This window comes from Streptomyces rishiriensis (assembly GCF_030815485.1).
In the GTDB taxonomy this organism is placed as follows: domain Bacteria; phylum Actinomycetota; class Actinomycetes; order Streptomycetales; family Streptomycetaceae; genus Streptomyces; species Streptomyces rishiriensis_A.
This window is the reverse complement of sequence record NZ_JAUSWV010000002.1, coordinates 909,338-1,370,710: the sequence shown is the minus strand read 5'-3', so window position 1 is coordinate 1,370,710 and position 461,373 is coordinate 909,338. Positions and strand designations below refer to the sequence as shown.

Annotated in this window: 398 protein-coding genes, 8 pseudogenes and 2 riboswitches (2 of these 408 only partly in view); of the genes and pseudogenes, 195 read left to right on the top strand and 211 right to left on the bottom strand. The window is 72.5% G+C overall.

The features are described from left to right. Positions 1–374, bottom strand: partial view of an ABC transporter ATP-binding protein gene (locus QF030_RS08465; protein ID WP_307162039.1) — the beginning only. 505 nt of this gene lie to the left of the window's left edge; only the first 374 of its 879 coding nucleotides appear in the window; it begins with the start codon at positions 372–374; its stop codon lies off the left edge, out of view. 147 nt (positions 375–521) lie between these two features. Between QF030_RS08465 and QF030_RS08460 the strand changes: the two genes are divergently transcribed. Continuing rightward, a complete protein-coding gene (locus QF030_RS08460; RefSeq protein WP_307162038.1) occupies positions 522–764 on the top strand; it encodes a toxin-antitoxin system HicB family antitoxin in 243 nt (80 codons plus the stop codon). Positions 765–768: 4 nt separating this feature from the next. Then, on the top strand, positions 769–1,143 hold the full coding sequence (locus tag QF030_RS08455) for a fic family toxin-antitoxin system, toxin component (RefSeq protein ID WP_307162037.1): 375 nt from the start codon (positions 769–771) through the stop codon (positions 1,141–1,143). Here the strand turns inward: QF030_RS08455 and QF030_RS08450 are convergent. Together QF030_RS08450 and QF030_RS08445 are read right to left on the bottom strand one after the other, a co-directional pair. Beyond that, positions 1,138–1,815 carry a class I SAM-dependent methyltransferase gene (locus tag QF030_RS08450; RefSeq protein ID WP_307162036.1) on the bottom strand — a complete coding sequence of 226 codons (678 nt, stop codon included), beginning with the start codon at positions 1,813–1,815 and terminating at the stop codon, positions 1,138–1,140. The two genes, QF030_RS08455 and QF030_RS08450, sit on opposite strands and share 6 nt — an antisense overlap. 114 nt (positions 1,816–1,929) lie before the next feature. Next, complete coding sequence (locus tag QF030_RS08445) at positions 1,930–2,616, bottom strand: esterase/lipase family protein (RefSeq protein WP_307162035.1); 687 nt, start codon at positions 2,614–2,616, stop codon at positions 1,930–1,932. Between the two features lie 114 nt (positions 2,617–2,730). On the opposite strand from QF030_RS08445, the gene QF030_RS08440 reads away from it, so the two are divergent. After that, the gene (locus QF030_RS08440) at positions 2,731–5,037 is read left to right on the top strand and encodes a helix-turn-helix transcriptional regulator (protein ID WP_307162034.1); all 2,307 of its coding nucleotides are present in this window, start codon (positions 2,731–2,733) and stop codon (positions 5,035–5,037) included. Here QF030_RS08440 and bioD read toward each other — a convergent pair. From bioD to bioB, 3 genes are read right to left on the bottom strand one after another with little or no spacing between them, the layout of a single operon-like run. Beyond that, on the bottom strand, positions 5,034–5,756 hold the full coding sequence (gene bioD / locus QF030_RS08435) for a dethiobiotin synthase (RefSeq protein ID WP_307167510.1): 723 nt from the start codon (positions 5,754–5,756) through the stop codon (positions 5,034–5,036). The two genes, QF030_RS08440 and bioD, sit on opposite strands and share 4 nt — an antisense overlap. A 2-nt stretch (positions 5,757–5,758) precedes the next feature. After that, complete coding sequence (locus QF030_RS08430; protein ID WP_307162033.1) at positions 5,759–7,057, bottom strand: adenosylmethionine--8-amino-7-oxononanoate transaminase; 1,299 nt, start codon at positions 7,055–7,057, stop codon at positions 5,759–5,761. Further along, on the bottom strand, positions 7,050–8,297 hold the full coding sequence (gene bioB, locus QF030_RS08425; RefSeq protein ID WP_307162032.1) for a biotin synthase BioB: 1,248 nt from the start codon (positions 8,295–8,297) through the stop codon (positions 7,050–7,052). The genes QF030_RS08430 and bioB overlap by 8 nt, the downstream gene beginning before the upstream one ends. Before the next feature lie 147 nt (positions 8,298–8,444). Between bioB and QF030_RS08420 the strand changes: the two genes are divergently transcribed. After that, positions 8,445–9,572: an 8-amino-7-oxononanoate synthase gene (locus tag QF030_RS08420; RefSeq protein ID WP_307162031.1), complete on the top strand. Its 1,128-nt coding sequence runs from the start codon at positions 8,445–8,447 to the stop codon at positions 9,570–9,572. Positions 9,573–9,618: 46 nt separating this feature from the next. On the opposite strand, the gene QF030_RS08415 is transcribed toward QF030_RS08420, so the two are convergent. After that, positions 9,619–9,861 (bottom strand): DUF397 domain-containing protein, encoded by a 243-nt coding sequence (locus tag QF030_RS08415; protein WP_307162030.1) that lies wholly within the window; start codon positions 9,859–9,861, stop codon positions 9,619–9,621. A gap of 9 nt (positions 9,862–9,870) precedes the next feature. Then, positions 9,871–10,731: a helix-turn-helix domain-containing protein gene (locus QF030_RS08410; RefSeq protein WP_307162029.1), complete on the bottom strand. Its 861-nt coding sequence runs from the start codon at positions 10,729–10,731 to the stop codon at positions 9,871–9,873. Between the two features lie 206 nt (positions 10,732–10,937). Between QF030_RS08410 and QF030_RS08405 the strand changes: the two genes are divergently transcribed. After that, the gene (locus QF030_RS08405) at positions 10,938–11,420 is read left to right on the top strand and encodes an ATP-binding protein (protein ID WP_307162028.1); all 483 of its coding nucleotides are present in this window, start codon (positions 10,938–10,940) and stop codon (positions 11,418–11,420) included. A 233-nt stretch (positions 11,421–11,653) separates the two neighbouring features. Here the strand turns inward: QF030_RS08405 and QF030_RS08400 are convergent, their stop codons facing one another. Beyond that, a complete protein-coding gene (locus QF030_RS08400) occupies positions 11,654–12,127 on the bottom strand; it encodes a C40 family peptidase (RefSeq protein ID WP_307162027.1) in 474 nt (157 codons plus the stop codon). Positions 12,128–12,130: 3 nt separating this feature from the next. Continuing rightward, a riboswitch (cyclic di-AMP (ydaO/yuaA leader) is annotated at positions 12,131–12,309 on the bottom strand. Between the two features lie 869 nt (positions 12,310–13,178). Further along, positions 13,179–13,475, bottom strand: coding sequence for a hypothetical protein (locus QF030_RS40550; RefSeq protein ID WP_373428749.1), 297 nt, complete (start codon positions 13,473–13,475; stop codon positions 13,179–13,181). Here QF030_RS40550 and QF030_RS08390 point away from each other — a divergent pair. The 8 genes from QF030_RS08390 to QF030_RS08355 all read left to right on the top strand — a co-directional run bounded on the left by QF030_RS08390 (position 13,465) and on the right by QF030_RS08355 (position 20,287). Continuing rightward, positions 13,465–13,761, top strand: coding sequence for a hypothetical protein (locus QF030_RS08390; protein WP_307167855.1), 297 nt, complete (start codon positions 13,465–13,467; stop codon positions 13,759–13,761). The genes QF030_RS40550 and QF030_RS08390 overlap by 11 nt on opposite strands. Positions 13,762–13,893: 132 nt before the next feature. Next, positions 13,894–14,196 (top strand): urease subunit gamma, encoded by a 303-nt coding sequence (locus QF030_RS08385; RefSeq protein WP_028807144.1) that lies wholly within the window; start codon positions 13,894–13,896, stop codon positions 14,194–14,196. A gap of 9 nt (positions 14,197–14,205) precedes the next feature. Next, the gene (locus QF030_RS08380) at positions 14,206–14,517 is read left to right on the top strand and encodes an urease subunit beta (RefSeq protein ID WP_307162026.1); all 312 of its coding nucleotides are present in this window, start codon (positions 14,206–14,208) and stop codon (positions 14,515–14,517) included. Next, positions 14,510–16,231, top strand: coding sequence for an urease subunit alpha (locus tag QF030_RS08375; protein WP_307162025.1), 1,722 nt, complete (start codon positions 14,510–14,512; stop codon positions 16,229–16,231). Before QF030_RS08380 ends, QF030_RS08375 begins: the two co-directional genes overlap by 8 nt. A gap of 46 nt (positions 16,232–16,277) precedes the next feature. Beyond that, a complete protein-coding gene (locus QF030_RS08370) occupies positions 16,278–16,952 on the top strand; it encodes an urease accessory protein UreF (protein ID WP_307162024.1) in 675 nt (224 codons plus the stop codon). Between the two features lie 178 nt (positions 16,953–17,130). Beyond that, complete coding sequence (gene ureG / locus QF030_RS08365) at positions 17,131–17,808, top strand: urease accessory protein UreG (RefSeq protein ID WP_307162023.1); 678 nt, start codon at positions 17,131–17,133, stop codon at positions 17,806–17,808. A gap of 1 nt (position 17,809) precedes the next feature. After that, positions 17,810–18,568, top strand: a complete 759-nt coding sequence (locus QF030_RS08360; protein WP_307162022.1) for an urease accessory protein UreD — start codon at positions 17,810–17,812, stop codon at positions 18,566–18,568. A 186-nt stretch (positions 18,569–18,754) separates the two neighbouring features. Then, positions 18,755–20,287, top strand: coding sequence for an alpha/beta hydrolase (locus QF030_RS08355; protein ID WP_373428885.1), 1,533 nt, complete (start codon positions 18,755–18,757; stop codon positions 20,285–20,287). Positions 20,288–20,373: 86 nt separating this feature from the next. Here the strand turns inward: QF030_RS08355 and QF030_RS08350 are convergent, their stop codons facing one another. Continuing rightward, positions 20,374–21,108 carry a lysophospholipid acyltransferase family protein gene (locus QF030_RS08350; protein ID WP_307162020.1) on the bottom strand — a complete coding sequence of 245 codons (735 nt, stop codon included), beginning with the start codon at positions 21,106–21,108 and terminating at the stop codon, positions 20,374–20,376. Positions 21,109–21,418: 310 nt separating this feature from the next. Between QF030_RS08350 and QF030_RS08345 the strand changes: the two genes are divergently transcribed. From QF030_RS08345 to QF030_RS08335, 3 genes and pseudogenes are all read left to right on the top strand, one after another. Next, the gene (locus QF030_RS08345; RefSeq protein ID WP_373428748.1) at positions 21,419–25,849 is read left to right on the top strand and encodes a LamG-like jellyroll fold domain-containing protein; all 4,431 of its coding nucleotides are present in this window, start codon (positions 21,419–21,421) and stop codon (positions 25,847–25,849) included. A 150-nt stretch (positions 25,850–25,999) separates the two neighbouring features. Next, positions 26,000–32,439, top strand: a pseudogene (locus tag QF030_RS08340) (RHS repeat-associated core domain-containing protein). A gap of 127 nt (positions 32,440–32,566) precedes the next feature. Next, on the top strand, positions 32,567–32,992 hold the full coding sequence (locus tag QF030_RS08335; RefSeq protein WP_307162019.1) for a hypothetical protein: 426 nt from the start codon (positions 32,567–32,569) through the stop codon (positions 32,990–32,992). 3 nt (positions 32,993–32,995) lie between these two features. Here the strand turns inward: QF030_RS08335 and QF030_RS08330 are convergent, their stop codons facing one another. The 5 genes from QF030_RS08330 to QF030_RS08310 form a co-directional block, all read right to left on the bottom strand. Beyond that, on the bottom strand, positions 32,996–34,249 hold the full coding sequence (locus QF030_RS08330) for a PP2C family protein-serine/threonine phosphatase (protein ID WP_307162018.1): 1,254 nt from the start codon (positions 34,247–34,249) through the stop codon (positions 32,996–32,998). 82 nt (positions 34,250–34,331) lie between these two features. Continuing rightward, entirely contained in the window at positions 34,332–36,812 is a 2,481-nt protein-coding gene (locus QF030_RS08325; protein ID WP_307162017.1) for a SpoIIE family protein phosphatase, read from the bottom strand. A 145-nt stretch (positions 36,813–36,957) separates the two neighbouring features. Beyond that, complete coding sequence (rocD, locus tag QF030_RS08320; protein WP_307162016.1) at positions 36,958–38,187, bottom strand: ornithine--oxo-acid transaminase; 1,230 nt, start codon at positions 38,185–38,187, stop codon at positions 36,958–36,960. After that, positions 38,184–38,996: a dimethylargininase gene (gene ddaH / locus QF030_RS08315; RefSeq protein WP_307162015.1), complete on the bottom strand. Its 813-nt coding sequence runs from the start codon at positions 38,994–38,996 to the stop codon at positions 38,184–38,186. The genes rocD and ddaH overlap by 4 nt, the downstream gene beginning before the upstream one ends. Before the next feature lie 164 nt (positions 38,997–39,160). Then, positions 39,161–39,646, bottom strand: a complete 486-nt coding sequence (locus tag QF030_RS08310; protein WP_307162014.1) for an Lrp/AsnC family transcriptional regulator — start codon at positions 39,644–39,646, stop codon at positions 39,161–39,163. Between the two features lie 78 nt (positions 39,647–39,724). On the opposite strand from QF030_RS08310, the gene QF030_RS08305 reads away from it, so the two are divergent. The 4 genes from QF030_RS08305 to QF030_RS08290 are packed head-to-tail and all read left to right on the top strand — an operon-like array spanning position 39,725 to position 43,837. Continuing rightward, positions 39,725–40,489, top strand: coding sequence for a LytR/AlgR family response regulator transcription factor (locus QF030_RS08305; RefSeq protein WP_307162013.1), 765 nt, complete (start codon positions 39,725–39,727; stop codon positions 40,487–40,489). A gap of 2 nt (positions 40,490–40,491) precedes the next feature. Next, positions 40,492–40,890 carry a hypothetical protein gene (locus QF030_RS08300; RefSeq protein WP_307162012.1) on the top strand — a complete coding sequence of 133 codons (399 nt, stop codon included), beginning with the start codon at positions 40,492–40,494 and terminating at the stop codon, positions 40,888–40,890. Then, positions 40,887–42,617 (top strand): sodium/solute symporter, encoded by a 1,731-nt coding sequence (locus tag QF030_RS08295; protein WP_307162011.1) that lies wholly within the window; start codon positions 40,887–40,889, stop codon positions 42,615–42,617. The genes QF030_RS08300 and QF030_RS08295 overlap by 4 nt, the downstream gene beginning before the upstream one ends. Then, positions 42,614–43,837 (top strand): sensor histidine kinase, encoded by a 1,224-nt coding sequence (locus tag QF030_RS08290; protein WP_307162010.1) that lies wholly within the window; start codon positions 42,614–42,616, stop codon positions 43,835–43,837. The genes QF030_RS08295 and QF030_RS08290 overlap by 4 nt, the downstream gene beginning before the upstream one ends. Here the strand turns inward: QF030_RS08290 and QF030_RS08285 are convergent. The 5 genes from QF030_RS08285 to QF030_RS08265 all read right to left on the bottom strand — a co-directional run bounded on the left by QF030_RS08285 (position 43,806) and on the right by QF030_RS08265 (position 48,379). After that, positions 43,806–43,988, bottom strand: coding sequence for a hypothetical protein (locus tag QF030_RS08285; RefSeq protein WP_171395885.1), 183 nt, complete (start codon positions 43,986–43,988; stop codon positions 43,806–43,808). The two genes, QF030_RS08290 and QF030_RS08285, sit on opposite strands and share 32 nt — an antisense overlap. Positions 43,989–44,048: 60 nt before the next feature. Then, complete coding sequence (locus QF030_RS08280; RefSeq protein ID WP_307162009.1) at positions 44,049–44,999, bottom strand: cytochrome c oxidase assembly protein; 951 nt, start codon at positions 44,997–44,999, stop codon at positions 44,049–44,051. Positions 45,000–45,152: 153 nt separating this feature from the next. Continuing rightward, positions 45,153–46,178, bottom strand: a complete 1,026-nt coding sequence (locus QF030_RS08275; protein ID WP_307162008.1) for a 6-phosphofructokinase — start codon at positions 46,176–46,178, stop codon at positions 45,153–45,155. A 216-nt stretch (positions 46,179–46,394) separates the two neighbouring features. Continuing rightward, positions 46,395–47,123: a type 1 glutamine amidotransferase gene (locus QF030_RS08270; protein WP_307162007.1), complete on the bottom strand. Its 729-nt coding sequence runs from the start codon at positions 47,121–47,123 to the stop codon at positions 46,395–46,397. 17 nt (positions 47,124–47,140) lie between these two features. Beyond that, positions 47,141–48,379, bottom strand: coding sequence for a MurT ligase domain-containing protein (locus QF030_RS08265; protein ID WP_307162006.1), 1,239 nt, complete (start codon positions 48,377–48,379; stop codon positions 47,141–47,143). Between the two features lie 158 nt (positions 48,380–48,537). On the opposite strand from QF030_RS08265, the gene def reads away from it, so the two are divergent. Further along, positions 48,538–49,092, top strand: coding sequence for a peptide deformylase (gene def / locus QF030_RS08260; RefSeq protein WP_307162005.1), 555 nt, complete (start codon positions 48,538–48,540; stop codon positions 49,090–49,092). A gap of 256 nt (positions 49,093–49,348) precedes the next feature. Here the strand turns inward: def and QF030_RS08255 are convergent, their stop codons facing one another. Beyond that, complete coding sequence (locus tag QF030_RS08255; RefSeq protein WP_020131608.1) at positions 49,349–49,990, bottom strand: TetR family transcriptional regulator; 642 nt, start codon at positions 49,988–49,990, stop codon at positions 49,349–49,351. Positions 49,991–50,166: 176 nt separating this feature from the next. Here QF030_RS08255 and QF030_RS08250 point away from each other — a divergent pair, with 176 nt between their 5' ends. After that, positions 50,167–51,396, top strand: coding sequence for an acyl-CoA dehydrogenase family protein (locus QF030_RS08250; protein WP_307162004.1), 1,230 nt, complete (start codon positions 50,167–50,169; stop codon positions 51,394–51,396). A 79-nt stretch (positions 51,397–51,475) separates the two neighbouring features. Here the strand turns inward: QF030_RS08250 and QF030_RS08245 are convergent, their stop codons facing one another. The 5 genes from QF030_RS08245 to QF030_RS08225 form a co-directional block, all read right to left on the bottom strand. Beyond that, complete coding sequence (locus QF030_RS08245) at positions 51,476–51,712, bottom strand: DUF6213 family protein (protein ID WP_028807142.1); 237 nt, start codon at positions 51,710–51,712, stop codon at positions 51,476–51,478. 25 nt (positions 51,713–51,737) lie between these two features. Next, positions 51,738–53,123 (bottom strand): NADP-dependent succinic semialdehyde dehydrogenase, encoded by a 1,386-nt coding sequence (locus QF030_RS08240; protein WP_307162003.1) that lies wholly within the window; start codon positions 53,121–53,123, stop codon positions 51,738–51,740. Positions 53,124–53,199: 76 nt separating this feature from the next. Continuing rightward, positions 53,200–53,673, bottom strand: a complete 474-nt coding sequence (locus QF030_RS08235; RefSeq protein ID WP_307162002.1) for an NUDIX domain-containing protein — start codon at positions 53,671–53,673, stop codon at positions 53,200–53,202. Then, a complete protein-coding gene (locus QF030_RS08230; RefSeq protein WP_307162001.1) occupies positions 53,670–55,208 on the bottom strand; it encodes an ATP-dependent DNA ligase in 1,539 nt (512 codons plus the stop codon). Before QF030_RS08230 ends, QF030_RS08235 begins: the two co-directional genes overlap by 4 nt. A 29-nt stretch (positions 55,209–55,237) precedes the next feature. Continuing rightward, complete coding sequence (locus QF030_RS08225; RefSeq protein WP_307162000.1) at positions 55,238–56,221, bottom strand: NAD(P)/FAD-dependent oxidoreductase; 984 nt, start codon at positions 56,219–56,221, stop codon at positions 55,238–55,240. 70 nt (positions 56,222–56,291) lie between these two features. Here QF030_RS08225 and QF030_RS08220 point away from each other — a divergent pair, with 70 nt between their 5' ends. The 6 genes from QF030_RS08220 (at position 56,292) to QF030_RS08195 (ending at position 61,552) form a co-directional block, all read left to right on the top strand. Then, positions 56,292–56,864: a helix-turn-helix domain-containing protein gene (locus QF030_RS08220; RefSeq protein WP_307161999.1), complete on the top strand. Its 573-nt coding sequence runs from the start codon at positions 56,292–56,294 to the stop codon at positions 56,862–56,864. Positions 56,865–56,976: 112 nt separating this feature from the next. After that, the gene (locus QF030_RS08215) at positions 56,977–57,948 is read left to right on the top strand and encodes an NADPH:quinone oxidoreductase family protein (protein WP_307161998.1); all 972 of its coding nucleotides are present in this window, start codon (positions 56,977–56,979) and stop codon (positions 57,946–57,948) included. Then, entirely contained in the window at positions 57,945–59,129 is a 1,185-nt protein-coding gene (locus QF030_RS08210; protein ID WP_307161997.1) for an acyl-CoA dehydrogenase family protein, read from the top strand. Before QF030_RS08215 ends, QF030_RS08210 begins: the two co-directional genes overlap by 4 nt. Continuing rightward, a complete protein-coding gene (locus QF030_RS08205; protein WP_307161996.1) occupies positions 59,126–60,208 on the top strand; it encodes an acyl-CoA dehydrogenase family protein in 1,083 nt (360 codons plus the stop codon). The genes QF030_RS08210 and QF030_RS08205 overlap by 4 nt, the downstream gene beginning before the upstream one ends. Positions 60,209–60,379: 171 nt before the next feature. Beyond that, positions 60,380–61,240, top strand: a complete 861-nt coding sequence (locus QF030_RS08200; RefSeq protein WP_307161995.1) for a phosphatidylinositol-specific phospholipase C/glycerophosphodiester phosphodiesterase family protein — start codon at positions 60,380–60,382, stop codon at positions 61,238–61,240. Between the two features lie 117 nt (positions 61,241–61,357). Beyond that, positions 61,358–61,552 (top strand): hypothetical protein, encoded by a 195-nt coding sequence (locus tag QF030_RS08195; protein ID WP_307161994.1) that lies wholly within the window; start codon positions 61,358–61,360, stop codon positions 61,550–61,552. Between the two features lie 30 nt (positions 61,553–61,582). On the opposite strand, the gene QF030_RS08190 is transcribed toward QF030_RS08195, so the two are convergent. The 7 genes from QF030_RS08190 to QF030_RS08160 form a co-directional block, all read right to left on the bottom strand. After that, positions 61,583–62,812, bottom strand: a complete 1,230-nt coding sequence (locus QF030_RS08190) for a phosphodiester glycosidase family protein (RefSeq protein WP_307161993.1) — start codon at positions 62,810–62,812, stop codon at positions 61,583–61,585. A 244-nt stretch (positions 62,813–63,056) separates the two neighbouring features. Next, complete coding sequence (locus QF030_RS08185; RefSeq protein WP_307161992.1) at positions 63,057–64,259, bottom strand: bifunctional class I SAM-dependent methyltransferase/NUDIX hydrolase; 1,203 nt, start codon at positions 64,257–64,259, stop codon at positions 63,057–63,059. A gap of 139 nt (positions 64,260–64,398) precedes the next feature. Continuing rightward, a complete protein-coding gene (locus QF030_RS08180) occupies positions 64,399–64,848 on the bottom strand; it encodes a carboxymuconolactone decarboxylase family protein (RefSeq protein ID WP_307161991.1) in 450 nt (149 codons plus the stop codon). A gap of 130 nt (positions 64,849–64,978) precedes the next feature. After that, the gene (locus QF030_RS08175; RefSeq protein ID WP_307161990.1) at positions 64,979–65,857 is read right to left on the bottom strand and encodes an energy-coupling factor ABC transporter ATP-binding protein; all 879 of its coding nucleotides are present in this window, start codon (positions 65,855–65,857) and stop codon (positions 64,979–64,981) included. Continuing rightward, positions 65,854–66,615 (bottom strand): cobalt ECF transporter T component CbiQ, encoded by a 762-nt coding sequence (gene cbiQ / locus QF030_RS08170; RefSeq protein WP_307161989.1) that lies wholly within the window; start codon positions 66,613–66,615, stop codon positions 65,854–65,856. Before cbiQ ends, QF030_RS08175 begins: the two co-directional genes overlap by 4 nt. A 4-nt stretch (positions 66,616–66,619) precedes the next feature. Further along, complete coding sequence (locus QF030_RS08165; RefSeq protein ID WP_307161988.1) at positions 66,620–67,090, bottom strand: energy-coupling factor ABC transporter substrate-binding protein; 471 nt, start codon at positions 67,088–67,090, stop codon at positions 66,620–66,622. Next, entirely contained in the window at positions 67,087–67,806 is a 720-nt protein-coding gene (locus QF030_RS08160; protein ID WP_307167508.1) for an energy-coupling factor ABC transporter permease, read from the bottom strand. Before QF030_RS08160 ends, QF030_RS08165 begins: the two co-directional genes overlap by 4 nt. Positions 67,807–67,836: 30 nt before the next feature. Next, a riboswitch (cobalamin riboswitch) is annotated at positions 67,837–68,020 on the bottom strand. Positions 68,021–68,367: 347 nt separating this feature from the next. On the opposite strand from QF030_RS08160, the gene QF030_RS08155 reads away from it, so the two are divergent. After that, positions 68,368–68,811 (top strand): hypothetical protein, encoded by a 444-nt coding sequence (locus tag QF030_RS08155; protein WP_307161987.1) that lies wholly within the window; start codon positions 68,368–68,370, stop codon positions 68,809–68,811. Positions 68,812–69,103: 292 nt separating this feature from the next. Beyond that, on the top strand, positions 69,104–70,828 hold the full coding sequence (locus tag QF030_RS08150; RefSeq protein WP_307161986.1) for a VanW family protein: 1,725 nt from the start codon (positions 69,104–69,106) through the stop codon (positions 70,826–70,828). Between the two features lie 104 nt (positions 70,829–70,932). Here QF030_RS08150 and QF030_RS08145 read toward each other — a convergent pair whose 3' ends face one another. Continuing rightward, a complete protein-coding gene (locus QF030_RS08145; RefSeq protein WP_307161985.1) occupies positions 70,933–71,592 on the bottom strand; it encodes a DUF6629 family protein in 660 nt (219 codons plus the stop codon). Between the two features lie 199 nt (positions 71,593–71,791). Between QF030_RS08145 and QF030_RS08140 the strand changes: the two genes are divergently transcribed. From QF030_RS08140 to QF030_RS08085, 12 genes are all read left to right on the top strand, one after another. Continuing rightward, positions 71,792–72,148: an STAS domain-containing protein gene (locus tag QF030_RS08140; RefSeq protein ID WP_307161984.1), complete on the top strand. Its 357-nt coding sequence runs from the start codon at positions 71,792–71,794 to the stop codon at positions 72,146–72,148. Continuing rightward, complete coding sequence (locus QF030_RS08135) at positions 72,145–73,074, top strand: anti-sigma factor RsbA family regulatory protein (RefSeq protein WP_307161983.1); 930 nt, start codon at positions 72,145–72,147, stop codon at positions 73,072–73,074. The genes QF030_RS08140 and QF030_RS08135 overlap by 4 nt, the downstream gene beginning before the upstream one ends. Positions 73,075–73,339: 265 nt before the next feature. Further along, positions 73,340–75,001 (top strand): FAD-dependent oxidoreductase, encoded by a 1,662-nt coding sequence (locus QF030_RS08130; RefSeq protein WP_307161982.1) that lies wholly within the window; start codon positions 73,340–73,342, stop codon positions 74,999–75,001. A 134-nt stretch (positions 75,002–75,135) separates the two neighbouring features. Further along, a complete protein-coding gene (locus QF030_RS08125; RefSeq protein ID WP_307161981.1) occupies positions 75,136–75,729 on the top strand; it encodes a hypothetical protein in 594 nt (197 codons plus the stop codon). A 115-nt stretch (positions 75,730–75,844) separates the two neighbouring features. Continuing rightward, positions 75,845–76,606: a class F sortase gene (locus QF030_RS08120; RefSeq protein ID WP_373428747.1), complete on the top strand. Its 762-nt coding sequence runs from the start codon at positions 75,845–75,847 to the stop codon at positions 76,604–76,606. 137 nt (positions 76,607–76,743) lie between these two features. Continuing rightward, entirely contained in the window at positions 76,744–77,889 is a 1,146-nt protein-coding gene (locus tag QF030_RS08115; RefSeq protein ID WP_307161980.1) for a SchA/CurD-like domain-containing protein, read from the top strand. A gap of 95 nt (positions 77,890–77,984) precedes the next feature. After that, positions 77,985–78,404, top strand: coding sequence for a cupin domain-containing protein (locus QF030_RS08110; protein WP_307161979.1), 420 nt, complete (start codon positions 77,985–77,987; stop codon positions 78,402–78,404). After that, positions 78,401–79,669 carry a beta-ketoacyl-[acyl-carrier-protein] synthase family protein gene (locus QF030_RS08105; protein ID WP_307161978.1) on the top strand — a complete coding sequence of 423 codons (1,269 nt, stop codon included), beginning with the start codon at positions 78,401–78,403 and terminating at the stop codon, positions 79,667–79,669. The genes QF030_RS08110 and QF030_RS08105 overlap by 4 nt, the downstream gene beginning before the upstream one ends. Next, positions 79,666–80,916 (top strand): ketosynthase chain-length factor, encoded by a 1,251-nt coding sequence (locus QF030_RS08100; protein WP_307161977.1) that lies wholly within the window; start codon positions 79,666–79,668, stop codon positions 80,914–80,916. The genes QF030_RS08105 and QF030_RS08100 overlap by 4 nt, the downstream gene beginning before the upstream one ends. Positions 80,917–80,951: 35 nt before the next feature. Beyond that, positions 80,952–81,206, top strand: a complete 255-nt coding sequence (locus QF030_RS08095) for an acyl carrier protein (protein ID WP_307161976.1) — start codon at positions 80,952–80,954, stop codon at positions 81,204–81,206. 1 nt (position 81,207) lies between these two features. Beyond that, complete coding sequence (locus QF030_RS08090) at positions 81,208–81,687, top strand: SRPBCC family protein (RefSeq protein ID WP_307161975.1); 480 nt, start codon at positions 81,208–81,210, stop codon at positions 81,685–81,687. Positions 81,688–81,707: 20 nt separating this feature from the next. Then, complete coding sequence (locus QF030_RS08085) at positions 81,708–82,040, top strand: TcmI family type II polyketide cyclase (protein ID WP_307161974.1); 333 nt, start codon at positions 81,708–81,710, stop codon at positions 82,038–82,040. A 104-nt stretch (positions 82,041–82,144) separates the two neighbouring features. On the opposite strand, the gene QF030_RS08080 is transcribed toward QF030_RS08085, so the two are convergent. From QF030_RS08080 to QF030_RS08065, 4 genes are all read right to left on the bottom strand, one after another. After that, on the bottom strand, positions 82,145–83,173 hold the full coding sequence (locus QF030_RS08080) for a methyltransferase (RefSeq protein ID WP_307161973.1): 1,029 nt from the start codon (positions 83,171–83,173) through the stop codon (positions 82,145–82,147). Positions 83,174–83,208: 35 nt separating this feature from the next. Beyond that, positions 83,209–84,309 (bottom strand): right-handed parallel beta-helix repeat-containing protein, encoded by a 1,101-nt coding sequence (locus QF030_RS08075; RefSeq protein ID WP_307161972.1) that lies wholly within the window; start codon positions 84,307–84,309, stop codon positions 83,209–83,211. Positions 84,310–84,444: 135 nt separating this feature from the next. After that, the gene (locus tag QF030_RS08070; protein WP_307161971.1) at positions 84,445–86,721 is read right to left on the bottom strand and encodes a sensor histidine kinase; all 2,277 of its coding nucleotides are present in this window, start codon (positions 86,719–86,721) and stop codon (positions 84,445–84,447) included. A 156-nt stretch (positions 86,722–86,877) separates the two neighbouring features. Next, entirely contained in the window at positions 86,878–88,113 is a 1,236-nt protein-coding gene (locus QF030_RS08065) for a GNAT family N-acetyltransferase (protein ID WP_307161970.1), read from the bottom strand. Positions 88,114–88,583: 470 nt separating this feature from the next. On the opposite strand from QF030_RS08065, the gene QF030_RS08060 reads away from it, so the two are divergent. Then, positions 88,584–89,717 (top strand): FAD-dependent oxidoreductase, encoded by a 1,134-nt coding sequence (locus QF030_RS08060; protein ID WP_307161969.1) that lies wholly within the window; start codon positions 88,584–88,586, stop codon positions 89,715–89,717. 178 nt (positions 89,718–89,895) lie between these two features. Here QF030_RS08060 and QF030_RS08055 read toward each other — a convergent pair whose 3' ends face one another. From QF030_RS08055 to QF030_RS08045, 3 genes are all read right to left on the bottom strand, one after another. Next, positions 89,896–91,107 carry a sugar ABC transporter permease gene (locus QF030_RS08055; protein ID WP_307161968.1) on the bottom strand — a complete coding sequence of 404 codons (1,212 nt, stop codon included), beginning with the start codon at positions 91,105–91,107 and terminating at the stop codon, positions 89,896–89,898. Further along, the gene (locus tag QF030_RS08050) at positions 91,101–91,256 is read right to left on the bottom strand and encodes a hypothetical protein (RefSeq protein WP_307161967.1); all 156 of its coding nucleotides are present in this window, start codon (positions 91,254–91,256) and stop codon (positions 91,101–91,103) included. Before QF030_RS08050 ends, QF030_RS08055 begins: the two co-directional genes overlap by 7 nt. Before the next feature lie 88 nt (positions 91,257–91,344). Continuing rightward, the gene (locus QF030_RS08045; protein ID WP_307161966.1) at positions 91,345–92,433 is read right to left on the bottom strand and encodes a sugar ABC transporter substrate-binding protein; all 1,089 of its coding nucleotides are present in this window, start codon (positions 92,431–92,433) and stop codon (positions 91,345–91,347) included. A gap of 131 nt (positions 92,434–92,564) precedes the next feature. Here QF030_RS08045 and QF030_RS08040 point away from each other — a divergent pair, with 131 nt between their 5' ends. Continuing rightward, entirely contained in the window at positions 92,565–94,907 is a 2,343-nt protein-coding gene (locus QF030_RS08040) for a SpoIIE family protein phosphatase (RefSeq protein ID WP_307161965.1), read from the top strand. Then, entirely contained in the window at positions 94,904–95,986 is a 1,083-nt protein-coding gene (locus tag QF030_RS08035) for a sugar ABC transporter substrate-binding protein (protein WP_307161964.1), read from the top strand. Before QF030_RS08040 ends, QF030_RS08035 begins: the two co-directional genes overlap by 4 nt. A 15-nt stretch (positions 95,987–96,001) precedes the next feature. On the opposite strand, the gene QF030_RS08030 is transcribed toward QF030_RS08035, so the two are convergent. Then, a complete protein-coding gene (locus QF030_RS08030) occupies positions 96,002–96,292 on the bottom strand; it encodes a zinc-ribbon domain-containing protein (protein WP_307161963.1) in 291 nt (96 codons plus the stop codon). A 245-nt stretch (positions 96,293–96,537) separates the two neighbouring features. On the opposite strand from QF030_RS08030, the gene QF030_RS08025 reads away from it, so the two are divergent. Next, complete coding sequence (locus tag QF030_RS08025) at positions 96,538–97,518, top strand: hypothetical protein (protein ID WP_307161962.1); 981 nt, start codon at positions 96,538–96,540, stop codon at positions 97,516–97,518. 51 nt (positions 97,519–97,569) lie between these two features. Here QF030_RS08025 and QF030_RS08020 read toward each other — a convergent pair whose 3' ends face one another. From QF030_RS08020 to QF030_RS08005, 4 genes and pseudogenes are all read right to left on the bottom strand, one after another. After that, positions 97,570–98,268: a LuxR C-terminal-related transcriptional regulator gene (locus tag QF030_RS08020; protein ID WP_307161961.1), complete on the bottom strand. Its 699-nt coding sequence runs from the start codon at positions 98,266–98,268 to the stop codon at positions 97,570–97,572. Between the two features lie 199 nt (positions 98,269–98,467). After that, positions 98,468–99,839: pseudogene (dacB, locus tag QF030_RS08015) on the bottom strand (D-alanyl-D-alanine carboxypeptidase/D-alanyl-D-alanine endopeptidase). Positions 99,840–99,985: 146 nt separating this feature from the next. Then, positions 99,986–101,569, bottom strand: coding sequence for a hypothetical protein (locus QF030_RS08010; protein WP_307161960.1), 1,584 nt, complete (start codon positions 101,567–101,569; stop codon positions 99,986–99,988). 213 nt (positions 101,570–101,782) lie between these two features. Continuing rightward, entirely contained in the window at positions 101,783–102,466 is a 684-nt protein-coding gene (locus tag QF030_RS08005; protein WP_307161959.1) for a hypothetical protein, read from the bottom strand. A gap of 338 nt (positions 102,467–102,804) precedes the next feature. Here QF030_RS08005 and QF030_RS08000 point away from each other — a divergent pair, with 338 nt between their 5' ends. After that, positions 102,805–103,098, top strand: a complete 294-nt coding sequence (locus tag QF030_RS08000) for a DUF6355 family natural product biosynthesis protein (RefSeq protein WP_307161958.1) — start codon at positions 102,805–102,807, stop codon at positions 103,096–103,098. A gap of 7 nt (positions 103,099–103,105) precedes the next feature. Here QF030_RS08000 and QF030_RS07995 read toward each other — a convergent pair whose 3' ends face one another. After that, on the bottom strand, positions 103,106–104,011 hold the full coding sequence (locus QF030_RS07995; RefSeq protein WP_307161957.1) for an alpha/beta fold hydrolase: 906 nt from the start codon (positions 104,009–104,011) through the stop codon (positions 103,106–103,108). 226 nt (positions 104,012–104,237) lie between these two features. Between QF030_RS07995 and QF030_RS07990 the strand changes: the two genes are divergently transcribed. The 12 genes from QF030_RS07990 (at position 104,238) to QF030_RS07935 (ending at position 119,722) form a co-directional block, all read left to right on the top strand. Continuing rightward, positions 104,238–107,174, top strand: a complete 2,937-nt coding sequence (locus tag QF030_RS07990; protein WP_307161956.1) for an AfsR/SARP family transcriptional regulator — start codon at positions 104,238–104,240, stop codon at positions 107,172–107,174. Beyond that, positions 107,171–109,429 (top strand): AfsR/SARP family transcriptional regulator, encoded by a 2,259-nt coding sequence (locus QF030_RS07985; RefSeq protein ID WP_307161955.1) that lies wholly within the window; start codon positions 107,171–107,173, stop codon positions 109,427–109,429. Before QF030_RS07990 ends, QF030_RS07985 begins: the two co-directional genes overlap by 4 nt. 93 nt (positions 109,430–109,522) lie before the next feature. After that, positions 109,523–110,530: a helix-turn-helix domain-containing protein gene (locus QF030_RS07980; RefSeq protein ID WP_307161954.1), complete on the top strand. Its 1,008-nt coding sequence runs from the start codon at positions 109,523–109,525 to the stop codon at positions 110,528–110,530. An 87-nt stretch (positions 110,531–110,617) separates the two neighbouring features. Next, positions 110,618–112,141 (top strand): alpha/beta hydrolase domain-containing protein, encoded by a 1,524-nt coding sequence (locus tag QF030_RS07975; protein ID WP_307167506.1) that lies wholly within the window; start codon positions 110,618–110,620, stop codon positions 112,139–112,141. Positions 112,142–112,423: 282 nt separating this feature from the next. Next, a complete protein-coding gene (locus tag QF030_RS07970) occupies positions 112,424–112,645 on the top strand; it encodes a hypothetical protein (protein WP_307161953.1) in 222 nt (73 codons plus the stop codon). Positions 112,646–112,945: 300 nt separating this feature from the next. Next, the gene (locus QF030_RS07965) at positions 112,946–114,607 is read left to right on the top strand and encodes a sodium/solute symporter (RefSeq protein WP_307161952.1); all 1,662 of its coding nucleotides are present in this window, start codon (positions 112,946–112,948) and stop codon (positions 114,605–114,607) included. Between the two features lie 784 nt (positions 114,608–115,391). Further along, positions 115,392–115,727 (top strand): helix-turn-helix domain-containing protein, encoded by a 336-nt coding sequence (locus tag QF030_RS07960; protein WP_307161951.1) that lies wholly within the window; start codon positions 115,392–115,394, stop codon positions 115,725–115,727. A gap of 197 nt (positions 115,728–115,924) precedes the next feature. Continuing rightward, positions 115,925–116,128, top strand: coding sequence for a cold-shock protein (locus tag QF030_RS07955; protein ID WP_307161950.1), 204 nt, complete (start codon positions 115,925–115,927; stop codon positions 116,126–116,128). A gap of 730 nt (positions 116,129–116,858) precedes the next feature. Then, positions 116,859–117,062 (top strand): cold-shock protein, encoded by a 204-nt coding sequence (locus QF030_RS07950; RefSeq protein ID WP_031055606.1) that lies wholly within the window; start codon positions 116,859–116,861, stop codon positions 117,060–117,062. Positions 117,063–117,400: 338 nt separating this feature from the next. Further along, entirely contained in the window at positions 117,401–118,915 is a 1,515-nt protein-coding gene (locus QF030_RS07945; RefSeq protein ID WP_307161949.1) for a DEAD/DEAH box helicase, read from the top strand. A 59-nt stretch (positions 118,916–118,974) separates the two neighbouring features. Further along, on the top strand, positions 118,975–119,358 hold the full coding sequence (locus tag QF030_RS07940; RefSeq protein ID WP_373428746.1) for a CBS domain-containing protein: 384 nt from the start codon (positions 118,975–118,977) through the stop codon (positions 119,356–119,358). Positions 119,359–119,410: 52 nt separating this feature from the next. Continuing rightward, positions 119,411–119,722 (top strand): SCO5918 family protein, encoded by a 312-nt coding sequence (locus QF030_RS07935; RefSeq protein WP_307161947.1) that lies wholly within the window; start codon positions 119,411–119,413, stop codon positions 119,720–119,722. 148 nt (positions 119,723–119,870) lie between these two features. Here QF030_RS07935 and QF030_RS07930 read toward each other — a convergent pair whose 3' ends face one another. Continuing rightward, a complete protein-coding gene (locus tag QF030_RS07930) occupies positions 119,871–120,122 on the bottom strand; it encodes a hypothetical protein (RefSeq protein ID WP_307161946.1) in 252 nt (83 codons plus the stop codon). On the opposite strand from QF030_RS07930, the pseudogene QF030_RS07925 reads away from it, so the two are divergent. Then, positions 120,022–120,273: pseudogene (locus QF030_RS07925) on the top strand (FAD binding domain-containing protein); the annotation flags it as partial. The gene QF030_RS07930 and the pseudogene QF030_RS07925 overlap by 101 nt on opposite strands. Before the next feature lie 324 nt (positions 120,274–120,597). On the opposite strand, the gene QF030_RS07920 reads toward QF030_RS07925, so the two are convergent. Then, a complete protein-coding gene (locus QF030_RS07920) occupies positions 120,598–121,773 on the bottom strand; it encodes a type III polyketide synthase (protein WP_307161945.1) in 1,176 nt (391 codons plus the stop codon). An 842-nt stretch (positions 121,774–122,615) separates the two neighbouring features. On the opposite strand from QF030_RS07920, the gene QF030_RS07915 reads away from it, so the two are divergent. Both QF030_RS07915 and QF030_RS07910 read left to right on the top strand, forming a co-directional pair. Next, on the top strand, positions 122,616–123,212 hold the full coding sequence (locus QF030_RS07915) for a TetR/AcrR family transcriptional regulator (RefSeq protein ID WP_307161944.1): 597 nt from the start codon (positions 122,616–122,618) through the stop codon (positions 123,210–123,212). A gap of 145 nt (positions 123,213–123,357) precedes the next feature. Continuing rightward, on the top strand, positions 123,358–124,092 hold the full coding sequence (locus QF030_RS07910) for an NADPH-dependent F420 reductase (protein ID WP_307161943.1): 735 nt from the start codon (positions 123,358–123,360) through the stop codon (positions 124,090–124,092). Between the two features lie 380 nt (positions 124,093–124,472). On the opposite strand, the gene QF030_RS07905 is transcribed toward QF030_RS07910, so the two are convergent. Then, a complete protein-coding gene (locus tag QF030_RS07905; RefSeq protein ID WP_307161942.1) occupies positions 124,473–124,958 on the bottom strand; it encodes a VOC family protein in 486 nt (161 codons plus the stop codon). 152 nt (positions 124,959–125,110) lie between these two features. Between QF030_RS07905 and QF030_RS07900 the strand changes: the two genes are divergently transcribed. Beyond that, positions 125,111–125,488 carry a VOC family protein gene (locus tag QF030_RS07900; RefSeq protein ID WP_307161941.1) on the top strand — a complete coding sequence of 126 codons (378 nt, stop codon included), beginning with the start codon at positions 125,111–125,113 and terminating at the stop codon, positions 125,486–125,488. Positions 125,489–125,623: 135 nt separating this feature from the next. Beyond that, a complete protein-coding gene (locus tag QF030_RS07895) occupies positions 125,624–125,911 on the top strand; it encodes a hypothetical protein (protein ID WP_307161940.1) in 288 nt (95 codons plus the stop codon). A 2-nt stretch (positions 125,912–125,913) separates the two neighbouring features. Here the strand turns inward: QF030_RS07895 and QF030_RS07890 are convergent, their stop codons facing one another. Beyond that, the gene (locus tag QF030_RS07890; RefSeq protein WP_307167505.1) at positions 125,914–126,291 is read right to left on the bottom strand and encodes a DUF4259 domain-containing protein; all 378 of its coding nucleotides are present in this window, start codon (positions 126,289–126,291) and stop codon (positions 125,914–125,916) included. Between the two features lie 70 nt (positions 126,292–126,361). On the opposite strand from QF030_RS07890, the gene QF030_RS07885 reads away from it, so the two are divergent. After that, positions 126,362–126,913, top strand: coding sequence for a GNAT family N-acetyltransferase (locus QF030_RS07885; protein ID WP_307167504.1), 552 nt, complete (start codon positions 126,362–126,364; stop codon positions 126,911–126,913). 106 nt (positions 126,914–127,019) lie between these two features. Here the strand turns inward: QF030_RS07885 and QF030_RS07880 are convergent, their stop codons facing one another. Continuing rightward, positions 127,020–127,430, bottom strand: coding sequence for a DUF6924 domain-containing protein (locus QF030_RS07880; RefSeq protein WP_307161939.1), 411 nt, complete (start codon positions 127,428–127,430; stop codon positions 127,020–127,022). Positions 127,431–127,601: 171 nt separating this feature from the next. Between QF030_RS07880 and QF030_RS07875 the strand changes: the two genes are divergently transcribed. Together QF030_RS07875 and QF030_RS07870 are read left to right on the top strand one after the other, a co-directional pair. Next, positions 127,602–128,570: an alpha/beta hydrolase gene (locus tag QF030_RS07875; RefSeq protein ID WP_307161938.1), complete on the top strand. Its 969-nt coding sequence runs from the start codon at positions 127,602–127,604 to the stop codon at positions 128,568–128,570. A 20-nt stretch (positions 128,571–128,590) separates the two neighbouring features. Then, positions 128,591–129,304 carry an alpha/beta fold hydrolase gene (locus tag QF030_RS07870; protein ID WP_307161937.1) on the top strand — a complete coding sequence of 238 codons (714 nt, stop codon included), beginning with the start codon at positions 128,591–128,593 and terminating at the stop codon, positions 129,302–129,304. Positions 129,305–129,359: 55 nt separating this feature from the next. On the opposite strand, the gene QF030_RS07865 is transcribed toward QF030_RS07870, so the two are convergent. Together QF030_RS07865 and QF030_RS07860 are read right to left on the bottom strand one after the other, a co-directional pair. Further along, positions 129,360–130,301: a DUF1731 domain-containing protein gene (locus QF030_RS07865; protein WP_307161936.1), complete on the bottom strand. Its 942-nt coding sequence runs from the start codon at positions 130,299–130,301 to the stop codon at positions 129,360–129,362. Between the two features lie 71 nt (positions 130,302–130,372). Then, a complete protein-coding gene (locus QF030_RS07860; RefSeq protein WP_307161935.1) occupies positions 130,373–132,379 on the bottom strand; it encodes a flavin monoamine oxidase family protein in 2,007 nt (668 codons plus the stop codon). A gap of 321 nt (positions 132,380–132,700) precedes the next feature. Between QF030_RS07860 and QF030_RS07855 the strand changes: the two genes are divergently transcribed. Together QF030_RS07855 and QF030_RS07850 are read left to right on the top strand one after the other, a co-directional pair. Continuing rightward, entirely contained in the window at positions 132,701–134,755 is a 2,055-nt protein-coding gene (locus QF030_RS07855; protein ID WP_307161934.1) for a galactose-binding domain-containing protein, read from the top strand. Between the two features lie 22 nt (positions 134,756–134,777). Next, the gene (locus tag QF030_RS07850; protein ID WP_307161933.1) at positions 134,778–135,398 is read left to right on the top strand and encodes a TetR/AcrR family transcriptional regulator; all 621 of its coding nucleotides are present in this window, start codon (positions 134,778–134,780) and stop codon (positions 135,396–135,398) included. Here the strand turns inward: QF030_RS07850 and QF030_RS07845 are convergent. Continuing rightward, positions 135,379–137,445: a SpoIIE family protein phosphatase gene (locus QF030_RS07845; RefSeq protein WP_307161932.1), complete on the bottom strand. Its 2,067-nt coding sequence runs from the start codon at positions 137,443–137,445 to the stop codon at positions 135,379–135,381. The two genes, QF030_RS07850 and QF030_RS07845, sit on opposite strands and share 20 nt — an antisense overlap. Positions 137,446–137,580: 135 nt before the next feature. Here QF030_RS07845 and QF030_RS07840 point away from each other — a divergent pair, with 135 nt between their 5' ends. Beyond that, positions 137,581–140,070, top strand: coding sequence for a SpoIIE family protein phosphatase (locus QF030_RS07840; RefSeq protein WP_307161931.1), 2,490 nt, complete (start codon positions 137,581–137,583; stop codon positions 140,068–140,070). Positions 140,071–140,244: 174 nt separating this feature from the next. On the opposite strand, the gene QF030_RS07835 is transcribed toward QF030_RS07840, so the two are convergent. Continuing rightward, positions 140,245–140,976, bottom strand: a complete 732-nt coding sequence (locus tag QF030_RS07835) for an SDR family oxidoreductase (RefSeq protein ID WP_307161930.1) — start codon at positions 140,974–140,976, stop codon at positions 140,245–140,247. A gap of 212 nt (positions 140,977–141,188) precedes the next feature. Between QF030_RS07835 and QF030_RS07830 the strand changes: the two genes are divergently transcribed. After that, the gene (locus QF030_RS07830; protein ID WP_307167503.1) at positions 141,189–141,665 is read left to right on the top strand and encodes an RrF2 family transcriptional regulator; all 477 of its coding nucleotides are present in this window, start codon (positions 141,189–141,191) and stop codon (positions 141,663–141,665) included. A 215-nt stretch (positions 141,666–141,880) separates the two neighbouring features. Here the strand turns inward: QF030_RS07830 and QF030_RS07825 are convergent, their stop codons facing one another. The 5 genes from QF030_RS07825 to QF030_RS07805 form a co-directional block, all read right to left on the bottom strand. After that, complete coding sequence (locus tag QF030_RS07825) at positions 141,881–142,285, bottom strand: MerR family transcriptional regulator (protein WP_307161929.1); 405 nt, start codon at positions 142,283–142,285, stop codon at positions 141,881–141,883. A 52-nt stretch (positions 142,286–142,337) separates the two neighbouring features. Next, positions 142,338–143,372, bottom strand: a complete 1,035-nt coding sequence (locus QF030_RS07820; protein ID WP_307161928.1) for an MDR family NADP-dependent oxidoreductase — start codon at positions 143,370–143,372, stop codon at positions 142,338–142,340. Between the two features lie 317 nt (positions 143,373–143,689). Then, on the bottom strand, positions 143,690–144,283 hold the full coding sequence (locus tag QF030_RS07815; RefSeq protein ID WP_307161927.1) for a D-sedoheptulose-7-phosphate isomerase: 594 nt from the start codon (positions 144,281–144,283) through the stop codon (positions 143,690–143,692). Then, entirely contained in the window at positions 144,280–145,587 is a 1,308-nt protein-coding gene (locus QF030_RS07810) for a glycosyltransferase (protein WP_307161926.1), read from the bottom strand. Before QF030_RS07810 ends, QF030_RS07815 begins: the two co-directional genes overlap by 4 nt. Positions 145,588–145,721: 134 nt before the next feature. Beyond that, positions 145,722–146,699, bottom strand: coding sequence for an NAD-dependent epimerase/dehydratase family protein (locus QF030_RS07805; RefSeq protein ID WP_307161925.1), 978 nt, complete (start codon positions 146,697–146,699; stop codon positions 145,722–145,724). Between the two features lie 475 nt (positions 146,700–147,174). Between QF030_RS07805 and QF030_RS07800 the strand changes: the two genes are divergently transcribed. After that, positions 147,175–148,482, top strand: a complete 1,308-nt coding sequence (locus QF030_RS07800; protein ID WP_307161924.1) for an MFS transporter — start codon at positions 147,175–147,177, stop codon at positions 148,480–148,482. Between the two features lie 474 nt (positions 148,483–148,956). Continuing rightward, positions 148,957–149,661: a phosphatase PAP2 family protein gene (locus tag QF030_RS07795; protein WP_307161923.1), complete on the top strand. Its 705-nt coding sequence runs from the start codon at positions 148,957–148,959 to the stop codon at positions 149,659–149,661. Between the two features lie 7 nt (positions 149,662–149,668). Here QF030_RS07795 and QF030_RS07790 read toward each other — a convergent pair whose 3' ends face one another. From QF030_RS07790 to xylB, 26 genes are all read right to left on the bottom strand, one after another. Beyond that, positions 149,669–151,024, bottom strand: a complete 1,356-nt coding sequence (locus QF030_RS07790; RefSeq protein ID WP_307161922.1) for a glutamate-1-semialdehyde 2,1-aminomutase — start codon at positions 151,022–151,024, stop codon at positions 149,669–149,671. A gap of 7 nt (positions 151,025–151,031) precedes the next feature. Next, complete coding sequence (rfbC, locus tag QF030_RS07785; RefSeq protein WP_307167502.1) at positions 151,032–151,583, bottom strand: dTDP-4-dehydrorhamnose 3,5-epimerase; 552 nt, start codon at positions 151,581–151,583, stop codon at positions 151,032–151,034. An 11-nt stretch (positions 151,584–151,594) separates the two neighbouring features. Then, entirely contained in the window at positions 151,595–152,827 is a 1,233-nt protein-coding gene (locus tag QF030_RS07780; RefSeq protein ID WP_307161921.1) for a polysaccharide pyruvyl transferase family protein, read from the bottom strand. Continuing rightward, complete coding sequence (locus tag QF030_RS07775; RefSeq protein ID WP_307161920.1) at positions 152,824–153,771, bottom strand: glycosyltransferase family 2 protein; 948 nt, start codon at positions 153,769–153,771, stop codon at positions 152,824–152,826. Before QF030_RS07775 ends, QF030_RS07780 begins: the two co-directional genes overlap by 4 nt. Continuing rightward, the gene (locus QF030_RS07770; RefSeq protein ID WP_307167501.1) at positions 153,768–155,057 is read right to left on the bottom strand and encodes a hypothetical protein; all 1,290 of its coding nucleotides are present in this window, start codon (positions 155,055–155,057) and stop codon (positions 153,768–153,770) included. Before QF030_RS07770 ends, QF030_RS07775 begins: the two co-directional genes overlap by 4 nt. A gap of 5 nt (positions 155,058–155,062) precedes the next feature. Further along, a complete protein-coding gene (locus QF030_RS07765) occupies positions 155,063–156,346 on the bottom strand; it encodes a DUF4910 domain-containing protein (protein WP_307161919.1) in 1,284 nt (427 codons plus the stop codon). Continuing rightward, positions 156,334–157,359 carry an NAD-dependent epimerase/dehydratase family protein gene (locus tag QF030_RS07760; protein ID WP_307161918.1) on the bottom strand — a complete coding sequence of 342 codons (1,026 nt, stop codon included), beginning with the start codon at positions 157,357–157,359 and terminating at the stop codon, positions 156,334–156,336. Before QF030_RS07760 ends, QF030_RS07765 begins: the two co-directional genes overlap by 13 nt. A 3-nt stretch (positions 157,360–157,362) precedes the next feature. Beyond that, entirely contained in the window at positions 157,363–158,010 is a 648-nt protein-coding gene (locus QF030_RS07755; protein ID WP_307161917.1) for a PIG-L deacetylase family protein, read from the bottom strand. Continuing rightward, positions 158,007–158,834: a glucose-1-phosphate cytidylyltransferase gene (locus QF030_RS07750; RefSeq protein WP_307161916.1), complete on the bottom strand. Its 828-nt coding sequence runs from the start codon at positions 158,832–158,834 to the stop codon at positions 158,007–158,009. The genes QF030_RS07755 and QF030_RS07750 overlap by 4 nt, the downstream gene beginning before the upstream one ends. Further along, complete coding sequence (locus tag QF030_RS07745; protein ID WP_307161915.1) at positions 158,831–160,066, bottom strand: class I SAM-dependent methyltransferase; 1,236 nt, start codon at positions 160,064–160,066, stop codon at positions 158,831–158,833. The genes QF030_RS07750 and QF030_RS07745 overlap by 4 nt, the downstream gene beginning before the upstream one ends. Further along, positions 160,063–161,337 carry a glycosyltransferase gene (locus QF030_RS07740; protein WP_307161914.1) on the bottom strand — a complete coding sequence of 425 codons (1,275 nt, stop codon included), beginning with the start codon at positions 161,335–161,337 and terminating at the stop codon, positions 160,063–160,065. The genes QF030_RS07745 and QF030_RS07740 overlap by 4 nt, the downstream gene beginning before the upstream one ends. Positions 161,338–161,339: 2 nt before the next feature. After that, positions 161,340–162,572, bottom strand: coding sequence for an O-antigen ligase domain-containing protein (locus QF030_RS07735; RefSeq protein ID WP_307161913.1), 1,233 nt, complete (start codon positions 162,570–162,572; stop codon positions 161,340–161,342). A gap of 1 nt (position 162,573) precedes the next feature. After that, positions 162,574–164,094, bottom strand: coding sequence for a right-handed parallel beta-helix repeat-containing protein (locus QF030_RS07730; RefSeq protein ID WP_307161912.1), 1,521 nt, complete (start codon positions 164,092–164,094; stop codon positions 162,574–162,576). A 12-nt stretch (positions 164,095–164,106) separates the two neighbouring features. Then, on the bottom strand, positions 164,107–166,077 hold the full coding sequence (locus QF030_RS07725) for an alginate lyase family protein (RefSeq protein WP_307161911.1): 1,971 nt from the start codon (positions 166,075–166,077) through the stop codon (positions 164,107–164,109). Next, positions 166,074–168,269 (bottom strand): bi-domain-containing oxidoreductase, encoded by a 2,196-nt coding sequence (locus QF030_RS07720; protein ID WP_307161910.1) that lies wholly within the window; start codon positions 168,267–168,269, stop codon positions 166,074–166,076. The genes QF030_RS07725 and QF030_RS07720 overlap by 4 nt, the downstream gene beginning before the upstream one ends. Positions 168,270–168,284: 15 nt before the next feature. Further along, positions 168,285–170,219 carry an asparagine synthase (glutamine-hydrolyzing) gene (gene asnB / locus QF030_RS07715; RefSeq protein ID WP_307161909.1) on the bottom strand — a complete coding sequence of 645 codons (1,935 nt, stop codon included), beginning with the start codon at positions 170,217–170,219 and terminating at the stop codon, positions 168,285–168,287. A 3-nt stretch (positions 170,220–170,222) separates the two neighbouring features. Further along, positions 170,223–171,743 (bottom strand): Wzz/FepE/Etk N-terminal domain-containing protein, encoded by a 1,521-nt coding sequence (locus tag QF030_RS07710; protein WP_307161908.1) that lies wholly within the window; start codon positions 171,741–171,743, stop codon positions 170,223–170,225. After that, positions 171,740–173,104, bottom strand: a complete 1,365-nt coding sequence (locus tag QF030_RS07705) for a Wzz/FepE/Etk N-terminal domain-containing protein (protein ID WP_307161907.1) — start codon at positions 173,102–173,104, stop codon at positions 171,740–171,742. The genes QF030_RS07710 and QF030_RS07705 overlap by 4 nt, the downstream gene beginning before the upstream one ends. Next, positions 173,101–174,366 carry a glycosyltransferase family 4 protein gene (locus QF030_RS07700; RefSeq protein WP_307161906.1) on the bottom strand — a complete coding sequence of 422 codons (1,266 nt, stop codon included), beginning with the start codon at positions 174,364–174,366 and terminating at the stop codon, positions 173,101–173,103. The genes QF030_RS07705 and QF030_RS07700 overlap by 4 nt, the downstream gene beginning before the upstream one ends. Then, a complete protein-coding gene (locus tag QF030_RS07695; protein ID WP_307161905.1) occupies positions 174,356–175,672 on the bottom strand; it encodes a nucleotide sugar dehydrogenase in 1,317 nt (438 codons plus the stop codon). Before QF030_RS07695 ends, QF030_RS07700 begins: the two co-directional genes overlap by 11 nt. Before the next feature lie 70 nt (positions 175,673–175,742). Next, the gene (locus tag QF030_RS07690) at positions 175,743–177,221 is read right to left on the bottom strand and encodes a sugar transferase (protein ID WP_373428745.1); all 1,479 of its coding nucleotides are present in this window, start codon (positions 177,219–177,221) and stop codon (positions 175,743–175,745) included. Positions 177,222–178,245: 1,024 nt separating this feature from the next. Then, the gene (gene exaC, locus QF030_RS07685) at positions 178,246–179,769 is read right to left on the bottom strand and encodes an acetaldehyde dehydrogenase ExaC (protein ID WP_307161904.1); all 1,524 of its coding nucleotides are present in this window, start codon (positions 179,767–179,769) and stop codon (positions 178,246–178,248) included. Positions 179,770–180,221: 452 nt separating this feature from the next. Then, entirely contained in the window at positions 180,222–181,490 is a 1,269-nt protein-coding gene (locus QF030_RS07680; RefSeq protein WP_307161903.1) for a GAF domain-containing protein, read from the bottom strand. Positions 181,491–181,605: 115 nt separating this feature from the next. Beyond that, positions 181,606–182,205, bottom strand: coding sequence for an N-acetylmuramoyl-L-alanine amidase (locus tag QF030_RS07675; RefSeq protein ID WP_307161902.1), 600 nt, complete (start codon positions 182,203–182,205; stop codon positions 181,606–181,608). 430 nt (positions 182,206–182,635) lie between these two features. Next, complete coding sequence (locus QF030_RS07670; protein WP_307161901.1) at positions 182,636–183,844, bottom strand: ROK family transcriptional regulator; 1,209 nt, start codon at positions 183,842–183,844, stop codon at positions 182,636–182,638. A 30-nt stretch (positions 183,845–183,874) separates the two neighbouring features. Next, on the bottom strand, positions 183,875–185,320 hold the full coding sequence (xylB, locus tag QF030_RS07665) for a xylulokinase (RefSeq protein ID WP_307161900.1): 1,446 nt from the start codon (positions 185,318–185,320) through the stop codon (positions 183,875–183,877). Positions 185,321–185,448: 128 nt separating this feature from the next. On the opposite strand from xylB, the gene xylA reads away from it, so the two are divergent. Next, positions 185,449–186,615 (top strand): xylose isomerase, encoded by a 1,167-nt coding sequence (xylA, locus tag QF030_RS07660; RefSeq protein ID WP_307161899.1) that lies wholly within the window; start codon positions 185,449–185,451, stop codon positions 186,613–186,615. Between the two features lie 388 nt (positions 186,616–187,003). Further along, a complete protein-coding gene (locus QF030_RS07655) occupies positions 187,004–187,459 on the top strand; it encodes a hypothetical protein (RefSeq protein WP_307161898.1) in 456 nt (151 codons plus the stop codon). A 58-nt stretch (positions 187,460–187,517) separates the two neighbouring features. Here the strand turns inward: QF030_RS07655 and QF030_RS07650 are convergent, their stop codons facing one another. The 3 genes from QF030_RS07650 to QF030_RS07640 all read right to left on the bottom strand — a co-directional run bounded on the left by QF030_RS07650 (position 187,518) and on the right by QF030_RS07640 (position 193,290). Beyond that, a complete protein-coding gene (locus tag QF030_RS07650) occupies positions 187,518–188,861 on the bottom strand; it encodes an esterase-like activity of phytase family protein (protein WP_307161897.1) in 1,344 nt (447 codons plus the stop codon). Between the two features lie 122 nt (positions 188,862–188,983). Next, positions 188,984–190,312, bottom strand: a complete 1,329-nt coding sequence (locus QF030_RS07645; RefSeq protein ID WP_307161896.1) for an SWIM zinc finger family protein — start codon at positions 190,310–190,312, stop codon at positions 188,984–188,986. Continuing rightward, complete coding sequence (locus QF030_RS07640; RefSeq protein WP_307161895.1) at positions 190,309–193,290, bottom strand: DEAD/DEAH box helicase; 2,982 nt, start codon at positions 193,288–193,290, stop codon at positions 190,309–190,311. Before QF030_RS07640 ends, QF030_RS07645 begins: the two co-directional genes overlap by 4 nt. Before the next feature lie 240 nt (positions 193,291–193,530). Here QF030_RS07640 and QF030_RS07635 point away from each other — a divergent pair, with 240 nt between their 5' ends. After that, positions 193,531–193,713 carry a hypothetical protein gene (locus QF030_RS07635; RefSeq protein ID WP_307161894.1) on the top strand — a complete coding sequence of 61 codons (183 nt, stop codon included), beginning with the start codon at positions 193,531–193,533 and terminating at the stop codon, positions 193,711–193,713. A 91-nt stretch (positions 193,714–193,804) separates the two neighbouring features. Here QF030_RS07635 and QF030_RS07630 read toward each other — a convergent pair whose 3' ends face one another. Together QF030_RS07630 and QF030_RS07625 are read right to left on the bottom strand one after the other, a co-directional pair. Then, positions 193,805–194,719 carry a hypothetical protein gene (locus QF030_RS07630; protein ID WP_307161893.1) on the bottom strand — a complete coding sequence of 305 codons (915 nt, stop codon included), beginning with the start codon at positions 194,717–194,719 and terminating at the stop codon, positions 193,805–193,807. A gap of 138 nt (positions 194,720–194,857) precedes the next feature. After that, a complete protein-coding gene (locus QF030_RS07625; protein WP_307161892.1) occupies positions 194,858–195,187 on the bottom strand; it encodes a hypothetical protein in 330 nt (109 codons plus the stop codon). Between the two features lie 99 nt (positions 195,188–195,286). Between QF030_RS07625 and QF030_RS07620 the strand changes: the two genes are divergently transcribed. Next, the gene (locus QF030_RS07620; RefSeq protein ID WP_307161891.1) at positions 195,287–196,183 is read left to right on the top strand and encodes an oxygenase MpaB family protein; all 897 of its coding nucleotides are present in this window, start codon (positions 195,287–195,289) and stop codon (positions 196,181–196,183) included. A 217-nt stretch (positions 196,184–196,400) separates the two neighbouring features. Here QF030_RS07620 and QF030_RS07615 read toward each other — a convergent pair whose 3' ends face one another. Beyond that, a complete protein-coding gene (locus tag QF030_RS07615) occupies positions 196,401–197,000 on the bottom strand; it encodes a class I SAM-dependent methyltransferase (protein WP_307161890.1) in 600 nt (199 codons plus the stop codon). 152 nt (positions 197,001–197,152) lie between these two features. On the opposite strand from QF030_RS07615, the gene QF030_RS07610 reads away from it, so the two are divergent. The 5 genes from QF030_RS07610 (at position 197,153) to QF030_RS07590 (ending at position 202,281) form a co-directional block, all read left to right on the top strand. Next, on the top strand, positions 197,153–197,947 hold the full coding sequence (locus QF030_RS07610; protein WP_307161889.1) for an MHYT domain-containing protein: 795 nt from the start codon (positions 197,153–197,155) through the stop codon (positions 197,945–197,947). 41 nt (positions 197,948–197,988) lie between these two features. After that, positions 197,989–200,559, top strand: a complete 2,571-nt coding sequence (locus tag QF030_RS07605; RefSeq protein ID WP_307161888.1) for a sensor histidine kinase — start codon at positions 197,989–197,991, stop codon at positions 200,557–200,559. Beyond that, the gene (locus QF030_RS07600) at positions 200,556–200,993 is read left to right on the top strand and encodes a roadblock/LC7 domain-containing protein (protein ID WP_307161887.1); all 438 of its coding nucleotides are present in this window, start codon (positions 200,556–200,558) and stop codon (positions 200,991–200,993) included. Before QF030_RS07605 ends, QF030_RS07600 begins: the two co-directional genes overlap by 4 nt. A gap of 22 nt (positions 200,994–201,015) precedes the next feature. Beyond that, a complete protein-coding gene (locus tag QF030_RS07595) occupies positions 201,016–201,426 on the top strand; it encodes a DUF742 domain-containing protein (protein WP_307161886.1) in 411 nt (136 codons plus the stop codon). 249 nt (positions 201,427–201,675) lie between these two features. Next, positions 201,676–202,281 carry a GTP-binding protein gene (locus QF030_RS07590; RefSeq protein ID WP_307161885.1) on the top strand — a complete coding sequence of 202 codons (606 nt, stop codon included), beginning with the start codon at positions 201,676–201,678 and terminating at the stop codon, positions 202,279–202,281. A gap of 20 nt (positions 202,282–202,301) precedes the next feature. Here the strand turns inward: QF030_RS07590 and QF030_RS07585 are convergent, their stop codons facing one another. Continuing rightward, the gene (locus QF030_RS07585; RefSeq protein WP_307161884.1) at positions 202,302–202,730 is read right to left on the bottom strand and encodes a PPOX class F420-dependent oxidoreductase; all 429 of its coding nucleotides are present in this window, start codon (positions 202,728–202,730) and stop codon (positions 202,302–202,304) included. 119 nt (positions 202,731–202,849) lie between these two features. On the opposite strand from QF030_RS07585, the gene QF030_RS07580 reads away from it, so the two are divergent. Together QF030_RS07580 and QF030_RS07575 are read left to right on the top strand one after the other, a co-directional pair. Continuing rightward, the gene (locus tag QF030_RS07580) at positions 202,850–203,263 is read left to right on the top strand and encodes a roadblock/LC7 domain-containing protein (protein ID WP_307161883.1); all 414 of its coding nucleotides are present in this window, start codon (positions 202,850–202,852) and stop codon (positions 203,261–203,263) included. Between the two features lie 138 nt (positions 203,264–203,401). Then, positions 203,402–204,289, top strand: coding sequence for a DUF6397 family protein (locus QF030_RS07575; RefSeq protein ID WP_307161882.1), 888 nt, complete (start codon positions 203,402–203,404; stop codon positions 204,287–204,289). Positions 204,290–204,299: 10 nt separating this feature from the next. Here QF030_RS07575 and QF030_RS07570 read toward each other — a convergent pair whose 3' ends face one another. Together QF030_RS07570 and QF030_RS07565 are read right to left on the bottom strand one after the other, a co-directional pair. Continuing rightward, the gene (locus QF030_RS07570; RefSeq protein ID WP_307161881.1) at positions 204,300–205,166 is read right to left on the bottom strand and encodes an acyl-CoA thioesterase; all 867 of its coding nucleotides are present in this window, start codon (positions 205,164–205,166) and stop codon (positions 204,300–204,302) included. Between the two features lie 31 nt (positions 205,167–205,197). Beyond that, positions 205,198–207,711 (bottom strand): DEAD/DEAH box helicase, encoded by a 2,514-nt coding sequence (locus tag QF030_RS07565; RefSeq protein ID WP_307161880.1) that lies wholly within the window; start codon positions 207,709–207,711, stop codon positions 205,198–205,200. Positions 207,712–207,856: 145 nt separating this feature from the next. On the opposite strand from QF030_RS07565, the gene QF030_RS07560 reads away from it, so the two are divergent. After that, positions 207,857–208,651: a metal-dependent hydrolase gene (locus QF030_RS07560; RefSeq protein WP_307161879.1), complete on the top strand. Its 795-nt coding sequence runs from the start codon at positions 207,857–207,859 to the stop codon at positions 208,649–208,651. Positions 208,652–208,695: 44 nt separating this feature from the next. Here QF030_RS07560 and QF030_RS07555 read toward each other — a convergent pair whose 3' ends face one another. From QF030_RS07555 to QF030_RS07540, 4 genes are all read right to left on the bottom strand, one after another. After that, a complete protein-coding gene (locus tag QF030_RS07555) occupies positions 208,696–208,953 on the bottom strand; it encodes a type B 50S ribosomal protein L31 (RefSeq protein WP_171395721.1) in 258 nt (85 codons plus the stop codon). A gap of 84 nt (positions 208,954–209,037) precedes the next feature. Beyond that, positions 209,038–209,508, bottom strand: a complete 471-nt coding sequence (locus QF030_RS07550) for a DUF5709 domain-containing protein (RefSeq protein WP_307161878.1) — start codon at positions 209,506–209,508, stop codon at positions 209,038–209,040. Between the two features lie 809 nt (positions 209,509–210,317). Next, positions 210,318–212,162 carry an ABC transporter ATP-binding protein gene (locus QF030_RS07545; protein ID WP_307161877.1) on the bottom strand — a complete coding sequence of 615 codons (1,845 nt, stop codon included), beginning with the start codon at positions 212,160–212,162 and terminating at the stop codon, positions 210,318–210,320. After that, entirely contained in the window at positions 212,159–214,009 is a 1,851-nt protein-coding gene (locus QF030_RS07540; protein ID WP_307161876.1) for an ABC transporter transmembrane domain-containing protein, read from the bottom strand. Before QF030_RS07540 ends, QF030_RS07545 begins: the two co-directional genes overlap by 4 nt. A gap of 256 nt (positions 214,010–214,265) precedes the next feature. Here QF030_RS07540 and QF030_RS07535 point away from each other — a divergent pair. From QF030_RS07535 to QF030_RS07525, 3 genes and pseudogenes are all read left to right on the top strand, one after another. Beyond that, positions 214,266–215,010: pseudogene (locus QF030_RS07535) on the top strand (hypothetical protein). A 240-nt stretch (positions 215,011–215,250) separates the two neighbouring features. After that, positions 215,251–216,813: a peptide-N4-asparagine amidase gene (locus tag QF030_RS07530; RefSeq protein WP_373428884.1), complete on the top strand. Its 1,563-nt coding sequence runs from the start codon at positions 215,251–215,253 to the stop codon at positions 216,811–216,813. 177 nt (positions 216,814–216,990) lie between these two features. Further along, positions 216,991–218,448: a cation:dicarboxylate symporter family transporter gene (locus QF030_RS07525; RefSeq protein ID WP_307161875.1), complete on the top strand. Its 1,458-nt coding sequence runs from the start codon at positions 216,991–216,993 to the stop codon at positions 218,446–218,448. Positions 218,449–218,525: 77 nt separating this feature from the next. On the opposite strand, the gene QF030_RS07520 is transcribed toward QF030_RS07525, so the two are convergent. Beyond that, positions 218,526–219,053 (bottom strand): MarR family winged helix-turn-helix transcriptional regulator, encoded by a 528-nt coding sequence (locus tag QF030_RS07520; protein WP_307161874.1) that lies wholly within the window; start codon positions 219,051–219,053, stop codon positions 218,526–218,528. Positions 219,054–219,146: 93 nt separating this feature from the next. Here QF030_RS07520 and QF030_RS07515 point away from each other — a divergent pair, with 93 nt between their 5' ends. Then, complete coding sequence (locus QF030_RS07515; protein WP_307161873.1) at positions 219,147–220,949, top strand: ABC transporter ATP-binding protein; 1,803 nt, start codon at positions 219,147–219,149, stop codon at positions 220,947–220,949. 53 nt (positions 220,950–221,002) lie between these two features. After that, on the top strand, positions 221,003–221,857 hold the full coding sequence (gene mltG / locus QF030_RS07510; protein ID WP_307161872.1) for an endolytic transglycosylase MltG: 855 nt from the start codon (positions 221,003–221,005) through the stop codon (positions 221,855–221,857). 12 nt (positions 221,858–221,869) lie between these two features. Here mltG and QF030_RS07505 read toward each other — a convergent pair whose 3' ends face one another. Further along, positions 221,870–222,946: an NAD(P)-binding domain-containing protein gene (locus QF030_RS07505; RefSeq protein ID WP_307161871.1), complete on the bottom strand. Its 1,077-nt coding sequence runs from the start codon at positions 222,944–222,946 to the stop codon at positions 221,870–221,872. Positions 222,947–223,035: 89 nt separating this feature from the next. Between QF030_RS07505 and QF030_RS07500 the strand changes: the two genes are divergently transcribed. After that, positions 223,036–223,458, top strand: coding sequence for a YjbQ family protein (locus tag QF030_RS07500; protein ID WP_307161870.1), 423 nt, complete (start codon positions 223,036–223,038; stop codon positions 223,456–223,458). Positions 223,459–223,475: 17 nt separating this feature from the next. Here QF030_RS07500 and QF030_RS07495 read toward each other — a convergent pair whose 3' ends face one another. The 4 genes from QF030_RS07495 to QF030_RS07480 form a co-directional block, all read right to left on the bottom strand. Then, positions 223,476–223,892 (bottom strand): universal stress protein, encoded by a 417-nt coding sequence (locus QF030_RS07495; RefSeq protein ID WP_307161869.1) that lies wholly within the window; start codon positions 223,890–223,892, stop codon positions 223,476–223,478. Position 223,893: 1 nt separating this feature from the next. Beyond that, positions 223,894–225,396: an APC family permease gene (locus tag QF030_RS07490; protein ID WP_307161868.1), complete on the bottom strand. Its 1,503-nt coding sequence runs from the start codon at positions 225,394–225,396 to the stop codon at positions 223,894–223,896. A 176-nt stretch (positions 225,397–225,572) separates the two neighbouring features. Then, entirely contained in the window at positions 225,573–225,788 is a 216-nt protein-coding gene (locus tag QF030_RS07485) for a DUF4177 domain-containing protein (RefSeq protein ID WP_307161867.1), read from the bottom strand. A 104-nt stretch (positions 225,789–225,892) separates the two neighbouring features. After that, complete coding sequence (locus tag QF030_RS07480) at positions 225,893–226,633, bottom strand: class I SAM-dependent DNA methyltransferase (protein ID WP_307161866.1); 741 nt, start codon at positions 226,631–226,633, stop codon at positions 225,893–225,895. Between the two features lie 473 nt (positions 226,634–227,106). Here QF030_RS07480 and QF030_RS07475 point away from each other — a divergent pair, with 473 nt between their 5' ends. The 5 genes from QF030_RS07475 to QF030_RS07455 all read left to right on the top strand — a co-directional run bounded on the left by QF030_RS07475 (position 227,107) and on the right by QF030_RS07455 (position 233,281). Beyond that, positions 227,107–227,310, top strand: a complete 204-nt coding sequence (locus tag QF030_RS07475; protein ID WP_020125862.1) for a cold-shock protein — start codon at positions 227,107–227,109, stop codon at positions 227,308–227,310. A 192-nt stretch (positions 227,311–227,502) separates the two neighbouring features. Then, positions 227,503–228,915 (top strand): DEAD/DEAH box helicase, encoded by a 1,413-nt coding sequence (locus tag QF030_RS07470; protein ID WP_307161865.1) that lies wholly within the window; start codon positions 227,503–227,505, stop codon positions 228,913–228,915. Between the two features lie 146 nt (positions 228,916–229,061). Beyond that, positions 229,062–229,502: an OsmC family protein gene (locus tag QF030_RS07465; protein ID WP_307161864.1), complete on the top strand. Its 441-nt coding sequence runs from the start codon at positions 229,062–229,064 to the stop codon at positions 229,500–229,502. 773 nt (positions 229,503–230,275) lie between these two features. After that, positions 230,276–231,325: a ScyD/ScyE family protein gene (locus tag QF030_RS07460; RefSeq protein WP_307161863.1), complete on the top strand. Its 1,050-nt coding sequence runs from the start codon at positions 230,276–230,278 to the stop codon at positions 231,323–231,325. 234 nt (positions 231,326–231,559) lie between these two features. Further along, entirely contained in the window at positions 231,560–233,281 is a 1,722-nt protein-coding gene (locus tag QF030_RS07455) for a hypothetical protein (RefSeq protein WP_307161862.1), read from the top strand. Positions 233,282–233,363: 82 nt separating this feature from the next. Here QF030_RS07455 and QF030_RS07450 read toward each other — a convergent pair whose 3' ends face one another. From QF030_RS07450 to QF030_RS07425, 6 genes are all read right to left on the bottom strand, one after another. After that, positions 233,364–234,005 (bottom strand): cutinase family protein, encoded by a 642-nt coding sequence (locus tag QF030_RS07450; RefSeq protein ID WP_307161861.1) that lies wholly within the window; start codon positions 234,003–234,005, stop codon positions 233,364–233,366. A 175-nt stretch (positions 234,006–234,180) separates the two neighbouring features. Beyond that, positions 234,181–235,392 (bottom strand): PucR family transcriptional regulator, encoded by a 1,212-nt coding sequence (locus tag QF030_RS07445; RefSeq protein WP_307161860.1) that lies wholly within the window; start codon positions 235,390–235,392, stop codon positions 234,181–234,183. A 122-nt stretch (positions 235,393–235,514) separates the two neighbouring features. After that, positions 235,515–236,459 carry an alpha/beta hydrolase gene (locus QF030_RS07440; RefSeq protein WP_307161859.1) on the bottom strand — a complete coding sequence of 315 codons (945 nt, stop codon included), beginning with the start codon at positions 236,457–236,459 and terminating at the stop codon, positions 235,515–235,517. A 9-nt stretch (positions 236,460–236,468) separates the two neighbouring features. Continuing rightward, positions 236,469–240,512, bottom strand: coding sequence for a type I polyketide synthase (locus tag QF030_RS07435; RefSeq protein WP_307161858.1), 4,044 nt, complete (start codon positions 240,510–240,512; stop codon positions 236,469–236,471). Next, positions 240,509–242,245, bottom strand: coding sequence for a fatty acyl-AMP ligase (locus tag QF030_RS07430; RefSeq protein ID WP_307161857.1), 1,737 nt, complete (start codon positions 242,243–242,245; stop codon positions 240,509–240,511). Before QF030_RS07430 ends, QF030_RS07435 begins: the two co-directional genes overlap by 4 nt. 68 nt (positions 242,246–242,313) lie before the next feature. Then, the gene (locus QF030_RS07425) at positions 242,314–243,816 is read right to left on the bottom strand and encodes an acyl-CoA carboxylase subunit beta (RefSeq protein WP_307167499.1); all 1,503 of its coding nucleotides are present in this window, start codon (positions 243,814–243,816) and stop codon (positions 242,314–242,316) included. 454 nt (positions 243,817–244,270) lie between these two features. Between QF030_RS07425 and QF030_RS07420 the strand changes: the two genes are divergently transcribed. Continuing rightward, complete coding sequence (locus tag QF030_RS07420; RefSeq protein WP_307161856.1) at positions 244,271–245,671, top strand: cytochrome P450; 1,401 nt, start codon at positions 244,271–244,273, stop codon at positions 245,669–245,671. A 25-nt stretch (positions 245,672–245,696) separates the two neighbouring features. On the opposite strand, the gene QF030_RS07415 is transcribed toward QF030_RS07420, so the two are convergent. From QF030_RS07415 to QF030_RS07370, 10 genes and pseudogenes are all read right to left on the bottom strand, one after another. Continuing rightward, positions 245,697–248,180: a cellulosome protein gene (locus QF030_RS07415; RefSeq protein WP_307161854.1), complete on the bottom strand. Its 2,484-nt coding sequence runs from the start codon at positions 248,178–248,180 to the stop codon at positions 245,697–245,699. Positions 248,181–248,388: 208 nt separating this feature from the next. Beyond that, positions 248,389–248,943 (bottom strand): DinB family protein, encoded by a 555-nt coding sequence (locus QF030_RS07410; protein ID WP_307161853.1) that lies wholly within the window; start codon positions 248,941–248,943, stop codon positions 248,389–248,391. A 97-nt stretch (positions 248,944–249,040) separates the two neighbouring features. Next, positions 249,041–250,804, bottom strand: a complete 1,764-nt coding sequence (locus QF030_RS07405; protein WP_307161852.1) for an SWIM zinc finger family protein — start codon at positions 250,802–250,804, stop codon at positions 249,041–249,043. Next, complete coding sequence (locus tag QF030_RS07400; protein WP_307161851.1) at positions 250,801–254,862, bottom strand: vWA domain-containing protein; 4,062 nt, start codon at positions 254,860–254,862, stop codon at positions 250,801–250,803. The genes QF030_RS07405 and QF030_RS07400 overlap by 4 nt, the downstream gene beginning before the upstream one ends. A 236-nt stretch (positions 254,863–255,098) precedes the next feature. After that, positions 255,099–256,286 carry an ATP-binding protein gene (locus QF030_RS07395; RefSeq protein ID WP_307167498.1) on the bottom strand — a complete coding sequence of 396 codons (1,188 nt, stop codon included), beginning with the start codon at positions 256,284–256,286 and terminating at the stop codon, positions 255,099–255,101. Between the two features lie 35 nt (positions 256,287–256,321). Then, the gene (locus tag QF030_RS07390; RefSeq protein ID WP_307161850.1) at positions 256,322–261,319 is read right to left on the bottom strand and encodes a hypothetical protein; all 4,998 of its coding nucleotides are present in this window, start codon (positions 261,317–261,319) and stop codon (positions 256,322–256,324) included. After that, positions 261,316–262,170 carry a DUF4132 domain-containing protein gene (locus QF030_RS07385; RefSeq protein WP_307161849.1) on the bottom strand — a complete coding sequence of 285 codons (855 nt, stop codon included), beginning with the start codon at positions 262,168–262,170 and terminating at the stop codon, positions 261,316–261,318. The genes QF030_RS07390 and QF030_RS07385 overlap by 4 nt, the downstream gene beginning before the upstream one ends. A 190-nt stretch (positions 262,171–262,360) precedes the next feature. Further along, positions 262,361–262,750, bottom strand: coding sequence for a cold-shock protein (locus QF030_RS07380; RefSeq protein WP_307161848.1), 390 nt, complete (start codon positions 262,748–262,750; stop codon positions 262,361–262,363). 148 nt (positions 262,751–262,898) lie between these two features. Then, positions 262,899–263,042: pseudogene (locus QF030_RS07375) on the bottom strand (LysR family transcriptional regulator); the annotation flags it as partial. A 194-nt stretch (positions 263,043–263,236) separates the two neighbouring features. Then, positions 263,237–263,623: a DUF5997 family protein gene (locus QF030_RS07370; protein ID WP_307161846.1), complete on the bottom strand. Its 387-nt coding sequence runs from the start codon at positions 263,621–263,623 to the stop codon at positions 263,237–263,239. 58 nt (positions 263,624–263,681) lie between these two features. On the opposite strand from QF030_RS07370, the gene QF030_RS07365 reads away from it, so the two are divergent. After that, positions 263,682–264,473, top strand: coding sequence for a LysR family substrate-binding domain-containing protein (locus QF030_RS07365; protein WP_307161845.1), 792 nt, complete (start codon positions 263,682–263,684; stop codon positions 264,471–264,473). 368 nt (positions 264,474–264,841) lie between these two features. On the opposite strand, the gene QF030_RS07360 is transcribed toward QF030_RS07365, so the two are convergent. Further along, a complete protein-coding gene (locus QF030_RS07360; protein ID WP_307161844.1) occupies positions 264,842–265,318 on the bottom strand; it encodes an Lrp/AsnC family transcriptional regulator in 477 nt (158 codons plus the stop codon). 312 nt (positions 265,319–265,630) lie between these two features. Here QF030_RS07360 and QF030_RS07355 point away from each other — a divergent pair, with 312 nt between their 5' ends. Then, complete coding sequence (locus QF030_RS07355; RefSeq protein ID WP_307161843.1) at positions 265,631–267,142, top strand: FUSC family protein; 1,512 nt, start codon at positions 265,631–265,633, stop codon at positions 267,140–267,142. Between the two features lie 529 nt (positions 267,143–267,671). Further along, a complete protein-coding gene (locus tag QF030_RS07350) occupies positions 267,672–268,727 on the top strand; it encodes a lactonase family protein (RefSeq protein ID WP_307161842.1) in 1,056 nt (351 codons plus the stop codon). Positions 268,728–268,827: 100 nt separating this feature from the next. Here QF030_RS07350 and QF030_RS07345 read toward each other — a convergent pair whose 3' ends face one another. From QF030_RS07345 to QF030_RS07330, 4 genes are all read right to left on the bottom strand, one after another. Continuing rightward, positions 268,828–269,751 (bottom strand): sirohydrochlorin chelatase, encoded by a 924-nt coding sequence (locus tag QF030_RS07345; RefSeq protein ID WP_307161841.1) that lies wholly within the window; start codon positions 269,749–269,751, stop codon positions 268,828–268,830. 188 nt (positions 269,752–269,939) lie between these two features. Next, positions 269,940–270,968: an N-acetylglucosamine kinase gene (locus QF030_RS07340; RefSeq protein ID WP_373428744.1), complete on the bottom strand. Its 1,029-nt coding sequence runs from the start codon at positions 270,966–270,968 to the stop codon at positions 269,940–269,942. After that, entirely contained in the window at positions 270,965–271,642 is a 678-nt protein-coding gene (locus tag QF030_RS07335; RefSeq protein ID WP_307161840.1) for a uracil-DNA glycosylase, read from the bottom strand. The genes QF030_RS07340 and QF030_RS07335 overlap by 4 nt, the downstream gene beginning before the upstream one ends. Positions 271,643–271,723: 81 nt before the next feature. Then, positions 271,724–272,875 carry a WD40/YVTN/BNR-like repeat-containing protein gene (locus QF030_RS07330; protein WP_307161839.1) on the bottom strand — a complete coding sequence of 384 codons (1,152 nt, stop codon included), beginning with the start codon at positions 272,873–272,875 and terminating at the stop codon, positions 271,724–271,726. A 213-nt stretch (positions 272,876–273,088) separates the two neighbouring features. On the opposite strand from QF030_RS07330, the gene QF030_RS07325 reads away from it, so the two are divergent. Next, entirely contained in the window at positions 273,089–273,667 is a 579-nt protein-coding gene (locus QF030_RS07325) for an Rv1733c family protein (RefSeq protein ID WP_307161838.1), read from the top strand. 124 nt (positions 273,668–273,791) lie between these two features. Here QF030_RS07325 and QF030_RS07320 read toward each other — a convergent pair whose 3' ends face one another. After that, the gene (locus tag QF030_RS07320) at positions 273,792–275,519 is read right to left on the bottom strand and encodes a DNA alkylation response protein (RefSeq protein WP_307161837.1); all 1,728 of its coding nucleotides are present in this window, start codon (positions 275,517–275,519) and stop codon (positions 273,792–273,794) included. Between the two features lie 71 nt (positions 275,520–275,590). On the opposite strand from QF030_RS07320, the gene QF030_RS07315 reads away from it, so the two are divergent. Then, complete coding sequence (locus QF030_RS07315) at positions 275,591–276,343, top strand: PaaX family transcriptional regulator C-terminal domain-containing protein (protein ID WP_307161836.1); 753 nt, start codon at positions 275,591–275,593, stop codon at positions 276,341–276,343. Between the two features lie 77 nt (positions 276,344–276,420). On the opposite strand, the gene QF030_RS07310 is transcribed toward QF030_RS07315, so the two are convergent. Beyond that, the gene (locus QF030_RS07310; protein WP_307161835.1) at positions 276,421–277,224 is read right to left on the bottom strand and encodes a pectate lyase; all 804 of its coding nucleotides are present in this window, start codon (positions 277,222–277,224) and stop codon (positions 276,421–276,423) included. A 660-nt stretch (positions 277,225–277,884) separates the two neighbouring features. Between QF030_RS07310 and QF030_RS07305 the strand changes: the two genes are divergently transcribed. Continuing rightward, on the top strand, positions 277,885–279,141 hold the full coding sequence (locus QF030_RS07305) for an extracellular catalytic domain type 1 short-chain-length polyhydroxyalkanoate depolymerase (protein WP_373428883.1): 1,257 nt from the start codon (positions 277,885–277,887) through the stop codon (positions 279,139–279,141). A 168-nt stretch (positions 279,142–279,309) separates the two neighbouring features. On the opposite strand, the gene QF030_RS07300 is transcribed toward QF030_RS07305, so the two are convergent. After that, positions 279,310–280,686, bottom strand: coding sequence for an FAD-dependent oxidoreductase (locus tag QF030_RS07300; RefSeq protein WP_373428882.1), 1,377 nt, complete (start codon positions 280,684–280,686; stop codon positions 279,310–279,312). A 145-nt stretch (positions 280,687–280,831) separates the two neighbouring features. Here QF030_RS07300 and QF030_RS07295 point away from each other — a divergent pair, with 145 nt between their 5' ends. Next, a complete protein-coding gene (locus QF030_RS07295; protein ID WP_307161832.1) occupies positions 280,832–281,518 on the top strand; it encodes a DUF6214 family protein in 687 nt (228 codons plus the stop codon). Between the two features lie 69 nt (positions 281,519–281,587). Here QF030_RS07295 and QF030_RS07290 read toward each other — a convergent pair whose 3' ends face one another. Further along, on the bottom strand, positions 281,588–282,226 hold the full coding sequence (locus tag QF030_RS07290; RefSeq protein ID WP_307161831.1) for a DUF305 domain-containing protein: 639 nt from the start codon (positions 282,224–282,226) through the stop codon (positions 281,588–281,590). Positions 282,227–282,416: 190 nt separating this feature from the next. On the opposite strand from QF030_RS07290, the gene QF030_RS07285 reads away from it, so the two are divergent. Next, positions 282,417–283,919, top strand: coding sequence for an LVIVD repeat-containing protein (locus QF030_RS07285; protein ID WP_307161830.1), 1,503 nt, complete (start codon positions 282,417–282,419; stop codon positions 283,917–283,919). Here the strand turns inward: QF030_RS07285 and QF030_RS07280 are convergent. The 5 genes from QF030_RS07280 to QF030_RS07260 all read right to left on the bottom strand — a co-directional run bounded on the left by QF030_RS07280 (position 283,907) and on the right by QF030_RS07260 (position 288,513). After that, entirely contained in the window at positions 283,907–284,590 is a 684-nt protein-coding gene (locus QF030_RS07280) for a TetR/AcrR family transcriptional regulator (RefSeq protein WP_307161829.1), read from the bottom strand. The two genes, QF030_RS07285 and QF030_RS07280, sit on opposite strands and share 13 nt — an antisense overlap. A 188-nt stretch (positions 284,591–284,778) precedes the next feature. Then, entirely contained in the window at positions 284,779–285,468 is a 690-nt protein-coding gene (locus QF030_RS07275) for an HAD family hydrolase (protein ID WP_307167496.1), read from the bottom strand. 187 nt (positions 285,469–285,655) lie between these two features. Continuing rightward, a complete protein-coding gene (locus QF030_RS07270) occupies positions 285,656–286,327 on the bottom strand; it encodes a phosphatase PAP2 family protein (RefSeq protein WP_307161828.1) in 672 nt (223 codons plus the stop codon). A 626-nt stretch (positions 286,328–286,953) separates the two neighbouring features. Continuing rightward, the gene (locus tag QF030_RS07265; protein WP_307161827.1) at positions 286,954–287,889 is read right to left on the bottom strand and encodes a M56 family metallopeptidase; all 936 of its coding nucleotides are present in this window, start codon (positions 287,887–287,889) and stop codon (positions 286,954–286,956) included. Positions 287,890–287,970: 81 nt separating this feature from the next. After that, the gene (locus QF030_RS07260; protein WP_307161826.1) at positions 287,971–288,513 is read right to left on the bottom strand and encodes a DUF5134 domain-containing protein; all 543 of its coding nucleotides are present in this window, start codon (positions 288,511–288,513) and stop codon (positions 287,971–287,973) included. 299 nt (positions 288,514–288,812) lie between these two features. On the opposite strand from QF030_RS07260, the gene QF030_RS07255 reads away from it, so the two are divergent. Both QF030_RS07255 and QF030_RS07250 read left to right on the top strand, forming a co-directional pair. Then, positions 288,813–290,432: an FUSC family protein gene (locus QF030_RS07255; RefSeq protein WP_307167495.1), complete on the top strand. Its 1,620-nt coding sequence runs from the start codon at positions 288,813–288,815 to the stop codon at positions 290,430–290,432. 227 nt (positions 290,433–290,659) lie between these two features. Next, positions 290,660–291,166 carry a MarR family winged helix-turn-helix transcriptional regulator gene (locus QF030_RS07250; protein ID WP_307161825.1) on the top strand — a complete coding sequence of 169 codons (507 nt, stop codon included), beginning with the start codon at positions 290,660–290,662 and terminating at the stop codon, positions 291,164–291,166. A gap of 43 nt (positions 291,167–291,209) precedes the next feature. On the opposite strand, the gene QF030_RS07245 is transcribed toward QF030_RS07250, so the two are convergent. Beyond that, a complete protein-coding gene (locus QF030_RS07245) occupies positions 291,210–291,974 on the bottom strand; it encodes a VOC family protein (RefSeq protein ID WP_307161824.1) in 765 nt (254 codons plus the stop codon). Between the two features lie 284 nt (positions 291,975–292,258). Continuing rightward, on the bottom strand, positions 292,259–292,651 hold the full coding sequence (locus QF030_RS07240) for a VOC family protein (protein ID WP_307161823.1): 393 nt from the start codon (positions 292,649–292,651) through the stop codon (positions 292,259–292,261). Positions 292,652–292,725: 74 nt separating this feature from the next. Between QF030_RS07240 and QF030_RS07235 the strand changes: the two genes are divergently transcribed. Then, a complete protein-coding gene (locus QF030_RS07235; RefSeq protein ID WP_307161822.1) occupies positions 292,726–293,265 on the top strand; it encodes a GNAT family N-acetyltransferase in 540 nt (179 codons plus the stop codon). A 34-nt stretch (positions 293,266–293,299) separates the two neighbouring features. Here QF030_RS07235 and QF030_RS07230 read toward each other — a convergent pair whose 3' ends face one another. Then, a complete protein-coding gene (locus tag QF030_RS07230) occupies positions 293,300–293,983 on the bottom strand; it encodes a glycerophosphodiester phosphodiesterase (RefSeq protein WP_307161821.1) in 684 nt (227 codons plus the stop codon). A gap of 286 nt (positions 293,984–294,269) precedes the next feature. Between QF030_RS07230 and QF030_RS07225 the strand changes: the two genes are divergently transcribed. From QF030_RS07225 to QF030_RS07210, 4 genes are all read left to right on the top strand, one after another. After that, positions 294,270–295,667, top strand: coding sequence for a DUF6421 family protein (locus QF030_RS07225; RefSeq protein WP_307161820.1), 1,398 nt, complete (start codon positions 294,270–294,272; stop codon positions 295,665–295,667). Positions 295,668–295,708: 41 nt separating this feature from the next. Next, positions 295,709–296,455, top strand: a complete 747-nt coding sequence (locus tag QF030_RS07220) for an SDR family oxidoreductase (protein WP_307167494.1) — start codon at positions 295,709–295,711, stop codon at positions 296,453–296,455. After that, on the top strand, positions 296,452–297,522 hold the full coding sequence (locus QF030_RS07215) for a threonine aldolase family protein (RefSeq protein WP_307161819.1): 1,071 nt from the start codon (positions 296,452–296,454) through the stop codon (positions 297,520–297,522). The genes QF030_RS07220 and QF030_RS07215 overlap by 4 nt, the downstream gene beginning before the upstream one ends. A gap of 100 nt (positions 297,523–297,622) precedes the next feature. Continuing rightward, positions 297,623–298,216, top strand: a complete 594-nt coding sequence (locus QF030_RS07210) for a transglutaminase domain-containing protein (protein ID WP_307161818.1) — start codon at positions 297,623–297,625, stop codon at positions 298,214–298,216. Between the two features lie 240 nt (positions 298,217–298,456). Here QF030_RS07210 and QF030_RS07205 read toward each other — a convergent pair whose 3' ends face one another. Next, entirely contained in the window at positions 298,457–299,185 is a 729-nt protein-coding gene (locus QF030_RS07205; RefSeq protein WP_307161817.1) for a lysophospholipid acyltransferase family protein, read from the bottom strand. Between the two features lie 191 nt (positions 299,186–299,376). After that, positions 299,377–299,793, bottom strand: coding sequence for a DUF4395 domain-containing protein (locus tag QF030_RS07200; protein ID WP_307161816.1), 417 nt, complete (start codon positions 299,791–299,793; stop codon positions 299,377–299,379). A 75-nt stretch (positions 299,794–299,868) separates the two neighbouring features. Here QF030_RS07200 and QF030_RS07195 point away from each other — a divergent pair, with 75 nt between their 5' ends. From QF030_RS07195 to QF030_RS07180, 4 genes are all read left to right on the top strand, one after another. Next, the gene (locus QF030_RS07195) at positions 299,869–300,282 is read left to right on the top strand and encodes a thioredoxin family protein (protein WP_307161815.1); all 414 of its coding nucleotides are present in this window, start codon (positions 299,869–299,871) and stop codon (positions 300,280–300,282) included. 208 nt (positions 300,283–300,490) lie between these two features. Then, positions 300,491–301,000, top strand: coding sequence for a flavin reductase family protein (locus QF030_RS07190; protein WP_307161814.1), 510 nt, complete (start codon positions 300,491–300,493; stop codon positions 300,998–301,000). A gap of 218 nt (positions 301,001–301,218) precedes the next feature. Then, on the top strand, positions 301,219–302,007 hold the full coding sequence (locus tag QF030_RS07185) for an electron transfer flavoprotein subunit beta/FixA family protein (protein ID WP_028806184.1): 789 nt from the start codon (positions 301,219–301,221) through the stop codon (positions 302,005–302,007). 50 nt (positions 302,008–302,057) lie between these two features. Beyond that, a complete protein-coding gene (locus tag QF030_RS07180; RefSeq protein WP_307161812.1) occupies positions 302,058–303,020 on the top strand; it encodes an electron transfer flavoprotein subunit alpha/FixB family protein in 963 nt (320 codons plus the stop codon). Positions 303,021–303,084: 64 nt separating this feature from the next. Here the strand turns inward: QF030_RS07180 and QF030_RS07175 are convergent, their stop codons facing one another. Continuing rightward, a complete protein-coding gene (locus tag QF030_RS07175; RefSeq protein ID WP_307161811.1) occupies positions 303,085–304,005 on the bottom strand; it encodes an endonuclease/exonuclease/phosphatase family protein in 921 nt (306 codons plus the stop codon). Positions 304,006–304,186: 181 nt separating this feature from the next. Between QF030_RS07175 and QF030_RS07170 the strand changes: the two genes are divergently transcribed. After that, positions 304,187–305,491, top strand: a complete 1,305-nt coding sequence (locus tag QF030_RS07170) for a DUF6986 family protein (protein WP_307161810.1) — start codon at positions 304,187–304,189, stop codon at positions 305,489–305,491. Positions 305,492–305,693: 202 nt separating this feature from the next. Here QF030_RS07170 and QF030_RS07165 read toward each other — a convergent pair whose 3' ends face one another. The 3 genes from QF030_RS07165 to QF030_RS07155 all read right to left on the bottom strand — a co-directional run bounded on the left by QF030_RS07165 (position 305,694) and on the right by QF030_RS07155 (position 307,952). Next, positions 305,694–306,083, bottom strand: a complete 390-nt coding sequence (locus QF030_RS07165) for a VOC family protein (RefSeq protein ID WP_307161809.1) — start codon at positions 306,081–306,083, stop codon at positions 305,694–305,696. 86 nt (positions 306,084–306,169) lie between these two features. After that, entirely contained in the window at positions 306,170–306,907 is a 738-nt protein-coding gene (locus tag QF030_RS07160; protein ID WP_307161808.1) for a hypothetical protein, read from the bottom strand. Between the two features lie 7 nt (positions 306,908–306,914). Next, entirely contained in the window at positions 306,915–307,952 is a 1,038-nt protein-coding gene (locus tag QF030_RS07155; protein WP_307161807.1) for a LacI family DNA-binding transcriptional regulator, read from the bottom strand. A 233-nt stretch (positions 307,953–308,185) separates the two neighbouring features. Between QF030_RS07155 and QF030_RS07150 the strand changes: the two genes are divergently transcribed. After that, positions 308,186–309,169 carry an ROK family protein gene (locus tag QF030_RS07150; protein ID WP_307161806.1) on the top strand — a complete coding sequence of 328 codons (984 nt, stop codon included), beginning with the start codon at positions 308,186–308,188 and terminating at the stop codon, positions 309,167–309,169. A gap of 250 nt (positions 309,170–309,419) precedes the next feature. Here QF030_RS07150 and QF030_RS07145 read toward each other — a convergent pair whose 3' ends face one another. Next, complete coding sequence (locus tag QF030_RS07145; protein WP_307161805.1) at positions 309,420–310,379, bottom strand: ADP-ribosylglycohydrolase family protein; 960 nt, start codon at positions 310,377–310,379, stop codon at positions 309,420–309,422. Positions 310,380–310,494: 115 nt separating this feature from the next. Here QF030_RS07145 and QF030_RS07140 point away from each other — a divergent pair, with 115 nt between their 5' ends. Together QF030_RS07140 and QF030_RS07135 are read left to right on the top strand one after the other, a co-directional pair. Beyond that, positions 310,495–310,689, top strand: coding sequence for a hypothetical protein (locus QF030_RS07140; protein ID WP_307161804.1), 195 nt, complete (start codon positions 310,495–310,497; stop codon positions 310,687–310,689). A gap of 151 nt (positions 310,690–310,840) precedes the next feature. Next, complete coding sequence (locus QF030_RS07135; RefSeq protein WP_307161803.1) at positions 310,841–311,884, top strand: NUDIX hydrolase; 1,044 nt, start codon at positions 310,841–310,843, stop codon at positions 311,882–311,884. Between the two features lie 389 nt (positions 311,885–312,273). Here the strand turns inward: QF030_RS07135 and QF030_RS07130 are convergent, their stop codons facing one another. Continuing rightward, on the bottom strand, positions 312,274–313,629 hold the full coding sequence (locus QF030_RS07130; protein WP_307161802.1) for a dipeptidase: 1,356 nt from the start codon (positions 313,627–313,629) through the stop codon (positions 312,274–312,276). 193 nt (positions 313,630–313,822) lie between these two features. On the opposite strand from QF030_RS07130, the gene QF030_RS07125 reads away from it, so the two are divergent. Further along, positions 313,823–315,094: a geranylgeranyl reductase family protein gene (locus QF030_RS07125; protein ID WP_307161801.1), complete on the top strand. Its 1,272-nt coding sequence runs from the start codon at positions 313,823–313,825 to the stop codon at positions 315,092–315,094. Between the two features lie 54 nt (positions 315,095–315,148). Here QF030_RS07125 and QF030_RS07120 read toward each other — a convergent pair whose 3' ends face one another. Then, positions 315,149–315,604: a nitroreductase family deazaflavin-dependent oxidoreductase gene (locus tag QF030_RS07120; protein ID WP_307161800.1), complete on the bottom strand. Its 456-nt coding sequence runs from the start codon at positions 315,602–315,604 to the stop codon at positions 315,149–315,151. 164 nt (positions 315,605–315,768) lie between these two features. Between QF030_RS07120 and QF030_RS07115 the strand changes: the two genes are divergently transcribed. The 4 genes and pseudogenes from QF030_RS07115 to QF030_RS07100 all read left to right on the top strand — a co-directional run bounded on the left by QF030_RS07115 (position 315,769) and on the right by QF030_RS07100 (position 319,588). Then, complete coding sequence (locus QF030_RS07115) at positions 315,769–316,470, top strand: TetR/AcrR family transcriptional regulator (RefSeq protein WP_307161799.1); 702 nt, start codon at positions 315,769–315,771, stop codon at positions 316,468–316,470. Positions 316,471–316,747: 277 nt separating this feature from the next. Then, positions 316,748–317,188, top strand: a complete 441-nt coding sequence (locus QF030_RS07110; protein WP_307161798.1) for a hypothetical protein — start codon at positions 316,748–316,750, stop codon at positions 317,186–317,188. A gap of 360 nt (positions 317,189–317,548) precedes the next feature. Beyond that, complete coding sequence (locus tag QF030_RS07105) at positions 317,549–318,814, top strand: sensor histidine kinase (RefSeq protein WP_307161797.1); 1,266 nt, start codon at positions 317,549–317,551, stop codon at positions 318,812–318,814. A gap of 110 nt (positions 318,815–318,924) precedes the next feature. Next, positions 318,925–319,588: pseudogene (locus tag QF030_RS07100) on the top strand (response regulator). Here the strand turns inward: QF030_RS07100 and QF030_RS07095 are convergent. Continuing rightward, on the bottom strand, positions 319,549–319,833 hold the full coding sequence (locus QF030_RS07095) for a DUF6332 family protein (protein ID WP_307161796.1): 285 nt from the start codon (positions 319,831–319,833) through the stop codon (positions 319,549–319,551). The pseudogene QF030_RS07100 and the gene QF030_RS07095 overlap by 40 nt on opposite strands. A gap of 68 nt (positions 319,834–319,901) precedes the next feature. Then, positions 319,902–321,392, bottom strand: a complete 1,491-nt coding sequence (locus QF030_RS07090) for an MFS transporter (RefSeq protein ID WP_307161795.1) — start codon at positions 321,390–321,392, stop codon at positions 319,902–319,904. A gap of 86 nt (positions 321,393–321,478) precedes the next feature. Here QF030_RS07090 and QF030_RS07085 point away from each other — a divergent pair, with 86 nt between their 5' ends. Next, on the top strand, positions 321,479–321,883 hold the full coding sequence (locus QF030_RS07085; RefSeq protein WP_307161794.1) for a MarR family winged helix-turn-helix transcriptional regulator: 405 nt from the start codon (positions 321,479–321,481) through the stop codon (positions 321,881–321,883). Between the two features lie 64 nt (positions 321,884–321,947). Here the strand turns inward: QF030_RS07085 and QF030_RS07080 are convergent, their stop codons facing one another. From QF030_RS07080 to QF030_RS07065, 4 genes are all read right to left on the bottom strand, one after another. Continuing rightward, on the bottom strand, positions 321,948–322,694 hold the full coding sequence (locus QF030_RS07080; protein ID WP_307161793.1) for a maleylpyruvate isomerase family mycothiol-dependent enzyme: 747 nt from the start codon (positions 322,692–322,694) through the stop codon (positions 321,948–321,950). Between the two features lie 50 nt (positions 322,695–322,744). Further along, positions 322,745–323,995, bottom strand: a complete 1,251-nt coding sequence (locus tag QF030_RS07075) for an MFS transporter (RefSeq protein ID WP_307161792.1) — start codon at positions 323,993–323,995, stop codon at positions 322,745–322,747. 171 nt (positions 323,996–324,166) lie between these two features. Continuing rightward, positions 324,167–324,814: a response regulator gene (locus tag QF030_RS07070; protein WP_307161791.1), complete on the bottom strand. Its 648-nt coding sequence runs from the start codon at positions 324,812–324,814 to the stop codon at positions 324,167–324,169. Next, positions 324,811–326,253 (bottom strand): sensor histidine kinase, encoded by a 1,443-nt coding sequence (locus tag QF030_RS07065; RefSeq protein ID WP_307161790.1) that lies wholly within the window; start codon positions 326,251–326,253, stop codon positions 324,811–324,813. Before QF030_RS07065 ends, QF030_RS07070 begins: the two co-directional genes overlap by 4 nt. 252 nt (positions 326,254–326,505) lie before the next feature. On the opposite strand from QF030_RS07065, the gene QF030_RS07060 reads away from it, so the two are divergent. The 3 genes from QF030_RS07060 (at position 326,506) to htpG (ending at position 330,112) form a co-directional block, all read left to right on the top strand. Next, complete coding sequence (locus QF030_RS07060) at positions 326,506–327,336, top strand: class I SAM-dependent methyltransferase (RefSeq protein WP_307161789.1); 831 nt, start codon at positions 326,506–326,508, stop codon at positions 327,334–327,336. A 90-nt stretch (positions 327,337–327,426) separates the two neighbouring features. Further along, complete coding sequence (locus QF030_RS07055) at positions 327,427–328,053, top strand: hypothetical protein (RefSeq protein WP_307161788.1); 627 nt, start codon at positions 327,427–327,429, stop codon at positions 328,051–328,053. 133 nt (positions 328,054–328,186) lie between these two features. Then, a complete protein-coding gene (gene htpG / locus QF030_RS07050; protein WP_307161787.1) occupies positions 328,187–330,112 on the top strand; it encodes a molecular chaperone HtpG in 1,926 nt (641 codons plus the stop codon). A gap of 196 nt (positions 330,113–330,308) precedes the next feature. On the opposite strand, the gene QF030_RS07045 is transcribed toward htpG, so the two are convergent. Next, on the bottom strand, positions 330,309–331,088 hold the full coding sequence (locus tag QF030_RS07045) for a DeoR/GlpR family DNA-binding transcription regulator (RefSeq protein ID WP_307161786.1): 780 nt from the start codon (positions 331,086–331,088) through the stop codon (positions 330,309–330,311). Positions 331,089–331,182: 94 nt separating this feature from the next. On the opposite strand from QF030_RS07045, the gene QF030_RS07040 reads away from it, so the two are divergent. Together QF030_RS07040 and QF030_RS07035 are read left to right on the top strand one after the other, a co-directional pair. Further along, positions 331,183–332,064: an SIS domain-containing protein gene (locus QF030_RS07040; protein ID WP_307161785.1), complete on the top strand. Its 882-nt coding sequence runs from the start codon at positions 331,183–331,185 to the stop codon at positions 332,062–332,064. A 25-nt stretch (positions 332,065–332,089) separates the two neighbouring features. Next, positions 332,090–332,932 carry a class II fructose-bisphosphate aldolase gene (locus QF030_RS07035; protein WP_307161784.1) on the top strand — a complete coding sequence of 281 codons (843 nt, stop codon included), beginning with the start codon at positions 332,090–332,092 and terminating at the stop codon, positions 332,930–332,932. Here the strand turns inward: QF030_RS07035 and QF030_RS07030 are convergent. Further along, positions 332,919–334,058, bottom strand: a complete 1,140-nt coding sequence (locus tag QF030_RS07030) for a methyltransferase (RefSeq protein ID WP_307167493.1) — start codon at positions 334,056–334,058, stop codon at positions 332,919–332,921. The two genes, QF030_RS07035 and QF030_RS07030, sit on opposite strands and share 14 nt — an antisense overlap. A gap of 78 nt (positions 334,059–334,136) precedes the next feature. Between QF030_RS07030 and QF030_RS07025 the strand changes: the two genes are divergently transcribed. The 4 genes from QF030_RS07025 (at position 334,137) to QF030_RS07010 (ending at position 337,646) form a co-directional block, all read left to right on the top strand. Next, a complete protein-coding gene (locus QF030_RS07025) occupies positions 334,137–334,799 on the top strand; it encodes an alpha-ketoglutarate-dependent dioxygenase AlkB family protein (RefSeq protein ID WP_307161783.1) in 663 nt (220 codons plus the stop codon). Between the two features lie 27 nt (positions 334,800–334,826). After that, positions 334,827–336,071: an ROK family protein gene (locus QF030_RS07020; protein ID WP_307161782.1), complete on the top strand. Its 1,245-nt coding sequence runs from the start codon at positions 334,827–334,829 to the stop codon at positions 336,069–336,071. A gap of 237 nt (positions 336,072–336,308) precedes the next feature. Continuing rightward, complete coding sequence (locus tag QF030_RS07015; protein WP_307161781.1) at positions 336,309–337,193, top strand: NAD(P)-dependent oxidoreductase; 885 nt, start codon at positions 336,309–336,311, stop codon at positions 337,191–337,193. A gap of 30 nt (positions 337,194–337,223) precedes the next feature. Further along, entirely contained in the window at positions 337,224–337,646 is a 423-nt protein-coding gene (locus tag QF030_RS07010; RefSeq protein ID WP_307161780.1) for a PPOX class F420-dependent oxidoreductase, read from the top strand. 22 nt (positions 337,647–337,668) lie between these two features. On the opposite strand, the gene QF030_RS07005 is transcribed toward QF030_RS07010, so the two are convergent. Genes QF030_RS07005 through QF030_RS06995 form a run of 3 tightly spaced genes read right to left on the bottom strand, consistent with a single transcriptional unit; the run spans position 337,669 to position 339,733 of the window. Then, a complete protein-coding gene (locus QF030_RS07005) occupies positions 337,669–338,577 on the bottom strand; it encodes a phosphotriesterase family protein (protein WP_307161779.1) in 909 nt (302 codons plus the stop codon). Further along, the gene (locus QF030_RS07000) at positions 338,574–339,158 is read right to left on the bottom strand and encodes a DUF4865 family protein (RefSeq protein ID WP_307161778.1); all 585 of its coding nucleotides are present in this window, start codon (positions 339,156–339,158) and stop codon (positions 338,574–338,576) included. The genes QF030_RS07005 and QF030_RS07000 overlap by 4 nt, the downstream gene beginning before the upstream one ends. Positions 339,159–339,166: 8 nt before the next feature. Further along, on the bottom strand, positions 339,167–339,733 hold the full coding sequence (locus QF030_RS06995) for a TetR/AcrR family transcriptional regulator (RefSeq protein ID WP_307161777.1): 567 nt from the start codon (positions 339,731–339,733) through the stop codon (positions 339,167–339,169). A 213-nt stretch (positions 339,734–339,946) separates the two neighbouring features. Between QF030_RS06995 and QF030_RS06990 the strand changes: the two genes are divergently transcribed. The 3 genes from QF030_RS06990 to QF030_RS06980 are packed head-to-tail and all read left to right on the top strand — an operon-like array spanning position 339,947 to position 343,553. Then, positions 339,947–340,240 (top strand): SHOCT domain-containing protein, encoded by a 294-nt coding sequence (locus QF030_RS06990; RefSeq protein WP_307161776.1) that lies wholly within the window; start codon positions 339,947–339,949, stop codon positions 340,238–340,240. Next, entirely contained in the window at positions 340,237–340,995 is a 759-nt protein-coding gene (locus tag QF030_RS06985; RefSeq protein ID WP_307161775.1) for an ABC transporter ATP-binding protein, read from the top strand. Before QF030_RS06990 ends, QF030_RS06985 begins: the two co-directional genes overlap by 4 nt. Continuing rightward, on the top strand, positions 340,992–343,553 hold the full coding sequence (locus tag QF030_RS06980) for an ABC transporter permease (protein ID WP_307161774.1): 2,562 nt from the start codon (positions 340,992–340,994) through the stop codon (positions 343,551–343,553). Before QF030_RS06985 ends, QF030_RS06980 begins: the two co-directional genes overlap by 4 nt. A gap of 84 nt (positions 343,554–343,637) precedes the next feature. Here QF030_RS06980 and QF030_RS06975 read toward each other — a convergent pair whose 3' ends face one another. Then, positions 343,638–344,174 carry an ATP-binding protein gene (locus tag QF030_RS06975; protein WP_307161773.1) on the bottom strand — a complete coding sequence of 179 codons (537 nt, stop codon included), beginning with the start codon at positions 344,172–344,174 and terminating at the stop codon, positions 343,638–343,640. A gap of 213 nt (positions 344,175–344,387) precedes the next feature. Next, positions 344,388–344,711, bottom strand: a complete 324-nt coding sequence (locus QF030_RS06970) for a hypothetical protein (protein ID WP_307161772.1) — start codon at positions 344,709–344,711, stop codon at positions 344,388–344,390. Between the two features lie 396 nt (positions 344,712–345,107). On the opposite strand from QF030_RS06970, the gene QF030_RS06965 reads away from it, so the two are divergent. Continuing rightward, positions 345,108–346,232, top strand: coding sequence for a PLP-dependent cysteine synthase family protein (locus QF030_RS06965; protein WP_307161771.1), 1,125 nt, complete (start codon positions 345,108–345,110; stop codon positions 346,230–346,232). 39 nt (positions 346,233–346,271) lie between these two features. Here QF030_RS06965 and QF030_RS06960 read toward each other — a convergent pair whose 3' ends face one another. Together QF030_RS06960 and QF030_RS06955 are read right to left on the bottom strand one after the other, a co-directional pair. Next, positions 346,272–346,742, bottom strand: coding sequence for an SRPBCC family protein (locus QF030_RS06960; protein ID WP_307161770.1), 471 nt, complete (start codon positions 346,740–346,742; stop codon positions 346,272–346,274). Between the two features lie 55 nt (positions 346,743–346,797). Beyond that, positions 346,798–347,628 carry a DeoR/GlpR family DNA-binding transcription regulator gene (locus tag QF030_RS06955; protein ID WP_307161769.1) on the bottom strand — a complete coding sequence of 277 codons (831 nt, stop codon included), beginning with the start codon at positions 347,626–347,628 and terminating at the stop codon, positions 346,798–346,800. 280 nt (positions 347,629–347,908) lie between these two features. Between QF030_RS06955 and QF030_RS06950 the strand changes: the two genes are divergently transcribed. Beyond that, positions 347,909–350,254, top strand: a complete 2,346-nt coding sequence (locus QF030_RS06950) for a hypothetical protein (RefSeq protein ID WP_307161768.1) — start codon at positions 347,909–347,911, stop codon at positions 350,252–350,254. A 5-nt stretch (positions 350,255–350,259) separates the two neighbouring features. On the opposite strand, the gene QF030_RS06945 is transcribed toward QF030_RS06950, so the two are convergent. The 4 genes from QF030_RS06945 to QF030_RS06930 form a co-directional block, all read right to left on the bottom strand. Next, on the bottom strand, positions 350,260–352,707 hold the full coding sequence (locus tag QF030_RS06945) for a right-handed parallel beta-helix repeat-containing protein (protein ID WP_307161767.1): 2,448 nt from the start codon (positions 352,705–352,707) through the stop codon (positions 350,260–350,262). A gap of 107 nt (positions 352,708–352,814) precedes the next feature. Further along, positions 352,815–353,420 carry an Rv1733c family protein gene (locus QF030_RS06940; RefSeq protein ID WP_307161766.1) on the bottom strand — a complete coding sequence of 202 codons (606 nt, stop codon included), beginning with the start codon at positions 353,418–353,420 and terminating at the stop codon, positions 352,815–352,817. 181 nt (positions 353,421–353,601) lie between these two features. Next, complete coding sequence (locus tag QF030_RS06935) at positions 353,602–354,426, bottom strand: MOSC domain-containing protein (protein ID WP_307161765.1); 825 nt, start codon at positions 354,424–354,426, stop codon at positions 353,602–353,604. A 39-nt stretch (positions 354,427–354,465) separates the two neighbouring features. Further along, positions 354,466–354,885, bottom strand: coding sequence for a DUF6643 family protein (locus QF030_RS06930; RefSeq protein ID WP_307161764.1), 420 nt, complete (start codon positions 354,883–354,885; stop codon positions 354,466–354,468). Between the two features lie 280 nt (positions 354,886–355,165). Here QF030_RS06930 and QF030_RS06925 point away from each other — a divergent pair, with 280 nt between their 5' ends. After that, positions 355,166–356,479 (top strand): TerD family protein, encoded by a 1,314-nt coding sequence (locus QF030_RS06925; RefSeq protein WP_307161763.1) that lies wholly within the window; start codon positions 355,166–355,168, stop codon positions 356,477–356,479. 48 nt (positions 356,480–356,527) lie between these two features. Here QF030_RS06925 and QF030_RS06920 read toward each other — a convergent pair whose 3' ends face one another. After that, entirely contained in the window at positions 356,528–357,691 is a 1,164-nt protein-coding gene (locus tag QF030_RS06920; protein WP_373428881.1) for a glycosyltransferase, read from the bottom strand. A 69-nt stretch (positions 357,692–357,760) separates the two neighbouring features. Here QF030_RS06920 and QF030_RS06915 point away from each other — a divergent pair, with 69 nt between their 5' ends. The 6 genes from QF030_RS06915 (at position 357,761) to QF030_RS06890 (ending at position 364,362) form a co-directional block, all read left to right on the top strand. After that, positions 357,761–358,546, top strand: coding sequence for a glutamate racemase (locus QF030_RS06915; protein ID WP_307161761.1), 786 nt, complete (start codon positions 357,761–357,763; stop codon positions 358,544–358,546). A 105-nt stretch (positions 358,547–358,651) separates the two neighbouring features. Next, entirely contained in the window at positions 358,652–359,227 is a 576-nt protein-coding gene (locus QF030_RS06910; RefSeq protein ID WP_307161760.1) for a hypothetical protein, read from the top strand. Between the two features lie 146 nt (positions 359,228–359,373). Continuing rightward, positions 359,374–360,984 carry an apolipoprotein N-acyltransferase gene (gene lnt / locus QF030_RS06905; RefSeq protein WP_307161759.1) on the top strand — a complete coding sequence of 537 codons (1,611 nt, stop codon included), beginning with the start codon at positions 359,374–359,376 and terminating at the stop codon, positions 360,982–360,984. A 26-nt stretch (positions 360,985–361,010) separates the two neighbouring features. Continuing rightward, positions 361,011–361,535 carry an NUDIX hydrolase gene (locus tag QF030_RS06900; RefSeq protein WP_307161758.1) on the top strand — a complete coding sequence of 175 codons (525 nt, stop codon included), beginning with the start codon at positions 361,011–361,013 and terminating at the stop codon, positions 361,533–361,535. A 9-nt stretch (positions 361,536–361,544) separates the two neighbouring features. Next, a complete protein-coding gene (locus QF030_RS06895; protein WP_307161757.1) occupies positions 361,545–362,348 on the top strand; it encodes a 3-hydroxybutyrate dehydrogenase in 804 nt (267 codons plus the stop codon). 85 nt (positions 362,349–362,433) lie between these two features. Further along, complete coding sequence (locus tag QF030_RS06890) at positions 362,434–364,362, top strand: helix-turn-helix domain-containing protein (protein WP_307161756.1); 1,929 nt, start codon at positions 362,434–362,436, stop codon at positions 364,360–364,362. Positions 364,363–364,424: 62 nt separating this feature from the next. On the opposite strand, the gene QF030_RS06885 is transcribed toward QF030_RS06890, so the two are convergent. Continuing rightward, positions 364,425–365,810 (bottom strand): MFS transporter, encoded by a 1,386-nt coding sequence (locus QF030_RS06885; RefSeq protein ID WP_307161755.1) that lies wholly within the window; start codon positions 365,808–365,810, stop codon positions 364,425–364,427. 694 nt (positions 365,811–366,504) lie between these two features. On the opposite strand from QF030_RS06885, the gene QF030_RS06880 reads away from it, so the two are divergent. Then, the gene (locus QF030_RS06880; protein ID WP_307161754.1) at positions 366,505–367,689 is read left to right on the top strand and encodes a type III polyketide synthase; all 1,185 of its coding nucleotides are present in this window, start codon (positions 366,505–366,507) and stop codon (positions 367,687–367,689) included. Between the two features lie 116 nt (positions 367,690–367,805). Here the strand turns inward: QF030_RS06880 and QF030_RS06875 are convergent, their stop codons facing one another. Continuing rightward, positions 367,806–369,968 (bottom strand): ATP-binding SpoIIE family protein phosphatase, encoded by a 2,163-nt coding sequence (locus tag QF030_RS06875; RefSeq protein ID WP_307161753.1) that lies wholly within the window; start codon positions 369,966–369,968, stop codon positions 367,806–367,808. Between the two features lie 246 nt (positions 369,969–370,214). Between QF030_RS06875 and QF030_RS06870 the strand changes: the two genes are divergently transcribed. The 3 genes from QF030_RS06870 to QF030_RS06860 all read left to right on the top strand — a co-directional run bounded on the left by QF030_RS06870 (position 370,215) and on the right by QF030_RS06860 (position 373,037). Beyond that, the gene (locus QF030_RS06870) at positions 370,215–371,039 is read left to right on the top strand and encodes a VOC family protein (protein ID WP_307161752.1); all 825 of its coding nucleotides are present in this window, start codon (positions 370,215–370,217) and stop codon (positions 371,037–371,039) included. Between the two features lie 466 nt (positions 371,040–371,505). Further along, positions 371,506–372,438 (top strand): metalloregulator ArsR/SmtB family transcription factor, encoded by a 933-nt coding sequence (locus tag QF030_RS06865; RefSeq protein ID WP_307167492.1) that lies wholly within the window; start codon positions 371,506–371,508, stop codon positions 372,436–372,438. Continuing rightward, complete coding sequence (locus tag QF030_RS06860) at positions 372,435–373,037, top strand: dihydrofolate reductase family protein (RefSeq protein ID WP_307161751.1); 603 nt, start codon at positions 372,435–372,437, stop codon at positions 373,035–373,037. The genes QF030_RS06865 and QF030_RS06860 overlap by 4 nt, the downstream gene beginning before the upstream one ends. On the opposite strand, the gene QF030_RS06855 is transcribed toward QF030_RS06860, so the two are convergent. Both QF030_RS06855 and QF030_RS06850 read right to left on the bottom strand, forming a co-directional pair. After that, the gene (locus QF030_RS06855; RefSeq protein WP_307161750.1) at positions 373,019–374,263 is read right to left on the bottom strand and encodes a PP2C family protein-serine/threonine phosphatase; all 1,245 of its coding nucleotides are present in this window, start codon (positions 374,261–374,263) and stop codon (positions 373,019–373,021) included. The genes QF030_RS06860 and QF030_RS06855 overlap by 19 nt on opposite strands. 8 nt (positions 374,264–374,271) lie before the next feature. Continuing rightward, positions 374,272–375,879, bottom strand: a complete 1,608-nt coding sequence (locus QF030_RS06850) for a sensor histidine kinase (protein WP_307161749.1) — start codon at positions 375,877–375,879, stop codon at positions 374,272–374,274. Between the two features lie 109 nt (positions 375,880–375,988). Between QF030_RS06850 and QF030_RS06845 the strand changes: the two genes are divergently transcribed. The 3 genes from QF030_RS06845 (at position 375,989) to QF030_RS06835 (ending at position 378,808) form a co-directional block, all read left to right on the top strand. Further along, positions 375,989–376,759, top strand: a complete 771-nt coding sequence (locus QF030_RS06845) for a response regulator (RefSeq protein ID WP_307161748.1) — start codon at positions 375,989–375,991, stop codon at positions 376,757–376,759. 30 nt (positions 376,760–376,789) lie between these two features. Beyond that, entirely contained in the window at positions 376,790–377,656 is an 867-nt protein-coding gene (locus QF030_RS06840; protein ID WP_307161747.1) for a GNAT family N-acetyltransferase, read from the top strand. Positions 377,657–378,088: 432 nt separating this feature from the next. Next, positions 378,089–378,808, top strand: a complete 720-nt coding sequence (locus QF030_RS06835) for a DinB family protein (protein WP_307161746.1) — start codon at positions 378,089–378,091, stop codon at positions 378,806–378,808. 92 nt (positions 378,809–378,900) lie between these two features. On the opposite strand, the gene QF030_RS06830 is transcribed toward QF030_RS06835, so the two are convergent. Next, positions 378,901–379,368 (bottom strand): winged helix-turn-helix transcriptional regulator, encoded by a 468-nt coding sequence (locus tag QF030_RS06830; RefSeq protein ID WP_307161745.1) that lies wholly within the window; start codon positions 379,366–379,368, stop codon positions 378,901–378,903. Between the two features lie 91 nt (positions 379,369–379,459). Between QF030_RS06830 and QF030_RS06825 the strand changes: the two genes are divergently transcribed. Then, on the top strand, positions 379,460–379,960 hold the full coding sequence (locus tag QF030_RS06825; RefSeq protein ID WP_307161744.1) for a PaaI family thioesterase: 501 nt from the start codon (positions 379,460–379,462) through the stop codon (positions 379,958–379,960). A 40-nt stretch (positions 379,961–380,000) separates the two neighbouring features. On the opposite strand, the gene QF030_RS06820 is transcribed toward QF030_RS06825, so the two are convergent. Next, the gene (locus QF030_RS06820) at positions 380,001–380,687 is read right to left on the bottom strand and encodes an SDR family oxidoreductase (RefSeq protein WP_307161743.1); all 687 of its coding nucleotides are present in this window, start codon (positions 380,685–380,687) and stop codon (positions 380,001–380,003) included. A gap of 107 nt (positions 380,688–380,794) precedes the next feature. Between QF030_RS06820 and QF030_RS06815 the strand changes: the two genes are divergently transcribed. Further along, entirely contained in the window at positions 380,795–381,361 is a 567-nt protein-coding gene (locus QF030_RS06815) for a TetR/AcrR family transcriptional regulator (RefSeq protein ID WP_307161742.1), read from the top strand. A 132-nt stretch (positions 381,362–381,493) separates the two neighbouring features. Here the strand turns inward: QF030_RS06815 and QF030_RS06810 are convergent, their stop codons facing one another. Further along, positions 381,494–382,153 (bottom strand): YceI family protein, encoded by a 660-nt coding sequence (locus tag QF030_RS06810; RefSeq protein WP_307161741.1) that lies wholly within the window; start codon positions 382,151–382,153, stop codon positions 381,494–381,496. A gap of 827 nt (positions 382,154–382,980) precedes the next feature. After that, entirely contained in the window at positions 382,981–383,103 is a 123-nt protein-coding gene (locus QF030_RS06805) for a hypothetical protein (protein ID WP_307161740.1), read from the bottom strand. 201 nt (positions 383,104–383,304) lie between these two features. Here QF030_RS06805 and QF030_RS06800 point away from each other — a divergent pair, with 201 nt between their 5' ends. The 3 genes from QF030_RS06800 to gndA all read left to right on the top strand — a co-directional run bounded on the left by QF030_RS06800 (position 383,305) and on the right by gndA (position 387,356). Further along, positions 383,305–384,993 (top strand): cellulase family glycosylhydrolase, encoded by a 1,689-nt coding sequence (locus tag QF030_RS06800; RefSeq protein ID WP_373428743.1) that lies wholly within the window; start codon positions 383,305–383,307, stop codon positions 384,991–384,993. 139 nt (positions 384,994–385,132) lie between these two features. Continuing rightward, positions 385,133–385,639 carry a MarR family winged helix-turn-helix transcriptional regulator gene (locus QF030_RS06795; RefSeq protein ID WP_307161739.1) on the top strand — a complete coding sequence of 169 codons (507 nt, stop codon included), beginning with the start codon at positions 385,133–385,135 and terminating at the stop codon, positions 385,637–385,639. A 277-nt stretch (positions 385,640–385,916) separates the two neighbouring features. Continuing rightward, the gene (gene gndA / locus QF030_RS06790; protein WP_307161738.1) at positions 385,917–387,356 is read left to right on the top strand and encodes an NADP-dependent phosphogluconate dehydrogenase; all 1,440 of its coding nucleotides are present in this window, start codon (positions 385,917–385,919) and stop codon (positions 387,354–387,356) included. A 57-nt stretch (positions 387,357–387,413) separates the two neighbouring features. On the opposite strand, the gene QF030_RS06785 is transcribed toward gndA, so the two are convergent. Continuing rightward, the gene (locus tag QF030_RS06785; protein ID WP_307161737.1) at positions 387,414–388,859 is read right to left on the bottom strand and encodes a glyceraldehyde-3-phosphate dehydrogenase; all 1,446 of its coding nucleotides are present in this window, start codon (positions 388,857–388,859) and stop codon (positions 387,414–387,416) included. Positions 388,860–389,310: 451 nt separating this feature from the next. Between QF030_RS06785 and QF030_RS06780 the strand changes: the two genes are divergently transcribed. Beyond that, entirely contained in the window at positions 389,311–389,709 is a 399-nt protein-coding gene (locus QF030_RS06780; protein WP_307161736.1) for an SseB family protein, read from the top strand. 65 nt (positions 389,710–389,774) lie between these two features. Here QF030_RS06780 and QF030_RS06775 read toward each other — a convergent pair whose 3' ends face one another. The 6 genes from QF030_RS06775 to QF030_RS06750 form a co-directional block, all read right to left on the bottom strand. Further along, positions 389,775–390,167, bottom strand: coding sequence for a MarR family winged helix-turn-helix transcriptional regulator (locus tag QF030_RS06775; protein ID WP_307161735.1), 393 nt, complete (start codon positions 390,165–390,167; stop codon positions 389,775–389,777). A gap of 84 nt (positions 390,168–390,251) precedes the next feature. After that, complete coding sequence (locus tag QF030_RS06770; protein WP_307161734.1) at positions 390,252–390,602, bottom strand: VOC family protein; 351 nt, start codon at positions 390,600–390,602, stop codon at positions 390,252–390,254. A 127-nt stretch (positions 390,603–390,729) separates the two neighbouring features. Continuing rightward, positions 390,730–391,764, bottom strand: coding sequence for a LacI family DNA-binding transcriptional regulator (locus QF030_RS06765; RefSeq protein ID WP_307161733.1), 1,035 nt, complete (start codon positions 391,762–391,764; stop codon positions 390,730–390,732). After that, the gene (locus QF030_RS06760) at positions 391,761–392,666 is read right to left on the bottom strand and encodes a carbohydrate ABC transporter permease (RefSeq protein ID WP_307161732.1); all 906 of its coding nucleotides are present in this window, start codon (positions 392,664–392,666) and stop codon (positions 391,761–391,763) included. Before QF030_RS06760 ends, QF030_RS06765 begins: the two co-directional genes overlap by 4 nt. Then, positions 392,663–393,598 (bottom strand): carbohydrate ABC transporter permease, encoded by a 936-nt coding sequence (locus QF030_RS06755; protein ID WP_307161731.1) that lies wholly within the window; start codon positions 393,596–393,598, stop codon positions 392,663–392,665. Before QF030_RS06755 ends, QF030_RS06760 begins: the two co-directional genes overlap by 4 nt. Further along, on the bottom strand, positions 393,595–394,923 hold the full coding sequence (locus QF030_RS06750) for an ABC transporter substrate-binding protein (RefSeq protein ID WP_307161730.1): 1,329 nt from the start codon (positions 394,921–394,923) through the stop codon (positions 393,595–393,597). Before QF030_RS06750 ends, QF030_RS06755 begins: the two co-directional genes overlap by 4 nt. Positions 394,924–395,152: 229 nt before the next feature. On the opposite strand from QF030_RS06750, the gene QF030_RS06745 reads away from it, so the two are divergent. The 12 genes and pseudogenes from QF030_RS06745 to QF030_RS06690 all read left to right on the top strand — a co-directional run bounded on the left by QF030_RS06745 (position 395,153) and on the right by QF030_RS06690 (position 406,030). Beyond that, the gene (locus tag QF030_RS06745) at positions 395,153–397,174 is read left to right on the top strand and encodes a beta-galactosidase (protein ID WP_307161729.1); all 2,022 of its coding nucleotides are present in this window, start codon (positions 395,153–395,155) and stop codon (positions 397,172–397,174) included. A gap of 103 nt (positions 397,175–397,277) precedes the next feature. Continuing rightward, positions 397,278–398,846: a glycoside hydrolase family 53 protein gene (locus QF030_RS06740; RefSeq protein ID WP_307161728.1), complete on the top strand. Its 1,569-nt coding sequence runs from the start codon at positions 397,278–397,280 to the stop codon at positions 398,844–398,846. Between the two features lie 210 nt (positions 398,847–399,056). Further along, positions 399,057–399,344, top strand: coding sequence for an ArsR family transcriptional regulator (locus QF030_RS06735; RefSeq protein WP_307161727.1), 288 nt, complete (start codon positions 399,057–399,059; stop codon positions 399,342–399,344). Positions 399,345–399,478: 134 nt separating this feature from the next. Next, on the top strand, positions 399,479–400,447 hold the full coding sequence (locus QF030_RS06730; RefSeq protein WP_307161726.1) for an SMP-30/gluconolactonase/LRE family protein: 969 nt from the start codon (positions 399,479–399,481) through the stop codon (positions 400,445–400,447). Positions 400,448–400,527: 80 nt separating this feature from the next. Next, on the top strand, positions 400,528–400,983 hold the full coding sequence (crcB, locus tag QF030_RS06725) for a fluoride efflux transporter CrcB (protein WP_307161725.1): 456 nt from the start codon (positions 400,528–400,530) through the stop codon (positions 400,981–400,983). Then, positions 400,980–401,372, top strand: coding sequence for a DUF190 domain-containing protein (locus tag QF030_RS06720; protein ID WP_307161724.1), 393 nt, complete (start codon positions 400,980–400,982; stop codon positions 401,370–401,372). The genes crcB (QF030_RS06725) and QF030_RS06720 overlap by 4 nt, the downstream gene beginning before the upstream one ends. Continuing rightward, a complete protein-coding gene (gene crcB / locus QF030_RS06715) occupies positions 401,369–401,734 on the top strand; it encodes a fluoride efflux transporter CrcB (RefSeq protein WP_307161723.1) in 366 nt (121 codons plus the stop codon). The genes QF030_RS06720 and crcB (QF030_RS06715) overlap by 4 nt, the downstream gene beginning before the upstream one ends. Before the next feature lie 94 nt (positions 401,735–401,828). Beyond that, the gene (locus QF030_RS06710; protein ID WP_307161722.1) at positions 401,829–402,665 is read left to right on the top strand and encodes an undecaprenyl-diphosphate phosphatase; all 837 of its coding nucleotides are present in this window, start codon (positions 401,829–401,831) and stop codon (positions 402,663–402,665) included. Positions 402,666–402,881: 216 nt separating this feature from the next. Beyond that, positions 402,882–403,550, top strand: coding sequence for a FadR/GntR family transcriptional regulator (locus QF030_RS06705; RefSeq protein WP_307167490.1), 669 nt, complete (start codon positions 402,882–402,884; stop codon positions 403,548–403,550). Then, positions 403,526–403,717, top strand: a pseudogene (locus tag QF030_RS06700) (amino acid permease); the annotation flags it as partial. The gene QF030_RS06705 and the pseudogene QF030_RS06700, both read left to right, overlap by 25 nt. A 44-nt stretch (positions 403,718–403,761) precedes the next feature. Further along, positions 403,762–404,778 (top strand): asparaginase, encoded by a 1,017-nt coding sequence (locus QF030_RS06695; protein ID WP_307161721.1) that lies wholly within the window; start codon positions 403,762–403,764, stop codon positions 404,776–404,778. A 313-nt stretch (positions 404,779–405,091) separates the two neighbouring features. Next, positions 405,092–406,030 (top strand): glutaminase, encoded by a 939-nt coding sequence (locus tag QF030_RS06690; protein WP_307161720.1) that lies wholly within the window; start codon positions 405,092–405,094, stop codon positions 406,028–406,030. A 319-nt stretch (positions 406,031–406,349) separates the two neighbouring features. Here QF030_RS06690 and QF030_RS06685 read toward each other — a convergent pair whose 3' ends face one another. After that, the gene (locus QF030_RS06685) at positions 406,350–407,612 is read right to left on the bottom strand and encodes a D-alanyl-D-alanine carboxypeptidase family protein (RefSeq protein WP_307161719.1); all 1,263 of its coding nucleotides are present in this window, start codon (positions 407,610–407,612) and stop codon (positions 406,350–406,352) included. An 88-nt stretch (positions 407,613–407,700) separates the two neighbouring features. Next, the gene (gene rho, locus QF030_RS06680; RefSeq protein ID WP_307161718.1) at positions 407,701–408,843 is read right to left on the bottom strand and encodes a transcription termination factor Rho; all 1,143 of its coding nucleotides are present in this window, start codon (positions 408,841–408,843) and stop codon (positions 407,701–407,703) included. A gap of 771 nt (positions 408,844–409,614) precedes the next feature. On the opposite strand from rho, the gene QF030_RS06675 reads away from it, so the two are divergent. Next, positions 409,615–410,514 (top strand): hypothetical protein, encoded by a 900-nt coding sequence (locus QF030_RS06675; RefSeq protein WP_307161717.1) that lies wholly within the window; start codon positions 409,615–409,617, stop codon positions 410,512–410,514. 235 nt (positions 410,515–410,749) lie between these two features. Here the strand turns inward: QF030_RS06675 and QF030_RS06670 are convergent, their stop codons facing one another. Further along, entirely contained in the window at positions 410,750–411,157 is a 408-nt protein-coding gene (locus tag QF030_RS06670) for a nuclear transport factor 2 family protein (protein WP_307161716.1), read from the bottom strand. A 79-nt stretch (positions 411,158–411,236) separates the two neighbouring features. On the opposite strand from QF030_RS06670, the gene QF030_RS06665 reads away from it, so the two are divergent. Both QF030_RS06665 and QF030_RS06660 read left to right on the top strand, forming a co-directional pair. After that, positions 411,237–411,800, top strand: coding sequence for a PadR family transcriptional regulator (locus QF030_RS06665; RefSeq protein WP_307161715.1), 564 nt, complete (start codon positions 411,237–411,239; stop codon positions 411,798–411,800). Between the two features lie 5 nt (positions 411,801–411,805). After that, positions 411,806–412,534, top strand: a complete 729-nt coding sequence (locus tag QF030_RS06660; protein ID WP_307161714.1) for a class I SAM-dependent methyltransferase — start codon at positions 411,806–411,808, stop codon at positions 412,532–412,534. Between the two features lie 16 nt (positions 412,535–412,550). Here the strand turns inward: QF030_RS06660 and QF030_RS06655 are convergent, their stop codons facing one another. The 7 genes from QF030_RS06655 to QF030_RS06625 all read right to left on the bottom strand — a co-directional run bounded on the left by QF030_RS06655 (position 412,551) and on the right by QF030_RS06625 (position 418,303). Next, positions 412,551–413,309 (bottom strand): GntR family transcriptional regulator, encoded by a 759-nt coding sequence (locus tag QF030_RS06655; protein WP_307161713.1) that lies wholly within the window; start codon positions 413,307–413,309, stop codon positions 412,551–412,553. 155 nt (positions 413,310–413,464) lie between these two features. Further along, a complete protein-coding gene (locus tag QF030_RS06650; RefSeq protein ID WP_307161712.1) occupies positions 413,465–414,631 on the bottom strand; it encodes a serine hydrolase domain-containing protein in 1,167 nt (388 codons plus the stop codon). A 106-nt stretch (positions 414,632–414,737) separates the two neighbouring features. Continuing rightward, a complete protein-coding gene (locus tag QF030_RS06645; RefSeq protein ID WP_307161711.1) occupies positions 414,738–415,142 on the bottom strand; it encodes a nuclear transport factor 2 family protein in 405 nt (134 codons plus the stop codon). 10 nt (positions 415,143–415,152) lie between these two features. Further along, positions 415,153–416,121 (bottom strand): acetylxylan esterase, encoded by a 969-nt coding sequence (locus QF030_RS06640; protein ID WP_307161709.1) that lies wholly within the window; start codon positions 416,119–416,121, stop codon positions 415,153–415,155. Between the two features lie 86 nt (positions 416,122–416,207). Next, a complete protein-coding gene (locus QF030_RS06635; protein WP_307161708.1) occupies positions 416,208–416,795 on the bottom strand; it encodes an Rv1733c family protein in 588 nt (195 codons plus the stop codon). A gap of 154 nt (positions 416,796–416,949) precedes the next feature. Beyond that, entirely contained in the window at positions 416,950–417,705 is a 756-nt protein-coding gene (locus tag QF030_RS06630; RefSeq protein ID WP_307161707.1) for a ferredoxin reductase, read from the bottom strand. Next, complete coding sequence (locus QF030_RS06625) at positions 417,698–418,303, bottom strand: sulfite oxidase-like oxidoreductase (RefSeq protein WP_307161706.1); 606 nt, start codon at positions 418,301–418,303, stop codon at positions 417,698–417,700. The genes QF030_RS06630 and QF030_RS06625 overlap by 8 nt, the downstream gene beginning before the upstream one ends. A gap of 208 nt (positions 418,304–418,511) precedes the next feature. Here QF030_RS06625 and QF030_RS06620 point away from each other — a divergent pair, with 208 nt between their 5' ends. Both QF030_RS06620 and QF030_RS06615 read left to right on the top strand, forming a co-directional pair. Next, positions 418,512–419,444 (top strand): NADP-dependent oxidoreductase, encoded by a 933-nt coding sequence (locus QF030_RS06620; RefSeq protein WP_307161705.1) that lies wholly within the window; start codon positions 418,512–418,514, stop codon positions 419,442–419,444. Next, positions 419,441–420,319: a GNAT family N-acetyltransferase gene (locus QF030_RS06615; RefSeq protein WP_307161704.1), complete on the top strand. Its 879-nt coding sequence runs from the start codon at positions 419,441–419,443 to the stop codon at positions 420,317–420,319. The genes QF030_RS06620 and QF030_RS06615 overlap by 4 nt, the downstream gene beginning before the upstream one ends. A 15-nt stretch (positions 420,320–420,334) precedes the next feature. On the opposite strand, the gene QF030_RS06610 is transcribed toward QF030_RS06615, so the two are convergent. Further along, positions 420,335–420,796, bottom strand: coding sequence for a MarR family winged helix-turn-helix transcriptional regulator (locus QF030_RS06610; RefSeq protein ID WP_307161703.1), 462 nt, complete (start codon positions 420,794–420,796; stop codon positions 420,335–420,337). A gap of 267 nt (positions 420,797–421,063) precedes the next feature. Between QF030_RS06610 and QF030_RS06605 the strand changes: the two genes are divergently transcribed. Further along, complete coding sequence (locus QF030_RS06605; protein ID WP_307161702.1) at positions 421,064–421,918, top strand: putative protein N(5)-glutamine methyltransferase; 855 nt, start codon at positions 421,064–421,066, stop codon at positions 421,916–421,918. Here the strand turns inward: QF030_RS06605 and QF030_RS06600 are convergent. Continuing rightward, positions 421,911–422,633: a hypothetical protein gene (locus tag QF030_RS06600; RefSeq protein ID WP_307161701.1), complete on the bottom strand. Its 723-nt coding sequence runs from the start codon at positions 422,631–422,633 to the stop codon at positions 421,911–421,913. The genes QF030_RS06605 and QF030_RS06600 overlap by 8 nt on opposite strands. Before the next feature lie 118 nt (positions 422,634–422,751). Next, positions 422,752–424,818, bottom strand: coding sequence for a SpoIIE family protein phosphatase (locus tag QF030_RS06595; protein ID WP_307161700.1), 2,067 nt, complete (start codon positions 424,816–424,818; stop codon positions 422,752–422,754). 240 nt (positions 424,819–425,058) lie between these two features. Here QF030_RS06595 and QF030_RS06590 point away from each other — a divergent pair, with 240 nt between their 5' ends. The 4 genes from QF030_RS06590 (at position 425,059) to QF030_RS06575 (ending at position 429,166) form a co-directional block, all read left to right on the top strand. Continuing rightward, positions 425,059–425,952, top strand: coding sequence for a hypothetical protein (locus tag QF030_RS06590; protein ID WP_307161699.1), 894 nt, complete (start codon positions 425,059–425,061; stop codon positions 425,950–425,952). Positions 425,953–426,085: 133 nt separating this feature from the next. After that, positions 426,086–426,454 (top strand): hypothetical protein, encoded by a 369-nt coding sequence (locus tag QF030_RS06585; RefSeq protein WP_307161698.1) that lies wholly within the window; start codon positions 426,086–426,088, stop codon positions 426,452–426,454. Positions 426,455–426,570: 116 nt separating this feature from the next. Continuing rightward, positions 426,571–428,586: an NADPH-dependent 2,4-dienoyl-CoA reductase gene (locus tag QF030_RS06580; RefSeq protein WP_307161697.1), complete on the top strand. Its 2,016-nt coding sequence runs from the start codon at positions 426,571–426,573 to the stop codon at positions 428,584–428,586. Between the two features lie 31 nt (positions 428,587–428,617). Next, positions 428,618–429,166, top strand: coding sequence for a PadR family transcriptional regulator (locus tag QF030_RS06575; protein WP_307161696.1), 549 nt, complete (start codon positions 428,618–428,620; stop codon positions 429,164–429,166). Here QF030_RS06575 and QF030_RS06570 read toward each other — a convergent pair. Continuing rightward, positions 429,163–429,708, bottom strand: coding sequence for a hypothetical protein (locus tag QF030_RS06570; RefSeq protein WP_307161695.1), 546 nt, complete (start codon positions 429,706–429,708; stop codon positions 429,163–429,165). The genes QF030_RS06575 and QF030_RS06570 overlap by 4 nt on opposite strands. A gap of 618 nt (positions 429,709–430,326) precedes the next feature. Beyond that, the gene (locus tag QF030_RS06565; protein ID WP_307161694.1) at positions 430,327–431,301 is read right to left on the bottom strand and encodes a fibronectin type III domain-containing protein; all 975 of its coding nucleotides are present in this window, start codon (positions 431,299–431,301) and stop codon (positions 430,327–430,329) included. Between the two features lie 389 nt (positions 431,302–431,690). Between QF030_RS06565 and QF030_RS06560 the strand changes: the two are divergent. Continuing rightward, a pseudogene (locus tag QF030_RS06560) lies at positions 431,691–432,392 on the top strand (glycoside hydrolase family 75 protein); the annotation flags it as partial. A gap of 411 nt (positions 432,393–432,803) precedes the next feature. On the opposite strand, the gene QF030_RS06555 reads toward QF030_RS06560, so the two are convergent. From QF030_RS06555 to QF030_RS06525, 7 genes are all read right to left on the bottom strand, one after another. Further along, a complete protein-coding gene (locus QF030_RS06555; protein ID WP_307161693.1) occupies positions 432,804–433,214 on the bottom strand; it encodes a PTS-dependent dihydroxyacetone kinase phosphotransferase subunit DhaM in 411 nt (136 codons plus the stop codon). A gap of 7 nt (positions 433,215–433,221) precedes the next feature. Further along, positions 433,222–433,833 carry a dihydroxyacetone kinase subunit DhaL gene (gene dhaL / locus QF030_RS06550; protein ID WP_307167489.1) on the bottom strand — a complete coding sequence of 204 codons (612 nt, stop codon included), beginning with the start codon at positions 433,831–433,833 and terminating at the stop codon, positions 433,222–433,224. A 59-nt stretch (positions 433,834–433,892) separates the two neighbouring features. Next, positions 433,893–434,885, bottom strand: a complete 993-nt coding sequence (gene dhaK, locus QF030_RS06545; protein WP_307161692.1) for a dihydroxyacetone kinase subunit DhaK — start codon at positions 434,883–434,885, stop codon at positions 433,893–433,895. Positions 434,886–435,336: 451 nt separating this feature from the next. Next, entirely contained in the window at positions 435,337–435,876 is a 540-nt protein-coding gene (locus QF030_RS06540) for an NAD(P)H-dependent oxidoreductase (protein WP_307161691.1), read from the bottom strand. 90 nt (positions 435,877–435,966) lie between these two features. Then, on the bottom strand, positions 435,967–436,947 hold the full coding sequence (locus QF030_RS06535; RefSeq protein WP_307161690.1) for an aldo/keto reductase: 981 nt from the start codon (positions 436,945–436,947) through the stop codon (positions 435,967–435,969). Positions 436,948–437,358: 411 nt separating this feature from the next. After that, entirely contained in the window at positions 437,359–437,841 is a 483-nt protein-coding gene (locus tag QF030_RS06530) for a nitroreductase family deazaflavin-dependent oxidoreductase (protein WP_307161689.1), read from the bottom strand. 75 nt (positions 437,842–437,916) lie between these two features. Next, positions 437,917–438,762 (bottom strand): SDR family oxidoreductase, encoded by an 846-nt coding sequence (locus QF030_RS06525; protein ID WP_307161688.1) that lies wholly within the window; start codon positions 438,760–438,762, stop codon positions 437,917–437,919. A gap of 245 nt (positions 438,763–439,007) precedes the next feature. Here QF030_RS06525 and QF030_RS06520 point away from each other — a divergent pair, with 245 nt between their 5' ends. Further along, complete coding sequence (locus QF030_RS06520; protein WP_307161687.1) at positions 439,008–439,967, top strand: helix-turn-helix domain-containing protein; 960 nt, start codon at positions 439,008–439,010, stop codon at positions 439,965–439,967. On the opposite strand, the gene QF030_RS40545 is transcribed toward QF030_RS06520, so the two are convergent. Beyond that, positions 439,848–440,636, bottom strand: a complete 789-nt coding sequence (locus tag QF030_RS40545) for a Tn3 family transposase (protein WP_373428742.1) — start codon at positions 440,634–440,636, stop codon at positions 439,848–439,850. The two genes, QF030_RS06520 and QF030_RS40545, sit on opposite strands and share 120 nt — an antisense overlap. Between QF030_RS40545 and QF030_RS06515 the strand changes: the two genes are divergently transcribed. After that, positions 440,628–441,191: a hemerythrin domain-containing protein gene (locus tag QF030_RS06515; protein WP_307161686.1), complete on the top strand. Its 564-nt coding sequence runs from the start codon at positions 440,628–440,630 to the stop codon at positions 441,189–441,191. The two genes, QF030_RS40545 and QF030_RS06515, sit on opposite strands and share 9 nt — an antisense overlap. A gap of 17 nt (positions 441,192–441,208) precedes the next feature. Here QF030_RS06515 and QF030_RS06510 read toward each other — a convergent pair whose 3' ends face one another. Continuing rightward, positions 441,209–441,727 (bottom strand): hypothetical protein, encoded by a 519-nt coding sequence (locus QF030_RS06510; protein WP_307161685.1) that lies wholly within the window; start codon positions 441,725–441,727, stop codon positions 441,209–441,211. A 289-nt stretch (positions 441,728–442,016) separates the two neighbouring features. On the opposite strand from QF030_RS06510, the gene QF030_RS06505 reads away from it, so the two are divergent. After that, positions 442,017–442,805 carry a YqjF family protein gene (locus QF030_RS06505; protein WP_307161684.1) on the top strand — a complete coding sequence of 263 codons (789 nt, stop codon included), beginning with the start codon at positions 442,017–442,019 and terminating at the stop codon, positions 442,803–442,805. A 211-nt stretch (positions 442,806–443,016) separates the two neighbouring features. On the opposite strand, the gene QF030_RS06500 is transcribed toward QF030_RS06505, so the two are convergent. After that, complete coding sequence (locus tag QF030_RS06500) at positions 443,017–446,004, bottom strand: glycosyl hydrolase 115 family protein (RefSeq protein ID WP_307161683.1); 2,988 nt, start codon at positions 446,002–446,004, stop codon at positions 443,017–443,019. A 498-nt stretch (positions 446,005–446,502) separates the two neighbouring features. On the opposite strand from QF030_RS06500, the gene QF030_RS06495 reads away from it, so the two are divergent. The 4 genes from QF030_RS06495 (at position 446,503) to QF030_RS06480 (ending at position 453,773) form a co-directional block, all read left to right on the top strand. Further along, on the top strand, positions 446,503–446,964 hold the full coding sequence (locus QF030_RS06495) for an RpiB/LacA/LacB family sugar-phosphate isomerase (protein ID WP_307161682.1): 462 nt from the start codon (positions 446,503–446,505) through the stop codon (positions 446,962–446,964). A gap of 144 nt (positions 446,965–447,108) precedes the next feature. Further along, on the top strand, positions 447,109–449,493 hold the full coding sequence (locus QF030_RS06490; RefSeq protein ID WP_307161681.1) for a phosphoketolase family protein: 2,385 nt from the start codon (positions 447,109–447,111) through the stop codon (positions 449,491–449,493). A 363-nt stretch (positions 449,494–449,856) separates the two neighbouring features. After that, positions 449,857–450,834: an ATP-grasp domain-containing protein gene (locus QF030_RS06485; RefSeq protein ID WP_307161680.1), complete on the top strand. Its 978-nt coding sequence runs from the start codon at positions 449,857–449,859 to the stop codon at positions 450,832–450,834. 554 nt (positions 450,835–451,388) lie between these two features. Next, on the top strand, positions 451,389–453,773 hold the full coding sequence (locus tag QF030_RS06480) for an excinuclease ABC subunit UvrA (protein WP_307161679.1): 2,385 nt from the start codon (positions 451,389–451,391) through the stop codon (positions 453,771–453,773). Positions 453,774–453,972: 199 nt separating this feature from the next. Here the strand turns inward: QF030_RS06480 and QF030_RS06475 are convergent, their stop codons facing one another. Continuing rightward, complete coding sequence (locus QF030_RS06475; protein ID WP_307161678.1) at positions 453,973–454,338, bottom strand: DUF6479 family protein; 366 nt, start codon at positions 454,336–454,338, stop codon at positions 453,973–453,975. A 146-nt stretch (positions 454,339–454,484) separates the two neighbouring features. Between QF030_RS06475 and QF030_RS06470 the strand changes: the two genes are divergently transcribed. The 4 genes from QF030_RS06470 (at position 454,485) to QF030_RS06455 (ending at position 459,495) form a co-directional block, all read left to right on the top strand. Further along, positions 454,485–454,877, top strand: a complete 393-nt coding sequence (locus tag QF030_RS06470) for a four-helix bundle copper-binding protein (protein WP_307161677.1) — start codon at positions 454,485–454,487, stop codon at positions 454,875–454,877. 291 nt (positions 454,878–455,168) lie between these two features. After that, positions 455,169–456,347 (top strand): acyl-CoA dehydrogenase family protein, encoded by a 1,179-nt coding sequence (locus QF030_RS06465; RefSeq protein ID WP_307161676.1) that lies wholly within the window; start codon positions 455,169–455,171, stop codon positions 456,345–456,347. Positions 456,348–456,356: 9 nt separating this feature from the next. Further along, the gene (locus QF030_RS06460; protein ID WP_307161675.1) at positions 456,357–457,202 is read left to right on the top strand and encodes an oxygenase MpaB family protein; all 846 of its coding nucleotides are present in this window, start codon (positions 456,357–456,359) and stop codon (positions 457,200–457,202) included. A 58-nt stretch (positions 457,203–457,260) separates the two neighbouring features. Beyond that, positions 457,261–459,495: a serine/threonine-protein kinase gene (locus tag QF030_RS06455; protein WP_307161674.1), complete on the top strand. Its 2,235-nt coding sequence runs from the start codon at positions 457,261–457,263 to the stop codon at positions 459,493–459,495. Between the two features lie 7 nt (positions 459,496–459,502). Here QF030_RS06455 and QF030_RS06450 read toward each other — a convergent pair whose 3' ends face one another. Then, positions 459,503–460,012 carry an NUDIX hydrolase gene (locus tag QF030_RS06450; RefSeq protein ID WP_307161673.1) on the bottom strand — a complete coding sequence of 170 codons (510 nt, stop codon included), beginning with the start codon at positions 460,010–460,012 and terminating at the stop codon, positions 459,503–459,505. A gap of 171 nt (positions 460,013–460,183) precedes the next feature. On the opposite strand from QF030_RS06450, the gene QF030_RS06445 reads away from it, so the two are divergent. Continuing rightward, on the top strand, positions 460,184–461,373 hold the 5' portion of the coding sequence (locus QF030_RS06445; protein WP_307161672.1) for a phytoene desaturase family protein. The gene runs 400 nt beyond the window's last position; only the first 1,190 of its 1,590 coding nucleotides appear in the window; the start codon lies at positions 460,184–460,186; its stop codon lies beyond the right edge, outside the window.

Here is a 461,373-nt window from a genome sequence, read left to right as displayed (position 1 = left end):
GGCAGGGTGATGTTCTCGACCGCGTTGAGCGTCGGGATCAGGTTGAACGACTGGAACATGAACCCGATCCGGTCCCGGCGCAGCCGGGTCAGCTCCCGGTCCTTCAGCCCCGTGATCTCGGTGTCGCCGAGCCACACCTGACCGGCCGACACCGTGTCGAGGCCCGCCAGGCAGTGCATCAGGGTCGACTTCCCGGAGCCGGACGGCCCCATGACGGCGGTGAAGCGGCCGCGCGCGATGTCCACGTCCACCGAGTCCAGGGCGAGCACCGCGGTCTCACCCGAGCCGTACGCCTTGGTCAGACCGCGGGCGCGGGCCGCGATCCCGCCGGCCGGGGCCAGGCCGGGGGCGTGCTCCGCAGCAGGTATGGACAAGGCTGCCTCCTCGCTCGTACGGACGGATCGCTCGCAGGGGATGCGTGCGCCCGGCCGAGCGTAGTGTGATCCGGCGCACACCCGGTATCCTTTTTCGCTTCCCGGCCGCCCTTGCCGTTGCTAGCGACCCGGCGCTAGCGTCGAGGTATGGCGAAGACCCAGCTGAACGTACGCGTCGACGAGGGCACGGCCCGGGCCGCCCGGGAGCGCGCCACGGCCCGTGGCATGAGCGTCAACCGCTACATCGAGGAGCTGGTCAGACAGGACGCCGGCGAGGTCGGCCACACGTTCGTCGAGGCCGCGAGCGACTTCATGAAGCGGTACGAGGCCGTCTTCGCGGAGGAGTTCGGCGCCGACCGCGAGGGCGGCACGCGCGAAGGTCGCCGCTGATCCCTTGAGCGACCTCCGTATCGATCTCGCCTGGCTCCTCATGCTCGCTGAACAGAAGACCCCCGGTGACCCCCAGGTCACCGACTGGGGGGCACTGGTGGCCGCCGTGGCGCGCCACCAGGCCGAGATATTCGACGTCCCCGTCTACGACGACGCGCCGACCCGCGCCGCCGCGCTGCTCCAACTGCTCATCCACGTCCCCGCCCTGGAGCGCTCCAACGCCCTGTTCGCCTGCGCCGTCGCGTACGCCTACCTCGTCGCCAGCGGTCTGAAGGTCGCCACCTCGCCCGAACAGGTCCGCGACCTGGCCCGGCTGGTCAAGACCGGGGAGGCGTCGGTGTCCGACATCGCGCGCGAACTGCGCCGGTGGAGCCTATGACGGGCGGCGGGCCCTGCCGAGAACGCAGTACGAGGAGGGGAGTCTCGGGCCCTTCTCCGGCACGGACAGCCGGCGGTACGGGCCCGGCTCGAACCCTGCCTCCCGCAGGGCGTCGAGGGTGTCCCGGGTGAGGTGGCAGCCACCGGCCAGGGTCGGCCACACCGTCCGGTCCAGCGCGCGCTGAGTGAACCGCATCGCCGGACCGCCGCCCGGCCCGTGCTCGAAGAACCTCAGCTCGCCGCCGGGCCGCAGCACCCGCCGCAGCTCCCCGAGTGCGCGGGGGACGTCCCGCACACTGCACAGCACCAGCGAGACCACCGCCCCGTCGAAGGCCTCGCTCTTCACCGGGAGGGCCTCCGCCACGGCCGGCACGACGTCCACCGGCACCTCGGCGTTGCGGGCCGCCTCCAGCGCCAGTGTGCGCAGATGACGCTCCGGCTCGATCGCGACGACCTCCGAGACGGCGGCCGGGTAGTGCGCGAAGTTCAGACCGTTCCCCGCGCCGATCTCGACGACCCGGCCGGAGAGCCCCGTGAGCAGCTCGGCGCGTAGGGCGGCCAGACCGGCGCGGGTCTCCGCGGCCGTGCCCAGCCGGGCGTAACAGCGGGCGAACAGCGGATGGTGGACGGCGCCGCCGGGCAGCTCGGCGGAACGGGTGGGGCGTAGGGGCATGGCGACCTCCCGGGCAGGACGGGCCTACCGGGATTCTCCCCCGGACAGGCCCGCCGCACCCCTGCTGTCGCCGCCGCGCCGCTCACCGGACGGACGGCTCGGACGGCGAACGGCTCACCGGACGAAGTCGCGCACCTGCTCGTACACGCCGTGGTCGTTGTTCATGTCGTTGTGCGAGATGCACCCGACGCCGACGTTGGCGGCCCCGCTCAGCAGCGCCGAGGAGTCCGGGTCGACGGCCGCGTCGCAGTTCGACCAGTACGTCGCGTAGTTCACGGCGCCCGGGGTCTCGTCACCGGAGTTGAGGGCGGTGACGAACGAACTGCCGGTGACCATCTCGGCGCAGGACGTGTAGAGCCAGCTGCACCACGAGGCCACCGACGTCCCGTGGTTGGTGCCCGCGACGGAGACGAAGTCGTCCACGTACGCGGTGCCGCCGAGGTTCTTGAGGTAGTAGCGGGAGCTGAGCGCGCCCATGGAGTGGATGACGACGTCGACCTTGGAGGCGCCGGTCCTCGCCAGCACGTTCTTGATCTCGGTGGCCAGCTGGGAGGCGGTGGTGGCGTTCGACTGGGACCAGCTGTAGGTCCAGGCGTCGAGCTCGGCGGCCGTGTAGCCGTCGGCCTTGAAGTCGGCGACCCAGTCGTCCCAGCTGCTTGCGGAACTGCTGATGCCGTGCACGAAGACGATCGGATCGCGGGTCGCGGCGTGGGCTGTGGGGGCGGAGAACGAGAGTGACAGAAGGAGCGAAGAGACCACGGCCGAGAGAGCCGCGGCGATGCGACGCTTGTGGCGCTGCATGATGCCTCCTGAAACGTGTGGGGTTGCCAGGAGTGTCCGGCGGGTCTACGCGCGCCGCATCGGTGAAGTCGCCAGTCTTTACGGCTCAAGTAACCCGCCAGTAACGTCACTTGTGTGGTGACACGAGTGAACCCACCGTCGCTGGACCGCACTTCGCCACCGACGCACCCCAGCACGGACCCGCGCCTCGCCCCGACGCCGTCCGAAGGCGTCCGTGTACGCGTGCTGCGCCTCGTGCACGGCGATCCGCGGGCCGCCGCGGAACTCGTCGCGCGGCTGACCGAACGGCAGGCGGCAGGGCTCGATCCGCTGCCGGCCGAACCCGCCGACCTCGCCCCCGAGACGCTGCGCGCCCACCGCCGTGAGGTCCGCGCGCTGCCCGACGGCACCCGGCTGGTGCTCCTGCTGGCGGCCGCCGACCAGTACCCGGTGGCCACCCACGCCTTCCTGCGCGCCGTCGCCGCCGCCCGCCTCGACATCCGGCCCCTCGAGGCGGCCGAGGCGGCCGGCATCGCCTACGCCACGGTGGGCGGGGTCGGCTTCCGCGACGCCTGGACCCGGATCGCCGCGTACGAGACGGCCGCCCCGGACGACCGGCGCGATGCCCACCGGCTGCTCGCCCGCGTCCTGCACGGCCCGGCGGAGAGGCCCCGGCGGTCCTGGCACAGGGGCGCGGGCGCCCTCGGCCCCAGCGCGCGGCTCGCCGCGGAGCTGGCGGCGGCGGCCGACCGGGCGCGCGCCGCGGGCGACCCGGCGCTCTCGGGCGCCCTCGCCGAACGCGCCGCCGCGCTCTGCGCGGACCCGGGCGAACGGTCCCGGCTCCTCGCCCACGCGGCGACCGACGCCTGGCACCGCGGTGACGGCGACCGGTCCCGCACCCTGGCCGCCCGCAGCGACGCCGACGCCCTCACCGGCGTCCTCGCGCTGCGGACCGGGCACGCGGAGGAGGCGTTCGACGCGCTGCTGGCCGGGGCGGCACGGGCGGCACGGGCGGCCGGGGTGCGGCCCGTGCCCGTTGACCCGCCACCGGCGCGGAGTGACACCCCCACGGCTTGCTCCGTCACCTCCTCCGTGCCGTCACGCGCGCCCGGCGGGGCGGCGCGTTCCGCTCCCACCGCCGCCGTCACCCACTTCCTGGCCCGGGCCGCCGAGGCCGCCGTCTACACCGGCGATCTGCGTCGATGCCGTGAAGCGGCGCTCCTGGCAAGGCAGTTGGGCGTCGAGCCGCCGGGAGTGCTCGGCGGGATCGCCGCGGCCGTCGACGGACGGTACGAGGACGCGCGCGACCTGCTGGAAGCCACCGCGGGACGGTGCGGTCCGGGCGGCGACCCCACCCTCCTCCTGCACGCCGGCATCGCCGCCCTGATGCTCGGCGACCACACCCGCGCCGCCACCGCCACGGTCCGGGCGGCCGCCGCGGCCCGCGCCCGGGGCGTCACCGCCGCCGTGTCCCAGGCCATGGAGTTCCGCGTCTACGCCGACTTCTGGACCGGCCGCCCGCGCGCCGCCGAGGCCGCCGCGCTGGACGCGCTGCGTCAGGCGTACGCCACCGGACAGGACAACGGCGCCTGCCACCTGCAGGCCGCCCTGGCGATGTTCGCCGCGCTCACCGGTGACGAGAACCTGTGCCGGGAGCGGGCCGCGGCCGCCCGCTCCCACGCCCTGGCCCACGCCCTGGGCCTGCCCGCCGCCCTCGCGCAGTGGGCGCTGGCCTTCCTCGACCTCGGCTCCGGCCGCTACGACGCCGCCGCGGCCCGGCTGCGCGCCCTCGCCGCCGCGGGGCCGGGCCACGGCCACCCGGCCATCCGCCACCTGGCCACCCCGCACTACGTCGAGGCCGCTGTCCGGACCGGCGAGACCCGCGTGGCACGTGCCGCGCACGCCGGCTACGACCGCTGGGCCCGTGCCGTCGGCAGCGCCGACGACCTGGCGCTCAGTGCCCGCTGCCGGGCGCTGCTCACGCCGGGCGCCGACGCCCTCGAGCACTACCGCGCGGCCCTGCGGCTGCACGGCGAAGGAACCCGCGCCTTCGAACGGGCCCGTACCGAACTGCTGTTCGGCAGCGCCTTGCGCAGGCTGCGCCGCCGCCCGGAGGCCCGCGACCGGCTGCACAGTGCCATGGCGGCGTTCGAGTCCTTCGACGCCCCGCACTGCGCCGAGAGCGCCCGCGCCGAACTGCGGGCGCTGGGCGCCCCCGCGGCCCCCGCCCGCGGTGACCGGCGCGGGACGGCCCACCTGACCGCCCAGCAGCTCCTGGTCGCCCGGATGGCGGCCGACGGCGCCACGAACCGCGAGATCGCCGCCCGCCTCGCCCTCAGCCCCCGCACCATCGACCATCATCTGCGGGGCGTCTTCACCCGTCTCGACATCCGCTCCCGCATCGAACTCGTACGGCTGCTCGCGGACGCGGACGACGTCTAGAACCCCGCACCGGTCCGCTCCCGGAAGGCCTCCGCCTCCCACGTCCCGTCCAGCCGTGGCGCCAGCCAACCCGGCGCCCGTGTGCGGAAGTCGGCGGGTGCGAGAGCGCCGACCCCGGACGGCAACGCGCCCAGCAGCGGGGCCCCGGCCACCTCCGGCAGATCCACGACATTGCAACGGGACGCCAGATCGGGGGACTCCGGCCAGCCGCCGATCACCACGCCCAGCAACTCCACGCTCCGACGCCGCAGTTCACGAGCCGTCAGTTCCGTCGTGTTCAGCGTGCCCAGGCCCGCCGTGGCCACGACCAGCACCGGCGCGCGCAGCAGCTGAGCCGCGTCGGCCAGCGACCCGCCCGCCTCGTCGAACCGTACGAGCAGCCCGCCCGCACCCTCGACGAGCACCAGGTCGTGCTCGACGGCCAGTTTCTGCGCCGCCTCCGCCACGTGCTGCGGCCGCACCGCCGCCATACCCGCCCTGCGCGCCGCCGTCGCCGGGGCCAACGGCTCGGGGTAGCGGGCCAGTTCGGCCGTCGTCACCGCGCCCGCGAGCCGGGCCACCTCGTCGGCGTCCCCGCACTCGTCCGCTCGTACGCCGGTCTGCGCGGCCTTGAGGACGGCCACCGACCGCCCCGCCGCGAGCGCCGACGCGGCGATCGCGGCCGTCGTGACGGTCTTGCCGACCTCCGTGCCCGTCCCCGTGATCACCAGGATCGGCATGTTCATCCCTCCCGCGCCGCGGCGCACACCGCGCGCGCGATGCGTGTCACGTCCGCGTCACCGGTGACGTACGGCGGCATCGTGTAGATCAGATCCCGGAACGGCCGCAGCCAGACGCCCTCGCGCGCGGCGGCCCGGGTGGCGGCCGCCATGGCCGCGTCGTCGAGGGGCCGGTCGAGCTGGACGACGCCGATCGCGCCGAGGACCCGGACGTCCCGTACCCCCGGAATCTCCACGGCCTCCGCGAGCCCGTCCCGCAGTCCCGCCTCGATCCGCTTGACCTCGGCGAGCCAGTCCTGCCCCAGCAGCAGCTCGATCGAGGCACAGGCGACGGCCGCGGCGAGCGGATTGCCCATGAACGTCGGACCGTGGGCCAGGACCGGCACCTCGCCCCGCGAGATCCCGTCGGCCACCCGGGACGTGCACAGCGTCGCCGCCATCGTCAGATAGCCGCCGGTCAACGCCTTGCCGACGCACATCACATCCGGCGTCACCGCGGCATGCTCCGCCGCAAACAGCGCACCCGTGCGCCCGAACCCGGTCGCGATCTCGTCGAACACCAGCAGCACGTCGTGCGCGTCGCACGCCTCGCGCAGCACCCGCAGGTAACCGGGGGAGTGGAACCGCATGCCGCCCGCGCCCTGCACCACCGGCTCCACGATCACCGCGGCCAGCTCGTCGGCGTGCCGCTCGATCGCCTCGCGCAGCAGCTCGGCGTACGCCTCGTCGAACTCCGCCGGAGGCGCGTCCACGAAGAGCTGCCGGGGCAGCACCCCGGTCCACAGGTCGTGCATCCCGCCCTCGGGATCGCACACGGACATCGGCTGCCAGGTGTCCCCGTGGTAGCCGCCGCGCCAGGTCAGCAGGCGTCGTTTGGCGGGGCGGCCCAGCGAGCGCCAGTACTGGAGGCACATCTTCACCGCGACCTCGACGGACACCGAGCCGGAGTCGGCGAGGAAGACATGCTCCAGACCGTCGGGCGAGATGTCGACAAGGAGCTTCGCCAGGCGTACGGCGGGCTCGTGGGTGAGCCCGCCGAACATCACATGACTCATCCGGCCCAGCTGCTCGCGTGCGGCCTCGTTGAGCACCGGGTGGTTGTAGCCGTGGATCGCCGACCACCAGGACGCCATGCCGTCGACCAGGTCACCCGAGCCGTCAGCCGGCCGCAGCCGTACCCCGCTCGCCGACTCCACGACGAGCGGTTCGACCCGCCCGGGCATCGGACCGTACGGATGCCACACATGCCGCCGGTCGAGCTCCAGCAGCTCGGGCACCCCGAGCCGGGCCGGCTCAGGCATTGGGCGCGAGATCGGTGCCGGCGCCACGGCGGCGTACGGCGACCAGGTCCGTACGGGCCTCGCCGACCGCAGCGGCCGTGACCGTGGCGGCGGCCGGGGTCACGGCGGGGGCGGAGCCGCACACACCGCCGCCCTCGTGCGAGCCGCAGCCGGAGTCCTGGTGCGAGCCGCAGCCGGTCCCGTCGTGGGATCCGCAGCCGCCGCCCTCGTGGGACCCGCAGCCCCCGGCCGCCGTGGCCCGGTGCTCCGGCAGGGTGACCTGCTCCGCGCCCTCCACCTCGAACCCGGCGTCCGCGATCATCTCCAGGTCGGCCTTGCCGGCCTGGCCCTCGGTCGTGAGGTAGTCGCCCAGGAAGATCGAGTTGGCCAGGTGCAGGGCGAGGGGCTGCATGGTGCGCAGATGGACCTCGCGGCCACCCGCGATGCGCACCTCGACGTCCGGGCAGACGAACCGCACCATCGCCAGGATGCGCAGACAGCGCTGCGGGGTGAGGTTCCACTCCTTGGCGAGCGGGGTGCCCTCGACCGGGATGAGGAAGTTGACCGGGACGGAGTCCGGGTCCAGCTCGCGCAGCGAGAAGACGACGTCCACCAGGTCCTCGTCGGACTCGCCCATGCCGGCGATCAGACCCGAGCAGGCCGACAGACCCGCCGCGTGCGCCTTCTGCACCGTGTCCACCCGGTCGGCGTACGTGTGCGTGGTCGTGATGTCCCCGTACGTGCCCTCGGACGTGTTCAGGTTGTGGTTGTAGGCGTCGGCGCCCGCCTCGCGCAGCCGTTCGGCCTGACCGTCGGAGAGCAGGCCCAGACAGGCGCAGACCTCGACGCCCTCGTTCTGGTCCTTGATCGCCTTGATGGTGCCGGCGACCCGGTCCACGTCACGGTCCGTCGGACCACGCCCGGACGCCACCAGACAGACCCGTTTGGCCCCGCCGGCCAACCCGGCCGCCGCCGCCTGGGAGGCCTCCTCCGGCTTGAGCCAGGTGTACTTCAGGATCCCGGCCGTGGAGCCGAGCCGCTGGGAGCAGTAGGAGCAGTCCTCGGGGCACAGCCCCGACTTGAGGTTGACCAGGTAGTTGAGTTTCACCCGTCGCCCGAACCACTGCCGGCGCACCCGGCCGGCCGCGGCCACCACGTCCAGCACGTCGTCGTCGGAGGTGGCCAGCACGGCCAGCGCTTCCTCGCGGGTCGGCAGCTCGCGCCGAAGCCCCTTGTCCACCAGCGTGTTCAGCAGGTCCATGAGAGCCGATCCTGTCCTACGCACCCGCTCCGGGCCAAGGTAGGGATCACACAACACACCGGGTTCGACGTGTGGGTATTGCCACACCGTGGGTGGGCGGCCGGGCCGCTAGTGTCTGTCCGCTACCTACAAAAGCCCGGAGGACCCATGGCGTTCGGCTGGATCGACGAGCAGGCGGAGCTGCGGCGCCGGGCCGGACTCGTACGGACGCTGCGGCCCCGCCCGGCCGACTCGCCGCTCCTTGACCTGGCGAGCAACGACTACCTGGGCCTCGCCCGCCACCCCGAGGTCACGGAGGGCGCCGCGGCGGCCGCCAGGACCTGGGGCGGCGGCGCGACCGGCTCGCGGCTCGTCACGGGCACCACCGAGCTGCACGCCGAGCTGGAGCGGGAGCTCGCCGAGCACTGCGGCTTCGAGGCGGCCCTCGTCTTCTCCTCCGGATACGCGGCCAACCTGGCCGCGGTCACCGCGCTGGCCCCGCACGGGTCGCTCATCGTCTCCGACGCGGGCAACCACGCCTCGCTCATCGACGGCTGCCGGCTGGCCCGCGGCACCACCCAGGTCGTCGGGCACGCCGACCCGGACGCGGTGCGCAAGGCGCTCGGCACGCACGAGGGCCCGGCCGTGGCCGTCTCCGACACGGTCTTCTCGGTCGACGGCGACGCCGCCCCGCTGGCCGCCCTGGCGGCCGCCTGCCGCGAGTACGGCGCCGGGCTGGTCGTCGACGACGCCCACGGGCTCGGCGTGCTCGGGGACGGCGGGCAGGGCGCTCCGTACGCGGCGGGTCTGGCGGGCGCCGACGACGTCGTCGTCACGGTGACGCTGTCCAAGTCGCTGGGCAGCCAGGGCGGCGCCGTGCTGGGTCCCGCGCGGGTGATCGGGCATCTGGTGAACGCGGCCCGGACGTTCATCTTCGACACGGGCCTGGCCCCGGCGGCGGCGGGCGCGGCGCTGGCCGCGCTCCGGCTGCTGCGCCGGGAGCCGCGGCGCGCGGCACGCGCGCGTGCGGTGGCGGCCGAGCTGCACGCGCGCCTGACGGCCGCGGGCCTGGCGGCGGTGCGTCCGGACGCCGCGGTCGTCTCCGTGCGTGCGCCGTCCCCGGAGGGGGCCGTGCGCTGGGCGGCGGACTGCCGGTCGGCAGGCCTGGCCGTGGGCTGCTTCCGTCCTCCCTCCGTGCCCGACGGCATCTCACGCCTCAGGCTGACCGCGCGTGCGGACCTCTCCGGGGCCGAGCTGGAACGCGCTGTACGGGTGATCGGCGAAACACGACCATGAGTCGGCGTGACACGGCCGTGGACCGCCCCTGACGGTTGCGGTGCGGTCAGCGGGCCCGCGAGAACGCGGCCGTGAAGCCCGACCAGCTCTCGGGGGAGAAGAGCAGGGCGGGTCCGGCCGGGTCCTTGGAGTCGCGTACGGCGAGCAGGCCGGACCATGGGCCGGAGCCCGGCCGGGCCGTCTCCACGCAGTTGTTCGCTCCCGTGCTGTAGCTGCTGCGCAGCCACCGCACATCCGGGAGGTGATCGGGATCGGTACTGGAAGGTACGTTCCGCGGGGGTGCGGACATGGTGCCTCCTTACGCGCCGTCGGCTATCGCGGCGATGTAATCCGATGAGTCCCCGGGCGAAAGGGCGTGCGCCCGAAGGACGTTGAAGGCCTCGGTGTAAGCCTGGAGGTCTTCTTTCCGTTCGAGATAGAGGCTACTCGTCAAGTGGTCGAGAACAACCACGTCCAGATCAGAAGTGCGCGAAAATGAAAAGATAACGAAAGGGCCAGTTACCCCGATGTGCGCTCCGGCGGCGAACGGCAGCACCTGGAGCCGAACCTGGGGCAAGCGGGCGGCCTCCACGAGCCGGCCGAGCTGTCGTGCCATCACCTCGGGCCCGCCCACCTCCCGCCGCAGGACCGCCTCGTCCAGTACCGCGCGCAGTTCCAGCGGCGGCTGCGCGCGCAGCACGTCCTGGCGGGCCAGCCGCACCTCGACCAGGGTGTCGAGCTGATCCTCGTCGCCCCCCTCCACGGCCGCCCTGGTCACCGCGCGTGCGTACTCGGGCGTCTGCAGCAGCCCCGGTACCACCGTCGTCTCCAGGGTGCGCATCGCGCTCGCCTGGGACTCCAGACTGATGAAGTCCCGGTAGGCGGGCGGCAGCACCCCGCGGTAGGCGTGCCACCAGTGGTCCCGACCGCCGCTGCCCTCGGCGCCCGCCAGCGCCGTCATCAGCTCCCGCAGCTGCGGATCGGCGACACCGTAGGCGTCGAGGAGTAACCGCACATCGGCCGGTTTCGATCCGCTGACACCCGTCTCGATGCGGCTCACCTTGGACTGGTGCCAGCCCACGAGCCGGGCCGCCTCGCCACTGGTGAGCCCCGCCTGGGCACGAAGATTGCGCAGTTCGGCGCCCAGCTTTCGGCGGCGCACCGCGGGACCGTGCTGCATGGACTGCTCCTTACTCCTATCGGGCCGGCCAAATAGGCTCTGCCGTCGCAGAGTTCACCGCATCGGGCGACAGATATATGCATATCTCGGTGGATCCCACCCGTGACCGGCGCGGTAATGGCAGTCTGGCGGAGAAGCACCAGTCCGGGACCGTACTCGAACGATCCGCACCGTGTCGGGCTCCCCGGGAAAGGGACGACGTCGCCATGGCAGATCACCTGGAAGCATCCGTCACTCTGCCGAGCGATCCCGCCTCGGTCTCCACGGCCCGCGTCTTCGTGGCCGGCGCCCTCGGAGAATGGGGACTGCCGGCGGACGCGGAGATGGCCGACGCCGTCCGGCTGATCGTCTCGGAACTCGCCACCAACGCCGTACAGCACACCTTCGGTCAGTCACCCACCTTCACGGTGGACCTCGTCCTCGACCGTGACGAACACCTGCGCGTCGGGGTCACCGACAGCCACCCGCGTTTCCCCAAACGACTGCCGGCCGCCGTCCAGCAGGACAACGGCCGAGGCATGGTGATCATTCGCTGGCTGACCGCGGAATGCGGCGGCAGGCTCCGCGTGCGGCCCACCCGGGAGGGCGGCAAGACGGTCACCGTCGAGCTCCCGTGGGCGGTCCCGGCCGCGGAGCCGGTGACCGGCGTCCTGACGGCCCCGGCGGAGGGTGAGCTCCCGGGGCGGTGAAGGCGCGTCAGGACGCCCCCACCGCCCCGGGAAAACCGGCCCGTGACCCGGCCGGGCCCAGGCCGTGTCCGCAAGGTCCCGCCCGGCTCGCGACGCCCGGCACGCACGCTCGCCGCGTTGTCGGGATCGCCCGGGTGCACCCGGTACGAGGCCGACCTCCGCCTTGCGATCGCACGCACCCGACGCCGAGAGCCCTGCCCTCCGGGCAGACGGCGCTACCTCGCGGACCCGACTTAGCGGACCCTGCCGTACCAGACGCTCTTGGTCCAGATCTTCTGGAGCTTCACCACGTCACCGGTCTTCGGCGAGTGCCAGATCTTGCCCTTGCCCGCGTAGATCCCGACGTGGTAGACGTTCGAGCCCGAGTGGAAGAACACGAGGTCGCCCGCCTTGCGGCTGGACGCCGAGATGTGCTTCGTCTTGTTGTACTGCTGGGCCGCCGTCCGGGGCAGGCTCTTGCCCGCCTTCTTGAACGAGTACAGCGTGAGCCCGGAGCAGTCGAACCTCTTCGGCCCGGTGGCCCCGTACTTGTACGGTGCACCCTTCTTCGAGGCCGCGATCTGGAGCGCCTTCGTCGCCGGTGTGGCGGCCGCGGCGTCGGGGGCGAGCCCCGGGACCACGACCGAGCCGCCCACGGCGGCGATGGCGAAAGCCGAGGCCGTACCGGCCCGGGCCATGAGCGACGGGACACGATTGAGCGCAGTCATGCGCAACCCTTCGTCAGCCGCCTGTGAAGGATGACCTGTCGGATTCGGGCTGGCGAAGTTGCCCGGCCGCTGCTGCGGCTTCACCCCAAGGGCTGCTCGGTCCGGCGCCTCTCCTGTGAGACAACCGTTCCGGCGACCCGTCGTGCTTGGGTCCTCCACTCCTGCCGATGCACTCCTGTCGACCGGTCATCCGGGCGGCGGCAGGACTCGGCGTCCGCCCGGACCGCCCCGCGCCGCTTGTGGCGGGGGCTTGTCGTCAGTCAGGGATCTTGGCTCACCGATGTCCGAAAATCCCAACGGAACCGGGGATTTGTGGGGTTACTCACCACTCACCCGTTCGGGTGGACACCCTGATGGGCGATCAGGTGTCAAGGCGCCCCAAGGGCTCCCACCAGCGGCGGAGCCTCATATTCCGCCCGATGAGCGCCCTTTTGCGCAACCTGGGAGGGTCCGGGGAAGCAGCAGACGCTCCGCTGAACGGGGGTACCTCTTCTGGGTCGTTTCAACTCCGGTCGCGTCGTCGCCTCCTGGGCGTGAGCGGTCCGGACGGGGGGCGGACGGGCCGGGTCAACTGTCGGAGAGCGGAGGCAGCGTGAGGCGCGCGGTACGGCGCTCCCCGTCCGGGACGCGCAGCGCCCGCGCGAGCGTCGGCGCGCGCAGCTCGACTGGTGCGGACCGCCGCGCCTCGGCGGCCGGCTCGGCCCGGATCGGTCCCGGCTCCAGCCGGGCCCCGGCAGTACCGCCCCGGGCCCGGCGCGGCCCGCCGGGCCGGCGTGAGCGCGGGCCGGTCGCCGCCGCTCCCGTCGAAGAACGACACGGGGCGCAGCAAGGTCGTACCGGCGCCCGGCGGCACCCACCGGCCGATCGCCCCGACCGGCCCCGGCGGCATCCGCGGCGCCGAGGCCGCCCCGGGGAACGGGTTTCCGAGGAGCATCACCCCGAACGACACGGCTCCGATGCCCGGCGTGCCCGGCAACGCGGCGCAGCCCCCGCCACCGCCGCGCTCACCGCCGACGTCGACAGCCGCAGCACCGCGGCCTCCGCCCACCACTCACCGGTGAGCACCCCCGGCCGGCGCGAGCACCGCACGGATCCCGCGCAGGCCCAGCAGGGACGCCACCGCGCCAACCGCGATCCGGCGGGGGCCGGCGGGGGCCGGCGGCAGCACACCCGGGACGAGGGCCGACCCGCGCCGGTCGGCGGCCGGAGCCGCCACCACGTCCACGGTCTTCCCGGCGGTGCCCGAGGCGGCCGCCTGCCGGGCGACCGCCTGCTGGAGCAACTGGGCGACGGGCGGACTCGCGGCCGAGGCGGTCAGCCGTTCGAGTCCCCCGGTCGTGACGTCCACCGCGCCGTATACGGTCCCGTGGACGCCGCGCCACGCCGAGCTGTCGGCGATCCCGAGCGAGGGCTGCCGGGGTGTGCGGGAGGCGTGGGGGCGGATCGTCGTCGCCTGCCAGCGGGCCGGGACGATGCGCTCCGACGTGGTGCCCGACCATGTGGCCCGCACGGTGATCGCCGCCGTGCCGGGCATCCTCGTCCGGCAGCCGCTGTACGGGCCCGTCCCGGTGGAGGTGCTGCGTGCCGGGCTGCGCGCATCGGTGAGCGTGTCGCCCCCGCTGCCGGGGGCCTGAACGGATCACAGCTCGGTTAACTTGCTCGAAATGCGGTCCAACTAGCCTGCCGATCCATGCCACCAGGGTCTTTCCCCCGTGGCCGCGGCAACCGGGCCCCGCACGGTCCGGAGCGAGGATGTGAGGTGGGACGTGCAACTGACCCCGCACGAGCAGGAGAGGCTGCTGATCCACGTGGCGGCCGATGTCGCCGAGAAACGCCGGGCCCGCGGGCTCAGGCTCAACCACCCGGAAGCCGTGGCCCTCATCACGGCGCACATCCTCGAAGGCGCGCGGGACGGCCGTACGGTGGCCGAGCTGATGTCCTCCGGCCGCAAACTGCTCACCCGCGACGACGTCATGGAGGGCATCCCGGAGATGATCCACGACGTCCAGGTCGAGGCCACCTTCCCGGACGGCACCAAGCTCGTCACCGTCCACGACCCGATCGTCTGAGGGGGCCGGATGATTCCCGGAGAGATCCTGTTCGCCGCGGACCCGGTCGTCTTCAACGAGGGCCGCGAGGTCACCCGGCTCACCGTTCTCAACGCCGCCGACCGGCCCGTCCAGGTCGGCTCCCACTACCACTTCGCCGAGGCCAACCCGGGTCTGGAGTTCGACCGCGCCGCCGCGCGCGGCCGGCGGCTGAACGTCGCCGCCGGCACCGCCGTGCGCTTCGAACCCGGGATCCCCGTCGACGTCGAACTCGTCCCGCTCGCCGGCGCCCGCGTCGTGCCCGGTCTGCGCGGGGAGACCGGAGGTGCCCTCGATGCCTGAGATCTCGCGTGCCGCGTACGCCGACCTGTTCGGCCCGACGACCGGCGACCGTATCCGGCTCGCCGACACCGACCTGCTGATCGAGATCGAGGAGGACCGCTGCGGCGGACCGGGCCTCGCCGGTGAGGAGGCGGTCTTCGGCGGCGGCAAGGTCATCCGTGAATCCATGGGACAGTCCCGCGCCACGCGCGCGGACGGCACGCCCGACACGGTCATCACGGGTGCGGTCGTCGTCGACCACTGGGGCGTGGTGAAGGCCGACGTCGGCATCCGCGACGGGCGCATCACCGGTATCGGCAAGGCCGGCAACCCCGACACGATGGACGGGGTCCACCCGGACCTGGTCATCGGCCCGGAGACCGAGATCATCGCCGGCAACGGACGGATCCTGACGGCCGGCGCGGTCGACGCGCACGTCCACTTCATCTGTCCGCAGATCGCCGACGAGGCGCTGTCCGCCGGGGTCACCACGCTGGTCGGCGGCGGCACCGGGCCGGCCGAGGGCTCGAAGGCGACCACCGTGACGCCCGGGCCGTGGCACCTCGCGCGGATGCTGGAGGCGATGGAGCAGTACCCGCTGAACATCGGCTTCCTCGGCAAGGGCAACACCGTCTCGCAGGACGCCATGCTCTCGCAGATCCGGGGCGGAGCGCTCGGCCTGAAGCTGCACGAGGACTGGGGTTCGACGCCGGCCGTCATCGACGCCTCGCTGACCGTCGCCGACCGGACGGGCATCCAGGTCGCGATCCACACGGACACCCTCAACGAGGCCGGGTTCGTCGGCGACACGCTCGCCGCTGTCGCCGGGCGCGGCATCCACGCGTACCACACCGAGGGCGCGGGCGGCGGGCACGCGCCGGACATCATGACCGTGGTCTCCGAGCCGCACGTGCTGCCGAGTTCGACGAACCCCACGCGGCCGTACACGGTGAACACCGCCGAGGAACACCTCGACATGCTGATGGTGTGTCACCACCTCAACCCCGCGGTCCCGGAGGACCTGGCGTTCGCCGAGTCGCGGATCCGGCCGTCGACGATCGGCGCCGAGGACGTCCTGCACGACCTCGGGGCGATCTCGATCATCTCCTCCGACGCGCAGGCCATGGGCCGGGTCGGCGAGGTCGTCCTGCGGACCTGGCAGACGGCGCACGTCATGAAGGGGCGCAGGGGGCCCCTGCCGGGCGACGGCCGGGCGGACAACCACCGGGTGCGCCGCTACATCGCCAAGTACACGATCAACCCCGCGCTCGCCCAGGGCCTGGCCCGCGAGATCGGCTCGGTCGAGGGCGGCAAGCTCGCCGATCTGGTGCTGTGGGAGCCGGCGTTCTTCGGCGTCAAGCCGCACCTGGTCATCAAGGGCGGGCAGATCGCGTACGCGCAGATGGGCGACGCCAACGCCTCCATCCCGACGCCGCAGCCGATCCTGCCGCGTCCGATGTACGGGGCGATCGGCCGGGCGCCCGCGTCGAACTCGTTCAACTTCGTGGCGCCGCTCGCGATCGAGGACGGCCTGCCGGAACGGTTGCAGCTGGGCAAGAGGTTCGTGGCCATCGACTCCACGCGCGGGGTGACCAAGGCGGACATGCGGGAGAACGACGCCCGGCCGCGGGTCCAGGTCGACCCCGACAGTTTCGCCGTGCACATCGACGGTGAGCTGGTCGAGGCGACACCGGCCGCCGAACTGCCCATGGCGCAGCGTTACTTCCTGTTCTGACCCGGTGTTCCGATGCCGTGCCGATCTCTGTTCTGAGGACGTCGATGTGACAAGGGCCGCACTGCTCGTCCTGGCCGACGGCCGTTTCCCCGCCGGAGGACACGCGCACTCCGGCGGGGCCGAGGAGGCCGTCCGGGCGGGACGGATCACCGGCGCGACGAGCCTGGAGGCCTTCCTCTGCGGGAGGTTGCACACCGCCGGGCTGGTGACGGCGGCGCTGGCGGCCGCCGCCGCGGCCGGCGCGGACCCGGCGGAGCTGGACGCGGCGGCGGACGCCCGCACCCCGTCCCCGGCGCTGCGGCTGACCGCCAGGAAGCTGGGCCGGCAGCTGATGCGGGCCGCCCGGGCGACCTGGCCGAGCGCCGAACTCGACGCTCTGGCCCGCGCGTTCCCCAAGGGGGCTCATCAGCCCGTGGTGTTGGGACTGACCGCGCGGGCGGCCGGACTCGGGGCGGCGGACGCGGCGTACTGCGCGGTCTACGAGAGTGTGAGCGGACCGGCGACCGCCGTGGTGCGGTTGCTCAGCCTCGACCCCTTCGAGGCGACAGCGGTGCTGGCCCGGCTGGCGCCGGAACTGGACCGGGTGGTCGACCGGGCGGTGGCGGCGGGGTCGGCCGTCCCGACGGCCGGGGCCGACGCGCTGCCGGCGGCCTCGGCGCCGCTGCTGGAGATCGGGGCGGAGGTGCATGCCGCCTGGCCGGTACGGCTGTTCGCCTCCTAGCGCCCGCGGCGCAACCGCTGCCGGCTGCAGCCGCCCCCGCCGCCTCTTCTCACCCCTTCCCCTTCCCCTCCTTTCGCTTCCCCTTCCGAGCCGGGGGCGTTGCCCCCGGACCCCCGTTCGGCCCTGAAACGGGCCTCGTCCGCAGACGCCGGACGGGCTGACCTGAGGAGCCGTAGCCATGCATCTCGACCACATCCACGAAGGACCCGCCGCCGTCGGCGCCGACGCCCGTCGGGGCGACGGCTCGCGGCGCGCCCTGCGCATCGGCCTCGGCGGTCCCGTCGGCTCCGGCAAGACCGCCACCGTCGCGGCGCTCTGCCGCTCGCTGCGGGACGAACTGTCCCTCGCCGTCGTCACCAACGACATCTACACGCGGGAGGACGCCGAGTTCCTGCTCCGGGAAGCGGTGCTGCCGCCCGAGCGGATCACGGCCGTCGAGACGGGCGCCTGTCCGCACACCGCGATCCGGGACGACATCTCCGCCAACCTCGAGGCCGTGGAGGATCTGGAGGACGAGGTCGGGCCGCTGGACCTGATCCTCGTCGAGTCCGGTGGGGACAACCTCACCGCCACCTTCTCCAAGGGTCTCGTGGACGCGCAGATCTTCGTCATCGACGTCGCGGGCGGTGACGACATCCCACGCAAGGGCGGCCCCGGCGTCACCACCGCCGACCTGCTCGTCGTCAACAAGACCGACCTCGCGCCGTACGTCGGCTCCGACCTCGCCCGGATGGCCGCCGACGCCAAGGCGCAGCGGGCCGAACTCCCCGTCGTCTTCCAGTCGCTGCGGAGCGAGGCAGGTGTCGCGGACGTCGCCGCGTGGGTGCGGGCGCAGTTCGCCGCCTGGACGGCGTGACATGAGCGGAGTGCACGCCACCGCGCGGATCGGGGCGAGGGCCGACGGACGCGGGGGGACCGCCCTGCCCGTCCTGGAGAGCGACGGACCGCTCGCCCTGCGGCGCACCCGGGCCACCGGCGGCGAGGCACGCGTCATGCTCGTCGGCGCGATGAGCGGACCACTCGGCGGTGACCGCTTCGCCGTCGAGGCCGAAGTCGGCGACGGCGCCCGGCTGCACGTCGGTTCGGCCGCCGCCACCATCGCCCTGCCCGGGCAGGCGAAGGACGAGGCCCACTACGACGTACGCCTGACGGTCGCCGACGGCGGCGAACTGCGCTGGTTGCCCGAGCAGTTGATCTCGGCGAAGGGGAGCGATCTGTTCGTCGCCACGCGGGCCGAGCTCGCGGCCGGTGCCCGGCTCGTCCTGCGTGAGGAGCAGGTGCTCGGCCGGGTGGGGGAGGAGCCGGGGAGGCTGACCAGCCGGCTCACCGTGCGGGTCGCCGGGCGGGTCGTCCTCGATCAGGAACTGGCCTGCGGACCCAGCGCGCCCGGCGGCTGGGACGGGCCCGCCGTCCTCGCGGGGCAGCGAGCCGTGGGCCAACTCGTCGTCGTGAGACCCGAGTTCCGCCAGTCGCCGACGGCGGCGCGGAGCGTCGGCGAGTACGCCCGCGTCATGCCGCTGGCCGGGCCTGCCGCCCTGGTCACCGCCGTCGCGCCCGATGCGCTGCGGCTGCGGCGGGCGTTGGACGAGGCGCTCGCCGATGTCGACATCCGGTGAGCGGTACATCACTTTCCGGTTATCGGATTGGCAAAGAAGGTCAACGACACCTTTTCCCAGGTGCCTCACAGCCGCGAGGATCCCCCTGCCGCCATCACCAGGTAGGGGAGTTCCCACTTGAAGGACATACGACCGAACAAGCGCACCACGGCGCTCGGCTCGGCCGGCGTACTCGTCGCCGCGACGATGCTCGCCGGCGCTTTCGCGGCGCCCACGGCCAGCGCGACCAGCAGCCGGCCGGGCCAGGACCGGGAGGCGCGCGGCGCCGCGATCGCCGCGGAGCGCGCCGGCAAGGCGGGCATCGACTGGCAGGACTGCCCCGCCGACTGGGGCCTGGAGAAGCCGATCCAGTGCGGCTGGGTCACCGTGCCGCTCGACTACGCCAAGCCCGACGGCCCGAAGATCAAGCTCGCCGTCGACCGCATCGGCAACACGGGCACGGCCGCGGAGCGCCAGGGCGCGCTCGTCTACAACCCCGGTGGCCCCGGCGGCTCGGGCCTGCGCTTCCCGCGCCGTGTCACCACCAAGGCCCCCGTCTGGACCAACGTCGCGAAGGCCTACGACTTCGTGGGCTTCGACCCGCGCGGGGTCGGCCACTCCGCGCCCATCTCCTGCATCGACCCGCAGGAGTTCGTCAAGGCGCCGAAGGCCGACCCGGTCCCGGACAGCGAGGCCGACAAGCTCGCCCAGATCAAGCTCGCCCGTGAGTACGCGGACGGGTGCGCCGAGCGCAGCGGCGAAGCCGTGCTGGCGCAGATGACCACCCCGAACACCGTCCGCGACCTGGACGTCATCCGCGCCGCTCTGGGCGAGAAGAAGCTGAACTTCCTGGGTGTCTCCTACGGCACCTACATCGGCGCGGTCTACGGCACCATGTTCCCCGGCCATCTGCGCCGCATGATCGTCGACAGCGTGGTCAACCCCTCGCGCGAGAAGATCTGGTACGAGGCCAACCTCGACCAGGACGTCGCCTTCGAGGGCCGCTGGAAGGACTGGCAGGACTGGGTCGCCGCCAACGACGCCACCTTCCACCTCGGCACCACCCGCGCCGCCGTCCAGGCCAAGTGGCTCGAACTGCGCGCGACCGCCAAGAAGAGCCCCATCGGCGGGATCGTCGGCCCGGCCGAGCTGATCTCCTTCTTCCAGAGCGCCCCGTACTACGACTCCTCGTGGGTCCCGGTCGCCACCGTCTTCAGCAAGTACTTCGCGGGAGACACCCAGGCGCTCGTCGACGCGGCCGCACCGGACCTGACCGACACGGCCGGGAACATCTCCTCGGAGAACGGCAACGCCGTCTACACCGCGGTCGAGTGCACCGACGCCAAGTGGCCGACCAGCTGGCGGAAGTGGAACAGCGACAACACCCGGCTCAACAAGGACTACCCCTTCATGACCTGGGCCAACGCATGGATGAACCTGCCGTGCGCCTTCTGGCCGGTCAAGCAGCAGACCCCGGTGGACGTCAAGAGCCACAAGGACCTGCCGCAGGTGCTCATCGTGCAGTCCACGGATGACGCGGCCACTCCGTACGAGGGCGCCGTCGAACTGCACAAGCGCTTCAAGGGCTCCCGCCTGATCACCGAGAGGGACGCCGGCTCCCACGGAGTGACCGGCCTGGTGAACACCTGCATCAACACCCGGGTGGACGCCTACCTCCTCACCGGCAAGCTGGACACCGCGGACGTGACCTGCGCGCCGCACGCCACGCCCAAGCCGTAGCACAGCCCGCACGACAACGAAGGGCGGCCGGAGCGATCCGGCCGCCCTTCCCCGCGTTCTGACGGAACATCAGCCGACGGCAGAGGTCAACGCGAGGGCAGTCGCGGGAACCTGCGCTCCTTCTCGGCCTTGACCGCCTTCGCCGCGGCCGCCTCCGCCTTGGCCACGGCCGCGTACTGGTCCACGTACTCCTGCTCGGACAGCGTCAGGATCGCGTACATGATCTCGTCGGTGATCGCGCGCAGCACCGCCTTCTCGTTCTCCATGCCGAGGTAGCGGGAGAAGTCGAGCGGCTCGCCGAAGCGGATCACCACGGGGTGCAGGGTCGGGATCACCTTGCCGGGCGGCTGTGCCTCGAAGGTGCCGATCATCGCGCAGGGAATGACGGGGACCCGGGCCCTGAGCGCCATCACCGCCACCCCGACCTTGCCCTTGTACAGGCGGCCGTCGTGCGAGCGGGTTCCCTCCGGGTAGATACCCAGCAGTTCGTCCTTGCCGAGCACGCCGAGGCCCTCGCGGATCGCGGCCTGGCCGGCCTCCTTGCCGGAGCGGTCGACCGGGATCTGGCCCGCGCTGCGGAAGAAGGCCGCGGTCAGCCGGCCCTTGATGCCGGGACCCGTGAAGTACTCCGCCTTCGCGAGGAAGGTGATGCGGCGCCTGAGGATCGCGGGCATCAGGAAATGGTCCGAGAACGACAGGTGGTTCCCGGCGACGATCGCCGCTCCCGAGTCGGGTACATGCTCGAGGCCCTCGATCCGAGGCCGGAAGACCAGTCTCAGCAGGGGGCCCAGCAAGACGTACTTGAGCACGTAGTAGAACAAGGGGGTCGCTCCTCACTCCGGCGGATCGGCGGGATGGCCGCGTGACCAGGGTGCTGCCCCTGGACGCCGCGCAGCAAGCCGCAGGGAGCCGCGGGTGGCGATGTGCGGCCGCCGGGAAGGCGCGCGCGGCGCTTTTTCGTCGAATCTCCACGAATCTTTCCGCAACCGTGTCGGGTCTCACATCCGACGAGGGTGAGACGTCGCAGATGTCGCATTGATTTCCATGGATCTTCATCAACTTCTTACTTACGCTGCGTGATTGACCATCTTTCCTCAGTGCTTTCTCACTGAGTCGTGCAGTGAACTGTGAATGCGGGGGCGCGTGTTGACGCGAAGACATGCCCGGACGTCGGCCTTGGCGCTGGCGCTGGTGACGGCCATGGGGATCGGGGTGACGCCGGTGACCGCGGCGGTGCCCGCCGCCCCGACGGCTCCGGCCCGGACGAAGACCACGGCCGGGAACGGGGCGACGACCACGCAGGACGCCCTGACCGAGGCGAAACGGTCCGGCAAGAGCGTCGAGGTCGGGTCTCTCCGGTCGGAGAGCAGCGATGTGTATGCCACACCCGACGGGAATCTGGAGGCGCGCGAGTATCTGCGCCCCGTGCGGACCCGGGTGGGCGGCGAGTGGAAGCCGGTCGACACCGATCTGGTGAAGACCTCGGAGGGGACGGTCGCCCCGGGCGCGACCACCGTGGGCCTCGAATTCTCCGCGGGCGGCGACGCGCCGCTGGTGCGGATGGAGAAGGCCGGGCGCGAACTGGCCCTGTCCTGGCCGGGCGAGCTGCCCGCCCCCGTCCTCGACGGGGCCACGGCGACCTACCGCGACGTCCTGCCGGGCGTCGACCTGCGGATGGGCGCCCAAGAGGACGGCTTCACCCAGTTGCTCGTCGTCAAGTCCGCCCAGGCGGCGTCCGATCCGGAGCTGACCCGGCTGCGGCTGAAGCTCTCCGCCGAGGGCATGAACGTCCGTGAGACGTCCGAGGGCGGTCTGGAAGCCGTCGACCAGGGCGCCGGGAGCGCCGTGTTCGAGGCGCCCAAGCCCGTGATGTGGGACTCCAGCACCCGGGAACCGGCACAGCGGAGCGGGGCGCCGCGGGCGAGCGCCCCGGCGAAGGGGGCCACCCCGGCGGGGAAGGCAGCGCTCCCGGCGGGGAAGGCAACCCCGAGCGGGGAGACCCTCCCGGCGGGGAAGGCGTCGCCGACGGGGCGGGCCCTGGCCGGTAGAGCCGCTCCCGCGGAGGCGAGCGCCGGTGGGGAGCAGACCACCGCCACCGGCGTGAGCGGACAGACGGGTGCTGCGGGCGAGGAGCCCGCTGCCGGGGAGTCGGCGAGGCTCGCCCCGGTCGGGGTGGACATCCCGGCCGGCGGCGGGGAGCTGGTCCTGACCCCGGACGCGGACGTGCTGAAGGGCGAGGACACCACCTACCCGGTGTTCATCGACCCCCAGTGGTACTCGCCGCGCGCCGCCGCGTGGACGATGGCGTCCAAGTACTGGGCCTCGTCACCGCAGTGGAAGTTCAACGGCGAGAACAACGCCGGCCTCGGTTACTGCGGCTGGGCCTACTGCCAGCCGAACGACACCAAGCGGCTCTTCTACCGCATCCCGGTGTCGAAGTTCGCGGGCAAGACCGTCCTGTCCGCCGAGTTCGTCGTACGGAACGTGTGGTCCGCGTCGTGCGGCGCGCGCAGCGTGGAGCTGTGGCGCACGAAGGACATCTCCGCGTCGACCACCTGGAACTCGCAGAACGCGTCCGGCTTCTGGATCGACAAGCTGAAGACGGACTCCTTCGCCTACGGCTACGAGGGCTGCTCGGCCAAGGACGCCGAGTTCGACGTGAGGTCCGCCGTGCAGACGGCGGCCAACGCCAAGTCGTCGACGATGACGTTCGGCATGCAGGCCGCGAGCGAGAGCGACATCTACGGCTGGAAGCGGTTCTCTGACAAGGCGTATCTGCGGGTGAAGTACAACCGTCCGCCGTCGCAGATCAAGATGTCGCAGCTCACCATGGAGTACGGCGGCACCTGCAAGCGCCCGGCCGACGCACCGCGCGTGCGCACCCTCGGCAAGATCTACGCCAACGGCGTCACGGACCCGGACGGCGACACCGTCGGCGTGCAGATCGAGGCGGCCTGGGACTCCGGCGACGGCAAGGGAGTGATCCCCCGCTGGAAGCCCGCCCGGACCAGCCTGAAGAAGTCCGGCTCGAGCTTCTCGCTGACCCTGCCCTCCTCGCTGCCCGAGAACAAGCAGATCAGCTGGTACGCGCGCAGCTATGACGGGGCGCAGTACTCCCCGTGGTCCAGCGCGGGCGATCCGACGGGCTGCTACTTCACCTACGACACCAAGGTCCCGAAGGCCCCGGTCGTCACGTCCGCCGAGTATCCGGCCTCGGACCCGGAGAACCCGGACGACCCGTGGTTCGACGGCGTCGGCCAGTACGGCTCGTTCCAGCTCAAGGCCGCCGACACCGACGTGACGAAGTACTGGTTCGGCATCAACGGCGATCCTTCGTCGAAGAACGCGATCACCACGTCCGCGGGCGCGGCGAAGATCGCGAGGATGCTGCCGGCCAGGTCCGGCCTCAACTTCGTCACCGCCCGGGCGTTCGACGCGGCAGGCAACGGCTCCGAGATCCGTACCTACCAGTTCCGGGTGAAGGCGGGGCAGCTCGAGCGCGCCGACTGGGGGATGGACGAGGCGGCCGGCGCCACCGAGGCGGCGGGCAGCGCACCCGAGCAGAGCGCCGCTCTGTACGGCAACCCGACACCGGGGGTCGAGGGCAGGTTCGGCACCGCGGTGCAGTTCGACGGCGTCGACGACTACGCCGCCGGCGACGTCGCCACCATCGACACCGACGTCAGCTTCTCGGTGTCGGCCTGGGTGAAGCTGTCCGCCATGCCGTCCGGCGCGGCGGTCGTGGCCTCCCAGCGGGGCAACAACGCGCCCGGCTTCGAGCTGTACTACTCCAAGGGCTACGACCGCTGGGTGTTCAACCAGTACAGCGCCGACAGCACCGCCGGCACCCCCGTACGGGCCATGCAGGCCGCCGCGGGCGGGGTCAAGGCCGGGGAATGGACCCATCTGGTCGGTGAGTACGCCGCCGGGGAGAAACTGCTGAAGCTCTACGTCAACGGCACGCTGGCCGGGTCCACGGCCTACTCCACGCCGTGGAACGCGCGGCGCGGCATGACGATCGGCGGCAGCTTCCTCGGTGACACGCCGGCGTCGCCCTTCCCCGGCGCCATCGACGAGGTGAAGACCTTCGAGAAGCCGCTGTCGGCGGGCGAGGTGGCCGGCCTGTTCAGCTCGAACGCGATCGGTGCCGGACGCCCGGCCCGCGCCGTCTTCCACCTGGACGAGGCCGCCGACGCGACCGCCCTGAGCGGCCGTGCCGATGTCAACCCCGCGGTCCTCAAGGGCGGCGCCACCGCCGGCTCGCCCGGCGTCGACGGCAACGCGCTGACGCTGGACGGGACCGACGACTACGCCGCCACCAGCGGTCCGCACATCAACACCTCGTACAGTTTCGCCGTCTCCGCCTGGGTGAAGCTGACGAAGACCAAACCCACGCACGCCGCGAGCGTCGCCTCGCAGACCGGTGACGTGGTGACGGGCCCGGAGCTGTACTACTCCAGTTCCTACGACCGCTGGGTGTTCAACCAGCACAGCGCCGACACCGCCGACTCCACGGTGGTGCGGGCCATGCAGCCCGAGGGCACCACCGCCTACGGCGGTGAGTGGACGCACCTGGTCGGCGTCCAGGACACCGTGGCCGGCCAGCTCTCGCTGTACGTCAACGGCACCCTGGCCGGCACCACCGCCCTGCCCTCGACCTGGTACGCGGGGGGCGCGGTACAGATCGGCGCCAGCGCGTTCGAGGGCAAGACCACGTCCTTCTTCCCCGGCCAGATCGACGACGTGCGCCTCTTCGACCGGCCGGTGTCGGCCGACGAGGTGCAGCAGCTGTTCAAGCAGCGAGCGCTGCTCAACGCCCGTTGGAAGCTGGACGCCACCACCGGCTCCGCCTCGCCGGACGACGCCGGCCGGACGGCCGCCCTGTCACTGGCGGGCGGCGCGAAGATCGGCGCCGGGTTCATGGAGGGCGGCCTGGAGCTGGACGGCAAGGCCGGCTACGCGAGTGCTCCGGCGGTCCCGGTCGACACGAGCGCCAGTTTCACCGTCACCGCCTGGGCCCAGGCCGCGTCGATCCCCACCCAGAACGCGGCGGTGGTCAGCGCGGAGGGCGCCAGCCGGAGTCCCTTCGCGGTGCACTTCGTCCCGGACGCGAACGATCCTGAGGGTCTGGGCAGTTGGGAGATCGAACTGCCGAACGCGGACGCCTCGGACGCCACGACGGCACGCCTGGCCAACACGGAGTTCAGCGGTGTGACCGACTGGAACCACCTGGCCCTGGTCTACGACGGCTTCGCCAAGCAGGCCCGCCTGTACGTCAACGGCGTGCTCCAGGAGGCCGCCTGCGAGGACGCCGACGGTGACGGCACGGCGGACGAAACCTCCTGCCAGGACATGATCGCCTGGGGCGAGAACATGCTGACCACCAAGGCCGGCAAGTCGCTCCAGGTCGGACGGACGAAGACCGGCGCCACGGGGGCCGAGTACTTCCCCGGCGTGATCGACGACGTCTGGTTCTTCCAGGGGGCGCTCGACGACAGCCAGGTCGGCGAGCTCTCCGGCTCCTGGTTCGACGTGCCCACCCAGGTCCCGGCCGGCAGCTGACGTCGCACGGGCGGTGACGCCGGGACGACCCCGCGCGCACCGCCCGTACTCCCCGGCTTCCCGCGCCCTTCGGCGCACTCCGCATCCAACAGCGACGCCGGGCCACGCCACGGGCGGGCCCGGCGCCACGCAGCGACGGACGGCATACGCATGAGACGCAAACCCCCACGTTTCTCTCCCACAGCCCTGCACCGACCGGTGTCCCTGGTCGTGTCGGCCCTGATGCTCGGCGGACTGATCCAGGCCGCGGCCTCGCCCGCCCAGGCCGCGGACGGCCATCCCCTGCCCGGTGTGCCCAAGGCCGACAAGACGGTCTCCGGCACCGAGGGCGTCAAGGTCAGGCCCCGCACCCTGACCCGCGGCCCGAAGACGCCGGGCCAGAAGCCCAAGGGCTCCTGGCCCGAGGCCGGCACCGCCACGGTGGAGCTGCCCGGACGCACCACGAAGAAGGCCCCCACCGCGCAGCGGGCCGGTGCGCTGCCGCTGACGATCGCCCCGGTGAAGAAGGCCCGGGAATCCGTACAGGGGACGGTCGAGGCCGCGGTGCGAGGCTCTGAGCAGGCCCGACGCGCCGGTGTGGACGGCCTGTTGTTCACCCTGGAGGCCAAGGACCGCCCCCAGGGCCTCACCCCGGCCGGCACCACGCCGGCCGAAGCCGGCAAGGTCGCCGTCACCGTGGACTACGGGGACTTCGCCCAGGCCTACGGCGGTGGCTACGCCTCCCGGCTGAACCTCGTCGAACTGCCCGCCTGCGCCCTCACCACACCCGCGAAGGACGAGTGCCGCACGGCCACCCCGGTCGCCGCCGCCAACGACACCGACCGGCAGACCCTCACCGCGAACACGGTGAGTCTGCGATCGAGCGGCATGACGGTCCTGGCCGCAGCCGCCGAGACCGGCGGCGAGAAGGGCGACTTCAAGGCCACCTCCCTGTCCCCGTCGGCGACCTGGACCACCAATCTCAACACCGGTGACTTCACCTGGTCGTACGACATGCCGGCGCCCGACGTGCCCGGCGACCTCACGCCGGACGTGAGCCTGGACTACTCCTCGGGCTCGATCGACGGCCGCACCGGCGGCACCAACAACCAGGGCTCCTGGGTGGGCGACGGCTTCGACCTGTCGCCCGGCTTCATCGAGCGCCGCTACAAGCCCTGCGCCGACGACGGCGAGAAGAAGGCCGACGGCGGCAAGCCGGGCGACCTGTGCTGGTCCTACGACAACGCGTTCATCTCCTTCAACGGCAAGGGCGGCGAGCTCGTCCCCGCGGGCGAGGACGAGTTCAGGCTCAAGCAGGACGACGGCACCCGCGTCGCCCGGCTGACCGACACCGCCCGTGGCAACGGGGACGACGACGGCGAGTACTGGCGGGTGACCACCCCGGACGGCACCGCCTACTTCTTCGGCTACCACCGGCTGCCCGGCTGGACGAGCGGCAAGGAGAGCACCGACTCCACCTGGACCGTGCCGGTCTACGGCAACAACACGGGTGAGCCGTGCCATGGTTCCGACTTCGCCGGATCCTGGTGCCAGCAGGCCTGGCGGTGGAACCTCGACTACGTCGTCGACACCCACGGCAACGCGATGGGCTACCACTACGTCAAGGAGGCCAACTCCTACGGCCGCAACCTCAAGGCCGACGACGACACCCCGTACACCCGCGGCGGCTACCTGGAGCGCATCGACTACGGGCTGCGGTCCTCGCGGATGTTCGCGGACAAGCCCGCCGCCCAGGTCGTCTTCGAGAACGCCGAGCGGTGCCTGCCGCAGGACGGCGTGACCTGTGCCGTGGACACCATCGACGCCAAGGCGTCCTACTGGTACGACACGCCGTGGGACCTCAACTGCAAGGCCGAGACCAAGTGCGACGACGGCCGTCTGTCGCCCTCCTTCTGGACCCGTAAGCGGCTGACCGCGGTCACCACCCAGCTGCTGAAGGCCGACGGCACCTACGGCAAGGTCGACTCCTGGAAGCTCGGCCAGCGCTGGGGCATGGCCGACACCGACTACCCCAGCTGCTCCTCGACAGCGTGCAGCACACCGGCCACACCGGCACGACGCCGATCACCCTGCCGAAGACCACCTTCGCCTACACCCAGCTCGCCAACCGGCTGGACCGGATCGGCGACGGCTACGCCCCCTTCATCAAGGCGCGTCTGTCCACCGTGGCCGACGAGTCCGGCGGCCAGATCGACGCCGGCTACTCGGCGCCGGCCTGCGACGCGGACGCCCTGCCGACCCCGCAGACCAACACCACGCGCTGCTTCCCGCAGTTCATCGGCGGCGACAGCACCGACGCCCCCGACCGCGAGTGGTTCAACAAGTACGTCGTCACCTCCGTCGTCGCGACCGACCGCACCGGCGGCGCCCCCGACCAGGTGACCGCCTACGAGTACCTCGACGGCGCCGCCTGGCACTTCGACGACGACGACGGCCTCACCAAGGAGAAGTACAAGACCTGGTCGCAGTGGCGCGGTTACGGCCACGTCCGGGTGAAGAACGGCGGACAGGGCGGCGCGGCCGCCATGAAGTCGCAGGAGGACCACTGGTTCCTGCGCGGCATGGACGGCGACCGCAAGGACACCACGGGCGGCACCAAGTCCGTGACCGTCTCCCTCGACTCCGGTGAGGGCGACCCGATCACCGACCACGCCTCGGCCGCGGGCCTGGAGTACAGGACCGCCGCCTTCGACCGTCCCGGCGGCAAGGTGGTCGCCAAGACCGTCAACCGGCCCTGGCACCATGAGACGGCGAAGAAGACGCGCGACTGGGGCACCGTCACCGCCGACCTCACCGGCGTCTCCGAAAGCCAGGCCTGGACCTCCCTGGACGACGGCGCGGGCGTCAAGTGGCGCAGCACCTCCAGCTCCGCCACCCACGACACCGTCGCCGGCCGGGTCACCCAGGTCGACGACCGCGGCGACACCGCCACGGCCACCGACAACCAGTGCGTCCGGACCACGTACGCCACCAATACCGACAAGAACATCCTGGTGCTGCCCTCCCGGGTGGAGACCGTCGCCAAGGCGTGTGACGCCGCGGTCGACCGGAGCAAGGACGTCATCGACGACATCCGCACCGCCTACGACGGCGGCGCCTACGGCGCGGCGCCGACCAAGGGAGACCCCACCGGCACCGCGCCCCTGAAGAGCCACAACGGGACCAAGGCGACCTACCTGGAGGCCGGCGCCACCTACGACGACTACGGTCGCGAGCTGACGGTCACCGACCTGACGGCCGACATCACCGTCACCGGCGACGCCGCCCCCGTACGCACCGTGCGCTCGGACGGCCGTACCACCACGACGGCGTTCGTCCCGACCACAGGACTGCCCACCCAGACCAAGACCACCACCCCGCCCGCCGACCCGGCGGTCCCGGCCACCGCCCAGACCACGGTCAAGGAGCTCGACCCGCTGCGCGGACTGCTCCTCAAGCAGACCGACACCAACGGCAACGTCACCAACTACGCCTACGACGCCCTCGGCCGCTCCACCAAGGTCTGGCTCGCCGACCGCGCCACGAGCGGCGTGCCGACGTACGAGTACGGCTACACGGTCACCGAGGGCAAGCCGGTCGCCGTCGCGACCAGGCTGCTGAACAACGAGGGTGGCCAGATCACGTCGTTCAAGCTGTACGACGGCTTCCTGCGGGAGCGTCAGTCCCAGGCACCGGGCCCGGACGGCGGCCGGATCATCTCCGACGTCTTCTATGACGAACGCGGCCTCGCAGCCAAGACGTTCGCCCCGTACTACAGCACGGGCAGCCCCGTCACCGAGCTGTTCAAGCCCGCCGACGCGCTGTCGGTGGAGACCCAGACCCGCACCGCCTTCGACGGTCTGGCCCGCGCGGTCGAGGAGAAGCAGATCGCCGGCAACGGCGACGGCGGCGCCGTCCTCAGCACCACGAAGACGATCTACGCGGGCGACCGGACCACGGTGATCCCGCCGGTCGGCGCCACCACCGTCACCACCGTCACCGACGCCCGCGGCAACGTCATCGAACTGCGCGAACACCAGGCGCGGGCGCCCGAGTCCGCGTACGACACGACCACCTATGAGCACAGCCCGTCGGGCGAGCTGATGAAGGTCACCGACCCGGCGGGCAACAGCTGGAGCCACACCTACGACCAGCGGGGCAACCAGCTCTCCATCACCGACCCGGACAAGGGCCGCACCGACACCAGGTACGACGACCGCAACCAGGTGATCTCCAGCACCGACGCGAACGGCACCCTGGTCAACGCCTACGACGGGCTGGGCCGCAAGACCGAGCTGCGCGAGGGCTCCGCCACGGGCAGGCTGCGGGTCAAGTGGACCTACGACACGGTGGCCGGCGCCAAGGGCCAGCTCGCCGACTCCACCCGTTACGTCGGTGACGCCGCGTACACGACCTCGGTCACCGCGTACGACAAGCTGTACCGGGCGACCAAGACGGCGACCGTGATCCCGGCCGACGAAGGCGCGTTGGCCGGCACCTACCAGTCCGGCACCGCCTACAAGCCCTCCGGTCTGGTCGCCTCGCTCAGCTACTCCGCGGCCGGCTCCCTGCCGGGCGGTTCGGTCGGCTACACCTACGAGGACCAGACCCTGCGGCCGGTCTCCGTGTTCGGCCAGGGCATGACCTCCACGGCCACGTACAGCCAGACCGGAAAACCGCTGGTGTACACCTTGGGGCTGACCAGCGGCGGCAAGAAGACGCAGGTCACCAACACCTATGAGTGGGGAACGCAACGCCTGGCGACCACTCGCGTCGACCGTGAGGAGCAGGCAGGCGTCGACCAGAACGTCACCTTCCGCTACGACGAGGCCGGCAACGTCCTCTCCCTGAACGACGTCTCCCGCACCGGCACCGACAACCAGTGCTTCACCTACGACCACCTGCGCCGCATGACCGAGGCGTGGACGCAGGGCGACCAGACCTGTGCCGCCGCGCCGTCCGGCGCCAAGCTCGGCGGCCCGGCCCCGTACTGGCAGTCGTACACCTACGACAAGGCCGGCAACCGGCTGACCGACACCCGGCACCACACCGGAGGCGACGCCACCAAGGACGTCAAGCGCTCGTACGAGTACCCCGCTCCGGGGACGGCCAAGGCCCACACGCTGACCTCGGTGACCAGCCAGGGACCGGCCGGGACGACCAGAACGGACTACAAGTACGACCTGACAGGCAACACCACCGACCGCGGCAGGCAGCACCTGGACTGGGACGCCGAGGGGCTCCTCGCCAAAGTGACCGAGCCCGTCGACGGCAAGCCGGACAACGTCACCGAGTACCTGTACGACGCCAACGGCAACCGGCTGCTCTCCCGCACCGGCGCCCGCACCACCCTGCACCTCGGCCACACCGACGTGACCCTCGACAAGGGCGCGGCCAAGGCCAAGGCGACCCGTTACCTGGACCTCGGCAGCGGCCACCAGGCGATCCGTGCCGACGACGGCACCTTCTCCTTCACCCTCGCCGACCACCACGGAACCGGTCTGCTGGCCGTCGCCGCGACGGATCTGGCTCTCACCCAGCGCAGGGTCCTCCCGTTCGGTGAGGCCCGGGGCACCGCTCCGGCCGCCTGGCCGAGCACGCGAGGGTTCGTCGGCGGCATCGACGACACCAAGGACACCGGGCTCACCCACCTGGGCGCCCGCGAGTACGACCCGGCGACCGGCCGGTTCCTCTCCGTCGACCCGGTGATGAACCTGTCCGACCCGCAGCAGATGCACGGCTACACCTACGGCAACAACAACCCGCTGGTGTACGCCGACCCGGACGGCAAGTTCTTCGGGTTCGCCGCCCTCTTCAAGGCGGTGCAGAAGGCGATCGCGAAGCTCTTCAACAAGGTTCCCAACAAGAACCCGGGCTTCATGCAGCGGCGGGCGCAGGCTCCGGCGGTCAGCAACAAGAAGTTGTCCGGGGCGCTCCAGCAGATCTATCCCAAGGCCAAGGCGAAGCAGGTCTTCGGCAACGGGAAGATATCGGCGGCGCTCATCTACGAGTTCAACACCGGAGAGCGGCTCCCCGGGAAGGACGAACTCCACCTCCAGAAGGGGTGGTCGACCATGAAGGCCCTCTCGGACGTCCTGGACCTCGACCGCAAGGCCAGGGAGTCGGAGAAGGGCAACAAGAAGAACCTCCTGTCCGACAAGGACCTGGCGGTCGCCAAGGCCGAGGCGAAGGAGCTCTTTGGTGCGCTGAACTCGCGTGACGTCACGGGCAACGTCAAGAAGAGGATGGACGCCGACGCCGGCATGAAGTCCAGCGTCAAGACCAATTTCGACGCCGTGATGAAGACGCCGGCCGTCAAGGACCTGACGGGGCAGGACTTCACGCCCGGTACGAAGCTCAAGGGCCCCGCGCCCGTCGGGCAGCCCACCCGGCTGCGCGGCTTCTCCCGCACCCTGGGCGTCGCGGGCGGCCTCCTCCAGGTGGCCCAGGCTCCCTCCTACGTCAAGGAGTACGGCTGGGGCCGGGGTTCGTGGGAGATGTTCAAGGACATCGTGGACCCGGTCGGAGTGAGTGACTCCATGGTCGACCCGTTCGTCGACCAGGGTGGGGGATCATCGGTCTGCGACCCGTCGAGCGGCAACTGCGCCTGACACTCGCCGAGCCCGGGGGCCTGCCGCGCACCACGCGTGGCAGGCCCCCGCGCTTGCCCCCCGTCCTGTCCTGGACACCCTCCGCACGACGACGCGACACACCGACCCGGAAGAGACTGCGAGAGACATGAGCGAGATCCCCGCCGACGACATCCCGGCCCTCCTGCTGCGCACCCTCCCGGAGTGTGCGGAGTTCATCGCCGAGAAGTACGAGATGCCGGCGGAGGCGGCCGTCCGGACCGAAGCCGTCGCCGTGGACCTGTACGGGCTGCTCGCCGAATGCCTCACCACGCCGGTCCTGATGCCGCAGCTGGAGAGCGACGCTCCGGACCCTGAACTGCTGGCGCGCTGCTGGGACTTCGTGGAGCGGCTCACCGCGCATTCCCTGGAGAGCGTCCGGGGCGCCGCCTACTTCGAGGTCCTCGAACAGCTTCTGAACGCCGACGGCCTCGTGGAAGCCGCCTGGCCGTACATGAAGGAGCGGACGCGCGCCCGCACCCTCACGATGCTGGACTTCTACGGCGTCCACCTGCCCGGCATCGATCGCCGCTAGCACTCACAGCCGCACGATCACCAGCGCCGTGTCGTCGGTCGCGCCCCCGGGCGGCAGCAACTCCAGCAGGACGGCGTCGGCGAGGGCCTCCGGGTCGGCGTCCCGGTGGCGCGTGAGGGCGTCGGCGAGGCGGGCGAGGCCCGTGTCGATGTCCTCACGCCGCCGTTCCACGAGTCCGTCGGTGTACAGGGCGAGGGTGGCGCCGCTGGCGTAGGAGGTGCGCGCCTGGGGCCGGGGGATCGGCGTGGGCCGCGCGTCGAGCGGGGGGTCGGTGGCCCGGTCGAGGAACTCCACCCGGCCGTCGGTGTGGACGAGCGCGGGCGGAGGGTGCCCGGCGCTGCTGTAGGTGATGGTGTGGTGGTCGAAGTCGATGAAGGTGGTGACCGCCGTGGCGGATTCGGCGCCGTCCACGACGTGCGCGTACCGCCCGAGGACGTTCAGCGCCTCGGCCGGGCCCGAGGCGACCCGGGAGGTCGCGCTGAGCGCGCTGCGCAGCTGGCCCATCACCCCGGCGGCCTCCAGGCCGTGCCCGACGACGTCGCCGACCGACACGCCGAGGCGGTTCCCGCCGACGAGGTCCACCAGGTCGTACCAGTCCCCGCACACGTTGAGCGCGCCGACCGCCGGCCGGTAGCGGACGGCGGCCCGGTGGTGCCCGACCTGCCGTCCGGCGGGCAGCATCGCCTCCTGGAGGGCGAGGGCCACCTCACGCTCACGGGCGTGCGCCAGCCGCAGCCGTTCGTTGAGTTCCTGGAGTTCACGGGCCCGGGTGTACAGCTCGGCCTCCAGGACGCGGCCCCGGCTGCCCGCCCGCGCGGCGTCCCCGGCCGTCCCGCGGCCGCCGCGGGCCCGGATCAGCTCGGTGACCTCCTCGACCCGGTGCACCAGCAGCACCACCGAGCCGTCCGGACCGTGGACGGGCGCGTTGACGGGGCTCCAGTAGCGCTCGTCCCACTCGCCGGGCCGCTCGCTCGACTCGACGTCGTAACGCTGGAGCGCCATGGCCTCCCGCTCGCCGGTCGCCAGCACCCGGTGCAGTGACGCCTCCAGGTTGCGCATGCCGCTCGCGGCCCCGTCGTTCGGGTTGTCGGGGAAGACGTCGAAGAGGTGCCGGCCGACCAGTTGCTCGTGCTTGCGGCCGGTCACCCGCAGGAAGTCCCTGTTGGCGTCCGCGTACACCAGCTCGGGCGTCAGCAGCGCCACCATGCCCGGCAGCTCCTGGAACACCGCCGCGTAGTCGATCGCTTTGTCGTTCATGGCCGCGCCCCATCCGCCGGTCTTGCGTCAGTTTCTCATGTCATGTGACGAATGGGGGGGATGCATCGCTTTGCGGAGCCGGTCACCCGTCGGGATCCGTGAGCGACTGCTCCGCCCAGATGATCTTTCCTTCGGGGAGAAAGCGGGTGCCCCACCGCTGCGTGACCTGCGAGACCAGCAGCAGCCCGCGGCCGCCCTCGTCGGTGGCGCGGGGGTGGCGCAGATGCGGCGCGGTGGTGCCGCCGTCGAAGACCTCGCAGACCAGGGTGCGCTCGCGGATCAGCCGCAGCCGGATGGGTCCGGAGGCGTACCGGATGGCGTTGGTGACCAGCTCGCTCACGACCAGCTCGGTGGTGAACGACAGCTCCGTCAGACCCCACTCCGCCAGCCGGCGGCTCGCGGTCTTGCGGGCCTCGGCCACCGCCGCCGGGTCGGCGGGCAGCTCCCAGTCGGCGACCCGGTCCGCCGGCAGCCGCCGGGTCCGGGCCATCAGCAGCGCCACGTCGTCGTACGGACGGGCCGGGACCAGGGCGTCGATCACCGTCCCGCAGCGCAGCTCGAGCGTGTCCGCCGACTGCTCCAGGGCCTGCCGCAGCCGCTCCCGGTCCGTGTCCAGTGCCCACCGCTCGCCGCGGGCCAGCAGACCGTCGGTGTGCAGCGCCAGCGTGCTGCCCTCCGCAAGGGTCACCTCCGCCGACTCGAACGGCGCCCCGCCCGCGCCGAGCGGCGGCCCCTGGGGAAGCTCGATGAACGTGACGGTGCCGTCGGGCAGGATGACGGCCGGAGCGGGGTGCCCGGCCGCGGCCATCACGCACCGCCCGTCGACCGGGTCGTAGACGACGTACACGCACGCGGCGCCCACCGTCCGGGCGCCGTCCGTCCACGGATCCTGCGGATCCGTCTCCGCCGCCGCGCCCTCCTCGTCGTCCATCCGGGTCACCAGGTCGTCGAGGTGCGCGAGGATCTCCTCCGGCGGCAGGTCCAGGGCGGCGAGGGTGCGCACGGCGGTCCGTACCCGGCCCATGGCCGCGGCGGCGTCGATGCCGTGTCCGGGCACCTCGCCGACGACCAGCGCCACCCGCGCGCCCGACAGCGGGATCAGGTCGTACCAGTCGCCGCCGAGGCCGGTCAGCTCGTCGGCGGGCCGGTAGCAGGCGGCCACCTCGACCGCGTCCTGATCGGGCAGCCTGCGGGGGAGCAGATTGCGCTGGAGCACCAGGGCCGCGTCCCGTTCCCGCGTGTAGCGGCGGGCGTTGTCCACGCAGACGGCCGCGCGGGAGACCAGGTCCTCGGCGAGGACCAGATCGTCCTCGCCGAAGGGCTCGTGCGGGTCCCGCCGCAGGAAGGTGGTCACGCCGAGGGTGACGCCGCGCGCCCGGACCGGCACGATCAGGGCACTGGGCGGCGCGGACCCGGCGGGCAGACCCGCGACCCACTCCTCGATGAGCGGATCGAGCGGATCCAGCGGATCGAGGCGTTCGACCCGCCAGGGCCGCCCGCCGGCCAGACAGCGCACCGCGGGGGAGCCGGCCCGGTGCACGACCTCCCGGCTGCCCGTCGCCCCTCCGGTGCCTCCGGTCGGCCGCCGCCCCGCCCTGCGCAGTGTGACGGAGTCGTCCGCGCCGTCCGGCGCGTGGCCGTCCGGCGCCTGGCCGGGCGCGGGCTCCGCGCCCCGCAGCACCGGCTCCAGCAGATCCACGGTGACGAGATCGGCGAAGCCCGGCACCGCCACGTCCGCCAGTTCCTGGGCGGTCCGGGCGATGTCCAGGCTGCGGCCGATGCGCCGGCCGGCCCGGTCGAGCAGGGCGAGCCGCTGCCGGGCGCGGTGCCGGTCGGTCATGTCCACGACCGTGTAGTAGACGCCCATCGGGCCGCCCCGGTCGTCGTCCAGGCGCGTGAACGACAGCATGTGCGCCGTCTCGCGGTGGGGGGCGGCCCGTACCCGCCCCACGAGCTCGAAGCCGAGGACGGGTTCGCCGGTCGCCAGCACCCGGCGCATCTGCGCCTCGATCGCCTCCGCGTCCAGCCCCGGCTGGACCTCGGCCAACCGCAGCCCCAGCCGTTGCTCGGGCGGACCGCCGCCGAACGCGGACAGAGCCGCGTTCGACCACACGAAACGCAGGTCGGTGTCGACCATCGCGATGCCGATCGGGGAGGCGCCGATCATCCGCTCCAGCACCGCGCGGCTCATGTCCCAGCCGGGTGCGTCCTCCATCTCGTTGAGCAGGACCAGCCAGCGCGCGCTGCCGCCCGGCTCGTCGGCCGAGGTGATCCGCGCCATCACGGACACCGGCCGCCCGTCCCGGTGGCGGGCGGACAGCAGTCCCGCCCAGCCGCCGTCCCGACGGCACCGGTCCATGACGTACGGCAGCCGTCCGGCGTCCCCGGGGGCGAGCAGCCCGGCCAGGTCCCCGCCCACCGCCTCGGCGGCCGGGTACCCCAGCATGCGCTCGGCGTCCCTGGTCCAGCTCGTCACCACCCCCCGCGTGTCGAGCAGCAGGGGGGCGGTGTCCGCCACGTCGAACCACCGGCGGGCAACGTCTTCCTCGTCGTGTGCGCCCACGGCCGACCTCTCTGTCGCTGAGAGTGGTCTACCACCTCCTGACTCAGTCTTCACCCTGCCTGCCCGACAGCGGCGGAGCCACCCGGGAGGCGGGTGCCGCGCGCCGGCGCGGCCGGGAATCCGCGCCCCTGGCGGGGCGCGTCCCTCAGACGTCCCGCGTCAGCACGCCCTCCAAGGTGGCCAGCGCCGAAGTCAGTTCCTCGCCGGTGATGGTCAGTGGCGGCGCCAGCCGGATGGTCGAGCCGTGGGTGTCCTTGACCAGAACGCCCTCCCGCATGAGGCGCTCGCTCACCTCACGGCCGGTGCCCAGCGCCGGGTCGACGTCGACACCCGCCCACAGCCCGCGCGCCCGGAAGCCGACGACGCCCTTGCCGACAAGCGCTGTCAGCCCGTCCCGCAGGACGGCGCCCAGCTCCGTCGCCCGGCGCTGGAACTCACCGGTCTCCAGCAACTCCACCACCGCCGTGCCGACCGCGGCGGCCAGCGGATTGCCGCCGAACGTCGAACCGTGCTCGCCCGGCCGCAGCACCGACAGCACCTCCCGCCGGGCCACCACCGCCGACACCGGCACGATCCCGCCGCCCAGCGCCTTGCCGAGCAGCAGGACGTCGGGAACGACGCCCTCGTGCTCCACGGCGAGCGTCCGCCCGGTGCGGCCGAGCCCGGACTGGATCTCGTCCGCGACGAACAGGCAGTTCTTGCGCCGGGTCAGTTCCCGCACGCCGGCCAGATAGCCGTCGTCGGGGATGACGACACCCGCCTCGCCCTGGATCGGCTCGATCAGCACCGCCGCCGTCGTCTCGTCGACGGCCGCCTCCAGCGCGGCCAGGTCGTTGTACGGCACGATCCGGAAGCCCGGGGTGAACGGCCCGAAGCCCGACCGCGCCGTCTCGTCCGTCGAGAAGCTCACGATCGTCGTCGTACGGCCGTGGAAGTTCTCGGCGGCCACCACGATCGTCGCCCGGTCGGCGGGTACGCCCTTCACCTCGTACGCCCACTTGCGGGCCACCTTGATGCCGCTCTCCACGGCCTCCGCGCCCGTGTTCATCGGCAGGACCATGTCCAGGCCGGTCAGCGCCGCGAGCCGCTCGGCGAACTCGGCGAGGCGGTCGTTGTGGAAGGCACGGGAGGTGAGGGTGAGACGGTCCAGCTGGCGGTGGGCCGCCTCGATCAGCAGCGGGTGCCGGTGGCCGAAGTTGAGGGCGGAGTAACCGGCCAGCATGTCGAGGTACCGGCGGCCCTCGACGTCCCGCACCCAGGCGCCCTCGGCGCTCGCGACGACCACGGGCAGCGGATGGTAGTTGTGCGCGAGGACGGGCTCCTCGGCCCGGATCAGATCGGCGGAGGTGCGCGTCGAGGCGACGGGTGCGGTCATGAACGGATCTCCTGCGTGCAGCATTTGATGCCACCGCCGGCCTTCTGGAACTCCGAGAGGTCGACGGGGACGGGGACATAGCCGCGCTCGGTGAGACGGGAGGCCAGGGCCTCGGCCCGGGGCGCGATGAAGACATGGCGTCCGTCGGAGACCGAGTTCAGGCCGAACGCCATGGCGTCGTCGCGGGTGGCGAGCACCGCGTCGGGATACAGCCGGGCGAGCACCTCACGGCTGCCGGAGGAGAACGCCTCCGGGTAGTACGAGATGTTGTCGTCGTCCAGGACGAACAGTGCCGTGTCCAGGTGGTAGAAGTGCGGGTCCACCAGGGTCAGGCTGATCACCGGATGACCGAAGAACTCCTGCACCTCCCGGTGCGCCTCCCGGGTCGTCCGGAAGCCGGTGCCGGCCAGCACGTACCGGCCCGTCCACACCAGGTCGCCCTCGCCCTCGCAGACGGACTCCGGCCGGTGGACGTCGTAGCCCGCCGTCTTGAACCAGGTGTCGTAGTGCGCGGACTCCGGCCGCCGCTCGGGCGCGTGGAACAGCGAGCCGAACACCCGGCCCGCCACCACGACCGCCGAGTTCGCGGCGAAGACCATGTCCGGCAGACCGGGGGCCGGCTCCACGGTGTCCACGGTGTGGCCGTGGGTACGGTAGGCGCGGATCAGCGCCTGCCACTGCTCCTGGGCGAGGTCGACGTCGACGGGACTGTCGGGGCGCATCCAGGGGTTGATCGCGTACTGCACGGCGAAATGTCTGGGTTCACAGACGAGGAAGCGCCGGGGGCGCCGCACACGGGTCTCGGTCACAGAGAGGTACCTCCACCTTTCCGTATGTCCCACGGTGTCGACTGGGGGTTGACACCACGGTAGGAACTGACCGGGACGCCCGACAAGGAACAAGCATTGCGTGTCGACGCAGGAATGCTGCGTGATATGCCTGGTCGACGCAGCTTGGCTGCGCCCATGCGGGTTTATTCGGGAGCGGGCTGGCTCGCACCCGCCTCCGGGCTGTCCGGCAGCAGATGGGACAGCACCATCACGCTGATCGTCTTCCGGATGAAGGGCTCGGCCCGGATGCGCTCCAGCACGTTCTCGAAGTGCTCCACGTCCCGCGCCCGCACGTGCAGCAGCGCGTCCGCCCCACCCGTCACCGTCATCGCCGCGGTGATCTCCGGATGGTTGCGCGCCACCTCCGCGAGGCGCCTGGGGGGCGCGGCGCCCTCGCAGTACACCTCCACGTACGCCTCCGTGCGCCAGCCCAGCGCCGACGGCTGCACGGTGGCCGTGAATCCCGTGATCACCCCGGTGTCCCGCAGCCGGTCCACCCGGCGCTTGACGGCCGTCGAGGACAGGCCGACGGCCGTCCCGATCTCGGCGAAGCTCGTCCTGGCATTCGCCATCAGAGCGGTGACGATCTTCCGGTCGAGCTCGTCGAAAGGGGCGGGGCCGCTGTTCATGCGGGCACTGTATCCAGCGCATGCGTCCACACCCCCGTACATGTCCAGGCGCGCGGATCGCCCCTACACTCCACCTTCATGCTGCGCGCCCTCGCCGTCGACGACGAACGCCCCTCGCTGGAGGAGCTGCTGTACCTGCTCACCGCGGACCCCCGGATCGCCGCCGTGGAGGGCGCCGGTGACGCGACCGAGGCGCTGCGCCGCATCAACCGGGCCCTGGAGTCCGGCCCGGACGGCCCCGAGGCCATCGACGTGGTCTTCCTGGACATCCAGATGCCCGGCCTCGACGGCCTCGACCTGGCCCGTCTCCTCACCGGCTTCGCCCGGCCGCCCCTGGTCGTGTTCGTCACCGCCCACGAGGACTTCGCCGTCCAGGCCTTCGACCTCAAGGCCGTCGACTACGTCCTCAAGCCCGTCCGCAAGGAACGCCTCGCCGAGGCGGTCCGTCGCGCCGTCGAACTCAGGGCCGCCGAACGCCGCGGGGCCCCTGCGCGCATCCCCGTGCACGAGCCCGACCCGGACCACATACCCGTCGAGCTCGGCGGGGTGACCCGCTTCGTCGCGGTCGACGACATCACCCACGCCGAGGCCCAGGGCGACTACGCCCGGCTGCACACCGAGCGCGGCAGCCACCTGGTCCGGATCCCGCTGTCCACCCTGGAGGAGCGATGGCGGGCCCGCGGCTTCGTCCGCATCCACCGCCGCCATCTCGTCGCCCTGCGCCACATAGGCGAACTCCGCCTGGACGCGGGCACGGTGAGCGTCCTGGTCGGCGGCGAGGAACTCCAGGTCAGCCGCCGCCACACCAGGGAACTGCGCGACCTGCTGATGAGGAGGCCCTGACGATGCCGAACCAGGACCCCGCCGAGCGGCGGGTCGTCGTCACCGGCCCCGCCCGCCGAACCGTCCCCCACGCCCGGCTCCGCTCGCGCGGGCGGTACCCCCACGCCTTCGGGTACTACCGTCCGCGGACCGAGATCGACGAGCAGACCACCCTCGGCCACACCTATGTCCGCTCCCTGATGCGCTCCCAACTGCGCGCCGCCCTCGCGGTGTTCGCCGTGCTCACCCTGCTGGTGGGCCCGCTGCCGCTGCTCTTCGCGGCGATGCCCGACTCCCGCCGCCTCGAATGGGCGGTCCTCGGTTTCGGTCTCTACGCCCCGCTCGTCCTGCTGGCCCGCTGGTACGTGCGCCGCGCCGAACGCAACGAGCGGGACTTCGTACGCCTGGTCGAGGACCGATGAACTCGGCCTTCGCCGTCCCCGCCGTCGCGCTCGTCGTCGTCGCGACTGTCCTCGTCGGAGCCTTCGGCCTGCGCATCTCCCGCACGACCTCCGACTTCTACGTCGCCTCACGCACCGTCGGCCCGCGCCTCAACGCGGCCGCCATCAGCGGCGAGTACCTCTCCGCCGCCTCCTTCCTCGGCATCGCGGGCCTGGTCCTGGTCCAGGGGCCCGACATGCTCTGGTACCCCGTCGGCTACACCGCCGGCTACCTGGTCCTGCTCCTCTTCGTCGCGGCCCCGCTGCGCCGCTCCGGCGCCTACACCCTCCCCGACTTCGCCGAGGCCCGGCTCGCCTCCCAGTCGTCCCGGCGGCTCGCGGGCGCCTTCGTCGTGGGCGTCGGCTGGCTCTACCTGCTGCCCCAACTCCAGGGCGCCGGGCTGACCTTGACCGTTCTGACCGGCGCCCCCGACTCACTGGGCGGGCTGATCGTGGCGGTCGTCGTCACCGCGACCGTCGCCGCGGGCGGTATGCGCAGCATCACCTTCGTGCAGGCCTTCCAGTACTGGCTCAAGCTCACCGCCCTGCTCGTGCCCGCCCTCTTCCTGGTGCTCGCCTGGCAGGGCGACGGCGCCCCCCGCGACGCCTTCGGGGAACCGGCCACCTTCCGCGACCAGCGCGTCGTCCGCGTCGACGACACCCTCGACCTCAGACTGGACCGCCCCCTGACCGTGACGGTGGACGGCCGCGTCGACGGCCGCCCGCACCGCGACGCCGTGCTCCGGCTCCCCGTCGGCATCCACCACATCGAGCGGGGCACCCGCCTCACCTTCGCCGAGGGCACCGCCGTCCCCGTCGCCGAGCGCGGCGGCAACGGCGGCATGTCCACCTCGCTCGCCGCCGGGCGGGAGGAGCGGCCCCTGTACGCCACCTACGGCCTGATCCTCGCGACCTTCCTCGGCACCATGGGCCTGCCGCACGTCGTCGTCCGCTTCTACACCAGCCCGCACGGGGTCGCCGCCCGCCGCACCACGGTCGCCGTCCTCGCCCTGATCGGCGCCTTCTACCTGCTGCCGCCCGTCTACGGCGCCCTGGGCCGCCTCTACGCCCCCGAGCTGGCCCTCGGCGGCGACGCCGACGCGGCGGTGCTGCTGCTGCCCGACCGGGTGATCGGCGGCCTCGGCGGCGAGCTGCTGGGCGCGCTGGTCGCCGGGGGAGCCTTCGCCGCCTTCCTGTCCACCGCGTCCGGCCTGACGCTGGCCGTCGCGGGCGTGCTCACCCAGGACGTCCTGCCGAGCCGCGGCGTACGGCACTTCCGGCTGGGCACCGGGCTGGCCATGGCCGTGCCCCTCGCCGCGAGCCTGCTGGTGGGCGGACTGCCGGTGGCCGACGCGGTCGGGCTGGCCTTCGCGGTGTCGGCGTCGTCCTTCTGCCCGCTCCTGGTCCTCGGCATCTGGTGGCGACGCCTGACTCCGCCCGGCGCCGCCGCCGGGATGCTGGTGGGCGGCGGTTCGGCGTTCCTCGCCGTCGCCGCGACCATGGCGGGCCTCCCCGGCACGGGCGGCCTGCACGCGCTGCTCGCCTGGCCCGCGCTGTGGTCCGTACCGCTCGGCTTCCTCACCATGATCCTCGTGTCCCTGTCCACCCCGGGGCGGGTCCCGGCGGGCACGGCGGCGATCCTGGCCCGATTCCACCTGCCCGAGGAACTGCGCACGGAAGAGCTGCGGGCGGCGGAGGCGAAGGCATGAGCGGCTTCCTGGCGGGCGTCTGCATCGCGATCCTCCCCTTCCTCGCCGTGGGCTTCTGGCTGGGCCGCCGCACCGCCCGCCCGGAGAACCTCGGCGGCCTGGGCACGCCCGTCGAGCACGCCACCTTCGAGACCCTGCACACCGCCTCGCTCGCCGCGCCCCCGCTCAGGGCGGGGCTCACCGAGGAGACGGCCCGCAGATCGGCCCGCAGACTGCGCACCCTGCTCGGCACGGACGCCCTGTGCCTGACCGACGAGACGGAGGTGCTGGTCTGGGACGGCGTGGGGTCGCATCACCGCGCCGAGATCATGGAACGGCTGGCCGGCCCCCTGGAGAGCGGGCGGGGCGAGGCCTTCCGGCTCACCTGCGAGCACGCCGACTGCCCCGTCCGCTGGGCCGTGCTCGCCCCGCTCACCGTCGACGACCGGGTGCACGGCGTCCTCGTGGCCTGCGCGCCCCGTGAGTCGGCCGTCCTGGTCCGGGCGGCCGGCGAGGTGGCCCGCTGGGTGAGCGTCCAGCTGGAGCTGGCGGACCTCGACCAGTCCCGCACGAAACTGATCGAGGCGGAGATCAAGGCCCTGCGCGCCCAGATCTCCCCGCACTTCGTCTTCAACTCGCTCGCGGTGATCGCGTCGTTCGTCCGCACCGACCCCGAACGCGCCCGCGAGCTGCTCCTGGAGTTCGCCGACTTCACCCGCTACTCGTTCCGCAGACACGGCGACTTCACCACCCTCGCCGACGAACTGCACGCCATCGACCACTACCTGGCGCTGGTCCGGGCCCGCTTCGGCGACCGGCTGTCCGTCACCCTCCAGATAGCCCCCGAGGTCCTCCCGGTGGCCCTGCCCTTCCTCTGCCTGCAGCCGCTCGTCGAGAACGCCGTCAAGCACGGTCTGGAGGGCAAGGCCGACAAGTGCCACATCCAGATCACCGCGCAGGACGCCGGCGCCGAGGCCCTGGTGGTCATCGAGGACGACGGCGCCGGCATGGACCCGGTCGCCCTGCGCCGCATCCTGGCCGGTGAGGTGAGCCCCTCCGGGGGCATCGGCCTGTCCAACGTGGACGACCGGCTCCGCCAGGTGTACGGCGACGACTACGGCCTGGTCATCGAGACGGCCCTGGGGGCGGGGATGAAGATCACCGCCCGGCTGCCGAAGTACCAGCCGGGCGTGCACTCCGCGGCCCGCCTCACCGGTGGCCAGGGCCGGGCCGCGTCATGACCATGGCGAGCGTGATCAGGCCCAGCACGACCCAGCCGAACCACAGCCAGCCGTTGCTGCCGAGCGCCACCGTGTAGGCGGTCACCGCGACGAGTCCGCCGACGGTGAGCACCCCCATGGTCTTCGTGGAACTGTCCGTGGTACCTGCCATCGCGACACCTTCCTCGGGGCCGCCCTCCGCAGGGCGCGTCCCCTCCATGGTGCCCCGGGTTCAGCGCCCGTGGGTGTCGAGCGACGCAAGATAGGCGTTGTACGCCGCCAGCTCCTGGTCGCCGTCGCGGTCCGCGGCCCGGTCCTTGCGCTTGGCCTGCCGCTGCTCGGAGCCGTGCCACTGGAACAGCAGCGCGATCAGCACCAGCACGGACGGGATCTCGCTGAACGCCCAGGCGATGCCGCCGGCCGCGTTCTGGTCGGTGAGCGCGTCGATGCCGAGCGAGGCGGGCGGGTTCTCGAACGTCGAGACCATCGGCTGCGACGCCATCATCAGGGCGATGCCGAAGAACGCGTGGAACGGCATGCCCGCGAAGAGCTCCAGCATCCGCATCAGATAGCCCGGCCGGTTCGGACCCGGGTCCACACCGATGATCGGCCAGAAGAACACGACGCCCACGGCGAGGAAGTGCACCATCATCGCGAGGTGCCCCGCCCTGGAGCCCATCAGGAAGTCGAAGATCGGCGTGAAGTACAGCGCGTACAGGCTCGCGATGAACAGCGGGATGGTGAACGCGGGATGGGTGACGATCCGCATGTAGCGGCTGTGCAGCAGCATCAGCAACAGCTCACGCGGCCCCTTGTGACCCCGGCCGGCGGCCGGCAGGGCGCGCAGCGCCAGCGTCATCGGCGCGCCGAGCAGGATCAGGATCGGCGACAGCATGCTGATCACCATGTGCTGCACCATGTGCACGCTGAACATGACCATGCCGTAGTCGTTCAGCCTGGTGCACATGACGAGCCCTATGGTCAGCACACCGACGACGAACGAGACGGTCCGCCCCACCGGCCACGCGTCCCCGCGCCGACGCAGCCGCAGGACCCCCCACCCGTACAGGCCCAGCGCCATCAGACAGCCGACGAGGAAGAACGGGTCCGCCGACCACTGAAGGCCCCGCCCCAGCGTGAACGGCGGCAGATCCATGGTCATGCCGTGCCCGCTGTGTCCCATGCCGCCGGCTCCTGATTCGTGGGGGGTTGTACGTTTCCTGCCGCCCACAAGAGTAGAGAAGCCCCCGGCGATCTCTGTCACCGGGGGCGAACGGTCCTGCCGAGCCGCGCCGCACCGGGGGCGCCCCCCCGGGCCGCACCGCAGGACGAACGGCTAGAGGACGGTCTCCGCCTCCGCGTACCGGTCCTCGGGGACGGTCTTGAGCGTCGCGACCGCCTCCGCCAGCGGCACCATCACGATGTCCGTCCCGCGCAGGGCCGTCATCTTCCCGAACTCGCCCCGGTGCACCGCCTCCACCGCGTGCCAGCCGAACCGTGTGGCGAGCACCCGGTCGTACGCGGTCGGCGTGCCGCCGCGCTGCACATGCCCCAGGATGACCGGCCGGGCCTCCTTGCCGAGCCGGGACTCCAGCTCGACGGAGAGCTGCCGGGCGATCCCGGCGAACCGCTCGTGCCCGTAGATGTCCTTCGCGCCCTCGTCGAAGGCCATGCTGCCGGCCTTGGGCTTCGCGCCCTCCGCCGCGACGACGATCGCGAACCGCTTGCCCGCCTCGAACCGCTCGCCGACCCGGCGGGCCAGCTCCTCGATGTCGAAGGGGCGTTCCGGTACGACGATGGCGTGGGCGCCGGCCGCCATGCCGGACTGGAGCGCTATCCAGCCGGTGTGGCGTCCCATGACCTCGACGACCAGCACCCGCTGGTGCGACTCGGCGGTGGTCTTCAGCCGGTCCAGCGCCTCGGTCGCGACGCCGACCGCGGTGTCGAAACCGAAGGTGACGTCGGTGACCGCGATGTCGTTGTCGATGGTCTTCGGCACGCCCACGATGGGCAGTCCGCTGTCGTACATCAGCTTCGCGGCCTTGAGCGTGCCCTCACCCCCGATGGGGATGATCGCGTCGAGGCCGAGTTCCGCGACATGGCCCCGGGCCCGCTCCACGCCGTCCCGCAGATGCGAGGGCTGGACCCGGGAGGAGCCGAGGATCGTGCCGCCGCGGGCGAGGATGCCGCCCACCGCGTCGAGGTCGAGCTTGAGATAGTCGCACTCCAGGAGGCCCTTCCAGCCGTCCCGGAAGCCGATGACCTCGTCGCCGTGGTCGGCGACGGCACGGTGCACGACGGACCGGATGACGGCGTTCAGGCCGGGGCAGTCGCCGCCGGACGTGAGGACACCAATGCGCATAGCCCGAAACAACCTTCTCCACGTGGGCCGGTCCGGACCACACTGTCCGGCTCGAATCCCCGCCACCCTAGCGGCAGGAGGGGGCGGGGCCGAAGCATGCGTCCGCCTGCTGGACGCGCCTGCTCACCTGTGCGGATGTACCGTCAGACGGGCTGCTGACGGCACCCTGACCATCAGGTGAACACACGGTCACGCGGGCCGGCGCCGGCGGAGTGCCTACGCGGGCTGCTGCGCGGCGCTGATGCGCTCGTTGCGGAGGGCTTCGTACCAGTGGTCGTCGATCGGCGGCAGCGCGTTCACGTCGAGCGCCAGCTTCAGCAGCAGGTCCGCGATCAGCGGGTTACGGGCGAGCACCGGGCCGTGCATGTACGTGCCGAACACGGTGTCGTTGTACGCGCCCTCGGTGCCGTCGCCGGTGCCGTTGCCCTTCCCGAGCGAGACACGGGCCAGCGGGCGGGCCGTCGGACCGAGCTGGGTGACGCCCTGGTGGTTCTCGAAGCCGGTCAGCGGGGGCAGGCCGAGGCGCGGGTCGATGTCCCCGAGGACGTCGCCGACACACCGCTCGCCCTCGCCGCGCGTCGTCGTCACGTCCAGCAGACCGAGACCCGGCTCACGCTGGCCCAGGTCGTTGACGAACTCGTGGCCCAGGATCTGGTAACCGGCACACACCGCGAAGACGATCGCGCCGTTCTGCACCGCCTGGTACAGGTGCCCGTCCCGGCGCAGCCGCTCCGCCGCCAGCCGCTGCGGCCGGTCCTCGCCGCCCCCGATGAGGTAGATGTCGCCGGAGGTCGGGATCGGCTGGTCGCTGCGCACGTCGAGGCGCGCCACGTCGAGGCCGCGCTGCCGCGCGCGGCGCTCGACGACGAGGGCGTTGCCCTGGTCGCCGTAGGTGCTCAGCAGGTCCGGGTAGATCCACACCAGCCGCAGTTGGTTGTCGCTCATGGAAACGTCCTTAGTGGTCAGTTGCCGACGCGGCGGCGCAGGTCCTGGAACGCGGTGTAGTTCGCGATGACCTCGATCCGGCCCGGCGGCGCCTGCTGCACGGCCTGGTCGAGGTTCTCGCACACCTGGAAGTGCTGGTTGGCGACCTCCAGGCGCACCGCGAGGTCCAGCTTCCGGTCGCCCACGACGAAGATCGGGTGGCCGGTCAGACGCGTGTAGTCGACGTCCCACAGCCAGGAGGTGTCGGTGCCGTCGGCGCCGCGCGCGTTCACCGAGAGGATCACCGGGGTGGGCGGCGGATCGATCAGGCTGAACGTCTCGAGCCAGCCGGCCGGGTTCTTCGCGAGCAGCAGCCGCAGGTCACGCCCCTGGAACTGGACGACGTCGTAGCGCCCGGCGACGGCCTGCACCTGGTACATCCGCTCCAGCGCCACCTGCGGCGGCACCCCGAAGACGGCGGCCACGGCGGCCGAGGAGGCGGCGTTGGCCTTGTTGGCGCGGCCCGGCAGCTGCAGGTGGATCGGCCAGGCGGACCCGTGCGGGTCGAGGACGTGGTCCCCGGACAGCGCCCAGCTCGGCGTCGGACGCCGGAAGCCGCACTCGCCGCAGAACCAGTCGTCGCCGGGCCGCTGCATGACACCGCCGCAGGACGGGCACGACCAGGCGTCGTCCTTCCACATCTGCCCGGCGGCGACCCAGATCACGTTGGGGGAGGAGGAGGCGGCCCACACCACGAGCGGGTCGTCGGCGTTCGCGACCACGACGGCCTTGGAACCGGCGAGCCCCTCACGCCAGTTCTCCGCGAGCATGCGGGTCTCGGCCGCGCGGTCCAGCTGGTCGCGGGAGAGGTTGAGCAGCGCGATGCACTTGGGGGAGGTGTCCCGGGCGACGCCCGCGAGGTACTTCTCGTCGACCTCGATCACGCCGTAGCGGGCCTCGGAGCCGCCCGCGAGGGCGGAGGTGATGCCGGCCGGCATGTTGGCGCCGAGCGCGTTGGACACGACCGGACCGGCGGCGCGCAGGGCCTCGGCGATCAGCCGCGTGGTCGTGGTCTTGCCGTTGGTCGCCGACACGAGGATGACGTCCAGGTTCTGAGCGAGCCGGGCGAGGAGGTCGGGGTCGAGTTTGAGCGCCACCCGGCCGCCGATCACCGAACCGCTGCCGCGCCCCGCGGCGCGCGACGCCGCCGCGACCGCTTTGCCTGCGGTCACGGCGATCTTGGCCCGCGGCGTGAGCGGGTCCGAGTTGCCTGCCATCAGTTCTCGATCCTCCTTGCGTACGCGCCGCGCCTCTGCCGTACGGCAACGTGGTGGGTGGTCAGCCTATCGAGATCCATTCGCACTCCCGAATCCCGGCACCACCTCACGCCCGTGAGCGGCATGCGCGTGTCAGAAAGGACCGTACCCTTGCCGCCATGCGACACGGCTCCATCCCGGGCGCCCACGGGCGCGTCCGGCCCCTCTCCCTGCTCGGCGACCCCGTCCTGCACGCCCGTTGCGAGGACGTCACCGACTTCGGCCCCGAACTCGCCCGCCTCGTGGAGGACATGTTCGCCACGATGTACGCGGCCCAGGGCGTGGGCCTCGCCGCCAACCAGGTGGGCGAGGCGCTGCGGGTCTTCGTCTACGACTGTCCCGACGACGAGGACGTCCGCCACCTGGGACATGTGGTGAACCCACGGCTGGTGGAGGCGGACGGCATCGTCCTGCGCGGCCCGGAGGGCTGTCTGTCCCTGCCGGGTCTGGAGGCGGGGACGCGGCGCCACGACCACGCGGTGGTCGAGGGGTTCACGATGACGGGCGAGCCGATCACCGTGCACGGCACGGGATTCTTTGCCAGATGCTTGCAGCACGAGGCGGACCACCTGGAGGGCACGGTCTACGCGGACCGCGTGACCGGATGGCGCGGGAGGCGACTGATGCGCCAGGCCGCACGGGCCTCCTGGAGCCGGGTGACCGGTTCCAGCTAGTCGTGTCCGCGAAGCATCGCCGTCTGCGCGGAGGGCGGGGCTCGCGGCGTCCCGTGCGTGCGGTCGCGAGGCGCAGGGTCGGCCTCGCACCGGGTCGCGTGGGCGATCCCGACAACACGGCGAGTCCGCGGGCCGGACGTCGCGAGCCGGGCCGGACACTTGCGGACACGACCTCGGGGCGCGGGGTGGTCTTCCCCTGCGGCAGCGCCCGGCGGGCGTGGGCGGCCGCAGGCGTCCCGTGCCCGCCGGGCGGATGTCAGAACCCGGGGCCGCCGAGCTTGTCCCCGGCCGCCGCGAGGCGACCCCACAACAGATCGGCCAGACTGCGCACCAGTTCCGCCCGGGTGCAGGGCCGCTCGCCCAGCCACCAGTCCCCGGCCGCGTGCATCATCCCGACGATCCCGTGCCCCCACACCCGGGCCAGCTGCTGGCTGCCGGGTCCGAGGTCCACCCGGTCCTCGATGACCTGGGCCAGTTCCTCGCCCATCCGCCGGAGCAGGGGCGCCGAGTGCTTGCCGACGTCGAAACCCTGTTCGCCCGGCGAACCGTCCGACGGATGCATCAGGAACCGGTAGACCTGGGGCCGGGCCTCGATCGCCGCGAGGTAGGTGTCCAGAGTGGCCTCCACCCGCTCGCGGCGCTCGGCGGGCGCGTCCAGGGCGGCCCGCAGCGAGTCCAGCAGGGCGTCCGTGTGCCGTTTGGCGAGCGCGGCGTAGAGTCCGCCCTTGTCGCCGAAGTGCCGGTAGAGGATCGGTTTGGTGATGCCCGCCTCCGCCGCGATCGCGTTCATCGAGGCCTGCGGGCCGTCGCGCAGCACCACCCGGTCGGCGGCCTCCAGCAGCTCGCGCCTTCGGCGGTCGGCGGACCGTTGCTGCTCGGTCCGCTGCGTGGTGTCCATGAGCTCTCCCCACCCGTGCTGATTCGGTGACGCCTGCGCAAACTAACACCTGGCAGCAGCCTGGCATCGAACGGGCCGGGGGGCTCCCGGACCGTGGGCAGGAGTTGACTTTTCCTACCGACCGGTAACAGACTCACGTTACCGTTAGTAACACGCACGTCGCCGCTGGAGGGGACATGGCCGAGTTCACCATGGAGCTCAACGACGAACAGAAGGAGGTCCGGGACTGGCTGCACGGCTTCGCGGCCGACGTCATCCGCCCCGCGGCCGCCGAATGGGACGAGCGTGAGGAGACTCCCTGGCCGGTCATCCAGGAGGCCGCGAAGGTCGGCATCTACTCCCTCGACTTCTACGCGCAGCAGTACTTCGACCCCACCGGCCTCGGCATCCCGATGGCCATGGAGGAGCTGTTCTGGGGCGACGCGGGCATCGCCCTGTCGATCGTCGGCACCGGCCTCGCCGCCGTGGGCGTTCTCGCCAACGGCACCGAGGAGCAGATCGGCACCTGGATCCCGCAGATGTACGGCGATGCGAGCGACGTCAAGGTGGCCGCCTTCTGCTCCTCCGAGCCCGACGCCGGCTCGGACGTCGCCTCCCTGCGTACGCGTGCCGTGTACGACGAGGCCAAGGACGAGTGGGTGCTCAACGGCACCAAGACCTGGGCGACCAACGGCGGCATCGCCAACGTCCACGTGGTCGTCGCCGCCGTGGACACCGAGCTCGGTTCCAAGGGGCACGCCTCCTTCATCGTCCCGCCGGGCACCCCGGGTCTCGCCCAGGGCCAGAAGTTCAAGAAGCACGGCATCCGCGCCTCGCACACCGCCGAGGTCATCCTCGACAACGTGCGGATCCCCGGCTCCTGCCTCCTCGGCGGCAAGGAGAAGCTGGACGAGCGGCTGGCACGGGCCCGCGAGCGGGCGAAGGCGGGCGGCGGCGAGCGCGTGAAGAACGCGGCGATGGCGACCTTCGAGGCGTCGCGGCCGGCGGTCGGCGCCATGGCCGTCGGCACGGCCCGCGCCGCCTACGAGGTGGCCCTCGACTACGCCAAGACGCGTGAGCAGTTCGGCCGCCCGATCATCGACAACCAGGGCGTCGCCTTCCAGCTCGCGGACATGCGGACGCAGATCGACGCCGCGCGGCTGCTGGTCTGGCGCGCGTCCTGGATGGCGATCAACGGCAAGCCGTTCACCGCCGCCGAGGGCTCGATGTCGAAGCTGTACGCCAGCGAGACGGCGAAGACGGTCACCGCGCAGGCGATCCAGATTCTCGGCGGCAACGGCTACACCAGGGAGTACCCGGTGGAGCGCATGCACCGCGACGCGGCCATCTACACGATCTTCGAAGGCACGAGCGAGATCCAGCGCCTGGTGATCGCCCGCACGCTGTCGGGGATGCCGATCCGCTAGGACGGTCCCAGGACACCGCAGGACGACGTGGCACGGCCCCGGGGACGCCCCCGCGGCCTGCCCGATCAGCGGCAACCGGCTACGGCGCACCCCCGCTGCTGTGCGCGATGCACGCCACGTCGATCCGGTCGGCCAGCTTCGCGAGCTCGATGGTCAACGCGGCGACGGTGTCCTCGTCCAGCCCGTCGGCCCCGGCCTCGACGAGATGCAGCCACCGACCGCCCAACGTGCGGAGCAGCTTGCTCACGTCGGCCGCGGCCACCTGCAAGGTCCCGCGGTCGTCGACGATCAGAGGCAGAGTCACTTCGCGGTTCACATCCGGGATCGTAGCCGCGCGACGCTCACGCACCGTGCCAAACCGTGGTGATGTTGCAGAACTCCCGGATTCCGTGCCCGGACAGCTCACGGCCGTACCCGGACCGCTTCACCCCGCCGAACGGGAACCCCGGATGGGACGCGGTCATGCCGTTGAAGTACACCCCGCCGGCCTCCAGATCCCGCACGAAACGGTCCACCTCCGCCTCGTCCCGCGTCCACACGTTGGAACTCAGGCCGAACGCCGAGTCGTTGGCGATGAGCACCGCCTCGTCCAGGTCGGCCGCCCGGTACAGCGTCGCGACCGGCCCGAACGCCTCCTCCCGGTGGACGCGCATCTCGCGGGTGATCCCGGAGAGCACGGTCGGCAGGTAGTACCAGCCCGGTCCGTCGGGCCGTTCGCCCCCGCACAGCACGGCGGCGCCGCCACGCCGCGCGTCGTCCACCAGCTCCTCCAGGTCCGACCGCCCCTGCTCGCTCGCCAGCGGCCCGACCTCCGTCTCCTCCTCCAGCGGGTCGCCGACCTTCAGCGCGGCCATGCCCGCCACGAACCGCTCGGCGAAGGCGTCGTACACGTCCGTGTGAACGATGAACCGTTTGGCGGCGATGCACGACTGCCCGTTGTTCTGCACGCGCGCGGTCACCGCCACCTGCGCGGCCCGCTCGACGTCCGCCGACGGCATGACCACGTACGGGTCGCTGCCGCCCAGCTCCAGCACCGTCTTCTTGATCATCTCTCCGGCGGTGGCGGCGACCGCCCGGCCGGCCGGCTCGCTCCCGGTGAGGGTCGCCGCCTTCACCCGCTCGTCGCGCAGGATCTCGTCGACCGCGCCCGAGCCGATGAGCAGCGTCTGGAAACAGCCCTCGGTGAAGCCGGCCCGGTGGAACAGGTCCTCCAGGTACAGGGCGGTCTGCGGGACGTTCGAGGCGTGCTTCAGCAGGCCCACGTTGCCCGCCATCAGCGCCGGCGCGGCGAAGCGGACCACCTGCCACAGCGGGAAGTTCCACGGCATCACCGCGAGCACCGGGCCCAGCGGCCGGTAGCGGACCAGGGCGCGCGCGGCGCCGGAGTCCTTCACGTCGGCGGCGGACGGCTCCTCGTCGGCGAGCAGTTCCGCCGCGTGCTCGGCGTACCAGCGCATCGCCTTCGCGCACTTCGCGGCCTCGGCGCGCGCCTGCTTCACCGGCTTGCCCATCTCGGTGGTCATCACCCGGCCGATCTCCGCCTGGTCCTCCTCGAGGAGGTCGGCGGCCCGGTGGAGCAGGCGGGCCCGTTCGGGATACGTCGTCGTCCGGTACGTCCGGAACGTGGCCTCCGCGAGCCGGAGCCGGCGCTCCACCTCGTCCTCGCCCATGGCCTCGTACGTCCGAAGCGTCTCGCCGTTCGCCGGGTTCACCGTCGCGATGGGCATGACCGACCTCCTGAAGAGCTGACTGTGCTTCGACCTTCCCGCGCCGGACCCGGGGTCGCAACGCGTGCGCATCCGCTCAGCCCGGGTGCTCCGCCAAGCGGTCGAGAAACGCGGCCTGTGCCCTGACGATCACCTCGCGGGCCCGGTCGAGCCCGAACCAGGCCACCCGGTCCAGCTCCGGGAACTCCTGGGCGCGGCCGGACCTCGGCGGCCACTCCATGGTGAACGTGCCGGGTGCGATCGCCGCCGGGTCGAGGTCGGCCTCGATCGCCCACGCGGTGACGATCTTGCCGTTCGTCTGCCGGACCTCGCCGAGGTCGATCGCCGCGCCGTCGGGCGGGGGCAGACCCAGCTCCTCCCGGAACTCGCGGCGGGCCGCCTCCCAGGCCGGTTCGTCGGGCTCGTACTCGCCCTTCGGGACGGTCCACGCCCCGGCGTCCTTCTTCGCGAAGTACGGGCCGCCCATATGGCCCAGCAACACCTGAGGACCGTCGTCGGTGTGCCGGAACAACAGCAGACCCGCGCTGCGCTTCGGCGGCGCCGGCGTCACGGGCGGACCTCCGGGTGGGCGGCGAGCAGGGTCTCCACGGTGTCCGCCTCCTCAGGACGCTTGTCCTCGCGATAGCGCAGCACGCGGGCGAAGCGGAGCGTGACGCCGGCCGGGTAGCGGGTGGACCGCTGAAGGCCGTCGTAGGCGATCTCGACGACGAGTTCGGGACGCACGGTCACCACGTACCCGCTCTCGTCGACGGCCAGCTCCCGCAGGCGCTCCGTCTGCCAGGCGAGCAAGGCGTCGGTCAGGCCCTTGAAGGTCTTACCCAGCATGACGAAGCCGCCGTCCGCGGTGCGGGCGCCGAGATGCAGGTTGGAAAGTCTGCCGGTGCGCCGCCCGTGGCCCCACTCGGCGGCCAGCACCACCAGGTCGAGCGTGTGCACGGGTTTGACCTTCAGCCAGGACGCGCCCCGTCGGCCCGCGCTGTAGGGCGCGTCGAGCGCCTTCACCACGACGCCCTCGTGACCGCGCAGCAACGTCTCCCTGGAGAAGTCCTCCGCGGCTTCCACGTCCTCGGGGCCGGACACGAGCGCGCGGCGCACCCGCATCGGCTCGGGCACCAGCCGGGCCAGCTCCACGTGCCGTTCGGCGAAGGACAGGTCCAGCAGGTCCCGGCCGTCCACCGACAACACGTCGAAGAAGACGGGGGCCACGGGCACCGCCTCCGCGGCCGCCGTCACATCCACCCGGGAGCCGACCCGGCCGGCCGTCTCCTGGAAGGAGCGGGGGCGGCCCGTCCCGTCGAAGGCGAGGACCTCGCCGTCCAGGATGAACCGCGATCCCGCCAACCCCCTTGCCGCCTCCGTCACTTCGGGCAGCCGGTCGGTGATGTCGTCGAGGGTGCGGGTGTACAGGCGGACGTCGTCGCCGTCGCGGTGCACCTGGACGCGGATGCCGTCCAGCTTCTCCTCCACCGCGCAGACGCCGAGCTTGCCGACGGCCTCGGTCACACTGGACGCGGTGTGCGCGAGCATCGGCAGGACCGGACGGCCGACGGTGAGCCGGAACTCCTCCAGCGCCGCCGGTCCGTCCGCGAGCAGCGCCTGTGCCACCGCCCGCAGCGACCCGGCCAGCATCACCGCCCGGCGCACGTCCGTGGCGGGCGCCCCGGTCGCCTGCGCCAGGCCTTCCACGGCGACGGCGTCCAGCGCGCCCTGCCGGACCTCGCCGGTGATGAGGCCGAGCAGGAAGCGCTGTTCGTCCGCGGTGGCCGCGCCCATCAACTCACCCACCAGGCGAGTCCGTTCGGCCTGCGAGCCGGGGCCCGCCACCTTGCCGAGCTCGGTGAGCCGGGCGTCCACCTCCCGCACGGTGAGGGCCGGCCCGTCGGCCGGGGCGACCGGCCGGCTCAGCACCTTCCAGCCGACGCCCAGCCGGCCCTGGGGGAGCCGTCCGGCCAGGTAGGGGATGACGACCGGTACGTCGTCCGGCTCCGCGTCCCGGAAGAGTTCCGCGAGCAGGGCGATCTTGCGGGAGCGCGCCGAGGTGGCGGCGACCTCCCGGGACACGTCGGCGAGCCGGGTCAGCAGCATGCAGCCATGGTGCAACGCCGACCGCCCGGTCACCTCCGCACGGCCGGCGCCTCGGCGTCGGCGGCCCCGGCCGCGACCGCCAGGTCGAGGTCCGCCATCAGCAGCTCCCCGTTGATCGCCGCCCCGGCCCGGTAGCCACGGCTGGCCGCGTTCACGACCTGCTCGGCGAAGCCCGAGGCGTTGCCGGCCGCCCACAGGCCGGGCACCGTCGTCAGGCCTCGTCCGTCGACCACGGGGTATGTCCCGAAGGGGGTCTCGCTCAGCTCGGCGCCCAGCCGCGCGAGCAGGTCCGTCCGCGGTACCGCCCGGGGCGCCACGAACAGCACCTCCCGCTCGTGCACCTGCCCGTCGACGAGCCGGACGCCGGTGAGCCGGTCGTCCTCGACGACCAGCCCGGCCACCTCGCCGGGGACCACGCGCACGCCGGCCGCCGCCAGCCTGCGCAGGTCCTCGTCGGTCGGCTCCGCCTCGGCGACCGTGTGCAGGAAGAGGGTCACGTCCGCGGACCACTGGGACACCATCAGCGCCTGGTGGACGCTCATCGCGGTGGTGGCGAGCACGCCGAAGGCCTGGTCGCGCACTTCCCAGCCGTGGCAGTAGGGGCAGTGGACCACGTCCCGGCCGAAGCGCTCGGCGACGCCGGGGACCGGCGGCAGCTCGTCCTTCAGGCCGGTCGCGACGACGAGCTGCCGGGCCCGCACGGTCCGGCCGCCCGCGAGCCGTACGGCGAAGTCCTCGGCCCGGGTGACGTCCACCGCCCGGTCGCGGACCAGCTCCACGCCGTAGCGTGCGATCTCCTCGCGGCCCACGGCGAGGAACCGGGCGGGTGACATGCCGTCCCGCGACAGATAGCCCTGCATATGGGCGGCGGGCGCGTTGCGCGGCTCACCCGCGTCGACGACCAGCGTGCGGCGTCGCGCCCGGCCCAGGACGAGCGCGGCGGACAGGCCGGCGGCGCCCCCGCCGACGACGATCACTTCGTACTCCTGGGTCTTCTCGGTCACGGTGACCACCTCCGCGACCACGGTCGCCGGGCCCGCGCGGGATTGACAAACCCATTTGCCGCTTCGGCAATATGGAGGCATGACGACCGATGAGGTACTCGCGGAGGTCGGGCCCAGGCTGCGGCGGCTGCGGAAGGAGCGGGAGGTGACGCTCGCGGCGCTGTCGGAGTCGACCGGCATCTCGGTCAGCACCCTCTCGAGGCTGGAGTCCGGGCTGCGCAAGCCCAGCCTGGAGCTGCTGCTGCCGATCGCCCAGGCCCACCAGGTGCCGCTGGACGAGCTGGTCGGGGCGCCGCCGGTGGGCGACCCCAGGGTGCGGGCCGAGCCCATCGTGCGGCACGGGCGCACCTTCTGGCCGCTGTCCCGGCAGCCCGGCGGGCTCCAGGCCTTCAAGGTGCTGGTGCCACGGCGCGACGAGGAGCCGGAGCCGCGGGTCCACGAGGGCTACGAATGGCTGTACGTGATGTCGGGGCGGCTGCGCGTGGTGCTGGGGGAGCACGACGTGGTGATGACGGCGGGCGAGGCCGCGGAGTTCGACACCCGCGTGCCGCACTGGTTCGGGTCCACGGGGGAGGGGCCGGCCGAGTTCCTGAGCCTGTTCGGCCCGCAGGGCGAGCGGATGCATGTGCGAGCCAGACCTCGTAAGGGGTGACGGAGGCGACTCTTCGCCCGTCGTCTGTTCCCTCACGGCAAGCGACCGCTTAGTATGCGAATCGAGCCGGTCGGAACGCCGGTCGGACGACGCAGTCCCGTGGAGGCTCCGCATGCAGGCATGGCAGGTGCACGAGAACGGCGAGCCGAGCGAGGTGATGCGGCTCGAGGAGGTGGAGCGGCCCACGCCCGGCGACGGTCAGGTCCTGCTCAGGGTGCGTGCCGCGAACATCAACTTCCCGGACGTGCTGATGTGCCGGGGTCACTACCAGGTACGGCCCCCGCTGCCGTTCACGCCCGGTGTGGAGATCTGCGGCGAGACCGAGGACGGCCGTCGCGTGATCGCCAACCCGGTGCTGCCGTACGGCGGTCTCGCCGAGTACGCGATCGCCGACGCGGCCGCGCTGCTGCCCGCGCCCGGGTCGCTGGACGACGCCGAGGCCGCCGCGCTGCACATCGGCTACCAGACCGGCTGGTTCGGCCTGCACCGCAGGGCGCACCTGGAGGCCGGCGAGACCCTGCTCGTGCACGCTGCCGCCGGAGGGGTCGGCAGCGCGGCCGTGCAGCTCGGGAAGGCGGCGGGCGCGACCGTCATCGGCGTCGTGGGCGGCGCAGAGAAGGCCGCCGTGGCCCGGGAACTGGGCTGCGACGTGGTGATCGACCGGCGTACCGAGGACGTCGTCGGCGCCGTGAAGGAGGCCACCGGCGGCCGGGGCGCCGACGTGATCTACGACCCCGTCGGCGGCGAGGCCTACACGCAGTCCGCGAAGGTCGCCGCCTTCGAGGGCCGGATCGTGGTCGTCGGTTTCGCGAGCGGGACCATCCCGAGCCCCGCGCTCAACCACGCCCTCGTCAAGAACTACTCGGTCCTCGGCCTGCACTGGGGGCTGTACAACACCAGGAACCCGAAGCTGGTCCAGCACTGTCACGAGCAGCTCACCGAGCTGGCCGCCCGGGGCGCGATCAGGCCGCTGGTGAGTGAGCGCGTCCCGCTCGACGGGGCCGCGGCCGCCGTGCAGCGGGTCGGCGACGGCGTCACCACCGGCCGGGTCGCGGTCGTACCGCAGAACGGAGCCACCGCATGACCGACGCAGCCGAACTGAGGCGCCGCACAGCGGAGTTGCTGGCCGCGCACCCGCCCGCCGACACCGATCCGGCGGACTTCCTCAAGGCCCGCTTCGACGCGGGACTCGCCTGGGTCCACTACCCCGAGGGGCTCGGCGGACTGGGCGCGCCCCGCTCCCTCCAGGCCGTCGTGGACGCCGAGCTGGCGGCCGCGGGCGCCCCCGACAACGACCCGCGGCGCATCGGTATCGGCCTCGGCATGGCCGCGCCGACGATCCTGAAGTACGGCACCGAGGAGCAGAAGCAGCGGTTCCTGCGTCCCCTGTGGGTGGGCGAGGAGGTCTGGTGCCAGCTGTTCAGCGAGCCCGGCGCCGGCTCCGACCTGGCCGCGCTCGGCACCCGCGCCGTACGGGAGGACGGGGGAGACTGGGTCGTCAACGGGCAGAAGGTGTGGACGTCCAGCGCCCATGTCGCCCGCTGGGCCATCCTCATCGCCCGCACCGACCCGGACGTGCCCAAGCACGCCGGCATCACCTACTTCCTCTGCGACATGACGGACCCGGGCGTCGAGGTGCGGCCGCTGCGCCAGATCACCGGCGAGGCCGAGTTCAACGAGGTGTTCCTCACCGACGTCCGCATCCCCGACTCCCGCCGCCTCGGTGACGTCGGCGACGGCTGGCGGGTGGCGCAGACCACGCTGAACAACGAGCGCGTCGCCATCGGCGGTATGCGGCTGCCCCGCGAGGGCGGCATGATCGGCCCGGTCTCGAAGACCTGGCGCGAGCGGCCCGAACTGCGCACCCATGATCTGCACCAGCGGCTGCTGAAGCTCTGGGTCGAGGCCGAGGCCGCCCGCCTCGCCGGTGAACGCCTGCGCCAGCAGCTCGTCGCCGGCCAGCCCGGCTACGAGGGCTCCGGCATGAAGCTCGCGTTCGCCCGGCTCAACCAGGAGATCAGCGGTCTGGAGGTCGAACTCCTCGGCGAGGAGGGCCTGTTGTACGACGACTGGACCATGCGCCGTCCGGAGCTGGTGGACTTCACGGGCCGGGAGGCCGGGTACCGCTACCTCCGCTCCAAGGGCAACAGCATCGAGGGCGGGACCAGCGAGGTCCTGCTGAACATCGTCGCCGAGCGCGTCCTGGGCCTGCCGTCCGAGCCGCGCACCGACAAGGACGTCGCCTGGAAGGACCTGGCCCGATGAGCGCACAGCCCGATCTCCTCTATTCCGAGGAGGAAGAGGCGCTGCGCGCCGCCGTCCGCGACCTGCTCGCCGACCACGGCGACGCGCCCGGGATCATCGCCCGTACGGAGTCGGACGCGCCGCACGACCTCGCCGCCTGGAAGGCGCTCTCCGACGGCATGGGCCTCGCGGGCCTGCTGGTGCCCGAGGCGCTGGGCGGCCAGGGCGCCACCCATCGTGAAGTCGCCGTGGTGCTGGAGGAGCTGGGGCGCGCCGTCGCCCCTGTGCCCTATCTGACCAGTGCCGTCGTGGCCACCGAGGCGCTGCTGTCCGTCGGGGACGAGGAGCTGCTCGGCCGGCTGGCATCCGGGCGGACGATCGGCGTACTGGCGGTCGGACTGCACACCGCTCCGGCGGCCGCCGTCCGGGCCGTGCACGTGGAAGGAGGCCTTTTGCAGGGCGAGTTGCCCGGCATCGCGGACGCGGCCGTCGCCGACGTGCTGCTGGTGCCCGCGGACGACGGCGGCCTGTACGCGGTGGAGGCGGCCGCCGTGACCGTCACCCCGCAGGTCTCCCTCGACCTCACCCGCCCGCTCGCCACGCTCACCTTCGCCGATGCTCCAGGCCGCCGACTCGGCGATGCCGAACCCGCCGTCCGCCGCGCTCTGCGGGCCGGCGCCGGACTGCTCGCCTCCGAGCAACTGGGGCTAGCCGACTGGGCGTTGACCGAGACCGTGCGGTACCTGAAGGAGCGCAAGCAGTTCAACAGGCCCGTCGGCGGCTTCCAGGCGATCAAGCACCGGCTGTCCCAGCTCTGGCTGCAGGTCGTCAACCTCCGGGCCGTCGCCCGGGGCGCGGCCGACGCGCTGGCGAGGGGTGAGGACGCCGACATCGCGGTGGCCGTCGCCCAGGCCTATGCGGCCGGGGTCGCCGTGCACGCCGCCGAGGAGGCGCTCCAGCTGCACGCGGGCATCGGCATGACGTGGGAGCACCCGATCCACCTGTACCTCAAACGGGCCAAGGCCGACTCGATCGCCTACGGCAGTGCGGGCGCCCACCGGGCCGCCGTGGCCGAACTCGTCGATCTGCCGGCGCCCTGACCGTCACCCGCTGAAGCCCGCCCCGCCCGGGGCGGGCTTTTTCGTGTTCCTGGCCGGAAGGAGTGAACAAGCGACGGCGGTCCGGCCAACTCCTGGCACGTGAAGGTCCGTTGGTCCGTCCGCGGCCTGATACTCCCAGTGGTCCCGGCCCGCCCCACAGGGAGGAACGACATGTCCCTCGTCACCCGCCGCAGAGTCCTCACCGGCCTCGGCGCCACCGCCGCCGCGGTGCTCGCCCCGCCCGTCGGCAGCGCGTTCGCCAGTGGTCGGAAGCACGGCCCCCGCCCGCTGTGGCGCGCTCACGCCCACAACGACTACGAGCATCCCCGTCCCCTCCTCGACGCCCTCGACCACCGCTTCGGCAGCGTCGAGGCCGACATCTTCCTGGTGGACGGTCGGCTGCTCGTCGCCCACTCGGCGGACCGGCTCGATCCCACCCGCACCCTGGAGTCGCTCTACCTCGCCCCGCTCGCCGCCCGCGTGAAAGCCGGCCACGGCTCGGTGTACCGGGGGCACCAAAAGCCCTTCCAGCTGCTCATCGACATCAAGACCGAGGGCTCCTCGACGTATCTCGAACTCGCCCGGCGACTCGAGCGGTACAAGGGCCTGTTCACCACCTATGCGCACGGTCGCGTCCACCCCGGACCGGTGACCGCCGTCGTCTCCGGTGACCGCGCGGCCCGTACGCCGATGGAGGCACAGACCGTCCGCCGGGCCTTCTACGACGGCCGACTGGCCGACCTCGGCACCTCCGCCTCCTCGTTCGCCTCGCTGATCAGCGACAACTGGACGCTCAACTTCACCTGGCTCGGCGTCGGAGCCTTCCCCGAGCCGGAGCGGCAGAAGCTGCGGAGGATCGTCGGCACGGCCCACGCGCGCGGGCAGCAGGTGCGGTTCTGGGCCACGCCCGATCTCGCGGGCCCCGCCCGGGACGCGCTGTGGGCCGAACTCCTCGCCGCCGGCGTCGACTACCTCAACACGGATGACCTGGCGGGCTTGGAGGCCTTCCTCGACGCCCGCGGGGTGGTGTAGCGGCACCCGTCTGACACCACTCGTTCGGCGGACAGGTCAGCCGCACGGACTAACTCCACGTTACGTCACACTTGCCGCCGAATACTGTGAAAGCGGACGTTTCGGAGGAGGTTGACGGTGGCCATTTCGATTTCCGCGGTGCTGTTGCTGTTGGTCCTGGCGGTGATCTTCATGCGCAGCGGCGGGTTGAAGGTCTCGCACGGACTGGTCTGCCTGCTGCTCGGGTTCCTCCTGGCCGGCACCGGCCTCGCCCCCACGATCCACAGCGGCCTCACGGCGACGGCCGACATCGTCGGCAGCCTTCGACCGTGAGGCCGCTGGGGTGCCGCCCTGACCGGGCGACTACTTGGTGAAGACGCCGATGCCGTTCGACACCGGGCGCTCGTACCCGTCGGACGGGTGGTTGCGGACCGTCACCTTGGTGGAGCCCGCGGGACGGGCCACCAGGGTCGACGAGCCGCCGCCGTCCAGGCTGAAGCCCTCGGTCGCGCCGAGGCTCTTCAGGGCGCCGGCGACCTCGGCGATGGTCAGGCCCCTGCGGTACGCGGTGGCTCCGTCCAGCGCGAACAGATACACCCGCTTCCCGCCGTTGCCGATGCCCACGGCCGTACGCACCGCCGAGACGGACTTGTCCAGGCCGGACAGCGGCTGGGCGCCGGACAGGATCGGGTAGCCGCCCACGGCGAAGCTGTACGCGGACTTCGACACGGCCGTCAGCCCGTAGCGCACCGCCACCGGCTGTCCCTTGACGAGCTTCTTCAGGCGCGCCGCGCCCGCTTCCCGCCCGACGAGGACCGTGGTGCCGGCCGTGATGGTGCCGCTGCCGGGTGCGGTCGACGTCGACACGACCCGGCCCTTGCGCACCGTCACCTCATAGGTGCTGGTGCTGCACGCGGCGGCCCGTTCGGTGTCCGTGCCGCAGGTGGCCCGCTTGCGCGAGACGCTGCCCCAGTCCGAGGTGTACGCGCCGATGGAGTTCTGCGCCAGCGCGTACTGGTTGACGCCGCCCAACGGCAGCCGCCGTCCGAGGACGCTGACCGTACCGTTCAGGGACAGGCTGTCCACCCGGGCCCTGCCGTCGGTGCCGACACCGACCACGGCCCTGGTGTTCGTGCCCGGCGGCAGCGCGGGCCCGAACCGCTGCCCGTTCGGGACCGCGCCCTTGAGCGCCTTCCCGTTCACGACCGCCGGCCCCACGCTCGCCCCGGTCGCCGCGACGCCCGGGTGCTGCGTCTCGCTGATGTTGAAGAAGTCACCGTTGATGCCGGCCACGGCCTTCTGGCTGTTCGCCAGCGAGGAGACCGCCGCGCGCGAGGCGACCGCCCCCGGGTACAGCAGCCCGAGGCGCACATGGGTGTTGGTGAGATCGACGCTGAGCACGTGCACATGCGTCGTTCCGGCGGTCGCCGACAGGTCGTACTGCCGGTACGCCACGCCCGCCGCCACGGTGGTCCAGGTCGCGGCGTCGGCCGAGGCCGCCCCCGCGAGCGCCGCCCCGGCCACCGTGCCGAGCGCGACGAGCAGTGTCACCGACTTTCTGCCCACCCCGAACCGCTTCTGATGTCGCGTCACAGACCCCCCTGGGTAGTTTGGGCCGCAACTTTCTCATGACCTGCGGGAACTCCCGCCAGGGGGGTGGGCGGGAAGACCACGGGAACGGGTGAGGAAAGGCACGATTCCGAGTGGCTTGCACCGCCGTTCGGCCGCGCCGCCCGAGCCGTTGTGCTACTCGTTCGGCCGGGAGACGGGTCGGACGCGGAAACGGACGCGGAAACGGACGCGGAAACGGTTGCGGTCGAGGGGGGACGCGGCGGGGTCAGTCGCCATCGCGGGGCCGCCGGCCGTCGTGCGGCGCGAACGGGGTGAAATGGGCCGGGGCGTGATCGATCGGCAGGTCCGGACGCCAGGCGGTGAGGGACTGGGCGCTGCACACGAACAGGGACGGCGGCAGATGGTCCAGGGCGTACCAGCGCCAGTCGCCGACGCTCTCGCCGGGCTGGTCCGCCGGCTCGCCCTCCCAGTCGGTGACGACGGCGCCGACGGTCATCCGCACGACACCCCCGACCCGGTCGAGCAGGGTGCCCAGCAGGCGTACCTTCGACGGGTCCGCCCGCAGCCCGGTCTCCTCGCGCAGCTCCCGCACCACCGTCTCCCGGAGGGACTCCCCGGGTTCCACCGTGCCGCCGGGCAGCTCCCAGGTTCCCCGGCGGTGACGGCCCAGCAGCAGTCCCCGGGGCCCGTGCAGGATGGCGCCGACGCCGAGCGCCGCGTGCGCGACGGGCGGAAGGCCGGTGCGGGGGCGGGCGGAGACGCGCGACGGACGGCGGGCCCGGTAGACGCGATAGGCGGCGGGGTTCGCGGGGTCGGGCGAGGTCACCGGCACCACGTCCGCCACGTACAGCCCGTGTGCGGCGATCAGTTCCTCCCACGTCTCGGCGGGGGGCACCCACATCCGGACCGTCGTCTCGCCGCCGCCCGCGAACCGCAGGGTCTCCGGCCGCGCCACCCACGCCGAAGTGGGGCCTTCGCCCGAGGAGTTGGTGTGCAGCACGGAGAAGCAGAGCGTTCCGCCGGGCGCGAGCGCGGTCGCCAGGGCGGGAAAAAGCCGCTGTGGGTCGATGTACGGGACGGCGTTGACGGAGTAGATCACGTCGTACGGCCGCGCGGTGCGCAGGTGTTCCACGGCGTCGGCGTGGAGCAGCCGCAGCCCGGGCAGCGAGCCGTACCGGGCCCGGGCCCGCTCGATCTGGCCCGGCGCGAGATCGACCGCGTCGACGGTGGCCCCGTGCGCGCGGACCAGCCGGGCGGCGTGCCGGGCCGGACCGCAGCCCAGGTCCAGAACGCGCCGGCCCCTCAGTTCCCCGAGGAAGGCCTCGTCCGGCCCCGCGCCCGGGAACCCCCAGTCGATCCGCTCCGCCTCCGCCAGTACCGTGCCGCGCCGCAGGTGATGCGCGGCGTACGCCTGCCAGGCGGCGGCGTTGACGGACTCCGGGCCGTCGGGAGCGACGGGACGGGGCATGGGCGGTCCTCCAGGGCAGAGGGGCGGTACTCACCGGGCCAGTCGATTCTTACCGGGTCCGGTGCCGGGCAACCGCCGCGCGCGAACGGTGCGTCGGGGGACCGGCGCCCGCGGGAGCGAGAATCCCTGGTGGCAGGCGCTAGTGGACCGGGTGCTTGCTGAGGATGGACACCCGGTTGAAGGCGTTGATGGTGACCGCCACCCAGATCACCGCCGAGATCTGGTCCTCGGTGAGAACCTCCAGGGCGTCGGCGTAAGCGGCCTCCTGCGCGCCGGCGTCGGACAGCACGGTGGTCGCCTCGGCCAGCGCCAGGGCCGCGCGCTCCAGGGGGCTGAAGAGTTCGGTGTCCCGCCAGGCCGCGAGGACACCCAGTCGCCGGGTGTCCTCACCCGCGCGCAGAGCGGCCCTGGTGTGCACGTCGAGGCAGGACGCGCAGCCGTTGAGCTGCGAGACGCGCAGGTTGAGCAGTTCCACGACGGTGCGCTCCAGACCGGCGTCGGCGGCGGTCGCCCGTACCGCCTCGGACGTCTGGACCAGCGCGTGGTAGGCCTTGGGGCTCTGCTTGTCGATGAAGATCCGTCGAGACATAGTTGATTATCAATCCATTCATGGGTCGGAGCCGCAGGAACGACAGGCGCCCACGGCGGGCAAGGTCGAGGTACGCGCCCCGAGAGGCGTCCCGCTGGGCGGCCCCCGGGCGACGACCGTATGCGCTCGGTCAGGGGCCGCCCTCGCCACCGGCGCCGGCCGGTTCGCGTCCTTCGGGCGTGCCGGCCAGCGCGGCCAGCTCCTCGGCGGTGCGCGGACCTGTCGAGGGGTCGGCCAACAGTCCCTGGGCGTGCAGCAGTCGGGCGGCGGCGACCCCCCAGGGCAGCCGCAGGCCCGCCTGCCGCAGGAGGTCCGTGCGGGCGAGTGCCGAGGCGGCGGGTCCGGTGCGCGCGCCGGACGGGGTGAGCAGGGTCGCGTCGTCGGCCCAGCGCAGGGCCAGGTCGACGTCATGGGTGGCCATGACCACGGTCGTGCCCGCCTCGCGCAGTCGGCCGAGGATCCCGAGCAGCCGTTCCTGGCCGTCGGGGTCGAGTCCGGCGGTCGGTTCGTCGAGGATCAGCACCCGGGGCCGCATCGCGACGGCGCCGGCGATCGCGGTGCGCTTGCGCTGCCCGTAGGAGAGCAGGTGGGTGGGCCGGTCGGCCAGGGCGGTGATGTCCAGGGCGGCGAGGGCCTCCTCGATCCGGGCGCGTACCTCCGTGTCGGACAGGCCGAGGTTCAGCGGTCCGAACGACACGTCCTGGGCGACGGACGCGGCGAACAGCTGGTCGTCCGGGTCCTGGACCACCAGCTGCACGGTCGTGCGCAGCCGGGTCAGCCCCTTGCGGTCGTACCTCACCGGGCGTCCCTCGACCCTCAACTCGCCCTCGCCCGGTCGCAGTCCGCCGCTCAGCAACCGCATCAGCGTGGTCTTGCCGCTGCCGTTGCGGCCCAGCAGGGCGAGCGCACGCCCCGCGCGGACCTCGAAGTCCAGGCCGCTGAGCACGGCCGGGCCGTCCTCGTAGGCGAAGGAGACCCCCCGCAGGGAGAGCAGTGCGGGCTCGCTCATGACAGCGGCCTTTCCAGTACGGAGCGCAGTACGAAGGTCAGGGCGACCAGGGCCGCGAAGAGGGCGGCACTGGCGGCAGCGAAGCGGACGGAGAACCGGGCCTCGGGCACCAGGACGCGCAGGGTCCCGTCGTAGCCGCGTCCGGCGAGCCCGTCCTGGAGCCGCGCCGCCCGGTCGAAGGCGCGGACGAACGCGGTGGCGCCGAGTCCGGCCAGCGAACGCCACTGCGCGGCGCGGGTGGTGTGCCCGAGCCGGGCCGCCTGGGCCTCCCGGATCCTGCGCACGGAGTCGAGCAGCAGGAAGCTCATGCGGTACGTCACCAGCGCGACGTCCACGACGGGCGCGGGTACCCCGGCCCTGACCAGGCGGGGCAGCAGGTCGGACATCGGGGTGGTGAACGCGAGGAGCAGGACACCGAGGGAGGCGGCCGAGGTACGCAGCAGCAGTTCCCCGGCGCGCACCGGACCGCCGTCGGCCAGGGCGACGAACCGGTCCGGGCCGCCGACCCGGACGAGCAGGGTGAGCGCACCGGTCACGCAGAAGCCCAGCGGCACCCGGTAGGCGCGCCACAACCGCCGGGCCGGCACCCCCGCCGGTCCCAGCAGGACGGCGAGAGCCGCCACCAGGACCAGGGCCGCGCCGGGCCAGGGCGGCAGCGAGATGGCGAGCACGGTGAGACCGAGTCCCAGTACGGCCTTGTCCAGCGGATGGCGGTGGCGCCAGCGGCTGCTGTGCGCCGCCGCGTCGATCGGCAGCACCCGCTCAGGTCCGTTCGGGAGCGGACGGCACGGACGCGCTCGCGGAGCCCTGAGGGCTTCCGGAGCTTCCGGAGCCTCGGGAGTCCTCGGAGTTCTCGGTACTCCGCGAGGACGTCGAGGCCTTCGACGAGGGGACCGAGGTCGTCGAAGCCGCCGTGTCCTGCTGCGCCAGAGCCCGGAGTTCGCCCTGCCGCCGTCCCCGGTGCAGACCGAAGTAGTAGGCGAGGACCCCCGCGCCGAGGGCGGCCTGGAGGGCGAACAGCGCCGACTCGATCTCGCCGGACGGCGGCTCGTACAGGGGCGAGAACCAGGGCTCGTAGTCCGGCTCGATCTCGGTGATCGCCGTCTCCGCCTCCGCGTCGGCGCCCGAGAACGGCTCCTCCTTGTGGTCGCCGAGCCCGAGGGCCAGCGGCAGGACGGCGAGCGCGGCCACCACGAACAGGAGCAGCGCGTTGATCTTCGCGTTACGGCTCACCGGGCCACCGCCTCGGTCTCGGCGTCGGCGCCCGCACCGGCCCTCTTCCGGCCGCCCGTCACGAGCACGCCCAGCCTTGTCAGTTCACCCTTGCTGGACTGCGTCAGCAGGCGCATCACGAACACCGTCAGGAGCCCCTCGCTGACCGCCAGCGGGAGTTGGGTGACGGCGAAGATGGAGCCGAACTTGCCCAGCGCGCCCAGGAATCCGCTGCTCGGGTCCGGGAAGGCGAGCGCCAGCTGCACGCTGGTGACGCAGTACGTGGACAGGTCGGCCACGAACGCGCCGAAGAACACCGTGACCATCAGCGGCACGTCGAACCGTCGCAGCAGCCGGTAGACCGCGTAACCGGCCCAGGGTCCGACGACGGCCATGGAGAAGACGTTGGCGCCGAGCGTGGTCAGGCCGCCGTGGGCGAGCAACAGCGCCTGGAAGAGCAGGGTGATGGTGCCCAGCACCGCCATGACCGGCGGCCGGAACAGGATGGCGCCGAGCCCCGTGCCGGTGGGGTGGGAACAACTCCCGGTGACCGAGGGGAGCTTCAGCGCGGACAGGACGAAGGTGAAGGCACCGGAGGCGCCGAGGAGCAGGGTGCTCTCGGGATGCTCCTTGACCTCACGGGTGAGTGACCGTACTCCGTGGACGACGAATGGCGCGGATGCGACGCTCCAGGCGATCGCGTGCGCCGGAGGCAGAAAACCCTCGGCTATGTGCATGGCTGAGCAGACCCTCTCCAGCACCTCGTGGATGGTTGACGTGCCTTGGCCGGTCTCCTGGCTCACGGGTACCACCGCCCGTACTCCGCCTTCCCGGGTCCCGAGGACCCAGTGGCTGCCCGCGAGGGCCGGAGCCGGACTTCCCGATCACAGTGGCGAGGGCCGCACCGGCATCACACCGGATTTCCCGTTCACCAAGGCGTGGTGACAGTAGTGCGCACACACAGGCGCTGACAAGCGCCGATGCGGGGCGCGGAGACGGCGGACGACGGCTCACCCCCGGCGCACGGCGGCCTCCGGCTGCCTCGACGAAATGCCGTGACCCTACGACCGCCGCCATCGGTGACGTCGTCGACCCGCACGTCCGGCAGACGGCGACCGCGATCCCGCATCTCGCGCCGAAGCCGTCCGCGCGAGCCGCCGAGGCCCGCGCGCAGGCCGCCGACGCGGGAACAGGGCGACAGGGGTGCGCTCGACGACCGGTGGGAGAATTCGTCCCGAGGTCCACGCCGCCGTGGCGGCCGGCGTTCCGGGGGCGGGGGCCGGAAGGAAGCGTGCAGCATGATCGAGTGGGTGTCCCTCAGAGCCGGCGCCCGGCCCGTGCCCCAGCCCGTCGCGACCCCCCTGGTGTGGGCCACGGCCTTCGGCAGCGCGCTGGTCCTGGTGGCGGTGCACAACCTGCTGGTCGGCGCGGACCGCCCGGGGTTCGCGCTGGCCGCGCTCTCTTTCCTGGCGGCCCTGCTGGGTCTCTGCGCCCGCTTCACCGCGGCCCCGGGCACGGCCGTCCTGTGCTGGCTGATCCTGAACGGCTTCGCCGTCCCGCCCGTGGGCACGCTCAGCTGGGCCGGCCACCGTGACACCTTCTGGCTCACCTGCCTGTGCGCCGCCGCTCTCGGCGGCACCGTGCTCGCCCGGATCGTCCAGGCCCGCGCCGCCTACCGCCGGATCGCCGCAGAGGTGGCCACCCCGGCGACCGACCCGGACGGCGACCCCCTCGGCACCTGACCGTCCCGGGACGGGGTGCGGCCCGGCGGCGTCGCGGATGCCGCCGCCCACGCGCGGCGGGGGGCCGCCGGTCGCGGAGGCCACCGCAGGCGCTGCTCCGCGCGGGCCGCCGGCCGCCGGGGCCCGCCGGCCCCGGCGGCGGACGTGATGCGGAACATAGGTGTTCTGTGACATATGGCTTCATCGGACCTTTTGGGTAGCTTGGGGTGCTTGCCCCTGCCGTCGGCGCCGTCTCGTGCACGGCGTCGCGCAGCGGGGCGGATCACCCGCCGCTCGTCCGTCCAGGAGACCCATGCGCCCCCGAACAGCCTCCGTACCGCCCCTCGCCCTGGCGGGCGGTGCGCTGACCGTCGGCGTCGGCGCGCTGTACCTGGCCGGACTGCTGCTCACCGGCGGTCAGATCGAGTCGGGCACGACGGTCCGCGGCGTGGACATCGGCGGCCTCAGCCGTGCGGAGGCCGTCCGGAAGCTGGACGAACACCTGACGGCGGACGGCTCGCGGGAGCTGGCCGTGCGGGTCGGGGACCGCGGAGCGACCGTCGACCCGCGGCAGGCCGGACTCACCTTCGACGCCGAGCGCACGGTCGACCGGGCGGCCCGCGTCGGCTCCGACCCGGTCGGCATGATCGCCGCCCTCTTCGGCTCCGGGGGCGACCAGGAGCCGGTCGTCCGCGTCGACGAGGACAAGGCCCGCACCGCTCTGGGGAAGCTGGCGAAGAGCCTCGACCAGAAGGTCCGCGAGGGTGCGGTCGGCTTCGCCGGCGGCCGGGTCGAGCAGGTCGCCCCGCACGCCGGCTACGCACTGGACGTGGATGCCGCCGTCGGCACCCTGCGGGCCTCCTTCCTGCGCGGCGAGGCCGGCGCGGTCACGGTCCTGCCCGCCCGCGAGACGCAGCCGAAGGTCACGGCGGACGAGGTCGGGCGCGCCGTGCGCGAGTTCGCGCGGCCTGCCGTGTCGGCGCCCGTCACCCTCACCACGGGCGGCAAGCGGTTCACCATCGGCCAGACCGTGCTGGGCGAGCATCTGACGATGCGGCCGGACGACGCCGGCCGGCTGGTGCCGGAGCTGGACGTCAAGGGACTGCGCGCGGCCCCCTCGGTGGCCCGCCCGCTGGCGGGCATCACCACCACCGCCGCGAACGCCGCCGTGCGACTGGACGGTGACCGGGTCGTGGTGGCCGACGACGCCCGGACCGGCGTACAGATCACCGACAAGGCGCTGAGCAAGGCCGTGCTGCCGCTGCTCACCCGGTCCGGCGCAGCGGCCCGCACCGGCGAAGTGGCCGCGCGACGGACCCCGCCACAGGTGACGCGCGAGAGCGCCGCGCGGCTGGGGCTGACGGAGAAGATGTCCTCCTTCACCGTCCATTTCGAACCGGCCGCGTACCGCACGAAGAACATCGGCCGGGCCGCACAGCTCATCAACGGCTCCGTCGTCATGCCGGGCAGGACCTGGAGCTTCAACCGGACCGTGGGTCAGCGCACCGAGGCCAACGGCTTCGGCGAGGGCATCATGATCCTCGACGGCGGGTTCACCAAGGCGCCCGGTGGCGGCGTCTCCACCATGGCCACGACCATGTTCAACGCGATGTTCTTCGCCGGCGTCAAGCCGGTGGAGTACGGGGCCCACTCCTTCTACATCGAGCGCTATCCGGAGGGCCGCGAGGCGACGGTCGCCTGGGGCAGTCTCGATCTGAAGTTCGCCAACGACTCGGGCCACGCCCTGTACATCCGGGCCGAGGCCACCGACACCTCGGTGACCGTCACCTTCCTCGGCACCAGGAAGTACGACGAGGTCACGTCGGTCACCGGCCCCCGCACGCACGTCCGGCAGCCGGAGCGGAAGGTGAGCACGGACGACAAGTGCGTACCGCAGACCCCGCTCGAGGGCTTCGACGTCACCGTCGACCGGGTCTTCTACGCCGACGGCAGGGAAGTACGGCGCGAGCCGTTCCGCACCCACTACACCCCCCGGGACGAGATCACCTGCGAAGTCGCCGGCGAAGACCCGCAGTAGGTCCCGCGGGGACCGGGAGAACGCGGGGTGACCTTCGTACGTCGGGAACCTTCGCCCGTGCCGGTGGTCCCGTGCCGTGGTCCCGTCCCGCGGGCACCGTCACCTCACCGGGTGACGCCGGAGTTCCGTGTCCGGTCCGGCGGCAGCCGCGCGGAGTCCGGCCGTCGGCGTACCCAGCCGAGCAGCAGCACCGACCACAGCGCCGCGAACGCGCACCAGGTCGAGACGAACTCCAGCCGCCACAGCGCGAAGCAGGCCGCCGCGCCGACGCCGACCACCACCCCCAGGGCCGACAGCCGCCGGTCGCCGGAGAGCAGCAGGGATCCGACGGTGGCCAGGAGATAGCCCGCGACGAGTACGGCCGGGTGGGCGAGCGGGACCGAGTAGCCCACCGTGTGGCCACGGACGGAGGCCGTCACCGGCCCGGTGGCGATACCGGCGGTGAGCCCCGCGGCGGTCGCGACGCCGAGCGCGAGGAGCGACGTCAGCCTGCGCCGGGCGGCCGGCGGGGCGGCGCACCACACCGCCGCCGGCACCCACACGGCCAGCAGCGGCAGGGCGATCACGGCCCAGACGACGGTGGCGGGCCCGCCGCCCCCGCCCGCGTCCCAGACCACCGCCTCCACGACCTGATGGGCCCCGAGCAGCAGCGGCAGCGCGGCCAGCGGAAGATCCCGGCGGTCGCGCACACTCGTCACACAGGCCAGCCCGACGGCCGCCACACCGGCGCCCGCCACCAGGTCGGCCGTCGCACTCCAGCACATCACGTCACCATGGGTTCGACCGTCGTCTTCTGCCGCCTCGTCGTGCGGTGCGGTGCGGGTCAGGTTAGGGCCCGCTCCCGCGTTCCACCGGCCGCCGGGCCGCCGCGTCGCCGACCGGCCTCCGTCGGAGCAGCGACCCGGCGGTGTGAGGGGCCGCGCTACGCTGGTCGAAGTGACCGGCAGACGAAGGAGGCCACGGGTGGTGGACGCCTCGCAGGGAGAGGGCGGCCTCGGGCCGGTGTGCGGTGTGGCCGTGCTGGAGGTGGGTCCGTTGTCCGGTCGGCCCGGCATTCGTGCCCGGGGCGAGATCAGCGAGATCACTCGCTCGCCCTGGGAAGAGGCCTTGGCGGACCTGGCTCGGCAGCACGCCGACGTGTCGTATGTGGAGTTGTCGGAAGTGGCGTTCGTCGATGTGGCAGGGGTCGCGGCGCTCGCCGTCACGGCGCTGGGCCTGTCCGGGGGCCGGGTGGTGGTCGAGCATCCGCCACCGCAGGTGCCCCGCGTACTGAGCCTGTTCTGGCCGGGCCTCGGCAGGATCGAGGTGGCGCCGCGATGAACACGGTGGCGACCCACGAGGCCTTCGAGCACCCCGCGCTGTTCTACCGCACCGAACAGGAGTACGTGGAACAGACGGTGTCCTTCGTGCAGGAGGGCCTGGACCTCGGCGAACCGGTGGCGGTGGCGGTGCCGGGTCCCAACCTGGAGCTGATCAGGGCCGGCCTCGGCCAGGACGCCCAGGCCGTTCGCCTGCTGGACATGACGGTGGCGGGCCGCAACCCGGGCCGGATCATTCCCGGAGTGCTACGCGCGTTCGCCGACGCCCACCGGCAAGGACGGGTGCGGATCATCGGCGAGCCGATCTGGGCGGGCCGCAGCGCGGTCGAGTACCCGGCGTGCGCGCAGCACGAGGCGTTGATCAACGCGGCCTTCGAGGGCCGTGCGGTGACCATCCTCTGTCCGTACGACGAGGCACGCCTGGACGAGGAGGTCCTGGCCGACGCGAGGATCACCCATCCGACGATCGTGACCAGCGAGCGGCAGGCGGCCAGTGACTCCTACGACTGGCGTTCCGTCGTCGCCCGTTACAACGAGGCGCTGGTACCGGTGCCGGACGCGGCCGTCTTCCCCTTCGGCTCCGACGAGCTGTACGCGGCGCGCGCCTTTGCGGTCCGGGAGGCCGAACGGCTGGGCCTTGCCGGGCAGCGGCTGGGCGACACCGAGCTGGCGGTGGCGGAGCTGACCACCAACAGCGTGGTGCACGGCGCCGGACGGGGCACGCTCGCCGTCTGGGCCCACGCGGGACAGGTCGTGTGCGAGGTCCGGGACGCGGGCCGGCTGTCCGATCCGCTGGCCGGCCGCAGACCGCCCGCGCGCGGTCAGATCGGCGGACGCGGCCTGATGCTGGTCCACTACGTGGCCGACCTGGTCCGTCTGCACACCTCCGACGAAGGCACGACCGTCCGCTTCTACGTGAGCCGCTGAGAGCTCGCCGAGAGCGAGGCCGGCATCCCACCGGCAGTCCGGCGAGGGCCCGCTGAGGGTTCGTCCGGGAGCCCGTCCGGTCCGCACCGTTCCCCGTACACCCGAGGGTGTGCGGGGTCCGACGGTTCAGGGGCGCCGGGCGGACCCGTCCGGCGCCGCGACGCAGGCGGGTGAAGCCTGAGCCGCCGTCACCTCCACGGGGCATGCATGAGGATCTCCGCCGTATCCCGGCCGGGTCGGCGGAATCGACGCGCTGGAGGCGAGAGTGACGAAAGAACGAGCCGAGGAGACCGGGCCCCGCACCATCAGGGTCCCGGTCCTCATCGTCGGAGGTTCCCTGGTCGGACTGGCGACCTCGTTGTTCCTGGGACGCCTGGGAGTACCGCACGTACTGGTGGAGCGCCACGCCGGCACCTCCATCCATCCGCGCGGCCGCGGCAACAACGTCCGCACGATGGAGCTGTTCCGGGTGGCCGGTGTCGAGCAGGCGATCCAGGAGGCCGCCGCCACCCTGGCCGACAACCACGGCATCCTCCAGGCGCCCACCCTGGTCGGCGACGCGGGCGAGTGGCTGTTCCGGGACATCGACCCGGGGGGCGGCCTGGCCCGCTTCAGCCCCAGCTCCTGGTGCCTGTGCAGCCAGAACGACCTCGAGCCGGTCCTGCTCGAGCACGCCCGGCAGCTCGGCGGCGACCTGCGCTTCTCCACCGAGATGATGTCGTTCGACAGCGACCGCACCGGCGTCACCGCGGTGGTCAAGAGCCGCGAGACGGGTGAGCACACCACCATCCGTGCCGACTACCTGGTCGCCGCCGACGGTCCCCGCAGCCCCGTCCGGGAGCAGCTCGGCATCGGTCAGAGCGGGCCCGGCGACCTGTTCCACAACGTCAGCCTGACCTTCCGCTCCCGCCGTCTCGCCGACGTCGTGGGCGACCGCCACTTCATCGTCTGCTACCTGACCGACCCCGAGGCCGACGGCGCCCTGCTGCCGGTGGACAACCGAGAGAACTGGGTGTTCCACGCCCCCTGGCACCCCGAACGCGGCGAAACCCTCGAGGAGTTCACCGACGAGCGGTGTGTCGAGCACATCCGCCGGGCGGTCGGGGTCGCCGACCTCGACGTGGAGATCACCGGCAAGGCGCCCTGGCACGCCGCCCAGCGGGTCGCCCGCAGCTACCGGTCGGGACGGGTGTTCCTGGCCGGCGACTCGGCCCACGAGATGTCCCCCACCGGCGCCTTCGGTTCCAACACCGGCATCCAGGACGCGCACAACCTCGCCTGGAAGCTGGCCGCGGTGATCGACGGCTGGGCGGGGGAGGCGCTGCTGGACACCTACGACGCCGAACGCCGCCCGGTGGCCGAGGCCACCAGCGCCCGGGCCGCCGCCCGGTCCGCCGAGCACAGCCACCCCGGTTTCGCCCCGCCGCCCGGAGCGGGCGGCGGTGGTCCCCAGCGGGGCATCCTCAACGTGGCCCTCGGCTACCGCTACCCGCAGGGCGCCGTCGTCGGCGCCGACCCCGCCGTCCCGGTCGTGCCGGAGAGTCTCGACCTGACCGGCGGGCCCGGCAGCAGGGCGCCTCACCTGTGGGTCCGCCGCGGGAACGAACGGCTGTCGACCCTCGACCTCTACGAGCGGTCGCTGGTCCTGCTCAGCGATGCCGGTGAGCAGAGCGGATGGCACCGGGCCGCCACCCGCCTCGCCGAGGAACTGGTCCTCCCCCTCAGGTCGTACCGGGTGGGCACAGGGGCCGACGCGGACCTGGTGCCGGAGGGCGACGCCGACTGGGCGGAGCGCCACGGCACGGCACCCGGGGGCGCCGTACTCGTGCGGCCCGACGGGTTCGTCGTATGGCGGTCGCCGGGTCCGGACGCGGACGCGGAGGCGACGCTGCGCCGGGTCCTGAAGACCGGGCTGGGCCTCGCCTGACCCAACGGGCTTCACCCGTGTGAACGCCCCGAGTGGTGCCGCGGCGACGGGCGGCTGACGGTGGATCACGTCCCGGTCGGGTCACCTGAGCTGACGAGGTGTCGGCTGCCCGGTCGTGACGGAAGGACCATCAGATGCGTTCTGCTCGCATGATCCTGGCCACCGCGGCGGCTTCGGCCGCCCTCGCCATCGGCGCCCCCGGTGCCTACGCCGCCGGTGACACGGACCACGACGACTCCTCCTGGAGCAAGGAGGACAGCTCCTCGTACAGCGACGAGCACGGCAAGGAGGACCACGGCAAGGAGGACCAGGGCAAGGAGGACCACGGCAAGGAGGAGAGCGGCAAGGAAGAGAGCGGCAAGGAGGAGCACGACTCCCCGCACGGTGGCATGCACACCGGCGGCGGCGCGCTCGCCTCGGTCAACGACAGCGGCGACCGGGGCGCGGCCGTGGACCCCAGGTTCGACCCCGAGACGTACAAGGACAAGGACGCCGGGTTCGGCAGCTCCACCGGCGGTGAGCACGGCGACGACTCCTGGAACGGCGGCAAGGAAGAGGAGTCCGGCGGCTGGAGCAAGGAGCACGACAAGCCCAGCGGCGGCATGCACACCGGCGGCGGCGCCCTCGCCGGCCCGTCGGCGACCGCGGCCGGACTCGGCGTCCTCGCCGTCGCCGGCACCGGCGTCTACGCCCTGCGCCGCAGGAAGACCGCCGGAAGCGTGGCCTGACCTGTGCCGGACGCGATAGCGCAGCCGCGGCCGCCGCACATGCCCCGTGTGGCGGCCCGGCTCGCTCCCCGTGCTCTGTCCGCCCCGCTGCCGCGCCCGAATGAGGTGGTCCCCGATGGCAGTTCCCCCTTCGTCCTCCCCTTCTCCCTCCGACCCCGCCGACCCCTCCGGCACCGAGCCGGCGCCCACCGAAGAGGGAACGTCCCGCGCCGGCGTGATGATGGTCTGCGCCGCGCTCGCGGTGCTCCTGGCGCTGAACCTGTTCGGCGGCGGAAACGACACGTCGAACGGCATCGCCGGCCCACCGCACGCTCCGCCCGCCGCCGGGTCGGTCCCCGCGCCCACCGGACCGGTCACGCCGACCACGCCCGCCGGAGCGGCGGACGCCGCGGAACCGGACAGCGGGGAACCGGTCGGCAAGCATCTGCCGCGCTCGCGGCCGGTACGGCTGCGCATCCCGAAGATCGGGGTCGACGCCCCCTTCGTCGACCTCGCCATCGGCGCCGACGGCCGGCTGGAGCCGCCCCCGGCGAACGACGTCAACCTCGTCGGCTGGCACGCCAAGGGAGCCTCCCCCGGGGAGACGGGCACCGCGATCATCGCCGGACACGTCGACACCAAGACCTCCCCGGCCGTCTTCGCGGGGCTCAGCGCACTGGCGAAGGGCGACGGCTTCCAGGTCCTGCGGGCCGACGGCGGCAAGGCGTCCTTCCGGGTCGACAGCGTGGAGACCTTCGACAAGGCCGACTTCCCCAACGAGCGGGTGTACAGCGACACCGCCGAGGCGCAGGTGCGGCTCATCACCTGTGCGGGGGCCTACGACCGCCGGGTCAAGGACTACACCGACAACCTGGTCGTCTTCGCCCATCTCGTCTGACGGCCGGCCGCCCAGTCACCCACGTAGTTCATCCGAGTCGCGCGCTTGCGGGGACGGGCACAGGATCGAGGAACGCTGACGTCGCATCACCGCGGCCGACGTTCACCTATCCCCTCCGCGAAGGAGATGTGCGCAGGATGACCACCACGTCCGAACGTGTTGCAGGTTCGCGGGCGCGACAGGCGTCGCAACGTGTCTCCCAGTCCGTGTTCGACGGTTCCCGGCTCCGCGTCGTCCTTCTGGTCGACGTCTACGACGGAGCCCAGCAGCAGTTCCTCGAGGCGTACGAGCAGCTCTGCAACCAGGTCGCGTCCGTCCCCGGGCACGTCAGCGACCAGCTGTGCCAGTCCATCGAGAACCCCTCCCAGTGGCTGATCACCAGCGAGTGGGAGAGCGCCCCGCCGTTCCTCGCCTGGGTCAACAGCGAGGAACACGTGGCGATGGTGGAGCCGCTGCACAGCTGCGTGCGCGACACCCGCTCGCTGCGCTTCCACGTCGTCCGCGAGACGGGTGGCCCGGCGGCGGCCGCCGACCAGGCGAAGCGCCGGCTCCAGACGGCGCCCAGGATCGGCGACGGCGTGATCCGGCACGCGCTCACCTTCACCGTCAAGCCGGGCAGCGAGGAGATCGTCGCCAAGATCCTGGCCGACTACGCCTCGCCCGAGCCGCAGGTCGACGACACCACCCGGCTGTGCCGCACCTCGCTGTTCATGCACGGCAACCGGGTGGTGCGGGCCATCGAGGTGCGCGGCGACCTGCTCTCCGCGCTGCGTCACGTCTCCCGGCAGCCCGAGGTGCGGGCCGTCGAGGAGGCCATCAACCCCCATCTGGAGCAGGACCGGGACCTCAACGACCCCGAGTCCGCCCGGGTCTTCTTCACCCGGGCCGCGCTGCCGGCCGTGCACCACGTGACGGCGGAGCGGCAGGACGCGCAGGCCGAGCGGTACGCCCTGTACTACCCGACCCGCCCCGACCGCGGCATGAAGCTGGCCGAGCTGCTCGCCCGGCAGGACGAGGCGGCGGCGGACGACCCGCGCAGCCCGGTCCTGCGCAGCACGATCTTCCAGCGCGACGACGTCGTCGTCCGGCTGATCGACGTGCGCGGCGGACTCGAGGCCGCCGACCCCGTGCAGGCCCTCGGTCTGTCCGACCCGGCGCAGGTGGCCGAGCTGACGACGCTCGACGCCGGCGGCGCGTCCGCGTCGAAGGACGGCCGCCTCGCGCGCTTCCTCGAACTGGCGCGCATGGATCTCGTCACCGACCGCCGGTCGCCCGACGCCTGATTCGTCATCACGTGGCGGGGGCGGTGCCCCGCCCCTGCCACGTCGGTGCAGTACACCATCGGAGGAACGTCGTGATCACTTCTCGTCACAGAATCATGGATCTCAGCGAGGTCGAGCCCAACACCCGGCGAGGCGGCGACCTGCGCGCCATGCTCACCCCGGCAACGGTGGGCGCCACCAGCGGTTTCATGGGCGTGGCCCTCATCCAGCCCGGCGACCGCATCGGTGAGCACTACCACCCGTACTCCGAGGAGTTCGTGTACGTCGTGTGCGGACAGCTGGAAGTGGACCTGGACGGCGAGCCGCACCCGCTCCAGCCCGAGCAGGGGCTCCTGATCCCCCTCAACGTGCGCCACCGCTTCCGCAACGTCGGCAAGGTGGAGGCCCGGATGGTCTTCCACCTCGGCCCGCTGGCCCCGAGCCCGCCGCTCGGCCACGTCGACACCGAGGGAACCGAAGCCGAGCCCGCGGTGGTCGGGGCGGAGTCGGCCGAGCGACGTCAGGTGCGCTCATGACGAGACGAGTGGCGGTCACCGGCATAGGCATCGTCGCCCCGGGCGGCATAGGCGTCCCGGCGTTCTGGAACCTCCTGGCGGACGGACGCACGGCGACGCGGGCCATCACGTTCTTCGACCCGGCCGGTCTGCGGTCGCGGATCGCCGCCGAGTGCGACTTCGACCCGGCGGCCCACGGTCTGGACGCGACCGACGTCGAGCGGTGCGACCGCTACATACAGTTCGCCCTGGTCGCCGGGGACGAAGCGGTACGCGACGCGGGTCTCGACCTCGCCGCGGAGAACCCCTGGCGGGTCGGCGTCTCGCTGGGCACCGCGGTCGGCGGCACCACCCGGCTCGAGAGCGACTACGTCCTGGTCAGCCACGGCGGACAGCGCTGGGACGTGGATCACCGGGAGGCGGCCCCGCACCTGCACCGCGCGTTCACGCCCAGCACGCTCGCCTCGACGGTCGCGGAGCGGTTCGGGGCACGCGGTCCGGTGCAGACCGTCTCCACGGGCTGCACCTCCGGGCTCGACGCGGTCGGGTACGCCTTCCACACCGTGGAGGAGGGCCGGGCCGACATATGCATAGCCGGCGCCTCGGACTCGCCGATCTCGCCGATCACCATGGCGTGCTTCGACGCGATCAAGGCCACCTCCTCGAACAACGACGACCCGGCCCACGCCTCGCGTCCCTTCGACGCCGACCGTGACGGGTTCGTCATGGGCGAGGGCGGCGCCGTACTCGTCCTGGAGGAGCTGGAGCACGCCAGGGCCCGCGGCGCGCACGTCTACTGCGAGCTCGGCGGGTACGCCACGTTCGGCAACGCCTACCACATGACCGGACTGACCAGCGACGGCCTGGAGATGGCCCGGGCCATCGAGGACGCCCTCGGCCACGCCCGGCTCGACCCCACCGCGATCGACTACGTCAACGCGCACGGGTCGGGCACCAAGCAGAACGACCGCCACGAGACCGCCGCGGTGAAGCGGGTCCTGGGCACGCACGCCTACGACACGCCGATGAGCTCCATCAAGTCGATGGTGGGGCACTCGCTCGGCGCGATCGGGGCGATCGAACTCGTCGCCTGTGTGCTGGCCCTGGCGCACCAGGTCGTACCGCCGACCGCGAACTACGAGACACCCGACCCCGAGTGCGACCTGGACTACGTCCCGCGCGTGGCCCGTGAGCGCAAGCTCGCCAGTGTGCTCTCGGTGGGCAGCGGGTTCGGCGGCTTCCAGTCCGCGGTGGTCATGAACCGGCCGAGGGAGAAGACACGATGAGCGAACCCCTTCCACGGCGCGCGGCCGTCACGGGAATCGGCGTGATCGCGCCCAACGGAGCCAGTACCGAGACCTTCTGGAAGTCCACCCGGGAGGGCATCAGCGTCCTGGACCGGGTGACCCGCGAAGGCTGTGAGGATCTGCCGCTGCGGGTGGCGGGCCAGGTCCGCGACTTCGACCCGTCGGCCGCGATCGAGGAGCGCTTCCTGGTCCAGACCGACCGGTTCACGCACTTCGCGATGGCCGCGGCCGACTTCGCGCTGGACGACGCCCAGCTCGGCCGGCCGGAGACCGACGCCGCCCCCTTCTCCGTGGGCGTGGTCACCGCGGCCGGCTCCGGCGGCGGCGAGTTCGGGCAGCGGGAGCTCCAGCAGCTGTGGGGCAAGGGCAGTCGCTTCGTCGGCCCGTACCAGTCCATCGCCTGGTTCTACGCCGCCAGCACCGGCCAGATCTCCATCCGCCGCGGCTTCAAGGGCCCCTGCTCGGTCGTCGCCGCCGACGAGGCCGGCGGCCTGGACGCCCTCGCCCACGCGGCGCGTGCCGTGCGCCGCGGCACCGATGTGATCGTGGCCGGGGCGACCGAGGCGCCGATCGCGCCCTACTCGATGGTCTGCCAGCTTGGCTACGAGGAACTCAGCACGGTCGACGACCCGACCCGCGCCTACCGCCCGTTCACCTCCGCGGCCTGCGGGTTCGTGCCCGCCGAGGGCGGTGCCATGCTCGTGGTGGAGGCGGAGGCCACGGCCCGGGAACGGGGCGCGCGGGTGCAGGCCTACCTGGCCGGGCACGCGGCGACCTTCACCGGCGCCTCCCGCTGGGAGGACTCCCGGGAAGGGCTCGCCCAGGCCGTCCGGCAGGCCCTGGAGGAGGCCGACTGCGCTCCCGAGGAGATCGACGTGGTCTTCGCCGACGCCCTCGGCGTACCGGAGGCCGACCGCGCCGAGGCACTGGCGATCGCCGACGCCCTCGGGGCACACGGCGCCCGCGTGCCCGTCACGGCTCCCAAGACCGGGATCGGCCGGGGCTACTGCGCGGCGCCCCTGATGGACGTCGCGGCGGCGGTGCTCGCGATGGAGCACGGCCTGATCCCACCCACCCCCAACGTCTTCGACATCTGCCACGACCTCGATCTGGTGACCGGCCGGGCCCGTACCGCCGAGGTACGCACGGCTCTGGTGCTGAGCCGGGGACTCATGGGGTCGAACTCGGCGCTGGTGCTGCGGCACGGCGCCACCGACGCCTCGTAGCGAGGCGCCGCGGAGCAGTAGAGGAAGGGAATGGCATGACTGACCGCATCACTGTGGAAGAGCTGGCCGAACTCATGAAGAAGTCCGCCGGTGTCACCGTCGCCCCGGAGGAACTCCGCCGCGACGACGCCGGCTTCGACCGCCTGGGCGTCGACTCGCTCGGCCTGCTGGGGATCGTGGGCGAACTGGAGAACCGGTACGGCACGCCGATGCCTCCCGACGCCGAGCGCTCCAAGTCGCCCCGGCAGTTCCTCGACCTCGTCAACAGCGCCCTCATGACAGGAGCCTGAGATGACCGGACACACGCAGAACGAGATCACCATCGCGGCGCCTCTGGACCTGGTCTGGGAGGTGACCAACGACCTGGAGAACTGGCCGCGGCTGTTCAGCGAGTACGCCTCCGTCGAGATCCTCTCCCGGGAGGGCCGTAGGACGACGTTCCGGCTGACCATGCACCCGGACGAGAACGGCACCGTGTGGAGCTGGGTCTCGGAGCGCGAGCCGGACCGCGACACGCTGACCGTCAAGGCCCGCCGGGTCGAGACGGGGCCCTTCGCCCACATGGACATCCACTGGCGGTACGAGGAGGTGCCGGCCGGCACCCGGATGATCTGGACGCAGGACTTCGCGATGAAGCCGGAAGCGCCGGTCGACGACGAGTGGATGACCGACAACATCAACCGGAACTCCAAGGTCCAGCTGGGCCTGATCCGGGACCGCATCGAGAAGGCCGCCGCCGAGCGCGGTGCCACCCGCGGTCTGACCGACTGAGCCGGACGGAGAGCAGCACCATGCACCAAGCCCTGATCGTCGCCCGGATGGCCCCGGGATCGGCGCCCGACATCGCCAAGGTGTTCGAGGAGTCGGACCGGGGAGAACTGCCGCGGCTCGTCGGCGTGAACCGGCGCAGCCTGTTCCAGTTCGGCGACGTGTACATGCACCTGATCGAGTCCGAGCGCGAGCCCGGACCCGCCATCGCCAAGATCACCGGACATCCGGAGTTCCGGGACGTCAGCGAGCGGCTGGCGGCGTACGTCAGCGCGTACGACCCCGAGACCTGGCGTTCCCCGAAGGACGCCATGGCGCAGCGCTTCTACCTCTGGGAGCGTGAGCCGGCCGGCTGACCTCCGCCGACCATCACCGGTCGCCGGGCCCGCGACGCTGCGGGCCCGGCGACCGGTGGTCTGCGCGGGCTACGCGGATCCGGGGATCCGGGTCACGCGTCGGATCACGCGGGGACGTGGCAGTCGAACGCGTGGAGGTAGGGGTTGACCGGGCTGATGTCGTCGATGACGAGGCCCGCCTCGGTCAGCCGGTCCACCATGCTCTGAGTGGTGTGCTTCGCCCCGCCGACGTTGAGGAGCAGCAGCAGGTCCATGGCGGTGCTGAACCGCATCGAGGGCGAGTCGTCGACGAGGTTCTCGATGACCACGACCCGGGTCCCGGGGCCGCCCGCCTCACGGACGTTGCGCAGCGTGCGGGCCGTGCTCTCGTCGTCCCACTCCAGGATGTTCTTGATGACGTAGACGTCGGCCTTCACCGGGACGGCCGTACGGACGTCGCCGGGCACCACGCGCGCACGGTCCGCGAGGTCGCCGCCCGCGAGCAGGCGCGGCACCGCGTTCTCCACCACCCGGGGGAGGTCGAGCAGCGACCCCTGCATCGAGGGGTACTTGTCCAGCAGGCTCGCCACCACGTGCCCCTGGCCGCCGCCGATGTCGGCGACGGACGAACTCCCCGTCAGGTCGAGGAACTGCGCGACGTCCCGCGCCGACTGCACGCTGGAGGTCGTCATGGCGCGGTTGAAGACGTCGGCCGACTCCGGGGCGTCCTCGTTGAGGTAGGGGAAGAACTCCTTGCCGTACAGGTCCTCCACCACGTTGCGGCCGGTGCGCACCGCCTCGTCGAGCATCGGCCAGGCGTCCCAGGTCCACGGCTCGGTGCACCACAGCGTGATGGCGCGCAGGCTGTTGGGGTCGTCCTCGCGCAGCAGCCGGGAGACGTCGGTGTGCGCGAACGAGCCGTCCGGCCCCTCGGCGAAGACGCCGTAGCAGGACAGGGCCCGCAGGAGCCGTCGCAGCGGGCGGGGTTCGGTCTTCACCGCGGCCGCGAGGTCCTCCACGGCCGTGGGGCTGTCGCCGAGGGCGTCGGCGACGCCCAGCCGGGCGGCCGCGCGGAGGGCGGCGGCACAGGCCGCCCCGAAGGCGAGTTCCCGCAGCCGCATCGACGGTGGAGGGGCAGACTGAGCGGTCGTCATGTGCCGCCTTCCTTCCTTCTGGGAGTTCGTGGGGGTCAGCACAGACCGGCGGGCTTCGACGAGCGGCAGGAGTTGCCTTCGAAGGTGTTGCCCTTGCCGGTGTCCGTGTTGACGAGGTCCGGCGAGTTGCCGCGCAGCAGGTTGTCGCTGATCCGGTTCCGGTCGCTGGTCGTGCCCACGAAACTCTTGAACAGCACGATGCCGCCGGACAGCGGGGACTTGCCGACGTTGTCCTTGATCACGTTGTGGGTGACCAGGCTGTCCTCGGCGCCGGTGAGGACGATGCCCGAGCCCTGGAGGGCGTCCAGCCGGGCGGTCTTCGGGCAGGACTTGTTGTTGCGCTCGATGCGGTTGTCGCGCACCGTCACGAAGCCGGCCTTCGGCTTGTTCTCGTCGCCGACAACGAACACGCCCGCGCAGTTGCCCGTGAGGTGGTTGTCCGCGACGGTCAGGTTGCGCAGGCGGCGGACGGTGACGCCGATCCGGTTGCCCTCCAGCCGGTTGTGCTCGACCACGGTTCCCTCGGTGTCCGTGGCGCCCTGCTCCTCCTTGATGGTGTTGGCGAGGAACAGACCCGCGTCGCCGTTGTCCCGGGCGGAGTTGCCGCGGAACACGCCGTGGACCGAGTGCTCCGTGGCGATGCCCCACACGCCGTTCTTCACCGCGGTGACGTGTCGCACGGTCAGCCCGTCGGCCTCCGTGGCGTAGACGCCGGTCTTGGCGAAGCCGCTCACCGTGAGGGAGGCGACCGTGACGCCGTCGACGTTGTGGTCCTTCGTGCCCACGACGCAGATGCCGTTGCCGGCCGCGGCACAGCTGTTCGCGGCCTTCGTGGCGCCCGATGCGGTGCTCGGGGCGGTGCTGCCGGTGCTCGCGGCCGTCTCCGGCTGGAGCACCGTGCCGCGGCCCACGCCGCGCAGGGTGAGCCCGGGCGTGCTCACGTCGACGCTCTCGTGGTAGATGCCGTGGGTCAGCAGAACGGTGTCGCCCGGCTGCGAGGCGTCCACCGCCTTCTGGATCGATTCCCCTGGGTGGACCACATGGACTGTGTGGGCGGCGACCGGCGGAGCGGCACCGAGCCCCGCTCCGATCAGTGCCGCCGTGCACGCCAAGTATGCGATATGGCATTTCTTCATATTGTGCACGTTATGACCCGATGGCTCGAAAGCGGTGCGATCGGCCATCCAGCGGCGTGTCCCGTCGGCCGCACGCCGCACGCCGCACGCCGCACGCCGCACGCGCATGCCCGCGGCCGCCTCGGTGGTGGGGCGTCAGTCGGTGCGCGGACGGCGGCCGCTCCGCGGCGCGCGCCGGGAGAGCCGCCGCGGTCGGGCGCCGGCCTTCGTCGGCGGTCGGTCGGAGGGCGGCTCGTCGGCGGGCCGCGTCCCGGCCGGCTCGTCCTGCCACGACTCGTAGTCCGTGAAGGCGTCACCGCGGTCCTGGCCGCCGGAAGAGATCGCGGCGCCCGCGAGCGAGGGCCGCGGGACGTTCTCGAGCAGGGCCAACGTCAGGGTGTCGGAGTCGGGCAGGACGCCCGGCAGGGGCTGGGTGACCGTGTCGGGCAGCATCACGAGGGACGCCGTGCCGGACTTCTCGCCGGAGGGACGCAACCGGACGCGGATGCCGTGCCGTTCGGCGAGCCTGCCGACCACGAACAACCCCATCTGCCGGGACACGCCGACGTCGACGGTCGGCGGGTCGGCCAACTTGCGGTTGATCACCGCGAAGTCGTCCGCCGCCAACCCGATGCCCTCGTCGTGGATCTCGACCGTGATCCGGCCGTCGGGGAGGCGCACCCCGGTCACCCGCACCTCCGATTGCGGGGAGGAGAACACCGTGGCGTTCTCCAGCAGTTCGGCGAGCAGATGGACGAGGTCGGGCACGGTCCGGCCGTCGATCTGGGCCTCCGGCAGTCCGGAGAGCCGGATGCGTTCGTACTGCTCCACCTCCGAGCAGGCCGCGCGGACGACGTCCACCAGCGGCAGCGGCCGGTCCCACTGCTGGGCGGGCCGCTCGCCGCCGAGCACCAGGAGGTTCTCGCCGTTGCGGCGGACCCGGGTGGCGAGATGGTCCAGCCGGAAGAGGTTCTCCAGTTGCTCCGGGTCGGTCTCGAGGTCCTCCAGGCTGGTGATGAGCGCCAGTTGACGTTCGATCAGGGACTGTCCCCGGTGCGAGAGGTTGGTGAAGACGGCGTTGATGTTGCCCCGCAGCCGGGCCTGCTCGGCGGCGAGCCGGACGGCCTCACGATGGACCAGGTCGAAGGCCCGGGCGACTTCGCCGATCTCGTCGGTGGTGTGGATCGGGATCGGGACGACCCGGGTGTCCGCTTCGCCGGCGTCGGGTCCGGACATCTGGTCGATGAGGGCGGGCAGCCGCCGGCCGGCGATCTCCATGGCGAAGGCGCTGAGACGGCGCATGCCGGTGCTCATCGTGCGGGCCACCCAGGACGCGAGCAGAAAGGCCACGAGCACCGAGGCCAGCACGAGCGCCGCGTTGGTGACGGCGTCCCGGCGCGCGTCGTCGGCGATGTCGTGGGCGCTCGCGAGCGCGGCGTCGGTGAGGTTCACCTGGATGCCCCGGTAGGCGTCGAAACCCAGCGTGGCCGCGGCGAAGAACGACTCGGGCGTGATGCCCCGCGCGGCCAGTTCCTCGGCCGGCTTGCCGCTGGCGATCTCGGCGATCATCACGTCGATGCCGGGCGGGGTGACGAACGTCCGGCCCGCCGCCGCGGCCTGTGCGGCCGCCTCGGCGGTCCGCTGCCTGCCCCGCTCCCCGGCGGCGGCCAGCGCCTGCTGGAGCTTTGTCACGTCCTCGGTGGTGCCGGCGCCCACGTACTCCTGGAGCCCCACCTGTTCGAGGTAGGCGTACGAGCGGAACGAGGCGAGCTGCGAAGCGAGTTCACCGGGGGCGAGCCGCTCGCGGTCCTCCACCAGCAGATGCGTGCCGATGGACCGGATCAGGGACTCGGCCGCCTGGGTCAGCGACACGGCGTAGAGCGTCCGGCCGATGCTCGCCTGGCTGCTGCTGCCGAAGCCCAGTTCGTTCGAGATCTCCATCAACGGGTGCTGGACGGTGTGGTAGCTCTCCTCGGTCCGCACCCCGGACATCCGGGAGGTGAAGGCGTCGGCCCGCACCGCGGCGAGCTGTGCCTCGCCGGCGCGGACCAGCTGCACGCGCCGGACGAGTCCGCCGGTCCTCGGCATCCGGGCGACCGCCGCGTCGAACGCCCGCGCGTCCGCGTCGGTGGTCCTGCGGGCCTGTACGACCGTGTCGGACGTCCTGGCACCCGTCAGCAGGGGGATGACCGACAGATCGCGCTCGTCGATCGCGTCGCTCGCGTATGTGCTCGCCGCTCGGATCAGTTCCGCCACGCGGACCGCGTCGTCGGCGGCCTGCCAGATGTCGACCGAACGTTTCGCCCGCAGGCCCCCGAGCACGAGGGCGACGAGCACGGGGATCAGCAGGACGGCCCGGAGCCGTCGGGCCACGGGCCAGTTGCGGGTGAGGGGCTTTCTTCGTCCCTCGGCCGCGGGTGAGTTCTTCGGCACGATCGACCTATCGCCTCTGGAGCGCCTCGCGCATGACGCGCCGGATACCCCTCACTACGACGCGTCGACGCCCCTGCGTTCAAAGTAGTGCAACATTCACCTAAGGCGTCGCGCGCGTGCTTCGACGAGACGTGATCAGGTTCGGCCGGCGCGTGGTCAGAACCAGTGCAGGCAGTGCGGGGGGCGTTCGGCACGGAAGAGGGCGTCGGCGAGGGCGGCCGCGCCCGGCCGGTGGGCCCGGACGTGCCCGGCACGCACGAGCGTGCTCGGGGCGGTGCCGCCGAGGTAGACCGAACCCAGGTCGCTCACGTCCAGGGACAGGTCGGGCTCCCGGTCCGTCGGGACGCAGTCGGCTACGCCGTCCCGGACGGTCAGCAGGTAGCGGCCGTGCTCGCCGAGGAACGGATCCTCGACGTCGAGGACGAGCTCGCCGTCCGTGAACCAGCCGCGCGCGGTCAGCGCACGCGGGACGTCCAGCAGCCGGACCCAGAGCCAGTCGGTGTCGTCGCTGACCCGGCCGGCCCGGAAGTCGGCGAACTGCCAGCGCAGCGGGTGCTCGGGTGGGAAGTGCTTGAACTCGACCTGGGTGACCAGGTCGTGCCCGAGCACGAACCCGGCCAGGGCCGTGAAGACGGCGTCGTCGCCGGCGACGGTCTCGTCGACCGTCAGGGTGTCGCCCTCGCCGAGGGAGTAGCAGGCGTACCCGTCCGGTACCCCGTCCGCGTCCCGGTGGACGGCGACGTAGCGCGGCGTCGTCGCGATCGGGGGCTGCCCCGCGCCCCGGGCCCACCAGCGGTGCGGCCGGGACAGCGCGCCGGGCTGTGCGCGGCGGTACCGGTCGTAGACCTCTTCCAGGATCTCGCCGCACTCGGCACGCCGCAGCAACTCGATCGTGCCGGTGTCCGGGCCCTTCTCCGGGGCGCCGGCCGTGCCGCGGGCGCGGGGGAGCGCGAGGTCGGCCCTGTGGCGCGGCACCGTCAGCCGGCGGGTGTAGGTCGCCGGCCCGTAGCCGAACCTGCGGTAGATCAGGGCCTCGGAGGCCAGCAGGACCGAGAGGAACTCTCCCCCGTCCCGCAGCCCTGCGAGCTGATGCCGCATCATCGCGCCGAGCACGCCCCGGCGCCGGTGCGAGGGCAGGACGCCGACGGCCGTCACCCCGGCGGCCGGGACGGGGACCCCGCCGGGCAGGGTGAGCTCGAAGGAGTACGCACCGGCGGTGCCGACGGGGCGCCCGTCCGCCGTCACGGCGAGCAGGTTGCGTTCCGTCTCCAGCGCCGACCACCACACCCCGCCGCCGTCCTCGGACGGGGTCTCCGGGAAACGCCCGAACGCGGCATGCAGTGTGTCGACGAAGAGGTCGAGCTCGTCGTCGGTCGTGTGACGGATCTCCATCGCTGCCGCTGCCTCCCGGTGCACCGGCGCCACGACGTGTGGCGCCCCGCCAAGTGCAGCGTCGACCCGTGGCCGGGTCAACCGGATTAAGGGCGGGCCCTGCGGCCGGCGTCCGCGTCAGTGGCCGAACCGTGCCGGCCGAGGGTCTTCACGAGGGTCGCACCGGGGCGGGTCCACTGCGGTACGGGGCGGCTGGTCGGACCCGGACGGAGGGCGGCGTACGGCGTCCCGGGACGGTCACGGGAAGAGACAGCGATGTGTCCGGAACTCGTCCGTCGGGCGGCGCGCTCGTCGGGGCGCGCACGGGCCGGGTCGGCGACCCGGAGCGACCGGGGAGGCGGGGCGGCGGTGTCGGTCACCTGTCGGGGCTGTCGGTGCGGTGTCGGTGGCTTGTCGGCCCGGGACCCGAGCCTTTCGGGAGATCCTGCCGGGCGCCCGTCCGGCAGCCGTGCGACACGCAAGGAAGCACCATGACCACTGACGTCACGATCATCGGCGCCGGGCTCGGCGGACTGACTCTCGCCCGGGTCCTCCACCTTCACGGCATAGCGGCCACGGTCTACGAGGCCGAGGTCTCACCGACGGCTCGTGCCCAGGGCGGGATGCTCGACATCCACGAGGACACCGGCCGGCCGGCCATTCGGGCGGCGGGCCTGCTGGACGAGTTCCGCGGCCTCGTCCTGGAGGGCCGCCAGGCGCTGCGGATCCTCGACCGGGACGGGACCGTCCTGTTCGACGAACCCGACGACGGTACCGGCGGCCGCCCCGAGGTACAGCGCGCCGAGCTGCGCCGGATGCTGCTCGACTCGCTCCCGGCCGGCACCGTCCGCTGGGGCCACAAGGCCGCCGGTGTCCGCGCCCTGGGCGGGGGACGGCACGAGGTGAGCTTCGCCGACGGCGGCACGGCCGTCACGAAGCTGCTGGTCGGCGCGGACGGCGCGTGGTCGAGGGTCCGGCCGCTGCTCTCCCTCACCTCGCCCGAGTACACCGGTATGTCGGTCGTCGAGACCTATCTGTTCGACGGCGACACCCGGCACCCGGCCAGCGCCAAGACGGTCGGCGGCGGGTCCCTGCTCGCGCTCGCCCCGGGCCGGGGAATCCTGGCGCACCGGGAGAAGGGCGACACCCTGCACACCTACGTGATGCTCGCCCGGTCCCGGGACTGGTTCGCCTCCGTCGATCTCACCGACGCCGCCGGAGCCCGCGCGCGGATCGCGCGGGAGTTCGACGACTGGTCCCCGGAGCTCACCGCGCTGATCACCGACGCCGACGCCGCGCCCGTCCTGCGCCCGCTCCACGCCCTGCCGACCGGGCACCGGTGGGACCGGGTGCCGGGGGTGACCCTGCTCGGCGACGCCGCCCACCTCTCGGTCCCGAACGGTGAGGGCGCCAACCTGGCCATGTACGACGGCGCCGAACTCGGCAAGGCCCTCGCCGCACACCCCGACGACGTCGAGGCGGCGCTCACCGAGTACGAGCAGGCCATGTTCCCCCGCAGTGCGGCGGCCGCCGGCGACGGCACCCGGCTGCACGAGCTCATGTTCGGCGACCACGCGCCCCACGGCCTGATCACGGCCTTCGCCGAGGACGACCGGACCCCGTGACCCCGCGTTCGTGGAACGGTCCCCACGGCCGTTCCACGAACGCCCCCACCGGTGCTGCGGTCCTGCGGTCCTCAGGGGCCTCGCCCGGCCGCTGAGCGACCCGGCCCGGCAGTCCGGCCGCGCGGGGTTCGACCGCGTCCGAGATCGGGAAGCCGGGGATGGCGCGCGCCACGGCGGCTCACCCGCGTCTGCGTGCCACCTGAGCCGGTCGCGACAACGAGTCGATGACCACCGCGGCGAAGAGCACCCCGCCCGTGATGACGAACTGCACGGCCGGGGGAGTGTCCGTGATCGCCATGCCCGAGGCGATCGACTGGATGACCAGCATGCCGAGCACCGCCGACCAGGTGGAACCGCGGCCGCCGAACAGGCTGGTGCCGCCGATGACGGCCGCCGCGATGGCGTTGACCAGCAGCACGCCCGACCCGGAACTCTGGCTCACCGAGGTGATCCGCGATGCCAGGAACAGGCCCCCGACGGCGGCCATCGTGCCGGAGGCCGCGAGCACCGCGGTCTGCACCCACGTCACGCCGATGCTGGCGCGGCGGGCCGCCTCCAGGCTGCCGCCGAGCGCGTAGACCTGCCGTCCGTGACGCGTGCGGCGGAGCACGACGTCGAGGCCGGCCACCACCACGAGGAAGATCAACAGGGCGAGGGGCAGCCCCTGGAACCGGTTGAGCAGGTAGGCGACGGCGAAGGCGACCGCGGCAAGCGCCGCGGTGCGCAGCGCGATGCCGCGCAGTGACCGGTGCGGCATGCCGATGGCCCGGCGGCGGCGCCGGTCGCGGTCGGAGACGAGGAAGAACGCGCCCGCGGCGACCGCCGCCAGGCCGTAGGCGACGGCGTCGTCGGTGAAGTAGTAGCTGGTCAGCTTGGCGACCAGACCGTTCTCGTCGAGGTTGACGGTGCCGCTGTCGCCGAGGACGGACAGCATCAGGCCGTTCCAGGTGAGCAGCCCGGCGAGCGTGATCACGAAGGCGGGCACCCGGGTCCTGGCGATGGAGTAGCCCTGGACGGTTCCCGCCGCGGTGCCCGCCAGCACCGCGGCGATGAGCGCGAGCCATTCCGGCGCCCCGTTGTTCACGTTCAGCACGGCGAAGACGGCCGCCGCGAGCCCGCTGATCGAGCCGACGGACAGATCGAGCTCTCCGAGCAGCAGCACGAAGACGATGCCGACCGCGATCATCCCGGTGCCCACGATGTCCACGCTGAGATTGGACAGGTTCCGGGGCGAGAGGAAGTTCGCGTTGAGGGACTGGAAGGTGATCCAGACGACGGCGAGGACGACTACGACGGGCAGCGAGCCCAGTTCACCGGCGCTCAGCTTGCGCCGGACGACGGCCGGCCCCCCGCGCACGGCCCCGGCGGCGGCCCGCACGCGGGTCACCACCTCGCCTCCCGCGCGGCCGGCCGCCGGTGCACGTCCTGCGCGGCCCGGCAGACGGCCCGGCAGACGGCGCGGGGGACCGCGCGGGGGACGGCCCGGGGCCCGTCACCCCCGAGATGGGCGGCCGCCCGCCCGAAGCGGATATCCGGCACGGAAACCACCTCCTTCCCGAGGAGTGTCGGGTCCGGCGGCGTCGGTTCGACGGCGTGTCCTGTCGACACGCCGTCGAACCGACGCGGGTCAGGTCAGTCCGGCTTGTTCGCAGGCGGCCGTGAGCTCGGGCGTGCAGATCTGCCGGACGGTGTGCAGGCCGTCCTTCACCACCGTGGTCCTGATGTTGCCGGCGGTCACCGACACCGGTGACAGCAGCACGGCGGCGACCGCGTCCCCGTCGCGCGTCGACACCTCGTCCTCGGCCAGCTGCTCGAGGTTCTCCCCGCGGGCCGCCGCGACGGCCATGGCGCCTCCCGCGGCCGCCTCGGGCCCGAACGGCTTGAAGACGGTCATGTACTGGTCGCCGGCGACGATGCGCCGCAGCGCGGAGAGCTCGGCGTCCTGTCCGGTGACCGGGGGCAGCGGATCGACCTTGTTCGCCTTGAGCGCGGAGATGCTTCCGGCGGCGAGTCCGTCGTTGGCCGCGTAGACCCCGTCGATGGACTCGACGCCGAGGGCCGCGATGGCCCCGGACATGTTCATGTGCGCGGTCTCCCTGCGCCACTGGAGGGTGTCGTAGGCCTTGCCGATCCTCACCTGTCCGTCGAGCACGGACCGGGCGCCGTCCTCGAACAGCTTCGTGTTCGGATCGCTGGGGTCGCCGTTCATCATGACGATCTGGGCGCCGGGAACCTTGTCGCCCATCGCCGTCAGCAGCGCCCGGCCCTGGAGCCTGCCGACCTCCTCACCGTCGAAGGAGACGTAGCCCGAGATGGGGCCCTCCGCGAGCCGGTCGTAGGCGATGACCGGGATGCCCGCCTCGCGGGCCTTCGTGACCGCCGGGCCGAGCGAGCGGGCGTCCACGGCCACGAGCACGATGGCATCGGCCCCCTTGGTGATCATCGAGTCCATCTGTTCCTGCTGCAGGGCCACATCACCCTTGGCGTTGGCGTGCTCGACCGTGCACTCGGCGCACACCTCGTCGATCTTCTTCTCCAGCAGCGGCCTGTCCTGGGCCTCCCAGCGGGGTGTGGTGACGTCCGGCAGCAGCAGTCCGATGCGCGGCCCGTCCGCTCCGCCGGAGCTCCCGTCGGCGCTCGCTCCGCAGGCCGCCAGCACGACCGCGGTGCAGACCGCGGTCAGCGCGGCGGCCGTGTCCCTGATGCAGGCCTTCATGAGTGATACCTGCCGTAGACGACAATAAGGTGAGTAGCGGTGGATATGTTCGGTTGATCCTCATATGCGATTCTGGTGGGTGGGTGCCCTGATCTCAACCTGTCGGCACCTGCGGCAGGACGGGAGGTACGTTGCGGACATGCCTCGACCGGGCTCTGACCTTCGCCGGAGCGACACTGGCAGCGGTCTACGCGCCCAGGGCCGGCACACACGAGCTCCGGCTGGTGGACACGTCCGGAAGCGTCTCTTCCGGACCGGCCCCGCCGGAGCGCCTGCCGCTGTCCGGTGACTCGCCCGCGGTACGTGCCTTCCGCACCGACCACCCCCTGTGGCTGACCGCCGAGACAGCGCTCGGCGCGCTGCCCCTCGGCACGCAGGGCAGCCGACTGGGCTGCCTCCTCGTCATGGGGGACTCGGCGGACGGCTTCGAGGCCGAGCAGCGCCGCTTCCTGGAGCGCTACGCCGACGCGGTCGCCGCGCTCCTGCGGCCGGGCGCGGACCCGCCGACACCGCTGCTGGCCCCCGCTCTGCGGAGCCTGCGCGTGGGCTCCTTCGTCCTCTGCCCGGACACCGGCCTGATCGAGGCCGACGACACCCTGCTCGAACTCGTCGGCATCGCACCGTCCGACTTCGACGGCAAGGTCGACACCCTGCTCGCGCACGCCCTCCCGGAGGACATGCACGCCCTGATGTCGGTCCTGGAGCCGACCACCGACGCCTTCGGCCGGCGGGATCTGGAGTTCCGGGTCCGCGGACCCACCGGCGAGATGCGCTGGCTGAGCCTGAGCTGCCGGGCGGAACCGGGCGCGGGGGACGGGACGTCACAGGTTCTGGGCGTGGTGACGGCGACCCCGGTGCTGCGCCGTGGCGACGACGACGTCTCCAGGATCCAGTGGCTCACGGCCGCCCTCGACGACGCCGCGACGGTCCGCGACGTCGGCCGTGTGGTGGTCGCCGCCCTGCGCGAGCCGCTGGCCGCCGACCACGTGGCCCTCGCCGCGCTCCAGGACGACCGGGTCCTGGTCACCGTCCTCGACCCACCCCAGCCCGACGCCTGGCCGGACGTGTGGCGTACCGAGTGGCGCACCGAATGGCCCGACGCGCCGCTGCGCGCCCTGCCCACCCTCCAGGCGGCCCTGCGGGACGGCCGGATGGACCTGTGGCCCGCCGGCTCGGCCCTCGAGGCCGGTCTGGCCGGCATCGGCACCGGGGGACTGGCCGTCCTGCCGCTCCCCGCCAAGGGCCGGGTCGCCGGGGTCTGCCTGGTCGGCTGGGACCGGCCGCACGAGTTCGTGCCCGAGGAACGGTCCCTGCTCACCGCCACCGCCGCCCTCGTCGGCCAGGCACTCAAGCGTGCCCACGCGCACGACGCCGAGCAGGAACTCGCGACGATGCTCCAGCGCAGCCTGCTGCCCCGTCGTCTGCCCGAACTGCCCGGCGGGACCGCCGTCGCCCGCTATCTGCCCGCCCGGCGCGGGCTGCAGGTGGGCGGCGACTGGTACGACGTCATCGCCCTCTCCGAGGACCGGGTGGCGCTGGTCATCGGAGATGTCCAGGGGCACAGCGCCGGAGCCGCGACGATCATGGGCCAGATGCGGACGGCCGTCCGGGCCTACGCCATCGAGGGCCACCCGCCCGACGTGGTCGTCTCGCACGCCAACCGGCTCCTCGTCGGCATGGAGACCGATCTCTTCGCCACCTGCTGCTACGCCGAACTCGACATGGAGGAGGGCAACGTCCTCTTCGTCCGGGCGGGCCACCTCGCACCCCTGCTGCGCCTTCCCGACGGCACCACCGAGGAGGTCGAGGTGGCGGGCGGGCCCCCGCTCGGCATCCTGGCGGAGGCGGACTTCCCCATGACCTCGGTCGAGCTGGCCCCCGGCACGGTCCTCGCGCTGGTCACCGACGGTCTGGTCGAGGCCGCCGACCTGCCCCTGGACGAGGGCATGCGCCGGACGCGCGCCGCGCTCGCCGCCGCCGACCCCGCCGACCCCGGCAGGATGGCCGACGAACTCCTCGGGGACGCCGGCCGCCGGGAGGACGACGTGGCGGTGCTGCTGCTGCGCTACGACGCCATGAAGACCCGGCCGATCCGGGCCGGCTGGATGGTGTGGCGGCTGCCCGACGCCGTCATGCACGCCCGCCGCTTCACCGCGCGCACCCTGCGCCGCTGGAAGGTCCGGGAGGCCGCGGACGCCGTGCTGCTGGTCGTCTCCGAACTCGTCACCAACGCCCTGGTGCACACCCAGGGGCCGGTCCGTCTCGACCTGGTGCTGCGCGGGGACCGGGTACGCGTCTGCGTGAGCGACTCCTCGCCGCGCGCGCCCGCCAAACCGGTGATCGTCGACTGGGAGGCGACCGGCGGCCGGGGCCTGCTGCTGGTCGAGGCGATGTCGGACGCCTTCGGCTCGGTCCCGGTGGCCGGCGGCAAACAGGTGTGGAGCGAGATCACCGTGCCGGGAGGAGCGCCGTGAGGACGCGTCGCGGGGCTGCCGTCGCGATGCTCGCCGTGGCGCTCCTGACGATGCCCCTGGCCGCCTGCGCGGGAGACCAGAAGGCGGCCGGCGAGGGCTTCACCGTCGGCCTGCTGCTGCCGAGCCGAACGGTCCCGCGCTGGGAACACGCGGACCGGCCGCTGATCCAGGCGCAGGTGAAGAAGCTGTGCCCCGGCTGCCGGACGGAGTACGCCAACGCCGAGAACGACGTCACCCGGCAGCGGCAGCAGATGATCTCCATGGTCACCAAGGGCGCCAGGGTCCTGATCCTCGACGCCGCGGACACCCGGGCGCTGCGCTCCTCGATCCAGGAAGCGGACCGGGCGGGTGTCCCGGTGATCGCCTACGACCGCCTCGCCGAGGGCCCGATCACCGGCTACGTCGGCTTCGACGGCCTCCAGGTCGGCAGGCTCCAGGGCGAGGCGCTCCTGACGGCCCTGGGGCGGCGAGCCGGGAGCGCCCGCGTCGTCATGATGAACGGCGATCCGACCAGCCCCAACGCGGAGTCGTTCCGGAAGGGCGCGCTGGACGTCCTCACCGGTCGGGTGCGGATCGCGCGGTCCTACGACACCCCGGACTGGAGCACCCAGAACGCCCACGCCAACATGTCCGCCGCCATCGCGGCCCTCGGCCCGAACCGGATCGACGGAGTGCTCGCGGCCAACGACAACATCGCCGCGGGCGTCGTCGCCGCTCTCAAGAGGGCCGGGGTCAGCGAGTTGCCGCCCGTCACCGGCCAGGACGCCGACCTCGACGCCGTGCGCCGGGTCGTCAAGGGCGAGCAGTACATGACGGTGTACAAGCCGTTCGCGAAGGAGGCCGCCGCGGTCGCCGCCATGGCCGTCGCCGTCGGACGCGGCGGGGACCCGCGTGACATCGCCACCACGACCGTCGACAGCCCCACCACGCGACGCATCCCGTCCGTCCTGCTCCAGCCGTACGCGGTGACGGCCGGGGACGTCGAACGGACCCTGGTCAGGGGCGGCCTGTACACCGAGGGCCAGATCTGCACCCGTGAGCTCCTGGCCGCCTGCAAGCGGGCCGGACTCACCCGGTGAGCCGCCGGGATCCCGTCAGCGCTGGTACGGCTGCTGGTGCGGCTGTCCGTACGCCTGGCCGCCCGCGCCGCCCGCGGCCTGCGCCGTCAACTGCTCCGCCTGCTCCTTGGTCAGCTTCTGCTCCGCGCCGCAGAAGGTGCACTGCGTCGCGTAGCTCGTCGAGACCGGGAACAGCGGCACGAAGAACAGGGTGAACTTCGTGACCCGCTTGCGCAGCGTGTGCGCGGCGGGATTGCCGCAGCGGCCGCACACGAGCGTCAGTATCGCCAGCTGGTAGAGGTATCCCTTGGTGCCGAAGATGATCACGCTGTGCTTCCTTCTGGGTGAGTGTCCGCCAGGGTGGGCTGCCGTCGGGACGGCTGTCGTACCGGTGTGCGCACCGCACAGTCTGCTGCATCGTCCTGTCACCCGGGTGAGTGGCAGGCGGGTCCTTGCCCTGGGCCACGCGGGCGACCCCCCGGCCACGACTGCGACCGCCGCCGCCGACCCACCGCCATGGTCGTCTGGCCGCCGCACGGCGGTCCTCTCGACTTCCCCGCAAGGAAGGTCCCATGCCCCGAGTCCCCCGTTCGGCGGGCGTCACCGCCGCCGCCCTCGCCCTGGGCCTGCTCGCCACGGCTCCCGCGACCGGAGACGAGCCGGCCGTCTCGGCCCCGCGCGTCGTCGCCCACTTCGACCTCGCCAAGGGCGAGACGCCGGAGAACATCGCCCTCGAACCCGACGGCTCCGCCGACCTGACGTTCTCCACCGCCCGGCAGGTCGTCAACGTCACCCCGCAGGGCCGGAGGCGACTTCTCGCGACCCTGCCCGCCGTGGCGAAACCGGCGACACCCGTCGTCGGCAGGGCGGTCGTCCTCGGCATCACCCGCGCACAGGACGGCACCCTGTACGTCAGCTACGCCACCGGCACCCCCGCGACCGGCATCTGGCGCATCCCGTCCGGCGGCGGCAAACCCCGGCAGATCGCACAGCTGCCGCCGAAGGGGTTCCCCAACGGACTCGCCCTCGACGAGCGCCGGGGCGTGCTCTACACCGCGGACTCGGCGCTGGGCACCGTCTGGCGCGTCCCGGCCTCGGGCGGCAAGCCCACGGCGTGGGCCACGGGAGCAGCGCTCGAGCCGCGCAACGCACCGCCCGCGGCCCGCGTCGGAGTCAACGGCCTGCGGATCCACCGCGACGCCGTGTGGGTGTCCAACACCAACGCCGGGACGCTCCTGCGCATCCCCGTGCTCGAGACCGGCTGCGCCGGCACGATCGAGACCCGGGCGAAGGGCCTTGCCGCGATCGACGACTTCGCCTTCGTCGACCGGCACCGCGACACGGCTCTCGTCGCCATGACCGGCGGCAGCGAGCTCACCCAGGTCCGCGCGGACGGCACCCACCGGGTCGTCCTCACCCGGCAGGACGGACTGTCCAACCCCACCTCGGTGGCCGTACGCGGCCGGACCGTCTACGTCCCCAGCGCGGCGTACTTCACCCGGAAGGACGCCAACCTGCTTCTGGCGCGTGTGCACCAGCGCGACCGCGGCTGACCGCCCGGCGGCCCCGGACCGGGACAGGAGGTCACGGGGCCGGCGGTGCGGTCAGGCGGCCGGGCGCACCAGGCCGTACTCGTAGGCGAAGGCGACCGCCTGGACACGGGCGCGGGCGCCGATCTTGGCCAGGATATGGCTGACGTGGGATTTCACCGTGGTCGGGGCGATGGACAGCCGTGCGGCTATCTCCGCGTTGGACCAGCCGGAGGCGACGGCGACGAGGACGTCGCGTTCGCGCTCGGTGAAGCTGTCGAGGCCGACCGCCCGCTCGCCGGCACGCGGGACGCGCTCATGGCGGACGGTGTCGATGAGCGCGCGGGTCAGCTCGGGGGTGATGACGGCGTCTCCGGCGGCCACGACCCGGACGGCCGCGGTCAGTTCGTGGGGGGTGGCGTCCTTCAGGAGGAATCCCCCGGCACCCGCGCGCAGGGCGGCGTAGGCGTGTCCGTCGTGACCGGTGGAGGTCAGCACCAGGATCCGCGGCGGCTGCCCGTACGGTCCGCCGGGACCGGGGAGCGCGGTGAGGCGCGGCGGGTGGGCGATGCGCCGGATGGTCCCGATCACGTCCGTCCCGGGACGGACGCCGCCGAGCAGGACGACGTCGGGACGGAGTGCCGTGCTCATCCGGACGGCTTCGGCCCCGCTCGCCGTGTCGCCCACGACGGTCAGGTCGGGCTCGGCGGTGAGCAGCATGCGCAGGCCGACGCGTTGGAGGGACTGGTCGTTGACGACGAGTACGGAGGCCATGGCTGTGTCTCCAGGCGGGTGGGGGAGTACGCCTCGCATGAACGAAACCGTTTCGTTCACTTGATGGACACACTAGCCCTCGACATCATCGAAACGGTAGCGTTTTCTTGTGGTGTGGGCCACATCCGGACAGGGCTGGCCGTGACGCCAGAGGGCCGGCCCCGGAGGTGCCGGCCCTCGCTCCGAGCGGACGTCTTCGCTACGCCCAGCAGCCGTTCACGGTGGCCGCGAGGCCGTCCATGGCGTCCTTGATGTCGTTCGGGTTGGCCGTGGAGTTGTTCTCCACGAAGGAGAAGACCTTCCACTTGCCGTCCTTGCCCTGCGTCAGACCGCTCAGGGCGATGGCTCCGGTCAGGGTGCCGGTCTTCGCGTGCACCTTGCCGACCGCGCACGAGGAGTTCACGTCGTCGAAGCGGCCCCATTCCGGTCCGAGCGTGCTGCCGGCCTCGCCGGAGACGGGCAATCCGTCGAGAATGGAGCCCAGAGTGGAGGAGTAACGGGATTCCGTCAGCAGTTCGAGGATTTCCGCCAACGTGGCCGCCGGAATGCGATTGGCCCGCGAAAGGCCGCTTCCGTCGTGGATCTCGAAATGGTCGAGGGAGACGCCGTACCGGAGGCTGAGCACCTGGCGGACGACTTCCGTGCCGCCCTCGAAGGTGGCCGGGCGGCCCGCGCCGAGCGCGGTCATCCGCAGCAGGGTCTCGGCGATGTTGTTGTCGCTCACCTTGATCATCTTGTGGACGATCTCCGACAGCGACGCCCCGGTGCCGTGCCACCGGGGCGTCGCGCGGACTCGCCCCGGCCCGGGTGACCGCTCCGTCGACGGTGACGCCGGCCGCCGTCAGCTGCTGGGCGAAGGCCTGCCCGGCGTCGATCGAGGTGTCCTGCACTCCGTGCCCGTCGACGACCAGTGCGCGCACCGGGGCGACGGAGTCGGGGTAGTAGCCGGTGTTCCAGCCGTCGGCCAGGCTCGGTTCGGCGAAGAGACTGTCGTCCACGGCGACCTTCACCGACGTCAGCCCCGCCGCCTTGAGGCCGGCGACCGCGGTCTTCGCCAGTTCGGCGAGGTCGGCGCCGGTCAGCGTGCGGTCGCCGCCCCCGACCACGGTCAGGGTGCCGTTGCCGTAGACGACCTTCGTGGTGAACCTGTGGTCCGGGCCGAGCACGGTCAGGGCGGCGGTCGCCGTGGCGAGCTTGGTGTTGGACGCGGGCATCAGCGCGGTCGCCCCGTTGTGGTCCCACAGGGTGGTGTCGGACGCGGAGTCGAGGACCACACCGCTGACCTCGGACCCCAGTCGCTGATCGAGGACCCGGCTCTCGAGGTTGGCGACCATCTGCCGGTCGTCGGCGCCGAGCGTCGGGCCCGCCGCGGTGTCCTCGGCCGTGGTGCCGATGCCCTTCTCGGCGGCGAACGCCGAGGGGCCGGCCAGAGCCGCGGAGGTGACGGGCAGGGCCAGCGCGAGCACGATCGCCCGCCGGACGCCGGCACTGCTCTGCTTGGCCTTGCGGTGCCGGCGTCGTCCGCCCGGGGCAAGGGAATGCACGGGTGTTTCCGCCGTTATGTCGTTCATGGAGGATCTCAAGGCTTTCGTGTGGGGGCGCTGCGCGAGAGAATTCCGGCGCACCTTATCACCCGTCACATGAGACCCACAGGTAACACGACGCGGGGCTGACGCACATTCAACGGACGGAAATCCTCCGTGTTTTCACAAGGAATTCAGAGGCCCGTTCCCAGGCTCTGCGTCGTGTAGGCGCACTCCGTGTAGACATAACCCGACTCGAGCTTGGCCGTGTCCGAGGCGGGCGTGGCGAGGCTGTCGCCGTTCGGCTTGTGCAGGAAGTACGTCGTGCCGACCGGCAGGCTGATCGTGCGCTGCGGATAGTTCCTGCCGCTGTCGCTGCACGGCTCGAACGACGGGCTGAGGGTGCTGCCGAGGGAGTACGCCTTGCAGCTGCCGCAGGCCTTGAGGGTGAAGCTGCCGGTGACCGGACCCGTGAAGAGGACCGTGACAGCGTCGGGACTGTCGTTCTGCACGGTGACCGAGATGCTGCCGCCGGTACGGGTCGTCGGCAGCTTCTTGCCCGCGGCCGGCACGGTCTGCGCGATCTCCGCCGCTATGGCGATCTTCTTCGCCAGGCCGGCGTTCCTGGCGGTCTTGTGGGCGGAGGCGTACTCGGTCATCGTCGTCTGCGCCGACTCGAAATCGCCGTCCCGGTACTGGTCCACGCCACACGTGTACGTGCCGGTGTCGGCGCTGCCCGTGGCCCGTCGGCTGTCCTTGTCGAGAGCGGCGCCGATGTCCGCCTGCCCGGCCTCGAGACCGTCGATCTGGGAGCCGAGCGTGCGCAGCCGCTGGACCGCGGAGCAGGGTTCGGCCCCGTGCAGGTCCTTCTCCGTGCGGACGACGGCGGCGGCGACCGCCGGTTCGACCTTCGCGGCCTGCTCCGAGTCGGGGAAGGTGGTGAGCAGTTCGCCGTACTGCGACGACCAGTCGGCCTCGCCCGCCGTGAGCGCCGTCGACGCGCATTCGTACAGCGAGGTGGCCAGGCGGTCGTCGGGCCAGGTCTTCAGCGCCCCGAGGTCCGTCCCGGGCAGGCTCTCGGGGACCGTGCGCAGATACTTCAGCGGCTCCACCGCCTCGCAGTACTCGCCCTGCGCGTACGCGGCTCCGACCGTCGTGTAGTAGGTCTTCATCCGTGCGGGCACCCGCTCGGCCGCCTTGGAGCCGGGGTGGTCGGAGCGGAGGTCCGCGTAGACGCCGAGCGCCTTGCGGTAGTCGGCCCGGGCCGACGCGAAGGTCTTGTCGCCGGCGGTCTGCACGAGCCGGTCGGCCTCGTCGAGCCGGTCGAGGAGCATCTGCTGGGTCGCTTCGTCGCGCGCGCCGTCGTACAGCACGACGCCCCCGGCCGGCACGACGAGGAGCAGCAGTCCGAGCCCGAGCGCGAGCGGCGCCTGCCGCAGCCCCGCCAGCCGGGTGCGCAGTCCCACGCGCGCGCCGTCCGCCGTCACCGCGAGGAGGAAGAGGACGTACAGGACGAGGGCGAAGCCCGGGACACCGTCCGGGTCGGCCGGCAGCGCCACGAACAGCAGGACGGCGGTGGCGGTCCAGCACAGCGCCATCAGGGCCCAGCGGCGCACCAGCGCGTAACCGAGGCCCAGACCACTGAGGTTGAGCACGGCCACCGCGACGGCCCGAGCTCCGTCCGCCGGCGCCGGCGGCGGGGCCGCCGGCATGGGCGGCACGTAGTGGAAGGTGTTGTGGTCGGTGTCGTTGTATCTGCCGTACTGGTCCCCCGACATGGCGGCTCCCCCCGGTCAACTGCGCCCGCACGTCTACAATTTGTCAGTGTAGGGGCGAAGGGGACGGGCCGACAGGGGAGTAGTGGTTCCCGCCCGCGATCCGGCCGGTGGCGGCCCGGCCGACGAGGACGGGGTCTGCGGACAGCAGGCCGGGCCGCCACAGGGGGGGGGCATGTGTGGCGGCCGCGGCTTCGCTATCGCGTCAGGCATGGGTCAGGCCACACCCCCCACCGTCTTCTTGCGGCGCAGGGCGTAGATGCCGGTGCCGGCGACGGCGAGGACGCCGAGTCCGGCCGCGGTCGCCGACGGGCCGGCGAGGGCGCCGCCGCCGGTGTGCATGCCGCCGCTGGGCTTGTCGTGCTCCTTGCTCCAGCCGCCGGACTCCTCTTCCTTGCCGCCGTTCCAGGAGTCCTTGCCGTGCTCACCGCCGCTCTCGGCGTCCTTGTCCTTGTACGTCTCGGGGTCGAACCTGGGGTCCTTGGCCGCGCCGCGGTCGCTGCTGTCGTTGACCGAGGCGAGCGCGCCGCCGCCGGTGTGCATGCCACCGTGCGGGGAGTCGTGCTCCTCCTTGCCGCTCTCTTCCTTGCCGCTCTCCTCCTTGCCGTGCTCTTCCTTGCCGTGCTCCTTGCCGTAGGAGGAGTCCTCCTCCTTGGCGGACGACGAGTCCTCCTCCTTGGCGGACGACGAGTCCTCCTCCTTGGCGGACGACGAGTCCTCCTCCTTGGCGGACGACGAGCCGTCCTCCTTGCCGTGCTCGTCGCTGTACGAGGAGCTGTCCTCCTTGCTCCAGGAGGAGTCGTCGTGGTCCGTGTCACCGGCGGCGTAGGCACCGGGGGCGCCGATGGCGAGGGCGGCCGAAGCCGCCGCGGTGGCCAGGATCATGCGAGCAGAACGCATCTGATGGTCCTTCCGTCACGACCGGGCAGCCGACACTTCGTCAGCTGACACGACCCGGCCTGACGTGATCCACCGTCAGTCAGTAAGCGCCGCTCCACCACTCAAGGCGCTCACCCGGGTGAAGCGGCCCGCCATCCCAGGGATCCGGCACCGCCTAGTCGCTTGTGCGGGGCCGACCACTCCAACGGAGTAGCGGCGAAACGATTCGCAGGGTGAACGGGCCCGTCGTTCGATCACCCGCGAGGCGTCCGCCACGATCCTGGTGCAGGCCTCACGTCCCTCGTCGGACCTGGGCTTTTCCCGCTACCGCCCGTCATTTGTCGGCAAGGAGTTCCGCTGTGCGTGTTCGTCGTACGGTGCTCAGCACCCTCGGTTCCGTCGCTCTCGTCCTCACCTTTTCGGGGGCGCTGACCGCCGCCACCGCCGGTCCCGCGGCCGCGGACCCGTGCGGCTTCTACGAGACCGGTTCCGACGCCTTCTACAACCACTGCACCTCGGACGGCTCACGCGTGGTCATCAAGGTCGACGTGGCCTGGGCGGCCGACTACGAGCGCTGCGTCGGTCCCGGCACGTCCTGGCTGGGATCCGCCGCCAAGATCCAGGGCGCGCACTACACCGGCCGCACCTGCTGACCGGCGGTCACCCGGTCCACGGCCGCGGGGTCCGGGGCGACGTCGCCCCGGACCCCGCGGCCGGTCGGTCCAGCACCGTCAGCAGGTGATCGGCGAACTCCTTCGGGGACTCGACGGCTGCGAGGTGGCCACCCGGGAACTCGACGAGCCCGGATCCCACAAGCTCCGCGAGGCGCTCGGCCGGCCCGTACAGGGGGAGTTGGCGGCGGGAGTCGCGTCCGGCGGCCGGCACCAGTTTGTGGGCCACCGGCCGGAGCGCGGCGAGATCGGGCACGGCCGAGGAGAACGGGCGCAGGACGCGGCCCAGGAAGACCGGCAGATTGGTGTGCATCCGGGCGGCCATCTCCCGGATTTCGGGCGGCAGTTCCGTCGGCCGGGCGGGCGCCTGCCCGGCAGATCCGTCCGCCAGCCCCTCGCCGAGCCGGGTCATGGCGGCGTCGGCGCCCTCGGCGAGGAAGATCTCGCGGACCTCGGCGAACAGCGCTCGATGCGGGGCGGGATCCTCCAGGAGCTCCAGCAGCGGCGGTTCGTGCGCGACCACCCGGCGCAGCCGGTCCGGGTACCGGGCGAGCAGCTCCACCGCGACGACCGCGCCGGAGCTGCACCCGAGGACGACCGCCTCCTCGCCGGGGGAGAGCAGATCGAGCAACCGGCGGGCGTCGTCGCTCCAGACCGGTACCTCTTCGTCGGCGCGTGGCGCGTCCACCGGGCCGTCGAGGGGGCTGCGGGACAGGCCGCGGGGGTCGTACGAGACCACCGTGTAGCGGGTGGCCAGTTCCGGCGCCATCCCCGCGTACACGCCGGCGTCACCGGCGCCGCCGGGGATGAGCAGCAGGACCGGTCCGCTGCCGAGCGTCTCGTAGTGGAGGGTGGCGCCGGGCACTGCCAGGGTGCCGGTCCGGGGCGGTTTCATGGCTTGCTCCAGTGAGATGTCCGTAAGGGGGCCGTCCGCAGGGGTCGTCCGTGCGGCCGGGGCACTCGCGCAGCCCGTTGCCTAGTATCCCTAGGTTTTCAGCTAGTGCAACTAGGTTTTATCTTCGGCCCTGAACAGCCGGAACGACGCCGCACGTAACTCTGGGTAACTTCGCTGCTGTCGTACAGTCGAAGCCGGAGAGGAAGATCGGCGAGAGGGGGACGGCGTGCCGCTGGAGCCGGTGCGGTTCGCGGTCCTGGGAGCCGTTCGGGTGTTCCGGGGGGACGTGGAGCTGGAGCTCGGAGGACCGCAGGAACATGCCTTCCTGGCCCTGCTGCTGGTCGGAGCGGGGCGGCCGGTCGCCGTGGGGGAGATCGTCGACGTGCTCTGGGGGGCGGCTCCGCCGCGCAGCGCGGTCAATGTCGTCCGGCGCCACGTGGGTTCGCTGCGCCGGCTGCTGGAGCCCGGCCTCGCCGCCCGCGCGGAAGGGCGCTGGCTGCTCCGGGACGCCGGTGGATACCGGCTGGTGACCGACGGTCACTCCAGTGACCTGCCGAGGTTTCGCGGCCTGTGCGAGGAAGGGCGGCGGATCGCGCACCGGTCACCCGCGCGGGCGCTCGAACTGCTCACCGAGGCACTGTCCCTGTGGCGCGGGCCGCTCGCCGCCGGTGTTCCCGCGCAGGCCCGTGCGCACCCGGCGTTCGGCGCCGTGGAACGTGAGCGGACGGCCGCCGTGCGGCAGGCGGTGGACGCCGCGCTGCGCGCCGGGAGGCCGGACGCGGTCCTGCCCGAGCTGCGACAGGCCGTCGCGCGGGACCCGTTGGACGAACCCCTCCAAGCGGGCCTGCTCCTCGCGCTGGCGGCGGCCGGCCACCGCGCGCAGGCGCTGGCCGCCTACGACTCCGTACGGGCGAGGCTGGCGGAGGAACTGGGGATCGACCCCGGAGCGGAACTGCGCGACGCGCGCGACGCGGTGCTGCACGGCGTGCGGGAGGCGGCGACGGGATCGTCCGCCCGGCCGGCGGGCGTCTGCGAGGGGCCCGCCCCGGACGGTCCCGCCGCGCCCGCGCCCCCGTCGGCTCCCACGCCCTCCTCCTCTCCCTCGCGTCCTCCCACCTCTCTTCCCCTGCCTGCCCAACTTCCCCACGGAACAACGATGTTCACCGGGCGGGACGCCGAGCTCGACGAGGCGTTCGCGCTGTCCGGCGCGGACGGGTCGCGGCCCGGGGCCGTGGTGATCAGCGCCATCCGCGGTATGGCGGGCGTGGGCAAGACCGCACTCGCGGTGCACTGGGCCCACCGGGTCGCCGACCGGTTCCCCGACGGACAGCTCTACGTCAATCTGCGCGGCTTCGACCCGTCCGGCGCCGTCCTGGACCCGGGGGAGGCCGTCCGGGGGTTCCTCGCGGCGCTCGGCGTGCCGCCGGAACGCATCCCGCGTGGTATCGACGCGCAGGCCGCGCTCTACCGCAGCGTGCTCGCCGGCCGCCGGGTCCTCGTCGTGCTCGACAACGCGCGTGACACGGAGCAGGTGCTGCCGCTGCTGCCCGGCACGGCCGGCTGCCTCACCATCGTCACCAGCCGCGACGAACTGCCGGGGCTGGTCGCCGCCCACGGCGCCCACTCCCTGGTCCTGCGCCCGTTCGACGCCGTCCAGGCGAGGGCCTTCCTGGTCCGGCGGCTGGGCGCGGCGCGGGTCGCGGCCGAGCCCCGGGCGGCCGACGAGATCACCGAACTGTGCGCGGGACTGCCCCTCGCCCTCGCCTGTGTCGCCGCCCGCGCCGCCGGTCACCCCCACTTCCCGCTCGCCGCCGTCGCCGCCGAACTGCGCGAGGCGCACGGCAGCCTCGACGCCTTCGCCCGCTCCGACGCCTCCGTGGACGTCGGCACGGTCTTCTCCTGGTCCTCGCGCGCGGTCTCGGCCGAGGCCGCCCGGCTGTTCCGGTTGCTCGCGCTGCACCCCGGCCCCCACTTCTCCCTGCCGGCCGCGGCCGCCCTGGCGGGCCTGCCCGTACGCCGGACCAGGTTGCTGCTGGCCGAGCTGACCGGGCTGCACCTCCTCGGCGAACCCGCGCCGGGCCGCTACGCCTTCCACGATCTGCTGCGCGCCCACGCCGGCGAACTCGTCCACGAACGGCACACCTCGGCCGACCGCTCGGCGGCCCTCGACCGGCTGTACCACCACTACCTGCACACCGCCCACGCCGCGGACCGGCTGCTGGCGCCCAACGCCGACCCGCTGCCCCCGCCGCCCGCGCCCGAGGGCGTCCACCCCGAACCCCTCGCCGACGACGACCGTGCCCTGGCCTGGCTCAGTGCCGAGCACGCGGTGCTGCTCGCCGTGGTCGAGGCGGCCGCCGCGTCCGGGGAGCCCGTGCAGGAACGTCTCTCCTGCCAGCTGGCCTGGTCCCTGGAACCGTTCTTCGACCGGCGCGGTCACTGGCACGACGGGTTCACCGTGCAGCGCACCGCCCTCGACGCCGCCCGGCGGCTCGCCGAGCCCGCGCTGGAGGCCCGCGGTCTGCGGGGACTGGCCCGCGTGGAGGGCCGGCTCGGTCTGCACTCCCGGTCCGTTCCCCGACTGGAACGGGCCCTGGAGCTCTTCACCGAGCTGGGCGACGACGCGGGCCGCGCCCACACCCACCGCAGTCTCGGCTGGGAGTGCGACCAGCGGGGCGACCTGCCCGGCGCCCTGCGCCACAACCGGTTCGCCCTCGGCCTGTTCCGTACGCTCGGCGACCGCGCGGCGCAGGCCAGCGTGCTGAACTCGGTCGGCTGGTACCACGCTCTGCTCGGTGAGTACCGGCAGGCCCTGACGCACTGCTTCGAGGCCCTCACCATGCTCCAGCAACTCGGCGACCGCTACGGCCAGGCCGCCACCTGGGACAGCATCGCCTACGCCCACCACCACCTCGGCCGCCACCCGCACGCGCTCCTCGGCTACCGCAACGCCCTCGCTCTGCTGCGGGACCTGGGTGTGCCGTACATCGAGGCCGACATCCTCGTCCGGGTCGGCGACACCCACCTGGCCACCGGCGACCACGAGGGCGCCCGCACCGCGTGGAGGCAGGCCCTGGTCCTCCTCCGCGGCCTGAACCACCCCGACGCCGAGCGGGTCGAGGCGCTGCTGAACGCACGCGACGACCACGCCGGTGCCGTATGACACCCGGCCCGGGCCCGGGCACGCCGCCCGACGGCACCGAGGACGAGGTGTTGCGGTTCGAGGTGCTGGGGCCGGTACGGGTGTGGCGGGCGGAAGGGGAGCTCGACCCCGGCTTCCCCCAGCAACGCGCCCTGCTGGCCCTGCTCCTGGCGCACGCGGGCCGAGCCGTGCCGACGAGCGGGATCGTCGACGTGCTGTGGCCCGAGCGGCCGCCCGCCAGCGCCCTGAACGTGGTGCGGCGCTACGCCGGCACGTTGCGGCGGTTGCTCGAACCGGGGTTGCCGCCGCGCGCCCCGGGCCGGCGTCTGCCCCGCCGTACCGGCGGCTACCTCCTCGAGGCGGCGACGGACGAGGTCGATCTGCTGCGCTTCCGCGAACTGACCCGGCAGGGCAAGCGGGCGGCGGTCACCGGACGGCCCGAGACGGCGGCCCGGCAGTTCCTCCGGGCGCTGGAGGAGTGGCGAGGCCCGGTGGCGATGGGGATCCCGGCGTCCGTGCGCGCCCACGTCCAGTTCACGGCGGTGCAACGGGAACTCCTCGAGACGGCCCGGCTGGCGGCCGACGCGGCGCTGCTGTGCGGCCAGGCCGAGCAGGCCCTGCCCGCCCTGCGCCGGGCCACCGCGCAGGAGCCCCTCGACGAGCCGCTGCACGCCAGGCTCGTGCTGCTCCTGGCCGCCTGCGGACTCCAGGCGGAGGCACTGCGGGCGTACGAGGACGTCCGCCGGCGCCTCGCCCGCGAACTGGGCCTCATGCCGGGCGCCGAACTGTCGGGGGCGCACACACGCGTACTGCGTCAGGACGTCGGACACCGGCTGAGACGCGGACCCGTCGTACACCTGGGCCGACCGATCGCGACGACGAAACCGACCACCACCCCGGACCTCCCGGCCCCGGCCCAGCCCCTCTTCCCGCAACCGGCCACTGCCGCCCCCACCACCCCTGGCCCCGCCCCGCTCGACTTCGGCGCCCCTGCCGTTGCCGCGCCCGACGTCGGCACCCCTGGCCCCGCCACGCCCCGCCCCGCCACGCCTGCCCCCGCCGCGCTCGACCTCGGCATCTCTCATCGGGCCACCCCTGACCCTGTCACCACCGGAAGCACCGCGCTGGGGCTCATCGCCTTGGGGCCCGTCCGTCCGGGGCCTGCCGTCCGCGATTCCGTCGACGACGGGCCTGCCGGCGCCGGGCTTGCCGGTCGCGTCGAGACGGGCGGCGCCGGCCGCGCTCACGACGCCCCCGCCGGGCCGGGCGGCGTCGAGCATGTGCGGCCGGCCCAGCTGCCGTCGGCTCCGCCCGCTTTCGTGGGGCGGGCCGCCGAGTCGGAGTGGCTGGAGACGGCGGCCCGCTCGGCGGCGGGTGTCGTGGTGGTCAGCGGGATGGCCGGGGTCGGCAAGACCACCCTCGCGCTGCACTGGGCGCACCGGGCCGTGGGCCGTTTCCCGGACGGGCAGTTGTACGTGGCGCTGGGCGGCTCCGATCCGGTCCGTCCGGCCGTGGAGCCGGCCGACGCGCTGCGCGTGATGCTCACCGCGCTCGGCGTGCCCGCGTCCCGCATGCCCGCCGGGGTGGAGGCGCTGACCGGCATGTACCGCACGCTCCTCGCCCGTCGGCGCGTCCTCGTACTGCTCGACGACGCCGCCGGCACCGGACAACTGGGCCCGCTGCTGCCCACCGGGCCGGGCTGTCTCGCGCTGGTCACGAGCCGCCACGCCCTGCCCGGCCTCGTCGCCTCGGGAGCGCGGCCGCTCCGCCTCGCACCGCCGTCCGCCGAGGACGCGTACGCGTTGCTGGCCGGGCGGGTCGGCGCGGAACGGACGGCCGCCGAACACCGGGCCGCCGAAGAGATCGTCGCCCGGTGCGGCAGGCTGCCCCTGGCGCTGGCCACCGTCGCCGCGCGCGTCACCAGCCGACGGGACCTCCCCCTCGGCGCGGTGGCCGCCGGTCTGCGTGAGGCCGACGGCGGTCTCGACGCCCTCGCCGCCGCCCGCGAGGCCTTCCTGGTCTCCTACCGCCTTCTGGCGCCGGACTGCGCACGGCTGTTCCGGCTTCTGCCCCGGCACGAAGGATCCGGCATCACCCCGGCCGGGGCCGCCGTCCTCGCCGGGCTGCCGGTCCGCCGGGCCCGGCTGCTGCTCGGGGTGCTCGCCGACGCGCACCTCCTCGGCGAACCCGCGCCGGGCCGCTACGCCCTCCATGACCTGCTGCGCGCCTTCGCCAGGGAACGTGCTGCGGCCGAGGGCCCGCCACGCGACCGGTGAAGGCGTTGTCACGTCGTTGTCACTCTTTTTGCACATCCACCGAACTACCGTCCGAACGACGTGATGGACGGTCCCCGGAGGCTATGGCGGAAGATGCCCACTACCAGCACCAGTACCTGTGACAGCGCCCGCACCCTTGACCCACCGGCGTACCGGACACCCCTGGGCGTCGAGATCACGACCGGTGAGCAGACGCCCGCCCGGCTGCCGGGCCGGACGTCGCCGCACCCGGCGCACCGGCTGCTCGCCCGTGACGGCGGCGAATACCTCTTCGTCGGCCTGCGCGGCGGCGCCCGGCCCGGCAGCGCCGCCCCCGCTCCCGCTCCCGCCGCCGACGAGCCGATCGATGCCCTCGGCCTGCGGCTGGCGCCCGGGGACGTGTGCTTCTACGACGTCCACCGCGCGCCCGCCCTCGACTTCCGCGAGCCGTTCCGGGCGACGACCTTCCTCGTCCCGGCCGAGTTGCTCGGCTTGGCGGACTCCGACGTACGGCGGATCGCGCGGACACCGGTCGCCCGCGCCTCCCGGCTCGGCACCCTGCTGTCGCCGCTGCTGTCGGACCTGGCCCGCGCCACGGCCGAGGCCCGCCCTCCGGTCGGCGAGATGCTCGCCTGGAACGCGGTGAACCTCCTGGCTACCCTGGCCGCCGAGCAGCTGGCCACAGCGACACCCGGTACGCCCGGCACGCCCGGGACACGCGGTGCGCCGGGCACTCCCGGCACGCACCCGCCGGTGCTGGGGCGCGTGCTGGAGTACGTCGAAATACACCTGACCGACCCGGATCTGTCACCGGAAGTCATCGCGCGGGCCCACCACATCTCCGTGCGCTATCTGCACAAACTGTTCAAGGACGAGGGCACCACCGTCGGCCGCTGGATTCTGCGCCGCCGTCTGGAGGAGTGCCGGCGCGATCTGATGCGTTACGGCCGTGGCGGCCGGACCATCGCGGCCGTGGCCGCCCGGTGGGGATTCCCGAGCGCCACGCACTTCAGCCGGGTCTTCCGGTCCGCCTACGGAATGTCCCCGCGTGAATGGCGGGACACCGCGGGGCGCGGTACGCGCGGTGATGTGGCAGGGGCCGCCGTCGCGCGACACCGGTGAATTCGCCGGTTGGCCGCCCGGCACGGCAGGACGAGACTGCATCGCCCCGACCATTCGACACGCTATTCACGGAGGCAACCCGTGCGCATGTCCGTCCGGTTACCCCGGCGATGGGCCACCGCCAGCGCTCTCGGAGCGCTGCTGGTCACCACGCTCCTCGGCACGTCACCCGCCCAGGCCGATCCCGCCCCTGCCAAGGCCGCGAACCCCACCGTCAGCCTCCCGCCGGCCGGGAGCCACGGCTTCCCCTTCCTCGCCGCGGCGGAGGACCTCGGCTCGTTCGGCTACACCGAGAGCGAATACTTCTTCGCGGGCACCGCCACGTCGTACGCCAAGTCGGGCCTGTGGGGCTCCGACGGCCGCTGGAACGTACGCGCGTCCGGCAGTGCCGCCTACAAGAGCCGCCTTCTCGTCCGCCGGCCCGTCGACGCGACGAAGTTCAACGGCACCGTCGTCGTGGAGTGGCTCAACGTCAGCGGGCAGCTCGAACTCTCCCCGGACTACTGGTTCGAACGGGACGAGCTGCTGCGCAAGGGATACGCCTGGGTCGGTGTCTCGGCTCAGGCAGTCGGCATCAACGGCGGTCTCGGCGAGATCAAGGGCCTCAAGGGCTGGGATCCCGCCCGGTACGGCGGGCTGGTCCACCCCGGTGACGCCTTCGCCTACGACATCTTCAGCCAGGCCGGGCAGGCGCTGCGCACCCCCGACGGGCCCGATCCGCTCGGCGGCCTCACGATCAAGACGCTGCTCGCCGACGGCGAGTCGCAGTCGGCCGGTCTCATGACGACGTACGCCAACGCCGTCCAGCCCGTCTCCGGCGTCTACGACGGCTTCATGGTGCACAGCAACAGCGCCGTCGCCGCACCCCTCAGCGGTGAACTGGCCGACATCCTGCTGATGCCGTACCCGTCGCGGATCCGTACGGACCTGTCCGTACCGACGTTCGTCGTGCTCACCGAGACCGATGTGCCAGGGGCGTCCGCGGCGCGGCAGCCCGACACCGACCGCGTCGTGCGCTGGGAGGTGGCCGGCACCGCCCACGGCGACCAGTGGGCCTACGACCTCGGTCAGCCGACGGTGACCAAGTCGGCGGGCACGGCCGCACCGCAGCCCGACTGCGCGGCCGGATCGGCCCCCTACAACGACGGCCCCGGCCACTACGCCATGAACGCGGCCCTCAGCCACCTGGCCGGCTGGGCGCGGGGCGGCCCCCGGCCCGCGAGCGGGGCACTGCTCAGCGCCGACCTGCGCGACCCCGCCACCGGCCTGGCCGTCGGCGGCATCCGGCTCCCCGACGTGGCGGTGCCTACGCGTACGCTCACCGGCGCCCGTGACACCGGCGGCAGCGGAGTCTTCTGCGGTCTCTACGGCGCCCGGGACCCGTGGAACGCCGACACCGACCCGTGGGACCGGCACGACGCGGCCGACCCCTCCGACCCGTCCTTCCCGCCCCGCGCGGAACCGGTGCTCAGCCGGCTGTACCCGACACACGCGGAGTACGTGGGCAAGGTGCGGGCGGCCGCACAGGCCTCCGTGAGCGCCGGACACCTCCTGCCGGAGGACGCCACCACGCTCGTCACCACCGCCCAGGAGTCAGGCATCGGCGGCTGACACCCCGTCGACCGCCGTCCGGCGCAAGGCGCGGCGCTCCTTCGACCGCCGCGCCTTGCGGTTCATGACGCAGCGCCGAGCCGAGCCGGACCGCCGCCGCCTCGCCCCCGAGACGGCCTGTGCGGGCGTCGGCTCGGCGCTGAAGGTGAGAGCCGGAGACATGACCGGGTGACATCGCAGGACCTCCGGCCGTACGGTTCCTTGATCATCACCCGGGCGTGCCGGCCGAGAGGCAGGGGCAGGAGCGGGGGTAGGAGAAGGTGCGAGGGCGGAGGAGCGTCGATGAGTGGACCGCAGGACGGTGAATGGCTGGCGATGACGCCGGCGGACTTCGACCGGGACGTCCCGCTGCGTCTGAACGTCGGCACGGGACCCACCCCTGTGCCGGCCGAACCCGACGAGTACGGCACGGTCCCGCTCTTCGGCACGGAGCCGCCCGCCCGGCAACCGGTCCGGCGCGCCGAGGCCCGCTCCGGCCCCGTGGAGCAGGCCGAGCTGTTCTGACCGGGTCGGCATGCCGTCCGTGAACTGCTGCCCCCCGCACGGAAACCGGCCGTGAACGCGGCCGCACGCGGACACGCGAGAGCCGCCGCGGCACCGCTGTGCCCTCGCACAGGCCCGCCGCGGCACCGCTGTGCCACCGCCTCCGGCGCGTCCGGTCCGCTGTACGCGGCTCCGGCCGGCTGATGGCATGACCGGCATGTCTTCCGCACCCCCTCCACCGCCGGGCCCGCACGCACCGCCAGGGCCGCACGCACCGCCAGACCCCTACGCGCCGAAATCCCCGCCCGCTTCGACGACTTCGTGTCCGGCGACCTCCTGCGCGGCAACGGCACGGGCACCGGAGCGCCGGGCATGAGCAACGGCGACGGACACTCTCTCGCCGTCGTGGTCTTCCTCGTCTTCGTCACGGTGTCCCTGCTGATGTGCGGGCTCGCGGCGGCCGATCTGGACGACCCCGAGCACTTCTACGCGGGCGGCAGCGCCGCCTTCGGCCCGGCCGGCAGCGGACTGGCCATCGCCGGCGACTACATCTCCGCGGCCACCCTGCTCAGCACCACCGGCGCGGTCGCCCTCGACGGCGCCGACGGCATCCTCTTCGCCTGCGCCACGGTCGTCTCGCTCTACCTGGTCATGCGGATCGTGGCCGAACCCCTGCGCCGCGGCGGCGTGTTCACCCTGGGCGACTTCTTCGCCGACCGGCTCGGCGACCTCTCCGTACGCCGCGCCCTCGGCGTCGCCACCCTCGTCGTCCTCACCCCGCTGCTCCTGGTGCAGCTCTCCACCGCAGGTCACATCATGGTGGCCATGTTCGGCCTCCCCGGCGCCGCGCTCACCGGCTGCACCGTCGCCGCCGGAACGCTGATGGTCTGCTACGCCGCCTTCGGCGGGATGCGCGGCATCGGCTACGTACAGGTCCTCAAGGTCGGTGTCGTACTGACCGCGATGCTGCTGGTGGCCGGGCTCGTGCTGGCCCGCTACGGATGGTCACCGGCAGGCCTCTTCCACGCCGCCCGGCACCGCTCCGAGGCGGGCGCCGACTACGCGCGCCCCGGACTCCACTTCGGCCACTCCCTCGCCGGACGCCTCGATTTGATCAGCTTCGAGACCACCCTCCTGCTCGGCGCCGCCTGCCTGCCGCACCTCACCATGCGGCTGCACCCGCTGCGCGACGCCCGTACCGCCCGCCGCGCCGTCGGCTGGGCCGTGGGCCCCGTCACGGTGGTGTGCGCCGCGGTGGTGGTGGCCGGACTCGGCGCCTGCGCGCTGATCGGCCGGGACCTGCTGCGGGCCGCCGACCCCGGGGGAGCGACCGCCCTGCTGATGCTGACCGGCGCGCTGGACCCGGTCGCCGGCGGAGTCCGGCACAGCATGGTGTTCGCCGCCGTCGCCTGCGCCGTCTTCGTCACCACCCTCGCCGCCGTCGCCGGTATCACCCTGGCGGCCGCCTCCAGCCTCGTCCGCGACTTCGGCAGCCGGCCCGCCCACACCACCGGCCGCCGCTCGCCCGGCGGCGAGATCCGCCGCGCCCGGATCGGCATCGTCCTGGTCGGAGCCGCCGCCGTCGTCCTGGCCGTGATCGTCCAGGACCGCGGCCGGCTGACCCTGATCTCGCTGTCGTTCACCGTCGCGGCCTCCGTGCTCGCTCCGGTCCTGCTGTACGCGCTGTTCCTGCCCGGCCACACCGCCACGGGGGCCCGCTGGACCGTCTACGGGACCCTGCCGCTGATCGCACTGCTCCTGGCGGGGTCCCCCGCCGTCTCGGGCACGCCCATCGCGCTCTTCCCCGACCAAGACTTCCACTGGTTCCCGCTCCAGACCCCGGGGCTGATCACGATCCCCGCGGGCTTCCTGCTCGGTCTCATCGGCCGCACCCGCCCCGAGACGCGGCAGGAGACCTGGCATCACGGGACGGCGACCAGGCGCCGTGACGCACGCAGCCCCGACGCCGCCGGCCGCCCCTGACGCGGTTACCTCGCAGCCCGACACTCGGAAATCTGTGGTGGCTGGAGTAGACATTGGGTGGCGGGCCGGTTATGGTTTCTTCGTAGCCGAGATCAAGAAGGGCCCGGCAGAGATGAACTGCCGGGCAGCAGTACGCAGTTGCAGTGCGCAGGACGGTGCGGCGGTGGAGTTCCGGAGCCAGAGCGGTTGCAGGACGGTGACGGGACTGACGGCCGGACCGGGCGGCCCGCAGTGATCAGGGGCCGCCATGAGCAGTACCGCAGTATCCGCAGTGCCGCAGTATCCGCAGTGCCGCAGTATCCGCAGTGAGATTTCGAGTGGTTCCCCGGTAAAGGCGTCTGGCTGCGGGCGCGCGTACCGGGAGGTTCGGCAGTGGGGTTCCAAGCCAGAGCAGATGCAGGACGGGCGACGGGGCTGGCTGCCGAAGAGTGGCGCTGTTCCAGGCCACAGCAGTTCGCAGTACCGCAGTATCAGCAGTACCGCAGTATCAGTAGTTCGCAGTACCGGTTTGGCAAGTGTTTGGCCAGAGGGAAGAACGGAGGAGTCTGGCGCCATCGGGATCGCCCGGACGAGTGGTGGGTCCGGGTACCGCAGGACATCGACAGTGAGGTGGTCTCCGGTCACGTATCCGCGATCCCCGCAGTTCCGGCAGTGGTCAGGCCGGGTCGGCGGAAACAGAAGGCCGGCGCAGGACTGGGGCCGGCAGATGGTGTAGCAGTTCCTTCGGGGCCCTGGTGGCGGTACGGCACCAGGGCCCCTCGACGTGTTCCGGCAAAGAGGTGCGATGACAGCAGACGATTCCTACGGCCGTCTCGATGACGACGACTACCCCGCCTACACGATGGGCCGGGCCGCCGAGATGCTCGGCACCACGCAGGGCTTCCTGCGGGCCATCGGAGAGGCCCGCCTCATCACCCCGCTGCGTTCCGCGGGCGGGCACCGCCGCTACTCCCGCTACCAGCTGCGCATCGCCGCCCGCGCGCGTGAACTCGTCGACGACGGCATCCCCGTCGAAGCCGCCTGCCGCATCGTCGTCCTCGAGGACCAGCTCGAAGAGGCCCGCCGGCGCAACGCCGAACACCGCCGCACCGCCGAGGCGTTCGGAACGCCCGCGGCCTGAGGCGGCACGTGGCCGTTGCCTCTGGTGACAGCGTGTGTGGAGCGTGTAGCGTCTGCGTCAGCTGTCATGGTTCGGAAGTTTCCCTTCGCCCACGTCTTCGGCGTGGGCGTTCTGCTGTGCTGTGCCGCAGGAACCAGGGCGATCACCTCCGCCTGCCACATGGAGTGGGAGGCGTCATCGACCGGAAGGCATCAGACATGGCAACGGGAACTGTGAAGTGGTTCAACGCGGAGAAGGGCTTCGGCTTCATCGCCCAGGACGGCGGCGGCCCGGACGTCTTCGCCCACTACTCGGCGATCAACTCCTCGGGCTTCCGTGAGCTCCAGGAGGGCCAGCTGGTGACGTTCGACGTCACCCAGGGCCAGAAGGGTCCCCAGGCCGAGAACATCAGCCTGGCCTGACCCGTCGGCCCGCCCGAGAGGTCGGGGCTCACCGCGTCCGGCAGCACGCATAGGCCATACGGCCGACGCTGTCAGCCGGACGCGGGACCCCTCTTCTGGGATGCACAGGATCGGGATCGCGCAGCCATGACCGCGCGATCCCGATCCTGTGCGGTGCAGACGGGGCGGCGCCTCCTCTTGCCTAGCGCGGGCGCGGCCCTCAGTGCCCTCCAGCGACCCGGCCCGTACCCCTCGCCCCGTCGGTTCGGCTTCCGGCTTCCGGCCTGCGAGGTGTACCAGGTCAAGCTGACCGTGGCGGCGTTCACCGCGCACCGCATCGCCTCGGTGACCCGGACGGCCCGGGGGTGCCGGGACCCGTGCCCGGGCGGGATGCCGCCACCGAAATATCCGTGCCCTTTCGAGCCGTGAACACGACCGCTTTCCGGCGGAACGCTGCACCCCGGGTGGGTCAATATCTATGGCCGTGAGGTGAGAGTTTGACGCGCCGCACGGAGAGTGTTTTTACCTTAATCGGCAGGGCGGAGTCATTTACCGTACCTGGGCCGCTACATCATGCTACTGTCGATCTCAGTTGCAGTTATGGTTCCCAAAACTTCAAGCGCCTTCGCCGGTGTTTTCGGACGTCGGCGGCGTTTTCGTATGGCCGGTAATTCTCCGGACGGGGCATCATCGCGGCGACCCGGTATCCGTGCATCGCGGGTTTCGGCGTACTGCCCAAGAGGAGAATGACGTGGCATCAGGTACTGTGAAGTGGTTCAACGCAGCCAAGGGTTTCGGCTTCATCGAGCAGGACGGCGGGGGCGCTGACGTGTTCGCCCACTTCTCGAACATCGCCGCCCAGGGCTTCCGTGAACTGCTCGAAGGCCAGAAGGTCACCTTCGACATCGCGTCGGGCCAAAAGGGCCCGACGGCCGAGAACATCGTTCTCGCCTGACGTCGACGCGCACTTCGCAGCTGGGGCCCGCATCCCTCGGGGTGCGGGCCCCAGCTGCGGGCTTCTTCCCGCAGTGGTGTCACCTGGGGGAAGGGCAATGCCCGCGAACCTCGCCCGAGGAACGCGCGGCGCACCGCAGGCGCAAGCGGTAGGCGTCCGGGATTTCACGTCCACATGACGTCAGAGAATTCCGTCGATGCAACCCGCGCCAGACTTACCGCAGTCCAGCTGCACCTCAGATTTTATTTCGCATTCCATTCGGCCCGTTCTTGTGATTCCCTGCGTTGCTTTCCGCCGCGGGAATTCCTTGGTACGCGCCGTATCAAGGAAGGTTCCCCATGAACTCCACACGCACGAATGACCCCTCCTCCCGCCGCGGCCGTACCGACGGCCGCGCCTTCGGCGGCGGCGCCGGTTCGAGGCGGGGCGGCCGTTCCGGCCCGTCCGCCTCGAGCCGTTCGGGGAGTCCGAGCTTCTCGGGCGGCTACGGCCGGCGGCCCGCAGCGCCCCAGGGCGAGTTCGCTCTGCCGGAGACGATCACTCCCGCGCTGCCCGCGGTCGAGGCGTTCGCCGACCTCGACATGCCCAAGCAGCTGCTGGCCGCGCTGACCGCGCAAGGCGTGAGCGTCCCGTTCCCGATCCAGGGCGCGACCCTGCCCAACACTCTCGCGGGCCGCGACGCCCTGGGACGCGGGCGCACCGGCTCCGGCAAGACCCTCGCCTTCGGCCTGGCCCTGCTGGCCCGCACCGCCGGACAGCGCGCCGAGCCGCGCCAGCCGCTGGCCCTGATCCTCGTGCCGACGCGTGAGCTGGCCCAGCAGGTGACCGACGCACTCACCCCCTACGCCCGCTCGGTGCAGCTGCGCCTCGCCACGGTCGTCGGAGGAATGTCGATCGGCAGGCAGGCCAACGCACTGCGCAGCGGCGCCGAGGTCGTCATCGCGACGCCGGGCCGGCTCAAGGACCTCATCGACCGCGGCGACTGCCGGCTGAACCAGGTCGCGATCACCGTCCTGGACGAGGCGGACCAGATGGCCGACATGGGCTTCATGCCCCAGGTCACGGCGCTCCTGGACCAGGTCCGGCCCGAGGGGCAGCGGATGCTGTTCTCCGCCACCCTCGACCGTAACGTCGACCGCCTGGTACGCCGCTACCTCACCGACCCGGTGGTCCACTCCGTCGACCCGACCGCGGGCACGGTCAGCACGATGGAGCATCACGTGCTGCACGTCCACGGCGCGGACAAGCAATGGACGACGACGCAGATCGCAGCGCGCGAGGGCCGGGTGATCATGTTCCTGGACACCAAGCACGCCGTCGACCGGTTGACGCAGGACCTGCTGAACAGCGGTGTCCGGGCCGCCGCCCTGCACGGCGGCAAGTCACAGCCGCAGCGCACCCGAACCCTGGCCCAGTTCAAGACCGGGCACGTCACCGTGCTCGTGGCCACGAACGTCGCCGCCCGCGGCATCCACGTCGACAACCTCGACCTCGTCGTCAACGTCGACCCGCCGACCGACCCCAAGGACTACCTGCACCGCGGCGGCCGCACCGCGCGAGCCGGCGAGTCCGGCAAGGTCGTCACCCTGGTCACCCCCAACCAGCGCCGCGACATGACCCGCCTCATGAGCGCCGCCCGCATCGTGCCTCAGACCACCCAGGTCCGCTCCGGCGAAGAGGCACTCACCCAGATCACCGGCGCCCAGGCACCCTCCGGCATCCCCGTGACGATCACCGCGCCCGTCGCCGAGCGGCGTCAGCGCAGTACCTCCTCGCGCGGCCGACGCAGCCCCGCTTCGGCCGCCCGGCGCATGACCGGGCGGAAGCAGTCCTCGTTCGACGCCGCCGCGTGAGAACCCGTGTCCAGGACATGTCCCACCTCTGCAGGAGGCACCCTTTGACGACGGTTCGGATGCAACCCCGCTCGACGGGCGCCACCCCCGTACCCAGGACGGCGGCCGACGCCATGGACACCGCCGGACCACAGGTCTGTGACGACATGACCGTCGAGGTGGCCCTGTCCGTCATGGCAAGCGCCCGCACCGGGCACCTGCTCGTCTGCGACAACGACGGCGTGTGCACCGGCCTGCTGACCCACGCCCAGCTCACCGCGGTCCGCGACACCCCCGTGTACACGGACCGGGTGCAGCTGCGGGACATCCTCGTCACCCCGGCGCCCTTCGTCTCTCCCGTGGCCACGATGGCCGAAGCCGAGCACACGATGCGCTATCGCCGGCTCGACAGCCTGCCCGTGGTCGACGAACACGGCAACGCCCTGGGCGTCCTCGCCCGCTGAACCGCCTCAACCGCGGCAGAACCATCCCTCTACCTTCTCCCCGTGAGGCATCATGCGCTGTGTCATCGCCCGCTTCCCCTTCGACCTCACCAAGAGCGGCGTCCTGGCATCGATGAAGGGCGTCAAACCCGAGGAAGTCCTCGGGGCGTCCGTGATCGTCGGCCGCCGCACCTACCCCGTCAAGCAGGTCGGGCAGGTCGTCACCCGCCAGGACCGCCGTGACTTCAGCGCCGACGAGGTCCTGCGGGCCATGGCCCAGCTCGGCTTCACCTGCCGCGACGTCTCCCGGGCGACCGCACCGACGCACATCCTCAGCCCGCTCCAGGAGGCATCCGCGATGCTCGGCACCCCCGCGGCCGCCTGACCGACGGACACGCGGCGTCGTCGTCGACACAGCAGTGAGGGTCCGACCGGAATGCGCCGGTCGGACCCTCACCGCTGTCCGGGCCCTGGGCCGTCATGGTCAGGGCGGGGCCGACGCCGACGCCCCGACCCGGACGGGCCACAGGTCTTCACCCGGAGGGGGACGCCTGGCTGGGAGGCGGTACCTGGCTGTTCTCCACACCCCAGCCCGGGGTGAGACGTCTGTGGGACCTGACCCGGGCGGGCTGGCCGCCGCTGGTGGTCGCCGAGAACGGTCTGGAGATCGCGGCGACGTGCACGGTGGCGGACCTGCTGGCCTTCGCCGAACAGCCGGACGCTCCCTGGCCCGATGCCCGCAGGCTCATGGCGGACTGCTGCCAGGCGTTCTCCTCCTCGTTCAAGGTATGGAACACCGCCACGGTGGGCGGCAACGTGTGTCTGGCGCTGCCGGCCGCGCCGATGGTGTCGATGGCGGCCTCCCTCCACGGCGTGTGCGTACTGCGCGCCCCGGACGGCCACGAACGGCTGTCACCGGTAGCCGACTTCGTCACCGGGCCCGGCCGGACGGATCTGCGGCCGGGTGAGATGCTCCGCTGTCTGCGGCTGCCGGCCGCGGCCCTGGCACAGCACACCGCCATGCGCCGCGTCAGCCTGCCCCCGGCGGGCATTCGGCAGCCCTGGTGCGGGGTGAGAGCGCCCGGCGGCCGGGGCCCGGCGCCGGATCGCCGTGACGGAGACGGGGGCCGCCTGCACCGGGGCCGCCGCCGGGAGCGTCTGCCGGAGTGCGTCTGCGTGATGCGGTGGCATACGACCGTTTGCGCCCGTTCCTGTGCCCGCTGTGAGTGTCGGCGGTCGTCCGAGAGGCTACGGCCCGGATCACATCGTGCCTGGGGAGAGAGACCAGAGGTCGACGGCCTGTGGCGTCCGAGTCCCGACTGCCTTGTGGGACCGTGCGGTGGCGATTCGCTGCCTGGTCGCGGAGCGGGTCGGGGCGGGGCGCGTCGGTGCGGCGACCCAGCTGCCCACGGCCATCTCGGCGGTGATGCCCGGTCCGAAGCCGGCGATGATGCCGGACGAGCCGTTCGCGGTGTCACCTTCGTCGAACAGGCGCCTCAGGGCGTCCAGGACCACGGCACTGGCGATGTTGCCGTGCTGGGTGAGCGTCGCCCTGCTGTGGCGAAAGGCATGGGGGTGGACACCCAGGAAGGAGCACAGGTCGTCGAGGATCCGGGGACCGCCGGCGTGAATGATGTAGAAACCGAGCTCTGAGGCGTCCCAGCCGTGTGCGGCGGCGAGGTCGCGCAGGACCGGGGCGAGCGGCTCCATGGTGGTCGGTACGCGCTTGTCGAGCCGGAAGTGGAATCCGGTCGGCTTGACGGCGTAGGAGATCCATTCCTCGGTGTGCGGGATGAGGTAGGAGGCGTTGCGTTCCAGGCGCACCCCGTGGCCGCCTCGGCCCCGCACGACCGCAGCCGCGACCGCGTCGCCGAACAGCCCGTCGGACAGCAGCGATCCGATGTCCAGGTCATTCGGCTGGTAGCACAGGGAGCAGAACTCGCACGAGACGATGAGGACGTTGCTGCCGGGGTGGGCGACGCAGAAGTCATGAGCCCGGTTGATAGCCGCGCCGCCCGCGGCGCACCCCAGTTGAGCTATGGGCAGTTGCCGGGTGTCGGGCCGGAAGCCCATCCGGTTGATCAGCCAGGCGGTGAGGGACGGCATCATGAAGCCCGTGCAGGACACATAGATGATGGCGTCGATCTCCTGCGGCGCCAGCTCGGCGTTGCCCAGGGCGCGCCGTACGACGGCGGGCACCCGCTCCTTGGCCTGCACCTCGTAGGTGCGGTTGCGCTCTTCGAAACCGGGATGGCGCAGGGTCTGCTCGATGGGCTGGACAAGGTGGCGCTTGCTCACCCCGGTGTTGCGGATGAGCCTGAGCGCGAGTGCGAGCTGAGGGTGATCGGCGTGTTGATGCTCCGCCAGGGCGAGCGTGTCCTCAGCGGTGATGACGTACTCGGGGACGTCGACGGCGGGGTGACACAGGATGGGCATGGCTGGACCCTTCACGTAGGGCTGGTTGGGATCGCGGCCGCTGGTGTTCACGGTCCGTGCGGTTGCTGGTGATCCGCAGCGCTGTGATGTGAGCCGGTGACGGGCGGCGTCTCTCGACGGCGAGGACGTTCGGTCGGTTGGCGCTGGGGTGACCGCTTGCGCCGGACCGGCCGCGTCGCGCGGCCCGACGGGCACCGGCCGGACCCTGTGGGGAGGGAGACGCTGTCTCCCGCTGTGCACCGGCGTAGGAAGCGATGGCAAGGACCGGACCTCACCGCCAGTGAAGACCTCTCCGCCCGCGGACGTGAGCTGAGGTAGGCCGAATGGGTGAACCCGGGATGTGCAGGCGTTCTCCACCCCGTCCCCGGTGGCGTCCGCGTTGCTCCCCGGCGATCATGCGCTGCCACGGTGTCGGACGCAGGGTGCGTCCGCGGGGAGGACGATCACTGCTTGGGCGTGACGCCTTCCCTCGGCGCACTCGCGGTCGTAGCACGTCCGGGAGTCGAGTCGTAGCGGACGCTCGCCCTGACTCTCGCCTTCGGCCTTGGCGTCCCCCGTACGGGGAAGGCCCCGGGGTTCTCACCACGGTTCCGCCATGTGAACCCGTCGGCGGATCCGGCATGTGGGCCGCGTGCGGTCCCCGCGCTGGTGAGGCAGGTCCACCGGGCAAGAGGTCGCCACGAACATCGAGCATCGAGCGTCGAGCATCAAAGCGTCGAGCATCAAAGCGTCGACGACCTCGGGCTCGACTTGACCGGATGCTGCCTCCGTTTTACTCTCGGATAAGTGCGGAGGTAGCCTCCGTATTGACGATTCACCGGTCGTGCGAGGGAGGAGTGCGTGTGAGCACCGATGAACGGCAGGGGCGCAAGCCCCGTGCGGACGTTCAGCGCAACCGCACGGCCCTCCTGGAAGCGGCGCAGCGCCATTTCCTGAAGTACGGCGTCGGCACGTCCCTGGAAGCGGTGGCCAAGGAGGCGGGCGTCGGGCCCGGCACGCTCTACCGGCACTTCCCGACCCGGGAGGCGCTGCTGGCGGCCGTGCTGCAGACGCGTTCCGAGGAGCTGGTGGCCCGCCGGGCGGACATCGAGCAACTCGGTGACGCCAAGCAGGCGTTGGGGCAGTGGCTGCGGGCGATGGAGGAGTACTTCAGCGCCTTCAGCGGGCTGCCGGAGCCGCTCATGGCCGCGGCCAGAGCGCAGGAGCCGGGCAATCCGCTCACCCTTCCCTGCGACACCCTCATCTCCGCCACCGACGCCTACGTGCGGGCCGCGCAGCTCGCCGGACACGTGCGTGCGTCGGTGAAGGGGTACGACCTGTTCCTCGCAGCGATCTCCGTTGCCTGGATCAAGGGCACCCGCGCCACCGACGCGGAGTCGCTGGACCGCCTCCGCTCGCTCGTCGAAAGCGGCTACCGAGAGCGCGGCGAACAGGCGTAGAGACCCCCGGACACGCTTCCCCGGTCGGCCGCCGGGGTGTCCGGCATGCGACGAACCCCGCCGGAGTCAGCCCGCGGTCCACCGCACAGTCATCACATCGTGCTGCCCCTGCCCTGGGGCAGCACGCCCTTCGAAAGGACACATCATGAAAATCACTGTCATCGGTGCAGGGGCGATCGGCGGCAACCTTGCCCGCAAGCTCAGCACGGCCGGGCACGACGTTCAGGTGGCGGTCGCCCGGGGCCCCGAGAACGTGCCGGCCGAGGTGCTCGAATCCGGTGCCCGCGCGGTGACTCCGGACACCTCGGTCCAGGACAGGGACGTGGTCATCCTGGCCATCCCCTTCGACCGGGTCCCGCAGCTTGCGGAGCTGTTCGCCTCCGTACCCGCCGAGACGATGGTCATCGACACCTCCAACTACTACCCGCACCTCAACGGGCACATCGACGGACTCGACAACGAGCAGGTGGAAAGCCTGTACAACGCCGAGCAACTGGGACGACCCCTCGTCAAGGCATGGAACGCCGCCCTGGCCGCCACCCAGCAGACCAAGGGCGTTCCGGCGGGGACCCCGGGCCGCATCGCCGTCCCGGTCGCCGCCGACTCCGACGAGGCACGGCGCGTGGCCATGCGCCTTGTGGACGACACCGGATTCGACCCCTTCGACGCAGGCAGGCTGGCCGACTCCTGGCGCCAGCAGCCGGGCACGCCCGCCTACTGCACCGAGCTGAACGTCAAGGAGCTGGAGGCGGCCCTGGCCGCGGCCGACCGCGCCAAGGCGCCGCGTACACGTGACGACCTGATGGAGCGCTTCGCCGCGTTCACCTCCGCGCCCACCCTGGAGGAGGTCGTCGAGATGAACCGCTCCGCCCACCACTGACACCGGACTGCCGCCAGGTCGGTGTGTGGTCATCCGGCGCGACCACCTCGGCTCCCGTGACCAGTACGGGCTCGACCCGCGACGCACAGAACCCGCGCCGGTAATCCCCGCACGCCGCCCTCCGACACCACCGTCCGGCAGGCGTTGCGCGAGGTGGCGGGTGGAGGAGTCCTTCCCGGTCCGGCAAGGGACTCACCGGACCGGACGAGCACCAGGTCCGCCGCTCTGCCCTTGGTCCCGCTGCGACGCCGTCACCAGGCCCGATCGCAGGCGGCCCACTACGGGGCGGCCAGCCGCCCAGGCATGACCCGAGCGCTTGAGCTGGTGCATCCGTCAGGCACGGCGCTCGGCATTCGGTCCGGTCACCGCGCGAAGTCCGGTCACCCGGCGGCGGCCAGGCGGCGCCGAAGCTCCTCCTGCGAGACGTCCTCCACGTGGGTCAGAAATACCCACAGGTGACCTGAAGGGTCCTTGAGGATGACGGTGCGGTCACCGTGGAACATGTCCTTCGGCGGCTGGAGGATCTCAGCGCCGGCGGCTTCTGCGCGTTCCGCCAGGCTGTCGACGTCCGGCACGAAGACGTGCAGCGTGACGGACGTACCTCCGCCGAGCGAGGTCGGCGCGGCGAAGGAGGCGGCCTCCGCCTCGTCCACGCCGGCGTCGCCCAACATCAGGGCAGAGCGTCCGATGGTGATCTCGGCGTGCAGGATTCCGCCGCCCGGCGCGTCGATCCTGAAGTCCTCACGGGCGCCGAACGCCCGCTCGTAGAAATCGATGGCCGCGGCGGCGTCTTCGACCATGATGTGGGGGATCACGGCATAGCGGTAGCGGTCGGGGATCTCGATACGGGCTGTGCGCTCGGTCACGGCGAACCTCCTCGAAAAGGCACCGCCGGCCGGTTCCTGCGGCTCCGGTAGGAACCTAGAAGCTCAAGTCTGGTTGAGGTCAAGTGTCCATGTGGCCCCCAGGTCTCTGCGCTGCACCGAGGGTGTCCGGCGCCGCGACTTACGATGATCGGATGCTGACGTTCACCGATGTCATTCTCGACTGCCCCGACCCGTGGAAGCTGGCGGAGTTCTATGCCGAGCTGCTGGGTTGGGAGATCAACACCGACATAAGCCAGAAGGACTGGGTCAACCTGCGCAACGACGGCGTCGAGTTGTCGTTTCAGCGGGTGGAGAACTACCAGCGGCCCAGCTGGCCGGGCCAGGAGCACCCGCAGCAGTTCCATCTCGACTTCGAAGTGGACGAGTTCGAGCCCGAGCAGCGCCGGGTGATCAAGCTCGGCGCCACCCTCCAGAAGAGCTTCGTCGGCGAGTCCGGCTACGGCTGGCAGGTCTACACCGACCCGGCCGGGCATCCGTTCTGCCTCTGCCGCAACCGTCCCCAGTCCTGACCGCCCCTTACGAGGATCCGCCCCGGCTACGAACGGAGCCGGGGCGGAAAGAGGCGAACGTCGCCTGATGCGGCACTAGATGCCGGGGCTTCTCGTGGCGGATGCCCGCGGCGACTCGCATGGGATCATCCGTCCATGAGCAGCGACCTGGAAGTGAGCGCTCTGGCGATCAATGTCACGATCCCGGAGTCGCTCCGCTGGACGGACACTCGACGCGGTGAAGCGTTCACGTTGGCCACCCTCAACGTCCGGCTTCTCCCGGACGGTCACCTCGCCGTCAAGGCCTATGGCCGGCCAAGCGGTGGTGGTCGGGGCGCATACGTCTCGTTTCCCGTGCCGGACAGACCCGAACTGGCGGCACTGGTCGACGACGCTGCCAGCCGGGCCGGGGCGTTGTGGGCCGCTCATCGTGGTCTCGGCTGAGCTCAGTACGAGTCTCTCTCCCGTCCGAGCCGGGCCAGCTCGTCGAAGGTACGGATCAGGACCGCGCGTCTGTCGTCCTGGTAATCCGGTGAGACCTCCAACTCGTCGATGTAGCCCTCCCACACCGCCAGGTACGTCTTCTTCCACCCCTCGACCACCTCGGCCTCGGGCAGCGACGCCCCCACGTAACTCTGCCGGGCCATGAGGGCCAGGAGCTCCAGGTTGGCCGGTACCGCGACTCCCCAGTACTCGTCGGGTTCGATCCCGACGGGATCGCCGCTCATCGCGTCCGCGACCTCGGTGATGAGCCGGTCCGTGAGGATCGACAGATGATCCGCGGCCGTGTCGTTGTCGAAGTTGCCGGTGCCCCAGTCACCCACGGGGTCTCGTGCCACTTTCAGACCTGTCTGCCCGTCGGCCCGCGTTGCCATGCGGGTAGGGTCCGTGGGCATGCATCCGGTTACAAGTTCAGGAGCGCGTCTGGGCTTGCGGGAACTCGCCATCCCGGACGTGGAGGCGTTGCTCGCCATCTACGGCAGCCCGGAAGCCACCGAGCACCTCTCGTTTGAGCCGCGAAACCGCCAGCAGGTCGAACAGGTCGTGACCTGGTCCGTCTCAGCGGCCACGGCGACGCCTCGCACGGAGTATGCGCTGGGCGTCGTCGAGTCGGAAACGGCTGAGCTGATCGGGTCCGGCCGCTTGGCCCTTGATCCTCACCAGCAGCGCGGAGCCACCCTGGGTTTCGCGCTGCGCCCGGATGTGTGGGGGCGGGGCTACGGTGTGGAGACGGTGCGGCTGCTGCTGAGCGTTGGCTTCAACGACCTGCGGTTGCACCGCATTTGGGGTGCCCGGTCTCCTGTCAATGAGGCCTCCGCCAACACCATGAGGGCCGTTGGGATGGTCGAGGAGGGCACGATTCGCGAGCATGTGCTGAAGGCGGGGCAGTGGAGGGACTCCGTCGTCCACGCGATCCTCGAGCGAGAGTTCTTCTCCGGCTCCTGAACCCGCAGGACGCAGAGAAGGTGCCCGTATCCGCATCGAGGAGGCCATCCGCTGGGGCGGACGCCCCCTCGCATCCACAGCCCGACACCGCCCGGTGGCCCGCGACTCAAAAGCCTCGGTAGACGCCGTCGCCGTCGACGGCGCAGACGAACTCCTCGAAGTCCATGTTCGCCCCCGAGAGGTTGTTCTCGATGCTCCACAATTCGGTCGCCACAACGCGGACACTCCGCCCACGCTCACCCCGCAGGTCCACCATGAGAAGAGGCAGTTCAGCCGAGGCAAGAGTGACCGAGTCCGCCAGCACGAGAAGCGGATGCTGATATTCCGTAGGGATCAGGCCGAGGGCCCGGTCGGGTGTCAAGCCCTCGTACCCCCGGTCATCGACAAGTGTGACGTCGGCCAGGAAACCGTCCCTGCCGGGCGAGTACAGCGCGGCCCGCAGAGCGTCCCAGGCACCGTCTGCTGAGAAGTCAGTGCGCACGACGAGTGCTTCCAAGGCGTTGGGGAGCTGCTTCATGCGCGGACGATACCGTCAACCCTGTGAAGCCATCCTGGTCTTCTGGTCTCGGCCGGCGGCCTCGGTGCACTGTGAGCACAGCGTCGGTGCACGGGTGGACAAATGCAGTCCGCTCGGCGGATTTAGCGTGGCGGAGCAAGACACCGCACATCGAATACAGCAGGAGATGCCATGTCCGACGTCGTCGAGCCGGTCACGCCGGTGCTCGAACCCGAGGCCGCGGCGTTCGCCGAGGCGACCGCCAACCCGCCGTACCTCTTCGACCTGCCGCCGGCCGAAGGGCGCAAGGCCGTCGACGAGGTCCAGTCCGGTGAGATACACAAGCCCGCGGTCGACGAGGAGTGGATCACCGTCTCCGGCGGTCCCACGGGCAGCGTCCGTGCGCGGTTGGTCAAGCCGGCCGGCGCCGAGGGCACCCTCCCGGTGATCCTCTACATCCACGGCGCGGGCTGGGTGTTCGGCAACGCGCACACCCACGACCGGCTGGTGCGCGAACTCGCCGTCGGCGCCGAGGCCGCGGTCGTCTTCCCCGAGTACGACCTCTCGCCCGAGGCTCGCTACCCGGTCGCCATCGAGCAGAACTTCGCGGTCGCCCGGTGGATCGTCGAGGAGGGCGCGTCCAAGGGGCTCGACGCCACGCGCATCGCCGTCGCCGGTGACTCCGTCGGCGGGAACATGACCGCCGCGCTCACCCTGATGGCCAAGGAACGCGGCGGCGTCCCGCTGGTCCAGCAGGTGCTCTTCTACCCCGTCACCGACGCGAGCTTCGACACCGGCTCGTACCACCAGTTCGCGGAGGGCTACTTCCTGCGCCGCGACGGCATGCAGTGGTTCTGGGACCAGTACACGACCGACGAGGCCGAGCGCGCCCAGATCACCGCGTCCCCGCTGCGCGCCACCACCGAGCAGCTCAAGGACCTGCCCCCGGCGCTGGTCATCACCGGCGAGGCCGACGTGCTGCGCGACGAGGGCGAGGCGTACGCGAACAAGCTGCGCGAGGCCGGTGTCCCGGTCACCGCGGTGCGCTTCCAGGGCATCATCCACGACTTCGTGATGCTGAACGCGCTGCGCCCGACCTACGCCGCCGAGGCCGCCATCACGCTCGCCGTCGGCACCCTGCGCGACGCCCTGCACGTCTGATCTCCAGGAGACCCCTTCCCATGACCACTCCCACTGTCGTCCTGGTCCACGGAGCGTTCGCGGACGCGGCCAGCTGGTCCGGCGTCATCGCCGAGCTCCAGGGCCACGGCGTCCCCGTGATCGCCCCGCCGAACCCGCTGCGCGGCCTCGCCTCCGACGCGGCGTACGTCGCCTCCTTCGCCGCTCAGATCGACGGCCCCGTCATCCTCGTCGGGCACTCCTACGGCGGCGCCCTCATCACGGTGGCCGGCACCACGCAGAACGTGGTCGGCCTCGTCTACGTCGCTGCCTACGCGCTGGCGGAGGGCGAGAGCCTCGGCGAGCTCCAGGGCCGCTTCCCGCTCTCCACGCTGGTCAGCAACCTCAAGCAGTGGACGTATCCGGTGCCGGGCGGTGACCCGGCCGTCGAGGTCACCATCGCCGAGGACGCCTTCCCGTCGGTGTTCGCCGCCGACCTGCCCGCGGACGTCACCAGGATCCTGGCCGCGTCCCAGCGCCCGCTGGCCGCCGCCGCGTTCGAGGAGACCGCCGCCGCGGCCGCCTGGCAGACCAAGCCGTCCTGGGCGCTGATCGCCGGTGCGGACGAGGCCATCAACCCCGAGGTCGAGCGCTTCGGCGCCCAGCGGGCCGGGGCGACGGTCGTCGAGATCGACGGCGCCTCGCACGCCGTCGCGGTGTCCCAGCCCAAGGCGGTCGCGGACCTGATCCTCGAGGCGGTCCGCGCGACGAGCTGACGCCCACCGACGACAGCCGCGCGGACGTGACCCCTGTGCACGTCCGCGCGGCCCGTCAGCGGCCCCGCACCCGTCGTACGAGGTCGGCGGCGGCCCCCGGCCACTCGGGATGGTCGAAGGCGAAGCCGGCGTCGAGCAGCCGGCCGGGGACCACGCGCCGGCTCTTCAGGAGCAGTTCGGTGTCCGAGCGCAGGGCGAAGGCGCCGATTTCCGCCATCCACTTCGTCGCGGGCAGGCCGGCCGGGACCCGCCACGCCCCGCGCAGCGCGCGCATGAACGCGCGGTGGGGGAGGGGGCCCGGGGCGGCCAGGTTGACCGGCCCGGCGAGGTCCTCCCGTGCGACGAGGAACTCGACCGCGCGGACGAAGTCGTGGTCGTGGATCCAGGACACGTACTGGCGGCCGCCCGCGACCGGACCGCCGAGGCCGAGCCGGGCGAGCCGCGACAGGACGTCGAAGACCCCGCCCCGGTCCGGGCTCATCACCATCGCGGCCCGCAGGGCCACCTTGCGGGTGTGCGGGGTGTCGGCGTTCTCCTGCTCCCGCTCCCAGGCGGTCGCGATGTCCACGCTGTGGCCCCAGTAGTCCGGGACGCCGGGCTCGGCTCCGCCGATCACGCCGGTGGCCTCGTCGTTGGGGGCGTCGAACCGGTGGGCGTAGACGGTGGCGGTGCTCATCTGGAGCCAGATCCGTGGGGGCCGCGCGGCGGCGGCGATCGCCTGGCCGACGACCCGGGCCGAGTCCACCCGTGAGTCCATCATCGCCCGCAGGTTGTCCGGCGTGTAGCGGCAGCTGACGCTGCGGCCTGCCAGGTTGACCACGACGTCACTGCCGTCGATCGCCTCGGCCCAGGGGCCGAGCGTACGGCCGTCCCACAGGATCTCGTCGTGACCCGTGGGCTGTCTGCTCAGCACCGTGACCTCATGTCCGGCGGCGGTCAGCGCGCGGCGCAGCACAGTCCCCACCTGCCCGGTCCCGCCCGGTAGCACGATCTTCATGAGTAAGGCCCCCTCCGTGTCAGAAGGGGACCCTACCCGCTATTTGAACGCGTTCAAAATGTGGTGTGGTGTCAGCGTGCCGCGTGCGCCTCCAGCGCGGCCCTGACCCCCGACTCCAGCGCGCCCTCGATCCACGACGGCTTGACCGAGGTGTGGTCGCCCGCGAAGAGCAGCGGCCCCTCGGCGGCGCGGATGGCGCTCAGCAGCTCCGTGTGCTGACCGGGGAGCAGCACGGACGCCTCCCCGTAGGCGTACGGATCGCGCAGCCAGCTCTGGGTGCGGCCCGCGCCCGTGTAGAAGACCTCGACGCGCCGGCCGTAGACCTGCTGGAGTCCGCGCAGGGCGTGCGGGTAGCGCGCGTCGTCGTCGAGGGAGTCCCAGCGGGAGGCGTCGTCGGCCCAGCTGTAGGAGGCGAGGACGACGCCGCCCGCGCTGCCGTCGACCGGATGGGACGGGTTGATCATGAACCGGTTGGAGTTGTCGGAGACCGAACCCCCGCCGACGATGTGCGCCGCCTCGGGCTGGTCGCGGGTCGCCCACCGGTGGGCGGCGTAGTGCACGCGCTGTCCCGCGGTGATGTGCCCCGGGGGAACGGACGGGTGAACGCCGAGCAGACTCCCGTCGGCCGGCGCCCTGCCCGTCCGGTACTCCTCGTACAGCCCCGGCCGTACGGCGTCGAGTTCCCGCTTCCAGTCCGCCTCGTCGAACTCCCACCAGCGGCGGCTGAACTCCAGCAGCACCTTCGTCGCGCTGTCGTAGTGCAGTTCCGCGACGGAACGCCGCTTCTTGTACGACATCAGCGGGCTGATCTGCACCTGACGCAGCCCCGAGAACGGCACCGTGACGATCGCGAGGTCGGCGGTGAACTGCTCCCGCACCACCTTGCCGTCGCGCCCCTCGGAGACGGTGTCGATCCACACGTGCGGTCCGTCGGCCCGCACGTGCGCGGTGTCGTCGTTGCCGTGCCGGTCCGGCGCCCAGTACTCGATGTGTGTGGCGCGCCGGTCGAGCCGGATGACGTCCGCGACCTCCTTCAGCAGGGCGTCGGGGAGCGTCGCCGTGCCGCCGACCAGCTCCCAGAACTCGGTGTCCGGGCTGATGAGCGAGGCGCTGATGAAGCTGTGGATGAAGGACAGCGGCAGCCGGGAGGTGAGGTTCTCCAGCGTGCCGACCAGGTCCACGGTCCGCTCGTCGAGACCCGCCTCCTCGGTCAGGAACCGGTACATCGACCAGTCGCCGAACCGCTGCACCACCCGAGCCCAGCCCCGCACCCGTTCCGGCAGCGGCTTGTCCACCCGCTTGCCGTCGGCGCCCCGGGTGCTGAACTCGTCGCGCACCGGGTCCAGCGCCTCCCGCAGGATGGTCGCCGACGGGGTGTCCCAGTACTTTCTGGGGACCCCGAAGGACCGGTTGACCCTGCGCGGCGACGCCGCGTACGCGGAGCGGCGCACCCGGACGCCGTTGACGTGCAGCCAGGCGTTGTTGACGGGTTTGCCGTCCGCGTCGACGTCCACGAGGTGGAACCGGCGTTTCTCGACGCCCAGTTGACGGATCAGACTCATCACCAGCGGATGGCTGCCGGGGATGCGCATGGCGCCCGCCTCCGCGTACTGCCTGGCGTCGGCGAACGCCTGCGGCGCGTGCTCGTGCCCGCCGGTACGGAAGGTCTTGATGCGGCCGCCGACCCGGTTGCCGTTGGCCTCCACGAGCGTGACGCGGTGTCCGGCCCGCTTCAGCAGCCAGGCGGCCACCAGCCCGGCGGGTCCGGCGCCGATCACGAGGACCTTCTTCCCGGTCCCGGTCCCGGTCCCGGCCCCGGTGCGGGGCAGCCCGCCGACGAGGGCCTTCTCGTACCCCGGCACCAGCGGCCGGTCGTGCTCGTCCACCACCAGCAGCGCTCGCGCCACGGTGAGGCAAGTGGCCCAGTCGGCCGTCGACCTGGGCGGGCAGGCGGCTTCCCGGGGGAGGGCCGCGGCCGGCGCGGCGGCCGTGAGCGCGGCGGCGGCCGTCGCGGTGGCCGCGGCGAACCGTCGGCGGGTGAGCCGATCGGTGTGTACAGAAGTGGGAGGATTGTCCATATGCCCTGGATAGGCGCTGAGCGGAGGCGGGGAGGCGTGCTCCCGTGGATCACCACCTGATCGTGTAAGCGCACCCGCGGGGGAGTGCTCCCGCGGGTGCTTCCGGCGCAACGGAAAGTCGGATGAGGGAGGTTTGCGCCGCGCTCGGGGCCGTGTCGGACGCTCGCCCATCAGGTCAAGTGTCCCGGACCCTTGACTCGGTAGGGGGTCTGTCGCGATCCTCGTCCCACTATCTTGCGCGGGTCATGACAATCTGATGGGCAGTCGAAAAGCCCACTTCCACCGCGCTTTCCCGCCGACCGAGGGACGTGGGCTGTGACCATGACCGGACGCCCGTACCGCAGACGCCGGGAGGTCACCGTCGTCTCCCTGCTCCTCCTCGTGCTCGCCACGGTCCTCGGCCCCACCCCGAGCTCGGCGGCCGGCGCCGACTGGTGGACACCGACGGCCAGGCCGGCCCCCGACTCCCAGGTCGACGTCACCGGCGAGCCCTTCACCGGCACCGACTCGGCGGGCGACGTACGCGGGTTCGTCGACGCGCACAATCATCTGTTCTCGAACGAGGCCTTCGGCGGCCGACTCATCTGCGGCAAGGTGTTCTCCGAGGCCGGAGTCGCCGACGCGCTCAAGGACTGTCCCGAGCACTACCCCGACGGCACGCTCGCGCTCTTCGACTACATCACTCACGGCGGGGACGGCAAGCACGACCCGGTCGGCTGGCCGACGTTCCAGGACTGGCCGGCCTACGACTCGATGACCCATCAGGCGAACTACTACGCCTGGGTGGAGCGGGCCTGGCGCGGCGGCCAGCGGGTGCTCGTCAACGACCTCGTCACCAACGGCATGATCTGCTCCGTCTATCCGTTCAAGAACCGCAGTTGTGACGAGATGACGTCGATCCGCCTCCAGGCGAAGCTGACGTACGACCTCCAGGCGTACATCGACAAGATGTACGGCGGCACCGGCAAGGGCTGGTTCCGGATCGTCCTGGACAGCGCGCAGGCGCGTGAGGTGATCAAGCAGGGCAAGCTGGCGGTCGTCCTGGGCGTCGAGACCTCCGAGCCGTTCGGCTGCAAGCAGATCCTCGACATCGCGCAGTGCAGCCAGGCCGACGTCGACAAGGGGCTGGACGAGCTGTACGCGCTGGGTGTGCGCAGCATGTTCCTCTGCCACAAGTTCGACAACGCGCTCTGCGGCGTCCGCTTCGACGAGGGCGGCCTCGGCACGGCCATCAACGTCGGCCAGTTCCTGTCCACCGGCACCTTCTGGCAGACCGAGAAGTGCACCGGGCCGCAGCACGACAACCCGATCGGCACCGCCGCCTCCGCGGCCGAGGCGGACCTGCCGGCGGGCACGGACGTCCCCTCCTACGACGCGGACGCCCAGTGCAACACCCGCGGGCTCACCGCCCTGGGCGAGTACGCCGTGCGCGGCATGATGAAGCGCAAGATGATGCTCGAGATCGACCACATGAGCGTCAAGGCAACCGGACAGGCCCTCGACATCTTCGAGGCGGCGGACTACCCCGGCGTGCTGTCCTCGCACAGCTGGATGGACCTGAACTGGACCGAGCGGGTCTACTCCCTCGGCGGCTTCGTCGCCCAGTACATGCACGGCTCCCAGGCATTCGGCGCCGAGGCCGCGCGCACCGACGCGCTGCGTGACAAGTACGGCGTCGGCTACGGGTTCGGCACCGACTTCAACGGCGTCGGCGACCATCCGGCCCCGCGGGGAGCCGACGCCGCGCACAAGGTCACGTACCCCTTCAAGAGCGTCGACGGCGGTTCCGTCATCGACAGGCAGACCGTCGGGACGCGCACCTTCGACTTCAACACCGACGGCGGCGCCGAGGCGGGCCTGATCCCGGACTGGATCGAGGACATCCGGCTCGTCGCCGGCCAGGACGTGGTGGACGACCTCTTCCGGGGCGCAGAGTCCTACCTCGGCACCTGGGGCTCGACCGAGCGGCACCAGGCCTCGGTGAACCTCGCCCGGGGACGTACCGCCACGGCCGGTTCGTCCGAGTCCAACCCGTTCACCAGCTACCAGCCCGGCCGGGCCGTGGACGGCGACGACGCCACCCGCTGGGCCAGCGACTGGAGCGACGACCAGTACTGGCAGGTCGACCTGGGCTCCACCCACCTGGTCTCCCGCGTCACCCTCGACTGGGAGCGCGCGTACGGGAAGTCCTACCGCGTCGAACTCTCCACCGACGGCGCCACCTGGACGACCGCCTGGTCCACCACCTCCGGCGACGGCGGCCTGGACACGGCCAGGTTCACCGGCACCCCCGCCCGTTACGTCCGGGTGCACGGCCTGGACCGGGGCACGGATTGGGGATACTCGCTGTACGAAGTGGGCGTCCACAGCGCCTAGCAGGCAGCCACGGGGGGAGCACATGGCACGGATGCCGTCGGCGCAGCGGCGCCGGCAGCTGACGGAGGCGGCGATCAGAGCGATGGCCCGGGACGGCGTCCCCAAGACGACCACCCGGTCCATCGCCGCCGAGGCCGGGGTGTCGCTGAGCGTCTTCCACTACTGCTTCGACTCCAAGCAGGCCCTCGTCGAGTCCGTCATCACGACGCTCACCGACCACTCGGTGAGCGTCGTGAAGGACGCGCTACGGCCCAGAGCCACCCTGGAGGAGACCGTCCGGGCGGGCTTCCAGGCGTACTGGGACCACGTCCGTGCCCACCCCGACGAGCACATGCTCACCTACGAACTCACCCAGTACGCCCTGCGCGAGCCCGGGTTCGGGCATCTGGCCCGGCGGCAGTACGAGATGTACGGCGACGCCTACACGGAACTCATCGAGCAGCTCCGCAGCGGCATGGACCTCCGGTTGCGCGTCCCCGTCCCCGTCCTGGCCCGTTATCTGGCCGCCATGACCGACGGTCTGACGCTCAACTATCTCGTGCTCGGCGACGCGGCCGCCTGGACCGACATCCTCGACACGGTCACCGCCCATATCGCCGGTCTGGTCATGGCCGACGCGCCCGCTACGAGGTCCGGGCGATGAGCAGGGCGACGTCGTCGTGGTCGTCGGGGTGGCGCAGGCCGTAGAGCAGCAGGTCGCAGATCTCCTCGAGGGGACGGCCAGGATCGTCCAGGAAGCTGAGGAGGACGGACAGGCGGTCGTCGATGGAGTGGAGGCGGGTCTCCACGAGGCCGTCCGTGTACAGGACCAGCAGATCACCGGGGGTGAGGTCGACCGTGGTGGTCTCGAAGGCGACGCCGCCGACGCCGAGCGGCGCTCCGGGCGGCAGCTGCAGCAGCCTTGGATCGTGGCCGGGACCGGCCAGCGCGGGCGGCATATGGCCCGCGTTGGCGATGCGGCACTGCCTGGTCCGGGGGTCGTACACCGCGTACAGGCAGGTCACGATGTAGTGCTCCAGATCGCAGGTGATCTTGTCCAGGTGCCGCAGCACGTCGCCGGGCTCGAGGTCGAGGTCCGCGTAGGCGCAGGTGGCGGTGCGCAGCCGGCCCATGGTGGCGGCGGCGTCGATGCCGTTGCCCATGACGTCCCCGACGACCAGCGCGGTCTTGTCGTCTTCCAACGGGATGACGTCGTACCAGTCGCCGCCGACCTCGCTGGTCGCCTGGGCCGGCTGATAGCGAGAGGCGAGCTCGAGACCGGTGTGATGGGGCGCGTGATCGGGCAGCAGACTGCGCTGGAGGGTGAGGGCGGTGTTGCGCACACTCTGGAACCAGCGCGCGTTGTCGATGGCCACGGCGGCCCGGCCGGCCAGCTCACTGGCCAGGATGACGTCGTCGTCGTCGAACGGCAGCGGGTTGCGGGTGCGCTTGAGGTCGAGGGCGCCGAGCACCTCGCCGTGGGCGATCAGCGGAACGGCGAGATACGAGTGGACCCCGGCCCGGCCCAGCAGCGCAGCGGCCTCGGCATCCCGGGCGATGCGGGGGATGTCGTGCTCGCCGACGTGCCGCACCAGGACCGGCCGGCCGGTGTGCACGCACAGGGTGACCAGGCGGTCGCCCTCATAGGCCGTGACGTCGCCCGGCGGGTCGGCTGCGCGCAGTGCCACGGTGGGGTGGGCCGCCTTCAGCGCGAGGGCGCGGAAGAGCTCCGGGCCGTTGTCCGCCCGGCGCGAACGGCGGCAGGCCAGGGCGGAGTCGAGGATGTCCACGGCCACCACGTCGGCGAGCTGGGGGACGGCGATCTCGGCCAGTTCGTGAGCGGTCCTGTCCACCTCCAGCGTGGTGCCGACCCGGGTGGAGGCCTCGGCGATCAGGGCGAGGCGCCGCCGGGCCCGGTCGGCCTCCGCGGCGGCGCGGTGCCGTTCGGTGACGTCGACGACCGAGGCGGCCGCGCCCAGCACCCGCCCCCCGGGATCCTCCAGACGATAGAAGGAGAGGGACCAGGCGTGCTCGTGATCGGGGTCGGTCGGCGGACGGCCCACGTGGTACTGGTCGAGCAGCGGCGTGCCGGTGGTGAGCACCTGCCGCAGGGCGGACTCGATGGTGTCGATGTCGGGAAGGGGCATCGCCTCCCGCAGACGCCGGCCGACATGGTCCTCGGCGGGGATGCCGTCGATGCGTTCGAGCGCCGGGTTGACCAGCAGATAGCACAGGTCCGGGTTCAGCAGGGCCAGACCGATCGGCGACTGGTTGATCAGCCGCTCGCACAGCGCCAGATCGGTCTCGACGCGCTGGAGCAGATTGTGGTCGGCGGCGATGCCCAGGGCGTAGACGTCCCCGAGATCGTCCTGGAGCCGCATGTTGCGGAACTCCGTCAGCCGGTTGCTGCCGTCCTTGTGCCGGATGGGAAAGGCGCCGGCCCAGCTCCGGCCGGTCTCCAGCACCTCCGCGAACAGCTTCACCACGGACTGGAGGTGCTGCGGGTGGATCAGCAGCCGCGCCGCGTACTTGCCGAGGGCCTCCTGCGCGGTGTAACCGAACAGGTCCTCCGCCTGGGGCGTCCAGAACACGATGCGTCCGTCGATGTCGATGACCATCGCGGACACACTCAGCACGTCCAGCAGACCGGTGGGCGCGGGCGTCTCGGGGCGGTACGGGTCGCCGCCAGACCGGATGGGTTCGGCTGTCATCGCGGAGCCTCCTCCTGTACCTCCATGCTGCCCCTGGTTCGGCCCGTCGGGAAACCGGGAGCCATGGCGGCGGCCGGCGGCGCCGTGCGCATCGGGCGGACAAGCAGGACCATGGTCGTGTAGAGGACGGAACCCATGGATTCTGCGCGAGAAGCATGCGACGCCCCGACGCCCGCGGGGCCGCGGGATCTCCTCGACGCGTCCACCGACGCGGCGGCGATCGTGTCCGCGGCCGGTCTCGTGGTCGGCTGGACGCGGGGCGCGCAGGCGTTGCTCGGCCGCCCGGCGTCGGAGGTCGTCGGCCGCTCGGCCGCGGAGCTGATGGCGATGGACCGGGACCCCGCACGGGTGGCCGCTGTCGCGGCGCGCTGCCGGGACGGGATGGGGTGGAGCGGGACCGTCTCGCTGCGGCACCGCGACGGACACCCCGTCGACGTCGACCTGCGGGTCTCCGCCTCCTTCCGGATCGGCGACGACGAGTGCTTCCTGCTCTCGGGCCGCAGGAGGAGCGAGGAGTGGGCGGTGGGCAAGTCCGTCCTCGACGGGTTCCTGACCCGTTCCCCGGTCGGCATGGCCGTGCTGGATCTGGAGCTGCGCTACGTGTGGCTGAACGACACACTGGAGCGCTTCGGCGGTGTGCCCCGCGAACAGCGCCTGGGGCGCCGGCTGAGCGACCTGCTGCCCGGACTCCAGGCGGTGACCATCGAGGGACTGATGGCAAAGGTGCTGGAGAGCGGGGTGCCGGTCACCGACTACGAATACCTGGGATGGAGCTGGGCCGACCCGCACCGGCGGCACGCCTACTCCACGTCGTTCTTCCCCCTGGTGGGTGACGACGGCTCCGTCACCGGCGTCTGCTACATGGTCCAGGACGTCACCGAGCGCTGGCACGCCCGTCGGCTGCTGTCGCTGGTCAACGAGGCCGGGACGCGCGTCGGCACGACCCTGGACGTGATGCGCACGGCGCAGGAGCTCGCCGACTTCGCCGTTTCCGGATTCGCCGACTTCGTCATCGTCGACCTCCTGGAGCCGGTGCTCAGCACCGAGGGGCACGGCACGTGGCTGACCGACGCCGGGCCGGCGCCCGCGCGGCCGGTGATGCGGCGGGCCGGGATGTGCTCGGTGCGCGAGGGCTGTCCCGAGGCCGTGGCACGGATCGGGGACCGGGTGGACTTCCTGCCGCCGCCGCACGACGCCAACCTGCTCATCGACGGCGAGCCGATCCTCCTGCCCGTGCTCGATCCCTCGGACGACCTGTGGACCACCGAACAGCCCGAACGGAGCGCGAGCATCCGCGAGTTCGGCCTGCACTCCCTCATCTCCGTGCCGATGCGGGCGCGCGACACCGTCCTGGGCCTCGCCACCTTCGTCCGGTCCCTCAACCCCGTCCCGTTCGGCTCCGACGACGTCCTGGTGGCCCGGGAGCTGGTGGCGCGGGCGGCGCTCTGCGTCGACAACGCCCGCCGGTACACCCGGGAGCACACGGCGGCCGTCACCCTGCAGCGCAGCCTGCTGCCCCACGCCCTGGCAGGCGGAACGGCGCTGGAGCTGGCCTCCACCTACCTGCCGGCGGACCCCACCGACGGGGTGGGCGGCGACTGGTTCGACGTGATCCCGCTGTCCGGGGCCCGGGTCGGTCTCGTCGTCGGCGACGTGGTGGGGCACGGCATCGCCGCCGCGGCGACCATGGGCCGGCTGCGCACCGCGGTGCAGACCCTCGCCGACATGGAGATGCCCCCCGACGAGCTGCTGGCCCACCTCGACGACCTCGTGCTCCGGCTGAGCGCCGAACGGACCGGCGCGGAACAAGCCGACGACACCGCTGCCGACACCGCCGCCCAGCAGGGCGCCACCGCCTTCCTGGGGGCGACCTGCCTGTACGCCGTCTACGACCCGGTCACCCGGCGGTGCGTCATGGCCAGGGCCGGACACCCGCCGCCCGTCGTCGTCGCCCCCGACGGGCGGGTCTCGTTCCCCGAGCCCCCGGCCGGGCCTCCGCTGGGGCTCGGCGGGATGGCGTTCGAGGCCACCGAGATCGAACTGGCCGAGAACAGCCTCATCGGTCTCTTCACCGACGGCCTCGTGGAGGGAGCCGACCGGGACATCGAGCAGGGCATGACCCGGCTGGGCGAGGTGCTGGCGCGCTCCGACAGCGACCTGGAGACCCTGTGCACCTCGGCGGTGCGACAGCTCGTTCCCGTGCCCCGGCCCGACGACGTCGCCCTGCTCCTGGCGCGCACGCACGCCCTAGGCGCCGACCGTGTCGTGTCCTGGGAGGTACCGGTGGACCCGGCCGCCGTCGCCGACGTCCGGGCCCGGGCCACCCGGCAGGTGGAGGCCTGGGGGCTGGGCGATCTGGCCATGACGTCCGAGCTCATCGTGAGCGAGCTGGTCACCAACGCCGTGCGCTACGCAGCGCCCCCGATCCGGCTGCGGATGCTCCTCGACTCCCGCCTGACGTGCGAGGTCTCCGACGCCAGCAGCACGGCACCGCGGTTGCGGCATGCCCGCATCACGGACGAGGGGGGCCGCGGCCTCTTCCTGGTGGCGCAGCTCGCCCACCGGTGGGGTGCCAGGTACACGGCCGACGGCAAGATCATCTGGGCGGAGCAGGAGCTCCCCTGAGCCGTTCCGCGCCCTGTGCGGATCGCGCCACCGCCGTCGGCCGTATGAGTCCCGTCGAAGGCGTGGGCGGCCCCGCCGGCTCCGGGATCAGGGCTCCTGACCCGGGCCCCGGGGAACGTCCTGGAGCTCGACGTCGCCCGAAGGCCTTGTGGCCAAGGGCTGATGGCTTGCCGGTCAGGAGAGCCAGTCGGTGTAGCGGGTGGGGGCGATGCGGGCGTCGTCCGGGGCGGTGAGGACGTCACCGGCGACGGCGGCGAACATGCCGGCGCTGTCGTCGGTGACGACCGTCCGCGCGTCGCCCCGGGCGGCGAGGGTGATCCGGCCGAGTTCGTCGAGCGGGTAGAGATCGGGGCCGGCGATGTCGAGCACGCCGTTCAGGGGCGCGCCCGCGGCGGTCTCGGCGACGAAGCGGGCCACGTCCGCGGCGGCGATCGGCTGGAGGGGCGTGGTGGGCAGCCGGACGGTGTCGCCGTCGGCGGTCCAGGACAGGACCGCGTCCACGAACTCCATGAACTGCGTGGCACGGACGATCGAGTAGGGGACGGCCCCGGCCTTGAGGATGTCCTCCTGGAGGACCTTCGCCCGGTAGTAGTCCAGCTCGGGAACCTGGTCCACGCCGACGATCGAGAGGATGACGAAGTGCCCGACCCCGGCCTTCTCGCTCGCGGCGAGGAGGTTGTCCATCGAGGTCCGGAAGAAGGCGAGCGAGGCCTCGTCGAAGGTGGGGGAGTTGGACAGGTTGACGACGACGTCCGCATCCGCGAGGGCATGCTCGAGGCCCTGGCCGGTGATGATGTCCACGCCCGTGGACGGTGAGTGCGGGACGGCCTGATGCCCGGCCTTGTTGAGGTTCTGTACGACCTGCGACCCGATCAACCCGGTGCCGCCGATGACTGCGAACTTCATGGTCTGCCCTTCCCTCGATGGGACTGTCCTTCACTCGGCTGCCCGTCGTGCGACGCATGCGCCGGATGCGGGTCGTGCGGCCACTGCCGCTGCGACCGCCGTAGCGATGACGCCACCGCATCGCACGTAAACTCGGACACTTTCTATCCGGGATGATACTCGGACATCACGTGTCCGTGTCAACGGCGCGCAGGTAGGGTGAGGGGGTGAAGATGTCCGGGGGCGTGGAGTGGGCCCTGCACTGCTGCGTCGTGCTGACCTCGGTCGACGAGCCGGTGCCTGCGGCACGGCTCGCGCAGCTGCACGACGTCCCGCCCACCTATCTCGCCAAGCAGCTCCAGGCCCTGTCGCGCGCCGGGCTGGTGCGGTCGGTGCAGGGGAAGTCGGGCGGCTACGTCCTGACCAGATCGCCCGGGTCGATCACCGTGCTGCAGGTCGTCGAGGCGATCGACGGGCCCGGCCCGGCGTTCGTCTGTACGGAGATCCGTCAGCGCGGCCCGATGGCGAGTCCGCCCGAGGCCTGCACCGCGCCGTGTGCGATCTCCCGTGCCATGGCCTCCGCCGAGTCGGCGTGGCGGGCGTCCCTGGGGGCCGTCACCATCGCGGACCTGGCAGGCGACGTCGAGTCGGACTACGGCAGCGGCGCCCTCGCCGGTATCGGCGCCTGGCTGAGCCCGGACGACACCTGAGAGGCGAGAGGGCCCGCGACGGCTCGTCGGGCGCACGCGCGCAACGTCACCTCGCGGTGCGGGGACGGGGCCGACGGGCGGCCAGGCCCCGTCCGACCGTCCCGACGGATCCCGCGAGGGCGAGTACGCCCGGCGCTCCGGCCAGGCTGCCGACCGCCGAGGTCGGTGCGAGGACCACGAGCGGGCAGATGAACCGGACGGTGACCGACTGCCGGCTACCGCGCGGGCTCTGCCCGGCCCCCGCCCGATCGGGGGCGTTCGCGCGTGAGCAGGGCCAGGCCGGCGCGCAGCCGGCTCAGGCGGTCGATCTCGGCGTCGAGGGCCGCGATCCTGCGGTCGACCACTCCGGCGCCGGGCCCGCCGGAGCCGGGGGCCCCGCATCGCCGTCGGGGATCCTCCACCAGCAGGCCGATCCGGTCGGCGAAAGCGCGCAGGTCCTCGACGGTGAGCCCGAGCGCCAGCAGCTCACGGATGACGCGGACTCTCGCCACCTCGTCCGGCCCGTACTCACGTTGCCCGGCGGCGGTGCGCCGCGGCGGTGGCAGCAGGCCCCGTTCCTCGTAGTACCGCAGTGCCCGTGGGGTGGTCCCCGCGGCCGCCGCCGCGTCTCCGATCCGCATGTCCGACCTCGCGCCCTCGGTTCCGGTCGCCGCGACCGTGCGCGACGACGCCTCACGTCGGCGGCAACTCCACGACGACGGTCCCGAAGTGCCGCCCCCCGAACAGTTCCTGCAACGCCCGCGGCGCCTCGTCCATGCCCGCGATCCGCACCTGCGGGAAGGTCAGTTCGCCGGAGCGCAGCCAGTCCCCGAAGCGCCTGTTCCATTCCTCGGTCACCTCGGGATGATCCGCGCCGCGGTAACCGTGCAGCGAGACACCTTGGTTGACGAGCCGGAAGGTGTCGATCTCCGCGGGCGCGCTGCCTCCGTCCCGGCGCGGCGCCAACTGTCCCGACAGCGCGCCGACCAGCGCGAAGCGGGCACCCCGGCGCGCGGCGCGCACGGCGGCGGTCAGCTGGTCGCCGCCGACGTTGTCCAGCAGCACGTCGATGCCGTCCGGCGCCGCCGAGGCCAGTTGCCCGTCGATCGACCGGGATCCCGGCACCACGACGGCGTCGTAGCCCAGTTCGGCGCGCAGCCGCTCGGCCTTCTCCGGCGAGCGGGTGCTCCCGACCACCCGCCCCGCGCCCAGCAGCCGTGCGACCGGGCCCGCCAGCGTTCCCACGGCTCCGGCCGCGCCGGTGACGAACACGGTGTCGCCGGGGCGGACTCGGGCGAGCCGGGTCAGTGCTCCGTAGGCGGCCGACCCGGACGACAGATGGGCCACCGGGTCGGGCAGCGCCTCGCCCGGCAAGGCGCAGTCGGCCGCCGCCACCAGCGCGTGCTCGCGCCACCCCAGCAGATGCGTGACCGTGTCCCCCGGGCGCAGCGGACCGCCGGGCCCGGCCGCGACGACCTCGCCGATCGCGGGACCGAACAGCGTGTCACCGACGTGGATCCGGGGCAGCGGTACGCCGTCGGCCCGGCCGCCGATCAGCGTGCGCAGGCCGGGGAAGACGAGGAAGTAGCGGTTGCGGACGATCACCTGCCCCGGACCGGGGGCGGGCACCGGCTTCCGGGTGATCGCGAAGTGCTCGGGCCCGGGCAGCCCGCCGGGCTGGGCGGCCAGCAGGATCTCGCGGGTCGTGGCGGGCGGGGCAGCGGCCATGTCGGCTCCTGAACGGTACGGAGGTGAGCGCGCGGACGGTGCCGGACGGGCTGGACCGGCCCGGCTGACGGCGCGCAGACGCTAACCCCTGACGTACGCGTCAAAGGCAAGTCCCCGTGACCGGCGGCCTGGTGGAGAGCGCCCGCGTGCGCGGGCCGGCATGCCGCAGGCCCCACCGGACGTCGACGTCCGGTGGGGCCTGCGGGTGCGCGCAACCGAGAGGGCGGTCGGCATGCGTCGGGCGCGTCACACGGCCGGGTCCGCCACGGTCACCGTGCCGATCGGCCCGCCCGCAGGCAGCGCCACCCCGCCCGTGATCAGGACAAGGCGCTCGACGGGCGGCACGCGACGGCGCGGTCGAAGGACTCGCAGAGCATGTGGACGGCGACCAGGTGCAGCTCCTGAACGGTGGCGGAGCTCGCGGCCTCCACGCACAGCGCCTCGTCGGCGGCGCCCGCCAGGGGGTTGGGCGCCGGGCCGGTCAACGCCCAGACGGTCATCCGCGCCCGCCGGGCCTCCTGCGCCGCGACGAGCAGATTGGCGCTGGCGCCGCTGGTCGAGAGCAGCATCAGCACATCGCCGGCCCTGCCGTGCGCGGCGACCTGGCGGGCGAAGATCTCCTGCACGCCGTAGTCGTTGGCGATGGCGGTGGTGGACGAGGTGTCGGTGTGCAGGGCGAGCGCGGAGAACGGCGGGCGGTCCTCGCGGTAGCGGCCGACCAGTTCGGCGCTCAGGTGCTGGGCCTGCGCGGCGCTGCCGCCGTTGCCCGCGACGAGGAGCCTGCTGCCGGAGCCCAGCCGGCCGGCCAGGAAGGTTCCCCAGCGTCCGGTCAGCGGGCACGCGGAGGTGCGAAACCTCTCCAGGGCCTTCATGAGGTCGTCGCAGTGGGTGGTGTCGGTGGCGAGCTTCATCGGCCGACCTCCGATCGCACGGCCCCCGCCTGGGTGGCACCCGGTCGCGAGGATCCCGTTCGGACGCCCCCGGAGAAGGCGGGGACGCCGGAGACGGCGCCGTAGACGCCGGTCACCCCGTCGGCGACCCGGTCCCAGGTGTAGCGCGCGAGGACGCGGCGCCGTCCGGCGGCGCCGTACCGGCCGAGCCGGGCCGGGTCGGCGAGCAGCCCGCGGACCGTCGCGCCCAGGTCGTGGTCCTCGCCGTGTTCCTCGTCCGGCGGTACGAGGACGCCGGTGACGTCGTCCACGACCGTGTCGAGCTGTCCGCCGACGGCGGTGGCCAGGACGGGGGCACAGCAGGCCATCGCCTCGACGGGGACGATCCCGAACGGCTCGTAGCGGGGCACGGACAACACGAGGTCCGCACCGGACATCAGCCGGGGCATCCGCGCCGGACTCACCCCGCCCAGCAGCGTCACCCGGTCGGCGACGCCGTACTCCTCGGCGAGGGCCCAGAGGCGTTCGGCCTCCGGTTCGGCGCCGAGCAGGGCGGCTTCGGGTCCGCCGGCGATCAGGAGTTCGGCGTCGGGGACGTCGGCGAGGCCGCGGATCGCCCGGTCGAAGCCCTTGCGGGGGACGAGGCGGCCGACCGTGAGCAGGCGCCGGGGCATGCCGAGCGCCCTGCGGGCTCCCGCGACCGGCTTGAACTGCTCGGGGTCCACTCCGCAGGGGACGACGTGGACGCGGTCGCGCGGCAGCCCCATGGCCACCAGTTCGGACACCTCGTCCGCGCAGGTGGCGATGATGCCCGCGCACTCCCGTCCGACGGCCGTCTCGATCGCTACGCGCTCGGCGGGACTGCTGTCGGCGGCGCCCTGGTAGCGCCGCTTCACGGTGCCCAGCGCGTGGTAGGTCTGCACCACCGGCACTCCGGCGGCGCGCGCGCCCGCCACCGCGGCCATCCCGGACATCCAGAAATGCGCGTGCACCACGTCCGGCGCTTCCACCGCCCACGTCCTGGCCAGCCACGCGCCGAACTCCTCCATGTACGGCAGCAGCTCGTCCTTGGGGATCGGGGCCGGTGGCCCGGCCGGCACATGGACCACCCGTACGCCGTCGTCCGTCACCACCCGCTCGGGAAGGCCGGGGTCGTCGCGCCGGGTGTACACGACGACCTCATGACCGCGGCGGGCCAACTGACGGGCGAGCTGGGCCACGTAGACGTTCTGGCCGCCTGCGTCGGGGCCGCCGAGCTCGGCCAGCGGGCTGGCGTGCTCGGAGACCATGGCGACACGGCCGGCCGTCGGATGGCTGCGGGTCATCGGGTGACCTCCTTGATCAGACGTTCCCGGTCGTCCCGGGAACGGCGTTCTGCGTAGCGGACCTGTGCCGCGGCCCCGGCGGCCTCCCGCACCTCGTCGTGACCGGCGCCACCACGGGCATCCCGGGAGGACGCTCAAAGGCCCGGCCGGCTCGCGGCGAAGTAGGCGATGGTCTGCTTGATGCCCTCCTCCCAGGGCACTTTCGGCTCCCAGCCGAGGAGTTCGCGGGCCAGAGTGGTGTCGGGGCGGCGCCGCTGGGGGTCGTCCACGGGACGGTCGACGAACTCGACAGGGGACGCCGACCCCGTGAGTTCCACGACCCGGCGGGCGATGTCGCCCACCGTGACCTCGTCGGTGCCGCCGATGTTCACGGGGCCCGCAGAACGGCTGGCGGCCATAGACAGCACCCCGTCGACCGTGTCGTCCACGTAGCACAGGGACCTCGTCTGCAGGCCGTCCCCGGCGACCGTCAGCGGCTCACCGGCCAGCGCCTGGCAGACGAAGGTGGGGACTGCCCGGCCGTCGTGGGTCCGCATGCGCGGCCCGTAGGTGTTGAACAGACGCACGATGCCCGCGTCCGTGCCCAGGGTCCGTACATGAGCGGTGACCAGGGCTTCCGAGAAGCGTTTGGACTCGTCGTACACGCTGCGGGGACCCACCGGATTGACGTTGCCCCAGTAGTCCTCGCGCTGCGGATGGACCAGGGGATCGCCGTACACCTCGGACGTCGAGGCCAGCAGGAACCGTGCCCCGTCCCGTTCGGCCACGCCCAGCAGGGCACGGGTGCCGAGGCTCCCGGCGTCCAGGGTCTCCAGGGGGAACCGCAGGTAGTCGGCCGGAGACGCGCAGCACGCGAAGTGCAGCACGAGGTCATAGGGGCCGGTCAGGGTCTCGGCGCAGTCGGGCGCCGACACGTCGCACTCCACGAACCGGAAGCCGGGGCGGCCTTCGAGATGGGCCGTGTTCCCGCGCGATCCGGAGAGGAGGTTGTCCACACAGTCGACTTCGACTCCCGAATCCAGCAGGCGCTCGCACAGGTGGCTTCCGATGAAGCCGGCGCCGCCGGTCACCACGGCACGGCGCCACGGAACGGAGGATTTCGCAGCAGGCATGGGACTCCTCGAGAAGCACGCACGGCCAGGCGGCGGGGAGACGGATGGGAGAGGCGGTGGGGCCGGAGGGTGAGGGGCGGAAGGAGTGCGGGACGCACGGTCCCGACCGACCGGGCGGACCGCCTTCACGGCCCTGGTGCCCGTCGGCGTCGGCACGGGTACCCAGACCAGTACCTTTCAGACCTTGATGAGTAGTTTGTCCATATATCCACCGATGCGCGACCGGGCCGCTGTCCCTCCCCGCGTCCGCCCCCGTGTGAGCAACCGCACTGACGGCCGCAAATGCCGTGCCGCCCCGGTGATTTGCCTCCCGACGGGCGCGGTCGGGCCGGTCGGCGGGGGCCGTCCCGGCAGTACCGTCTGCCACGATGGTTTCAGCCGTGACCGACAAGATGGAGCAGCCGCGCAGCGCAGCCGGCCGTCCCCCGGTTCCACCGCCGCTCCCCGTCACTCCTTCGCACTCGGGTACTGCTCTGTGTCTTCCTCACCCCCCTCCGTCAAGGGAGCGTCGCGCTCGCCGTGGCGGTCCCTGAACCACCGCAGCATGCGCTGGTGGTCCGTCGCGAACCTCGTGTCCAACACCGGCACCTGGATGCAGCTGACCGTGCAGAACCTGCTCGTGCTCCAGATCACCGGCTCCGCCGCCGCCACCGGCCTGTCCATGTCCGTCCAGGCCGCTCCCGCCCTCCTCATGAGCCTCGTGGGCGGGGCCGTCGTGGACCGCTGGCCGCGCAAGGTCACGGCCGCCGTCAGCCAGCTCCTGCTGGGCGCCGTGGCCTTCGCGACGGCCGTACTGGTGGCCCTGGACCGGCTCGACATGACATCGCTGCTGGCGCTGGCCGCCGTGACCGGCACGATCGCCACCGTCGACGCGCCCGCCTGCGCCCTGCTCGGCAACGACCTCGTCCCCGAACGGGACGTCCCCTCGGCGATCGGGGTGGGCGCGCTGGTGCACAGTGCCGGCCGGCTCGCGGGCACCGCGCTCGCCGGGGTGACCGTGGCCTTCGTCGGCACGGCCGCCGCTTACGCGGCCAACGGCCTGTCGTTCCTGTTCGTGGCCTCGGTCGTCCCGTTCCTGCGCCCGGTGCGCGCAGCGGCCGGGCGCGAGCCCGCGGCGGCGGACAGCGGCGATCTGACCGTGCGGGAGGGGCTGGTCTTCTTCGCCCGCCGGCCCCGCCTGGTCGCACTCGCGGGGATCACCGGTATCAGCGCCGTCCTCGGCCGCAACTACGGCCTCACCCTCGCCGTGCTCGTCACCGGCCCGCTGGCGGCCGGGGCGGGGTCCTTCGGCACCGTCTCCACGGTCCTGGCCGTCGGCGGCATCCTCGGGGCCGTGCTCGGGGCCCGGCTGCACCGGCCGTCCGTGCGGATGGTGGGCGTCCTGGCCGCCCTGGGCGCGCTGCTCCAGGTGGCCGTGGGACTGTCGCCGTCGATCACCGTTCTGCTCGTGCTCGTGCTGCCCATGGCGGTGGCCGAGTCGATGTCGGACACCGCGGGGACGGCGGTCCTCCAGACCGACCCACCCGCTCACCTGCGCGGACGGGTCCTCGGCGTGTGGAACGGCATCGGCACGGTGTGGGGCCTCACCGGACCGCCCGCGCTGGGTCTGCTGATGGAGCTGGCCGGCGCCCGCGGCGCACTGGTGGCCGGCGGACTGCTGGTCGCCGCCGTGATCGGCGCGGGTCTCGTCGCCGCCCGACGCCGTACCGTCGTGACGCCGGTGATCCTGCCCGCCGAACCGGGCGAGGTCCCCGATCGCGAGGCGCTGGGCACGGCTGCCTGACCGGCGGACCTCACCGGTCGGCGGGCGGCCCGGACCAGCGGTGGCGTCGTCGTCCCTGACGCCTCACGACCGTGTGCGGGACACCCGTGGCTCCGGCACGGAAGGCGATCCGGGAACCGGGATGTGCGGAGTGCCCGTACGCACTTTCCGGCGGCGGACCGCCGCGACCGCGTGGTTGGTTAGGCTGGCGAGCGGAGGCTGATCTCGCTCCCTCGGCCGGAGTCGGCAGCGAGGGGACGGCCCGAGGGTGACGGTCCCGCCCGGGTCGGCGGGCCGCGGCGGACAGCTCCGGGGGCGTGGCATCGCGGTACCGGTGGTCGACGCTCCCGTCGGCCCCGAAGGGAGGGGGAAGGTGCATCGCATCTGCCGGACATTCCGCGACGGTGTGCGGGCTTTTCCGCGTCGCGGCCATGGGCGGGGTTCCCGGCCCGTCCGCTGCCCGGGAGAAGACGGTCGACGGGATGCGGTGAGCGGGTGACCGGCCGGTCGGCGCCCCCGGTGCTGCCCCCCGCGCTGCGCGTGCGGCTCGGGCTGATGGCGGCCCTCGCCGCGCTGGTGGTCGTCGTGCTCGGGGTCCTGTATGCCGACGCGAGCACGCCCGGCACGGTGGACGCGCGGATCTTCGCGGCGGTGTACGGAGTGCGGCCGCCGTGGCGGCACGTCGCCCTGGCCACGGACTTCCTGGGGGAACCCGTGGGAGCGGCGGCGCTGGTCGTGGCCGCCGTGACCGGCTGCCTGCTGCTTCGGCGTCCTCGCGCGGCGGTGCTCGTCGTCGCCGGCGCCGGCGCCACCGTGGGGACGACGACGCTGCTCAAGACCCTGGTGGGACGCACGATTTACGACGGCAACCTGTCCTACCCGAGCGGGCACACCGCCTTCCTCAGCGCGCTCGCCCTCGTGGTGGCGCTGCTCGTGACCGGCCGGCTCGACCTCGGCAGGACGGCCGGCACGTCACTCGTCCTCGTCGCGGCGCTGGCCGCCGGCGCCGCCATGGGCTGGGCGCAGGTCGCCCTGGGCGCGCACTACCCGACCGACGTCCTCGGCGGCTGGTGCACCGCGCTGGCGGTGATACCGGCGACCGCGTGGCTGGTCGACGGGCTGGCCGATCGAACGGCCGATCGAACGGCCGGCCGGACGGCCGATCGGCCGTCCGACGCCGGTCGGCGGGAACCGCGCTGACGTCAGGTCACGCCAGGCGCCGGAATACGGGCTTCACCGGTCGCCCGCCCATCCAGGGGGTGGGGTCGGCGGCGTCCAGTGCCTTCCGGTACACCGCGCAGGCCTGGGCCACCACATCGACGGTGTGATCGATGTCGGCGTCGTCGAGCGCGCTGCTGACCACGAACGACGGGGCCAGCACCCCGCCCTCGAGGAGCCGGCGCAGGAACAGCGTGCGGTAGCGCTGCGACGGCTGCCGGTTCTCGTCGAGGGTGGCGAAGACGAGGTTGCTCGCCCGGCCCCGGACGACGACGTGGTCGCCGACTCCCATGGCGGCCGCGGCGTCGCGGACCCCCGCGGCCAACCGCTCGCCCAGGGCGTGCAGCCGCGCGGTGACGCCCTCTTCGACGTAGGTGGTCTGCACGGCCGTCGCGGCTGCCAGGGAGTGCGTTTCCGCCCCGTGCGTGGTGGACAGCAGGAACACCCGCTCGCCGGGGTGGCGCAGCCCGCCCCGCTCCATCAGCTCCCGGCGCCCGGCCAGCGCGGAGACGGCGAAGCCGTTGCCCAGCGCCTTGCCGAACGTGGAGAGGTCCGGGACGACGCCGTACAGGCCCTGGGCGCCCGCCTCGGACCAGCGGAGGCCGGTGATCATCTCGTCGAAGATGAGTACGCAGCCGTGCCGGTCGGCCAGCGCGCGCAGGCCGGCGAGGTAACCGGGCGGTGGCTCGGTGTGGCCGGCGGGTTCCAGGATCAGGCAGGCGACCTCGTCCCGGTACCGGGTGAGCAGCTCCTCCGTGGCGGCCAGGTCCCCGTAGGGGAACGACACGGTGAGTTCGGTGGTCGCCGCCGGAATGCCCGCGGACATCGGCGTGGTGCCGATGAACCAGTCGTCGACGGAGAAGAACGGATGGTCGCCGCAGATGGCCACGCGCGGGCGCCCGGTGACGGCGCGGGCCAGGCGCACCGCGGCGGTCGTGACGTCGGAGCCGTTCTTCGCGAACTTCACCATCTCCGCGGTCGGCACCGTGGCCAGGAAGCGTTCCGCCGCCTCGACCTCCATGATCGACGGCCGCACGAAGTTGCCGCCCCGGTCGATCTCTCGCCGCACCGCCTCGATCACGCGTGGGTGGGCGTGGCCGAGGCTGACCGACCGCAGCCCGGAGCCGTACTCGATGTAGCGATTGCCGTCGACGTCCCACACGTGGGCGCCGCGGCCGTGGCTGATGACCGGGGCCAGGTTCTCGGGATACTGGTCGTCGCCCTTGGCGTAGGTGTGCGCACCCCCGGGGATCAGGGCGTGCAGCCGCTCGTTCGCCCTCCGCGACCGGGGCAGTCGGAACGCTTCGGTGTCTGTGTCTTCGGTGTCTGTGTCTTCGGTGGCCACGCCGACCTCAACTCTCCTTCGACTTCAGGACCTCGGCCAGGCTCGGCGCCTCCCGGTCCCGCTGGGACATCGATGTGACCGGCAGCGGCCAGGGAATGGCCAGCTCCGGATCGTCGAAGGCGATCGTCACGTCCTCGGCCGGATCGTGCGGGCGGTCGATCCGGTAAGAGGTGTCGGCGGTTGCGGTCAGCGCCTGGAAGCCGTGCGCGCAGCCCGCCGGGATGTACAGGGTCGCCTGCGTCTCGTCGGACAGTTCGAAGAACGCCCGGTCGAGGTAGGTCGGCGAGTCCGCCCGCAGGTCCACGACGACGTCGAAGATCCTCCCGTACGAACACCGCACCAGCTTGGCCTCACCGGCGCCGGAGCGCAGGTGCAGGCCGCGCAGCACGCCCCGGACCGAGCGGGACAGGCTGTCCTGGACGAAGGCGTCCGGGTCCAGGCCCACCGAGCGGACCACGTCCGCGTCGAAGGTGCGGCAGAAGAAGCCGCGCTCGTCGGCGTACGGTGTCGGCTCGAACAGGTACGCGCCGTCGATCGCCGGGACCTCGGTCGCTTTCATTCCGGGCGCGTTCATGAAGCCTCCCGCAGGGCGTGGGTGTGGTCGGTCGCCGGGAACAGGGCCGCTGTCAGGGCGGTGAACTGGTGCTCGAGGCGCCGGGCGGCGACCAGGTTCCGCTCGGTGAGGGTCCGCCGCAGCTCCGCCGATCTCCGCTCCAGCGCCCGGAACTGCTCGAGCAGCCGGTCGGCGTCGACCTCGCGAGCCGGGTGGCAGTACGCGGCCAGCCCCATCTGAGCCATCAGCGCGTCGCTCTTCGCCGCGTAGCTGAGGGCGAGCGTCGGCGTGCCGGACTTCAGCGCGCAGATCAGGTTGTGGTACCGGGTCGCCACCACGGTGTCGGCAGCGGCCGTCTCCTTCATCAGATCGGCCAGCGAGGCCGCCTCGGCAGCGGTGACCAGCGGCGAGTCCACCGCGTCGAGGATCGCGGCGACCACCGGCGCGTCGCAGTCGTCGCCGGTGAGCAGCCGGACCGGCCGGCCGTCCTCGACCAGCGCGCTGACGAAGCGGATCGTCCCGTCGAGGTAGCGCCGGTGGATCTCGTCGGCCCGCGCGCGGTCGTCATCGCCGCCGTGGAAGGCCATGACGCCGACGCAGACCTGGCCCGGTGGGCCCGAGGGCACGTTCGCCGGCGGTGTCGGCAGGGCGAACGCGAGGTCCGGGTAGACCTCGTCGCGCGCGGTGTCCACGCCCATCGCCCGCATCGCGTCACGGGACAGGGTGTCCCGGTACGACCGGTAGGCGGCCAGTCGCGCCGACCGGCGCACCAGGGCCCGGGTCGACCGGTTGCGGATCTCGGCGGCGCCGACGCCGACCAGCGCGACCCGGGTGCCGAACAGCCGGCCGGTCGCGCACAGCAGGAACAGCGCGTACGGGAAGCCCCACGGCCGCAACGGCAGCGTGGCCTCCAGGACGCCCATGCCCGGCACGATCACCACGTCGTGCCGGCGGACCCAGGCGGCGGTGCGCGCGGCGTCGACGAGTTTGCCCAGACCCTTCGCCGCGATCGCGCCCGCACGCGACGCGGTCCGGTACTCGCCGCGGTACCAGTGCAGCCGTGTCGCGGGGATCCCGTACCGGGCCGCGACGACCTCGGGTCCACCGCACAGCGCGTCCACGACCGCCTCCGGGTGCTCGGCGCGGAGGTACCCGAGCACGGCCTCGAGCGACCCGTCGTTGCCGAGGTTGCCGGAGCCGAGCAGGCCGAACACCCCGACGCGCACCGGGGCCTCGTCCGCGGTCGTCATCCCTGCTTCCCTTCCCGGCCGGCGACGAGCGCGTCGACGGAGACGGTGAGCCCGCCCGGGTCGACCGGGGCACGGTCCTCGACCCGCTCGCCCGCTCCCGGCCGGACCCGGCTGGTCATCCACGCGCCCAGGTGGCGGTAGCACGCACGCCGGTCGGCCGGGGACAGCGGCGCCCGCCGGATCGCCGTCACGAAGCCCCAGACGTACTCGGCGAGCAGCCGGGGCGTCGGGTGGAGCGGGCCCGCCCGGCGCGGGTCCAGGTTGACGCACCGGGAGCGCTTGCCCGGGTTCGCCCGCTCGGCGCGGGTGGGGTGGTCGCGGCGGAAGTACAGCAGCTCCGGAACCTGGTGGAAGGGCCCGTGCAGGGTGATCTCGGCGACGAACGTGCGGTCCGCGTGGTGGTAGCTGTCGTGCGGCTTCACCCGGCGCAGCACGTCGGCCCGCATCACCCCGTAGAAGTCGTCGCCGCCGGGCTCGAACAGCAGACTGCGGAAGCGCTCCGGCGCATGCGGCGAGTCGGTGGCGAGCCCGTACTCGTACGGGACCTTCACCTGGCCGTCGCCGTCGATGACCGCCTGGCCGCTGTGCGCGAGGATCACGTCGGGCCGCTCGTCCAGCGCCTGCACGCAGCGCCGCAGCAGGTCCCGGGCGTACAGGTCGTCGTGCGAGGCCCACTTGAACAGCTCGCCGCGGCACTCGGTGAAGACGTGGTTGTGGTTCGGCGCGGCGCCGATGTTCCGGGGCAGCCGGAGGTACCGGATGCGCGAGTCGCGCGCGGCGTACCGGCGGCAGATGTCCTGGGTCCCGTCGGTCGAGGCGTTGTCGGAGACGACCAGCTCGAAGTCCTCGTAGGTCTGGCCGAGCAGGGCGTCGAGCGACTCGGCCAGGTACTCCTCGCCGTTGTACACGGGCAGGCCGATGCTCAGCCTGGGTTGCGCGGTCATGAGGTCCTCACTTCGGGGATGGGGTTGCGGTGGCGCTCGCGCAGGGCGGACCGCAGCTGCAGCCACCACACGGCCGAGCTGCAGACGGTGGCGGCGGCGACGCCCCAGGCCGAGCCGACCGTGCCGGCCGCGGCCGCCCCGCCGAGCCCGCCGCCGACATAGCAGGCGGAGGCGAACAACTGGCTGCGCAGGCTGCGCCGGGCCGCGCCGAGTGCGCGCAGCCCGGCCGCCGCGCCGGTGCCGAGTCCGGCGCCCGCGACGCCGAGCGCGGCCGGCACGATGAGTTCCGAGGCGGAGCTCCAGACGCCGCCGAGCACGAACTCGCCGAGCCGGTCCGGGACCAGCAGCAGGGCCGCGCCCCAGAGCAGCGCGGCGACGGCCTGCCCGGCACCGAGCAGGAGGCAGAACCGGGCCAGCCGATGCGGGGCCCGTCGCAGCACCCGGGCCGCCTCCGCGACGGTCACCAGTGAAAGACCCATCAGCACGGCGAGGAACGGGCCGAGCAGCAGCTCCGCGCCCCGGATCGCGCCCACCGCGCCGACGCCGACGATCGCGCCGAGCCCGTAGGCCCGCAGCTGGCTCGCGCCGCTGACGCCCACGTTCTCGACCAGGTACCGGTAGCTGAGATCGCGCTGCTCGCGCAGCCACCCGCGCGCCCCGGTCATCCGGGGCCGGATGCCGCACTGGAGGCAGCCGTACACCGCGGCCACCGCGGCGGACACGCCCCACGCGAGGACGAACGCGGCCACGCTGCCCACGCGGGCCGCCACCACCATGGCCGGGACGAGCGCGACGCCCCACACGACGTCGTTGACGAACGCCTTCCGCCCGTCGCCGGCGGCGAAGAACGAGTACCGCCAGGCGTCCTGCAGCAGCAGCCCCGGCAGCATGGCGCCGAGGCAGGCGAACGCGCGCCCCACGCTGCCGCCGAGAGCCAGGCCCACCACCAGACAGGCCACGCCGATGGCTGTGCCGACGCTGAGCGCGGTACCCGACGACCGGGCCACCGCGCCGCGCCAGGACGCGTCCGGCACGCCGCTGAAACGCACCACGAGCGGGTCGGTGGCCAGCCCGCGGGAGACGCTGAGCACCACGCCGTAGGTCACCCAGGCCAGGCCGAACACGCCGAACGCGGTCACGCCCAGCGAGCGGGCCACGTAGATCCCCACCGCGAAGTTGGTCATGCTGGAGGCCGCCTGGTCGGCCAGCCCCCAGGACAGCCTGCCGACCATGGCCCGCTTGGCGGTCGCCGCCCCGGGCCTCGTCGCCTCCTCCTCGGTGGTCATCGGCGTCATGCCTTGATCAGCCCGGCGCCGTGCAGGGCGTCGGCCGCGGCGGCGACGGTGTCGAACGGCAGCCCGGACCGCTCGGCGACGTCCAGCAGAGCGTGCTCTCCGTCGGAGAGGTTGAGCACCCAGAGCATGGCCAGCTGAGCCTGCTTGGTGTCGCTGCGGCCACCCAGCGCGTCGTACAACCCCCGCCGGCCCAGCTGCGGCTCGCCGTAGGGGCTGAGGTTGACGTAGTGCCGGTTGCGGTCGAGGACGGCGAACGCCTCGCGGCAGACGGAAAGGGTGTCCGCCATCGCCTCCGGGGAGACGAAGTCCAGATTGTCCGCAGAGGTGTGGTACTCGGGGTAGCCGGAGTACGGGGTCCGGCTGAGCGAACCCACGCCGAGATCGAACCCGGGCGAGCAGAACTGCCGCTCGTCGTAGCCGTACGGCGTGAACTCGGTGATGTGATGCGGGCGTTCGGAGGCTGCCAGCACATGCCGCAGCACCCGGTCGATCTCCGCGTCGCCGCGCCTGCTCTGCTTGTACGTCAGCCTGCCCGGGTCCCCGGCGCAGGCCAGCACCAGGCCGTGCTTGACCCGTTCCACCCGCGCCGCGTTGCGGGCCAGCCAGGTGATCGCCCCGATGGTGCCGGGCGCGAAGATGAAGCGGTAGGTGTAGTACGGCGTCCGCTCCGCCAGCGCCCGGGCCAGGAACACCGCCACCGCGATGCCGGCCAGGTTGTCGTTGGCCAGCGACGGGTGGCAGACGTGGCTGGAGACGATCACCTCGTCGGGGACCTGCCCGGGGACCACGTGCTCGGCGTACGTCAGGTGGCCGTCGGCGAGTGTGGAGTCGATGCGCACCTCGTACTCGCCGTCCGGCATCGCGTCCAGGGTCTCCTGGGCCAGGCAGAAGCCCCATTCCGGCTTGTAGTAGCTGGTGCGGTACGGCACCCAGGCCGGGTGGTCCGGCAGGGTGTGCAGGTGCGCGCGGAGTTCGGACAGCGGCAGGGTCGCCGACACCGGCACGCTGTAGCCGAGGACGTGCAGGCTGGACGCGGCGAAGTCGACGACCCGGCGGCCGGCGGAGTCGGCGATGTGGGCGCCGCGGATGTTCCACTCCTGCGGCACCGTCCAGTCGAGCACCTGAGTCCCGGTCGGCACCTCGTGCGTCTGCAGCGGGACGTACTCTCCGACGATGTCCAGGGTGGCGCGCACGCCGTCGCCGGTGATGCTCCGGCACAGCGGGTACAACCGTTCCACCAGCGCGTACATCTCCTCGCCGGCCGTGGTCATCGGCGCCACCGCAGGGTGTCGTCGACGGCGCCGGTGTCGGACGCCGCGCGCAGCACGGCCAGCCGGGTGTAGCGGCGCTCGAAGCCCTCGCGGGTCAGGCCGTGTTTCCGGTAGGCGTCGGCGAGTTCGAGCGCGCCCTGTTTCACCGTCCACTCGCAGTCGAAGCCGGGGATCGCGGCGCGGAACCGGGAGAAGTCCACCCGGTACGACCGGGGATCGGCACCGTTCTCCCCGGTGATCACCACCCGCGAGTCGGTCACCGCCTCGGCGACCTGCTCGGCGATCTCGGCGACCGTGACGTTGTTGATCTCGCTGCCGATGTTGAACGCCCGGTCGTGCACGGCCTCCCGCGGCGCGGTCAGCGCGGCCGCGAAGGCCCGTGCGATGTCGGCGGCGTGCACCAGCGGGCGCCAGGGGGTGCCGTCGGAGAGGACCAGCACCTCGCCGGACAGGAGCGCGTGGCCCACCAGGTTGTTCAGCACGATGTCGGCGCGCAGCCGGGGCGAGAAGCCGAAGGCGGTGGCGTTGCGCAGGAACACCGGGCTGAAGTCGCCGTCGCAGAGCGCGTGCAGATCGTCCTCCACCCGCACCTTGGACTCCGCGTACGGTGTCACGGGCCGCAGCGGGGCCTCCTCCGTCACCAGGTCGTCTCCGCCGGCGGCGCCGTAGACGGAGCAGGTCGACGCGTACAGGAAGCGCTGCACTCCGGCGTCGCGGGCCAGCCGGGCCAGCCGCACGGACGCGTGATGGTTGATGTCGTAGGTGAGCTCCGGCGCCAGCGATCCCAGCGGGTCGTTGGACAGCGCGGCCAGGTGGATCACGGCGTCGACCCCGGCCACGTGTTGGGCCGTGACGTCGCGCAGGTCGACCCGATGCCCCCGCGGGTCCGCGGGCGTCGGGCCGAGCACGCAGTCGGCGAACAGGCCGGCGTCAAGACCGACGACCTCGTGCCCGGCGGCCGCGAGCACGGGGGCCATCACGGTGCCCAGGTAGCCCTGATGTCCGGTCAGCAGTACGCGCAAGGTTCATTCCCCCAGGTCGAGAGTGAGTTTGGTGACGGCGAACGCCTCGGCGTATCGCGCGTGACATTCGATCCCGCGGATCCGGGCCAGACCGAGGAAGGCTTCCCGGTCGTACCAGGGCCGGTGCCGCTGCGAGGGGTAGTGCTCCTGCAGCAGCCGCACCTTCCGTTCGGCGATCTCCGGCGACAGCGGCTGGTACGCCGCCGGCCGGCCGAGATCGCCGTCCCACTTGACGATCTCGTAGCCGAGCACGAGGTGGTCGCGGAACGCGGTGGTCATCAGCTTCGCCAGGCCGCGGTGATCCTGGTGCGCGTCATCGGTGCGCGGGGCCAGCACCAGGTCCGGCCCGGTCTGCGCGCGCAGTTCCTCGACCGCGGCCTTGGCCTCCTCCCAGTGCGCCGGGAACCGGCCGTCCGGCAGCTTGTGCACCGTCAGCCGCAGATCCGCCCCCGGACAGAAGGCGGTGAGCGCGGCCAGCTCCTCCTGCTCCCGCTCGCCGCCACCGCCGGAGAGCACCAGCGCGTCCACCCGGACGCCCGGCCGCGCCAGGCACAGCGTCAGCAGGGTGCCGCCGGCGCCGATGGCGATGTCGTCGCAGTGCGCGCCCACGGCGACGATCCGGTCCAGGCGCCCGGTCCCGAGCCGGATCACGCCCTCGCTCCGGAGCCCTGTCCGCCGCCGGACGCGCTCACCGCCGCACCGTCCCGTTCCCACACCGCCCACGGGCGGTCACCCCGGGCGTAGGCGTAGTCGAGCGCGGCCCGCTCCTTCACGGTGTCGGTCGGCTTCCAGAAGCCGCGGTGCTGGTGCGCCAGCAACCGGCCGCGCTTGGCCAGTTGGGCACAGCCGTCGGCGACCAGGTCCCCGTTCTCCGGGATGTGGTCGAAGACCTCCTGGCGGAGCACGAAGTAGCCGCCGTTCTCCCACAGCGGCATGTCGCTCACCGCGGTGATGCCCCCCACCAGGCCGTCGTCACCCAGGTCCACGCAGTGGAACGAGGACTGCGGCGGCACCACCATCATCGACGCACCGGCGTCGCGCCGGGCGAACCGGTCGATCATCTCGGGCAGCGGGGCGTCGGTGAGCACGTCGGCGTAGTTGGCGAGGAACATCTCGTCGCCGTCCAGGTGGTGCCGCACCCGGCGCAGCCGCTCCCCGATCGGTGACTCGATGCCGGTCTGCGCGAACGTGATCGTCCAGGAGGCGATGTCGGTGGACAGCAGCTCGGTCTGTCCGCCCCGCAGCACGAAGTCGTTGGACGTCGTCTCCTCGTAGTTGAGGAAGAAGTCCTTGATGTGGTGAGCCCCGTACCCGAGGCACAGGATGAACTCCGTGTGCCCGAAGTACGCGTAGTAGCGCATGACGTGCCAGATCAGCGGTCGCGGGCCGACCATCGCCATCGGCTTGGGCACGTCGTCGGAGGCTCCGCTGCGCATGCGCAGCCCGTAGCCGCCGCAGAACAGTACGACCTTCATGCCTTGACCTCGACAATGCTCAGTTCCGGTATGGGAAAGACGAGTCGGCCGCCCCAGGCGTGCACGAACGACAGCTGCTCGACCAGCTCGGCCCGCAGGTTCCACGGCAGCACGAGCACGTAGTCAGGCCGGTCGGCGGCGATCTGCTCGGGCGGCAGGATCGGGATGCGGGTGCCCGGCGTGTACCTGCCGTGCTTGTAGGGGTTGCGGTCGACCGTGTACGGGAGCAGGTCGGGCCGGATGCCGCAGTGGTTGAGCAGGGTGTTGCCCTTGCCCGGGGCGCCGTAGCCGACGACCGTCTCGCCGCGCTCGGCCGCCTCGACGAGGAACCGCAGCAGGTCCCGGCGCACCTTGGCCACCCGGGACGAGAACTCGGTGTACCCGGACAGCTCCTGGAGGCCGGCGGCCTTCTCCCGGTCGAGCACGTCGGTCACCCGCCGGGTCGGCTCGCCGGCCACCTCGGCCGGGCGGGCCCACAGCCGGACGGAGCCGCCGTGCGTGGGCAGCAACTCGACGTCCACGAGCGCCAGTCCGCCGCTCGCCAGCGCCCGGATCGCGGACGCGACCGTGTAGTACTGGAAGTGCTCGTGGTAGATCGTGTCGTACTGGTTCTCCTCGATCAGGGTCAGCAGGTGCTGCACCTCGATGGAGACCCAGCCGTCGTCGGCGACCAGGGCGCGCAGCCCCCGGGTGAACCCGACCACGTCCGGGATGTGCGCGTACACGTTGTTGGCCACGACCAGGTCCGCAGGGCCGTGCTCGGCGCGGACGTCCGAGCCGGTGGCCGGGTCCAGGAACGCCGTGAGCGTGGGCACACCCGCGTCCCGCGCCGTGGCGCCGACGTTCACCGAGGGCTCGATGCCGAGGCAGCGCATCCCGCGGTCCACCACATGCCTCAGCAGGTATCCGTCGTTGCTCGCGACCTCGACCACGAAGGCGTCGGCGCCGAGGTCCAGCCGCCGTACGGCGTCGGCGACGAAGGCGCGCGCGTGCTCCACCCAGGAGGTCGAGTAGGAGGAGAAGTACGCGTACTGCGTGAAGGTCTCCTCCGGCGTGATCAGCGGAGGGATCTGCGCGAGCCAGCAGTCGGTGCAGACCCGCAGATGCAGCGGGTACGCCGGCTCCGGCAGATCCAGTTGGTCCGCGGCGAGAAAGCTCTCACACGGCGGAGTCGCCCCGAGATCGACGACGCTTGTCAGCGCCGCCGAGCCGCAGAGTCGGCATCGTGTCATCTACTGCCCCCATCCCGCTCGCGCGGGTTCCCCCGCCGCGAGCCAGTGCTTCCGTCCCCTACCGGCGGCGGGCTGTCCCCGCCGCCGGACCGACCCGCGAGCGCGGTGCGGTACCCCTCCACCAGGCGCTCCAGCCCGACGGCCGGGCTGAAGTCCTGCTCGTAACGGCGCCGGGCCGCCTGCCCCATCTCCCGGTTACGGTCCGGCTCGGCCGCGATCCGGCGTATGCAGGACGCGAGCGAGGCGGTTTCCCCCGGCCGGTGCAGCAGCCCGGTCCCACCGTCCTCGACGAGTTCGACGAAGGCGCCGTGACCGGCGGCGACGACGGGGACCCCCGCCGCCATCGCCTCCACGACCACCAGACCGAAGGCCTCCAGCCAGGTGGAGGGAGCCACCACGGCGACCGACCGCGCGATGGCCCGCCGGCACTCCGCCAGGTCGTACAGGCCGACGTACCGCGCGTCGTCCCGGCCCGCCGCCCAGGCGGCCACCTCCCGCTCCAGTGGCCCGGTGCCGGCGATCACGAGCGGCACGCCCACACCGCCGTCGGCGGCGATCGCGTCCCACGCGGCCATCAGCAGCCGCACGCCCTTGGCCTCCGCGAGCCGGCCGAGATACAGCAGATGCTCGCCGTCGCCCGTTCGGCAGGCGCCCGGGTCGGGCACGAAGTTGTGCTTCACCGCCAGCCGCTCGGGTGGCATGCCGGCCCGTACCAGGACGTCGCGCTGCGCCGCGGAGATGCAGAAGAACCGCTCCACGCCGGACCACCACCGCCGCCGGTTGACCGACAGGCTGACCGCGAGCGGCACCGTCGCCAGCCGGGAGTTCCGGTAGCAGCCGTGCCGGACGGCGGGCAGCGGCGCGGACCCGACGCACTCGGTGCACGGCCGGCCGTCCCGCTGCAGCGTGCCGGGCGGGCAGATCTGGGTGTAGTTGTGCAGCGTGGCCACGACGGGCACCCCGGCGTCGGCGCAGGCGGCCAGCACCGCCGGCGACAGGAGCGGGAAGACGTTGTGGACGTGCACCACGTCCGGCCGCTCGGTGCGCAGCCGGGCGGCGAGCTCCGCGCGGACCGCCGGGTTCCACGGCACCAGCAGCGGTATCGCGGCCTTGCCCAGCAGGGACCGGGCGGCGATGTCGTCGCTGCGCCGCTCGAACACCTCGACCCGGTGACCGGCTTCGCGCAGCAGCGCCACTTCCTGGTCGACGACCTTGTTCTCTCCGCTCGGCTGCGCCGAGGAGTAGCGGTTGTGCACCACGAGGACGTGCATGCTCAGGTCACCTCCGATCTTCGGGCCCCTTGCGGGATGCCTCGTCGAGGGGCTTCGGGAGTCGAGAGGGGAGTGGCCGCGGCAGGTGCCGCCAGCAGCGAGGCGGCCACGGCCAGATGCAGCAGGTACGGCGAGGCGTCGCCCAGCCCGGCCTCCGTGTACGACGCGATCGCGCAGTAGCTGATCAGGAAGATCGCGCAGGCCCTCGACAGCGACGGCGGCCGCAGCAACGCGACGCCGCCCAGCACGATGATGATCGCCGCCACCAGGGTGACGCCGGTCATGCCCTGCTCGTGGTAGACGGCCAGCCAGCTGTTGTCGATCGGCAGCCCGCCGAACGACTTGTCGCCCAGGCCCGCACCGAACAGGTGCTCCGAGGTCGTGCGGGGAGCTGCCAGCAGGGCGTGCCAGACCTTGGCCCGGCCGGTGAGGCTGCTGAAGTTCTCCTGGCTCTGTCCGCGCAGGAACCACGCCTGCAGCGCGGAGCCGAACGCCACCGCGGCCACGGTGGCGCACAGCACCGCCCGGACGAAGAACCGGCGGGCGGCGGCGCTGGTCAGGATGAGCGAGCCGATCGCCAGGGCCAGTCCGACGAGCAGGCCGAGCGTGGCCGTCCGGGTGTGGGTCAGCGCCAGCAGGACGAGGGCCGGCACGATGACCGCCGCCGCGCTGCCCCTGTCGGTCCGGCGGCCCAGGACGAGCAGCACGGTGAGCCCGATGATCACCGCGGCGTACTGTCCGATCTGCGGCGGGGTGAGCGGCCACAACGCGCCGACCAGCCGCCCCCCGTAGAGCTCGGGCATGGCGGCGCCCGGTGAGATGATCATGCCGGCCGCCACCGACCCCAGGACCGCGAAGTACATCCGGATGTGGTGCCGGACGAACGTCAGGCCGCCGTCCCACCAGCGGCTGAGCAGCCACAGCGTGCCGACGAAGAGAGCCAGCCGGGCGCAGCGGAACAGCGCGCCGAACCCGGACTCCAGGTTCGCGCTGGAGATCACGCTCGGCACCAGCAGCAGGGTGAGCAGGAAGACGTAGGTACTGGCTCGGACGCGCAGCCGGAGATTGACCGCGAGCGCCAGCGCGAACGCGGCGACCAGCGCGCCCATGGTGACCATCTGGATGAGGGAGCGGGGCAGCGGGATGATGGTCTTCGCCCCGGCGGAGCCGAGCGTGTTGAGGATCAGCAGCCCCCAGACCGTCCCGACGAGCTTCGACGTGTGGTCCTTGCGCATCTCAACCACCGTCCCGTGCACGGAAGGTGCTGCCCGCGTCCTGCTGGTACGGCGTGCCCTGCCACTGCCCGGAGTCGAGGATCCGGCTCGGGTCGTGGGCGACGAATTTCCATGGCCCGAGGTAGACGTTGTCGTGCCAGCGGTTGTGCTGCTCGCGGGTGATCGCCTCGGCCACCCGCTCGCCCTGGTACGGCGACCAGTCCGGGTAGGTGCCGTAGTTGGCCAGCACCGCCATGCGGTCGCACTTCACCGTGCAGTCGACGACGGACTTGTCCAGCACGAAGCGGTTGTCGTGGATGTCCACCCGCTGTGTCTTCCACCGGCAGTCGGCGTAGAGCGGGGCGGAGGCGATCGCCGGCTGTGCGCAGCGGCCGGTGTTCTGCACCAGCAACGTGCAGTCACCGGACGAGGTGTTGGCCGGGCTGTTGCAGAACCGGTCGGCGTTCTCCCACAGGGTGATGCCGGACCAGTTGTTCTCCAGCACGTTCCGATAGATGTCGATCTTGTCCGTGCGGGCCCGGACCCGTGGTTCGCCGCCGGACTCGGACAGGTAGACCGTCGCGAACGGGAAGTTGTCGCCGCGGTCGGCGTACCTGCGGCCCTCGACCCAGTTGTTCCGCCGGATCGTGTTCCTCCGGACGACCGCGTTGTAGCTGGTCTCGTAGATCAGCGCGGCACCGTCGTTGGCCTCGATCAGGTTGTCCTCGATGCGGAAGTCGTTGTTGTTCGTGTCGGCCCACAACCCGGCTCCGCGGTTGTCGTGCACCCAGTTGCCGCGTATGTCGGCGCCGTCGACGGCCCAGAACTTGACGCCTCCGGTGCAGCCGCAGCCGGGCCGCCGCCGTTCCCAGTCGTCCCTGTTGTTGGCCACGATCTCGTTGCCCTCGACCACCAGGCCCCTGATCCGGCCGCTGCCCTTGTACGCGTTCATGCCGTACTGACCGTTGCCGCGCAGGCAACTGGCGCGGACCTGCTGGCGGGCACCGGCCATCAGCCCGGCGCCGGAGTTGTTCTGGATCGTCGCGTGCTCGATCACCCACCCGTCGGCCGAGTCGTGGTTGACCACGCCCTCGTCGTGCGGCGCGACGAAACCCTGCACGGTCAGGTGGCGGATGGTCACGTCGCGGGCCGTGCCGCCGAACGCGTACTGGTTGGTCTTCCGGCCGTCGAGCACCGCGCCCGGCGCGCCGAGGTAGCTGTCCCCCTCCTTGGGGATCACCTGCGCGTAGCGGTCCGGCTCGAGCCGGTGCGTGCCCGGTCGGAGCCAGAAGGTGGTGTGCGCGGGGCTGCTCTTGGTCTTCGCGGCCAGGTCACCGGCCACGGCGGGGTCGACCGTGACCGCGCCCGCCGGCGCCTTCGCCGGCCCCGCCGCGGGCTCGGCGCACACCCGGGCCACGGACGTGGACGGCGCAGCGGTCGGCTTCGGCCGCGCGGCCGGCGCGCTCTCGCAGCCGGTCGTCGCCAGCAGGGCCAGCACCAGCGGTGCCGCCCCGAAAGCCCGGTGCCGCCACTTGATCCGCAAGCGTCCTCCCCCCTAGCCGTGGAACGTGAGTACGGTGGTGAACCCCTGCGCGCCGTCGTCGGCGAAGCCGGTGCCGACCAGCGTCGTGGCGGGTTCCTTGCGCCCGAAGCCGGGGGAGTACCAGCCCAGCGGCGGGTCGCTCTCGCCGCGATGCGCCCGCCAGCTGAGCTGCCCGGGCAGGTCGAGCGCCGCTGAGCGGTCCTCGCCGTCCAGGGTCCAGGTGAGCACCGCGCGGTTCCCCACCAGGTCCGCGGCGATCGCCGGGCCGAGATGGAACGCCAGCTGCACGGCCCGGCGCGGGCCGCTCACCTCGTCGACCACCCTCAGCTCCTGGCTCGCGGCCGTCAGCTCCACCCGGCGGCGGTGCACGGAGCGCTGGTAACCGTCGTGCTCCGCGCACCAGCGGGCCGTCCCCCCGTCGGAAGTGCCGGACGTGTCCGCGACCAGGACGCGACTGCGGGCCTGCCGGGTCCACAGGAAGGGGCCGCCGGAGACGGACTGGTCACCGCCGTCCAGCCGCAGCGTGTTGTGGCCGAGCGTCGACCGGAAGTACTGCCGCCACTCGGGCTGCCCGTGGTAGCAGTACGTCCCCGGGTCGGCGAGCACGTCGACCCCGTCGTGCCGGACCTCGACGGACAGCGCGTCCGCGTGGGCGTGCGCGGCGATGGACAGGAATCCGTGCGGACCGCCGTCGCAGCGGCACCAGATCCCCTCCGGCCCCCGCAGGATGGTCATGCCCGCGTCGGCGAAATGAGCCGGCCGGCTCGTCGGGCGGGACACGGCCGGTCCGGTCCCCTGGTCCGGGTACGGCCGGATGAGCGCGGCCAGCAGCGGGGTGCGCACATCGGTGCCGGTCACCGTCGGCCACCAGGCGAGCCGGCCGAACACGGCGTCCCCGGTGGCCAGCAGCGAGGCCCAGCGGTCGGTGCCCGCGCCGTCCACGACCAGACCGTGCCCGTCGTCCGCGTCCCCCTGGCGCGGCGGCCGCAGCCGGCTGTCCACGACGGCCGCGAGCGCGTCGGTCATCCGCAGCAGCACCAGTCGGACCGACGAGGGGACGGGCACGCCGGCGGCGTCCGCCTCGGCCACCGCGGCCAGGCCGAGCTCGAGCACCAGTCCGTGATATTCGGTCGCCAGCTCGCGGTTGAGGCCGGACGGGAAGGTGTTGCTTCGCAGATGCCGTTCCAGCGACCGCAGCGCGTCGGCCCGCCAACGCGCCGAGGCGGGGAACCATCCGAACGCGCAGGCTGCGGCGAACTGCCCGGCGGCCTCGGCGATGACGTGGTTGTTCGCCGAGGACCCACGGCTGGGGAAGGCGGCCAGCCAGCGCTGGTGGTGCCAGATCTGCCCGCGTGCCACCGGGTTGTCCTCGAACAGCCCGGCCGCGCCCGGCCAGTCGTCGAGCAGACGGCGGATCCACACCCAGGACAGCAACCGGATCCCCAGCTCGATGCCGCTGGTCCAGTGCACCCCGCGCAGCGGCGCGTTGGAGGCCCACCACGACCTCAGATGCTCGGCCACTCGCTCGGCGTACCGCTCGTTCCCGGTGACCGCGTAGGCGGCGGCGAGCACGGTGAGGTACTGATGCCGCGACGGCTCCCAGATCTGCTTGATGTCCCCGACGGCGTCCTCGTCCCGGTACGGCACGTCGAAGGCGTAGCCCCACGGAGCCCGGCGCCCGGTCTTCGGGTCGTACCACCAGTCGGGGTCGACCAGGTCGTCGCGCTCCACCCCGAAGAACTCGGCGTGCCCCGCCATCAGCCGGTCCGCGTCGGCGATGAGACGTTTCGCGGCGTCCGGCGGCACCGCGGCGATCGTCCCCGCGGGCAGCACCGCGGTGAACCGGGCGCCGGTCACGGTCGGGCAGTCCGGCCGTGCCGACCGCCATCGGCGCCTGCGCACCGCGTCGCCCGCCCGGCCGCCGACCTCCCGCGGTCCCATCCGGGACAGCCGCCGCAGGTACCAGCCCGCGCTCATGGTCATCGCGTGCTCGCCAACGTCACCGGCGCACCGCCGGCCAGGCCGGCCCGCACGGCGAGGGTGGCCGCCGTGGTGGCGACCAGCGACTCCAGCGGCACCGGCATCGGCCCGCCGGTCCGCACGGCCCTGACGAACGCGGCCAGCTCGGCGGACTGGCCCTTGTCCCGCGCCTTGGGCAGCCGTGAACTGATCCACCGCTTGCGGCGGCTGTCGTGAACATCGGCACGGACGAAGTCGTCGAGCCGCAGCACCTTGCCGTCCGCGACGAGGTCCAGGGTCTCCTTGGGGAAGCCGGGCGCGCCGCTGGTGACGTAGCTGATGGCGGCGGTGGATCCGTCCGGGTAGTGCAGCAGGACCTGCAGGTCCTCGTTGCCGGCCGCGGCGACCGCGTACACCGACACCGGGTCGGCCTCCAGCAGCCAGCTCGCCGTGTCGATGAAGTGCCCGCCCTCGCCGGCGAAGCGGGAGCCCTCGGTGCCCTGCTGGAGGTACCAGCTGCCGTGCTGCAGCCGGCCCGCGTTGACCAGGTAGCGCAGACTCGCCGGACCGGTCCGGGCGCCGAACCGCTTTCTGGCCTCCTGCAACAGCGGCGCGAACCGACGGTTGAAGCCCACCTGCAGCCGGTCGTTGCCGGATTCCTCGACCGCCGCGAGCACCCCGGCCAGTTCGTCCTCGGTGAGTGCCAACGGCTTCTCCACGAACACCGCCTTGCCGGCCAGCAGCGCCCTGCGGGTCAGTTCGGCGTGCGAGCTGTGCCGGGTGACGACGAACACCGCGTCGATGGACTTGTCGCCGAGCACGGCGTCGAGATCGGTGGTCGCCTCGGCGAAGCCGAACTTCCGCTGCGCGTTGGCCGCGGACAGCGCCGTCGTGGTGACGACCGTGGACAGCTCGACGCCGTCGCGGTGCGCCAGGTGCGGCAGCAGCATCGACGTCGCGTAGTTGCCCGCGCCGACGAACGCCAGCCGCACCGGTGCCGTGGCGGACCGGGCCGTGAGGGACGGTCCGCCGCCGCGTCGCACCGCGGGCACGACCACCGCCGGGGCCTCCGCTTCCCCCGCTTCCTCCTTCTGCTCGGGGTACCGGAACAGCACGGCCACGGCCTTCAGCTCACCTTCCTTGAGACGCCGGTACGTCTCGACGGCGTCGTCGAAGTCGGCGATGTGGGAGACCAGGGGCTCCACGTCGACGCGGCCGCGGGCGACGAGATCGAGGAAGCACGCCAGGTTGCGGCGCTCGGTCCAGCGCACGTAGCCGATCGGGTAGTCCCGTCCTTCGAGCTCGTACGCCGGGTCGTAGCGCCCGGGGCCGTACGAGCGCGAGAACCGGACGTCGAGCTCCTTCTCGTAGTACGCGTTCCACGGCAGGTCCAGGCGGCACTTGCCGATGTCGACGACCGTGCCGCGGTCCCGGCTCAGCCGCGCGGCCAGCTCGACGGGCTGGTTGCTGCCGCCGCCGGCGGCCAGGTACACCTGGTCCACGCCATGACCGTCGGTGAGCTCGGCGACGGCGGCTTCCACGGCCGCGGACGCGGGATCGCCGCAGGCCACGGCACCCACGCGCGCGGCGAGCTCACAGCGCGCCGGGTCGGGGTCGACCCCGACGACGCGGACCCCGGAGGCGGCAAGGAGCTGCACCACCAGCTGTCCGATCAGCCCGAGGCCGATGACCAGCGCCACGTCGCCGAGTTGCGGCTCGCCGCGGCGCACGCCCTGCATCGCGATCGACCCGACGGTGCCGAAGGCCGCGTGCCGGGGCGCGAGGCCGTCCGGAACCCGGGCGTAGAGGTTCTTGGGCACCCAGTTCAGCTCGGCATGCAGCGCGTGCTCGTTGCCGGCGCACGCCACGAGGTCGCCGACCGCCACGTCGTCGATCCCGGCGCCGACCTGCTCGACCACGCCGCACAGCGAGTAGCCCAGCGGCGTGTAGGAATCCAGCTTGCCCATCACCTTGCGGTAGGTGGCGGGCACCCCGTTGGTGGCCACGCTCTGCATGACCTTGGCCACCTGGTCCGGCCGGGAACGGGCCTTGCCCAGCATCGACATGCCGGCCTCGGACACCTTCATGAGTTCGGTCCCGGTGGATATCAGCGAGTAGGCGGTCCGGACCAGCACACCGTCCGGCTTGCACCCCGGCACCGGCACGTCCAGCAGCGCCAGCTCGCCACTCTTGTAGTTCTGTACTACCTGTTTCACCGAAGTCCTCTTGTCTCACGCCGTGAAGGGAGAGTCCTGGCCGGTCGCGGAGGTCGCGCCGCGGTACCAGTACTCGAGGGTCAGCACATGCCACAGATGCTTGGAGAAGTCCCGGTGTCCGGCGGCGTCCTCGGCGACGAGCCGCGCCAGCGCGTCGCGGCGCAGGAACCCGGAACGGACGAGCACGCCGTCGTGGACGACCTCGCGCACCAGCGGCGCCAGATCCCGGCTCATCCAGGCGCGCAGCGGGGCGCTGAACAGGCCCTTGGGCCGGTACACGATCTCCCGGGGCAGGACCGAGCCGGCCGCTTCCTTGAGGACGGCCTTGCCCTGACGTCCGACGATCTTGCGGTCGCCGGGCACCGCGAACGCCGCCTTGACCACCTCGACGTCCACATACGGCACCCGCACCTCGGTCGACGCGGCCATGCTCGACCGGTCCGTGTAAGCGAGGTTCAGGCCCGGCAGGAACATCCGGGCGTCGCCCAGGCACATGCGGTTGACGAAGTCGTCGAGGTCGTTGTCCTCGTAGGTGTCCGCATGCTCGGTCAGCACGTCCTCGACCGTCCCGGCCAGGTCCGGATCGATCAGGGCCAGCAGCTCGGCCCGGTCGTACATGGTGTAGCTGCGCCGGAACGCGGTCTCCTCCGGCAGATCGGCGAAGGAGAGGAACCGCTTCGCGAAGCGCACCGACCGGTACCCGCGGCGGGCCGTGGCGACCGGCAGCCGGTCCACGGCACTGGACAGGCCGCGCCGCAGGGGCCGCGGGATGCGCTGGTATCGCAGCGCCATCACGTTGGCCAGGTGCTTGCGGTAACCGGCGAACAGCTCGTCGGCGCCCATCCCCGAGAGCATCACCTTCACCCCGGCCTCCCGGGCGGCCTGACAGATCAGGAAGGTGTTGATCGCGGCGGGGTCGCCGATCGGCTCGTCCAGGTGGTACGTCATCTGCGGCAGCAGATCGAGCACGTTCGGCGCGATCTCGATCTCGTGCAGGTCGACGCCGAACTGCTCGGCCACCTGCCGCGCGTAGCGCAGGTCGTCCGGCATCGCCTCGAACTTGGCGTCCTCTGCCCGGAACCCGATCGTGTAGGCGGAGATCCCGGGTCGGTCACGGGCCGCCAGCGCGGTCAGGTAGCTGGAGTCCAGCCCGCCCGAGAGGAAGGTCGCCACGGGGACGTCGGAGAGCAGGTGGCGCCGCGTCGACTCCTCGACGATGGCGCCCAGGTCGGGCCGCTCGCCGTCCCGGGCCCGCTCCTGGCCCTCGGCGGCGACGTCCCGCAGATTCCAGTACCGGCCGCGCTCCACCCGGCCGTCGGGCCGGCACCGCAGCCAGCTCCCCGGCGGCAGTTTCTCCGCCTCGCGGAACGCGCACCGCGAGTCCGGCACCCAGTAGTACAGCAGCGAGGCCACCAGCGCCGCATGGTCCACTTGCAGCGACCCGCCGGTCACGGCGGCGAGCGCCTTGAGCTCGGAGGCGAACACCAGACCCTCGCCGCGCCGGAGCAGGAACAGCGGCTTGATGCCGAGCTGGTCGCGGGCGAGCACCAGCTCACCGGTTCGCTCGTCGAAGATCCCGAACGCGAACATGCCGCGCAGCCTCGGCAGGCAGTCCGTGCCCCAGCGCCGCCAGGCCTCCAGCAGCACCTCGGTGTCGGAGGTGCCGCGGAAGCGCACTCCGGCCGCTGCCAGCTCGGCACGGAGTTCGGGCGCGTTGTACAGCTCGCCGTTGTACGTCAGGACGAGGCCGTCCGAGACCATCGGCTGGGCGCCGGTCTCCGACAGGTCGACGATGGCCAGCCGGCGGTGCCCGAGGTGCACGTCGCCGTCACCGGTGGAGTGGCTGTACCGGCCCGCCCCGTCCGGACCGCGGTGGGCGAGGACATCGGTGAGCCGGTCGGTCACGGCCTTGCCGTCCGGCCATCGGTAAGTGCCTGCGATTCCACACATGTCCTACCGCGTCTCCTCGTTGCTGTCCGGGACCCGTGCCGCCCACATCGGCAGCCGTTCCGTCCGGCGTCGGCCCGTCCCGTTCTGCCGGGCCGGCCGCTCGTTCCGGGCGCGTGGCGCGGTGTCCGGCCCGTCCCACAGCGTGCCGTCGGTCCGGTCACGCGGATCGGGGTCGATCAGCACCACACCGATCACGGCGATGCGCTGGTCCGCGAGCTGGCGCGCCACGGTGTGCAGCCATGCGGCGCTGCCGTGCCCGGCCCGCACGACGAGCACCGTCCGCGTGCCGAGGTACTGAAGGTCGGTCCACGCCGTGCCGGGCGCCACCGAACCGACGCCGAGCCGGCGCTCCTGAGGCGGCTCGGCCGCGGCACGCTCGCCGCTGACCACGGCCGGGTCTCCCGGCTTCGGCCGGCGGTTCGCGAGCTGCGGCCCGGGCAGACCGTCGACGACGACCACTGGTTCCTCCGCCGCCAGTGCCCGGGCGAGGTCCAGGGCGATCCCGCTCGCATGGGGCGCGCACCCCAGTTCCAGCAGCGACACCGGTTCCGCGGAGCCGCGTACGGTGCGGGCCAGGGACGTGGTGAGCCGTTCGCGTGCCGCCCGGGTCCGCCGGCCCTGCCAACGCCCGGCCGCCCGGCGGGGCAGCTCCGCGATGACCGAGGCGCCGAGATTCGCCGCGATCTCCCGGCGCAGCACGGGGCGGTCCGCCACCACCGTGCCGACCGCGGCCAGCGCGAGCCCGAGGGCGAGCCCGAGGACGAGCCCGATCGCGGCGTCGGTGGCAGCGGTCCTGGGCAGGGACTGCCGTACCGCGCGCGGGGCGTCCACGATCTGCGTGCCGGCGACGAGTTGGGGAGTGCCGATGCGCGCCTCCGCGGCGCGCTGGTCGAAATCGGAGATCCGCGAGGTGAGTTCGGCCCGGCGGGCGAACAGCGATTCCAGATTCGCCGCCGCCTTGGGCCCGCTCTCCGGCGACGCCTCGCCTATCTCCTTGTTGACCTGGGCGAGTTCGTCCCGGATCCGGTCACGCTGGTCGAGCAGGGCCTTGGCCTCCGCGTTCGCGGCCGCCTGTATCCGCCGCACATGGTCCGCGACGAACGCGTCGGCCAGCGCCTTGGCGCGGGCCACCGCTTCCGTGTCGCTGTCGCCCGTGACCGTGATCTGCAGCAGGTTGTTGGTCAGGCCGATACCCGTGTAGTCCCGCATGAAGTCCTCGGGCTTCTCCGGGGACCCGAGGGACTCCAGGGCCTTGCCGGCGATCCGCGTGGTGTGCAGCAGCGCGACGTCGGTGCGGATCAGCGTTCCGGGGTCGTTCGGCTGGTCCTCCTGATGCGCGACCAGCACCTTGGTCACCGCGGTCGGCGGTGGCGGCAGCAGGACCGCCACCGCCGCGCCGACGAGCAGCCCCAGCAGCGCCAAGGAGCACCAGAAGCGGCGACGCCTGCGCACCGCCACCACCAGTGCCTGCAGGTCCAGCAACGGAGCGGCGCCCGAGGACTCCGACGTCGTACTCGTCGTCACGCTGAACCTCCTGGGGCGTTGTCGCTCACCGCGAGCGCCGGCGTGGCGGCATCCCGGGGACGGCCGGCGGACCGCGCCGGCCGGGCCCACACCGTGCCGGCGAGGACGATCCCGACGACCTCGTGCGCGGCGTCCGCGCACGCCTCTGCGATGCCGGTCAGTTCCCCTGCGGTCCAGCTGCCCGCGCTGAGCACGACGAGGACACCGGACTCGTCGTCGCGGTCCGGCACCATCGGCTGGGACACCGAAACCTCCACCACGCGCAGCAGCGGATCGCTCCCGGCCTCGGCGACGAGCTGCCCGGCGGCCCGGAGGGCGATCTCGTCGCCGTCCGGTACGACGACCAGCAGCCGTCGGTGATCGGGCAGTCGGTCCCGGAGGCGGGCGCACACCCGCCGGTAGCGGATCGTCCGGCCGGCGTCGTCGCCGGACGTCCGGGGGGCGGGCAGGTCCCATCGGATGTCGACCGCCAGCAGCCGGCGGATCCGGGCCCGCGGGCCACGGTCCTCCGGCTGGTGCGCGCGCTGTTCGCCGGATACCTCGACGGTGCCCAGCAGCTCCGAGCCCAGCGCCGCGGAGATCTCCGGCTCGGTACGCAGCCGGCGACTCATCCGCGCGGCGGTGAGATGGCCGATGACCGCGAGCAGCAGGAACAGCAGCGCCCCGGCGACGATGAGCTGCGTCCTCGTCGGAGGTGCCTCGCCGGCCGGCCGGGCCGCCGGCCCCATGACGACCATGTTGACCTGGTTGGCCACCGGGTCGGCCTGGTCCAGCTTGTTGACGGCCTCCTGCAGCGCGGTGCGCAGCTTCGCCAGCTCGGTGCGGGTCTGCACGCTCTCCACGGTCTGCCCCGGACCGGCCGCGTCGGCCAGCTCGGTGATGCGGCGGCTGGTCTGCACCACCATCTGCCGCAGGGTCTCGGGCGCCGCCGCCTCGGGATCGGTGCCGTCGCCCGTGATCTGCGCGGCGAAGGTGACGAACTGCTGGGCCACCTGGTCGGAGAGCTGCTGGGCGCGCTCGGGGCTGTCGGCCGTGCCCGAGATCTTGATGATGTTCCCGTCGGCGGCCTTGGCGCTCACCTGATCCCGCAGCTCACCGCCGCTGACGCCGGCCCAGTCGAGCGCGGCGGCCGCACGGTCGACCACCACCGAACTGGTCGCGATCTCCGCCTGGGTCACCAGCTCGCGCTCCTCCCACGCCCCCGGCAGCAGGACCGATGCCGACGTCGTGTAGCGCGGCGGAACCAGCAAGGAGACGCCGTAGCCGACGAGCGCGCCCACCACGGCGAGGACGGCGAGAAGCCGTCGGCGCCGGCGGATCATCCGCCCGATCGTGACCAGGCGTATCGTGTCGTCGTTCAACGGCGCGGCCTCTTCCCTGCCCGGTCCGGGTGGTCCGCGGACACCGGAGTGTGGTCCCGGCAGGCGGCGGCGTAGGCGGCGAGCAGCGACGCTTGCGAGTTCCGCCAGGCCAGCGGCCCGCCGATCCGCTCCTGACCGATCTTGCCCATCTGGGCCCGCTTCTCCGGATCGTCCAGCAGCAGCGCGACGAGTCCGGCGAACGCGGCCTCGTCGTTGGCGGGCGCGTAGACGGCGGCGTCCCCGGCGGAGACCCGCGCCTCCCGGAGGTCGAACGAGACGATCGGCCGGCCCATCACCATGTACTCCAGGACCTTGTTCATGGTCGACACGTCGTTGAGCGGATTGCGGGGGTCGGGGGAGAGGCACACGTCCGCGGTGGACAGGTAGCGCACCAGGTCGGCGTCCGGAATGCGCCCGGTGAACTGCACCTGCTCCGAGAGCCCGAGCCGCCCGGACAGCTCCACCATCGCGTCGAAGGTGTCGCCGGCGCCGACGAACACCGCGTGCCAGTCGGTCCGTCCGAACTCGTCGCGCAGCTTCGCGAGAGCCCGCAAGGCGTAGTCGACGCCGTCCTGCGGCCCCATGACGCCGAGGTAGCACAGCAGATGCGGCTTGCCGCGCTTCAGCTCCGGCTCGGGCGGTACGGGGTGGAACCGGTCCGTGTCGGGAGCGCTGCGCACCACGAAGACGTCCTCCGGCCGCCGGCCGCCACGGCGCACCGCGACGTCCCGGTAGCTCTCGTTCGTGGCGAGCACGACGTCCGCGGCCCGGTAGGTCAGCCGTTCCAGCGCGCACACGGCGCGGTAGAGGAGGTCCTTGCCGCGGTCGAAGCGGGAGAGGTACAGCTCGGGTACCAGGTCGTGCTGATCGAAGACGAACCGCGCGCCGCGCCGCTTCAGCCACCGTGCCGGCAGGAACAGCAGGTCGGGCGGGTTGCAAGCGTGCACCACGTCGACCGGGCCGACCTTGCGGGCCAGCCGGACCGTGTGCCACAACGCCGATCCGTACTCCCGCAGGTAGCCGGCCGGCCCTCCGGTGGCCGCGCGCAACGGATAGCGGTGGATCCGCACCCCGTCGATCTCCGCCTCCGGCTCCGTGTCCCGCTTGCTCCCCTGGGGACAGATGACGTGCACCGTCCAGCCCGCGTCGCGCAGCGTCGTGCACTCCTGCCACACCCGCCGGTCGAACGGCACCGACAGGTTCTCCACCAGGACCAGCGCGCGCCGGTCCGGCCGGTCGGTGCTTCCTCTTTCACCAGGCAAGGCCCACGTACCCCGGTTCGGCCCGGCGCGCGTCGGCGTCGGGGAGGTGGATGAGGTCGACGATCACCATGCCGTCGCCATGGGGCAGCGCCGCCAGCACGGCCGGGTCCCTGGTCCCGACCAGGCACACCTCGGCGTGCTCGAGCACCTCCTCGACGGAGTCCGCGAGCAGCTGCGCGAGGTGCGGCAGCCGGGTCTCGATGTACTCGCGGTTCGCGCCGAGCAGCCGGGAGAGGCTCACGTTGGCGTCGTAGATCTTCAGGTCGTACCCCTTGCCGAAGAGCCTCTCCGCCAGCTCGACGAGCGGGCTCTCGCGAAGGTCGTCGGTGCCGGGTTTGAAGGACAGGCCGAACAGGCCCGCCCGGCGCTTGCCGGTGCGTTCGACCAGCTCCACCGCACGCTGCAGATGGTCGGAGTTGGAGGGCAGCACATGGGAGAGGATGGGCACCGAGACGTCGGCCCGCTGCGCGGCGTGGACCAGGCTGCGCAGGTCCTTGGGCAGGCAGGAGCCGCCGAAGGCGAAGCCGGGTCGCAGGTAGGCGGCGCTGATGTTCAGCTTGCGGTCGGCCAGGAACACGTCCATCACCTGGTGCGAGTCCACCCCGAGCGCCTGGCACACCGCGCCCAGCTCGTTCGCGAAGCCGATCTTGAGGCCGTGGAACGCGTTGTCCGCGTATTTGATCGCCTCGGCCGTCGGGACCGGTACCCGGAACACCTCGCCGGGCAACCCGTCGTAGAGCGCCGCCACCGTGTCGCCGCTCGCCGGGTCGAGCTCGCCGATGACGGTCTTCGGCGGGTCGAAGAAGTCCCGCACGCTCGTACCCTCGCGCAGGAACTCCGGGTTGACCGCGACCCCGACGTCCACCCCGGCCGTGCCGCCGACGTTCTTCTCCAGGATCGGTACCAGCAGGTTCAGGCAGGTGCCCGGGAGCATGGTGCTGCGGAACACGACGGTGTGCCGCCCGCCCCGCTCGGCCAGCGCCGCGCCGATCTGCTCGGTGACCCGCTCCAAGTACGTGGTGCACAGGCTGCCGTTGGGCTCCGACGGTGTGCCCACGCAGATCAGCGACACCTCACTGTCCGTGATCGCCTCGCGGACGTCGTGGGTGGCGCGTAATGCTCCGCTCCGCACGACCTCGGCGATGAGCTCGCCGATCCGCTCCTCGACCACCGGGGCCTTGCCGTCGTTGACCAGGTCGACCTTCACCTGGTTGACGTCGACCCCGATGACCTCGTGGCCCATGCTGGCCAGGCACGCGGCCGACACGCAGCCCACATAGCCGAGCCCGAAAACGCTGACCCTCATGACACGTTCCTCCCCCCAGGCAGGCCCTTGCGGCCTGCCGTCCGTGCACCGGCCGGACGACTCCCGCGCATCAGTAGGCCCCCTGCCCGTAGAGCACCGCACGCAGCGTCTTCCACAAGATCACTGTGTCCAGGGCGAGCGACCAGTCCTCCACGTACCGCAGGTCCAGTCGCACCGCCTCCTCCCACGACAGGTCGCTGCGTCCGCTGATCTGCCACAGGCCGGTGAGACCGGGCTTGACCAGCAACCGCCGCCGGATGTCCGGGCCGTACGCGGCGGACTCCTCCGGTAACGGGGGCCGCGGACCGACGAGCGACATCGATCCGGTGAGCACGTTGAGAAGCTGCGGGAGCTCGTCGATCGAGTACCGGCGCAGCACTGTTCCCAGCCGGGTCACCCGTGGGTCCCGGCGGAGCTTGAACAGCAGGCCGGCGCCCTCGTTGCGGCCGGCCAGCTCGGCACGTGCCCGGTCGGCCCCGGCGACCATGGTGCGGAACTTGAGAATGGTGAACTCGCGGCCGTCCTTGCCGACTCGTCGCTGGCGGTAGAACGCCCCGCCCCGGCTGTCCAGCATCACGAGGAGCGCGACGAACATCATCAGCGGCGCGAACAGCACCAGCAGAATCGTTGCGCCTATGCGGTCGACCACCCCTTTGACCGCCCGGCGGCCACCGCTGAACGTCGGCATGCTGACCCGCAGTAGCGGGATTCCGAGCACCGCGTCGACGTGCAGCCGCGGGCCGGCCACCTCCATCAGCACAGGGGCCACGACCATCTCGGCGTCGCTGCCTTCGAGGTTCCAGGCCAGCCGTTGCAGCCGGTCCGGTGACCAGTGCGGGTCCGGTGTGACGGCGACGACACGGTAGCCGTCGCGGCGGACGTGGCCCGCGACCTCCGCCAGCCGGCCGACGACCGGCACTCCGTCCAACTGGTCGCCGTCGAGCCCGAGACCGTCCGTCGTGCACACCGCATCCACCCGCCAGCCGAGGTGCGGGAACTTGCGGGTCCGGTTGATCAGGTCGCGCACGGTGGCCGGGCTGCCGGCAGCGAGCACCGGTCTCAGGCACCGTCCTTCCTTGCGCTGTTTGTGCAGCCAGAGGCGCAGCAGATACCGCGCGGTCATGGTGACGAGCGCGATCGCGGGGATCGCGACGAAGATCCAGAGCTTGATGTTGCGCGACGTGAGGGCGATCCCGCCCAGTGCCAGTACGACGGTCGCCGTGAACAGCGAGCGTCCGAGCCGACGGAATTCCTCGGCACCCTGGCCGAGCACGGCCGGAGCCCAGGACCGGCTCACCGCAAGCGCCCCCAGCACCAGCAGTTCGGTGCCGAACGCGAGGATTCCCCACTTCTCGTGCCAGTTGGCCGCGTCCCGGGCCCCGAAGAAGTTGCCGATCGCCGCCACCACCAGGGCGGTGGCCACGGTGTCGGTGGTGATCACGGAACGGCGGTACCGCTGCTCCCAGTCGATCGCGGGCGGGCTGATCGCGCCGCTCGCCATCCGTTCGCCCGCCGACGGAAAGGGACTGACCAGCCCCCCTTGCCGCACGGAACTCCCCAGGTCCCCCAGTGGTTCGACGTGTTCGCCTAACACTGTTCCTCCCCCCGGGGGGCCCCCGCCCCCCGCACTGTTGCTCCCCTCGGGAGGCCCCCGCCTCCCGCCGCGCCGCGCTGTTCCCTCCCTGCGGGAGCCCCCCCGCGCATGACATATCGGGTGTTTCAGAGGTGCTTGACCATCCCACCCTGGCGGCAGCAGCGCCGCGTTCCTGCCGGACTCTCGAGGTGTACGGGAACCGATCGAAACCTGGGGTGCTCCCCGCACCCAAGGCCCTCTCGGGCTCGAAGAGTTGCTCACCCCCACGTCTGGCGCGGGGCCGCGACCGCAGGCATCCCGTAGCGCCGGACCTATAGACAATTATGGGTCGCCTCGTGTCCGAACAGCTGAAGCACGGTCAATCTAGACCATCGAGGCCAGTATGAAGAGAGGATGTGTGTAATTTGTGTTCAAGCTTTGGGACTTGATCCACCGATCGGCATCCGCCCACGGGTGCATCCAGGCCACCGCACGCTCCGGCAGCTCGTCCGGCCCGCGGCGGCGGCCTGTACGCGGAGTGATCGGCGACCTGTGACCGCCGTCCCCGGAGCCCGGTGCGGCACCGACTTGCCGGGTTCGCGCACTACGGCGTGCCACTGTGGGTGCCCGAGGCGGGCAGGCCGATCGACCCGGACGGCGAGGCGCACGACGTGATCACGTCGGTGCCTCGAGGGGCCGCGGACGAGAACCGCCGGTGCTCGAAGTGCGGGGGCAGGGCCTGCCCGACCGTCGAGGCGGCGCATGTCGACGGGGCGCCGAAGACGGACGGCGACGAGCGCAGAACGGCCGGCCTTCGCGGTTCGGATGTCCGGGAAGAGACCCAGGCGGCCCGAGACCTGCCCCGAGACCTGCCCTGTGGCTGCCCTGTGACCGTTCCCGCGGACAGCGGCGGAGGCCGGTTGCCGGCAGCCGACACAGCTCGGTCGGCGCGAGGGCGCCCGACGGGCGTCGTGCCCGGCCGGGCGCCCTCTTTCCGGGTCTAGAAGAACCCCAGCTTCTTCGGCGAGTACGACACCAGCAGGTTCTTCGTCTGCTGGTAGTGCTCCAGCATCATCTTGTGCGTCTCGCGGCCGATGCCTGACTGCTTGTAGCCGCCGAAGGCGGCGTGTGCCGGGTACGCGTGGTAGCAGTTCGTCCAGACGCGACCGGCCTGGATCGCCCGTCCCGCGCGGTACGCCGTGTTGATGTCCCGCGTCCACACGCCCGCCCCCAGGCCGTACAGCGTGTCGTTCGCGATCTTGATGGCGTCGTCGAAGTCGTCGAACGAGGCCACCGAGACCACCGGTCCGAAGATCTCCTCCTGGAAGACCCGCATGCGGTTGTCGCCCTCGAAGATCGTCGGGCGGACGTAGTAGCCCCCCTTCAAGTCACCTTCGTACTCGACGCGTTCACCACCGGTGAGGATCTTGGCCCCCTCCTCCCTGCCGATGTCGATGTACGAGAGGATCTTGGTGAGCTGGTCGCTGGACGCCTGGGCGCCGATCATCGTGTCGGTGTCCAGCGGATGGCCGGGCTTGATCAGCTCGGTTCGGGCGACGGCCGCTTCGACGAAGTCGCCGTAGTTGCCGCGCTGGATCAGGCCACGGGACGGGCAGGTGCACACCTCGCCCTGGTTCAGGGCGAACATGGTGAAGCCCTCGAGCGCCTTGTCCCGCAGGTCGTCGTCCTTCTCCCATACGTCGTCGAAGAAGATGTTCGGCGACTTGCCGCCCAGTTCCAGCGTGACGGGCTTGAGGTTCTGTGAGGCGTACTGCATGATCAGCCGCCCCGTCGACGTCTCGCCCGTGAACGCGATCTTCGCCACGCGCGGACTGGACGCGAGGGGCTTGCCCGCCTCCTCGCCGAAGCCGTTGACGATGTTCACCACGCCCGGGGGCAGCAGATCGGCGACCAGGCTCATCCAGTAGTGGAGGGAGACAGGCGTCTGCTCGGCGGGCTTGATGACCACCGTGTTGCCCGCGGCGAGGGCCGGCGCGAGCTTCCACGTGGCCATCAGGATCGGGAAGTTCCACGGGATGATCTGCGCGACGACGCCGAGCGGCTCGTGGAAGTGGTACGCCACCGTGTCGTCGTCGACCTCGCTGAGCGACCCCTCCTGCGCCCGGACCGCGCCGGCGAAGTAACGGAAGTGGTCGATGGCCAGGGGGATGTCCGCGGCCAGCGTCTCGCGGACGGGTTTGCCGTTCTCCCAGCTCTCCGCGACCGCCAGGGGTTCCAGCCGCGCCTCCATCCGGTCGGCGATCTTCAGCAGGATGTCGGAGCGTTCGGTGGCCGAGGTGCGGCCCCAGCCCGGCGCGGCCGCGTGCGCCGCGTCGAGCGCCCGCTCCACGTCCTCCGCCGTACCGCGCGCCACCTCGGTGAACGTCTCCCCGTTCACCGGAGAGGGGTTGTCGAAGTACTGGCCCCGAGCCGGGGGCACGTACTCGCCGCCGATGTAGTGGTCGTAGCGGGCCTGGTAGGAGACGATCGCGCCCTCGGTTCCGGGCGCCGCGTAACGGGTCATCCTGCTCTGCCTCCCTCAGCAGCGCTGCCCGCCGTTGGGCAGCTCTGCGCGGAGGCTAGGGAAACGGACGTTGCATCCACGTTGCGCAGCCCGCCGGCACGCGTTGACGCGCGGCGCACGCACGTCGAGGCCCCGCGATCAGTGCCCCGTGTGCTGACGCCCGGCCTGCTGACGTCCGTTCTCTGGTCGCTCCGGGTGCTGACGTCCTGCCTCTGGTGGCCTCGTGTGCTGACGTCCCGTCTCTGGTGGCCCGTGTGCCGGCGCCGCGTCGCTGTGGCCCGGCGTGCTGACGCCCTGTCTCAGGTCGCCCGGCGTGCTGACGTGCCGCCTCTGGTCGCCCCGCCGGTGGACGGACGGCTCGCTTGCGGGTGTCCTGCTCGTGGACGGCTCGCCTCTGGTCACCCCGCTCGTGGGTGCCCGTGGTCGCCCCGCTCGTGGAGGTCCGGGCCGGCCTAGGAGTGCGGCCGTCCGGTGGGCGCCGTCAGTTCGGACTCAAGGGACGCCAGGCGAGCCCGTATCGCGGCCGTGGGGCGGGCCGCCACGAGCGCCCGCCACACGTCGAGGTCGTCCTCGCCCCACGGCGCGTGCGCCCAGTCCGCCAGCAGATCGGGGTCGCCGCAGGCGATCAGCGCGGCGCGCAGCCCCTCGGCGAGACGGCGCCCGAGCCGCGCCACCGCCGGCGCCCGGGACGACGGCAGCGGCGGCCCGGTGTACGCGGTCACGGCGCCCATGACCGCGCCGGCCGCCAGCCTTCGTTCGACGACGGCGACGTCCGACTCGCACCCGACGGTGAGCCGGTAGGGACGCGATGCCAGCAGCCCGGGTCCGAGCACCCCGCGCAGCCGGGCGAGTTCGGCCCGCAGCGTCACGGGGGTGACCGACTCGTCCTCGTACAGCGCGCACAGCAGCTCGTCGCCCGTGAGCCCCTCGGGATGACGGGCCAGCAGTACCAGGATCTCGCTGTGCCGGCGGCTCAGCCTGATGTCACGGCCGCCGGTGACCAGACGCGCCTCGTCCCGGCCCAGCACGGTCAGCCGCGGTGGGTCGACGGCCGGCCGTTCCGGGGCGAGCAGCGCCAGGTGCGCCTCCGCGGCCCGGGCGACCGCCTGTACGAAGCCCAGGCTGTGCGGATGCGCCAGCCCGTCCCCGCCCGTGATGTCCACGGCGCCCAGCACCCGCCCGGTCCGGGGATCGTGCACCGGGGCGGCGGCACACGTCCAGGGCTGCACCCGCCGGATGAAGTGCTCGGCCGCGAACACCTGCACCGGACGGTCCAGGGCGACCGCTGTGCCCGGCGCGTTCGTCCCGACGGCGCTCTCCGCCCATCGCGCGCCCGGCACGAAGTTCATCCGCCCCGCCTGCCGTCGGGTCGCCGCGTGTCCCTCGACCCACAGCAGCCTGCCGTGCGCGTCGCACACCGCCAGCAGATGCTCTCCGTCGGCGGCGAACGTGCCCATCAGCTCACGGAACAACGGCATCACCCGTGCCAGCGGATGCTCGGACCGGTAGGTGCCGAGGTCGCCGTCGGTCAGCTCGACGCTCGCCGTGCCGTCGGGACCGACGCCGGCTCGCGCGGACCGACGCCAGGAATCCGCCACGACCGCGCGCACCGGCCGCGGCATCGTTCCCGCCTCGGTGAACGTCTCGTGCGCCCGCCGCAGGATCCGCGCCCGCTCGGCAGGGTCGGCACCCGGTTCCAGGGCCACCCAGGGATCGGTCAACTCGTCCTCCCGGAAGGCGATACGGCTGGAGACATCGTCACTCCGCAGGCGCTGACCGACAACCGTTCGGACGAGGCCGCGCCGAACGTGGCCATCGGCTCTCCGCCCGGTCCGGTCAGGCGCGGCCCACGAGTCTCAGGTAGCGGACCCAGTCCCAGTTCGGGCCGGGATCGGTGTGATCGGTGCCCGGCACCTCGTAGTGACCGATGATGTGCGCCCGGTCCTTCGGGATGCCGTACCGGTCGCAGACCGAGGCCGTCAGCCGGGCGGATCCCTCGTAGAGGGCGTCGGTGAAGAAGGCCGGTCTGTCCACCCACCCTTCGTGTTCGATGCCGATGCTGCGGGTGTTGTAGTCCCAGTTCCCCGCATGCCAGGCGACGTCGGCCTCGCGCACACACTGCGCCACATGACCGTCCACGGAGCGGACGAGGTAATGGGCGGACACCTTCTTCCGCGGGTTCTGAAACACGGTCAGGGCCTTCGCGTACAGGGTCTGCGTGACGTGGATGACGACCCGGTCGACGGGACGGCCGGCGGGACGGTTCGCCGCCGTGCGGTTGGCGGCGTGCGCGGGCAGCCATTCGGCGAGCGGGTAGTCGACGGTCCGGGGCCCGGCGCCCGCCCGCGCCTCGGGCAGCAGCGCGTACGGAACGGCGGCGAGGGCGGCGCCCTTCAGGATCCGTCGTCGGCCAGGAAGGTTCCTCGTTCGTTCCACTGGTGTCGCCTTTCGGGGTCTCGGACGTCCGGCGGGCGGTACCGGAGCGTGTGCGGGCGTCGGTCGACCGGTACGCGTCCGACTCGCCGGACCCGTGATCCCGTACCGGCCGGCCACCGCCGTCACCGGTCGGCGGCTGTGTCCCGCTCGCATTACGCTACGGCGGCGGCTGATCGGGCAGGAGGACGCGCCGGGATCCGGTGGACGAATGCGTGACTGTGGACAACTCGCTCACCCGAACGGGGAGTTCCAGGTCCGATCGGCACCTTGGCCCGCACGGGGCCGGGTACCGGCAACGGTGTGCGGCCCCCGCGCGGGCCGGATGCCGACAGTGGTGTGCGGCCCGCACGACGCCGGTGCCGACAGGGGCAACCGGCCGACACGACGCCAGATGTCGGCCGCCGGCGCGTCCGAGGCCACATCCCGTCCGTCAGGCGCGCTCCGCCACCGCCGCGGGATCGTCCAGCACGGCCCGCACCACCGAGTGCGCGGCCCCGAGCAACGGGCCCTCGGGACCCAGCCGGGAGACGGACACGGCACGAGCGGGACCGGCCGTACGCCGGGAGAGCTCGCTCTCGAGCGACGGCAGTAGCCACGGCGCGAGCCCGGCCAGAGCGCCACCGAGCACGACGCCCTCCGGGTCCAGCAGGTTGAGTGCCCCGGTCAGGGCGATACCGAGGGCCGTTCCCGCCTCGCGCAGCGCCCGCCGCACGTCCGGGTCGCCGTCCGCGGCGCGTCCCGCGAGGAGTCCGACGCGGTCCTCGCCCGGTTCCAGTCCAGCCGCGCGCAGCACCGCCTCCTCGCCGGCGTACTGCTCCAGACATCCCCGCCCGCCGCACACGCATCCCGGTCCGTCGGGATGCACCGGCACATGGCCCAGCTCGCCCGCGAAGCCGCGGGTGCCGCGCAGCAGGCTGCCGTTCACGACCAGCGCGGCGCCGATGCCGATCTCGGCCGACACGTGCAGGAAGTCGCCCGGAGTGTCCGCGCCGAGCCAGAGTTCGGCCAGACCGCCGAAGTTGGCCTCGTTGTCCACGGTCAGGGGGAACTCCCCGGGCAGCAGCGCGCCGAGGTCGACGTCCTGCCAGTCGAGGTTCGGCGCGCGGACGACCGTACGGGCGTCGCGGGCGACCAGACCGGGGACGGCCACGGCGAGTCCGGCCGGCCACAGCCCCTCACGCTCGGCGTCGGCGACCACCCGGCGCACGAGCCCGGTCAGTTCCTCGACCACCGGCTCGGGGGAGCGGCCCCGGTTCGTGCCGTGCCGCACGGCGCGTGCCCGCACCTCGCCGCGCAGGTCGACGGCGCAGACCGCCAGATGGTCGACGCCGATCTCGGCACCTATGCCCGACGGGCCGCGCCCGCTCACCGCCAGCGCCGAACCGGGTCGGCCGACCCGGCCCGGCCGCTCGGGGCCCAGCTCCTCGAGCAGTCCGGTGCGTATGAGTTCGTCGACGAGGGTCGAGACCGCTGCCCTGGTCAGGCCGATGCGCGAGGCGACCGCCGCGCGCGAGAGGGGTCCCTCGGCGCTGACGGCGTGCATCACCCGGGCCAGGTTGCGGCGGCGCATGCCCTGCTGGGTGTCGGGCAGTGCGCGCCCCGGGCCGCTCGGCCGGGCCTCGTGCAGCGGTGCGGTCATGCCTCCGTCGATTCGTCGATACGTCGATGCTCAGTGGGCGTCCGTGCTCCGGTCCAGCAGCGGGGCCGCGTCGGAGAGTACCCCGGCGATCCTGGCGAGCGTCGCCTCGTCCCGCTCGACGGCGTCGAGCACCGGACCGCGGGTGGTGTTCCAGCGGCGGGCGACGGCTGCCGGGTCCTCGCCGGTCAGCAGGCCCGCCGCCTGTGCCGCGGCACCCAGCGCGACGAGTTCCTTGGCCTCGGGCACCTGGACCGGCCGTCCGGACAGCCGGCGCACGGTCTGCTGCCAGGCCGTGCCCCGGGCGCCGCCGCCGATCAGCAGCAGGGGAGCCGAGCGGTCCGCGTCCTCGTCGAGGACCAGGTCGAGCGCGCCGAGCAGGGAGTGCACGGCGCCGTCGTAGGCGGCCTGGAGCAGCTGGCCGGCCGTCGTGTCGTGGCGCAGGCCGTGCAGCAGGCCGGAGGCGTTGGGCAGGTTCGGGGTGCGCTCGCCGTCCAGGTAGGGCAGCAGGGTGAGGTCCGCGGCGGGCTCCACGGCCTCGCGGTCCAGGCCCAGCAGGGCGGCGACGCGGTCCACGGCGAGCGTGCAGTTCAGGGTGCAGGCCAGGGGCAGCCACTCGCCGTGCGCGTCGGCGAAACCCGCCACGGTGCCGGTGGGGTCGGCGGGACGACGCCGGGCCACCGCGTACACCGTGCCCGAGGTGCCGAGACTCAGCACCGGCGTCCCGGGGCGCAGGCCGAGGCCGAGCGCCGCCGCGGCGTTGTCACCGGTGCCCGGGGCGACCAGAGTGCCCTTGGCGAAGGGCAGGTCGTGACTGTCGCGTACGGTTCCCGCCACCTCCCCGGGACGCACCACGCGGGGCAGCAGCGCGGGGTCCAGTCCCACGTGGGCGAGGATCTCCGCGTCGTACGACTCGGTCGCGGACGCCCACCAGCCGGTGCCCGAGGCGTCACCGCGGTCGGTGGTGCCCTCGCCCGTGAGGCGCTCGGTGAGGTAGTCGTGGGGGAGGCGCACGGCCCTCGTGGCGCGGAGGGCCTCCGGCTCGTGCTCGGCCAGCCAGGCCCACTTCGTGACGGTGAAGGAGGCGGCCGGGACGGACCCGGTGCGCTCCGCCCAGAACTTCGCGCCGCCCAGTTCCTCGGTCAGCCGACGGGCCTGCGGCGCCGAGCGCACGTCGTTCCACAGCAGCGCCGGGCGGACCGGCTCGCCGCGCTCGTCCAGGGTGACCAGCCCGTGCTGCTGCCCGCCGACCGACACGGCGGAGGCCTCACGGGCCGCGTCGCCGCACTGGTGAAGGGCTTCGCGCAAGGCGTCCCACCACTGCCGGGGGTCGCTCTCACGGCCGGCTCCGGAGGACACCGTGTGCGGCGCCTGGCCGCTCGCGACGACCTGGCCGGTGGCCGCGTCGACGACCAGCGCCTTGGTGGACTGGGTGGACGTGTCCACGCCGACGACGAGCGGACCCTCGGCTGCTGACATCGGGTTCTCCCTCAATTTTTTCCGCGGCTCTACGGGATCTGTCTTCCCAGAGATGCGTCCGCATACTAATTTGTAAACTGCCATGACGAAATAGTCGGCGACACAGTCTTCAAGCAAGGAGCCGCCCCATGAGCTACCAGCCCACCCCCGATGACAGGTTCACCTTCGGCCTGTGGACCGTCGGCTGGCAGGGAAGGGACCCGTTCGGCGACGCCACGCGGCGTGCCCTCGACCCGGTCGAATCGGTGCAGCGCCTGGCCGAGCTGGGCGCCTACGGCGTGACCTTCCACGACGACGACCTGATCCCCTTCGGGTCCTCCGAGAGCGAGCGCGAGGAGCACATCAAGCGCTTCCGTCAGGCCCTGGACACCACCGGCATGACCGTGCCGATGGCTACCACCAACCTCTTCACGCACCCCGTCTTCAAGGACGGCGCGTTCACGGCGAACGACCGTGACGTGCGTCGCTACGCCCTGCGCAAGACGATCCGCAACGTCGACCTGGCCGTCGAGCTCGGCGCGAAGATTTACGTCGCCTGGGGCGGCCGTGAGGGCGCGGAGTCCGGCGCCGCCAAGGACGTACGGGTGGCCCTCGACCGCATGAAGGAGGCCTTCGACCTCCTCGGCGAGTACGTGACCTCCCAGGGCTACGACCTGAAGTTCGCCATCGAGCCCAAGCCGAACGAGCCGCGCGGCGACATCCTGCTCCCCACCGTCGGCCATGCCCTGGCCTTCATCGAGCGTCTGGAGCGCCCGGAGCTCTACGGCGTGAACCCCGAGGTCGGCCACGAGCAGATGGCAGGGCTGAACTTCCCGCACGGCATCGCCCAGGCGCTGTGGGCGGGCAAGCTCTTCCACATCGACCTCAACGGCCAGTCCGGCATCAAGTACGACCAGGACCTGCGCTTCGGCGCGGGCGATCTGCGCTCCGCGTTCTGGCTCGTCGACCTGCTGGAGAGCGCCGGCTACGCGGGCCCGAAGCACTTCGACTTCAAGCCGCCGCGCACCGAGGACCTCGACGGTGTGTGGGCCTCGGCCGCGGGCTGCATGCGCAACTACCTGATCCTCAAGGAGCGTGCTGCCGCGTTCCGCAACGACCCGGAGGTCCAGGAGGCCCTGCGCGCCTCCCGCCTGGACGAACTCGCCCAGGCCACGGCCGCCGACGGCCTGGAGAGCCTGCTGGCCGACCGCACCGCCTTCGAGGACTTCGACCCCGAGGCGGCCGCCGCCCGCGGCATGGCCTTCGAGCACCTCGACCAGCTCGCCATGGACCACCTCCTGGGCGCCCGGGGCTGAACCCGCACACACGCGTGTGTGCACGGGTGAGGGTGCACACACGCGTGCGGTCGAGCACTCGCATCACGCTCCCGGTCCGGCCTACCGCTCCGTGCGCGGGTCTGCGCTCTGAATCCGCGCTCCCGGTCCGCGCTCCCGGTCCGCGTCCCCGGTCCGCGCTCCCGGTTCGCGTCCTCGGCCCGGGTGCCCCGTCCGCGTCCTCGGCCCGTGTGCCCCGTCCCCGGTCGCGTCCTCGGTCCGCGCTCCCGGTCTCCGCACGGGTCTTCGCTCTCGCCTTCGAGCGGTCTGCGTGCCGGATGCGGCGGAATCGTGCGTTCCATGACATGAGCCGGTATCAACTTCCTTGCGGGGCTCGCGCTGAGAGCGGTTCACCGCGACGCTGGACGGTATGGCCATGCCGCCCGTACCGCCCCCGCCGCCCGGACCGCCGGACGACACGCCGCCTCCGGGCGGCTTCGGACCGCACCACTCCGGCTACGGACCCCACGACGGGACGGGCGGGGGCGGCTGGTCGCCCCCGCCGCCGTCGGATCCACCACGCGGTTCCGGACGGCGCAGGAGCCCCCTCTTCGTCGTCCTCGCGCTGCTCGTCACCGCCGGAGCAGTCGTCGCCGTGGTGCTGATGGCGTCGGGAGACGACGGCTCGCCGGACCACGAGCCGACCGCCGGCAACAGCACCGGCTCCACCCCCGCCCCGTCCATCAGCCTTCCGGTCGAGCTGCCCAGCGGATTGCCGAGCGAGCTGCCGTCGGGGTTCCCCACCGACCTTCCGAGCACCTTGCCGACGGAGCTGCCGAGCGATCTCGAGTCGCTGCTGCCGTCCCTGGAGGAACTGCTGCCCTAGCGCTCACGCGCGCGTGGCGGCCCCACACCGCCACGCGCGCGTGCCGGGGCGCCGACTCTCATACGCCTCGCGGCAGCCGCACATAGGTGACCGTCGTCTCGATACCGCTGTCGACGAGCCGGCCCTGCGCGTCGAATGCCCCGGCGCCGTCCGTCATCCCGAAGTCGTTGTCGTTGACGAGAGCCAGCGTGGAGTGGTCCACGAGCGCGACGCCCTCGATCTTCCCGGGCACCCCGGCGACCGTGCCGAGATCGACGGCAAGCCGCTTCGACAGCACCGGGACCCCCGAGGCGCCGGGATCGTCCAGCTGCTCCAGCGAGGGGGACGTCGCGTCGTCGTCCCAGCGGCCGCCGAGGATGTTCGCCGCCCGGCTCAGCCGAACCAGGTGCAGCCGCGCGGCCTTGTCGGTGCGCTCCTCCACGAGCAGCCGGTCACCGCCCACCGCGACCACCGAGGAGATCTTGAGCTCGGAGGTGTCGTCCTCGCTCGGATCGACCACGTCGACCGGGTCGAAGCGGTACGCGTACTCGGCGGTGACGGCCTTCTTCGTCGGCGAGAAGCGCAGCAGCCGCGTGGTCCGCGAGTTTTCTCCCGCATCCGTGTCCGGGATCGACAGCGGGCTCTGCACCGCCACGACGAGGTCGCCGCCCGGCAGCAGGGCCAGGCCCTCGAAGCCGCGGTTGACCTTACGGTGCAGCAGGACCGCCGGCAGCGCCTCCACCACCGGGTAGTCCGCGCCCGTGAGCCCGAGCCCCTGGGGCACGTAACGCGTCAGCACCTTCCCGCGCGCGGAGACGTGCACCAGGGAGGGTCCGTACTCGTCGACGAGCCAGAAACTCCCGTCCGCCGCCCGCACGATGCCCTCGGTGTCGAGCCCGTCCGGGTTGTACGACAGAGGCGTCTGCGCGTCGTAGGAGTACGGCGCCTCGTCGCGCCCCGCCTGGTTCGACAGGCCCGTCACGGGCTTCCCCGACTGCGTGGTGACGGGCATCGCCTGGAGCACCTTCACGGTGTCCCCGGACACCCGGATCCGCACGATCGCCGGGTCGAACCCGGGCACGGGGAACGTGCGGCGCTTGGTGCCGGCCACCTTGATCTGCCCGTTGGGCCCGCGGTCGGTGACCGTCCAGAACTCGCCCGTGCGGCCCGCCGGAAAGATGTCGCTGCCGATGCCGCCGAGGTCCACGCCCCGGTCATCGGCGACCGTGCCGGGCAGCAGCGCGTCGCTGAACGTCCCGAGCGGGATGTCGCCGAGCGTCGCGGTCCGCGTGACGTGCGCCTCCTGGAGCGACGTGCCCGCGGCGGCCGGACCTTCGGTGGCGAGCGCGGCCAGCACGGCGAGCGGTAGGCCCACCGCGACGCAACGGTGGACGCGGCGCCGACCGGGGGCGTGCGGGGACATTCGGCCTCCTGAGGAGAAGAGTGCGACAAGTTCGGTGACAGCGGCCACGGTCGGGGCACGCTCCGAACGCCGTACGACCTCCGGGTGAACCCGGGGCGTCGGCCGCCCGTCGGACCGGCGTGCTATCCGGCACCGTGTGGAGTCCGGACCCGGGACAGCGCTTCCTCGCCGTCGGGCCGGACCACGGACAGGGCTGCCGCCGGGTCGTGGGCCGCGTCCCCGGCCGGCATCCAACGGCCGCCCTCCCTGCGATACGGCCACCATCTGCCGTCCCGTCCCAACCGGAGTTGGCAGCCCGTCCCGACGACCGTCCACCGGTTTCCCCGCGCCCGCAGCACCGGCCGCTCGTCCTCCTCCCAGGCCGATTCCAGCGCGGCACGCGCGCGTGCGAGCGCCGCGCCCTCCACGGCCCACTCCTCCTCGAGCACGGACAGGGCGGCCACCCCGCCGTGTCGCCAGGCCCGGACGGCAGCCGCCAGTTCCGCACGGCCGCGTCCGGACCCGGCCGCGAGACGGCCCGCCACGGCCTCGCCGCCCGGATCGACCGCACCGGTTTCGTCGAGGACGCCCGCGGCCAGCCGTACGGCGTCCTGGCCCAGAGTCGGCGTGACCGTCGGCGGACGCCGCTGCGCTCCCTCGCGGAGTGCCTCGGCGAGCATCAGGTGCGCCGCGGCGGCCGTCCGGGCGGCCAGGATCTCCAGCGCCGCGGGTTCCACCCCGGCCGGGGGCGGGACGTCCGCGTCCGTCGCAAGCGGCACGCCGGGCTCCGGCGGGAGTTCGGGCACGGCGGGCAGCGGCGGCAGGCCGTCCCCTGCCGCGTACGCCTGGGCCGCGTCCACACCGTCGGTGCGCACCGGCTCCGCAGCGGACCGGGCGGCCGAGCCGCGCGCCTGGAGATCGTCCAGCAGATGCTGCTCGGCACGCCCCCGAAGCAGCAGGAGGACGAAGGGATCCTGGTCGAGCAGTCCCGCCACCTGGTAGCAGACCGCCGCCGTGTGACCGCAGTGGTCCCAGGCGCCGCAGTCGCACCGCGCCTCGAGGTCGCCCGGCCCCGGCAGCAGGTCGATGCCGGCCGACTCGGCGTCCTCGACCAGATGGTGCGGCATCTCCCGGTCGAGCAGCGCGGCGACGTGCCCCGCCCGCTCCACCGCGAGGTCCACGAGTCGGTCCCACTGGTCGCCCGAGAGCCTGTCGAGCAGTACATCGGCCCGGTGCCGCGTGTGATCGGGGTCCTGGACGACGGCCGTGATGCGCCCCGGCCGCACCGACACCGCGCCCACGGCGCCCGCGCGCGCGAGTCGACGGCCCGTCCGTATCTGCTCCCCGTCCAGCGCGCCGTCCTCGAGGGCGGCCAGCCACGCCCGCCCCCACCACGTCTGAGCGAACCCCCTCCCGCGCGCGGGAGGCAACGGGGCGAACGTCCTTTCCTCCACGCTGTCGTGCCGGTTCATCGCGCATCCCCTCGCAGCTCCACCAGATCGGCCAGCTCGGCGTCCGTCAGTTCCGTGAGCGCCGCTTCGCCGGCCCCGAGCACGGCGTCCGCGAGGTCCTGTTTGCGGCGCAGCATGTCGGCGATACGGTCCTCGATCGTGCCCTCGGCGATCAGCCGGTGCACCTGTACGGGTCTGGTCTGGCCGATGCGGTACGCCCGGTCCGTGGCCTGCGCCTCGACAGCCGGGTTCCACCAGCGGTCGTAGTGCACGACGTGCTCCGCGCGCGTGAGGTTGAGTCCCGTGCCCGCGGCCCTGAGCGACAACAAGAACACGGGGACCTCGCCGTCCTGGAAGCGCCGGACCAGGTCCTCGCGCTGGGCGACGGGCGTACCGCCGTGCAGGAACTGCGTGGGCACGCCCCGCGCCGCCAGATGCTGTTCGAGGAGCCGCGCGAGGCGCACGTACTGCGTGAAGACCAGCACACTCGCCCCCTCGGCGAGGAGGGTGTCCAGCAGTTCGTCGAGGAGTTCGAGTTTCCCGGAGCGTCCGGCGGTCCTGGGCCGTTCCTCCTTGAGGTACTGCGCAGGGTGGTTGCAGATCTGTTTGAGGCCGGTCAGGAGCTTCACGATCAGCCCTCGGCGCGCCATGTCGTCGGCTTCGGCGATCGCGGCGAGCGTCTCGCGCACCACGGCCTCGTACAGGCCGGTCTGCTCCGTGGTGAGGGCCACGGGCCGATCGGTCTCGGTCTTGGGCGGCAGCTCGGGGGCGATCCCGGGGTCCGACTTGCGGCGGCGCAGCAGGAACGGTCCCACGAGTCGGCCGAGCCGCTCCGCCGCGGCCGGGTCCCCGCCGCTCTCGACGGCCCGCGCGTACCGCGTGCGGAAGGCGCCGAGCCGGCCCAGCAGGCCGGGTGTCGTCCAGTCCAGGATCGCCCACAGCTCCGACAGGTTGTTCTCCACCGGGGTGCCCGTGAGTGCCACACGCGCGCGTGCGTCGATGGTGCGCAGTGCCCGCGCGGTCGCCGAGTACGGGTTCTTCACGTGCTGCGCCTCGTCCGCCACGACGAGGCCCCACGGCACCTTGCGGAGCCGCCCGGCGTCCAGCCGCAGCGTGCCGTAGGTGGTGAGGACGAACTCCCCGTCGGCCAGTGACTCCAGATCGCGTCGCGACCCGTGGAAGCGGCGCACCGGCGTGCCCGGCGCGAACTTCTCGATCTCCCGCTGCCAGTTGCCCATCAGGGAGGTCGGGCAGACCACGAGAGTGGGACCCGCCGTCGAGGCGTCCGTCTGCCGATGCAGGTGCAGGGCGATCAGGGTGACGGTCTTGCCGAGCCCCATGTCGTCCGCCAGACAGCAGCCAAGCCCCAGGGCCGTGGTCCGGGCCAGCCAGTCCAGGCCGCGCCGCTGGTAGTCGCGCAGCGTGGCGTCGAGGGCCGCGGGCTGCTCCACGGGCTTCTGCGTCCCCGGATGCGTGAGCCGCTCCCGCAGGGCCGCCAGCCAACCGGTGGGCCGCACGTCGACCCGTCGGCCGTCCACTTCCGTCGAGCCCGTCAGAGCCGCGCCCAGCGCGTCCACAGGCGTCATCCTGCGGTCCTGCTGGGAGCGGGCGCGGCGCAGTTCCCGCGGGTCGATCAGGACCCATTGGTCGCGCAGCCGCACCAGCGGCCGGTCGGCCTCGGCCAGCAGGTCCAGCTCCTCGCGGGTGAGTTGCTGGTCGCCCAGTGCGAACCACCAGGTGAACGTCAGGAGCGCGTCCGCCGACAGGAAGGACGGCGTGTCCGCGCCGAACCGGGCCGTTCCACCCGCCTCCCGCGGGGGGCCCACGACCGCGCGGGCGGTCACGGTGCGGGCCAAGCCCCTCGGCCAGTGCACCTCGATCCCCGCGCCCGCCAGTGCCTGCGAGCCCTCGCCCAACAGCTCGGACACCTCCTCGTCGAGGAGTTCCACGGCGTCCGGCACGGTGGCCGACAGCAGGGGTGTCAAGGGCGGCCAGACACGGGCCGCACGGCGCAGGGCGAGCAGAACGTCCATCCGCGCGCGGGGGCCGAACGCCCCGCGCGAGGCGCCCGAGTCGGCCCAGACGTCGGCGGCGTCCACGACGAGCGCCGGGTCACTCACCCTGTGCACCTGCGGCACGGCCCGGAACCCGGGCCTCGCCCGGCCGGCCCCGGGAACGGCGATCCCGGGGGCACCGGACCCGTGGGCATCCGCTGCGGGTTCACCGGACCGGGAGCCGTCCGTTCCTGGTCCCGTCATGGTGCCGTCCGCCCTGGGCATCTCGATCTCGGGCAGGTCGAGTCCCGATACCTCGATCCGCAGCGAGATCCGCACGCCGGCGTCGTGGCCCGCGGCGACGCCGGCCGCCCAGGTGCGCAGCCCCGGCAGGTACCGGGGCTGCGGGGCCGCGTAGGCCGGGCCTCCGGCCATGAGCGGGGCGGCGGGCGTGCGGGGCAGCGCGTCCGCCACCGCGTCCAGGAAGGCGCGCAGCAGTCGCTCGGGGTCGGGAAGGCGCAGAGGCAGGGCTTCGTCCACGGGCACGGCGTGTGCCTCGGGCGGCATCGAGGCGGCAAGGCGGCGTACCTGCTCGAGGTCCTCCGGAGCCGGCGGGCCGATCCGCCAGGCGTCGTGGTCCTCCGGCGACAGACCGGGCAGCAGCAGACCGCGCGCCACACACCGCAGGGCCAGGAGGGCTGCCGCACCCCAGAAGGTGGCGGCCCGGTGCCCGTCCGGCACGGCACGCGCGCGGGTGAGGAGGGGCAGGGCCTCCTCCACCGCGAGCAGGACGGCGGGTACACGCACGAGCGCCACACCGGCGCCGGCCGGCCGGACGACGGACAGATCCTCCACCCGTCGGCCCGCTACGGCGGGAAGAGCGCCGCCGTCGGGTCGCCAGAAGGCCACACCGCCGGTCCGGGCCGGAGTGCCGGGCACGAAGACGGCGCAGCAACGGGCCAGTTCGGAGATTTCGAGCGGTCTGTCCACGGGAACACTCTGCACAGCGATGAACTACTCCTCAAACTTGACTACCCGAGGTGGGGTCGCCGAGGGTACAGCACGCCGACGGGAAACGCGCACCGTGCCCGGATCCGGCCCGGTCGGCCGACCCGGGGCGGGGCGTCTCAGGGGTGTCTCGGGGCTGTACCTCAGGGACGTCTCGGGGTCATGTCCGGAACCGTGGGCGGCGTGAAGCCGTTTTCATGACAGAGAGCGGCAGGGGCCGCGAAGGAGGCGACGCACATGTCGAGAAAAGCGAAGATCGCCGCAGGGGGTGTGGCGGTCGGACTGCTGTTGCTGATCTGGCTGCCCTGGTGGGCCGCCCTGCTGATCGTGCTGGGGGTTCCGGCGGCGGCCTACCTCACCCTGGATCCCTCTCAGCGGCGCAGGCTGCGCCGTGTCACGCGCAAGGAGATCGGCCGCTGAGCGACGGGGACCGCGGTCCCCGCCACCAGCACTTCCAGGCCGTCGGGCCCATGACGTGGGCCCGACGGACGGCACAGGGACCCGCGAGGCCTCAGAGCGGCCGCACGGCCATCTTGTCGAGCGCCTCGAGGAGCCCGGGCAGCTCGGGTCCGCGGCCGACCGGCAGCACCTCGCCGGGCTCTTCGTCGAGCAGGACGAACGCGATGTCGTCGGTCCTGGCCACCAGCGACCAGCCGGGGCCGTCGGCGCGCAGAGTGCGGGCGTCACCCGGTGCGAACGACGAGCGGACGCGGCCGAGCGGCGGAGGGGCGTCCACGTAGGCGCGTACCTCGGCCAGGACGCGTCGGATGCCGTTGTGGCCCTTCGCCTCGTCCTTCTCGGCTGTGGCGACTCCGTCGGCGGGGCCGGCAGAGCCGGTCCCGCCCGTCTCGTCCTCCCGGGCGCCTCGGCCGGCGGCGCTGCCGACGCCCGCATCCGCAGCGGCGCCGCCCACGGGGCGGGCGAAGTCCGCGTCGTCGATCTGCTCGCGCCACAGGGCCCACTGGAGCGCGATCTCGTCGGCCCCCAGCCGTCGCTGGGCCGGACCCCAGGTGGTCGTGTCCGGAGGCGACAGCGCCGGGCCGTCCGCGATCTCGGCGGCGGGATCGTGCGGCGCGGGTACGCCGGGAGCCGCGACGGCGACCGCCAGCGGCCAGCCGGGCAGGGCGGCGACGACCGTCCGCTCGCCGGGCGACAGGTCGTACTCCATGCCGCAGTCCCATGACGCGATGGCGACGGCCACCAGCGACACGTCGTCGATGACCACGGTCCACCGCGCGCCCTCGCCGTCCTGGCCCAGCACCAGGCCGTACCCGTCGGCGAGCGGCGGGAGGCCGAGCGCCGCACAGGCCTCCGGGTAGTCGTCGCCCAGCGCGCTCGGGAACTTCGCCGGCGTCAGCAGCACCGCCGTGAGCACATAGAGCGCATCGTCCGCGGCGGCGACGGCGTCCTCGTCCGTCCCAGCCATCCCAGCCTCCCCATAGGTTTGTCCAACGGCGCGCACCCTAGTGCGGCGGGAAGGCGCTTGTCACGACTCCCCGACACAGCCGGAGCTGCGGCTTTCCGGTCGGACGGGGCGAATCGACCACCTCGGCCGCCGGCCGCGTCACGCCGACGGCAGTCCGAGGAGCGCACGAGCCACAGTACGGGGCGACTCGTCGCGCTCCCGGGCGAGGGCGATGACCGCGCGACAGGCCAGTTCGTTGACACCGAAGGACAGCGCCTCCGGCGACACCCACCCCGCCGCCTCGTCGATCCTGTCCTGATCGTCCTCCGCGCACGCCGAGACGTAGGCGGCGGCCGCCTCGAACAGGTTGTGGGCGCGCTTCCGACCGCCTCGCGCCTCCTTCCGGGAACGTCCCTCCTCACCCGGACGCGACCCTGCGCGCATCGCGTCGCGGAATCTCCCGTACGTCGTGCCGATCCTGCCGAACATACCGACCACCTTCCCCCTGCGAGCCTGCCCCGACCGATCGTCCATCTCCTGCTGTTCAACCTAGAGTTGGAGATCCGGCGGCAGAAGGGGGACGGTGCGGTGAAGCGCTACGAACGGCTCAGTCAGATCCGGCGGATGGACCTGTACGAGGACGCGTTCGAGATCTACCGGCTCACCGCGGCGTACGAGTTTCCCTGGGACGTCACCCGCGCTCTGGAACTGGCCCTGTACCGCACCTACGCGGTGCCGAGCATCGGGCGTCTGCTCGCCGAGACGGCGGAACTCACGGACCGCGCCCAGAAGCGCTACGACGACACCTCGCTCCTGCTCGACGCCGTCGTCGAGCACGGCTTCGACAGCGAGCAGGGCCGGACGGCCGTCCGGCGCATCAACCGCATGCACCGCTCCTACGACATCAGCAACGACGACATGCGGTACGTGCTCTGCACCTTCGTCGTCATGCCGAAGCGATGGATCGACGCCTACGGATGGCGCAGGCTGTCGCGCCACGAGATCGTCGCCTGCACCGTGCACTACCGCACCCTGGGGCAGCGCATGGGCATCAAGGACATCCCGGAGACCTACGAGGAGTTCGAGGCCTGTCTCGACGCCTACGAAGAGGCTCATTTCGGCTGGGACGAGGGGGCGCGGCGGGTCTCGGACGCCACGCTCGCCCTGATGGCCTCCTGGTACCCGAGGCCGCTGGCACCCGTGCTGCGCAACGCCACCCTCGCGCTGCTCGACGAACACCTCCTGAAGGCGTTCCGCTACGCCCCTCCACGCCCCGCGACCCGGGCGCTGGTGCGGGCGGCGGTCCGCGCGCGCGGGCGCCTGGTGCGGCTGCTGCCGCCCCGGCGCGCACCCCACCACGCGCGACAGAACCGGGAGGTCAGGGGCTACCCGAACGGCTTCCGACCGGAGGAGCTGGGGACCTGGCCGGTGCCCGGAGTCGGCGGCTGTCCCGTCCGGCACACCGGCACGTCGGCCGCCGAGTGAGCCGGCGCGGGTCCGACCCGATCATGCGCGGGACCGGGTCGGCCTCGATGCGGTCGGGCACTTCTGCCTCCAGGTGAGCCGGCCGGTGAACTCGACGGAGCGGGCGCCCCGGAGGCGGCGGGCGTGCGTGTGGTGAAGGTCCCGGGCGCCGGCCACGACGTCGTGTTCGACGATCCCGACGCCTTCGTGCGGGCGGTCGCCGGGGAGCGGTGACCCCTCAGGTCTCGCGGACCGCGAGGGCCAGGAAGCGGGCGTCCTCGTCGGCGTACGACGTCATCCGCCAGCCCGAACCGGCCAGCAGCGGGCCCAGGTTGCGTTCCGCACGCAGGTCCTCCGGTGTCACCTGCCGTCCCTGACGCGCCGCCAGCGCCGCCCTGCCGATCGGGTGGAACAGGGCCAGCGTGCCGCCGGGGCGCACCACTCGTGCCAGTTCCCCGAGGTTCTCCTCCGGCCGGGGCAGGTGGGCGACGAGGCCCGCCGCGAACACGGCGTCCAGCGACGCGGAGCGAAAGGGGAGCGCGGTCACGTCGGCGAGCACCAGCCGTCCGGCGCGGTCGCGTCCGGCCCGTACGGCGGCCGCCAGCATGGCCGGGGTCAGATCCACCCCGACGACCACTCCCGACGGGCCCACGGCCGCACGCAGCGGCGTCAGGGCCCTGCCGGTGCCGCAGCCCGCGTCCAGCACACGGTCTCCGGCGCGCAGACCGAGGTCGCCGACCGCGGCGGCGTAGGCGGGACCGTCGTCCGGGAAGCGGCTGTCCCAGTCCGCGGCCCGGGCGCCGAAGAACTCCTGAACGTGTGTGTGGTCGTCGCTCATGCTCCGCATGATCCCTCACCGACACGGATGACGCCTCGGTGCACATGTTCGAGCGTGACCCGATCGTTCCGGCGCACCACTGCGCCACATTCCAACACCTTTCGAAATGCGCCCCCTTTGTGCTTCCGTGCCCCGACTAGCCTCCCGTGGCCATGGGACACCTGGACCACGCCGCCTTCGGCTGGCTGACCCCCGCGCTGTCGTACGCGATGGCCTGCGTCGGCGCCGCCCTCGGCCTGCGCTGCACCATGCGTGCGCTCGGAGCCACCGGACGCTCGCGCCGCAACTGGCTGATCACCGCCGCCTCGGCGATCGGCACCGGAATCTGGACCATGCACTTCGTGGCCATGCTCGGCTTCGCCGTCAGCGGCACCGACATCCGCTACGACGTTCCGCTCACCGTGCTCAGCCTTCTCGTGGCCATGGTCGTCGTCTGCGCCGGCGTCTTCGCCGTCGGCTACAGCCGTGACCGCACGCGCGCGTTGCTGATCGGCGGCCTCACCACGGGGCTGGGGGTGGCCAGCATGCACTACCTGGGCATGGCCGCCGTCCGGCTGCACGCCGACGTGGTCTACGACCCCGTGCGCGTCGCCCTGTCCGTCGTGATCGCCGTCGTCGCGGCGACCGCGGCCCTGTGGGCGGCGCTCAACATCAGGTCGCCGATCGCGGTCACCCTCGCCTCCCTCGTCATGGGCGCGGCCGTGAGCAGCATGCACTACACCGCGATGTTCGCGGTGAGCGTCCGCGTCACACCCTCCGGCGAGGCGCTGCCGGGGGCCACGGCGATGCAGTTCATCTTCCCCCTCGCCGTCGGCCTCGGCTCCTATCTCTTCCTGACCTCGGCCTTCGTCGCGCTGTCGCCCACGACCGGGGAGCGCGAGGCGTCCGCCTCGGCCCAGCAACCGGTGGACAGCCTCACCGTCCGACAGCAGGCCCGGCCCGTCTGACACGACCGGCCCGCCACGAACCCCTTACGAGCGAGGAGGCCATGCGTACACCCCGTAGGACCCCCACGGCAGGCGCCGACGCGCCGCCCCCCACGCGTGGGCGCCGCGCCCACGCAGGACCCCCGGCCGACGAGAGCCCGGACGAGCGGATCGACGAGAGCGACACACCCGCGGACGCGATACCCCCGCGCGCGGAGCGCTGGCGCATCAGACCGCGCACCGTACGCGCCAAGATCGTCTGCCTGCTGATGGTGCCGGTCGTCTCCCTGCTCGCCCTGTGGGCGTACGCCACCGTCAGCACCGCCCAGGAGGTGTCCGGGCTGCGCCAGTTGCAGCGCGTGGACTCCCAGGTCCGTGCCCCCGTGGCCGCCGCCGTGGCCGCTCTCCAGACCGAACGGGCGGCCGCCGTACGCTACGCGACCGAACCCGCCCCCGGGCAGGGCGGCGACCTGAGGACGCTCGCCGAAAGCACGGACCGCGCGGTGGGCCGGCTGCGGCTCGGCGACGACAGCACCGTCGCCGACGGCCAGGAACTCCCCGCCGGAGTGGCCCAGCGGCTCGAGGCGTTCGTCTCCGGGGCCGAAGGGCTCCCCTCGCTGCGGACGGCGGTCCTCGACGGCAGCGCCGGCTGGCAGGAGACGTACGGCCGGTACACGAGCACGATCTCGGCGGCCTTCTCGGTCGGCGGCGCCCTCTCCGGCGTCCAGGATGCCGAACTCGGCTCGGACGCGCGCGTGCTGCTCGAGTTCTCCCGCGCGGGAGAGGCACTGGCGCAGGAGGGAGTCGTGCTCACCGGTGCGCGCCTCGCCGGACGCCTCGACGGAGAGCGCCTGCGGCTCTTCGCCGGCGCAGTGGACACCCGCCGCACCCTGACGCAGTCGGCCGTCGCGGACCTGCGCGGGCCCGAACGCACCGCCTGGCAGCGTCTCGCCGCCGGCAGTGCCTACGCGGCCCTGTACACCGCCGAGGACAAGGTCCTCGCCGACGGGCCGGGCGCGAAGGCGACCGCCGCCGCCCCCGCCGGCATCTGGGACAAGGCCCACGCGCGCGTGCAGAACGGGATGCGGACGATCGAGGCGGACGCCGGACGCGGTGTCGCCGACCGCGCCGACCCGTTCACCCGCGGTCTGCTCACCTCGGCCGGCGCCGCTGTCCTGCTGGGCCTCGCGGCCGTCGTCGCCTCGCTCGTCATCTCCGTGCGCATCGGCCGCGGACTCGTCGTCGAGCTGGTCAGCCTGCGCAACAGCGCCCTGGAGATCGCTCGGCGCAAACTGCCGGAGGCCATGCGGAAACTACGCGCCGGGGAGGAGATCGACGTTCGCGCCGAGGCGCCGCCGGGACCTCCCTCCGAGGACGAGACCGGCCAGGTCGCCCAGGCCCTGGGTACGGTGCACCGTGCGGCCCTGCGGGCCGCGGTGGAGCGCGCCGAACTCGCCAGCGGCATCTCCGGGGTGTTCGTCAACCTCGCCCGCCGCAGTCAGGTACTCGTCCACCGCCAACTGAGCCTTCTGGACAGCATGGAGCGCCGCTCCGACGATCCGAACGAGCTGAGCGACCTCTTCCGGCTCGACCATCTCACCACCCGCATGCGGCGCCACGCGGAGAGCCTGATCATTCTCTCGGGGGCGGCGCCCGGCCGGGCCTGGCGCATGCCGGTGTCCCTCACCAACGTGGTCCGTGCCGCCGTCTCCGAGGTCGAGGACTACGCGCGCGTGGAGGTACGGCAGCTCCCGGAGGCAGCCGTGATCGGCACCGCCGTCGCCGACCTCACCCACCTGCTCGCCGAACTCATCGAGAACGCCGCCCAGTTCTCGCCCCCGCACACGCGCGTGCGGGTCACCGGCGAACCGGTGGGCAACGGCTACGCCGTCGAGGTCGAGGACCGGGGCCTGGGCATGGGCAAGGAGACCTTCACCGAGGCCAACCGGCGCATCGCCCGGTCAGAGGCGCTCGACCTGTTCGACAGCGACCAGCTCGGCCTGTTCGTGGTCAGCAGGCTCGCAGCCCGTCACGGCATCAAGGTCCACCTGCGGACCTCGCCGTACGGCGGCACCACGGCGGTCGTCCTGCTGCCGACGGCGCTGCTGCACAGCGGCAAGCCGGAACGTTCCACCCGAGCGGAGCCGCAGGCCGCGCAGCAGCCCGCGGAACGTGTGTACGCGCGCGTGTCCGCCGCGGACCGGCACACCGCCGACCGGCGTCAGGAGGCCGTCCCCGCCTCCGCCGACCGCCCCGCGCTGGTGGCGCCCGTACGAGCCGCACCCGAACGGGCCGTCGCCGAACCGGCGGCCGCCGAACCCCCGCCTCCCGGAGTCACCGCCTTGCGCCTGCACCGCCCCGAGGACGACGCCGAAGGAGCCGAAGGATCGGACGACCTCCCGCGCCGGGTGCGGCAGGCCAACCTCGCCCCCCAACTGCGCAGACGACTCGCCGAGGAACCGGCCCAGCCGCACGGCCCGCGCGGCGACGAGGAGCGCACCCCCGAGCTCGTACGGAACCGGATGTCCGCCTACCGGGAGGGCTGGGCGCGCGGCGGCGGCAGACAGCCCGGCCACGGAGACGCCCCGGAACCCGAACCGGGCAGCGACAGCAGCGAAGGAGACTCCAGATGATCAAGGATCCGAGCACGAGGCCCGGCCGGCAGTCCGGTGAACTCGACTGGCTGCTGGACGATTTGGTGATGCGCGTGAGCGAGGTACGGCACGCCGTGGTGCTGTCCAACGACGGGCTCGCCGTCGGGGCCTCGACCGATCTCAGGAGGGAGGACGCCGAGCACCTCGCCGCCGTCGCCTCCGGCTTCCACAGCCTCGCCAAGGGCGCGGGCCGCCACTTCGGCGCCGGTGGAGTACGCCAGACCATGGTGGAGATGGACGACGGCTTCCTGTTCGTGGCCGCCGCGGGAGACGGCTCCTGCCTGGCCGTCCTCACCGCCGTGACCGCCGACATCGGCCTTGTCGCGTACGAGATGGCGCGGCTGGTCAAGCGGGTCGGAGAGCACCTCTACACGGCGCCACGGCTCGGCTCGCGCCCGCCCGCCGCCGGATGAGGCCAGAGAGCGACCCACGCAGATGACCGAGGACATGACCGGCGCCCCGCGCGAGCTGGGCAGCCAGTGGTACGACAACGAGGCAGGCCCGCTCGTCCGCCCGTACGCCATGACGGGCGGGCGCACGAAACCGGGACCCACCGGAGTGCGCTTCGACCTGATCGCCCTGGTCACCCTGGATCCGGGCGCGCCGAGCACGGACGGCATGGCGCTCGGACCCGAACACCGCTCCCTCATCGGGCTCTGCCGGACGGAGACCCAGTCCGTCGCCGAGCTCTCGGCGGGCGCGGACCTTCCCGTGGGCGTGGTCCGGGTGCTCCTCGGAGACCTGCTGGAACTCGGTTGCGTCACCGTCAGCCGCCCGGTCCCGCCCGCCCAGCTGCCCGACGAACGGATCCTGCGCGAGGTGATCGAGGGGCTGCGAGCGCTGTAGACGAACCACGGACCGACCCGGACGCGTACGGACCCACCGCACACCGGCTCGTGCACGCCTCAGGACACCGAACACATCAGAGTCGGTCACATCGGGCAGATAGCGGTCGAACACCTCGGAAAGGGACCGCGGTTGTCATGATGCTGACGTGTCACTCCGGCGCCGAAGCCCCGCGCGACCGCCGCGCCGGGCCCGGCACCCCTGCAAAACGACCTCGACCGTTGACGACACTCCCGAGAGAAGTGATCCATGGTCTCCGAACACTCCGACACCACGGGCGGCGACACGGCCCCCCTGGCGTTGAAGATACTGGTCGCCGGCGGGTTCGGCGTGGGCAAGACCACCATGGTGGGCGCGGTCAGCGAGATCAAGCCGCTGCGCACCGAGGAACTGCTCAGCGAGGCTGGACAGTCGGTCGACGACACCGACGGCGTGGACCAGAAGGTCACGACGACGGTCGCCATGGACTTCGGCCGGATCACCATCCGTTCCGGCCTCTCCCTCTATCTGTTCGGCACCCCCGGCCAGGACCGCTTCTGGTTCCTGTGGGACGAACTGTCACAAGGGGCGCTGGGCGCGGTGGTCCTCGCCGACACCCGGCGTCTGGAGGACTGCTTCCCGGCGGTCGACTACTTCGAGCACCGGCACATCCCGTTCGTGGTGGCCGTCAACTGCTTCGTGGGCTCGCGGACATACGGCGCCCAGGACGTCTCGCGCGCTCTCGACCTCGACGGCGGCACCCCGGTCGTCCTGTGCGACGCCCGTGACCGCGCCTCGGGCAAGGAGGTGCTGATCCGGCTGGTCGAGTACGCCGGGCGGATGCACACCGCCCGGCTGCTCGACTCCGTGAGCTGACCTCGCCCACGTCGGCCCGGTCAGTCCGCGACGCGCTTCTGCGCCAGGACCTTGTCGACGGCGACGCGCACGAGCAGTTCGCCCGGAACCCCGTTGCGGGCACCGAACTCCTCGGCGCGCTCGTCACCCATGTAGCGCGCGGCGATACGAGTCGCCCAGTGCCGGAGCTCGTCGGGGTCCTCCGAGATGCGGGCCCGGCCACGCAGCACCACGTAGTCGAAGGGCGGCCGGTCGTCGTCCACGCAGAGGGCGACCCGGCCGTCCCGCGCCAGATTGCGCCCCTTCACCGTGTCCTTGCCGGTGTTGAACACCACTTCGTCCCCGTCGAGCAGGAACCAGATCGGCGCCACATGCGGACTTCCGTCGGCCCGTACCGTGGACAGTTTTCCGGTGCGGGTCCCGTACGCGACGAAGGCCCGCCATTCCTCATCGGTCATCTTCTGTGCCATGCCGCCATCCTCCTTGCTCCCGCGGCCGCTCCTGGGGAAGGCTGGCGGGCAGATTCTCCGACGAGGCGGAGGGTCGCACGGGGAATGTCACACGGGGAATGTCACAGGGGGAGCGGGACATGGCGCAGAACCAGGGGCTGGGCTGGTTGTTGGACGACCTGACCGAGCGCGTCGACCACGTACGGCACGCGCTCGTCCTGTCCAACGACGGGCTGGTGGCGGGGGCGAGCGCGGGACTGCTGCGGGAGGACGCGGAGCACCTCGCCGCCGTCTCGTCCGGACTGCACAGCCTGGCCAAGGGCTCGGGACGGCATTTCGGCGCGGGCCGGGTACGCCAGACGATGATCGAGTTCGACGACGCGGTGCTGTTCGTCACCGCCGCGGGCACCGGCAGCTGTCTGTGCGTACTCAGCGAGGCGGAGGCCGACATGGGCCAGATCGCCTACGAGATGACCCTGCTCGTCAACCGGGTCGGAGAGCACCTCACCGTGGACGCACGGCAGCCCGACCGCGCACCACTCGACGAGCTCTGACCTGCCCTTTCTTCCTCCTCTGTGGAGTTATCCACAGGCTCGCCCCGCTGTCGGCGGTTCCGGCTACGGTTTTTTCCGAGGCCACCGCGGACCGTGCGGGCCTGCTTCACTCCACTTCGCTCCACGGGGGAGACGACCATGTCCGGCAACACCGTCACACGACCACACTCCACTTCCTGCACGCCGAGCCGGGCAGCGCGGGAACTGGACCTGAAGCGAAGCGAGTTCGACCTCGCCGTGCACCTCGGGCGCGTCAGGACCGTGCCCGACGAGGGCGAAGGGGGTCGCCGGGTGGCCCGGGCGGAGATCCAACGTCTGCGGTCGGAGCCCCGCTTCCCCGAAGCGCTGCGGGCGAGCGTGCGGGCCGTGGGCACCGGTGAAGGCGCAGCCCTCATGGGCGTGCCCCCGGCCCGGTTCACCCGCCTCGCGCGACTGGGACTGGTGGTGCCCGTCAGGTTCTACCTGAACCGCTACCGGGTCGTCGTCTGGCTCTATCTCGCCGACGAGATCGAGCAGTTCGCCACCGACGGGACCAACGCCTTCCTGCTGGCGGGCCGCACCCCCGAGGTGCTTCGCAGCCAGCTGGCCGCGGGTGTCGACCTGCGGCCCCGGAACTGGCGGGGACGCCACCTGGGCTTCTTGCACCGGCAGGCCGAAAACCCCTGGCAACGCGCCGGAGCACTGGCCGGGTTCCTCGACCCGCTCCAGGTCGCGGAGATCGTCAAGGACCCCTACGAACGCTCCCACCTGAACAGGTTCCGGCCGGGACCGCCGGCCCACAGCACACCCGGCACGCCGGCCGCGCACCTCGTCGAGAAGATCATGACGGCCGACGATCCCGACGAGATCGACTGGCTGAGCTACGACCTGGAACGAACCCTGGACGAGGCCCGAGCCGAGCAGCCCGCGCCGCGGCCCTCCCCCAAACCGGCCCCGACGCCCCTGGCCGGACCACCGCAGCCGCCCGGCCGACCCGACCGGCCGAACCGCGGTCTGCTGCCCTGGCTGCGCCGCCGAAGCGGGTGACCGACCGGATCTACAGTGCCCGGAACAAACCCTCCTGCACCACGGACACCAGCAGGCGCCCCTCCAGGTCGTAGATCCGTCCGCGGGCCAGCCCGCGCCCGCCGGTGGCGATCGGCGACTCCTGGTCGTACAGGAACCACTCGTCGGCGCGGAACGGCCGGTGGAACCACATCGCGTGGTCCAGCGACGCCATGTCGAAGTTGCGCGGACCCCACAGGGGCTCGACCGGGAGGCGGACGGCGTCCAGAAGGGTCATGTCGCTGGCGTAGGTGAGCGCGCAGGTGTGGACGAGCGGATCGTCGCCCAGCGGCCCGACCGCGCGCATCCACACCGCGCTGCGCGGCTCCGCCTCCTTGACCTCCTCGGCGCTCCAGCGCAACGGGTCCGCGTACCGGATGTCGAAGGGCTGGCGGCGCGCCATCCGCTCCAACTGCTCGGGCAACGCGCCCAGATGCTTCCGGATCTCCTCGACGACCGTCGGCAGGGACTCCGGGTCCGGGACCTCGCGAGCCGGCGGCAACTGGTGCTCGAAGGGACCTTCCTCAGGCTTGTGAAAGGAGGCGGTGAGATTGAAGATCGTGCGCCCCTGCTGCACGGCGGTGACCCGGCGGGTCGTGAAGGACCGCCCGTCCCGCACCCGCTCGACCTGGTACACGATGGGCACACCCGGACGGCCCGGCCGCAGGAAGTACGCGTGCAGCGAGTGCACGGGCCGGTCCCCATCGGTGGTCCGGCCGGCCGCGACCAGTGCCTGGCCCGCAACCTGGCCACCGAAGACCCGCTGCAGGGACTCCTGCGGACTGCGGCCGCGGAAGATGTTGACCTCGATCTGCTCGAGGTCGAGCAGGTCGACGAGCCTCTCGGCGGGATTCGTCATCGGTGCGCTTCTCCTGTGCCCTCTTCGGTACTCACAACTGGCCGACGCTGGTGACGCGGACGACCGCGCGGCCCTCGGCGTCGGAGGCCGTGAGGTCGACCTCCGCGCTGATGCCCCAGTCGTGGTCGTCGTTCGGGTCGTCGAAGATCTGCCGGACCCGCCACAGGGCGTTCTCCGGTTCCTCCTTGATGATGAGCAACTTGGGGCCCCGGGCGTCCGGACCGGTGCCGAGGTCGTCGTACTCGTCCCAGTACTTGTCCATCGCCTCGCCCCAGGCATCGGCGTCCCAACCGGACTCGCCGTCCATCTCGCCCAGTTCGCCGACGTGGTCGAGGGCGGCGAGCTCGACGCGGCGGAACATCGCGTTGCGGACCAGGACCCGGAAGGCACGCGGGTTCGCCGTGACCGGCTTGACCTCGTCGGCCTTCTCCTGGGCCTCCTCGGCGGTCATCTCCGCCGGGTTCGCGAGCTGCTCCCACTCGTCCAGCAGGCTCGAGTCCACCTGGCGCACCATCTCGCCCAGCCACTGCACCAGGTCCTGCAGATCCTCCGACTTGAGGTCGTCCGGGACGGTGTGGTCGAGGGCCTTGTAGGCGCCGGCCAGGTAGCGCAGCACGATGCCCTCGGTGCGGGCCAGCTCGTAGTGGGACACCAGCTCGGTGAAGGACATCGCCCGCTCGTACATGTCACGGATGACGGACTTCGGCGACAACGGATGGTCGCCCACCCACGGGTGGCTCTTGCGGTAGGTGTCGTACGCGTGGAAGAGCAGCTCCTCCAGGGGCTTCGGGTACGAGATGTCCTGGAGGCGCTCCATCCGCTCCTCGTACTCGACGCCGTCAGCCTTCATCTCGGCCACCGCCTCACCGCGGGCCTTGTTCTGCTGGGCGGCGAGGATCTGACGCGGGTCGTCCAACGTGGATTCCACGACGGAGACCATGTCGAGAGCGTAGGAAGGCGACTCCGGGTCGAGGAGTTCGAACGCGGCCAGCGCGAAGGTGGACAGCGGCTGGTTCAGAGCGAAGTCCTGCTGGAGGTCCACGGTGAGGCGGACGACGCGGCCGGTGGCGTCCGGTTCGTCGAGCTTCTCGACGACGCCGCCGTCCAGCAGCGAGCGGTAGATCGCGATCGCGCGCCGGATGTGCCGAAGCTGCTGCTTGCGCGGCTCGTGATTGTCCTCCAGCAGATGCCGCATCGCCTCGAAGGCGTTGCCGGGCCGGGCGATCACCGAGAGCAGCATCGTGTGCGTGACCCGGAAACGGGACGTCAGCGGCTCCGGGTCGGACTCGATGAGCTTGTCGAAGGTGTTCTCCGTCCAGCCCACGAATCCCTCGGGCGCCTTCTTGCGCACCACCTTGCGACGCTTCTTCGGGTCGTCACCGGCCTTGTTGAGCGCCTTCTCGTTCTCGATGACGTGCTCGGGAGCCTGGGCCACCACCAGGCCCGCGGTGTCGAAGCCGGCCCGGCCGGCCCGGCCCGCGATCTGGTGGAACTCGCGGGCCCGCAGCGTGCGCACCCGGTTGCCGTCGTACTTGGTCAACGCGGTGAACAGCACGGTCCGGATGGGCACGTTGACGCCCACGCCGAGCGTGTCCGTACCGCAGATCACCTTCAACAGGCCCGCCTGGGCGAGCTTCTCCACCAGACGCCGGTACTTGGGCAGCATGCCGGCGTGGTGGACGCCGATGCCGTGCCGTACGTAGCGCGAGAGGTTCTGGCCGAACTTCGTGGTGAAGCGGAAGCTGCCGATCAGGTCGGCGATCCGTTCCTTCTCCTCGCGCGAGCACATGTTGATGCTCATCAGCGCCTGTGCCCGCTCCACCGCCTGCGCCTGTGTGAAGTGCACGATGTAGACGGGCGCCTGCTTGGTGACCAGCAGGTCGCTGAGCGTCTCCGTCATCGGGGTGTACCGGTACTCGTAGGACAGCGGCACCGGTCGGGTCGCCGAGCGGACCACCGACGTGGGGCGGCCGGTGCGCCGGGCGAGGTCCTTCTCGAAGAACGACACGTCGCCGAGCGTGGCCGACATGAGCACGAACTGCGCCTGGGGCAGCTCCAGGATCGGGATCTGCCACGCCCAGCCGCGGTCGCCCTCCGCGTAGAAGTGGAACTCGTCCATGACGACCTGGCCGACATCCGCGTGCTTGCCGTCGCGCAAGGCGATCGAGGCGAGCACCTCGGCGGTGCAGCAGATGACCGGGGCGTCGGAGTTCACGGACGCGTCGCCGGTCAGCATGCCGACGTTCTCCGTGCCGAAGATCTTGCACAGCTCGAAGAACTTCTCCGACACCAGCGCCTTGATCGGAGCCGTGTAGAAGGTGACCTCGTCACGGGCGAGAGCCGCGAAGTGAGCGGCCGCCGCGATCATGCTCTTGCCGGAGCCGGTGGGCGTCGACACGATCACGTTCGCCCCGGAGACCACCTCGATCAGCGCCTCCTCCTGGTGGGGGTAGAGCGTCAGACCACGCTCCTGCGCCCAGGACTCGAAGGCTTCGTACAGGGCGTCGGGATCTGCGGTCGGCGGCAACTGATCGATGAGGGTCACGCCCCCATCTTGCCTGCCCTCGTCCCTGATGGGGGAATCGGATGCCGGCCCGAAGATCACGACCGCTACGCTGTGTCGCCGACGGAGCGTCAACGCACCCGGTCAACTGGACAGCGGCATTCGAGGAATAGGGCGGGCAGCGGCCATGATGGGACCAGCACATTCACTGTCGGGGGCGGCCGCCTGGCTCGGCGTCGGTGCGGCCGCCGCGGCTGCCGGGCACACGATGCCCTGGCCGGTCCTCCTCGCGGGTGCGCTGATCTGTGCCGGAGCGGCGCTCGCCCCGGACCTCGACCACAAGGCGGCCACCATCTCCCGGGCCTTCGGACCCGTCTCGCGCTGGCTGTGCGAGATCGTCGACAAGCTCTCCTACGCCGTCTACAAGGGCACGAGGAAGCAGGGCGACCCGCGCCGCTCCGGTGGTCACCGCACCCTGACGCACACCTGGCTGTGGGCCGTCATGATCGGCGGAGGCGCCTCGGCGCTGGCCGTCACCGGTGGCCGCTGGGCGGTCCTGGCGCTCCTCTTCGTGCACATGGTGCTGGCGATCGAGGGACTGCTGTGGCGGGCCGCCCGGGGATCCAGCAGCGATGTACTGGTGTGGCTGCTGGCCGCCACCAGCGCATGGATCCTCGCCGGTGTCCTGGACAAGCCCGGCAACGGCTCGGACTGGCTGTTCACCGACCCGGGTCAGCAGTACCTGTGGCTGGGACTGCCGATCGTGCTGGGCGCCCTGGTGCACGACATCGGCGACGCCCTGACCGTCTCGGGCTGCCCGGTCCTGTGGCCCATCCCCATCGGGCGCAAGCGCTGGTACCCGATCGGGCCGCCCAAGGTGATGCGGTTCCGGGCCGGCAGCTGGGTCGAGCTGAAGGTGCTGATGCCCGTGTTCATGCTGCTCGGGGGAGTCGGCGGCGCGGCCGCCCTCAACTACATCTGACGAGCGAGCCGACGCGTGCCTTCGACGGTGGCGTCGGCACCGGTTCAGGTCATCGCTCCGCCGTCGCCGTAGCGCCGCTCGAAGCGGGCGACCCGGCCCTCCGTGTCCACGGTGCGCGCCTTGCCGGTGTAGAAGGGGTGGCTCTCGGAGGAGATCTCCACATCCACGACCGGGTAGGTCTCGCCGTCGTCCCACTCGATGGTCTGGTCGCTGGTGGCGGTGGACCGCGTCAGGAAGGCGTAACCGGCGGTCCGGTCGCGGAACACGACCGCGTGGTAGTCGGGCTGCTTGTCCTGCTGCATAAGGGCTCCTCCTGCGATGACGTCGGCGTTGGCGATGCGGACGGCGGCGACGGACCGGGCACGGCCGAGGCGGCCGTGGACGGGTCAGCCGGACAGGGCGTCCTCGTCGACGATGTGCATCGCGGCCTCCTCGGCGGAGGCCGCCGCGCCGTCGATGCCCACGTCCGTGGCGATCAGTGCGCTCTCCTCGTCCTCGTGGGCTCCTTCGTCCGGCGCCACGAGCCTGCCGGAGCGAGCGGAGCCGACCTCGTTGTCGAGGAGTTCCCCGTCGGTGCCGTCGCAATCGCCGAGGCCGTCGCCGTCGGGCGCGTCGAGTTCCGGAGTCTCCTCCGCGAGCCGCTGTTCCAGGGTCTCGCCCTCACGGCGCTCCGCGGCGGTCACACCATCGTGTTCCACCGCCCAGGGGCGGTCCGGAGGGGACCAGCCGCGGTCGAGGGGGTCGTCGACGCCGTCGTTCTCCAGCGTGTCCTCGGCATCGAGCAGTCCCGCGTCGTCCTGGATGTCGGACGCGTCGGGCTGATAGACGTCGTCCCCCCATCCGTCGGCACTGTTCACGGGTACCTCCAGGGGGTGTCGGCCCCGTTCTCATCGCGGTCGGCGGCGGGGTACCGCCGCACGGGGCACCGGTCGGGCGCGGTGTGTTCCGGAGGGATCCCGACCGCCTTCCGCGCGGGTGCCGCTATCCAGCGTTCCACTCCGCGTCGGGACCGCGCAACGCCAGAGGGCGCGCGCAGGCCTGGCCGGGCCGCCTGCGGCGGCGGGTGTCGGTCGCGCGCCGAGACCGTCCCGGTCCCCGGGGCACGCAGTTCCCCGCTCTGCGAGAAGCCGGCCGAGAGCACCCCCGAGGGCGCCTGCCCACACAATGACTCACGCACCCGCGCCGGCACCGCCCCCTGGCGCCGACACCGACGTACGCGCCGGCACGGACCCAGGCACCGGTGCCGACCCATAACCCGGCAGCACCGACTGAGGCACCGGTACCGACCCAGGCGCTGGTTCCGGCACCGACCCGGAACTCCGGCTCAGGCGCCGGCACCGGCCAAGGCGCCGGCCAAGGCACCGGCGCCGGCCAAGGCACCGGCACCGACCCAGGCACCGGCAATGACCGAGAAACCGGCAGCACTGACCCAGGCACCGGTGTCGGCACCAACGCAGAACCCGGCACCGACCCAGGCACGGGTGCCGACTCAGGCGCTGGTTCCGGCAGCGACCCAGAACTCCGGCACCGGCTCAGGAACCAGTGCGGAAATGACCCAGAACCCGGGAGCACTGACCCAGGCACCGGTGTCGGCACCGTTCCAGATGCCGGCGCCGGCGCTCTCGCGCCTCGTCTCGGCGGCTTCGCGCCGTCGTCGGTTCGCGACTCAGCCGTGCCACGACCGCCAGAGCGCCGCGTACGCCCCGTCCGCCGCGACCAGCTCGGTGTGGCTGCCCAGCTCGCTGATGCGGCCGTTCTCCACTACGGCGATGACGTCGGCGTCGTGGGCGGTGTGCAGACGGTGGGCGATGGCGACGACGGTACGGCCGTCCAGGACGCGGGCGAGGGACCGCTCCAGATGGCGGGCGGCACGCGGGTCGAGCAGCGAGGTCGCCTCGTCCAGCACCAGCGTGTGGGGGTCGGCCAGGACCAGCCGGGCCAGGGCGATCTGCTGGGCCTGCGCCGGGGTGAGCGCGACACCGCCGGAGCCGACCTCGGTGTCGAGGCCGTCGTCCAGAGCGCGGGCCCAGCCGTCCGCGTCGACCGCGCCCAGGGCCGCCCACAGCTCGGCTTCCTCGGCCTTCTCGGCGCTTCCCACGGCCGTCGGGGCCGACGGGGACCCCTCGCTCGGGTGGAGTCGCGCGTGGGGGAGGGCCAGCCGGAGGTTGTCGCGCAGGGAGCCGACGAAGACGTGGTGCTCCTGGTTGACGAGCGCCACATGGGAGCGGACCCGTTCCGCGGTCATCCGCGACAGTTCGGCGCCGCCGAGGGTGATCCGGCCGTCGCGCGGCGCGTAGATCCCCGCGAGCAGCCGCCCCAGTGTGGACTTCCCCGCCCCCGAGGGCCCGACCAGGGCCAGCCGGGTGCCGGGGGAGACCTCCAGGGTCACCTTGCGCAGTACGTCGACGCCCTCCCGGTAGCCGAAATGGACCCGGTCGGCGTGGACGTCGTGCCCGTCCGGGACGAGCGCGGAGTCCCCGTCGTCCGGCTCGATGTCACGTACTCCGACGAGGCGGGCCAGCGACACCTGGGCCACCTGGAGTTCGTCGTACCAACGCAGGATGAGGTTCACCGGGTCGACGAGCATCTGCGCCAGCAGGGCCCCCGTCGTGAGCTGGCCGACCCCGATCCAGCCCTTCAGCACGAACGCCCCGCCGAGCATGAGGACCGAGCCCAGGACAGTGATGTGCACGAGGTTGATGACCGGGAACAGCACCGACCGCAGCCACAGCGTGTAGCGCTCCCAGGCGGTCCACTGCCGGATGCGCTGCTCGGACAGCGCGATGCGGCGCCGGCCCAGCCGGTGGGCCTCCACGGTGCGGCCGGCGTCCACGGTCTCGGCGAGGGCCGCGGCCACGGAGGCGTAACCGGCGGCCTCCGAGCGGTAGCCGGCCGGCGCCCGCTTGAAGTACCAGCGGCACCCGGCCACCAGCAGCGGAACCGCGACCAGGACGGCCGGCGCCAGCGGCGGCGCCGTGACGACGAGCCCGCCGAGCAGCAGCAGAGCCCACATCACGCCGATCGTCAGCTGGGGCACGGCCTCGCGCATCGCGTTGGCCAGCCGGTCGATGTCCGTGGTGATGCGGGACAGCAGGTCACCCGTACCGGCTCGCTCCAGCACACCCGGCGGCAGCCGTACCGAGCGTACGAGGAAGTCCTCGCGCAGGTCGGCCAGCATTCGCTCGCCCAGCATCGCGCCACGCAGCCGCACCTGCCGTACGAAGGCGGCCTGGAGGACCAGGGCGAGCACGAACAGCGTGGCGACGAGCCCGAGACGGAGCTCGCGCGCCCCCTCCGACAGCCGCTCCACGAGGTCGCCGAGCAGCCAGGGACCCACCATCGAGGCGACCGTGGCGACGGTGTTCACGAGGAGGAGGAGCAGAAAGGCCCGGCGGTGCCGGCGCAGGAGTTCTGCCACGTAGGCGCGTACGGTCGAGGGGGCGCCGACGGGCAGCGTGTTCGCCGTCGTCGGTGCCGCCGGGTCGTACGCGGGCGGCGCCACGCCGATCATGCGGTCTCCTCGATCTCTTCGCGTTCGATCTCTTCGAGCCGGTCGTCTTCCAGGCCCTCCAACACGCCGCGCAGGGGCGCCCGTTCGTCCTCGAAGGGCTCTGCCGGCGTGGCTTCCTCATCGGTTTCCCTGGTCACCACGGCCCGGTACCTGGGCTCGGAGTGCAGCAGTTCGCGGTGCACGCCCACCGCGACGGCCTCGCCCTCGTGCACGAGCACGACCCGGTCTGCGCGGTCCAGCAGCAGGGGGGACGAGGTGAACACCACCGTCGTGCGCCCGGCCCGCAGTTCACGCAGAGCCTCGGCGATCCGAGCCTCGGTGTGCGAGTCCACGGCGGAGGTGGGCTCGTCCAGGACGAGGACCTCGGGGTCCGTGTACAGGGAGCGGGCCAGCGCGAGGCGTTGCCGCTGGCCGCCGGAGAGGGACCGGCCGCGTTCGGTGATCCGGGCGTCCATCGGGTCGTCGGCGTCCAGCGAACCCTGTACGAGTGCGTCGAGGACGTCCCCGCACTGGGCGGCGGCCAGCGCCGCTGCCGCGTCGACCGCACCCGAGGCGGGCACGTCGAGCAGGTCGCGCAGGGAACCGGACAGCAGCACCGGGTCCTTGTCCTGGACGAGGACCGAGGTGCGCGCGGACTCCAGCGGCAGTTCGTTCAGGGGAACCCCGCCGAGCAGGACGGAAGGGCTGTCCTCCGGGGGGTGCCCGCCCAGCCGCTCCGCCAGACGTCCGGCCGCGTCCGGGTCGCCGCAGACCACGGCGGTGAGCCGGGCCGCCGGGGCGAGCAGTTTGGTGGCGGGGTCGTACAGGTCGCCCGAGGGAGCGTCGGCCGCGCGCGAGCCGCCGATGTCGGTGGCCCGCTCCAGGGCGAGCACTCGGGCGGCGCGTGCGGACGACGGGCGTGAGAAGGAGTAGGCCATCGCGATCTCCTCGAAGTGCCTGAGGGGATAGGCCAGCACCATGACGGAGCTGTAGACCGTGACCAGTTCACCGACGGTGATACGGCCCTCGCGGGCCAGGTGGACGCCGTAGCAGACGACGGTGATCAGCAGCAGCCCGGGCAGCAGCACCTGGATGGCGCTGATCAGCGACCACATGCGGGCGCTGCGCACGGCCGCGCGGCGGACCTCCTGCGAGGCGCTGCGGTAGCGGTCGAGGAACAGTTCCTCGCCGCCGATCCCGCGCAGCACCCGCAGTCCCGCCACGGTGTCCGAGGCGAGTTCGGTGGCGCGGCCGGCCTTCTCGCGCTGGACGTCGGCCCGTCGCGTCGCCGCGGGCAGCAGGGGCAGTACCGCGACCGCGAGAACGGGCAGACCCACGGCGACCACCACGCCGAGCGCCGGCTGGTAGACGACCAGGCCGACGCAGACCAGCAGGACCGTGACGGCCGCGGCGGTGAAGCGGGAGACGGCCTCCACGAACCAGCCGATCTTCTCGACGTCACCCGTGGAGACGGCCACGACCTCACCGGCGGCGACCCGCCGGGTCAGTGCCGAGCCGAGGTGCGAGGCCTTGCGGGCGAGCAACTGCTGCACCCGGGCAGCGGCGGTGATCCAGTTGGTGACGGCGGCGCGATGCAGGAAGGTGTCCCCGACAGCGGTGGCTGCACCGCACAGGGCCATCACGCCGCCGGTGACGGCGAGCCGGGTACCGGAACGGTCCACGACGGCCTCGATGGCGAACCCGACGCAGAACGGCTGCGCCGAGACGGCCACGAAGTGCAGCAGGCCCCACGCCAGGGCCTTGAGCTGGCCGCCCAGCTGGTTCCGGCCGAGCCACCACAGGAAGCGGGCTCCCGAGCGTGCGTCCGGCACGCCCGGGTCGGGGTACGGAAGGTCTTGGATCTGCATGACGTCCCAGTGGCTCGAGTCAGGGGTAGGGGGAGAAGACGGGGGAGGGTGAGGGGGAAGGGGAGGGGAGGGGAGGGGTGTGGGGCGAACAAGAAGGTCCGCGCGGAGCGGCAGCAAACCGTGCAAGGTTCGCGCCGCAGCGTGGTCCATATCAACCGGTTTTCCTTGGCGGCGGCCGGATTCGGCAGCTGTCCGACACGGGCCGGATGTCCGGAAGACGGCGCTGACGCCCGGAAGGTGGTGCGAGCATGGGCCGATGCGACCTGGCTGTGTGCGGCGGGCGGGAGTCCGGCCGCTGATCTGTGGCCTCCTGCTCGCCGTCCTGTCCGCGTGCGGTGGTGGGGCCGTGGGCGAGGGGAGTGACGGTACGTCGGGAGCGGGCGCCGGGAGACGCGCCAATTCGTCGGGCCCGGCCGCGACGACCGGTGTCCCCGGTGTCGGTGACCGGTGGCAACGGCGGATCCCCGCTGTTTCACGCCAACTTGTGGCGGTGTACGGCGACGGGAAGGACTCCGCGGACGCCACCGTCGTGCTCTACGCCAGAAGGGGACGTGCCTGGGAGCGGGTGGGGAGCTGGCAGGGGCACAACGGCAAGAAGGGCTGGACCGCCGACCACCACGCCGGCGACGACCGAAGCCCCATCGGCGTGTTCACGCTCACCGACGCGGGCGGTGTCCTGGCCGATCCCGGTACCAGGCTGCCGTACACCCGGTCCGCCTCCTTCGCGGCACCGCGCTGGTGGGCGAGGTCGCACTGGCACGACTTCGACTACGTCATCGCCATCGACTACAACCGCGTCAAGGGTGTCCCGCCGGACGACCCGGCGCGGCCCGAGGGCGAGGGGAAGGGGGGGTGGGATCTGGCTGCACATGGACCACGGCAGCGGTACGTCGGCCTGCGTCAGCCTGCCCAAGGCGGCGATGGAACACCTGCTGCGCACCCTCGACCCGGACCGGCATCCCGTGGTGGTCATGGGGGACAGGGCCGCGCTGAAGGCGTAGCCCCCGCGCCCGAGGCCTCATTGCGGGGAGCGGCCGACTCCCCGTAGAACACCGGCCATGAGAAGCCGGATCATCATGTCCATGCTCACCGGAGCGATCCTCCTGGCGAGCACCGTCCTGGGGGGCGGCACGGCGCGCGCGGACGCCTCCGCGTCTGCATCTTCTTCGTTCTCTTCGTTCTCTTCGGTCTCGTCGTCTGCCTCGTCCCCCTCCGAGTCGCCGTCGTCCGCGGCGGCAGGGGTGCCGTCTTCTTCGCCGTCCGTGCCCGTCGAGGTTCCCGCCGAGTTCGGCACCGACTGGCACGACCCCCTCACCGCCGCCCCGCCGGTGACCGGACCCCATGCCAAGAGCTGCCGGGTCGTCCTCGCGGAGGTGCGGTTCCGCGACTTCACGCCGTACCGGGGCGCGTACACACCGCCGGTCGGCTGCGGCGACCGCTGGAGCAAGGTGGTGCTGCGCCTCGACGGCAAGGTCCGGGGGCGGCAGTTCGACCGGCTCGGTTATCTGCACGTCGGCGGGGTGGAGATCTTCCGTACGTCGACGCCCGAGCCGTCGCCCGACGGGATCGAGTGGACCGTCGAGAAGGACGTCACCCGCTACACCGACACGTTCCGCTCCGCGCGGGACGTGGAGATGCTCATCGGGAACGTCGTCGACGACACCTATACGGGCGTGATCGACGTCAAGGTGACCCTCACCTTCTTCGAGGGCGGAACGGCCGCCACCGCCACCACGGCCACCGTGCCCGACCGCGTCCTCACCCTGGCCGACGGTCCCGGCGGCACGACCCTCACCACGCCGCGCAACAGCGAGCGCATCGTCGCCGAGGTGTACGCCACCGGCTCCGGCGGCGGATGCGAGGAGTACTGGTATCTGACCGTGCCCGCCGCCGCTCCCTACTCCTGCCGGTCGGACGGCGGGCCCTATCGGGAGGTGCAGGTCGGGGTCGACGGGAAACTGGCCGGAATCGCCGCCCCCTTCCCGACCGTCTGGACCGGCGGCTGGTCCAACCCCTTCCTCTGGTACGTGATTCCGGGCCCCCGGGCCTTCGACGTCAAGCCGATCGAATATGACCTGACCCCCTTCGCCGGGCTACTCAACGACGGGCGTCCGCACCGCGTGGAGGTGTCCGTCGTCGGGGTGTCCGAGGGGCAGAGCGGCTGGAGCACACCCGTCAACGTGCTTGTCTGGCAGGACCCGGGGAAGACCGTCGTCGGCGGAGGACTCCTCACGCACGACGCGGGTGAGCTCACCGACTCCACCACCTACACGCCCGGCACGGAGCACCGCGTCGACACCGAGGGCGGGCACCGCCTGACCGTCACCGGATACCTCGACACCTCGCACGGTCGCGTGCGGACCACCGTGAACCGCGCCGTCGCGAACACCTCCGCGCACCGCTGGACCGACGGCGAGACCGTGGACGGCCTCGACGCCTCCTGGTCCGACGACGAGTCGGTCACGGTCTACGGCCGCGGACCGGCTCGTACGACACGCACCCATCGGACCTACACGATGGAGGGCACCACCACCCTCGGCGCGGACGACCGGCTCCGCACGGTGCTGACCCTCGGCGACCGGGCCGACTCCGTGACGATGCGCAGCGGCCGACGCGCGTCGTGGTCACGGCTCGACGACACGTACACGGGAGACGCCACCTTCACCGTCGGCGTGCCCCGGGACCAGCGCCACGCCGTCGGCAGGACGGGCGAGCACTACCGGCTGTACGGCTCGGACGGCTGCCACGACCGACGCCTGGCCACGGTGCAGGGGGTGCTGACCGAGGATCAGCGAGGCTGCTGAGCCGGAACGCGTGCGACGCGTCACTCCTGGGCGGGATTTACACGGAGGAAACGCACAGGTCTCCTGCGCGATCAGCGGCACCTCCACAGTGATCGTCACGGAAACCGCTTTCCGCATCGCAGAAGTCCAGTCCGTCCCTGCGGACTTCCGCGTGCCGTCATCCCCCAAGGAGTGCCCGTGCCGCCGTCCGTCCCGTCCCTGCCGCGACGCGTCGCACGCATACTGCGTACCTCACTCTTCGCGCAGGTCGCCTGCGCGCTCGTCCTCGGCGTCGTCGTCGGAAAACTGTGGCCCGACGTGGCCACGGATCTCCAGCCGCTCGGTGACGGTTTCACCCGCCTCATCAAGACGATCATCTCGCCCCTGGTCTTCTGTGTGGTCGTCGTCGGCATCGCCAAGGCCGGTGACCTGAAGGCCTTCGGCCGGATCGGGCTCAAGGCCCTGATCTGGTTCGAGGTCGCCAGTACGCTCGCCCTGGTCATCGGGCTGCTCGCCGCCAACATCGTCCAGCCCGGCTCGGGGATGAACGTCGACCCGTCCACGCTCGACACCTCGGCGGTGGACGCGAAGACGGGCGGCGGTTCGCTTCCTTCGACGACCGAGTTCGTCATGAACGCGCTGCCCACCAGTTTCGTCGGCGCCTTCGCGGAGAACTCCCTGCTCCAGGTGCTCGTTCTGGCCTGTCTGGTCGGGGCCGCGCTGCTGCACCTCGGCCACAGCAAGGCGCCGAAGGTCCTGCCGGCCGTCGAGCAGGCCCAGGAGATCATCTTCGCGATCGTCGGCTTCGTCATGCGGCTCGCGCCGATCGCCGTGTTCGGGGCGATGGCCGTCCTGATCGGCAACTACGGTCTGGGCGTCATCGAGACCTACGGCAAGCTGATCGTTCTGTGCTACGCGGCCGCCGCCCTGTTCGTCACGCTGCTCGCCGTCGCCCTGCGGCTGGTCACCGGGCTGAGCCTGTGGAAGTTCCTGCGGTACATCCGCGAGGAGATGCTCCTCGCGCTCGGCACCGCCTCCACCGAGTCCGTCATGCCGCGGGTGATGCAGAAGCTGCGCAGGGCCGGCGCCCGCGACGACGCCGTGGGCCTGGTGCTGCCCACCGGCTACTCCTTCAACCTCGACGGCGCCTCGCTCTACCTGTCCATCGGCACACTGTTCATCGCCCAGGCGGTGGGCGTCGACCTCGGCCTGGGCCAGCAGATCACCGTGGTCCTGGTCCTCATGCTCACCAGCAAGGGCATGGCCGGCATTCCCGGCTCGGCCTTCCTCGCCCTGTCCGCGACCGCCTCCTCGCTGGGAGCCATCCCCGCCGGAGCCGTCGCCCTGCTGCTGGGCGTGGACCGCATCATGGACTCGATGCGCGTCGTCACGAACCTCCTCGGCAACTGCGTGGCCGTCTTCGCCGTCTCACGCTGGGAGGGCGCGCTCGACCTGGAGCGGGCCAGGAAGGTCCTGGACGGAGAAGTCGTCGTGATGCCGGACGAGGAGCCGGACGACGCCGCGAAGCCGGAGGGATCCGGGCGACCCGACGGTGTCGGGCGCCCGGACGGTGCGAGGAGCCTCGAAGCGGAGGCAGGGACACCGGTGGTCGTCTCCGCCGGACCCGCCAAGGAGGCCGTGCCCGAGAGCAGTTGAACGCACGGCGCCGACGCAACGGCCGTGGCCACCCCTCCAGTGGTACGGAGGGGCGGCCACGGCCGGTTCCGCGAGATTCAGCAGTTGCGCCCCTGCCGCGGTCCGTGGTCGTGTCCGTGTTCGTGCCCCGGTCCTTGTCCCGGTCCCTGTCCCTGCTTCGGCGTCCGGTCCGGTGGCCCGTCCACCAACGCGTCCAGCAACCCGCTCAGCACCTGACGCTCGAGCTCCGTCAGCGGATCGAGGATCTCCTCCGCAGCGGACATCCGTGCGCCCCTCAGCTGCCGCAGGGCCCCGCGGCCGTCCTCCGTGAGCTCGATCCGGATCACACGCCGGTTGGTGGGGTCCGGCACCCGACGCACCTTGCCGCTCCCCTCCAGCCCGTCCACCAGCGTCGTGACGGCCCGGGGCACCACCTCGAGCCGCTCGGCGAGGTCGGCCATGCGCGGCGGCGAGTCGCAGTGCGCCAGTGTGCGCAGCAACCGGGCCTGGGCCGGGGTGACGCCGAGCCCGCTCCGCTCCAGGTGGTGCTTCTGGATGCGGTGCACCCGGCGCGTGAGCCGCAGCAGCTGCTCGGCGAGCAGACTGTCGGAATCGGGGGTGGTCATACGGGAACAATATCAGGACGCCGTTCATTGTGAGTATAGGTAACAATGAGCTATGCTCCGTCAGTCCTCCCCGTCTCACCCTCCGTAGGAGCCATGCCCCGCGATCACATCGACTGGACCCCCTCGCCCGGCGCCTCGTCCGAACAGCCCCGACAGGTACGCCGCATCCTGACCCTCTTCAAGCCCTACCGTGCCCGGCTCGCGGTCGTCGGCGTGCTGGTCGCCGCCGCCTCGCTGGTCGCCGTCGCCACCCCGTTCCTCTTGAAGGAGACGCTGGACGTCGCCATTCCCGAGGGGCGCACCGGCCTGCTGAGCCTCCTCGCCCTCGGCATGATCCTCAGCGCCGTCCTGAGCGGTGTCTTCGGCGTCCTGCAGACCCTGATCTCCACGACCGTCGGCCAGCGCGTCATGCACGACCTGCGGACGGCCGTCTACGACCGCCTCCAGCGGATGTCTCTCGCCTTCTTCACGCGCACACGCACCGGCGAGGTGCAGTCCCGCATCGCCAACGACATCGGCGGGATGCAGGCCACCGTCACCTCCACCGCCACCTCGCTGGTCTCCAACTTCACCAGCGTGGTCGCCACCATCATCGCGATGGTCGCCCTCGACTGGCGGCTGACCGTCGTCTCGCTGCTCCTGCTGCCGGTGTTCGTCTGGATCAGCCGCCGCGTGGGCAACGAACGCAAGAAGATCACCACCCAGCGTCAGAAGCAGATGGCCGCGATGGCCGCCACGGTCACCGAGTCGCTGTCGGTCAGCGGCATCCTGCTCGGCCGCACGATGGGCCGCTCCGACTCCCTCACGCGGTCCTTCGCCGACGAGTCCGAGCAGTTGGTCGACCTCGAGGTGCGGTCGAACATGGCCGGACGCTGGCGGATGGCCGTGATCGGGATCGTCATGTCCGCCATGCCGGCGTTCATCTACTGGACCGCGGGCGTGGCCCTCCAGTTGGGCGGCCCCGACGTCTCCCTCGGCACGATCGTCGCCTTCGTCTCGCTCCAGCAGGGGCTGTTCCGCCCGGCCGTCAGCCTCCTGTCGACCGGTGTGCAGATCCAGGCCTCCCTCGCCCTCTTCCAGCGCATCTTCGAGTACCTCGACCTGCCCGTCGACATCACCGAGCGGGACGACGCGATCCGTCTCGACCGGATCAAGGGCGAGGTCCGCTTCGAGAGCGTCGCCTTCCGGTACGACGACAAGGGCGGTCCCGTCCTGGACGGCATCGACATCGACGTCCCGGCCGGCGGCAGCCTCGCGGTGGTCGGCCCGACCGGCGCCGGCAAGTCCACGCTGGGCTACCTGGTGCCGCGCCTCTACGACGTGACGGGCGGCCGGGTCACCCTGGATGGCGTCGACGTCCGGGATCTCGACTTCGACACCCTCGCGCGCGCGGTCGGCGTCGTCTCGCAGGAGACGTACCTCTTCCACGCCACGGTCGCCGACAACCTGCGCTTCGCCAAGCCGGACGCCACCGACGAGGAGCTGTACGCGGCCGCGCGGGCGGCGCAGATCCACGACCACATCGCCGCCCTGTCCGACGGCTACGACACGGTGGTCGGCGAGCGCGGCCACCGGTTCTCCGGTGGTGAGAAGCAGCGGCTGGCCATCGCCCGCACCATCCTGCGCGACCCGCCGGTACTGATCCTCGACGAGGCGACCAGCGCCCTCGACACCGGCACGGAACAGGCCGTCCAGCAGGCCATCGACGCCTTGTCGGCCAACCGCACCACGCTCACCATCGCCCACCGGCTGTCCACCATTCGGGGTGCCGACCAGATCGTGGTCCTCGACTCCGGCCAGGTGGCCGAACGGGGCACGCACGAGGAGCTGTTGGAGCGGAACGGGCGGTACGCGGCGCTGGTGCGACGGGACGCCCGCCTGGAGCCGACAAGATGAAAGTATGGCAAGTCGTGTCGGAGTTGTCATGATATGAGGGTTACCGTGCCCGCATGCAGATGAACACTCCGCCACGGAGCACGATTCGACTGACGCGCCGGGGCCGTCTCGTCCTCATCGCGACCGGAGCCTTCGTGGCCGGCGCCGCCGTGGCGGTGCCGCTGCTGAGCCTGGAGAGCCCGGGGGAGAAGCCGAAGCCGGCCACCCTGGTCATCCCGGAGGGCTGGCGCGCGAGCCAGGTCTACGAGGCCGTCGACAAGGCGCTCGCCCTGCCGGCCGGCACCACCCGGAACGCGTTGCCGAAGGCCGGGCTGAAGCTGCCGAACGAGGCGGAGGGGAACCCGGAGGGCTACCTCTTCCCGGCGACGTATCCGCTGGACGAGAAGGCGACGCCGCAGACCCTGCTGGCCTACATGGTCGACACCGCCAACAAGAGGTTCAACGGGGCGCCGACGGCGGCCGGCGCGCAGCGCAACGCCATGAACGTCTACCAGGCGGTCACCGTCGCCAGCCTCGTGCAGGCCGAGGCCGCCACCAAGGCGGACATGGGCAAGGTGGCCAGGGTCGTGTTCAACCGCCTGGAGCGCGGCATGCCGTTGCAGATGGACTCCACCATCAACTACGCGCTGAACCGCTTCACGCTCAAGACGACGGAGAACGACACCCGTGTCGAGAGCCCCTACAACTCCTACCAGCGCATGGGTCTGCCGCCGACGCCGATCGACAACCCCGGTGAGGAGGCGCTGCGCGCGGCCATCAGTCCCACCCCGGGCGACTGGCTGTACTTCGTCACGGTCAAGCCGGGCGACACCCGCTTCACGGCGAACTACGCGGAACACCAGCGCAACGTCGCCGAGTTCACTCGCAACCAGCGGAGCCCGAAGAGTCAGTCGGCGGCGGCCGGCTGACCTGGTGGGACGTCAGGCGGCGACCGCCTCTCCCGCGAGCAGCCGCCTGATGTCCCGTACGGCCGCGCGGCCGGCCCGGTTGGCGCCGATGGTGCTGGCAGAAGGCCCGTAGCCGACCAGATGAACGCGCGGATCGGCGACGGCACGCGACCCCTCGACCCGGATCCCGCCGCCCGGCTCACGCAGCCGCAGCGGCGCGAGATGGTCGATGGCGGCCCGGAAGCCGGTCGCCCACAGGATGACATCGGCGGCGACCGTGCGCCCGTCGTCCCACTCCACGCCCTCCGGAGTGATCCGGTCGAACATGGGCAGCCGGTCCAGCACCCCGTCGGCGAGCCCCTGCCGGATCGCGTCGTTGAGCGGCAGACCCGTCACGGACACCACGCTCCTCGGTGGCAGCCCCTGGCGCACCCGCTCCTCCACGAGCGCGACGGCCGCGCGGCCGGCCCCCTCGTCGAAGGGCCCCTCGCGGAAGACGGGCGGCCGCCGTGTCACCCACGTGGTCCGCGCCGCGTACGGCGCGATCTCCAGCAGGTGCTGGGTACCGGACGCGCCACCCCCCACCACGACCACCCGCAGCCCGGCGAACGCCTCGGGACCGGGGTACCGCGCGGTGTGCAGCTGCCGGCCGCGGAAGGTCTCCTGGCCGGGGTAGCGCGGCCAGAACGGCCGGTCCCAGGTGCCCGTGGCGTTGATCAGGGCCCGGGCGGACCACATGCCGTCGGAGGTCTCGACGAGCAGCCGCCCACCGGAGCCCTCACGCACGGCCCGCACCTCGACCGGCCGCCGTACTCGCAGGTCGAAGGCGCGCTCGTAGGCGTCGAAGTACTCGGCCACGACCTCGGACGACGGCCGGGCGGGATCCGCGTCCGTCAGCTCCATGCCAGGGAGCGCGTGCATCCCGTGCACCTTGCCGTACGTCAGTGACGGCCACCTGAACTGCCAGGCGCCGCCGGGGGCGGGGGCGCGGTCCAGCACCACGAAGTCGCGCTCCGGCTCGAGACCGGTGCGCCGCAGGTGATAGGCGCCGGCCAGACCCGCCTGGCCCGCGCCGATGACGACCACCTCGACCTCACGCAAGTTGTTCACGCTTCTACCAACGGAAGGGCCGGCGTGGATCTTCCCGGTCCGGCTGTGCGATCGGGCGGGCAGCCCGGCGCATGGGTGAGGATGGGGGCATGTCAGATGCGTTCACCACCCGAGTCCTGCACATCGCCTCAGGCTCCCGGGAGAGGGTCGTCGACCTCACCGGGGACTGCGAGACGTTCCTGCGTGAGGTGGCCGCCGGCCGTGGCGGTCTGCTCAACGTCTTCGTCCCGCACGCCACCGCCGGGATCGCGATCATCGAGACGGGCGCCGGAAGCGACGACGACCTGCTCGCCGCCCTGCACACCCTCCTCCCCGCCGACGACCGTTGGCAGCACCGGCACGGCAGCCCCGGCCACGGCCGCGACCACGTGCTCCCGGCCTTCGTCCCGCCCCATGCGACCCTGCCGGTCGTGGACGGAAGGCTGGAACTGGGCACCTGGCAGTCGGTGTGCCTGGTGGACACGAACAAGGACAACCCCGACCGTCAGGTGCGGCTGAGTTTCCTGGGGTGACGGGGAGGCCCGGCGGCTCACGGTTCCGTCGGGACGCAGAGCACCGGAACACTCGACAGGTGCAGGAGCTTGTGCGGGGTCGAGCCCAGCAGCGCCCCGCGCATCGGACTCTCGCCCCAGCTGCCCACCACGATGAACCGCGCCCCGTGGCGTGCCGCGGAGTCGACCAGCGCGGGCGCCGGTTTCTGGTCGATGATCTCGACGGTCGTGGACACGCCCGCCGCTTCGGCCACCGTGACGGCGTGATCGAGGGCGACGCGTCCGGCCTCGCGGACCGCTTCCCGGTGGGCCCGGTACTCCTCGCCACCCGGCCCCGGGGCCGCGGCGCCGTAGACCAGCACCAGCGGCTCGCGGAACGCGGCCGCCGTCTCGATCGCGATGCGCAGGGCGCGTACCGCGCCGGGAGATTCGTCGTAACCGAGGACGACCGCCATCTCAGGACTCCTTGCCGGGGACGCCGTGGACCAGATCGGGATCGGCGACGCCCGCCCGTTCCGACCAGAAGGCGGGTGACTTCAGCCGCCACACCACCATGAGCACCACACCCGCGAGGGCGATGCCGACGCCGATGACGAGCGGGGGGCCGACCCCGAGCCACGAGGCGCCGGTGTAGGAGTTCGCGGCATCGGACATGTCGGAGACCGATTCCACGAGGAGCCACGCCAGCAGCCCGGCGCCGACGAGTGGGCCCGCCCCGATGAGCACGAAGTGGCGGACGCTCTCCGTGAGATGGCGGCGGTGGTAGACGGCGCAGGCCACGCCGGTGAGGGCGTAGTAGAACGCGATCAGCAGCGACAGCGCGGTGAGCGAGTCGAAGAGGGCGTTGGTGCTGATCCGGTTGAGGACGAGGTACCAGGCGATGGCGATGCCGGCGACCCACCAGGTGCTCACGTCGGGCGTACGGAACCGCGGGTGGATGTGCGCGAAGTGCGCGGGCAGCGCGTGACGGCGGGCCATGGACAGCGCCGTACGGGACGCCGGGATGATCGTCGTCTGCGTCGAGGCCAGCGCGGAGGTGGAGACCGCCAGCAGCACGACCCAGTCCCAGCCACCCATCACCTGACCGGCGAGGAGAGCGAAGACGAACTCCTCCTCGTCGGCGTTCTCGGCCAGGAAGGCCGTTCCGGCATAGGCCACGACGGCGAAACCGACCGAGACGTAGGTCACCAGAAGGACGACCGTCGACCAGATCCCCGCCTTGCCGGGAGCGGTGGCGGAGTCCTCCACCTCCTCGGTGAGATTGACCGCGGACTCCCAGCCCCAGTAGATGAACACCCCCAGCAACAGGGCCCCGGTCAGTGTCGAGCCGCCGGCACCGAAGGGGTTGAGCCAGCCGAGCGCCGGTTCGACGGAATCGGAGGTCGTGGTGCCCGCGTAGACGCGGTAGAGCGCTACGACGACGAAGGCGAGCAGACAGACGACCTGGGCGAGGATGAGGACGTTCTGCACCTTGGCGGACACCTCGGTGCCCACGACGCAGACGGCCGTCATCACGAGGATGAGCAACACCGCGAGCAGCTGGCGTACGAAGTCGTTGTCGACCCAGCTGTCGAGGCCGAAGGCGAGCAGCGCGAAGCTCACGGCGACGTCCGCCAGCGACCCCACGACCAGCACTCCGGTCATGGTGATGGCCCAGCCGCCGAGCCAGCCGGCCCAGGGCCCCATGGCCCGGGTGACCCACGAGAAGGTGGTGCCGCAGTCCTGGTCGACCTTGTTGAGGTAGTAGAACGCCGACGCGATCAGCAGCATCGGCACGAACGACGCGACCAGCACGCCGGGAGCGTAGATGCCGACCAGCGCCACGATCGGGCCGATGACCGCCGCGAGCGAGTACGCCGGCGAGGTGGCGTTGAGCCCGATGACGAGGGCGTCCACGAAGCCGATCGCATCGGCCTTCAGCCCGTCAGGCGGACGTGCGTCAGTGGTGTCGTCGGCCATGTTCCCTCGCTCCGGTTGTACGTGAGGCCATACAACAGGGAGCTTTGTGACTTTCCGCGTCATTGAGGGCTTCATGGTCACGGGTGTCACCGACGGAAGGCGAAGGCACGCGGACCCGGGGCCCGGGCCGCTCCACGGCCTTCCGCGGAGCGGCACTCCGGGCAGTACCGCTGCCGTCAGCGGCGCGGGCGCTCCAGCGTGAGGAGCAGGCCCTCGACCGCGCCGGGCCCGATGCGGCCCTTGACGTCGGCGGACGTGATCGCCTTGAGGGCCCAGCCGTCCTCGGCGTGCTTGTTGAGCACCTTCTCCAGCTTGTCGCTGTCCAGCGCGTCACCGATCAGTGACTCGCGGAAGGTGACGACCTTGTACTCGAGTACCTGGGGACTGCTCATGACGGGGCCTCCTGTGGATGGACTGGCTGCCGGAACCGGGGACAGCCAATCACCGGGCGAAGTCGCCGCGCACGGCGGGGCGGCCCGGCGGTGAGGAAGGTCCGTCAGGCCGGCTTGCGCCACACCGAGATGTGCTTCGCCGAGTCCTGGGTGAACGGCGCGCCGTCCCAGTCCGCGACACGCCGTTCCGGTTCGAGTCCCGCGATCCGCGCCATGAGGTCGAGCTCGGCCGGCCACGCGTACCGGTGCAGGGAGGCTCCACGGCGGTAGCGGCCGTCCTCGGCGTCGCGGGTGAGGTGGTGCGAGACGAGCATCTGTTCGACCAGGTCGAAGGTGTCGAAGCCGAGGTGCCGCTCGGAGACGTCGAACGGCACCGCGACCTGCCCGGGCGGCAAGAACCGCAGGGGCGGCACCCCCAGCTCGATGACGAAACGCCCGCCGGGCGCCAGGTGCCGTGCGGCGTTGCGGAAGCACTCGACCTGCTCCTCCTGCGTGAGCAGGTTCGTGATGGTGTTGTAGACCAGATACACCAGGGTGAACCGGCCGGGGACGACGGTCGTGGCCATGTCCCCGATGGCGACCGGGAGCCTGTCCTCGTCGATCTTGCGCCGCAGTACCGCCGCCATGTGCTCGGACAGTTCGATGCCCACCACCGGCACGCCGCGCTCCCGGAGCGGGACGCCGACGCGTCCCGTTCCGATGGCGAACTCCAGTGCCCGGCCGTCCCCGGCGAGCTCGGCGAGAAAGTCGAGAGTCGGTCCGAGCGCGGCGGCCGAGGATCTCTCGCTCTCCTCGGCGTCGTAGCGGTCGGCGGTCGCGCGGGTCCACAGTTCGCTGCTCGTCACAAGCGGCCACTGTGCCGGGCGTGGCTCCGCGCTGTCGACGCGTTTTCCCACCGCCGACCGTGCCGTGCCGTGCCGTGCCGTCGCGCCGGGGCGGGGCGGAGCGCGCCGGGGCGGGCCCGGCTCCGCGCTGGCGCGCTGCCCCGCCGGGGCGGGCGGCGCGCGCAGGAGCCACGGGGGTGTTCTCCTGGTGCGCACCTTGTGTAATCTGAAAATTAACCTTTCGCGTGTATTTGACTTCGTACAGGCTTGCGCGCCCGCTGCGGCGCCGGGTGGGCGAAAGGTAGTGCGGTTGTATGTACCGTGCTAGGCTTCGAGTAGTTGCAGTTGTGGTTCCCGAAACTTCAAGTGCCTCGGCGGCTGTCTGTCGCCGGGCATTTTTGTATCTCCGGTGCTTATCCGGACGGGGTTCATTGTGGCAACGCATGGGTCCACACGGTGTGGACCTCTGGGCACTGCCCCGAAGGAGATGTGACATGGCTACTGGCACCGTCAAGTGGTTCAACTCGGAAAAGGGATTCGGTTTCATCGAGCAGGACGGCGGCGGCCCCGACGTTTTCGCTCACTACTCGAACATCGCCACCCAGGGCTTCCGTGAGCTTCAGGAAGGCCAGAAGGTGAACTTCGACGTCACGCAGGGCCAGAAGGGCCCGCAGGCGGAGAACATCACGCCCGCCTGACGCGAAAGCGTATGAGGCAGCTGGGGCCCGCACCGCTTGGTGCGGGCCCCAGCTTGCTGCTTTCCAGGATTCCGAAGACCTGATGGAATTCCTTCAGTCTCATTTTCGGCTCGTGCTTGCGATTCACCCGGCTTCTTCTCGCTTCCGCCGGGAATTCCTCGATGCGTGCCCCCCGCCGAGGAAGGTTCTCCTTTGAGCCGTTCAGCTCGCACGAATGACCGTTCCGAGTTCGCACTCCCGGTCGCCGTCACCCCCGCACTTCCCGCCGCAGCGACCTTCGGTGAACTGGACATGCCCGCCGCGCTGCTGGAGATGCTCGCCGCGCACGGCCTGAACGAGCCGTTCCCGATCCAGTCCGCGACGCTGCCGAACTCGCTCGCAGGCCGCGACGTCCTGGGCCGCGGTCGCACCGGGTCGGGCAAGACGCTCGCCTTCGGCCTGGCCCTCCTGGTACGCACGGCGGGACGGCGTGCCGAGCCGCGCAAGCCGCTGGCCCTGGTCCTCGTCCCCACACGCGAGCTGGCCCAGCAGGTCAGCGACGCGCTCACCCCGTACGCCGGGTTGCTGAAGCTGAGGCTGGCCACCGTGGTCGGCGGCATGTCGATCGGCAGGCAGTCCGGAGCGCTCCGGGCCGGTGCCGAGGTGGTCGTCGCGACTCCGGGCCGCCTCACTGATCTCGTCGAGCGCAAGGACTGCCGCCTGGACCGGGTGGACATCACGGTCCTGGACGAGGCCGACCAGATGGCCGACATGGGCTTCCTTCCGCAGGTCACCGAGCTTCTCGATCAGGTACGGCCCGACGGCCAGCGCATGCTGTTCTCGGCCACGCTCGACAGCAACGTCGACCACCTGGTCCGCCGCTACCTCCGTGACCCGGTGGTCCACTCGGTCGACCCGTCGGCGGCCGCGGTCACCACGATGGAGCACCACGTTCTTCAGGTGCACGGCGCCGACAAGTACGCCGCCGCCACCGAGATCGCCGCCCGCGAGGGGCGCGTGCTCATGTTCCTGGACACCAAGCACGCCGTCGACCAGTTCACCCGCCACCTGCTGGGCAGCGGTGTCAGGGCCGCCGCACTGCACGGCGGCAAGTCGCAGCCCCAGCGCAACCACACCCTGGCCCAGTTCAAGGACGGCCGGATCACGGTGCTGGTGGCGACCAACGTCGCGGCCCGTGGCATCCACATCGACAACCTCGACCTCGTCGTCAACGTCGACCCGCCGGCCGACCACAAGGACTACCTGCACCGCGGCGGCCGTACGGCACGCGCCGGCGAGTCCGGCAGTGTCGTCACCCTGGTCACGCACAGCCAGCGCCGGGACGTGGCACGTCTGCTGTCCGACGCGGGCATCAGGGCGCAGATCACGCAGGTCCGCTCCGGCGAGGCGGAGCTGAGCCGCATCACCGGCGCCCAGGCTCCCTCCGGCGTCCCCGTCGGCGGCAGCGGGGTCGCCGCGGAGCGTCCGCAGCGCGGCGGCGCTCCCTTCCGCGGTATGGGCACCCGCCCGGGCCGGCCGGGCCGCGGCGGCGAGTCGCGCAAGGCCGCCGAGGCACGTCAGGCCGCCGAGGCACGCGCGGCGGCCCGGGTACGCCGGGGCGCCTAGCCCCGGCCGGGAAGGGCCGGGAAGGGCCGGGACGCCGGCCCCTCGCACCGGCCTCGTCCGCTGGGGCCACCCGGTACGGCGCCCCTTCGGCGTGACGGGGTTCCGCCCACCTGGCGCGCCGGGGACGCGGCGCTAGTGTCGTCGGCATGAGCGAAGACTCCCAGCGCCTCGTCACCATCGAGCGGACCGGCGCCGGCCGGTTCACCGCGACGAACGTCCGCGGTGGCACGATCGACTTCGGTACCGTCTCCGATGCCGACGGCGGCACCGGCTTCACCCCCGTCGAACTCCTGCTCGCGGCGATCGGCGGCTGCTCCGCCGCCGACGTAGACGTCGCCACCGGTCGGCACGCCGAACCCGCCGGGTTCACCGTCACCGTGACCGGCGAAAAGATCAGCGACGATTTCGGCAACCGGCTGACCGACCTCGCGGTCACCTTCTCCGTCAGTTTCCCCGAGGGCGCCGCCGGGGACCGGGCCCGCACGATCCTGCCCCGGGCGGTCGCGGTCTCCCACGACCGGCTGTGCACCGTCAGCCGCACCATCGAGATCGGCACTCCCGTCACCGCGACCGTCCTGGAAGCCTGACCTGCTCTGCCCCGCTGGGCCTGCCCCGCGCCCCGCTGGCCGCGCCGCGCTGGGCCGCGCCGCGCTGGGCCTCGCCCGACCCTGCCCCGCCTGCCCTCGCAACTCCTGCCCCCGCCCGCCGCGCCAGACGTGTCGAGCCCCGCGGCCGTCCCGTCATGCCCCGTCATGCCCCGCCGACGCCGACCCGTTCCCGGGATGCGTCCGGGACGCACGCTGACCGGCGCCGGATGTTCGTGGCCGGCGATGCTGCCGGGCGGTGCTGGGCTTCTACGCTCTGGTGCCGTAGCCACCGGAGCCGTCCGTAGAAGGCGCCTGCCGATTCTTATCGGCGACCGCCTGGATATCACCGGCGCGCGTCCGGTCCCGGGCGGAGCGGAGTCATTCCGCAAACTCCGCGCGTGAATGACAGCGCCGGACTCGACGCCTGGTTCGCCTCCCGTCCCGCCCGTGGAAATCAACTCCTCCATGCTGCCCCGACCGGTCGGCAGAACTGCGGCGCAGCGGCTTGACCGGCCTTTTTCTCGCGAAAAGAGCTCCGCCCATTGTCCATTGCACGGCAGGATTTCGTTTCCCATCCTGGTGCCGGAATCGAGGCTTTCTGGAGAGCCGCTAGAGACGGGCGTCAGACGGATTGGATCGCACGCTTTCGCGCTCCGTACTCCCCTAGTGTGGCACCCGCGTCACGTCGTCCGCTTTCCTGCATGATGCGGAGCGCGCAAGGGAGAAGGAGAGATCGAGGAATGTCGAATTCACGCAGAACCTTCACTAAATCCATGCTTGCGGTATCGGCCTGTGTCGTCGCCGCGCCCCTGGCCGTCGCGGGGCCTGCCGGCGCCGCGACGAGCGGGGCCGAAGCCGTTTCGACGACGACCGTCAAGGTAATCGCCTCGGGACTGAAGAACCCCCGCGACGTCACTGCCCTGGCCGACGGCAGCCTGCTCGTGGCCGAGTCGGGCGAGGGCCTGCCGGGCTGCCCCGTCGGGCAGGTGTGCGTGGGCAAGACCGGTTCCGTCTACAAGATCAAGGGCTCGTGGCAGGGCCGCGTCGTCACCGGTCTGACGTCCTCCGCTCCGGGTGCCGCGCCCGGGGACACGATCGCGGCCGTCGGCCCCTCGAGTGTCCTGCCCGATCCGAACGGGGGTTACCTCGTTCTGAGTTCGGCCAGCCTCAACAGCGACACCCGCGCTGCGCTCGGCCCGGACGCCAAGGCGCTGGGCACGCTCATGCGTACCCGCGACGGCTCGATCGTCGCGGACTACGTCGACCACGAGACGCGGCTGAATCCCGACGGCCGCGAGCCGTACTCCAACCCGTGGAAGGTTCTGCGCAGCGGCGGCGGCTACCTGACCACCGACGCGGGCGCCAACACCGTGCTCCGTACGGCGGGCGGCACCACGACCACCCAGTTCGTGCTGCCGACGAACGAGAATGATCGCGACGGGGTGCCCACCGGCATCGCCCGGGGTGCCGACGGCACGACCTACGTCGCCGGCCTCGGCGTCTACGCGGGCCAGTCGCGGATATACAAGGTGGGCCCCGACGGTCCCGAGCTCTGGGTCACCGGCCTGACCAACGTGGTGGACCTCGCCGTCGCCCCGAACGGCGATCTGATCGCTCTGACGTACACGCCGGGCTACGTCGGGGACCCGCCGCAGCCGAGCAAGGTGCTGAAGATAGACACCGCCACCAAGGCGGTCACCGAGATCCCGACCGGTGACAGGCTGATCATGGGCACGGGGCTCGACGTCAACCGCGACGGCCAGGTGCTCATCGTCAACAACGCGCGAGGCACCAGCGGCGAGCTGCTGAGCCTGACCTACTGACACGGTCCACGGCGTAGCCGGTACGGCTCTCTCCTTCGCCCCCGACGTGCGTGATCCCGTGACGACGGCCCCGCCGGTGCGACCCACACCGGCGGGGCCGTTCACACGTCCGGGCCGCAGGTCGTGGGGCGCCGGCGGGGTGGGACACACCGGCAGTTCACATCACCGCGTCGAGCATTGCGTTTATGTGAGCACTTCCCCGGCGTCCGCGGTTTTCGGCCCTATGGTCCGGCCATGAAGACGACTCGCAGCAGAGGAAGAACCTGGCGCGGCGCGCTGCTGGCGGTGCTGCTGACCACGGGAGCGCTCACCGCGGCCGCCCCGGATGCCCGGTCAGACGGCGCACGGACCGAGACGCCCGTGACGTCGACGCACCCGGCCGACGGAGTGACCGAGACGGTGGTACGGGTGAAGGTGCCGTTACCGCGATCCTTCGGGAACCGTCCGGCGGCCTGCGACCAGCTGTCGTATCTGCGCTATCGCTGGGCCGACGGACCGGCGGCGTCGGCCGACGTCGACCGGATCCTGGTGGCCCAGCCGGGCATCCTGGAGGGCGCCGGAGCGTTCGACAGCGTGGCCCGCGGCACGGTCGCCAAGGCCGCCGCGCAGGGGCTGCACATCGAGTTCTGGGCCCTGGACCGGCGCTCCAACTGCCTGGAGGACCGCACCGGCATCGCCTCCGGCGACCAGCACACCGCCGTCGACTACTACTACCGGTCCGAACAGGTCGACGGCCGGGTCTTCGGGGGCTTCGTCGGCGACGCCCGGCTCGGGTGGATGGCGAAGCTCGGCATCGAACAGACCGTGCGGGACGAGTACGACCTGCTGGTCCACGAACTGCCCGACCAGGGCCTGCGCAAGAGCAAGGTGCTGTGCGGCGGCCACTCGCTGGGCGGGGTCGTCACCGGGTACTTCGCGGCGGCCGACTTCGACGGCGACCCCGCCACCCTGGCGGACGCGGGACAGAACCAGTGCGCCGGCTACTTCGCCCTCGACACGACGATCTCCACCTCGCTCGCCGACCTGAGCGGCAGCCTGCCCGACGACACCAACCTGCCGGACATCGGGCTCGGCTACGCGGCGGTGCAGGCGGGGCTCGACACCGGAGTGCTGCCCCGCTCGCTGTCCGCGCCGGTGCTGCTGAACCCGGAGACCATGACCCTGCTCGCCATCGCCGGTCTGGGCGCCGTGCGCGACCCGGACGGCGAGGCGGACCTGCCGGCCTACCTGCCCTCCGGCATCAACATCGAGGCCACCCACCGTTTCCTGTTCTCGAAGGACACCGCCGCCTTCCTCACCGGCTCACCCGGGGTGAAGGACTTCCGGCTCACCAATGCCACGGTGCTGGGGGCGCTGATGGACGACAACTCCGTACCGCTGGCGTTCCTGCAGAGCAGTGTGGGGTTCTTCGACGGCGGACCGGTCACGGACAAGAGTTTCCCCGTGGCCAACGGCGGCATGCAGCCGACGCAGCTGTTCGGCGTCGGGTACAAGGCCATCCCCGCGCAGCCCCACGGGCCGCTCTACACCTGGCGCGACTACGACCGGGTCGGTGACGTGGACGACCCCGGGTACCGGTCGGCCGACGGGACGCCGTTCACCGACGCGGGCAAGGAGGTCACCGACCTCCAGGAGTTGGCCCGCAGCCTGGCGGAGCAGCCGCTCGACTTCACCGAGCAGTACTTCCCGACCAAACTGGTGACCGACATCCAGCTGGCCACCTCACCGCAGGTGCGCAGACTCCTGGTACACCCCACGGGGCCGACGGCCAATCCGACGCTCACGGTGCTCGCGGGCGACGGACTGCTCGCGGGCCGCATCCCGGCCGACCTGCACCCCGTGGTCGCCGCCGGCTACCAGCACCTCGACGTGCTGACCGCGGCGCCCGTGCAGAACGACGGCCGGCCCGAACCCGTGTCCGGCGCTCTCTCGGCGTTCGCCCGCGCTCCCCGGTAGTCGCGGACAGGCCTCGTACGTCCGAAGGGCCCGGGAGGAGATCCTTCCCGGGCCCTTCCCGTGGGGCGGCGTGCCGGTGCGGTCAGACCTTGCCGGCGGCGAAGGCGGCCGCCGCGGTGGCGTCGGCGGTGTAACCGAGATGTGCCAGTACGTCGTCGCCGCCGTTCTCGCAGATGGGGTCACCGGTGGCGCAGAAGTCGATCGTGCGGCTCTGGTAGGTGCCGGTGACGCTCTTGCCGAGGGCCCGGATCGGGTTGCCGAACAGCAGGACCGCCGCGACCTTCGGCTCGACCGCCGCGGGGAGGGTCGCGACGATGGGGCTGCCGACCACCGCGCCCGCACTGCTGATGCCGATCGAATTGTCGACGACATTCGCGCCCTGCGAATATCCGACGAGAATGTAACGCTGATTCGGGCAGGATGCGGCCTGTGTCCTGACGTGGTTCACCAGATCCGCGTTTCCCTGTGCGGCAGAGGTCAGGGAAAGGTCCGCGGGATAATTCACCGCATAGCTGGACAGGCTTTTGCCCGCCAGTTCCCTCTGCAATGCGGAGAGTACCGGGTCGCCGACGATCAGGCCGAGGGTGCCGGGCTCGAAGGTGCCGCGAGCGGCCACGACGTCGATGTCCGCACACGCGGCGGCCGATGCGGTGGGTGCCGAGAGAGTGACGATTCCGGCCCCGCCGACGAGTGAGAGCGCGGCGAGGCACAAGCGGATACGCATGGGGATCCTTTGCGGGTGGGGCGCGTGCAGCGCCTGATGAAAAGGACAGTCCCGAAGGTATTCGCGTTTCCTTGCCCGGTGTTATGGACGGGAATTCAGAATTTCCCGACGTTTTTGTTCCGTGGTGAGCGGGCGGGGCCTGGTGAGCCGGTGGGGCCTGAGGCGCCGGTGGCCGTCAGCCCCGGTTCGCGGAGCGCAGGGCCAGGATCAGGTCCAGGCGTGCGCCCGGGTCGCGCAGGGCGTCGCCGAAGAGCTTCTCCAGCTGGCGCAGGCGGTAGCGGACCGTCTGCGGATGGATGTGGAGCCGGGCGGCGACATCGGGCACGTTGCTGCCGCCGAGCAGCCAGGCCAGCAGCGTCTCGGCCAGCCGGGCGCGCTGTCCCTCGGAAACGGCGTCCAGGGGCGCGAGGGCCCGCGTCCGAAGATGGGCGAGCAGCGGCTCGTCGCTGTGCAGCAACAACGTCGACAGGTGGTCGGCGCACCGCACCACGCCCTGCCGGGGCAGGATGCCCCGGCCCATCAGGCCCAGCGCCCGGGTGGCCCAGCGCAGCGACTGCGCGGCCTCGGTGACGGGGACCGTCGGGCCGATCGCCGCCGGCCGGCCCTGGAGGCCCGGCAGGAACGACCGGCCGCCGAACCGCCCGGCGCCCTCCGGGTCCGGCACCAGCACGCGGGGCGGCCGTGCCGCCATGTCGGTCAGCGCCCCGGGCATCGCCGGCGGGCCGTCGTCCGCCGCCTGCGGGTCGACGGTCGTCGCCAGCGTGACGACGGCGACGTGTGAGGGCACCCGCCAGCGCGCGCCGTGCGCCAGGTCCTGCACCGCCTCCGGGGACACCGGCCCGTCGCCCAGCAGCAGGTCGAGCAGGCGGCGACGGCGCCGTTCCAGCTCGTCCGTGCTGTGCGAGCGTGCCTCCGCGTAGCCCGCGGCCGCCGCCTCCGCGACCTCGTGCACGGTCCGGAACGCCAGTTCGCCGAGTGCGGCCACGACCGTCGAGTCCAGCCCCAGCTCCTCCGCCGTACGGCCCAGCAGCCGCCAGGCGTGCAGGCCGCCCACCCGTAACGCGGACTGCAAGGCGTCGAGACTGCGGCCCTCCAGGGCCTCGCCGCGCCCGAGTTCGTAGTACGTCGCGGCGATGGCGTCGCCCTGGCCGCGCGGGTCGGCTATGTGGTCGACGAACAACGTGAGCGCCTGCACCACGCCGGCCCGGAGATTTCGGCCGTAGGTCCCGTCGGCCGGCCGCGCGTACTCGGGCACCTGCCGGCGGACCTCCTCCTCCACCTCGTCGGAGACGCCTGCCAACCGGGCGCGCAGGAGCTCGGCGAGGTCTGACGGAACCGGAACGGTCCCGGGATCGGCGGGCACACCGTGCGGGGTGGGCACAGCCACGACGGACACTCCTTTCCCCCGGAGGCGGCTCGCCCACGCGCTGTTGCCCGTGGGACGAGAGGGACGTCCCGTGTTGGACGGACGCCCCCTGCGCTCCGTTCCGTGCCCCGGCTGCACCGACATCACTCCGGCACCCCCAGCGCACCGGCGAGCATCGGCCACGAGGCGGTGAACTCCCGCTTCCAGTACGTCCAGCTGTGTCCTCCCCCCGCGTAGTAGTGGGTGGTGGCCGGTATGCCGAGGAGCGCGAGGAGATCGGTGAAGCCGTGTGCGGAGGGCCACAGGGTGCTCTCCAGCGCCTCGGGCAGCCAGTCGCCGATGCCGCCGACCACCCCGCTGCCGCCGGAGACGTACAGGGGGGTGCCGCGCAGCCCGGCGGCCCGGGCACGCGGGTTGAAGTCGCGCCAGGTGAGGGCGTGCAGCAGCGGGCTGCCCCAGAGCGAGTGCGGGGCCAGGTTCTCGCGGGCCACGATCGCGTCCAGGAGAGCGGGCACGCCCGGGGCGGTGGTGTCGAGGATGCCGCTGTAGGAGGCCGCGGCGGTGAACGTGCCCGGGTGGCGGGCCGCGTGCGCCATCGCACCGTAGCCTCCGGTGGAGACCCCGGCGACGGCCCGCACGCCGGACGCCCGGTAGTCGCGGGCCAGCAGCGCCGGTACCTCCCGGAGCTGGAAAGTCTCGTAGTCGGGGCCGCCGCGCCAGGCGGTGGGGATGCCGGTGGGGCCCGCGTCCGGCATGGCCACGATCAGGTCGCGGCCCTCGGTGAAGGCCTCGATGTCCGTCTCCCTGGTCCAGGACGTGTAGTCGTCGTGGGCGCCGTGCAGGAGATACAGGACGGGGTAGCTCCGGGTGGGCCGGGCGTCGAAGTCCGACGGCAGGATCAGCCGGACCGGCGCGCTGCGGCCCAGCGCGGGGGAGGACACGGACACGTCGAAGGTCCGTGGCCCCAGCCGGGTCGCGGCCCGGGCGCGGCCCGCGGCGCCGGTGGCGCCGAACAGGGCGGCGAGGCCCGCGGCCGCCGCGGCCCTGGTGACGGCGCGTCGGGACGGTCGGGCGGTGTACTGCGGCATGGCGGCTCCTCAGTCCGGTTCAGCGGGTCCGCCCGTCGTGGCGAGGACCCGCCGCAGATGGGCGGCGATCTCGTCGACGTGTGGCGGGTCGAGCAGCGAGAGGTGGTGCCCCGGGACCGGTACGACCGTCAGCCGCGGGCACACCTCGTCCCAGCCGAGGGTCTCGTCGTCCCGCTCGTACGCCGGGTCGCGCACGGTGTGCGGAGCCGGCCCGGTGGCCCGGTACAGGATCACCGGGCCGTCGTGGCGGCCCGGACGGTGGGCCTCGCCGACCCTCAGGTCCAGATACGAGGCACGCTGGTGCTCCAGCGCGGCGGCCGGTACGTCGACGGCCGCGCGCAGGGTCCGCAGCACGCGGTCGATGCGCTCGCGGTCGTCGTCCATCGCCACGAGAGCGTCGTACGGCAGCCGCAGCCGGACCCCGTAGGCGTCGGCGACGTGCCGGGCGAACCCCGTGAGATGCGCGCGGACGCGGTCGGGCGGCGTGGGGCCGGGTTCCAGGAGGGGGCGCACGGAGTCGATGAGGACGACGAGCGGGACGACTCGTCCGGCGGCGGTGAGCTGCCGGGCCGTCTCCTGGGCGAGGAAGCCGCCGAAGGACCAACCGCCCAGCAGGAGGGGCCCGTCGGGGCGGGCGGCGGCGATCGTTTCGGCATAGCGGCGCGCCTTCTCCGGCACGGTACGGGCGTCTTCCAGCCGGTCCAGTCCCTGCACCGGACGGTCGTCCCCGAGCCGTTCGACGAGTGGGCGGTAGACGTCGGCGCCGCCGCCGGCCGCGTGGAACAGGAACAGCGGCGGCCGGGAGCCGGCGGTGCGCAGGGCACGCAGCGGGGCGGGCCCGGCCTTCTCGTCCGCCGTGGACGCCGTCGCCGTCGGGGGAAGGGCCTGGCGGACGCGGTCCGCCACCTCCCCGACGGTGGCGGAACCGAACAGGTCGCGCAGCGGCAGGTCGATGCCGAACTCGCGTTCCAGGGCGGTGCGGACACGGACGGCCATCAGCGAGTCCAGACCGAGGTCGGCCAGCGCCGTGGCGGGCGTGACCCGGGCCGTCGGATGGCCGGTGACGGCGGCGATGTGGTGGCCGAGGCGGGCGGCGACCGAACTGTGGCCGTCCGTCTCCTCGTCCGGTGCGGCGGGTCCGGCCCATCGCGCCGCCGCCGCTGCCGTCGTCGTGACGGGGGCCCGGCCGTCCGTCCACCAGTACCGGGTGTGCCGCCAGCGCGGTGCGGGCACGTCGACGACCCGGCCGGGCGGCCGGGCCGGCGGGAGGCCCGCGGCGTACAGGGCGCCCAGCTCCGAGAGGAATCCGGCGCAGCCGTCCGCGTCGCGGCGCATGGTGCCCACCACGAGGGCGCCGGGCACCGTGTCGGTCACCGGCCGGGCCAGGACCGGATGGGGCGAGATCTCGACGAAAGCGGTGCGGCCGTCGGCGGCGGCCGCCGCGAGGGCCCGGTCCAGGCGCACGGGTCGGCGCAGATTGGCGGCCCAGTGGGCGGCGTCGAACCGGCAGTCGCCGCGCGGGTCGTCGAGGACGGTGGAGTAGACCGGGACGCGCGCAGGCCTGCCCCGGACGTCGGCGAGCGCGTCGGTCAGTTCCGGCAGCAGCGCGTCCACCTGGGGCGAGTGTCCGGCGCCGACGACCCGCATGGCCCGGGCGGCGCGGCCCCGCTCACCGAGCCGGCGCACGAGCCGGGTGACCGCCTCCTCGTCGCCGGTGACGACCTTCTGCCGGGGCGAGGAGTGGACGGCGACCTCGACGCCGCGGAAGTCGCGCGCCAGGTCGTCCAGTTCGCCGTCGTCCAGGTCGACGACGGCCATCGCACCGCCACGCAGCCCGCTCAGCAGCCGGGCCCGCACGGCGACGACCCGGAGCGCGTCCGACACGTCCAGGGCGCCCGCGCAGACGGCAGCGGCCACCTCGCCCAGCGAGTGACCGATCACGGCCGCCGGTTCGGCGCCGTACGAGCGCCACAACTCCGCGAGCGCCAACTGCATCCCGCAAAGGACGGGTTGGGCGATCTCCACACGGTCGAGTGCCGCCCCTGAGGCCAGCCGGTCGTGAAGCGAGAAGCCGCAGACGACGGCGAACTGCGCGTCGAGCTTCTGTACCGCGGCGGCGAACGCCGGTTCCTCGGCCAGCAGACGGCGCCCCATGCCGGGCCACTGGCTGCCGTAGCCCGAGAACACCCACACCGGGCCGGGCCCGACCCGATCGCGGTCGCCGGTCAGCACCCGCGCGTGCGGCCGGCCCTGCGCCAACGCGTCCAGTGCGTCGGTCAGTTCCTCCCGGCCATCGGCGACGACGGCGGCGCGTACCGGTCCGCGGCCGGTGCGTCCGGCGAGGGTACGGGCCACGTCGGCCGGACGGGCGCCGCCTCCCCCGGGGGTACGCAGCCACCCGGCGAGCCGGGCCGCGGTGTCCCGGACCCGCTCGGTGTCGACGTCGGACAGCGGGTACAGCCGGGCGGCCGGTTCGTCGCCCGGGGGCGGCAGCAGCGTGTCGGGCCGCCACTCCTCCAGTACCGCATGGGCGTTGGTACCGCCGAACCCGAAGGCGGACACCCCGGCGGTGGCCGTGCCGCCGTAGCGGGGCCACGGCTCCGGCTCGGTCACCACCCGCAGTCGTACGTCGTCCAGGGCGCTGCCGTGCGCGCAGTGCAGCGACGCCGGAATGCGGTCGTGATGCAGCGCGAGGACCGTCTTCACCAGGCCCGCGATGCCCGCCGCGGACTCCAGGTGCCCGAGGTTGCCCTTGGCCGAGCCGAGCAGCAACGGCTGGTCGGGGTCGCGGCCGGGGCAGAGGACCGTGCCGAGCGCGCCCGCCTCGATCGGATCGCCGAGCGGGGTGCCGGTGCCGTGCGCCTCGACGTAGTCGATCTGCGCCGGGACGAGTCCCGCCCGCGCGTAGGCGGTCCTCAACAGGGCCTGCTGGGCGACCGGGTTGGGGGCGAGAAGGCCGTTGGAGCGGCCGTCGGAGTTCACCGCGGTGGCGCGGACGACCGCGAGGACGCGATCACCGTCCCGCTCGGCGTCGGACAGCCGCTTCAGCAGGACGGCCGCGCATCCCTCGCCGCGTCCGATGCCGTCGGCCACCGCGGAGAACGGCTTGCAGCGGCCGTCCGGCGCGAGGGCGCCCGCCCGCGCGAACGCGACGCCGACGACGGGCGACAGCAGCAGGTTGACCCCGGCGGCGATCGCCAGGTCGCTCTCCCCGGTGCGCAGACTGACACAGGCGTGGTGCACGGCGACGAGCGAGGACGAACAGGCGGTGTCGACGGCCATGCTCGGCCCGCGGGTGTCCAGGACGTAGGCCAGCCGCCCCGCGGTCACCCCGAGCGCCGCGCCCGCCGGGGCCCACGGGTCGACGGCGGCCGCGGCCGCGCCGGTGAGCTGCCCGTACTCCGGGGAGCAGACGCCGACGAAGACGCCGGTGGCCGTGCCGCCCAGCGAGGCGGCCGGCACGGCGGCGTGATCCAGCGCCTCCTGGACGACCTCCAGGAGCATCCGCTGCTGCGGGTCCATCACCGTGGCCTCGCGCGGGGTGATGCGGAAGAAGTCGGCGTCGAACCCGGCGATGTCGTCGAGGTAACCGCCGTACGCGGGCGCGTCGGCGGGCGGGAAGTCGGTGAAGTCCCGCCACCGGTCCGCGGGGACCGGTCCGATCGCGTCCGTCTCGTCCTCCAGCAGCCGCCAGTAGTCGGCCGGGCCGCGCACCCCACCGGGCAGCCGGCAGCCGACCCCGATGACGGCGACGGGCTCGCCGCTCGCCGCCGGGGGCGTGGCGGTGGGCGTCGCGGGGACGTGCCGAGCGGCCGGGGCGCGCAGCTCGGCCACCAGGGCGTCCAGCGTGGGCGCCGACCAGAGCAGCGTCGCCGGCAGCTCACGGCCCGTCAGCCGGGACAGTTCCCCGGCCAGGCCGACGGCGTCCCGCGAGGACAGGCCGAGGTCGGCCAGCGGCAGGTCCATCGGCACGTCGTCCTCGCCGGTGCCGCTCCAGGCGGCGACCCGCTCCGCGATCAGGCGGCGCAACGCGCCCTCGTCGACGGCGCTCATCGGGCGGCCCCCGCCGCGAAGGCGCCCGCCAGATACCGGGCCCGGGTCAGGGCCCGCGCCACCTTGCCGCTGGAGGTCCGGGGCACGGAGCCGGGGGCGACCAGGACGACATCGGCGAGCCGCAGGCCGTGCCGGGCGGAGACGGCCGCGCGCACGGCCCGCGCCAGGGCCGCCACGTCGATCCCGTCCAGAGACGTCGCCCGCGTGTGCTCGGCCACGACGACCACGCGCTCACCCGCGTCGCCGGGGACGCCGAAGGCGGCGAGCCGGTCGCGCCGCACCGCCGGATGCGCCTCCTGGACGGTGCCCTCCACGTCCTGGGGGTAGTGGTTGCGGCCGTCCACGACGATGAGGTCCTTCAGCCGGCCGGTCACGACCAGCTGTCCGTCCAGCAGCGTCCCCAGATCGCCGGTGCGCAGCCAGCCGCCGGACTCGCCGGCCGGCCGCGCGTCGAAGACCCGGCGGCTGCGGGCCTCGTCGTTCCAGTAGCCGCGCCCCACGTTGGGACCCCGCACCCAGATCTCGCCGACCTCCCCCTCGCCGAGCACGTCGCGCGAGACGGGATCGACGACGCGGACCTGCTGGCCCGCCGGGGTGCCGCAGCCCGCCAGCCGTACGGCGTCGGCGTCGTCGGGCCGCGCGGGCAGGGCCTTGCCGGCGGCGAGGGCGTCCCGGTCGAGGGCGAACCGGCGCAGCGGCTCGCCGGGCCGGGCGGCGCTGACGAAGACGGTCGCCTCGGCGAGCCCGTACGACGGACAGTGGACGTCCGCTGCGAGACCCTGGGCGGCGAACGCCGCGTGGAAGCGGTCGGCGGTGCCGGGCCGGACCGGTTCACTGCCGTTGATCAGCGCGGTGACACGGTCCAGCCGCAGCTCCGCCTTCTGCGCGTCGGTCACGGCGGCGACGCAGTAGTCGTAGGCGAAGTTGGGCGCCGCGCTCACCGCGCGCGGATGCGCGGCGAGCAGCCGCAGCCAGCGGACCGGCTCGTGCAGGAACGCGGCCGGGTCCATGAGAACGGACGGGCGGCCCTGGACGACGGGGGCCGCGACACTCAGCACGAGTCCCATGTCGTGGTAGAGCGGCAGCCAGCCCACGCAGGTCACCGGGGCCGTGTCGGCGCCGTACGCGGTCAGCGCCTGGCGGGCGTTGGCGACCACGTTGGCGTGGGTGATCTCCACGCCCGCCGGGGCGCGGGTCGACCCGGAGGTGTACTGCAGATACGCGGTCGCCCCGGCGTCCGGGGCGGCCACGACCCGGTCCCGGTCGGCCGCGTCGGCGACCCGGTCCACCGCGACGGCCGGAACCTGCGCCCGCGCGCAGAGGTCCGCCACCTCCGGCATTCCCCGGCTCGTGGTCACCACGACCGCGGGACACGCGTCGGCCAGCACCCCGGCGAGCCGGTCCCCGTGCCCGGGCAGGCCGGGCGGATACAGCGGCACCGCGACCAGCCCGGCGGCCAGCGCCGCCAGGAAAGCGGTGACGTACTCCGTTCCCTGCGGGCACAGCAGGGCCGCTCGCGCCCCGGGCTCGGCCTCCTCGGCGAGCCGGGCCGCGAGCGCCCGGACCCGCAGGTCCAGCGTCCGCCAGGTCAGCGTGCGGTGTACGCCCCGCGCGTGCGGAGCGGTGTGGTCGACGAAGGTGAACGCCCGGCGTTCCGGCGCGGTTTCGGCCCAGTGCCGCAGGTACTCGGGCAGAGTCCGGTACGCGGGCGCGAGCGGGGGGCTGCTGTCCATCGGGCGGGGCTCCTCACGGCGCGGTGTCGGCCGGCGGGTCGGCCGGATTCAAGCGGGGTGTCGGGCGGTCAGAGCGGGATGTTGCCGTGCCGGCGCTCCGGCATCGGGGCACGCTTCCCGCGCAGTGCGCGCAGGGCACGGCACAGGTGCGCGCGGGTGTCGCGGGGGGCGATGACGGCGTCGACGTACCCGCGTTCGGCGGCGGGGTAGGGCGTCCCGTGGGTGGCCTCGTACGCGGCGACGAGACGGGCCCGCAGCGCCTCGGGATCGTCGGACGCGGCGAGTTCACGCCGGTGCAGCACGCCGACGGCGCCCTCGGCGCCCATGACGGCGATACGGGCGCTGGGCCAGGCGAGGTTGAGGTCGGCGCCCAGGTGTTTGGAGCCCATCACCGCGTACCCGCCCCCGTACGCCTTGCGCACCACCACCGTGATCTTCGGGACGGTCGCCTCGGCGTACGCGTACAGCAGCTTGGCGCCACGCCGGATGATGCCGGCCTGTTCCTGGCTGACACCGGAGAGGTAGCCGGGGACGTCGGCGAAGGTCAGCAGCGGGATGCCGAACGCGTCGCAGAACCGCACGAACCGCGCCGCTTTCTCGGAGGCGTCGATGTCGAGGACACCGGCCGCGTGCAGGGGCTGGTTGGCGACGATCCCGACGCTGGCACCCTCGACCCGCGCCAGGGCGCAGATGATGTTCGGCGCGAACAGCTCCTGAACGTGCAGCAGTTCGCCGTCGTCGACGACCGTGCGCAGGATCTCGCGCATGTCGTACGCCTGGCCGGTCCGGTCGGGGACCAGCGTGTCGAGCCCCGCCCCGTCGGGAGCCGGCGCGGGGGCGTATTCCGGCGGCCGCCCGAGGTTGTTGGCGGGCAGGTAGGACAGCAGGTCGCGCACGGTGTCGAGGGCGTCCTCCTCGTCGGCGGCGAGGAAGTGGGCGTTGCCGTTGACGGAGTTGCTGGCGCGGGCTCCGCCGAGTTCCTCGGCGGTGGTGCGCTCCCCGGTGACGGCCTCGATGACGTCGGGCCCGGTGACGAACATGTGCGAGACACCGTCCACCATCACGGTGAAGTCGGTGATGGCGGGCGAGTAGGCGGCGCCGCCCGCGCAGGGGCCGAGGACGACCGAGATCTGCGGGACGACCCCGGACGCCCGCACGTTGCGGCGCACCAGTTCGGCGTAGAGGGCGAGCGAGGCGACGCCCTCCTGGATCCGGGCGCCACCCGAGTCGTTGAGCCCGATGACCGGACAGCCGGTCTTCAGCGCGAGGTCCATGAGGGCCACGGTCTTCTCACCGAAGGCCTCGCCCATGCTGCCGCCGAAGACGGTCGAGTCCTGGGCGAACACACAGACCGGACGTCCGTCGACCGTGCCGTACCCGGTCACGACTCCGTCCCCGTACGGCCGGCGGGCGCCGTCCCCCGTGGACCGCGCCCTGACGAACCCGCCGGTCTCCGTGAAGGAGCCCTCGTCCAGCAGCCGTTCGATCCGCTCCCGGGCACCGAGCGCCCCGGGCCTCCTGGGCGTGCCCGGTACCACCGCCCTCGCCTGCCGGCGCTCCAGGTCCGCGATGCGGTCGGCGGTGCGGTCCGCGGGACGGTCCGCCGGGCTCGTCGCTGTCGCTGATTCCTTCGCCGTCGCCGCAACTGCCGCCGTAGCCACGGATGTTGTCGCCTCTCGTGTCACAGCCACCTCCGAAGTGGTTCTCGAATATGGCAGCGATGCGGGAAGAACCGGAGGGATCACCCGGTCTGTTTGCGTGAGTTGAGTCCTCCGGCCCGGAGGTTCGTCCTGGCGTGACAAGGCGCGCGGCGCCGGACGCTCGCGCGGCTCGGCGTCGGGGGCGTCAACCCTGCCCGCGCTCAGTGGAGTTGCGGCGCAGCCACCCTCGCGGACGGCGGTTCCGGGGCCGTGCGGGGTCCTGCCCCGTCGTTCACCGCGGGCGGGTCCTGGGATAGGGTCCGACCGGTTCCGGCCACCGAACGAAGACGCGCCGGTACGGGGAGTGTCGGAGGGCGGCAGAGCAATGGAATCGCAGGTGGGCGACGGCGGATCCGTGGACCTGGACGGCGCGCGGCTGGAGACGATCACGCCGCAACCGCTGCTGACCCGGGACTACGAGACGCGCCCCTCGCTCGTGTACGAGCGGCTCAGGCAACAGCACGGTCCGGTCGCGCCGGTCGACCTGCTGGGGGTGCCCGCCTGGCTGGTTCTGGGCTACCGCGAGTCGCTCGAGGTGCTCCAGGACGACGCCGGGTGGCCCAAGGGGCTGGAGAGGTGGCGGGCCCGCTCGGAGGGCAGGGTGCCGGCCGACTGGCCGCTCGGACCGTCCCTGGAGGTGAACCATGTGCTGATCCAGGGCGGTCCCGGATACCGGCCGCTGCGGACGGCCTGGGACGCGGCTCTCAAGCCGTTCCAGGACCCGCGCCACCCGCAGGCCAAGAGGCTGAAGACGGCCGTCGGCGCCTACGCCGACGAACTGATCAGTCTGGTGGGGCAGGCCGGCGGCACGGGCTGGGCGGACCTGTCCGCCCAGTTCTCCCGGCCTCTGCCGCTGATGGTGGCCAGCCATCTGCTCGGCTTCCCCGGTTCCCAGGGTGACGACGCGCTGATGGACATGTGGCGGGTACTGGACGCGGGTCCGGACGCGGAGCCGGCCCTCGAACGGCTGCTGGCGGCGCTGGCCGAACTGGCGGCGGGGAAGCGGGAGAAGCCGGGGGAGGACTTCCCCTCGTACCTGCTGGCCGCGCATCCCGAACTCTCGCTCGAGCAGCTCGCCCGAGAGCTGTTCATGCTGCTGGGCATGACCTCCGACCATGTCGGCATCCTCATATCCAACACGGTGGTCGAGGTCATCTCGGGTGAGGGCGGCGTGCGGGCCAGCCTGTCCGCCGGGATGGTCCGGGAGAGCATGAACCGGGTGGTCATGCGCAAGCCGCCGCTGGTGAACTTCGTGCCGCGCTTCGCGGCCGAGGACACGCGGCTCGGGAACTACACGATCCGGGCCGGCGACCCGGTGTGGGTCTCCGCCGCGGCGGCGCACGCCGACCCGCTCTTCGCCGGCCACGTGGAGTCGGGCACCACGGTCAGCACCCGGGCGCACCTGGCCTGGGGTGCGGGCCCTCGCCAGTGCCCGGCGCGCGAGCTCGCCTCGACGGTCGCGGCGGTCGGCGTGAGCCGGCTGTTCGAGCGGTTCACCCACCTGGACCTCGCTCTCCCCGTCGACCAACTGCCCTGGCGCTCCTCGCCCTTCATGCGCGGCCTGCGCTCGCTGCCCGTACGGTACGAACTGGCCACGATGCCGGAGCCGCCGTCCTCGCGGGCCCCAGCCGAGGAGCCCGCCGGGACCGGGCTGCCCGGTCCGGCGGTCCGGCAGCGCTCGTCGCTGTGGCGCTGCCTGACGGGCCTGATCGGCGTCGGCCGCTGACCCCGGGACATCGGCGCGGGTCGGACTAGGACGGCAGGAACACCCGGCCCAGTTCGATGCGGCCGATCCGCGGGGCCCGGCCCGTCGCGTTGCGGAAGGTCACGCTGTTGGCGCCCTTCCGCAGGTCGACGGGGACGCCCAGCGTCCAGTAGTCGTCCAGGCTCCAGGTGTTCTTGAACGTGACCCGCAGCGGTGTTCCGGCGCCGACGGTGATGTCCGCCGTACGGGACAGGATGTCGGTGTTGTAGGCGTGGCCGGTGTCGCGGCGGTCGTCGTGGGCGTAGTGGACGACCAGCACATGGCGGCCGGAGTGGAGCGCGTGCACGGTGAACTCGGCCGCGCCGTGAGGGCTGTCGCCGACGTCGTCGACGCAGAAGCCGCCGGGGGCGTGGGCGGAGCCGACGAGCCTCGCCGCTCCGGTGAGCGCGGCGGACGCGGCATCGTAGGAGAGGGCGCCGCCGGCCGAGCCCGCGCCCGAGACGTCGAGGGACCGGACGGCCGCCTGCCGGGCCGTCGGCGCGGTCAGCGCGACGCGGTTGTTGCCCGCCACCAGGTAGAGCCGCAGGGGCCGGTCCGGCGCCGCGGTCAGCCGTTCGCCGTGCAGCGCGAGCCACACCGTCGCCGAGGCCCGCGGCACCACGGTGTAGTGCCCGTCGCGCGGGGCGTAGACGTCGAAGACGGCCCGGTCGCCCTCTCGCAGGACCAGGGCGCCCGTCCCCACCCCGGCCGACGAGGAGTAGTCGTACGACGGGCTGCCGCCGATGTCCGCGAGCGTCGCCTCGTACGACGCCCAGGGCGCGCCGGTGCGCGCGGTGAGGTCGAGGCGGTCGAGGGTGACTTCGGCGTCGCCCCCGACGAGGGTCAGCACATGGGTGCCGGCCGGCAGTTCGACTCGGAGATCCTTCTTGGCGAGGTGGGCCCGATCCTGAGTCGAGGGGTACGTCACCGTGACCGGGTGCGCGCCGTCGACGAGCAGCTTCTGGCCGGCGGGGGCGCCCGACCCGTTGCCGTAGAGGATCGCCAGGTCGTACGTCCCGTCCGCGGGCACCGTCACCGTGAGGTCCATCCTGCCGCCGGGGGTGCCGAGAGAGACGGCGTTCGTGCCGGAGGCCGCGTAGCCGTCCGCGTCGGCGACCGTCCCCCGGGTGGGGACCCGGCCACCGGTGATCGCCGCGTCCTCTGCCTCGTACGATGCCGACCAGGGCACGCACACGGCGGACGGGGCGCCGGCGCCGCCCGGAGTGAGGACGATCCGGTACGCGGACATCCTGCGCGCGCCGCTCAGCGGCACGGTGACCGAACCGTCGGCGGCGACCTCCAGCACGGTGCGGGCGAGCACCCGCGGCGCGGCGTGCTGCCCCTCGTAGCCCGACCAGGCGGCCTCGGCGACGGTCGCGACGACCGCGCGGCCGAAGACGGCCCGGGGGACACCGCGCACCTCGACGTCCACGTCGCCGTCCGAGCCGCCCAGCAGCACCTGGGCCTGACGGCGCGAGGAGTCGAGGGAGGCGAGGCCCTGGAGGGTGTCGACGCTGTGCGGCTGCGGCGGGGTGACCTCGACGGTGTCGCCGGTCAGCCCGGCGTACCAACGGAAGAACCACCAGCCGCCGTTGGGGATGTTCGTTCGTACGACGTTGCCGTCCATGTTGCCGGCGGCGTCCCAGTAGGCCTGGTTGGCGTACACCTTGTTCCGCTCGAACATCGACACCCACTGCACGAGCTGTCCCGGCACGGACAGGTCCCGGCGGTTGGCGTACTCGTCGATGCTGACTCTCAGCGGCGCGATCCCCAACCGGCGTTCGGTCGCACGGTAGTCGTCGTGGTGACTCTGGAACTCCCGTAGCGAGTCAGGGCTCAACTCGTGCCAGGTCACCACGTGGGGCAGCACGTTCTCCCGCTGGCCGAAGGCGAGGAAGTCGCTCATCAGGCGGGGGTGATAGCCCGTCTCGTTGGGCCCGGCGATCCTCGCGTCGGGGTCGAGGGAGCGGATGCGCCGGTACACCGTCCGCCAGTCCTCGAAGAACCGGTCGCGGTTCGCCTCGTACCGCTCACGGTCCGGCACGCCGAGGTCGTACCAGATGCAGTCGGGTTCGTTGAACGGGATGTAGACGAAGCGGTCGTGGTGCGGATCCGCCATGACCTCCTTGACGATCTCGTCGACCCTCGGGAGGTAGTCGTCGATGCCCAGGTCCTCGTACGGCCATCGGGCATAGACGTCCTGCATCATCACGTTGATCTCGCCGCCGCCGTTGCGGAAGAACGACCCGGAGACGGAGAGCGCGTCCCCGTTGGGGTGCTGGGCGCCGCCCTCCGGCTTCTGCGTGACGCTGGTGATCTTCAGCGGTGCGAGTACGGCGTCGCTGGGCACCCCGTCGTCCCCGATCCCGTACAGCGCGCCGTTGGCGCCGAGCAGAACCGGGCCCTCGGAGACGGCGAGGTCGACGGTGAGGCGCTGCGGAGCGGACGCGCGACCCCTTGCCGGGGGCGGTGCGTGACCGGTCACATCCATGGGGGGATTGTGGCCGGGTGTACCGGGGCAGTCAATGCGGCGTGATCAGCGGGACTCCCGACGGGCCGGCCTGACGACACCGGTGGGGCCGGCCGCTTCGCGCCCGGCCGGACGACACCGGTGCGGGCGGGGCCGGCCCCACCCGTGGCCCTGGAGGTCTGGCGGACGCTTGTCTCCGGGGTCGGGTGGCGGCCCTTCGCGGCAGGCCTCAGCCCATGCTCTTCGCGCCGTCCAGGGACTCGCGGACGATGTCCGCGTGCCCCGCGTGCTGGGCGGTCTCCGCGACGATGTGCAGCAGCACCCGGCGGGCGGACCACCGCGCACCGGCCTCGAACCAGGGCGCCGCCGGCAGCGGGTGGTCCGCGTCCAGATCGGGCAGGGAGGCGACCAACTCGTCGGTGCGCTGCGCCACTTCCTCGTACTCCTTCAGCACCCCGGCCAGCGTCTCGCCGGGCAGCATCCGGAACTCGTCGGCCCGCCTGGCGAAGTCCGCCTCCGTCATCTTGGTGAAGTCGGGCATCGCCGAAGGACCCTCGAGGATGAAGGCCACCCAACCTCGTTCGACCGAGGCGACGTGCTTGATCAGGCCGCCCAGACAGAGCTCGCCGGCGGTCGTGCGGAGACCGGCCTGCTCGTCGGTGAGGTCACGGGTGGTGAAGCGCAGGAAGTGCCGCTGCTTGGTGAGCGCCTCCAGCAGGTCGGCGCGCTCGCCGCGGACGGCGGGTGCTGCGGCGGTCTCGTCGAGGGAGGTGGGCTTGCCCATGGTCGCCTTCTTCCGTGAGTGGTTTCCGTGTGCGAGCACCACGTTAGGAGCGATAGAGGTCAGATCCTGTCCTAAAGACGCCCCGGGCTCACCGGGTTCACCGTGAAGTCGCCACCACCTCCGCGTCCGCCCCCCACGCCGCCGCGCACAGCGCCCGCTCCACCTCCCCGGCGTAGACCGAGGCGGCCAGCCAGGCGCGGGCGAAACGGTCCGTGTCCGCCGGGAGCAGCCGCCCGAAGGCGTCCCGGGAGCGGTCCGCGGCGGCGGCCCGGAGCTCGCCGAGCAGATCGCCCGCGGTGGCGAGACCGACGCGGCGCAGCCGTCCGTCGTCGCCCGCGCCGCCGTCCGGGAAGCCCAGCACCCGCCGGCCCCCGGACACAGCCTGGTGCACACGGCGGCTCAGCAGATGCAACGGCGCCTCGTCCACCGGGGGAGCGGCGGCCGGCGGGGCCGACGCGGTGGGCAGATCCGCGTGCTGGAGACGGTCCAGGCCCAGATCCACCCGGTCGCCGGGCCGGGCCGGGTGCTCGGCGGCGAGCAGCAGGGCCCGCGGGAGCGGCCCCGGCACCAGACGCGCGACGACCCGCAGCCGCCTGCCCCGGGCGGCGGCCAGGAGGCGGAGGTTGTCGCGGTAGGGGAGCGCGGGATCGTCGTGCGCCACGGCGAGCCGGACCGCACGGCCCCCGCAGTCGGCCAGCAGACGGTCACCCGTCGCCTCCCGGACCGTGCCCGCCAGGGTGACGTCGAGGAAGAGCAGTCCGTGCCCACCGCCCAGGGCGTGGGCGACCTGCTCGGCCACCGGCACCGCCCACAGCCGGTCGAGCGGTTCGGCGCTCCAGGCGGCACCGGACGCGCGCACCGCCCGCACCCCGGCACCGGCGCCGAGCCGGCCTGTCGGCGACACCGTCGCGCCGGACACCGCCAGGCCCGCGCGCGACAACTCACGGTGGGTCAGGGCGGTGTCGCCGATCCGTACGGCCCGGTCCGCCGCGCCGGTCGCCCGGCCGGGACCGCCGGGAGCCACGTCGGAGACCGTGTAGAGGCGGCCCCCCGCGTCGGCGGTCCAGGTGACGGCGCCCGCGTACCCGGTCGTCGTCAGGACGGGTTCCGAGAAGAGTCCGAAGAGGCGCAGCGAACCGTCCGGGGTGTACGGCAGGCGTACGCCGCCGCGCAGTTCGGCCAGGTCCCGGCCGGTCGCGAACGGCAGGCGGTGCGCCATGCCGAGGACGGTGCACAGCGCGTCGACAAGGTCGGGCAACCGGTGGGCCGGGTCGGCGGAGCGGGCCGCGCGTACCCCGTTGACCACGGAGACCGCCGCGGCGGCGACCCTCGGGAGCCCCGCGAGCCGCGCGGTGTGCGCGGCGCGCAGGAGCTCCGCCTGGAGCACGGCACCGGAGCCGTCCGCACCGGCCTCGAGGACGCCGGCCGCCGCACCGTACACCGCCCGCGCGGCGGCGAGTTGGGCTGGAGCAGCGGCCTCGGTGGTCAGGGCGGTGGCGGCGGTCCCGGCGGCCGGGGGCCGGGACGCCGCTTCGGCTGTCGGCTGCGCGGGCGGGCTGTCGGGAGTGTCCTCGGCCACCGGCGCGGCCGAGGCCGCCGCCGCGCGGTGCAGACAGTCGGGAGCGAGCAGACAACCGCAGCGGATCGCGTCCGCCCGGGTCACCGCGCCCCCGGGCGCCTGCAGTTCGAGGTGGGTCTCGTCGTCGACGGCGATCCGCACGGTGTCGCCCTCGCGGACCACCGGACGCGCCGCCAGTCTGGCGATGCCCGCGTCCAGCCGCTTGCGCAGCCGGGGAGAGAGCACCTCGACGAGTTCGGCGGTGACGGACGGCGCGACCGGCGGCAACAGGTCCTGGCTCATGCGATCTTCTCCCCTACCCAGCGGGCGAGTTCGAGCGGACTGAGAGCGGCGACGGGCATGCCCGCCGCGACGAGCTGTCCCGCGACGCCCGTGGAGTAGCGCGGCCGGCCCGTGTCGTCGAGGCTCGCGCAGCCCAGAACATGACAGCCCGCACCGACCAGCGCCCGCACCTCCGAGAGCAACCCGCCGAGCGGCTGGCCCTCCTCGAAGTCGCTGACGACCACGACGAGCGTCCGCGACGGCACGGTGACCAGCTCGCGGGCGTGCCGCAGCCCCGCCGCGATGTGTGTCCCACCGCCCACGCTGACCTCGAGCAGCAGCGACAACGGGTCCTCGACATGGCCGGTGAGGTCGATGACCTCGGTGGAGAAGGCCAGGAAGTGCGTGGACAGCGTCGGCACCCCGGCCAGCACCGAGGCGGTCAGCGCGGCCCACACCGTGGATGCCTCCATGGAACCCGACACGTCCGTGACCAGGATCAGCCGCCAGTCCGCGGCCCGCCGCGCCCGGGTACGGAACACCGGGTGCTCGGGGATGACCCGGACCGTGCCGTCAGGGCCGCGCCGCGCGGTCGCCAGATTGGCGCGCAGGGTCCGCGGGAGGTCGAGGCCGCCGCCCGGACGCCGACTGGGCCGCGGCAGCGCCGTGCCGTGCAACGCGGGGCGCAGCCGGGTGGCCAGCTGCCGGGTGAGCGCCTCGACCAGCCGCCGCACCAGCGGACGCAGCGCCGCCAGCCGGGCCTCGGGCAGCCCGCCCGCGTGCCGCAGCACGGTGCGCAGCAGATCGACGGAGGGGCGCACGCTGTCCGCGTCCAGCTCCGCGAGCACGTCCCGGCGGCCCGACGCGGCGGCCGCCGCCAGCACCTCCTCCCGGATGCCCGGCCCGAACAGCGCGGCCAGCTCCTGCGACCACTCCCGTACCCCGGGATACGGTGCGTCGCGGCCACCGCGGTCCCCCGGGCCCGTCAGGTCCCCGCGGCTGCCCTCGCCGCGCCCGCTGCCGTACAGCTCGTCCAGAGCCGTCGCCAACGCGCGCGCGGACGTGGGCAGTCGATCGCTGCGACGGCCCAGCAGAAGTCGCCACCGGTCGGCGGAGGAGAGCCGACGGTCGAGACGGTCCTCGCCAGAGCATCCGGTCTCGGCCGTCGCGGCCACGGTCTCGGCCGTCGCGGCCACGGTCTCGGCCGTCGCGGCCACGGTCTCGGCCGCCACGGTCACGGTCTCGGCCGCCACGGTCACGGTCTCGGCCGTCACGGTCCCGGTTCCGGCCGTCACGGTCTGGGGACCGGCCGGCATGGTCTCGGTTCCGGCCGCCACGGTCTGGGTGTCGCCCGTCACGGTCTCGGTCTCGGCCGTTACGGTCCCGTCCGTCACCGTCACCGTTCCGGCCGTCACCATCACGCTCTCGGTCGTAACCTGCACGGTCTCGTCGGTCACCGTGACGGTCGCGGCGGTGGGCGCGTGGTCGTCGCCGTCCGGGTCGGGCAGCAGCCTCAGCGACCGCAGGGCGGCGCGGGCCGCGATGTCCGCCCCGGCCCAGACGGCGAGCGCGGCCGGATCCACCCCGTCGGTGTCCGCGACGTGTCGGGTGTCGAGGCGTTCCTCGACGGCCGAGAGGAGACGCTCGCGAGCCGCGGGACTCAGGGTCTCGAAGCCGCCCCGCAGCGCGGGCAGCCGGTCGAGGAACTCCCGGTCGGGCAGCTCCGACACCCGGCGCAGCAGCGGTTCCAGCGCGGGCGCCGCCGCTTCCAGCAGCGGACCGGCGGCGGCCAGCAGTCCGCTCAGCCGCGCCGTCAGGGCCGAGCGCGAGTCGGGGTCGACGGCACCGTCCACCCAGGACGCCACCCGGTCGCCGAAGGCCCGGGCGCTCTCCTGTCCGAGCAGTACCCGGACCGCTCCGGCGGCACCGCGCATCAGCGGAGAGCCGTCGGCGGCCAGCCGGGCGAGGGCGTCGATGAGTCGGATACCGCCCAACAGGTCGGCGCGGTGAGCGAGTTCGAGAAGGGCGTGGGCGTCGGCCGGGTCCTCGGAGCCGGTCAGTCCGTCCACCTGCCGCACCGCCGCCGAGGTGAGCAGCTCTGCCACGGCGGCCGCCCGCGCCGTACGGTCCCCGTCGACGCCGAGTCCCGGCACATGACCGGCCCGCAACCGGTCCGACAGCGCCAGCCCGGCCAGGAGTTCGGGCAGCGTACCGGCCGGCGGCAACACCTCGGCGACATCGACGAGCCGCTCGTCCGCCAGCGCCGGCAGACCGCACTGCGCTGCCTCCGCGAGCCCCTGGAGCACCTGGGCGGCCGTGGATCCGCCCGCGTCCCGCTCCGCACGCCGACGCTCCCGCAGCACACCCTCGGCGGCCTGTGCCGCGGTCACCCCGCGCACCCCGGCCGCGGTCAGCATGGCCGCCGTCGCCGGCGTCCACCGCACCTCCCAGCGCGAGGTGAGAGCCTCCGCGCCGCCCGCGCCGACGACCTCTTTCGCCTCTCCGTACGGCACACCGCACACCGTCAGCCGGCGCAGCAGAAGCTCACGGCGCCGGTCGAGGTCCGACCGCAGCGGGTCGAGCCGCAGATCCCGCGCCGGGGCGGACGCGTTGCCGGGCCCCGGCAGGCCCAGCCCCGCCACCTCGGCCTCGACCGCCGGGACGAGACCGCTGCGCGGCGCGCCCGGCGCCGGCCGCCCGGTGCGCGTACCTACCAGCACCCGCTCCATCGCCCGGGCCACGGCCCGTCCCCGCCCGTACGGCTCACCCTGGGCGAGGACCGTCTGCACGGCCTCGACCAACTCGCCCCTGCCCGCCGCGGGCAACCCCCGCAGCCGGGCCAGGTCCGAGGCGAGCCGGGTGATCTCGCGAGCGTCCGCCGGCCCGGACGGATGCCCGAGGTCCCGCAACGCCGCACACACCCGCACGGCCGCGCCGGTCAGCGCCTCCTCCAGCGCCGACGGGTCGCCCGCCGCCCGCAGCACCATGTCCTGCCACTCCGGGTCCCGGATACCGGCCGGATAACCGGACCGCTCGTCCAGAAGGGCATAGGCGTACGGAATCAGCGACGTGATCCACCCCGGCCGACTTCCCGCGGCCCCTTCACCCGCCCTGCCGACACCCGCGTCTGCGTCCCGTTCGCCGACACCGGGGACGGCGTCCGCGTCCCGCTCACCGATGTGCGGGACGGTGTCTGCGTCCCGCTTGCCGACGGCGGGGACGCTGGCTTCGGCACGTTCGCCGACACCCGGAACGGCGTCTGCCTCCCCGTCGCCAGTCGCGGGGACGGTGGCCCCGGCATGCTCGCCGTCGGCCGGGAGGGTTGTTCCCGCGCTGTCGCCGACACCCTGGGCAGCGCTTTCGTCTCGCGCGCCGACGACGGCGGGGGAGGCACCGTCGCCCCGTCCGACCAGGGTCTGGCCCGTCAGCGCAGGCGCGTGGAAGGCGCCGACGACCACGGCGGCGCGCTCGCCGCGCGCGGTTGCCTCGTCGATCAGGGACCGCATCCACCGCTCACGACGCAGATCCAGCTCGGGCACCCCACCGGCGGCGGCCGCGTCCGCGCGCAGCGCCCACCCCGTCAGCAGGGCCGCCCGACGCAGCGCCTCGGGCGGCGACCCGGGGGCGGTGGCCTCGACGAGACGGTCCCACAGGTCCTCCCCGGGACGGCCCGTGAGCCGCGCCCGCAGCGCGCCGGCGAGCCCGGGCGCCTCCTCCCGCGCATCGCCGTCACGTCCCTCACCCCACGCCCGGTCCGCGAGCGGCAGGTCGCAGGCCAGCACCGGGACGCCATGGCGGGCGGCCCAGCGCAGGGCGGCCAGCTCTGGCGAGAAGTCGGCGAACGGATAGAACGCCGGGCCCCCGCCGCCCCCGCCGTCACGCGGCGCGGCGGCGAGCGCGACCGGGGCCCGGGTCTCCTCGTGTCCGAGCCAGGGCAGCCACTCCTGCATCTCGGCCGGCAGCTCGACGAGCAGCACGTCGGGCTTCGCCTCGTCCAGCAGCGCGGGCACGGCGGCGGCCAGCGAGGGCGCGTGATGCCGCACCCCGATCAGATAGGGCGCGGCGGGGTCGGTGAGCACCGCGAGAGCCTCAGCCGGAGAGCCCGGAGAGCCCGGGAAGTCAGGCCCGTCCGAGGCGTCTGGGGCGTCCAGGCCGCCCGAGGAGCCCGGGCCGCCCGAGGAGCCCGGGCCGCCCGAGCTGCCCGAAGAGCCCGGGCCGCCCGAGGAGGTCGGGTGGCCCGGCGAGTCCTGGGCGTCCGAGGAGCCCGGGGGGTCCGGTGTTTTCGGCGTGGTGGCGGGGTGCTGGGACACGGCCGTCAGCCCTCCAGGACCGTGCGCAGGTCCCACAGGGTGCGCCAGGTGGCGGACCCCTGCTCGGCGCGGCGCCGGACGGGCCCGTCCCAGTAGCCGCGCAGCCGGGCCGCGTCGGCCGGGTCGTCCTTGCGGACGACGCCCAGCAGATGGCCCGGCAGCAGTCCGAGCACGTCACGGTCGCCCGGGAAGTACGCGGCCGCCAGCGCCAGCGCGCCCGCGACGGACACGGCCTCCGCGGTGCTCATCACCGTGGACGGCCGCTCCACCTCCCAGCCCTCCGCCGACCGGCCCTCCCGCAGATCACGGAAGGCGGTGACCAGCGCCTCCAGCACGGCGTCGTCGACCTGGAAAGGCGCACCGGCCCGCTCCACCGAGGCCCGTGCCTGGCTGCGCACCAGGGCGGTCTCCGCGTCCAGGTCCGGGATGGGCCCGACCGTCTCGAAGTTGAAGCGCCGCTTGAGGGCGGCGGACATCTCCGAGACGCCCCTGTCACGCAGGTTGGCTGTGGCGATGAGGTTGAAGCCGGGCGCGGCATGCGCCAACGCGTCCTCGGAGCCCGCAAGTTCGGGCACGGCGATGCGCCGTTCCGAAAGCAGCGAGACCAACGAGTCCTGCACCTCGGGCAGACAGCGCGTCACCTCCTCGACCCGGGCGATGGCGCCCCGCGACATGGCGGTGAGCACGGGCGAGGGCACCAGCGCCTGCCGGCTCGGCCCCTGCGCCAGCAACAGGGCGTAGTTCCAGCCGTACTTGAGCTGGTCCTCCGTCGTGCCCGCGGTGCCCTGCACGACCAGCCCGCTGGTGCCGCACACGGCCGTGGACAGCAGCTCGGACAGCATCGACTTGGCGGTACCGGGCTCGCCGACGAGCAGCAGCCCGCGCTCACCGGCGAGGGTGACCACGCACCGTTCCACCAGCGCCCGGTCGCCGACGAACTTGCTCTCCACCACCAGCCGTCGCGGCACCCCGTCCGGGGTCCCGGCGTGCTCGGGCAGCTTCAGCGCGCGGCCGCCGCTCCCCATGACGAAGGTGACGACGGCACGCGGGGTGAGCCGCCACGCGGGCGGGCGCGGCCCGTCGTCGTAGGCGGCCAGGAAGGCCAGCTCGCCGGCGTACCGCTCCTCGGGCGGGACGATCTGGCGAACCGGACCGGCGGAGCCGGAGCCGGGGGACAGGGCGGTGGTGGTCATCGGCGCGGGGTCTTCCAGGTGGGGCGGGAGGGTGGTCATCGGCGGCGGCCCTTGCGGGTGGCGCGCGTGGTGAGCTGCTCGTAGGCCGGTGCGTCGCCGGAGCGGACGCGTTCCCACGCGCGTGCGAAGAGTTCCGGCACCGGCACCAGCGGCACCACGCGCCCGTAGGCGCGGACCGGATAGAGGCCCTCCTTCCAGACCTCCACCGGCAGCGCGGGCGACGTCAGATCCAGCCAGCCGCACGGCAGGAACAGGGTGCGTCCGGCGCGCGCCCGCCTGGCCTCGACGACCAGCTCGCTCGCCGCGAGTTCGGTGCGGGCCTTCTTCATCCGGGCGGGCTTCCAGCCGGTCCAGCGCGCGCAGTTGCGGTCCGTCGGATCCGGGAGGGCCAGCAGCTGGAGGTAGAGCGCCGCCGCGTCCTCCCCGAGGCCGTGCCGCGCGGCGACCTCGGCGACCAGCGCGGGCACGCTGAAGGCCGGGTCCTGGGCGTGTCCGCAGGGTCCCTCCGGATCGCCCCCGGCCGCGACCGCGCGGGCCAGCTCGTCGTCCAGAAGGGTCCGCAGGGCCCGCATGCCCTCGCCCCGTCCCTGCCCGACCAACCCCTCGAGGAGCCCGAACACGGGGTGGTCGGGAGCGCCGAGCGCGCCGGGCCGGACGAGGACGGTCTCCTGGTCGCCGTACCAGGGGCGCAGCACCAGCGCCTCGCCCACCGGTGTCAGACCCTGGGCGTCGGCGCCCCCGGTGGCGGGCAGCCCGTACGCCTTGCGCAGTTCGACGGCGGACGAGGAGCCCTTCTCCGTCCAGGCGACGTCCAGGTCGAGCAGCAGTCCCCGGTCGGCGACGCGGCGGCGCACCGCGGCGAGGCTCTCCGGCAGGACGGCCCGCAGCGGGTGCCCGTACGGCAGGGAGTAGGCGAGTCCCGCCAGTGCGGTCACCGCACCCGTCAGGTGGTTCCGGCCGGGCAGCGCCGCCGGGTCCTCCGCGACCAGGTTGCCGTCCTTGTCCGGCCGCTGGACGGTGGTGCGGCTGATCCAGGAGGTCAGCCCCGGATTGAGGACGTCCTCCGCGGATCCGGTGGGCAGACCGGCGAGCGAGAGCTCCCCGGCGAGATCCTCGGGCAGCCGGACGACGTCGCCGAGCCGCTCCGTCCACACCCGGCCCGCAGCCTCCGTGTCCGGGCCGACGGTCCACAGGTCACCTGGATTCCCGGGCAGCAGAGCGCCGACCAGGGCCGCCCGGTCACCGCTGCCGACCGAGGACAGCAGTGCGTCGGCCAGCTCCTTCTGACGCGGCTTCAGGCCGGTCGCGGCGATCACCTCGGCGGTGAGCTGCTTCGGCTTGCCGGCCAGCAGCAGGGCCGCCTGCATGAGCCCCAGCCCGCCGTGGGACGCGGCGGAGAGGGCGGCGGGCGCCTCCGGCTGCCAGGGAGCCGGGCCCTTGTCCCGGACGAGCCCGGTGACGGCGCTGAGCGCGTCGGCGGGGAACACCGCCGGGTGCGCGGTCTCCCGCTCCAGAGTGAAGTGGGCGATCGCGCCGAAGACACCGTCCGGATCGTGGTCCAGGGCGAGCCAGTGCACCCGCTCCGCCTGCCGGTCCAGGTTCTGGCAGCCGAGGACGACGACGGTACGGCCGTTGCGGCGCAGCACCTGGCCGACGCGCTCCTGCTTCGCGTGCGGCTCGCTCAGCACGACCTCGCGCAGGGCGGCCCCGGGCGCGGCCAGCGGACCGTCCGCGACCGCCTCCAACAGCAGCAGCAGCGCCTCGCGGTGCGCCTCGGTCACCGTGGCGGAGGCGGCGCGGTACGCGAGCGGGCGCAGCATGTCGAGCACCGGCGTCCACACCAGTCCGATGCCCGGCAGCGTGAACTCGTCGCTGCGCCACCCGTCGGCCGCTCCGGTGGACCGCCAGGCCTCGGCCAACGGCTTGCCGTCGGCGGGCCTCCCGGACAGCACGTGGTTCACGGCACGGACCTGTCGCAGGGTGCTCCAGCGGACCTCGCTGCCCCACCAACCGTGCACCTCGGTGATCCCGGTGGTGGCCTCCCGCAGCGTCGCGTCGTCGCCGTACTCGGGCTTGAGGTCGGCGAACATGCCGTCGATCCGCCGGCGCTCCGCCTGCGACCGCTCGACCGGCGGCGCCACGAACGCGGCGGTCGAGTCCGCGAGCCGCAGCACCGCGCGCACCAGCGCGGCGACACCCGTCACGAGGCGTCCGTCGCCGAGCGAGGGCAGGGAGCGGGACACCACGTCCTTGACGACCTCGTCGGCGGACGGCACGACGGCGGCGCTCTCCGAGGTCCCGTCGACCACCTTGGCCGCCATCAGCTTCGCCTGCCGGCGGGCCAGCGCCTCGCCCGCCGTCTCGAGCATCCCGGCCGCCTGCTCGTCGGTCAGGGCACGCAGCACCGCCGACGCACGCTCGTCGCGCGGGCGAAGGGCGTGCCAGAAGCCGACCGGCGGCACGAACCGGGAGCCGGCGGCGAACTCGCCGCCGCGCTCCATCGGTGTCACCCGGCCCAGCTCCCCGGCGGCGGACGGGTCGGCGCCCGCGTAGAGGGCGATCTGCCGGTGCAGCGCGACGGCCACGGGCTCGGCCCCGCCCGGCAGCCGCAGCGCGCCGAGCAGGACGCCGGGCGCCCGCCCGCCGGACCACGGCAGGGTGACGGTCCGGCCGTCCGGGGTACCGGCGGCCGTACGGGCCTCGGCGCCCTCGCCCTCGGTGCGCACCCAGCGGCCGAGCACGGTGCCGTCCGTGCCGAACGGGCTCTGTTCCAGACCCGGTTGGAGCGGCAGCACCTCGCAGTGCTGCTGCAGCAGGGTCGCGTCCTCCCGGATGCCGGACCTCAGGAAGGCGGGCAGCGAGGCACGCCCGTGGGTGCCGGTGGCCGGGTCGTACTCGAGCCACACCTGCTGCCGGCCCTGCCTGCCCTGGCGCCAGAAGGAGGTGCCGTCGCCGAGGATGCGGCGGCTCGGCGGCACGACGGTGTCACCGGGGTGAAGCGTGCGCCCGCCGGTGGCGCGTCCGCCGCCCGGGACCGGTATCGACGGTTCGCCCGCGTCGTTGCCGCCGTACCAGTGCGGGAGCTGCTCACCGCCGACGGGGAAGACGTCGGCGGGCCGGGTCGACCAGTAGCCGAACTGCTTGCCGTCCTGCCGCCACACGACGAGCAGTTCACCGTCCGTGTAGCGGTAGTTCGGGCGCTGCCAGCGGTCCAGCGTCACGGGCAGCCGCAGCTCGTGCTCGAGCAGGATCTCCTCGGGGCCGACGACGATCACCTTGTGGGCGCGGGCGAGGATCAGCGCCGGCCAGGCCTCGCTGACGCCGAGCGTGTCGTCGTTGTCGCGCCTGGTCTCGGCGTCGAGCCGGCGCAGCGCCTCGTCCAGCGCGGGCCAGCCGAGCTCGTCCAGCAGGCCGGCCCGCAGCGTGTTCCCGAGCAGCGGCGCGGCCGCGTGCCCGGCGACCGCTGCGACGGCCGCCGGGCTGACCCGGGCGGCCACCGTACGGAAGGGGCGGAGCCGTTCCAGCGCCGCCCGCGCGGCGGGCAGACCGACCGCCCCGGTCAGCTCCCCGGCCGCGTCGTCCAGCCACTCGCGCAGCACCCCGCTGAGCACGGGGTGGGCGGCCAGCTTCTCCAGTACCGTCGGCGCGAGGCGGCCGCTCAGGGTGCCGATGTCGGCGTACAGCAGGCGGCGCAGGCGCGGGTCCGCCGCGGTCGCGCGCAGATCACGCCGGCCCGGCACGGACTCGCCCAACCAGCGGTCGATGGCGAGGTACACCACATGGCCGGGTCCGGGCAGCGTCAGCGGCACACCGTGGGCCGCGCACAGGTCGAGCAGGTCGAGATCGGCGCCGGCGTGCCAGCGGCCCGAGCACAGATCGACGGGACGGCCCAGATCACGCAGCCGGGGCGCCATCCGCTCCACCAGCGCGAGGGTGGCAGGCGAACGGCCGCTGACGTTGCCGCCGTGTTTGCGGTGCAGGGCCCACCGGCCGAGCCAGTCCGCCGGGTCCACGTCGGCCGCCTGCTCACCGGTGAGGAGCAGATCGGCCCCGCACTCCACGAGCAGCGCCAGCCAGAAGTCGTCGTCCTCGGCCGAGCGGCCCAGGCCGGCCGGCATGATCTCCAGCAGCCGCTCGCGCACCTGCGGCCGCTGCTCGGCGAGGACCACGAGCGTTCCCCGGTAGGCGTTCCAGAAGGACGCGGGGGCCCGGACCGCGGCGGGCGACGAGAGCAGGTCGGCGACCAGGCCGCACTCCTCGGAGACCCGGTCGAGGCCGGCGGCCTTGATCAGCCCGCGCGCGTCCTGCGGCAGCGACGCGTAGGGCGGCATCCCGGCCGCGCAGCGCTCCACGGTCAACTGCCGGAACTGCGCCCAGGCCTCGGCCGCGTCGAGCCGCGCCGCGAGTGCCCTGACGTGCTCCTTGAGCGCCTTGACGGTGAGTGCCCCGGCGAACGCGAACTCCAGGAACACGGCCCGCTGCCGCTCCTCGTCCACCTTCAGCGCGTGCACCCGCTCGGCCTCCCGGGCCTTGCCGAAGAAGGCGGAGGCGTACGTCGTGTTCTCGTGCTGGAGGAAGACGCGGGCCGCCTGCTCGTAGAAGGTGGGCAGGAAGTGCGGAACGGCCCGGCCGAGCCGGGTGCCGAGCGCCTCGAAGCCGTCCTTGGCGTTGCCGGGACGGGACTTGGCCTGCCGCGCGAGCCGCTCGACGTCCTTGACCAGCGCCAGCGCGTGGTGGCCGTTCGCCGGGTCGTTGACCAACGCCCAGGCGGGGAAGCCGAGCGTCTCCCGGCGCACCTGACCGACCTCGGCGGTCTCCGGTTCCCGGAGCAGGCCGAGGAAGTCCAGCGCCAGGTCCTCGGCCTCGCCCAGGGTGCCCGGCACGAGCCGCACGATCTGCCGGTCGTCCAGCGCGGGGTGGGTGTACCTGCGGGCGGTGAGCGTGTCGGCGTCCTCGCGGACGGTGCTGCCCCGGGGCAGTACGGCGCCCGCGTCGAGCAGCGCGCCCGCGGTGGTCTCGTCGTAGGTCGTCATGCCGCCCGCTCCTCGTCCTCGATGTCCCGCCCGGCGTAGAGCGCGGCCGCCATGCGCATGCCCTCGGACCAGGCCACCGGCCCGACCTGACCGAGCTTCAGCACCCGGCCGGCGGAGTCGGTGAACACCAGGGGCCCGGTCTCCGCCTCCTCGTAGCCCTCGTAGTCGCCGACCCACACCCTGGCCTCGACGGTGCGGTTCTCCTCGAGGACGGAGGTGACGGCGTGACCGCCGCGTACGCGGTAGCCGAGCTGGGTGACCCGGCCGTGCAGGAACCGCTGCTCCTTGAAGGCGCCGCCCGCGTACTCCTCGACCGCGGTGCTCTCCGCGTCGAGCGTCGCGGGACGCCGCCACACCTCCCGGAACAGCTGCTGGGCGCGCTGCTCGACGCCGAGTTCGACGGCGAACTCCCGCAGTTCCTCCAGGTCGTCGAGGAGCACGGGGTGCGGGAGGCGGACCAGGTCGGGCGTGATGCGGACGGTGTCGCCGTCGAGGTCGACCAGACCGAGTCCGCGCGCGGGGTCGGCGTCCCGCAGGAAGCCGGCCACCTCGCCGTCGGCCCCGGTGACCACGAGGTCGCGCAGCGCGGCCTGCCAGGCGGGGTCCGGCCACACCTCGGCGACGACGGCGAACGGCACCGGCAGTGAGCGCACCATCCACCGCTCCACGTCGGCCAGACACTGGCGTTCGTGCCGTTCCAGCCACTCGGTGAGCTGACGCAGGCCCACCACCGCCGGTTCGTCGGCGATCTTGGGCGGCACGGACTTCAACCGCCGCCCGGCCGCGTTGCGGCACACCACCTTGCCGTCATCGAGGGCGACTTCGTAGTCGCCGGCCGACACCCACCCCATGTGTGCCTCCCGCACCCGCAGTGATCAAGTGACGGGAACTGTAGATCAGGCCACTGACAACGGGATTCGGAAGGCGGCGGGGCGGGCGGCACCACAGGGTCCGCCCGCCCGGGACCCGGGACCGACCCGGGTCAGCGCCCTACCGGCGGGCCCTGTCCGGGACTCACTCGCCCCGGCCGGCCCAGGGGCGTCAGCCCTCGACCCAGCCGTGGTTCTTCGCGAACTGCGCCAGGCCGGCCCGCACCTGGACGATCTGCTCACCCGTGAGCGAGGGCGCCGCCACCAGCAGCGACTCGGTGACGTCCCGCGTGAACTCCTCGGTGCTCAGCACATCGCACAGGACGTCGTCGTCGGCGGCCAGCGGCTTGCCGTCCGCACCCCGCGCGAGCCGTACGTCGGACGCTTTCGGACCGCGCTCGCCGTCCTCGATCTCGAACTCCACCACGATGCCCCGGCGCACCTGCGACTCGGGCATCAGCATGTCGTTGACATGCAGGAAGACATCCTCACCACCGTCGTCGGGGGCGATGAAACCGTAGCCCCGCTGACTGTCGAAACGCACCACACGACCAGCAACCATCCCAACCCCCAGCAACCTCGAAAACACCCACGTCGGTGAACCTGCATAGATCGTAGTCAAAGCGGCGCGCGCCGAGCGACTCCGGGATTCACGGCAGGCGTTACGGCGTGGAGAGCGGCTCGATCACGGCTGTCGCGGGGTGCGGGCCGTGGGTCCCCTCCGTGGCGGGGCGCGTGTCGGGGCGGCCACGGGTCGGGGGTGGTGGTGCCGGTGCGCCGGTCGACCGAAGGGTGCGTCCGCCGAGGTGGGCCGGTCGTACCGAGCGGCGCCGGGCCAGGGGATCGTCGGCGGCCCGGTTCCCTCGCGTTCCCCGCGCCGGCCGCCGCGCGCCACCGGGTCGGCGCCTGCCGCGCGCCGACAGCGGCAGGCGGCGCGGGCGCCTTGACGCGCCCAGGCCTCGCCGACCGGTCGGCGATCGCCGCCGTCGTCCGCGTCGGCGCGCTCAGCGTGCCGGCGTCGCGCCGGTGACTGCGCCGCCGACCCGGGTCAGGACTCGGCTCGCTCCGCGTTGCGCTTCTTGATGCGGACGGTCTCCTTGCGGACCTCGGCCTGCGTGGCGCGCTCCTTCTGCAGCCACTCGGGGTCGGCGTCCTTGAGGGCCTCGATCTGCTCGGTGGTGAGCGCCTCGGTCACCCCGCCGCGCGCCAGGCCCGCGATGGAGACACCCAGCTTGGCCGCGACCACCGGACGGGGGTGCGGGCCGCTCTCGCGCAGCGCGAGCAGCCACTCGGGCGGGTTCGCCTGGAGCTCGTTCAGCTCGGCGCGCGAGACGACGCCCTCCTGGAACTCGGCGGGCGTGGCGGGGAGGTGCACACCCAGCTTCTTCGCCGCGGTGGCGGGCTTCATCGTCTGGGTGCTCTGCTGCGACTTCATACGGTCCAGGGTATCGGCCGCGGCGGAGACCTCCGACCACAGCCGGTAACCTGGCGGGATGACCGACTCGGCGGACTCCTCCTCGTTCCGGCTCGCGTACGTCCCCGGAGTGACGCCCGCCAAGTGGGTGCGGATCTGGGCCGAGCGCCTGCCCGACACAGCCCTCACGCTCCTCCAGGTGACCCCGGCGGAGGCCTCCGACGTCTTGCGCGACGGCGCCGCGGACGCCGCGTTCGTGCGCCTTCCCGTCGACCGTACGGTGTTCAGCGCGATCCCTCTGTACACGGAGACCACGGTCGTCGTCGTCCCCAGGGACCACCTGATCACCGCGGCCGAGGAGGTCACGGTGGCCGACCTCGCCGACGAGGTGGTCCTCCACCCGCTCGACGACGTGCTCGGCTGGGAGAAGCCGCCCGGCGAGGCCGCCTTCGAGCGCCCGGCGACCACCGAGGACGCGGTCGAACTGGTCGCGGCGAACATCGGCGTGCTGGTCGTGCCCCAGTCCCTGGCCCGCCTCCACCACCGCAAGGATCTCACCTACCGGACGGTCGTCGACGCTCCGCAGTCGGACATCGCCCTCGCCTGGCCCGAGGACGCGACCACCGAGCTGGTCGAGGACTTCATCGGCATCGTCCGCGGCCGCACCGTGAACAGCACGCGGGGCCGCGCCCCGCAGACCGCGGCGCCGGAGCGCAAGGGCGAGCGTCGGAAGCCGCAGGCGGCAGGCGGTGCGGGCAAGGGCGCCGCCGGGGGTGCCCGCGGCCGCAGCGGTGGTGCCAAGGGCGGTGCCGCGAAGGGCGGCGGCGGCCGGCGCGGTACCGGTGGCGGCAAGCCCCGCCGCCGGTCGTAGCGGCCTCCCACGTCTCCCCGCACCTCCAGGGCACGCAGGGCCCACCGAACAGTCGGCCTCCCCGCCCGGGCCCTCCCGCCGCCGGGCGCGACCGCGCCGGGAGTGGAGAGGCCGGCGATGGCTCGGAAGACCCGGAGCGGCCGGTTCACGTCCGTCGTGCCGCGGGCGTGGTCCGGCATCGGCCGCCGCTCGGCGGCGCAGCCACCGGCGCCGAGGGCGACGTCCTCGAAACCGAACGGCCGGAGCGACCAGACCGCCGAGGGCGGGAACGCTGCCGTCGACGCCCCCGCCGCGGTCGTGCCGGAGACAGCGGGGCGGTTCAGGAGCGCCAACGCTCCTGAACCGACGGAAAGTCGCGAAGCCGGGCGCTACTTCGAGGCCGCTCGCCCGATCGACTCCACCAGCGGCAGCAGCCGGTGCGGCACGCGCTCGCGCAGAGCGACCTCGGTGCGGGTGCGGACCACGCCGGGCAGGCTGATCAGCTTCTGGATCACGTCCTCCAGATGCGCGTTGTCGCGCGCCACGACCCGGGTGATGAGGTCGCCGCCGCCGGTGATCGAGAACGCCTCCACGATCTCCGGGACGGCGGCCAGCGCGTCGCCCACGTCGTCGAGGTGCCCCTGGGTGACCTCGATGTGCACGAACGCGAGCACCGGGTGCCCCAGTGCGCCGGGGGAGAGCGACGGCGCCGTGCCGGTGATCACGCCGTCCCGCTCCAGCCGGTCGAGGCGGGCCTGGAGGGTGCCGCGCGCGACACCGAGGAGCCGGGCGTACTCCCGCACGCTCGTACGCGGCTGCTCGAGCAGCAGGCGCAGGATGCGGGTGTCCAGCTCGTCCACGGCCATCCGGCGGACCTCCTCGCGCGTTCGTGATCAGGGCCGACTGTACCAATGGCCCAGCACGGCCGAGCTGCTCCGAGCCACTGGCAGTGCAGGCCGGGTGACCGGAGCCGTCGAGAGCAGTGTGCCGTTGGCAAGCTGATGGCGAAGGAAGTCCCGTCCCTGCTGGGCCATTGGATCAGTCGAACCGGTCCCTGTTGAACCAAGAGCCCCACGGATGCTCCAATGGCGGAGTCGATGGCGCTGCGGACCCCCGCGGCGCCTTTCTCATGTCGCGGTACGCCCGCGGCGCATCAGGGCGGGGAAGGGCGGGGCAGCTTGCTGAGGAGGGCTTTCGTGGCACCGGATCCCGGACGGGTGCGACTGCGGTTCGCCTCCCGGGCCGTGCTCGGCATCGGGCTCGCCGTCGCGCTGTGCGGGTCGGCCGGGCATTCGCTGGTGGCGGCCATCACCGGTGGCCTGGCCGCGCTGCTGGCGCTGTTCACGGTGACGGACCCGACGGCGCGGGGTCAGGCCGTGACCACCGCCCTGCTCCCGGTCGTCGGGCTGCCGGTGCTGGCTCTCGCGGCCGTCCTGCACGATGTGCCCGTCGCCCGGGACGCCGCCTTCCTCGCGGTGGTCGGCACCGGCGTGTACGCACGGCGCTGGGGACCGCGCGGGCACGCGCTCGGAGTGTTCGCGTTCATGACCTTCTTCGCCGCCCAGTTCCTGCACACCGTTCCCGGCCAGCTGCCCGAGCTGTCCGCGGCCGTCCTGCTGTCCATCGCCGCGTCGTCCGCTGTGCGGTTCGGGTTGTGGCCCTACGAACGCCGACTGGCGCCACCGGCGGCCGTCGCCCCGCCGAGCGGCGGGACGGGGCTCGCGCGGATCACCACACGGCAGGCGGCACAGGCGACCGTGGGCGCCGGGATCGCCCTCGTCGTCGGGCAGGCGATGTCGGACCAGCGGTGGTACTGGGCCGTGGGCGCCACCTGGTGGGTGTTCGTGAACACCACCTCGCGCGGCGAGACCCTCGTGCGCGGCTTCCGACGGTTCCTCGGGACCGTCCTCGGGATCGTGCTGGGTCTGGCCGTGGCCCTACCCCTGCACGGGCAGCCCGTGGCGACCGCCGTGGTGGTCGCGGTGGGCGTCTTCGGCATCTTCTACACGGCCGCCGTGTCGTACACCTGGATGATGCTCGCCGTCACCGTCATGGCGAGCGCGCTGTACGGGCTGCTCGGCCTGCTCGACCCGGCGCTGCTCGCCCTGCGGGTGACCGAGACGGCCGTCGGGGCCCTGGGGGCCGCGCTGGCGGTACTGCTGGTGCTCCCGGTGACCACGCACTCCGTCACCGACGCCTGGGTCGAACGCGCGCTGCGGTGTGTGCACCTCTGCACCGCCGAGGCCGCCGCCCGGCTCGCGGGTTCCACTGCGGCGGACCCGGCCCGCCGGGTGGCCGAACTGGAGCAGATCCTCGCCCGGGTCCGGCTGTCCCTGGCGCCGCTGGTGCACCCGCTCAGCCCGCTGCGGGCGCGCAAGGGCCGGGCCCGGCACGTGCTGGAGCTGCTCGACGACTGCGCCCGTGAGGCGCGCGGGCTGGCCTCGGTCGCCGCGGACCCCGAGGCTTCGCACGACGCCCGCCTCGTCGCCGCCTGCTGGCGGGTGGAGACCGCGGTCGAGGCGCTCACCACGTCACCGGCCGACGGAGGACCCCGCCCCGCCCGGCCCGATGCCGTACCGCTCGGTGCGGCGGCCGAGCCGGTGCTGGTCCACCTCCACGCCCTGGAGCGGGCTCTGCTCGAACTCGCGGTGCCCTTGCGCGGCGCGGCCCGCTCCGAGGCCGGCGCCTGAGCGGGCGCGTCTCTGCCGGAGTGGCGGTCCGCCGGCCGACCGGGTGTCCGTCGGTCGCACCGACCGGCGGACGGCCCCACCCCGCCGACGGACGTGCCTCGCCTGGCCGAGCCCGTCGCCGTACGCCGGGTGCGGCGGCCGAGCCGGTGCGCGTCCACCTCGCGGCCCGCTTCGAGGTGGGCGCCTGAGCGGGCGCGTCTCTACCGGAGTGGCGGTCCGCCGGCCGACCGGGTGTCCGCCGGTCGCACCGACCGGCGGACGGCCCCACTCCGCCGACGGACGTGCCTCGCCTGGCCGAGCCCGTCGCCGTACGCCGGGTGCGGCGGCCGAGCCGGTGCGGGTCCACCTCGCGGCCCGCTCCGAGGACGGCGCCTGAGCCGGCGCGGGCTGGCGATGGAGGCGGCCCGCCGGCCGGGTGCTGTCGTCCTGCCGGGTGAGCGCGCCTGGTCTAGACCGCTGGTGATCGACTGCTACCGTCACCCCGAGCAGCAGCGTCAGCAGCGGCAGCGGCGACCCTGGAGGGACAGCGGTGGCAGACCTCGGCGGAAGGCGACGGCGGGCGTTCATCGGCTCGTTCACGGCGGCTGGAGGGCCTGGGATCGTGGCCGCCACCGTGGACCCGGTCAGCGGGGCGCTGACCGTCCTGGGCAGCGTGAACGGCGTACCCGACCCCTCGTATCTGGCCCTGTCGGCCACCGGCGGCACGCTGTACGCGGTCAGCGAGACGGCGGACGGCGCGGTGGCCGCGTACCGGGTGACGGGCGACGTGCCGGAGCAGACGGGACCGCCCGTGCCGGTCGGCGGCAGCGGTCCCACGCACCTCAGCGTGTTCGACGGACACGTCCTCACCGCCAACTACGGCTCCGGCAGCGTCACCGCCGTCCCGGTTCGCGCCGACGGCACCCTCGCCCGGGTCGCCTCCGGCGTCCTGCGGCACACCGGCTCGGGTCCGCACACGCGACGCCAGCAGGGCCCGCACGCCCACCAGGTGCAGCCCGACCCGAGCGGGCGCTGGGCGGTGAGCGTGGACCTCGGGACGGATTCCGTGCGGGTGTGCGCCCTGCGCGACGGCAGCCCCGTCCTGCACCGGGAGCACGCGCTGCGCCCCGGCTCCGGGCCGCGCCACCTGGCCTTCCATCCGGGCGGCGGCCACGCCTACGTGGTCAACGAACTCACCCCGACGGTCACCGTCTGCCGCTGGGACGCCTCGGAGGGCTCGCTGAAGCCGCTGTCCGAGGCCGCCGTACTGCCCGGCGCCCCGGCCGGGGACGCCTACCCCTCGGGCCTCGTCGTTTCGCCCGACGGCCGGTTCGTCTGGACCGCCACCCGGGGCGAGGACGTGCTCTCCGTGTTCGCCGTGGAGGGCGCGGGGGAGACGCTGCGGCTGATCGGCACCGTGCCCTGCGCCGGAATCTGGCCGCGGGCCGTCGCCGAGTCCGGCGGTTTCCTCTACGTCGCGAACGAACGCTCGGGCGACGTCACCTGGTTCTCCCTCGATCCGGCGACCGGCCTGCCCCGGCGCGGCGGCTCGGTCGCGGTCCCCGCCGCCTCCTGCGTAGTCCTCGACCGACCCGCACTGCCGTAACGCGCCGCCGACCGCCGCGCCCCGGCCCGGGCGACGACGCGAAGGGCCCGCTCCACACCCGGAGCGGGCCCCTCGTTCGTACGGCGTCCTTGCGGCAGGCTCAGCGGACCGGCGCGCCCTGGGGCTGCGGCGGGGCGATGCCGAGCGCGGTCGTGTACTTGGCCAGCGCGAGCTTGCCGATGGCCGGGTACGGGCCGAGCGCCTCGGCGGCGGCGCAACCGGCTTCCCTGGCCGCCTCCTCGATCAGCGTGGCGTCGATCTCCGGACCGATCAGGTAGGGCGCCAGCGCCAGCTGCTGGGAGCCGGAGGAACGCAGCTGCTCGGCGACCGAGGCGATGGAACCCTCCTGGTCGAGAGCCGCCGCCATCACCGGCACGGCGAGGCGCGCGGCGAGCAGCATGCCGGTGATACCGGCGGCCTGCACGGCCTCCTCGCCGCCCACGGAGGCGAGGATGATGCCGTCCGCGGCCGTGGCCACGGTGAACAGCCGGGCGCGGTCGGCGCGGGCCAGACCGGCCTCCGACAGCCGCACGTGCAGGGCCTCGGCGAGCAGCGGGTGCGGGCCGAGCACGTCGGTCAGCTCGGCCGCGATCCGGCTCTCCATGACGGCCTGGCGGACCTGGCGCAGCAGCGCGCCGTCGGGCCCGGCCAGCAGCGGCACGACGACGCCGACCGGGCCGTCGGGCTCCTTGACGTCCAGACCGGCGGCACGGGCCTGCTCGAAGCGGGCGGTGCGTTCGTCGGCGGCATGCGCGAGAACGGACTGGAGGGTGGGGAAACCGGCGTCGTCCCCGTCCAGGTAACCGATGCGTGCGTCGAGGCCGGGCAGCTCGGAGCGGGCGATGCTCACGATCTCCTCGGCGAGGCCGCGGGTGGCGGCGCTCGGCGGACCAGGCACCGCGAGGACGAACGCGGGCGCGCCCTCGGGAGCCGCCAGCGGCTCAGGTCGGCGGTGCCGCCCGGGCTGGCGAGGCCGCGGCATTCGTACTGGGAGGCCGGACGCGGGCCCAGTGGGGGAGCTCATGGCGACGCATGTTACTGGCTTCCTGGGCTCCCCTGTTCGGGGAGGGTGCACGTGAGCGGTATCCGTCCGGTTTTGTCTGATGAGTTACGTACGGATCGGAAGTGATCAGCGTGTTTTTTCGGGCGACCGGCCCACGAAGGGGCTAATCCCCCTTTCGGGGCAGGCCGTACGTTCCTGCGCACGTCGTGTCAGACCGGGTTCACCACGCTCTCCACCGAGAACAGACTCCCCTCGCCCGGCAGCACGAGCGTTCCTGTCGCCAGTCCGACGGCGATGCGCACGGCGCCGTCCAGCGGATCGCCCTCGGCGGGTACCCGCAGGGCATGCGGCAGCCGGCGCGCGAGTTCCCCCTCCAGGGGCACGAGGAGGGGGTCGCCCAGCCCGAACAGGCCGCCGGTGAGGGCGATCCGGGGCTCTCCGCCGGTCGGGCAGACGGCGGCGGCCGACTCGGCCATGTGCCGGGCCGCGTCACGCAGCACGCCGGCGGCGACCGGGTCGTCCTGGGCGCAGGCGGCAACCTGCGGTGCGAAGGAGGCGAGGACGGCCGGGCGGTCCGGCCGCGGGTACAGCAGCCCGGGCAGCCCGGTCATCGGCCCGAACCGCTCCTCGGCCCGGGCCAGCAGCGCAGCCGACCCGCCGGGACGCCCGTCGTGGGCGCGCAGGGCGGCTTCCAGACCGGCCCGCCCGATCCACGCGCCGCTGCCGCAGTCGCCCAGCAGATGGCCCCAGCCGTCCGCCCGCTGCCAGGCCGTCAGATCCGTGCCGATGGCGATCAGGCCCGTGCCCGCCGCCACCACGGCGCCCGGCCGCGGTCCGAGCGCGCCGACGTACGCGGTGACGGCGTCGGCGGCGAGCGCGGTCGTACGGACGCCGAGCTCCCGCGCCAGGGTGCCCGGGAGCTCGGCGCGCAACGCGTCGCCCAAGGTGCCGAGTCCTGCCGCGCCCACCACCGCCGTGGCGGGCCGGAGGACGCCGGTCTCGGCCTCCAACGCCCTGACCAACGGCATCAGTTGGGCCATCAGGTGGTCGGGGTCGATGCCTCGCGGGCCGGTGCGCACGGGCACCTGGGACGAGCGCCGGGCGAGGGCGCCCCGCTCGGCGGTTCCCAGGACGACCCGGAGACCGGAACCGCCCGAGTCCACGGCGAGGATGCCGCCGCCGGAGCCGGCCGCGGTGCGGGTCCCGGCCCCGCCCCGCGGACCGGCGCCGGCGGTCACGGCAGGCGCCAGTCCACGGGTTGACCCCCCTGGCGGACCAGCAGGTCGTTCGCCCTGCTGAACGGCCGCGAGCCGAAGAACCCGCGGTCGGCCGACATGGGGGAGGGGTGCGCGGACTCCACCGAGGGCAGGTCCCCGAGCAGCGGACGCAGGTTGCGGGCGTCCCGGCCCCACAGGATGGACACCAGGGGCTTGCCGCGCGCCGCCAGCGCCCGTATCGCCTGCTCGGTGACCTCCTCCCAGCCCTTCCCGCGATGCGCGGCGGGCTTGCGCGGGGCCGTGGTGAGCGCCCTGTTGAGCAGCAGCACGCCCTGCCGCGTCCACGGGGTCAGGTCGCCGCTGGAGGGCTGGGACAGGCCCAGGTCGGTGGTCAGCTCCCGGTATATGTTGATCAGGCTGCCGGGCAGCGGGCGGACCTCAGGAGCGACCGAGAACGACAGGCCCACCGCGTGCCCGGGCGTCGGATACGGGTCCTGTCCGACGATCAGGACGCGGACGTCGTCGAAGGGTTGCTGGAAGGCCCGCAGGACGTTCTGTCCGGCAGGGAGGTAGGTGCGTCCCGCGGCGATCTCCGCGCGCAGGAAGTCGCCCATCTCGGCGATCTTCCCGGCGACGGGTCCAAGGGCCTCGGCCCAGCCCGGTTCGACGATCTCATGCAAGGGTCGTGGTGCCACGGCGTCACCCTACTGCCGTACGCAGGGCGCTGATCAACCGGTGGCCGGGGCCGGACGGCCGGCCCGCGCGTGCGGGCCGGCTCATCCCACCACCGCGGCCCGTACGCACAGCACGTCCGGCAGGTGCGAGGCCAACTGCCGCCAGCTGTCCCCGTCGTCGGCGGAGGCGAACACCTCGCCGTTGCGGTTGCCGAAGTACACGCCCGCCGGGTCGCCGTCGTCCGTGCACAGCGCGTCGCGCAGCACCGTGCCGTAGTGGTCCTCCTGCGGCAGGCCCGCGGTGAGCGGCTCCCAGCTGCGGCCCGCGTCCGAGGTACGGAAGACCCGGCACCGGCGGTCGGCGGGCACCCGGTCCGAGTCGGCGTTGATCGGGAACACGTAGGCCGTGTCCCCGCGCGTCGGGTGCGCCGCGACGGCGAAACCGAAGGTGGAGGGCAGACCCGCGCCGATGTCGGTCCACTGCCCGCCCTTGTCGTCGCTCCGGTAGACCCCCCAGTGGTTCTGGAGGTAGAGGCGGTCCGGGTTCGCCGCGTCCCGCGCCACCTTGTGCACGCACTGGCCGAACTCCGGGTTCGGATCCGGCAGGAAGACCGCGGAGACACCGGAGTTGGCCGGCGTCCAGCTCGCGCCGCCGTCGCTCGTGCGGAAGACCCCGGCCGTCGACACGGCCACCGTCACCGACCGCGGGTCGCGGCTGTCGGTGAGGACCGTGTGCAGGCCCTCCCCGCCACCGCCCGGCACCCACTTCGAACGGGTGGGATGCTCCCACAGCGGGCGGACCAGCTCGAAGCTCTCGCCGCGGTCGCGCGAGCGGTACAACGCGGCCGGTTCCGTGCCCGCGTACACCACGTCCGGCTCGGCGGCCGCCGGGTGCAGTTGCCACACGCGCTCCAGCGACGCGTCCGTGTCCTGCGGGAACCTGACGGCGGGCGCCGCCGGTTCGGTCCAGGTCCGGCCGAGGTCGTCGGAGTGGAAGACCGACGGGCCCCAGTGGGCGCTGTCGCCGCCGGCCAGCAGCCGGGGGCGGTCGCCGCGGGTGTCGATGGCGACCGAGTAGATCGCCTGTGCGTTGAAGCAGGGGGATTCGTCGAACTCCCATGAGCCACCGCGCCGACGCCCGATGAACAGGCCTTTGCGCGTGCCCACGGCGAGCAGTGTCTCGGTCATGCCGACCACCTCCGCGGTGTCCTTGACGTCTTTGTCCCAGACAACGGCCAGTCTGCACCCCGCCACTGACAGTCACCCCTGGAAAGGCCGTCGCCGCAGGTCACAGCGGCGACGGCGGGTCGGCGGCGCATGACGTCGGCCGCCTTTCGCCGGGAAGCTGCGCGGGTGCCGGGCCCGTGGGACCGTCGAGACGAGGGATTCGGCCTGAGCATCGGGGCCGTCCGCCCCGTATGGGAGGGCGGCCGGGATGTTCATGTGCTCATGAGGAGGAAGCCTTCGATGGCGTTCCGTGGTCCGAAGGCGTGGCTGTGGCGCTGGCGACGCAACCCGCTCAAGCGTCGCGCCGACACGGTGGAGGCCTGGGTCGTGCTCGGCGTGTGGGCGCTGACCGTCCTCACCGGGGTGCTGGCGGGGTGGGCGACCGCGGGGTCCGTCGAACACGGTCTGGCGCGCGAACGCGTCGAGTGGCGGCCCCTGGTGGGACGGCTGACCGAGCAGGCCCCGGGCAGGGCCGTGAACGGTTCCGCCGCCGGTGATCAGGTGTGGGCGAAGGTGGGCTGGACCGGACCGGACGGCTCCGCGCACCACGGCCAGGTCCGCGTCGGACCCGGCAGCGCGGCGGGCACCCCCGTCACGGTGTGGACGGACCGGCACGGCCGCCTGGTGACGAAGCCGGCCACCGCCGCCCAGGCCGAACTGCGTGCCTCCCTCGTCGGCGGCCTGGCGGGGGTCGGCGCGGCCGTCCTCCCGTTCGCGGGCGGCCGCGTCCTGCGGGGCCGCCTGGAACGCCGGCGCGTGGAGCAGTGGGACACCGACTGGGCCCGTTTCGACGCGCTCCGGGGCCGCCCGACGGGCTGACCCGACCCCCGCCCCCCCCCGGGACGGCTGACCCGACCCCCGCTCCCGCCGGGACGGGGATCCGGGCGGCCGGGCGGGGAGCGCGGGCCGCCGAGGGGCCCGGCGGAAACGCGCACGAGGGGACTCAGCTCGTGCCGGGAAGGCTCCGTTCCAGGATCCCGTCGAGATCGGCGCCGTCCGGGAGCGTGCCGAAGGCGTACCCCCAGTCGCCGCCCAGCCGGGTCGCGCAGAACACGTCGGCGACGGCGGGCGGGGCGTGCCGGACCAAGAGCGAGGCCTGGAGGGTGAGCGCCATCTGCTCCACCAGACGGCGGGCGGCGGTCGGTGTCGCCCGGCCCAGACCGGTCCGCAGTCGCGCGACGGCGGCGTCGAGGCGGGCGTCCGCCCCCCGCGCCAGGGCGAGTTCGCCGAACAGGGCGTCGGCCGTCGCCGGTTCGCGGGTCAACGCCCGCAGTACGTCGAGGGCGTTGACGTTGCCCGAGCCCTCCCAGATGGACAGCAGAGGTGCCTCGCGGTAGTGGCGGGGCATTCCGGAGTCCTCCACGTAGCCGTTGCCGCCGAGGCACTCCATGGCCTCCGCGGTGAAGGCCGGTCCCCGCTTGGTCACCCAGTACTTGCCGACGGCGGTGGCGATCCGCCGGAAGTCCCGTTCGGTCCCCTGGCCGTCGTCTCCGCGCACCGCCCGGTCGGCCGCCCCGGCCAGCCGCAGGGTGAGCGTGGTGGCGGCCTCCGACTCCAGTGCCAGGTCCGCCAGCACGTTGCGCATCAGCGGCTGGTCCAGCAGCCGCGCCCCGAAGGCGCTGCGGTGCCGCACATGGTGCCCCGCCTCGACGAGCGTCTTGCGCATCAGCGTCGCCGACATCATCACGCAGTCCAGACGCGTGCAGTTGACCATCTCGATGATGGTCTTCACGCCCTGCCCCTCGGGCCCCACCAGCCACGCCACGGTCCCGTCGAACTCCGGCTCCGAGGACGCGTTGGAGCGGTTGCCCAGTTTGTCCTTCAGCCGCTGGACGCGGAACGTGTTGCGGGTGCCGTCGGGCAGGACACGGGGCACCAGGAAGCACGAGAGCCCGTCCGGAGCCTGCGCCAGCACCAGGAAGACGTCGCACATCGGCGCCGACGTGAACCATTTGTGCCCGCGCAGGGTGTACACGCCGGGCTCCGCCGTGGGCAGGGCCGTCGTCGTGTTCGTCCGGACGTCGGAGCCGCCCTGCTTCTCGGTCATCCCCATGCCCGCGAGCAGCCCGCGCTTCTGCGTCGGCACCCGCAGCCCCGGGTCGTACTCCCGACCGGTCAGCAGCGGCTCGTAGACGGCGGCGAGTTCCGGCTGCCTGCGCAGCGCGGGGACGGCCGCGTAGGTCATCGACGTGGGGCAGCCGTGCCCGGCCTCGGTGTGCCCCCAGGCGAGACCGCCCGCCGTGCGCGCCACATGGGCGCCCGGCCGCCCGTCGGCCCAGGGCGAGCCCGCCAGCCCCTCGGCGACCGCGACCCGCATCAGCTCGTGCCAGCTGGGATGGAAGTCGACCTCGTCGACGCGGTGCCCGTACCGGTCGTGGGTGCGCAGGACGGGCTCGTGCCGGTTGGCCAGTTCACCCCACTCCTGTGCCTCGACGCCGCCCGCGAGCAGACCGATCCGGCGGACGTCCGGTTCCGCCCATCCGGCGCCCTCCCGACGCAGCCCCTCCAGCAGGGCCATGTCGTCGGAGGCGTCGTACGGGGCCAGGGGCGGTGGCTGGTTGGTGACGTCGTGCGTGACGAGCGACGGGACGGGCGACGTCGGCTGCTCCGGCGCCTGCGCCCGCACCCGCCCCTGCGCCTCTGCCTCTGCCTGCGTGAGTATCTGGGCCATGCGCCCATGCTGCACTTTCTCTGCGAGTGTAGCAATGGTGCAACACCGGAGCCCGCGTAAAGTACGGCCTCATGCGGAGGAATGTGACGGCGCAGCCCGGCGAGGTCGACCTGCCCCCGCTGTCCGCGCGGTCCGTGGTCCTGAGTCTGCTGCTGGGCACGCACCCGCCCGAGATGGCGGCGAAGGATCTGGTGCGCGGGGTGGAGCCGTTCGGCGTCGGCGGCTCCACGGTGCGGGCCGCGCTCAGCCGGATGGTGGCGGCGGGCGATCTGCGGCGGGCCGACGGCGTCTACCGGCTCAGTGACCGGCTGCTGGAGCGGCAGCGCCGCCAGGACGACGCCGTACACCCGGACACGCGCGCGTGGGACGGCGAGTGGGAGATGGCCGTCATCACCGCGACCGGTCGCGGCCCCGCCGAGCGCGCCGAACTGCGCGGCCGGCTGAGCGCCCTCCGGCTCGCCGAGCTCCGCGAGGGGGTCTGGCTGCGACCCGCCAACCTCGGCCGGCCCTGGCCCGCGGACCTCGGGGACCTGCTGCAGCACTTCACCGCCCGCCCCCGAGTGCCCGCCCCCGGCCTGGCCGCCGGCCTGTGGCCGCTCGGCGCGTGGGCGGGGACGGCCCGGGTCCTGCTGGCCCACGTCGAGAGGGCCGAACGGCCCGCCGACCGGTTCACGGCGCTCGCGGCGGTCGTACGGCATCTGCTGGCCGACCCGGTACTGCCCGTCGGACTCCTTCCCGACGACTGGCCGGGACCGGCCCTGCGCGCCGCCTACGGTCACCATCAACGGCAGCTCGTCGCCACGGTGTCAGGGGCCGGCGCATAGGTGCGGCGGCCGTGCGAAGCGCCGTGCGGGGACGCTTCGTACGGCCGCCTTCTTACCGTGGGGGGACAGGCGGAGGGCTACTTGTACGTGATGTCGGAGGACGCGTACTTGCAGTAAGTCCCGTCCGCACTCGTGCCGTTGGTGGTCGGCTCGGCTCCCGTGTTGTTACCGATGTACTTCTGGCACGGGATGATCTTCTTGCTGCTGTCCCCGACGATCGTGATCTTCTTCAGGGTCGCGCTGTCGCCGTAGTTGGTGTTGATGCCGACGAGCTTGTTGCCCGAGTAGGTCGCTTCGATGGTGTTGAGGTTGATCGTCCGCTTGTACTGCGTCGAGCAGTTGCCGCAGGAGCGGATGAAGGTGCCGAAGGTCTGCACCGCGAAGTTGGAGACGTTCAGCGTGCCCGCGCCGTTGAACTGGAACACCTTGTCGCTGGCCGACCGCGCGCCACCGCCCGACACGGTGTACACGTTGGACGAGGAGGAGCCGCGGAAGGTCGCCGCGTCCTCGCCGACGTCCTCCCACCAGACGTTCTGGAGGGTGCAGGCGCCCTTGCAGTGGATGCCGTCGGCGGCGGGGGCGCCGATGATGACGTTCTTGAGCACCGCGCCGGCGGCCAGTTCCAGGATCGGCCCCTGGTCCTCGTCCTGGCTGCCGCTGCCCAGGTCGCCGGTGCCGTAGAGGCGGATCATCCCGTAGTCCTTGGTGCCGGACACCGCGATGGTGGAGGAGACGGCCTGGCTGCCGGTCGCGCTCGGCCAGGTGGCGGCGTGCGCCGGGGTCAGCGCCCCGGTGGTCATGATCATGCCAACCGAGAGCGTGAGGGCGGCGAGAGCGCCGGTCAGGGTGCGCCGTCGGCGCGGCAATACTGGTGAAGTCATGTCCCGATGCCTTCTTCCATGTGGGGATGGGCGTGGTGGGGCGAGTGGTCAGGGTGTCGCGGCACGCCGGCGACGGGCGTCGCCCGGACGGCGACGGATGCGGCTGACGACGGGACCGCCGCCGTCGCGGGAGTGGCGGCCGTCGTGAGGGGGCCGGACCTTTGCGCCTGTGTATGCGGGGGCCCGTCGCGCATGCGGGTGTGTCCCTTCGGGGGAGGGAAGTGGAACAAGTATGTGAATGTCAAACGAGGTGCTGAACACCCCGCGTAAGCGGTATGGCCGTTTGTGGGGTAGGCGTGAGCGGCTCGGTCACACTGCTGAACGGAACGTAGGGGGCAAGCGCTTTCTAGTCAACGCTTTGCGCAGAACACATTCGGCCACTCGGCCAGGCCTCGGCCAACCAGCAAGGGCTTGCGGGAAGTTGGCGTGGGAGCGCTTCCATGGCAAGGGCGCGCATGCCACCATGCGGTGCGGACGCTCCCCTCGTGGCTGTCGGCGAGTGGCATGCGTCCGGGTCTGCCGCCGCAGGCCGACGCCACCTGCCGAGCCGCCGATCGCCTCCCGCGAACCCCACGTACGACGTCCCCCGAGCCGCTATCAGAAAGGGACAAGCGCGTGTCGAACTCCCTTGGGAGAGCCCTGCGTTCGTTGTGCGGGGCATTGCTGCTCCTGCTCACCGCCGCTCTGCTCGCCGCCCCCACGGCCGCCGCCCGCCCGCGGGCCGCCGCGCCGGTTCCACCGGCCACCCTCACCGAGGTCACCGGTTTCGGCGCCAACCCCAGCAATCTCCAGATGTACGTCTACGCACCGGCCACCGTCACCACCCACCCGCCGGTGCTCGTCGCCGTGCACTGGTGCGGCGGCTCGGGGCCCGCGATGTACTCCGGCACCGAATACGCCCAACTCGCCGACCGGTACGGGTTCCTGATCGTCTACCCGTCGGTCACCCGGAGCAGCAAGTGCTTCGACGTCTCCTCGCCGCAGGCGCTCAGGCGTGGCGGCGGCAGCGACCCGGTCGGCGTCAGGTCGATGATCGACTGGGTGACCGCCGCCTACGCGGCCGACACCGGCCGCGTCTACGCCACCGGCATCTCCTCCGGGGCGATGATGACCAACGTCCTGCTCGGTGACTACCCCGATGTGTTCGCCGCCGGATCGGCCTTCTCCGGGGTGCCCTTCGGCTGCTTCGCCACCACCGACGGCTCCGAGTGGAACAGCGCCTGCTCCGGGGGCACCGTGATCCGCACCGCACAGGAGTGGGGCGACCTCGTTCGCGCGGCCTACCCCGGTTACACCGGGCCCCGCCCGCGCATGCAGGTGTGGCACGGCACCGAGGACGACGTGCTGCGCTACCCCAACTTCGGTGAGGAGATCAAGCAGTGGACGGATGTGCGGGGCGTCGGCCAGACCCCGGCCACCACCGACTCGCCCGTCCCCGGCTGGACCCGCACCCGGTACGGCGGCACGGGTGACCAGGCTCCCGTCGAGGCCGTCAGCCTGCAGGGCGTCGGCCACAACCTGTACGCCTGGGGCATGGCCGCCCGCGTGATCACCTTCTTCGGCCTGGACGCCGCCGGCCCCACTCCGCAGCCCCAGCCCGGCGGCTGCCGGGTGACCGCGACGACCAACGCCTGGAACACCGGCCTCACCGCCTCCGTGACCCTGACCAACACCGGCACCACCACGGTCGACGGCTGGCAGCTCGGCTTCACCCTGCCCTCCGGCCAGACCATCACCAACGGCTGGGGCGCCGCCTACGCGCCGGCCTCCGGAGCGGTGACGGCGACCAACGCGACGTACAACGGCACACTGGCCCCCGGTGCGAGCGTCACCATCGGCTACCAGGCGAACCACTCGGGCAACAGTGCGGCGCCCGGCGCCTTCACGCTCAACGGCGGTAACTGCGCCGCGACTTGATGTCTCTGTGGGCGGCCGGTGAGCCCGGCTGCCCATGGCCGCGAGGCTGGACGGTCTGTTCCCCGGACTCCTCCGCCAGTTCCCCGACGGGCTCCTCGCCGCCGCCGGTCGCAGGGCGACGGTTCGCAGCGCGCCCAACCGGCGTCCGAGGGAGCGTGGTCGCTGATCTCATCGGGGTCGTTGCTCTGTGTCCTGTACGCCGATCCCGGTGGGACCCGCCGCCAGCCACAGCGCCGCCCAGTCCGGCAGCTTCACCACGCCCCGCCCCAGTGAGGCGCCCAGCGCCGCCTCGGCCCGCTCGATCGCCAGCCATCCCGCCCACTCGACAGGTTCGGCGCCGGCGGCCCGCAGCAGCTCGAGCGGATCACCGGGCAGCTCCCGCCGGGCGAGGGCGGGGCCGTCCTCCAGCAGGGACGTCGCCGTCTCCTTGGCGCACGGCCGGTTCGTGCCGATCACCCCGGTGGGGCCCCGCTTGATCCAGCCCGCCACGTACTCGGCCGGTGCCACCACCCCCTCGCGCAGGACACGCCCCGCGAGATGCGGCACCGTGCCCCGCTCCGGATCGAACGGCAGCCCCTCCAGCGGCACCCCGCGATAGCCCACGGAGCGCAGCACCAACTGCGCCTGGATGTCCTCGTACCGTCCGGTGCCGGTCACCCCGCCGTGCGCGTCCGGAACCGTCCGCTCGAAACGCACCGCGCCCACCCGGCCCTGGTCGGCAAGCAGTTCGACGGGGCGCAGGAAGAACCGGAGCCGGATCCGCCGCCGGGCGCCGCGGGCCGGCGCGGTCGCCGCCCAGGCGCGCAGCACCTCCACGTTGCGCCGCTGCGCCGCCGGCAGTGCGGAGGGGTCGCGGTAGGCCGGGTCCAGCGCCAGTTCGGCCTCGTCCACGACCACCTCGGTGTCCGGCAGGCCGCCCAGCTCGCGCAGTTCCTTGGTGGTGAAGCGGGCCTGGGACGGGCCGCGCCGCCCCACCATGTGGATCTCGCCGATCTCGCTCGCGGCCAGCGCGGTCAGCGCCGCCTGGGGCATGTCGGTCGGGCTGAGCTCGGCGGTCTGCCGGGCCAGGATCCGGGTGACGTCCACCGCCACGTTCCCCACGCCCACCACCACGGCCGAGCGGGCGTGGCGCAGGAACCCGTCGGTGACTGTGTCCGGATGCGCGCTGTACCAGGACACGAACTCCGTCGCCGACCAGCTGCCCGGCAGCTCCTCGCCGGGCACGCCGAGGTGCCGGTCGGTCGCGGCGCCCACGCAGTACACCACCGCGTGGTACAGCTCGCGCAGCCGGGCCGGCGGCACGCCGTCGGTCCCGATCCGGATCCCGCCGAGGAAGCGCACGCGCTCGTGCTCGAGCACGGTGCGCAGGCTGTTCTGGAGCGACTTGATCTTCTCGTGGTCCGGAGCGACGCCGTACCGCACCAGCCCGTACGGGCACGGCAGCCGGTCCAGGACGTCGACGAGTACCTCGGGGTCCTGCTGGACCAGGCTCTGGGCGGTGTAGACCCCACTCGGCCCTGAGCCGACGACGGCGACACGCAGCACGCGGAACTCCTTACCCAGGGGGACGGAGGAGATCGCTGGTGCCTCCAGCATCGCACCAGCGTGGCTCCGCTGACAGGGTGCTGTGCGCGCCCGGTGTGTGCGTGTCCGTTCGTATGGAAAGTGATCATGCGGTTACGTTCCGTGTGTGCTAGAAGCATCGTTTCTTAATCTTTCTGATCGTTCCGCCGAGGACGGCGCGGTCTCCGTCTGGCCCGCGTGGGAGATCCAGGAAGCCGCGGGCGCCACGTCCTGGTTCCATGTGCTGCTGGGGTTCGCCGACGGTGCGCGCGTGGAGCTGCTGGCCGTCGTCTGCGAGGGGCGCGTCTCGGTCGAGGACGTCCGTGCCCAGCCGCCCCTGTCGCTCGTGGACCTGACGGTGCTCGCGGACTGGATCGAGGGGCCCCTGTTCGAGAGGTGCGACGAAGCCGGCGGCCTCGGGGTGGCGGGCGCGGCGGACGCGGCGCATGCGGAGGACGCGCAGTGCACGGAGGACGTGGGGCGCACGGAGGACGTGGGGCGCACGGAGGACGCGGGGCGCATGGAGGACGCGGGCCACGCGGACGGCCTGTACGGCGCCGAGGGTGTGCGGGAGCCCGCCCCCGCCGGGGAGGCCGAAGAGCGGTTCGCCCCCCGGCGGGCGCGCCCGGCCTGGCCACGGGGCGCCGAGGGGCGGTGGCTGGTGGCGCAGGAGTACCGCGCGGCCCAGGAGGAGGGGGCGGACCCCGTCCTCGCCGTCATGTGCGCGACGGGACACAGCCGCCGCAGATCGCTGAGGCTGATCGCCCAGGCGCGTGACGCGGGCTACCTGACACCACGTCACGCCCGGCGCTGAGCAGACCTGTCGGCACGGCACGGCTCGGCACCGCCCGGTCCGCGGACGAGGTCCGCGGACCGGGGCGTGCTACTGCATACCGCGCATCCTGGTGATCTCGCTCGTCTGCTGCGCTATCACATCGTCCGCCATCTCCTCGATCCGCACGTTGTTGCCCTGCGCCTTGACGTCGGCGGCCATGGTGAGGGCGCCTCCGTGGTGGGTGATCATCAGAGTGAGGAAGAGCGCGTCGAACGCCTTGCCACGGGCCGCGCGCAGCTCGTTCAGCTGGGCCTCGGTGGCCATGCCGGGCATCGCCGCGTGGTCGTGCTCGCCGCCCGTCTCCGCCTCGCCGTACGTCGTGAGCCAGCCCTTCATGGCTTCGATCTCCGGCCCCTGCGCGGCGCCGATCCGCGACGCGAGACCTTTGACGGCCGTCGACTCGGCGTGCTTCGCGGCGAGTTGGGTCATCTTCAGAGCCTGGGTGTGGTGCTGGATCATCATCCGCGCGTACGCCACGTCGGCGGAGTTGGGTGTGTCGTCGTCGGCGCGCTGCTCGGCCGCGTCCTCGGCGGAGAGGGTCCGGTTCGTCTCACCCGGCTTGCCCGGTGCTATCACCGAAGGACCGCTCGCCGCACCCGACTTGGTGTCCGGCCCGGAGTCGCACCCCGTGAGGGCGAGCGCGAGCAGCAGTGAGGCTGAGACGAGGGGCACGCGGCGGACGAGCACAACGACCTCCTGAAGCAGGTGAGTCGAGGACCGGGATGCCGTCCTCGGCTGGATCTTCGCACCAAGATCGCACTACTGAACCGAAAGATTCATGACGAGTGCGTTACCGACCCTTGATATGTGCATGATGAAGACGATACTTCGGAGCACCGTGAACCGTTCCGCGTGAACGGCGACAAGGGAGGACGCAGTGACCCTGTTGAACGACCTTCGAACGCGACGCAGACGGCTGGGAGTGGCCGCCGCGTGCACCGGACTGCTGGCCGCGCTCCTGACGGCCGTCCCGGCGGCCGCGACCCCCGACCCGGGGGACGGACCCGCCGTGCAGCAGGAGGTGTCCCAGGGCGCCCGGGCCGAGGCGGCCGCGGCGATCGCCGACGGCGAGATACCGGGGCAGGACGAGATCGTCCATTCCGACAACATCGAGCACCTGACGAACATCCCCAAGGACGCTCTGCCGGGCACCAACTCGGACCTCGCCTTCCAGGGCAAGTACGCCTTCTCCGGCAACTACGACGGCTTCCGCGTCTTCGACATCAGCAACCCGAAGTCCCCGAAGACCGTCGCGCAGGTGCTCTGCCCCGGCTCGCAGAACGACATCTCCGTCTCGGGCGACCTGCTCTTCCTGTCCACCGACTCCTCACGCAGCGACAGCAGTTGCAACAGCACCACGCAGCCGGTGACCGAGAAGTCCTCCTGGGAGGGCATGAAGGTCTTCGACATCAGCGACAAGGCGAACCCCAAGTACGTCGCCGCCGTCGAGACCGCCTGCGGCTCGCACACCCACACCCTGGTGCCCGAGCGCAAGAACGTCTACATCTACGTCTCCTCGTACTCGCCGAACGCCGCCTATCCGGACTGCCAGCCCCCGCACGACGGCATCTCGGTCATCAAGGTGCCGCGCAAGACGCCGGAGAAGGCCGCGATCGTGAGCTTCCCCGTGCTCTTCCCGGGAGAGGGTCCGGACGGCGGCGGCAACCCGGGCTCGCCCACGAACCCCGGCGTCTCCAAGACGACCGGCTGCCACGACATCACGGTCCTGCCCTCCGAGGACCTCGCGGCGGGCGCCTGCATGGGCGACGGCATCCTGTTCTCCATCAAGGACCCCGAGCACCCGAAGGTGATCGACCAGGTCCAGGACAACGTGAACTTCGCGTTCTGGCACTCGGCGACCTTCAACCAGAAGGCGAACAAGGTCGTGTTCACCGACGAGCTCGGCGGCGGCGGGGCGGCCACCTGCAACGCGGCGATCGGGCCGGACAAGGGCGCCGACGGCATCTACGACATCGTCGGCAAGGGCGACAAGCGCAAGCTGGTCTTCCGCAGCTACTACAAGATCCCCCGCCACCAGGCGGACACCGAGAACTGCGTGGCCCACAACGGCTCGCTGATCCCGGTCAAGGGCAAGGACATCATGGTGCAGGCCTGGTACCAGGGCGGTGTCTCGGTCTGGGACTTCACCGACTCGTCCAAGCCGAAGGAGATCGCCTACTTCGAGCGCGGTCCGCTCGACACCCAGGTGATGAAAACCGGCGGCTCGTGGTCGGCGTACTACTACAACGGTTACATCTACTCCAACGACATCGCCAAGGGCTTCGACGTGCTGAAGCTCAGCGACCGGCGCACCGACCCCGCCAAGCGGGTCCGGGTCGGCGAGCTCAACGTCCAGACCCAGCCGGACTACTTCGACTGACCCTCGCTCCGCGGAGCCGTCGGGTCGGTCGCGAAGAAGCGCGACAGATCGGTGTCACACCTCCCGCCGGGCGCCTCGGCGTCCGGCGGGACCCCCTGTTCCCAGTCGAGCCGGTAGCGCGCGAACAGCTCGGCGCGCAGGGTCGTGAGCGGCAGGGGCACGTTCGGCAGCACCATCGCGTAGACCGCTCCCATCAGCTGGGAGCGGAGCATCGGGTAGTCGTGGTCGACGTCCTGCGACCCGTGCCGGGCCGCGGTGTCCCGCAGCAGGTCGGCCAGCCGCTGCTGCTCCGGACACTGCACGAACCCCTCGACCTGCAGAAGGCCCGCCATGTGCTGACGCATCAGCACCGTACGGTCCCGGGCCAGGCCCAGGATGCCGTCGATGGCCCGCGCCATCCGCTCCCGGCCGTCCTCGGTGCGCGGCTCCCGCTCGAGCGCCTCCTCCAGCGTGCGGTGCATCAGCCGGTGCACGGCGGACTGGACCAGCTGCCGCTTGCCGGGGAAGTAGTACGACACCAGACCGCGCGCCGAGCCGGCCCGGTCCGCGATGTCACCGAGCGTCGTCGCCTCGTAACCCTGCTCGCCGACCAGCTCCACGGCGGCCTGAAGGAGCCGCTCCCTGGAACGGCGCCGCAATTCTTCATTGACCGAGGCGCTGCGCGGGGACATCCTGGAACTCCTGCGTTGACTGGCTGCCAGCCAACTATACTCAGGACAACCCGGTGGGGTTCCGGTTCGGAGCACACCGGGCTGCCGCCTGCTCTGGGCGACGCGGGGGATCGCCCAGAGTGGGCGTGCTTCTCCCGTAATGGGTGCCTGAGGCGACCGTTGGCAGGGAGCGCGCCGGGGCCGTCGGGTCACCCCACCAAGCCCAGCACCGTCCGCAGCGCGTCCGGGCGTTCGGCCGCCGGCAGATGGTCCACGAAGTGCACCGCGCAGCCCAGTGCCGCCGCCCCGCCGTCCGCGTGCCGGTCGTCACCGACCATCAGGACTCCGCCGGGATCGGCGTCCAGTGCCTCGCACGCGACGGTGAACAGCCGGGGGTCCGGCTTCTGGAACCCGTGCTCGTACGACAGTGTGTACGCGTCGACGTACCGGTCGAGGCCGTGCTCCCGGAACACCGGGCGCAGGTCCCAGCCGATGTTGCTGACCACACCGACCCGGAGCCCGCGCTCGCGCAACCCGCTCAGCACGTCGAGGGCGTCGGGGTAGGGCGCCCAGGCCGCCGGAATCCTGTGCCGTTCGTACAGGGCGTCGTGCAACGCCGGGTCGGGCAGCGTCACCTGACGGGACAGACCCGTGTACGCGGCTCGGTGCAGCTCCGCGCTCTCGTCCCGCACCCGCCACAACTCGGCGACCCCGGCGGGCAGCCGGAGCGGACTCGCCCCGCCGGGCAGCGCGCCGGCCGTCTCCAGCGCCCGCGCCTTCTCGGCGAACTCCGACGCGGGCAGCGTGACGTCGGCCCCCTCCAGCACCGCCCGCAGCCAGGACTCGGCGGACTCGATACGGAACAGGGTCCCGGAGAAGTCGAACAACACGGCTGTCATGCGCATGGGCTGAGTCTACGAACCCCGCGGAACCGAACACCCGGTTTTGGATCTCAGGGTCCCGCGGGTCTCAGGGTCCCGCGGGTCTCAGGGCCCAGCGAGTCCCAGGTCCCCGCGGACCTCGGGGCCCGCGAGTCTCTGGGCGCTGCGGACTTCAGGGCGTAACCGTGGCGCCGCCTCGGCAGCGTCACGGGCGCCACCGCAGGTGGGCCGCGATCGCCAGCGCCACCAGGAGGGCGCCCAGCAGCCAGCCGCCCAGGACGTCCGAGGGCCAGTGCACGCCCAGCCAGATCCGGGTCAGCCCCACGCCCACCACGGAGACCACCGCCACCGCCAGCGCCGTACGCCACACGACCGGGGGGACGCCGTGCCGGTGCAGCAGCCACAGCAGGAGACCGAACACCACCGTGGCCGTCAGGGCGTGCCCGGAGGGGTATGCCCCGTAGTGGGCGGAGTCGACCGGGTCGGGCCAGACCGGACGGGCGCGGCCCACCCCGGCTTTGAGCGACTGCTGGACCAGTGTGCCCACCGCCGCCGTGGCGACCAGCCACCCTGCCGTCCACCACGCCCCGTGCCGCCACACCAGCCACACGGCTACCGCCGCCCCCAGCAGACGCATGGTCAGGGGGTCCCAGACCCAGTCCGTGAGGATGCGGCAGACCTGGGTGACGTCGGGGTCGGCGACGGCCCAGCGGTGGGTGGTGCGGGAGATGTCGCCGTCGGCGGAGACCAGGGGATGCCAGTCGGCCGCGACCAGGACGAGGAGCAGGGTGGAGCACAGCCCCAGGACCAGGGCGGTCCGGAGCGTCGCGCGCAGACCCGCGAGGCGGGGCGGGGAGTCGACGGACGGATGGTGCATACGGAGATCCTCGCCGAAGGGTGGGGCCGGAAGCGAACCAGGGGTGCTCGGTCGGGTATCCGGAGCGGTGGGCCTCCATTCCGGGGAGACCGGGGCGGGTTCCGGCGCGGCTGCCTCGGCTGCCCTCGGCTGTCCCGACCGCCCCGCACGGCTGTCCCGGCTGCGGGGGTGGCCTGTCCTTCGGGGGCGGATGTCCTGGCTGCGGGGCGGCCTGTCCTGTTCGGGGCGGACGTCCTGGCCGGGGAGGTGGCGCGGGTCCCGAGGCGCCGGCCGGCACGGGCGGGGTGGCCGTGGCTCTGTCGGCTCAGGAGGCTCAGGAGGCACCGGGCGGGTCGAAGGGGGCGGGCGGGGTTTGCCGGTCCGATGCCCGCAGTGGCTCGGGGCGGTGCCCTGAGGCGGCCGGTTCCGCTTATACGGTCGGTCTTCTCCGGCCGCGGGGCAGGACCGTTCCGTGGGAGCTGAGGTGGTCAGCGGGTCCCCGGGATGGTCGGTCGGCGGGGACGCAGGGCCGACCGGGGGGATGCCGAGCCGGACGCCGGGATGCCAGGGCGGACACCGGAGGCGCTGGGCCCGCGCGCGGCCGGCGCGGCAGGTCGCGCGGGGACGGATTCTCCGGGGCGTGGGGATCAGCCCAGGGTTCTGAGCGCGGGGACCAGGGTCACCAGGACCGGGACCACCGGCACGAGGGAGGCCGCCGCCGTCAGTCGCAGGCGGCGGGCCGCAGTCAGGCGGCCGGACGGTGTGAGCAACCGGTGGACGCGCTGCGGGACATGGGCCTGCGGGGCGGGAGCGGGGCCGAACACACCCCGATCCTCGTTGAGTTCGACCAGTGCCAGCGCGGTCGTCAGCCGGCCGAAGCGACGGGAGGCCATGTCGTCCGCCGACAACTCGACCAGCCGGTGCATCTCGTCGCGGAACGCGGCGAAGACCGGTACCCGCGGAAAGCCGGTGGCCAGTGCCGTCGAGCAGTTGAGCAGCCAGTCGTGACGCGCCTGGGCGTGCCCCCGCTCGTGTGCCAGCACCGCGTCCAGCTGCCGTCCCTTCAGGCGGCGCAACGCGGCGGTGGTGACGACCAGTTGAGGTGCGGATCCCGCCAGCCACCAGGCGTCGGGCCGCTCACCCTCCAGTACGAGCAGTCGGCCGGACGCGGCGTTCTCGCCCGGCAACAACGGTGCGCGCAACCGGAGTTCGGCTTGGCGGGACCGGTGTCCGGCGCGGCTGCGCAGCACCTCCCGCACGAGCATCGCCCCGCTCCACAGCCCGCCGCACGCGAGCGCCACCGCGGTCGCCGCCGCCCACGGGCCCGTCGCGCCCAGCGCGTACGCCTCGACCACCGCGCGCGGGGCCGGCGCGAAGACATGCCCGCGCACCGCCTGCCAGGCCGCCGCCGCGCTGAGCGTCATCGACAGCGCACAGCACAGCAGAACCGCGGCGACCACGCACTGCCACGCCCACAGCGCGACCACCGGTTCGTGGTCCGGCCAGTCGGCCCGGGCGATCAGCCGGGGGGCGATCACGGCGGTCAGGGCACCGAGCAGCAGCAGTACCGCGGGGACCATCATGGGTAGCACCCTATGAGCGGCGTGCCGCTCGGGGGTACGGCTTGTCGCGGCGAAGTGACGCAGGCCACGCCGGAGTTGGGCTCACATCGTCAGCAGCATGGCGAGCATCCCCATCCCCATCGACAGCCGGCACGCCCGCGCCACCTCGGGCCGGTCGCCCCAGGCCAGGGCGGCGCCCCCCGTCCCGGCCACCGGCAGCAGCCGGACCCCGGCGAGCAGGACGTAGCCGGTGAAGTACAGCAGCAGCACTCCCGTGAGCAGCGGGACGCCGGAGCCGCCGTGTCCGTGCTGGTGCGCGGGCGCGGCGGCCATCACGGCCGCCATGTAGACCATGGCTCCCGCCCCGACCAGATGGTGCAGGTGGTGGGCGCTCGTGCGAGCCGCCCACAGGGCGCGCAGCGCGGCCGCCCCGAAGACCGCCGCGAAAAGGGGCCAGGCCCACGCGGGCGGGGTGAACGCCGCCGGGGGTACGGCCATCGCGGCCATTCCGAAGCCCATCAGCGCCTCACCGCCCGCGGCCCTGCGCTGCTCCTCGACCCCGCTGCGCATCCGCAGCAGGCAGTAGGCCCCGGTCGCCGCACACAGCGCCACCAGCAGCCAGCCGGGCGAAGCCGGTCCGTGCACGCGCACCTCCCCGCTCGACGTTCGCAGTCGAGGGTTGCGATGCCCACGGCACACCGTGCGCACGCGGGCGCAAGGGTGTACACGGGGGGGGCATTCGACGGAGCACGTGATGTTTCACTGGTAAAACACATGCTAAATTACTAGGTATGAGCAGTGCGAACTTTCAGCGCCCCCGAACCGAAGACCGCCCCGAAGACCGCCCCGGAGTCCGCCGCGAACCGCACGCCGGACAGCCCGAGGGGCGGCAGCACGGCCGTCGGCGCGGGCCGCGCGGGGGACACCGCCTGCCCATCGCCGGAGTGCTGCGCCTCGGGCGGCCCTCCGACATCTGGTTCAAGCCCGCCCTCAGCGTGATCGCCGCCGTCGCCCCGCCGAACCTGATCCTGCTGGCCCTCGGCCGGCTGGACCTGGCGATGTACACGATGGCCGGGTCCCTGTGCGCCCTGTACGCCCACAACCGCCCCTACGCGGCCCGGGCCCGGGTCCTGGCCTGGGTGGTGCTGGGCATGACCTCAGGACTGGCGGTCGCCCTGCTCGCGGCCTCGCTGACCGGCGACGCCGTCGTCCTGGTGACCGTCGGCGCCCTGCTCGCGGCCGCGCAGAAGGCCCTCTGTGACGCGACCCGCCTCGGACCGCCCGCCAACGTCGTCTTCACCTTCATCAGCTCGGCGGCGCTGTTCGCACCGCAGACCCCCGGGCAGGTTCCCGGCCATCTGGGACTGGCACTCGCCACGGGTGCCTGGGCCTGGCTCGTCGGCATGGCGCCCGGGCTGCTGCGGCCGCACGGCCCGGAGCGCCGTGCCACCGCCCACGCCCTCGACGCGGCCGCCGCCCACGCCGCCACGGGCGCCGCCGACGACGGGCACGCCCGGACCCGCGCCGCCGCGGCCGCCGCCGTGCACGCCGCCTGGCAGACCCTCCTGTCGGCCCGTGCCACACAGGCCCGCCGGGCCCTGGAGCGTCTCGTCGTCCGTGCCGAGATCGCCCTCGCCGCCCCCGCCGACACCGACCCGAAGCGGCTGCGCGACTGGGCCGGCGACCTGCGCGGCACCGGTCCCGTCCCGCACCCGCGCGACCTGGTGGACGACGACGAACTCCTCGGCGTCGACGCCGAACTCGCCACCGGCCGGCCGTCCCTGCGGCTCCGTCTCCGCCCCCTCGCGCCGATCGCCGCACACACCGCCCTCGGTTGCGCCCTCGCCGGATACGCCTCCCTCGCCCTCGGTGTCGGCCGCCCCTACTGGGCCCTGGTCACCGCCGCGTCCCTCTACCAGGCGAACCTCACGCTCACCTGGAGCCGCGGAGTCCAGCGGGTCGTCGGCAACCTGGTCGGCGTGCTCGCGTTCGCCGCGCTCGTCCCGCTCGCCCATCTCACGCAGGCCGCCCTCGTCCTGATCTGCCTCGCCCTGAACTTCGGCGCCGAGGCGCTGATCAGCCGCAACTACTGGCTCGGCAGCGTCTGCGTGACCCCGATGGCCCTGCTCATCACCGAGTTCGCGCAGGTACAGGACTCGGGCCGGCTGATCACCGAGCGGCTGGTGGACACCCTCGTCGGCGCCGTGGTCGGTTTCGTCGCCGCGGCCGCCGTCACCAACCGGCGGGCCGGCGACCGTCTCGGGGACGCCCTGACAGCCGTCGAACGGACCCGCGAGCGCGCCGCCCGCCTGCTGGCGGAGCCCCGCCCCGCCCCCGGAGCGCTGGAATCCGCCCGCCGCGGCCTCGCCGCCACCCTGGTCGACCTGCGCGCCACCGCCGACGCCGCTTACGGCGAGTGGTGGCAGCGGGCGCTGCCCGAGGAGCGGGTCGTGTCGGCCGAACAGTGCGGACACCGTACGCTCGCGGCGACGGTACGGCGCCAGGGGCTGCTCCTGGACCGGGACGCGAGCATGAGCACGGGAGCGGAGGACGTACGGCGATGACGGCGACGCACGGGCGGTCGGCGGCCGGGAACGGGACGGGGGAAGGGCCCGCGGCCGGGACGGGACCGGGGGCCCATGGCCCCGGGAGCGCCGGTGGCCGCCCGAGGAGCGGCGACGGGGCGGACGGCGGCGACGCGCGGGAGAGCGGTGGCCGAGCGGACACCGCCGACCCGGTGCAGCCGGTACAGGGGCTACGGCCGGTTCGGCCGGTTCCGGCCGATCGGCCGGTGCGCAACGACACCGTCGCCGCCGTCGTCCGGCAGTGGCAGACGGTCCGGCCCGACCTCGACACCGGCCCCATGGAGATCATCGGCCGCGTGAACCGCTGCGCCGCGCTCCTCCAGCAGGCCGAGGACGCCCCCCTGCGGCGGGCCGGGCTGAGCCGTGCGGAGTTCGACCTGCTCGGTGCGCTGCGCCGCACCGGCCATGAGCTGACTCCCGGCGAACTGGCCCGTGAGACCTTCTCCTCCGGGGCGGCCGTCACCAAGCGGCTCAAGCAGCTCACCGAGCGTGGACTGGTGGACCGTCGCGTCGACACCCGGGACCGGCGTGTCGCCCACCTCCGCCTCACGGAGGCCGGGCGTGCCCTCGTCGACGGCATCATGCCCGAGCAGCTCGTCTACGAGAGCGCCGTACTGTCCGCCCTCGACGACGGCCGACAGGGCGAACTGGCAGATCTGCTGGGTGAGTTGCTGAGCCGACTCGAGGGACACATGAGGGCACTGCGGGTCTGAGCGCAGGGCCGGCGCGGGAGGCGGCCTGGCGGCCCGTCGACGGTCAGCCCTCGTCACCCGCCCGGTACACGCCGAACACCGCGCCCTGCGGGTCCCGCAGTACGGCGATCCGCGGGCCGTCCGGCACCGAGGTCGGTTCCATGAGCGCGGTGCCGCCCGCCTCCGTCGCCGTCCGGGTGGACTCGTCCACGTCCGTCACCGCGAAGTACGGCAGCCAGTGCGGGGGCACCTCGGGCGGGAACTTCTCGTCCATCGTGATCATGCCGCCGAAGTCCGCGCCGCCGACGCCCCACTGCAGGTAGTTCTCCGACGACCGGACGGTCCAGCCGAACACCGTCGTGTAGAAGGTCTCCGCCCGGTGGCGATCGCGGGTCAGCAGCTCCACCCAGCCGAGCGAGCCGGGCGCGTTGAACAGCCCGGCCCCCGGGAAGGCCCGCGCCTGCCACAGCTGGAAGGCGGCGCCGCCCGGGTCGAGGGCGACCACGAACCGGCCCACGTCGAAGACGTCCATCGGGCCGACAAGCACCTTGCCGCCGGCCTCCGTGAGCAGTCGCGCGCTGACATCCGCGTCGGTCACCGCGAACGACACGTTCCAGGCGCAGGGCTGTGCCTCCTGGTACAGGGGGCTGAGCGCCGCGACGGCAGCTTCGCCGAGGTGCGCGACCGTGTAGCCGCCCGCCTCCTGGCGCGGATCCGTCTCCGCGCGCCAGCCGAAGAGCTCCGCGTAGAACCGCTTCGCCGCCTCCAGGTCGGTCGTCCCCAGCTCGGCCCAGCAGGGCCCGCCGGGCACGGGCGCGTCGAGCTTCATGGCGTTCCTTCCGCGAAAGGGACCCCTTCCAGCACGCTATGCCCCGACCCGCGCCACGGCATCCGGTGGCCGCCGAGGCCCGCGAAACACGGTCCGGCCTGGACGGACGGCCTCGACGACCGGCCTTTGAATCACCCCGCCGCCCGCCCGCTCGGCGATCCCCAGGTCACGGACGTACCCGTCGGCCGCCCGGCTACCGGCAGGTCTCGGATGAAGCCCGTCGGCCGCCCGGCGACCCGCAGGCCACGGACGACGCCCGTCCCGGCAGCCCTGCGCCGGTCGGCTCAGATGCCCGGCCGGTAGCGGATCGGATGGTCCGCCGGTACCTCCACCAGCACGATCGGCGTGCCGTCCGGATCGGCGACCCACATTTCGAGCAGCCCCCACGGCTCCCGCACCGGCGGCCGGACGATCTCCACCCCCCGGGCGCGCAGCTCGTCGTGCGCCGCCGCCACGTCGGGCACCTGCAGCCACAGCCGTACGGCGGGGTCCGGCGGTGTCTCCGAGCGGCCCGAGACCTCCAGGAAACCGCCGCCGAGGAAGTAGACCACCCCGCGCTCCGGCCCCGTCCCGAACTCGCGATAGACCGCGAGGCCGAGCTGCTCCCCGTAGAAGGCACGGGAACGCTCGGGATCGGTCGGCCTGAGCAGGGTCCTACTGCTGAGTACGTGCACCATGCAGCCGGAGCCTACCGGCGCAGGGTCTACGCTCGGCGGTGCCCCAGCCGAGTCAGAGACCGGAGAACGCCCGCATGGACACCGCCGCCACCGAATTCACCTTCCGCGACGCCGTCGACGCCGACGTGGACGCGCTCGTCGCGCTCATCGAGTCCGCCTACCGCGGGGACGCCAGCCGGGCCGGGTGGACGACCGAGGCCGACATCCTCCAGGGGCAGCGGACTGACCCCGACGGAGTGCTCGCGGTCATCAAGGCGCCGGACAGCCGGCTGCTCGTCGTCGAGCGGCAGGGCCGGATCGTCGCCTGCTGCCAGCTGGAACACCGCGGCGTCCACGCCTACTTCGGCATGTTCGCCGTCAGCCCCACGGTCCAGGGCGCCGGCCTCGGCAAGACGGTCATGGCGCAGGCCGAACGGCTGGCGCGCGAGGACTGGGGCGTCACGGAGATGCACATGACCGTGATCTCCGTACGCGATGACCTCATAGCCTGGTACGAGCGTCGCGGCTACCGGCGGACCGGCCGTATGACCCCCTTCCCCTACGGCGACGAGCGCTTCGGCATCCCGCAGCGCGACGACCTCCAGTTCGAGCTGCTGGTCAAGGAACTGAGCTGACCGTCAGGACCTGTCCGACCGTCAGGACCTGTGCTCACGCAGTGAAGCGGCCCGTGCGCCGGATCTCCGGGTAGTCGGTGGTCGCGCCGTCGAGTTCCAGGGCGCGGACCAGCCGCAGCTGGTCCTGTGTGTTGACCACCCAGCCGATGATCCGCAGGTCCTGCTTCCGTGCCTCCTCGACGATCTCCAGGGTGAGCCGGCGCAGGTTGAGACAGACCGTCGTCGCGCCCGCCTCCCGGGCGCGGTCGACGATGTCGAGGCCGTAGCGGCTGCCGATGAGGGCGGTGCGCACTCCGGGGACCAGGCGCGCGATCTCGGCGACGGCCTCGTCGTGGAACGAGGACACCTCCACGCGCTCCACCAGGTCCCGCGCGTGCATCACGTCGGCCAGCGCCCGCGCCGCCTGGACGTCCTTGATCTCGGCCTGGAGCGGGAGCCGCACGGCGTCCAGGACCTCCTCGAAGCACGGCACGCGCTCGCCGCGGCCCGCGTCGAGGGTCCGCAGTTCCGCGAGCGTCCGGTCGGCGATGGGCCCGGTCCCGTCGGTCGTACGGTCCACGTCGGGGTCGTGCATGACCACGAGGGCGCCGTCCTTGCTCAGGTGCAGATCGAGTTCGATGACGTCCAGACCGGCGTGTTCGGCGGCGACGAAGGAACGCAGGGTGTTCTCGGGTTCGACACCCATGACTCCGCGGTGACCGATGGTGAGGAAGTTCAAGAGACGACTCGCTTCCGTCGACGGCTGGGCAGGAGGAGCACGCAGCCTAGTGGCCCCGGGGCGCCATGGACATGCGCGTGCACCGAGGGTTCCTCTACCCGCCCCGCCCGCAGCGCCGACCCGCCGCGCGGCCCGTAGCGGAACTAGCCGCTCCTTCGATGTCCGGCAGGAAAAAGTGCGGTGAAGATGCGGGAGCGCAGGATAATTTCCGTAAGCTCCACTTGCTGGAGGAAACCCCCTACGCATACGGTGTCCTGACGCGAGCTTCTCCAGTGAAGGATGGGACATGACGGAAATTCTTGTGCAGGCGGCTACGGGGGAGCAGGTTCCTCCGGCGGCGAGGGTGGTCGAGCACCCGGCGTGGCGCGTGCTCAAGGATGCCGTGGAGCGCATCCGGCCCTGGCAGTCGAAGGACGGGTCGATCGACTTCACGGCGGAGGGTGCGCCGTCGCGCACGGACGCCGAGCAGGCCCTCCGGCAGGTGATCGAGGCCGTCGAGGAGCTGTCCCCGCTGCTCCCGCACGACGCCGACTATCACCGGGCGCTCGCCAAGGACCTGCGGGTCTGGGCCGACGGCGGCTTCGAGGTGCCGGACTTCCTCGACTCGCTGCTGGCCTTCCAGCCCGCCGCGAACCGTCGCGACGGACTCCAGCACCTGGTCGTCTTCGCGATGTACACGCAGAACGGCAACCCGGACCGGAACCTCGAAGCGGTCGTGCTGCGCATGGTCTGGCCCGAGTGGCTGGCCGAACTGGAGCGCACCCGCTACGACAACCCGCTGTTCTGCGGCATCACCTTCGAGGACTTCACGGCCGGCTACGACACGAACTCCGCCGTCCTCTTCCCGGAGACCATCGCCGTCCGTGAGGCGCCGGAACGTTTCTCCTGGGGTGGCATCTTCTGTGACCGCGAGGCCGCCCGCTTCCGCCGGGTGACCGACGCCGCCGTCGAGGTCCTGGGCCTGTCGCTGCCCGAGGACATCGCCGCCATGGTCCACGACCAGAAGCGCTGCGAGGAGGCCTTCGTCCTGTGGGACATGGTCCACGACCGCACCCACAGCCACGGTGACCTGCCCTTCGACCCCTTCATGATCAAGCAGCGCCAGCCGTTCTGGATGTACGGGCTGGAGGAGCTGCGGTGCGACCTCACCGCCTTCAAGGAGGCCGTGAAGCTCCAGGCCGACGGCGTCCCGCAGGCCCGCGACGTGCAGTACGCGGTCCTCTTCGACCGCATGTTCCGCTTCCCCGTCACCGGCGAGCGGGTGCGCAACTACGACGGCCTCGGCGGCCAGCTGCTCTTCGCCTACCTGCACAAGCACGACGTCGTCCGCTGGACCGACAACAAGCTGCACATCGACTGGCAGCGGGCCCCGCAGGTCACCAACCAGTTGTGCGCCGACATCGAGCAGCTCTACCGGGACGGCATCGACCGCCCCAAGCTCGTCCACTGGTTCGCCGGCTACGAGCTGGTCTCCACGTACCTCGCCCCGCACCCGGGCTCCAAGTGGGCCAAGGGCCCCGACGCCCTGGACCTGACCCAGCCGCCCCGCAAACTCGTGGACGACGTGCTTCCGGACGAGTTTCCGCTGAGCATGTTCTATGAGGCCCTGTCCAAGAAGCTGAAGAACGTGATCGCCTCGACCCGGGGCATCACGGCGGACGGCGCCGAGCGGATCGCCGCGTGAGCGACCTGCGTACCGAGAACACTGCTCAGGAGGCGAAGACCATGGGGAACGGGGCTCTCAGCGGTGCGGTGATCGCGGTCGCCGGCGCGGGTGGACCGGCCGGCCGGGCGGCACTGCTCAGGCTCGCCGAGGCGGGCGCGATCGTCGCCGGCGCGGACAACGACCCCGAGCGCCTGGCGGAGGCCGTCGACGCGGCCCGCTACGGGGCGGGGGGCGCCACCGTCACCGGTGAGCCGGTCGATCTGCTCGACCTGGGCTCGACCCGGGACTGGGCGAACCGCGTCGAGAAGGAGTTCGGCCGGATCGACGGTGTGGTCCACCTCGTCGGCGGCTGGCGCGGCAGCGAGACGTTCATCAAGACCAGCCTGGACGACTGGGACTTCCTGGAGCTGCTGCTCGTCAAGACCGTCCAGCACACCTCGCTCGCCTTCTTCGAGGGCCTGCAGCGCAGTGAGCGCGGCCGGTACGTGCTGATCAGTGCCTCAGGCGCCACCAAGCCCTCGGCGGGCAACGCCGCGTACGCCGCCGCCAAGGCCGCCGCCGAGGCCTGGACGCTCGCGCTCGCCGACGCCTTCCGCAAGGCAGGGGGCGCCGCGGGCCCGACCTCCGCGGCTGCCATCCTGGTGGTCAAGGCGCTGGTGCACGAGGCGATGCGCGCCGACCGCCCCAACGCGAAGTTCGCGGGCTTCACCGACGTCAAGGACCTGGCCGAGGCCATCGCCGGAGTCTGGGAGAAGCCCGCCCCCGAAGTGAACGGACAGCGTCTGTGGCTCACCGAGAAGCCGTGAACCCTCCGAAGACCGACGCGCGACGCCATCACGACCCGGAGGTCCGCGGTTTCGCCAGCGACAACTACGCAGGGGCCCACCCGGAGGTGATGGCCGCCCTGGCCCTGGCCAACGGCGGCCACCAGGTGGCGTACGGCGAGGACGACTACACCGAGCACTTCCAGGGGATCATCCGCAGCCACTTCGGTGCCACGGCGGAGGCGTTCCCGGTCTTCAACGGCACCGGCGCCAATGTCGTCGCGCTCCAGGCGGTCACCGACCGCTGGGGCGCGGTGATCTGCGCCGAGAGCGCGCACATCAACGTGGACGAGGGCGGCGCGCCCGAGCGCATGGGCGGCCTGAAGCTGCTCACCGTGCCCACCCCGGACGGCAAGCTCACCCCTGAACTGATCGACAGGCAGGCCTGGGGGTGGGACGACGAGCACCGCGCGATGCCGCAGGTCGTGTCGATCACCCAGAGCACGGAGCTGGGCACGCTCTACACGCCCGACGAGATCCGCGCGATCTGCGACCACGCCCACGCGCACGGCATGAAGGTGCATCTGGACGGCTCCCGGATAGCCAACGCCGCCGCCTCGCTGGACGTCCCGATGCGGACGTTCACCAACGCGGTCGGCGTCGACCTGCTCTCGCTGGGCGGCACGAAGAACGGCGCGCTGTTCGGCGAGGCGGTCGTCGTCATCGACCAGGACGCCGTCCGCCACATGAAGCACCTGCGCAAGCTGTCCATGCAGCTCGCCTCCAAGATGCGCTTCGTGTCGGTGCAGTTGGAGGCCCTGCTCGCCAAGGACCTGTGGCTGCGCAACGCCCGCCACGCCAACGAGATGGCCCAGCGGCTCGCCGAGGGCGTACGGGCCGTGCACGGCGTGGAGATCCTCCACCCCGTGCAGGCCAACGGCGTCTTCGCCCGGCTGCCGCACGAGGTGAGCGAGCGGCTCCAGAAGAAGTTCCGGTTCTACTTCTGGGACGAGGCCGCGGGCGTCGTGCGCTGGATGTGCGCGTTCGACACGACCGAGGAGGACGTGGACACCTTCGTCGCCGCGGTCAAGGAAGAGATGGCGCGCTAAAGGAAGAGATGGCGCCAGCGGAGCCGACTGAATGCATAGGTATGCGGTCACCTGAAAAGTCATTGACTGTCGGGTGATCGCTTTCCTATGCTCTCGAGTCATGGAGCTGATCCAGGAGAACCCCGACCTTTCCGCGTACTTGGCCGCTGACGACGTCATCGACCATCACCACCCGCTGGTGCGGGACACGGCTGCCCGTCTCGTGAAGGAGGCCGAGGACTCGTATGGTTATGCGCGCCTCGCCTTCGAATTCGTCCGCGACACCATTCCGCACTCGCAGGATGCCGGCGACCCGCGCGTGACCTGGCGCGCCTCGGACGTACTGGAACAGGGCACGGGCATCTGTCATGCCAAGGCCCATGCCCTGGCCGCCCTGCTGCGGGCCGAGGACATCCCGACCGCGCTGTGCTATCAGCGGTTCGCCCACGACGAGGGTGACGGACACGCCCTCCACGGGCTCGTCGCCGTGCGCTTCAACGGCGCCTGGCACCGCCAGGATCCACGCGGCAACAAGCCGGGCGTGGACGCGCGGTTCTCCCTGGACGGCGAACACCTGGCCTTCCTGCCCGACCCCGCGGTGGGCGAGCTGGACTACCCCGGCCTGTACGCGGCACCGCATCCGGCCGTCCTCGGCGCGCTGCGGGACGCCCCCGACCGCGCTCACCTGTGGAGGACCCTCCCCTCCGCACTGTGACCACCCCGCCGCGGATCCCGGCCCTCGTCGTCGCTGACCTCCCCGGCGAGGTGCTGAGGCGGATCGTGGACGCCGCCGCCCGCGCCACCGGCGTCGAGTCCGCCTCCGGTGCGGCCGTCCGCCGGCACACCCCGGCGTCCATCCCGCCCACACCGCTCAGGCGCCACGCGGGGCGCGGGGTCGCGCGAACGGGCCCCGGCGGGCCGTCGCCCGCCGGGGCCCGTCAGCGCGCGAACCGCGTCAGCGCTTCTCGGCCTCGCGTACCTGCTCGGGGGTCGGCGCCGTGCCGCCCAGGTGGGCCGGCATCCACCAGGTGTCGTTCGCGTCCTTGGGACGGACCGGATAGGCGCGCTGAGCGGCCTCGAGGAGTTCCTGGACGCGCTCGCGCAGCTGCCGGGTGATGGCGCCCGCGTACTTGTCGCGGGGGGCCTCGATGGCCTCGCCGACGCGGATGGTGACCGGGGTGTGGCTGCGCTTGAAGTTACGCGGGTGACCCTTGGTCCACAGCCGCTGGGTACCCCACAGGGCCACCGGGATCAGCGGGACGCCGGCCTCCTGGGCCATCCGGGCCGCGCCCGACTTGAAGCTCTTGAGCGTGAACGACTGCGAGATGGTCGCCTCGGGGAAGACGCCGACGATCTCGCCCGAGCGCAGTGACTCGAGGGCGTGCGCGTAGGCCGTCTCGCCCTGGTTGCGGTCCACCGGGATGTGCTTCATGCCGCGCATCAGCGGGCCGGAGATCTTGTGACGGAAGACGGACTCCTTCGCCATGAAGCGAACGAGACGTTTCTGCGGGAGCGCGGCCAGACCGTCGAAGATGAAGTCGAGGTAGCTGATGTGGTTGCTCACCAGCACGGCTCCGCCCGAGCGCGGGATGTTCTCCGACCCCTTGCAGTCGATCTTGAGGTCCCAGGCCTTGAACAACGTCTGGGCGAGGCCGACGACGGGGCGGTAGACAATCTCTGCCATGGGCGGGGCGGACCCTTCCTTCTCTTCGCCGGGGAGGCGCTCCCGACGGCAAAGTTACGCAGCCGTAGGTTTACGGCATCTCGCAGATCGTGCCCGAAGAACGGCCGGGGAGCCAGCCCCAGTGCCCGGGAACGGCGAGATTCTCGTCACTTCGGCCCCCCCTTGATCCACCTCGGGCTTTTAAGCCGCCTTTACTCCGCGCGTACCGCGACCCGCCGTACGAGCAGGTACATCTCGCATCCGAGGCAGTACCCGAAAGCGGCATTGAGGAAGGCGGCCGCCAGCGCGGCCCCGGTGGCCGCGAGGCCCAGCCAGTGCGGACCCAGGGTGAGGCCGACGAGTCCGACCCCCGCGAAGAGCAGACCCACCGCCTGCGCGAACCGCGGCGGCTCCGGCGCCTCGAAGCCGGTCGGCGGCCCGATCCGCGGCCGCACGGCCCTGCGGAACACCCAGCCGTACGGTGAGCGCCCCACCCCGCCCGCCGCGCCGAGCGCGAACGCCAGCGTCTGCCACGCCAGCAGCCAGGCGCTGCCGCTGATCAGCACGACCGCTAGTACTACGGTCGTGACGGCGGCCCCGAAGCGCGGGCCTCTCGCATCGATGTCCATGAATCAAGCATTCCGCAACGGAAACGATTCCTGGAGGCGGGAATCTTTGCAGTCTCGTGAACGCTGGAGGATCTGATGACCGGACTGCTGGTGTGCGTGGCGGTGCTCGCCGCGGCGAGCACCTACGGAGTGCTGCACCAGCGGCGGAGCGGGAGGGTGCGGGTGCGCGGGCGCGACGACGGCAAACGGCTCGGAGCGGACCGGCTGGGCGGCGAACTCGGCCAACGGGCCACGCTCGTGCAGTTCTCCAGCGCCTTCTGCGCGCCCTGCCGGGCCACCCGCAGGGTCCTCGGCGAGGTGGCCGGGGTCGTTCCCGGGGTCACCCACATAGAGATCGACGCCGAGGCGCACCTGGACCTCGTCCGCGAGTTCGACATCCTCAAGACCCCGACCGTCCTGGTCCTCGACGCCGACGGCCGCGTCGTCCGGCGCGCCACCGGGCAGCCCCGCAAGGCGGACGTCATCGCGGCCCTGGGGGAGGCTGTGTGACGCACCCGCGGGGGACGGTGAGGCATCTCCCAGATGCCGGGACGTACTTGACTGTGCGCGGCACCTATCGTCAACCTGACCGTATGCCTGAGGAACTCCTTCTTCACGGACGGGCCCATGTCGACCTGGTCCGTACCGCGAGCGCGCGCTGTCCGGCCCGTTGAGCACCCACGGCCCGGCCCGCCACTTCTCGCAGAAGGACGACCCCATGACGGCCATACCCGGCCTCGGCTCCCCTCACCTGGCCTCTCCCGAGCTCCTGCGCTCCGTCTTCCGCCGGCATGCCGCGGGGGTGGCGGTGATCACCGCCTCCGGTGAGAGCGGTCCGGTCGGCTTCACCGCCACCTCGCTCAGCTCCGTCTCCGCCGAACCCCCGATGCTCTCCTTCGGTATCGGCACCGGCGCCTCCAGCTGGCCCGTGGTCTCCCGGGCCGCGCACGTGGGCGTCCACATACTCGGCGAGCACCAGCAGGGGCTGGCCGCCACCTTCGCCAGGAGCGGCGCCGACCGCTTCGGCGCGCCGACCGTCTGGCGCGAGGGCCCGCTGGGCGTTCCGGTCCTGGACGACGTGCTGGCGTGGCTGGTGTGCCGGGTCGTCGCGCGGGTCCCGGCGGGCGATCACCGCATCGTGCTGGCCGAGGTGGTCCTGGGCGACCCGGAGGGCGTGGGCCGTCCGTTGCTCTACCACCAGGGGCGGTTCACGGCCCTGCGGGATTGATCACTGCCCGGCTCTCCTGCGAAGTCGTCGGGTTCCGATTACGCTGCGTTGCGAAGGTCACAGTTCAAAGCGCTTGCTTAGCGGGGACGAACTGGGTGTACTGACGAGTAATGTTTCGGTCGGAGCGCGGGCCGCCCCGACCGGGATCGGCCGCTTGTGGCGCCTATGCTGCCTGGAAGAAGGCAGCCGAGAACTGACGATGCAGTAGGAGAGCCGGCGTGAGCTTGAGGATCGTTGTCACTGTGAAGTACGTGCCCGACGCCACTGGCGACCGGCACTTCGCCGATGACCTGACCGTCGACCGGGACGACGTGGACGGTCTGCTCTCCGAGCTCGACGAGTACGCGGTCGAGCAGGCGCTGCAGATCTCCGAGAACTCCGACGACGACGTGGAGATCACCGTCCTGACGGTGGGCCCCGAGGACGCCAAGGACGCGCTCCGCAAGGCCCTCTCCATGGGCGCCGACAAGGCGATCCACGTCGAGGACGACGACCTGCACGGCACCGACGCCATCGGCACCTCCCTGGTGCTGGCCAAGGCGATCGAGAAGGCCGGCTACGACCTGGTCATCTCCGGCCTGGCCTCCACCGACGGCACCATGGGCGTCGTCCCGGCCCTGCTGGCCGAGCGCCTGGGCGTCCCGCAGGTCACCCTGCTCTCCGAGGTCTCCGTCGAGGACGGCACCGTCAAGGGCCGCCGGGACGGCGACGCCGCCTCCGAGCAGCTCGAGGCCTCCCTGCCGGCCGTCGTGTCGGTCACCGACCAGTCGGGCGAGGCGCGTTACCCGTCGTTCAAGGGCATCATGGCGGCCAAGAAGAAGCCGGTCGAGTCCTGGGACCTGTCGGACCTGGACCTGGAGGCCGAGGAGGTCGGTCTCGAGGGCGCCTGGACCGCGGTCGACAGCGCGACCGAGCGTCCGGCCCGCACCGCGGGCACGATCGTCAAGGACGAGGGCGAGGGCGGCAAGCAGCTCGCCGAGTTCCTCGCGGGCCAGAAGTTCATCTAAAGGCCCTTCGCCGACCGCCCCTCAACTTCGTTTCGCAGGAGAGCAATCCCATGGCTGAAGTCCTCGTCTTCGTCGACCACGTGGACGGCGCCGTCCGCAAGCCCACCCTGGAGCTGCTGACGCTGGCCCGCCGCATCGGCGAGCCCGTCGCCGTCGCCCTCGGCGCGGGCGCCGAGAACACCGCCGCCGCGCTGGCCGAGCACGGCGCCGTGAAGGTGCTGACCCACGACGCGTCCGAGTACGCCGACTACCTCGTCGTACCGAAGGTCGACGCGCTCCAGGCCGCGGTCGAGTCGGTCTCCCCGGCCGCCGTCCTCGTGCCGTCCTCCGCCGAGGGCAAGGAGATCGCCGCCCGTCTGGCGCTGCGCATCGGCTCCGGCATCATCACCGACGCCGTCGACATCGAGGCCGGCGACGAGGGCCCGGTGGCCACCCAGTCGGTGTTCGCCGCGTCCTTCACCACCAAGTCCCGTGTCTCCAAGGGCACCCCGGTCATCACCGTGAAGCCGAACTCGGCCGCCGTCGAGGCCGCCCCGGCCGCCGGCGCCGTCGAGGCCCTCGCGGTGACCTTCTCCGCCCAGGCCACCGGCACCAAGGTCACCGGCCGCACGCCGCGTGAGTCGACCGGCCGCCCGGAGCTGACCGAGGCCGCGATCGTGGTCTCCGGTGGCCGTGGCGTCAACGGCGCCGAGAACTTCGCCCTCATCGAGTCCCTCGCCGACTCCCTCGGCGCGGCCGTCGGCGCCTCCCGCGCCGCCGTGGACGCCGGCTGGTACCCGCACACCAACCAGGTCGGCCAGACCGGCAAGTCCGTCTCGCCGCAGCTCTACATCGCCAACGGCATCTCCGGCGCCATCCAGCACCGCGCCGGCATGCAGACCTCGAAGACCATCGTGGCCGTCAACAAGGACGCCGAGGCCCCGATCTTCGACCTGGTCGACTACGGCGTCGTCGGCGACCTGTTCGACGTGGTCCCGCAGCTCACCGACGAGATCAACACCCGCAAGGGCTGATCACCCGGCAGCCGCAGACTGCCCGAGGCCCCCGTGACCGAGAACCGGTCACGGGGGCCTCGGCTCATCCCAGGGTCACCGTGGCCTGCACCGGCAGGTGGTCGCTCGGGTACTGGCCGTCCAGGCGGAAGGTGTCGGTCCGCTCACGGTGCACGGTGACGCCCGACGTCGCCAGGATCCAGTCGATGCGGTCCCCGTTCGGCGTGAGCGGCTTGTACCCGTGGTAGGTCGCGTAGGCTCCGGCACGCGCGCGTGCCGTGTCCCAGGTGTCGACCAGCCCGGCGGCCAGCAGCCGGTCGTAGACCGGATTGACGTGCGCGACGGCGTTGAAGTCGCCGGTCAGCAGCAGTGGCAGGGAGCGGTCCAAGGCGGCGATCCGCGCGGCGATCAGGTCGGCGGAGCGCACGCGCGCGTACTGGCTGGCGTTGTCGAGATGGGTGTTGAGGACGTAGAACTCCCGTCGTGCGCGCAGATCGCGCAAGCGCACCCAGGTGACCATGCGGGGGTAGTCCGCCCCCCAGGTGTTGGAGCCGAGCACCTCGGGTGTGTCGGACAGCCAGAAGTGCGCGTGCTCGACCGCGGCCAGCCGACGGGTGTCGTAGAACACGGCCACCGCCTCCGGGTCCGGCACGCTGCGGCCCTTGCCGATCCAGGCGTAGTGCGGGCCGAGGTCGGCCTCGATGTCGCGCAACTGGGCCGGCAGACCCTCCTGGGTGCCGATGACGTGCGGAGCCGCCCGGCGCAGCAGGGCGCGCATCACCGGACGGCGGACCGGCCAGGTGTGGGCGTCCTTGGCGCCCGGGTACCGCAGATTGAAGGTCATGACCTTCAGCGGCGGCACGGCCGCGGACTGGAGCGCCCCGCGCGCGGGACGCTCGTTCCGGATGGCGGCAGACCCTGCCGTGCCCAGCAGGGGCACGGTCGCCAGGGCGGCCAACGCCGTGCGCAGCCCCGCCCGCCGGGTGGGCCCTGTGATGCCGGTCATGTATCGCCTCCCCTTGTGAGACAGGATGAAGGTGGGAGCGGTTGTGCGGAAGGGGGAGCCGGTGTGGCGGGGACGCGGGGATCACGCCGTGGACAGGGTGTTGACCCGCCGGAAGCCGCACGGATAACTTCGCTCTACGGATTGTTGATTCCGTAAAGCGGAAAAAACCGGAGGGTGTGGAATGGGTCAGGGCCAGCAGGAGACGGTGACGACGAGCCTCGCGGGCGCCGTCAGCGAGGAGATCAGCGCCTCCCTCGCCCCGGTCGACGCCGAACTCGACCGCCGCTACCCCGGCGACCCCGGAACCCGCCAGCCCGTCCACACCGTCTACGTCCCCGGCGACGCCTTCGACGCCGGCACCATCCGCTCCTGGGGCGACCAGGCACTCACCGCCCTCGACGAGCACGCCCCGGACGCGGCCTCCTTCGCCGCCTGTCTCGGCCTCTCCCCGGACCTCGCCGGGCCCGTGTACGCGCGGGTGCGGGCCAAGCTGGAGCGCGAGCCGGTCGAGGACCTGCGCGTCGACTTCGAGGACGGCTACGGCCCCCGCCCGGACGCCGAGGAGGACGCGGCGGCCGCCCGCGCGGCCCGGCTGATCGCGGAGGCGAGCGCGAAGGGCACCGCGGCCCCCTACATGGGCATCCGCATGAAGTGCATGGAGGCCGCGGTACGCGACCGGGGCATCCGCACCCTCGACATCTTCCTCACCGGGCTGATGGAGAGCGGCGGCCTTCCCGACGGCCTGCTCCTGACCCTGCCGAAGGTGACGTATCCGGAACAGGTCACCGCGATGGTCCGGCTCCTGGAGGCCTTCGAGCGGGCCCGGGGCCTCGACGCCGGACGGCTCGGCTTCGAGATCCAGATCGAGACCAGCCAGTCCATCCTCGCCACCGACGGCACCGCGACGGTCGCCCGCATGATCCAGGCGGCCCAGGGCCGCGCCACGGGCCTCCACTACGGCACCTTCGACTACAGCGCCTGCCTCGGCGTCTCCGCCGCCCACCAGGCCGGGGACCACCCCGCGGCCGACCACGCCAAGGCGGTCATGCAGGTCGCGGCGGCCGGCACCGGGGTGCGTGTCTCGGACGGCTCCACGAACGTGCTGCCGGTCGGCCCCACCCGGCAGGTGCACGACGCCTGGCGACTGCACTACGGCCTCACCCGCCGCGCCCTGTCCCGCGCCTACTACCAGGGCTGGGACATGCACCCCGGTCACCTCCCCACCCGCTACGCGGCCGTCTTCGCCTTCTACCGGGAGGGCTTCACCCAGGCCGCCGAGCGGCTCTCGCGGTACGCCGACCGGACCGGCGGCGATGTGATGGACGAGCCCGCGACCGCCAAGGCCCTCGGCGGCTACCTGCTGCGCGGCCTGGACTGCGGCGCCCTCGACCTCGCCGAGGTGACCGACGCCACCGGGCTGACCCGGGCGGCCCTGGAGGGCTTCGCCACCCCGCGCCGAGGCGATCTGACGGCCTCCGCGCAGTAGGGGCGGCGGCCGCGCGGGGTGGTTCCGGCACCTGACCGCCGGGCGGGCCGGCCCAGGGCTTCCCGCCAGCCGGCACCGTGCCCGATGACCGGCCCCCTCCGGGAAGGGCGCCGGCCGGAGGAGCAGGGCGCCCTCTCCGAGGAGCGGCACCGTTCGACGGTACCGCGCAGCCCCTGCTCCACCGGCCTCTGTCGAGCGGTGACTACGACTGCGGGAGCTCGTACGGGCGCGTGATGATCTCCATGCCGTGCCCGGCCGGATCCCGGAAGTAGACGCCCCGGCCGCCGTGATGACGGTTGATCTCACCCGGCTGCCTGCCGTGCGGATCGGCGAAGTACGTGATCCCCGCCCGCTCGATCCGCTCGAAGGCCGCGTCGAACTCCTCGTCCGCGACGAGGAAGGCGTAGTGCTGCATGACGATCGACTCCTCCGGGATGCTGGCGAAGTCGAGGGTGACGCCGTTGCTGGTGTTCACCGGGACGAACGGGCCCCACTCGGGACCGACCTCGAGCCCCAGGACGTGGGCCAGGAACTCGGCGGACTCCCGGTTGTCACGGGAGTGGATGATGGTGTGGTTCAACTCGACCGACATGTGTGGAATGCCTCCGTAAGGCAAACTCACGGGCACCTCCATGCCTCACCCGGCCGGTGACCGACACGCGATGCCGTGCGGTCACTTTATCGGACACGCAGATGTTCCAGGCCGGACGCGGTCACCCACTTCTCCTCCGCGAACAGGCGGGTGCCCTGCACGCGCCGTCCCGCGTCGGCCCGCGCACGGGAGCAGAACTCTTCCGGGGTCGTCCCGAACAACTGCCTCAACGCCGTTGACCGTGCGAGGAGTTCTGTGATCAGGGCGCGCTGGCCGGGGTGTCTGCGGGGGGCGCCGTCGCCGTGGTGGAGCACTCCATGATGATTCACGTACGCGAACGCGTCGAGGAGGGCCTCGCCGTTCTCCAGTTCCACCCCGAAACCCGGCGCGAGCAGCAGGACCCGGTCGTAGTTCGGCTCCGTCGCGTCGATCAGGGCGAGTTGTTCCGGGTCCAGCCAGATGACGAACAACTCCCGCATGACGCCGGGGGCGCCGATGGGGGACGCGGGCACATAACCGGGGCGGCTGATATGTGCGGAGACGCCGATGTCGAGGCCCGTCACCCGGGCCTTCACCATGGGCACGGTCGAGGAGACGCCGAACTCGGCCATCTTGTGCCGCAGTTGGGCGGGACTGGCGTTGGAGCCGACGGCGACGACCGGCGTGCGGCCGGGATGCGTCAGCCGGTCCAGCGGCAGCAGCTCGTCACCCCGCAGCAGCCCGGACCCGGTCGGCCACGCGCCGGGATAGCTCAGCGGATGGTCGCGCGGAGCGTCGGCCAGGCCCAGCGCGCTGAGTGTGCGGTGCTCGTCGCGGGCGTCCATGGGCGCCTCAGTCGGCCGGCGGCAGCTCGCCGGAGCCGCGCGTGACGAGCCGGGTCGGCAGTTCGATGCGCTCGGGGGCGATCAGAGTGCCGTCCAGCTGCCCGAACAGACGCTCGGCGGCGGTCCGGCCGATCGTGGCCGCGTCCTGCGCGACCACCGTGACCCCGGGCTGGAGCAGGTCGGCGAGCTCCAGGTCGTCGAAGGCCACCAGGGCGACCCGCCGGGCCCGCTCGGCGAGCACCCGGATCACGGTGACCGTCACCCGGTTGTTGCCCGAGAAGATCGCCGTGACCGGCGCGGGCCCGGACAGCATCTCCTCGGCCGCGCGGCGCACCCGCAGGGGATCGGTGGCGCCCAGCGACATCCAGGCGTCCTCGACCGGTATGCCGGCGTCCTCCATCGCCGCCCGGTAGCCGCGCAACCGCTCGGCGGCGGTGTGGATGCGGGGCATGTCGCCGATGAAGCCGATCCGGCGGTGCCCGTGCGACACCAGATGGGTCACGCCCTCGCGGGCGCCGCCGAAGTTGTCCGACAGGACGCAGTCGGCGTCGATCTGCCCGGCCGGGCGGTCCACGAACACCGTGGCGACGCCCGCCTTGATCTCGGGCTCCAGGTACCGGTGGTCGTCGCCGGCCGGGATCACCACCAGTCCGTCCACCCGGCGCGCGCACAGCGCCAGCGCCAGTTCCTGCTCCCGGTCCGGGTCCTCGGCGCTGGAGCCGTTGATGAGCAGTGCGCCGTGGGCGCGGGCCACCTCCTCCACCGCGCGGCTGAGCGGGCCGTAGAACGGGTCCGCGAGGTCCTCGAGGACCAGGCCGATGCTGGCCGTGCTGCCCTTGCGCAGTACCCGGGCGCTGTCGTTGCGACGGAAGCCGAGCGCGTCGATGGCCTCCTGGACCCGGCGTTCGGTTACGGGCGTGACGCCCGTCTCGCCGTTCACCACGCGTGAGACCGTCTTGAGGCCGACTCCGGCGCGGGCTGCGACATCCTTCATGGTGGGACGGTTGCCGTAGCGGCTCTCGGGCCGGCGCTGCGTCTCGGGCACGATGCTGTGTCCTGTCCTGTCGTCCACGGGAGGTCGGCCATGCACTCCGTCCATGCGATGTTGCGGACGGGGATGCGTGGGTCCCAGGGTTTGTATGAGGATGTGGCGTCGAGCATAGAGCCTGGACAACGTTGTCAGATGCGGGAGACACTGTCCACCGCATCTCCGGCCCGCGTCCCCCAACCGCTGGACCGGCCAGCTTTTTCCATGGTGGACCGGGAGAAACCAGACTGATGTACACCGACCTCGTGGCCGCGCTCGACATCGGCGGCACCAAGATCGCCGGAGCGCTGGTGGACGGCGACGGCACGATCCTGGCCCGCGCTCAGCGCCCCACGCCCGCCCAGGAGAACGGCGACACCGTGATGCGGGCCGTCGAGGAGACGCTGGCGGAGCTGACCGCGGCTCCGCTGTGGGGGCGCGTCCGGGCCGTCGGCATCGGCAGCGCGGGGCCGGTGGACGCCTCGGCGGGCACGGTCAGCCCGGTCAACGTGCCGGGCTGGCGCGACTTCCCGCTGGTCGACCGGGTACGGGCGGCGACGGGAAACCTCCCGGTCGAGCTCATCGGCGACGGCGTGGCGATCACGGCGGCCGAACACTGGCAAGGCGCCGCCCGCGGTCACGACAACGCGCTGTGCATGGTGGTCTCGACCGGCGTGGGCGGCGGCCTGGTCCTGGGCGGCCGACTGCACCCGGGACCCACCGGCAACGCCGGACACATCGGCCACATCAGCGTGGAACTCGACGGAGACCTGTGCCCGTGTGGCGGGCGCGGCTGTGTGGAACGTATCGCCAGCGGCCCCAACATCGCCCGACGGGCCCTGGAGAACGGCTGGCTGCCCGGCCCCGACGGTGACGCCTCCGCTGCGGCGGTGGCCGCCGCCGCCCGCGCGGGCGACCCGGTCGCCGTGGCCTCCTTCGAGCGGGCAGCCCAGGCCTTGGCCGCCGGCATCGCGGCCACCGCGACCCTCGTCGAGATCGACATCGCGGTGATCGGCGGGGGCGTGGGCAAGGCGGGCGAGGTGCTCTTCGCGCCCCTGCGCCGGGCGCTCCGCGAGTACGCCACCTTGTCCTTCGTCCAGCGCCTGACCGTGACCCCCGCGCAGATGGGCACGGACGCGGGCCTGGTGGGCGCGGCCGCGGCGGCGCTGTCGGCCGGCGCGGGGGCCGGCGCGGCAGCCGGGGCGGGGGCGGGCGCCACGGCGGCGGGGGTCTGACGCCTGCGGTTGCCGGTACAGGAACGTTCCGGCGCGTCGAGGCGGCCCGAGGGGGCGGCTACGGACCTGAGGCTGTTGGTGTTGGCCTGGGTGCTGGCCTGGGTGCGGGTGCGGGAGGCGCTGGTGTGCCCGTGCGCAGGTGCCTGCGACGGGCGACCACCGGTCGGGGTCGGGGCGGGGACTGGTGCTGGTACTGGTACTGGTACTGCGGGCGGCGCCCACCGGAGCGGCGGGCGCCGCCCGCAGTCGGTCACTCGACGGTGTGCCCGCCCGCCGTTCCGGCCGCCGTTCCGCCCGCCGTGACCGCGTCCCAGCCGCTCCAGGCGGGGATGGCCTCGCAGGACTGCCGCCAGACGGCGGGCACGCCGCCCGTGCCGGTCCGGGAAGCGACCACGCCTCCCGCGATGGCGCAGGTCGTGTCGCGGTCCCCCCATCCCCCGACGGTCTGCCACAGCGCCTCGGGGAGGTCGTCCGGGTGCCCGGCGGCGGACCAGAGGGCGAACGGCACGGTGTCCGGGGCCGAGATCAGCGTCCCCGAGCCCAGCACGGAGGCCGCGTGGCGCACCGAGGTGCGCTCGGGAAGGGCCGCGGCCACCGACAGCCCGGAGCGGACGTCGCTGTCCGGAAGGTGCGAGGCGACCTCCCGCAGGAACGCGGCGCGCCCGGCGGCGTCCCCGCCCGCGCCGGCGGCCGCCAGCGCGGCGGCGACCGCGACGGCCACCGCACCCGCGACCGCCTCGGGATGGGCATGGGTGGCCAGCGCGGACAGCCGGGCCTGCTCGCGGACTGCGGCGAGATCGTCCCGGAACCAGGCGCCCAGCGGCGCGACCCGCATCGCTGCGCCGTTGCCGTACGAACCCTGTCCGCCGAACTGCCCCGCCGTCACCGTCCGCCAGTCCTCGCCCTCGCCGACGCGCCGCAGCACACTGTGCATGGACGGGCCGTACTTGCGCCCCGGGTCGCGTTGGTACTCGGCGGCGAACTGCCGCGCCAGGGCGCCCGGTAGGACCTCTCCGTACTCCGTGAGATGGGCGAACAGGACGAAGGCCATCGCCGAGTCGTCCGTCCACGGCCACGGCGCGGGACGCGGCTCCCGCGCCGCCCACAGCTCCTCGGCGGGCTCGTCGGAGCGGGTGAACCAGCTGTCACCGAAGGCGTCGCCGGTCACCAGACCGTCCAGGCAGGCGTGGGCATGCTGCGGGCCGATCATGGCGTAACCTCCGAATCGTCGGTGACCACGGCATTCTCGCCGCAGACCGGTCGATCGCGCGCGTGTATTCGGCGGTGACGCGTGACCCGCGCCCGCCGCGGCCGTTGATCCGCGTATGAAGAAGCGCAGCATGCTCGCCATCGCCTCCCTCGCCACCGGTTTCGTCGTCGCGGCGATCACCCCCTCGCACGGCCTGAGCGGTGCGGACCTCGAAGGACTGAACGTGGGCGACACGCTCAGCACGCTCGACCACACCCTCGCCAGTGACAGCCTGGCCATCGACGACAACGCCCTGGGGCAGAACGACTGACGGACCGGCCCGGGACCACGGACGCCGTGGCGTCGGCAGCCCACCGCTGAGGGGGCCGGCGCCACGGCGTTCGTGCGCCCTCAACGGGAACTGGTTTCCGTGGCAGGGTGGAGCGGGCAAGCCACAGGGGGCCAACAGAAGAGGGGGAACCGTGACCGTCGTCTGGATCAACGGCGCGTTCGGTGCGGGGAAGACCACCACCGCACGGGAATTGATCGACCTGATCCCGAACAGCACGCTCTTCGATCCCGAGGTCATCGGCGGAGCACTTCCGCACCTGCTGCCGCCCAAACGCCTCGCCGAGGCCGGCGACTTCCAGGACCTGCCGATCTGGCGACGGCTCGTCATCGACACGGCGGCCGCGCTGCTCGCCGAGCTGGGCGGCACCCTCGTCGTCCCCATGACCTTGCTGCGCCAGGAGTACCGCGACGAGATCTTCGGCGGCCTCGCCGCCCGCCGGATCCCCGTCCGGCATGTGCTCCTCGCCCCCGGGGAAACGATCCTGCGCGAGCGAATAGCCGCCCGCGAGGTCCCCCCGGACCTTCCCGACGGCGAGATACGGATCCGGCAGTGGTCGTACGACCACATCGAGCCGTACCACGCGGCCCTCGCCTCCTGGCTCACCGCCGACGCCCACCCCGTCGACAACGGAGTCCTCACTCCGCGAGAGACGGCAGCCCGGATCGCGGAGGCCGTCGGCAGCGGCGCGGTGGCCGCGTGCGAGATCGTGCAGACCCCCGAGCCCACCGCCGAGACGGTGGCCGCCGGAGTCCTCCTCTTCGACGAGCGGGACCGGGTGCTGCTCGTGGACCCGACCTACAAGCCCGGCTGGGAGTTCCCCGGCGGGGTGGTGGAGCCCGGCGAGGCGCCCGCGCGCGCGGGCGTGCGCGAGGTCGAGGAGGAGACCGGGATCCGGCTCGACGACGCACCCCGGCTGCTGGTCGTCGACTGGGAACGGCCGAGGCCTCCCGCCTACGGTGGGCTGCGCCTTCTCTTCGACGGCGGACGCCTCGACCCCGCCGCCGTCGCGGGCCTGCTGCTGCCCGGCCCCGAACTGCGGGCCTGGCGCTTCGTCACGGAGGAGGAGGCGGCCGATCTGCTGCCGCCGGTCCGCTACGAGCGGCTGCGCTGGGCGCTGCGAGCCCGCGAACGCGGGGCGGCCCTCTATCTGGAGGCGGGCGTGCCGACCGAGTGAGGGCGGTCACGGGGACTGACCCGCGGCAGCGCCTTCGTCGGAAGAACAGCCGACCGGCACGTCTCCCGGAACCGCGGCTCGGACCCCTCCATCGCCTCGGCGGCCGGGACGTGCCCGATGACGAGCGCGGCGGCCCCGTCCGGGATGCCCTCGGGCCGCAGACCCCCAGGCGCACGCACGAATGCCGCACGTTCCTCGCCGCTGTACCCGTACAGGCCGGTGACCAGCCGCTTCACCAAGTGAGAGCCGGTACGGGCGCGACGGTCACCCCGGAGTCGGCCGGCCTCGCGCGACGGAGCGCGGGGCTCCATGAGGTGCCTGGGGCGACCACGGAGAGGGCCCCGCCCGGTGTGCGGGCGAGGCCCTCTGCCGACCGACGGCAGGGCGGATCAGCCGGCCGCGTAGTTGCGCAGGAACAGGGCCTCCGCCACCGAGAGCCGCTCCAGTTCCTCGGGAGACACGCTCTCGTCGACCGCGTGGATCCGCGCCTCCGGCTCGCTCAGGCCGATGAGCAGGATCTCCGCCTGCGGGTAGAGCGCGGCCAGGGTGTTGCACAGCGGGATGGAACCGCCCTGACCCGCGTACTGCATGTCCTGACCGGGGTAGGCGACCGACATCGCGTCGGCCATCGCCGCGTACGCCGGGCTGGAGGTGTCGGCGCTGAACGGCTGTCCCTGGCCGATCTCCTCGGTGCTCACGCGCGCGCCCCACGGTGTGTGGGCCTCGAGATGGGCCTGCAGCAGCTTCGTGGCCTCGGCCGCGTCCGTGCCCGGCGCCACCCGGAGGCTGATCAGCGCGCGGGCAGCCGCCTGTACGGACGGGGTGGCGCCGACGACCGGCGGGCAGTCGATGCCCAGGACGGTGACGGCGGGGCGGGCCCAGATGCGGTCGGCGACCGTGCCGGAACCGATCAGGCCGACGCCGCCCAGGACCTTGGCGTCCCGACGGAACTGCGCCTCGTCGTACTGGAGACCCTCCCAGCGCGCGTCGTCGGTGAGGCCGTCCACGGTCGTGGAGCCGTCCTCGGCGCGCAGCGAGTCCAGCACGCGGATCAGCGCGCCCAGCGCGTCCGGTGCGGCCCCGCCGAACTGGCCGGAGTGCAGATTGCCTGCGAGCGTGTCGATCCGCACCCGCATCATGGTCATGCCGCGCAGGGTGGAGGTGACGGTCGGCAGACCCACCCGGAAGTTGCCCGCGTCGCCGATGACGATGGTGTCGGCCGCCAGCAGGTCGGGGTGCTGCTCCGCGTACCGCTCGAGACCGCCGGTGCCCTGCTCCTCGGAGCCCTCCACGATCACCTTCACGCCGACCGGGACGCCCCCGTTCGCCTTCAGGGCGCGCAGCGCGAGCAGGTGCATGATGACGCCGCCCTTGCAGTCGGCGCTGCCGCGGCCGTACCAGCGGCCGTCGCGCTCCGTCAGCTCGAACGGCGGGGAGGTCCAGCCGGCCTCGTCCAGCGGCGGCTGCACGTCGTAGTGGGCGTAGAGCAGGACCGTGCGGGCACCGGCGGGGCCCGGCAGATGGCCGTACACCGACTGCGTGCCGTCCGGGGTGTCGAGCAGGGCCACGTCCTGGAAGCCCTCGGCGCGCAGCGCGTCCGCGATCCAGTTCGCGGCGGCCTCGCTCTCGCTCCTGGGGAACTGGTCGAAGTCCGCCACCGACCTGAAGGCCACCAGCTCGGCGAGCTCCGCCCGTGCCCTGGGCAGCAGCGAGGCTATGGTCTCGGCGACCGGATTCGACGACATGGGCACGCTCCTGGTGGGTGCGACGTTGTGCTGGTGTGTACTGGTTCGTACGGGTGACCGTGCGAGGGTACGCGCCTGCCGGGATGTGGGGCGCGCGCGCCGCCGATCCTCCCACAGCGGACCGTGGCGATCTCCGCCGTAGGATGCGGGGGACAGGTGCGGCAAGCGGCTTGATCAGGAGCAGTAGACCATCGTGAGCAGCGAGAACTCTCCGGCGGACGACGAGAACTCTTCGGCGGACGACGCGCGGCAGGTGTGGGACGTCGTCGTGGTGGGCGCGGGCCCCGCAGGGGCTTCGGCCGCCTATGCGGCGGCTGTCACGGGACGGCGGGTGCTGTTGCTGGAGAAGGCGGAGCTGCCCCGCTACAAGACGTGCGGCGGCGGCATCATCGGCCCCTCCCGCGACGCGCTGCCACCCGGCTTCGAACTGCCCTTCCGCGACCGGGTGCATGCGGTGACCTTCTCGAACAACGGGCGCTTCACCCGCACCCGCCGTTCCCGGCAGATGCTGTTCGGGCTGATCAACCGGCCCGAGTTCGACCAGCAGCTCGTCGAACACGCCCAGAAGGCGGGCGCCGAGCTGCGCACGGGCGTCACCGTGCAGCGGGTCGAGCAGCACGGATCGGCGGTGCCGGACCGGCGCACGGTCGCGGTCGTCCTCCAGGGCGGCGAGACGCTCCTGGCGCGCGCGGTGGTCGGCGCGGACGGCAGCGCGAGCCGCATAGGAGCGCATGTCGGGGTGAAGCTCGACCAGGTGGATCTCGGCCTGGAGTCGGAGATCCCGGTGCCGGAGACGGTCGCCGAGGACTGGAAGGGGCGTGTCCTCATCGACTGGGGTCCGATGCCCGGCAGCTACGGCTGGGTGTTCCCCAAGGGAGACACGCTGACGGTCGGCGTCATCTCGGCGCGTGGCGAAGGCGCGGCGACCAAGCGCTATCTCGAGGACTTCATCGGGCGGCTCGGCCTCGCCGGGTTCGAGCCGAGCATCTCCTCCGGCCATCTGACCCGCTGCCGGGCCGACGACTCCCCGCTGTCGCGCGGGCGGGTGCTCGTGTGCGGTGACGCGGCGGGGTTGCTGGAGCCGTGGACCCGGGAGGGCATCTCCTTCGCGCTGCGCTCGGGCCGGCTCGCCGGTGAGTGGGCGGTCCGTGTCTCCGAGGCGCACGACGCGGTGGACGCCCGCCGTCAGGCGCTGAACTACGCCTTCGCGATCAAGGCCGGCCTCGGTGTGGAGATGAGCGTCGGCAAGCGGCTGCTCACCCTCTTCGAGCGTCGCCCCGGACTCTTCCACGCGGCCCTCACCGGCGTCCGCCCCGCCTGGCGGGCCTTCACCGACATCACCCGCGGTCGGACGACCCTGGGCGAGCTCATCCGCTCGCATCCGATGGCCCAGCGGGCGCTGAGCGCCGTGGACCGGCGGCAGGTGCCGAAGGCCGGACCGGTGGCCGAGGAGAGCGGCTCCTGAACCCGGGGGTGCGGATCACCGGCGGTTCGTGTCCTGACCCCAGGGGCGCGGGGATCACCGTCGGTTCGTGACGGTGATCCGGAACACCGGGTGGTCGGGGGCGATACGGCGCATCTCGGCGTCCGGGGAGTCCGGACCCACCCCGTTGAAGAAGACGCCGACCTCGGCCTTCCACCGCTTGAGATAGGCGCGCAGCAACGGCGTCTTGTCGTCGTCGGCGACCTCTACCGCCGTGAACTCCTCCACGGTTCTGCCGAGGCGCAGCTCGCCGCCGCCCACCGCCCGCATGTTGTGCGTCCACTGCACGTGGCCGCGCGGGGCGATCAGGTACTGCTGACCGCCCACGGTCAGCAGGTTGACGGGGGTGGTCCGCCACTGGCCGCTCTTGCGGCCGCGGACCGCCAGCACCCGGGACCCCCACACGCTCAGACCCCGGCGGATCAGCCAGGCCACGGTGCGGTTGAAGACGTTGACGGTGAACCAGCCGGGCTTCTGTACATGGGCGGACATGGTTGCTGCCTCCTGAACGGGAACGGGACCGAAAGTGTGAGCACTGCTCTCGCTCGGTTCGAGTGTGACGTAGGACGCCCCTCCAGAGCAAGAGCGGTGCTCTCTCTTTTGTACGGTGATCTCGATCGGGTGCGGCGCTCTGTCTTCGTGGGACACTGGGACGCATGAGCAGCATCGTTCGAGGGGCACGCGCCCGGGCCAGGATCGAAGTCACCGTCGCCATCAAGGAGGAGGCCCGCAGACAACTCGCGTCCGACGGCGCGGCCAGGCTCTCGCTGCGAGCCGTGGCCCGCGAGCTCGGCATGGTCTCCTCCGCTCTCTACCGCTACTTCCCGAGCCGCGACGACCTGCTCACCGCACTCATCATCGACGCCTACGACTCCCTGGGCGAGGCCGCGGAAGCGGCGCACGCGGCGGTCGTGGAGGCCGACGCCGACGTCCCTCCCGTCGAGCGCTGGGTCGCCGTCGGCGAGGCGGTACGCGGCTGGGCGCTGGCGCATCCGCAGGAGTACGCGCTGATCTACGGCTCGCCGGTGCCCGGTTACAGCGCGCCCGGGACGACCGTCCCCGCCGCCGCCCGCGTCGGCCTGCTTCTCATCGGCATCCTGCGAGACGCACACCAGAGCCACGCGCTGGAGGTGCCGCTCCTGAGCGACGAATTGGTCCCCGAGGCGGTCCGGATGGCGGCCGACCTCGCCCCCGACCTGCCGCCGGGTGCGGTCACGGCACTGGTGGCGGCGTGGGCCCAGCTGTACGGGCTGGTCGGTTTCGAGCTGTTCGGCCAGTTCAACCGGGTGGTGGAGGAGCGAGAGCCGTTCTTCCGCTACGCGGTCACCCGCCTTGCCCGTGAGGCGGGACTGCGCTAGTTGACGGTCGACTCCAGGACGTCAGGCGCGAACATGCCGGCCGGGCGTGTCATAGCGTTGGGCGACGTCCGCGTCCCAGATCTCTTCCCGCTTCATGCCGCCCACGCCTGCCGTCGGCCTACGTGATGTCCACCGGGTTCTCGCACTGCCCCAGGGGTCGGTCGGTGGCCGGAGATTCCGATCATTCCCATGTTGTTCGGAACGGCATGGATCACGGCTCGCCGGTTGCCGAGGCCCTGGTGCGCGGCGTGGTGGCCGGGCAGGCTAGTTTGCTCGGGTGAGTCTCCTTGATGATGTGGCTGAGCGCGACGGCTGGCGGTGTTGGGTGTGCGACGAACCGGTCGACCCCGGCAAGTCGGTGAACGACGCGCAGGGGCCCAGCGTGGACAGCCGGACCGCCGACCGGAAGGCCAAGGTCGCCGAGCGGCTCGCGCACCGCGGGTGCAACAGCCGTAAGGGCGCGGTCAAGGTGGTCGTCGCCTGGCCGGACCACCTGTACGTGGTCGAACCCGCGCCGCTGATCACCGTTGCCGGGAGGCTGGAGCGCAAGGGGGGCCGCGAGATGGTGGGCCGTTGTCCGACCAGGCAGGACGCCCAGGAAGCGGCGGATTGGCTCGTGGACCGGTTCTCCCGACTGGTACCGGGACTGCCGGTGACCGCCGACATCGAGCCGGGCGGCGGCCAGTTCCTCGTCATCCTGGCCACCGGCCGCCGCTGACCGCGGACCAGTAGCGCACACGCGTTCGGCAACCCCGCCCACTTGGCCCCAAGCCGCTCGCAGAGCACATGGTGCGCGGTCAGCGACTTCGAGCGCCGGCCCGTCGCGTGCTGACTGAGACGTCGACAGCCGTGCCGTCCGCACGGACCGCACGGACCGCCTCAGCGGGCGAGCCGGGCATCGCGGTTCCGCGGACACGCGCCACGCGCCCGGCGCCCGGCGACACGGAGCCGACGATGAAGGTCATCGACGGTCCCAGCGGGCCGCGCGGCAGGGGCGGCGCGTACTTCCAGGGGAGTACGGCTGATCACCTCGCCCGGCGGACGTCCGGCGCGCCCGACGGCGTCTAGCGTGGCGGACATGGAAGAAGAGCGGACGCGGGGCCGCGGCGACCAGGGACAGCAGGGGTCGCACCGGCCGCCGTCCTGGCCGCGCCGCCGCGAAGGCCGCCGGCGAGACCGGGAGGACGGCGCGGACCTGGCTGCGCGGGCCGCGCGGTGGCCCTGGCGATCCACCCTGCTGCTCACCGCTTTCGTCCTCGTCGGCTCGCACTTCGCCGCCCAAGCGCAGGAGGGTGAGCGGGCGCCGCTCGACACCTTCGCACGCGTGCTGCTGGTGCTGGCTTGCGCGCTGCTGCTGTGGCGGCAGCGACAACCGGTGGCCGTCGTGTTCGGCACGGCGTCCACCGCCGCGTTCTACCTGGGCGCCGGCTATCCGTACGGTCCCGTCTTCGTGACCGTGGCCGTGGCCTGCTTCCACGCCGTCGTCGCCGGGCACCGGCGGGCCGCGTGGACGGCCCTCGGCCTGCTCTGGACCGTCCATCTGCTGGTCGCGCACTGGCTGTACCGGTGGTTGCCGCCCACCGGCGACGATCCGGCCCCCTTCGGGCAGGAGATCGTCGTCGCGGGGTGGGTCGTGGCGATCGTGGCGATCGCCGAGCTGGCCCGGATCCGGCGCGAGCAGTGGGCCCGTGAGCGGGCCGAGCGCGCCCAGGCCACTCGGCGGCGGGCCGACGAGGAGAGGCTGCGGATCGCCCGCGAACTGCACGACGTCCTCGCGCACAGCCTCTCGGTGATCAACGTGCAGTCGGGCGTGGGCCTCGCGCTTCTCGACTCCGACCCGGAGCAGGCGCGCACGGCGCTGACCACCATCAAGTCCGCCAGCAAGGAGGCGCTGGGCGAGGTGCGCCAAGTGCTGGACAGTCTCCGTACGCCGGGGGACGCCCCGCGCACCCCGGCACCGGGCCTGGACCGGCTGTCCGAACTGGTGGAGCAGGCGGCGCGTGCGGGCCTCACGGTGGAGGTGGCCGGCCGACCGCCCCGGTTGCCGCCGCACACGGATCTCGCCGCCTTCCGCATCGTCCAGGAGGCCCTCACCAACGTCGTACGCCACTCCCGTTCGCGCCACGCGCGTGTGCGGTTCGAGCAGGCCGACGGGACGCTTCGGCTGCGCGTCGACGACGACGGTCCGGCGTCCGGCGCCGACGCGGGCGGCAGTGGCAACGGACTGGCCGGGATGCGGGAGCGGGCCGCGGCCCTGGGTGGCACGATCGAGGCGGGACCGCGGCCCGACGGCGGTTTCCGGGTCCTCGCCGTACTGCCTACGAGGGCCGGTGAGGATCAGTGAACGAGGCGGAACCGGCCGGCCTCGCGGAACCCGTTGAGGGAGCAGGACCCGTAGACGGAGCAGCGCCGGTGCTGGAAGCAGGACCGGTCGGCGAGGGAAAGGGAGGCACGGTGATCCGCGTACTGCTCGCCGACGACCAGTCGTTGGTCCGGGCGGGGTTCCGGGCCCTGCTGGACGCGCAGCCGGACATCGAGGTGGCGGGCGAGGCCGCCGACGGGGAGGAAGCGGTGCGCGCGGTGCGCGAACTGCGGCCGGACGTCGTGCTGATGGACATCAGGATGCCCCGTCTCGACGGTCTGGCCGCCACCCGCAGGGTCACCGACGACGAGGCGCTCTCCCAGGTCAAGGTCATCATGCTCACCACCTTCGAACTCGACGAGTACGTCTTCGAGGCCATCCGCTCGGGTGCTTCCGGCTTCCTGGTCAAGGACACCGAACCGGAGGAACTCCTGCGCGCCGTGCGGGCGGTGGTCGCCGGGGACGCGCTCCTGTCGCCGGGAGTCACCCGCCGGCTCATCGCCGAGTTCGCCGCCCGCTCGAAGGAGCCCGCGGCGGCGGACGCGCTGAGCCGGCTCACCGAACGGGAACGGGAGGTGATGGCGCTGGTGGGGATCGGTCTGTCCAACGAGGAGATCGCCCGCAGGCTGGTGGTCAGTCCCCTCACCGCGAAGACGCACGTGAGTCGCACGATGGTGAAGCTGGGCGCCCGGGACCGGGCTCAACTGGTCGTAGGCCTACGAGTCGGGGCTGGTCCGGCCGGGCTGGCTGGGCTGAGCGCCGGTACGGAGACGGACGAGCACGGAGACCACCCGGACCAGGAACACCACGGGGGCGAGCCCCAGGCCCGCCCGCAGCAGCGACTTCTCCGCCAGGCCCGGCAGTTCGAACAGCAGCGCCGGTCCGGCGACCGCCCCGAAGAGCACCGCCGCCGCGAACACCGCACTGCACAACGCGTAGCCGATCTCGACGGTGATGACGTCCCGCTCGGCCTGTGTGCGCCTGCCCCCGTAGCCGCTCATGGGGCGAGTCTCACAGGTGGGCGCCCGGCGAGGCAATCGGCCCCGCCGGGCGCCCACTCGTGAACGGTTCAGTCGCGGGCCCCCACGGGCTCCGCGGCCGTCTCCGCGACGGCGGACCTGGCGACCAGGACCGAGCCCTGGGCGCGCCGGGTGCGCAGTCCGGGGAGGGTGATGAGCAGGCCCGCGGCGGCGACGGCCGTCACCACCGCCAGCCCGGGCCGGTAGCTGTCGAGGACGGCCTGCGGGGTGGGGTCGGCCGGGGCGCCCGCGGTCACCACCGCCGTCACCACCGCGAGGAAGATCGCGCCACCCACCTGCACCGAGGTGTTGAGCAGGCCCGAGACCATGCCCTGCTCGTGGTCCGCCACGCCGTTGGTGGCCTGGATGTTGAGCGAGGGGAAGACCAGCGCGCAGGCCGCGCCGATCAGCAGCATGGTGGGCAGGATCACCGCCGCGTAGACCGGGTCGAGATCCACCCGCAGGAACAGCGCGTATCCGGTGACCATGAAGGCGAAGCCCGCCGCGATCAGCCGCGGGGTGCCGAACCGGTCGACGATCGAACCCATCTTGGTCGAGGACACCGCGACCAGCGCGCCGGCGGGCAGGAAGGCGAGTGCCGTGTGCAGCGCCGACCAGCCGAGCAGCGTCTGCATGTAGAGGGTGGCCAGGAACTGGAAGCCGACGTAGGAGCCGAAGAAGGCCATCGCGCCGAGCTGGGCGCGGACCTGGCTGCCGGAACGCAGCACGCCGAGCCGGATCAGCGGGCCGGCCGAGCGGCGTTCGACGAGGACGAAGGCGGTCAGCAGGACGGCGACGGCGAGGAACGACAACAGCGTGCGTGCGGAGGTCCAGCCGGACTCCGGTGCCTGGACCACGGTGTAGACCAGCAGCAGCATCGACGCGGTGCCGAGGACGGCGCCGGGCACGTCGTAGCCGTTGTGGTCCTTCTCGCGTTCGCTGCGCGGCAGCAGCTTCAGACCGGCGGCCAGCGCGATCAGCGCGATCGGCGCGGGAAGCAGCATGGTGAGGCGCCAACTGGCCTCGGTGAGCAGGCCGGAGAGGACCAGGCCCATCGAGAAGCCGGTGGCGGCGCAGGTGGTGTAGATGGACAGCGCCCGGTTGCGCAGCGGGCCCTCGGGGAACGTCGTGGTGATGATGGACAGGCCGGCGGGGGCGGTGAAGGCGGCGCTCAGGCCCTTGATGAACCGGCTCGCGATCAGCAGCGGGCCGGAGTCGACCAGCCCGCCGAGCAGCGAGGCCAGCGCGAAGACGCCGAGGGCGATCAGGAAGACCTGACGCCGGCCGAGCAGGTCGGCCGCGCGGCCGCCGAGCAGGAGCAGGCCGCCGTAGCCGAGGATGTAGCCGCTGACGATCCATTGCAGGGTCGAGGTGGAGAGGCCGAGGTCGGAGCCGATGGACGGCAGGGCGACGCCGACCATCGACACGTCCAGCGCGTCCAGGAACATCGCGGCGCACAGCACCAGCAGGGTGCCCCACAGCCGCGAGGTCCAGCGGCCCTCGGCGAGCGGGGACGCGGGGGAGGGGAGCGGAGAGGTCATGACCGAAACACTACATGCGTATGCATCGAATGCAAGTGCATTTAATTCCGATGCAACGACCGACGTTCTCTGCTACGGTGCGGCCCATGGCGGCGAAGAAGGCCGAGGCCGAGACCGAGCAGGCGCTCGTGGAACAGTGGCGGGACATGCTGGCGCTGCATGCGCGGACCCAGTGCGAACTCGACCGGGCGCTCCACCGACACGGCCTGTGCGGCAGCGACTTCGAGGTGCTCGACGTCCTCGCGGAGTCACCGGCGCCGGACGGCTCGTGCAGTTATCGCGTCCAGGAGATCGCCGAGCGGGTCCATCTCAGCCAGAGCGCGCTGTCCCGGCTCGTCGCCCGTCTCGAGAAGGACGGTCTGGTCGAGCGCGGCATGTGCGCGGAGGACCGCCGAGGCGTCCGGGTCGCGCTCACCGGGAAGGGGCGCGCGCTGCACGGGGACGTACGGCCGGTGCAGCGCGCGGTGTTGACCCGGATGCTGACGGACTGACGCGGCGGGCCGTCGTCCCACGGCGCGGTCGGCTCACGGCGTGCCGTCAGCCCACGGCGTGCCGTCAGCCCACGGCGGACGTCTCCCGCCACAGCGTCGCCAGCGCCGCGTCCCCGGCCACCGCCGGGAGCGGCAACCGGTTCCACAACGACAGATAGAGCGGGGCCGCGGGACCGGACACCTCGCAGTCGGCGTCCCCTTCGGCGTTCCGCTCGGTCGCGGGCGGCTCCGCCGACAGACGTACGGTCCACACGGCGTCGTCCGTGTCCGTGGCCCGCACCCGCAGGATCCCGGGCCGGTCGGTGCGCACCCGGCTCTTGGCGCGTGCGTGGAAGCCGCGCAGCAACTCGTCGATGCCGTCCGCCGCGAAGCCGGGGGTGAGGTCCCGGGCGGTCTCCTCCGGAGCGCGGCCGCGGGCCGATTCCGCGTCCACGCGGTGCACGGCCGTCTCGTGCGCCTGCCGCCTGGCCCAGAACGCGAGCGGTGACGGTGCGGGCAGGAAGTGCCAGCACTCCACGTCGGGCGGCGCGCTGAACAGGGTGTCGACGAGCCGCAGGTGGCTCTCGCGGTACCAGTCCAGCAGCGCGTCGCCGTCGAGCTGCGGCGGTTCGGCGAAGGGCCGGAACGAGGGTTCGCCCTCGGCCACGAACGACGTCGCCCAGCGGTGCACCGTGCCCGTGTGCCGCAGCAGGTCCCTGACCTGCCAGTCCGGACAGGTCGGCACCTTCGCGTCGGGACCCGCTTGTGCCGCCGCGGAAGCCAGCGACCGACCCTCCTGGTCCAGGATGCGGATGAACTCGGCAGTCTCCATGTGGGGGAGTGTGCCGGATGGAGTGCGGTCGAGGGGAGGGGCGCCGGTCCTCAGCCGGCCGTCGCCCGGCGGGTGGCGAAGCCGATCGCCGCGGCCACCGCGGCGAGCGCGGCCACGCTGGTGAGGGCGACGGGCAGGGAGAACCAGTCGGCCATGAAGCCGATGGCGGGCGGGCCCAGCAGCATGCCGCCGTAACCGAGCGTCGAGGCCGTGGCGACGCCGCTCGGGCCGGCCAGGGCTCCCGCGCGTTCCACGGCTACCGGGAAGAGGTTGGCCAGTCCGAGCCCCGCGACCGAGTAGCCGAGGAGCGCCGCCCACGGGGCCGGAGCGAGGGCGCCGAGCAGCATCCCGGCCGCCGCGACCCCGCCGCCGATGACCACCGTACGGGTGCGGCCGAGCCGTTCGAGAAGGGTGGTGCCGGTCAGCCGGCCGATCGTCATGGCGAGCGCGAAACACGCGTACCCGGCCGCGGCGGTCCCGGCGGAGGAGCCCAGGTCCTGGCGCAGGTGCAGGGCGCCCCAGTCGGCGAGGGCCCCTTCGCCGTAGGCGGTGCAGAGGGCGATCAGACCGAAGACGACGACGAGACGACGGGTGCGGGGCGTCAGCCGGTGCGGGCTCGCCTTCGCGGGCCCCGGAGCCCCGGCTTCGGCGGTGGCGGGCCCGGGCACGCCATCGGTTGCGTGGCCGGGCGGCCGCGGCTGCTCCTGCCGGAGCAGCGTCGGTGCCGTGAGCGCGGTGACGAGCAGGCCGACGATCCCGAGGCCCAGCAGATGCCGTGTCGGGGACAGCGACCCCGCCACCAGCCCGCCGAGACCGGCGCCGATCATGCCGCCGAGGCTGAAAGCGGCGTGGAAGGTGGGCATGACCGGCCTGCCCAGCGCCGCCACCAGGTCGACGGCGGCGCTGTTGAAGGCGACGTTGATGCTTCCGTACGCCGCGCCGAACAGCAGCAGTACGGCGCCGAGCGCGGCGGCGGAGTGGGTGAGCGGGGGAAGCGTGACGCTGAGGGAGAGCAGGACCGCGCAGACCACGGTGACCGGATGACTGCCGTAGCGGCTGCACAGACGCCCGGTGAACATCATGGTGATCACCGCGCCCGCGGAGACGCCGAGGAGCGCGAGACCGAGGGTGCTGGGGGAGGCGCCGGTCTGTTCCTTGATGGCGGGGATCCGCACGACCCATCCGGAGAAGACGAAGCCATCAAGGGCGAAGAACGTGGTCAGAGCGATACGGAGCCGGCCGAGGTCGTTGCCGTCGCCCGGCACCGCATCGCGTGTTCGGGTTTTGTTTATTTGCGGCACAAAATCAGGCTAGGTGGTGGTCACGAGCTGGACAAGGCCGTCGTGGCAGCGTCGGGTCTCCGTCGCACGGACCGCGTGAGGGTCCCGGGTCTCCCCGTGCCGTGTCGGCAGGGCGGCTGCCACGACCGTACGGCGGCCGTCGCATCGGCATGGGCGATCTCATGGCGATCGTCATGACAGCAGTCGTCGCTCCTTCGCGACCGCCACCGCGCCCGACCGCGTCTCCACCCCCAACTTGCCGTAGATCCGTCCGAGGTGGGTCTTGACCGTCGCCTCGCTGATGAACAGGGCCCGGGCGATCTCCCGGTTGCCCAGGCCGCGGGCCAGCTGAGCGAGGATCTCGTGCTCACGGGCGGACAGGGCGGGACGCGGGCTGCGCAGCCTGGTCAGCAGGCGGTCGGCGACGGGAGCCGACAGCGCGGTGCGGCCGGCCGCCGCGGCGCGGATCGCCGAGAAGAGTTCGTCCGGCCGTTCCGCCTTGAGCAGGTAGCCGGTGGCGCCGGCCTCGATGGCGCGGGTGATGTCGGCGTCGGTGTCGAACATCGTGAGCACCAGGACCCGGGGACCCGCCTCCGGTCCGCGGGTCAGCCGCCGCGTGGCCGTCACGCCGTCCATGCCGCCGTCGAGCTGGAGATCCATCAGCACCACGTCGGGACGCAGCCGGGCGGCCAGGGCGAGTGCCTCCTCACCGGTGCCCGCCTCGCCGACCACGTCGATGCCGTCTGCGCTGGACAGCAGGGCACGCAGTCCGGCCCGGACCACGGCATGGTCGTCGCACAGCAGCAGCCGGACGGGTGGTGGGGACACGGACGCGCTCACGGGACGGGCTCCTCGAGCGGATCGGGTACGGACGAGGCCAGGGGCACGGCGACGGTGACGACGGTGCCCTCGCCCGGTGCGGACTCCACGCTGAGCGTGCCGCCCGCCTGCCGGGCCCGGATCCGCATGGCCCGAATCCCGTGCCCGCGCGTGCGGTCCTGTTCCGGCATCCGAACGGTGCCCGGGTCGACGGCCGATGCGGTGCCGGGGAGGGGGTCCGGTGGGGCGTCCGAAAGGGGGTCCGGTGGGGCGTCCGGGGCGATGTGCGGAAGGAATGCCGGGGCGGTGTGCGAGGCGGTGTGCCGAAGGGCGTTCGGGGCGGCGCCCGGAACGACGGCCGGGGCGGTGTGCGGGGCGAAGGGGTCCGCGGTGGCGGGCGGGCGAGCCGCTGCGCCCGGCGCCGGGCCGAATCCGCGGCCGTTGTCGGCGACGTCCAGGGAGACCAGGTCGTCCAGGCAGGTCAGGGTCAGCACACCCCTGGTCGCCGCGGCGTGTTCACGGACGTTCGCCAGTGCCCCCTGGGCGATGCGAAGGAGCGCCGCCTCGACCCGTTCGGGCAGTCGGCCCGGGGCGCCCTCGAGCCGGAACTCCACGGTCAGGCCCGGTCCGCTCTCCCGTGCGGCGAGCACCGTGAGCGCCTCCGGGAGGGAGTGCGCGGCGAGGTCGGCCGGCGCCAGGTCGTGCACGAACCGGCGGGCCTCGGCGAGGCCCCGGGAGGAGATCTCGGCGGCCTCGCGCACGTGCTCGCGGGCCGCCTCGGGATCCGACTTCCAGACGCGCTGGGCCGCGTGCAGCAGCATCCGTTGACTGGACAGGCCCTGCGCGAGGGTGTCGTGGATCTCCGTGGACAGCCGCTGACGCTCCGCGAGGACACCCGCCTGCCGCTCGGAGGCCGCGAGTTCGCGCCGGGTACGGACCAGATCGTCGATCAGCACGCGCTGCCGGGCCCCCTGGCGCTGCAGGTGGACCAGCACGGCCGTGGCCACCGCGGCGACGGCCGGCGGCGCCACGACCATGTTGGGATTGAGCGCGCCGTCGGCCACGCGCACCTCGGAGACCACGACCAGTGCGGTGAGCACGGCCGCGAGCGGCACCGCGATCCGTGGCGGCAAGGCGTGCAGGCCGGCGAACAGCAGCGGCATGGCGCACCAGGTCGCGCTGGGCGCGAGCGCCAGGAGAATCACCCAGACGGCCGAAACCGAGCCCAGCCACGCCAGATGGCGCGAGGTCGGCGCGGAGCCGGGGCGCGGCGCCGCGGCCAGGAACGGCCCGAGGACGTAGAGCAGGCAGAAGGCCGCGTACAGCGCCACCACCCATCCGGTGTGCGCTTCGCCCCGGTCGCGGCTGAGGAAGCGGACGAACGACGAGCCGAGCAGCGCGAAGAACGCGAGGTGCACGACCGTGCCCAGCCGACGTTCGTCCGGATCGGTGTGTCTCATCCTCCGTGTCTAACGCTACGGACGTCCGGCCGCATCAACCGATCGGCTGACATCCGGATCGCCCGAACCGGCCGACGAGCCGCGACGGTCGGGCGAGGCGGTGCCGCCCGCACACCCCGAAGCTGGAACCGGATCCCGCACCGTGCGGGAGACGCCGCCCGGGAATTTCGCGACCGCCAAGAACGCGCGATCGTGAGAACCGGGCGAACGTCACGCATCTCGAGAACCTCGCTCGGAAAGGCCGGTAACCGCATGCCCGCCAAGAAGCTCACCGTCAACCGCGCGGCCCTCGGTCACCGCATCGGGTACGCCCTGCGCCACCCGGACCGGGTGCCCCGGCATGTCGCCCGCGCCGCCCGGGACCTGTGGCTGAGCCACCGCCACCAGGATCACGTCTCCTACTACCGCGCGGTGATGCGCTCCGACACCCGCGCCGATCCGGACGCGGCGGTCGGCAGCCGCAGCCGTGAGCGGTGGCTCGCCCTCGGCGCCATGCAGTTCGACTACCTGATCGGCCACGGTCTGCGTCCGGAGCACCGCATGCTGGAGATCGGCTGCGGCAATCTGCGGGGCGGCTGGCGGTTCATCCGGCACCTGGAGCCCGGCCACTACCACGGCATCGACATCTCCCCCGACATCCTCGTGGCCGCCCAGAACACCATCGTGGAGATGGGGCTGCAACAGCGGCTGCCGGCGCTGACGCCGGTGCGCGACCTGACGCTGCGGTTCCTGCCCGACGCGCACTTCGACGTGGTGCACGCGCACAGCGTCTTCTCGCACTCGCCGCTCCCGGTCATCGAGGAGTGCCTCGCCAACGTGGGACGGGTGCTCGCTCCCGGTGGCTGGTTCGACTTCACCTTCGACCGCACCGAGGGCGAGGAGCACCAGGTGCTGCGCGAGGATTTCTACTACCGCACCGACACCCTCGTGGCCCTGGCCGAGAAGCACGGCCTGCGAGCCCGCTTCATGCACGACTGGGAGGAGCTCCCGCACGGCCAGTCCAAGATCCGCGTCACCCATGGGGACCGACCCGGGCCGAACCGCCGTGACCCGAACCGGTCCGACGCGACCGGACCGGCGTGACCTGGAACGGACCGACGCGACCTGGACTGAACCGATGCGACCCGGACCGACGTGCTCTGCCTCGACCCGGAGAGAGGGGAACATAGGGGCATGCGGACACACGGAGAGCGGCTGCGGGCCCTGGCGGGGGCGGTGTTGCTGCTGGGTGGCGCGGTGGCCTGCGGCGGACAGGGAGGCCGCGGCGCCTCGGCGACCGGCACCGCCACCGCACCCGCCACGGCCGAGGGCACGACCACCGGTAGGGGTACCGGCGCCCAGGCATCACCGGCCGCGCCGGCCCCTCGGTTCGACGCGGAGATCGGACTGCCCGACGGCCGACGGGTGGGCATGGCGTACGTCGAGGGGCGCGGGCTCGTGGAACGGCACCGGGACGCGGACACCGGCGTGTGGAGCGCGCCGCGCCTGGTGTACGCGACCGCGACCGACCGGTGCCAGAGCCTCACGCTCAAGGTGTTCGACGCGACGGTCGCCGTCATCGCGGACTGGGGGGACTACTGCTACGACGGCGAACCGCCCATGGAGTCGCTCGCCGCCGTCGGGACGGCGGACCTCACCCGGTGGGACACGAAACTCACCGCGAGTTTCGACGGCTGGTCGAAGGTCGCCCCCGTGGGAAGCTCGGGGGACCTCCTCTTCACCCGCGTTTCCACCGAGTGGCTGACGCGGCTCCGCTGGAGCACGGACGGCTTCGCGGAGGTGGAGGAGATCCCACGTTGATCCCCCCCGACCGGCCGCGCCGATCCGCGCGTCCGGACGATCACGAACAGCGAGCTTCGCAGGCTGACTTGGTGTTTTACAGTGGACCCCGCCAGTCCAGGAGACTCCGGAACCTGTGAGGTACACGCCCATCATGTCGACCGAAACGTTTGAGTTCCAGGTAGAGGCCCGTCAGCTCCTGCAGTTGATGATCCATTCGGTCTACTCGAACAAGGACGTCTTTCTCCGCGAGCTCGTCTCCAACGCCTCCGACGCGCTGGACAAGCTGCGGCTCGCCGCGCTGCGGGACGACACGCTCGACGTGGACGTCTCCGACCCGCACATCGAGATCGAGACCGACGCTGCCTCCCGCACCCTGACGGTGCGGGACAACGGCATCGGAATGTCGTACGACGAGGTCGGCCGGCTCATCGGCACGATCGCCAACTCGGGCACGGCCAAGTTCGCGCAGGAGCTGCGCGAGGCCCAGGAGGAGGCCGGGGCCGAGGGGCTCATCGGGCAGTTCGGCGTCGGTTTCTACTCCGGCTTCATGGTGGCCGACGAGATGACGCTGCTGACCCGGCGGGCCGGCGAGAGCCAGGGCACCCGCTGGTCGTCACGCGGGGAGGGCACCTACACGCTGGCGAGGGTGGACGACGCGCCCCAGGGCACCACGGTCACCCTGCACCTGAAGCCGGCCGACGCCGACGACCAGCTGCACGACTACACCGCGGACCGGACGATCAAGGAGATCGTCAAGCGCTACTCGGACTTCATCACCTGGCCCATCAGGCTGGTCCCGAAGGCGGCCGACGGCGCCACCGCCGAGGCCGGGGCGGACGCCGGCACCGCGACCGAACCCGAGACCCTGAACTCGATGAAGGCCCTGTGGGCGCGCTCGCGCGACGAGGTGTCCGACGACGAGTACCACGAGCTGTACAAGCACATCAGCCACGACTGGCGCGAGCCGCTGGAGACCGTCCGGCTCCAGGCGGAGGGCACCTTCGAGTACCAGGCGCTGCTGTTCCTCCCCTCGCACGCGCCGCACGACCTGTACAACCAGAACTACCAGCGCGGTGTGCAGCTGTACGTGAAGCGCGTCTTCATCATGGACGACTGCGAGGAGCTGCTGCCGTCCTACCTGCGCTTCGTCAAGGGCGTGGTCGACGCGGCGGACCTCTCGCTGAACGTCTCCCGCGAGATCCTCCAGCAGGACCGGCACATCCGGATGATGCAGCGCCGGCTCACCAAGAAGGTCGTCTCCACGGTCAAGGACATGATGACCGCGGCCCCCGACCGCTACGCCACCTTCTGGCGGGAGTTCGGCGCCGTTCTGAAGGAAGGGCTGCTGACCGACTCCGACAACCGCGACACCCTCCTCGCCGTGTCGTCGTTCGCGAGCACGCACAGCGCGGACGAACCGACCACGCTGAAGAGCTACGTGGAGCGGATGAAGGTCGGACAGGACGCCGTCTACTACCTGACCGGCGAGTCCCGGCAGAGCATCGAGAACTCCCCGCACATGGAGGCGTTCCGGGCGAAGGGCATCGAGGTCCTGCTTCTCACCGACCCGGTCGACGAGGTGTGGGTCGACGCGGTGGGCGAGTTCGAGGGCAAGCCGCTGCGGTCCGTGGCCAAGGGCGAGGTCGACCTCGGCGGGGAGGACGGCGAGAAGACCGACGGCGAGCGCGAGAAGCAGGGCGAGGAGTACGCCGGTCTGCTCGGCTGGATGAAGGAGCAACTGGGGCAGGACGTCAAGGAGGTGCGGCTGTCGTCCCGTCTCACCGTGTCCCCGGCCTGCATCGTCTCCGACGCGCACGATCTCACCCCGGCGCTGGAGAACATGTACCGGGCGATGGGGCAGGAGGTGCCGCGCGCCCCGCGGATCCTCGAACTCAACCCCGATCACCTGCTCGTGAAGGGTCTGAACCAGGCCTACAAGGAGCGGGAGGACCGTACGGGGCTCGCCGAGACCGCCGAGTTGCTGCACGGTCTGGCGATCCTCGCCGAGGGCGGCCGGCCCAAGGAGCCCGGACGGTTCGTCAAGCTGGTGGCGGACCAGCTGGAGCGCGCGCTGTAGCCATGCCGCGGGACCGTGCACAGGCCGCAGGGCCCGGCCCTGCGGCCCGGCTCTGCGCCCGGGGCACTCCGTCCGGCCCCCCGCTCGGCCTGTTCACACGGACGCCCGGCCGGTTTCAGCCCCGGCGGGGCGGCGGGGACATGGACGATCACGGCATCGACATCGCCCATGCCGCGTGCGGCGGCGGCTTGCCGGTTCAGACGAGGAGGACCCGGATACCCGCCTCCTCGAACCGGCCCACCGTCGCCGCGTCCGCCGCCGTGTCCGTGACCAGTGTGTCCACCGTGTCGGCCGCGCAGATCCGGGCGAACGCCCGGCGCCCCAGCTTGCTGGAGTCGGCGGCCACCACCACCCGCTCGGCGCGCTCGCACAGCAACCGGTCGACCGCCGCCTCGGCCTCGTCGTGCGCGGCGGCGCCGTGCGTCGCGTCGAAGGACACGACACCGAGCACCGCCACGTCGAGGGTGAGCTGACCCAGCACTCCGTCCGCGAGCGGTCCGACCAGCTCGTACGACTGCGCCCGTGCCACGCCCCCGGTCACCACGATCTTGAACTGGGGGCGCACCGCCAGCTCCGCCGCGATGTTCAGCGCGTTCGTGACCACGGTCAGCGCGGGTGAGCCGGACGCCAGATCGCCCCGCACGGCCAGCGCGCGCGCCACCTCCGTGGTCGTCGTGCCGCCGGTCAGCCCCACCGCCTCCCCGGGCGCGACCAGCGCGGCCACCGCGCCGGCGATCCGCTGCTTCTCGGTGGCCTGCCGGGCCGTCTTGTACCGCAACGGCAACTCGTACGACACCCCGTGCACCACCGCCCCGCCCCGCGTGCGCAGCAGCATCTGCTGCTCGGCGAGCTGGTCGAAGTCACGGCGGATGGTCGCCGCCGACACGGCGAGCGCGGCCGCCGCGTCCTCGACGTCCAGCCGGCCGCGTTCGACGAGCAGTTCCAGCAACGCCTTCCAGCGGGCGTCACGCGACATGGACGATCTCCGTTCGCATGCTTGAAGTTGCTCGAATGGTGGCTCTATCTTGCATGAACACGCAAGAGCAGTCACCGTCGGTGAGAGGTGGGGCATGACCCACGTCGAGGACGAACTGACCGACCAGCCGGAGTGCTGGATCCGCGCCGCAGCCGAAGTGTCCCGGTACGCGCACGAGTTGCCGAAGCCCGGGGAGCGGGTCGCGCTCGTCGGCTGCGGTACCTCGTACTTCATGGCCCAGGCCGCGGCAGCTCTGCGCGAGGACGCCGGACACGGCGAGACCGACGCCTTCGCCGCCTCGGAGTTCCCGCACGGCCGCCCCTACGACCGGGTCGTCGCCCTGACCCGGTCCGGTACCACCACCGAGGTCCTCGACCTGCTCGGCCGGCTGCGCGGGCACACCCGCACGACCGCGATCACCGCCGACCCGCGTACCCCGGTCGTCGAGTCGGCCGACCATGTCGTGGTCCTGGACCACGCCGACGAACGTTCCGTCGTGCAGACCCGGTTCGCGACCACCGCGCTCACCCTGCTCCGCGCCCATCTGGGCCTGCACGGCGACGGTGTCGTCGCCGACGCCCGGACCGCGCTCGCCGAGCCCCTCCCCGAAGGGCTCGTGGACTGCGGGCAGTTCACCTTCCTCGGACGCGGCTGGACCGTAGGACTGGCGAACGAGGCCGCGCTGAAGATGCGCGAGGCGTCGCTGTCCTGGGCCGAGGCCTATCCCGCGATGGAGTACCGGCACGGTCCCATCAGCATCGCCACCGGCTCCACCGCGACCTGGATGTTCGGCGAGGCACCCGACGGGCTGGCCCGGCAGGTGGGCGCCACCGGCGCGCTGTGGGTGCCGGGTGAGCTGGACCCGCTCGCCGAACTGGTCCGCGCCCAGCGCCTCGCCGTGGCCGTCGCCGCCGCCCGTGGTCTCGATCCGGACCGCCCGCGCCACCTCACCCGCTCGGTGATCCTCGCTCCCTGAGCCTTCGACCTGAAGAGGAGTTGCCGTGCCGCTCACCACCACCGGCGAACTGGTCACCCGGGCGCACGCGGCCCGTACCGCCGTCGCCGCCTTCAACATCATCACGCTGGAACACGTCGAGGCCGTCATCGCCGGCGCCGAGACCGCCGGGGCGCCCGTCGTCCTCCAGGTCAGCGAGAACGCGGTCGCCTACCGCCAGGGGCGGCTGCTCCCGCTCGCCCGCGCCGCCGCCGTCGCGGCCGAACGCGCCGCCGTCCCGGTCGCGTTGCACCTCGACCACGTCCGGAGCGACCGGCTGCTGCGCCGGGCGGCCGACGCGAGCTTCAGCTCGGTCATGTACGACGCCTCCCGCCTGCCGTACCAGGAGAACCTCGCGGCGACCCGTGCCGCCGTCGAGCTGGCCCATGCCCGAGGGCTCTGGATCGAGGCGGAGCTGGGCGAGATCGGCGGCAAGGGCGCGCATGCGCCCGGCGCCCGTACCGACCCGGTCGAGGCCCGCGCGTTCGTGACCGACTCCGGTGTGGACGCGCTGGCCGTCGCCATCGGCAGCGTCCACGCGATGACCACCCGCACCGCCGCCCTCGACCACGGCCTGCTCGGACGGCTCCGTACGGCCCTCGAGGTGCCCCTCGTCCTGCACGGCTCCTCCGGGGTCCCGGACCGCGAGCTGACGGCGGCCGTCACGGGAGGCATCGCCAAGGTCAACATCGGCACCGCGCTCAACCAGGCGATGACCGGCGCGATCCGCGAGCACCTGGGAGCGCATCCGGACGCGGTCGATGCCCGGCCCTACCTGAACGCGGGGCGGGAGGCCATGGCGCGCACCGTCGAACGGATCCTCACCGGTGTCGGGCTCACCCTCGCCTGACCGCCCTCAGCACCACGAACTTCCGGTCACCGGCGACCAGTTCACTGTTGCCGAACAGCCGCTTCAGCTTCACGTGGTAGCCCAGGTGCCGGTTGCCGACCACCCACAGCTCGCCACCCGGCCGCAGCGCGCGCCGGGCCCCGGTGAACATCCGCCAGGCCGTGGCGTCCGTGGTCGCCTGGTGGGAGTGGAACGGCGGGTTGTTCAGCACCAGGTCGACACTGCCGTCGGCCACCCCCGCCAGCCCGTCCCCGACCCGGAACTCGGCGTGCCCCGGCACCCCGTTCGCCTTGTACGTGGCCTCCGCCGACGCCACCGCCTGGAACGACTCGTCCGTGAACAGCACCTCGGCCTCCGGGTTGGCCAGCGCCACCGCCGTACCGACGATGCCGTTGCCGCAGCCCAGGTCGACGACCCGGCGCGTGCCGCTGGTCGTGGGCAGGTGCTTCAGAAGGAACCGGGTGCCGATGTCGAGGCGGTCGGCGCAGAACACGCCCGCGTGATTGACGACCGGCCGGCCGGAGAGGGCGCCGCCGACGTCGTCGGGCACGTCGTAGGCGTAGGGCCACGGGTTGCCGGGGCGGCGCAGCGACGGAGCCGGCGTGCAGAAGACGAGCCGGGCCTTCTGCTCGGCGAGCGAGGTCCGGGTGGGCCCCAGGATCCGCTCGAACAGCCTCAGCGTCGAGGTGTGGATCTCCTTCACCATGCCGGTGCCCACGACGACCGTCTCCGCGTGCACGGCGGGCGCCAGCCGCAGCAGCTGGTCCTCCAGCAGCGCCAGGCTCTTCGGCACCCGGATCAGGAGCACGTCGATCCGCTCCGGCACCGGGTCCTGGGTGGTGAGCAGCCGGACCGCGCCGGTCTCGACGCCGGCCCGCGCCAGGTTCGCCCGGGTCGCCTCCTGCCCCAGCCAGGAGTCGGTGATCTGCGTCGGGCGGTGCGCCGCGAGCGCCGTCACCAGCGCACCCCAGCGGTCGCCGAGCACCACCACCGTGCCGGTCAGCGGGACGGCCTGCTCCGCGAGGTGTCTGAGCAGATACGCGTCGGATGCGTCCCAGGCGCGCAGTGTCTCGCGAGGATCCTCGGGGTGGCGGGCCAGCGTGACCTCGCCCCACGGCGTCGTCATACGGTCGTTCATCGTGTGTCAAGGCTAACCGAGCAGCAGCTCAGGCCCGGTGTCGGACCCATGGCGGAGGATGGACCCATGGACTCCGAGCTGTTTCCGCGGGAACGTGCGCAGGTGGCGCCGGGGGCGGTGCACGTGCCCGACTGGGTGGATCCGGCACACCAGCGTGAGCTGCTCCGCGCCTGCCGGGACTGGGCCCGTCCCCCGGCCGGCCTGCGCACGGTCCGTACGCCGGGCGGCGGCACGATGACCGCCCGCCAGGTCTGCCTGGGCTGGCACTGGTACCCGTACGCCTATGCCCGCACGGTCGGTGACGGCGACGGCGCGCCCGTCAAGCCCTTCCCCGCGTGGCTGGGCGAGCTGGGCCGGCGCGCCGTGGCCGACGCACTGGGACCGGCGCCGGCCCGGGGAGCCGCGTACGACATCGCGCTGATCAACTTCTACGACGGCGACGCCCGTATGGGCATGCACCGTGACGCCGACGAGAAGTCCGAGGCGCCGGTGGTCTCCCTGAGCCTCGGCGACACCTGCGTCTTCCGCTTCGGCAACCCGCGGACCCGGACCCGGCCCTACACCGACGTCGAGTTGCGCAGCGGCGACCTGTTCGTGTTCGGGGGACCGTCGCGGCTCGCGTACCACGGGGTGCCGCGGGTCCTGCCGGGCACGGCGCCGGCCGGCCTGGGCCTGACGGGACGGCTCAACATCACCCTGCGGGTGAGCGGCTTCCCCGACGCCACCTGAGGAACGGATCATGGGAGACTCGCCCTCATGAGCGGCAAGGCGGACCCCCGGCCGGCGGGGGATGGGACCACCTCGAGAGCGCGGCTGGACCGGGGGCGCGGTGCGCTCGGGCCCGCGTTGGAGCTCGTGCACACCGGGCGGGCGCCCACCCGCGCGGTCCTGACCGCCGAACTCGGTGTCACCCGTGCGACGGCCGGCGCGGTCGCCGCGGAGCTGGAGGCGCTGGGCCTGATCAGGGTCGACGCGCGGCCGGGCGCCGCCGCCGGTTCGCAGGGCCGCCCCTCGCACCGGCTCGAGGTCGCGGAAGGCGGGCCGGTCGCCCTCGCCGCGCAGGTCCACGCCGACGGGTTCCGGGCCGCGCTGGTCGGTCTCGGCGGGCGGATCGTCGCCACCACGCCCAGCTGCGAGACCGTCGACGCCGATCCCGCCAAGGTGCTCGGCGCCGCCGTCGACGCCGGCGCCGAACTGCTGCGGCAGACGGGCCGGACCTGCGTGGGCGCCGGGCTCGCCGTACCGTCCGCGGTCACCGAACCCGAGGGGCTGGCGCTGAACCCGCTGCACCTGGCGTGGCCGGTGGGCGCGCCCGTGCGGGAGATCTTCGCCGAGCGGATCCGCGCCGCCGGTCTCACCGGCCCGGGGTTCGTGGGCAACGACGTCAACCTCGCCGCCCTGGCGGAACACCGGCACGGTGCCGGACGCGGCGCCCGCGACCTGCTGTGCGTGGCCACCGGGCACCGGGGCGTCGGCGGCGCGCTGGTGCTGGACGGCCGTCTGCACACGGGCAGTTCGGGCCTCGCGCTGGAGGTCGGCCATCTCACGGTCAACCCGGAGGGCCGCCCCTGCTACTGCGGCAGCCGGGGCTGTCTCGACGTCGAGGCGGATCCGCTCGCCCTGCTCACCACCGCGGGCCGCGAGCCCGGCCCCGAGGGTTCCCTGCTCCAGCAGGCCAACGAACTGATCGGCGAGGAGTACGGCGATCCGGTGGTCCGCACGGCCGCCGAAGCCCTGATCGACCGGCTCGGCCTCGGCCTGGCCGGTCTGGTGAACATCCTCAACCCCGACCGCATCATCCTCGGCGGTCTGCACCGCACTCTCCTGGATGCCGACCCCGACCGGCTGCGGGCCGTCGTCGCCGACCGGAGCCTGTGGGGCCGCAGCGGCGGCGTCCCGATCCTCGCCTGCTCCCTGGACCACAACAGCCTGGTCGGCGCGGCAGAGTTGGCCTGGCAGCCGGTGCTGGACGATCCGCTGGGGGCGCTGGGCCCCGTGTGACCGGCAGGCCGTGTGGCCCGGTCCTGCCTGCCGCAGCACCGGGCTCGGAGCGGGACGCGGTTCGGTCCTCCTCGCGGGCGTCGGTGCCGAGGTCCCCTGGGACGCACCGCAGCGCGGCGCACGAACCGCCGTTTGCCGCGGGGAACACCCTGACCCGCCGGGCCCGTGCGGGGGAGGCGACCAGGTCCAGGCGTGGCTGGACGGCCTGACGGCGCCGCGTCGAAGTAGGTTGAGGCCATGACGGACGAACTCACCGTGAGCGTGCTCGGCACCGGCATCATGGGCGCCGCGATGGCCAAGAACCTCGGCCGGGCCGGCCATACGGTGCGCGCCTGGAACCGCACCCGCGCCAAGGCCGAGCCGCTCACCGCCGACGGCGTCCACGTCGTCGACACCCCCGCGGAGGCCGTCGAGGGTGCGGATGTCGTCCTCACGATGCTCTACGACGGCCCCGCCGCGCTGGAGGTCATGCGCGAGGCCGCTCCCGGACTGCGTACCGGAGCGGCCTGGGTCCAGTCGACGACCGCCGGGATCGGGGCCGTCGGCGACCTGGCCGCCTTCGCCCGCGCGCACGGCCTCGTCTTCTTCGACGCGCCCGTGCTGGGCACCCGGCAACCCGCCGAGGCCGGTCAGCTGACCGTGCTGGCGGCGGGGCCGAGCGAGCACCGCGACGCTGTGTCGCCGGTGTTCGACGCGGTGGGCGCGCGGACGGTGTGGACGGGCGAGGACGGCGCCGAGGGCAGCGCGACGCGGCTGAAACTGGTGGCCAACAGCTGGGTCATCGCGGCCACCGCCGCGGCCGGTGAAATCCTCGCCCTGGCGCAGTCCCTGGACGTCGACCCAAACGCCTTCTTCGAGCTGATCGCGGGTGGCCCGCTGGACATGGGGTACCTGAAGGCGAAGACCGGTCTGATCCTCGACGACCGGCTCTCGCCGCCGCAGTTCGCGGTGACCACGGCCGCCAAGGACGCGCGTCTGATCGTCGAGGCCGGCCGTGACAACGGCGTCCGGCTGGATGTGGCGGCGGCGAGTGCCGAGCGTCTGGAGCGGGCCGCCGCCCAGGGCCACGGTGACGAGGACATGGTCGCCGCCTACTTCGCCAGCTTCGACGAGAACCCCTGATCCGAGACACCCGAGCCGCGAGGAGATCCCGTGTCCAAGCCCCCGCTCCCGCCCGAGGCCGTCGAACTGCTGGGCCGCCCCAACCCTTGCGTGATGGCGACCCTGCGTTCCGACGGGACCCCCGTCTCCACCCCCACCTGGTACGTCTGGGAGGACGGGCGCGTCCTGATCAGCCTGGACGAGGGCCGGGTCCGTCTGCGACACCTGCGCCGCGACCCGCGCCTGACCCTCACCGTTCTCGACGCCGACGACTGGTACACGCATGTCACCCTCATCGGACGGGTGGCGGAACTGCGCGAGGACGAAGGCCTGGCCGACATCGACCGCATCTCCACCCACTACACGGGCAAGCCCTACCCCGACCGGGTCCGCTCCCGCGTCAGCGCGTGGATCGAGATCGACCGCTGGCACGGGTGGGGCGCCCTCAAGGACAGCGGCCAGGCATCCACCTGAGCGCCCCGCGGCCGACCCGCGTTCAGCGCCACTCGACGCCGAAGGCCCGCCCCGGATTCTCCGCCAGGATCCGCGCCACGAGCTCCTCGCCCACGGCGAGCGCCAACCGCGGCCGGACCCGGCGCAGCAGATACGGCATCCCGGGGCCGCCGTCCACCGACCGGGCCGCCGCGGTCGTGGTGTCGCCGCCGAGCAGCAGCCGATCGCCGAAACCGGCGTCGGCCAGGGCCCGTACGGCCTCCGGCATCCGCCAGTCGGTGGCGTGGTGGGCGCGGGACGGGCCGTCGAAGGCGAGCCAGCAGCCCGCCTCGGCGGCCTGCCGGTGCGCCACCCCGTCGGGTGCGCGGTTGAGATGCCCGAGGATCACCCGCTGCGGGGGCACGCCCAGCTCCCCGCACAGCAGGTCGAGCACGTCGAGCGCGCCGGTGCCCAGCTCGAGGTGGACGGCGATCGGCGCGTCCGTCGCGTGATGCGCCTCCGCCGCGGCGGTCATCGTCCAGCGGGTGTGCGCGTCGAGGGCGTGGAACCCGCCCGCGACCTTGACGAGCCCGGCGCGGACCCCGGACGTCCCGATGCCCTCGGTCAGTTCGGTGACGAACACCTCGGCGAGCCGGTGCCGCAGACCGTCGAGCGTCGCCCCGTCGTAGTGGACGTCCTGGTGCAGCCCCGTGGCGGCCACCACGTGCACTCCGGCCTCGCGGGCCAGCGACGGCAGATCCGCCGCCCGCCGCCCGAGACCGTACGGCGTCCACTGCACGACGGCGTCACCGCCCTGCGCGCGGAACGCGGCGAGTTCGGCACGCGCCGCGGAGCGGCTGTCCAGCTCCTCACCGGGCAGCCGGGGACTGCCGAAGAACAGGTGGTCGTGCGCGTCGCACACGCCGAGCCGCTCCGCCGGCAGATCCCCGAGCACGGTCCGTACGGAGCTCACCACTGCCGGCCCGCGGGCAGGGCGGTACGCCCAGGTGCCGACAGGTGCAGCACCTGGAACAGGTCGCCGTCGGCCTTCGGCGTGTCGTGCGCCCAGAGCGAGAAGTGCACGCTCTCCCAGCGGCTCGTGTCCACTGCCGCCGCCGCGAGGACCGCGCCCTCCTCCCGCGCCAGCCGGCCGGCCTCGGCCACCGTCTCCCGTGCCACCTCGGACAGCGCCGCTTCCTCCGGGACCGGCTCGCGCCGCCGCACGGCGAAGAGGGCGGGGGAACCGGCGGCGACGCCCTCCTCGTACGCCAGGCCCGTCCACTGACGGACCGCCGGGCGCCCGAAGTCGTCGCTGAGGCGCTGGAAGCCGTCGCCCCAGAGGAAGGCGTTCATGCCTTCCATGGTGTTCCAGAGGTAGAACGGCGCGTACTGGTTGACGGACGAACCGTGTACCCCGCGTTCGCGCAGCAGGACGGCTTTGAAGCCGAGTCCCGGCCAGTCGTCGAGAAGCGGCCCGACGCGGGCGGCGCGCGCGTGGATGACGCCTGTGTCGTAGTCGGCGGGCAGCGTGAACTCGTACTGCATGGCGTGCATCGGTCCTCCTAGTCGGCCGTGCGGGGTGCGAGCAGCGAGAGCAGTCCGCGGACACCCGCGTCGAAGGCGGTCGGTGAACCGGCCGCACGGGCCAGGACGTATCCGCCCTGGACGGTCGCGACGACGGTGGCGGCGATCGCCTCGCCGTCCAGCCCGGGCCCGAACTGCCCCTGCTCCTGGCCCTCTTCGACGAGGTGCGCGATCCGTTCACGGATCCGGTCGATCGTCTCGTCGACGGGGGCGCGCAGCTCGTCGCTCGCCATCACCTCCGGATCCATCGTCAGGCGCCCGACGGGGCAGCCGCGCAGCACGTCCCGCTCGCGCGTCAGGTATGCCTCGATGCGCTCGTACGGCGTGCCCGGCCCGTCCAGTACGCCCTCGGCGGTGGCCCGCAGCTCGTCGGCCGTCCGCCGGATCGCCGCCAGGGCGAGGTCGGGCTTGCCCTTGAAGTGGTGGTACATGCTGCCCTGCCCGGCCCCCGCCCGCTCCAGGATCGCCTTGGGGCTGGTCCCCACGTAACCGCGCTCCCAGAGCAGCTCTCTGGTGGACTCGATCAGTCGCTCCGCAGTGCTCATGATCCTAACTGTACATACCAGTAGTTACAGAGTCGAGCGCTCCAGGAGCGCTCCTCGGTGACACCGCCCCGAACACCCTCGAAGGAGCAGTCCGGACACGCGCGCGTACTCCCGGCGGGGTACGCCCACTGCCGCTGGCCGTACGACGACTTCGACCCCCGCCCGGCGGGACGCTCGAGGCATCACGCAGACCCACTGAGGAGATGACCCGAGATGAACACCCTGGCGAACTGGGACGGTGGCGGACCCGGCCCGTGGATCCTGTTCTTCCCGCTGATCTGGGCGGCCGTCGTCGTGGGCGTCGTGACGCTCCTGCGCCGCACGGTGTGGCGGGGCCGCCGCGGTTCCTGGAGCGCGGTCGGCGACCCCCGGCCCACCGGGGACTCGCCGCTCGCCGTCCTGGGCCGTCGCTTCGCCTCCGGCGAGATCGACGAGGACGAGTACTGGCGTCGGCTGTCCGTCCTGGACGAGCAGTTCGGCCGCACGGGCAAGGGCGGTGCGGCATGAGCACCGCGACCGCCGCCACGGCCACGCGGAACGCCGCGCGGGTCGTCGACGCCGTGAAGGTGTACGGCGTCGGCGACACCGCCGTACGGGCCCTGGACGGGGTGAACGTGGCCTTCCCGGCCGGACGGTTCACCGCGATCATGGGCCCGTCGGGCTCGGGCAAGTCCACCCTGATGCACTGTGCCGCCGGTCTGGACACCCTCACCTCGGGCGGCGCGTACATCGGTGAAACCGAACTGCGTACGCTCGACGACCGTCGCCTCACCCTCCTGCGTCGCGACCGGATCGGGTTCGTCTTCCAGGCGTTCAACCTGGTGCCGACCCTGACCGTCGAGGAGAACATCCGGCTGCCCCTGGACCTGGCGGGTGAGCGCGGCGAGTCGGAGTGGATCGACGCCCTGGTGGACGTCGTCGGGCTGCGCGACCGGCTCCGTCACCGACCCTCCGAGCTCTCCGGCGGCCAGCAGCAGCGCGTCGCCGTGGCACGGGCGTTCGCCGGCCGGCCGGACGTGGTCTTCGCCGACGAGCCCACCGGCAACCTCGACTCCCGCACCGGGGGAGAGGTGCTCGGCCTCCTCGCCCGCACCGTACGCCGGACCGGCCGCACGGTCGTCATGGTCACCCACGACCCGGTCGCCGCCGCCCACGCCGACGAGGTCGTCTTCCTCGCCGACGGACGGCTCGTCGACCGCATGGACTCCCCGACCGCCGACCGCGTCCTGGACCGCCTGAAAGCCTTCGAGGTGCCGTCGTGAACGCGTCCCTGCGGCTCAGCCTCTCGTCGCTCCGCGCCCACCGCCGCCGCTTCGCCGGAACCTTCCTCGCCGTTTTCCTCGGTGTGGCCTTCCTGGCCGGAACGCTGGTCATGGGGGACACCCTGCGGGCCGGCTTCGACTCGATGTTCGGCAACGCGACCGCGGGCACCGACGCCGTCGTGCGCGGCGCGGACGCCATCACCACCCCCGGCGAGAGCCAGGGCGTGCGACAGCCCGTCCCCACGGACCTGGTCGACACCGTCGCGGCCGTCCCCGGCGTCGCGGCCGTCGCCCCCGACATCCAGGGCGCGGGGCAGCTCGTCGGCAGCGACGGCGAGCCGATCGGCGGCCAGGGGCCGCCCACCGTCGCGGGCAACTGGATCACCGACCCGAAGCTCAACCCCTACCGGCTCGCCGAGGGCCGCGCGCCGGCCCGGTCCGGCGAGGTCGTCATCAACCGGGGCACCGCCGAGAAGGGCGGCCTGAAGCTCGGCGACACCACCACGCTGCGCACCCCCGACCCCGTGCGCGTGACGATCGTCGGCCTCGTCACCTTCGGCGGCGAGGACGGCATGGCGCAGGTGACCTTCACCGGCATGACCCGCGCCGACGCCGAGAGGTACCTCACCGCCGGGCCCGGCCGGGCGACGAGCATCGTCGTGCGCGCCGACCCGGGGCTGCGCCAGTCGGAGCTGGTCGACCGGCTGACTCCCGTACTGCCCGAGGGCGTCGAGGCCATCACCGGTCAGGAGTCCGCGCAGGAGAACACCGACATGATCGCCAGTCGGTTCCTGACCATCTTCACCACGTTCCTCCTGGTGTTCTCCGGCGTGGCCCTGCTGGTCGCGACCTTCTCCATCCACAACACGTTCGCGATCGTCGTGGCCCAACGCGCCCGAGAGAACGCCCTGTTGCGCGCTCTCGGCGCTTCCCGCCGCCAGGTCGCCGAGGCCACGCTCCTCGAGGCCGTCGCGGTCGCCGTGACCGCCTCCGCCGCCGGACTCGCGGGCGGCCTCGGTATCGCCGCCGGCCTCCAGGCACTGTTCCCGGCCATCGGATTCCCCTTCCCCGAGGGCGAACTGGTGATCGGCGGCCTGTCGTTGGCCCTCCCCCTGGCGGTCGGCGTCCTGGTCTGCCTCGGGTCCGCGCTGATGCCCGCCGTGCGCGCCGGCCGCGCCGCCCCGCTGGCCGCGCTGCGCGAGACGGCCGTGGACCTTGCCGGCGCCTCCCGCCCGCGGGCCGTCACCGGCGCGGGCCTGCTCGCCCTCGCCGTCGCGGCCACCCTCACCGGCGTCCTGGTCTCCCCGTCCGTATGGCTGGCCGGAGGCGGAGCCGTCCTGGCCCTGATCGCCTTCGTCGTCCTCGGTCCGGTCGCCTCCGGCACCGCCGTACGGGTCCTCGGCAGCCCGCTGGACCGGCTGCGGGGTGTCACCGGAAGCCTCGCCCGCCGCAACGCCCTGCGCAGCCCGAAGCGGACGGCGGCCACCGCCGGCGCGCTGATGATCGGCGTCGCCGTGGTCTCGCTCTTCACCGTGTTCGGGGCCTCCCTCAAGGCGACGATGGACCAGACCGTCGCCCGCTCCTTCGCGGGCGACGTAGCCGTCAGCACCCCCTCCTTCGGCGCGGGCGGCAGCGGACTCAGCCCCGCGCTCGCCCCGGCCCTCGGTGAACTCCCCCAGGTGGACACGGCCGTCGGACTCGGCCGGGGAGTCGCCGAAGTCGACGGGAAGGGGCGGGCGTTGACCGTCACCGACCCGGTCGCCCTGCGCCGCACCTTCGACCTCGGCGCCGTCCAGGGCGACCTCGGCACCCTCGGCGCCGACGGCATCGCGATCACCCGGCAGGAGGCGGGCCGCCGGCATCTGACCCCCGGTGACACCACCCGGCTCGCCTTCACGGACGGCGACGAGAAGACGTTCACCGTACGCGCGGTCTACGGCCGCTCCGAACTCGTGGGCGACTACGTCATCACCCGCGCGGCCTGGGCCCCCCACCGAACCCAGGACGCCGACACGCTGCTCGCGGTCTCCTTCGCGGACGGTGTGAGCACGGCCGAGGGCAAGGCGGCCGTGGAGAAGATCGCCGCCGGGTACGGCGACCCCGAGGTGCAGACCCGCGCCGAGTACGCGCGGTCCTCGGCCGGCGGCATCGACATGATGCTCACCCTGGTCTACGCCCTGCTCGCCCTCGCGGTCCTCATCGCCCTGCTGGGCATCGCCAACACGCTGACCCTGGCGATCCACGAACGCACCCGCGAACTGGGCCTGCTCCGGGCCGTCGGCCAGACCCGGTCCCAGCTGCGGGCCATGGTCCGCTGGGAGTCCGTCCTGCTCGCCGCGTTCGGCACGGCGGGCGGCCTGGCTCTCGGCGTCTTCCTCGGCTGGGTGCTGGTCCGGGCCTCCGACGGGGCGAGCGACAGCGCCTTCGCCTTCGCGCTGCCGCCCGCGCGACTCGCCGTGGTCGCCCTGGTGGGCGTCGCCGCCGGAGCACTCGCCGGACTGCGTCCGGCCCGGCGAGCGGCCCGCCTGGACGTACTGCGGGCCATCGCCACGGAGTGACGTACACCCGAACGGCGTACCTCCCGGGGCCCTGTCACCGGGGCCCGCGGCGGCCTACGCCCCGAAGGTGACGTCACCGCCCGGTCAGCCGACGACGGCCGACCGGGCGGGGGCATGTGCGGGCCGCAGGTCGTCGACCGCGACGACCTCCGTGAACCGGGGCGCGACCTGCTCCCGGGGCGTACGGCGCGGCGGACGCGCCGACAGCTCCCGGGTGGCGACCGGGGCCGGCAGCGTGAACCACACGACCTTGCCGGACTCGCCGTCCGGCCGGGCGCCCCAGCTCTCGCTCACCGCCGCCACCATGGCCAGGCCGCGCCCACAGGTGGCGAGCGCCTCGTCGTCCACGGCCCCCACGACCGGCAGGCGCGGGTCGTGGTCACGCACGGAGACGGTGAGCCGGTCGAGCAGCAGCTCCATCTCCACGACGCACGTCTTGTCGGGCTGCGCGTGCAGATGGACGTTGGTCAACAACTCCGTCACACCGAGCGCGGCGCGGTCTATGAGCGGATCCATATGCCAGTAGCGCAACTGCGCCGATACGATTCTGCGGACCTGGCCGATCCGCGACGGCAGGGCCTGAAGCTCGACCGTGCAGTGCCTGTTCGGGTTGGTGATCACGGCTGCGACTCCCCGACTTAGGTCCGGAAGAACACGGGATTCGGATCGAGCAGAGCGTCTGCGCAAGGCGGCCGCCTGCTGTCGTGACCGGCGGGCTGGTTCGCAGCGTTATCGCCGGTAAACCCAGAGTGACGTGAGACCAGAGTGGCGCAGCGGTCGCAATGCCGCAACTCGCGTCGGCCCGGCCACCCGTCCGGCCCCGTCGGCGCCGGCTCAGCCGCCGCGCCCCGCCGCCCTGCGCACGGCCTCGATGAAGCGGCGCGCCGCGGGCGGCCCCGGTTCCCCCGGAGCCGGGTCGTGGTGACCGAGAGTCAGTAGATACCGCTGGCCGTTGAGGTCGGCCAGGGCCCGGTCCTCCGGCGCGAACCAGGGCCTGGAGGCGCGGACCGCCTGCACCGGCGCACTGTCGATCTCGCTGCCGTAGCTGGTCAGCAACTCCAGCCTGCCGTCGCTGATCCGGACCTGGCCGGCTCGGGTGAGCGAACGCAGCCGCTTGCCGATGCGCACGCCCGTAGCCGTGAACTCCGGCTCCGCCATGCCTCCCCGCCCCCTTGTGTGCCCGGGCGAGCCGAACCGTGCACCCGCGTGGGTCGTGATCCAGCCCGCGTCGTGATCGAACTCGTCCTCGATCCGGTGTGCGCCCCCGTCCGGACCCGCGTCCGGACCGGCGTCATCACCCCGCCCGGACCTTGGCCCGACCCGGTGCAGTCTGCCCGCGCCCGGCGCCGAGCACCAGTGCGCACGACGCTTCGGCGCCACCCGCCCGGAGCATTCGCGGGAATGCGCCCCCGCGCGCCCGAAGCCGCCCCCCAGGAGCGCCTTTGAGGCGCTCAAAGGTGTGTTTATGCAGGTGAGAAGCGTGCGGATGGTGCTTATGATCGGTGCGTCGGCCGCGCGGACCACCGTCGGCGCGAAGCCTGAAGGAGCCCCGCCGTGACCACCCCCCAGCAGAGCAGAACCGGCGCCACCCTCGACGTCGACCGCAGCGACACCGCCTACCGCGACTGGCTCAAAGAAGCCGTCCGCAAGGTCCAGGCCGACGCGAACCGCTCGGCCGACACGCATCTGCTGCACTTCCCGCTCCCCGAGAAGTGGGGCATCGACCTGTATCTCAAGGACGAGTCGACCCACCCCACCGGCAGCCTCAAGCACCGGCTCGCCCGCTCGCTCTTCCTCTACGGCCTGTGCAATGGCTGGATCAGGCCGGGCCGCCCGGTGATCGAGGCGTCCAGCGGTTCGACGGCCGTCTCCGAGGCGTACTTCGCCAAGCTGATCGGCGTGCCCTTCATCGCGGTCATGCCGCGCACGACGAGCGCCGAGAAGATCCGCCTGATCGAGTTCCACGGCGGTCAGTGCCACTTCGTCGACGACTCCCGCACGATGTACGAGGAGTCCGCCCGTCTCGCGGTGGACAGCGGCGGCCACTACATGGACCAGTTCACCTACGCCGAACGGGCCACGGACTGGCGAGGGAACAACAACATCGCCGAATCCATCTTCCGGCAACTGGAGTGGGAGCGGTTCCCGGAGCCCGCCTGGATCGTGGCCACGGCGGGCACCGGCGGCACCTCCGCGACCCTCGCCCGGTACGTCCACTACACGCGGCGCAACACCCGCATCTGCGTCGCCGACCCCGAGAACTCGTGTTTCTTCGAGGGCTGGACCACCGGCGATCCGGACGTCACCTGCGACTGCGGCTCACGCATCGAGGGCATCGGCCGGCCACGCATGGAACCGAGCTTCGTGCCGGGCGCCGTCGACCGGATGATGAAGGTCCCCGACGCGGCCAGCGTCGCCGCCGTACGCGCCCTGGAACGGGCCATCGGCCGCAAGGCGGGCGGCTCGACCGGCACCGGCCTGTGGAGCGCGCTGAAGATCGTCGCCGAGATGGTGGCCGAGGGACACCGCGGCAGCGTCGTCACCCTGCTGTGCGACCCGGGCGACCGCTACCTCGACAAGTACTACTCCGACGCCTGGCTCGCCGAGCAGGGCCTGGACATCGCCCCGTACACCGCCGCCATCGAGTCGCTGCTGGCCACGGGCGTGTGGCCGGCCTGACCTCCGGTGGGCGCCACCCGGGCGGACGGACCGGGGCGCTCACGGGCCGAGCCGGCGGTCCAGCCTCGTCACCGCGTCCCGGAACGACCGCCCCAGGCCCGTCCGGGCCAGCCGCAGGACCGTCCGCACCGCCCCGTTGCCGTCGGCGGCGAACGTCCACCGCACCCGCGTCCCCGCCCCGGCCGGCGACAGCCGCCACTCCTCGACCAGCGCCCGGACGCCCGGCGCGTTGGTCACGTCCACGCGGTAGGCGTACACCTCCGGCTCCTTCGCCACGAGCACCGTCTCCCGGAAACGCGTGCCGCCCCTGAGCCGTACGTCGCGCCCCGCGCCGCCGTCCAGGGGCCGGACGGACGTCACGGCCGGGAACCACTCCGTCCAGCCGGACACATCCTCGGCGAGGGCGCGGAAGACGAGTTCGGGAGGAGCGGACATCTCCCGCTCGAAAACCAGCCGTACGGGGGCGGTCTCGACGAACGGAAGCCCTTCGGGACGCAACCGGTGAGCCATGCGCACAACCTCCTCATGGCGAGGAAACGGGTGCGCCACCCTAGCCGCGAGCCCGTCAGATGTCTGTACCCTCACCGGGCTCGCCCGCGATCACCAGCCGCCGCAGATGCTCGGAGACCTCCACGCGCGCCGCCTCCGGCAGCCCCGCGTCCGTCACCAGGGTGTCGACCTGCTCCAGCGCCGCGAACGAACTCAGGCCCACCACACCCCACTTGGTGTGATCCGCGACCACCACGACCCGGCGCGCCGACTGCACCAGGCGCCGGTTGGTCTCGGCCTCCGCGAGGTTCGGCGTCGACAGCCCGGCCTCGGCCGATATCCCGTGCACACCGAGGAACAGCACGTCGAAGTGGAGCGCCGCGACGGCCTGGTCGGCGACCGGACCCACCAGCGAGTCGGACGGCGTGCGCACCCCGCCGGTCAGCACGACCGTGGCCGCGCCCTGCCGGGGGCCCGAGGTGCGCTGCGCCCCGTGGAAGACGTCCGCCACGCGCACCGAGTTGGTCACCACGGTCAGATCCGGCACGTCCACCAGATGATGCGCCAGCGCGTACGTCGTCGTACCGCCCGAGAGCGCGATCGCGCTGCCCGGGACGACGAGTTCCGCCGCCGCCTTCGCGATGTCCTCCTTGGCGGTCAGCTCCAGGCCCGACTTCGCCTCGAAGCCCGGCTCGTGGGTGCTCGCCTCCACGACCGGCACGGCGCCGCCGTGCACCTTCTCCAGGACACCCTGGCGCGCCAGCGCGTCGAGGTCGCGGCGCACCGTCATGTCCGACACGCCGAGCTTGCGGGTCAGCTCGTTGACCCGTACGCCGCCCCGACGGCGTACCTCGTCCAGGATCAGGGCGCGGCGCTGCTCCGCGAGGAGGTTCTGATTCTCACTCACGTACGCTCCGGTCCTTTCCCTCAACCCGTCCGACAGGCCCGCTCACCTGCTCCGACGAGGCCATTCTCGCCGATTCCGGTGCGGGGGCGTCCCATCCTCGCACGGCTTGCTCACAGCTGGTCCACCACCCCGACGCGTGCATGCCACTCACGCGTGGCGTGGGCGATCCTCACGCGGTCCGGGGAGGTTCCGTGACGGGAGGTGTATCAAGCCCTTGGAGGGGCGATCCTTATGTCCGCACGACACATGTCGAAGGCGTGTCACGGGGGGAGTGCGAACAGTGGAACGTGCCTCTGCGGACAGACCGGCCCTGGAACTCCTGGTCCACGGCGTGGGTGGCGCCACGCCCGAGAGGATGCTGAACGATCCGCGCACGGTGCGGATCGCCGGCGACGACACGGCGGCGGTGTTCCGGCGCGCCGACGACGTCACCGCGGACACCGGGCCCGCCGACGACCGCGGCCGCGACACCCCGGTCCCCGAAGCCTATGTGTGGTCCAACCTCACCTCCGGCAACGGCACCCGCGCCCTGTGGCTCCTGCTGCTGCCGTTCATGGTCGTCAACCTCGCCCACTGGATGCGCCCCCCCGCACGGGAGGACGTCCGCGCCGTGCGTCTGTACGGGCTGCTCGTCAGGCTCGCGGCGCTGAGCCTGACGGTGCTGCTCGTCGCCGCGGCCTGCGAGGTCGCCCTCGATCTGACCGCCTGGCAGTGCGCGGGCACGACCGCGTGCGCCGAGCGTCACTCCTGGCTGGGCTTCCTCTCACCGGCGGTGTCCGACGGCGGCTGGTGGAGTCTGCCCGGCCGCCGGCTCGCACTCGCCGCCCTGGTCCCGACCGCCCTCGTCGGGCTCCTCTGGTACCTGTCCCACCGCACCTGGCGGGCGTACGAGTCCCAGGAACCCCTCGACCGCGCGCCCGAACCCGAGAACGGCCCCGGCCACACGGCACTGGGCCGGCCCGGCTTCTGGTACGGGCGCCGGCTGGTGGCCCGCCTGCGCGCGGCGCACACCGCGGCGGGACTGCTGACGGTCGCCGCGGCGGTCGGCACGGCGGCCGTTCGCGAGGACCGCCGGCCCGGCGGCCCCGCCCTCCTCGACGGTCTCGGCCGGTTGCTGGAGGCCTCCCTGACGGCGGGCGCGCTGGCCACGGTGTGGGTGGTGTGCCGCCGGGGCCGCAGCGAGCACCGCCTCGACCGCCGCGTCGACGCGCACCTCGTCCACCGGTTGCCCTCGGCCGCCCTCCTCCTGCTCGCCCTCACCCTGGTGTATGCCGGGTGGGAGCGCCCCGACTGGCATTCCGAGGGCCGGCTCCCCGGCGACGCGACCTTCGGCGGAATCGCCCTCGCCCAGGGCGCCCTGGTGATCGCCCTCGCGGCGGTCGCCCGCGTCCTGCACCACTGCCCACGGGAGCGCTCCGCGGCGGCGGATCCGAGCGGTGCCACCGCCGTCGAGCGGGTTCAGCTCGTCCAGCAGGAGCGCTGTGCCCTGCGCGGGCTCGGCGGGCCCGCGGTCGCGATGCTGGCCTGTGCGCTCGGCGGAGTCATGTCGGGCGGGGTGTCGCAGCGGGTGTCGGACTGGCTGGACGGCACCGGGACCTTCCTTGACGGTCCGCCCGTGCTGCTGACCTGGCAGGCGTCCGTGATCCCCGTGCTGCTCGTCGTCCTGTCGGTGCTGTGCGCGGCGCTCGGCCGGCAGACCTGGCTGCTCACCTGGGCCGAGCAGGACGCGGTGGGCCGCGAGTACGGCGTCGCGCCGGGCGACCCGGCCCGCACCCGTCACGTCGCCCGTGCCCGCGCGATGGCCACGCTCACCGACCGCGGCCCCCTGCTCGTCGCCGTCGTCTCCACCGCGACCCTGCTCCTGGGCGCGGGCGCGCTCGTCGGCGCCTTCGGTACCGGGAAGACCCCGGTCCGCGCGGGAGACGGCGCCCCGCCCTTCGTCCAGGGCGCCGCCCAGACCGCGCAGGCGATGGGCTCCTGGCTCATCGGCCTCGGCTTCGTCCTCTTCGTCACCTGGGGCCGACGCGCCTACAAGGACGCCTCCGCGCGGCGCACGATCGGCATTCTCTGGGACGTCGGCACCTTCTGGCCGCGCGCCGCCCACCCCTTCGCCCCGCCCTGCTACGCCGAGCGCGCGGTCCCCGACCTGACCTGGCGGATGGCCGGTTGGACGCGCGCCACGGGCGGACGTCTGGTGATCTCCGGTCACTCCCAGGGCAGCGTCCTCGCGGCCGCCGCGGCCTGGCAGCTGAAACCCTCCGACCGCAGACGGGTCGCCCTGCTCACCTACGGCTCCCCGATCGAGCGCCTCTACGGCCGCTGGTTCCCGGCCCATTTCGGCCCGGCCGCACTGGCCGCCCTGCACGAGGAGATCGCCTGCTGGCGCAACCTGTACCGGCTGACCGATCCCATCGGCGGCCCGGTCCGGCTGACCGGCGACGACTGCGGTCCTCAGGTGGACCGCGAGCCCCTCGCCGACCCGCTCACGTACGGCCGCACCGAGGAACACCCGCTGCCCGCGCCGATCCTGGGCCACTCCGACTACCAGGCCGACCCGGCGTTCGCGCAGGAGCGCGAGATGCTGCTGGGACGGCTGCGCCCGGAGCTGCCCGGGCAGCGCACCTGAGGGGATCAGAGCAACTCGGGCAGATCCTCCGCGAACAGAAGCGTCAGCTCGTCCGTGCTCGGCTCGGCCACCTGGGCGACCCGGCTCGCGTGCCGCTCCACCATCGCCTCGAACGTCTGGCGAGCGGTACGCCCGTTGCCGAAGGCGGGGCCCTTGGGAAGCTCCGTGAAGTACTTCCGCAGGGCGTCCGCAGTGCCCGCGGCTAGCCGGTACTCGTGCTCCTCGGCCTGCTGTTCCACGATCCGCAACAGCTCGTCGGGGCCGTAGTCACCGAAGGTGATGGTCCGTGAGAAGCGGGACGCCACACCGGGGTTGACCGAGAGGAACCGCTCCATCTCGGCCGTGTAGCCCGCCACGATGACCACCACGGAGTCCCGGTGGTCCTCCATCAGCTTCACCAGGGTGTCGATGGCCTCCTTGCCGAAGTCGCGGCCCGCGTCCTCCGGCGACAGCGCGTACGCCTCGTCGATGAACAGCACACCGCCGTGCGCCCGCTGGAAGGCCTCCTGGGTGCGGATCGCCGTCGAGCCGATGTGCTCGCCGACCAGGTCGACGCGGGACACCTCGACGAGATGGCCCTTCTCGAGCACGTCCAGGGCGGCGAGGATCTCGCCGTAGAGGCGGGCGACCGTCGTCTTTCCGGTGCCGGGAGAGCCGGTGAAGACCAGGTGGCGCTTGACGGACGCGGCCTTGAGCCCCGCCTGCTGACGGCGCCGGCCCACCTCGATCATGTCGATGAGGGCCCGCACCTCGCGCTTGACGCTCTCCAGGCCCACCAGCGTGTCCAACTCGCCGAGCACGTCCTTCGAGGTCCGCACGGACGTCTCCGGCTCACCGGCAAGCCCCTGCGGTTGCGGCGCGGTGACCCGCTGCTCGGGGACGGCGCCCAGCAGACCCGGCGACCGGGCCGTGATCTGCACGGCCGGCTCCGACGCCGACACGGCCCCGGGCGTCCGCACGCCGGCGCTCTCGTCGCTGGTGCAGTCCTCGACCACGGGACCGGAGCCCGGGCCCGCGTCCGCCCCGGCGTCGGCGAACTCGTACCCGCCGCGCGCACAGCGCTCCGTGCGGCACTTGCGCAGCGTCGTACGACTGCCGTCTATGACGTGGAAGCCGTAGCCGCCGCTGTTCGTCACCCGGCAGTTCAGGAAGGTGCCGCGACCGCCGGCCGACACATAGAAGCCGGCCTCGGCGGGGGAGTCGACGGTGCAGCGCTCGACGGTGGGGTCGGCGCCCTTGGTGACGATCACGCCGGTCTGGGTGCCGTCCACGGTGCAGTTGCTGAGGGTCCCGCCGCTGCCGTGGTCGCGGAACCACGCGCCGGTCGCCGCGTCCCGGATCCGGCAGTCGTCGAGCTGGGCGGTCGCCCCGTCGCTCACCGACACCGCCGTGTTGCGCACCTGGGACAGGTCGCTGTCCACGACGTCCGCCCGGGAGCCCCGATCGAGGACGAACAGGGCGTCGGGCACGTCGTGCACCCGGCAGGAGTCGAGGACGGCGGTGGCGCCGTCGCTGACCCAGACGGCCGGGTAGTCGCCGGTGCTGTCGAAGATCTCGCACTGATTGGCGTCCACGCGGGTGCCCGGGTCCCACACCGACAGCCCGTTGCGACCGAACTGACGCACCGTCGTGCGGGTCAGCGTCAGTACGGAACGCGAGCGCAGGTCGACCGCGTTCTCCGGGATGTCGTGGATACGGCAGTCGGCCAGGGTGAGCACGGCGTCCGTGTCGAGCGTGACGCCGTCGGAGGTCGTGCGGTGCACATCGCAGTCGGTGAGGTGCGCGGTGGCCCGGGCGGTGATCTGGACGCCGCTGCCCCGGACCTCGTAGACCTCGCAGCCCACCGCCTCCAGGGAGGAGCCGTCGCCGGTCGCGCTCAGACCCGCGCCCGACGTGTGGTGCACCCGGCAGCGCTCCAGCCGGGGGTGGCCGCCGCCGCGCACCGAGACGCCCGCCTGACCCGCCGCGACGATTTCGCACTCCTCGAAGACACCACCGCCGCCGTCGACCACGGCGATGCCGATCCCCGCCGGGTTGTCGACGGTGCACCGCCGGACGGTCGGGCGGGCACTGCCCCGTACCTCGATGCCCGCCGCGGACCGCGTCACGATCCGCATGTCCAGCAGCTCCGGTGTGCCGTCCTCGACGAGCACCGCGGGCGCGGCCGCGTCCTGGCCCTCCACATGCAGGTCCTGGACCACCGCCGAGGCGCGCACGGTCAACGGCACTCCGTCCACGGGCGCGAGGCGCACGGAACCGGGGGAGCCCTCGGGTCCGCGCAGCGTCACCGACCGCTCCACGACCAGGTTCTCCCGATAGGTCCCGGGAGCGATGGTGAGGACATCGCCCTCGGCCGCGGCCTCCAGGGCGGCGGCGAGCGACGCGTACTCACCCGTGCGGCGGCGCCACCTCGATGTGCCGGTGTGCGTCACCTGGACCGTGCCCTGTGCCATGGCGTTGCTGTGCCCCCACCTCGTGGTACGCGGGTTGATGCCGAATGGTTCGGCCGGACCACCGTAGCGTGCGCGCGGGTGGTGGGTTGACCAGAGACGGAAGGCCGTCAACTGCCGGTGCCGGTGCGGCCCCAGTCCGGGCCCGCCCGGTCCCAGGCCCGGTCCCAACGGGCGTACCGGCGACGGACCATGCGCCAGACGATCAGCCGCCGACACGCCTCGACGGCGCCCGCGGTGAGCAGGGCCGCGCCGAAGCCGGCGAGCACGGCGTGCGTCGTCGCCGTGGCGGAGTCCAGCGGGCGGGCCACCGGAGTGCCGCGACCGTCCGTCCATATCCCGAAGCGGTCGCCGCCGTGCGGGGTCCTGAGGCCCGCCAGGACGGTGCCGTGCCGTGCCGTGCCGTCCGGCGCCGTCCAGCGCGCGACGACCCGGGTCCGGCTCTCCCGGCCGGTGGCCGTCTCCGGGTCCATGTCGAGCGGCGAACCGTCCGCCTCGCGTACCACGGTGGCGGTGACCTGATGGCGGGACTGCCGCTGCTCGTGGACCGACTGCTGGAGGACGTCCTGTGCCACGGCGCCGACCAGGGAACCCACCACGGGCGCGACGAAAAGGATCAGCAGCAGAGCCGACAAGGCCACCCACGCCTCGACCAGGTCCGTCGTACGGCGCAGCGGGTTGTGTCGCCAGCGCCAGATTCCACCGATCGCTCGCACCGCCCGCACCCCCTTCCCGCTCCGTGATAACCCCCGTCGGAGCCGTTCGCGCGCGAGCCCGGGGAAGAGAGAGCGAAATCACCAGAGCCCGGGACCCCTCATGAACGTCTCACCCGATCCCAACGCTCCGGCGCCGGGCGGGGGTTCCCGCGGATCGCCCGGCCTCCCGTTCAGGCCGGAACTATGCGGTGACGCGCACGGGATCCCCGACTGCGACCGTGCCGTGACCGAGGGGCACCAGGTTCTGTCCGAAGACCAGCTTGCCGCCGATGCGCCGATGCCGGCCCAGGGTGAGAAGGGGTTCCTTGCCGCGGGTCGCGCCGCCCTGGTCGGTGGTGGTCACGACGCATCGGCCGCAGGGCTTGGCGACCCGGAACTCGACCTCGCCGACCGCGAGGCGGGACCAGCCGTCCTCCGCCCACGGTTCGGTGCCTGTCAGCACCAGGTTCGGCCGGAAACGGTTCATCGGCAGCGGACCCTCCTCGGCGTGCTCGCCCTGGAGGATCAGCGAGTTGAGGGCGTCCAGCGAAGCGGTCGTGGTGGCCAGCAGGGGATATCCGTCGGCGAAGGTCACCGTCTCGCCGGGCAGCGCGTACCCGGGGTCGACGGGCCGGCGGGTCGCGGGGTCGTCCATGTGCACCAGCCGCACGTGGGCGCCGAGGTGGGCGCTGCACCAGGCGTGCGCGGCGTCGTCGGCGAGGACCCCCTCCACCTTGTCACGGAAGATCTCCATCGACACCGTGCCCACCGGGTCGGGCACCGGCACCGTCAGCGGCTCCAGGCCGGGCGCGGACAGCCGGACACCGCCGCCGGGCAGGAGCTCGGCGGCGGCCAGCGCGAGGCGCGGCTGCTGACGTTGCGTGACGACCTTTCCCCCGTCGTCGATCAGCGCCCAGCGTCGGTCACCGGCCAGCCCCCAGGGCTCCACGACGGCTTCCCGGGGCGCCTGGCCCCGGAACGCCTTGACCGGATGGACGTGAATCGACAGCAGCTCCGCATACCCCATGGGGTCATCCTGCCAGGTGGCGCCGACGACCCCGTGGGCTCAGTAACCCCGGTACTGCTGGTTGTACGGGTCCTGGTACTGGGGCGCGGCGGGCCGGGGAGCGGCCGGACGCATGGCGTCGTAGCCCGTGCCGGGGCCCGCCGGACGCGGCTGCTGCTGCGCCTGGGGTCCGGGGTAGCCGCGCGGCGCCTGCTGCGGGATGTACGCCGCCGGAGCCTGCTGCAACGGCGCGGGCTGCTGCGCCTGCGGGTAGCCGTAGGCCTGCGAGGGGCCCGCGGAGAGGGCGGGCAGCGCCGACGGCAGCGCGGGCAGGTGGCTGTTGCCCATGTCGTACGCGGCGGGGACCCGGATCGGGGCGATCTGCGGGGTGCCCCGCTCGGCCACGAGCGAGTCGTAGATCGGAGTGTCCGGGAAGGAGGCGTAGTAGCCGCCGCCATAGGTGGAGCGGGGGGAGGTCATGGCACATAAGTTAAGCCCACGATGTGCTGGTTGGGGAGACCGATAAGAGGGTTGATTTCCGTGTCCGCGGTGACCTCGGACCCCCAATGCGAGCGAACTTGGGGAAAAGGGACGGCGAGCGTCCTTCCGATCGTGTAAAGGCCCGGTTCTCAGCGGGTTACCAGCGGTTGGTCAGGGCTGATCCCGTGCTCCCGATGGGAGATCGCCGTCCCTCGGAATAGGTTGGCCGCAAAGACAACCCGAGGGTGCCGAGGCGCGCGGCCCGGTGCACCGACACGCGATGGGGGCGTACATGTCAATGTCGAAGGGGTCCAATGCTCCGGTGCCGACCACGGCCCTGCGGGTCGAACTGGGCTGGCGCTCGGGAACGGGCGTTCCGGACACGGACGCGTCGGCCCTGCTGCTGGTGGGCGGAAAGGTCCGTTCCGACGCGGACTTCGTCTTCTACAACCAGCCCGCCCACTCCTCCGGAGCCGTCCGCCACGAGGGCAAGCGCGACGCCGGGGGCCGGGTGACCGACAGCCTTCTCGTCGACCTCGCACGCGTGGAGCCCGCGATCGAGACCATCGTCCTCGCGGCTTCGTCGGACGGCGGCTCGTTCGGCCAGGTGCCGGACCTCTACATCGAGGTACGGGACGCGGCGCAGGGCACCGTCGTGGCGCGGTTCGACAGCGCCGGCGCGACGGTGGAGACGGCCTTCGTCCTGGGGGAGTTCTACCGTCGCCAGGGCGCCTGGAAGTTCCGGGCCGTCGGCCAGGGCTACGGCAGCGGCCTCGAAGGCCTGGCCACCGACTTCGGGATCGCCGTGGACGAACCACAGCAGGCGGTCGCCCCCGCCCCGCCGGTCCGGCAGGTCCCGCCGGCGCAGCAGCCGACCATGCCCGCCTTCCCCGCCACCGTGCCCCCGCCCGTCCACCAGGCTCCGCCCCCGCCGCCGGCTCCGCCCGTCGCGCCGGTCCGGCTGACCAAGGTGACGCTGACCAAGGCCGCCCCTTCGGTGTCCCTGAGCAAGCAGGGCGGCACCTCGGGCGCCCTGCGCGTGAACCTGAACTGGGAGGTGCGCAAGCAGTTCTCCGGATGGGGCAGCAAGCGCGGTCGCGCGGTCGCCATGCACAACGACCTCGACCTCGACCTGTGCGCCCTGTTCGAGCTCGCCGACGGCCGCAAGGGTGTGGTCCAGGCCCTCGGCAACGCCTTCGGCGCCCTGCACCAGCCGCCGTACATCCACCTCGACGGCGACGACCGTACCGGCGCCGTGACGAGCGGTGAGAACCTCACCGTGAACCTCGACCACATGAACGACTTCCGGCGCATCCTCGTCTTCGTGACCATCTACGAAGGCGCCCGTTCCTTCGCCGACCTGCACGCCACGGTCACGTTGCAGCCGCAGTTCGGCGCCGCGATCGACTTCTCCCTGGACGAGTGCACGGTCCCCTCCACGGTGTGCGCGCTCGCGCTGATCACCAACAGCGGCGGTGACATGGTCGTCCAGCGCGAGGCCCGCTACCTGGTGCCCGAGCGCGGGGTGAGCCCGCAGCGGACCGTCGACTACACCTACGGCTGGGGCATGAACTGGACGCCGGGCCGCAAATAGAGGTCCCGACGCACCGGGCCCCGTCCCGGCGGGGCCCGGTGCGCCGGCTCAGCCCTCGTCCGCGACGGCCTCCGGACGGGCGTAGGTGCGGCCCTTCCAGGCGGCGCCCCGTCCCCGGTAGTGCTGCACCGCGGAGTCGACCGTCATCAGCAGATAGAGGAACGCGGTGAACGGCAGCAGCGGAGCGAGCCACAGCGGCTGACGGTAGTAGCGCAGCATCGGCACGTACGTCCCCGCCATCACCAGCCATGCCAGACCGCCGAGCACCGCGGTGACCGTGCTGCCGGCGGCGAGCCCGCCGACCAGCGCCGACGGAGGCACCAGGTACACCAGCGCGAGGCCGAGCACCGTGCCGGTCAGCAGCAGCGGACTGTGCCGCAACTGGGCGTAGGCGCTGCGCGAGACCATCCGCCACAGATCGTGCAGCCTCGGGTAGGGGCGCACGCTGTCCACGCGGTCGGCGAGCCCCAGCCAGATGTGGCCCCCCGCGCCCTTCACGGCCCGCGCGAGCGCCACGTCGTCGATGACGGCGTGCCGGATGGCGTCCGGGATCCGCGCCCGCTCGGCGGCGTCGGTGCGCAGCAGGACACAGCCCCCGGCCGCGGCCGCCGTCCGCGCCCCCCGTCGGCCGATCCGCCGGAAGGGGTAGAGCTGCGCGAAGAAGTAGACGAAGGCCGGCACCACCAGCCGCTCCCACAGGCTCTCCACCCGCAGCCGCGCCATCTGGGAGACGACGTCGAACCCTCCGGCGCGCGCCGCCGCCACCAGCTCCCGCAGACTGTCGGGCCGGTGCGCGATGTCGGCGTCCGTGAGGAGGAGGTACTCGGGCTCACGCGCGCGTGCCAGGCCGATGCCGTGGCGTACCGCCCACAGTTTCCCGGTCCAGCCCTCGGGAGGTTCGCCCGGCGAGTCCACGGTCAGCGGGAGCCCGCCCCGCTGCCGGGCGAGTGTGCGCGCCAGTTCTCCCGTTCCGTCGGAGCTGCCGTCGTCGACGAGGAAGATCTCCGCCCGCCCCGGGTAGTCCTGCGCCAGTAGGGAGGGCAGGCTCGCGGGCAGCACCGCCGCCTCGTCGCGCGCGGGGACGACGACGCAGACGGACGGCCACTCCCGCGGCTCCTCCCGGGCCGGCAGCCTGACGTCGGTCCGCCAGAAGAAGCCCTGACAGAGCAGAAGCCACAGCCAGGCGGCCAGAGTCACGGCGGCGATCCACACGATGGCGCTCACGCGCGCAGTCTGCCCCACGCCGCCGGGCCGCAAGAGCACATCGTCTATGGTGGCCGGGTGAAGATCGCGCTCATGGACTCCGGAATCGGCCTGCTGGCGGCCACCGCCGAGGTACGGCGCCTGCGGCCCGACGCCGATCTCGTGCTCTCCCTCGACCCCGACGGCATGCCCTGGGGACCGCGCACCCCGCAGGACCTCACCGAGCGAGCCGTGGCCGTCGCCGCGGCCGCCGCCGCGCACCGGCCCGAGGCACTCATCGTCGGCTGCAACACGGCGACCGTCCACGCCCTGCCCGCGCTGCGGACCCTCCTCGAACCTGGCATCCCGGTGATCGGCACCGTCCCGGCGATCAAGCCGGCCGCGGCCGGCGGCGGCCCCGTCGCCATCTGGGCCACCCCCGCCACCACAGGCAGCCCTTACCAGCGCAACCTCATCCGGGACTTCGCCGGGGATGTCACCGTCGCCGAGGTGCCCTGCTGGGGACTGGCGGAGGCCGTCGAGCAGGCGGACGAGGCGGCGATCGACGCCGCGATCACCTCGGCCGCCGCCCTCACCCCGGAGGAAGTGACGACCGTCGTCCTGGGGTGCACCCACTACGAACTGGTCGCCGACCGCATCCGGGCCGCCGTGCAGCGCCCCGGGCGACCGCCGCTCGTCCTGCACGGCTCGGCCGGCGCCGTGGCCGCGCAGGCACTGCGCCGCATCGGCGCGCGCCCCGCGCCCGAGGCGGCGCCGCTCGGCACGGTGACCGTGCTCCTCAGCGGCCGTCCGGGCGCTCTCCCGGCGCCCGCCCTCGCCTACGCGGAAGGCCGGCTTCTGGAGGCCGTCAGCCCCGCCCAGTGACCCCCGGGCACCGGCAGGCGCCTCGGAGCCGCCCGTCGCCGCGGCGGAGCAGTCACCCTGCGCTACGTGCTGGCGGCGCAGCGAAACCTGAGTAACCTCATGAATATGAGGGACCACCCCCACGACGAGAGCATCCCGCTTCCCGACGTCCCGCATGCCGACGCCCCGCATCCCGACGTCTGGACCGGGCGCGCCACCAACCGGTTCCAGTGGCTGCTGGCGCTCGTCGGAGCCGCCTGCATGGCGCTCGGCATCGAGCTCGCCGTCCAGTCCGCGTGGACGTCCGGCATCGCCCCGCTCGCCATGTCCGTCGTCGGCTGTATCGCCGCCGGGTTGCTGGTTCTGTTCGGCACCCTCGCCTTCGTCCACGTCGATCTGAAGCTCGACAAGGACTCGCTCGAGGTGCGCTGCGGCCACATCGGGCTGCCGCGCCGCCGGATCCCGCTGGCCCATGTCGCCGGGGCCGACTTCGAACCGCTCGTCACTCCGCGCCACTGGGGCGGCTGGGGCTACCGCTGGCGGCCGGAGAAGGGCACGGCCGTCGTGGTCCGCCGTGGCGAGGGCGTGGTGCTGCGGCTGTGGGACGGCCACACGTTCACGATCACCGTGGACGACGCGGAGTCGGCGGTGCGGGTCATCAGGGCCCGGCTGCGGACGACCACCCCCGAAGCCAGATCCTGACGTCCGCACCGGGCAGACGCCGAGGGCAGGCGGCCGGGCGGATGGGCGGCGGTCTGTGGATGAGTTGCGCCGGGTTGTACGGGAAGCGGAGACCGTCCCACGGACTGCGCTGTCGGCCAAAAGGTCACTCGCCGTACACTCCCGGAGTGACCGTCACCGCACCTTCCGTGGGCCAGCCGGACCAGCAGGAGCCCCAGGCCGCGCGGGTCCCGCGCGCAGCGCGGCTCCTGCGCCTCGTCCCGGCCGCCGCAGCGGCGCTCTCCGGAGTGCTGCTCTACGTCAGTTTCCCGCCGCGCACCCTGTGGTGGCTGGCGCTGCCGGCCTTCGCCGTCCTCGGCTGGGTGCTGCGCGGGCGCAGCTGGAAGGCGGCCCTCGGTCTCGGCTACCTCTTCGGGCTGGGCTTCCTGCTGCCGCTCCTGGTGTGGACCGGCGTCGAGGTCGGCCCCGGGCCCTGGCTCGCCCTGGTGGTCATCGAGGCGGTCTTCGTCGCGCTGGTCGGCGTGGGCGTCGCGGCCGTGTCGAAGCTGCCGGCCTGGCCGTTGTGGGCGGCTGCGCTCTGGGTCGCCGGCGAGGCGGCACGCGCGCGCGTGCCCTTCCGCGGCTTCCCCTGGGGCAAGATCGCCTTCGGCCAGGCGGACGGCGTCTTCCTGCCCCTCGCCGCGGTCGGCGGCACCCCCGTGCTCGGCTTCGCCGTCGTCCTGTGCGGCTTCGGGCTGTACGAGGTCGTGCGCCTCGTCCTGGAGCGGCGGCGCTCGGGTGAGGTGCGGCGGTCGGCGGCCGCCCTGGCCCTGCTCAGCGTGGCCGTCCCGGTCGTCGGCGCCGTGGCCGCCCGCTCACTGGTCAGCGACAAGGCGGAGGACGGCACCGCGACGGTCGCCGTCATCCAGGGCAACGTGCCCCGTCTCGGTCTGGAGTTCAACGCCCAGCGCCGGGCCGTTCTCGACCACCACGCGCGCGAGACGGAGCGCCTGGCCGCCGAGGTCGAGGCGGGCAAGGTCGCCCGGCCCGACTTCGTCCTGTGGCCCGAGAACTCCTCCGACATCGACCCCTTCGCCTACGCCGACGCGGCCGCCGTCATCGACAAGGCGGCCAAGGCGATCAACGCCCCCATCTCGGTCGGCGGCGTGGTCGAGCGGGACGGCAAGCTCTACAACGAGCAGATCCTGTGGGACCCGGTCGAGGGACCCACTCAGACGTACGACAAGCGGCAGGTCCAGCCGTTCGGCGAGTACCTCCCGCTGCGCTCGTTCATCGGCGCCATCAACGAGAACTGGACGTCCATGGTCGGCCAGGACTTCAGCCGGGGCAGCAAGCCGGGCGTGTTCGACATGGACGGGACCCGGGTCGGCCTCGCCACCTGCTACGAGGCGGCCTTCGACTGGGCCGTGCGCGACACCGTCACCCACGGCGCCCAGCTGATCTCCGTGCCCAGCAACAACGCCACCTTCGACCGCAGCGAGATGACCTACCAGCAGCTGGCCATGTCCCGGGTCCGCGCCGTGGAGCACAGTCGTACCGTCACCGTGCCCGTCACCAGCGGCGTCAGTGCGATCATCATGCCGGACGGGAAGATCACCCAGAAGACCGGCATGTTCGTCGCGGACTCCCTCGTGCAGAAGGTGCCCCTGCGCTCCTCCGAGACGCCGGCGACGAAGCTCGGCATCCTGCCCGAGATCGCCCTGGTGCTGGTCGCCCTGGGCGGCCTGGGATGGGCGATCGGCGCCGGTGCGCGGGCACGACGGAGCGCGACCGGCTGAACAGGCGGCCCGGATAGGGTCGCCGTATGGCGACTCCCGACTTCATCACCGAGATCCGGGCCTCCGCGGGCCACCAGCTGCTCTGGCTCCCCGGCGTCAGCGCCGTCGTCCTCGACGACGAGGGACGGGTGCTGCTGGGTCAGCGCGCGGACAACCACCAGTGGTGCCTGATCTCGGGCATCCCGGATCCCGGCGAGCAGCCCGCGGACTGCGCGGTGCGGGAGGTGTACGAGGAGACGGGCGTGCGCTGCGCCGCCGAGCGCGTCGTCCTCGTCCGCTCCGGCCGGAAGGTGGAGTACCCGAACGGCGATCAGTGCCAGTTCATGGACATCACCTTCCGCTGCCGGGCCGTGGGCGGCGAGGCACGGGTCAACGACGACGAGTCCGTAGAGGTGGGCTGGTTCGCGTTGGACGCCCTGCCCCCGATGCGCGACGGGCAGCTGTTCCGCATCAAGCAGGCGCTCGCCGACGAACCCACGTGGTTCGAAACCACCCCTCCCGCATCAAATATGGGTGGTGACCACATGGGGCAAGGGCCCGGCGCTGCCTAGGCTCGCCGTATGACTTCGCCCCAGGCCGCCGCTCCCGGTCCCGTCGCCCCCTCGCTCGACCTCGGCGGCCGCACCGCCCTCGTCACCGGTGCGGCCGGCGGCATCGGACGGGCCTGCGCGCTGCGGCTCGCGGCCGCCGGGGCCAAGGTCCGCGCCGTCGACCGCGACGCGGCAGGACTGGAGACGCTCGCCTTGAGCGCGGCTGCGCTGCCCGGCTCGGTCGAACCGTACGTCCTGGACCTCACCGACCTCGACGCCGCCGAACTGGCGGCCGCCGGGACCGACGTCCTGGTCAACAACGCCGGACTTCAGCGGGTGGCCCCGCTGGAGGAGTTCCCGCCCGACGTCTTCCACACGGTGCTCACCGTCATGCTGGAGGCGCCGTTCCGGCTCATCCGCGGCGCCCTGCCCCACATGTACGGGCAGAGCTGGGGCCGCATCGTCAACGTGTCCTCCGTGCACGGCCTGCGCGCCTCCGCCTACAAGTCGGCGTACGTCGCCGCCAAACACGGCCTCGAGGGCCTCTCCAAGACCGCCGCACTCGAGGGCGCGCCCCATGGCGTGACCTCCAACTGTGTCAACCCCGCCTATGTGCGCACCCCGCTCGTGCAGCGGCAGCTCGCCGACCAGGCACGTACGCACGGCATCCCCGAGGAACGCGTACTCGCCGACGTGCTGCTGCGGGACAGCGCCGTCAAGCGCCTCATCGAACCGGAGGAGGTCGCCGAGGCCGTCGCGTACCTGTGCGGCCCGCAGGCGTCCTTCGTGACAGGCACCTCGCTGCTCCTCGACGGCGGCTGGACCGCGCACTGAGCGCACCGAGCACCCCGCCCTTGCGCGTCGGCGGAGTTGTCCACAGGGCTGACGGGGCGGCCCGGCGATGAGGAATCCTGTGAGCATGTCCCGCGATCACCTGAAGGGCGTCACGGCCGCCCCCGGTCCCACCTACGACGCCGACGCGCCGTTCCTCGAGCTGCTCGCCCGGGGCGCGGCCGCCGAGGCGTACGACCGGCCCGTGCTGCTCGCCCGCGCCGAGGGAGGGTCGGGCGAGCGGATCGCGGCACTCGAACACGCCAAGCTGCTCGCGCTGCGGGTCCGCTCGGAACTGGAGGGGCGGCGCCGGCGGGAGGCCGAGCTGTCCGCCCTCTTCGAGACGGCCCACGACCTCGCGGGCCCACGCGACGTGGACGCCGTACTCCAGGCGATCGTGCAACGGGCCCGCTCGCTGCTCGGCACCGACATCGCCTACCTCAGCCTGCACGACCCGGCCAGGGGCGACACCTACATGCGGGTCACCGAGGGGTCGGTCGCCGCCCGTTTCCAGCAACTGCGCCTCGGGATGGGGGAGGGGCTCGGCGGCCTCGTCGCCCAGACGGCCCGCCCCTACGTCACCGACGACTACTTCCGCGACGAACGTTTCCGGCACACGACGACCATCGACGCGGGCGTGCGCGACGAGGGGCTGGTCGCGATCCTCGGGGTTCCCCTGCTGCTGGGACCGCACGTCATCGGGGTGCTGTTCGCCGCCGACCGGCGCGCCCGGGTCTTCGAACGGGAGCAGATCGCCCTCCTCGGATCCTTCGCCGCGCTCGCCGCGGCCGCCATCGACACCGCCAACCTGCTCACCGAGACCCGCTCGGCCCTGGCCGGCCTGGAACGCGCCAACGAGATCATCCGGGACCGCAGCGCGGTCATCGAGCGCGCCTCCGACGTCCACGACCGGCTGGCCGAACTGGTCCTGCGCGGCGGCGGTGTCCACGACGTGGCCGCCGCGGTCTCCCAGGTGCTGGACGGCACCGTGGAGTTCCTGGAGACCGCCCCGGCCAGCGCGCTGGAGGCGTCCCGCGCGGAGGGCCACGCCGTACGCCATCAGCACGACTGGATCGCGGCGGTCGCCGCCGGCGGGGAACTGCTCGGCGCGCTGGTGCTGCGCGGACATCCGGAGCTCGACCCCGTCGACCAACGCACCCTGGAGCGGGCCGCGATGGTCACCTCCCTGCTGCTCCTGGCCCGGCGCTCCGCGGCCGAGGCCGAACAACGGGTGCGCGGCGAGCTTCTCGACGACCTGCTCGAAGCCCGCGACCGTGACCCCCGCCTGCTGCGTGAGCGCGCCGCCCGGCTGCACGCCGACCTCGACGCGACCCATGTCGTGCTCGCGGCCCGACTGGAGGCCGCCGCCCCCGACGCCGACCAGGAGGCGGCCGCACGTCGTCGCCTGTGGTCCGCCGCCTCCCATCTCGCCGCCACCCGGCGTGGACTGGCCGCCGCGCGCGACGGCGGAACCGTCCTGCTGCTGCCGCTCGAACCGGGCGACAGCGCGACGGAGTTGGCCCGCCGTACCGCGCTGCACCTCGGCACCGCCGTCCACGAAGCGGTCACCGTCGGCGCGTCCGCCCCGGTGCGGGGCCTCGCCGCCGACCCGGACACGGTGGTCGCCGCGTACGCGGAGGGCCGCCGCTGTCTCGACGCCCTGCGCCTGCTGGGCCGTTCCGGCGACGGGGCGGCCGCCGAGGACTTCGGCTTCCTGGGTCTGCTCCTCGCCGGCGACCGGGACGTGACGGGCTTCGTGGAGCGCACCATCGGCCGTGTCGTCGCGTACGACGACCGCCGCGGCACCGACCTGCTGCGCACCCTCGACGCGTACTTCGCCTCGGGCATGAGCCCGGCCCGCACCAAGGACGAACTCCACGTCCACGTCAACACGGTGGCCCAACGACTCGAACGCGTCGGCCGCCTCCTGGGCGACGACTGGCAGCGCCCCGCCCGCGCGCTGGAGATCCAACTCGCCCTGAGACTTCACCGATTGGCCACGCCCGGACCTCGCTGAGCCGCCTCCGTACGCGCGCGGAGGGCGTACGGAGGCGGTGGTCCGGTGGCACCAGGGCGGGATCAGACGACGCGCGCGTCCGTCACCGGGGTCTGCGCGACCTCCACGTCCGCACCGGGGTCGCCGTCGGCCAGGTCACGGTGGCGGGTCTCCTTGGCGACCCCCACGGCGACGACCGTCAGCAGAGCCGCGGCGATCACATAGAGGGCGATCGGGGTGGAGCTGTCGTATTCGGCCAGGAGCGCGGTTGCGATCAGCGGCGCCGGGGCGCCCGCCGCGACCGAGGCGAACTGGGCGCCGATGGAGGCGCCCGAGTAACGCATGCGGGTCGCGAACATCTCGGAGAAGAAGGCGGCCTGGGGCGCGTACATCGCCCCGTGCAGCACCAGACCCACCGTCACCGCGAGGACGAGACTGCCGAAGGAGCCGGTGTCGACGAGCGAGAAGAACGGGAACATCCACAGCCCGATCCCGACCGCCCCCAGCAGATACACCGGCCGTCGCCCGACCCGGTCGGACAGTGCGCCCCAGGCCGGAATCACCGCGAAGTGCACGGCGGAGGCGATGAGTACGGCGTTGAGCGCGGTCTGCTTGGAGACACCGGCCGAGGTGGTCGCGTACACGAGGATGAACGCGGTGATGACGTAGTAGGAGATGTTCTCGGCCATCCGCGCGCCCATCGCGACCAGCACGTCGCGCCAGTGGTGGCGCAGCACCGACACCAGCGGCAACTGCTCCGGTTTCGCCGACCGCACCGCCTTGCGGGCCTCGGCCTGCGCCAAGGCCTGGCGGAACACGGGGGATTCGTCGACGGACAGGCGTATCCACAGACCGACGACCACCAGCACACCCGAGAGCAGGAACGGGATCCGCCAGCCCCAGGAGGCGAAGGCGGCGTCCGAGAGCACGGCCGTGAGCAGGGACAGCACACCGGTCGCGAGCAACTGCCCCGCGGGCGCGCCCGTCTGCGGCCACGAGGCCCAGAAACCGCGCCGTCGCGCGTCCCCGTGCTCGGACACCAGCAGGACGGCTCCGCCCCACTCACCGCCGAGCGCGAAACCCTGGACCAGCCGCAGCGCGGTCAGCAGCACCGGAGCGGCGCTCCCGACGGTCGCATGCGTCGGGAGCAGCCCGATCGCGAAGGTCGCCCCGCCCATCAGCAGCAGACTCAGAACCAGCAGCTTCTTGCGCCCGAGCCGGTCCCCGTAGTGCCCGAAGACCAGCGCGCCGAGCGGCCGCGCGGCGAAACCGACGGCGTAGGTCAGGAACGACAGGAGCGTGCCGACGAGCGGGTCGGAGCCCGGGAAGAACAGCTTGTTGAAGACGAGGGCGGCGGCCGAGCCGTAGAGGAAGAAGTCGTACCACTCGATGGTGGTGCCGATGAGAGACGCGGCGACGATGCGTTTGAGGCTGGCGGGGGATGGGGGAGCGGTCGCGGGGGAGGACATCGGCACCACTTCCAAGCGGTTGGCGGGGACGGGTTCGTGTCGCCATACCGTAGGAATCCCCAGGTCAGTGGCACATGTGGCGGGACGCCATAGTTCTGGGTGCGAAAGTGCGCGCGACCACCATGAGAACGCCGCCGAAGCAGGCCGCGGTGCGGACGCGTCGGCGCCCGTGCCGGGGGGTGCCCGACGAGCCGGAGGGTGGACAGCGTGTTCGGCGAGCACTGGACGGCCAGGTCATGCAGATGAGGCCTGCCGCCGGAGTACTCCGCGGCGCTGCCGATCACCTCGACGCCGGCCGGCCCGGACGCGGTGGACGCCGTTGAGCGAGACCGGCCGCTCGGTCGCCCGCCGGAGCGGCCCGGATGGCCGGTGGCTGCGTGAGCGTCGGCGCTCGGCGGTCGGCGGTGTGCGCCCGGTGGGGATCCTTCCGTGACTCCCTCCCGGCTGACGGCTTGTCAGGAAGAGCGTGTGGCAACCACTCCGAGGGCTCGCGTGTCGGCGGTGTGTGCGGTATCACGCCCCTGAAAGGCGCCCAAGTTGTGTGCGTCACAGCGGAAATGTCCCTTTAGCGTCCATGCTCGACGCGAACAGCGGCTCCCGATGCGGAGCCCGTCGGTATGGGCGCGACGTTCCCAAGTGGCCCTGCCGCAGCCCCCGTGACGTTTCTCCTCGTTCCCCTGGAAAGGTGCCCATCATGGCCGCTTACCTCTGTCCGCCTGCCGTGATACACGGCGAGCACGCCGTGCAGACCAGCGAGATCGTGGCCGAGGTGCGCGACCGGCACCCGCACGCGGCGTGGGTGCCGCGGATCGACGGCATCGCGGCCAGTACGGGCATCGAGACCCGCGGGTGGATGCTGCCGCTGGAGACCGCCGTCGCGCCCGGCGGCGGCAGTGCCCTGCGGGCCGTCGGCGTCGAACCCGCCCAAGAGGCGCTGGCACGCGACGGGTTCGGTCAGCAGGACGTCGACCGCGTGATCGCCGCCCTCGAGGCGATACCCGCGCCACAGACCGTCCAGGAGCGCACGGCGCCGGCCTGGGAGGCCGTGCAGTCCTACGGCGAGCGTGCGGCGCGCGGGGCGCTGCAGATCGCCGGGCTGGACGCCGCGGACGTCGACTGCCTGATCACCAGTCACTCCACCACCCCGGCGCTGCCGGGCCTTGACATCGCCCTGGCCAACAGGCTCGCGCTCCGCAACGACGCGATGCTGCTGCCGGCCACGCAGTGGGCCTGTGTCGCGGGGACCCGCTCCCTGGCCCTGGCGGCGGAACTCGTGGCCGCCGATCCCGACCGCGTGGTGCTGGTCGTGATCGCGGAGGCGCTGAGCACGACCTACCAGCCCGCGGACGACACCCTCGAGTCCCTCATCGTCCGCTTGCTGTTCGCGGACACCGCGGTCGCCGCGGTGGTCACGGGCCGCCCGCGACGCGAGTCGGTACTGCGACTGGACGCCGCCTGGCACCACACCCTGCCCGGCACCCAGGATCTGCACCGCCTGGAAACGCGGGCGGACGGCACCCACTTCGTGATGGACCGGCGCGGGCCGCGCGCCGTACAGGAGACGGTCACCGCGATGTGGGAGTGGCTGCGCGTCCGGTACCAGGACGACCCCGACTCCTGGCACCCCGACGTGCTGCTCGCGCACCCCGGCGGGACCAGGGTGCTGGAGTACATGGAGCAGACGATGCCCGACGCGTGGCCCGCGGGGCTGCTGGACCACAGCCGGGACAGCTACACCAGCGGCAACCGCGGAGGCGCCGCCGTGTTCGACATCCTGAGGCGGGCGCACGACGCCGGGCAGAAGTCGGGCAGCCGCGCCGTCCTGTACGCGGCGGCACCGGGCCTCACCGCCACCGCGCTGGAAGGCGAGTGGCTGTAGCCGAGCCCGCGACACCCCTACCGGCGAAGGGGTCGTATCGGCGGTCTCGCCGTCCGTACGAGTGAAGGGCCCTCGCGACGCGGCCCCTGACCGCGCCGCGTCCGCCCGCGGCCGCTTCAGCCGGCGACTTCCGCCCAGACCACCTTGCCGGTGTCCGTCCACCGCACTCCCCATCGGGTGGTGAGCCGGTGTACGACGTGCAGGCCGCGTCCGCCGTCGTCGAGGAGGCCGCCCTTGCTCAGACGCGGCCTGCCGTTGCCGGTGTCGCCGACCTCGCACAGCAGGCCGTCACCGGCCCTGATCAGTCGGACCGTGATCGGTCCGGCGGCAAAGCGCACGGCGTTCGTGACCAGCTCGCTGACCAGCAGCAGCACGTCGTGCCGGGTGTCACTCCCGCAGTCCCATCGCCGCAACAGCGCGCAGACGTACGCGCGAGCCCGGGCGGGCGCGTCGTCGCGGGCAGGGAGCCGCCAGGTCGCCGTGTCCCCCTTGCGGTAGCCGATCATGCGCGCGAGCAGCAGGGTCACGTCGTCGCGCTGGCGCGCGGGTGCCAGCGTGGAGACGACGTGCCGTGCGGCCCGCTCCAGGGTGTCCCAGGGATGCACCGCGGACACGGTGTCCGCCAGCCTGCTGATGCCCTCGTCGATCGACAGGGCCGGATCCTCCACCAGGCCGTCGGTGTAGAGGGCGAGCAGAGAGCCCGGGGGTGCGTCGAACGTGTGGACGCCGAATGGCTCCCGCAGTGCGAACTCGGCCCCGAGGCCGGGGTGCGGGCGGACCGCGAGCGGGGCCGCGTGGCCGTCCGGGAGCACCAGGACCGGAGGGAGGTGACCGGCGCTGGAGAGCGTCACGTGGTGGCTGACGGGGTCGTAGAGCGCGATGCAGCAGGTGGAGCCGAGGGCGCTGTAGCCGGCCGCCAGTCCGGACTCCGCGTCGTCCAGCAGCGTCACGGTCTTGTCGAGGTGCTCCAGCACCTCGTCGGGCGCCAGCCCCGCGGACAGCAGCGCGCGGGCCTCCATGCTCAGCTGGCCCATGGTCGCCGCGGCTCCCAGGCCGTGCCCGACGACGTCCCCGACCACCAGCGCGGTGCGGCCGTCCGGCAGCGGAAAGCTGTTCACCCAGTCCCCGCCGACGCCCGCGCTGTCGGGGGTGGCGGGCTGGTAGACGCTGGCGATCTCGAGGGTGGGGCCGCCGGTCCGGGGCAGCAGCCGGCGCTGCAACGCCAGCACCTGCGTGTGCTCGCGCTGGTGCTGACGCGCCAGGTCCACGTGATGGGCGGTCCTGGCCACCAGTTCCTGCAGGTCGAACAACTCGCTGTCGCGGAAGGGGGGATCAGCCCGCCGCCAGACCTCCGCCACGCCCAGTACGACCGGCGGCGCGCCGTCCAGGACCAGCGGAATGCACGCCACACTCGCCGATCGGTCGCCGGGCACCAGGGCCCGGATCACTCGCGGACTGCCGAGCAGCCGCTCGACCGCCTCCCGGTCGGGAATGACGATGGCCTGCGGGGCGTCGTCCCGCCGTACCGCCTGCGCCAGCAGGCGACTCGCGTCGCTCGGGAGATCGCCGCCCGCGGTCACGTATCCCTCGGGCCAGGCCCGGTCCGGCACCAGGGCCGCCCGCCGCAGCCGGATGCGCCCCTGTGCCCGCTCGGTGACCCCCTCGCCCGTCCACACCGCGAAGTCGAGGTCGACGGCGGCCACGTCTCCCCAGGCCAGCAGGGACTCCGCCAGCGACTGCGCGGTCTCGCCGATGTCCAGCGAGGTGCCGATCGCGGTCTCGGCGGCGTACAGGTGCAGCCTCGTGGCCATGGCGATCACGGAGACGGTCAAGCCCTCCTGCGGCGCCGCTGCGGGCAGGATGCTCAGCGAGACCACCAGCTCCGACCCGTCGCCGCGCCGCAGGCGCTGGATCCGGGCGACGTGCGCCTCGCCCCGCTCCAGGACCTGCCGCAACCGCCGGGTGACCGTCGGGACGTCCCCGGCGGGCAGGAGATCGGCGAACGGACTCCCGGCCACGGCGTCCAGACCCGCGAACACGGGGGCGTCCAGATTGCAGCGGGTGATCCTCAGATCCCTGTCCAGGTTGACCACGCCGAGAATCTGATCCTGCCGGTCGTCCGCCGGGTCGTCGGGCGGGCGTCGGGGGGTGGTGCGGTCGCCCGGCGCGCCGGCGGAACCGCCGGCCGCTGCCGCTCCGCCGCGCGGGACGAAGCGCCCCAGAGCGCTGCTGACCAGGTCGAACGGCGATGAGGACGAGGGGGAGGGCGTGGAGTCCATGCGGCTCTCTCGGCAGTCCCCGGCGCAGCGCCGGGGCCGTACTCGGACCCGTGCGACAGGGCCCCGAGACCCCTGACCGCACACCCCATTGAATAACACCGGGAGGCGCTTCGCCCACACCGGCGGATCACGCGGTGGACGCCGTCGACGAGGAACGCCGGCCGGGAGCCCGGGACGTGGCCGACGCGCGATCGTCGGTGCCCGGTGTCACGCTGAGACGACACAGGACCTGCGAAGGGAACAGCCGTGATCACGACCGACCTCACGCCCGGCTCCCCCTGCTGGCTCGACCTCGGCGCGCCCGATGTCCGGACCGCCGCGGCCTTCTACGGCTCGGTGCTCGGCTGGGACTACGAGCCCATGGGTGCGGACGTGGGCGGGGGCGAGGGCGAGGGCGGGGACATGGAGGGCGGGATGTTCCAGAAGGACGGCAAGACCGTCGCTGGGCTGGGCAAACTGTCCGAGGAGGGCGCTCGTTCGGCCTGGATGGTCTACTACCGCGTCACCGACGCCGATGCGACCACCCAAGCGGTGGAGGGGGCGGGCGGTGTGGTCCGGGTACCCCCGAGGGACCTCGGCGAGTGGGGGCGGATGGCGCAGTACACCGACCCGTCGGGTGGCGAGTTCGCGGTCTGGCAGCCCGGGAAGAACGCCGGCTTCGAGCTGGCCGACGTGCCGGGTTCGCTGGCCTGGACAGAGCTGTACACGAGTGACGCCGCGGCCGCGAAGGAGTTCTACGGCACGGTCTTCGGCTGGCGTTTCAGCGACACCGACATGCCGGGCGGCGGGGGCACGTACACCCTCATCACCCCGGACGGGCTTCCGGAGGAACGTATGCAGGGCGGCCTGATGGAGGTCCGCGAAGAGGACCTGGCCCTGGCGGGCGGGCGCGCGTACTGGCACCCGGTGTTCGCCGTCTCCGACTGCGACGCCGCCGTCGCCGCGGTCACCGGGAACGGCGGCCGAGTGCAGGCGGGACCGATGGACGCGGAAGGCGTCGGCCGGCTCGCCGTCTGTCTCGACCCGTCCGCCGCCGACTTCGTGGTCCTCACGCCGTCCGCCCCGAGCTGAGAACTCCCGTCCGGCGCCACCGACGGGACGCACCGCAAGTCCTGCCCTACGGGGCGAGCTGCTCGGGCGGTACACGCGTAGACGAGGGCACCTCCCCGGCGTCGTCGAGGAACCTGCCGGTCCCGCCGTCAGCGTGCAGGGTCGCGAGCGCCCGCCCGCCAGGGCGACCCGGTCGCCGTGGACTCCCGCCGCGAGCTCGCCCTACGGGATCGCGGTCGCCGCGCCCTGGTCGCGGTGTACGCACACCGCGGAAGCCGTTGAGACCGGTCGCGCCTAAGCCGGGACACTCCGTACGGGGGGAGGCCCGACGGGCGGGTCGTCGTTCTGCCCGCCGACCGTCCTCTCGTCCGCCGGACGCACCTGTGGACGGCCGAAGGCACGGAGCTGCCCGGGCTTCCGGCCGACGCGAGATATTCCTTGACGCGAATATTCTCCGTGAGGAATACTCTCCCTCATGGACGCCTCGATGGACGCACTGCTCGCCGCACTGGCCGACCCGGCCCGTCGGCGGCTCGTGAGTCTGCTCGCCGAGCGGCCCCGGCCGGTCGGCGTGCTCGCTCAGCTCGCCGACGCACGCCAACCGCAGACGACCAAGCATCTCCAGACCCTGGAACGCGCCGGGGTCGTGACCTCCCGGCGCACCGGTCAGCGTCGCGTCTACGCCCTCCGGCCCGGCCCCCTCCGTGATCTGGCGGCCGCGCTCGGCCGGCTCGCCGACACCGCGGAACAGGCCGGCGGAGCGCAGGCGACCTACGACCGTTACGGGCTCAGCCTCCGGACGGAGCGGCTCGCCGCGCGGGAGCCGGGGTGGGCCGACGGCCGGTCCTTCACGTTCCACCGGTCCCTGACCGGGCGTCCCGAGCTCGTCTGGCGCCACCTGACCGAGGCCGCCCTGCTCACGCGCTGGTGGAGGCCCGAAGACCTCCGGGTCTCCGCACTCGTCTTCGAGGCACGGCCCGGTGGGGCGATCGTCCAGGAATACCGCGACGCCGAGGACACCGACAGCACCGGCCCGGTCGTCGGGCGCGCGGAAGGAGCCGTCGTCGAGGCACGGCCCGGTGAGCGCCTCTCCTATCGGCTCTCCCCGCTGCTCCCCGACGGCCGCCCGGCTTTCACCGCCCATGTCGAGATGGCTCTGCGGCCCACCGGCCCGGGCACGGACCTCGACGTCCACTGGCGGATGGCCGACAGCACCGTCGAGTCGGCGGACTTCGTCGCCGGCATCGAGATCGGCTTCGGCCAGAGCCTGGACAAGCTGGCGGCGACCCTCGCCGCGGACCCTCACGACACGGACAGCACCAGCCCGGACAGCACCGACAGCACCAGCCCGGACAGCACCGACAGCACCAGCCCGGACAGCACCGGCACCGACAGCACCGACACAAGGAGCGCGAAATGACCGAGCAGTTCGCCGGCCGTCGAGTCGTCACGAACATGGCCCTCTCCCTCGACGGCCACTACGCGGCGCCGGACAACCCCCTGGACATGAGCTGGGTGATGCCGTACGCGGTGACGGACGTCGCCCGCGACCACCTGACCGGCCTCTGGGAGTCCGCCACGACAGCGCTCCTCGGGCGGGTCAACGCCGAGGGGTTCCTCGGCTTCTGGCCCACCGTCATCGGTATGGAGGGCGTCGACCCGCGCGACGAGGGCTTCGCGAAGTGGCTCGTCGACACCGACAAGGTGGTCCTCTCCGCCGGCCTCGACAAGGCGCCGTGGGAGCGCACGACCATCGCCGACAAGCCGGCCGCCGACGTCGTCGCGGACCTCAGGGCCACCGAAGGCGGCGACATTCTCGTGCTCTCCAGCGCGAGCGTCGTCAAGGCGCTGCTGGCGGCCGACGAGGTCGACCGGCTGGCGCTCACGGTCTTCCCGGTCTTCCTCGGTGGCGGACCGCGCCTCTTCGACGACGGTCTGCCCGCGGGGCGGTGGACGCTCGTGAGCCAGACCGCGGGCGAGCACGGCACGTTGGCCCTCGTCTACGACCGGGTCCGCTGAGCCCGCGGAGTTCCCTCGTCGTCGCTGCGGCCCGAGGGATGGGCGGGGCGATCGCCCCAGTCGAGGCGGAGCACGGCGAGGTCGTCGGAGTGGCGTCCGGCGTTCAGCTCGTAGGTTTCCCTGATGAGGAGGTCGACGTGGGTGGCCGGGTCCGCGGACGGCAGCCTTCCGATCAGCGCGAGCAGTCCCTCGACGCCGAGCCGTTCGCTCGTCGCCCCGTTGTGTCCCTCGGTGAGGCCGTCGGTGTAGAGGGTCAGGGCGCCCGCGGCCGGGAGCGGCACGACGGTCGAGGGCCAGCTGCGCAGCCCGGGGACGATGCCCAGGGCGACGCCGTGCGCGGCGGCCAGTTCCCGGGTTCCCTCGGCCGTGGTGAGGAGGGGCTCGTGGTGGCCGGCGAGGTGCAGGGTGGCGGTGCCGGCGTGCTGGTCGAGGGTGAGGAGGGTGCAGGTGGCGAACAGCTGCTGGCCGCCGCGTTCGGCGATCAGGATGCGTTCCATCAGATGCAGCAGATCCTCACCGCGGTGTCCGCCGAGCACCAGGGAGCGCCAGGCGATGCGCAGACACACGCCGAGCGCGGCGGCGTCGGGGCCGTGTCCGCTGACGTCGCCGACGACGGCGTGCAGCAGCCCGTCGTCGCCCTCCACCACGTCGAGGAAGTCCCCGCCGAGCAGGGCCATCGCGGCGCCGGGCAGATAACGGGAGGTCACGCGCACGGTGGAGGTGTCGAGCATCGGCTGGGGCAGCAGCCCGCGTTCCAGGCGGGCGTTCTCCTCCGCCCGCAGCCGGGTGGCCTGGGCTTCGGCGCTCGCACGTTCGGTCTTGCTGCGGTAGACGGCGTAGCGCACCGTCCGGTGCAGCAGGTCGGCCTCGACCTTCCCCTTGACGAGGTAGTCCTGGGCTCCGGCGGCCATGGCGTCGGTGCCCGCCTGGGCCTCGGACAGCCCGGTGAGGACGATGACCGCGGTGTGCGGGGCCAGGCGCCGCACGGCGACGACCGCGTCGGTGCCCGACACGTCGGGCAGATGCAGGTCGAGGAGGACGCAGTCGATCGGGGCGCCCGCCAGTTCGGCGCGGGCCTCGGCCAGAGTGGTGCGGGTCGTCAGCTCGAACCGCAGCCCCGTGTCGTACAGGAGCTCCTCGACGAGCAGGGCGTCGCCCTTGTCGTCCTCGATCAGAAGGATGCGGTACGTCGGTTCTTCGGACGCCGCGTCGTGGCCGGCTGTCATGGCGGTGGTCATCGTGTCTGTTCGGTGCCGGAGCGGTCGGCCTCCGGCAGGGTGGACGGGTCGGGGTTCGCCGGCGGTTCGGGTGCCAGGGTGAAGACGATGCGGGTGCCGTCCCGGTAGGCGGTGTCGACGCCGATGGTGCCTCCGTGGAACTCGACGATCTTCTTGCACATCGCCAGGCCGATGCCGCTGCCGGAGTAGACGTCCTTGGTGTGCAGCCGCTGGAAGATCACGAAGACCTTGTCGGCGTACTCCGGCGCGATGCCGATGCCGTTGTCGGTGACGGTGAACCGCCACAGTTCGCCGTCCCGGACCGACGTGACACGGATTTCCGGCGCCTCGCCGGGGCGGCGGAACTTGACGGCGTTGCCGATCAGGTTCTGCCAGAGCATGCCCATCTGGGTGGGGTCGGCGATCAGCGTCGGCAGCGGATCGTGGGTGACGGTCGCTCCGGCCTCCTCGATACCGACGCTCAGTGCGGACAGGGTCCGCTCCAGTACCTGGTCCAGGTCGACGCTCTGGTGGGTGTTGTGCATCCGTCCGACCCGGGAGAAGTCGAGCAGGTCGCTGATGAGGACCTGCATGCGGTTCGCCCCGTCGACCGCGAAGTCGATGTACTGGTCGGCCCGGGCGTCGAGTTGCCCGCCGTAGCGCCGCTGGAGGAGCTGGGTGAAGCTGGAGACCTTGCGCAGCGGCTCCTGGAGGTCGTGCGAGGCGACGTACGCGAACTGCTCCAGCTCCGCGTTGGAGCGCTGAAGGTCCGCGGCCTGCGCGTCGAGGCGCTGACGCGTCTCCTCGCTGAAGGCCAGTTCCCGTACGAGACGGCGCCGCATGAACTCGATCTCGCCGCTGAGGCGCCGCAGGTCGGCGGGACCGGTCGCGGTGATGGCGTGGCCGAAGTCGCCGTCGGCGACGGTGCGGGCGTCCGCGCCGAGCTGGTCCAGTGGCCGGGTGATGCCGCGGCGCAGCCCTTCGAAGACGCACGCGGTGAGGGCGACGACGAGGACCGCGGCGGCACTGAACACGGCGTTCCGCAGGGCCATCGTGCTCATCAGGTCGTCCCTCGCCCGGGCGCGGTCCGCGCGCAGCCGTGCCTGCTGCTCGCTCAGGGCGGTCCGCACCTCGTCGAAGGCCCTCTTGCCCTCCGCCGCCCGTGCGGTGGCCAGCGGGGAGGGTGAGCCGGCCGGCGAGGCGGCGATCGGACGCGCGATCCTCTCCTGCCAGGTGGCCGCGGCGTCCTGCACGGCCTTCAGGTCCTCAAGGCCGGCCCGGTCGCCGGCGAGCAGCCCGGTGAGTTGCGCGACGCTCGCCCTCTGCTCGACGAGGCCCTCCTGGTAAGGGGTGATGAAGTCCGCCGCGCCGGTGATCCCGTAGCCGCGGATGCCGGTCTCCTGGTCGAGCAGGGCCGATTCCAGCCGGATCGCCGTGGTCAGCGCGGGAGACCGCACGTCCACCAGGTCCTTGCTGATCGACTCGGTCCGTGTCAGCACCCACGCTCCCGTGACACCGAGAAGAGCCAGAACCGTCAAGGACGTCGCCGCCCCCGCACGGAGCCACCGCCGAGTCGTCCACGTGGAAAGCCACCGCACAGGCGATGGTCTCTCACTGCCGGTCATTCTGTGGACTCCTCGCTGCAAACACTTGCCCGAAGACAACGGTCGGCACACTCTAGACGGCGACAACGGTTGTTGTCGCGAACTGCTCCCGGACCATAGAGTGCCAGGCATGCCAGGCAGGAACTTCCATCTGCGGACCACTCCGCACGAGACGGCCGTCATCGCGGACGCCGCGGTCGGCAGCCTTGCCCAGCGCCTCGCCCACCGGCTGCTGGAGAGCCCCCCGCACCCGGCGCCGGACGACCCGGGACAGGCCCTGGCCCTGCTCCATGTGCTGGACCAACTGCAGCAGGCCGCCGAACGGCTCCAGCGGGCGGCAGCCGTGGCTGCCGCCCGCGCGGGCGCGGGCTACCCGCAGCTCGGCGCCGCCTGCGGCATGACCCGCCAAGGGGCCCGGCGCCGCTGGCCCGGGCTCTTTCACCACTCTGACGAGACACCCACGGAGCATCCGATGACGACCCCCCCTGCCCGCCCCTTCGACGTCCTGCTCGTGGAGGACGACGTCGCCGACGCGATGCTCATCGAGGAAGCCCTCTCCGAGCGCGGAGCGCGCAATCTGGTCCGGGTCACCGACGGAGTCGCCGCGCTGGAACACCTGCGCACCCCCGGCACCCCGCGGCCCGACCTCATCGTCCTCGACCTGAACATGCCGCGCATGAACGGCCGCGAGCTGCTGAAGGTCCTCAAGGCCGACGAAGACCTGCAGACCATCCCCGTGGTCGTCCTCACCACGTCCACCGCCCCCGGCGACGTGACCGACGCATACAGCAGCCACGCCAACGCCTACGTGACCAAGCCCGTCAACCTGGACGAGTTCGAGCAGGCCGTCCAGAGCATCGACGCCTTCTACCTCGACACGGCCGCCCGGCCGCGCCCCTGAAGCACCAGGACACAGGGCTGCGGAGGGGGCATGGCGCCGGCGGCGGGCAAGCCGGGAGTCGACGGGCTGCGCGAGGTCGTGGGCGTACTGCGGGAGTGGCAGTACGAGGGGGCGCCGGCGCAACTGCATCCGGGGGACCTGGGCTGGTTCTGGCGGTTCGGCGCCGAGGCGACGGCCGAGGCGGTCCGGACCTGGAGCGGGAACGGACGGATCCTCGCCGTCGGACTGCTGGACGGTCCCGAACTGCTGCGGCTGACGATCGCGCCGGACGCCCGGCGGGACGAGGAACTGGCGCAGCGGCTGCTCGCGGACGTGACCGAGCCGGAGCACGGTGTACTGGCCGAGGGCAGGGCGTCCGTCGAGGCGCCCCCGGGCGCGCTGGTACAGGAACTGCTGTGCGGGGACGGCTGGAGCGCCGACGAGCCGTGGACGCCGCTGTGCCGCGACCTCGGCCGGCCGGTGCGGGACCCGGGTCTGCGGATCGAGGTGACCGGCCCGACGCGGGTGGGTGCGCGGACCGCCGTACAGCGGGCGTCGTTCGACGGATCGACGTTCACGGACGAGCACTGGCACGCGATGGCTGCCGGAACGCCGTACGCCGACGCGCGGTGTCTGGTCGCCCACGACGCCCTGGGTGAGGCGGTGGCGGCGGTGACGGTGTGGTCGGCCGGTCCGGGGAAGCCCGGGTTGCTCGAGCCGATGGGCGTGCATCGGGAACACCGCGGTCACGGCTACGGCAAGGCGATCACCGTCGCCGCGGCGGCCGCACTCCGCGAGCTCGGGTCGTCGAGCGCGATCGTCTGCACCCCGAGCTCGAACGTCGGCGCCGTCGCCACCTACCGGTCGGCCGGCTTCCGGCCACTTCCCGAGACCCGGGACCTGCACCGGGACGCCTGAGCCGTGGTCGACGCCGGCGCCGCCATCGGCCATGGGCCATCGGCCGACGGTCGACGGTCGCCTCACGCGGGGTGTGGACACCGGCGCCGAGTCGCCGACAGGCCGGTGCGGGGGGCGAAGGCTTCCGGCCCGGCAGCCGACGTCATCTCCGGCAGCCGGGGCAGACGCCGGCCAGCCGGGGCGGACGCCGGTCAGCCGGGGCGACGCCGGTCCATGGAAACCGCCGACGGGCCCCTGGACCGACAGGCGTGCCTCCTGGGCATGTCCCGCCCGGAGTCGATCGAGGCCCCTGCCTGCCGAATCCATGGTGCAGCCCCTCGCGTCACCAGCCGCCCCGCGAGCGGGGGAAATCGGTGGCGCCCCGTCGGACGAGCCGTTAACTTCCGCCTGAGCGCAGTGCGTTACGAGGCGCGACCGCGAGGGGAGCCACACATGGAGACCGAAGGCGCGCGGCCCGACCGTCTGGGGCCCTTGCTCGAACAGTTCGACCACGCAAGGGAGATGGCCGGGGTACGGCTGACAGGGCTCGGTGACGAGGAGTACCTGTGGGAGCCGGTGCCCAGCTGCTGGTCGCTCCGGCGGCGGGGCGAGGCGACGACGCCCAGGGCGTTCGGGCCGGGCGAATGGGTGCTCGACCTGGGCGCCGCCGACATCCCGGCGAACGAGTACGCCGAGGTCGCCCGGCAGGCCGCCGGTGGCATGGCCGTCGAGAAGATCGCCGAGGACTGGAGCGTGAGCGTGGAACGGGTCGAACAGATCCTCGCTCACCCCGGGGCCCCCGAGCCCGACGCGACACCGGTCACGACCATCGCGTGGCGACTGGCGCACCTGCACCACGAGTTCGCGGGCGCATGGGAGTGGACCTTCGGCGAACGGCGGCAGGACCCGAAGCTGATGGTCGACTTCACACCCTCCGCCGCCCTGACCCTGGAGCGGTTCTGGACGGTGATCGACCGCTGGCGGGACAGCGTCGCGGGCGTCACCGACGAGCAACTCGACACGGTCGGGTTCTCGCAGTACCCGTACAGCAACGACGGCGACTACCCGTACATCGGCGTGCTGACCGCGGCCAATCTCGAATTCATCCACCACATGGCCGAGATCGCGCTGCTCCGCGACCTCTGGCGGTCCCGCTTCACCGCTCGCGCCTAGGGGATGGGATGCCCGGCGCCCCGTGAGGGCGTCGCGGCGGCCCCAGTTGTTCGGCACGGATGCCGTCGGCCCGCGGGCGTACGACGGCACGCTCACGACCGGGGCCGGGCGCCCGGTCCCAGTCGGGCGGTGACCTCCCCTGGGCCGAGGGCGGAGTGCTCCGCGGAGCACTCGACGACGACGCGGAGGGGAGCGCCGCAGTCGGTGTGGCGCACGTCCAGCACGGGACCCTCGGAGTCGAGGGTGTACGCCTCGCCCCACTGGCTCAGTGCCATCAGGACGGGCCACAGGTCCCAGCCCTTGCGGGTCAGCCGGTACTCGTTACGGGGCCGGCTGCCCGGCTCCCGGTAAGGGACGGTCTTGAGGATGCCGGCCGAGGTCAGCTTGCGGAGGCGGTCGCTGAGGACGGCCTCCGACAGGCCGATATGGCGGTGGAAGTCGTCGAAGCGGCGGACGCCGTTGACGGCGTCGCGCAGGATCAGCAAGGTCCACTTCTCCCCGATCACGTCGAGCGTGCGCTGGACGGGACAGTTCTCCGTGCTCGCCTCAAGCCACTTCATCCCGTCATCGTAAGGCGCTGGCTTCGACATTGACAGTCAGGTGAGGCGGGGGCTAGCTTCACTGGAAAAAGTCAGAGGGAGGCACTCGGCCGTGGGACGGACACGTACGTATGAGTGGGAAGATCCGGCGATCCTGGCGGACGCCGCCGGACGCATGGCCGGGCTCGACTTCCTCCGGGAGCTGCAGGCGGGACGGCTGCCGGGGCCGCCCGTCAGTCACGCCATCGACTTCACCCTGGTCGAGGTGGCCCCCGGCAGGGCCGTCTTCTCGCTGACGCCCGGCGAGGAGCACTACAACCCGATCGGCAGCGTCCACGGCGGGATCTTCGCCACCCTGCTCGACTCGGCGGCGGGCTGCGCCGTCCAGTCCACCCTCCCGCAGGGCATGGCGTACACCTCGCTCGACCTGACGGTGAAGTTCCTGCGGCGGATCACCGCCGACACGGGCACTGTCCGTGCCGTCGGGACGGTGATCAACGGCGGCCGTCGGACCGTCCTGGCGCAGGCGCAGCTGCTCGACGCGACGGACCGTCTCCTCGCCCACGCCACCAGCAGCTGCCTTCTCTTTCCGGTGCCTCGCCCTCAGGGGTGACCCGGCTCCGTGCCGGACCGGGCCGCCCGGAGGCGCTGCCTCATGCCGCGCCGGGTGCTGCGGACAGTCCCTGCTTGACGTACCGGGTGGTCTCGTCGGCGAGGATCTCGGGCAGGCCCTTCTCGAGGCCGGTGAGCGCCTGGGCGGCGACATCGGCGGGGTCGGCCTTCTGCTCGGCGGGAACGGCGGCGGCCATGTCGGTGTCCATGTAGCCGACGTGCAGTGCGGAGACGGTGATCCCGCGGGGTGCGAGCTCCTCCCGGGTCGCGTTGGTCAGCGCCCAGGCGGCGGCCTTGGTCGCCGCGTAGGAGCCGAGGCCGGCCGGGTGCAGCCAGGAGAGCACCGACAGGACGTTGAGTACGGCGCCGCCGCCGTTGCGCTCGATGACCGGGGCGAAGGCGCGGGTCGCGGCGAGCGGCCCGAAGTAGTTCGTCGTCATCTCCAGCCGCACCGCGTCCAGGTCGCCGGCGACGAGGGAGGTGCCGGTGGAGATTCCGGCGTTGTTCACCAGCAGCGTCGCGTCGGACGCCACCCGGGCCGCCGCCAGGACGGACTCCTCGTCCGTGACGTCCAGGCGGAGCGGGATCGCGCCCGGCAGGTCGACGGTCTCCGGACGGCGCGCTGCCGCATACACCTTCGCGCCGCGCTCCAGGAGCTGGGTGGCCAGCTCGCGTCCCAGACCGCGGTTGGCGCCGGTGACCACTACGACGGCGTTCTTGAGTTCCATGTCTGCTCCCAGTGCTGTGGCCCCGACGAGAGGCTCTTTTAGATTAGGACCAAAATCTAAACTGAGCATAGAATAGATGGCAAGCGACATTCAACTGAGGAGAGCCGATGGGTCGTGTGTCACAGGCACAGGCGCGAGAGAACCGCGAGCGGGTCGTGCGAACCGCTTCCCGGCTGTTCCGGGAGCGGGGCACGCACATCAGCGTCGCCGACCTGATGCAGGCGTCCGGCCTGACCCACGGAGGTTTCTACAAGCAGTTCGCGTCCAAGGACGCGCTCATCGACGAGGCCACCGCCCATGCCTTCGGGGAACTCGCCCAGCGTCGTGAGGCCGCCCTGGAGCAGGGCACCGGAGAGCGCGCCGCCGCCCGGCGGGCGCTGATCGACGCCTACCTGTCCGTCGAGCACCGCGACAACCCGGCGGAGGGCTGTCCCACCGCCGCACTCGCCCACGACATGGCCCGCGAAACCGGCGCCGACGAGGCGCGTCGCGTCTATACCGAGGGCGTGGGCGACTTCGCCGAGTGGCTCGCCACCGATGACGAGGACGGCATCGCCCGACTGTGCACGATGATCGGCGCACTCGTCCTCGCCCGGGCCACCAAGGACTCGCCCATCTCCGAGAAGATCCTCGACGCCGCGCGGGCGGCCCTGACGGAAACGGAATCGAGCTGATCCGGCGCGGCCCGGCGCGGCGCGCACCGGGGCGGCTTCACCGGTCACGGGTCAACCGGTGCTCACCCGCCTCGCCCGTGGATTCGTCCCCGGCGCCGCCGAGCCGGCCTACGCCGACTCCGCACGAGCCGGTCAGCCCGCGGTGGGGGTGCGAATCGCGGCGATGTCGAACTGGAGGCGCACCTTCTCACTCACCATCGCGCCGCCTTCGGCCAGTCGCGCGTTGTACGTGAGGCCCCATTCGGAACGATTGATCGTGGTGGTGCCGTCGAAACCGGCCCGTTCATAGCCGAACGGGTCGGTGACATGTCCTATGTAGGTGAGTTCCAGGGCTACGGGGCGAGTGATCTCCTTGATGGTGAGGTCGCCGGTCATGCGATAGACGTCGGGGCCCGCGAGTTGCACGGCCGTACTGGTGAATCGCATACGCGGATAGGTCGCCGCGTCCAGAAAGTCACGACCGGTCAAATGCGCGTCGCGTTGCTCCACGCCGGTGTCGACGCTCGCCGTGGACAAAAGGATCTCCGCCCGTGATCGGGCCGGGTTGCGGCCGTCGAAGTAGAGCCGGCTCTGGTACTCCGTGAACGCCCCGCGCACGGTGGTCACCAGGGCATGCCGGACGGAGAAGCCGATACGGCTGTGCGCCGGGTCGATCATCCAGTCGCCGGTCAGCGCCGCGAGCGCGGGATCGGGCAGGCCGGCGGCCGGAGCGGAGGCTGGGTCGGCGGAGCGTTGCGGAGCTGTGGGGGGAGCCGGGCGTCGTGAGGATGCGCCGCGGGTGAACAGGTTCATGGCTCACGTAGTTACTCCACCGCAGATATCGTCGCAAGCCTCCCTCGGGAGCGGCGGCGGGTCGAAATCCGTACCGAAAGGCTGATACGCCGTCACCGGATGACCGGCGGATACAATACCCACACATTCCCGTCACTCCATGGTCAAGCGAATCCACCGAGTGCGGCGGGCAGTTCCGTGGACACACCGCCCGGCGTCCGCCGCCTGCCGCCTGCCGCCCGGGGTCCGTCGTCGGGTACGAGCCGGTCGATTCGTGCGGATCCTTCATGCTCCGTGCCTCTCGTTTCGCGGCGGCTCGGAAGTGTGCCCGTTTTCGCCGTCGCCTCTCATGCGATCCCGCTGTTTCAGCGGCGATCTTGCTCACTTCGAGCGCCCGCGCCCGGCCGCAGCCGCGCTTCCGGAGCCCGGTGCCATCCGTCGCTCTTCGCGGCGCGGCTTCCAGGGCCTGCGCCCCCCGCCACTCCTCGCGGCGCCCACGTCCGAGCAGGCGCACTGTCCGACGCGGGCCTGTCGTTTCGTACATTTCGAGGCCGAACAACGTCGAGTCACGCACCATGTGGCGTCCGCTGGTCTCCCCGGATGCCCTGGGAGGTCCGCGGGGGTGGCGGGGAAGTGGGCCAGGTCGCGATGAGGGGGCTACGAGCGTCGTCACAGCGTCCGGCCGTGTTCGGTGGAAGCGAGGCGCGGCCAGGGTCGGTGTCGAAGGTCTGGCGAGCGGCGGCCACAGCGGCGTCCGCCTCGGCGGCGCCACCGTCCGCGACCCCGCCGCCACCTGGCCGGCCCGGGGCGGGACGGCGGCGAATGAGGCCTCTCCACTGAGGCTCCACTCAGGCTCCGCCACCGCTCTCGTCGGCGACGTCGATGTGATGCCCGGCGGACGCCTCGAGGTTGTTGGGGCGGCGCAGCCACTCGTCGTGGGCGAGGTGCGGTATGCCGGGTCTTGCCTTCACGAGGATCTCGTTCGATGCCGAACGGTCACGTGTCCACCGGCCTCGCCACAGGGTCGGAGAGCCTCCTCGGAACCCGGGAGCCCTGCGCAAGGTCTTGACGTGTACTTGACGTAGTGGCTTTATGGGAGCGCTCCCACACGCTTTCCCCATCCCCCCGCCCTTCTGCCGCCTGAGTTTCTTGGCCTCACTCCTGGAGTCGCAGTGAGAACAGCAAGGAGCACGACAACGCGCGCGAAAGGAAACACGAAACACCCCCTGGGCGCGCTGCTCGCCAGACTCGCGGCCCTTCTCGGCCTGGTCCTCGTCGGCGCCCTCTGCCCGGCCGGCGCCCAGGCCCAGACCCGGGCCTCCGACGCTCTCGCCACCGGTCTGCACATCAGCGACGGCCGTCTGGTGGAGAGCAACGGGAACGACTTCGTCATGCGCGGCGTGAACCACGCCCACACCTGGTACCCGGGCCGGACGCAGCAGTCCCTCGCCGACATCAAGGCGATGGGGGCCAACGCGGTGCGCGTCGTCCTCGCCGACGGCCATCGCTGGAGCGCGAACAGCGCATCGGACGTGGCGACCGTCATCGCGCAGTGCAAGGCCAACCGGCTCATCTGCGTTCTGGAGGTGCACGACACCACCGGCTACGGCGAGGACACCGCCGCCGGCACGCTCGACCAGGCGGCCGACTACTGGATCGGCCTGAAGGACGTGCTGGCCGGCCAGGAGGACTACATCATCGTCAACATCGGCAACGAGCCCTGGGGAAACACGGACCCGGCGGGCTGGACCGATCCGACGATCGCCGCGATCAAGAAGCTGCGCAACGCCGGTCTCCAGCACACGATCATGGTGGACGCGCCCAACTGGGGCCAGGACTGGCAGGGCGTCATGCGCGCCAACGCCCAGTCCGTGTACGCCGCCGACACCACGGGCAACCTGATCTTCTCGATCCACATGTACAGCGTCTTCGACACCGCGGCGGAGATCACCGACTACCTGAACGCCTTCGTCGACGCCCGACTCCCCATTCTCATCGGCGAGTTCGGCGGCCCCGCCGACCAGTGGGGCGATCCCGACGAGGACACCATGATGGCCACCGCCCAGCAGCTGGACCTGGGTTACCTCGCCTGGTCCTGGAGCGGGAACACCGACCCGATCCTCGACCTGACCCTCAACTTCGATCCTGCGCAGCTCAGTTCCTGGGGGCAGCGCATCTTCAACGGCGTGAACGGCATCGCCGGGACCGCCGAGGAAGCCACGGTCTTCGGCGGCGGCACGCCGGGTGACACCCAGGCCCCGACCACCCCGGGGATTCCGACCGCCTCCGGCGTGACGGCCACCTCGGCGACCCTCACCTGGGCCGCCGCCACGGACAACGTCGGCGTCGCGGGCTATGACGTCGTACGGATCAGCGGAAGCACCGAGACCGGTGTCGCCGCCTCGACCACCCCCTCCGCGACCGTGACCGGCCTCGCCGCGAACACCGCGTACTCCTTCGCCGTCTACGCACGCGACGCGGCCGGGAACCGCTCCGCCCGCTCCGCCCCGGTGAACGTCACCACCGGCAGCGCGCCCGCCGTGGCCTGCTCCGTCGGCTACCGGGTCGTGGGGGAGTGGCCCGGCGGCTTCCAGGGCGACATCACCCTGCGCAACACCGGTACCACCGCCATCAGCGGCTGGAAGCTCGCCTTCGCCTTCGCCGACGGCCAGACCGTCACGAACATGTGGGGCGGGACCGCCACCCAGAGCGGCGGTTCGGTGAGCGTGGCCCCCGCCTCGTACACGTCCACGGTCCCCGCCGGCGGTTCGGTCACCGTCGGCTTCATCGGCAGCAAGGGCGCGACCAACACCGCGCCGACCGCGTTCACGCTGAACGGCGCTGCCTGCGCCACCACCTGACCGGACGCCCTCGCCGGCCGGTGGAAAGGGGCAGGCGCCTCCGCCGGCCGGCGCCGCGTACCGGAAGGGGTCGGGTTGCGGCAGGTCCAGCCGTTTCGGCTCTTCGGGCGGACGTGGGCCCACCCCATAGGGTGTGCCCATGTCCACGACGCCCCGCTGGCTCAACGCCGACGAACGACGCGCCTGGCTGGCCTACGTCGACTTCTCCACCCTGCTCGGCGACCACCTCAACCGGCAGCTGCGGCGCGACGCGGGGATGACACACGCCGACTACAGCCTGCTCGCCTACCTCTCCGCGGCCCCGGACGGCACCCTCGGCATGTCCGAGCTCGCGCAGCGTCTGAAGATCACCCGCAGCCGGCTCACCCACGCGGTGAACCGGCTGCGCGAGGTGGGCCTCGTGGACCGCAGGGAGGATCCCGCCGACGGCCGGGGCCAGCTCGCCTTCCTCACCGACCAGGGCAGGTCCCTGCTGGAGGAGGTCGCCCCGGGGCACGTGGAGGCCGTACGCCGAGCGGTGTTCGACGTCCTCACCCCGGAACAGGTGCGCCAGTTCGCGGACATCGGCGAGGCCATCAGCGGGGCCCTGGTGCGGGCCGAGAGCACCGACGCCGACCCCGCGGCGCTGCCCTGGCGACGCCGGTAGGGGGTCGGCCCAGCCGGTACGTCCGGCCGGATCCGGGGCGGCTCGACCGGACCCGACGGCGCAGGGCATCGCTGATCGGCGGAGGGAATCGCTGATCGGGGCAGAGGATCCGTGACCGGTCGAGCAGGGAATCCGTGACGGATCGAGCAGGGAATCCATGACGGATCGAGCAAGGAATCGGAGACGGATCGAGACGAACCGGCCGACGGTCCGTACCTGGGGGTACCGGGGGCCGCCCGCCCCTTCGACCACGCCACCGATCCTAGGGACGTACCTCGTGAACGCAACCGCCGCCATCGGCGTCACCGGCCTCGGCGTGATGGGCCGCAACCTCGCGCGCAACTTCGCCCGCAACGGTTACACCGTCGCCGTCCACAACCGTTCCGCCGGTCGCACCCGCGCGCTCGTCGAGGAGTTCGGCCACGAGGGCGCGTTCGTCCCCGCCGAGTCGGCCGCTGACTTCGTGGCCGCGCTCGAACGCCCCCGCCGACTGATGATCATGGTGCAGGCGGGCGCGGTCACCGACGCGGTCATCGACGAGTTCGCCCCGCTCCTGGAACCCGGCGACATGATCATCGACGGCGGCAACGCCCACTACGCCGACACCCGCCGCCGCGAGGAGGCCCTGCGCGAGCGCGGCCTCCACTTCGTCGGCGCCGGGGTCTCCGGCGGCGAGGAGGGCGCGCTGAACGGGCCGGCCGTCATGGTGGGCGGCTCGACCGAGTCGTACGACGTCCTCGGCCCCATGTTCGAGTCCATCAGCGCGAAGGTCGGCGGCGAGCCCTGCGCCACGCACATCGGCACCGACGGCGCCGGACACTTCGTCAAGATGGTGCACAACGGCATCGAGTACGCCGACATGCAGCTCATCGCCGAGGCGTACGACCTGCTGCGCCAGGTCGCCGGCTACACCCCGTCCGAGATCGCCGACATCTTCCGCAGCTGGAACGAGGGCCGGCTCGGCTCCTATCTCATCGAGATCACCGCCGAGGTCCTCGCCCACACCGACGCCGCCACCGGCCTGGCGTTCGTCGACGTCGTCGCCGACGCCGCCGGTCAGAAGGGCACCGGCCGCTGGACCGTGCAGACCGCCCTGGACCTCGGCTCCCCGGTCACGGCCATCGCCCAGGCCACCTTCTCGCGCGCCGCCTCCGGTCAGAGCGCGCTGCGCGCCGCCTACGCCGGCCTCCCCGGCGGCACCACGCCCCCGCTCAGCCGCACCGAGGCCACCCGCTTCACCTCGCAGGTCGAACACGCCCTGTACGCCTCGAAGGTCATCGCCTACGACCAGGGCTGGAAGATGATCCAGGACGCGGCCGGCGAGTTCGGCTGGAAGATCGACCTCGGTGCGGTCGCCCGGATCTGGCGCGGCGGCTGCATCATCCGCGCCTCGTTCCTCGACCGCATCCGCGCCGCGTACGCCACCGACCCGGACCTGGTCAGCCTGCTCGGCGAAATGGAGTTCGCCATGGAGATCACGGACGCGCAGGTGCCCTGGCGGGAGACCGTGGCCTCCGCGGCTCGCCGTGGCATCCCCGTGCCCGCCTTCTCGGCAGCGCTCGCCCACTACGACACCCTGCGCGCGGAGCGCCTGCCCGCCGCGCTTCTCCAGGGGCAGCGCGACTACTTCGGCGCCCACACCTACGAGCGCACCGACCGTCCCGGCGCCTTCCACACCCACTGGGCCGAGGCCGACCGTCCGGAGACGGCGGCCTGACACACGGGAGTGGGGCGCCCTCGGCCCAGGGCGCCCCACTCCTTCGGTCGCGCGGTCTCAGACGCCCGTCGCCGGGTACGTCGGGTACTCCACCCCGGAGACGTGCTGGACGACACGGACGACCTGGCAGGAGTAGCCGAACTCGTTGTCGTACCAGAGGTAGAGGATCGCGTTGTCACCGTCGACCTTCGTGGCGCCGGCGTCGATGATCGAGGAGTGGCGCGAGCCGATGAAGTCCATCGAGACCGCGTCCGGCGCCGTGGTGAAGTCGATCTGGCGCTTGAGCGGCGAGGTCAGTGAGACCTCGCGGAGGTGATCGAGGACCTCCGCGCGGGTCGTCTCCCGGCCCAGCCGCAGGCTGAGGATCGCGATCGAGACGTCCGGCACCGGCACCCGGATCGAGCTGCCGGTGATCGGCGCCTTGAGGTCGGGCAGCGCCTTGGCGACGGCGGAGGCCGCGCCGGTCTCGGTGATGACCATGTTCAGCGGCGCCGAACGGCCGCGACGGTCGGCCTTGTGGTAGTTGTCCAGCAGGTTCTGGTCGTTGGTGAACGAGTGGACGGTCTCCACATGGCCGCGCAGCACACCGTACTCGTCGGCCATCGCCTTCAGCGGCGGGACGATCGCGTTGGTGGTGCAGGAGGCGCAGGACAGGATCTGCTCGTCCGGCTTGATCGTGTCGTGGTTGACGCCGTGCACGATGTTCGGCACGTCGCCCTTGCCGGGCGCGGTCAGCACGACCTTGTCGATGCCCGGTCGCAGGTGCTTGGAGAGGCCCTCGCGGTCGCGCCACTTGCCGGTGTTGTCGATGAGGATGGCGTTGCGCACGCCGTACTCCGTGTAGTCGACCTGGCTCGGGTCGTCGGCGTAGATCACCGTGATCTCGTTGCCGTTGGCGATGATCCGGTTGTTGGCCTCGTCGACCGTGATCGTGCCCTGGAACTGGCCGTGCACCGAGTCGCGGCGCAGCAGGGACGCGCGCTTGACGAGATCCTGGTCGCCGCCGCCGCGCACCACGATGGCGCGCAGTCGCAGGCCGTTGCCGGAGCCGGACTTCTCGATGAGCAGACGGGCGACGAGCCGGCCGATGCGGCCGAAGCCGTACAGGACGACGTCGCGCGGTTCGCGCCGCTCGATCTTGTTCGCACCGGTGGCGCCGGCCACGGCCTCGGCGGTGAACTCCGCCACCGACAGACCCCGGTGGTCGGCGCGGTAGGTCGCGGCGAGCATGCCGATGTCGATCTGCGACGGGCCCAGGTCGAGTGCGACGAGGGTCTCGAGGAACGGCAGCGTCTCGGTGACCGAGAGCTCCTCGCCCGCGATCTGGCGGGCGAACCGGTGGGTCTTGAGGATGCTGACCACCGACTTGTTCACCAGGGAGCGGCTGTGCAGCAGGACGGTCACGTCCCGCTCGCGGTGCAGCTTCCCGATCATCGGGATCATCGACTCCGCGATCTCCTCGCGGTTCTTCCAGTTGGTGAACGAATCGTCGTTGAGCGTCACGGGCCTATCTTTCGAGCTAGGTGGCGCTCATATGCTAACCCTCCGGTCATTCGATCATTCAAGCGGGCCCGCGCTCAGCTGTGCACGTCGTTCGCGGACCGCTTCCCGGAGCGTGGGACCGGCGGGCATGGGGTGGCGCGGCCATGTTCCGTGCAGCCACGTCCCGTGCAGCCACCTGGAACACGGGGGCTACTTGGCTACACGGTCTCCATGTGGTCCATGCAGTCATGCAGTCATGCAGTCCATGGACTGCATGACTGCATGGACCACGTGATTCATGTGGATGCCTGGATCACGTGGACCGCATGAACCACCCCGACCACGCCGATCGCACGGATCACCGCGATGTGTGCCGGGAATGTGGCGATCGGCCCCCGGGGCGCCGACGGGGGATTGAGCGAGTGCCGGTCGGGTACGCGTGGCCGGACTGCCGCTACCAGGGGAGATCGTCATGGAGACACCCGCGCACGACCGCACCAACAACCCTGCCGCGCTGGCGCTGGACGCGTTGGCCCGGGACACCGAGGACACCGCCGCACTGGACACGCTCGCGCACTGCGACGTCCTCGTGCCCGTGCCCGACGACGCCATCGACGAGGACGTCACCAATCCGGCCACGGTCGCGTTGCCCGTCCTCGAACAGCCCGGTGGCGCGCCCGTCGTGCCGGTCTTCACCTCCGAACCGGAGATGGCGGACCTGCTGCCGGAGGTCGCCCGCTACCGCCTCGTGCCCCTCGGCGCGCTCGCCGCGCAGTGGCCGACCGGTGAGCTGTCCCTCTCCATCGACGCGGCCGGCGACCACCCGCTGACGCTCACCTCGGAAGGGGTCCGCACGCTGCTGGCCCGCTGACCGGCGGACGTTTCCCCCGGGTGGGGGCTCCCCCGCAGGCCGGGGGAGCCGGTCGGTCCGGCTGTCTAGGACCCGGCCAGCATCCGGCCCAGCACCGCCCGCTGGAGCGGCAGCACCTCGGTGTGCAGGTCGCGGCCCTTGCGGGTCAGGGCGACCCACACCCCGCGCCGGTCCTCCACGCAGACGGAACGCTCGACCAGGCCCTCTTTCTCCAGGCGGCCGATGAGGCGGGACAGCGCGCTCTGACTGAGGTGCACCCGTCCCACGAGGTTCTGCACCCGGCACTGGTCGCCCTCCCGGGGCGCCTCGGACGCGAGGATGTCGAGCACCTCGAAGTCGCTCGCGCCCAGGCCGTGCGGATGCAGTGCGCGATCGATCTCGCACATGGTGCGCGCGTGCACCGACAGGATGTCCCGCCACCGCTCCTCGAGGCCCGCCCCGACCGTGTTCGCTGCCATACCTGCACGGTAACACCGAAGCGACGATTCATTGAGCGTGCAACTAGTGCGGGTGCAAGCGTGGGGCGCACGCCTCGGCCGCCCTCAGGCGGCCGGGTCCTGGAGCAGCCCCACCTGGTTGCCGTCCGCGTCCTTCACGAAGGCGATCAGCCTGCCGCCGCCGACGTCCTGCGCGTCCTGGAGCAGTTCCGCCCCCGCCGCCACCAGCGCGGCGAGCCGCTCGCGCAGATCCGTGACGTGCCAGTAGGGAACCGGTCCGGTCATGCCCTTGCCGTGCCCGTTCGGGTCGAGACCCACATCCTGCCCGGCGGCCTTGTAGCCGACGTAGTACGGCTCGTCGGCGTAGGGCTCGACCCCGAGGAGCGCGCCGAACAGGGCCTTCGCCCGGTCGAGGTCCTTGACGGGGTAGATGATCGTCTGCAATCCGGCGCTCATGGCGTTCTCCTCGGTGACGTGCGGTGCGCGGGAACGGTCCGTTGTTCCCGCACTGCTCACGCTAGGCCGGGGAGCCGTGGACGGCTTCTCCGATCCTGACCGGTTCCCGGCGCGCACGGCCGCTCCGTTACGTCGACTCCCGCTTCACCAGCTCCGTCGGCAGGATCACCGCCGCCGGGTCCTCGCCCCCGATCTGGGCGAGCAGCACCCGGACCATCTCGCTGCTGATCCGGTCCCAGGGCTGCCGGATGGTGGTCAGTGAGGGGCTGGCCGCGGTCGCGGCCGGGGAGTCGTCGAAGCCGCCGACCGCGACGTCCTCGGGCACCCGCCGGCCGGCCCGGTGCAGCGCCGTCAGCACGCCCTGGGCCATCAGGTCGGACGCGACGAACACCGCGTCGAGGTCCGGTGCCTGCGCCAGCAGCCGCTCGGCGCCCGCCTCGCCGCTGGCCCGGCTGTAGTCACCGGAGACGACGATCCGCTCGTCGTAGTCGACGCCCGCCTCGGCGAGCACCTCCCGGTAGCCGGCGAGCCGCTCCACCCCACCGGGGGTGTCCAGTGGCCCGGTGACCACGCCGACCCGCCGACGCCCCTGCGCCAGCAGATGGCGCACCATGTCGCGGGCGCCGTCGCGGTCGTCGGCGGCCACGTAACTCACCTTGGACCCGATCCCGATCGGCTTGCCGCACGCGACCAGCGGGACGCCCGCCTCGCGCAGCTCCGTGGCGATCGGGTCCCCGGAGTGGCTGGAGACCAGCAGCACCCCGTCGACATGCCCGGCGGTGATGTAGCGGGTGATACGGCGCCGTTCGTCCTCCGTCCCGGCCAGCATCAGCAGGAGGGGGATGTCGTGCGCGGCCAGCGCCTGCGTGCAACCGCGCAGCAGGACATTGAAGTTGGGGTCCTCGAAGAACCGCTCCTGGGGCTCCGTCAGCAGGAAACCCACCGAGTCGGAACGGCCGGTGATCAGCGAACGGGCATGCCGGTTCACGACGTAACCCGTCCTGCGGATGGCGGCGTTGACCGCCTCGGCCGCGGTGGGGCTCACGTAGTGTCCACCGTTGAGCACGCGCGAGACGGTACCCCGTGAGACGCCCGCCTCCCGCGCCACGTCGTGGATGGTCGGCGGTCTGCGGCGGCCCCCCGCACCATTGTTCATGGTCATGACTTTACGGCTCCGGACAGCAGATCCAGGCTCCAGAACCGTTGAATGACCAGGAACAGCGCCACCAGCGGGATCACCGCGAGGAACGCGCCGGTGATCACCAGCGTGTAGAGCGCCGGGGTGTTGGCGCCCTGTTCGAGGAGGGTGAACAGACCGAGGGTGATCGGGAACTTCTCGTCGTCGCTGAGCATGATGTAGGGCAGCAGGAAGTTGTTCCAGATCGCCACGAACTGGAAGAGGAACACCGTCACCATGCCGGGCACCATCATCGGGAGCGCGACCCTGGTGAAGATCCGCCACTCGCTCGCGCCGTCCATCCGGCCGGCCTCCACCACGTCGCTCGGCACGGCCGCGGCCGCGTAGATGCGGGCGAGGTAGACGCCGTACGGCGAGAGGATCTGCGGGAGCAGCACGGACCAGTAGGAGTCCGTGAGATCCGCCTTCGCCATCAGCAGGTACTGGGGGATGGCGAGGATGATCGGCGGCATGAGCACGCCGGCCAGCAGGACGTTGAACAGCGTCTCGCGGCCCCGGAAGCGGTATATCGCCAGCGCGTATCCGCTGAACGCCGACACAGCCGTCGACAGCAGCGCGCCGAGCACGGCGTACAGGGCGGAGTTGGCCATCCACTGCCAGTAGATGCCGTCGCGGTAGGCGTTGAGATCGTGCACGTTGTCGGTGAAGCCGCTGCCCGGCAGGAACGTGAACGTGGAGAACAGCTCACTGCCGGACTTGGTGGACGCGATCACCACCCAGGCCACCGGGAGCAGGCAGTAGAGCGCCCCCAGCAGCAGCGTGATCGTCGGCACCAGGGCGATCCGGCCGCGCAGCGGCGGACGGCTCCGGGCGGCGCCCGTGGTACCGGTGGCCGGGGAGGCCTTCTGGACGGCGAGAGAACTCATCGTGCCCCTTCATGACTGGCGTCCTGCTTGTTGCGACGGTTCGCGGCCCGCAGGAAGCCGAAGGAGAGCACCAGCGTGGCGAAGGCGATGATCACGGCCTCGGCGGCCGCCTGGTAGATGTCTCCGGTGCCGAACGCGTCCCGGTACACCTTCATCAGCGGACTCCAGGTCGTGGACACGGAGTTGGTGAGCGGCTTGAGGGTGGTCGGCTCGTTGAACACCTGGAGGGTGGCGATGATCGAGAAGAAGAAGGTCAGCACCAGCGAGGGCGCCACCATCGGGATCTTGATCCGCAGCGCGATCTGTGTCGGGGTCGCGCCGTCCAGCTTCGCCGCCTCGTACACCTCGGCCGGAATGGCCTGCAACGAGGTGTAGATGACGATCATGTTGAAGCCGGTGCCGCCCCAGACCGCGATGTTCGACAGGGCGAGGTACAGCGGACCGCCGTCCAGCAGATCCGGCTGCGGCATGCCCAGCCGCTCCAGCACGAAGTAGAACGGGCTGACGTCGGGCAGGTAGAGGAAGCCCCACAGCAGTGCGGCGACCACGCCGGGGATGGCGTACGGCAGGAAGATCGCGAGCCGGGTGAACGGCGCGAGCCGCACCTTGTCGGAGTCGAGCATCAGCGCGAACAGCAGCGCCAGGCCCAGCATCACCGGGACGACGATGCAGCCGTAGCCGAGGACGCGCAGCGCGCCGTCGAGCAGCTCGCTGTCGGTGAAGGCGTCGGTGTAGTTCCCGAGGCCGGCCCAGACCTCCTTGCGTGCGCCCGAACCCAGGCCGAGGCCGGAGACGCGCACCTTGCGGAAGCTGAGCCACACCGCGTACCCGATGGGCAGCGCGAAGAACAGGGCGAAGAGAAGAGTCGCGGGGAGGAGGAAGGCGTACGGGGCCCCCTTGACCCCGTACGACCTCCGGCGTGCGGTCGTCACTCGGAGACCTCGAAGCCCTGCTTCTCGAGGTCGGCGACCGTGTCCGCCTGCATCTTGTCCAGAGCGGCGGAGAAGTCCGACTTGTCCTTCGCGGCGGCGCCGAACGCGTCCTTGAAGGTCGTGTAGGCGACGTTCACGTTCGGGCCCCAGGCCGACGGCGCCGTGGTCTTCGCGATCTTGGCGGCCGTGGTGTAGAAGTCCGCCTGGTTCGAGAAGTAGTCCGGCGGGGTGGTGAAGGCGCCGCTGAGCTGGGCCGAGGTGGAGGCCGGGTAGATGCCGCTCTCCTTGGCCAGCGCGTTGAGGGCGTCACCGTCGGTGTTCAGCCAGGCGGCGAACTCGGCGGCGGCCTCCTTGTGCTTCGAGTCCGTCGTCACGGCGGTGGAGGATCCGCCCCAGCTGCCGGTGACGTTCTCGCTGTTCGACCACTGCGGGAGCGGGGCCATGGCCCACTTGCCCTTGGTGTCGGGCGCGGCGGTGGTCAGGGTGCCCGGGGCCCACACGGCGGAGACCCAGGCGATCTGCTTGCCGGTGTTGAGCGCCTTGTTCCAGGCCGGCGTGTACATCGGCTGGTTGTCGATGGCGCCCTCCTTGACGAGGCCGCCCCAGAAGTCGGCGACCTTCTTCGTGGCGGCGTCGTTGATGCCGACGTTCCACTTGTCGCCGGAGGTGGTCCACCACTTGGCGCCGGCCTGCTGGGCGAGGCCCGCGAAGAGACCGGAGTCGTTGGCGGAGAAGGTCGTGAGGTCCGTGTCCGGAGCCTTCTCCTTCAGCGCGCGGGCGGTCGCCGCGAACTGCTCCCAGGTCGTCGGGACCGTCAGGCCGTACTGCTTGAAGAGGTCCGCGCGGTAGTAGAACATCATCGGGCCGATGTCCTGCGGCACCGCGTAGACGGCGTCCGTGCCCAGCGTGGTCTGCTGCCAGACACCGTCGGCGAACTTGCTCTTCGCGTCGCCGACGTTCTTGGCTATGTCCGCCAGCGCGTCGTTGCTGACCAGTGTCGGCAGCGCCTGGTACTCGGCCTGGACCAGGTCGGGGGCCTTGCCGGCCTTGTGCGCGGTGAGGATCTTGGTGACCAGCGTGTCGCCGGACGCCTGCTTCTTCACCGTGACGGTGATCTGGTCCTTCTTGCCCTGGCCCTTGTTCCACAGGTCCACGACCTTGTCCATGCCGGGCGTCCACGTCCAGTACGTGAGCGAGACCGGACCGGACTCGGCGCTGTCCTCGTCGGACGAGCCGCAGGCGGCGAGTGCGGTGGCGCCGAGGGCGACGGCGATGGTGGCAGCCGCACCTCTGACAAAGAGCCGCCGGCGCTTCGTGTTGGGCATGGATCTCTCCCCTGACCTGGGTTCTCGCCCGGTGCGAGAACCTGCCATGCGATCGCATGGGCGGGCTCCCCGCCCGTCGCGAGGAGTCGCCCTGCTGTCTGTGAGCGTTCACAGTAGAGAAACATCCCGGACACTTGTCAATGGTTGTTGCTGTGCGGTTATGTTGGGCTCCGAACGCCGCCACCGTGTGTGCACGTTCCCAAATGATCGATTAAACGGGAGAAGATCCATGCCGGAGACCAGCCCCAAGGGCCTCACCAGGCTCGCCTTCGGGGGGGACTACAACCCCGAGCAGTGGCCGGAAAGCGTCTGGCAGGACGACGTCCGGCTGATGCGCGAGGCCGGCGTCACCATGGTGAGCGTCGGGATCTTCTCCTGGGCCCTGCTGGAGCCCTCGCGCGGGGAGTACGACTTCGGCTGGCTGGACCGCGTGATCGGCCTGCTGCACGACAACGGCATCCGCGTCGACCTGGGCACCCCCACCGTGGCGCCGCCGGTCTGGTTCTACCGCGAGCACCCCGAAGCGCTGCCCGTGACCCCTGAAGGCGTGCGCTACGCGTTCGGCTCCCGCGCCGCGATATGCCACAGCAACGCGGACTACCGCGCGGCCGCGGCGAACATCACCACGCGCCTCGCCGAGCGGTACGGCGACCACCCGGCGCTGGCGATGTGGCACGTGCACAACGAGTACGGCGTCCCCGTCTCGGCTTGCTACTGCGACTCCTGCGCCGCCCACTTCCGCCACTGGCTGGAGACGACGTACGGCACGGTCGACGCCGTCAACGAAGCCTGGGGCACCGCCTTCTGGGGCCAGCGCTACGCGAGCTTCGGGGACATCGACCCGCCGCGCGCCACCCCGACCGTCGGCAACCCCGGGCAGGCCCTGGACTACCGGCGGTTCGCCGACGCCACCATGCGCGAGAACTTCCGCGCGGAGCGGGACATCCTGCACCGTCTCGCGCCCGGCCTCCCGGTGACGACCAACTTCATGACCGCCCTCAGCCAGTGCGACTCGGTCGACTACTGGGCCTGGGGCCGCGAGGTCGACATCGTCACCAACGACCACTACCTGATCACCGACGGCCGCCGCACCCACGTCAACCTCGCGATGGCCGCCGACCTCACCCGCTCCGTCGCGGGCGGCGCCCCCTGGATTCTCCTGGAGCACTCGACCTCGGGCGTCAACTGGCAGCCGCGCAACCCCGCCAAGGCCCCCGGCCAGATGGCCCGCAACTCCCTCGGCCACGTGGCCCGCGGTTCCGAGGGCGCGATGTTCTTCCAGTGGCGGCAGTCCCGGCGCGGCGCCGAGAAGTTTCACTCGGCGATGGTCCCGCACGGCGGCACCGACACCCGTGTGTGGCGCGAGGTCGTCGAGCTGGGCGCCTCCCTCGACTCGCTCGGCGCCGTCCGCGGCACCCGCACCGAGGCCGACGTGGCGGTCCTGTGGGACTGGCACTCCTGGTGGGCGCAGAACCTCGCCTGGCGGCCCAGCGAGGACGCTGATCCGCGCGAGCGCGCCGACGCCTTCTACGAGGCCCTCTACGACCGCCACCTCACCGTCGACTTCGCCCACCCCGAGGCCGACCTCTCGCCGTACCCGATGGTCGTGGTGCCCGCCCTGTACCTGATGACGGAGGCGGCCGGGAACAACCTCCGGGACTACGTCGCGAACGGCGGCACGCTCGTGGTGTCGTACTTCTCCGGCATCGTCGACGAGCACGACGCCGTCCACGAGGGCGCCTACCCCGGCGCGCTCCGTGACGTACTGGGCCTGACCGTCGAGGAGTTCTCGCCGCTGCTCCAGGGGGAGAGCGTGCGCGTCACCGGTCCCGACGCCGGTGAACTCGCCGGCGACGTGTGGACGGAGTTCGTGGTGCCGCGCGGCGCCGAGACCGTCTGGACCTACGCCGACGGCCTCACCGCCGGCCACCCCGCCGTCACCCGGCACCGGCTCGGCGAGGGCACCGCCTGGTACGTCTCCACCCGCCTCGGCCACGACGGCCTGGAGGCGCTGCTCGGCCGGGCCGCCGAGGACGCGGCGATCGCCCCGCGCGCCGACCTGCCGTACGACGTGGAGGTGGTGCGCCGCTCCGGCGAGACGGGCAGCTATCTCTTCGCGATCAACCACACCGCGACCGACGCCAAGGTGCCGCTGGAGACTCCCGGCACCGAACTGCTGACGGGCGAACGCGCCGCCGGCCGCCTCGCGGTCCCGGCGGGAGCCGTACGGGTCGTGCGACTCGACGGCTGAGCCGACTCCCCCTTCGCCCGTGGAGCCGCGAGCCGCGGGCGGAGGGGGTCCCTCACCGCACGAGGGAAACCCATCCATCACGTCGAAGGGACGACGGACGACGATGTTCCATCCCAGACGCACACTCAGAGCCCTCCTGCTGCCGCTTGCCGCCGGGCTCGCCCTCACCGCCCTGCCCGCGCAGACAGCGCAGGCGGCCACCACGCTCACCAACGCCGGCTTCGAGACCGGCGGCGCCGGCACCGCGACACCGGCCGGCTGGTCGACGTACTCGGCGGCCGGGCAGAACTCCGCCTCCTTCACCGAGTCCGGCGGTCACACGGGCAGTTACCGTCTCTCGCACTACTCGGCCTCCGCCTACAAGGTCGAGACGTACCAGTACCTGTCCGGGCTCACCAACGGCAACTACAAGCTCACCGCCTGGGTGCGCTCCGGCGGCGGCCAGAACTCCGCGTACCTGGCCCTGAAGAACTGCGGCAGCGCCGAGCAGCGCACCGCCATCCCGGTCTCCCCGAGCGGCTGGATCCGCATCGTCACCTCCATCGCGGTGACGAACAACCAGTGCACCGTCAGCGTCAACTCCGACGCCAACGCCGGGAACTGGATCAACGTCGACGACCTGACCTTCGCGTCGGGCTCCAGCGGCCTGAGCATCAAGGGCTCGGACGTGTCGTCGCTCATCAAGAGCGAAGCGCTCGGCGGCGTCTACAAGAACAGTTCCGGGACCACCCAGGACGCGCTCGCCGTCCTGAAGAACGCCGGACAGAACTACGCGCGCCTGAAGGTCTGGGTGAACCCCGCCGACGGCTACAACAACAAGGCGCGGGTCCTGGCGGCGGCCAAGCGCATCAAGGCGCAGGGCACGAAACTCCTGGTGGACTTCCACTACTCGGACATCTGGGCCGACCCGGGGGCGCAGACCGTGCCCGCCGCGTGGGCCGGGCACTCCTACAGCCAGCTGAAGACGGACGTCTACAACCACACCTACGACGTCCTCAACGCCCTCAAGGCACAGGGCACCACCGCGGACATGGTGCAGGTCGGCAACGAGATCAACGGCGGCATGCTGTGGTCCGCCGGTTCCACCGACAACTGGTCGCAGCTCGCCGGACTGCTCAACTCCGGCTACGACGCGGTCAAGGCCGTCAACTCCGGCACCACCGTGGCGCTGCACCTCGCCAAGGGCGGGGACCTGGCCGGCACCCGCTGGTGGTTCGACAACGCCGTCTCCAACGGGGTGAGGTTCGACGTCATCGGTCTGTCGTACTACGGGTACTGGCACGGCACGCTCGCCGACTTCCAGACCACCCTCGACGACGCCGCCGCCCGCTACTCCAAGCCGGTCTTCGTCGCCGAGACGGCGTACCCCTTCCGGCTGGACAGCGAGGACTCGCACGAGAACATCATCGACCTCTCGAGCGAGCTGGTGTCCGGCTATCCGGCCTCCGTCGCCGGCCAGACCCGGTGGATGAACGACGTGGCGAGCATCGTGGAGGCCGTCCCGAACGGCCGCGGCCTCGGCGTCTTCTACTGGGAGTCCACCTGGACCGCCGTCACCGGCAACGGCTGGGACCCGACGGACGCCGGCTCCGGCAACGGCTGGGAGAACCAGGCCCTGTTCGGCTACGACGACAAGGCCCTGTCCTCCATGTCGTGGTTCAGCCACCGCTGATCCGCGCTCCTCTCCCCGGGCGGGGTCCGGCCGCACCGCGCGGCCGGGCCCCCGCCCGTCTTCGGCCGTTCATCCGAACACCCTTGCGTGACAGAGGTGTTCGATCCTGGCCAAGGCTCGCGGAGTACGGGACACGGTGGCCCCGGCTGCGGAACAGTGGGACGACGCGGTACCGGGGGAGCCCCGACCACCGGGACGGAGGGGACGACGATGCTGAGGACTCCCGTGAGCGAGAGGCGACTGGACATCCTGGAGTGGCTGAAGGAGCCGGCCCGGCACTTCCCGCCGCAGCGGCACGGCGACCTCGTCGAGGACGGCGTCACGGCGGACGTCGTCGCGGCGAAGCTGGGCGTGTGCCGCCAGGCGGCCGGCACGCACCTCGCCCTGCTCGCCGGCGTCGGTCTGCTGCGCGCCAAGCGGATCAGGCGCCGTACCTACTACCGGCGCGACGAGATGCGCATCGCCGAAGTGGCGCGGATGTTCGAGAAGGGGTGGTAGAGGATTTCGGCGAGGGGCGGTAGAGGACGGAGGGTCCACCCTCCGGAAAGGCCCGGCAAAGGACCACGGCCACGACCTTTCGACACCGTGCCCGCCTGCGAGGATGGCCGCCTCCTCAAGGAAGGGCGGCCCCTATGGACCGTCGGACGCCTCTCGTCCCCCTCAGGTACATCACTCTTCCCGGGCACGGCCCCGAGGACGTGGTCGCCGACACCAGAGGGCGGGTACTGACCGGGGTGTCGGACGGACGGATCCTGCGCGTCGACGGTCTGGACGACCCGCCAGCGGCCCGTGTCGAGCACATCGCCGAGATCGGCGGCCGCCCACTCGGTCTCGAACTCCTCCCGGACGGCGACCTGTTGGTGTGCTGCGCCGACGGCGCGCTGCTGCGCGTCGACCCCGACGGCGGCACCGGGAACGTCCGCGTCCTGACCGACACGGTGGCGGGGGAGCGGCTGCGCTTCTGCAGCAATGCCGTCGCGCTGCCCGACGGCACCGTCTACTTCACCGTGTCCAGCCAGGTCCATCCCTTACGGGACTGGATGGGCGAGATCGTCGAACACACCGGCACCGGCCGCCTGTTGCGCCTGGAGCCCGGCGCCCGCGAGGCGGAAGTCGTGCTGGAGGGCCTCCAGTTCGCCAACGGACTCGCGCGCGCAGCCGACGACTCCTTCCTGATCGTGGCCGAGACCGGCGCCCGCCGTCTCACCCGCTACCGGCTCACCGGCCCCCGGGCCGGCCGGGCCGAGCCCCTGGTCGAGCAGTTGCCGGGGTTCCCGGACAACCTGTGGCGCGGCGCGCCCGACGGCCCGGTCTGGGTGGCGCTGGCCGGTCCGCGCGTCCCCCCGCTCGACCTCCTGCACCGCGCCGGTCCCGCCGCACGCCGTCGCGCCGCCCGCCTCGCCGTGAACGCGCCGTACCGCCCGTCGGGCACCGCGGCAGTGCTGGCGGTCGACGACGACGGCCGGATCGTCCACCACCTCACCCACCGCCGCTCCGGGTTCCGCATGGTCACCAGCGTCTGCGAAACCGGCGGCCGACTGGTCCTGGGCAGCCTCTGGGAGCGCGGCATCGCGGTCTGCGAGGCGCCCGTGACCAAGTGAGAGACGGCGTTACGCTGGTGCCCGGCCGTGATCACCCCGATGAGGCGGGTCGGTCCGGGCCCGGGCAGGAGTCGTACGGCATGACAGCTGAGGAGGCCGAGAACCTCCGCACCGGCGCGGCACGGAGGGCGACCGGGACAAGTCGGCTCCCGGTGGTCGTCGTCGTGGCCGTCGGGGGCGGGATCGGTGCCGCCGCCCGCTACGCGGCCTCCCTCTGGTGGCCGACGCGGGCGGGCGGGTTCCCCTGGACGACCTTCTGGGTGAACGTCGTCGGCTGCGCGGTGATCGGCGTCTTCCTGGTCGTGATCACCGAGGCGGGGACGGCGCACCGGCTGCTGCGGCCGTTCTTCGGCACCGGCGTGCTGGGCGGCTTCACCACCTTCTCGACGTACGCCGTCGACGTCCGGAAGCTGTTCGGCGACGACCGCCCCGGCACGGCCCTGGCCTACCTCGCCGCGACCCTGTGCGCGGCGCTCCTCGCGGTCTGGCTCGCGGCCACGGCGACCCGCCGCGCTCTCCTGTGGAGGCAGCGATGACTACAGCGACCGGCAGGGCCCTGCGGCTGACCGTGTTCGTCGGCGAGAACGACACCTGGCACCGCAAGCCTCTCTACACGGAGATCGTGCACCGCGCCCGCGCGGCCGGTCTCGCGGGCGCCAGCGTCTTCCGCGGCATCGAGGGATTCGGCGCGTCCTCGTTGATCCACACCTCCCGGCTGCTCTCGCTCAGCGAGGACCTGCCGGTCGCGATCGTCGTCGTGGACAGCGAGGAGCGGGTGCGGGCCTTCCTGCCCGAGCTCGACGAGCTGGTCACGGAAGGCCTGGTGACCCTCGACCCCTGCGAGGTCGTCCGGTATGCCGGCCGAGGCGGGAACCGGGCCGGGACCCCGGGCGATACGGACACGAGGGGTAAGAAGTCGTTGTGAACTGGCTGGTGGTCGTCGTCGGCGGCATGATCGGCGCGCCGCTCCGCTATCTGACCGACCGCGCGGTGCAGTCCCGGCACGACTCGCTCCTCCCCTGGGGCACCTTCGTCGTCAACACCGGCGGCTGCCTGGTCCTCGGCGTCCTGACCGGCGCCGCCGCCGCCGGTCCCGACCTGCGGTTGTTCCTGGGAACGGGCTTCTGCGGAGCGCTGACGACGTACTCGACGTTCTCCTACGAGACACTGCGGCTGACCGAGACCGGCGCGGGCCTCTTCGCCGCCGTCAACGCCGTCGCGAGCGTGGTGGCGGGTCTCGGGGCCGCGTCCGCCGGGGTCGCCCTGGGCCAGTGGGCGTGGTCGTAGGCGTTCGGGCCGGAGCGCCGCCTGATAGGACTGGGTGCGACACCGGAGCGTCTACAACGCTGTCGACCGATCCGTCTCCTCAGAACTGGATTCCATGAGCGCCATCTCCGTCGGCCAAGCCGTCGTCCTCGGAGCCGTCGAGGGAGTGACCGAGTTCCTCCCCGTCTCCTCCACCGGCCATCTGAAGATCACCGAGGGCCTGATGGGCATCCCGGTCGACGACGACGCCGTCGTCGGGTTCTCGGCCGTCATCCAGGTCGGCGCGATCGCCGCCGTACTCGTGTACTTCCGCAAGGACATCGTGCGGATCGTCTCGGCCTGGTTCCGGGGTCTGCGCAGCCGTGAGGAGCGTCACTCGCACGACTACAAGTTCGCCTGGTGGGTGATCTACGCGACGATCCCGATCGTCGTCGTGGGGCTCGCCGCCAAGCCGCTCATCGAGGGGCCGCTGGCCTCGCTGTGGGTGGTCGCCGGCTCGCTGATCGTCGGCAGCGGCGTGATGTGGGCGGCCGACCAGATGGGCCGCCACAAGCGCGGCGAGGACGACACCTCGTTCAAGGACGCGATGCTGGTCGGCAGCTCCCAGATCCTCGCGCTGCTCTTCCCCGGCTTCTCCCGCTCCGGCGCCACCATGTCCACCGCGCTCATGCTCGACCTGGACCGGGTGGCCGCCACCCGGCTGTCCTTCTTCCTCGGCATCCCCGCCCTGACCGGCGCCGGGATCTACGAGCTGAAGGACGCCCTGGGCACGGGGGCGGGCGCGGCGCCCCTGGCCGTCGGCACGGTGGTGTCCTTCGTGGTCGCCTACGCCTCCATCGCCTGGCTGCTGAAGTTCGTCGCCAAGCACTCCTTCAACGCCTTCGTCGTCTACCGGCTCGTCGTGGGTGTGGCGCTGTTCGGCCTGCTGGCCGCCGGGGTGCTCGACAGCTGACCGGCCTTGGCTGCCGGCCGGTGGCCGGCAGTGGCCGGTCGGAGAATTCCCTCGCGAACTTCCTCAGGGGCGGGCAGGCGCCATTCAGACTCCCCGCCCTTGAGATCCGCGTTTCACCAGGCGTCTTGACAGCGGCGGCCCGCCACCCGGAGTATCGCTACCGTGAACCTGTCAGACAGCCAGACAGGTGGTGCGGGGCCGCGTCGCGTCAGCGCGATGGAAGCGGTGCTCACCCACCTCCGCGGCGCCATCGAGCAAGGCCGCTACGCCATCGGTGACAAGCTCCCTTCCGAGGCGGAGCTCTGCCGGACCCTCGAGGTCTCCCGCCCCGTCCTGCGGGAAGCCCTACGCGCCCTGCAGACGATGGGCCTGACCGTCGCCAAGACGGGCAAAGGCACCTTTGTGATCGCGAACACCGTGGAGGACCCCACCTTCGGCGACTACGCGGCCAGCGACCTGCTGGAGGTGCGCCGGCACGTCGAGATCCCGGTCGCCGGCTACGCGGCGCTGCGCCGCACCCCGGAGAACCTGGACCGGCTGGCGCATCTGCTCGACCGCATGGAGCGGGAGACGGACACCACCGCGTGGGTCGCGATGGACACCCTGTTCCACCTGACCGTCGCCGAGGCCGCCCAGAACCCGGTGTTCCGCCGGGTCATCGAGGAGATCCGGGACGCACTGGCGCGTCAGTCGGCCTTCCTCAACGAGCTGGGCGGACGGCGTGAGCAGTCCGACCGCGAGCACCGGGCGATCGTCGAGGCGCTGATCGACGGTTCCGGGCCCGACGCGGTGGAGGCCATGAGCCACCACCTGGACCGTGTCGAGACGACCCTCACCGACATCGTGCGCGCCCCGCGCACGGCTGTCCCCGGACCGGACTCGTGACGCTGTTCCTCCTCGCCTCCGTCCTGGTCCTCGTGTACGCCGACGGCCGCGCCGGACGCACCACCGTGCTGCGCCTGCCGCCGACCGTCACGGCGCTGGTCGCCGGGTGGTACGCCATCCGCCGCGACCTCGCCCTCACCCACACCTCGTCCAGGGCCGACGCGTGACCCCGTCGCCGGCCGCCGACCACCCACCAGTGATGCAGGCAGTGATGTATAGCAGCTCCCTCGCCGACGCTCCCGCGATCCGCGAACCCCTCCACACCCCTGTCGCCCACCTCGTCCGCGCAGGGGCGACCGAGGGCATCCACTACGGCTCCGTCGTCGTCCTCGGCGCGGGCGGCGAGATCGAGCTCCAGCTCGGCGACGTCGAGGCCGCCTTCTACCCCCGCTCGGCGCTCAAGCCCGTCCAGGCCGTCGCGATGGTCCGGGCCGGGCTGCCGCTCGACGGCGAGCTGCTCTCCCTCGCCGCGGCCAGCCACTCCGGCGAGGAACGCCACCTCGCCGGGACCCGGCGGATCCTCGAACTGGCGGGCGTCTCGCAGGACGAGCTGCGCAACGTCACGGACCTGCCGTACGACCCGGCGGTCCGCGACGCCTGGATACGGGAGGGCCGCGCGCCCGACCGCCTGGCCCAGAACTGTTCCGGCAAGCACGCGGCCATGCTCTACACCTGCACGCTCAACGGCTGGTCCCTGGACGACTACCTCGACCCGAAGCACCCGCTCCAGCAGGCGATCGCCGAGATCGTCGAGGACCTCACCGGTCAGCGGATCGCACGGGTCACCGTCGACGGATGCGGCGCCCCGCTGTTCTCGGTCTCCCTGCACGGCCTCGCCCGGGCCGCCGCCCGGGTCACCGCCTCCGCGCCCGGTACCCCCGAGGCGCGGGTGGCCGACGCGATGCGCGAGCACGCCGAGATGGCCTCCGGCTCCGGCCGGGACGTCGCCGCGCTGATGCGGGCGGTCCCCGGCCTGCTGGCGAAGGACGGCTTCGAGGGCGTCGAGGTCGCCGCGCTGCCGGACGGCCGAGCCGTCGCCGTCAAGATCTCCGACGGCGCGAACCGAGCCCGCGTCCCGGTCACCGCGGCCGCCCTCGTCCGCGCCGGTGTGGACCCCGCCCTGCTCACCGAGTTCGCGGGCGAAACCCTCCTCGGCGGCGGCGCACCGGTCGGCTGCGTCCGCCCGGTCCGCGCGCTGGACCCGGTCACCGTGCGTGCCTGCGCCTGACGGACACCGGCGACGGATGTGACCGCGCAGCCCGCGCGGTCACCGGAGGGGCTCCCGGACCGCTGTCGGCCCCGCCGCACGTGCCGGGCAGGTCGCGCGCCGGGCCGGCGGACCGGCAGGCGTCGACGACGCCTCTCGGACGGTCGCCGGACCCACGCGCCCGGCCGGTCGTGGCGGCCAGCGGCGCACCCCCCGTCCGTCCTGCGCCGTCCGGCACCGCCTGGCCGGCACCCCTGGTCAGGCGCCCCCGTCCGGCATCCCGCACCGACCACGGCGGGCCAGGCCCGGCGCGCCAGGCCCGGTGCGGGGCACAATGGCGATCATGACCACGACGTCGTCCCGTGCCTTCCAGCCGGTCCTGGACCGCATCGCCGAGGAGATGGCGCGGACCCCCGGCCGGGGCCGCCCCGCCGACTACATCCCGGCGCTCGCGGCCTGCGACCCGCGCCGCTTCGGCATGGCCGTGGCGGAACCGGACGGCACGGTCTACGGCGTGGGGGACTGGCGGGAGCCGTTCTCCACACAGTCCCTCACCAAGGTCTTCACCCTCGCCCTGGACCTGGCCCGCGAGGGCGACGAACTCTGGGAGCACGTGGGCCGCGAGCCCTCGGGCAACCCCTTCAACTCCCTGGTCCAGCTGGAGTACGAGAACGGCATCCCGCGCAATCCCTTCATCAACGCGGGCGCGCTGGTGGTCACCGACCGGCTCCAGACCCGTACGGGGGACGCGGCGGGCGAACTCCTCGCCTTCCTGCGCGCGGAGAGCGGCAACCCCGCGCTCGGCTTCGACGAGGAGGTCGCCGCCTCCGAGGCCCAGCACGGCGACCGCAATGCCGCCCTCGCCCATTTCATGGCGTCCTACGGCAACATCGGCAACGCCGTGCCGGTCCTCCTCGACCAGTACTTCCGGCAGTGCTCCCTCACCGCCTCCTGCGCCGACCTCGCCCTGGCCACCGGCTTCCTCGCCCGGCACGGCGTCCGCGCCGACGGCACCCGGCTGCTCACCCGCAGCCAGGCCAAGCAGGTCAACGCGGTGATGCTGACCTGCGGCACCTACGACGCGGCCGGCGACTTCGCCTACCGGGTCGGCCTGCCCGGCAAGAGCGGCGTGGGCGGCGGCATCATGGCCGTCGTACCGGGCCGCTGCACGCTGTGCGTATGGAGCCCGGGCCTGGACGAACGCGGCAACTCGGTGGCGGGAGTGGCCGCCCTGGACCGGTTCACGACCCTGACCGGCCTGTCGGTGTTCTGAGCTGCCGGGCCCACGAGCGCACCGGCCGGTCACGCGCAGGCCGCCGCCAGGAAGGCGCGACGTCGCTCCGCGGTCACCCGAGGTGGACACCGTGCCGACGTGCCGGCCAAGGCCTTCCGCATCGATCTCCGCCGCTGCCAGGCACTGGGCCTGGCCTGGCCGGGACGGCCTGCCGCGTGCTCGGCGGCTTCCCGGGCCGGCGCGCTGCCGGCCCGGACGTCCCGGACCCCTCCGGCGCCGGGAATGCCTCCGACGGCTTCCTCGGCAGCAACGCCCACACCTGGATCACGCTCGGCCTGCTGGTGTGGCTGCCCGTCGGTCATCTCCCCGCGGAACGGCGGCCGGCGAGCCACAGGACGAGCGCCACGGCGGTCCCGCCCAGCACGGCGGCGCCCGCGATCAGCGCCGCCTCCCGCCAGCCGGGAGCGTCGCCGGCTGCGACAGCGGCGGTGCCGGTGACCGGGGGAGCGACGGCGACCGGGGGAGCGCCGGGCGCCGGCGTGGACTTCTGTGGGGAAGCCGGCTTCGGTCCGGGGCCGGGCAACGGCCACGGACGGACCCGCAGCGCGTCCAGCGAGCCCACCGGATCGACCCGTCCGGCGGCCGCGAACCCCCAGTCCAGCAACGCGCGCGCCTCTTCGTAGACCTCGAACCCGCCGCCGTCCTGAGGGTTCATCACCGTCACGACGAGGGTGCGGTCACCCTGCCGGGCGGCGGCGACCAGGGTGTTGCCTGCGTTGCTGGTGTAGCCGTTCTTGATCCCGATCAGCCCCGGGTACGGCTCCACACCGTCCGCCCCGGTCAGCAGCCGGTTGGTGTTGGCGATCTCGTACGACCAGCCCCCGTCCCCGGGGAAGCTCGCCTCCGCGGTGCCGCAGTACCGCGCGAAGTCCGGGTTGCGCAGCCCCGCCCGCCCGAACACCGCCAGGTCGTACGCCGAGGACACCTGGCCCGGCGTGTCGTATCCGTCGGGCGACAGCACATGGGTGTCCAGGGCGCCCAGGGAGCGTGCCTTGGCCTGCATCCGGGCGGCCGTGGCCCGCCAGCCGCCGCTGAGGCTCGCCAGCACGTGCACGGCGTCGTTGCCGGAGTTGAGGAACACTCCGCGCCACAGGTCGGCGACCTGGTAGGTGTGTCCCTCAGTCACCCCGACGAGGCTGCTGCCGGGCCCGATGCCGCTCAGCTCCTCCTCGCTCACCCGGTGCCGGATCTCGCCGGGCAGGACCGGCAGCACCGTGAGGGCGAACAGGGTCTTGAGGGTGCTGGCCGGAGGCAGTTTGCGGTGCGCGTTCGACGCGGCGAGCACCTCACCCGTCTGCGCGTCGGAGACCAGCCAGGACAGCGCCGAGACGTCGGGGACCTCAGGGGCGCCGCGATGGGGCCTGACCTGCGTCCCGGAGCGGTAGAGCACGGACGGCCGGGGCGCCGTCACCCGGGGGCCGCCCGGTGCACCCGGACCACCGGGTCCTCCAGGGGCTCCGGGGTCTGCGCCGGCGCCCGCGGCGAGGCCGAGGGCGAGGGTGCCTGCCACACAGAACGCGCAGGTTGCCGCAGCGGCCCGGGAAGAGAATCCGATCGTCATATGAGCAACGTAGGAATGAATCCGGCGTTCCCCCCGCTGCCCGTGCCGGACACGGGGGCGCGTGCACTCGGATGCCACACGTTCCGCCCTATGCGGCGGGCAGGGTCGGCTGGATGCGGCGCAGAAAAGCCGTGTTGTCCGGGGTCTCGCGCATCCGCTCCAGGAGCGTCTCCAGGTTCGCCTGGCCGTCCCGGGTCCGAAGGGCCCGGCGCAGACCGCGTACGGCGCCCAACTCTGCCGGCGTGTAGAGGATTTCCTCGCGCCGGGTGCCGGAGCCGTCGATGTCGACGGCGGGGAAGACCCGGCGGGAGGCCGGTTCGCGGTCGAGGCGGAGCTCCATGTTGCCGGTGCTCTTCAGCTCCTCGAAGTAGAAGTCGTCGGCGCGGGAGCCCGTTTCGACCAGGGCGGTGGCGAGGACGGTGAGCGAGCCGCCTTCCTCGGCCGCCCGGGCGGCGCCGAAGAACCGCTTGGGGCCGATCAACGCGGTGGCGTCGACGCCACCGCTGAGGGTGCGGCCTCCGGAGGCGGCCGCGTTGTTGTGGGCCCGGCAGAGCCGGGTGAGCGAGTCGAGGAGGATCACGACGTCCTCACCCGCCTCGACGAGCCGCTTGGCCCGCTCGATGACGAGTTCGGCCAGCGCGATGTGCTGCTTGGGCGCCTGGTCGAACGTCGAGGCGTACACCTCGCCGCGCACGGAGCGCCGCATGTCGGTGACCTCCTCGGGCCGCTCGTCCAGCAGGACGACCATCAGCCGCGCACCGGGGTGGTTGCCGGCGACGGCGGCGGCGATCTGCTGGAGCAGCACGGTCTTGCCCGTCTTCGGCGGGGCGACGATCAGGCCGCGCTGGCCCTTGCCGATCGGCGCGACGAGATCCGTGACCCGGCCGGCGAGACCGGCCGCCGGATGCTCCAGACGGAGCCGCTCATGGGGGTGGACGGGCGTGAGATCGCGGAAGTGCCGGCGAGCGCGCAGTTCCTCGGCCGGCCGGCCGTTGACGCGGGCGACTTCGGTCAGGGCGCGCTGGGTACCGCGCACGCCCTCGACCAGGTCGCCCCTGCGCAGGCCGTGACGGCGGATCAGCGCGGCCGGGACCTGGAGGTCCACGGGGGTGGGCAGGCAGTCCGCGGGACGCAACTGCCCCTTCCCGCTCGCGTCGGTGTCGAGGACGCCGACGGCGACCCGGACCGGCTGCTGCTGCTGTACAGGGGGGTGTTCGAGAGTGGTGGTCATGGTGGTCGGTCCTTTCGAGGACGCAGGGCATGAGGCATGCGGAGAGGGAGGGAACAGCCGCGAAGGGAGGGCGCAGGGCGCGCCTCGGGCGGCGGGAACAGCACCTCGGATACGGCAGAAGAGAACAGAGAGCCGCTGGTGAGGTGGTGCGGGAAAGCCGCTGGACCGGCCGGAAACGGCGGGTGACACGGCGAACAGAAGGGAACCGGCACCGGCGCCCACGGGAGGGGCGTACACAAGTGCCACCGGCACACTAGCACACCGGTCGCTCCCGATGACGTCAACGCACGGACGGGGCACCTTGTTCCCGCACCGGACCCCACGGCGAACCCCGACGGCACGAGGGATCCCGCATGGCAGGGCGGGTCCCGGGCCGCGGTCGCGGGTCTCCTGGCGGTCGTCAACGGTGGCCGTGACAGCGCTCGGCGGTGACAGGTCCGTGCGGCGGCCCGGACCGCCCCCGGCGGCGGGATGGCCGTCGGCGTCGTGGTCTGCGGCTGCGCGTCGCTGCCGGGCGCGCTCGTCACGCTGTCGCTGGTGCGGAAGAACGCCGCCCGGGCGAGGTTCGGCGCCCAGGTGCGGACGGCGACCGTCCAGGCGCCGGCCCACGCCGGACCAACCGCCCCTCGAGGGGCACCGGAACGGCGGCACGCGGCAGAAGAGGCCGGTGAACGTCCGGGTCTCTTCCGGGTTCCATCGCAGATGTCCTCAGAGGGTAACGATCCGTGACGGCAGAGGACTTGACCGCTATTTCTGCCTTATCTTCACGTCATGTCCACGCCGCCTCAGCCCCCGCAGCAGCCGGAGCAGCCGTCCGACGCACCGGCCCAGCCGAGCGCGTACCCCTATCCGAATCCGCAGTCGCCGGCCCCGGGCGGGCCGCTGGGTTTCCCGCCGGCGGCGCCCGCGACCCAGGTCGACCGGCCGAGCGTCTACGCCCAGCCGACCCTGGTCGGGCAGCCCGCCCCGGCCCAGCCGGTCAACCCCTACCTGCAGCAGGGTCCGTACCCCGTGGTCGGCCCGCCGCCGGGCAGCGGGAGCGGTGGCGGTGGCGCGGGGAAAGCAGTTCTGTGGGCCGCTGCCGGCGCGGTGCTGGCGTCCGCCGCCTGGGCGGCCGGCCTCTTCCTGGTCGGCGCCGAAGCCGATCCGGACCTGCGCGGTTACGTCGCGCCGTCGAACCTGTGCAACTCCACGGACTACTCGTCCTTCAAGGAGGAGTACCCCGACAACGACAGCTCCCCGACGCACAACAGCCTCAAGGACGACGCCCTCGACGAGGGCCTGTGCAGCATCAGCCTGAAGAAGGACACGTCCAGTTACGCGGACGCCTACCTCTACTCCCAGCTGGACCTGCACAAGGAGACCGACCCGGGACCGGAGTTCACCGCGGCCTGGAAGAACTACGCCGACAGTCACACGGGTTACGACGTGGACACCGTCACCGGCATCGGCGACGAGGCCTATCTCGTCAGCAACGACACCACGTCCGGCTCGTCGAGCGGGTCGCTCTACGCCACGCTCGCCGTGCGGGACGGCTGGGTGACGTACACGATGAGTTACAGCGCCTACTACTCCTCGTACGACGACGATACCGATCCGCCGTCGCTCGAGGAGGTCACGGGCTATCTGAAGACGGACACGAGGACGACCCTGGAGGACCTCAGGGACTGAGGCCCGGCCGGGCCGGGGAAGCCGGGCCGGGGAAGCGGGGCCGGGGAAGCGGGCCGGGTCCCATGGATCCGGCCGCACGGCACGGTGGCCGGCGTCCTCCCCGACCGAACCGGGACGCCCCTGGGGCGTCATGGCCAGGTGCGCCCCCACGGACACGGGTCGGTCGGACGCGGTCAGCGGGGTCGGCCCCCACGCCGGGTGCGACCTCTGCGGGAGCCCTCAGCGTCGCCCGACGTCAGGAGGCGGGGGCCGACCGGGCCTCCGCCTCCTGGAGGATCTCGTCGAACCGGGCGCCCATCGCCTCAGCGAGAGCCTGGGCGCCCGACAACGGCCGCACCATGACGGTGAGTTCGTCGATGAGCCCGTCCTCGTCGAGGTGGATGAAGTCGCAGCCGGAAAGCTCCCGCTCGCCCACCCGGGCCCTGAACACCAGCGCGTGGTCACGTCCGTCGCCCCCGCCGAGCTCCCGCTCGTAGCGGAAGTCCTCGAAGACCCGCGTCACCGCCCGCAGGATCGCGGCGGTGATCGCCTTGCCCGGGTACGGCTTGAACACGACCGGGCTGGTGAACACCACGTCCTCGGCCAGCAGCGCCTCGACGGCCTCGAGATCGCCGGCCTCGACCGCCTCACGGAACGCGCGCATCGGATCACCTCACCGCATCAGTAGTCAATTTATTGAGTAGGTGCGGAGGACAATAATCGTGTCCTGTTACCGTGTCCACATGTCGCTCAAGTACGCCGTCCTGGCCGCCCTCCTGGAAGGCGAGGCCTCGGGCTACGAACTGTCGAAGGTCTTCGACGTCTCCCTCGCCAACTTCTGGCCCGCGACCCCGCAGCAGCTCTACCGCGAGCTGGAGCGCCTCGCGCAGGACGGCCTGATCGAGGCGCGGGTGGTGCAGCAGGAACGCCGGCCGAACAAGCGGATGTTCACCCTCACCGAGGCCGGCCGCGCGGACCTGGACGCCTTCGCGGCCACCCCGCCGCGGCGGCCCACCGTCATCCGCGACGAACTCCTGATCAGGATCCAGGCGATGGACGGCGTGGACCCCGAGGCGACCCGCGCCCTGGTCGAGGAGCGCCTGACCTGGTCCCGTGCCAAGCTCGACCGCTACCGGCGGGTGCGCGACCGCCTCCTCGACGGACGCACCGAGGAGGCGTACCTGACCGGGGCCGACCGCATCGGTCCCTATCTGACGCTGCTGGCCGGCATCGCCTTCGAGGAGACGAACCAGGCCTGGTGCGAACGGGCCCTGCTGCTCATGAGGCGGCGGACGGCCGTAGGCTGACGAGGATGTTCAGTCCCGAAGGCCCCACCCTGCGCGAACTCGCCGTCCAGGCCCTGTCGTCCGTCGAGCGCGGCTACGACCTCCTCGCGCCGAAGTTCGACCACACGCCCTTCCGTACGCCGGACACCGTCCTGGACGCGGTCGCCTCGGCGCTGAAGGAGTCCGGTCCGTACGAGGACGGCCTCGACCTGTGCTGTGGCACGGGCGCGGGGGTCGAGGTCCTGACGACGGTGTGCCGGGGGAGTGTGACGGGCGTCGACTTCAGCGCGGGCATGCTGGCGGAGGCGGCCCGCCGGACCCGCCCGGCGGGCCCCGCGGTGTCCTGGGTGCGCGCGGACGCCCGCGCCCTGCCCTTCACCGCCGCCTTCGACCTCGTCGTCAGCTTCGGCGCCTTCGGGCACTTCCTGCCCCGCGAGCTGCCGGGCCTGTTCGCCCGGGTACGGACCGCGCTGCGGCCGGGCGGCTGCTTCGCGTTCCCCGTCCTGGCCCCGCCGAGGCCGTCGTCACCGGCGTTCTGGGCGCTCCTCGGCTTCGACGCCGTGATGCGGGTGCGCAACGCCGTGTGGCGGCCCCCGTTCGTGATGTACTACCGCGCCTTCCGGCTCGGTGAGGTGCGGCGCGAGCTGGAGCGTGCCGGGTTCCGCGTGGACCTCCGCGCCCTGCCCGCGTTCGGGACGAGGAGCGACGGAAGTCCACGGGTGCGCATGGTCGAGGCGCGCCGGACGGACCGCTGAGCCGGCCCCGGCGGGATCAGCCGGCCGCGGGCAGCGTGAACGCGTAGACCAGCGCCTCCCGCCGGGTGTCCACCACCAGGTCGGTGATCTCCAGGGGGCGCGCGTACTGGTCGTGCACCCGCCTGGTGACCCGCATCGACGGGTCGTCGTCGAGATGCGTGATGCAGTCCCGGTGGTGCAGGGTCAGGCCCGCCCGGCGCATCCAGTCGTAGGCCCGCCGCAGCTCCGCGGAAGCGTCGGAGTCGGCGCGGTCACGGTAACGGCCGAGTTCCTCCACCTCGGCCAGGGCCACCGCGGAGAAGGACGTGACGGCGGTGCGCAGACCGCGTCCGTCGGCGCGGGCGGACTCGTAGCGGTGTACCAGCGTCGGCCGGTGCGGGGCGAGTCCGAGCGCCTCGGCGTGTTCGGGCGGGGGCGTCTCCCAGCTGACGGCCGCCCGGGCCACCGCCGACGGATCGTCCGCGGCTCGCGCGCCCACGGGGAAGGCGAGGAACGACGGGGTGCCGAGCGGCCCGGCCGGCAGGGCGGCGTGGCTGCCCCGCCGGTCGGTCTCGACCAGTCCTTCGCCGCGCAGGACCTCCAGGGCCTGCCGTACGGTCTGTCTGCTGACGCCGAAACGCCCGGCCAGCCGTCGCTCGGCCGGCAGTCGTTCGCCGGGCGCGATGGCGCCCTCGCGCAGCTCGCCGAGCAGTTCCGTGGCGATCCGCCGGTACAACGGCGGGTCGTCGCAGGACGGGTGGACGTGAGGGGTGGTGGGGGTGGTGCTGCGGGCCATGCCGCGCGCCTCCTGTAGGTGACGTGCCGTGGTCGTGCGGACTCGGTGCGCCACCAGATCTAGCATTGGTCTAAACCAGTAGGGAAGGGTGGGCGGCCCGATCGGCCGAAACCGGACCGCCCGCCGCCGTCGCCCCGCCCCCGCCGCGCCGGGGCTCAGAGCGCGCTGTACACGGCGTCCACCAGTGCCGTCTTCCGCGGGTCGTCGGCGATGTGCGGCCCCATGCGGTTCATCACGTATCCCAGCGACACCCCCGCCTCCGGGTCGGCGAGTCCGCAGGAGCCGCCGAAGCCGTCGTGTCCGAAAGCGCGCGGGTTGGGACCGTACGATCCGTTCGGACCGCTGAGCCACAGCCCGAGCCCGATCTCCGTCTCGTGCGCGAACCCGGCCCCCAGTACCAGGTCCCGGCAGGCGCCCTGTCCCTCGCGGACCCGTTCGGCCGCCTCGGGGGAGAGGATCCGGCGCCCGCCGTACGCACCCCGGCCGGCGAAGATCCCGTAGAGCGCGGCCACCGCCCGCGCGGTGCCGTGGCCGTTCGCCGCCGGGATCTCCGCGGCCCGCCACCGCGGCGAGTTCGCCTCGCTCGCGCCCGCCACCGGATTGGTCAGGGCGGCGAGGGCCGCGGGGGCCAACTTGCTGAACACCGCGGCCTGTCCGCCGGCGGAGGTGACCCGCGGATGCACCAGCTCGGCTGCCCGCCCGGCCTCCTTCTCCGGCAGCCCGATCGTGAAGTCGACGCCCAGCGGACCGGTCACCTCCCGGTCCAGGAACGCGCCCGGCAGCAGCCCCGACACCCGCCGCACCAGCTCGCCGACCAGGAAGCCGTAGGTGAGCGCGTGATAGCCGGACCGGGTGCCCGGCTCCCACCAGGGCTCCGTGGCGGCGAGGCGCGCCGTGGTGAACTCCCAGTCGTAGAGCTGCTCGAGCGAGTGCGGCTCGCGCAGCCCGGCCAGGCCCGCCCGGTGGGACAGCAGATGGCGCACCAGGACCCGCTCCTTGCCGGCCGCGCCGAACTCCGGCCAGTACGCGGCCACCGGAGCGTCGAGGTCCAGCGACCCGCGGTCGGCGAGGAGGTGCGCGCACAGCGCCGTCGGGCCCTTCGACGTCGACCACACGTTGACCAGCGTGTCCCGTTCCCACGCGCGGGTGCGTGCCGCGTCCGCCCAGCCGCCCCACAGATCGGCCACCGGCACGCCGTCGACCGTGACGCTCACCGCGGCGCCCAGCTCGCCCCGGTCCCGGAAGTTCTCCTCGAAGGCCGCGCGCAGTGCCGCGAACCGCGGGTCGCAGTGGCCGTGGATCTGTGGCACGTGCTCGGACATGGGGCCTCCGTGGTCCGCCGGAACCCCGGACCGCTACGCCGCGGCCGGGCACCCCGAACATACCGACTGGTCGGACTGGAGGGAAGTGCGCAGGGCGGCGCCCCGGTCACAGGAGGAATGTCCGCCCCGTCGGCTCCTGGTGGCCCTCGGCCGTGTGCCAGTAGCCCCGTGACCCGACCACCGGCCCGGCCTCGTCCAAGCGGACGCACACACGGCCGGCCGGCGTGCCGGCCGCCCCGTCCTCCTCCGGCAGCAGCCGGAACTCGGCCACCGCGACCCGGTCCGCGCCCACCACCGGAGGCGAGAAGCGCACGTCGGTCACCCGTTCCGCCGCGAACGACCAGCACAGACAGGCCGCCGGTTCGGCCCGACCCCGGTGCGGCGCGCGGAACGGCAGCGACCGGTGGACGCAGGTCTCGGCGTACAGCTCCAGCAGGGCCGGCACGTCGTGCGACGCCCAGGCCCGCTCCCACACCCCGACGAACCGCTCGGCGGCGGCCCGTGTGTCCATCCGCAGGGCCTCAGGCGTACGACCGCAGCCAGCGCAGCTTGGCCGCCTCCTGGTAGGGGCCGCCGCCCTCGTGGTCGTTGAAGTCGTACACCTCGATCTCCTTGTCCTCGTGCGCCCACGCGTTGAAGGCGGCGTAGACGGTCGACGGCGGGCAGGTCTGGTCCTCCAGGGCCGCCGAGAACAGGGCGGGGGCCGAGCCCCGGGACGCGAAGTGCACACCGTCGAAGTACGCCAGGGTGCGCAGGGCGTCCTGGGAGCGGCCGCGGTGCGTCTTGAGGAACAGGCCTATCTCGCGGTAGGGGTGACGGTCCGTCAGTACCGCGGCGCGCGGGAAGTCGCACAGGAACGGCACGTCCGGGGCGATGCCCGCCAGATCCGGCACCAGGCCGCCCACGGCGATCGTGATGCCGCCGCCCTGGCTCGCGCCGATCGCCACGGTCCGTGCCGCGTCGGTCAGCGGATGGGAGCGGGCCGCCTCGACCGCGCGCACCGCGTCGGTGAACACCCGGCGGTAGTAGTAGTTCTCCGGGGCGTCGATGCCCCGCGTCATGAAACCGGGGTACGAGGGCGCGCCGCCCACCGGGTCCGCGGTGCCGCCGCCGCCGCCCCAGGCGCTGCCCTGGCCGCGGGTGTCCATGATGAAGTGCGCGCGGCCCGTCGACGCCCACAGCAGGTGCTCGTGCGGCAGCCCGCGTCCACCGCCGTAGCCGACGAACTCGACGACCAGGGGCAGCGGTTCCCCGGTTCCGGCGGGCAGCGTCAGCCAGCCCTTGACGGGGTGCCCGCCGAACCCGGCGAAGGTCACGTCGTACACCTGCACCGTGGTCAGGCCCGTGTCCACCGGCTCGAAACGTGCGTCCAGATCGTGCGCGCGGGCTTCCTGGAGGGTCTTCGACCAGAACGCGTCGAAGTCCTCGGGCTCGACGGACGCGCTGCGGTAGCCGCGGAGCTCGTCGTCGGCCAGGTCGAACAGGGGCATGAAGGACCGCCTTTTGTTAAGTGCCCAGACGAATGATCACACCGTACGTGGGCACCGGGAGGCCTCGCCAGACCCTGGTCAGAGCTTCAGGCGGGCCTGCGGCGGGTCCACTGGGGCTCCGTGCGGGCCCATTCCCGCTCCCACTCGTCCAGCCGGCGCCGCATCGCCACCCGGCGGATCACGGCATGTCCGAGCAGCACCACGCCCGCCGTGCCCCCGGCCGCGCAGGTGCCCATGGCGAGGGCGTGCTGCCACACCATGGTGTCGTTCGGCGGGGGTCCGACGCTCCGGCCCCGGGTGTCGAACCACACGTCCACCCGGTCGCCCGCGCGGGTGCCCGCCGGGACCCGTGCGGTGGCCGTGCGCGGGTGTTCGCCCGGCGGGGTCCACCGCACGGCCACGGGGAACGTCTGCTGTCTGCCGCCCTCCACCGAGGGCATCGTCTCGGGCAGGTGGCCGACGACCTCGACCCGCACCCGGTGGCGTTCGGCCTGCTGCCGGTCCGCGACCGCCTGGGCGTCGGCGTGGGCCCACCGGCCCGCGAAGACCGCGACCAGCGGCACGGCGACCAGCAGCAGCACGGCCACGGCCAGCGCCGTCCACGCCTCCACCGCGTCGGACCGGCGCCGCAGCGGGTTGTCCCGCCCGCGCCGGCCGCGCACCCGGTCTCGCATGTCGACCTCCTCGCCGTCACGCGTACGAGTGCCCACATGAGCGTCATACCCCGTTCGGAGTACATCGTTTCACGCATCGTTCACGTCGGCCCCTCGGCGGCCGGTGGCGCGGGGCACGGCGGGCAAGAGCGCCCCGACGAGGCGGCCGGGGAGGTCAGCCGAAGCGCTCGATCCGGATGCGGTCGACCGGCTGCCCCGCCCGCACCAGCAGCCGTGAGGCGTGCTCGGCGAACGCGTTGGAGCCGCACACGTACGCCTCCCAGCCACCCGTCGGCCCCTCGGCCAGCAGGGGAGCGAGGTGATGTGCCGCGAGCCGCCCCACGGGCACGCCCTCCGGTGCGCTCCGCGTGAACACGGGCAGCGTCTCGGCGCCGTACTCCCGCGCGTAGATCAGCTCTTCCGGGCCGCGCGCGGACACCAGCAGCCGCAGCGGTACGTCGAGGCCGCGCGCCCGGTGGTGGCGCACCATCGACATCAGCGGGACGACCCCGGAACCGGCGCCGATCAGCAGCGCGGGCCGGTCGCCGGGCCAGGCGAAGAAGCCGCTGAGCGGACCCCGCACCTGGACCTCGTCACCCGGCTGCGCCCGGGTGTGGAACCAGCCCGAGACCTCGCCGCCGGACACGTGGTCCAGGGTCAGTTCCAGATGTCCGTCGTCGTCGGGCGCGGAGGCGATCGAGTAGTGCCGTTGCGCGGTGTAGCCGTCGTCGGCGGTCAGCCGCAGCATCAGGTGCTGGCCGGGCAGATGCCCCGCCCAGGCCGGCACCGCGAAGCGGAAGGTGGCCGCCCGCGGGGTCTCGGGGCGGATCTCCGTCAGCGTCGCCGTCTGCCACAGGGCGGCCGCCCGGTTGCTCACGGCGATCCGGCCGGGCACCGCGAACCGGGTCGAAGGCGTGAAGGTCTCAGTCACCGGCGTACCTCTGCTCCTCCCACGGGTTGCCCCGCCCGTGATAGCCGTTCTGCTCCCAGAAGCCCGGCTCGTCGTGGTCGAGAAGCCGCAGGCCCGCGATCCACTTGGCGCTCTTCCAGAAGTACAGGTGCGGCACCAGCAGCCGCGCCGGACCGCCGTGCTCGGCCGCGAGGGGCCTGCCGTCGTACTCCCAGGCGATCCACGCCCGTCCGCCGGTCAGGTCGGACAGCGGCAGATTGGTGGTGTAGCCGGTGTGCGCGTACGCGACGGCGTGGGTGGCGGACGTGTCGGGCCGGACGGCATCGAGGAACGCGTCGAGGGACACCCCCCCGAACCGCACTCCGAACTTGGACCAGCTGGTCACACAGTGGATGTCGCCCTCGTACGCGGACCGCGGCAGCGCGTGCGCCTCGTCCCAGTCCCAGGTGCGGGGCGCCGCCACCAGACCGTCGACGCGGAAGGTCCAGTCCGCGGGCGCGAGGTCGGGCGTGACCTCGGCGGACAGCACGGGCCAGTCGTCGCCCGCGTCGTACTGGCCGGGGGGCAGCCCCGGACGGTGGGCGCGGGGGCGGCCGGTGAAGCCTCGGGTGACGTTCATGCGGTTCCAGCGGGGAGACGGCGGATGTTCACGTAATCCACCGTACGTGCATGTCAGCGGTGCTCCGCACCCGGTCCGCCCGCCGATCATTAAGCCCGTATGAACAGTCCCGCGGGCGGGGAATAGCCGTCGGGCCCCCGGCTCTTGCACGTGTCGTCCCGGATCCAGCGGTCCAGCGGTCCGGTGCCAGCGAAGGAGAGTGGGAGCAATGCCGAAGGCGTACGTCTTCACGCGGTACGGCGGCCCGGAGACCGAGGCCCTCGTCGACCTGGAACGCCCCCGGCCCGGGCCCGGCGAGGTGCTCGTCGCGGTGCGGGCGGCGGGCGTGAACCCCGTCGACTGGAAGCAGCGCACGGGTTACCGGCGCCCCGGCGAGAGCGGTGAGCGCGCCTTCCCCGCGGTCCTGGGCAACGAGGTGGCCGGCGTCGTCGAGGAGACCGGCGAGGCGGTCACCGGGTTCGCGCCCGGCGACGAGGTGTTCGGCACCGCGGTCGCGGGCGGCTACGCCGAGTACGCCCTGCTGGCCGCCGGCATCACCGCGCACAAGCCCGCCGAGCTGTCGTTCACCGATGCCGCGACCCTGCCCGTGGCCGCCGCGACCGCCTACGACGGCGTGCACCAGCTCGCCCTGCCGGCCGGAGCGACGCTCCTGGTCACCGGCGCGGGCGGTGGAGTCGGCGTCGCCGTCGCGCAGATCGCCCGTGCCCGCGGGGTGCGGGTCGTGGGGATCGCGAGCGAGGGCAAGAAGGACTTGCTCGAGTCGCTGGGCGCCGTGCACGTGCCGTCCGGCCCGGACTGGGCGGAAGGCGTGCGGCCGGCCGCCCCGGACGGCGTCGACGGCGTCTTCGACCTCGTCGGCGGCGAGGTGCTGCGGGACGCGGCGGACCTGGTGCGGGACCGCTCCCGGCTGATCACCGCCGGAGCCCCGGCCGACGAGGTCGAGCGGCTGGGCGGCGCCCGGGTGGCGCGCGCCCGCGACGCGGCCGTGCTGCGGGCGGTGGCGGACCTGGTCGTCCGCGGCGACCTGAACCCGCACGTCACCCTGACGTTCCCGCTGGAGCGGGCGGGCGAGGCGCTGCGCGAGGTCGAGAGCGGCCACGCCCGGGGCAAGGTCGTCCTGGAGATCGGAGCGCACGCATGACCACCGTCGAGCCCCGTCGGGTCCCGGGCACCGGAGACGCACAGCCCGTTGGTCCCTCCGACACGTCCGGCGCGGGAACCACGCCCGTCCCGGCGCAGGGAGCTGGTGAGCCCCGCCCGGCTGCGGGGCATGGCGGCCTGCCCGAGGCGCGCGGCACCGAGCCCCGCCACGTCCTGGACAATCCCGCCCTCGCCTCCCTCACCGGTCCGCACGCGCACTTCGCCGAGCGCCGGGGCCGGGTGCTGCGCTACCCCGTCGACGTGTCGCCCTGGCTCGCGCTGCCGGACGAGCCGGACGCGGACGACTGGGCCGATCTCGCGGCGCTCGCCGGTCCCGGCGCGGAGGTCCCGCTGCCCGGCTTCCGCGGTGAGCTCCCGGCCGGGTGGGAGCTGACCCTGCAGATCGAGGGCGTGCAGTTCGTCGACGACGGGCTGGTCGCCGCACCCGAACCCGAGGCGGTCCGGCTCGGCCCCGCCGACGTGCCCGAGATCCTCGACCTGATCGCCCGCACCCAGCCGGGACCGTTCGAGGCCCGGACCATCGAACTCGGCACCTACCTCGGCATACGACGGGACGGCGCCCTGATCGCCATGGCCGGCGAGCGGCTGCATCCGCCGGGCTGGACCGAGATCAGCGCGGTCTGCACCGACCCGGCCTTCCGGGGCGAGGGCCTGGCGACCCGGCTGGTCCTGGCCGTCGCCCACGGCATCCGCGAACGCGGCGAGACGCCCTTCCTGCACACGAGTGCGCGCAACACCGACGCCATCCGCCTCTACGAGTCCCTGGGCTTCCGGCTGCGCCGCCGAACGGCGTTCCTGGCGGCCCGGGTGCCTGAGCGGCTGGGGGAGGGGCGGGAACCGGTCCCGGTGGCGTAGCGGGCCGGCCGGGGGTCAGGGGGCCGCCGGGGGAGACGGTCGGCTCGCGGCGGCGGGCCCGGGCCACGCGTTGTAGCGCACCAGGTACTCCGCGAACCGCTCCAGGTCCGCCTCCGGCCACTGCGCCAGCCGTTCCCGGAAGGCCGTGCGGCGGCTCTCGGTGACCTGGGCGAGGATGCGGCGGCCGGCGGCGGTGAGGTGGAGGAGCTGGACACGGTGGTCCTCGGGGTCCTGGCGCCGCTCGATCAGGTCGGCGCGCTCCAGGGCGCCGACCTGACGGCTGACCGTGGACTTGTCCAGGGCGTAGTGCGCGGCGAGGTCGGTGGCCCGGCAGCCGCCGCTCTCCTCCAGGTGGCCGAGGAGCGTGTAGGACACCAGTGACAGTTCGGGGTGCAGCCGCCCCGCCGAGGCACGGGCCCGCCGGGCGAAGCTCGTCATCTCCCGCTGGATCGTCTCCACGGCCTCGGTTGCTTCCACTGGGCCTCCCTCGTTAGCCTGGTTGCATAGTACAACTTGAAGTGCGAGGGGTCTCCGCGACAGGAACGGCCTCGCCGGCAACGGCATCCGCTCTGTGGGATAAGGTGGCCGTCCGGCTGCGGAGGATCCCAGTCGCGCGAGACCAGGAGGAGGTGAGACCCATTACCGCAGTGTCAGGTCGGGTGCTCTCCTCCCGTGACAGCGTGGATCGCCGCCGGTAGGCGACCGTGAGAGCGCCCTTCGGCTTCCGAAAGGCTCCTCGGCTTCATGCCCCCTCGTTCTCCCGCATCTTCCTCTCCTTCCTCGTCGTCGTCCGCGTCCTCTCCGCCTGCTGTCTCCCGCTCCCCTTCGTCGTCCCGTGACGTCCTGGTCGCCGTGCTGCGGGGCGCCGGTTGTGTGTTCGCCGAGGACGAGGCGGACCTGATCCTCGGCACGGCGCGCACGCCCGACGAGGCCGAGGCCATGGCGGCCCGCCGCGCGGCGGGCCTGCCCCTCGAACATGTCGTCGGCTGGGCCGGGTTCCACGGTCTGCGCGTCACCGTCGAGCCGGGTGTCTTCGTGCCCCGCCGCCGCACCGAGTTCCTCGTCGACCAGGCCCTGGCCGCGGTACCGCACGCCGGCGTCGTCGTCGACCTGTGCTGCGGATCGGGCGCGGTCGGCGCGGCCCTCGCCGCCTCGCTCGGACAGGTCGAGCTGCACGCCGCGGACATCGACGCGGCGGCGGTGGCCTGCGCCCGGCGCAACATCGCCGACTACGGCGGACACGCGCATGCCGGCGACCTGTTCGCGGCCCTTCCCGGACGACTGCGCGGCCGCATAGACATCCTGGCGGCGAACGTGCCCTACGTGCCCAGCGGCGAGGTCCCCCTGCTGCCCGCGGAGGCCCGGGACCACGAGCCGCTCACCGCGCTCGACGGCGGCGGCGACGGACTGGACGTGCTGCGCCGGGTCGCCGCCGAGGCGCCGTCCTGGCTCGCCCCCGGCGGCTGTCTCCTCGTCGAGACCAGCGAGCGCCAGGCCCCGGCCGCCGTCGAGGTGTTCACCCGCAGCGGTCTGACGGTGCGGCTGGCGGACGACGAGGAGCGGTACGCCCACGTGGTCGTCGGCACCAGGGTCAGGTAGCGGCTCCGCCGCCGGTGGGGCCGGGGGAGCGCTGGTCGTCCCCGCGGTCCCGCGGGCCGTGTCCCCGGCCGTCCTCGTGTCCGTCGCCGCCGGGCCGGTCCCCGCCGGGCCGGTCGTCGCCGTCGCGGCCCTCGAAGGTGCCGGACAGGACGCGGTCGGCCGTGTTGGTGTCACCGGAACGGGAGCCGACGACGTACACGGTGTCGCCCTTCTTCAGCGCGTCGGCCCCGGAGCCGGAGGCGCCGTCGGCGGACACGGTCGCGTCGGCCCCCACCGTCCACGTCCACGAGGCGCCGTCCTCGCTCCTGACGGTGACCTGGTCGTCGGCCACCTTCGCCACGGTGCCCCGCTGCCAGACGCGGACGACCCAGTCGCCGGTGCCGGGATCCTTGACGGTCGCCTCACCGTGCGCCGCGTCCCCGCGGAGCCCGGACCACGGGCCGCCGTGACCGTGCCGCCCGCCGGGCCCCTCCGAGGAGGACGCGGACGGGGACGCCGACGGCGAGCCGCCCCCGGAGTCGCCCGAGGTCGCCGCGTACGCGACGGTGCCGCCGAGCGTCAGGACGGCGACGGTGGTGGCCGCGATCACCGCCCGCCCGCGGGCCGACCGGCGTCGCCACAGCGTGCGCAGGTCCACGCGGTCCCGTTCCCCGCCGACCGGTCCCGAGAGCAGTTCGACGTCTTGCGGCCCTTCCGGCCTCTCCGGCTCCTGCATCACGGCTCACTCTCCTCGGCCACGACGGCGGCACCTCTGCCACACCTCACTGTGATTGTCCGAGGCGCCCGGTAAGGAAGCGATAACAAAAACCTGTGAATCGGACGTACGGCGCCGCTCACTCGTCGGCCCGCGCACGTGCCAGCAGCAGAGCCACGTCGTCGTGGTTGTCGGGGTGGTGCAACGCGCTCAGCAGCAGGTCGCACACCTCCTCCAGCGGCCGTGCCGGATCGTCGAGCAGCGCCAGCAACGCGTCCAGACGTTCGTCGAGCGAATGGGTGCGGGTCTCCACCAGGCCGTCCGTGTACAACACGAGCTGGTCGCCGGGAGCGAAGTCGACATCCGTCGTGGAGAACGGCACCCCGCCCACGCCCAGCGGCGCACCGGTGGGCAGGTCGAGCAGCTCCGGCGGACGGCCCGGGCGGATGTGCACCGGTGGCAGATGCCCGGCGTTGGCGATCCGGCACCTGCCCAGCCGGGGGTCGTGCACGACGTACACGCACGTGGCGATGGAGTGGTCCAGGCCCTGCGTGATCCGGTCCAGGTGTTCCAGGAGGACCGCCGGATCGAGGTCGAGGGAGGCCAGCGTGGTCGTCGCGGTGCGCAGCCGGCCCATCGTGGCGGCGGCGTCGATTCCGCTGCCCATCACGTCACCGACGACGAGCGCCGTCTTGCCGTCGGGAAGCGGGATGACGTCGAACCAGTCGCCGCCGACCTCCGTGGTGGCGCCCGCGGGCTGGTAGCGCGAAGCGACCTCGAGGCCGCCGGTGACGGGCGGGTGGCTCGGCAGCAGGCTGCGCTGGAGGGTCAGCGCGGTGGTGCGGGCGCTCTGGTACCAGCGGGCGTTGTCGATCTGGATGGCCGCCCGGGCCGCCAGCTCACGCGCGAGCAGCAGGTCGTCACGGCCGAACGGCAGCGGATTGCGGGTCCGTTTCAGGTCGAGGGCGCCCAGCACCTCGCCCCGCGCGATGAGCGGCACGGCCAGATAGGAGTGCACACCGGCCCGTGCCAGCAGGGCGGCCGCCTCCGGAGAGTGGGCTATGCGCCCGAGATCCTCGTCCTTGACCTGGGCCACCATGACCGGCAGGCCCGAGCGTACGCACTCGGTGACGAGCCGGTCGGGCGCGTAGCGGGCCACCTGGCCGGGCTGGTCGGCCGCCCGCAGGGCGTCGGGCTCGTCGGCGGCGCGCACCGCGAGGGCACGGATCACGGCCGATTCGGCGGGGCCGAGGCTGGTGCGGCGGCCTGACATGACCGCGTCGAGCAGATCCACCGCGGCCACGTCCGCCAGTTCCGGCACGGCCACGTCGGCCAGTTCGAAGGCGGTGCGCTCCAGGTCGAGGGTGGTGCCGATCCGGGCGGAGGCGTCCGCGATCACCGCCAGCCGGCGGCGCGCCGCTTCGGCCTCGACGGCCGCCCGGTGCCGGTCGGTCACGTCGGCCACCGAGACGGCGACGCCCAGCACGGTGCCGCGGGCGTCCTCCAGGCGGTACAGCGAGAGGGACCAGGTGTGGTCCTCGTCCGGGTCGGCGGGGGTGCGGCCGACGGTGGACCGGTCGAGGAGCGGCTCCCCGGTGCGCAGCACCTGGCGCACCGCTGCCTCCAGCGCCTCCGCGTCCAGCCGGGGCAGCACCTCGTGGATCGTCCGGCCGAGGTGATCGGCGGCCGGAACGCCGTTGATCCGCTCCAGCGCCGGGTTGACCGAGACGTATCGCAGGTCGGTGTCCAGGACGGCGAGGCCGGTGGGGGACTGCGCGACCATCCGCGTCGACAGCGCCAGGTCCCGTTCGAGGCGGCGCACCGTCGTCCGGTCGGTGGCGAGGCCCAGGGCGTAGACGTCGCCCCGGTCGTCCATGAGGCGCATGTTGCGGAACTCCACCAACCGGGTGGTGCCGTCCTTGCGCCGGATCGGGAACGCCCCCGCCCAGCTCTCGCCGGTGGCCATCACGTCGGCGAAGAGCTGCACGACGAGATCGACGTGCCGTTCGTGGACCATCACATGGGCCGCGTACCGCCCCAGAGCCTCGTTGGCCGAGTACCCGAACAGCTCCTCGGCCTGGGGGCTCCACAGGGCGATACGCCCCTGGGTGTCGAGCACCACGGAAGCCACGTTGAGCACGTCCAGCAGGCCGCTGGGCGCGGTCGGGCCGCCGTCCTCAGCCGCGGACGATCCGGCTTGGTTCATGCCACGCACCGCCTCCGCGTATCGATGCGGCACGCCGTCCCCCGTGCCGACTCCCCTGTTCTACCGTGCTCAACCCTTTTCTCCCACGCCTGTGGCGCCCTTCTTCATGCTCCTCCAGTACGGCGTCGCGCGCCGTTCTCCTCAAGGTCCGCACCCGTCCATGAAATTGGTCTGTACATGACCATCAGGCCGGGCCAGACTGTCCGCCGAGCGCGCCCACCCCCCTCGACGAGGAGTCCCATGCCCCTGCGTCCTGTCCGCCGCCGTCGCACCACGGCCGGCGCCGTCCGCGCCGCCCTCCTGGCGCTGGCCGTGGCAACGGTCACCGTCCTCTCCGCGGCTCCGCCCGCCGCCGCCGCCGACACGTGGACCGAGGTCGGCTCCGACCGCGCCGACCCGCTGACCGAGAGTCAGGGCCTGGCGTCGGTCGAGGTCCCGGCGGGCAGCGCCAACCGCTACACCGGCATCGGCACCATCCCGTTCTCCGTCTCCACCCGGGGCTGGAACCATGTCGGGGACCCCGACGCCTCCTACGACGGTTACTACGTCGAGCCGTACCAGAGCGACTCGAACAACGCGAAGATGTACCGCGTACAGGCGCCCGGCGGAGCATGGTCGGAGTACGTCCACGCGCTCGGCTCCGGTGAGGCCCTGAACAACTCCTGGGCGGCGATCACCCCGAACAGCCAGTGGATGCTGTCCGGCGAGTGGGGCACCATGACGCGGTTCCTCGTCTTCCCGACCCCCGGCGCCAACCGCGCCACCTCGCCCTCCGCGAACCTGCCGCAGGTGTCGACCGTCCTCCTCGACCACGCCGTGCGCGATGTCCAGGGCTGCGACTTCACCGGCCCGACCACCCTGCTGTGCGCCTCGGACGACCCTGCGGGCACCCTCTTCGGCATCACCAAGCCGCTCCTCCAGATCGACCTGTCCGCCGAACCCAATGGCGCCTCCGACGTCACCGGGCATGTCACCGCCCTGCGCCGGCTGCCGTTGCGCAGCTCCTGTTCGGGGACGTTCGAGGCGGAGGGCATCGACTACGACCGCCGTTCGGGCACCCTGCGGGTGATCGTCGTCTCGCCCGGCTTCTGCGTGCTGACCGACAGCAAGACCTACCGCCTCACCCGGAGCTGACCCGGGCCGTCCGCGTCTTCGGCGACCCTCCCGTCGCTGGTCCCACTCGGAAAGTGATGCTTTTCTGGGGGTGTGGCGCGATGCGCGGGGAACCCGCACCTCCGCGTCACATCCCACGAGAGGAGCGATCACGATGGATCGCGAACGACCGCACGATGAGTCCGTCTCCGTCGAGATCAGCGGATGCAGCAAGGAGGACGCCCGCATCGTCTTCGACACGCTGAACGAGTGCTTCGAGTCGGACCGCGGCATCGACGAGGCGCCGCAGCAGCTCCACGAGAGCCGCCCGATGGTGTGGCTCGGCACCTTCGAGGTCACCGAGGCGCGCGCCTGTGCCCGGCCGGCCCGGCTCTCTTCCTCCGTCGAGGCCGACGCCCAGGGCGGCTACTGGGCGATCGAGCGGCTCCGCTCCACGCTCGACTCGGTCTTCACGGTGCGCGACCTCTCCTCGGCCTCCGGGGACCAGGAGCGGGAGCTGCACGTTTTGCTGGAGAGCCGGTGAGACGGCGCCGCCGGTGACCTGCGGCACATGACGCCCCTACCGTTGTGCAACTAGTTGCATAAACCGTGCGCGGTCCTCTAGAACTGGAGGGAAGACACCGCGCACGGAGGGCTGTCATGAGCCGTTACCCGCACCTGCTGAGCCCGCTCGACCTGGGCTTCACCACGCTGCCCAACCGCGTCCTGATGGGCTCGATGCACGTCGGCCTCGAGGAGGCCGAGCGCGGTTTCGAGCGCATGGCGGCGTTCTACGCCGCCCGGGCGCGCGGGGGAGTGGGCCTCATCGTCACCGGCGGCATCGCCCCCAACGACGAGGGCCGGCCCTACGAGGGGGGCGCGAAGCTCACCACGGAGGCGGAGGCCGAGCAGCACCGGGTGATCACCGACGCCGTGCACCGCGAGGGCGGCCGCATCGCGATGCAGATCCTGCACTTCGGCCGGTACGCCTACCACCGGGACCTGGTCGCCCCCAGCCCGCTCCAGGCGCCGATCAGCCCCTTCCCGCCCCGCGAGCTGAGCGACGCCGACGTGGAGCGCACGATCGACGACTACGTCCGCGCCGCCCGCCTCGCCCGGCAGGCCGGTTACGACGGCGTCGAGATCATGGGCTCCGAGGGCTACCTCGTCAACGAGTTCATCGCCGCCCCGACCAACCACCGCACCGACCGCTGGGGCGGCTCGTACGAGAACCGCACGCGCTTCCCCCTCGAGATCGTGCGGCGCGTACGCGAGGCGGTCGGCGAGGACTTCATCGTCATCTACCGGCTGTCCATGCTGGACCTGGTGCCCGGCGGCTCGACCTTCGACGAGGTCGTCACCCTGGCGAAGGCCGTCGAGTCGGCCGGCGCCACCATCATCAACACCGGCATCGGCTGGCACGAGGCGCGCATCCCCACCATCGCCACCTCCGTGCCGCGCGGCGCCTACACCTGGGTGACGAAGAAGCTCATGGGCGCGGTCTCCGTGCCGCTCGTCACCACCAACCGCATCAACACCCCCGAACTCGCCGAGGAACTGCTCGCGGACGGCTGCGCGGACATGGTCTCGCTGGCCCGCCCGATGCTCGCCGACCCCGAGTTCGTGGCCAAGGCCGCGGCGGACCGCCCCGAGGCCATCAACACCTGCATCGGCTGCAACCAGGCCTGCCTCGACCACACCTTCAGCGGGAAGATCACCTCCTGCCTCGTCAATCCGCGCGCCTGTCACGAGACCGAGCTGATCCTCGCCCCGACCCGGCTGCGCAAGCGGGTCGCGGTGGTGGGCGCCGGCCCGGCGGGCCTGGCCTGCGCCGTGAGCGCCGCCGAACGCGGCCATGACGTCACCCTCTTCGACGCCGCGAGCGAGATCGGCGGCCAGCTCAACGTGGCCCGCAAGGTCCCCGGCAAGCAGGAGTTCGACGAGACGCTGCGCTACTTCCGCCACCAGCTCGACGCGCACGGCGTGGACGTACGGCTCGACTCACCCGTGGGCGCGGCGGACCTGGCCGACTACGACGAGGTCGTCGTCGCCACCGGCGTCAGCCCCCGTACCCCCGACATCCCCGGCGTCGACCACCCGAGCGTCGTCGGCTACCTCGACGTGCTGCGCGACGGCGCGCCCGTCGGCGACCGGGTCGCGATCCTCGGCGCGGGCGGCATCGGCTTCGACGTCGCCGAGTTCCTCACCGACGGCGGCGACAAGGCGAGCGAGGACCCGGCCACCTACTTCCGCCAGTGGGGCGTCGACATGGACTACCAGGGTCCCGGCGGTCTCGCGGCCCCCGAGCGCCCCGCCCCGCCCCGCACGGTCCACCTCCTCCAGCGCAAGACCGGCAAGGTCGGTGCGGGCCTCGGCAAGACCACCGGCTGGATCCACCGCGCCGAGCTCAAGCACCGGGGCGTCACCATGGTCCCCGGCGTGCGCTACGACCGGATCGACGACGCCGGGCTGCACCTCACCGTGAGCGAGCGGAGCATGCTGCTCGAGGTCGACACCATCGTGCTGTGCACGGGTCAGGACCCGCGCCGGGACCTGTACGAGGAACTGCTCGCCGCCGGTGGGAAGGTGCACCTCATCGGGGGCGCCGACGTCGCCGCTGAACTGGACGCCAAGCGCGCCATCCAGCAGGGCACGGAACTGGCGGCGGCGCTGTAGGACCGGTCCGGCGCCTCCCTAGGATGACCGCATGTCACTCCCGCACGCGATCCTCACCGCCCTGCTCGAGAGGCCCTCGTCGGGGCTGGATCTGACCCGCCGGTTCGACCGGTCGATCGGCTACTTCTGGTCGGCCACGCACCAGCAGATCTATCGCGAGCTGGGAAGACTGGAGTCCGAGGGGCACATCCGGGCCCTGCCCGCGCAGGCGCCGGCCCGCGGGCAGAAGAAGGCGTACGAGGTCCTGCCCGCGGGACGTGCCGAACTCGCCCGGTGGACGGCGGCCGCCCAGGACCCGAAGCCGCACCGCGACGCCATGCTGCTGCGGCTGCGCGCCGCGGCGGTCGTCGGCACCGCGGGGCTCGAGGCCGACCTGCGCCGCCATCTCGACCTGCACCGCAGGCAGTTGGCCGAGTACGAGGAGATCGAGAAGCGCGACTTCCCGCCCGGCGACGACAGCGCGCAGGCCAGGCTGCAGCACCTGGTCCTGCGCGCGGGCATCGAGCTGGAGACGTTCTGGACCCAGTGGCTCACCGAGGCCATCGAGGAGCTGCCCGTGGTGGGGGACGGGACCGCCTAGAGCCGGTACGGCTTCGAGCGGCGGCGCAGGAACCAGGCCGCCGCGATGACACCCGTCCCCACCAGCGCCCCGCCGACCCCCATGGCCACGGGGCCGAAGTCGCGGGCCGCGCCGCCGAGGCCTCCCATGACGCCCCGTGAGGGCGACGGGGTGGGCGTCGTCGAGACTCTCGGGGAGGCCGGCGTCGACACGATCACCGACTGGGTGCCGGCGGTGCTGCCGTTGGAGCACATGACGACCACGGTGTACGTGCCCGGAGAGACGCCGGACCAGGCGGCGGACTGGCCGGCGGCCGTCCCGGACAGGGCGACCTGTCGCCCCTGGGCGAAAGTCGCCTGGGCGCTGCCGAGCAGCGCCGCCGTGCCCCAGCTGCCGTTGATCTGGGCGCACGCGCTGGTCGAGACCGACACCGTGGAGCCGGTCGTACTCACGGAGATGCCCGTGGCCCGTGCCACGGCCGGCTGGGCGGTGAGGGCGAGCGGCAGAGCGGCGGCGGCCGCCACGGTCAGCCCTGAGCGGACGAGGAGACGGGAATTGCGCATCGGATGTCCTCCGGCGGCGGCACGGTTGGCGGTACATCCCTTGCGCCGCCGAAGGTCGGGTACGCCCGTGCTGCCTCAGGGGCAGCCAACGCTGCCCGGCCCCGTCCCGCATGCGGACGGCCACCGGCCAGGTGACGGATTACTTCGGACGGCCCAAACCGGCCCCCCGTGACGTGTCCTGCCCGATGGCCGCCGGGCGGCTCGCCCGGCGGCCGCCCGGCGGCCGGACCCGCGCCCGCCCGGGGTACGGACCGGCGGCCGGACCCGCGCCCGCCCGGGGTACGGACCGGCGGCCGGACCCGCGCCCGCCCGGGGTACGGACCGGCGGCCGGCCCCGCACCCGCTCGGCGGCCCGACCGGGGTACTGGCCGGTGGTCTGACCCGCGCCCGCTCGGCGGCCCGACCGGGGTACGGACCGGCGGCCGGCCCCGCACCCGCCCGGCGGCCCGACGGGAGCCTCGACCGGTGTCTCCTCTCGTGGCTTGGCCGGTGCCTCGACCTGTGCCCCGCGCGGGCCGTCGGTCGAGCCGCGGAGTGGGGGGCGGGCCGGTGGACGGACGGCCGCGGCCTCGGCGCCGAGCCGCGGCGGACGGGCTGCCCGGCCGCAGGTACGCGCTCTCACCGTGCCGCGCCCGTCGTCACGGTCCGTTCCACCGAGAACGCGCCCCACGTGCCGTCCGGCAGCCGGGCCCGCAGCCGCACCCGGTGCCCGGCCCCTTCCTCCCGCCCCACGTAGAAGCTGTAGGTCGCCCTTCCCGCAGGCGGGGTCCCGCCCCACACCAGCGAGGTGGCCGGCCGGCCGTCGAGCTGGATCTGGTACTCCGTCACCACGCCGTCCACCCGGGGCGGCTCCCACGACAGGTCGAGGTAGTAGGCCCCGTCCGCGAGGCGGGTGCCTGCCCGGAAGTCGGCCGGCGCGGTCTGCGGCCCCCCGTCGTCCCCCGGCGCGGTGGTCAGGCGTACGGGCGCACCGGCGGGCGAGACGTTGTCGGCGGCGTCCCTGGCCCGGACGGTGAACGAGTAACGCGCCCCGGGACGCAGTCCCGTGACGACCGTCGCCGTCTGGCCCCCGCCGACGCTGTGGATCCGCACGCCGCCCTGGCAGACGTCGTAGGACACCACCTTCCGGTCGTCCGTGGACGCCGTCCAGGACAGCTGGACGGCCCGGCTCCCGGCCGCCCGGCCGGTCACCGCACCCGGCGGGGTCGGGGGCGAGCGGTCCGCCGCCGCGGCCGCCGGTGTGGTGGCCCGCACCTCCCGGCTGCGCGGACCGAGCCGCCCTTCGCCGTCGCGGGCGCGCACCGTGAAGACGTAGGTGGTGGACGGCGAGAGACGGACGACGTCCAGCATGTGCGCGGAGCCGGGCACCTCCTGGACCTTCCCGGAACCGCGGTACACCTCATAGGCGCTGACCGCGGGGTCAGCGGCGACCGCGTTCCACATGACGTGCACGCTCGTCGCGCTCCCGGCCTGCGCGGTGACCCCGGTCGGCGCGCCCGGCGCCCGTCCGTCGTCCCGGTCCGCGCCCGCGCACCCGCAGCACAGGCCCGCCACCAGGCCGCACAGCACGATCCACAGCACAACACGTCGCACGGCTTCGCCTCCCGGCCCGGCACGGCGGCAATGGTCCGGACCAATATGGCGTGGTGGCGCGCACACATCAAGAGGGCGGAACCGCGGGGCCGCCGTCGGCGACCGCTTGCGGGGGTTACGTATGCTGAAGTTCCTCACGGCTGAACTCACCCTGAGCGCTCATGAGTTCACGCCGGTGGCGCGGGCCGCTGTCGTCGCTGATCCCGCGCCGCACAGGGACCAGGGGTCCGGAGCCGAACGGCGTCCGGGCCCCGGCCCTCTGTCGCACCGTCGGGCCCCACGAGGATGCTCCTCCTGCTCCGTACGGCCCCATCGGGGTGGCCCCGAGGCGTGATGGACACCACATTGTTCCGAGTGTCCGTCCATGCCCCTACGAGAGGGTCCGTATCGTGCGCGTCCAGTCGCTGACGCTGGCCGCGGCCGGCCTTGCCCTGCTGGCCCCGACCACCTCACCCGCCGCCCCGCACCCGTCCGCGGGCGCCCTCGGGGCGTCGGCGCCCCGGCAAGAAGGCTCCGTCCGCGCCGCCGACCTGCTGGCCCGGATCCGCGACTGCACACCCGTCTCGCGCGGCCGCTACCGCCCCGACGACGGCGCGCCGGCCACGATCCCGGTCTGCGGCACCGACGAGGCGGTGTTCTGGACGGCCGACATGGACATCGACTGCGACGGCCGCCCCGGCCCGGAGTGCAACAGCCGCACCGACCCGCTGTTCTCCGACGCGACGGCCTATCAGCAGTCCGACGGCCGCAACCTGAGCGCCGAGACCCTGCCCTACATCGTGGTGCCGGGGGTCAGCGGCATCTGGGACCACCGCGACCACGGGGTGGGCGGCGGGTCGGTCGCGGCCGTCGTCTATCAGGGCCGCGTGCAGTACGCGGTCGTCGGCGACACGGGACCGAGCGGGATCATCGGTGAGGCGTCCTACGCCACCGCCAAGGCCCTCGGCATCCGTGCCGACCCGCGGGGCGGCGGCACCCCCTTCGGCGTCACGTACATCGTCTTCAAGCACTCCCGGGCGACGCCCATCGAGAGCCATGCCTCGGCGGTGGAGACGGGGGAGCGGCTGGCGCGGCTCTTCGTGCGCGGCACGACGGGACAGCCCCGCCCGCCGGAGGAGGAAGCGGAGGAGGAAGCGGACGAGTGGGCGCCGGGCGGCCTCGCGGAACTGCCGCAGGGCGAAGGCGGCGCGGCACGGGCACGGCGCACGGGGGCCGGAAGCGAAGGCCGCCCAGCCGCCGAGGGGGACGGCGGGAGCCTCGCCGAAGAGCCGACGGGCCAGGAGAGGCCGGCGGCCGAGGAGGGCGAGGCTCGGGAAGCGTCGTCGGACGACACGGCCGACGCGCAGGCGCAGGATGACCCGGACGCCGGGACGGCCGACGGAGACGAAGGCGGCGAAGGGGACGAAGGAGAGGGAGAGGCCGAAGGAGACGGAGGGTCCGAGGGAATCGGAGGGGGCGAGGAGGGCGCGTAGGTGACGGGCGGGACGGCTGGGCCGAGCCGCTCACACCTTGCGGTAGCCGTAGGCCTCCGTGGCGGCAGCCTGCACCGCGTCCAGGTCGGCACCGGTCGCCGCCGTCACCACCGCGGCCACCGCGCCCTCGACGAACGGAGCGTCCACCAGCCGTGCGTTAGCGGGCAGTTCGTCGCCCTCCGCGAGCAGTGCCTTGACCGTGAGGACGGCGCTGCCCAGATCGGTGAGGACCGCGACACCCGCGCCCCGGTCCACGGAGGCGGCAGCGGCGACGACCAGCTCGGCGCTCGTGCCCAGCCCGCCGCCCGCCGTACCGCCCGCCGCGGCGACCGGCACCGCCGGACCGCCGCCCACCAGGCCCAGCGCCAGCTCGGCCACCGCCGACGCGACCTCCGCGCTGTGCGACACCAGCACGATGCCCACCAGTTTCCCGTCGCTCATCGGTGCCTCACTCCCCGCCCGCTTCGGCGCCGGCGTCGGCGAGCGCGGCGATGAGCAGTGCCGCCGAGGTGGCGCCCGGATCCTGGTGACCGATGCTGCGTTCGCCGAGATAACTGGCCCGGCCCTTGCGGGCCTGTAGCGGAGTCGTCGCCTCGGCGCCCTGCTCGGCGGCGGCCCGGGCGGCGCCGAAGCCGTCGGGGAGCGCGTCGACGGCCGGCACCAGCGCGTCGATCATGGTCTTGTCGCCGGGGGCGGCACCGCCGAGCTGCATCACCGCGTCCACCCCGGCGCGCAGCGCCTCGGCGAACCCCTCCTCGTCCACCTCGGCCGCGTCCCCGAGCGCCTTCCCGGTCCGGCGCAGCAGCGTGCCGTACAGGGGCCCCGAGGCCCCGCCGACCGTCGAGATCAACTGGCGTCCCGCGAGTACCAGGACGGCGCCCGGTGTCTCGGGCGCCTCCTTCTCCAGGGCGGCGCTCACCGCGGTGAAGCCACGGCGGAGGTTGCTGCCGTGATCCGCGTCCCCGATGGGCGAGTCGAGGGCCGTGAGCCGGTCCGCCTCGCGGTCGACGGACGAGGCGGTCGCGGTCATCCAACGGCGGAAGAAGTCGGCGTCGAGCACTGGATCTCCTTGCATGGTCGGTACGGTCGGAGCGCCCTGTCCCTGTCCTCGTTTCCGCCTCAGACGCCCCAGCGCAGCCCGGCGGTCCGCACCGGCGCGTCCCACAGCCGCAGCAGCTCCTCGTCCACCTGGCACAGGGTCACCGAGGCGCCGGCCATGTCGAGGGACGTCACGTAGTTGCCCACGAGCGTACGGGCGACCGCCACCCCGCGCTGGGCCAGCACGCGATGGACCTCGGCGTTGAAGCCGTACAGCTCCAGCAGGGGTGTCGCGCCCATGCCGTTGACCAGGAGCAGGACAGGATTGCGGGGCGTCATGTCGTCGAGGATCGCGTTGATCGCGAAGTCGGCGATCTCACCGGAGGTCATCATCGCCCGCCGCTCCCGCCCGGGCTCCCCGTGGATGCCGACGCCCAGTTCCAGCTCACCGGCCGGCAGATCGAAGGTAGGGCTGCCCTTGGCCGGAGTGGTGCACGCGCTGAGCGCCACACCGAAGCTGCGCGCGTTCTCGTTCACCTGCCGAGCGAGCGCCTCGACCCGCTCCAGCGACTGCCCCTCCTCCGCCGCCGCCCCCGCGATCTTCTCCACGAACAGGGTCGCGCCCGTGCCGCGCCGCCCGGCCGTGTAAAGGCTGTCGGTCACGGCGACGTCGTCGTCGACCAGCACTTTCGCGATCTGGATGCCCTCGTCCTCGGCCAACTCGGCCGCCATGTCGAAGTTGAGGACGTCGCCCGTGTAGTTCTTGACGATGAACAGCACGCCCGCCCCGCTGTCGACGGCCGCCGCGGCCCGCACCATCTGATCCGGCACCGGCGAGGTGAACACCTCGCCCGGGCAGGCCGCCGAGAGCATTCCGGGTCCGACGAACCCGCCGTGCAGCGGTTCGTGCCCCGAGCCGCCACCGGACACCAGCGCCACCTTGCCCGCCACCGGAGCGTCCCGCCGCACGACCACCCGGTTCTCGACGTCCACGGCCAGCTCGGGGTGGGCGACCGCCATTCCACGCAGCGCGTCCGCGACCACGGTCTCCGCAACGTTGATCAACATCTTCATCGGTACCTCCCAGGGAGTGGGCAGACGGGCCTGTAGCCTGTGTCTTCCCAGGTCAGGGCCAGAAAGACGAGTGGTCGATCGTGGCGGCGCCCGGCGGTGAGGGGCAGCCTTCCGGCGGTGCCGACGCCGGCCGAAGGGTGACATGAATGACGGCTTGTCCACCGATGTCGGGTGTTCCTGTGCGCCATGGCCCCAGCCTCCACTCCGCCAGTATCGACCTTGCGGTCGTGAAGGTCACGCGAGAGGAGCCGTCATCCGGGCTCGCGCTCGAAAGCGATGATCGATGGACGCCCGTGCGGACAGCCGGACGGCTGTACGGGTTCTCTTGCGACCGGCGGGCGGAGGGCCGCTCTCAGCGCTCCGGTTCCCGCCGCCTCAAGGCCGGCCGGTCCGAACCCCTCGACCCGGCCCTGTTCCCCGAAGCTACGGCGAAGTGGTTGTGAGCGTGCGGTCAGGCGGCGAAGGACGCGAGCAGTTCGTTGTACTGCTTGGCGGCTGTGTTCAGGTCATCGTCGGAGAGGCCGAAGGCGGTGCCGTACAGCTTGACCATCGGCTGGATGTCGAACTGGCACAGCCGCAGGGTGGCGTGCCAGTTGCTGAGGAGCGTCTCCAGGGTGGTCTTGTTCGCGCCTTCGGGGGTGTAGTGCTCGGCGGGGACGCCGGCGGTGACGGCGACGACGGCCTTCTTGCCGGCGAGCCTGGAGGGAGAGCCGTCCATGGTGAAGGCCCAGCCGAGGGTGAAGACCTTGTCCTGCCACTGCTTGAGCAGAGGGGTGGTGTTGTACCAGAACACCGGGTGCTGGAAGACGACCACGTCGTGGTCGGCCAGCAGGGCCTGCTCGGCGTCGATGTCGATCTGGAAGTCGGGGTAGGTGGCGTAGAGGTCGTGCACGGTGACATGGGCCAGCTCGCGGACGGCGTCCACCAGGGCCTTGTTGGCCTTCGACCGGGACAGGTCGGGGTGGCCTACGACAAGGAGAACCTTGGACATGGTGAGAGAACCTCTTCAATGATCAGTGAAATGGGTGAGCGGTGCGGGTTGGTCGGGTGGGACGGGTCAGTACGTCGCGGGGGCGTCGGATCACCGGTCGATGCTGGCCATGTTCGCCTCGTCGTGGCGTTCGCCCGCAGCCGGTGTGAGGTTGTTCAGGCGGTCGAGCTGAGCGGCGCTGAGTTCGATGCCGTCGGCGGCGGTGTTCTCTTCGACGCGTGCGACCCGGCGGGTCCCGGGGATGGGGGCGATGTCGTCGCCGCGGGTCAGCAGCCAGGCCAGCGCGGTCTGGGCCGGAGTGGCGCCGACCTCGGCTCCGATGGCCTGTACTTCGCCGACGATGCGCAGGTTGCGCTGGAAGTTCTCGCCGGTGAAGCGCGGGTTGGTCTTGCGCCAGTCGTCGTCGGCGAAGTCGTCGACGGTGCGGATCTGCCCGGTCAGCAGGCCATGGCCGAGCGGCGAGTAGGGCACGAATCCGATACCGAGCTCGCGTAGCAGCGGGAGGATCTCGTCCTCGACGTCGCGGGTCCACAGGGAGTATTCGGTCTGCAGCGCGGACACGGGATGGACGGCGTGCGCCCGGCGGATCGTCACGGGACCGGCTTCCGAGAGGCCGATGTGGCGCACTTTGCCTTCGGTGACCAGTTCGGCCAGCGCGCCGACGGTCTCCTCTATGGGCGTGTCCGGATCGACGCGGTGCTGGTAGTAGAGGTCGATGTGGTCGGTGTCGAGCCGCTTGAGCGAGCCCTCGACCGCGGTCTTCACGTTGCCGGCGCTGCTGTCGATGACGCCGGGACCGTCGCCGGCGTGGGAGACGAGGCCGAACTTCGTCGCCACGACGACGTCGTCGCGGCGGCCCTTGATGGCCTTGCCGACGATTTCCTCGCTGCGGAAGGGGCCGTAGATCTCGGCGGTGTCGATGTGGGTGACCCCGAGGTCCAGGGCCCGGTGGATGGCGCGGATCGACTCGGCGTCGTCGAGCCCTCCGCCCGTGGTGTAGGTGCCGGCCATGGTCATGGCTCCCAGGCCGATGCGGGAGACATCGAGCCCGCCCAGTGATACGTGCTTCATCAGGTACTCCTTGTCGTGACGGCCGTCAGGCCGGCCGGTGGTCGTGAGCAGTGGGGCGCCATCCGTCGGCGGGCCGTGCCGGGGTGATCGGCGCGCTGGCGGCGCGGGCGCCGTTGCCCGAGTAGGGGGGCAGCGCGGAAGGTGCACCCGGCGGCGGCCTTCGGCCTCGGCCGGGCATGGTGCTTGGGTGGGTGTCGTCATAGGTCGGGCTGCCGAGGGCATCGATGCCGCGGTCGTCCGCGAAGTGCTTCGTCCAGTCGGCCGGGCGGCCGACCATGGGGCTGGGACCTGGGACCTGGGACCTGGGATCTGGGAGCTGGGAGCTGGCCGCTGTCAGGTGGGGTGGTCCGACCTCGGCGTTGCCAGGGCCAGGCTGCGGCGGAACCCGCGGGCCGAACCGGCTGCGCCGGGTCAGTGCTCGTGGGCCGCCGACTCCAGAACGAGAACGGGGATCTCACGGTCCGTGTTCTTCTGGTACTCGGCGTAGCCGGGGAACGCTTCGACGGCTCGGGCCCACCACAGTGCCTTCTCGTCCCCGGTCACCTCGCGTGCCAGCATGTCCTGGCGCACCGGGCCGTCCTGAAGCTCGACCCGGGGGTCGGCCACCGCGTTGTGGTACCAGACCGGGTGCTTGGGGGCTCCTGCCATGGAGGCGACCACGGCGTAGACGCCGTCGTGCTCCACCCGCATGACCGGGGTCTTGCGGATCCTGCCGCTCTTCGCGCCCAGAGTGGTCAGGATGACGACGGGCAGGTCCCGGAGCCTCTCGTCTTCCTCCCGTGCGACCAGGACACTCAGCGTCGTTCCCTGTGTACCGCCGGAGCTTTCGTACAGCTCCACCTGGTCACGTACAAACTGCGCCTTGCTCGGCTCGTACTCGCCTTTGAGGGGCATGTCGACTCTCTCCGTGCTGTCGAAACGCGCACCTGGCGCGCTTTTCCGTCCTGGCCGGGGTGCGGGGCGTGGTGCTCAGGCGTGGGCGTTGTCGTAGGCCAGGGCGCCGCCCAGTTCGCGGGATGCCTCGGCCTGGGCGAGGAGCTCCGTGGCCTTGGCCTCGGCGGCCTCGATGGCGTCCGCACCGGCGACGAAGCGCAGCGGCGGCTTCTCCTGCTGGGCGATGGTGAGCAGGGCGCGGGCGAGCTTGGCGGGGTCGCCGGGCTGCTTGCCGTTCATGCTCTTCATGCCCTCGATCCGGGGTGCGGTGCGCGGGGCATAGTCGTCGATGGACAGCTCGGGCCAGTTAACAGAGCCGTCCACGAGGAGTTCGGTGCGGAAGTAGCCGGGCTCCACGATCGTGGTGTGGATGTCGTACGGCTCGACGTCGTAGCGCAGGGACTCCATCCAGCCCTCTTCCGCGAACTTCGAGGCGGCATAGGCGGAGGTGAACTCCATGCCGACCAGCCCGGCGGTCGAGGTGATGGTGATGACGTGGCCTGCGCGCTGCTTGCGCATGATCGGCAGGACGGCGCGGGTGACGTTCATCGGGCCGAAGAGGTTGGTCTCGAACTGCCGGCGCATCTGCGCGGGCGAGATCTCCTCGAAGTAGCCGGTGAAGAGGTTCCCGGCGTTGTTGATCAGGACGTCGATGCGGCCGAAGCGGTCGACAGTTGCCTGCGCGGCGGCCTCGGCGTCCTCCAGGATGGTGACGTCGAGCCTGGTGACCAGCAGATCGTCCTGCGGCCCGCCCAGGGTCTTCTCCACCTCTTCGGGGCGGCGGCCGGTGGCGACGACCTGGTGGCCGGCGGCGAGGGCCTCGCGGGCGATGTCCGTGCCCAGACCGCGTCCGGCACCGGTGACGACAATGACCTTGCTCATGGGGAGTTTCCTCTCAGGCGCCGTGCTCCGGCACCCGCTGTGTGCGGGGGTGATGCATGCGGCGCATACGGCGCCGCAGAGGGGCTGGGCCCGGCGGCACGAGCACCGCCGGTCCGGACGGTTCACACCGCCGTGGGTGGTGCACCACCAACAGAAGCGGCTGTCACGTGAGGGTGGGAGTCCCTGATGAGGGGGTCACTGACAGGGACCCCCAACCCGGCGGATGCGCTCGTAGAGTGAAGCGCATGGCAGGCAGAGACGACCCCAACGGCACAAGCCGCGACATCCGCGATGATTTCCGTGCGGAGATCCGGGAGTTCCTCGGCACGCGGCGGGCCAAGGTCACCCCGGAGCAGGCCGGACTGCCGCTCTACGGCGGAGAGCGCCGACGCGTCACCGGGCTGCGCCGGGAGGAGGTAGCCCTCCTCGCGGGCATCTCCAGCGAGTACTACACCCGGCTGGAGCGCGGCAATGCCACGGGCGTCTCCGAGAGTGTCATCGAGGGCATCGCGCAAGCACTGCAGCTCGACGAGGCCGAACGCATCCACCTGCTCGACCTCCTGCGTGGCGCCGGCACGACCCGTCCGCCCCGCCGCCGCCCGGCCCAGCAGCGCGTCCGGCCCACGGTGCAGCGCGTCCTCGACTCGATGAGCGGCACACCCGCGTTCATCCTCAGCGGACGCGGGGACATCCTGGCCGCCAACCACCTCGGGCGCGCCCTGTTCTCCCCCGTCTACGCCGACCCGGTACGGCCGCCGAACAACGCCAGGTTCGTCTTTCTCAGCCCGCACGCGACCGATTTCTTCCGCCACTGGGACGAAGTCGCGGGCGACACGGTCGCCATGCTGCGCGCCGAGGCCGGCCGCGATCTCTACGACCGACGGCTGACGGACCTGATCGGGGAGCTGTCCACCCGCAGCGCGGAATTCCGTCGCCGCTGGGCGGCCCACAACGTCCGGATGCACACCACCGGCGTGAAGCTCCTCCACCACCCGGTCGTCGGCGACCTCGACCTGCCTTTCGAGACCTTCCCGCTCCCCGACGGCCCCAGCCAGTTCCTCCTCACCTACACCGCCGAGCCCCGCTCACCCTCGCAGGACGCCCTGAACCTGCTGGCCAGCTGGGCCGCGACCGACGACGACATCGATCAGTCCACGCCGGCCAGCGACTCGCAGCCCGCCGACTCGGGCGAGACACCGGACTGAACGACGGGCCACGCGAGGCGACATGCCCACCCGCGAACACCACAACTGACCACCCGGACGGCACCACCCGAAACGCCTCGGCGAGGGTGGCGCTCGCTTCACATGGACGCGGCCGAGGCCCCTCGGGATCCGGCCAGGCCAAGGGCCCGAGGTGTCATGCCGGGGCTGCGGCTGTCTCTCCCTGCGGGACGAGGGGCCGGGTAACGTCGTCGTCCGGATGGACAGGTCCAGATCGAGGCGGCTGTTCATGTCCGGCTCGAACCAGCCGTAGGGGTTCAGGTGGGTCCGGAACAGCGGGGACAGGGCCCGCCCGTCGGCGTCGGTGAGCCGCTCCTGCCACTTCTCCCCCCTCAGGTTGTCCTGGAGGAGCGGAGTGTTCATGTGCCCCAACGCCGACTGAAGCAGGCGCAGGGCGAGCATGGACGCCTCCTGGGACTCCTTGTCGGAACCGGTCAGGTCGCCGTCCTTGCCGTAGTACGACGAGCGCAGCACCGTATGCGCCCGGGCCCGGTAGCGGGCCTCGTTCGCCGCGGCCGGCCGGTCGCTCTCCGACGGGGGGCGGCCCACCCGTACGGGCTCGTGTCGAACTCCCGGTGGCGGGCACTCGGGGCGTGGCGGCTCCGGTCCGGAGCCGTCGTGTCCAGGCTGGAGGTGTAGGACATGGGTCATGGTGGGAACGTGATCGACGAGCTGATGACCGATCACCGCGAGGTCGAGGAGCTCTTCGGCCGGATCGAGGCGCTGCCGTCCGGTGCCAAGGACCGCAAGCTGTGCGCCGACCAGGTCACGATGGAGCTGGTCCGGCATTCGGTGGCCGAGGAGGCGTATCTCTACCCGGCGGTGCGTGAGCACGTCCCCGGTGGGGACGCCCTGGCCGACAAGGAACTCGAGGACCACGCGCAGGCCGAACAGATCATGAAGGACCTGGAGGGCTGTCAGGCGGACGATCCCGAGTTCGACCGGCTCGTGGGCATGCTCATGCGCGAGATCCGCGAGCACGTGGCGGACGAGGAGCAGAACCTGTTCCCGAGGCTGCGCGCGGTGTGCCCGGCGGAGGCCCTCGACGACCTCGGCGACAAGGTCCGCAGGGCGAAGAAGACGGCCCCGACCCGGCCGCACCCGGCCGCCCCGGACCAGCCCCCGGCCAACAAGATGCTGGCCCCGGGCGTCGGGATGATCGACCGCATGCGGGACGCGCTGACCGGCCGCGGCAAGTCCGACTGAGGCGGCCGGGTCGGCCGTCAGGCGATGAGCGCCTGCCCCCGCCCGAGACGGCCGAGCAGCTGGGTGTGGTGCAGGTCCGCCACGCAGGCGAGGAGGTCGGGGTGGCGCAGCAGCGCCGCCGCTTGGCGGTCGTGGCGGTCGGGGGCGATCAGACGCCGGAAGTCCGGCGTCGTCCCACGGGTGTGGTCGCCCCCGGCGAGCCCGGCCACCGCGCCCGCGGCCAGTCCCGGATCGGTGAGCAGACAGGCCGCCCAGCTCGCCACGACCTCGTCCACCCAGCTCCGCCAGGCGGCGTCCCGTCGGCTGTCCGCGTCAGCGCCGCTGATCCGGTCCAGCCGGGCCGAGCCACCCGGACCCGCGATGCCGAGGAGCGCGGCGTCCGTGGCGGTCGGATAGCGCAGCCAGGCGGCGACGGTCACCGCCTGCCGGGCCTGTGCCTCGCACAGGGCGGAGGCGAGGGCGCCGCCGCTCGCCGGGTAGGCGCGGGTCAGCCATTCGGTGGTGGCGGCGATGACGGGGGAGAGATCTGCGAGCACGGAGCCGTCCGAGGTGTGCGGCGAGGAAAACGGGGCTGCTAAACCGTAGCCCGCGACCCCCGCCGAAAGACATGCCCGGATCCTCACCCCGGCCGTGGCCTCGGCCACAGCGCCGCCCGCACACCCCCTCCTCGACCCGCCCCACCCACGTCCGTCCGTGCTCGTCACCGGGCCCACGGCTGCCCGCCCGCAGTCGTCCCACGCCTCGTCCCGTCCCGCCCCGTCCCGCCCCGTCCCGCCATGACTTCCTCGATGGAGGCCTGGATCGGCGCTCTGTGATACTGGCGTCGTGCCGTCGACCCCGCAGCCGCAGGCCCTCGTGCCCCCGCATCCGATAACGCCCGACGCGCCGGACGCGATAGCGCGGCCCTTCCTGACCCAGTCCTGGCTCGACCTCACCTTTCTCCACTGGGCCGCGGACCCGGCCGATGTGGCCGGGCTGCTGCCGCCGGGGACCGTCCCGGACACCCTGGACGGCCTGACCTACGTCGGTCTGGTGGCGTTCCGGATGCATCGCGTCGGCTGGTTCCGCCTCCCGGGCGTTCCCTACCTGGGGTCCTTCCCGGAGACGAACGTCCGTCTCTACTCGGTCGACGCGCACGGTCGGCGGGGCGTCGTCTTCCGGTCGCTGGACGCCTCCAGGCTGCTGCCGGTGGCCGTGGCCCGGATCGGCTTCCGGATGCCTTACGTGTGGTCGCGCATGGCGATCGACGCCGACGCCGACACCGTCACGTACACCAGCCGCCGTCGGTGGCCGGGTCCGCGCGGGGCGCGCAGCCGGCTCACCGTGCGGGTGGGCGAGCAGATCGGGGAACCCACGGCGCTGGAGCACTTCCTGACCGCGCGCTGGGGCATGCACAGCGCCTTCTTCGGCCGGTCGATGTACCTGCCGAACGCCCATCCGCGCTGGCCGCTGCACCGCGCCGAGCTCCTGGAGTGCCAGGAGGACCTGGTGGCGGCGGCCGGCCTGCCGGACCCGGCGGGAGAACCGGTGAGCGTGCTGTACTCGCCGGGCGTCCCGGCCCGCTTCGACCGCCCGGCCCGCCCGCACCGCCCGGCCGGCATCCCGACCCCCTGACCGCACCGGCCCCCTGACCCCACCGGCCCGCGGCTGACCGCACCGGCCCGCGGCTGACCGCATCGGCCCGGGTCGGCTCGTTCCGGGTCCGTTCGCCGCGGATCAGACGAACTGCGGGGCGGTGCCTGAGCGGGAACACCGGCGCGGCGACCGGGGCCCGGGCCGGACGCCGCGCCCGTGCGGCAGGGCCCCTGCTCCCGTGGTGCTGGGGTTACCGGCTGGGCGCGTCCAGGCCCGGCCCGCTGTCCGGCTCGGGGTTGAACACCGGGTGGTAACTCTCCGGCGGCGCGAGATAGGCGGCGGCAGGGAGCCCGCCGGTGTCGACGACGATCTGGTCCACGACGATCCCCGGGTCGACCATGAACACCCGCAGGACGTGCTCGCCGGGCTCGGTGACCGTGACGCTCGCGGTCAGCTTCTCGACGCCCTCCTCCACGTTGCGCGCCCAGGCGTCACCCCGGTTGCCGGTGGCGACGGCCTGCCCCGACAGGACGACGGGCGACTGGTCGTCGAGCGCGAGGGCCAGTCGCCGCGCGCCGCGCTCGTCGAGCGAGGGCAGCCGGAAGACGGTCACGGGAAAGGAACCGGTGGCGCCGAACCGCACCCGGTACCTCAACTCCGGTGCGCGGGCGGCGAAGTCGGAGGTGACCGGGGCCGCCGTGGACGGCACCGCCTCCACGGCGGCGGTACGGCGTCCGAGCCCGCGCACGGTCCGCCAGCGGGCCCGGCCGCGCGCCACCCGGTGCTCGGTGTGCGCGGCGTCGATCGAGACGTAACCGTTCGCCTCGACGAACCCGCGGGCACGCCGGCGCGCCCGCTCCCCGTCGTTGACGACCCTCACGGGCACCTCGAAACGCCGCTCGCCACTCGTGAAGGCGATCGTGACGTCATGCGCGCCCTCCGGTGCCCGCGCCCAGTCGATGTCGACCCACACCCGGGTCTGCTCGGTCAGCGTGCCGCCCGTCGCACTCAGGCGCACCCAGGGCTGTTCGGCCTCCGCGACCCAGTCGACCGCGAGGAAACCGGTGTTGAAGACATCGACGAATCGCCGGTCCCGGGTGGCGGCGGCGAAGGCCAGGGGCCGTTGGGTGCCGATCTCGTTCCCCTCGGAGGCGATCCCCAGGCCCGAGGTCTCCTGCCGGGCGATCCTGGTGACGGCCGGGCGGCCCGGCGCCTTGGGGATCTGCGAGGGGTAGGGGTTGACGTAGCCGTCCCACTTCCCGCCCGCGACCTCCGTGTTGTAGCGCCTGGTGAGCGCCGCCTCCTGGGCGTGTGCGGTTTCGGCCAGATCCGCGAAGACGTTGGTTCCGGCGCCACGGCCCTGACGCACCGCGAGGGCGTTGCGGTCCGCCCAGTAGTACTTGAGGTTCATCAGGTAGGCGCCGTGCACGGGATATCGGACCAGCTCGTAGTAGGCGTCCTGGTAGGCCTCGGGGAGTTCGGCGCCCAGCGCCACGGTCCGTTGCAGCAGTCGGTCGTACGCGGCCATCCGGCGTCCCGCCTCGTCCCCGTGGTGCACGACGGAGAACATGTTCCGGTCGATGAACTCCGGGCGCCGCTCCGCCGCGAGCCGGTAGTACTCGGTGCGGACCGCGGCGATCTCCTGGGCGTGGCGGAGCCCGAACTGCCGTCCGTACCATTGCGCGAGGAATCCTCCGACGTCGTCGGCGTGCCACCGGTCCACGTCCCAGGCCATGTCCAGGGAGAACGACAGTCCGGTCTCGATCGACTTGAGGTCACCGACGTTGAATATCCACATCCGGTCCACACCGTGCTCGTACACCCGGCGCAGTTCCTGCCACACCTTGGCGAGCTGCGTGGTGTCCAGCCACAGGTAGCTGCGCGGGCGGCCCCAGTAGGAGAGGTGGTAGTAGATCCCGTTGCCGCCGGAGCGGGCGCGTTCCGCCTCGGTCGGCAGCTGGCGCATGTTGCCGTGGTTGTCGTCCGGCCAGATCAGTGTGACGTCGTCCGGAACCTGGACGCCCGCGTTGTACAGGTCCAGGACCTCCTTGTACGGGATGAAGATCTGCGGCCGCGCCGCCGCGCCGACCTCCTCGGCCAGGATCCGGCGCTGGTCGGCGATGATGTCGTTCATCACCACCACCTTCTCCGCGGTCGTGGTGGCGTACTTCGTCTCCAGCGCGGTGTCGTGCAGGCCGCGCATGCCGATGGTCCAACTGCTCTCGTAGGCCGCGTTCTCCCGGGCCCGGGCTCTCCAGTAGGCGGAGATGACGGCGGGGTTCACGGTGTAGTCGTACACCGGCAGTCCGCCGTCGGCGTCACGGTGCTCCTCGGCCCACGGCGCCCACTCGTGGACGCCGTTGCGCAGCAGGGCCTCCGGGTGGCTGGAGCCGACGACGATGCCGTAGCGGTCGGCGAGTTCGGGGCTCTCGCGGTACTTGTTGAAGAAGTCGGAGTACGGGTGCATGGCCGGCCACAGGTAGTTGGCCTTCAGCCGCAGCAGCAACTCGAAGAGACGGCGGTAGGTCTCCGGTCCGATGTTCTTGTCCGGATCCTGGGTGCGCTGCGACCACGTGGTCAGGTTCTGCTCGTCGTTGATGAAGACACCCCGGTAACGGACCGACGGTTCGCGCCGTTCGAAAGGGCCGACGGGCACGGTGACGCCGTCACGCTGTTCCACGGGTACGTCGGCCCACCAGTACCAGGGTGAGACGCCGACGCGTTCCGACGTGTCGTAGATCCCGTAGACCGTCCCGCGCCGGTCGCTGCCCGCGATCACCAGCGCCCGGTCGACGCCGGGCGCCGGGCGCTCCACCACCTGGGTCACCGAAGCCTCCCAGCGGCCCTGCACGCGCCTCACGTCCAGCCGCCCCTGCCGGACGAGCCGGTCGATGACCGGGCTCGCGCCGAGGGTGCCCACCACGACCAGTGCCGTGGACCGTTCCGGCAGGGTGTGCCGTAACCCGGGTCGCACCCCGCAGACCCGTTCCACGTCGGCCTGGAGGTCGCCGGCCGCGCGGATCACGGCGGGGTCGTCGGCGGCGTCCACGAACACGTCGACGGCGACACCGTCCCGCACCAGGTCGAAGCCGGGCCGGTCGGACCCCGACGCGGCGTGCGCGGCCCCCGGGAGCACCGCGGGCAGCAGCGGGGCCATTCCGACGGCCGTCACGCCTCGCAGGAACGCCTTCCGGGTCCACGACGGCTGCGAGGGGTCCTGCGGTGCGGTGGTCGGCATCGACACTCCTGGACTGGGCGGTGGCGGTATGGCATGACCATGCTAGAAAGCGCTTTCTGACGCACCCTAGGTCAGGGTCGGGCACGGCGTCCATATCCGTGCGGGGCCGACGCCGGGTCCCCACGCACAGCGAGGCGACGAACTGTCGACCGGCGGGAAGTCGCCCGTCGACGCGGTGATCAGGACCTGGGCGGGGCGCAACGGCGGCGGCACTACGGTGCGGCGCGTGTGCGCCTCGGGCCCCGCTGCCGAGCGGCTCCCTCGCGGTTCGCCGGGTGTGCGCCGGTCGTGCGGGTGCGGGTGCGGGTGCGGGTGCGGCCCGGGCGAGGGCGCGACGACGGGTGGCGGCGCGGCATGTGCGGGCCGGCGGCTCGGCCCCGCCGCCGGGCGGGTGTCGCTCGTGCTCGCTCGGGTGTGCGGCCGTGCGGGTCACCCGGGCCGCGCGGGTGGGGGACGGTGGCGGTGCTCCCGTCCCTTTTCGTCAGTAGGCTCTCCGGCATGCGCATCTCTGTCTCATCGGACATGGACGAACCAGTGGCCCGCGCCCTCGTCGCGGAGCTGCGCGGCCGTGGGCACGACGTGGTGCCGTACGGTGCGCTGCGGTCCGGCGACGATCCGCAGTGGGCGGTGTGCTCGGCGGCAGCGGCCCGGGACGTGGCCGACGGGACCTCGGAGCAGGCGGTGGTCTGCTGCTGGACCGGCACCGGTGCGTCGATCGCCGCGAACAAGGTGCCCGGCGTCCGGGCCGCCCTGTGCGCCGACGCCTACACCGCCGACGGCGCCCGCCGCTGGAACGACGCCAACGTCCTCGCCCTCGGCCTGCGCCTGACCTCCGAGCCGTTGCTCAAGGAGATCCTCGACGCCTGGTTCGCCGCAGAGGCCGGCGGCGACGCCGAGGACCGTCGGAACGTGGCCCACGTCGACGGCCTCGACGCCGCACGGGCGCGCTCGGGATCGTAGGACGCCCCCCGCACCCCTCGTACGGACGGCTTCGCTCCTCCGTACGGGTCGCTCGGCCCTGCCGGGTACCCGGCAGCCGGACAGGGTGGGGAGGTACGGACCGGCACGTGCCTTCGAGCGACCCGATCCGGAAGGGAACCCGAGATGTCCGTCGAACCGCAAGCGACGTCCGCCCGGCTCACCGACGACGAGCTCAGGACGCTGCACGCCCACTGGCGCGCCGCGAACTACCTCTCCGTCGGACAGATCTACCTGATGGCCAACCCGCTGCTCACCGAGCCGCTGCGGCCCGAGCACGTGAAGCCGAGGCTGCTGGGCCACTGGGGGACCTCACCGGGGCTCAACCTCGTGTACACCCACCTCAACCGCGTCATCCGCGCCCGCGACCTGCACGCCCTGTGCGTGTGGGGCCCCGGCCACGGCGGTCCCGCGGTCGTCGCCAACTCCTGGCTCGAGGGCACCTACACCGAGACGTATCCGGACGTCACCCGCGACGAGGCCGGCATGGCCAGGCTGTTCCGGCAGTTCTCCTTCCCGGGCGGCATCCCCAGCCATGTCGCCCCGGAGACTCCCGGCTCGATCCACGAGGGCGGCGAACTCGGCTACTCGCTCTCGCACGCCTACGGCGCCGCCTTCGACAATCCGGACCTCCTCGTCGCCTGTGTGATCGGCGACGGTGAGTCCGAGACCGGGCCGCTGGCCGCCTCCTGGCACTCCAACAAGTTCCTCGATCCCGTCCACGACGGAGCGGTCCTGCCGATCCTGCACCTCAACGGATACAAGATCGCCAATCCCACCGTGCCGGCCCGGATCCCCGAAGCCGAGCTCGACGACCTGCTGCGCGGCTACGGCCACGACCCGATCCACGTCACCGGCGACGAGCCGAACGGCGTCCACCGTGCGATGGCACAGGCGATGGACACCGCCCTGGACCGCATCGCCGCGCTCCAGCGCGCCGCCCGCGAGGACGGCTCCGGCGAGCGCCCCCGCTGGCCGGTGATCGTGCTGCGCACCCCGAAGGGCTGGACAGGACCCGCCCACGTCGACCGGCTGCCCGTCGAGGGCACCTGGCGCTCCCATCAGGTGCCGCTGGCCGCCGTCCGCGACAACCCCGAACACCTGCGCCAGCTGGAGGCCTGGCTGCGCTCCTACCGGCCGGAGGAACTCTTCGACGCCCACGGCGGCCCCCGCCTGGACGTCCTCGCCTGGATCCCCGACGGCGACCGCCGCCTCGGCGCCACCCCGTACGCCAACGGCGGACTGCTGCTGCGCGAACTCCCCCTGCCCGCACTGGAGTCGCACGCCGTCCCGGTCGACAGGCCGGGCGCCACCCGGCACGAACCCACCGCCGTGCTGGGCGGGTTGCTCGAAGAGGTGATGCGCTCCACCGCCGACCGGCGGGACTTCCGTCTCGTCGGTCCCGACGAGACCGCCTCCAACCGTCTCCAGGCCGTCTACGCCGCGAGCGGCAAGGCCTGGCAGGCGCAGACCCTCCAGGTCGACGAGAACCTCGACCGGCACGGCCGGGTGATGGAGATCCTCTCCGAACACACCTGCCAGGGCTGGCTGGAGGGATATCTGCTGACCGGCCGGCACGGTCTGTTCTCCTGCTACGAGGCGTTCGCGCACATCATCGACTCGATGGTCAACCAGCACATCAAGTGGCTGCGCGTCACCCGAAGGCTGCCTTGGCGCGCACCCGTCGCCTCGCTCAACTACCTGCTCACCTCGCACGTCTGGCGGCAGGACCACAACGGTTTCTCCCACCAGGACCCCGGCTTCGTCGACCACATCCTCAACAAGAGTCCCGAGGTCGTACGGGTCTATCTGCCGCCGGACGCCAACACCCTGCTGTCGGTGGCCGACCACGTGCTGCGCAGCCGCGACTACGTCAATGTGATCGTGGCCGGGAAACAGCCCTGTTTCGACTGGCTGAGCATGGCGGAGGCCCGCGTCCACTGCGCGCGCGGCGCCGGGATCTGGGACTGGGCCGGAACCGAGAACGGCACCCGCGAACCCGACGTGGTCCTCGCCTGCGCGGGCGACGTCCCCACCCAGGAAGTGCTGGCCGCCGCCCAGCTGCTGCGCCGCGAACTGCCGGATCTCGCCGTCCGGGTCGTCAACGTGGTGGACATCGCGCGGCTGCTGCCGAGCGGCGAACACCCGCACGGCATGGGCGACTTCGAGTACGACGGCTTGTTCACCGCCGACAAACCGGTCGTCTTCGCCTACCACGGCTACCCCTGGCTGATCCACCGCCTCGCCTACCGCCGCACCGGCCACCCGCACCTGCATGTGCGCGGCTACAAGGAGTTCGGCACCACGACCACGCCGTTCGACATGGTCGTGCGCAACGACCTCGACCGCTATCGCCTCGTCATGGACGTCATCGACCGTGTCCCCGGCCTCGCCGTGCGCGCTGCGTCCGTACGGCAGCGGATGGAGGACGCGCGACTGCGCCACCATGACTGGATCCGCGTCCACGGCACCGACCTGCCCGAGGTAACCGACTGGACCTGGGACGGGTGAGACGGCAGCTCACCGGCGTCCGGCCAGGGCGCACGGACCGGGGCGCAGGGCGCAGGCGGAGGGGCGGCGGGCGGCCCGCCGTGCGCCCTGGTACGGCGTCCCGCCCGGTGCTTACAGTGGTCGATCGACCCTGCGCGCGGATCCGGCGGGGTGAGTCCCACGCCGGTGGTCGTCGCTCGTACTCGTCCTTCGCCCGGCACGCGCCCGGACCCGGAGCCGGTAGCCGTTCCGCGCGCCGGAGCGGCTCCCGGGGCGAGGGGTACGGCGGCCACTCGCGCGACAGGCACCATCCGTGACACCGCTCGTGCCGTGCGGGGGCCCGTCCGCGGTACGAGCGCGCGTCGAGAGCCGCTGGAGGCCGCTGTGTCCCGACCGTGCATCGCCCTGATCGCCGACCCCACCTCACCCGAAGGCTGCCGTGAGTATCTCGCCGACGCCGTGGAACTGCTCACCGGGGCCCCGCCCGTCCGGGTCGACTCCCGGCACTTCGCGACCGGCGGAACCGGCCGCGGCGTCCGCGACGGAGGCCGGTTACGGCTCCAGGTCCCCGAGGAGCGGCTGGACTTCGTACCCGACGTCGTACTGCTCTACGAGATCCCCCCGCACCACCGGCGGGCTCTCGCGGGCTTCCAGGAGCTGCTGGAGCGCCATGACGTGGTGACCCTGGCGGCCGGACCCGACGCCTGGCGGACGGCGACCGAGAAGAACCTCACCGTCGAACGCTTCGTCCGGGACGGTGTCGCCCAGATGGAGACCGCCGTGCTGTCCCGGCCCTCCCGGCGGGAGGCCGCCGACACCTTCGACCGGCTCGGCCGCGACACCTGGGCCCGGCCCGTCGTCGGCACCGGCGGCAACGACACCTTCCATGTCACCACCCCCGCCCAACTCGAGCTCGCCGCCGCCTACTACGCCGAGCGCGGCACCGACTGGCTGCTCTCCCGCGACGCGGGCAACATCACCGCCGACGGCCGGCGCCACCAGTTCCGTGTCTTCGTCCTGGGCGACCGCGTCGTGCACGCCCGCGAGCACCTCCAGCCGCAGACCGACATCCCGTGCAACACCTGCCAGGGCGCCACCGCCGTCCACATCGCCCCGCAGGACCTCCAGCCCCGGCTCGCCGAACTCGCCGTCGAGGCCACCGCGTCGGTCGGGCTGCCCTTCGCCGGGGTCGACCTGGCGGTCGAGAACGGCGGGGTCGTCTTCGAGGTCAACGTCCAGCCCGCCTTCGTCGACGGCGAACTCGAACTCCGGGCGGTGGCCGTTCCGTACGTCCAGGCGCACCTGGACGCCTTCGCACCGGCCCTCGGCGGACCGACCCGGGGACTCACAGCTTCGGCGTGAACGAGGTCGTCCTGCCCTCGCCGCCGACCGCAGCCGCCGGTCGGCGGCGAGAGCAGGCACCAGGATCAGGCCGCGACCCGACTCGGCGTCCTCGACCGGCATCCTCGGTCGGGGGAGCCGCGGGCTGCGGGCGCTGACCTCGACGACGGTGAGGTCGGTGGCGGTGCGGTGCGGACGCAGGCCGATCCGGCCCCCGGAGTGCTGCACGGCGTTCGTCAGCGTCTCCCACGGCAGCGAAGCACGCCAGCGGTCCGCTCCGTACGGTTCCAGCAGGTCAGCGCCCTGCGCAGAAACGCCCGACCCTCCGGCACGAAGACCCGGGCGGCCTGGAGGCGGCTGGTGACGGCGGCCGGCGGAGCGGCCCGGCAGCCGCGTGAGCAGCAGGGTGACGTCGTCGCTTGCTGCCCGCCCCCTGTCGGAACCTGCGCGCGACCGAACCCATCAGTATTCGAGAAGCGCCGGTCACCCGGTCACGGCTAGCGTGGCCCCGGTCAGCACGAGCCGGGCGGCGCCCCAGCCCGCGAAGGCGGTCACGAGCAGCAGATGGAGAAACGATGAGCATGGCCGAGAAGACGGACCCGCCGGCTGCGCAGCACGTCGCCGACAGCCACGGTCTGATCCGCGTGCACGGCGCCAGCGAGAACAATCTCAAGGACGTCAGCATCGAGATCCCGAAGCGCCGGCTGACGGTGTTCACCGGCGTCTCCGGCTCGGGCAAGAGCTCACTCGTGTTCGACACCATCGCCGCGGAGTCGCAGCGGCTGATCAACGAGACGTACAGCGCGTTCGTCCAGGGCTTCATGCCGACGCTGGCGCGGCCGGAGGTCGACGTGCTCGAAGGGCTGACCACCGCGATCATCGTCGACCAGCAGCGGATGGGCGCCGACCCCCGCTCCACGGTCGGCACCGCCACCGATGCCAACGCCATGCTGCGCATCCTCTTCAGCAGGCTCGGCCGGCCGCACATCGGTCCGCCCACCGCGTACTCCTTCAACACGGCCTCGGTCCGGGCGAGCGGCGGCATCACCGTCGAGCGCGGCACCAAGAAGACGGTGAAGGCGACCTACTCCCGCACCGGCGGCATGTGTGTCCGCTGCGAGGGCCGCGGCACCGTCTCCGACATCGACCTCACCCAGCTCTACGACGACAGCAAGTCGCTCAACGAGGGCGCCCTCACCATCCCCGGCTACAGCATGGACGGCTGGTACGGCCGCATCTTCGGCGGCTGCGGCTTCTTCGACCCGGACAAGCCGATCCGCAGGTTCACCGAGAAGGAGCTGCACGACCTCCTGCACAAGGAGCCGACGAAGATCAAGGTCGACGGCATCAACCTGACGTACGAGGGGCTGATCCCGAAGATCCAGAAGTCGATGCTGGCCAAGGACATCGACGCGCTCCAGCCGCACATCCGGGCGTTCGTGGAGCGGGCGATGACCTTCACCGTCTGCCCCGAGTGCGACGGCACCCGGCTCAGCGAGGCGGCCCGTTCGTCGAAGATCGACAAGGTCAGCATCGCCGACGCCTGCGCGATGCAGATCAGCGACCTGGCCGCCTGGGTCCGCGGCCTCGACGAGCCGTCGGTGGCACCGCTGCTCACCGCGCTCCAGCACACCCTCGAGTCGTTCGTGGAGATCGGTCTCGGCTACCTCTCGCTCGACCGGCCGTCGGGCACGCTGTCCGGCGGCGAGGCGCAGCGCGTCAAGATGATCCGTCACCTCGGCTCCTCGCTCACCGATGTCACCTACGTCTTCGACGAGCCCACCACGGGTCTGCACCCGCACGACATCAGCCGGATGAACGACCTGCTGCTGCGGCTGCGGGACAAGGGCAACACGGTGCTCGTGGTGGAGCACAAGCCGCAGACCATCGCGATCGCCGACCACGTGGTCGACCTCGGCCCCGGGGCCGGCACGGCGGGCGGCACCGTCTGTTTCGAGGGCACCGTCGAGGGGCTGCGGTCGGGCGACACGATCACCGGCCGCCATCTCGACGACCGGGCAGCCGTCAAGGAGAGCGTGCGCAAGCCCGCCGGCACGCTGGAGATCCGCGGCGCGACGGCGCACAACCTGCGCAATGTCGACGTAGGCATCCCCCTCGGGGTGCTCTGCGTGGTCACCGGCGTGGCGGGCTCCGGCAAGAGCTCGCTCGTGCACGGGTCGATCCCGGCCGGCGAAGGCGTGGTCTCGGTCGACCAGGGAGCGATCCGTGGCTCCCGGCGCAGCAACCCGGCGACCTACACCGGGCTGCTCGACCCGATCCGCAAGGCGTTCGCGAAGGCCAACGGCGTGAAGCCGGCGCTGTTCAGCGCCAACTCGGAGGGCGCGTGTCCGACGTGCAACGGCGTCGGCGTCGTCTACACCGACCTGGCGATGATGGCGGGCGTGGCCACGACCTGCGAGGAGTGTGAGGGGAAGCGGTACCAGGCCGCGGTCCTCGAGTACCACCTCGGCGGCCGCGACATCAGCGAGGTGCTCGCGATGTCGGTGGGCGAGGCCGAGGAGTTCTTCGGTGCAGGTGAGGCGAGCACGCCGGCCGCGCACCGCATCCTGGGCCGGCTCGCCGACGTCGGGCTCGGCTACCTCAGCCTGGGCCAGCCGCTCACCACCCTGTCCGGCGGCGAGCGGCAGCGGCTGAAGCTGGCCACCCACATGGGCGAGAAGGGCGGGGTCTACGTGCTGGACGAGCCGACCACCGGCCTTCACCTCGCCGACGTCGAGCAACTGCTCGGCCTGCTCGACCGGCTCGTCGACACCGGCAAGTCGGTCATCGTCGTCGAGCACCACCCGGCGGTGATGGCACACGCCGACTGGATCATCGACCTCGGCCCCGGCGCGGGCCACGACGGCGGCCGGATCGTCTTCGAGGGCACCCCCGCCGATCTCGTCGCCGCCCGTTCCACCCTCACCGGCGAGCACCTCGCGCAGTACGTCGGCGCCTGACCGAGGCACCGGCCGGACCGCGGGGCAACCCGCCGGGCCGGGAGAGCGGGCCGGACAGCGGGGCGGGAGAGCGGGCAGGACAGCGGAGCGGGCCGTCGACACCGTGACGGCCCGCTCCGCTCGGCTCCTCCCGTGACCGTGCCGCCTGCTCGCCGACCGGTTCGGGCGGCCAGGCCCGTCGGCCCGGCCCGCAGGTCGGTCAGTGAGAGCCCAGACCACCGCCGCCGAACGAGCCGCTGCTGCCGCGGCTCCAGCGCGGCCGTTTCTGGTCCGTGCTGGAGCGGGTCTGCATGTTGGTCAGTTCGTACGGCGTGAGGGGACGGCCGCCCTCCGCTGTCCGGGGCACCTCGTCGGGTTCCCGGTTCTCGCGTATCTCGTGCACCGCGCCGCCCGGCGGCAGATGCGGCTGTTCCTCGGGACGCGGCCGGGCCGGCTCGCGCGACTTCACACGCGTCCCCAGCCAGAAGCTGCCGCCCAGCACTGCCAGGAGGGCCAGCCCGACCCCGAACATCCCGAGAGTGAGCAGGCCGCTCGTGGCGGCCAGTTGAAGGCTTGCGTTAGTCATATCAGGCGAATACCCCCTAAATGGGACATGAACCCGCCATTCCGGGCTCGTGACGATCCGTGGGCGCCTGTTCGCGCCCGGCGATCGACGCCGCCTCCGGGCCGGCCCGCGGGTTTCGCGACGCCCCGCCCGGCTACCCGGCAGGGGTGACTTCGACGACATCGCAGACGTACCAGACTTCGCAACAGGAGCTCTTCCGCTTCCTGGAGGACCGCTTCGCCTGCGCCCAGGCGTGCACCGAGTGCGCGCGGGCCAGTGCGCTGCGAGCGAGCCTCGTGGATCCGGACGGGACCGACGAGCAGGCGCTGCTGCGCCGCAAGGGCATCATGTGCGCGGAGGTGTGCGACGCGACCTGTCGCGTGCTCTCCGAGGACAACCGCCTGGACGAGGCCGGCATCCGTGCCCAGCTGGAGTGGTGCCGGACGGTCTGCCTGGAGACCGCCCACGTCTTCGACAGGCACCCGGGAGCCGAGGAGAGCGCAGCCGCCTGCCGCGCCTGCGCAACGGCCTGCACGGAGTTCATGGAGACGCTGGCCTGATCCTGCCTGTACCTGTACCTGTACCTGTACCTGTACCTGTACCTGTACCTGAATCTGGACCTGGACCTGCGGCTTGGGCTTGAGTCCGGAGAGGCCCCCCGGACCGGAAGGGGCGGGCGGATCGGTACGAGCCCGCACCGCCATGAGCCCGCAGGAGGAACCCGGCACCCGAGTGCCTCAGGCGTCGGCGGGCCGGCGCCCGCGTGAGAAAGGCCCTCGCCATTCCCAATTTCTGCAACACGTTCTACCGTGTGCGCCGTCCGGACCGGCCTTGGGGAGCCAGGAGGCGCCGTGCACCTCGACCACACGCCCGAGCAACTGCGGCTGCGCACCGAACTGCGCGCCTACTTCGCCGAGTTGGTGCCGCACAACGCCTACGCCCGGCACATCGACCCGGTCGCCGCGAAGCGCTTCTACCGCACGACGATCCGCCGCCTCGGCGCGGACGGCTGGCTCGGCGTCGGCTGGCCCGAGGAGTACGGCGGCCGCGGCCTCACCCCGATCGAGCAGTTCGTCTTCTTCGACGAGGCCGCCCAGGCCGGTGTGCCGCTGCCGCTGATGGCGCTGAACACCGTGGGACCGACGATCATGCGGTACGGGACCGACGAGCAGAAGGCGTACTTCCTGCCGAAGATCCTCGCCGGTGAGATCGACTTCGCGATCGGCTACAGCGAACCCGACGCGGGCACCGACCTCGCCGCGCTCCGCACGCGCGCGGTGCGCGAGGGCGACACCTACGTCGTCAACGGGCAGAAGATCTGGACGACCAACGGCGACACCGCCGACTGGGTCTGGCTTGCGGTGCGCACCGACCCCGAGGCCCCGCCGCACAAGGGCATCACCATGCTCCTCGTGCCGACCGGTGACCCCGGCTACTCCTGCACGGTCATCAGGACCCTCGCCTCCCACGACACCACCGCCAGCTATTACGAGAACGTGCGGGTACCCGTCTCCCGGCGCGTCGGCGCCGAGAACCAGGGCTGGCGGCTGATCACCAACCAGCTCAACCACGAGCGGGTGACCCTCGCCGCGCACGGCACGATGGCGATCCGCGCCCTGCACGACGTGCAGCGCTGGGCGACGGAGACCAAGCTCGCCGACGGCCGCCGGGTGGTCGACCTGCCCTGGGTGCGCCGCCGGCTCGCCCGGACCCAGGTGAAGCTCGACGCGCTCAAACTCCTCAACTGGCAGATGGTCGGCGCCCTCCAGCACGGCACCCTCACCCCGCAGGACGCGTCCGCGGTCAAGGTCTACGGCTCGGAGGCCCGCCGGGACGCCTACGCCTGGCTGATGGAGGTCGTCGCCGCTCCCGGCGCACTCCAGGAGGGCTCGGCGGGCGCCGTGCTGCACGGCGAACTCGAACGCGGCTACCGCTCCGCCGTCATCTTCACCTTCGGTGGCGGCAACAACGAGATCCAGCGGGAGATCATCTCGTGGATCGGCCTGGGAATGCCGCGGGTACGGCGTTAGCCTGCCGGTATGAAGGCCGACCCCGGGCTGTTCGGTCCGACGAGTGTGACCTGGCAGTTGCACGGCGACCCGATGATGTGGGTCGCCGGAGTCCGTGCGCTCTACCTCCAGGCACTCCACCCGCGTGCCGTGCGCGGGGTCATGCAGAACTCCGACTTCCGGCGGGACGCCTGGGGTCGGCTGATGCGCACCGCCGACTTCGTCGGGACCACGACGTACGGCACCAGCGAGGCCGCCGAGAAGGCGGGGGCCCGCGTCCGCAGGATCCATCGCATGCTGTCCGCGACCGACCCGGACACGGGGGAGCGGTACGGCGTCGACGAACCCGGGCTGCTGCTGTGGGTGCACTGCGCCGAGATCGACTCCTACCTGCACGTCCTGCGCCGCTCCGGCTACCCGCTCACCGATGCCGCCGCCGACCGCTATCTCGCCGAACACCGCGTCAGCGCCCGGCTGGTGGGGCTCGACCCCGACGAGGTACCGGCCGACCGGGCCGACATGGACGCGTACTTCGAGAAGACGCGCCCCGAACTCGCCGCCGGGGCGGAGGCGCACGACGTGGACGACTTCCTGCTGCGGCCGCCGGTTCACCCCCTGCTCGTCCCGGCGCGCGCCCTGCTGTGGCGGCGGGTGGCGCACCTGGCGTACGCCTCCCTGCCGCCGTACGCCCATGAGCTGTACGGCAGACGGGCCCCGGAACCCGCCGCCGTCACCCGGCAGTTGCGTGCCATGGGCACCCTGCTGCGCTGCGTTCCCGCACGTCTTCGGTGGCAACTCCCGCCCAAACACGTCCTGCGGGCCATGGCGAGGCTCGGCCCCGAAGCTCGCCCGGCCCCGTTCAAAGTCGGGCGATAGACCGCCATACTGGACCGGCCGGGGGAGGGCCGGAAAGCAACGGGGGCGGCGGCGCACTATGGCGGAGAGCAGGCTGATCCAGGGCCGGTACCGGCTGCTGGACCGGATCGGGCGCGGTGGCATGGGCGAGGTGTGGCGGGCCCGTGACGAGTCCCTCGGCCGGCAGGTGGCCGTGAAGTGCCTCAAACCGATCGCTCCGCACCACGACCCGTCCTCCGGGCGGGTCCTGCGGGAACGTTTCCGGCGTGAGGGCCGCGTCGCGGCCGCGCTCCAGCACCGCGGCGTGACGGTCGTCCACGACTTCGGCGACAGCGACGGTGTCCTCTTCCTGGTGATGGAGCTCCTCGACGGCGGCAACCTGTGCCAGCTGCTGGACGACAACGAGCGCCGGCCGCTGCCCGTCCCCGACGTCGTGGAGATCGCCGACCAGGTCGCCGCGGCCCTCGCCTACACGCACCGGCAGGGCGTCGTGCACCGCGACCTGAAGCCCGCGAACATCGTGCGGCTCACCGACGGCACGGTGAAGATCTGCGACTTCGGCATCGCCCGCCTCGGCCACGACATCGGCTTCACCTCCCGTCTCACCGGCACCGGCATCGCCATGGGCACCCCCCACTACATGTCGCCGGAGCAGATCGGCGGGGAGGAGGTCGACCAGCGCAGCGACCTCTACTCCCTGGGATGCGTGCTGTACGAGATCGCCACCGGGGCCCCGCCGTTCGACCTGGAGGACCCCTGGGCGATCCTCGTCGGCCACCGGGACACCCCGCCGCGGCCCCCTCGCGAACACCGACCCGAACTGCCGGAACACCTCGAGCGGATCATCCTGGACCTGCTGGCGAAACGGCCCGACCAGCGCCCCCGGGACGCCCGTGAGATCGTCCGGCGCATCGCCGCGGGCCGGGTCGCGCCGGCGGCGTACGTACCCACCGTGGTGACGCCCCGGCCCGACCCGCGTCCGCCCGGAGGCGCCGGACGCGAGCCGCGGCTGCCGTCCTGGACGCAGGGCATGACCACCGGCCACAAGGCCACCGGCGCCGGCCTGCGGATCACGCCCCCGGACGCCGGGGCGGCCCTGACCGGCGAGTGGATCCCCCGGCCGGCGCTCGGCGCGGTCCCCGCCGCGCCGGTACCGGACGCGCCGTCCCCGCAGGCCCTCGCCGCGCTCGCCGGACGGCACGGCGCCGGCCTCGGCCTGGGGCGGCTCGGGCGGTGGGCGGAGGCCGGGGAGGTGCACCGCGCCGTCGCCGCCGAACGCGCGCACCTGCTCGGCGCGGACCATCCCGAGACGCTCGCCAGCCGCTACGAGGTCGCCTTCGCCCTGAGCCGCACCGGCCGCGTCGCCGACGCGCTGCGGGAGTACCGGCAGGTGGCCGCCGCCCGTACCCGGGTGCTGGGCGCCGACCACGCCGACACCCTCGCCACCCGTCAGGAGACGGCCTACGTGCTGGGCCGGCTGGGCCGCCACTTCGACGCCCACCAGGTGTACACCTCGGTTCTCGCCGCGCGGGTGCGCACGGCGGGCCCCGACCACCCCGACACCCTGCGCTGCCGCCACAACCTCGCCTTCAGCCTCAGCAGACTCGGCCGTCTGGAGGAGTCCCACCGGATGGCGAGCGAGGTGGCCGTGGCCCGCGCCCGCGTCCTGGGCCCCGCCCATCCGGACACCCTGGTCACCCGCTACGAGGTCGCCTACGCCCTGGGCCAGCTGGGCCGTTGGCCGGAAGCCCTCCAGACCTACCGCGAGGTCGCCGCGGCCCGTGCGCAGGCCCTCGGCCCCGACCACCCGGACACTCTCGCCGCCCGTTACGAGACCGGCATCAGTCTCGGCCGCCTCGGCCGCAGCGCGGAGGCGCTCCGGCTCTACCGCGAGCTCGTGGACGACCGCACCCGCATCCACGGCCCGGCGCACCCCGAGACCCTGCGGGCCCGCCACGGCCTCGGCGTCAACCTCGGCCGGCTGGGCCGCTGGGAGGAGGCTCTCGCCGAGTCCCGGGACGTGTGCGCCATCCGTGAGCGCGTGCTCGGCGCGGACCACCCCGACACGCTGGTCAGCCGCCGCGAGGTCGCCGTCGGCCTGGGCTGGCTGGGCCGCTGGGCGGACGCGCTGACCGAGTACCGGCGGGTGGCCGCCGCCCGTGAGCGCCTTCTCGGAGCCGACCACCCCGACACTCTCGCCGGCCGCAACGACGAGGCCCACTGCCTGGAACGGCTCGGCCGGGGCCAGGAAGCGGTCGCGCTGTACCGGAGGGTCGCGGTGCTCCAGCAGCAACGGGCGGCCGGCGGAGCGTAGGGCTCGCTCAGGCCCAGCCCAGCTCCGTGTACAGCCGTCCGGCGCGGATCCCGGCGACCGCCGCCCGCGCGTACCCCACCATCGGCTCCGGCAGTGCGTCCAGGGGCCACCAGTCCCAGCCGAGACACTTGTCCGGCTCCAGCAGGCGCGGCTCGCCCCGCCACCGTCCGGCGCGGAAGACGAGCTGGAGACGCGGCTGTGTGCCGGGCGAGTCCACGACGTGGACGACATGCGCCAGTTCGACGTCCGCCGCCGCGATCTCCAGGCCGGCCTCCTCCCGGGCTTCGCGGATCAGACAGGCGACGGCGGACTCCTGCTCGCAGTGACCGGCCAGGAAGTGGTGGCGCAGGGGCGCGAAGGACGAGTCGGGGTGCCGCAGGCCGAGCAGGATCCTGTCGTCGCGTTCCAGGTACAGGTGGACGCCGACGACGTTGAGGACCGTCTGCCGTGCGGCCGGCCGCGGGACGGTCGCGGCGGTCCGGCGGGGCTGGGGTCCGGGCTCCGGATCGGTGCTCACGTGTTTCCCCCTCAGGTCCGACCGGCTTGCGTGACAACCTACTCGAGGCCGTCGTGATCGTAGGGGAGCCGAGACCGCGTATCCCTGAGGACGGTCGGCGGGCTGCGCGCGGCGCGGGAGCGGCCGGGACCACCTCTGGCCGACCTTGATCGGCTCGTGTTACGAAGAACCATGCCTGAACACGAGGGACACGAGGATCTCCGCGGACACCGGGCCTACGACGCCGTGATCGTCGGCGGCGGCCACAACGGCCTGGTCGCCGCCGCCTATCTGGCCCGGGCCGGCCGGTCCGTGCTGGTGCTGGAACGGCTCGGCCACACCGGTGGCGCCGCCGTCTCCACTCGCCCGTTCACCGGCGTGGACGCCCGGCTGTCACGCTACTCGTACCTGGTCAGCCTGTTGCCGCGGAAGATCGTGCAGGACCTCGGGCTGGACTTCCGCGTCCAGGGCCGCACCATCTCCTCGTACACGCCGGTGGAGCGCGGCGGGCGGCCCACCGGCCTGCTCGTCGGCGGCGGCGAGGAACGCACCCGGGAGGCGTTCGCGCGGCTGACGGGCGGTGAGCGCGAGTACGAGGCCTGGGAGCGCTTCTACGGCATGACCGGGCGCGTCGCCCGGCGCGTCTTCCCCACCCTCACGCAGCCGCTGCCCACGCGGGAGGAGCTGCGGCGGCGCGTCGACGACGAGGAGGCCTGGCGGACCCTGTTCGAGGAGCCCGTCGGCGTCGCCGTCGAGGAGCGCTTCACGGACGACCTGGTGCGCGGCGTGGTCCTCACCGACGCCCTCATCGGGACCTTCGCCGACGCCCACGACCCCTCCCTGAAGCAGAACCGCTGCTTCCTCTACCACGTGATCGGCGGCGGCACCGGCGCCTGGGACGTACCCGTGGGCGGGATGGGCGCCCTGACCGACGCCCTCGCGGATGCCGCCCGGGAGGCGGGCGCCGTCCTGGCCACCGGGCACGAGGCCGTACGCGTCGACACGGACGGACGCACGGCGGAGGTCACCTACCGCACCGCCGACGGCGAGGGCGTCGCCACCGCCCGGCACGTCCTGGTGAACGCCTCCCCGCAGGCGCTCGCGGCCCTCACCGGCGACGAGCCGCCCACCCCCGCCGAGGGCGCCCAGCTCAAGGTGAACATGCTGCTCAAGCGGCTGCCCAGGCTGCGGGACAGCTCCGTCGACCCGCGCGAGGCGTTCGCCGGCACCTTCCACATCGCCGAGGGCTACGAGCAGCTCGCCGCCGCCCACGCCCAGGCGGCCGCCGGTGAGCTGCCCGCCGCCCCGCCCTCCGAGATCTACTGCCACTCCCTGACCGACCCCACCATCCTCGGCCCGGACCTCGTGGAGCGGGGCTACCA

Coding starts and splice junctions, on each gene's coding strand:
- QF030_RS08460 (WP_307162038.1), top strand. CDS start 522: ATGGCGAAGACCCAGCTGAACGTACGCGTCGACGAGGGCACGGCCCGG.
- QF030_RS08450 (WP_307162036.1), bottom strand. CDS start 1,815: ATGCCCCTACGCCCCACCCGTTCCGCCGAGCTGCCCGGCGGCGCCGTC.
- QF030_RS08445 (WP_307162035.1), bottom strand. CDS start 2,616: ATGCAGCGCCACAAGCGTCGCATCGCCGCGGCTCTCTCGGCCGTGGTC.
- bioD (WP_307167510.1), bottom strand. CDS start 5,756: ATGCCGATCCTGGTGATCACGGGGACGGGCACGGAGGTCGGCAAGACC.
- QF030_RS08430 (WP_307162033.1), bottom strand. CDS start 7,057: ATGCCTGAGCCGGCCCGGCTCGGGGTGCCCGAGCTGCTGGAGCTCGAC.
- bioB (WP_307162032.1), bottom strand. CDS start 8,297: ATGGACCTGCTGAACACGCTGGTGGACAAGGGGCTTCGGCGCGAGCTG.
- QF030_RS08420 (WP_307162031.1), top strand. CDS start 8,445: ATGGCGTTCGGCTGGATCGACGAGCAGGCGGAGCTGCGGCGCCGGGCC.
- QF030_RS08415 (WP_307162030.1), bottom strand. CDS start 9,861: ATGTCCGCACCCCCGCGGAACGTACCTTCCAGTACCGATCCCGATCAC.
- QF030_RS08410 (WP_307162029.1), bottom strand. CDS start 10,731: ATGCAGCACGGTCCCGCGGTGCGCCGCCGAAAGCTGGGCGCCGAACTG.
- QF030_RS08405 (WP_307162028.1), top strand. CDS start 10,938: ATGGCAGATCACCTGGAAGCATCCGTCACTCTGCCGAGCGATCCCGCC.
- QF030_RS08400 (WP_307162027.1), bottom strand. CDS start 12,127: ATGACTGCGCTCAATCGTGTCCCGTCGCTCATGGCCCGGGCCGGTACG.
- QF030_RS08380 (WP_307162026.1), top strand. CDS start 14,206: ATGATTCCCGGAGAGATCCTGTTCGCCGCGGACCCGGTCGTCTTCAAC.
- QF030_RS08375 (WP_307162025.1), top strand. CDS start 14,510: ATGCCTGAGATCTCGCGTGCCGCGTACGCCGACCTGTTCGGCCCGACG.
- ureG (WP_307162023.1), top strand. CDS start 17,131: ATGCATCTCGACCACATCCACGAAGGACCCGCCGCCGTCGGCGCCGAC.
- QF030_RS08360 (WP_307162022.1), top strand. CDS start 17,810: ATGAGCGGAGTGCACGCCACCGCGCGGATCGGGGCGAGGGCCGACGGA.
- QF030_RS08355 (WP_373428885.1), top strand. CDS start 18,755: ATGCTCGCCGGCGCTTTCGCGGCGCCCACGGCCAGCGCGACCAGCAGC.
- QF030_RS08345 (WP_373428748.1), top strand. CDS start 21,419: ATGCGGGGGCGCGTGTTGACGCGAAGACATGCCCGGACGTCGGCCTTG.
- QF030_RS08335 (WP_307162019.1), top strand. CDS start 32,567: ATGAGCGAGATCCCCGCCGACGACATCCCGGCCCTCCTGCTGCGCACC.
- QF030_RS08330 (WP_307162018.1), bottom strand. CDS start 34,249: ATGAACGACAAAGCGATCGACTACGCGGCGGTGTTCCAGGAGCTGCCG.
- rocD (WP_307162016.1), bottom strand. CDS start 38,187: ATGACCGCACCCGTCGCCTCGACGCGCACCTCCGCCGATCTGATCCGG.
- QF030_RS08310 (WP_307162014.1), bottom strand. CDS start 39,646: ATGAACAGCGGCCCCGCCCCTTTCGACGAGCTCGACCGGAAGATCGTC.
- QF030_RS08305 (WP_307162013.1), top strand. CDS start 39,725: ATGCTGCGCGCCCTCGCCGTCGACGACGAACGCCCCTCGCTGGAGGAG.
- QF030_RS08300 (WP_307162012.1), top strand. CDS start 40,492: ATGCCGAACCAGGACCCCGCCGAGCGGCGGGTCGTCGTCACCGGCCCC.
- QF030_RS08295 (WP_307162011.1), top strand. CDS start 40,887: ATGAACTCGGCCTTCGCCGTCCCCGCCGTCGCGCTCGTCGTCGTCGCG.
- QF030_RS08290 (WP_307162010.1), top strand. CDS start 42,614: ATGAGCGGCTTCCTGGCGGGCGTCTGCATCGCGATCCTCCCCTTCCTC.
- QF030_RS08285 (WP_171395885.1), bottom strand. CDS start 43,988: ATGGCAGGTACCACGGACAGTTCCACGAAGACCATGGGGGTGCTCACC.
- QF030_RS08280 (WP_307162009.1), bottom strand. CDS start 44,999: ATGGGACACAGCGGGCACGGCATGACCATGGATCTGCCGCCGTTCACG.
- QF030_RS08275 (WP_307162008.1), bottom strand. CDS start 46,178: ATGCGCATTGGTGTCCTCACGTCCGGCGGCGACTGCCCCGGCCTGAAC.
- QF030_RS08270 (WP_307162007.1), bottom strand. CDS start 47,123: ATGAGCGACAACCAACTGCGGCTGGTGTGGATCTACCCGGACCTGCTG.
- QF030_RS08265 (WP_307162006.1), bottom strand. CDS start 48,379: ATGGCAGGCAACTCGGACCCGCTCACGCCGCGGGCCAAGATCGCCGTG.
- def (WP_307162005.1), top strand. CDS start 48,538: ATGCGACACGGCTCCATCCCGGGCGCCCACGGGCGCGTCCGGCCCCTC.
- QF030_RS08255 (WP_020131608.1), bottom strand. CDS start 49,990: ATGGACACCACGCAGCGGACCGAGCAGCAACGGTCCGCCGACCGCCGA.
- QF030_RS08250 (WP_307162004.1), top strand. CDS start 50,167: ATGGCCGAGTTCACCATGGAGCTCAACGACGAACAGAAGGAGGTCCGG.
- QF030_RS08240 (WP_307162003.1), bottom strand. CDS start 53,123: ATGCCCATCGCGACGGTGAACCCGGCGAACGGCGAGACGCTTCGGACG.
- QF030_RS08230 (WP_307162001.1), bottom strand. CDS start 55,208: ATGCTGCTGACCCGGCTCGCCGACGTGTCCCGGGAGGTCGCCGCCACC.
- QF030_RS08220 (WP_307161999.1), top strand. CDS start 56,292: ATGACGACCGATGAGGTACTCGCGGAGGTCGGGCCCAGGCTGCGGCGG.
- QF030_RS08215 (WP_307161998.1), top strand. CDS start 56,977: ATGCAGGCATGGCAGGTGCACGAGAACGGCGAGCCGAGCGAGGTGATG.
- QF030_RS08210 (WP_307161997.1), top strand. CDS start 57,945: ATGACCGACGCAGCCGAACTGAGGCGCCGCACAGCGGAGTTGCTGGCC.
- QF030_RS08205 (WP_307161996.1), top strand. CDS start 59,126: ATGAGCGCACAGCCCGATCTCCTCTATTCCGAGGAGGAAGAGGCGCTG.
- QF030_RS08200 (WP_307161995.1), top strand. CDS start 60,380: ATGTCCCTCGTCACCCGCCGCAGAGTCCTCACCGGCCTCGGCGCCACC.
- QF030_RS08185 (WP_307161992.1), bottom strand. CDS start 64,259: ATGCCCCGTCCCGTCGCTCCCGACGGCCCGGAGTCCGTCAACGCCGCC.
- QF030_RS08180 (WP_307161991.1), bottom strand. CDS start 64,848: ATGTCTCGACGGATCTTCATCGACAAGCAGAGCCCCAAGGCCTACCAC.
- QF030_RS08175 (WP_307161990.1), bottom strand. CDS start 65,857: ATGAGCGAGCCCGCACTGCTCTCCCTGCGGGGGGTCTCCTTCGCCTAC.
- QF030_RS08160 (WP_307167508.1), bottom strand. CDS start 67,806: ATGCACATAGCCGAGGGTTTTCTGCCTCCGGCGCACGCGATCGCCTGG.
- QF030_RS08155 (WP_307161987.1), top strand. CDS start 68,368: ATGATCGAGTGGGTGTCCCTCAGAGCCGGCGCCCGGCCCGTGCCCCAG.
- QF030_RS08150 (WP_307161986.1), top strand. CDS start 69,104: ATGCGCCCCCGAACAGCCTCCGTACCGCCCCTCGCCCTGGCGGGCGGT.
- QF030_RS08145 (WP_307161985.1), bottom strand. CDS start 71,592: ATGTGCTGGAGTGCGACGGCCGACCTGGTGGCGGGCGCCGGTGTGGCG.
- QF030_RS08135 (WP_307161983.1), top strand. CDS start 72,145: ATGAACACGGTGGCGACCCACGAGGCCTTCGAGCACCCCGCGCTGTTC.
- QF030_RS08125 (WP_307161981.1), top strand. CDS start 75,136: ATGCGTTCTGCTCGCATGATCCTGGCCACCGCGGCGGCTTCGGCCGCC.
- QF030_RS08120 (WP_373428747.1), top strand. CDS start 75,845: ATGGCAGTTCCCCCTTCGTCCTCCCCTTCTCCCTCCGACCCCGCCGAC.
- QF030_RS08115 (WP_307161980.1), top strand. CDS start 76,744: ATGACCACCACGTCCGAACGTGTTGCAGGTTCGCGGGCGCGACAGGCG.
- QF030_RS08110 (WP_307161979.1), top strand. CDS start 77,985: ATGGATCTCAGCGAGGTCGAGCCCAACACCCGGCGAGGCGGCGACCTG.
- QF030_RS08105 (WP_307161978.1), top strand. CDS start 78,401: ATGACGAGACGAGTGGCGGTCACCGGCATAGGCATCGTCGCCCCGGGC.
- QF030_RS08100 (WP_307161977.1), top strand. CDS start 79,666: ATGAGCGAACCCCTTCCACGGCGCGCGGCCGTCACGGGAATCGGCGTG.
- QF030_RS08095 (WP_307161976.1), top strand. CDS start 80,952: ATGACTGACCGCATCACTGTGGAAGAGCTGGCCGAACTCATGAAGAAG.
- QF030_RS08090 (WP_307161975.1), top strand. CDS start 81,208: ATGACCGGACACACGCAGAACGAGATCACCATCGCGGCGCCTCTGGAC.
- QF030_RS08085 (WP_307161974.1), top strand. CDS start 81,708: ATGCACCAAGCCCTGATCGTCGCCCGGATGGCCCCGGGATCGGCGCCC.
- QF030_RS08080 (WP_307161973.1), bottom strand. CDS start 83,173: ATGACGACCGCTCAGTCTGCCCCTCCACCGTCGATGCGGCTGCGGGAA.
- QF030_RS08075 (WP_307161972.1), bottom strand. CDS start 84,309: ATGAAGAAATGCCATATCGCATACTTGGCGTGCACGGCGGCACTGATC.
- QF030_RS08065 (WP_307161970.1), bottom strand. CDS start 88,113: ATGGAGATCCGTCACACGACCGACGACGAGCTCGACCTCTTCGTCGAC.
- QF030_RS08060 (WP_307161969.1), top strand. CDS start 88,584: ATGACCACTGACGTCACGATCATCGGCGCCGGGCTCGGCGGACTGACT.
- QF030_RS08045 (WP_307161966.1), bottom strand. CDS start 92,433: ATGAAGGCCTGCATCAGGGACACGGCCGCCGCGCTGACCGCGGTCTGC.
- QF030_RS08025 (WP_307161962.1), top strand. CDS start 96,538: ATGCCCCGAGTCCCCCGTTCGGCGGGCGTCACCGCCGCCGCCCTCGCC.
- QF030_RS08020 (WP_307161961.1), bottom strand. CDS start 98,268: ATGGCCTCCGTACTCGTCGTCAACGACCAGTCCCTCCAACGCGTCGGC.
- QF030_RS08010 (WP_307161960.1), bottom strand. CDS start 101,569: ATGTCGGGGGACCAGTACGGCAGATACAACGACACCGACCACAACACC.
- QF030_RS08005 (WP_307161959.1), bottom strand. CDS start 102,466: ATGCGTTCTGCTCGCATGATCCTGGCCACCGCGGCGGCTTCGGCCGCC.
- QF030_RS07995 (WP_307161957.1), bottom strand. CDS start 104,011: ATGAAACCGCCCCGGACCGGCACCCTGGCAGTGCCCGGCGCCACCCTC.
- QF030_RS07985 (WP_307161955.1), top strand. CDS start 107,171: ATGACACCCGGCCCGGGCCCGGGCACGCCGCCCGACGGCACCGAGGAC.
- QF030_RS07980 (WP_307161954.1), top strand. CDS start 109,523: ATGCCCACTACCAGCACCAGTACCTGTGACAGCGCCCGCACCCTTGAC.
- QF030_RS07975 (WP_307167506.1), top strand. CDS start 110,618: ATGTCCGTCCGGTTACCCCGGCGATGGGCCACCGCCAGCGCTCTCGGA.
- QF030_RS07970 (WP_307161953.1), top strand. CDS start 112,424: ATGAGTGGACCGCAGGACGGTGAATGGCTGGCGATGACGCCGGCGGAC.
- QF030_RS07960 (WP_307161951.1), top strand. CDS start 115,392: ATGACAGCAGACGATTCCTACGGCCGTCTCGATGACGACGACTACCCC.
- QF030_RS07955 (WP_307161950.1), top strand. CDS start 115,925: ATGGCAACGGGAACTGTGAAGTGGTTCAACGCGGAGAAGGGCTTCGGC.
- QF030_RS07945 (WP_307161949.1), top strand. CDS start 117,401: ATGAACTCCACACGCACGAATGACCCCTCCTCCCGCCGCGGCCGTACC.
- QF030_RS07940 (WP_373428746.1), top strand. CDS start 118,975: ATGCAACCCCGCTCGACGGGCGCCACCCCCGTACCCAGGACGGCGGCC.
- QF030_RS07935 (WP_307161947.1), top strand. CDS start 119,411: ATGCGCTGTGTCATCGCCCGCTTCCCCTTCGACCTCACCAAGAGCGGC.
- QF030_RS07920 (WP_307161945.1), bottom strand. CDS start 121,773: ATGCCCATCCTGTGTCACCCCGCCGTCGACGTCCCCGAGTACGTCATC.
- QF030_RS07910 (WP_307161943.1), top strand. CDS start 123,358: ATGAAAATCACTGTCATCGGTGCAGGGGCGATCGGCGGCAACCTTGCC.
- QF030_RS07900 (WP_307161941.1), top strand. CDS start 125,111: ATGCTGACGTTCACCGATGTCATTCTCGACTGCCCCGACCCGTGGAAG.
- QF030_RS07895 (WP_307161940.1), top strand. CDS start 125,624: ATGAGCAGCGACCTGGAAGTGAGCGCTCTGGCGATCAATGTCACGATC.
- QF030_RS07885 (WP_307167504.1), top strand. CDS start 126,362: ATGCATCCGGTTACAAGTTCAGGAGCGCGTCTGGGCTTGCGGGAACTC.
- QF030_RS07880 (WP_307161939.1), bottom strand. CDS start 127,430: ATGAAGCAGCTCCCCAACGCCTTGGAAGCACTCGTCGTGCGCACTGAC.
- QF030_RS07875 (WP_307161938.1), top strand. CDS start 127,602: ATGTCCGACGTCGTCGAGCCGGTCACGCCGGTGCTCGAACCCGAGGCC.
- QF030_RS07870 (WP_307161937.1), top strand. CDS start 128,591: ATGACCACTCCCACTGTCGTCCTGGTCCACGGAGCGTTCGCGGACGCG.
- QF030_RS07865 (WP_307161936.1), bottom strand. CDS start 130,301: ATGAAGATCGTGCTACCGGGCGGGACCGGGCAGGTGGGGACTGTGCTG.
- QF030_RS07860 (WP_307161935.1), bottom strand. CDS start 132,379: ATGGACAATCCTCCCACTTCTGTACACACCGATCGGCTCACCCGCCGA.
- QF030_RS07855 (WP_307161934.1), top strand. CDS start 132,701: ATGACCGGACGCCCGTACCGCAGACGCCGGGAGGTCACCGTCGTCTCC.
- QF030_RS07850 (WP_307161933.1), top strand. CDS start 134,778: ATGGCACGGATGCCGTCGGCGCAGCGGCGCCGGCAGCTGACGGAGGCG.
- QF030_RS07845 (WP_307161932.1), bottom strand. CDS start 137,445: ATGACAGCCGAACCCATCCGGTCTGGCGGCGACCCGTACCGCCCCGAG.
- QF030_RS07840 (WP_307161931.1), top strand. CDS start 137,581: ATGGATTCTGCGCGAGAAGCATGCGACGCCCCGACGCCCGCGGGGCCG.
- QF030_RS07835 (WP_307161930.1), bottom strand. CDS start 140,976: ATGAAGTTCGCAGTCATCGGCGGCACCGGGTTGATCGGGTCGCAGGTC.
- QF030_RS07830 (WP_307167503.1), top strand. CDS start 141,189: ATGTCCGGGGGCGTGGAGTGGGCCCTGCACTGCTGCGTCGTGCTGACC.
- QF030_RS07825 (WP_307161929.1), bottom strand. CDS start 142,285: ATGCGGATCGGAGACGCGGCGGCGGCCGCGGGGACCACCCCACGGGCA.
- QF030_RS07820 (WP_307161928.1), bottom strand. CDS start 143,372: ATGGCCGCTGCCCCGCCCGCCACGACCCGCGAGATCCTGCTGGCCGCC.
- QF030_RS07815 (WP_307161927.1), bottom strand. CDS start 144,283: ATGAAGCTCGCCACCGACACCACCCACTGCGACGACCTCATGAAGGCC.
- QF030_RS07810 (WP_307161926.1), bottom strand. CDS start 145,587: ATGACCCGCAGCCATCCGACGGCCGGCCGTGTCGCCATGGTCTCCGAG.
- QF030_RS07805 (WP_307161925.1), bottom strand. CDS start 146,699: ATGCCTGCTGCGAAATCCTCCGTTCCGTGGCGCCGTGCCGTGGTGACC.
- rfbC (WP_307167502.1), bottom strand. CDS start 151,583: ATGAAAGCGACCGAGGTCCCGGCGATCGACGGCGCGTACCTGTTCGAG.
- QF030_RS07780 (WP_307161921.1), bottom strand. CDS start 152,827: ATGACGACCGCGGACGAGGCCCCGGTGCGCGTCGGGGTGTTCGGCCTG.
- QF030_RS07775 (WP_307161920.1), bottom strand. CDS start 153,771: ATGACCGCGCAACCCAGGCTGAGCATCGGCCTGCCCGTGTACAACGGC.
- QF030_RS07770 (WP_307167501.1), bottom strand. CDS start 155,057: ATGACCACCGAGGAGGAGGCGACGAGGCCCGGGGCGGCGACCGCCAAG.
- QF030_RS07750 (WP_307161916.1), bottom strand. CDS start 158,834: ATGAAGGTCGTACTGTTCTGCGGCGGCTACGGGCTGCGCATGCGCAGC.
- QF030_RS07745 (WP_307161915.1), bottom strand. CDS start 160,066: ATGACACGATGCCGACTCTGCGGCTCGGCGGCGCTGACAAGCGTCGTC.
- QF030_RS07740 (WP_307161914.1), bottom strand. CDS start 161,337: ATGCACGTCCTCGTGGTGCACAACCGCTACTCCTCGGCGCAGCCGAGC.
- QF030_RS07735 (WP_307161913.1), bottom strand. CDS start 162,572: ATGCGCAAGGACCACACGTCGAAGCTCGTCGGGACGGTCTGGGGGCTG.
- QF030_RS07725 (WP_307161911.1), bottom strand. CDS start 166,077: ATGACCATGAGCGCGGGCTGGTACCTGCGGCGGCTGTCCCGGATGGGA.
- asnB (WP_307161909.1), bottom strand. CDS start 170,219: ATGTGTGGAATCGCAGGCACTTACCGATGGCCGGACGGCAAGGCCGTG.
- QF030_RS07695 (WP_307161905.1), bottom strand. CDS start 175,672: ATGAGGGTCAGCGTTTTCGGGCTCGGCTATGTGGGCTGCGTGTCGGCC.
- exaC (WP_307161904.1), bottom strand. CDS start 179,769: ATGACCCGTTACGCGGCGCCCGGAACCGAGGGCGCGATCGTCTCCTAC.
- QF030_RS07670 (WP_307161901.1), bottom strand. CDS start 183,844: ATGACCGCACCGCTGCACGAGGCCCGGCCGAGCGGCCCGGGGCGCGCA.
- xylB (WP_307161900.1), bottom strand. CDS start 185,320: ATGTCAGCAGCCGAGGGTCCGCTCGTCGTCGGCGTGGACACGTCCACC.
- xylA (WP_307161899.1), top strand. CDS start 185,449: ATGAGCTACCAGCCCACCCCCGATGACAGGTTCACCTTCGGCCTGTGG.
- QF030_RS07655 (WP_307161898.1), top strand. CDS start 187,004: ATGGCCATGCCGCCCGTACCGCCCCCGCCGCCCGGACCGCCGGACGAC.
- QF030_RS07650 (WP_307161897.1), bottom strand. CDS start 188,861: ATGTCCCCGCACGCCCCCGGTCGGCGCCGCGTCCACCGTTGCGTCGCG.
- QF030_RS07645 (WP_307161896.1), bottom strand. CDS start 190,312: ATGAACCGGCACGACAGCGTGGAGGAAAGGACGTTCGCCCCGTTGCCT.
- QF030_RS07635 (WP_307161894.1), top strand. CDS start 193,531: ATGTCGAGAAAAGCGAAGATCGCCGCAGGGGGTGTGGCGGTCGGACTG.
- QF030_RS07630 (WP_307161893.1), bottom strand. CDS start 194,719: ATGGCTGGGACGGACGAGGACGCCGTCGCCGCCGCGGACGATGCGCTC.
- QF030_RS07625 (WP_307161892.1), bottom strand. CDS start 195,187: ATGTTCGGCAGGATCGGCACGACGTACGGGAGATTCCGCGACGCGATG.
- QF030_RS07615 (WP_307161890.1), bottom strand. CDS start 197,000: ATGAGCGACGACCACACACACGTTCAGGAGTTCTTCGGCGCCCGGGCC.
- QF030_RS07610 (WP_307161889.1), top strand. CDS start 197,153: ATGGGACACCTGGACCACGCCGCCTTCGGCTGGCTGACCCCCGCGCTG.
- QF030_RS07605 (WP_307161888.1), top strand. CDS start 197,989: ATGCGTACACCCCGTAGGACCCCCACGGCAGGCGCCGACGCGCCGCCC.
- QF030_RS07600 (WP_307161887.1), top strand. CDS start 200,556: ATGATCAAGGATCCGAGCACGAGGCCCGGCCGGCAGTCCGGTGAACTC.
- QF030_RS07595 (WP_307161886.1), top strand. CDS start 201,016: ATGACCGAGGACATGACCGGCGCCCCGCGCGAGCTGGGCAGCCAGTGG.
- QF030_RS07590 (WP_307161885.1), top strand. CDS start 201,676: ATGGTCTCCGAACACTCCGACACCACGGGCGGCGACACGGCCCCCCTG.
- QF030_RS07585 (WP_307161884.1), bottom strand. CDS start 202,730: ATGGCACAGAAGATGACCGATGAGGAATGGCGGGCCTTCGTCGCGTAC.
- QF030_RS07580 (WP_307161883.1), top strand. CDS start 202,850: ATGGCGCAGAACCAGGGGCTGGGCTGGTTGTTGGACGACCTGACCGAG.
- QF030_RS07575 (WP_307161882.1), top strand. CDS start 203,402: ATGTCCGGCAACACCGTCACACGACCACACTCCACTTCCTGCACGCCG.
- QF030_RS07570 (WP_307161881.1), bottom strand. CDS start 205,166: ATGACGAATCCCGCCGAGAGGCTCGTCGACCTGCTCGACCTCGAGCAG.
- QF030_RS07560 (WP_307161879.1), top strand. CDS start 207,857: ATGATGGGACCAGCACATTCACTGTCGGGGGCGGCCGCCTGGCTCGGC.
- QF030_RS07555 (WP_171395721.1), bottom strand. CDS start 208,953: ATGCAGCAGGACAAGCAGCCCGACTACCACGCGGTCGTGTTCCGCGAC.
- QF030_RS07545 (WP_307161877.1), bottom strand. CDS start 212,162: ATGATCGGCGTGGCGCCGCCCGCGTACGACCCGGCGGCACCGACGACG.
- QF030_RS07540 (WP_307161876.1), bottom strand. CDS start 214,009: ATGCAGATCCAAGACCTTCCGTACCCCGACCCGGGCGTGCCGGACGCA.
- QF030_RS07520 (WP_307161874.1), bottom strand. CDS start 219,053: ATGACCACCCCCGATTCCGACAGTCTGCTCGCCGAGCAGCTGCTGCGG.
- QF030_RS07515 (WP_307161873.1), top strand. CDS start 219,147: ATGCCCCGCGATCACATCGACTGGACCCCCTCGCCCGGCGCCTCGTCC.
- mltG (WP_307161872.1), top strand. CDS start 221,003: ATGCAGATGAACACTCCGCCACGGAGCACGATTCGACTGACGCGCCGG.
- QF030_RS07500 (WP_307161870.1), top strand. CDS start 223,036: ATGTCAGATGCGTTCACCACCCGAGTCCTGCACATCGCCTCAGGCTCC.
- QF030_RS07495 (WP_307161869.1), bottom strand. CDS start 223,892: ATGGCGGTCGTCCTCGGTTACGACGAATCTCCCGGCGCGGTACGCGCC.
- QF030_RS07490 (WP_307161868.1), bottom strand. CDS start 225,396: ATGGCCGACGACACCACTGACGCACGTCCGCCTGACGGGCTGAAGGCC.
- QF030_RS07485 (WP_307161867.1), bottom strand. CDS start 225,788: ATGAGCAGTCCCCAGGTACTCGAGTACAAGGTCGTCACCTTCCGCGAG.
- QF030_RS07475 (WP_020125862.1), top strand. CDS start 227,107: ATGGCTACTGGCACCGTCAAGTGGTTCAACTCGGAAAAGGGATTCGGT.
- QF030_RS07465 (WP_307161864.1), top strand. CDS start 229,062: ATGAGCGAAGACTCCCAGCGCCTCGTCACCATCGAGCGGACCGGCGCC.
- QF030_RS07460 (WP_307161863.1), top strand. CDS start 230,276: ATGCTTGCGGTATCGGCCTGTGTCGTCGCCGCGCCCCTGGCCGTCGCG.
- QF030_RS07455 (WP_307161862.1), top strand. CDS start 231,560: ATGAAGACGACTCGCAGCAGAGGAAGAACCTGGCGCGGCGCGCTGCTG.
- QF030_RS07450 (WP_307161861.1), bottom strand. CDS start 234,005: ATGCGTATCCGCTTGTGCCTCGCCGCGCTCTCACTCGTCGGCGGGGCC.
- QF030_RS07440 (WP_307161859.1), bottom strand. CDS start 236,459: ATGCCGCAGTACACCGCCCGACCGTCCCGACGCGCCGTCACCAGGGCC.
- QF030_RS07435 (WP_307161858.1), bottom strand. CDS start 240,512: ATGAGCGCCGTCGACGAGGGCGCGTTGCGCCGCCTGATCGCGGAGCGG.
- QF030_RS07430 (WP_307161857.1), bottom strand. CDS start 242,245: ATGGACAGCAGCCCCCCGCTCGCGCCCGCGTACCGGACTCTGCCCGAG.
- QF030_RS07420 (WP_307161856.1), top strand. CDS start 244,271: ATGGAATCGCAGGTGGGCGACGGCGGATCCGTGGACCTGGACGGCGCG.
- QF030_RS07415 (WP_307161854.1), bottom strand. CDS start 248,180: ATGGATGTGACCGGTCACGCACCGCCCCCGGCAAGGGGTCGCGCGTCC.
- QF030_RS07410 (WP_307161853.1), bottom strand. CDS start 248,943: ATGGGCAAGCCCACCTCCCTCGACGAGACCGCCGCAGCACCCGCCGTC.
- QF030_RS07405 (WP_307161852.1), bottom strand. CDS start 250,804: ATGAGCCAGGACCTGTTGCCGCCGGTCGCGCCGTCCGTCACCGCCGAA.
- QF030_RS07395 (WP_307167498.1), bottom strand. CDS start 256,286: ATGACCACCACCGCCCTGTCCCCCGGCTCCGGCTCCGCCGGTCCGGTT.
- QF030_RS07390 (WP_307161850.1), bottom strand. CDS start 261,319: ATGACGACCTACGACGAGACCACCGCGGGCGCGCTGCTCGACGCGGGC.
- QF030_RS07385 (WP_307161849.1), bottom strand. CDS start 262,170: ATGGGGTGGGTGTCGGCCGGCGACTACGAAGTCGCCCTCGATGACGGC.
- QF030_RS07380 (WP_307161848.1), bottom strand. CDS start 262,750: ATGGTTGCTGGTCGTGTGGTGCGTTTCGACAGTCAGCGGGGCTACGGT.
- QF030_RS07370 (WP_307161846.1), bottom strand. CDS start 263,623: ATGAAGTCGCAGCAGAGCACCCAGACGATGAAGCCCGCCACCGCGGCG.
- QF030_RS07365 (WP_307161845.1), top strand. CDS start 263,682: ATGACCGACTCGGCGGACTCCTCCTCGTTCCGGCTCGCGTACGTCCCC.
- QF030_RS07360 (WP_307161844.1), bottom strand. CDS start 265,318: ATGGCCGTGGACGAGCTGGACACCCGCATCCTGCGCCTGCTGCTCGAG.
- QF030_RS07345 (WP_307161841.1), bottom strand. CDS start 269,751: ATGAGCTCCCCCACTGGGCCCGCGTCCGGCCTCCCAGTACGAATGCCG.
- QF030_RS07325 (WP_307161838.1), top strand. CDS start 273,089: ATGGCGTTCCGTGGTCCGAAGGCGTGGCTGTGGCGCTGGCGACGCAAC.
- QF030_RS07320 (WP_307161837.1), bottom strand. CDS start 275,519: ATGGCCCAGATACTCACGCAGGCAGAGGCAGAGGCGCAGGGGCGGGTG.
- QF030_RS07315 (WP_307161836.1), top strand. CDS start 275,591: ATGCGGAGGAATGTGACGGCGCAGCCCGGCGAGGTCGACCTGCCCCCG.
- QF030_RS07310 (WP_307161835.1), bottom strand. CDS start 277,224: ATGACTTCACCAGTATTGCCGCGCCGACGGCGCACCCTGACCGGCGCT.
- QF030_RS07280 (WP_307161829.1), bottom strand. CDS start 284,590: ATGTCCCCGCGCAGCGCCTCGGTCAATGAAGAATTGCGGCGCCGTTCC.
- QF030_RS07275 (WP_307167496.1), bottom strand. CDS start 285,468: ATGACAGCCGTGTTGTTCGACTTCTCCGGGACCCTGTTCCGTATCGAG.
- QF030_RS07270 (WP_307161828.1), bottom strand. CDS start 286,327: ATGCACCATCCGTCCGTCGACTCCCCGCCCCGCCTCGCGGGTCTGCGC.
- QF030_RS07265 (WP_307161827.1), bottom strand. CDS start 287,889: ATGATGGTCCCCGCGGTACTGCTGCTGCTCGGTGCCCTGACCGCCGTG.
- QF030_RS07245 (WP_307161824.1), bottom strand. CDS start 291,974: ATGAAGCTCGACGCGCCCGTGCCCGGCGGGCCCTGCTGGGCCGAGCTG.
- QF030_RS07240 (WP_307161823.1), bottom strand. CDS start 292,651: ATGGTGCACGTACTCAGCAGTAGGACCCTGCTCAGGCCGACCGATCCC.
- QF030_RS07235 (WP_307161822.1), top strand. CDS start 292,726: ATGGACACCGCCGCCACCGAATTCACCTTCCGCGACGCCGTCGACGCC.
- QF030_RS07225 (WP_307161820.1), top strand. CDS start 294,270: ATGACGGAAATTCTTGTGCAGGCGGCTACGGGGGAGCAGGTTCCTCCG.
- QF030_RS07220 (WP_307167494.1), top strand. CDS start 295,709: ATGGGGAACGGGGCTCTCAGCGGTGCGGTGATCGCGGTCGCCGGCGCG.
- QF030_RS07210 (WP_307161818.1), top strand. CDS start 297,623: ATGGAGCTGATCCAGGAGAACCCCGACCTTTCCGCGTACTTGGCCGCT.
- QF030_RS07205 (WP_307161817.1), bottom strand. CDS start 299,185: ATGGCAGAGATTGTCTACCGCCCCGTCGTCGGCCTCGCCCAGACGTTG.
- QF030_RS07200 (WP_307161816.1), bottom strand. CDS start 299,793: ATGGACATCGATGCGAGAGGCCCGCGCTTCGGGGCCGCCGTCACGACC.
- QF030_RS07195 (WP_307161815.1), top strand. CDS start 299,869: ATGACCGGACTGCTGGTGTGCGTGGCGGTGCTCGCCGCGGCGAGCACC.
- QF030_RS07190 (WP_307161814.1), top strand. CDS start 300,491: ATGACGGCCATACCCGGCCTCGGCTCCCCTCACCTGGCCTCTCCCGAG.
- QF030_RS07180 (WP_307161812.1), top strand. CDS start 302,058: ATGGCTGAAGTCCTCGTCTTCGTCGACCACGTGGACGGCGCCGTCCGC.
- QF030_RS07175 (WP_307161811.1), bottom strand. CDS start 304,005: ATGACCGGCATCACAGGGCCCACCCGGCGGGCGGGGCTGCGCACGGCG.
- QF030_RS07170 (WP_307161810.1), top strand. CDS start 304,187: ATGGGTCAGGGCCAGCAGGAGACGGTGACGACGAGCCTCGCGGGCGCC.
- QF030_RS07165 (WP_307161809.1), bottom strand. CDS start 306,083: ATGTCGGTCGAGTTGAACCACACCATCATCCACTCCCGTGACAACCGG.
- QF030_RS07160 (WP_307161808.1), bottom strand. CDS start 306,907: ATGGACGCCCGCGACGAGCACCGCACACTCAGCGCGCTGGGCCTGGCC.
- QF030_RS07150 (WP_307161806.1), top strand. CDS start 308,186: ATGTACACCGACCTCGTGGCCGCGCTCGACATCGGCGGCACCAAGATC.
- QF030_RS07145 (WP_307161805.1), bottom strand. CDS start 310,379: ATGATCGGCCCGCAGCATGCCCACGCCTGCCTGGACGGTCTGGTGACC.
- QF030_RS07140 (WP_307161804.1), top strand. CDS start 310,495: ATGAAGAAGCGCAGCATGCTCGCCATCGCCTCCCTCGCCACCGGTTTC.
- QF030_RS07130 (WP_307161802.1), bottom strand. CDS start 313,629: ATGTCGTCGAATCCGGTCGCCGAGACCATAGCCTCGCTGCTGCCCAGG.
- QF030_RS07120 (WP_307161800.1), bottom strand. CDS start 315,604: ATGTCCGCCCATGTACAGAAGCCCGGCTGGTTCACCGTCAACGTCTTC.
- QF030_RS07115 (WP_307161799.1), top strand. CDS start 315,769: ATGAGCAGCATCGTTCGAGGGGCACGCGCCCGGGCCAGGATCGAAGTC.
- QF030_RS07105 (WP_307161797.1), top strand. CDS start 317,549: ATGGAAGAAGAGCGGACGCGGGGCCGCGGCGACCAGGGACAGCAGGGG.
- QF030_RS07095 (WP_307161796.1), bottom strand. CDS start 319,833: ATGAGCGGCTACGGGGGCAGGCGCACACAGGCCGAGCGGGACGTCATC.
- QF030_RS07090 (WP_307161795.1), bottom strand. CDS start 321,392: ATGACCTCTCCGCTCCCCTCCCCCGCGTCCCCGCTCGCCGAGGGCCGC.
- QF030_RS07085 (WP_307161794.1), top strand. CDS start 321,479: ATGGCGGCGAAGAAGGCCGAGGCCGAGACCGAGCAGGCGCTCGTGGAA.
- QF030_RS07080 (WP_307161793.1), bottom strand. CDS start 322,694: ATGGAGACTGCCGAGTTCATCCGCATCCTGGACCAGGAGGGTCGGTCG.
- QF030_RS07065 (WP_307161790.1), bottom strand. CDS start 326,253: ATGAGACACACCGATCCGGACGAACGTCGGCTGGGCACGGTCGTGCAC.
- QF030_RS07060 (WP_307161789.1), top strand. CDS start 326,506: ATGCCCGCCAAGAAGCTCACCGTCAACCGCGCGGCCCTCGGTCACCGC.
- QF030_RS07055 (WP_307161788.1), top strand. CDS start 327,427: ATGCGGACACACGGAGAGCGGCTGCGGGCCCTGGCGGGGGCGGTGTTG.
- htpG (WP_307161787.1), top strand. CDS start 328,187: ATGTCGACCGAAACGTTTGAGTTCCAGGTAGAGGCCCGTCAGCTCCTG.
- QF030_RS07045 (WP_307161786.1), bottom strand. CDS start 331,088: ATGTCGCGTGACGCCCGCTGGAAGGCGTTGCTGGAACTGCTCGTCGAA.
- QF030_RS07040 (WP_307161785.1), top strand. CDS start 331,183: ATGACCCACGTCGAGGACGAACTGACCGACCAGCCGGAGTGCTGGATC.
- QF030_RS07030 (WP_307167493.1), bottom strand. CDS start 334,058: ATGACGACGCCGTGGGGCGAGGTCACGCTGGCCCGCCACCCCGAGGAT.
- QF030_RS07025 (WP_307161783.1), top strand. CDS start 334,137: ATGGACTCCGAGCTGTTTCCGCGGGAACGTGCGCAGGTGGCGCCGGGG.
- QF030_RS07020 (WP_307161782.1), top strand. CDS start 334,827: ATGAGCGGCAAGGCGGACCCCCGGCCGGCGGGGGATGGGACCACCTCG.
- QF030_RS07015 (WP_307161781.1), top strand. CDS start 336,309: ATGACGGACGAACTCACCGTGAGCGTGCTCGGCACCGGCATCATGGGC.
- QF030_RS07000 (WP_307161778.1), bottom strand. CDS start 339,158: ATGCACGCCATGCAGTACGAGTTCACGCTGCCCGCCGACTACGACACA.
- QF030_RS06995 (WP_307161777.1), bottom strand. CDS start 339,733: ATGAGCACTGCGGAGCGACTGATCGAGTCCACCAGAGAGCTGCTCTGG.
- QF030_RS06990 (WP_307161776.1), top strand. CDS start 339,947: ATGAACACCCTGGCGAACTGGGACGGTGGCGGACCCGGCCCGTGGATC.
- QF030_RS06985 (WP_307161775.1), top strand. CDS start 340,237: ATGAGCACCGCGACCGCCGCCACGGCCACGCGGAACGCCGCGCGGGTC.
- QF030_RS06970 (WP_307161772.1), bottom strand. CDS start 344,711: ATGGCGGAGCCGGAGTTCACGGCTACGGGCGTGCGCATCGGCAAGCGG.
- QF030_RS06960 (WP_307161770.1), bottom strand. CDS start 346,742: ATGGCTCACCGGTTGCGTCCCGAAGGGCTTCCGTTCGTCGAGACCGCC.
- QF030_RS06945 (WP_307161767.1), bottom strand. CDS start 352,707: ATGGCACAGGGCACGGTCCAGGTGACGCACACCGGCACATCGAGGTGG.
- QF030_RS06935 (WP_307161765.1), bottom strand. CDS start 354,426: ATGGGGTATGCGGAGCTGCTGTCGATTCACGTCCATCCGGTCAAGGCG.
- QF030_RS06930 (WP_307161764.1), bottom strand. CDS start 354,885: ATGACCTCCCCCCGCTCCACCTATGGCGGCGGCTACTACGCCTCCTTC.
- QF030_RS06925 (WP_307161763.1), top strand. CDS start 355,166: ATGGGGGCGTACATGTCAATGTCGAAGGGGTCCAATGCTCCGGTGCCG.
- QF030_RS06910 (WP_307161760.1), top strand. CDS start 358,652: ATGAGGGACCACCCCCACGACGAGAGCATCCCGCTTCCCGACGTCCCG.
- QF030_RS06900 (WP_307161758.1), top strand. CDS start 361,011: ATGGCGACTCCCGACTTCATCACCGAGATCCGGGCCTCCGCGGGCCAC.
- QF030_RS06895 (WP_307161757.1), top strand. CDS start 361,545: ATGACTTCGCCCCAGGCCGCCGCTCCCGGTCCCGTCGCCCCCTCGCTC.
- QF030_RS06890 (WP_307161756.1), top strand. CDS start 362,434: ATGTCCCGCGATCACCTGAAGGGCGTCACGGCCGCCCCCGGTCCCACC.
- QF030_RS06885 (WP_307161755.1), bottom strand. CDS start 365,810: ATGTCCTCCCCCGCGACCGCTCCCCCATCCCCCGCCAGCCTCAAACGC.
- QF030_RS06880 (WP_307161754.1), top strand. CDS start 366,505: ATGGCCGCTTACCTCTGTCCGCCTGCCGTGATACACGGCGAGCACGCC.
- QF030_RS06875 (WP_307161753.1), bottom strand. CDS start 369,968: ATGGACTCCACGCCCTCCCCCTCGTCCTCATCGCCGTTCGACCTGGTC.
- QF030_RS06865 (WP_307167492.1), top strand. CDS start 371,506: ATGGACGCACTGCTCGCCGCACTGGCCGACCCGGCCCGTCGGCGGCTC.
- QF030_RS06860 (WP_307161751.1), top strand. CDS start 372,435: ATGACCGAGCAGTTCGCCGGCCGTCGAGTCGTCACGAACATGGCCCTC.
- QF030_RS06855 (WP_307161750.1), bottom strand. CDS start 374,263: ATGACAGCCGGCCACGACGCGGCGTCCGAAGAACCGACGTACCGCATC.
- QF030_RS06850 (WP_307161749.1), bottom strand. CDS start 375,879: ATGACCGGCAGTGAGAGACCATCGCCTGTGCGGTGGCTTTCCACGTGG.
- QF030_RS06845 (WP_307161748.1), top strand. CDS start 375,989: ATGCCAGGCAGGAACTTCCATCTGCGGACCACTCCGCACGAGACGGCC.
- QF030_RS06840 (WP_307161747.1), top strand. CDS start 376,790: ATGGCGCCGGCGGCGGGCAAGCCGGGAGTCGACGGGCTGCGCGAGGTC.
- QF030_RS06835 (WP_307161746.1), top strand. CDS start 378,089: ATGGAGACCGAAGGCGCGCGGCCCGACCGTCTGGGGCCCTTGCTCGAA.
- QF030_RS06830 (WP_307161745.1), bottom strand. CDS start 379,368: ATGAAGTGGCTTGAGGCGAGCACGGAGAACTGTCCCGTCCAGCGCACG.
- QF030_RS06820 (WP_307161743.1), bottom strand. CDS start 380,687: ATGGAACTCAAGAACGCCGTCGTAGTGGTCACCGGCGCCAACCGCGGT.
- QF030_RS06815 (WP_307161742.1), top strand. CDS start 380,795: ATGGGTCGTGTGTCACAGGCACAGGCGCGAGAGAACCGCGAGCGGGTC.
- QF030_RS06810 (WP_307161741.1), bottom strand. CDS start 382,153: ATGAACCTGTTCACCCGCGGCGCATCCTCACGACGCCCGGCTCCCCCC.
- QF030_RS06795 (WP_307161739.1), top strand. CDS start 385,133: ATGTCCACGACGCCCCGCTGGCTCAACGCCGACGAACGACGCGCCTGG.
- QF030_RS06780 (WP_307161736.1), top strand. CDS start 389,311: ATGGAGACACCCGCGCACGACCGCACCAACAACCCTGCCGCGCTGGCG.
- QF030_RS06775 (WP_307161735.1), bottom strand. CDS start 390,167: ATGGCAGCGAACACGGTCGGGGCGGGCCTCGAGGAGCGGTGGCGGGAC.
- QF030_RS06770 (WP_307161734.1), bottom strand. CDS start 390,602: ATGAGCGCCGGATTGCAGACGATCATCTACCCCGTCAAGGACCTCGAC.
- QF030_RS06765 (WP_307161733.1), bottom strand. CDS start 391,764: ATGACCATGAACAATGGTGCGGGGGGCCGCCGCAGACCGCCGACCATC.
- QF030_RS06760 (WP_307161732.1), bottom strand. CDS start 392,666: ATGAGTTCTCTCGCCGTCCAGAAGGCCTCCCCGGCCACCGGTACCACG.
- QF030_RS06750 (WP_307161730.1), bottom strand. CDS start 394,923: ATGCCCAACACGAAGCGCCGGCGGCTCTTTGTCAGAGGTGCGGCTGCC.
- QF030_RS06745 (WP_307161729.1), top strand. CDS start 395,153: ATGCCGGAGACCAGCCCCAAGGGCCTCACCAGGCTCGCCTTCGGGGGG.
- QF030_RS06740 (WP_307161728.1), top strand. CDS start 397,278: ATGTTCCATCCCAGACGCACACTCAGAGCCCTCCTGCTGCCGCTTGCC.
- QF030_RS06735 (WP_307161727.1), top strand. CDS start 399,057: ATGCTGAGGACTCCCGTGAGCGAGAGGCGACTGGACATCCTGGAGTGG.
- QF030_RS06730 (WP_307161726.1), top strand. CDS start 399,479: ATGGACCGTCGGACGCCTCTCGTCCCCCTCAGGTACATCACTCTTCCC.
- crcB (WP_307161725.1), top strand. CDS start 400,528: ATGACAGCTGAGGAGGCCGAGAACCTCCGCACCGGCGCGGCACGGAGG.
- QF030_RS06720 (WP_307161724.1), top strand. CDS start 400,980: ATGACTACAGCGACCGGCAGGGCCCTGCGGCTGACCGTGTTCGTCGGC.
- QF030_RS06710 (WP_307161722.1), top strand. CDS start 401,829: ATGAGCGCCATCTCCGTCGGCCAAGCCGTCGTCCTCGGAGCCGTCGAG.
- QF030_RS06705 (WP_307167490.1), top strand. CDS start 402,882: ATGGAAGCGGTGCTCACCCACCTCCGCGGCGCCATCGAGCAAGGCCGC.
- QF030_RS06695 (WP_307161721.1), top strand. CDS start 403,762: ATGTATAGCAGCTCCCTCGCCGACGCTCCCGCGATCCGCGAACCCCTC.
- QF030_RS06690 (WP_307161720.1), top strand. CDS start 405,092: ATGGCGATCATGACCACGACGTCGTCCCGTGCCTTCCAGCCGGTCCTG.
- QF030_RS06685 (WP_307161719.1), bottom strand. CDS start 407,612: ATGACGATCGGATTCTCTTCCCGGGCCGCTGCGGCAACCTGCGCGTTC.
- rho (WP_307161718.1), bottom strand. CDS start 408,843: ATGACCACCACTCTCGAACACCCCCCTGTACAGCAGCAGCAGCCGGTC.
- QF030_RS06675 (WP_307161717.1), top strand. CDS start 409,615: ATGTCCACGCCGCCTCAGCCCCCGCAGCAGCCGGAGCAGCCGTCCGAC.
- QF030_RS06670 (WP_307161716.1), bottom strand. CDS start 411,157: ATGCGCGCGTTCCGTGAGGCGGTCGAGGCCGGCGATCTCGAGGCCGTC.
- QF030_RS06665 (WP_307161715.1), top strand. CDS start 411,237: ATGTCGCTCAAGTACGCCGTCCTGGCCGCCCTCCTGGAAGGCGAGGCC.
- QF030_RS06660 (WP_307161714.1), top strand. CDS start 411,806: ATGTTCAGTCCCGAAGGCCCCACCCTGCGCGAACTCGCCGTCCAGGCC.
- QF030_RS06655 (WP_307161713.1), bottom strand. CDS start 413,309: ATGGCCCGCAGCACCACCCCCACCACCCCTCACGTCCACCCGTCCTGC.
- QF030_RS06650 (WP_307161712.1), bottom strand. CDS start 414,631: ATGTCCGAGCACGTGCCACAGATCCACGGCCACTGCGACCCGCGGTTC.
- QF030_RS06645 (WP_307161711.1), bottom strand. CDS start 415,142: ATGGACACACGGGCCGCCGCCGAGCGGTTCGTCGGGGTGTGGGAGCGG.
- QF030_RS06640 (WP_307161709.1), bottom strand. CDS start 416,121: ATGCCCCTGTTCGACCTGGCCGACGACGAGCTCCGCGGCTACCGCAGC.
- QF030_RS06635 (WP_307161708.1), bottom strand. CDS start 416,795: ATGCGAGACCGGGTGCGCGGCCGGCGCGGGCGGGACAACCCGCTGCGG.
- QF030_RS06625 (WP_307161706.1), bottom strand. CDS start 418,303: ATGAACGTCACCCGAGGCTTCACCGGCCGCCCCCGCGCCCACCGTCCG.
- QF030_RS06620 (WP_307161705.1), top strand. CDS start 418,512: ATGCCGAAGGCGTACGTCTTCACGCGGTACGGCGGCCCGGAGACCGAG.
- QF030_RS06615 (WP_307161704.1), top strand. CDS start 419,441: ATGACCACCGTCGAGCCCCGTCGGGTCCCGGGCACCGGAGACGCACAG.
- QF030_RS06605 (WP_307161702.1), top strand. CDS start 421,064: ATGCCCCCTCGTTCTCCCGCATCTTCCTCTCCTTCCTCGTCGTCGTCC.
- QF030_RS06600 (WP_307161701.1), bottom strand. CDS start 422,633: ATGCAGGAGCCGGAGAGGCCGGAAGGGCCGCAAGACGTCGAACTGCTC.
- QF030_RS06595 (WP_307161700.1), bottom strand. CDS start 424,818: ATGAACCAAGCCGGATCGTCCGCGGCTGAGGACGGCGGCCCGACCGCG.
- QF030_RS06590 (WP_307161699.1), top strand. CDS start 425,059: ATGCCCCTGCGTCCTGTCCGCCGCCGTCGCACCACGGCCGGCGCCGTC.
- QF030_RS06585 (WP_307161698.1), top strand. CDS start 426,086: ATGGATCGCGAACGACCGCACGATGAGTCCGTCTCCGTCGAGATCAGC.
- QF030_RS06580 (WP_307161697.1), top strand. CDS start 426,571: ATGAGCCGTTACCCGCACCTGCTGAGCCCGCTCGACCTGGGCTTCACC.
- QF030_RS06575 (WP_307161696.1), top strand. CDS start 428,618: ATGTCACTCCCGCACGCGATCCTCACCGCCCTGCTCGAGAGGCCCTCG.
- QF030_RS06570 (WP_307161695.1), bottom strand. CDS start 429,708: ATGCGCAATTCCCGTCTCCTCGTCCGCTCAGGGCTGACCGTGGCGGCC.
- QF030_RS06555 (WP_307161693.1), bottom strand. CDS start 433,214: ATGAGCGACGGGAAACTGGTGGGCATCGTGCTGGTGTCGCACAGCGCG.
- dhaK (WP_307161692.1), bottom strand. CDS start 434,885: ATGAAGATGTTGATCAACGTTGCGGAGACCGTGGTCGCGGACGCGCTG.
- QF030_RS06540 (WP_307161691.1), bottom strand. CDS start 435,876: ATGTCCAAGGTTCTCCTTGTCGTAGGCCACCCCGACCTGTCCCGGTCG.
- QF030_RS06535 (WP_307161690.1), bottom strand. CDS start 436,947: ATGAAGCACGTATCACTGGGCGGGCTCGATGTCTCCCGCATCGGCCTG.
- QF030_RS06530 (WP_307161689.1), bottom strand. CDS start 437,841: ATGCCCCTCAAAGGCGAGTACGAGCCGAGCAAGGCGCAGTTTGTACGT.
- QF030_RS06525 (WP_307161688.1), bottom strand. CDS start 438,762: ATGAGCAAGGTCATTGTCGTCACCGGTGCCGGACGCGGTCTGGGCACG.
- QF030_RS06520 (WP_307161687.1), top strand. CDS start 439,008: ATGGCAGGCAGAGACGACCCCAACGGCACAAGCCGCGACATCCGCGAT.
- QF030_RS06515 (WP_307161686.1), top strand. CDS start 440,628: ATGGGTCATGGTGGGAACGTGATCGACGAGCTGATGACCGATCACCGC.
- QF030_RS40545 (WP_373428742.1), bottom strand. CDS start 440,636: ATGACCCATGTCCTACACCTCCAGCCTGGACACGACGGCTCCGGACCG.
- QF030_RS06500 (WP_307161683.1), bottom strand. CDS start 446,004: ATGCCGACCACCGCACCGCAGGACCCCTCGCAGCCGTCGTGGACCCGG.
- QF030_RS06495 (WP_307161682.1), top strand. CDS start 446,503: ATGCGCATCTCTGTCTCATCGGACATGGACGAACCAGTGGCCCGCGCC.
- QF030_RS06490 (WP_307161681.1), top strand. CDS start 447,109: ATGTCCGTCGAACCGCAAGCGACGTCCGCCCGGCTCACCGACGACGAG.
- QF030_RS06480 (WP_307161679.1), top strand. CDS start 451,389: ATGAGCATGGCCGAGAAGACGGACCCGCCGGCTGCGCAGCACGTCGCC.
- QF030_RS06475 (WP_307161678.1), bottom strand. CDS start 454,338: ATGACTAACGCAAGCCTTCAACTGGCCGCCACGAGCGGCCTGCTCACT.
- QF030_RS06460 (WP_307161675.1), top strand. CDS start 456,357: ATGAAGGCCGACCCCGGGCTGTTCGGTCCGACGAGTGTGACCTGGCAG.
- QF030_RS06455 (WP_307161674.1), top strand. CDS start 457,261: ATGGCGGAGAGCAGGCTGATCCAGGGCCGGTACCGGCTGCTGGACCGG.